This window comes from Salinibacillus kushneri (assembly GCF_900111405.1).
Classification (GTDB): domain Bacteria; phylum Bacillota; class Bacilli; order Bacillales; family Alkalibacillaceae; genus Salinibacillus; species Salinibacillus kushneri.
In genome coordinates this window covers 1-396612 of the sequence record NZ_FOHJ01000003.1, presented here as the reverse complement: position 1 = coordinate 396612, position 396612 = coordinate 1, and the positions used below count along the sequence as shown (strand labels likewise).

General features: G+C 37.9%; 356 protein-coding genes, 3 tRNA genes, 1 rRNA gene, 1 other RNA gene, 5 pseudogenes, 1 riboswitch and 2 other annotated features. Of the genes and pseudogenes, 124 read left to right on the top strand and 242 right to left on the bottom strand.

Features of this window, described 5'->3' with window-relative positions; all coding sequences use genetic code 11:
* The 3 genes from BMX63_RS06570 to BMX63_RS06560 form a co-directional block, all read left to right on the top strand.
* Nucleotides 1–1731: SH3 domain-containing protein (locus BMX63_RS06570; protein ID WP_177167213.1), on the top strand; the 1731-nt coding region annotated here is incomplete at its 5' end.
* Nucleotides 1732–1904: 173 nt separating this feature from the next.
* On the top strand, nt 1905–2303 hold the full coding sequence (gene tagD / locus BMX63_RS06565; RefSeq protein ID WP_093133174.1) for a glycerol-3-phosphate cytidylyltransferase: 399 nt from the start codon (nt 1905–1907) through the stop codon (nt 2301–2303).
* A gap of 25 nt (nt 2304–2328) precedes the next feature.
* Nucleotides 2329–3486: a CDP-glycerol glycerophosphotransferase family protein gene (locus BMX63_RS06560; protein WP_245732741.1), complete on the top strand. Its 1158-nt coding sequence runs from the start codon at nt 2329–2331 to the stop codon at nt 3484–3486.
* A gap of 610 nt (nt 3487–4096) precedes the next feature.
* Here BMX63_RS06560 and pssE read toward each other — a convergent pair.
* The 11 genes from pssE to BMX63_RS06505 form a co-directional block, all read right to left on the bottom strand.
* Nucleotides 4097–4576 carry a PssE/Cps14G family polysaccharide biosynthesis glycosyltransferase gene (gene pssE, locus BMX63_RS06555; RefSeq protein ID WP_093133170.1) on the bottom strand — a complete coding sequence of 160 codons (480 nt, stop codon included), beginning with the start codon at nt 4574–4576 and terminating at the stop codon, nt 4097–4099.
* A complete protein-coding gene (gene pssD, locus BMX63_RS06550; RefSeq protein ID WP_093133168.1) occupies nt 4573–5043 on the bottom strand; it encodes a PssD/Cps14F family polysaccharide biosynthesis glycosyltransferase in 471 nt (156 codons plus the stop codon). The genes pssE and pssD overlap by 4 nt, the downstream gene beginning before the upstream one ends.
* Complete coding sequence (locus BMX63_RS06545) at nt 5040–6152, bottom strand: glycosyltransferase (protein WP_245732740.1); 1113 nt, start codon at nt 6150–6152, stop codon at nt 5040–5042. The genes pssD and BMX63_RS06545 overlap by 4 nt, the downstream gene beginning before the upstream one ends.
* A 256-nt stretch (nt 6153–6408) precedes the next feature.
* The gene (locus BMX63_RS06540) at nt 6409–7704 is read right to left on the bottom strand and encodes a UDP-glucose dehydrogenase family protein (RefSeq protein ID WP_093133166.1); all 1296 of its coding nucleotides are present in this window, start codon (nt 7702–7704) and stop codon (nt 6409–6411) included.
* 28 nt (nt 7705–7732) lie between these two features.
* Entirely contained in the window at nt 7733–8611 is an 879-nt protein-coding gene (galU, locus tag BMX63_RS06535) for a UTP--glucose-1-phosphate uridylyltransferase GalU (protein WP_093133164.1), read from the bottom strand.
* 335 nt (nt 8612–8946) lie between these two features.
* On the bottom strand, nt 8947–10308 hold the full coding sequence (locus BMX63_RS06530; RefSeq protein ID WP_177167212.1) for an O-antigen ligase family protein: 1362 nt from the start codon (nt 10306–10308) through the stop codon (nt 8947–8949).
* Nucleotides 10309–10498: 190 nt separating this feature from the next.
* Nucleotides 10499–11536 carry a glycosyltransferase family 2 protein gene (locus BMX63_RS06525; protein ID WP_093133160.1) on the bottom strand — a complete coding sequence of 346 codons (1038 nt, stop codon included), beginning with the start codon at nt 11534–11536 and terminating at the stop codon, nt 10499–10501.
* Between the two features lie 117 nt (nt 11537–11653).
* Nucleotides 11654–12760 carry a glycosyltransferase family 4 protein gene (locus BMX63_RS06520; protein WP_093133158.1) on the bottom strand — a complete coding sequence of 369 codons (1107 nt, stop codon included), beginning with the start codon at nt 12758–12760 and terminating at the stop codon, nt 11654–11656.
* A gap of 198 nt (nt 12761–12958) precedes the next feature.
* On the bottom strand, nt 12959–16036 hold the full coding sequence (locus BMX63_RS06515; protein WP_093133156.1) for an efflux RND transporter permease subunit: 3078 nt from the start codon (nt 16034–16036) through the stop codon (nt 12959–12961).
* Nucleotides 16037–16900: an efflux RND transporter periplasmic adaptor subunit gene (locus BMX63_RS06510; RefSeq protein WP_093133154.1), complete on the bottom strand. Its 864-nt coding sequence runs from the start codon at nt 16898–16900 to the stop codon at nt 16037–16039. It lies immediately after the preceding gene.
* A gap of 324 nt (nt 16901–17224) precedes the next feature.
* The gene (locus tag BMX63_RS06505; RefSeq protein ID WP_093133152.1) at nt 17225–17701 is read right to left on the bottom strand and encodes a competence protein ComK; all 477 of its coding nucleotides are present in this window, start codon (nt 17699–17701) and stop codon (nt 17225–17227) included.
* Between the two features lie 274 nt (nt 17702–17975).
* On the opposite strand from BMX63_RS06505, the gene BMX63_RS06500 reads away from it, so the two are divergent.
* The gene (locus BMX63_RS06500) at nt 17976–18362 is read left to right on the top strand and encodes a hypothetical protein (RefSeq protein WP_093133150.1); all 387 of its coding nucleotides are present in this window, start codon (nt 17976–17978) and stop codon (nt 18360–18362) included.
* 168 nt (nt 18363–18530) lie between these two features.
* On the opposite strand, the gene fabZ is transcribed toward BMX63_RS06500, so the two are convergent.
* The 6 genes from fabZ to spoIIID all read right to left on the bottom strand — a co-directional run bounded on the left by fabZ (nt 18531) and on the right by spoIIID (nt 22838).
* Nucleotides 18531–18953 carry a 3-hydroxyacyl-ACP dehydratase FabZ gene (fabZ, locus tag BMX63_RS06495; RefSeq protein ID WP_093133214.1) on the bottom strand — a complete coding sequence of 141 codons (423 nt, stop codon included), beginning with the start codon at nt 18951–18953 and terminating at the stop codon, nt 18531–18533.
* A 132-nt stretch (nt 18954–19085) separates the two neighbouring features.
* Nucleotides 19086–19391, bottom strand: a complete 306-nt coding sequence (locus BMX63_RS06490; protein ID WP_093133148.1) for a DNA-directed RNA polymerase subunit beta — start codon at nt 19389–19391, stop codon at nt 19086–19088.
* Nucleotides 19392–19454: 63 nt separating this feature from the next.
* The gene (locus tag BMX63_RS06485) at nt 19455–20261 is read right to left on the bottom strand and encodes a flagellar hook-basal body protein (protein ID WP_093133146.1); all 807 of its coding nucleotides are present in this window, start codon (nt 20259–20261) and stop codon (nt 19455–19457) included.
* A gap of 18 nt (nt 20262–20279) precedes the next feature.
* Nucleotides 20280–21107 carry a flagellar hook-basal body protein gene (locus BMX63_RS06480; protein WP_093133144.1) on the bottom strand — a complete coding sequence of 276 codons (828 nt, stop codon included), beginning with the start codon at nt 21105–21107 and terminating at the stop codon, nt 20280–20282.
* A gap of 30 nt (nt 21108–21137) precedes the next feature.
* The gene (mreB, locus tag BMX63_RS06475; protein ID WP_093133142.1) at nt 21138–22136 is read right to left on the bottom strand and encodes a rod shape-determining protein; all 999 of its coding nucleotides are present in this window, start codon (nt 22134–22136) and stop codon (nt 21138–21140) included.
* Nucleotides 22137–22568: 432 nt separating this feature from the next.
* Nucleotides 22569–22838: a sporulation transcriptional regulator SpoIIID gene (gene spoIIID, locus BMX63_RS06470; RefSeq protein WP_093133140.1), complete on the bottom strand. Its 270-nt coding sequence runs from the start codon at nt 22836–22838 to the stop codon at nt 22569–22571.
* A 469-nt stretch (nt 22839–23307) separates the two neighbouring features.
* Between spoIIID and BMX63_RS06465 the strand changes: the two genes are divergently transcribed.
* Nucleotides 23308–24963 (top strand): SLC13 family permease, encoded by a 1656-nt coding sequence (locus tag BMX63_RS06465; RefSeq protein WP_093133138.1) that lies wholly within the window; start codon nt 23308–23310, stop codon nt 24961–24963.
* 83 nt (nt 24964–25046) lie between these two features.
* On the opposite strand, the gene BMX63_RS06460 is transcribed toward BMX63_RS06465, so the two are convergent.
* The 60 genes and pseudogenes from BMX63_RS06460 to BMX63_RS06175 form a co-directional block, all read right to left on the bottom strand.
* Complete coding sequence (locus BMX63_RS06460; RefSeq protein ID WP_093133212.1) at nt 25047–26231, bottom strand: MFS transporter; 1185 nt, start codon at nt 26229–26231, stop codon at nt 25047–25049.
* Between the two features lie 593 nt (nt 26232–26824).
* Nucleotides 26825–27772, bottom strand: a complete 948-nt coding sequence (gene spoIIQ / locus BMX63_RS06455; RefSeq protein ID WP_093133136.1) for a stage II sporulation protein SpoIIQ — start codon at nt 27770–27772, stop codon at nt 26825–26827.
* A 656-nt stretch (nt 27773–28428) separates the two neighbouring features.
* Nucleotides 28429–29451, bottom strand: a complete 1023-nt coding sequence (spoIID, locus tag BMX63_RS06450; RefSeq protein ID WP_245732739.1) for a stage II sporulation protein D — start codon at nt 29449–29451, stop codon at nt 28429–28431.
* Between the two features lie 169 nt (nt 29452–29620).
* The gene (gene murA, locus BMX63_RS06445; RefSeq protein ID WP_093133134.1) at nt 29621–30937 is read right to left on the bottom strand and encodes a UDP-N-acetylglucosamine 1-carboxyvinyltransferase; all 1317 of its coding nucleotides are present in this window, start codon (nt 30935–30937) and stop codon (nt 29621–29623) included.
* 33 nt (nt 30938–30970) lie between these two features.
* On the bottom strand, nt 30971–31699 hold the full coding sequence (locus BMX63_RS06440; protein WP_177167211.1) for a YwmB family TATA-box binding protein: 729 nt from the start codon (nt 31697–31699) through the stop codon (nt 30971–30973).
* Nucleotides 31700–31806: 107 nt separating this feature from the next.
* The gene (locus tag BMX63_RS06435; RefSeq protein WP_245732738.1) at nt 31807–32037 is read right to left on the bottom strand and encodes a DUF1146 family protein; all 231 of its coding nucleotides are present in this window, start codon (nt 32035–32037) and stop codon (nt 31807–31809) included.
* Nucleotides 32038–32107: 70 nt separating this feature from the next.
* A complete protein-coding gene (gene nuoN, locus BMX63_RS06430) occupies nt 32108–33577 on the bottom strand; it encodes an NADH-quinone oxidoreductase subunit NuoN (protein WP_093133129.1) in 1470 nt (489 codons plus the stop codon).
* Nucleotides 33578–33580: 3 nt separating this feature from the next.
* Nucleotides 33581–35056 carry a complex I subunit 4 family protein gene (locus tag BMX63_RS06425; RefSeq protein ID WP_093133127.1) on the bottom strand — a complete coding sequence of 492 codons (1476 nt, stop codon included), beginning with the start codon at nt 35054–35056 and terminating at the stop codon, nt 33581–33583.
* 3 nt (nt 35057–35059) lie between these two features.
* The gene (nuoL, locus tag BMX63_RS06420; RefSeq protein ID WP_093133125.1) at nt 35060–36922 is read right to left on the bottom strand and encodes an NADH-quinone oxidoreductase subunit L; all 1863 of its coding nucleotides are present in this window, start codon (nt 36920–36922) and stop codon (nt 35060–35062) included.
* A gap of 47 nt (nt 36923–36969) precedes the next feature.
* On the bottom strand, nt 36970–37284 hold the full coding sequence (gene nuoK / locus BMX63_RS06415; RefSeq protein ID WP_093133123.1) for an NADH-quinone oxidoreductase subunit NuoK: 315 nt from the start codon (nt 37282–37284) through the stop codon (nt 36970–36972).
* Nucleotides 37281–37787: an NADH-quinone oxidoreductase subunit J gene (locus tag BMX63_RS06410; protein ID WP_093133121.1), complete on the bottom strand. Its 507-nt coding sequence runs from the start codon at nt 37785–37787 to the stop codon at nt 37281–37283. The genes nuoK and BMX63_RS06410 overlap by 4 nt, the downstream gene beginning before the upstream one ends.
* Before the next feature lie 2 nt (nt 37788–37789).
* A complete protein-coding gene (gene nuoI, locus BMX63_RS06405; RefSeq protein ID WP_093133119.1) occupies nt 37790–38203 on the bottom strand; it encodes an NADH-quinone oxidoreductase subunit NuoI in 414 nt (137 codons plus the stop codon).
* 242 nt (nt 38204–38445) lie between these two features.
* A complete protein-coding gene (nuoH, locus tag BMX63_RS06400; protein ID WP_093133117.1) occupies nt 38446–39453 on the bottom strand; it encodes an NADH-quinone oxidoreductase subunit NuoH in 1008 nt (335 codons plus the stop codon).
* A complete protein-coding gene (locus tag BMX63_RS06395; protein WP_093133115.1) occupies nt 39453–40553 on the bottom strand; it encodes an NADH-quinone oxidoreductase subunit D in 1101 nt (366 codons plus the stop codon). The genes nuoH and BMX63_RS06395 overlap by 1 nt, the downstream gene beginning before the upstream one ends.
* Nucleotides 40554–40556: 3 nt before the next feature.
* Nucleotides 40557–41360, bottom strand: coding sequence for an NADH-quinone oxidoreductase subunit C (locus BMX63_RS06390; protein ID WP_093133113.1), 804 nt, complete (start codon nt 41358–41360; stop codon nt 40557–40559).
* Nucleotides 41357–41875: a NuoB/complex I 20 kDa subunit family protein gene (locus tag BMX63_RS06385; protein WP_093133111.1), complete on the bottom strand. Its 519-nt coding sequence runs from the start codon at nt 41873–41875 to the stop codon at nt 41357–41359. The genes BMX63_RS06390 and BMX63_RS06385 overlap by 4 nt, the downstream gene beginning before the upstream one ends.
* Entirely contained in the window at nt 41866–42240 is a 375-nt protein-coding gene (locus BMX63_RS06380; RefSeq protein ID WP_093133109.1) for an NADH-quinone oxidoreductase subunit A, read from the bottom strand. Before BMX63_RS06380 ends, BMX63_RS06385 begins: the two co-directional genes overlap by 10 nt.
* Nucleotides 42241–42688: 448 nt before the next feature.
* Entirely contained in the window at nt 42689–42832 is a 144-nt protein-coding gene (locus BMX63_RS17975; protein WP_177167210.1) for a hypothetical protein, read from the bottom strand.
* Between the two features lie 54 nt (nt 42833–42886).
* On the bottom strand, nt 42887–43288 hold the full coding sequence (locus BMX63_RS06375) for a F0F1 ATP synthase subunit epsilon (RefSeq protein WP_093133107.1): 402 nt from the start codon (nt 43286–43288) through the stop codon (nt 42887–42889).
* 44 nt (nt 43289–43332) lie between these two features.
* A complete protein-coding gene (atpD, locus tag BMX63_RS06370; RefSeq protein ID WP_093133105.1) occupies nt 43333–44748 on the bottom strand; it encodes a F0F1 ATP synthase subunit beta in 1416 nt (471 codons plus the stop codon).
* 28 nt (nt 44749–44776) lie between these two features.
* Nucleotides 44777–45637: an ATP synthase F1 subunit gamma gene (gene atpG / locus BMX63_RS06365; RefSeq protein WP_093133103.1), complete on the bottom strand. Its 861-nt coding sequence runs from the start codon at nt 45635–45637 to the stop codon at nt 44777–44779.
* Between the two features lie 44 nt (nt 45638–45681).
* Nucleotides 45682–47190, bottom strand: coding sequence for a F0F1 ATP synthase subunit alpha (gene atpA, locus BMX63_RS06360; RefSeq protein ID WP_093133101.1), 1509 nt, complete (start codon nt 47188–47190; stop codon nt 45682–45684).
* Between the two features lie 17 nt (nt 47191–47207).
* On the bottom strand, nt 47208–47753 hold the full coding sequence (locus BMX63_RS06355) for a F0F1 ATP synthase subunit delta (RefSeq protein WP_093133099.1): 546 nt from the start codon (nt 47751–47753) through the stop codon (nt 47208–47210).
* The gene (locus tag BMX63_RS06350; RefSeq protein ID WP_093133097.1) at nt 47746–48273 is read right to left on the bottom strand and encodes a F0F1 ATP synthase subunit B; all 528 of its coding nucleotides are present in this window, start codon (nt 48271–48273) and stop codon (nt 47746–47748) included. Before BMX63_RS06350 ends, BMX63_RS06355 begins: the two co-directional genes overlap by 8 nt.
* 446 nt (nt 48274–48719) lie before the next feature.
* A complete protein-coding gene (atpE, locus tag BMX63_RS06345) occupies nt 48720–48926 on the bottom strand; it encodes a F0F1 ATP synthase subunit C (protein WP_093133095.1) in 207 nt (68 codons plus the stop codon).
* Nucleotides 48927–48976: 50 nt separating this feature from the next.
* Nucleotides 48977–49699, bottom strand: a complete 723-nt coding sequence (atpB, locus tag BMX63_RS06340; protein WP_093133092.1) for a F0F1 ATP synthase subunit A — start codon at nt 49697–49699, stop codon at nt 48977–48979.
* 11 nt (nt 49700–49710) lie between these two features.
* The gene (locus BMX63_RS06335) at nt 49711–50091 is read right to left on the bottom strand and encodes an ATP synthase subunit I (protein WP_093133090.1); all 381 of its coding nucleotides are present in this window, start codon (nt 50089–50091) and stop codon (nt 49711–49713) included.
* Nucleotide 50092: 1 nt separating this feature from the next.
* Nucleotides 50093–50311 (bottom strand): AtpZ/AtpI family protein, encoded by a 219-nt coding sequence (locus tag BMX63_RS06330; RefSeq protein WP_093133088.1) that lies wholly within the window; start codon nt 50309–50311, stop codon nt 50093–50095.
* A gap of 118 nt (nt 50312–50429) precedes the next feature.
* A complete protein-coding gene (locus tag BMX63_RS06325; protein WP_093133085.1) occupies nt 50430–52691 on the bottom strand; it encodes a S8 family serine peptidase in 2262 nt (753 codons plus the stop codon).
* A gap of 221 nt (nt 52692–52912) precedes the next feature.
* Nucleotides 52913–54061: a non-hydrolyzing UDP-N-acetylglucosamine 2-epimerase gene (gene wecB / locus BMX63_RS06320; protein ID WP_093133083.1), complete on the bottom strand. Its 1149-nt coding sequence runs from the start codon at nt 54059–54061 to the stop codon at nt 52913–52915.
* A 28-nt stretch (nt 54062–54089) separates the two neighbouring features.
* Nucleotides 54090–54719, bottom strand: coding sequence for a uracil phosphoribosyltransferase (upp, locus tag BMX63_RS06315; RefSeq protein ID WP_093133081.1), 630 nt, complete (start codon nt 54717–54719; stop codon nt 54090–54092).
* Nucleotides 54720–55038: 319 nt separating this feature from the next.
* The gene (gene glyA / locus BMX63_RS06310; RefSeq protein ID WP_093133079.1) at nt 55039–56277 is read right to left on the bottom strand and encodes a serine hydroxymethyltransferase; all 1239 of its coding nucleotides are present in this window, start codon (nt 56275–56277) and stop codon (nt 55039–55041) included.
* Between the two features lie 47 nt (nt 56278–56324).
* On the bottom strand, nt 56325–56882 hold the full coding sequence (locus BMX63_RS06305) for a TIGR01440 family protein (protein WP_093133209.1): 558 nt from the start codon (nt 56880–56882) through the stop codon (nt 56325–56327).
* 29 nt (nt 56883–56911) lie between these two features.
* Nucleotides 56912–58201, bottom strand: coding sequence for a methyl-accepting chemotaxis protein (locus BMX63_RS06300; protein ID WP_093133077.1), 1290 nt, complete (start codon nt 58199–58201; stop codon nt 56912–56914).
* 28 nt (nt 58202–58229) lie between these two features.
* Nucleotides 58230–58820, bottom strand: coding sequence for a low molecular weight protein arginine phosphatase (locus tag BMX63_RS06295; RefSeq protein ID WP_093133075.1), 591 nt, complete (start codon nt 58818–58820; stop codon nt 58230–58232).
* Nucleotides 58821–59032: 212 nt separating this feature from the next.
* Nucleotides 59033–59578 (bottom strand): manganese efflux pump MntP, encoded by a 546-nt coding sequence (locus BMX63_RS06290; protein WP_093133208.1) that lies wholly within the window; start codon nt 59576–59578, stop codon nt 59033–59035.
* A gap of 109 nt (nt 59579–59687) precedes the next feature.
* Entirely contained in the window at nt 59688–60734 is a 1047-nt protein-coding gene (locus BMX63_RS06285) for an L-threonylcarbamoyladenylate synthase (RefSeq protein ID WP_093133073.1), read from the bottom strand.
* A 330-nt stretch (nt 60735–61064) separates the two neighbouring features.
* On the bottom strand, nt 61065–61508 hold the full coding sequence (locus tag BMX63_RS06280) for a hypothetical protein (protein WP_093133071.1): 444 nt from the start codon (nt 61506–61508) through the stop codon (nt 61065–61067).
* Nucleotides 61509–61574: 66 nt separating this feature from the next.
* Nucleotides 61575–62198: a stage II sporulation protein R gene (gene spoIIR, locus BMX63_RS06275; RefSeq protein ID WP_093133069.1), complete on the bottom strand. Its 624-nt coding sequence runs from the start codon at nt 62196–62198 to the stop codon at nt 61575–61577.
* Nucleotides 62199–62312: 114 nt separating this feature from the next.
* The gene (prmC, locus tag BMX63_RS06270; protein WP_093133067.1) at nt 62313–63245 is read right to left on the bottom strand and encodes a peptide chain release factor N(5)-glutamine methyltransferase; all 933 of its coding nucleotides are present in this window, start codon (nt 63243–63245) and stop codon (nt 62313–62315) included.
* Complete coding sequence (prfA, locus tag BMX63_RS06265; RefSeq protein WP_093133065.1) at nt 63181–64251, bottom strand: peptide chain release factor 1; 1071 nt, start codon at nt 64249–64251, stop codon at nt 63181–63183. Before prfA ends, prmC begins: the two co-directional genes overlap by 65 nt.
* A gap of 257 nt (nt 64252–64508) precedes the next feature.
* Nucleotides 64509–65117, bottom strand: coding sequence for a thymidine kinase (locus BMX63_RS06260; RefSeq protein ID WP_425441460.1), 609 nt, complete (start codon nt 65115–65117; stop codon nt 64509–64511).
* 336 nt (nt 65118–65453) lie between these two features.
* The gene (locus tag BMX63_RS06255; RefSeq protein ID WP_093133061.1) at nt 65454–65699 is read right to left on the bottom strand and encodes a type B 50S ribosomal protein L31; all 246 of its coding nucleotides are present in this window, start codon (nt 65697–65699) and stop codon (nt 65454–65456) included.
* A gap of 300 nt (nt 65700–65999) precedes the next feature.
* Nucleotides 66000–67325: a transcription termination factor Rho gene (gene rho, locus BMX63_RS06250; protein WP_425441459.1), complete on the bottom strand. Its 1326-nt coding sequence runs from the start codon at nt 67323–67325 to the stop codon at nt 66000–66002.
* Between the two features lie 382 nt (nt 67326–67707).
* Entirely contained in the window at nt 67708–68679 is a 972-nt protein-coding gene (glpX, locus tag BMX63_RS06245) for a class II fructose-bisphosphatase (RefSeq protein ID WP_093133059.1), read from the bottom strand.
* Nucleotides 68680–68753: 74 nt separating this feature from the next.
* A complete protein-coding gene (locus tag BMX63_RS06240; protein ID WP_093133057.1) occupies nt 68754–70040 on the bottom strand; it encodes a UDP-N-acetylglucosamine 1-carboxyvinyltransferase in 1287 nt (428 codons plus the stop codon).
* 105 nt (nt 70041–70145) lie between these two features.
* Nucleotides 70146–70787, bottom strand: coding sequence for a fructose-6-phosphate aldolase (gene fsa, locus BMX63_RS06235; protein WP_093133055.1), 642 nt, complete (start codon nt 70785–70787; stop codon nt 70146–70148).
* A gap of 287 nt (nt 70788–71074) precedes the next feature.
* Nucleotides 71075–71272, bottom strand: a pseudogene (locus BMX63_RS06230) (class II fructose-bisphosphate aldolase); the annotation flags it as partial.
* Entirely contained in the window at nt 71257–71340 is an 84-nt protein-coding gene (locus BMX63_RS17705; protein ID WP_245732746.1) for a hypothetical protein, read from the bottom strand. The gene BMX63_RS17705 and the pseudogene BMX63_RS06230, both read right to left, overlap by 16 nt.
* A 185-nt stretch (nt 71341–71525) precedes the next feature.
* On the bottom strand, nt 71526–71891 hold the full coding sequence (locus BMX63_RS06225; RefSeq protein ID WP_177167208.1) for a response regulator: 366 nt from the start codon (nt 71889–71891) through the stop codon (nt 71526–71528).
* Between the two features lie 522 nt (nt 71892–72413).
* Nucleotides 72414–74015: a CTP synthase gene (locus tag BMX63_RS06220; protein ID WP_093133051.1), complete on the bottom strand. Its 1602-nt coding sequence runs from the start codon at nt 74013–74015 to the stop codon at nt 72414–72416.
* Nucleotides 74016–74295: 280 nt separating this feature from the next.
* Nucleotides 74296–74796 (bottom strand): DNA-directed RNA polymerase subunit delta, encoded by a 501-nt coding sequence (gene rpoE, locus BMX63_RS06215; RefSeq protein ID WP_093133049.1) that lies wholly within the window; start codon nt 74794–74796, stop codon nt 74296–74298.
* A gap of 456 nt (nt 74797–75252) precedes the next feature.
* A complete protein-coding gene (gene icmF / locus BMX63_RS06210) occupies nt 75253–78498 on the bottom strand; it encodes a fused isobutyryl-CoA mutase/GTPase IcmF (protein ID WP_093133047.1) in 3246 nt (1081 codons plus the stop codon).
* Nucleotides 78499–78523: 25 nt separating this feature from the next.
* Nucleotides 78524–79147 carry a TetR/AcrR family transcriptional regulator gene (locus tag BMX63_RS06205; RefSeq protein WP_093133045.1) on the bottom strand — a complete coding sequence of 208 codons (624 nt, stop codon included), beginning with the start codon at nt 79145–79147 and terminating at the stop codon, nt 78524–78526.
* A 5-nt stretch (nt 79148–79152) separates the two neighbouring features.
* Nucleotides 79153–80091, bottom strand: coding sequence for a methylmalonyl Co-A mutase-associated GTPase MeaB (meaB, locus tag BMX63_RS06200; protein WP_093133043.1), 939 nt, complete (start codon nt 80089–80091; stop codon nt 79153–79155).
* 13 nt (nt 80092–80104) lie between these two features.
* A complete protein-coding gene (locus BMX63_RS06195) occupies nt 80105–81247 on the bottom strand; it encodes an acyl-CoA dehydrogenase (RefSeq protein WP_093133041.1) in 1143 nt (380 codons plus the stop codon).
* Nucleotides 81248–81343: 96 nt separating this feature from the next.
* The gene (locus tag BMX63_RS06190) at nt 81344–82486 is read right to left on the bottom strand and encodes an acyl-CoA dehydrogenase (RefSeq protein ID WP_093133039.1); all 1143 of its coding nucleotides are present in this window, start codon (nt 82484–82486) and stop codon (nt 81344–81346) included.
* A 16-nt stretch (nt 82487–82502) separates the two neighbouring features.
* Nucleotides 82503–83357, bottom strand: a complete 855-nt coding sequence (locus BMX63_RS06185) for a 3-hydroxybutyryl-CoA dehydrogenase (RefSeq protein ID WP_093133038.1) — start codon at nt 83355–83357, stop codon at nt 82503–82505.
* Between the two features lie 138 nt (nt 83358–83495).
* Nucleotides 83496–84680 (bottom strand): acetyl-CoA C-acetyltransferase, encoded by a 1185-nt coding sequence (locus BMX63_RS06180; RefSeq protein ID WP_093133204.1) that lies wholly within the window; start codon nt 84678–84680, stop codon nt 83496–83498.
* A gap of 189 nt (nt 84681–84869) precedes the next feature.
* Nucleotides 84870–87011, bottom strand: coding sequence for a 4Fe-4S dicluster domain-containing protein (locus BMX63_RS06175; protein ID WP_093133036.1), 2142 nt, complete (start codon nt 87009–87011; stop codon nt 84870–84872).
* Nucleotides 87012–87239: 228 nt separating this feature from the next.
* Between BMX63_RS06175 and cls the strand changes: the two genes are divergently transcribed.
* A complete protein-coding gene (gene cls / locus BMX63_RS06170) occupies nt 87240–88397 on the top strand; it encodes a cardiolipin synthase (protein ID WP_220083817.1) in 1158 nt (385 codons plus the stop codon).
* A gap of 89 nt (nt 88398–88486) precedes the next feature.
* Here the strand turns inward: cls and argS are convergent, their stop codons facing one another.
* Complete coding sequence (gene argS, locus BMX63_RS06165; protein WP_093133032.1) at nt 88487–90160, bottom strand: arginine--tRNA ligase; 1674 nt, start codon at nt 90158–90160, stop codon at nt 88487–88489.
* 5 nt (nt 90161–90165) lie between these two features.
* Nucleotides 90166–90597, bottom strand: a complete 432-nt coding sequence (locus tag BMX63_RS06160; protein WP_093133030.1) for a YwiB family protein — start codon at nt 90595–90597, stop codon at nt 90166–90168.
* A 198-nt stretch (nt 90598–90795) separates the two neighbouring features.
* Here BMX63_RS06160 and BMX63_RS06155 point away from each other — a divergent pair, with 198 nt between their 5' ends.
* The gene (locus tag BMX63_RS06155) at nt 90796–92850 is read left to right on the top strand and encodes a transglycosylase domain-containing protein (protein ID WP_093133028.1); all 2055 of its coding nucleotides are present in this window, start codon (nt 90796–90798) and stop codon (nt 92848–92850) included.
* 282 nt (nt 92851–93132) lie between these two features.
* On the opposite strand, the gene BMX63_RS06150 is transcribed toward BMX63_RS06155, so the two are convergent.
* The 4 genes from BMX63_RS06150 to BMX63_RS06135 all read right to left on the bottom strand — a co-directional run bounded on the left by BMX63_RS06150 (nt 93133) and on the right by BMX63_RS06135 (nt 98007).
* Nucleotides 93133–93663, bottom strand: coding sequence for a YwhD family protein (locus BMX63_RS06150; RefSeq protein WP_281242726.1), 531 nt, complete (start codon nt 93661–93663; stop codon nt 93133–93135).
* Nucleotides 93664–93970: 307 nt separating this feature from the next.
* Entirely contained in the window at nt 93971–96037 is a 2067-nt protein-coding gene (locus tag BMX63_RS06145; RefSeq protein ID WP_093133026.1) for an ABC transporter permease subunit, read from the bottom strand.
* A 161-nt stretch (nt 96038–96198) separates the two neighbouring features.
* Nucleotides 96199–96699, bottom strand: a complete 501-nt coding sequence (locus BMX63_RS06140; RefSeq protein WP_093133024.1) for a YwgA family protein — start codon at nt 96697–96699, stop codon at nt 96199–96201.
* A 12-nt stretch (nt 96700–96711) separates the two neighbouring features.
* Entirely contained in the window at nt 96712–98007 is a 1296-nt protein-coding gene (locus BMX63_RS06135; RefSeq protein ID WP_093133022.1) for an HD domain-containing protein, read from the bottom strand.
* A 334-nt stretch (nt 98008–98341) separates the two neighbouring features.
* On the opposite strand from BMX63_RS06135, the gene BMX63_RS06130 reads away from it, so the two are divergent.
* Nucleotides 98342–99169, top strand: coding sequence for a lipoate--protein ligase family protein (locus BMX63_RS06130; RefSeq protein ID WP_093133020.1), 828 nt, complete (start codon nt 98342–98344; stop codon nt 99167–99169).
* 144 nt (nt 99170–99313) lie between these two features.
* Here the strand turns inward: BMX63_RS06130 and pta are convergent, their stop codons facing one another.
* Nucleotides 99314–100288, bottom strand: a complete 975-nt coding sequence (gene pta, locus BMX63_RS06125) for a phosphate acetyltransferase (RefSeq protein WP_093133018.1) — start codon at nt 100286–100288, stop codon at nt 99314–99316.
* Nucleotides 100289–100519: 231 nt separating this feature from the next.
* Here pta and hemQ point away from each other — a divergent pair, with 231 nt between their 5' ends.
* The 4 genes from hemQ to BMX63_RS06105 all read left to right on the top strand — a co-directional run bounded on the left by hemQ (nt 100520) and on the right by BMX63_RS06105 (nt 103121).
* The gene (gene hemQ / locus BMX63_RS06120) at nt 100520–101266 is read left to right on the top strand and encodes a hydrogen peroxide-dependent heme synthase (RefSeq protein ID WP_093133016.1); all 747 of its coding nucleotides are present in this window, start codon (nt 100520–100522) and stop codon (nt 101264–101266) included.
* Nucleotides 101267–101738: 472 nt separating this feature from the next.
* Nucleotides 101739–102161: a cell wall hydrolase gene (locus BMX63_RS06115; RefSeq protein WP_093133014.1), complete on the top strand. Its 423-nt coding sequence runs from the start codon at nt 101739–101741 to the stop codon at nt 102159–102161.
* A 45-nt stretch (nt 102162–102206) separates the two neighbouring features.
* Nucleotides 102207–102752, top strand: a complete 546-nt coding sequence (gene gerQ / locus BMX63_RS06110) for a spore coat protein GerQ (protein WP_177167217.1) — start codon at nt 102207–102209, stop codon at nt 102750–102752.
* A 123-nt stretch (nt 102753–102875) separates the two neighbouring features.
* Nucleotides 102876–103121 carry a hypothetical protein gene (locus BMX63_RS06105; RefSeq protein WP_093133012.1) on the top strand — a complete coding sequence of 82 codons (246 nt, stop codon included), beginning with the start codon at nt 102876–102878 and terminating at the stop codon, nt 103119–103121.
* Between the two features lie 6 nt (nt 103122–103127).
* Here the strand turns inward: BMX63_RS06105 and BMX63_RS06100 are convergent, their stop codons facing one another.
* The 4 genes from BMX63_RS06100 to BMX63_RS06085 all read right to left on the bottom strand — a co-directional run bounded on the left by BMX63_RS06100 (nt 103128) and on the right by BMX63_RS06085 (nt 105612).
* Entirely contained in the window at nt 103128–103496 is a 369-nt protein-coding gene (locus tag BMX63_RS06100) for a DUF423 domain-containing protein (protein WP_093133010.1), read from the bottom strand.
* A 35-nt stretch (nt 103497–103531) separates the two neighbouring features.
* Entirely contained in the window at nt 103532–103843 is a 312-nt protein-coding gene (locus BMX63_RS06095; RefSeq protein ID WP_093133008.1) for a YwdI family protein, read from the bottom strand.
* A gap of 224 nt (nt 103844–104067) precedes the next feature.
* Nucleotides 104068–104724 (bottom strand): amino acid ABC transporter permease, encoded by a 657-nt coding sequence (locus tag BMX63_RS06090; protein WP_093133006.1) that lies wholly within the window; start codon nt 104722–104724, stop codon nt 104068–104070.
* A 57-nt stretch (nt 104725–104781) separates the two neighbouring features.
* On the bottom strand, nt 104782–105612 hold the full coding sequence (locus BMX63_RS06085; RefSeq protein ID WP_245732737.1) for a basic amino acid ABC transporter substrate-binding protein: 831 nt from the start codon (nt 105610–105612) through the stop codon (nt 104782–104784).
* Nucleotides 105613–105978: 366 nt separating this feature from the next.
* On the opposite strand from BMX63_RS06085, the gene BMX63_RS06080 reads away from it, so the two are divergent.
* From BMX63_RS06080 to BMX63_RS06070, 3 genes are read left to right on the top strand one after another with little or no spacing between them, the layout of a single operon-like run.
* Complete coding sequence (locus BMX63_RS06080) at nt 105979–107196, top strand: CaiB/BaiF CoA transferase family protein (protein WP_093133002.1); 1218 nt, start codon at nt 105979–105981, stop codon at nt 107194–107196.
* 15 nt (nt 107197–107211) lie between these two features.
* Nucleotides 107212–108411 (top strand): acyl-CoA dehydrogenase family protein, encoded by a 1200-nt coding sequence (locus BMX63_RS06075; RefSeq protein ID WP_093133000.1) that lies wholly within the window; start codon nt 107212–107214, stop codon nt 108409–108411.
* Nucleotides 108412–108424: 13 nt separating this feature from the next.
* Nucleotides 108425–109873 carry an NAD-dependent succinate-semialdehyde dehydrogenase gene (locus tag BMX63_RS06070; RefSeq protein WP_093132998.1) on the top strand — a complete coding sequence of 483 codons (1449 nt, stop codon included), beginning with the start codon at nt 108425–108427 and terminating at the stop codon, nt 109871–109873.
* Between the two features lie 256 nt (nt 109874–110129).
* On the opposite strand, the gene BMX63_RS06065 is transcribed toward BMX63_RS06070, so the two are convergent.
* The 8 genes from BMX63_RS06065 to BMX63_RS17970 all read right to left on the bottom strand — a co-directional run bounded on the left by BMX63_RS06065 (nt 110130) and on the right by BMX63_RS17970 (nt 120116).
* Nucleotides 110130–110444: a DUF3870 domain-containing protein gene (locus tag BMX63_RS06065; RefSeq protein WP_093132996.1), complete on the bottom strand. Its 315-nt coding sequence runs from the start codon at nt 110442–110444 to the stop codon at nt 110130–110132.
* Between the two features lie 200 nt (nt 110445–110644).
* Nucleotides 110645–111823: a saccharopine dehydrogenase family protein gene (locus tag BMX63_RS06060; RefSeq protein WP_093132994.1), complete on the bottom strand. Its 1179-nt coding sequence runs from the start codon at nt 111821–111823 to the stop codon at nt 110645–110647.
* A gap of 40 nt (nt 111824–111863) precedes the next feature.
* On the bottom strand, nt 111864–113366 hold the full coding sequence (locus tag BMX63_RS06055) for an aldehyde dehydrogenase family protein (protein WP_093132992.1): 1503 nt from the start codon (nt 113364–113366) through the stop codon (nt 111864–111866).
* Nucleotides 113367–113389: 23 nt separating this feature from the next.
* On the bottom strand, nt 113390–115057 hold the full coding sequence (locus BMX63_RS06050; RefSeq protein WP_425441458.1) for a thiamine pyrophosphate-dependent enzyme: 1668 nt from the start codon (nt 115055–115057) through the stop codon (nt 113390–113392).
* Nucleotides 115058–115059: 2 nt separating this feature from the next.
* Nucleotides 115060–116232: an aminotransferase class I/II-fold pyridoxal phosphate-dependent enzyme gene (locus BMX63_RS06045; RefSeq protein ID WP_093132990.1), complete on the bottom strand. Its 1173-nt coding sequence runs from the start codon at nt 116230–116232 to the stop codon at nt 115060–115062.
* A 94-nt stretch (nt 116233–116326) separates the two neighbouring features.
* Nucleotides 116327–117910: a Na+/H+ antiporter NhaC family protein gene (locus BMX63_RS06040; RefSeq protein ID WP_093132988.1), complete on the bottom strand. Its 1584-nt coding sequence runs from the start codon at nt 117908–117910 to the stop codon at nt 116327–116329.
* A 463-nt stretch (nt 117911–118373) separates the two neighbouring features.
* A complete protein-coding gene (locus tag BMX63_RS06035) occupies nt 118374–119777 on the bottom strand; it encodes a Na+/H+ antiporter NhaC family protein (RefSeq protein ID WP_093132986.1) in 1404 nt (467 codons plus the stop codon).
* 189 nt (nt 119778–119966) lie between these two features.
* Nucleotides 119967–120116 (bottom strand): hypothetical protein, encoded by a 150-nt coding sequence (locus tag BMX63_RS17970; protein WP_177167206.1) that lies wholly within the window; start codon nt 120114–120116, stop codon nt 119967–119969.
* A 319-nt stretch (nt 120117–120435) separates the two neighbouring features.
* On the opposite strand from BMX63_RS17970, the gene BMX63_RS06030 reads away from it, so the two are divergent.
* The 3 genes from BMX63_RS06030 to BMX63_RS06020 all read left to right on the top strand — a co-directional run bounded on the left by BMX63_RS06030 (nt 120436) and on the right by BMX63_RS06020 (nt 124947).
* The gene (locus BMX63_RS06030; RefSeq protein ID WP_093132984.1) at nt 120436–122556 is read left to right on the top strand and encodes a M6 family metallopeptidase; all 2121 of its coding nucleotides are present in this window, start codon (nt 120436–120438) and stop codon (nt 122554–122556) included.
* 104 nt (nt 122557–122660) lie between these two features.
* Nucleotides 122661–123530, top strand: coding sequence for a fructosamine kinase family protein (locus tag BMX63_RS06025; RefSeq protein ID WP_093132982.1), 870 nt, complete (start codon nt 122661–122663; stop codon nt 123528–123530).
* Nucleotides 123531–123591: 61 nt separating this feature from the next.
* Nucleotides 123592–124947 carry a YjiH family protein gene (locus BMX63_RS06020; protein WP_093132980.1) on the top strand — a complete coding sequence of 452 codons (1356 nt, stop codon included), beginning with the start codon at nt 123592–123594 and terminating at the stop codon, nt 124945–124947.
* A gap of 183 nt (nt 124948–125130) precedes the next feature.
* Here the strand turns inward: BMX63_RS06020 and BMX63_RS06015 are convergent, their stop codons facing one another.
* The 6 genes from BMX63_RS06015 to BMX63_RS05990 all read right to left on the bottom strand — a co-directional run bounded on the left by BMX63_RS06015 (nt 125131) and on the right by BMX63_RS05990 (nt 131636).
* Nucleotides 125131–126411 (bottom strand): aminopeptidase, encoded by a 1281-nt coding sequence (locus tag BMX63_RS06015; RefSeq protein ID WP_245732735.1) that lies wholly within the window; start codon nt 126409–126411, stop codon nt 125131–125133.
* Between the two features lie 150 nt (nt 126412–126561).
* On the bottom strand, nt 126562–127011 hold the full coding sequence (locus BMX63_RS06010; RefSeq protein ID WP_093132976.1) for an OsmC family protein: 450 nt from the start codon (nt 127009–127011) through the stop codon (nt 126562–126564).
* A gap of 56 nt (nt 127012–127067) precedes the next feature.
* Complete coding sequence (locus BMX63_RS06005; protein ID WP_093132974.1) at nt 127068–127442, bottom strand: DUF488 domain-containing protein; 375 nt, start codon at nt 127440–127442, stop codon at nt 127068–127070.
* 116 nt (nt 127443–127558) lie between these two features.
* The gene (locus tag BMX63_RS06000; protein WP_093132972.1) at nt 127559–128662 is read right to left on the bottom strand and encodes a PRK06851 family protein; all 1104 of its coding nucleotides are present in this window, start codon (nt 128660–128662) and stop codon (nt 127559–127561) included.
* A gap of 66 nt (nt 128663–128728) precedes the next feature.
* Nucleotides 128729–129544 carry a TerC family protein gene (locus BMX63_RS05995; RefSeq protein ID WP_093132970.1) on the bottom strand — a complete coding sequence of 272 codons (816 nt, stop codon included), beginning with the start codon at nt 129542–129544 and terminating at the stop codon, nt 128729–128731.
* Between the two features lie 424 nt (nt 129545–129968).
* Complete coding sequence (locus BMX63_RS05990; protein WP_093132968.1) at nt 129969–131636, bottom strand: acyl-CoA dehydrogenase family protein; 1668 nt, start codon at nt 131634–131636, stop codon at nt 129969–129971.
* Between the two features lie 535 nt (nt 131637–132171).
* Here BMX63_RS05990 and ehuB point away from each other — a divergent pair.
* From ehuB to BMX63_RS05960, 6 genes are all read left to right on the top strand, one after another.
* A complete protein-coding gene (gene ehuB / locus BMX63_RS05985) occupies nt 132172–133077 on the top strand; it encodes an ectoine/hydroxyectoine ABC transporter substrate-binding protein EhuB (RefSeq protein WP_093132966.1) in 906 nt (301 codons plus the stop codon).
* Nucleotides 133078–133152: 75 nt separating this feature from the next.
* Entirely contained in the window at nt 133153–133815 is a 663-nt protein-coding gene (gene ehuC, locus BMX63_RS05980; protein WP_093132964.1) for an ectoine/hydroxyectoine ABC transporter permease subunit EhuC, read from the top strand.
* The gene (ehuD, locus tag BMX63_RS05975; protein ID WP_093132962.1) at nt 133812–134534 is read left to right on the top strand and encodes an ectoine/hydroxyectoine ABC transporter permease subunit EhuD; all 723 of its coding nucleotides are present in this window, start codon (nt 133812–133814) and stop codon (nt 134532–134534) included. Before ehuC ends, ehuD begins: the two co-directional genes overlap by 4 nt.
* On the top strand, nt 134527–135309 hold the full coding sequence (ehuA, locus tag BMX63_RS05970; protein WP_093132960.1) for an ectoine/hydroxyectoine ABC transporter ATP-binding protein EhuA: 783 nt from the start codon (nt 134527–134529) through the stop codon (nt 135307–135309). Before ehuD ends, ehuA begins: the two co-directional genes overlap by 8 nt.
* Before the next feature lie 321 nt (nt 135310–135630).
* Entirely contained in the window at nt 135631–135867 is a 237-nt protein-coding gene (locus tag BMX63_RS05965) for an SE1832 family protein (RefSeq protein ID WP_342731730.1), read from the top strand.
* Between the two features lie 432 nt (nt 135868–136299).
* Nucleotides 136300–137982 carry a putative bifunctional diguanylate cyclase/phosphodiesterase gene (locus tag BMX63_RS05960; RefSeq protein WP_177167205.1) on the top strand — a complete coding sequence of 561 codons (1683 nt, stop codon included), beginning with the start codon at nt 136300–136302 and terminating at the stop codon, nt 137980–137982.
* 67 nt (nt 137983–138049) lie between these two features.
* On the opposite strand, the gene BMX63_RS05955 is transcribed toward BMX63_RS05960, so the two are convergent.
* The 8 genes from BMX63_RS05955 to BMX63_RS05920 form a co-directional block, all read right to left on the bottom strand.
* Nucleotides 138050–138235: a hypothetical protein gene (locus BMX63_RS05955; protein WP_093132954.1), complete on the bottom strand. Its 186-nt coding sequence runs from the start codon at nt 138233–138235 to the stop codon at nt 138050–138052.
* A gap of 52 nt (nt 138236–138287) precedes the next feature.
* Nucleotides 138288–138749 (bottom strand): DUF6884 domain-containing protein, encoded by a 462-nt coding sequence (locus tag BMX63_RS05950; protein WP_093132952.1) that lies wholly within the window; start codon nt 138747–138749, stop codon nt 138288–138290.
* Nucleotides 138750–138769: 20 nt separating this feature from the next.
* Nucleotides 138770–139606: an alpha/beta hydrolase gene (locus BMX63_RS05945; RefSeq protein ID WP_177167204.1), complete on the bottom strand. Its 837-nt coding sequence runs from the start codon at nt 139604–139606 to the stop codon at nt 138770–138772.
* Nucleotides 139607–139641: 35 nt separating this feature from the next.
* Complete coding sequence (gene nagZ / locus BMX63_RS05940; RefSeq protein ID WP_093132948.1) at nt 139642–140862, bottom strand: beta-N-acetylhexosaminidase; 1221 nt, start codon at nt 140860–140862, stop codon at nt 139642–139644.
* A gap of 61 nt (nt 140863–140923) precedes the next feature.
* The gene (locus BMX63_RS05935) at nt 140924–141442 is read right to left on the bottom strand and encodes an acyl-CoA thioesterase (RefSeq protein ID WP_093132946.1); all 519 of its coding nucleotides are present in this window, start codon (nt 141440–141442) and stop codon (nt 140924–140926) included.
* 128 nt (nt 141443–141570) lie between these two features.
* Nucleotides 141571–142398 carry an STAS domain-containing protein gene (locus tag BMX63_RS05930; protein ID WP_093132943.1) on the bottom strand — a complete coding sequence of 276 codons (828 nt, stop codon included), beginning with the start codon at nt 142396–142398 and terminating at the stop codon, nt 141571–141573.
* Between the two features lie 245 nt (nt 142399–142643).
* The gene (locus tag BMX63_RS05925) at nt 142644–143576 is read right to left on the bottom strand and encodes an L-threonine 3-dehydrogenase (protein ID WP_093132941.1); all 933 of its coding nucleotides are present in this window, start codon (nt 143574–143576) and stop codon (nt 142644–142646) included.
* Between the two features lie 40 nt (nt 143577–143616).
* Nucleotides 143617–144807, bottom strand: a complete 1191-nt coding sequence (locus BMX63_RS05920) for a glycine C-acetyltransferase (RefSeq protein WP_093132939.1) — start codon at nt 144805–144807, stop codon at nt 143617–143619.
* Between the two features lie 288 nt (nt 144808–145095).
* Between BMX63_RS05920 and BMX63_RS05915 the strand changes: the two genes are divergently transcribed.
* The gene (locus BMX63_RS05915; protein ID WP_093132937.1) at nt 145096–145338 is read left to right on the top strand and encodes a stage VI sporulation protein F; all 243 of its coding nucleotides are present in this window, start codon (nt 145096–145098) and stop codon (nt 145336–145338) included.
* Between the two features lie 77 nt (nt 145339–145415).
* On the opposite strand, the gene BMX63_RS05910 is transcribed toward BMX63_RS05915, so the two are convergent.
* Genes BMX63_RS05910 through pxpB form a run of 3 tightly spaced genes read right to left on the bottom strand, consistent with a single transcriptional unit; the run spans nt 145416 to nt 147907 of the window.
* A complete protein-coding gene (locus tag BMX63_RS05910; RefSeq protein WP_093132935.1) occupies nt 145416–146183 on the bottom strand; it encodes a LamB/YcsF family protein in 768 nt (255 codons plus the stop codon).
* A gap of 1 nt (nt 146184) precedes the next feature.
* A complete protein-coding gene (locus BMX63_RS05905; protein ID WP_093132933.1) occupies nt 146185–147195 on the bottom strand; it encodes a 5-oxoprolinase subunit C family protein in 1011 nt (336 codons plus the stop codon).
* Nucleotides 147188–147907: a 5-oxoprolinase subunit PxpB gene (gene pxpB, locus BMX63_RS05900; RefSeq protein ID WP_093132931.1), complete on the bottom strand. Its 720-nt coding sequence runs from the start codon at nt 147905–147907 to the stop codon at nt 147188–147190. The genes BMX63_RS05905 and pxpB overlap by 8 nt, the downstream gene beginning before the upstream one ends.
* Before the next feature lie 103 nt (nt 147908–148010).
* Between pxpB and BMX63_RS05895 the strand changes: the two genes are divergently transcribed.
* Together BMX63_RS05895 and BMX63_RS05890 are read left to right on the top strand one after the other, a co-directional pair.
* The gene (locus BMX63_RS05895) at nt 148011–148694 is read left to right on the top strand and encodes a CPBP family intramembrane glutamic endopeptidase (protein ID WP_093132929.1); all 684 of its coding nucleotides are present in this window, start codon (nt 148011–148013) and stop codon (nt 148692–148694) included.
* 133 nt (nt 148695–148827) lie between these two features.
* Complete coding sequence (locus tag BMX63_RS05890; RefSeq protein ID WP_093132927.1) at nt 148828–150381, top strand: FAD-dependent oxidoreductase; 1554 nt, start codon at nt 148828–148830, stop codon at nt 150379–150381.
* Between the two features lie 199 nt (nt 150382–150580).
* Here the strand turns inward: BMX63_RS05890 and BMX63_RS05885 are convergent, their stop codons facing one another.
* Nucleotides 150581–151441 carry a DUF421 domain-containing protein gene (locus tag BMX63_RS05885; RefSeq protein WP_093132925.1) on the bottom strand — a complete coding sequence of 287 codons (861 nt, stop codon included), beginning with the start codon at nt 151439–151441 and terminating at the stop codon, nt 150581–150583.
* 81 nt (nt 151442–151522) lie between these two features.
* Between BMX63_RS05885 and BMX63_RS05880 the strand changes: the two genes are divergently transcribed.
* Nucleotides 151523–151861: a DUF4363 family protein gene (locus BMX63_RS05880; RefSeq protein ID WP_093132923.1), complete on the top strand. Its 339-nt coding sequence runs from the start codon at nt 151523–151525 to the stop codon at nt 151859–151861.
* 247 nt (nt 151862–152108) lie between these two features.
* Here BMX63_RS05880 and BMX63_RS05875 read toward each other — a convergent pair whose 3' ends face one another.
* From BMX63_RS05875 to BMX63_RS05865, 3 genes are all read right to left on the bottom strand, one after another.
* Nucleotides 152109–152315: a DUF1657 domain-containing protein gene (locus tag BMX63_RS05875; RefSeq protein WP_093132920.1), complete on the bottom strand. Its 207-nt coding sequence runs from the start codon at nt 152313–152315 to the stop codon at nt 152109–152111.
* Nucleotides 152316–152444: 129 nt separating this feature from the next.
* Nucleotides 152445–153341, bottom strand: coding sequence for an NAD(P)/FAD-dependent oxidoreductase (locus BMX63_RS05870; protein ID WP_093132918.1), 897 nt, complete (start codon nt 153339–153341; stop codon nt 152445–152447).
* A gap of 79 nt (nt 153342–153420) precedes the next feature.
* Nucleotides 153421–153621, bottom strand: coding sequence for a cold-shock protein (locus BMX63_RS05865; protein ID WP_093132916.1), 201 nt, complete (start codon nt 153619–153621; stop codon nt 153421–153423).
* A gap of 233 nt (nt 153622–153854) precedes the next feature.
* On the opposite strand from BMX63_RS05865, the gene BMX63_RS05860 reads away from it, so the two are divergent.
* From BMX63_RS05860 to BMX63_RS17965, 4 genes are all read left to right on the top strand, one after another.
* On the top strand, nt 153855–154775 hold the full coding sequence (locus tag BMX63_RS05860) for an FtsZ/tubulin family protein (RefSeq protein ID WP_093132914.1): 921 nt from the start codon (nt 153855–153857) through the stop codon (nt 154773–154775).
* Nucleotides 154776–155687: 912 nt separating this feature from the next.
* A complete protein-coding gene (locus BMX63_RS05855; protein ID WP_093132912.1) occupies nt 155688–156581 on the top strand; it encodes an SGNH/GDSL hydrolase family protein in 894 nt (297 codons plus the stop codon).
* 24 nt (nt 156582–156605) lie between these two features.
* The gene (locus BMX63_RS05850) at nt 156606–157220 is read left to right on the top strand and encodes a YpmS family protein (protein WP_093132910.1); all 615 of its coding nucleotides are present in this window, start codon (nt 156606–156608) and stop codon (nt 157218–157220) included.
* A 66-nt stretch (nt 157221–157286) separates the two neighbouring features.
* Entirely contained in the window at nt 157287–157457 is a 171-nt protein-coding gene (locus tag BMX63_RS17965; RefSeq protein WP_177167202.1) for a hypothetical protein, read from the top strand.
* Between the two features lie 19 nt (nt 157458–157476).
* On the opposite strand, the gene cysK is transcribed toward BMX63_RS17965, so the two are convergent.
* Entirely contained in the window at nt 157477–158406 is a 930-nt protein-coding gene (gene cysK / locus BMX63_RS05845) for a cysteine synthase A (RefSeq protein WP_093132908.1), read from the bottom strand.
* A 283-nt stretch (nt 158407–158689) separates the two neighbouring features.
* Between cysK and BMX63_RS05840 the strand changes: the two genes are divergently transcribed.
* Nucleotides 158690–159868 (top strand): MFS transporter, encoded by a 1179-nt coding sequence (locus tag BMX63_RS05840; protein WP_177167201.1) that lies wholly within the window; start codon nt 158690–158692, stop codon nt 159866–159868.
* 24 nt (nt 159869–159892) lie between these two features.
* A pseudogene (locus BMX63_RS05835) lies at nt 159893–161365 on the top strand (amidase family protein).
* 234 nt (nt 161366–161599) lie between these two features.
* Here the strand turns inward: BMX63_RS05835 and ltaE are convergent.
* On the bottom strand, nt 161600–162622 hold the full coding sequence (ltaE, locus tag BMX63_RS05830; protein ID WP_093132904.1) for a low-specificity L-threonine aldolase: 1023 nt from the start codon (nt 162620–162622) through the stop codon (nt 161600–161602).
* A gap of 126 nt (nt 162623–162748) precedes the next feature.
* On the opposite strand from ltaE, the gene BMX63_RS05825 reads away from it, so the two are divergent.
* Complete coding sequence (locus tag BMX63_RS05825) at nt 162749–162928, top strand: H-type small acid-soluble spore protein (RefSeq protein ID WP_093132902.1); 180 nt, start codon at nt 162749–162751, stop codon at nt 162926–162928.
* 33 nt (nt 162929–162961) lie between these two features.
* Here the strand turns inward: BMX63_RS05825 and BMX63_RS05820 are convergent, their stop codons facing one another.
* From BMX63_RS05820 to BMX63_RS05795, 6 genes are all read right to left on the bottom strand, one after another.
* Nucleotides 162962–163297, bottom strand: a complete 336-nt coding sequence (locus BMX63_RS05820) for a DUF2680 domain-containing protein (protein ID WP_093132901.1) — start codon at nt 163295–163297, stop codon at nt 162962–162964.
* A 166-nt stretch (nt 163298–163463) separates the two neighbouring features.
* The gene (locus tag BMX63_RS05815; protein ID WP_093132899.1) at nt 163464–165023 is read right to left on the bottom strand and encodes a BCCT family transporter; all 1560 of its coding nucleotides are present in this window, start codon (nt 165021–165023) and stop codon (nt 163464–163466) included.
* 469 nt (nt 165024–165492) lie between these two features.
* The gene (gene helD / locus BMX63_RS05810; protein ID WP_093132897.1) at nt 165493–167832 is read right to left on the bottom strand and encodes an RNA polymerase recycling motor HelD; all 2340 of its coding nucleotides are present in this window, start codon (nt 167830–167832) and stop codon (nt 165493–165495) included.
* Between the two features lie 108 nt (nt 167833–167940).
* Complete coding sequence (locus BMX63_RS05805; protein WP_342731696.1) at nt 167941–169332, bottom strand: amidase family protein; 1392 nt, start codon at nt 169330–169332, stop codon at nt 167941–167943.
* Between the two features lie 221 nt (nt 169333–169553).
* Nucleotides 169554–171206 (bottom strand): peptide ABC transporter substrate-binding protein, encoded by a 1653-nt coding sequence (locus tag BMX63_RS05800; RefSeq protein ID WP_093132895.1) that lies wholly within the window; start codon nt 171204–171206, stop codon nt 169554–169556.
* Between the two features lie 84 nt (nt 171207–171290).
* The gene (locus BMX63_RS05795) at nt 171291–172217 is read right to left on the bottom strand and encodes a fumarylacetoacetate hydrolase family protein (RefSeq protein ID WP_093132893.1); all 927 of its coding nucleotides are present in this window, start codon (nt 172215–172217) and stop codon (nt 171291–171293) included.
* Between the two features lie 205 nt (nt 172218–172422).
* Here BMX63_RS05795 and BMX63_RS05790 point away from each other — a divergent pair, with 205 nt between their 5' ends.
* Nucleotides 172423–172914: a CarD family transcriptional regulator gene (locus BMX63_RS05790; protein WP_093132891.1), complete on the top strand. Its 492-nt coding sequence runs from the start codon at nt 172423–172425 to the stop codon at nt 172912–172914.
* A 42-nt stretch (nt 172915–172956) separates the two neighbouring features.
* Here the strand turns inward: BMX63_RS05790 and BMX63_RS05785 are convergent, their stop codons facing one another.
* From BMX63_RS05785 to BMX63_RS05765, 5 genes are all read right to left on the bottom strand, one after another.
* Nucleotides 172957–174123: a M24 family metallopeptidase gene (locus tag BMX63_RS05785; RefSeq protein ID WP_425441457.1), complete on the bottom strand. Its 1167-nt coding sequence runs from the start codon at nt 174121–174123 to the stop codon at nt 172957–172959.
* A gap of 39 nt (nt 174124–174162) precedes the next feature.
* Nucleotides 174163–175149, bottom strand: a complete 987-nt coding sequence (locus BMX63_RS05780; protein WP_093132887.1) for a cyclodeaminase — start codon at nt 175147–175149, stop codon at nt 174163–174165.
* A complete protein-coding gene (locus BMX63_RS05775; RefSeq protein WP_093133196.1) occupies nt 175146–176129 on the bottom strand; it encodes a pyridoxal-phosphate dependent enzyme in 984 nt (327 codons plus the stop codon). Before BMX63_RS05775 ends, BMX63_RS05780 begins: the two co-directional genes overlap by 4 nt.
* Before the next feature lie 170 nt (nt 176130–176299).
* Entirely contained in the window at nt 176300–177652 is a 1353-nt protein-coding gene (locus BMX63_RS05770) for an MATE family efflux transporter (RefSeq protein ID WP_093132885.1), read from the bottom strand.
* Between the two features lie 89 nt (nt 177653–177741).
* Nucleotides 177742–178680, bottom strand: coding sequence for a 1,4-dihydroxy-2-naphthoate polyprenyltransferase (locus BMX63_RS05765; protein WP_093132883.1), 939 nt, complete (start codon nt 178678–178680; stop codon nt 177742–177744).
* 205 nt (nt 178681–178885) lie between these two features.
* Here BMX63_RS05765 and BMX63_RS05760 point away from each other — a divergent pair, with 205 nt between their 5' ends.
* Nucleotides 178886–180274 (top strand): hypothetical protein, encoded by a 1389-nt coding sequence (locus BMX63_RS05760; protein WP_093132881.1) that lies wholly within the window; start codon nt 178886–178888, stop codon nt 180272–180274.
* 160 nt (nt 180275–180434) lie between these two features.
* Here BMX63_RS05760 and purU read toward each other — a convergent pair.
* Nucleotides 180435–181329 (bottom strand): annotated as a pseudogene (gene purU, locus BMX63_RS05755) (formyltetrahydrofolate deformylase).
* A 304-nt stretch (nt 181330–181633) separates the two neighbouring features.
* Entirely contained in the window at nt 181634–183793 is a 2160-nt protein-coding gene (locus tag BMX63_RS05750) for a type IA DNA topoisomerase (protein WP_093132879.1), read from the bottom strand.
* A gap of 271 nt (nt 183794–184064) precedes the next feature.
* Here BMX63_RS05750 and BMX63_RS05745 point away from each other — a divergent pair, with 271 nt between their 5' ends.
* Nucleotides 184065–185243, top strand: a complete 1179-nt coding sequence (locus tag BMX63_RS05745; RefSeq protein WP_093132877.1) for an MDR family MFS transporter — start codon at nt 184065–184067, stop codon at nt 185241–185243.
* A gap of 62 nt (nt 185244–185305) precedes the next feature.
* Here BMX63_RS05745 and BMX63_RS05740 read toward each other — a convergent pair whose 3' ends face one another.
* From BMX63_RS05740 to BMX63_RS05715, 6 genes are all read right to left on the bottom strand, one after another.
* A complete protein-coding gene (locus BMX63_RS05740; RefSeq protein WP_093132875.1) occupies nt 185306–186706 on the bottom strand; it encodes a sigma-54-dependent transcriptional regulator in 1401 nt (466 codons plus the stop codon).
* 36 nt (nt 186707–186742) lie between these two features.
* The gene (locus tag BMX63_RS05735; protein WP_093132873.1) at nt 186743–188866 is read right to left on the bottom strand and encodes an ATP-binding protein; all 2124 of its coding nucleotides are present in this window, start codon (nt 188864–188866) and stop codon (nt 186743–186745) included.
* Between the two features lie 119 nt (nt 188867–188985).
* Nucleotides 188986–189918, bottom strand: a complete 933-nt coding sequence (locus BMX63_RS05730; RefSeq protein ID WP_093132871.1) for a glycine betaine ABC transporter substrate-binding protein — start codon at nt 189916–189918, stop codon at nt 188986–188988.
* Between the two features lie 64 nt (nt 189919–189982).
* The gene (locus tag BMX63_RS05725; protein ID WP_093132869.1) at nt 189983–190723 is read right to left on the bottom strand and encodes an ABC transporter permease; all 741 of its coding nucleotides are present in this window, start codon (nt 190721–190723) and stop codon (nt 189983–189985) included.
* A 14-nt stretch (nt 190724–190737) separates the two neighbouring features.
* Nucleotides 190738–191700, bottom strand: coding sequence for an ABC transporter ATP-binding protein (locus BMX63_RS05720; RefSeq protein ID WP_093132867.1), 963 nt, complete (start codon nt 191698–191700; stop codon nt 190738–190740).
* 25 nt (nt 191701–191725) lie between these two features.
* Nucleotides 191726–192376: an ABC transporter permease gene (locus BMX63_RS05715; RefSeq protein ID WP_093132865.1), complete on the bottom strand. Its 651-nt coding sequence runs from the start codon at nt 192374–192376 to the stop codon at nt 191726–191728.
* A 496-nt stretch (nt 192377–192872) separates the two neighbouring features.
* On the opposite strand from BMX63_RS05715, the gene ectA reads away from it, so the two are divergent.
* The 4 genes and pseudogenes from ectA to BMX63_RS05695 form a co-directional block, all read left to right on the top strand.
* Entirely contained in the window at nt 192873–193379 is a 507-nt protein-coding gene (ectA, locus tag BMX63_RS05710; RefSeq protein WP_093132862.1) for a diaminobutyrate acetyltransferase, read from the top strand.
* A 124-nt stretch (nt 193380–193503) separates the two neighbouring features.
* Nucleotides 193504–194781, top strand: coding sequence for a diaminobutyrate--2-oxoglutarate transaminase (ectB, locus tag BMX63_RS05705; RefSeq protein ID WP_245732734.1), 1278 nt, complete (start codon nt 193504–193506; stop codon nt 194779–194781).
* A gap of 21 nt (nt 194782–194802) precedes the next feature.
* Complete coding sequence (locus BMX63_RS05700) at nt 194803–195192, top strand: ectoine synthase (protein ID WP_093132860.1); 390 nt, start codon at nt 194803–194805, stop codon at nt 195190–195192.
* A 378-nt stretch (nt 195193–195570) separates the two neighbouring features.
* Nucleotides 195571–196002: pseudogene (locus BMX63_RS05695) on the top strand (substrate-binding domain-containing protein); the annotation flags it as partial.
* Nucleotides 196003–196167: 165 nt separating this feature from the next.
* Here the strand turns inward: BMX63_RS05695 and BMX63_RS05690 are convergent.
* The 5 genes from BMX63_RS05690 to BMX63_RS05670 all read right to left on the bottom strand — a co-directional run bounded on the left by BMX63_RS05690 (nt 196168) and on the right by BMX63_RS05670 (nt 201962).
* A complete protein-coding gene (locus BMX63_RS05690) occupies nt 196168–197784 on the bottom strand; it encodes a hypothetical protein (protein WP_093132856.1) in 1617 nt (538 codons plus the stop codon).
* A gap of 5 nt (nt 197785–197789) precedes the next feature.
* Complete coding sequence (locus BMX63_RS05685) at nt 197790–198587, bottom strand: ABC transporter ATP-binding protein (protein ID WP_425441456.1); 798 nt, start codon at nt 198585–198587, stop codon at nt 197790–197792.
* Nucleotides 198588–198632: 45 nt separating this feature from the next.
* Nucleotides 198633–199613: a bile acid:sodium symporter family protein gene (locus BMX63_RS05680; RefSeq protein ID WP_245732733.1), complete on the bottom strand. Its 981-nt coding sequence runs from the start codon at nt 199611–199613 to the stop codon at nt 198633–198635.
* 191 nt (nt 199614–199804) lie between these two features.
* Nucleotides 199805–201037 (bottom strand): ABC transporter permease, encoded by a 1233-nt coding sequence (locus tag BMX63_RS05675; protein WP_093132854.1) that lies wholly within the window; start codon nt 201035–201037, stop codon nt 199805–199807.
* Nucleotides 201030–201962, bottom strand: a complete 933-nt coding sequence (locus tag BMX63_RS05670) for an ABC transporter ATP-binding protein (RefSeq protein ID WP_093132852.1) — start codon at nt 201960–201962, stop codon at nt 201030–201032. Before BMX63_RS05670 ends, BMX63_RS05675 begins: the two co-directional genes overlap by 8 nt.
* A gap of 206 nt (nt 201963–202168) precedes the next feature.
* Between BMX63_RS05670 and zwf the strand changes: the two genes are divergently transcribed.
* Together zwf and BMX63_RS05660 are read left to right on the top strand one after the other, a co-directional pair.
* On the top strand, nt 202169–203674 hold the full coding sequence (gene zwf, locus BMX63_RS05665) for a glucose-6-phosphate dehydrogenase (protein ID WP_093132850.1): 1506 nt from the start codon (nt 202169–202171) through the stop codon (nt 203672–203674).
* 73 nt (nt 203675–203747) lie between these two features.
* Nucleotides 203748–204362 carry a cyclase family protein gene (locus BMX63_RS05660; RefSeq protein ID WP_093132848.1) on the top strand — a complete coding sequence of 205 codons (615 nt, stop codon included), beginning with the start codon at nt 203748–203750 and terminating at the stop codon, nt 204360–204362.
* 47 nt (nt 204363–204409) lie between these two features.
* Here the strand turns inward: BMX63_RS05660 and gndA are convergent, their stop codons facing one another.
* Entirely contained in the window at nt 204410–205822 is a 1413-nt protein-coding gene (gene gndA, locus BMX63_RS05655) for an NADP-dependent phosphogluconate dehydrogenase (RefSeq protein WP_093132845.1), read from the bottom strand.
* Between the two features lie 281 nt (nt 205823–206103).
* Here gndA and BMX63_RS18730 point away from each other — a divergent pair, with 281 nt between their 5' ends.
* A complete protein-coding gene (locus BMX63_RS18730) occupies nt 206104–207117 on the top strand; it encodes a TAXI family TRAP transporter solute-binding subunit (protein WP_093132843.1) in 1014 nt (337 codons plus the stop codon).
* 189 nt (nt 207118–207306) lie between these two features.
* The gene (locus BMX63_RS05645; protein ID WP_245732743.1) at nt 207307–209274 is read left to right on the top strand and encodes a TRAP transporter permease; all 1968 of its coding nucleotides are present in this window, start codon (nt 207307–207309) and stop codon (nt 209272–209274) included.
* A gap of 170 nt (nt 209275–209444) precedes the next feature.
* Here the strand turns inward: BMX63_RS05645 and BMX63_RS05640 are convergent, their stop codons facing one another.
* Complete coding sequence (locus BMX63_RS05640) at nt 209445–209648, bottom strand: hypothetical protein (protein ID WP_093132839.1); 204 nt, start codon at nt 209646–209648, stop codon at nt 209445–209447.
* A 166-nt stretch (nt 209649–209814) separates the two neighbouring features.
* The gene (locus BMX63_RS05635; RefSeq protein WP_425441455.1) at nt 209815–210405 is read right to left on the bottom strand and encodes a GNAT family N-acetyltransferase; all 591 of its coding nucleotides are present in this window, start codon (nt 210403–210405) and stop codon (nt 209815–209817) included.
* 437 nt (nt 210406–210842) lie between these two features.
* Between BMX63_RS05635 and pepT the strand changes: the two genes are divergently transcribed.
* Complete coding sequence (gene pepT, locus BMX63_RS05630; protein ID WP_093132837.1) at nt 210843–212078, top strand: peptidase T; 1236 nt, start codon at nt 210843–210845, stop codon at nt 212076–212078.
* Nucleotides 212079–212313: 235 nt separating this feature from the next.
* Here pepT and BMX63_RS05625 read toward each other — a convergent pair whose 3' ends face one another.
* From BMX63_RS05625 to BMX63_RS05615, 3 genes are all read right to left on the bottom strand, one after another.
* Entirely contained in the window at nt 212314–212661 is a 348-nt protein-coding gene (locus BMX63_RS05625; RefSeq protein WP_093132835.1) for a DUF4260 domain-containing protein, read from the bottom strand.
* A 138-nt stretch (nt 212662–212799) separates the two neighbouring features.
* Nucleotides 212800–213159: a VOC family protein gene (locus BMX63_RS05620; RefSeq protein WP_093132833.1), complete on the bottom strand. Its 360-nt coding sequence runs from the start codon at nt 213157–213159 to the stop codon at nt 212800–212802.
* Between the two features lie 90 nt (nt 213160–213249).
* Nucleotides 213250–213558, bottom strand: coding sequence for a hypothetical protein (locus BMX63_RS05615; protein WP_093132831.1), 309 nt, complete (start codon nt 213556–213558; stop codon nt 213250–213252).
* 690 nt (nt 213559–214248) lie between these two features.
* Between BMX63_RS05615 and BMX63_RS05610 the strand changes: the two genes are divergently transcribed.
* From BMX63_RS05610 to BMX63_RS05595, 4 genes are all read left to right on the top strand, one after another.
* Nucleotides 214249–215175 (top strand): glycine betaine ABC transporter substrate-binding protein, encoded by a 927-nt coding sequence (locus BMX63_RS05610; RefSeq protein WP_245732732.1) that lies wholly within the window; start codon nt 214249–214251, stop codon nt 215173–215175.
* Between the two features lie 375 nt (nt 215176–215550).
* Nucleotides 215551–218805, top strand: coding sequence for a DEAD/DEAH box helicase (locus tag BMX63_RS05605; RefSeq protein ID WP_245732731.1), 3255 nt, complete (start codon nt 215551–215553; stop codon nt 218803–218805).
* A gap of 214 nt (nt 218806–219019) precedes the next feature.
* Nucleotides 219020–220531: a glycine betaine uptake BCCT transporter gene (locus BMX63_RS05600; protein ID WP_093132825.1), complete on the top strand. Its 1512-nt coding sequence runs from the start codon at nt 219020–219022 to the stop codon at nt 220529–220531.
* Between the two features lie 129 nt (nt 220532–220660).
* Nucleotides 220661–221677 (top strand): LLM class flavin-dependent oxidoreductase, encoded by a 1017-nt coding sequence (locus BMX63_RS05595; RefSeq protein WP_177167200.1) that lies wholly within the window; start codon nt 220661–220663, stop codon nt 221675–221677.
* 66 nt (nt 221678–221743) lie between these two features.
* On the opposite strand, the gene rlmN is transcribed toward BMX63_RS05595, so the two are convergent.
* A complete protein-coding gene (gene rlmN / locus BMX63_RS05590; RefSeq protein ID WP_093132821.1) occupies nt 221744–222826 on the bottom strand; it encodes a dual-specificity RNA methyltransferase RlmN in 1083 nt (360 codons plus the stop codon).
* Nucleotides 222827–223080: 254 nt separating this feature from the next.
* Between rlmN and BMX63_RS05585 the strand changes: the two genes are divergently transcribed.
* From BMX63_RS05585 to BMX63_RS05575, 3 genes are all read left to right on the top strand, one after another.
* Nucleotides 223081–224814 carry a BCCT family transporter gene (locus tag BMX63_RS05585; protein WP_093132819.1) on the top strand — a complete coding sequence of 578 codons (1734 nt, stop codon included), beginning with the start codon at nt 223081–223083 and terminating at the stop codon, nt 224812–224814.
* Between the two features lie 436 nt (nt 224815–225250).
* On the top strand, nt 225251–226741 hold the full coding sequence (locus tag BMX63_RS05580) for a peptide MFS transporter (protein ID WP_093132816.1): 1491 nt from the start codon (nt 225251–225253) through the stop codon (nt 226739–226741).
* 282 nt (nt 226742–227023) lie between these two features.
* The gene (locus BMX63_RS05575) at nt 227024–228511 is read left to right on the top strand and encodes a potassium/proton antiporter (RefSeq protein ID WP_093132814.1); all 1488 of its coding nucleotides are present in this window, start codon (nt 227024–227026) and stop codon (nt 228509–228511) included.
* 44 nt (nt 228512–228555) lie between these two features.
* On the opposite strand, the gene BMX63_RS05570 is transcribed toward BMX63_RS05575, so the two are convergent.
* From BMX63_RS05570 to BMX63_RS05560, 3 genes are all read right to left on the bottom strand, one after another.
* Nucleotides 228556–229299 (bottom strand): hypothetical protein, encoded by a 744-nt coding sequence (locus tag BMX63_RS05570; RefSeq protein WP_093132812.1) that lies wholly within the window; start codon nt 229297–229299, stop codon nt 228556–228558.
* A gap of 82 nt (nt 229300–229381) precedes the next feature.
* A complete protein-coding gene (locus BMX63_RS05565) occupies nt 229382–229999 on the bottom strand; it encodes an NUDIX hydrolase (protein ID WP_093132810.1) in 618 nt (205 codons plus the stop codon).
* A gap of 361 nt (nt 230000–230360) precedes the next feature.
* On the bottom strand, nt 230361–231635 hold the full coding sequence (locus BMX63_RS05560; RefSeq protein ID WP_245732730.1) for a S1C family serine protease: 1275 nt from the start codon (nt 231633–231635) through the stop codon (nt 230361–230363).
* A gap of 180 nt (nt 231636–231815) precedes the next feature.
* On the opposite strand from BMX63_RS05560, the pseudogene BMX63_RS18725 reads away from it, so the two are divergent.
* Nucleotides 231816–233092, top strand: a pseudogene (locus tag BMX63_RS18725) (M15 family metallopeptidase).
* Nucleotides 233093–233170: 78 nt separating this feature from the next.
* On the opposite strand, the gene BMX63_RS05550 reads toward BMX63_RS18725, so the two are convergent.
* The 9 genes from BMX63_RS05550 to BMX63_RS05510 form a co-directional block, all read right to left on the bottom strand.
* A complete protein-coding gene (locus tag BMX63_RS05550) occupies nt 233171–234586 on the bottom strand; it encodes a HAMP domain-containing sensor histidine kinase (RefSeq protein WP_093132808.1) in 1416 nt (471 codons plus the stop codon).
* Nucleotides 234570–235250, bottom strand: a complete 681-nt coding sequence (locus BMX63_RS05545; RefSeq protein ID WP_093132806.1) for a response regulator transcription factor — start codon at nt 235248–235250, stop codon at nt 234570–234572. Before BMX63_RS05545 ends, BMX63_RS05550 begins: the two co-directional genes overlap by 17 nt.
* An 88-nt stretch (nt 235251–235338) precedes the next feature.
* Nucleotides 235339–235884, bottom strand: coding sequence for an O-acetyl-ADP-ribose deacetylase (locus tag BMX63_RS05540; protein ID WP_093132804.1), 546 nt, complete (start codon nt 235882–235884; stop codon nt 235339–235341).
* Nucleotides 235885–235978: 94 nt separating this feature from the next.
* Nucleotides 235979–237271 (bottom strand): homoserine dehydrogenase, encoded by a 1293-nt coding sequence (locus tag BMX63_RS05535; protein ID WP_093132802.1) that lies wholly within the window; start codon nt 237269–237271, stop codon nt 235979–235981.
* Nucleotides 237272–237588: 317 nt separating this feature from the next.
* Entirely contained in the window at nt 237589–239397 is a 1809-nt protein-coding gene (locus BMX63_RS05530) for a cation:proton antiporter (RefSeq protein ID WP_093132800.1), read from the bottom strand.
* A gap of 155 nt (nt 239398–239552) precedes the next feature.
* Complete coding sequence (locus tag BMX63_RS05525) at nt 239553–240719, bottom strand: TraB/GumN family protein (RefSeq protein WP_093132798.1); 1167 nt, start codon at nt 240717–240719, stop codon at nt 239553–239555.
* Between the two features lie 213 nt (nt 240720–240932).
* A complete protein-coding gene (locus BMX63_RS05520) occupies nt 240933–241094 on the bottom strand; it encodes an anti-repressor SinI family protein (RefSeq protein WP_093132796.1) in 162 nt (53 codons plus the stop codon).
* 30 nt (nt 241095–241124) lie between these two features.
* Nucleotides 241125–241209: riboswitch (cyclic di-GMP riboswitch) on the bottom strand.
* Between the two features lie 103 nt (nt 241210–241312).
* Nucleotides 241313–242842: an alpha/beta hydrolase gene (locus BMX63_RS05515; RefSeq protein WP_093132794.1), complete on the bottom strand. Its 1530-nt coding sequence runs from the start codon at nt 242840–242842 to the stop codon at nt 241313–241315.
* Nucleotides 242843–242979: 137 nt separating this feature from the next.
* Nucleotides 242980–244293 carry a S8 family peptidase gene (locus tag BMX63_RS05510; RefSeq protein ID WP_245732729.1) on the bottom strand — a complete coding sequence of 438 codons (1314 nt, stop codon included), beginning with the start codon at nt 244291–244293 and terminating at the stop codon, nt 242980–242982.
* Between BMX63_RS05510 and BMX63_RS18430 the strand changes: the two genes are divergently transcribed.
* The gene (locus tag BMX63_RS18430) at nt 244215–244385 is read left to right on the top strand and encodes a hypothetical protein (RefSeq protein WP_245732748.1); all 171 of its coding nucleotides are present in this window, start codon (nt 244215–244217) and stop codon (nt 244383–244385) included. The genes BMX63_RS05510 and BMX63_RS18430 overlap by 79 nt on opposite strands.
* An 80-nt stretch (nt 244386–244465) precedes the next feature.
* On the opposite strand, the gene brnQ is transcribed toward BMX63_RS18430, so the two are convergent.
* A complete protein-coding gene (gene brnQ / locus BMX63_RS05505) occupies nt 244466–245800 on the bottom strand; it encodes a branched-chain amino acid transport system II carrier protein (protein WP_093132790.1) in 1335 nt (444 codons plus the stop codon).
* 210 nt (nt 245801–246010) lie between these two features.
* Nucleotides 246011–246730 carry a GNAT family N-acetyltransferase gene (locus tag BMX63_RS05500; RefSeq protein WP_093132788.1) on the bottom strand — a complete coding sequence of 240 codons (720 nt, stop codon included), beginning with the start codon at nt 246728–246730 and terminating at the stop codon, nt 246011–246013.
* Nucleotides 246731–246916: 186 nt separating this feature from the next.
* On the opposite strand from BMX63_RS05500, the gene BMX63_RS05495 reads away from it, so the two are divergent.
* The 5 genes from BMX63_RS05495 to BMX63_RS05475 all read left to right on the top strand — a co-directional run bounded on the left by BMX63_RS05495 (nt 246917) and on the right by BMX63_RS05475 (nt 253588).
* The gene (locus BMX63_RS05495) at nt 246917–248500 is read left to right on the top strand and encodes a Na+/H+ antiporter (RefSeq protein ID WP_093132786.1); all 1584 of its coding nucleotides are present in this window, start codon (nt 246917–246919) and stop codon (nt 248498–248500) included.
* 361 nt (nt 248501–248861) lie between these two features.
* The gene (gene metA, locus BMX63_RS05490; protein ID WP_093132784.1) at nt 248862–249770 is read left to right on the top strand and encodes a homoserine O-acetyltransferase MetA; all 909 of its coding nucleotides are present in this window, start codon (nt 248862–248864) and stop codon (nt 249768–249770) included.
* A 210-nt stretch (nt 249771–249980) separates the two neighbouring features.
* Complete coding sequence (locus BMX63_RS05485; protein WP_093133184.1) at nt 249981–250655, top strand: GntR family transcriptional regulator; 675 nt, start codon at nt 249981–249983, stop codon at nt 250653–250655.
* A complete protein-coding gene (gntK, locus tag BMX63_RS05480; protein WP_093132782.1) occupies nt 250648–252192 on the top strand; it encodes a gluconokinase in 1545 nt (514 codons plus the stop codon). Before BMX63_RS05485 ends, gntK begins: the two co-directional genes overlap by 8 nt.
* A gap of 34 nt (nt 252193–252226) precedes the next feature.
* Nucleotides 252227–253588, top strand: a complete 1362-nt coding sequence (locus BMX63_RS05475) for a gluconate:H+ symporter (RefSeq protein ID WP_093132780.1) — start codon at nt 252227–252229, stop codon at nt 253586–253588.
* A gap of 325 nt (nt 253589–253913) precedes the next feature.
* Here the strand turns inward: BMX63_RS05475 and BMX63_RS05465 are convergent, their stop codons facing one another.
* Entirely contained in the window at nt 253914–254534 is a 621-nt protein-coding gene (locus BMX63_RS05465; RefSeq protein WP_093132777.1) for a TVP38/TMEM64 family protein, read from the bottom strand.
* 522 nt (nt 254535–255056) lie between these two features.
* On the opposite strand from BMX63_RS05465, the gene BMX63_RS05460 reads away from it, so the two are divergent.
* Nucleotides 255057–256703 (top strand): BCCT family transporter, encoded by a 1647-nt coding sequence (locus BMX63_RS05460; protein ID WP_093132775.1) that lies wholly within the window; start codon nt 255057–255059, stop codon nt 256701–256703.
* A 151-nt stretch (nt 256704–256854) separates the two neighbouring features.
* On the opposite strand, the gene BMX63_RS05455 is transcribed toward BMX63_RS05460, so the two are convergent.
* Nucleotides 256855–257901: a M14 family metallopeptidase gene (locus tag BMX63_RS05455; protein WP_093132773.1), complete on the bottom strand. Its 1047-nt coding sequence runs from the start codon at nt 257899–257901 to the stop codon at nt 256855–256857.
* Nucleotides 257902–258164: 263 nt separating this feature from the next.
* Here BMX63_RS05455 and BMX63_RS17960 point away from each other — a divergent pair, with 263 nt between their 5' ends.
* The 5 genes from BMX63_RS17960 (at nt 258165) to BMX63_RS05440 (ending at nt 261222) form a co-directional block, all read left to right on the top strand.
* Nucleotides 258165–258302, top strand: a complete 138-nt coding sequence (locus BMX63_RS17960) for a hypothetical protein (protein ID WP_177167199.1) — start codon at nt 258165–258167, stop codon at nt 258300–258302.
* Nucleotides 258303–258662: 360 nt separating this feature from the next.
* Nucleotides 258663–259406 (top strand): DUF3231 family protein, encoded by a 744-nt coding sequence (locus BMX63_RS05450; RefSeq protein WP_177167198.1) that lies wholly within the window; start codon nt 258663–258665, stop codon nt 259404–259406.
* A gap of 8 nt (nt 259407–259414) precedes the next feature.
* The gene (locus tag BMX63_RS05445; protein WP_245732728.1) at nt 259415–259678 is read left to right on the top strand and encodes a DUF3231 family protein; all 264 of its coding nucleotides are present in this window, start codon (nt 259415–259417) and stop codon (nt 259676–259678) included.
* 359 nt (nt 259679–260037) lie between these two features.
* Nucleotides 260038–260178 (top strand): hypothetical protein, encoded by a 141-nt coding sequence (locus tag BMX63_RS17955; protein ID WP_177167197.1) that lies wholly within the window; start codon nt 260038–260040, stop codon nt 260176–260178.
* 90 nt (nt 260179–260268) lie between these two features.
* Nucleotides 260269–261222, top strand: a complete 954-nt coding sequence (locus tag BMX63_RS05440) for an aldo/keto reductase family protein (RefSeq protein ID WP_093132767.1) — start codon at nt 260269–260271, stop codon at nt 261220–261222.
* Nucleotides 261223–261528: 306 nt separating this feature from the next.
* Here the strand turns inward: BMX63_RS05440 and BMX63_RS05435 are convergent, their stop codons facing one another.
* Entirely contained in the window at nt 261529–263058 is a 1530-nt protein-coding gene (locus BMX63_RS05435; RefSeq protein WP_281242731.1) for a malate:quinone oxidoreductase, read from the bottom strand.
* Between the two features lie 512 nt (nt 263059–263570).
* On the opposite strand from BMX63_RS05435, the gene BMX63_RS05430 reads away from it, so the two are divergent.
* Nucleotides 263571–264434 carry a helix-turn-helix transcriptional regulator gene (locus BMX63_RS05430; RefSeq protein WP_093132763.1) on the top strand — a complete coding sequence of 288 codons (864 nt, stop codon included), beginning with the start codon at nt 263571–263573 and terminating at the stop codon, nt 264432–264434.
* Between the two features lie 53 nt (nt 264435–264487).
* Nucleotides 264488–264853: a VOC family protein gene (locus BMX63_RS05425; protein WP_093132761.1), complete on the top strand. Its 366-nt coding sequence runs from the start codon at nt 264488–264490 to the stop codon at nt 264851–264853.
* A 203-nt stretch (nt 264854–265056) separates the two neighbouring features.
* Here the strand turns inward: BMX63_RS05425 and BMX63_RS05420 are convergent, their stop codons facing one another.
* The 5 genes from BMX63_RS05420 to BMX63_RS05400 all read right to left on the bottom strand — a co-directional run bounded on the left by BMX63_RS05420 (nt 265057) and on the right by BMX63_RS05400 (nt 270015).
* Nucleotides 265057–266502: a flavin monoamine oxidase family protein gene (locus tag BMX63_RS05420; protein WP_177167215.1), complete on the bottom strand. Its 1446-nt coding sequence runs from the start codon at nt 266500–266502 to the stop codon at nt 265057–265059.
* A 678-nt stretch (nt 266503–267180) separates the two neighbouring features.
* A complete protein-coding gene (locus BMX63_RS05415) occupies nt 267181–267705 on the bottom strand; it encodes a LysM peptidoglycan-binding domain-containing protein (protein ID WP_093132759.1) in 525 nt (174 codons plus the stop codon).
* Between the two features lie 506 nt (nt 267706–268211).
* Complete coding sequence (locus BMX63_RS05410; RefSeq protein WP_093132757.1) at nt 268212–268706, bottom strand: hypothetical protein; 495 nt, start codon at nt 268704–268706, stop codon at nt 268212–268214.
* A 70-nt stretch (nt 268707–268776) separates the two neighbouring features.
* Entirely contained in the window at nt 268777–269556 is a 780-nt protein-coding gene (locus tag BMX63_RS05405) for a hypothetical protein (RefSeq protein ID WP_093132755.1), read from the bottom strand.
* 30 nt (nt 269557–269586) lie between these two features.
* Nucleotides 269587–270015, bottom strand: a complete 429-nt coding sequence (locus BMX63_RS05400; RefSeq protein WP_093132753.1) for a hypothetical protein — start codon at nt 270013–270015, stop codon at nt 269587–269589.
* Between the two features lie 460 nt (nt 270016–270475).
* Here BMX63_RS05400 and BMX63_RS18640 point away from each other — a divergent pair, with 460 nt between their 5' ends.
* The 6 genes from BMX63_RS18640 to BMX63_RS05385 all read left to right on the top strand — a co-directional run bounded on the left by BMX63_RS18640 (nt 270476) and on the right by BMX63_RS05385 (nt 272931).
* On the top strand, nt 270476–270604 hold the full coding sequence (locus BMX63_RS18640; RefSeq protein WP_281242724.1) for a hypothetical protein: 129 nt from the start codon (nt 270476–270478) through the stop codon (nt 270602–270604).
* A gap of 31 nt (nt 270605–270635) precedes the next feature.
* The gene (locus BMX63_RS18425; protein ID WP_177167195.1) at nt 270636–270824 is read left to right on the top strand and encodes a hypothetical protein; all 189 of its coding nucleotides are present in this window, start codon (nt 270636–270638) and stop codon (nt 270822–270824) included.
* Nucleotides 270817–271032 (top strand): DUF8189 domain-containing protein, encoded by a 216-nt coding sequence (locus BMX63_RS18420; protein ID WP_245732727.1) that lies wholly within the window; start codon nt 270817–270819, stop codon nt 271030–271032. The genes BMX63_RS18425 and BMX63_RS18420 overlap by 8 nt, the downstream gene beginning before the upstream one ends.
* A complete protein-coding gene (locus BMX63_RS18415; RefSeq protein WP_245732726.1) occupies nt 271020–271682 on the top strand; it encodes a PLL family lectin in 663 nt (220 codons plus the stop codon). The genes BMX63_RS18420 and BMX63_RS18415 overlap by 13 nt, the downstream gene beginning before the upstream one ends.
* A 206-nt stretch (nt 271683–271888) precedes the next feature.
* Nucleotides 271889–272446 carry a PadR family transcriptional regulator gene (locus tag BMX63_RS05390; protein WP_093132751.1) on the top strand — a complete coding sequence of 186 codons (558 nt, stop codon included), beginning with the start codon at nt 271889–271891 and terminating at the stop codon, nt 272444–272446.
* Nucleotides 272446–272931: a DUF4188 domain-containing protein gene (locus BMX63_RS05385; RefSeq protein ID WP_093132748.1), complete on the top strand. Its 486-nt coding sequence runs from the start codon at nt 272446–272448 to the stop codon at nt 272929–272931. The genes BMX63_RS05390 and BMX63_RS05385 overlap by 1 nt, the downstream gene beginning before the upstream one ends.
* Nucleotides 272932–273521: 590 nt before the next feature.
* On the opposite strand, the gene BMX63_RS17700 is transcribed toward BMX63_RS05385, so the two are convergent.
* Entirely contained in the window at nt 273522–273833 is a 312-nt protein-coding gene (locus BMX63_RS17700) for a hypothetical protein (RefSeq protein ID WP_143060119.1), read from the bottom strand.
* Here BMX63_RS17700 and BMX63_RS05380 point away from each other — a divergent pair.
* The 3 genes from BMX63_RS05380 to BMX63_RS05375 all read left to right on the top strand — a co-directional run bounded on the left by BMX63_RS05380 (nt 273821) and on the right by BMX63_RS05375 (nt 275185).
* Entirely contained in the window at nt 273821–274099 is a 279-nt protein-coding gene (locus BMX63_RS05380) for a CPBP family intramembrane glutamic endopeptidase (RefSeq protein ID WP_093132746.1), read from the top strand. The genes BMX63_RS17700 and BMX63_RS05380 overlap by 13 nt on opposite strands.
* A gap of 127 nt (nt 274100–274226) precedes the next feature.
* Nucleotides 274227–274382: a hypothetical protein gene (locus BMX63_RS17940; RefSeq protein ID WP_177167193.1), complete on the top strand. Its 156-nt coding sequence runs from the start codon at nt 274227–274229 to the stop codon at nt 274380–274382.
* A gap of 362 nt (nt 274383–274744) precedes the next feature.
* The gene (locus tag BMX63_RS05375; RefSeq protein WP_245732725.1) at nt 274745–275185 is read left to right on the top strand and encodes a YbaN family protein; all 441 of its coding nucleotides are present in this window, start codon (nt 274745–274747) and stop codon (nt 275183–275185) included.
* Between the two features lie 183 nt (nt 275186–275368).
* Here the strand turns inward: BMX63_RS05375 and BMX63_RS05370 are convergent, their stop codons facing one another.
* The gene (locus tag BMX63_RS05370) at nt 275369–275878 is read right to left on the bottom strand and encodes a hypothetical protein (RefSeq protein WP_093132744.1); all 510 of its coding nucleotides are present in this window, start codon (nt 275876–275878) and stop codon (nt 275369–275371) included.
* A 205-nt stretch (nt 275879–276083) separates the two neighbouring features.
* Nucleotides 276084–276533 carry a hypothetical protein gene (locus BMX63_RS05365; RefSeq protein WP_093132742.1) on the bottom strand — a complete coding sequence of 150 codons (450 nt, stop codon included), beginning with the start codon at nt 276531–276533 and terminating at the stop codon, nt 276084–276086.
* Between the two features lie 522 nt (nt 276534–277055).
* Here BMX63_RS05365 and BMX63_RS05360 point away from each other — a divergent pair.
* From BMX63_RS05360 to BMX63_RS05350, 3 genes are all read left to right on the top strand, one after another.
* Nucleotides 277056–277541: a sigma-70 family RNA polymerase sigma factor gene (locus BMX63_RS05360; protein ID WP_093132740.1), complete on the top strand. Its 486-nt coding sequence runs from the start codon at nt 277056–277058 to the stop codon at nt 277539–277541.
* 222 nt (nt 277542–277763) lie between these two features.
* Nucleotides 277764–278015, top strand: coding sequence for a helix-turn-helix domain-containing protein (locus BMX63_RS05355; protein ID WP_093132738.1), 252 nt, complete (start codon nt 277764–277766; stop codon nt 278013–278015).
* 97 nt (nt 278016–278112) lie between these two features.
* Entirely contained in the window at nt 278113–278610 is a 498-nt protein-coding gene (locus tag BMX63_RS05350; RefSeq protein ID WP_093132736.1) for a competence protein ComK, read from the top strand.
* Nucleotides 278611–278916: 306 nt separating this feature from the next.
* On the opposite strand, the gene BMX63_RS05345 is transcribed toward BMX63_RS05350, so the two are convergent.
* Entirely contained in the window at nt 278917–280290 is a 1374-nt protein-coding gene (locus BMX63_RS05345) for a hypothetical protein (RefSeq protein WP_177167192.1), read from the bottom strand.
* 31 nt (nt 280291–280321) lie between these two features.
* The gene (locus BMX63_RS05340) at nt 280322–282556 is read right to left on the bottom strand and encodes a type I restriction-modification system subunit M/S (RefSeq protein WP_093132731.1); all 2235 of its coding nucleotides are present in this window, start codon (nt 282554–282556) and stop codon (nt 280322–280324) included.
* Between the two features lie 95 nt (nt 282557–282651).
* Here BMX63_RS05340 and BMX63_RS05335 point away from each other — a divergent pair, with 95 nt between their 5' ends.
* On the top strand, nt 282652–283383 hold the full coding sequence (locus BMX63_RS05335) for a M48 family metallopeptidase (RefSeq protein WP_093132728.1): 732 nt from the start codon (nt 282652–282654) through the stop codon (nt 283381–283383).
* Here BMX63_RS05335 and BMX63_RS05330 read toward each other — a convergent pair.
* The 5 genes from BMX63_RS05330 to BMX63_RS05310 all read right to left on the bottom strand — a co-directional run bounded on the left by BMX63_RS05330 (nt 283372) and on the right by BMX63_RS05310 (nt 292027).
* The gene (locus tag BMX63_RS05330) at nt 283372–285018 is read right to left on the bottom strand and encodes a hypothetical protein (protein WP_093132725.1); all 1647 of its coding nucleotides are present in this window, start codon (nt 285016–285018) and stop codon (nt 283372–283374) included. The two genes, BMX63_RS05335 and BMX63_RS05330, sit on opposite strands and share 12 nt — an antisense overlap.
* A gap of 72 nt (nt 285019–285090) precedes the next feature.
* Complete coding sequence (locus tag BMX63_RS05325) at nt 285091–288036, bottom strand: type I restriction endonuclease subunit R (RefSeq protein ID WP_093132723.1); 2946 nt, start codon at nt 288034–288036, stop codon at nt 285091–285093.
* On the bottom strand, nt 288033–289250 hold the full coding sequence (locus BMX63_RS05320) for a restriction endonuclease subunit S (protein WP_177167191.1): 1218 nt from the start codon (nt 289248–289250) through the stop codon (nt 288033–288035). Before BMX63_RS05320 ends, BMX63_RS05325 begins: the two co-directional genes overlap by 4 nt.
* Complete coding sequence (locus tag BMX63_RS05315) at nt 289243–290727, bottom strand: type I restriction-modification system subunit M (RefSeq protein WP_093132719.1); 1485 nt, start codon at nt 290725–290727, stop codon at nt 289243–289245. The genes BMX63_RS05320 and BMX63_RS05315 overlap by 8 nt, the downstream gene beginning before the upstream one ends.
* A gap of 349 nt (nt 290728–291076) precedes the next feature.
* The gene (locus BMX63_RS05310; RefSeq protein ID WP_093132717.1) at nt 291077–292027 is read right to left on the bottom strand and encodes a hypothetical protein; all 951 of its coding nucleotides are present in this window, start codon (nt 292025–292027) and stop codon (nt 291077–291079) included.
* A gap of 148 nt (nt 292028–292175) precedes the next feature.
* Here BMX63_RS05310 and BMX63_RS05305 point away from each other — a divergent pair, with 148 nt between their 5' ends.
* The 4 genes from BMX63_RS05305 to BMX63_RS05290 all read left to right on the top strand — a co-directional run bounded on the left by BMX63_RS05305 (nt 292176) and on the right by BMX63_RS05290 (nt 294578).
* A complete protein-coding gene (locus BMX63_RS05305) occupies nt 292176–292766 on the top strand; it encodes a helix-turn-helix domain-containing protein (protein ID WP_093132715.1) in 591 nt (196 codons plus the stop codon).
* Nucleotides 292767–292838: 72 nt separating this feature from the next.
* Entirely contained in the window at nt 292839–293018 is a 180-nt protein-coding gene (locus BMX63_RS05300) for a hypothetical protein (RefSeq protein ID WP_093132713.1), read from the top strand.
* Nucleotides 293015–293602: a recombinase family protein gene (locus BMX63_RS05295; RefSeq protein ID WP_093132711.1), complete on the top strand. Its 588-nt coding sequence runs from the start codon at nt 293015–293017 to the stop codon at nt 293600–293602. Before BMX63_RS05300 ends, BMX63_RS05295 begins: the two co-directional genes overlap by 4 nt.
* Before the next feature lie 91 nt (nt 293603–293693).
* Nucleotides 293694–294578, top strand: coding sequence for a recombinase zinc beta ribbon domain-containing protein (locus BMX63_RS05290; protein ID WP_281242730.1), 885 nt, complete (start codon nt 293694–293696; stop codon nt 294576–294578).
* A gap of 262 nt (nt 294579–294840) precedes the next feature.
* Here the strand turns inward: BMX63_RS05290 and BMX63_RS05285 are convergent, their stop codons facing one another.
* A complete protein-coding gene (locus BMX63_RS05285; RefSeq protein WP_093132707.1) occupies nt 294841–296637 on the bottom strand; it encodes a GmrSD restriction endonuclease domain-containing protein in 1797 nt (598 codons plus the stop codon).
* A 592-nt stretch (nt 296638–297229) separates the two neighbouring features.
* On the opposite strand from BMX63_RS05285, the gene BMX63_RS05280 reads away from it, so the two are divergent.
* On the top strand, nt 297230–297589 hold the full coding sequence (locus tag BMX63_RS05280; RefSeq protein ID WP_093132705.1) for a hypothetical protein: 360 nt from the start codon (nt 297230–297232) through the stop codon (nt 297587–297589).
* 624 nt (nt 297590–298213) lie between these two features.
* Here BMX63_RS05280 and BMX63_RS05275 read toward each other — a convergent pair.
* From BMX63_RS05275 to BMX63_RS05230, 11 genes are all read right to left on the bottom strand, one after another.
* Nucleotides 298214–299056: a glycerophosphodiester phosphodiesterase gene (locus tag BMX63_RS05275; protein ID WP_425441461.1), complete on the bottom strand. Its 843-nt coding sequence runs from the start codon at nt 299054–299056 to the stop codon at nt 298214–298216.
* Between the two features lie 404 nt (nt 299057–299460).
* Nucleotides 299461–300477, bottom strand: coding sequence for an oxidoreductase (locus tag BMX63_RS05270; RefSeq protein ID WP_093132703.1), 1017 nt, complete (start codon nt 300475–300477; stop codon nt 299461–299463).
* A gap of 199 nt (nt 300478–300676) precedes the next feature.
* Nucleotides 300677–301588: a PTS system mannose/fructose/sorbose family transporter subunit IID gene (locus BMX63_RS05265; RefSeq protein WP_093132701.1), complete on the bottom strand. Its 912-nt coding sequence runs from the start codon at nt 301586–301588 to the stop codon at nt 300677–300679.
* 19 nt (nt 301589–301607) lie between these two features.
* Nucleotides 301608–302414, bottom strand: coding sequence for a PTS mannose/fructose/sorbose transporter subunit IIC (locus BMX63_RS05260; RefSeq protein ID WP_093132699.1), 807 nt, complete (start codon nt 302412–302414; stop codon nt 301608–301610).
* 35 nt (nt 302415–302449) lie between these two features.
* A complete protein-coding gene (locus BMX63_RS05255; protein ID WP_093132697.1) occupies nt 302450–303418 on the bottom strand; it encodes a mannose/fructose/sorbose PTS transporter subunit IIA in 969 nt (322 codons plus the stop codon).
* Between the two features lie 454 nt (nt 303419–303872).
* Nucleotides 303873–304247 (bottom strand): DUF956 family protein, encoded by a 375-nt coding sequence (locus tag BMX63_RS05250; RefSeq protein ID WP_093132694.1) that lies wholly within the window; start codon nt 304245–304247, stop codon nt 303873–303875.
* A gap of 449 nt (nt 304248–304696) precedes the next feature.
* A complete protein-coding gene (locus tag BMX63_RS05240) occupies nt 304697–305113 on the bottom strand; it encodes a YrvL family regulatory protein (RefSeq protein ID WP_177167190.1) in 417 nt (138 codons plus the stop codon).
* Nucleotides 305114–305244: 131 nt separating this feature from the next.
* On the bottom strand, nt 305245–305376 hold the full coding sequence (locus BMX63_RS18635) for a hypothetical protein (protein WP_281242723.1): 132 nt from the start codon (nt 305374–305376) through the stop codon (nt 305245–305247).
* A 666-nt stretch (nt 305377–306042) separates the two neighbouring features.
* Nucleotides 306043–306216: a hypothetical protein gene (locus BMX63_RS17930; RefSeq protein ID WP_177167189.1), complete on the bottom strand. Its 174-nt coding sequence runs from the start codon at nt 306214–306216 to the stop codon at nt 306043–306045.
* A gap of 320 nt (nt 306217–306536) precedes the next feature.
* Complete coding sequence (locus tag BMX63_RS05235; protein WP_093132690.1) at nt 306537–306854, bottom strand: hypothetical protein; 318 nt, start codon at nt 306852–306854, stop codon at nt 306537–306539.
* A gap of 234 nt (nt 306855–307088) precedes the next feature.
* On the bottom strand, nt 307089–307700 hold the full coding sequence (locus BMX63_RS05230; RefSeq protein ID WP_093132688.1) for a LysE/ArgO family amino acid transporter: 612 nt from the start codon (nt 307698–307700) through the stop codon (nt 307089–307091).
* Nucleotides 307701–307821: 121 nt separating this feature from the next.
* Between BMX63_RS05230 and BMX63_RS05225 the strand changes: the two genes are divergently transcribed.
* On the top strand, nt 307822–309270 hold the full coding sequence (locus BMX63_RS05225) for an aminotransferase-like domain-containing protein (RefSeq protein ID WP_093132686.1): 1449 nt from the start codon (nt 307822–307824) through the stop codon (nt 309268–309270).
* A 90-nt stretch (nt 309271–309360) separates the two neighbouring features.
* Here the strand turns inward: BMX63_RS05225 and rlmH are convergent, their stop codons facing one another.
* The 31 genes from rlmH to BMX63_RS05070 form a co-directional block, all read right to left on the bottom strand.
* Nucleotides 309361–309840, bottom strand: a complete 480-nt coding sequence (rlmH, locus tag BMX63_RS05220; protein WP_093132684.1) for a 23S rRNA (pseudouridine(1915)-N(3))-methyltransferase RlmH — start codon at nt 309838–309840, stop codon at nt 309361–309363.
* Between the two features lie 307 nt (nt 309841–310147).
* Nucleotides 310148–311059: a DMT family transporter gene (locus BMX63_RS05215; protein WP_093132682.1), complete on the bottom strand. Its 912-nt coding sequence runs from the start codon at nt 311057–311059 to the stop codon at nt 310148–310150.
* A 262-nt stretch (nt 311060–311321) separates the two neighbouring features.
* Entirely contained in the window at nt 311322–311981 is a 660-nt protein-coding gene (locus tag BMX63_RS05210; protein WP_245732724.1) for a bifunctional 4-hydroxy-2-oxoglutarate aldolase/2-dehydro-3-deoxy-phosphogluconate aldolase, read from the bottom strand.
* A 17-nt stretch (nt 311982–311998) separates the two neighbouring features.
* On the bottom strand, nt 311999–312937 hold the full coding sequence (locus BMX63_RS05205; RefSeq protein WP_093132678.1) for a sugar kinase: 939 nt from the start codon (nt 312935–312937) through the stop codon (nt 311999–312001).
* Between the two features lie 18 nt (nt 312938–312955).
* A complete protein-coding gene (locus BMX63_RS05200) occupies nt 312956–313804 on the bottom strand; it encodes an SDR family oxidoreductase (RefSeq protein ID WP_093132676.1) in 849 nt (282 codons plus the stop codon).
* Nucleotides 313791–314876 carry a mannonate dehydratase gene (gene uxuA / locus BMX63_RS05195; RefSeq protein WP_093132674.1) on the bottom strand — a complete coding sequence of 362 codons (1086 nt, stop codon included), beginning with the start codon at nt 314874–314876 and terminating at the stop codon, nt 313791–313793. Before uxuA ends, BMX63_RS05200 begins: the two co-directional genes overlap by 14 nt.
* Nucleotides 314877–314897: 21 nt before the next feature.
* Nucleotides 314898–316301, bottom strand: coding sequence for a glucuronate isomerase (gene uxaC / locus BMX63_RS05190; RefSeq protein WP_093132672.1), 1404 nt, complete (start codon nt 316299–316301; stop codon nt 314898–314900).
* Nucleotides 316302–316358: 57 nt separating this feature from the next.
* A complete protein-coding gene (locus BMX63_RS05185; protein ID WP_093132670.1) occupies nt 316359–317117 on the bottom strand; it encodes an SDR family NAD(P)-dependent oxidoreductase in 759 nt (252 codons plus the stop codon).
* A gap of 34 nt (nt 317118–317151) precedes the next feature.
* The gene (locus BMX63_RS05180) at nt 317152–318429 is read right to left on the bottom strand and encodes a TRAP transporter large permease (RefSeq protein WP_093132668.1); all 1278 of its coding nucleotides are present in this window, start codon (nt 318427–318429) and stop codon (nt 317152–317154) included.
* 42 nt (nt 318430–318471) lie between these two features.
* Entirely contained in the window at nt 318472–318948 is a 477-nt protein-coding gene (locus BMX63_RS05175; RefSeq protein WP_220083816.1) for a TRAP transporter small permease, read from the bottom strand.
* 20 nt (nt 318949–318968) lie between these two features.
* A complete protein-coding gene (locus BMX63_RS05170; RefSeq protein WP_093132664.1) occupies nt 318969–319991 on the bottom strand; it encodes a C4-dicarboxylate TRAP transporter substrate-binding protein in 1023 nt (340 codons plus the stop codon).
* A gap of 50 nt (nt 319992–320041) precedes the next feature.
* Nucleotides 320042–320701 carry a GntR family transcriptional regulator gene (locus BMX63_RS05165; protein ID WP_093132662.1) on the bottom strand — a complete coding sequence of 220 codons (660 nt, stop codon included), beginning with the start codon at nt 320699–320701 and terminating at the stop codon, nt 320042–320044.
* 191 nt (nt 320702–320892) lie between these two features.
* Entirely contained in the window at nt 320893–322110 is a 1218-nt protein-coding gene (locus BMX63_RS05160; RefSeq protein ID WP_093132660.1) for a S1C family serine protease, read from the bottom strand.
* A gap of 112 nt (nt 322111–322222) precedes the next feature.
* A complete protein-coding gene (locus BMX63_RS05155) occupies nt 322223–323020 on the bottom strand; it encodes an MBL fold metallo-hydrolase (RefSeq protein ID WP_093132657.1) in 798 nt (265 codons plus the stop codon).
* Nucleotides 323017–323862 carry a two-component system regulatory protein YycI gene (locus BMX63_RS05150; RefSeq protein ID WP_093132655.1) on the bottom strand — a complete coding sequence of 282 codons (846 nt, stop codon included), beginning with the start codon at nt 323860–323862 and terminating at the stop codon, nt 323017–323019. The genes BMX63_RS05155 and BMX63_RS05150 overlap by 4 nt, the downstream gene beginning before the upstream one ends.
* Entirely contained in the window at nt 323859–325166 is a 1308-nt protein-coding gene (locus BMX63_RS05145) for a YycH family regulatory protein (RefSeq protein ID WP_093132653.1), read from the bottom strand. Before BMX63_RS05145 ends, BMX63_RS05150 begins: the two co-directional genes overlap by 4 nt.
* Complete coding sequence (gene walK, locus BMX63_RS05140; RefSeq protein WP_093132651.1) at nt 325166–327001, bottom strand: cell wall metabolism sensor histidine kinase WalK; 1836 nt, start codon at nt 326999–327001, stop codon at nt 325166–325168. Before walK ends, BMX63_RS05145 begins: the two co-directional genes overlap by 1 nt.
* A gap of 6 nt (nt 327002–327007) precedes the next feature.
* On the bottom strand, nt 327008–327712 hold the full coding sequence (gene yycF / locus BMX63_RS05135; protein WP_093132649.1) for a response regulator YycF: 705 nt from the start codon (nt 327710–327712) through the stop codon (nt 327008–327010).
* 405 nt (nt 327713–328117) lie between these two features.
* Nucleotides 328118–329650 carry a M23 family metallopeptidase gene (locus BMX63_RS05130; protein WP_093132647.1) on the bottom strand — a complete coding sequence of 511 codons (1533 nt, stop codon included), beginning with the start codon at nt 329648–329650 and terminating at the stop codon, nt 328118–328120.
* 377 nt (nt 329651–330027) lie between these two features.
* Nucleotides 330028–330100, bottom strand: a tRNA-Phe gene (locus BMX63_RS05125).
* A gap of 304 nt (nt 330101–330404) precedes the next feature.
* Nucleotides 330405–331706 (bottom strand): adenylosuccinate synthase, encoded by a 1302-nt coding sequence (locus tag BMX63_RS05120; protein WP_093132645.1) that lies wholly within the window; start codon nt 331704–331706, stop codon nt 330405–330407.
* A gap of 712 nt (nt 331707–332418) precedes the next feature.
* A complete protein-coding gene (dnaB, locus tag BMX63_RS05115; protein WP_093132643.1) occupies nt 332419–333786 on the bottom strand; it encodes a replicative DNA helicase in 1368 nt (455 codons plus the stop codon).
* Between the two features lie 30 nt (nt 333787–333816).
* Nucleotides 333817–334263 (bottom strand): 50S ribosomal protein L9, encoded by a 447-nt coding sequence (rplI, locus tag BMX63_RS05110; RefSeq protein ID WP_093132641.1) that lies wholly within the window; start codon nt 334261–334263, stop codon nt 333817–333819.
* A complete protein-coding gene (locus tag BMX63_RS05105; protein ID WP_093132639.1) occupies nt 334260–336239 on the bottom strand; it encodes a DHH family phosphoesterase in 1980 nt (659 codons plus the stop codon). The genes rplI and BMX63_RS05105 overlap by 4 nt, the downstream gene beginning before the upstream one ends.
* A gap of 26 nt (nt 336240–336265) precedes the next feature.
* Nucleotides 336266–337207, bottom strand: coding sequence for a YybS family protein (locus BMX63_RS05100; protein WP_177167188.1), 942 nt, complete (start codon nt 337205–337207; stop codon nt 336266–336268).
* Nucleotides 337208–337490: 283 nt separating this feature from the next.
* The gene (gene rpsR / locus BMX63_RS05095) at nt 337491–337715 is read right to left on the bottom strand and encodes a 30S ribosomal protein S18 (protein ID WP_093132635.1); all 225 of its coding nucleotides are present in this window, start codon (nt 337713–337715) and stop codon (nt 337491–337493) included.
* 23 nt (nt 337716–337738) lie between these two features.
* Nucleotides 337739–338203 (bottom strand): single-stranded DNA-binding protein, encoded by a 465-nt coding sequence (ssb, locus tag BMX63_RS05090; RefSeq protein ID WP_093132633.1) that lies wholly within the window; start codon nt 338201–338203, stop codon nt 337739–337741.
* A 12-nt stretch (nt 338204–338215) separates the two neighbouring features.
* Complete coding sequence (gene rpsF, locus BMX63_RS05085; protein ID WP_093132631.1) at nt 338216–338506, bottom strand: 30S ribosomal protein S6; 291 nt, start codon at nt 338504–338506, stop codon at nt 338216–338218.
* A gap of 349 nt (nt 338507–338855) precedes the next feature.
* The gene (ychF, locus tag BMX63_RS05080; RefSeq protein WP_093132629.1) at nt 338856–339956 is read right to left on the bottom strand and encodes a redox-regulated ATPase YchF; all 1101 of its coding nucleotides are present in this window, start codon (nt 339954–339956) and stop codon (nt 338856–338858) included.
* 205 nt (nt 339957–340161) lie between these two features.
* Nucleotides 340162–340362 carry a DUF951 domain-containing protein gene (locus BMX63_RS05075; RefSeq protein WP_093132627.1) on the bottom strand — a complete coding sequence of 67 codons (201 nt, stop codon included), beginning with the start codon at nt 340360–340362 and terminating at the stop codon, nt 340162–340164.
* A gap of 108 nt (nt 340363–340470) precedes the next feature.
* The gene (locus BMX63_RS05070) at nt 340471–341499 is read right to left on the bottom strand and encodes a YkvI family membrane protein (RefSeq protein ID WP_093132625.1); all 1029 of its coding nucleotides are present in this window, start codon (nt 341497–341499) and stop codon (nt 340471–340473) included.
* Nucleotides 341500–341617: 118 nt separating this feature from the next.
* Here BMX63_RS05070 and yyaC point away from each other — a divergent pair, with 118 nt between their 5' ends.
* Complete coding sequence (yyaC, locus tag BMX63_RS05065) at nt 341618–342205, top strand: spore protease YyaC (protein ID WP_093132622.1); 588 nt, start codon at nt 341618–341620, stop codon at nt 342203–342205.
* Between the two features lie 128 nt (nt 342206–342333).
* Here yyaC and BMX63_RS05060 read toward each other — a convergent pair whose 3' ends face one another.
* From BMX63_RS05060 to rpmH, 11 genes are all read right to left on the bottom strand, one after another.
* Nucleotides 342334–343044 carry a DUF554 domain-containing protein gene (locus BMX63_RS05060; protein ID WP_093132620.1) on the bottom strand — a complete coding sequence of 237 codons (711 nt, stop codon included), beginning with the start codon at nt 343042–343044 and terminating at the stop codon, nt 342334–342336.
* Nucleotides 343045–343278: 234 nt separating this feature from the next.
* Nucleotides 343279–344130: a ParB/RepB/Spo0J family partition protein gene (locus BMX63_RS05055; protein ID WP_093132618.1), complete on the bottom strand. Its 852-nt coding sequence runs from the start codon at nt 344128–344130 to the stop codon at nt 343279–343281.
* Nucleotides 344111–344884, bottom strand: coding sequence for a ParA family protein (locus BMX63_RS05050; RefSeq protein WP_093132616.1), 774 nt, complete (start codon nt 344882–344884; stop codon nt 344111–344113). The genes BMX63_RS05055 and BMX63_RS05050 overlap by 20 nt, the downstream gene beginning before the upstream one ends.
* Nucleotides 344885–345053: 169 nt before the next feature.
* Nucleotides 345054–345908, bottom strand: a complete 855-nt coding sequence (gene noc, locus BMX63_RS05045; protein WP_093132614.1) for a nucleoid occlusion protein — start codon at nt 345906–345908, stop codon at nt 345054–345056.
* Between the two features lie 235 nt (nt 345909–346143).
* Nucleotides 346144–346860 (bottom strand): 16S rRNA (guanine(527)-N(7))-methyltransferase RsmG, encoded by a 717-nt coding sequence (gene rsmG, locus BMX63_RS05040; RefSeq protein ID WP_093132612.1) that lies wholly within the window; start codon nt 346858–346860, stop codon nt 346144–346146.
* A gap of 15 nt (nt 346861–346875) precedes the next feature.
* A complete protein-coding gene (gene mnmG / locus BMX63_RS05035) occupies nt 346876–348762 on the bottom strand; it encodes a tRNA uridine-5-carboxymethylaminomethyl(34) synthesis enzyme MnmG (RefSeq protein ID WP_093132611.1) in 1887 nt (628 codons plus the stop codon).
* Between the two features lie 24 nt (nt 348763–348786).
* Nucleotides 348787–350163: a tRNA uridine-5-carboxymethylaminomethyl(34) synthesis GTPase MnmE gene (gene mnmE, locus BMX63_RS05030; RefSeq protein ID WP_093132609.1), complete on the bottom strand. Its 1377-nt coding sequence runs from the start codon at nt 350161–350163 to the stop codon at nt 348787–348789.
* A gap of 549 nt (nt 350164–350712) precedes the next feature.
* Nucleotides 350713–351333: an RNA-binding cell elongation regulator Jag/EloR gene (jag, locus tag BMX63_RS05025; RefSeq protein ID WP_093132607.1), complete on the bottom strand. Its 621-nt coding sequence runs from the start codon at nt 351331–351333 to the stop codon at nt 350713–350715.
* Complete coding sequence (gene spoIIIJ, locus BMX63_RS05020; RefSeq protein ID WP_093132605.1) at nt 351330–352103, bottom strand: YidC family membrane integrase SpoIIIJ; 774 nt, start codon at nt 352101–352103, stop codon at nt 351330–351332. The genes jag and spoIIIJ overlap by 4 nt, the downstream gene beginning before the upstream one ends.
* A gap of 104 nt (nt 352104–352207) precedes the next feature.
* Entirely contained in the window at nt 352208–352549 is a 342-nt protein-coding gene (gene rnpA / locus BMX63_RS05015) for a ribonuclease P protein component (RefSeq protein WP_093132603.1), read from the bottom strand.
* A 148-nt stretch (nt 352550–352697) separates the two neighbouring features.
* Nucleotides 352698–352832, bottom strand: a complete 135-nt coding sequence (rpmH, locus tag BMX63_RS05010; protein WP_044164521.1) for a 50S ribosomal protein L34 — start codon at nt 352830–352832, stop codon at nt 352698–352700.
* 842 nt (nt 352833–353674) lie between these two features.
* Between rpmH and dnaA the strand changes: the two genes are divergently transcribed.
* From dnaA to BMX63_RS04970, 8 genes are all read left to right on the top strand, one after another.
* A complete protein-coding gene (gene dnaA, locus BMX63_RS05005; protein ID WP_093132601.1) occupies nt 353675–355024 on the top strand; it encodes a chromosomal replication initiator protein DnaA in 1350 nt (449 codons plus the stop codon).
* A 176-nt stretch (nt 355025–355200) separates the two neighbouring features.
* On the top strand, nt 355201–356343 hold the full coding sequence (gene dnaN / locus BMX63_RS05000; RefSeq protein ID WP_093132598.1) for a DNA polymerase III subunit beta: 1143 nt from the start codon (nt 355201–355203) through the stop codon (nt 356341–356343).
* 168 nt (nt 356344–356511) lie between these two features.
* On the top strand, nt 356512–356730 hold the full coding sequence (gene yaaA, locus BMX63_RS04995; protein ID WP_093132596.1) for a S4 domain-containing protein YaaA: 219 nt from the start codon (nt 356512–356514) through the stop codon (nt 356728–356730).
* A 30-nt stretch (nt 356731–356760) separates the two neighbouring features.
* Nucleotides 356761–357879 (top strand): DNA replication/repair protein RecF, encoded by a 1119-nt coding sequence (gene recF, locus BMX63_RS04990; RefSeq protein WP_093132593.1) that lies wholly within the window; start codon nt 356761–356763, stop codon nt 357877–357879.
* Nucleotides 357876–358172, top strand: coding sequence for an extracellular matrix regulator RemB (gene remB / locus BMX63_RS04985; RefSeq protein WP_342731559.1), 297 nt, complete (start codon nt 357876–357878; stop codon nt 358170–358172). Before recF ends, remB begins: the two co-directional genes overlap by 4 nt.
* A 69-nt stretch (nt 358173–358241) precedes the next feature.
* Nucleotides 358242–360158 carry a DNA topoisomerase (ATP-hydrolyzing) subunit B gene (gene gyrB / locus BMX63_RS04980; RefSeq protein WP_093133176.1) on the top strand — a complete coding sequence of 639 codons (1917 nt, stop codon included), beginning with the start codon at nt 358242–358244 and terminating at the stop codon, nt 360156–360158.
* Nucleotides 360159–360360: 202 nt separating this feature from the next.
* Nucleotides 360361–362883, top strand: coding sequence for a DNA gyrase subunit A (gyrA, locus tag BMX63_RS04975; protein ID WP_093132588.1), 2523 nt, complete (start codon nt 360361–360363; stop codon nt 362881–362883).
* 35 nt (nt 362884–362918) lie between these two features.
* A complete protein-coding gene (locus BMX63_RS04970) occupies nt 362919–364010 on the top strand; it encodes an HD-GYP domain-containing protein (RefSeq protein WP_093132586.1) in 1092 nt (363 codons plus the stop codon).
* A 24-nt stretch (nt 364011–364034) separates the two neighbouring features.
* Here BMX63_RS04970 and BMX63_RS04965 read toward each other — a convergent pair whose 3' ends face one another.
* The gene (locus BMX63_RS04965; RefSeq protein ID WP_177167187.1) at nt 364035–364991 is read right to left on the bottom strand and encodes a YaaC family protein; all 957 of its coding nucleotides are present in this window, start codon (nt 364989–364991) and stop codon (nt 364035–364037) included.
* 114 nt (nt 364992–365105) lie between these two features.
* Between BMX63_RS04965 and guaB the strand changes: the two genes are divergently transcribed.
* The 6 genes from guaB to BMX63_RS04935 all read left to right on the top strand — a co-directional run bounded on the left by guaB (nt 365106) and on the right by BMX63_RS04935 (nt 371653).
* A complete protein-coding gene (gene guaB / locus BMX63_RS04960; RefSeq protein ID WP_093132582.1) occupies nt 365106–366575 on the top strand; it encodes an IMP dehydrogenase in 1470 nt (489 codons plus the stop codon).
* Between the two features lie 112 nt (nt 366576–366687).
* A complete protein-coding gene (locus tag BMX63_RS04955; protein ID WP_093132580.1) occupies nt 366688–368028 on the top strand; it encodes a D-alanyl-D-alanine carboxypeptidase family protein in 1341 nt (446 codons plus the stop codon).
* A gap of 80 nt (nt 368029–368108) precedes the next feature.
* Complete coding sequence (gene pdxS / locus BMX63_RS04950; RefSeq protein WP_093132578.1) at nt 368109–368993, top strand: pyridoxal 5'-phosphate synthase lyase subunit PdxS; 885 nt, start codon at nt 368109–368111, stop codon at nt 368991–368993.
* A 23-nt stretch (nt 368994–369016) separates the two neighbouring features.
* Complete coding sequence (gene pdxT / locus BMX63_RS04945; protein WP_093132576.1) at nt 369017–369610, top strand: pyridoxal 5'-phosphate synthase glutaminase subunit PdxT; 594 nt, start codon at nt 369017–369019, stop codon at nt 369608–369610.
* A 59-nt stretch (nt 369611–369669) separates the two neighbouring features.
* Nucleotides 369670–369888 (top strand) — a binding site (T-box leader).
* A gap of 263 nt (nt 369889–370151) precedes the next feature.
* Nucleotides 370152–371435, top strand: a complete 1284-nt coding sequence (gene serS, locus BMX63_RS04940) for a serine--tRNA ligase (protein ID WP_093132574.1) — start codon at nt 370152–370154, stop codon at nt 371433–371435.
* Nucleotides 371436–371560: 125 nt separating this feature from the next.
* Nucleotides 371561–371653: transfer RNA gene (locus tag BMX63_RS04935), tRNA-Ser, on the top strand.
* A gap of 112 nt (nt 371654–371765) precedes the next feature.
* Here BMX63_RS04935 and BMX63_RS04930 read toward each other — a convergent pair.
* Together BMX63_RS04930 and BMX63_RS04925 are read right to left on the bottom strand one after the other, a co-directional pair.
* On the bottom strand, nt 371766–372458 hold the full coding sequence (locus BMX63_RS04930; RefSeq protein ID WP_093132572.1) for a deoxynucleoside kinase: 693 nt from the start codon (nt 372456–372458) through the stop codon (nt 371766–371768).
* Nucleotides 372455–373096, bottom strand: a complete 642-nt coding sequence (locus tag BMX63_RS04925; protein ID WP_093132570.1) for a deoxynucleoside kinase — start codon at nt 373094–373096, stop codon at nt 372455–372457. The genes BMX63_RS04930 and BMX63_RS04925 overlap by 4 nt, the downstream gene beginning before the upstream one ends.
* 382 nt (nt 373097–373478) lie before the next feature.
* Nucleotides 373479–373735: a binding site (T-box leader), on the top strand.
* Nucleotides 373736–373812: 77 nt separating this feature from the next.
* Between BMX63_RS04925 and proC the strand changes: the two genes are divergently transcribed.
* From proC to BMX63_RS04905, 5 genes are all read left to right on the top strand, one after another.
* The gene (gene proC / locus BMX63_RS04920) at nt 373813–374637 is read left to right on the top strand and encodes a pyrroline-5-carboxylate reductase (protein WP_093132568.1); all 825 of its coding nucleotides are present in this window, start codon (nt 373813–373815) and stop codon (nt 374635–374637) included.
* Nucleotides 374638–374700: 63 nt separating this feature from the next.
* A tRNA-Arg gene (locus BMX63_RS04915) sits at nt 374701–374773 on the top strand.
* Nucleotides 374774–375132: 359 nt separating this feature from the next.
* Nucleotides 375133–376497 carry a TrkH family potassium uptake protein gene (locus BMX63_RS04910; RefSeq protein WP_093132566.1) on the top strand — a complete coding sequence of 455 codons (1365 nt, stop codon included), beginning with the start codon at nt 375133–375135 and terminating at the stop codon, nt 376495–376497.
* A 239-nt stretch (nt 376498–376736) separates the two neighbouring features.
* A complete protein-coding gene (locus tag BMX63_RS18630) occupies nt 376737–376865 on the top strand; it encodes a hypothetical protein (RefSeq protein WP_281242721.1) in 129 nt (42 codons plus the stop codon).
* Nucleotides 376866–377060: 195 nt separating this feature from the next.
* Nucleotides 377061–377351 carry a holin gene (locus BMX63_RS04905; RefSeq protein WP_093132564.1) on the top strand — a complete coding sequence of 97 codons (291 nt, stop codon included), beginning with the start codon at nt 377061–377063 and terminating at the stop codon, nt 377349–377351.
* An 86-nt stretch (nt 377352–377437) separates the two neighbouring features.
* Here the strand turns inward: BMX63_RS04905 and ptsG are convergent, their stop codons facing one another.
* Nucleotides 377438–379393, bottom strand: a complete 1956-nt coding sequence (gene ptsG, locus BMX63_RS04900; RefSeq protein ID WP_093132562.1) for a glucose-specific PTS transporter subunit IIBC — start codon at nt 379391–379393, stop codon at nt 377438–377440.
* 219 nt (nt 379394–379612) lie between these two features.
* Complete coding sequence (glcT, locus tag BMX63_RS04895) at nt 379613–380440, bottom strand: glucose PTS transporter transcription antiterminator GlcT (protein ID WP_093132560.1); 828 nt, start codon at nt 380438–380440, stop codon at nt 379613–379615.
* A gap of 114 nt (nt 380441–380554) precedes the next feature.
* On the opposite strand from glcT, the gene BMX63_RS04890 reads away from it, so the two are divergent.
* The 8 genes from BMX63_RS04890 (at nt 380555) to BMX63_RS04850 (ending at nt 390261) form a co-directional block, all read left to right on the top strand.
* Nucleotides 380555–381340 carry an HAD family hydrolase gene (locus tag BMX63_RS04890; protein WP_093132558.1) on the top strand — a complete coding sequence of 262 codons (786 nt, stop codon included), beginning with the start codon at nt 380555–380557 and terminating at the stop codon, nt 381338–381340.
* Nucleotides 381341–381868: 528 nt separating this feature from the next.
* The gene (locus tag BMX63_RS04880; protein ID WP_093132553.1) at nt 381869–383212 is read left to right on the top strand and encodes a spore germination protein; all 1344 of its coding nucleotides are present in this window, start codon (nt 381869–381871) and stop codon (nt 383210–383212) included.
* A gap of 24 nt (nt 383213–383236) precedes the next feature.
* Nucleotides 383237–384331: a GerAB/ArcD/ProY family transporter gene (locus tag BMX63_RS04875; RefSeq protein WP_093132550.1), complete on the top strand. Its 1095-nt coding sequence runs from the start codon at nt 383237–383239 to the stop codon at nt 384329–384331.
* On the top strand, nt 384328–385422 hold the full coding sequence (locus tag BMX63_RS04870; RefSeq protein ID WP_093132548.1) for a Ger(x)C family spore germination protein: 1095 nt from the start codon (nt 384328–384330) through the stop codon (nt 385420–385422). The genes BMX63_RS04875 and BMX63_RS04870 overlap by 4 nt, the downstream gene beginning before the upstream one ends.
* Before the next feature lie 91 nt (nt 385423–385513).
* Nucleotides 385514–385939 carry a phage holin family protein gene (locus tag BMX63_RS17925; protein ID WP_177167186.1) on the top strand — a complete coding sequence of 142 codons (426 nt, stop codon included), beginning with the start codon at nt 385514–385516 and terminating at the stop codon, nt 385937–385939.
* A gap of 206 nt (nt 385940–386145) precedes the next feature.
* Nucleotides 386146–387858: an acetate--CoA ligase gene (gene acsA / locus BMX63_RS04860; RefSeq protein WP_093132546.1), complete on the top strand. Its 1713-nt coding sequence runs from the start codon at nt 386146–386148 to the stop codon at nt 387856–387858.
* 291 nt (nt 387859–388149) lie between these two features.
* The gene (locus BMX63_RS04855; RefSeq protein WP_093132544.1) at nt 388150–389442 is read left to right on the top strand and encodes a purine/pyrimidine permease; all 1293 of its coding nucleotides are present in this window, start codon (nt 388150–388152) and stop codon (nt 389440–389442) included.
* Between the two features lie 48 nt (nt 389443–389490).
* Nucleotides 389491–390261, top strand: coding sequence for a DUF3891 family protein (locus BMX63_RS04850; protein WP_093132542.1), 771 nt, complete (start codon nt 389491–389493; stop codon nt 390259–390261).
* 53 nt (nt 390262–390314) lie between these two features.
* On the opposite strand, the gene BMX63_RS04845 is transcribed toward BMX63_RS04850, so the two are convergent.
* A complete protein-coding gene (locus BMX63_RS04845; protein ID WP_093132540.1) occupies nt 390315–391598 on the bottom strand; it encodes a glycoside hydrolase family 18 protein in 1284 nt (427 codons plus the stop codon).
* Between the two features lie 300 nt (nt 391599–391898).
* Here BMX63_RS04845 and tadA point away from each other — a divergent pair, with 300 nt between their 5' ends.
* The 8 genes from tadA to BMX63_RS04805 all read left to right on the top strand — a co-directional run.
* Nucleotides 391899–392363, top strand: a complete 465-nt coding sequence (gene tadA, locus BMX63_RS04840; protein WP_093132538.1) for a tRNA adenosine(34) deaminase TadA — start codon at nt 391899–391901, stop codon at nt 392361–392363.
* A 127-nt stretch (nt 392364–392490) separates the two neighbouring features.
* An RNA gene (ffs, locus tag BMX63_RS04835) (signal recognition particle sRNA large type) lies at nt 392491–392756 on the top strand.
* 155 nt (nt 392757–392911) lie between these two features.
* Nucleotides 392912–394612: a DNA polymerase III subunit gamma/tau gene (gene dnaX / locus BMX63_RS04830; protein ID WP_093132536.1), complete on the top strand. Its 1701-nt coding sequence runs from the start codon at nt 392912–392914 to the stop codon at nt 394610–394612.
* A gap of 12 nt (nt 394613–394624) precedes the next feature.
* Complete coding sequence (locus tag BMX63_RS04825; protein WP_093132534.1) at nt 394625–394945, top strand: YbaB/EbfC family nucleoid-associated protein; 321 nt, start codon at nt 394625–394627, stop codon at nt 394943–394945.
* A gap of 11 nt (nt 394946–394956) precedes the next feature.
* A complete protein-coding gene (gene recR, locus BMX63_RS04820) occupies nt 394957–395553 on the top strand; it encodes a recombination mediator RecR (RefSeq protein WP_093132532.1) in 597 nt (198 codons plus the stop codon).
* Between the two features lie 11 nt (nt 395554–395564).
* On the top strand, nt 395565–395780 hold the full coding sequence (locus BMX63_RS04815) for a DUF2508 family protein (RefSeq protein ID WP_093132530.1): 216 nt from the start codon (nt 395565–395567) through the stop codon (nt 395778–395780).
* A gap of 63 nt (nt 395781–395843) precedes the next feature.
* Nucleotides 395844–396110, top strand: coding sequence for a pro-sigmaK processing inhibitor BofA family protein (locus BMX63_RS04810; RefSeq protein WP_093132528.1), 267 nt, complete (start codon nt 395844–395846; stop codon nt 396108–396110).
* Nucleotides 396111–396433: 323 nt separating this feature from the next.
* A 16S ribosomal RNA gene (locus tag BMX63_RS04805) occupies nt 396434–396612 on the top strand; the annotation flags it as partial.

Below are 396612 nucleotides of genomic sequence, written 5' to 3'. Positions count from 1 at the left end.
ACTGCTAATGCTGGTATTCGGGTATATGTTGATGGAAATTTATACATCGATAACTGGAATGACTCGGGATCTACCCAAAGAGTGGAACAAGCTCTTTTCCTTTCCAAAGGTAAACATTCCATCCGAGTTGATGTGAAAGAGACTGCGGGTGAAGCAAGTCTGGATTTTTCCTTAGATGACCTGCACAGGGACAATCGCTGGTATGGCGTTGTTTTTCCTAACGATGATTTATCAGGTCAGGGTTCTCTTACTGGGTACGACCCCCAAATCCCGAACCTGAATTTTGATTGGGGAAACGCTAAGTCACCTGCATCGGGCATCCCAGCTAACACCACTTTCTCCGCTGTTTATCAAAGAAATATTACAGTAGAAAATGGATCCTATAATATTTCTTCCTATTCGAACGGTGGAATTAGGGTTTATGTAGACGGTAAACTCGTAATAGATAATTGGAATGACACAGGAGAAATACAGCCATTGGATAAAGATTTATCATTATCCAACGGAACTCACAGTATTCGTGTAGAGTTCAGGGAGACTAAAGGTGAGGCTTCAATAGCTATATCAGTTCCAGGAATATATAAAAACTATAACACTGTTAACTATAATTACACTTTTGATAGTTTTATAGATAAACAAATGAAAAAAACACCAAAAGCTAATGGTTCTGGTACTGTTTTAGCTGGTAGGAACTTAGTAGAATATTATGCTAATCCAAATAATTTTGATAAAAACACATCAAGTTATTATCAGTTTTTGGACCTATCAATGTCCGCCAACATTAACCAATATGAAACTAATGAAAAAGTTTTAAAAGGAGCTGGAGCTTTAGAAGGAACAGCATCTGCATTTATTGAAGCAGGAAAAATGTACAACGTAAACGAAATTTATTTAATTGCACATGCCCTACATGAAACTGGTAATGGTACTTCAGATTTAGCACAAGGTATAGAAGTAAACGGGAAAGTTGTATATAACATGTATGGTACAAAAGCATACGATTCTAGTGCAATAGAAAGTGGTTCTCAATATGCATATGAACAAGGTTGGTTTACACCTGAAGCCGCTATTAAAGGTGGCGCCAAATTTATAGCTGAAAATTATATAAATACAGGCCAAGATACTTTATATAAAATGAGATGGAACCCAGATAATCCAGGAGACCACCAATACGCTACTCATGTATCTTGGGCAATTAGTCAAACAAACATTATTGCCAATACCTATAGCCTGTTAAATAACTACAATTTAATATTTAATGAACCTACATTTCTAAATCAACCATCATCAGTGGATGAACCACCTGTAAACTTTATTGATTACCCAAATAAAATTGTTGGAATAACAACCGACAGACTTAACTTTAGAACAAAACCAACAACTAACTCAGAGTCAATCAAAGTACTTGATACTAATACAGAATTACAAATCCTTGGTAAAAATGGTTTTGGTTGGTATAAAATTGCTCAGAATAGTAAAGAAGGTTGGGTACATGGAGATTATGTCGATGTTAAAAATTTATTAAAAGTAAATGCAACTGTTTTAAATGTTAGAAATGATGTTTGGGGCAACAACATAGGTAGTGTTACAAATGGTCAACATATAGCAGCTGTACTTAATGACAAAAATGAGATTGTAAAGAGAAAAGACGATAGTGGAACTTATTGGTACCAAATCGAATATGGCAACAGTACTGGTTGGGTCAGTAGTACGTATATAATTATAGAGTAGTGTTAAGTTCTCTCTTCAATAGTGTTAGTAAATCCTTTACTAACACTATTTCTATATTATTTATATATTTGTGAAAAATTGTATTAATTTACAATAATTTACCCTTGTAAATATTTTTACAAACACTTAAAATAAATATTATTATAGTGAGTGTTTTTAAAGGAGGATAAAAAATGAAAAAAGTAATCACTTACGGAACATTTGATTTACTTCATAATGGTCATATAAACCTCCTCCGTCGTGCCAAACAATTAGGTGATCATTTAACTGTTGCAATTTCTACAGATGAATTTAATGCTATTAAAAATAAAAAAGCTTACTATAGTTTTGAAAATCGCAAAATTATTCTTGAAGCTATTCGCTACGTTGATAAGGTAATACCTGAAAATTCTTGGAATCAAAAAATTCAAGATATAAAAGAACATGATATCGATATCTTTGTTATGGGAGATGACTGGAAAGGTAATTTTGATTTCCTAGAAGAATATTGTGAAGTAATTTACTTGCCTCGTACAGTTGGAATCTCCACAACAAAAATTAAACAAGATTTATTTAAGGTGAAAGATGTTTAAGGAAGTACTAATATCAACTTATCTCATGATTTTCAGGTTAGTATACACCATTTTCAAACTGTTTCCCCAAAGAGAAAAGACAACATTTGTAGCTTCGTTTGGAGATAATGTATATTATGTAGCCAAAGAATTACAAAAATACGATTATGGACAATTAGTCATATTAAAGGAATCAAACTGTCGTACTGATTTTGATAAATTTGACAATCAAGTAACGAAAATATTAAACTTTGAAACTCTTAACCTTGTTCATTTCATAAAAGGAATTTATCATTTAGCCACGTCCAAAGTAGTGTTTGTCGACAATTACTTTGGATTTTTGTCTGCTGTAGACTTTAAGGAAAATGTTACATGTATACAGCTTTGGCATGCTGCCGGAGCAATCAAACAGTTTGGATTAATGGATCCTTCTATTTATACACGTAGTGAGCGTGCTGTGAAGCGTTTCAAGGAGGTTTATCAGCGTTTTCATTATGTTGTGGTCGGTTCTGAGAAGATGGCAACGATTTTTCGAAAAAGCTTTGGTATAGATAGTAACAACATTTTACGTACGGGAATTCCACGTACAGACTTCTTTTTTGAATCACAAAAACATCAGGAGATTGTTCAAACATTACAAACAGAAAATCCTATTATTCAAAATAAAAAAGTTCTATTATATGCTCCTACGTTTAGAGATGGACAATTAACTTCCTTTGACCTTCCTCTAAATTTAGAGGAAATGTATCAGGAGCTTAAAGATGAATATATTTTACTTTTACGATTACATCCTGCGATAAAATCAAGTTTCAAAAATGTTTATCCTAATTTTGTAGTGGATGTATCAAGCTATGAAAATCTGAATGAGTTACTACTGATTGCGGATTGTGTTATTACCGATTATTCTTCAATTCCATTTGAATATTCATTACTGAGAAAACCAATGATTTTCTTCACCTATGATTTTGAGGATTACAAAAAGAAACGTGGATTTTACGAGGACTATGAAAAAAACTTACCAGGACCTATGGTTAGAACAACTGAGGAAGTCATTAATGTCATTCAGCAGCACCAATTTGATCTTACTCAAGTGGAGAAATATGCTTCCGAGTGGAATCAATATTCACGTGGAAAATCCAGTGAAAACTTAATCAAGATTTTATATCAAGAGCAGGAACAATACGAGGAAGCTCTTACACCGTAAAGTCCTCTATTATTCAGAAACAAAAAATGAAGTTACCACCCAAAGGTTAGATTTTACCTCCAACTTTTAAGATGCAGCACATTTTTGTAATAAGAATATAGAGGACTTAAATTTTGCTCTAATGTAACGGATTAAGTACGTGAAATTATTGTATACAGAAGATTAAGCATATCAATATATTCGGTAGACGAACAGAATTTTTATCCGAAAGTGCCGATATATTTGTGAATATAGTGCAGACTGTGGTAAATATTCTATGAAGATATTTCTATTGTACCGCTATCAATGTGAATCTGTAGAGTTCAACCAGGAGATAGAGGTTGATTGGAACAATAATATGAACTTTTAATGACATGGCTTCTCATTTCGAAACTTTGACTAACAACCGTCATTCACCATTTGGATTTATTGGTTCTTCTAAGATAAGGAAGATTAAAACAGTTAGCAGAACCAAAGCAGCATATCCACTAATTCTCCAACTTCCATAATTAGTTATCATTTTATTTACTGCCTGATTTATACTCCACCAAAGATTCTTAAATGAAAAAAGGTCCAACCATTATACATGAGGAGGTGTGAACCTTTTTTAAGTAAATCCTTATTTTAAATTCTATTTTTGTTCAATAAAATCATACAAAATTTTTAGCATCTTATCTTTACCAGATCGAAAAGGCTTCGGTTCAAAATCTTCTGCTTCAATGATTACTTTTTCCAGATTCTCCCCTTCATTCCAACTTAAAATATGTCCTTGCTTTTCAAATACACTTACAAGTTCTAATTGATGATCATCATTATGTTCACCATATTTTTTCAGACGTGCTGCTGCAATTACCTTTTTGCTTTTTTTTAGGCCGGTTATCACAGATCCTGTTCCTGCATGGGTAATAATTAAACGGGCTTTATTATATAGTTTATCCATCTCTTCATAACTCATAAAGGGAATCAAGGTCATATAATGACTATTATATTTTGTATTTCCGCTTTGAACAACAATTTCATCCTTGAGAAAACCGGATTTTTTAATTCTTTCGACCTCATTTAAAAGTCGTGTGAAAGGTAATTCGTGAGTTCCTAATATGACAAATATCAATAGATAGACCCCCCATAAACTGCATTAGGATAAAATCTCTTCATAGTTTCCCATTGTACAATGAATAAATCCGCAACAGGATATACCATTTTACCTGCCATTGTTGGACTTGAGGATTTTGCAAAGCTTTCGATAAACACAACTTTTTTTCTAAATAACTTTGCTATATAACACATTGGTACTGCTGTGTGGACACCTGTTGTAATCACAACATCAGGTCTTTCCCGTAGAAAGATGAAAAAAGATTTAAATATATTGTAAGCTAATTTAAATATATATCTAAATGGATAATTTCTTGCACCGTAAACCAAAAAGGACATAGGGTACTTATCTTCCAACTTTTTTGTAATCTCTGATTTTTCCGTTACAATGTGATAATCGTAATTTTTAAAGAGAGGTTCTAATTGCAGTAATTGTGTTAAATGTCCACCTATTGATGAAATAAGAAGTAATTTCTTCCTTCTCATGTAATTTTTCCTCCCTTATGACCATATATCTCCATAAGCCTATCTAGTAATAATTCCTGATCATTTTCCTGTGCCTTTTTCTCTCCTTGTTTAATGAGTGTCATTCTTAACCCTTCATTAACAATGAGTTTTTCTAACCCTTTATATAAAGAAGAACTGTCTTTAGGGCTTATCAAAATACCCGAATCCTTAAGTAAATAAGAAAGCCCCCCTACATCACTGCCTACGACAGGTGTGTGGCAAGACATTGCCTCTAATGCAACTAGACCGAACCCTTCTATATGTGAAGGAAGAACAAATACATCAGAAGCTGCCATCCATTTTGCGATTTCTTTCTGTCCCTTTGCAGGATGTATATAGAGATCCTCTATATTTTCATCTGCTATCTTTTGCTTTAATTGTGATAAAAAAACTTCGTTTTTAACAGGACCTATTAAATGAAGTTCTAAATCTGAATATTTCTGCCTTAAATGTCGAAAAGCATCAATTAACTCTAACAGTCCTTTCTGCTTTATTAAATTTCCTACATATAGTAAATAAAATTTGGATGATGAACGACCCAGTAGTTCTTTAGCTCTCATCTTATCTATAGGTTGAAAAACTTCTCTATTGACACCCATATTTATAACAGCTGTCTTATCTGCATCAACTCTAAAAGTATCGGTTATATCCTTACGCAAGTTTTCCCCAACAGCTATAACGAAATCTGCATTATTTAAAATTTGCTTCGTTTTATTAAAAAAGAATCGACTTTTCTTGGACATCTTGTCAATATCTCCACCATGTGCGGTAACTATCATTTTGGTCCCAAACCATTTTTTAAATAACAAGGCAAACATGCCACTGGGGAATACATAATGTGCATGTATTAAATCATAGCTGCGACCTTTAGTTAAAAAAGAATAAAGAATCCGAATGGACCATTTTAGGTATTTTTTAATAACAAAATACTTACCCATACGAGGGTCTTGTACAGCTAAAACATCAACATAGATGCCTCTTTTTCTAATTCCTTCAACTTGATTTTCTACAAAAATACCAAATGTACTACTGACTTTTCCAGGATACATGTTACTAAGTACCAGTATCCGCTTGGACTTTCTTTTCATTCTCTTGTCCCCCAGACAACAACCTTATATTATTACATATCACTAACACTTTAAAAACTTTTTATGAAGCTCTATAGTTTAAGATACCATAATACATTGGGAAAGATTATTGCTTTAGATAAAAAATCTAATGTCGGAAAATTCGCAAAACCACTCCCCCTTTAACCCAAAGTTTTTAACTTGCGTCTATTATAAACGAAAAGTTCCTTCCATTATAGATAATGAAAGGAACCTTTAAAATTCTTTTACATTTGATTTAGGGACGTCCGATTGAATAATATTCTATCCCGGCTTTTCTTACCTCTTGTGGATCGAAGCAATTTCTTCCATCAAATATTATGGGTTGATTTAATTGCTCTTTAAATTTCATTAATGGATAATTTTTTATATCTTCCCAATCTGTCAAAATCACTGCACAATCTGCCTTATTAATAGCTTCAGCTATATTATCAGCATAGAATACATTATCTGGCAAAATCTTTTTTGCATTATTTGCAGCAACCGGGTCATATGCTCTAATATTAGCACCTTTCTCTAAAAGTACTTTAGATAATGGAATGGACGGTGCTTCTCTCATATCATCTGTATTTGGCTTAAAGGAAAGTCCTAACAAGGCTACGCTTATGTCTGATAAACTACCAAATCTTTTGTACATCTTGTCAATGATTACTTTTTTCTGACGATTATTAACTTCGACCACACTTTGTAAAATTGACATTTCATAATCTACATTTTTTCCTATGGAAACTAATGCATTGGTATCTTTTGGGAAACAAGATCCTCCATAACCAATTCCAGCATTCAAAAAGCTATTACCAATACGTTTATCCATTCCAATTCCTTTCGCTACATTTTCAACATTAGCATCTAATTTATCACATAGGTTTGCAATTTCATTAATAAAACTAATTTTGGTTGCCAAGAAGGCATTTGCTGCGTACTTAATCATTTCTGCACTTCTTAAGTCCGTTTTGACAATTGGGATACCAAATGGCTTATTTACATTCTCAATAACATTTAAGGCATAATCGTTTTCGGAACCAATAACAATTCTGTCCCCATGAAAGGTGTCATAGACTGCTGATCCCTGACGCAAAAACTCGGGATTCGATACAATTTCTATAGATACATTATAATCTATATTTTCCATTATTTTGTTTTTTATGTGTTCATTCGTACCAACCGGTACCGTGCTTTTTGTAACAATAATGGCATCCCTTTGCAAGTTGCGTGCAATACTATGACAAACATCATTTATATAGGTCAAATCTGCTGAGCCATCCTCAGCCTGAGGTGTACCCACACCAATATAAATTACCGCTTTATCTTTTAGTCCATAACTATAATCTGTAGTGAATCTAACAGTATCCTTCTCAATATTTTTGATTAAGAGATCTTCTAACCCATCTTCATAAATTGGTGATGTTCCACTTTTTAAAGAACTAATTTTTTTATCATCAACATCAATGCAAGTTACCTGGTGGCCGATTTCAGCTAAACATACTCCCGTGACTAGACCAACATATCCCGTACCTATAACAGCGATATTCATTCTATAAACCTTCCCTTATCTTATAAATTTAAATATCCTTTAATTTCTGTTGTATATACTCTTGAACATCTTCTTTTAAATCATCACGAGATAATGCAAAATCAATGGATGCTTTGATAAAGCCTAGTTTATTTCCTATATCATAACGTATTCCTTCAAAATTATATGCTAAAACTTTTTGAGTTTCATTTAAAATTTCAATGGCATCCGTTAACTGAATTTCTCCACCCTTACCAGGAGCAAGATTCTCTAATACGTGAAAGACTTCCGGTGTCAATATGTATCTTCCCATTATGGCCAAATTAGAAGGAGCTTTTTCAATAGGTGGCTTTTCTACAAATGTTTTAACACCTATCGTATTCGGACCATAATCCTTTCCATCACGAGGGTCAACCACACCGTATTTTGATACTTCCTCATCAGAGACCTCCTGTACTCCTACAATTGAGGAATGATGCTGGTCAAAAACATCAATAAGCTGCTTTAGACAAGGGGTGTCTGACTGAACAATATCGTCTCCTAATAGTACAGCAAATGGTTCATTACCAACAAATCTACTAGCAACAGATATAGCATGTCCTAAACCTTTAGGTTCTTTTTGACGAATATAATGGATATTAGCTAAATTCGAAATGGACTGCACCATTTTAAGCATTTCTGTTTTCCTTTTTTTCTCAAGCTTTTCTTCTAACTCATAAGATATATCAAAATGGTCTTCTATTGCACGCTTACCTCTTCCAGAAACAATAATAATATCTTCTATTCCTGAAGCCACTGCCTCTTCTACAATATATTGTATAGTGGGTTTATCAACTATTGGAAGCATCTCTTTAGGTTGTGCCTTAGTAGCAGGCAAAAAACGCGTTCCTAATCCTGCAGCTGGTATGATTGCTTTACGAACCTTCATTACTAAAAGCTCCTTTATCATTTAATAAATAATCGCTACTTTAATCTCTTTTATAACTTAATTTAATTTTATCATAGCATTATATTTATAAGCAATTTCCCTTAATTTTTGGGTAAAAGGTTACATATAATATTCGAATTATTAAACTTATTTATTATGGTTTCTTCAAACTTTCTTTAAATTTTAGATACTTATTTAATTCATTAAAGTCTTTTGGCAAAAAAAGTAAACCCAAGTTAATGGACTTGGGTTCTGTATATTCGATGTATCAGACATAAAATATATTAATTTTAATAGGTTGTTTATATCCCATTTAATAAGAATTATTACAACAATCAGTAAGCATTAAACAGTTTTTCTCTAAAATGACTTGTATAAGCATACAGGTAGCTAATCAATAAAACGAAATAATAACCTGAAGAAGGAGCTGAGAAAATATGCCCGGCAATAGAAGCTATCCCTAATCCTAAGCCAATTTCTACAATCAATAAAAAACTAACTGGTCTAATTAATTTAAATTTGCTTACAAAAATATTTTTTATTATTAAAAAACCTATAGCTAAGAAAGGTAATATAAGGATGATAAATCCGACTACTCCAAAGCTAAAAAAGTAATCAAAAAAGTCCATCTCCACCAACTTAGGACTTGACTCATAATTACCTCCATATCCCATACCAAATAATTTTTGCTGAACAGGAGCCTGTTTATATTGGTTCCAATGGTTGATTAAGAAATCTCCTCTTCCACTAAGTAATGCTTGTGATAATTCTCCTTGTTCCACAGGATTAGGTTTCTGTTCTTCTTCTGGCTGTTCGATATCATCTGATTCAGAAGGATCTTCAGTAAAATGCCCAAACCAATTAAATACCTTAATATCTAAATTATGTTGTACAGATGTATAAGGGATGATAAGTAGCGAGACAATCGTTACAAATCCTATAAATACAATATTAATCCACTTTTTTCGATTCCTAATAACATCCATTATTGTTATAAGTAAAGTGACAATAAGTATAATTAACATTGCACCTAAGCCTACTTTAGTACCAATGGTTAACATTGACCAGGTAACCAAAAGTAGGAAGGGTAGCAAAATGAGTTTTGTGGAAATCTTTGTACTGATAAAATATAAGAGTAGAATTCCTAATCCCATTGCAAGAATAGCACTTAACTCGTTGGCCGAAAAAAACCACCCTGAATGACCTTCTTTATTTATAGCCCTATAACTTCTCCTTCCAGAACCGGTTAATTCGGCTATAAACATGGCAATTCCTATAATCGCTAATGCTATGCTAATATTTCTCTGAATAATATTCTCCCAATTAACTCTTGAACTTAACCGTCTAAAGACAAATATATAAGTAACTAACATTAAAATAACGTAACTTGTCTTTATTATGTATTCTACCTCATCTATCCATACAAAATTTGCTTTAAATGTAAAGTTTATGATAAAGTTTATAACCATAAATATTCCTAAAATAAAAAGGTAAAATATTGCACTCTTTTTATATTTAGACTCTGGATACAACAGAATATAGAAAAAACCAAATAGCATAGCTAACGCTCTAACACCTATCGAAAATGGAAATCCGAAGAAAGCAGATATGTCTAAAATTGGTTGCAAAATGATAAAGAATATAAACAGCCATTCTATTTTTACATTTATTTTTGAACTTTTTTCAAGAAGGCTCACTATTTAATCCCTCCACAAACCTCTAATATACTCACCCTATACATTAATTCATAACGTTATAAGTATTCTATATTTTCTCTTACCATTATTTTTTAAGATATAGAAATTAGAAAAACTTCCTTGCTTTTTATGCACAATTCTATTAAGTCGTTATTGCTAAATCATATGGATGTTCCAACATCTCCAAAACCTAAAACTTTTTAACTGAACGATATATATGTTTGGACATCAAAAAAGTCAACTCTTTCAAACTAAACGTAAAATAGCGAATCCCAACAGTTTTTTTATATAATCTGATTTTTTTTAATAAGGACAATCTATGGTTGCTTAATGCAAATGTAAAATTCTTTTGTGTAATTTTCGAAAATAACTTTACATCGAAATCATTATGACATTGATCTGTTAACTTCTTTAGAATATTTGGAATTTGATACATAGTTTGATTACTAAGAGCTGCTTGTGGATTATCATTAAAAAATTCGTTAAAGTCGGATAATTCCTGGGAGGATAATTTAAAATTATAAAAACTTAAAGCATCCCGATGAATGGAATCAAGTATTTGTTTTCTTCTTGAAGCTTTCTTTGTCTTCGTTCGTTTTGTAATGTTTGTATGTCCCGTTCTGTATTGAAGTAGTACTTCTGGGAGAATAGCTAATTTACCCACTTTTGATATTTGTAGCCACATACCATAATCTTGTGCTACAAAGTAATTTAAATTGTATTTTAGATTGTGTTTTTTAATTGTGCGCAGTCTAATCATGGAAGAAGGATTAGATATTGGACTAAAAAACAATAAAGAAACTTTTATTTCTTCAGGTGAAGTAATATTTGATTTCTTTACTCTTTTTAACCTCCCCCCAATCATTTGATAGTATGTTCCAATAGCGTCAATGTCTTGATTCCTTTCCATAAAATAGACTTGACGTTCAATTCTATTTGATAAAGCTATGTCATCTGAGTCCATAATGGCCATATATTTTCCATTAGCCTGTTCAACTCCTAAATTCCTAGTATATGGAATTCCTTTATTCTCTTTATTTTGTATTAGTTTAATCCGATTATCATTATACTTTGTTACAATTTCAACAGTTTGATCTGTTGATCCATCATCAATCAACAATATTTCTAAATTGGCGTAAGTCTGATTAAGAATACTTTCTAATGCTTGACCAATATAACCCTCACAATTATACATTGGGATAAAAACTGTTACTAGTGGTTTTCCCATACATACACACCCTCTTAAAATACGAATAACTAAATTTTAAAATGTAAATATTATTGAGTCAAGAAAAGTCGAAATATGTTATTTAATGTATAAAATAATATTAGCCCTAAAATAATTTTAGGGCTTTTGTTGTACATTTTGTTCTTTATGATCAAGTTTCTCTTTTTTTATAAGCTTCCACATTAAGTTGGTTAAAGGCTTCTTTCCTCTTCCCACAAGACCAACATTCTCCGCAAAAACATGAATTAATATTAACAAAACTAACATAGCTAAATAAGACACTGTTAAGTTAGAAGCAAGTGAAAATAAAATGGCTAGTACTCCAAATATCACACTAAACCCATACAAAATCAATACAGTCGTCCGATGACTAAACCCCGCAGCCAGAAGCTGATAATGAATATGCTTCTTATCCGGCATCATAATCGGCTCTTTATTAACCATTCTCCGAACAATAGCAAAGAGGGTATCTAATATCGGAACTCCTAGCACAATAATAGGAATAACAAAACTAAATAAGGCAATATTCTTAAACAAACCTAACATGGAAATTACTGCAACAGAATAACCAAGGAACAGTGATCCTGTATCGCCCATGTATATTTTAGCCGGGTGAAAGTTGTGGAATAAAAAACCAAGATTACTACCGATTAGTGCAACACAGATGTAGACAACTATTACCCGATAATCTATAATCGCCATAACTAAGATGCTGGAAATCGCAATCGTGGATACACCTGCTGCCAGTCCATCCAAACCATCAATCAGATTAATTGCATTGGTTATCCCAATAATCCAAAGTATCGTTAAAGGAATGCTGAAATACCCTAATTCAATGATGCCGAATACAGGTAATGTGACCTTCTCAATAATAATTCCCGAAGTTATAAGGATAACAGCAGCCAGAAGTTGTCCTGACAGTTTGATAATCGGCCTGATTTGATATTTATCATCAATCATACCCGTTATTACCACTATGAGGGAGCCTAACGCAATAGCTGATATTTGAGGATGATTTGGAAACAAATAAAAAATTCCTAAAACTGTTCCTATATATATACTTAAACCGCCTAGCCTGGGGGTAACAATCGTGTGTATTTTTCGATTATTTGGTACGTCCATGGCACCCATTTTCAAAGCCATTTTTTTAACGGGATACGCTAATAACAGACTTGATATGAGTGATATAAAAAAAGCAATTATTAATTCTGTTACATTAAACATAATTTATCCCTGCTTTTTCATAAATTCACTTTTATCATCTTACCATATTTCTATAGGTTTGTGACCATGCTCATTTTTAGTATTAAGTAACACACTCACTTTTATGATGATTTTGAGCAATCGACAAAATTCGCCGCTTCCGCTATATAAAAGGGCTGTACCGCTTTCTGTACGATACAGCCTTTCTTTTTTACTAAGTCATTCTTCTTTATTTTTTCCTTTACTAAACCACCCAACAACTTTCCTGGAAAAATCATCAAAATACGTATAAACCACCGGAATCAATAGCAGCGTAAAAATCATCGATACAGTCAAACCAAAAATAATCACGATGGCTAATGGCTGCTGTGTTTCAGAACCTTCGCCTATTCCTAATGCAAGGGGAATCATTCCAAGAACAGTCGTTAAGGTTGTCATGAGAATTGGGCGTAAACGGCTAGGTCCTGCGTTTAGTATTGCCTCGTAACGATCCTGCCCTCGATTTCTCAAAATATTGATATAGTCAACCAGTACAATGGCATTATTAACAACTATTCCTGCTAGCATAATGAACCCAATAAATGCCGGAATGCTTAAAGGTGTTTGTGTTACGTACAGACCTACCAGAATACCGACAATGGTTGCAGGTAGTGAGAACATAATAACAAATGGATGCAGGAAGTTCTCAAATTGTACTGCCATAACTGCATAAACAAGGAAAATGGAGAATAATAAGGCTAAGCTTAATTGAACAAATGATTCTGCCATATCCTCGGCCTGCCCTCCAACAGAATAGGAGTAGCCTTCAGGAAATTTCATGGTACCGAGTTTGTCTTCTACATCCCTCATAATACTTCCTAAGTCCCGATCAACAATTTCACTGGTGATATTTATTTGACGCTGCTGATTTTCCCGTGAAATCGTATTTGGACCTTGAACCTGCTCTAAGTCTGCTACAGTTGACAGCGGAATTATGGAACCTGACTGGGTTTGAATAGGTAATGTTTCCAGATCTTCTATGGTTGTTCGTTGATCTTCCGGAATCATAACCCTAACATCCAATTCACTTCCACCGGTTTGGAATCTGGATCCAATTTGCCCTGTGAAGCCCGTTTGTACCTGGCTCATAACCTGTTGATAGCTTAGGCCATATTGGGCTGCCATTTCTCTGTCAACATTTACATTGATTTGCGGACTTCCTTTTGATGCAGAGGACTCTGGATTGTGTATTCCTTCAATATCCTCAAGCATCCACACGACTTGATCGCCTAATTCTTTTAAAACCTCGTAATCTGGTCCGGAAATTTGCAATTGAACAGGTGATCCCAGACCCATGCTGCCTCCCATAGCACTGACCGTTATCTCGGCGCCAGGGATTTTTTGCAGGTCTTCATCCATTTGTGTAATCACTTCATTTGTTGATACATCTCGTTCTTCTTTTGGAACAAGCTGAATCATGTAACTCGCCTGGTTGGATGATGAATCTCCACCAATGCCACTAGAGTCACCAACTGTAACGAAATTGGTTTCGAGTACATCTTCGTAATTAGCAAGCTTCTCATTCATTTGATCTGCTACTTCTTCGGTTGATTCTAGATGAGTACCTGTTGGTGTATTTACGTTTATTTGAATTTGTCCCTGATCTGATTGCGGGATAAATTCGGTACCTATTCCCGGAATTAAAGCCAAACTTAACCCAATCGCCGCAATCGTCCCAAATATCGTTGTTTTTCGATGACCTAAAACAAATCTTAAAACCACTTTATAACCGTCATTAATTTTCCCTAATAGTTTATCAAACCAATACCTTCTGCCTTCTTCCTGCATGGATTTGGTTAGCAGTTTAGAAGCAAGCATGGGTATAAGTGTAATGGAAACGACCAGTGAAGCAATTAACGCAAAGGATATTGTCAAAGCAAGGGGCATAAACATTTCTGCTGCTATACCTTCTACAAATATAATCGGTAAAAAGACGACAACCGTGGTCGTTGTAGAGGCTATTACAGCTGGTGCCAGCTCGGATGCCCCTCGTTTAGCAGCTTCCTTCAACGTATGACCTCGCTGCCGGTACGAGACGATGTTCTCCAATATAACAATCGACGAATCGACCATCATTCCTATACCAAGTGCCAGGCCACCCATTGTAAGTACGTTCACCGTTTCTCCGGTAAAGTACATGAGCGAGAATGTTGAAATAATGGCAATTGGAATGGAAAGCCCAATAACCAGGGTTGCACGGAAGCTCTTTAAGAATAAGAGTAAAATCAATGCTGAGAATACAGCTCCTATCAGCATGTTACGTACTACCGAATCAATCGACATTTTAATAAAAGTAGAATTATCGAAGACGACATCAAGCTCTACACCCTCAGGTAGCTCTTCCTGCATATCTTCAACGGCTGCATGCATGGTATCAGCAACATCTACGGTATTTCCATCGGTTTTCTTAAGGATGGAAAGCACCACGGACGGTTGATTATTGACGTAAGATAACGAGCTTTGATCCTTGGTTTCACGACTAACGTTAGCAATGTCCTCTAAATGAAGGGTCGCCCCATTCGGTGTTTGAACAATCGTTTGTTTGATATCATCCATCGACTCATAATCGCCTTGAATACGAATTTGCAGATTCTGATTTCCTTTGGCAATCACGCCTGCTGAGCCGGATTGATTGGCTCCACCTATAGCTTGAATGATCGTCTGTGTATTTAATCCATACTGTGCAACCTTATCCTGCTGAAGCTCAACCTGAATTTCATCGGATGTGCCACCTTCAACGGTTACGGAAGCCACACCATCTTGTCTTTCAAAATATGGAACAACATCCTCATCCGCTATATTTTGCAATTCTCCTACGTTATCTCCTGTTAATCCAACCCACATCACAGGCATTTGCTGTGGATCAAAACGGAGTACACTCGGTTCACCAGCTGTTTCCGGGAGCATGCCCTGCACAGAGGACACCTGCTCCCTCACCTCCAGTAAGGCGGAATCCAAATCAGCACCAGTATTAAACATCATAACAACAAGGGAAGACCCTTGGGAGGATTGGGATTGTACTGTATCGATACCTTCAATGGAACTGACGGCAGACTCAATTGGCCTTGAAACCAGCTCCTCCACATCCTCCGGGGAAGCACCTTCATATGTAGTTGCTACGACGGCAACCGGCAGTTCTATGTCTGGAAAAAGGTCAATCGTCAGGTTACGAAGGGAAACAAACCCTAGTGCTACGATTGCTACGACAATCATAAATACGCCAACGGGGCGGCGTACTGAAGTATCTACCAGTTTCACTTACTCTTCCCCCTTCATAACTTCTACTTTACCACCATCTGTGAGGGTAAGCTGTCCTCTAGTTACAATCTCTGCCCCTTTTTCAACGTCACCCTTAATAGCTGTAGATTCCGTTTGAGCTCCGAGCACTTCTACTTCTGTATAATGAGCGGTATTATCCTGGATGACATATATATAGCTTTTATCATTTTCTTCGATAATCGCTTCTGTAGGTACAATTAGTGCATCTTTAATTTTGTCTTCCGGAATCGTGATTTTAGCTACCATTCCTGGTTTAAGGGTGTGCTCTTCATTTTTAACTGTTGCAGTAATCGGATAAAGACCGGTATCATCTGTTTTAACTGATATATTGTCAATGGTTCCTGTTATATCATCCTCAATCGTTGAAAAATTCAACGTAACCTCCTGATCTTTTTCAAATAAGTCCAACTGTTCCGATGTTGCCTGAATACTCACATTTAAGGAATCCAGATCAATGACTGTTGCCATTGGCTCTTGATTGGAAACGAGCGAGTCTTCATCCACATTTAAATCCTGTACAGTACCATCAATAGGTGCTTCAATGGCTAGATTCCCAGGAGACGTACGGGCAATCACATCATTCGCCTCAACTTCATCGCCATTTTCAACATTTAATTCAGAAATTTCTCCTGCATTTTGGGGAATGACTTGAGCCATGCGATCAGGTGTCACACGGCCAAAAAAGGTCTGTTCAATGGTCAATGTTCCCTCTTCAACCTGTGACGTTTCAACAGGTGTAATCAGTTCCTCTTCTTCCTCTTCAGCTTGATCCTTTTCGTTTGTACAAGCGGTCATTACAAAAGTCGCAAATAATAAAATCCCGATTGCCTTTTTCCATTTCATTTCCTGTCTCTCCTTTTTATGTATCGTTTATCAATGGCACAAAATTTTTTATGATATAGATTTCACAGTATTTATCCATAACAATAATCTGTACGTGTGGAAAGTATGTTGGTTTCATTTTCCACATTATTTTATCGTATTTAAAGAGGAACATACAGTATATGGAGCTATTAGCCAAAGGAAATTTTGCAGTAGCTGAGTTTGGCAGTAAAAATATATGTAAAAAAGCCCTTGTATTCAATCATTACAAGGGCCTATCCTCTTATGTATTTTATTATCGTAACCAGACGCTTACCTTTTTAATTGTTTCCATGTCGTCTCGTCTTAACGAAAATCGAACCATAAAATTTGACGGGATAAATCAGCAATGGCAGTGGCCGTTAAAAACATTTGCCTTCTAAATGCTAAAAAGGATGTATCAATCACTGTTGTGGTCTGGTTAGAGAATACAATATCGGTTCCGCCTTGTTTGGATTTGAGGTATTCTTCGATGTGGAAGAAAGAAAACCAGTAGCAGTTTAGCTCTTTCGGTGATTTGCTGGGAAAAAAGAACGTTCCCAAAACCGGATTGATGGGTATCGGCAATTTCACTTTTGTATGGAGTATTCTTTCCATAGCTTTTCTTCTGCCCGCAATAGTTGAGCCGCCTTCTATGCAAGATCTCTCAATGATCTGGTTAACTGTTTTTGTACAATAAAATTCTCTGTCGGTCTCCAAAATTTTACTTTGATGATCAGGCCCAAAATGAGGAACAACCGCCATCGTTTTACGGTTAATTCGATAATCATTAACTACATGCATAACTACCTCCTCCTAACAAAATCATTTTTATTATATTACAAGACTATTTTACTATAAAGTTTGACAAAAGTTAACAGAATTTTTAAATTTTTACAATATATTTATTAAGGTTTGTGGGCTTTGGGGACGTTTAAGAATAAGATATATATTCCCAGGTGATATGGATAAAGCTAATCCCAAGTATGATTTTCCTATTTCTTAGGTTTAGACATATTTTTAATTTTTTCGGAAAAGCTACGCATGACTAACTTAATTCATTAAGGAGGAAAAGAATATGTCACAAAAATGGTTATGGAAACTTGGTGTTTCTTTCGTAGCCTTATTTCTTGCTGTAGGGTGTGCTCAGGATGATAATAATGAGGATTCTCCGGCAACAGATGAGGAAACACCAACTGAAGAAGAAAATGGCGGTGATCAGGGTACAGGTGATCAAGGTACAGGTGATCAGGGTACCGGTGATCAGGGTACCGGTGATCAGGGTACGGGAACTGAAAATAATGGTAACGAAAATGGTACAGAAGAGGACATGCTTCCTGAGGACGAAAATGGCGAAAACGGTACCGAAGACGGAGGAACCGGTGAAAATGGAGATAATGGTAATGGCGAAGGCCTAAATGAAGGTGACGGTGCGGATTTAAACGAAGATGAAAATGATCAGTAATATAAAGAAACCCGCGTCTAATGATGCGGGTTCTTTATATTATAACTTTTACAGGTTTGTAGTAGGCTTGTTTAAATCTTAATGCTAAGGTTTAACTCATGTATAAAACACAATCAGTACTAATCCAAAAGCTACCTCACCACAAAATGAGGCAGCTCCAATCAACATTTATTTTTCAATTGCAAAGGTAATTTCCGCCTCACAGGCAACTTCGCCATTAACGGTTGCATATCCTTTCCCTTTGCCAATCGGGCCCTTAATCCGTGTAATATCTACTTCGAGTCTAAGTACGTCACCAGGTTTTACTTGGCGCTTAAAACGGCATTTGTCTATTCCAGCAAGGAAGCCGATTTTTCCTTGATTCTCTTCCTTTTGTAGAATGGACGTAGCACCTACCTGGGCCATTGCTTCGACTATGAGTACGCCAGGCATGACTGGATAATCCGGAAAGTGTCCCTGGAAAAAGGGCTCATTTGCGGATACATTTTTGATTCCAACTGCTTTTTCACCTGGCTCAACTTCTTCTATTTTATCGACAAGTAAAAATGGATAGCGATGTGGAATGACTTCTTTAATTTGGCTGTTGTCCATTTCCATTACAAAGACCTCCTTATTAACAATCAATCTGTAAAATAAGTTATGTAAGCTATTCTTTTTCATCATACCAAAAATTCCATAATTACGCAGAAAAAAATGGACTTCATTAAAAAAGTCCATTGAGCATTATTCTTGTGAGACAATATCAATTATATGCTGCCAAGTTGAAGTATCAAACGCATCGGACGGTTGTCCATTACCGATTACCCCATAGCCTATCATTAGTCCGAGACCTAATGATACTGCGCAGAGGATTGCAATCACGATGATACGCAGCCATATTGGGAAAATTCGTTTACGTGGTTTTTTAGATCTTTTTTCGGCATTTTTAGCGTTTGGTTTTCGTTTCTTATCTTGCTTCGTTTCTTTTTCTTCTTCCTTTTTTGCCTTTTCTCTCGACATTGTTCGATTCTTTTTTTGTTCTGTTACCATAGATGAAGCTCCTCGTTCATTCTATAAAATTTATTCGAATCCAATTCGACTGATACTAAAACTCTAACGTAACTGGTTAATTAAACCGGACATTTGATCTCCAATCGAAATAGATTTCGAATTCATTTGATATGCTCTTTGCATTTCCATCATATTGGTTAGTTCTTCACCCATATCTACATTAGATGATTCTAGTGCCCCTGGATGCAAAGTAGCATTTGGTACCACCGCGGTCATATCTGCTTCTGGAACGTTATCCGGAAAGCGATATCGGTTTCCGCCAACTGTCTCAAGAGAGCGCGGGCGATCAATTTGCATGATCTCCAGAGAGGCTTCGACAGCCTGCTGTTCCCCTCTTCTGACTACAATATTGCCGTTATCCTGTATGGAAATATCATCCATATCACTTTGGAGTACAACGGGGCCATTTTCACCGACAACAGGATTTCCTTCTGAAGTTACTAGTGCCACCTGTTGATTATTATTAATCGGCTGAAGATAAAAATTTCCCGCTCGTGTATATTGCGTTTCGGCTTCCCCATTTTCTGTCACTTGCACTTGAAAAAAGTGATAATCTTCACTAAGCGCAACATCTAAAGGACGATCGGTTTGAGTTATCGTTCCAGCATCCATTCGAACATTGGTATGCCCCAACTTCGCTCCTGTTCCTTGACGAATTCCCTCTGGTGTCAGACGTGGAGATTCTCCATCTATTCCGTTTTGATTGATTTGTTGATGCAGCAAAGAAGAAAAATTAGCTGTCCTTGTCTTATAGCCTGTTGTATTGGAATTGGCTAGATTATGGCCAATGAGATCTAATTTTTTCTGAAGCTGCCCCATTGTTGTGGCAGCCAGGAATGAACTACGCATTTCGTTTATAATCCTCCTTTAGCGAAGACGTCCGATTTGATTTACAGCGAGGTCCATACTTTTGTCGTAAGCCTTTAGAACCTGCTGATTGGCTTCAAAATTACGGTAGGTTTGCATCATATCTGTCATCGTTTGAGCGGTGTCCACGTTTGAACGCTCCAGCATGCCTTGGCGGACTTCAAACGTTACTCCACCAATCCCACGTGCGTTAACAGGTTCCGCACCATCCCCATCTATATTATATAAATCGTTTTCGCCTTTAGTGAAGTCTTCTGTTGGATTTTGATGATAAACAATCCCTAATGGAATGGTAGCCCCATCCACTTGAATGTCACCGTTACTCGTTACGTTAAATTGATCATGATTAACCTGAATCTGATTTCCATTATCATCAAGTACGTAATGGCCGCTGTTCGTTACGAGGTAGCCATCCGCATCAATTGTGAAATTCCCATTTCGTGTATAACTTGTACCACCATCCTGATTTTGTACCGTATAAAAGAGAGACCCATTTTCATCCGGCATTTGTCCGTTCCTTAGCGCTAAGTCTGTGGACATACCGGTTTCTCTTAAATCACCCTGTCCAAAATCTGGAATCGTCTCCTGCATATAAACGCCTGTATTTAAACTTCCAATCAACTTATTATTTGGGATATTAACCGAATGATTCACAGGGAGTTGTTTGGAATCTGTCCGTTCAATTAAAAGCTCAGGAAAGGCTCGCATGCTAGTCTGGTCTGCTTTATAACCAGGTGTCAAAGCATTTGCCATATTATTGGATAACACATCCTGACGACGTTGCTGTGACATCATCCCGGATGCCGCTGTATAAAAACCTCTTAACATCGTTTCCGCCTCCTATAGGGCAAGTCTACGTTAATTTTTCACTTTCGATAATTTTTCAATTTGGTCAAGCATAAGGCCTGTCCCTTTTGCCACACAATACATTGGTTCTTCTGCAATAATAACTGGTACTTTAAGCTCTTCAGAAAGGAGCTGGTCCAATCCGTTCAATAATGCTCCACCACCGGTTAAAATAGCACCCCGGTCAATAATATCTGCAGATAGCTCTGGTGGTGTACGCTCCAGTACGGTTCTTGCAGATTGTACAATTAGCGAAACCGTTTCGGCAAGAGCCTCATTAATTTCCTCTGAATTAACCGTAATGGTACGCGGCAGCCCAGTTACAAGATCCCGACCTCGAATATCCATTTCTTCATAGCGGTTGTCCGGAAATACCGTAGCCACATTTATTTTGATATCTTCAGCTGTACGATCGCCAATCATTAGCTTGTACTTACGCTTTATGTATTGCATGATTTCGTTATCAAATGTATCCCCAGCCATTTTAATCGAGGAGGCGGTGACAATATCTCCCATAGACAATACAGCTATGTCCGTTGTTCCACCGCCTATATCCAATACTAAATTACCGCTTGGCTGAAAAATCTCCATGCCTGCCCCAATGGCAGCCACTTTTGGTTCTTCTTCAAGATAGACTTTTTTGCCGCCGCTTTTCTCAGTCGCCTCTTTTATTGCCTTTTGTTCAACTTTTGTGATATTCGTTGGGCAGCAAACTAAAATTCGTGGCTTTGACAAGAAGCCTCTTACATTGATTTTTTCAATAAAATATCTTAACATGGCTTCTGTCACGTCAAAATCAGCAATGACGCCATCTTTTAACGGGCGAATCGCGACTATGTTACCTGGAGTACGTCCAATCATACGCCGGGCTGCTTCGCCGACTTCCAAAACTTTACCTGTGCTTCGATCCATAGCAACAACTGATGGTTCGTTTAATACAACGCCTTTTCCCTTAACATGTATCAACACATTAGCTGTTCCAAGATCTATTCCAATATCCCGTGAAAACATGAACCATTCGTCCTCCCTGTGTAACTTTGTACATTTTTAAATTATCCGTAATCACACACTCTATTTCTACATTTTAACATAAACATTGTCATATCGTCTCATATTTTCCCGAAAAATTTTTACCATATATGGTAAAGTGGAAGCACCTAGGGATGAAACGGATAATCTGGACTTATGCTTTTTGATTAATATTGCGGGAGAACTATCGCTTCGGGGGCTCTGCACTAAGAGATGATTGGGTTATTAGGGTGGATATTTATTGACGATGCAGTATTGGCTAAAAGGAGTGTTTGTTCAAGTGTTAGGTTCTTAGTCCTGGCACATTAGTCCTGATGTTTTACAGAGCTGTCTTTACCTTCTGATTCTTAAAATGCTTTCGCGTTAACTACCTTAAAGGATGTTTCATTCGTTTTCATAATGGAAAAAGAAATGTTACGATATCGGTTCTTTTTTATCCTCATCATTATATTTTTTCTTCGTTGCGGCCCCACCACGCAGATGTCGAATCGACTTATGGTAGGTTAAAATTTCTTTCACTTCCTTCCAAAGCTCTGGATTAATCTCTGGCAGTCGCTCGGTTAAGTCTTTATGAACCGTACTCTTGGAAACGCCAAATTCTTTCGCGATCACCCGGACCGTCTTCCTTGTCTCCACGATATATCTTCCTATCTTGGTCGTACGTTCTTTGATGTAATCGTGCACACCACTCGCCTCCCTGAGTTGGATCTCTTAAAGGCGTGAAATGAGACAAGGTGATTTTTCTGGGATATTTGCAAAAAACTTGCCCATCATCTAGGAGTCCATTTTCTTTCGCTTCTAATTCTTTGCTGCAACACACACTTTCCCACCTCAAACCTTTCTTTGAGTTTGTTTGTAACATTTTATTAACACCAAGACGAGAATATGCTTAAAATTCAAGTGGGACAAGGTGTTTGTTGGATTTTAAAGAGGGAATGGATTAACCTGGGTGGCGTTTTCACCTGTGGTTTCGTTATGGGAGTGAAGGTGCGGCCATGGAAATGGTGATTGGACATGTTGGTTGAAATGGAATCTTTTATTTTTAGGTTTAAAATCTCTTTAAAAAATTACTATTTTTTGATAACGTTTACAATAATAGTTACAAATTTTTTAAATTTAAAGAATACTAGTCTTTCAACAAGGAGATGTTTTTATGATCGTAGCTACTTGGAATTGGTTATGGGAAAAGCATAATCAGGCAAAGGAAATGTTGCGTTTTTTCGTTCAGCCTAATTCATCCGAAATGGGTTCTGAAAGTACAAATCCTAACACCCTAAGTGGAAGTCATAATAATGGAAATGGAGAAGGGAATAGGTCATTTAAACCAGCACAAATCATTGGACTAGTCCTGGGCCCTGTTCTTTTTATTTTAACCATTTTATTTTTTCATCCACAGGGACTGCCAGACGCCGGAAATGCTGTGCTGGCCTGTACACTATGGATTGCCGTCTGGTGGATAACTGAAGCCGTTCCTATTCCCGTTACATCCTTACTCCCCATCATCCTTTTTCCATTAACTGGCGGTTTAGATGTTGATACAACCACATCTTCTTATGGTGATGATACCATTTTTCTATTTATGGGCGGGTTCATGATTGCCTTAGCCATGGAAAAATGGAATCTTCATAAACGAATGGCCCTATCGATTATTTCAGTTATTGGTACGAATGCAGAGCGAATCGTTCTTGGATTTATGGTGGCGACTGGATTTTTATCCATGTGGATTTCCAATACAGCCACTGCGATGATGATGGTTCCCATTGGGCTTGCCATCATTTATCAAGTATCTGATCAGTTAAAACATGAGGATTCCATCGATACATCCAAAGAAAACTTTGGATTTGGTAAAGCACTTATGCTGGGTATTGCTTACTCCGCTTCTGTAGGGGGAATTGCTACTTTAATTGGCACCCCGCCAAATACTGCATTAGCAGGCGCGATTAGCAACATGTATGGGATCGAGCTATCGTTTGCAGAATGGATGCTTTTTGGTGTACCAATCGCATGGCTCTTTATTTTTATCATTTGGTTTTATCTCGTGAAAGTATCTTATCCTTTAAAAATCAAACAACTGCCTGGTGGAAGACAAGTCATTCAAGATGAAAAAAAGAAATTAGGAAGTGCATCCTTTGAAGAAAAATGGGTTTTGGTTGTATTTGTCCTGGCAGCTTTATCATGGATTAGTCGTTCTTTTGTTCTGACTGAAATTAATGAAAATATTAACGATGCCATTATTGCCATGACTGCCGCCGTTATTCTTTTCATTATTCCATCCAAAAATCAAAAAGGTGACCATCTGCTAGACTGGGATACAGCGGTTAAACTTCCATGGGGAATTCTATTATTATTTGGTGGAGGTCTCGCTATTGCAAGTGGATTCAGTGGTTCCGGACTTTCTGAATGGATTGGAAATCAATTAAGCGTTCTGGAAGGCGTGAATATCTTTATCATATTACTTGCCGTAACGGCCATGGTTATTTTCCTAACCGAAGTGACATCAAATACAGCAACCGCCAATATGATGTATCCAATTATGGCATCACTCGCTGTTGCATTAGGTATTCATCCCTATGCGGTTATGGTGGCAGCAGGGGTTGCAGCTTCAAGTGCATTCATGCTGCCTGTTGCCACACCTCCAAATGCTGTCGTGTTTGGTTCAGGTTATTTGCGGATTCCAGATATGGCGAAAGCTGGTGTTGGTCTGAACATCATCGGTATAGTGATTGTTTCACTCGCTATTTACTACTGGCTCCCTGTCGCTTGGGGAATTGATTTATCCGAAATCCCGCAAATAATGCAGCATAACTAAAATGAAGCTGCACCTCAATGTCTGAGTTATTTAGTCCATTGAGGTTGCAGCTTTTTCACATAGTTACAAGTCTATTTATCATGTTACTTATTTTTCTTATATAAAACCATAATGATGATATAAATAACTGGGATGAACCCTAGTGTAATAATTAGTCCCTGCCAGCCCAAACCATTCCACAACGGTCCAATCGCAGAGCTGCCTAAAGAAACACCGATATAATAGGATACAAGATATAGACTGGAAGCACTTCCTTTATGATGACTTACCTCCATTCCTACTGATGAGGCGGTTAGCGAATGGGCAGTAAAAAATCCGAGACAGGTTACACAAAGTCCAATCATTATAATCCAAAGAGATGGAAACAGTGTCATTAGTGCCCCTAAAGTCATAACGATAATCCCGATTTGACGGATGACAACAAGCCCAAAGCGCCCCGCAAGCCATCCGGCAATGGGAGAACCTATAACCCCAAATCCATAGGCTAAAAACATATACGATATGGCTTCTAAAGATAGTGTAAATGGGGGGGCCTCCATATAGAAGGGCAAATATGTCCATATCCCGGTAAAAGAAAGCTGCAAAACAACCCCTATACCACAAATGAATAACAACCCTGGATTTTTGAAATGATAGAAAAATCCCTTCATATCCTCTGAAAAGGTTGCTTTACTCGGAGTAAAAAAACGGGAATCAGGAAGCATGAATAATACCGCTAATAAAACGATAAAACCAACAGCCCCTAATATGTAAAAAGCATTTTCCCAGGAAACATGATCGGAAAGATAACCCGTCATTACACGTCCCACCATGCCTCCAAGTGCATTACTGGAAATATACAGGGCAGTAGCTACAGGAAGACTGCTTTTATCAATCTCTTCCATGAGATATGCAAGAGCAGCAGCAGGAAGCCCCGCTAATGCAAATCCTTGCATAAGACGTAAAATCAGCAATAAAAGAAACGAATGGGATAATGGCATGATAATAAACGGAATGGCTGCTCCCGCTAATGATAGTTTAATAAAACTCGTTCGACCGTTACGATCTGATAAAAATCCAAGTACAATCAATCCTATAATTAGGCCAATAATCGTCAATGATAAGGAAAGAGTTGAAACGGATACAGAGACATTGAATTCTTTTACAAATAAAGGTAAAAGTGGTTGGGTTGCATACATTCCGGCAAATACAAAAAAAGACGCCAGTGCCAGACTAATAGTAATTCGCCAAAAATAACCATCCTTCATAGAATATGCATGTTCTTCGATTTCATTTACCTGCAATTCATCAACCCCAATCCATCCTTAACTCAGAAGTAAAATTTTTTATTGTCCATAAATTACTGTTGTCATTATACATAATGGTGAAAGACGAATTTATCACCATATAGATTATATTCAAGATTGTTTTACCATTGTTTGGTTGCTTTTCTCCGCCACAGGTGAAATAAACTACGCTTTCCGCAGGAGTCTACGTGTATTTCACCAGCTTGTATAGCATCCTATAAAATAAATTCACTTTTTAAAAATGGAAACAGCCCTATTCAAAAAGGAAATCGTGTATCTTGTTTTTCTATAAGTAGCTATTTTTTAACAATCACATTCGGACGATCTTGGCATCAAAATATAGTTTATCATTTTTTAATACTAGAACAAAAGCGGGAAATGCTCGATTTTAGTGATGTACGGAGGTGAAAGAAGTTCTGCTAGTCTCTGGGGATTGATTGGAGGTCTGACGAAGGGCCATTCCTGAAATTTCATCCATAAAAGCTTTCCCTTTATCATGTCCTATACCAAAAAAAAGACTGCCTCCCCCTTATATTCTTTACAAAGGGGACTGGAGACAGTCTTTCTTTCATAGATTATGCAGTTGCAGAGGATGCGGAAGATTCAGGTTGTACATCAGTAGAGTTATCCTCTTCGTCTGTACTGTTTCCATCATCTTCTGTTCCATCTTGGTCATTGTTGTTATTTTCTTCTTGATCAGATGTTTCATCACTGGATCCTTCATCTTCTGATGATTCATCCTCAGTTGCTCCATCTTCTGTTGCTTCATCTTCGGTTGCTTCATCCTCTTCTGTTCCATCTGCACCGTCTGAAGGAAGTTTAATGTCACTTAAAGATTTGTTGAAATACTCTTCCGGATTTACCCGGGTTCCATCTTTACGCAATTCAAAATGTACATGAATACCATTTGCTTGTCCATATAGGTTTTGACCAGCAGTACCTAAAACATCACCTTGTTCAACCTCTGCACCAGAATCCACTGTAACTTCTTCTAAACTAGCATAGTTTGTTGTTACACCATTTTCATGTGTTAACTCAACGACCATACCAAGTAGTGGATCTTCTTTAACATCGGTCACCTTTCCACTCAATGCTGCTGTTACATCAAATGGTTCTTCATTCGATGATGCGATATCAATTCCTTTACTTTGGTAATACTTATTATTGTAAAGGACGAGTGCCTGCTTTTGCTCTTTTTCTGATGCATTGTAGTCATAAAACTTTGTTACAATCTCCGTTTCATCTGCATTTGCTACAGGCATCATAACTTTTTCATCTTGCTCTATAACTGGAATTGAATCGCCCTCAGGACGTTCACCAACCTGATCTGTTTTATCTGAATCAAGTTCAGTCTGATCCTGGGATTCCTCTGGTAAATCAATCGCTGTATTTTGATACCAGATGACACCAGTTAAAATCAATGCTGCAAAAGTTAAATAAACTGCTGGATAAAACCACTTTTTGCGTACTAACTTCCTCCATGCTGAATTTTTAGAGTTAGGCTTTTTACCTTCCTCATTCATTTTATCACCACCTCAGCAACCATTCTGAGCAGAATGAGCAAGATATATACCTCATTTTTTAAATTTTTTGGACTTATTTTTCGACAATGCAGCTTTTTTTATGCATTTTTTATGGAAAAGTTTATATATATTTTTGGATAATGGCTTCAGACCGAGCATTTTTTATACCTTTTGAGATAAGGGAAGTACTGTTATAGGTCGGGTAGTATTCCAAATTTTAATGATGAAGTGGAATAAGATATTTCGTCCCCTTTGTGTGTCCCACCTTTTCATATTTTAAGGCAGCCAGCATTTTAGATGCAGTAGATGGGCTGGAGATAGAGAAAAAATCACGGAACTGCTGATTGGTTATAGTGGGGGGTGAAAAGCAGGGTATAATCCTGAAGAGATTCCAGGTGTGATTTTTTTGAGGTGCATCCACACTTATGGCCAATCCATTTACCATTTATCCGGTCAACAGACAATGCTGAGCATCTCGGACAACGTGTACCCTTAATAATTTCTGATTCAGATATTGAGTACAATTTTAAAAGGTTTTGGTTTTTAGGTGTATGCTCTTTTAACAGAAGGTCAGACATACTGCGAATTTGTTTCCGCCACCTCAAGATCTACTCCATCCGCATGCGCTAACAAAAAACGGACCCTCTAGTGGTCCGTTAATTTTTAAGTACCGTAACGCGTTCAGCATTTGACTTAATTTTGGAAATAGACGTATCTTTATAGTAATGTTTGATAATATCTTTGTAAGAATGACCTTCCTTTGCCATACCATTTGCGCCGTATTGGCTCATTCCAACCCCGTGACCGTTTCCTTTAGTTGTGAAAATGAGATGTTGATTTTTTTGCTCGACTTTAAAGTCACTCGATTGTAGCTTCAGAGCCTCACGAATTTCACGACCGGTAAATTGTTTACCTGCAATGTTCATGGTTTCAACTCGGTTGCTGCTTGTTCGTTTTATTTCTCCTAAAACCGGATTCGAGTCAAAATTAATGCCAAGCGCCTTTTCCGCTTCAGAAATGGTTACAATTTTTTGATCTCTAAACTTAGGTGACTGCTGGTCCCACGGACTTTCCACACTAACTAAGTAAGGAACTGGATTTTGCCAATAATCCTCGGCATTTTCGGTATAACCATTGCTTGTGGAGAAAAAGGATGGGGTGATGGGCTGCTCTTTATAAGTAATAATCTGTCCTTTAGTCGCAGCGACAGCTTTCTTGATTTTCTCCATTTTCCAGGAAAAATCTCCTCCCCATATCTTCTTCAGTTCTTCCTCACTTTTATATACCTGATGTTGAACGGTGTCTGTGATGGGATCTTGTTTTTCATCCCCTTCTTCATTAAGAACATATTTTACAATGTATGTTCTCGCTGCAAGTGATTGGGCTTTTAAAGCCTCTAACTCAAATTCAGCAGGCATTTCGGAGGCTACAACTCCAGCAACATATTGTTCCAATGGCACATCATCAACGGATTGTTCCTGTGACCGAAAAACAGACACGACATAGGAGTCTTCTTCCGCTTTCTTTTTATCTGGTAAATCTTCTGCTGTGGCGTTTTCTAATTGATAGTCTTCATTCGTTCCTGCTCCGATAAAGGGTGTAACAATAGCTGTGGGAATAATGACAACGATAGCGACAAGGACAAGTACTACGAATATACTCACCTTTTTCAAGTTCAATGCAAAACGGCCTCCTTTCTCAATCTACTAAAATTTCTATTCGAAAGACCGTTTTGATAGAACTAAAAAATTGTGAACATACGTAAAACAAGCATTAAAAAAGCTCTAAGGAGATTCTATCTCTCCAAAGAGCTTTGCCATTTAATACAGGGACAATATTGCCCGGTCCCTATAGCGAGGTTATTTGATCTTCTGTTTCATTAATTACTTCTTCCTCTTCATCTGTGGTATCTTTTACACGGATGATGTCCGCCCCTAGTTGTTTTAGCTTAGCAACGATGTTTACATATCCACGATCCAAGTGTTTTAATTCGGTCACACGTGTATAACCGTCAGCTACTAATCCGGCAATGATTAGAGCTGCCGCCGCTCGTAAGTCGGTTGCAGAAACTTCTGCTCCCTGTAATTGGACAGGACCTTCAACGATTGCACTTCTACCTTCAATACGAATATTACCATTGATACGACCGAATTCTTCTACATGCATGAACCGGTTTTCAAAAACGGTTTCACTAATAACACTTGTTCCTTCTGCTTTCATGGCCAGTGTCATAATTTGTGCCTGCATATCAGTAGGAAAGCCTGGATATGGCAGGGTTTTTACATTGACAGCTTTAAGCTTTTCAGGACCTATGACACGTAAACCTTCTTCTTCCTCTTCAATGATGACCCCCATCTCTTCCAGCTTAGATATAGTAGAGGTCAAATGATCAGAAACCGCCCCTTTTAGATATACATTTCCGCGTGTGATCGCAGCTGCAACCATAAAAGTCCCAGCTTCAATACGGTCCGGAATTGTGGTGTGTTCCGTTCCTTTAAGCGTATCAACACCTTCAATTTTTATGGTTTCTGTTCCAGCACCAATCACTTTGCCACCCATTTTATTAAGGAAGTTAGCCAAATCTACAATTTCAGGCTCTCGAGCGCAGTTTTCTATAATGGTTTTACCATCAGCAAGAACCGCAGCCATCATAATATTTTCTGTGGCACCTACACTTGGAACATCTAAATAAATTTTTGCACCTTTTAAGCGATCTTCTGTATAAGCTTCCACAAAGCCATTTCCAACATGGACTTTGGCGCCCATTGCTTCAAACCCTTTTAAATGTTGATCTATAGGTCTCGAACCAATTGCACAGCCACCTGGCATTGCAACCTTAGCGTGGCCATAACGTGCTAAAAGGGGACCTAAAACAAGGACTGATGCTCGCATTTTCCTGACGTATTCTAATGGTGCTTCTGTTTTTAAAGGTCTTGCTGAATCTATAAAAAGTGTATGATCATGTGATAATACGTTTACATTCATGTTTCTAAGCACTTCGCTCATAGTTTCTACATCAGCAAGTGCGGGTACTTCATGTATCACACTTTTCCCTTCATTTGCCATTATACTTGCTGCAATGACAGGAAGAACAGCATTTTTCGCACCGGAAACTTTTACTGTGCCTTTCAGCTGCCTCCCACCACTTACGATGATTTTATCCAATACTTTCCCCTCCGCGTCCTCATTTTCACTATATTAATATTCAGTTACAAGGATTGGCGTTCCTATAATTACATTTGCGCCATGTGACAAACCATTACGTACAGCTATCTGTACGTTCATCTTTTCTTTCTGTGATATAGGTATTTCCTCTACTGTCCAATTGTGAATATATCCTGATACGGTGTCAAAATTTTCTTCATTTATTGTTTTTACCTTATCCATTTTCATAAAATCCTGAAAACTATCTACTAAATAATTACTTTTTATATTATCATTACTTTGTGCCCGCATACAAGTGAAAATAGTAGGGTTTTTGTCGAATAATCGCAAAACTTGTTGAGATAATGTATTTTTTACCTCTTTTTCGACTTCTTCATTCCACTTGTCTCCCTTTAATATATATTTAAATTCCGCTTCTGATGAATTTTTCTGACGCACTATTGATAACTGTTCGTTAAAGCCGGTCATTTTATTATGGTTATTTATCAATATTTTAATGGTTTGTTCATCTTCTATTTGGTGAGTAACTGACGCATTGGGGAATTGCGTGTCCAGAATATCATCTACGTTTTTTATATCTATATTCACTTTATCGCGCATTAAGATTTGCCATTCTGACACATGAAGCTGTTCAGTCTGAAAAAATGTATGAATGTCATTTAAAGACTGAAGATTATATGTGTTCTCCGCTTTAGGCGTGTTTACATGGAGATAAAACAAGAAGATTAATAGACTAATAGCTAGGATGGCTTTTTTTAACATAAGAAATCCCTCTCCCGTACTTTTTAGTTTCATTATGGGCAATTGAGAGAGGGTTTAAACATCGTGAAAATGATTTCGTTATAAAATGTTCAGCGTCTTATCTATGATTAAAATAAGTAAACTAAATCCTGCGCCCAGGATAAAATATCAAGAAAGAAATTACTGGCTGTTGTCCCTATCGTAATACATACAAGGATAAAAAGAATACGGGATTCCACGACTTTTCCCTTTTTGAAAAACTGCTCAATACGCAGTCCCTCTAACACTTTCCATGTAAGGACAAAAAATAAAATATGTGAAGCTAGACCTATTACAGCTGTCATTCCGATTGATTCCATGATTTCGTCCCTCCTAAGTCATCTCTATTTACTTTGCAACATAAAGGAGGCCGATGTCAATTCTATTGGTTCAGGAAAAGAAATTTAAAGCGATAAACGGAAAGATTCCTAACCCTATGGTACCAAGCACACAAAGGATTAAAGGCGTCCATTGCAACCCTGATATATTTGTAATTCGTTCCTCTTCTGGCTCGCGAATAAACATCTGGACGAAAATACTAAAGTAATAAATATAAGAGACCACAGTCATTAGAGCCATTATTCCTGCTAACAGATATTGAGCAGGGTTAGCGATTACAGCACCTATCAAGATATTCAGCTTTCCAATAAAACCAGCAGTTCCTGGTATTCCAGCCAAAGAGGCCAAAAAGATGGTCATAGCCACAGCCAAAAGCGGAGATTCTTTAAATAACCCTGAAAATATGGAAATATCCTCTGATTTTTTGGCCTGTTCCAATATATAAATAACCATGAATGCACCGATAGTCATAAAAACATAGGCTAAAAGATAAAACCAAATATTTTCTAAAGACATAGGTGTAAGGGAAACAAGCGGGATCAGGATATATCCAGCATGACCAATACTTGAATAAGCCAGGAGTCTCTTCATGTTTCGTTGACGAAGGGCCACAATATTTCCAATAACCATAGTTAAGATGGAAACTGTCGCCACAAATCCAAAAATCGCTTCAAATAACGCGTCATTTTCCGCTGCTACACCAATGGAATGGAATATATCCCAAAATAGTCGAATGATGATCATAAAACCTGCTGCTTTGGAAATCACACTTAAAAAGGCGCTGACAGGGGTGGCTGCTCCCTGGTACACATCCGGCGCCCACATATGAAAGGGAACGGTGGAAATTTTGAATCCCAGTCCGATAAAAAGAATGATAAAGCCTATGATAGCAACAGGTTCACCACTGCCGAGTGAACCAGACATTTCCCGGGAAATGTCGACAAGTTTGGTCGAACCAGATATCCCGTAGACATAACTCATGCCGAAAAGCGTAAAGGCTGTCGCAATTCCTCCGTTTATTACATATTTCATCGCACCCTCGTTTGAATGTAAGTTGTTTTTTCGCAATCCAACCATAATGTAAGAGGATATAGACAGTAGCTCCAACCCTACAAATAGGGTAATGATATCTCCACTGGAAGCCATCACCATCGTTCCTAATAGCGCAGCAAGTAATAAGTAAACATATTCCCCTCTGTCTTCTATTTCATGATTGGTTGTTCGTGAGAGAATCATAAGATAAATGAGAAACGAACCTAACAACAGGATGAATTTGAAGTAAAAGGAAAACGGATCAAATATATACGTGTCATAAAGAATCGAAACATCCTGATGGCCCGCTTGATTTCCTAAAAAGAGGATAGCTATGCCAATACTAATAACAGCAAGCCAAGGTAAATATTTTTTCCACCTTTCTCTTCCAAATAGATCCAAAAGGGACAGTAGAATGCCTGCAATCAAAATGGTGAACTCTGGTGTCATGATTCCCCATTCAAAGCTTTGTAACGTTTGTAAATCCATGACTTATCCCCCTATCCCTACAAGTATGGTTTCAAGCGTTTGCTGGATGGTGAGAGCTACCGAGTTCGGAAAAATACCTATTCCAATAATACATAGGAGTAAAATCGTTGCTGAAATCACTTCTTCTGTTCGTAAATCCTTAAGATTACCAAATGTATTTCGATAGCTTCCGAATGTCATATTCAGGATGGCTCTGAGGAAATAGACTACCGTCATTATTAATCCTAAGGTTCCAATTGCTCCGATTACAGGCATGGTTTTAAAGATTCCGAGAAAGACTGTAAATTCACTGACAAACCCGCTCATTCCGGGGAGTCCTAAACCAGCAAGTGCCGCGACCAGAAAATACCCTGCTAATAGTGGTGTTAAGCGAGCAAGACCACTTAACCGTTTTAAATGTGTCGTTTGTGTTCGTACAAGCAAAATGCCAACGAGTAAGAAGAATAACGCTGAGATTAAACCGTGGGATACAGCCTGGAAAATTGCTCCTTGTATCCCCGCTTCATTGAGAGCCGCCACCCCTAATAGGATTAGACCCATATGGGATATACTGGAATAAGCAAGAACGGCTCGCAGTTCCGTTTGACGAAAGGCTAAAAATGCGCCATATAACAAATTGATCAAACCTAGTATGGCTATAACAGGTGCTAAGATCTCAAAGCCTTCCGGAAAAAAGAAAACTCCGAATTTAATGAGCCCATAAGCCCCTATTTTTAATAAAACACCTGCGTGAATCATGACGAGCGCAGGCGGGGCATGCACGTGGACCTTCACCATCCATGAATGGAGCGGGAAAATTGGGAGTTTAACACCAAATGCAAGTAGTAAAGCAATGGCCATCCCTGCCTGAAAACGTTTTTGTTCTCCACCACTAAAAAAGTCGGCCACTACTGAAAAATTTGTATTTCCGACATTTATAAATATGACAGCTATCGCCAATAACAACAGCATAGAGCCCAAACCGTTATAAATAATATAACGAAAGGCTGCTTCCTCCCGGTCAGTTCCACCCCATTTCCCGATTAAAAAAAACATTGGAATTAATGTAATTTCGAAAAATACGAAGAAAAGGATGAGATTATGGGCAGAAAACACCCCGAGAGTTCCAATTTCTAAGAAGAGCATGAAGATAAAAAAGAGATTCAGGTCTTTGTTTACCATCCAGCGGGCTGATAGAATAGCCAGTAATGAAACAACTGTAGTTAATATAATTAACAGAACACTAAAACCATCTACAGCCAGCTCATAATCTAGCGTTAACGTTCGTTCAGCTACTTGAAATGTAATCCAGGAAACACGTTCTTCAAGTTGATTCCCTCCTTGAAAAAGGGCAAATACGAATATAGAAAGGAGCAATGGTATGAAGCTCGAGAGCAGTGCCAAAACATGAGTCCGCTGATTGTTATCTGAATTCCTCGTCATTAATAAAGCAAGAATTCCAATAGCAGGGGAAAAAACGAGTAATGACAATGTACCCATTGTTTAATATCCCCCCTTCAGAATGTAGATAGCGGTAAATAAAACCATTCCTAAAAACGCAACCGCAGCATAAGTCTGCGTTTGTCCGGTTTGGGTTTTTGAGCCTGACTTACTTAGTGTAGTAAGCATTTCTCGTATAAATGCTAGCAGGAACCCAACACCGTATCGTTCTACATAAACGAATATTTTGCCTACGCCTTTTGCACCCTTGACGAAGGATGTATGATAAAATTCGTCCATGAAAAATTTATTAGCCAATAGCTTGTAGGTGCCTGAAAAGGATGATTGTAGCGAGGTCTGATCAAAGGATTTCTTTACATAAATCATGTAGGCAAGGATGATTCCCCCAATGGAAATGATGGAAGCGATAAGCATCACTCCAATGGAGCTTCCATGATGTGTATTCGTCAACATTTGATTGTCACCTATCAGCCAATCTCCTAAATATGAGCCAAACCAGCTTGTATTGAAAAAACCGGAAAAGATAGAAAATACCGCTAAAATACTCATAGGAATTTTCATTGTTTTAGGAACCAATCCAATCTGATCTAAACGCTGTTTACTTTCGCCATGAAAGACAAGAAAGTACAAGCGGAACATGTACAGCGAAGTTAAAAAAGCCGCAACTAACGCTACAAGCCACAATCCATACTGACCATCAGCCCATACAGCAGATAAAATTTCTTCTTTACTGAAAAAGCCGGAAAAGAGCGGAAAACCGCTAATGGCTAAGGCACCAATAGCAAAGGTAATACTCGTTAACTTTAACCGCTGATGAAGGCCTCCCATTTGCTTAATATTTTGGGTATGAATAGCATGAATGACTACTCCTGCAGCTAGAAATAAAAGGGCTTTAAAGAATGCATGTGTAAATAAATGAAAAACACCTGCCGTATAGCCAAGCGTTCCCATAGCAAGCATCATAAAGCCAAGCTGGGAAATCGTTGAGTAGGCTAATACTTGTTTAATATCATTTTGTACAAGGCCAATCGATGCAGCATAAATAGCTGTAAAGCCTCCCACTACTGTGACGACCATGAGGGCTGTTGTACTTGCCATATAAAGCGGGTACATCACCGCGACGAGATAAACACCTGCTGCTACCATCGTGGCTGCGTGAATTAAAGCAGAGACCGGCGTTGGCCCTTCCATTGCATCAGGAAGCCACGTATGTAATGGGAATTGACCTGATTTTCCAATGGCTCCGATAAAAATAAGAATCGCTATCAGGGTAAGCATGCTCCCTTCCACGTCCCCGCCAGTTATAGCGGAGAAAATCGCTTCAAATTGCAGACTTCCAGTTTGCCAAAAGAGGAGAATTAATCCGATTAAAAGTCCCATATCCCCTACTCGAGTCATAATAAACGCCTTTTGGGCTGCGTTTTTGGCGCTATTTTTATAGTAATAAAAACCAATTAATAGAAATGAACCGAGCCCTACAAGCTCCCAGAACACATAAAACTGTAGTAAATTAGGAGATATGACAAGACCCAGCATTGCAGCTGTAAATAAACTTAAATAAGCAAAAAAAGTCGTCATCCGCTGATCTCTTTCCATGTAGCCCAGTGAGTAAATATGTATAAGTAAACTGATAAAGGCAACTAAAATTAGCATAAGACCATTTAAAGGATTAAGTAATGTTCCAAACGAAATCTGAATGGAACCAATGGTAATCCATTCCCACTCTTGTACAGCTGTTCCTGCATCAATAAGCTGAATAAATACAAGAACAGAAAGGATAAACGCCATTCCTGTTAAGCATATAGCCATATAACTACCTGTTTGATTTACTTTATCCCTAAGGATTGTCAGTAGTATAAAGGTCAGCAAAGGTAATGTTGGGATTAGCCATACGAACTCAATCATTTTTCCAAATCCCTTCCTTCTAGATTAAGAGTGTCTTAACCTATCAATCAGTCTTTCAATTCATCCACTTCATCAATATTGACACTGTTCTTATTGCGATACCAGGCAATTAATATCGCCATTCCAACTGCAACTTCAGCAGCAGCAATGGTAATAGAAAATAGTGAGAAAACTTGACCCGTAATATCAGGCTGTGCCCCGTATTTACTAAATGCCACCAAATTTAAGTTCACAGCGTTTAGCATCAGTTCAATACAAACTAAAACGATAATGGTGTTTCGCTTTGTTAACGCTCCAAAAAGACCCATACAAAACAAAATTAGCGCAAGAATGAGAAAGGGCTGTAGTGGCAGTGTACTCATTCATCATCCTCCTCCCTTTGTCTGGTTAGTACGACTGCCCCCATTAAGGCCACCAAAAGCACTATCGAGACCAGCTCAAAAGGTATTACGTAATGACTAAATATGCTTTCTCCGATTTTTTGCGTGTTGTCTATATGTAGTGAATCAGCTCCAGTTCCGAAATAAAGGTTTTTTATACCTGCATAGGTGGTAAAGAAAAAGATGATTACGCCAACCCCAACTAAAATGGCTCTCAGTCGGTTCGAGGATCTTTCCTCCTGGGCTTTATGATTGGTTAACATAATGCCAAAAGCAAGGATGATCGTAATCGCGCCAGAATAGATGAGAATTTGAACGACAGCGACAAATTCAGCAGATAGTAAAATATAGATTCCTGCTAAACTAACAAAGGTTAGCACAACAGATAATAGCATATGCACCACTTTTTTCAGGTTTATCATGAGGATTCCACCAAGGATGGCTGCACCTGAAAGAATTAAAAAGGCGAGCAGTTCCCCATTCATGGTTAATTCTCCTCTCGAATATGGGTATCATTCTCATCTAACCACCTGAGATCTTTGAAATGTTCATCCCTGGAATAATCCGCAAGCTCAAAATTATTGGTCATCACAATCGCTTCAGTAGGACATACCTCCGTACAAAGATCACAAAGAATACAGATTTCAAAATTAATATCATACGTTTCAATGATTTTTCCTTTACGATTCGGATCCGGATGTTTTTTCCCTGTTAACTGAATGCAATCAGTCGGGCAAATATTGACACACTGGTTACACACAATACATTTTTCCGGATAAAACTTTTGAATTCCCCGAAAACGGTCTGGCATCGGCATGGGTTCATCTGGATAAGAATAACTCACATTTTCTTTAGACATGTTACGTATGGTATAAGCTAAGCCCTTTGCTAAACCCTTCATTTTTACACCACCTTAAAATAGAGGTTATGGCTGGCAAAAACTATATTTTGAAGGCTGTTAAAAAGATTTTTTTATTTTATGAAGTATTGATGAAATTGATTAGCAGTTGAAATGCAGACTCCTGCAGAAAAAGTGCGCCTGGATGAGACCCCATAGTGCAAGCGCGGAGGCTCATCGGTCTCCCGGAAAGCGAAGTGACTTTCAACTGCGGTAGATAGAGTAACAATCTATGAAAAACAGCCTTAAAAAAACAACTCCTTAACTATAGCCGACAGAAAGATATTAGCCATTGCAGCTGGCAAAAGAATCTTCCAGCCAAATTCCATCAGCTGATCCGCTCTTAGACGTGGCCAGGTTGCGCGAATCCACATAAACATGTATACAACGATACTGAATTTAATAGCAAACCAGACGAAATCAGGGATAAAACCAAGTCCGGGAATCGGCTGCCAGCCACCTAAAAATAGAACCGTTATAAGTGCTGACATAGCAAATAAGTAGACATATTCAGCTAACATGAAAAAAGCAAAACGAAAGCCTGAATATTCTACGTGATAGCCGGCAATTAATTCAGACTCTGCTTCAGGTAAGTCAAATGGAATACGGTTAAGTTCAGCGGTTGCAGCTATGACAAAGATAATAAATCCAATGGGCTGTACCAATATATAAGGAACATATTGCTGCTGTTCTACAATTTCGATTAAATTCATACTGCCCGAAAACAAAACAACCCCCACTAATGACATCAGAAGCGGAATTTCATAGGAAATCATTTGAGCTGCTGACCGCATGCCTCCCATTAAGGCATACTTGTTATTTGAGGCCCACCCTGCTGTTAAAATCCCAATTGTTGTTAAACCTGAGACAGCTATAAAGTACAGAAGACCAACACCAAAATTAGCGAACACAACGGACTCCGTAAACGGTATAGCAGAAAGCACCATAAACGAAGGGACAAAAGCTATAATGGGCGCAAGCCAAAACAACGGACGATCTGCCTGTTTGGGTCGTGTGTCCTCCTTAATTAACAGCTTCAAAACATCAGCTACTGTTTGTAAAAGCCCAAATTTTCCCCCAGTACGATTAGGGCCATAACGTAATTGGATATATCCTAATACCTTTCTCTCTGCCAGTATTGCATAGGTTACAAACCCCAGCACAACAGACAGTAAGGGAAGGGAAATAAATATGTAAGTGAAAAAATTTGAGCTTGATGGCTCTGACGCCAATAACCCACTAACCCATTCCATTATCCATCCACCTCCCCCAGCACGATATCAACACCGCCTAAAATAGCGATTAAGTTAGCCATATTTTCCCCTTCCAATAATTTGGGAAGGATTTGCAGATTATAGAAGGAAGGCCTGCGAAACTTTAACCGATACGGGGTTTTCTTCCCTTCACTCGCAATGTAACAGCCAATTTCTCCACGGGGAGATTCAATTCGAACATAAACTTCGCCCTTTGGAGGTTTAATAATCCTTGGCACCTTACCCATGATTTTTCCATCCTCGGGAAACTGCTCTACAGCTTGTTCCAATATCTTAAGTGATTCAGCCATTTCAGCCATTCGACATTGATAGCGGGCCCAGGCATCTCCCGTTTCTCCCACAGGGATATCAAACTCGAAACGATGATATATGGAATAGGGCTCAGCTTTACGCAAATCATAAGCAATACCTGTACACCGGAGATTGGCTCCACTTAATGAATATTGAATCGCCTCCTCCTGCGTATATTGACCGACACCTTTTACCCGATTCAAAAAAATCTCATTCCCTGTAACGAATTCATGGTACCCATCGAGTTGTTCCCTCATATACGGTATAAATTCTCTTACTTTATCAATCCATCCCTCTGGAGCATCCCACTTCACTCCGCCAATTCGCATATAGTTAAAGGTTAGACGGGCACCACATAACTCATTTAATAAATTTATAATCATTTCCCTCTCGCGAAATGCATATAAAAATGGACTCGTCGTTCCAATGTCCATTAAGTACGTACCATACCAGACAAGATGGCTTGCAATGCGACCAAGCTCCATTGCGATGATACGCAAATATTCCGCACGTTCAGGAACTTCTAAATCCATAAGGGTCTCAACTGCGTGACAAATGACATAATTGTTGGTCATAGCGGAAAGGTAATCCATGCGATCTGTGTACGGAATAATTTGCGTATATTGCAGGTCCTCAGCTAATTTTTCCGTCCCCCTATGTAAATAGCCTATGACTGGTGTAGCTTCCTTAATGATTTCCCCATCAACTTTGACAACAAGCCGAAATACTCCGTGGGTACTAGGATGCTGTGGTCCGACATTTAACAGCATTTCTTCTGTACGAATCATAAGCTACACCTCCACATCATAAGGCTCATAGTCTTTTCGTAGTGGGTAACCTTCCCAGTCCTCTCCAAGTAAAATCCGCTTTAAATCAGGGTGATTTTCAAAGCTTATCCCTAACAGGTCATAGGCCTCATTTTCCGGCCAGCTTGCCCCCTTCCATAAAGGGGCGAGGGATGAAATTGCAGGATTTTCCCGGTCAAGCTTAACCTTTAAAGCTACGGATTGGTTTCGGCTCATGGAATATAAATAAGCATAAATTTCCATATGACTTTCATAATCAATTCCGTGGATGTCTGATAAAAAATGAAATTGCAGTTCTTCATGATCTCTAAGAAGTTTAGCAATAGAAAAGTAATATTTTGGAGTCGCGACAATGGTAGGAAGTTCTTTTGATGAACGGTTCACAAACGCATCATCAATTGCATCTTTACTGAGGTTCTTGTTTATGATTTTTACATAGTGGTCTAAAATAGGCTGGTTTGGTGATGGTTCTTTCTTTTCTGGAGGCTGGTCTTTTTTCGTGTGCTTTTTTCGTGGTCGTTTTGTATGTTCAGATTTAGGCTTATCTGACTTTGATTTTTCTGTTTGGGATTGCTCTGTGGGAGATGGTTCAGATTTAGTATCCGTTGATCTTTCTTTTTTTGTGGAACTTTGCTGATCTGAAGGCGTGGTTATTTTTTCTGGCGACTCTTCATTCAATGGATTATCGGCAGGTTGCTCCTTAGCCTCTTCTATATTATCCTTTGCTTTTGGATCTACTGTATCTTTTTCCTGGTTTTGATTTGATTGATGGTCCTGTTCTTCTGTCATGTATTGGTCACCCGCTTTCCCGTTTTTGCTTCATAGCGGATTTTTTCCTGGAGTTTATTAATACCATAAATGAGTGCTGCTGGATTAGGTGGACAACCAGGTATATAAACATCAACGGGCACCACTTGATCGACGCCTTTTACTACCGAATAAGAGTAAAAATAAGGTCCTCCTGCTGTAGCACAGGAACCCATGGCAATTACCCATTTCGGTTCAGGCATTTGATCGTAAAGTCTACGAATAATCGGAGCCATTTTTTTCGTTACCGTTCCCGAAACGATCATACAATCGGAATGTCTTGGGGATGAGCGAAAAATCGATCCAAAGCGGTCTAAATCATAGTGAGACGCTCCGACTCCCATCATTTCAATGGCACAACAGGCTAAGCCAAATTGCACTGGCCAAAGTGAATTGCTGCGCGCCCAGGACTTAAGCTGCTCCAGGGTAATAAAAAACACATTACGGTGCATTTCATCCCGTTCTTGAGCTGTAATAGCCTCTAAATTCATGTCCATTTAAGCACTCCCTTTTTCCATGCATATACTAAACCGAGAAAGAGCACGACAATAAAGATTAACATTTCAATTAACGCAAAGATGCCCAAATGATCATAGGCAACAGCCCACGGATATAAAAAGACGGTTTCTACATCAAATAGAACAAACATTAAGGCAAACAAATAATAACGTACATTAAACCTAACACGTGCATCCTGAAAGGGCTCAACACCACTCTCATAGATTTTCATTTTGGCTTTTGTCGGTTCGTTCGGGCGCAAGAGTTTTCCTGCTGTTAAAGCCACTATTGGGAGCATGAATGCAATCACCATAAATACAACTATCATCGTATAGCTGTTTTGATAGACATGAAGAGAGTCCATAGCTTCACCTCTCTTGTTCTACTTTTCTAAATTATCAAACTATTTTGCAATCGCTTCCATTGTAGCATTATTAACTTATATTGTCGATAGTCCCACTTTTTCAGACATGTAGATTTATTATCATTGTATGAGTTATGTATGAGAGACATGCGGAAAAAATGTTGCAGGAACTTTACTTTGGAGGTCTTAAGATAAGATGGATTACTGGTATTTTATAGAACGTAAGGAAAAAGATAAATGTTCATGATTGCATGATTAAATGTCATTCTACAGGTTTAATACATTCTTTTCCGGTTAAATATAATTACTTCCAGAGTAGTAGTCTTCCCCATAGGATCAATCTTTTTGAGAATAGGTTTAATTATTTCAAAAACAGGACGAATTATTTTCAAAATACACTTAATTCCGGTAGTGAGCGGATTAATGATTAGATATTTATATTGAATTATTATTCAGTTTCAGGATGAATTCTCCTGCCCGAAGAATCAAATACTTCCTTTTCAATCAAAATTCCCGGTATTTCCACTTTTTCCTCGCCTAACAACTCAATCAATACCACCGCTACATCGCAATCCAATCCCTTACACCACAAAAAACCGGAACCCCTCTACCTATGGGGATTCCGGTTTTGTTTAGTAAACGTTTATTATTTAGTTCCTGCGATATCTAAGCGATTCACTGCACGCTGTAACGCTAACTGGGCGCGTTTAAAGTCAATATCGTCTTGTTTGGACTGGAGACGGCGTTCGGCACGTTCTTTGGCTTTGCGTGCCCGTTCAACATCGATGTCACCTGGTTTTTCAGCGGATTGGGCTAAAATGGTGACATTGTCAGGGCGGACTTCCAGGAAGCCACCGCTGACGGCGAGTTCATCCTCGTCTCCTTCTTTTTTTAAACGTACAGAGCTGATGGTTAATGGCGCAACGAGGGGAATGTGCCCTGGCAGGATCCCAAGTTCGCCATTTTCTGCTTTACAGCTAACCATTTCGTACGCATTTTCCAATACAGGGCCATCAGGAGTGACAACACTCACGGTCACTGTTTTCATGGTTAACCCCTCCTTGGGCTTCTAATTAGAAAGTTGCACTTCCCCTAAGACTCTATTTGTTCAGCTTTTTCAACAACTTCTTCGATGCGTCCAACCAGACGGAAGGCATCTTCTGGAATGTCGTCATATTTACCATCAAGAATTTCCTTGAATCCACGAACGGTTTCTTCAACTGGAACATAGGATCCTGGCTGACCAGTGAACTGTTCAGCTACGTGGAAATTCTGTGATAGGAAGAACTGAATACGACGGGCACGGGCAACGGTAAGTTTGTCCTCATCGCTTAATTCATCCATACCTAAGATGGCAATAATATCCTGAAGCTCTCTATATTTCTGCAGAGTACTTTGAACGTTACGTGCCACTTCATAGTGCTCTTCGCCTACTACGTTAGGGTCAAGGGCACGGGAAGTTGAAGCAAGCGGGTCCACAGCTGGGTAGATACCCATCTCTGATAAGGAACGCTCCAGGTTTGTTGTCGCATCCAAGTGAGCGAAAACGGTCGCTGGTGCCGGGTCTGTATAGTCATCGGCAGGAACGTATACAGCCTGAATGGATGTGATTGAACCTTTATCGGTTGATGTAATACGCTCTTGCAATTGACCCATATCCGTCGCAAGGGTTGGCTGATAACCAACGGCAGATGGCATACGGCCGAGTAAGGCGGATACCTCTGAACCAGCCTGTGTAAAACGGAAAATGTTATCGATAAATAACAGAACGTCCTGACCTTCTACATCACGGAAGTATTCAGCCATTGTCAGACCTGTCAGGGCCACACGCATACGGGCACCTGGGGGTTCGTTCATCTGTCCGAATACCATGGCTGTTTTGGAAATAACTCCGGAATCTTTCATTTCAAAGTAAAGGTCGTTACCTTCACGGGTACGCTCTCCAACACCGGTAAATACGGAGATACCTCCGTGCTCCTGGGCAATGTTGTTAATGAGCTCCTGAATTAATACGGTTTTACCAACACCGGCACCACCGAACAGACCGATCTTACCACCTTTTGTATAAGGAGCAAGCAAGTCTACAACTTTAATTCCGGTTTCAAGAATTTCAGTTCCTGTTGACAGGTTCTCAAACTCAGGAGATGGACGATGGATTGGGTTCCGATCCACTTCTTCGCCAATTTCATCTTCTAAGTCAATTTTATCGCCTAACACGTTAAATACACGTCCAAGGGTTTCATCCCCAACCGGAACGGAAATTGGTGCGCCCGTATCCTGCACTTCCATACCACGTACAAGGCCTTCTGTACCTGACATGGCAATGGCACGAACGGTGTCGTCACCTAAATGCAAAGCAACTTCCAATGTAAGATCAATATCAACGCTTGAGTCATCCTGCGCTTCATGCTTTACGACTAAAGCATTATAGATTTCAGGCAGGTTGTCGGAATTAAACTTCACGTCTACTACCGGACCTGTTACCTGAGTGATATATCCTTTGCTCATCCTTTTCCCTCCTTACTGCATTCATGTCCTATTCTAGAGCGGATGCTCCACCAACGATTTCGGAAATCTCCTGAGTGATGGCTGCCTGACGTAAACGGTTATACGTTAAGCTTAGGTCATCAATCATATCGTTCGCATTATCGGTAGCATTCTTCATAGCCGTCATACGTGCGGCATGCTCACTGGCTTTACTGTCTAAAATCGCACCGTATACCAGACTTTCAGCATACTGCGGCAGTAAAACATTTAAAATATCTTCCTGATTAGGCTCGTATTCGTAAGAGCTTGACGTCTTCTGATTCCCACTGTCTAAATCTGTTAATGGAAGCAATTTCTTTTCGGTCACTTTCTGGGAAATTATGCTTTCAAAATGATTGTAGATCATGTAAATTTCGTCAACTTCTTCATTAACGAACAGATTTACCGTCTCGGTCGCCAGTTCTTTAATGTCGGCAAAGTCCGGCTGGTCGTCGATACCTACAACCTCTGTCGCGACAGGCATGTTCCGTTTTCTGCAGAACTCCCGTGCCATTTTTCCGATTGCAATGACGATATATTCATCTTTTGACTTGTGCTTCGAAAGATTATTATTTAATTCCCGAAGTACGTTACTGTTAAAAGCACCTGCCAGACCACGATCTGCCGTAATGACAACGTAGCCGGTCTTTTTTACATCTCTGGACGTCAACATTGGATGATTGGCGTCAGAGTCACCAGAGGCAATGCTGGCTACAACCTCCTGAATCTTTTCCATATACGGAACAAATGACTTGGCATTTTGTTCGGCACGATTCAGCTTGGCTGTTGAAACCATTTCCATTGCACTCGTGATTTTTTTCATATTTTTCGTTGAATTAATTCTGCCTTTTATGTCATTAAGGGATGCCACACCATTTCACCACCTTTTTCTGGACTAGCCATTATGCAAATCACTTATTCGGATACAACAAACGTTTTCTTGAAGCTTTCAATCGCATTGTTGAAGTCTTCTTTTTCCGGCAGTTGACCTGTTGAACGAATATGCTCCAGAATTTCGGTTGCGTTTTTATCCATCCAGTCGAACAATTCGGATTCAAACCGCTGCACGTCTTCAACTGGGATGTCATCAAGATATCCATTGGTCAATGCGTAAATAATGGATACCTGCTTTTCAACCGGCTGTGGCTGGTGAAGTCCCTGTTTCAGCATTTCAACGGTTCTAGCACCACGGTTCAGTTTATCCTGTGTTGCTTTATCCAGGTCGGAACCAAACTGAGCGAATGATTCAAGCTCACGGAAGGAAGCAAGGTCAAGACGGAGTGTACCGGCAACCTTCTTCATCGCTTTAATTTGAGCGTCCCCACCAACTCGGGATACGGAAAGACCTGCGTTAACCGCCGGACGTACACCGGAGTTAAATAGATCCGTCTCTAAGAAAATCTGTCCATCTGTAATGGAGATGACGTTGGTCGGAATGTATGCGGAAATGTCTCCCGCCTGAGTTTCAACGAAAGGAAGTGCGGTTAAGGATCCGCCACCTTTGTCATCACTAAGCTTTGCTGCACGCTCAAGCAGACGTGAGTGAATATAGAAAACATCTCCCGGGAATGCTTCACGGCCTGGTGGACGGCGAAGTAACAGGGAAAGTTCACGATAAGCAGCTGCCTGCTTGGATAAGTCGTCATATACAACTAAAACGTGCTTTCCGTTATACATGAACTCTTCACCCATGGATACACCCGCATATGGAGCCAGGTATAAGAGTGGTGCCGGGTCAGATGCACCAGCGGAAACAACAATCGTGTAATCAAGCGCACCATTTTGGCGAAGGGTTTCCACTACGCCACGTACGGTTGATTCCTTTTGTCCGATAGCTACATAAATACAAATCATATCCTGATCCTTCTGGTTAATGATTGTATCTAATGCAATCGCTGTTTTACCGGTTTGACGGTCCCCGATTACAAGCTCACGCTGACCACGGCCAATTGGAATCATGGAGTCAATAACCTTAAGACCTGTCTGTAATGGTTCATCAACAGATTTACGATCCATTACACCAGGTGCCGGTGATTCAATTGGGCGAGTTTTACTTGTTTCAATATCTCCTAAACCATCGATTGGCTGGCCTAGAGGATTTACAACCCGGCCTTTAAGATTTTCTCCTACAGGCACCTGCATAATGCGGCCTGTACGGCGTACCTCACTGCCTTCACGAATTTCTGAGAAAGGTCCAAGGATGACAATACCGACATTATTTTCTTCAAGGTTTTGTGCCATACCCATTACACCATTGGAAAATTCAACAAGCTCACCGGACATGACATTATCAAGACCATGAACACGTGCGATACCGTCACCAACCGTAATAACAGTACCTACATCATTTACTTCTATATCAGATTCATAATTTTCGATTTGCTGTTTGATCAGCGCACTGATTTCTTCAGCATTGATGCTCATCCAATTTCACCCCTATCTTATTTGTTTGCAGAAACCAGCTCACGTTCAATACGTTCTAACTTTCTACTAACACTTCCATCATAAATGCGATTCCCAATTTTGAGTTTCACTCCACCAATAAGAGATGGGTCAATGATGTTTGTAATATGTAGAGAGTTTTTCCCTAGTTTCTCTGCAAACACTTTTTCTAGTGACTGCTTCTCATCATCCGATAACGCTCGAACGGAATAGACATCAGCTTCGGCTACCCCGCGTGATTCATTTGTCATCGAAATGAAAGCTTTTGTCATCGATGTAATTTCCGTTTCACGATGGCTTTCAACCATAATAAACAGTGTGTTTAATAATTCCTTGGTAACATCCTTGAAAGCATCCTTTAAAAGCGTTTTTTTCTTCTCGGCGGAAATGCTTGGATGTTGAAGGAGAATATTTAACTCCTTGTTTTCTTTAAAAACGGATTGTACAGTTTGGACTTCCGTTAAAAGTTGATCGAGTAATGATTTCTCTTGTCCTAATTCAAAAAGGGCAACGGCATAACGACTCGCAACAACTGAATCACTCATCGTTATCTCCTACCTCTTTGATGTACTCATTGATAAGCTCCTCCTGATCTTTCTCAGAGAGTTCTTTTTCAATGACTTTGCTGGCAATTCTTACGGACAAGGAAGCCACTTGATCTTGTAATGCCGTAATGGCTTTATCTTTTTCCTGCTCGATTTCCTGACGAGCTGTTTCTTTTATACGATCTGCTTCATTGCGAGCAGCATGAATAATGGATTGTTCTTGTTCTTTCGCCGTCTGCTTAGCATCTTCAACAATTTGCTGTGCTTCTTGTCTTGTATTTCTGATGTTTTCTTTTGCTTCCTCTGCTAAGCGTTCTGCTTCCTGGCGATTTTTTTCTGCAGTATCTATTTCATTTGCGATATGATCCTCACGTTCTTTCATCACGTTCATCAATGGACCCCATGCAAATTTCTTTAGAAAGTATAGCAAAATAATGAACGTTAGCAAGGATACAATAATATCGCCACCATTAAAGCTGAATCCACTAGCGTTTAATACGAGAACGCTTGTATCTAACACGCCACACACACTCCTTTCGCCAAAACATTTGATATCGGCTTTTCAATCGTCAAACTTGTTTTTAAAACCAAGTTCAGATGGCGAAAAGCTTCTTTACTTGAATAAGGATTGCGGTTGGACTAACTCCTTGGGGTTAAACAATCGTTTGTTTGTGAGTTGAGAAACCCTTTGGAGTGTTGGTCCTTCCGCTTTTCTTTGTCCAGCTACAGGGCTCAGCTCCAAACCGTCATAAGCATAATCCGTTACGTAGCAAAAGTGCAGGCCACTCCGCGTATTCTGCTTATGCGGTCGGAGCTAAGCGGGGCCCTTCCGCTTTTAAACCTATCCAGCTCCAGTGCCCAGCTCCAAGCCGTCATAAGCATAATCCGCTCCGTGGCCAAAAGCACGCCACTCCGCGTATTCTGCTTATGCGGTCGGAGCTAAGCGGGGCCCTTCCGCTTTTAAACCTACATTACCATAAATGCGATTACGACGGCGATGATTGGTAGGGCTTCGACCAATGCTACACCGATGAACATAGTTGTTTGAAGGGCACCGCGGAGTTCTGGTTGACGCGCGATTCCCTCTACTGTACGACTTACGATAAGACCGTTACCTACACCTGCACCAAGTGCGGCTAAACCTACTGCAATTGCGGCTGCTATTCCTGACATTATAAATTCCTCCTCAAAATATTATTAATTAATTTTTTCAGTATTAAAAATTAATGGTCATGACTCACTTTGTGGGACATATAGACCATTGTTAACATCGTGAAAATAAATGCCTGGATTGCACCTATAAAGATACTGAAGCCTTGCCAGGCCAACATTGGAATAATACCTCCAAAGAATCCAAGAGCTCCAGATGTCATGAGTCCTGCAAGTAGAGTTAATAGAATCTCCCCTGCATAAATGTTACCAAATAAACGAAGACCTAACGTCAACGTATTGGCGAATTCTTCAATAATGTTAAAAGGCAACATTAATGGAAGTGGTTTAATAAAGCTCTTACCATACTCTTTTGCACCTAATGTTTTAACACCATAATAGTTTGTTAATAGAATAACTAAAACGGCTAGTGACAATGTAATCCCCGGATCAGATGTTGGGGATTTCCACCATAAGTCATGGTTGATGCTAATCATCATGATAACCCCTAAAATATTGGAAACGAAGATATATGTAATCAACGTCATACCCAAGGGAAGAAACTGTTTACCAGTTTTCCAATCCATATTGCCACCAATGATTCCTTTGACAAAATCAATTAACCATTCCATAAAATTCTGAAGTCCCGTCGGTTTTTGCTGCATATTCCGACTAGCTAAAACACCAATAATCAATACAATGGTTGCGGCAACAATCATCATCACCACATTGGAAAGGTTAAAGTCTAACCATGAGATGCCAAACAAATCTTGGTAAATCGGTGCCTCGTGTTCCAAAATATTTCACCTCACTTCCTAGGGTTTAATTCTTTAAGATGTAGAGCATAATCTATGATAATGACCATGTAAGCTGTCATTAATCCCAATATAACGGGTATTGCTTGGAAATATTGCGGATAGCGGAATGCAATGACCACCGCGAGTGCTGCACTTGCAAAACGTGAAAAAGTCCCAAGAGCTCGGGAGGTCACCTGTTTGGATGCAGCATGTCCTACTTGGTTAACCTTGCGTTGTATGAGCCAGAGGTTAAAAAAACTTAATGAGGAGCCTAAAATCAGGCTTAAAAATATATCAGGATAAGATGTAAAACCCCACCCAATAACAAAGAGGGCTAGTAAATATAGCATCCATTTCCTTTGACGATTGACCATCATCTTGTATTGCTGCATATTAGTTATCTCCTGTGTATTTGTTGACTAAGTTAATTGTGCCATAAACCCCTACACCCAAGCCAATGAAAAGTCCAACAATTAAAAAAGTTGGAAACAGGCCAAGTTTCTGGTCAATCCATCTTCCGAAAAATATGCCAACTAGCGTACACCCTGACAAATAGGAAATAATTGCACTTGTCAACGCAAAGGCATGAAAAGGCTTTTGATCTTTACCCATGAGGGCACCTCAATCCATGGGTTAAATTCAAACATAAGAGGGTGCTTGAAAACCCTATCATACACCTAGATTAGCATACAATAGTAGCTTTTTTCTGTCAATAAATTTACAGTTAAAATTATGAAGGGTGCTGCAAAATTTGAAAATCTGTCACAATTGAACTATATTCTTGACCATTTAAGACCTTGACAAGTGCAAGATACTGATCTTTTCCTACCTTTTCTTTCGGTAAAACACTTTCTAACATGCCCGCTTCTACATCTTTTTCTTCCACAATGGTTTTAATATAACGCAGTGTACTTGGATCATATAAGTCTATTGTTAATTGATCAGCACCATCCGGAAGATACATGCGATATTTCAATTGATCCTGTTTAAAGGGTGAAACAGACAGCTCCAAACCATCAATTTTTGGATAGTTGGATGTTTTATTCACAAATAGGTACGGTAATTTCATGGCTTCGTTTTCATTATATAATGATAACCAGCCCTGATGTAATCCTTTTTTTAAATTTCCAGAATGTACCCGTAATCCAACTTTAACCCTTTTCTTTTCCTTGGGCTTTACGTAAAACGTTTGAGGAACATCCCACGTAACACCTTTGGAATCATTCGGAATATCAAATCGAAACTTTTTCTCCTGATTGGAGCGGTTTTCTATAACCATGTTTACCGTTTTGGTTTCGTTTCGCTGATCAACTTTTCCAAAAGTGAGTCGACTTCCATAAATCAGAATGTCCGGATTAATACTCTTTTCCGGCTTTACTTCACCCATCCCTTGTTCAATTGGTTTATAAAGACGTCCTTCCTGATTTTGATAAGGCTTTGATGTTGAGAGAACAGCAGCTTTTAATTTTTTCGGTCCCCATTCAGGATGGGCCTCTTTAATAAGCGCTAAAACACCCGTAACAAATGGAGCAGCCATACTTGTCCCCTGTAATTCCTGATAGCCCCCGGGCACTGTACTTGCTATTTTGACGCCAGGTGCAATGACTTCTGGTTTTATGTCCCAATTGGCTACAACTGGACCTTTTGAGCTGAACGAGGCAAGTTTATCCTCCAAATGCTGATAAGATGTATGCAGCCATTCCTCGTTTTTGGTCTTTTCGAGCAGCCATTTCCCATCCTTCTTTGACACAGCAGCAACCGGAATAGATGGGGGTACGGTTAACCCTCCTTCAAGCTTCCCTTTTTCGTTATTATAAATAATCGCAGCTATGGCCCCTGCTTCCTCAGCCTTCCGAACTTTTTCGGTGAACGGAATGTCACCCCGTTTAAACAAAACAATTTTCCCTTCCGCATTATCAATCGGCTTCTTTCCCAGTCCCCCATTTATCAATTTATACGGCTTTTGAAGCTCCCAATCAGGCGAGCCCATCATGGGACTTAAAGTAATTTTTTTATCATCAAGCGGTGCTGCTAAAAAAGGGATGTCCATTTCGGTAATGGAAGCTCCTACTGACAGGGCTTTTACCGATGTAGCCGGGGAAGAAACAGTCCAATTTTCCGGCCCTGAATTCCCGTTTGCAATAACTACAGCTACACCCTGATCAATCGCCTTATTCACAGCCATACTCGTGGGCCAATCAGGACTATTCACGGTGCTCCCCAGCGACAGGTTAATGATATCCATACCATCTTCAACCGCTCTTTCAATCGCTGCAATGATCCCTACAGATGAACCTACACCTCCGGGGCCAAGAGCACGATAAGCATAAATCTCAGCATCAGGTGCAACACCCTGCATCTCCCCATTGGCCGCTATAATACCTGATACATGAGAACCGTGAAATGTTGGTGCTCCTTGCTTGGGCAAGGTCTCCATTGGATCTTCATCAAATTCCACGACATCATACCCGCCCTTAAAGCTTGTCTCCAAATCAGGATGTTCATAAGCAATTCCGGTATCAATCACACCAACCTTTACACCCTCACCTGTATATTTCGACTGAACGGGACGGCTTGGAGGCTTTACGCTTGATGAGGAAGGTGTTTCCTTTTGCCCAGAATGATTGCTTTGATGTGACGATAATTTGGTTTCATTAGATTCTGAGTTTTTTATAGTTGGCTGCGGTACCTCATAAGTCTGTGCCGGGAAAACATGCTGAATAAAATCCTCTTTATCAATATCATAAACATCTTTCGCCTCACCCTTTATAGCAAGTGCATTCAAGAGCGTATCATAAACATGTACAACTTCTACGAACGGATGATAATCTTCTATGTAATTCTTCCACTTATAGGGATTTCCGTCTACTTCAACAATAACAGAAACCTCCTCACCCATGGCTTGAGCGTAGCGAGGATCGAAGGATGTGAGAAAGGATGCTGCTGTGAGAAAAAGAATAATGGTGACTTTCGTTATGGCCTTACTTATCATAGATTGAACCGCTCCCACTTTTTTCTTATTAGTTTTTGTTGTGAGATAAAAAAATATGCGTGGGGGTTCGGAATTTTATATTGGTGATTTAAAATATTAAAAAATTGTTTTAATTAAATGGGTCCGTGATAATTCGAATTACACTTATAAACCAATTAATCATTAAATAACAGGATTAATCCCATCGAAACTAATAAAAACCTGACTCTCTTTAAAGAGAGTCAGGTTACTCGAAAGCGTTCGGGTTCTTCTTTTGTCTGGTTAAAGAAGTACAAAATGGCGTCTGCTATTCTTTTGGATGCCTGTCCATCACCGTATGGGTTGGAAGCCCAAGCCATCTGGTCGTGAGCATGTTCGTTTGAAAGCAGCTCATCTGCCAATTTATAAATCGTCTCTTCATCTGTCCCGGCAAGTTTTAAGGTGCCAGCTTCTACTCCTTCAGGTCTTTCCGTCGTATCTCTGAGCACGAGAACCGGTACCCCAAGTGATGGCGCTTCTTCCTGGACACCACCTGAATCCGTTAATATCAGATGAGATCTCGCTGCAAAGTTATGAAAGTCAAGAACTTCAAGAGGTTCGATAAGGTCAATTCGATTATGATCACCTAATATCTTCTTCGCTGTGTCTTGAACTACTGGATTTAAGTGGACAGGATAAATGACCTGTATGTCTTCATGTTTATCAGTCAAACGTTTGATTGAACGAAACATTTGCTCCATTTTGTTCCCCAGGTTTTCCCTCCGATGAGCCGTGACAAGAACAAGTCGTTTTCCCTCAGCCTTTATCAAACCTTTATGCTCATAGTCAGATTGGATGGTCGTTTTTAAGGCATCAATAGCCGTGTTTCCTGTTACAAAAATATGGTGTTGATCTTTACCTTCCCGCAACAAATTTTGCTCTGCTTTATGAGTTGGGGCAAAATGCAAGTCAGCCATAACGCCGGTTAACTGGCGGTTCATTTCTTCAGGGAATGGGGAGTATTTATTCCATGTTCTAAGCCCCGCCTCTACATGCCCAACTGGAATCTGATTATAATAAGCAGCCAGACTGGCGGTAAATGTAGTTGTTGTATCTCCATGAACCAAAATCATATCGGGAGTGGTTTCTTTCATAACCTTATCAAGACCTTCAAGAGCCCTCGTTGTTATCTCTGCCAAGGTTTGCCGCTGTTTCATAATATTTAAATCAAAATCCGGTTCAATTCCGAATAAATCTAAAACCTGATCCAGCATTTCACGGTGCTGTGCGGTGACGGTTACAATCGGCTCAAATTGTTCTGTTCGCTTTTTTAATTCTAAGACCAGTGGTGCCATCTTGATTGCTTCTGGCCTAGTCCCAAATATAATCATCACTCGCAGGCGCTTGTTCACTTTCACCACTCCCCATCATTAATAGATATTATTTCGTTCCGTACAATCGATCTCCTGCATCTCCAAGACCTGGAATTATGTACCCTTTTTCGTTTAATTTTTCGTCTAAAGCTGCCAAATAGATGTCCACATCAGGGTGTGCTTCTTTAACAGCTTCTACGCCCTCTGGTGCTGCTATCAGGCACATAAGGCGAATTTGTTTGGCTCCACGTTTTTTCAATGCCTGAATGGCTTCAATAGCTGAACCACCTGTTGCAAGCATCGGGTCAATGACGATTAATTCCCGCTCTTCAATATCAGATGGTAGTTTCACATAGTATTCCACAGGCTGAAGGGTCTCAGGATCACGATATAACCCAACGTGACCGACCTTCGCAGCTGGAATAAGTTGAAGAATTCCGTCAGTCATGCCTAAACCAGCACGTAAAATGGGGATAAGACCAAGTTTTTTGCCAGCCAACACGTTTGATTTTGCCGTCTCCACAGGCGTTTCAATTGTAACTTCCTGAAGTGGAAGATCTCTTGTAATCTCAAACGCCATTAATGTTGCTACCTCATCAACAAGCTCTCTAAATTCCTTCGTTCCCGTACTTTTATCACGAATAAATGTTAGTTTGTGTTGAATCAGTGGATGGTCGAATACGTACACTTTTCCCATGAACCGAACTCTCCTTTTATTAAAAGATATATCTTTCAAATTGTACTGAAATAAAATTATCGTTTCAACTGTATAGGTGATTTCTGAAAAATTTAATTTTAGCTGGTTGAAAATTTACCTAACCCAGTTGATATAGACATCCTAATAAATCATTTTACCACTCATAGCATAAAAAGCTAAGTCATGATGTAAAAGCAAAAATTTCCCACAAAAAAGACTGGCACCAATAAATCCTTGCCAGTCTTCCTTTTTTAGCAAAAGAGCTGGGAATCTAGCTGAAATAAGGAATCTCAGGTTTCAGAACCGTCTGCTTCCTTAATTAGTCCAGATACAGCGGATATTTCGCTGTTAATGCTTCCACCCGCTCTTTCGCTTCTTGTAATTTTTCTTCATTGTCGGTATTTTTCAAGGTTAGAGCAATAATAGCTGCAATTTCGTCCATTGCTTCTAAATCAAAGCCACGTGTGGTAACAGCTGCAGTTCCGATTCGGATACCACTTGTCACAAATGGGCTTTCCGGATCAAACGGAATGGTATTTTTATTGACGGTTATACCTACGTCATCAAGAGCCTTTTCAGCTACTTTTCCGGTTAATTCAAGTGGACGTAAATCGAGCAATAGTAAATGGTTATCTGTGCCACCGGATACAAGACGTACCCCTTCATTTGTCAGGGATTCACCTAAGCGTTTTGCATTATCAATAATTTGTTGTGAGTAGGTTTTAAAATCCGGCTCCAACGCTTCTTTAAAGGCTACAGCTTTAGCAGCAATAATATGCATAAGCGGACCGCCCTGTATGCCCGGGAAAACAGATTTATCCAGCTTTTTAGCAAACGCCTCCTGGCAAAGAATCATTCCGCCTCGAGGACCGCGCAAGGTTTTATGCGTTGTTGTTGTGACAAAATGGGCATATGGCACTGGATTTGGGTGAAGTCCAGTTGCAACAAGCCCAGCAATATGCGCCATGTCTACCATTAAGTACGCACCTGTTTCATCAGCAATTTCACGGAATTTAGCAAAATCAATTTCACGGGGATAAGCGCTCGCCCCAGCAACGATAAGCTTCGGCTGCACCTCTTTTGCTTTGGCCAAAACAGCCTCATAATCAATTTGCTCACTTTCATTATCCACACCATAATCTACAAAATTATATTGTGTTCCACTAAAGTTTACAGGACTTCCATGGGTTAAGTGACCTCCATGGTTTAAGTTCATGCCTAAAACCGTATCGCCGGGTTCAAGAATGGTAAAATATACTGCCATGTTCGCCTGGGCACCAGAATGTGGCTGTACGTTAGCATGGTCAGCTCCAAATAATTGTTTCGCACGATCACGGGCTAAATTTTCGGCAATATCTACGTATTCACAGCCCCCATAATAACGACGTCCAGGGTAGCCTTCTGCATATTTGTTCGTCATGACTGATCCTGCTGCTTCCATTACCGCTTCTGAAACAAAATTCTCAGATGCAATCAGTTCAATTTTATCCTGCTGTCTCTTTTTTTCCTTTTTGAGTGCTTCCGTAATTTCCGGATCTACGTTTTTTAAATGCTCCACAGCTTTCTCCTCCTCACAGATTACTCAAATTTTATGGTTTAATGTACTTATTCTGGTATTGAATAGACGGCTCGTTCACCACCAATGAGCTTCGGACGTGAAAAGCCGGCGGTCACATGGGCTTCACCTATGTTCTTGCGCTTTAAACGAAGCGGGACGACTACCTGTTTTAAGTGCATTCCGATAAATGTATCCCCAATATCCATACCTGCATGAGCAGTAATGGACTCAACCAGGACCGGATTCCCCATGTGGCGATAAGCATAGGAAGCCATCGATCCCCCGGCTTTCGGAATGGGTACAGCTGACACTTGGGTTAAGTTAAACCTTTCCATTGTGTTCTGTTCTACTACAAGGGAGCGGTTTAAGTGTTCGCAGCATTGAAAAGCAAGGTGTACTCCCGTTTCTTTTTGTAACGTCTGCATTCCCCAAAATATCACTTCAGCAATTTCTTCACTTCCAGACGTACCAATGCGTTCTCCTGCTACTTCACTCGTTGAACACCCAAGCACAAAAATCTGACCATGTTTTAAACGATTACTCCTCAGCCAATCGTGATTTAGTTCCTCAAGATGACTTTTAATGTCGGTTTGTAAGTCAGACATGTTCTTCACCAAGCGAAAAGCTCCTTCCATTATTTTTGAAACTTATGAATTTGACGATTGAGTTGTTTCGCTTGCTGCTCTAATTGATAAGCTTTTTTACTAACTTCTTGTATCACTGCATTTTGTTCCTGAATAGACGCGCTTACTTCCTCAGTTCCGGCAGTGGTTTGCTCTGCAATCGCTGCAACTTCCTGAGATTCTTTAGATGTTGCTTCCATGGTAGCTAGTTGTTTATCCATTAAATCTGAAATATTCCCTACAGCATCTGCCACTTCGTTAACAGACGTAGACACATTTTCAATGGCCACATTGGATTCCTCACCCTTAGAAGCCTCTTGTCTCGCATAGCTGACTTGATTCTGAATTTGTTCTACTACGCCTCTAACATCCTGCTGAATCGTTGCAATGAAACCTGAAATATTTTGAACCGCTCTGGAACTCTCATCTGCAAGTTTACGCACTTCTTCAGCTACCACAGCAAAGCCTTGTCCATGTTCTCCTGCTCTTGCTGCTTCAATAGAGGCATTTAAGGCTAAAAGGTTTGTCTGTTCCGCAATTTCTCCAACAAGGGAAATGATTTTTTCAACCTCAGCTGCGTTTTTTTCCAATCGTTCCACAGCTTCCAATGAATTTTTCTGATCTGTAGAGATATTTTGAACACTGGTCACCAATTTCCCAATAATTCCTTTTGACTGATTAAGTGTCTCAAGCATGCCTTGTGATAACGAATGGGAATGCTTAGCTTCCTTCTGCACCTCTCTTGCCAGGCGGGTCGCTTCTTCAACAGATTCCGCCGTTTGTAAAATGGATGAGGAAGAACTTTCTGCACCCGAAGCGATTTCTGAAATGGTTTGTGAAATGGTACTTGCCTGCTGCTCTGCGTTCATTACCGATTGTTTGATTGCTCCAACTGATTGATGGGTTTGATCAAAATTGTCCTCGATATTTGTAATGATATCACGAAGGCTCGCCAGCATGGTATTAAAAGCTAACCCTAGAGAACGAATTTCATCATTGGATTTGGATACTTCGACATCTTTTGCCATGTTGCCATTTGCTGCTTCATTAGCGGCATCCTTTAGTTTTAACAGTGGTTTAATAATAAATCCAGCTGCAAAATAAGCTAAAATCCCTGACCAAATAATCCCGAGCAGTAAAATCGTAATCATATAAACCGGTTCTGATAAGCCTAAAAACGATTGTAAATAATCATTTAATACATAAATAAAAAATGCGCTTGTCCCATATGTAATAAGGGCCAGAACCGTGGTAAAACAGACAAGCTTAACCTTTAGGCTGAAGCGGTGTTTATCTGCCATTCTCTAATCCCCCCAAAACCCGTATATTCTATTTGTCTCTATTGTCTACCTTTTCCCAAAGAAGTTCAATATATTTTTCGAGCTCTTCCAGGGTTTTTCGATAAACGTTCACATCTTCGCCAAAAGGATCCTGAATATCTAAACTTTCCACTTGTTTTTCCAAAGCGTCTATTTTTTTGCGGGTTTCCTCATTTTTTCGACTTAAATCCTTGTCATCAGAGGTTTTGAGAATGGCACGATTACTCTCTAAGGTTGCATAAGCTTCCTTCAGTTCCCTCCATATTTCCAGTTGGTTTTCATCTACATATTCCTTTAAAGTAAATACCTTATCTTCAGCTTCCGAATATTGCATGATAATGCTTTGCTTATGATTTGAGGTCATAGTCAAAATGAGGTCTGCCCATTCGACTAGTTGTGGAGTTAGGGGCTGGGATTGGTGATTCAGATTAATTCCGTTTTCGGATAGAACCTCTCGAGTTTGTGTTGATGCTGGTGCACCCTTACCAGCAAAAAGGCCTGCCGATTTCACTTGAATATCTTTTGATTTATGCTTTAAAAGGGCTTCTGCCATGGGGCTTCGACAAGTGTTGCCAGTACAGACAAAAAGGATATTTTTCATGCTGGTACCCTCCATTCATTTCTTAGCAAAAATATATCATTAATAAGGGGCACCTGTCACTTTTGGCTAAACGCTCATTTTCAAAATGAAAGAAGAAATAATCTTGCCAAAGAGAAGCATTTATTTATGAATCCAGCTCTTTATTTGCCTCAGCCCCTAAGCATGCAAGATAACTGCTCTTCCAGTTCTAATCCGTTTGATTTACTTGAGCATTATAATAATAGTTGAATACCAAAGGCACAAAGAATGCTGCCACCAAGAACTTCACTGTAGGAGCCAAGTAAACTGGAAGCCTTTCGCGCAAGTAAAAAACCAAGCCATGTAAGGACCATGCTGGCTAATCCAAATAAAAGTAGCGCAACAATCGTTCGAACGCCAAACATACCTAAGCTAAGCCCCACCGAAAAGCTATCCAGACTAACGGTAAAAGCAAATATAAAAAGACCGGCTCCCCTCACTAAATATGTGTTGTTCTCTTTTGAAAAAGAATGGATAAACATTTGAATGCCCAGAACAATCAGGAGGATTCCCCCCACATAGATAGCAAAGGAACCAAATCTTTGCGATAAAATATTGCCAAGCAGTATTCCGAAAAATGGCATAATAATATGGAAGATGCCAATCAGTATTCCTATGATGGCGATTTTGCGCAGGCGTAAGTTCAGCATTCCCATCCCAAGGCTTACTGAGAATGCATCCATACCTACTGCAATCGCCATTAATGATATTGTAAGCCATTCACCAATGATATATGAAATCATGTGAACCCTCCTCGGACATGCTACCTCCAATATATGCGAAGAGGATTCGGTTTAGACTAGCCGTTTCTTTATGACGTATTGAGCTCTTCATTCACTTATCAAAGGGTTACTTCATGACTTTAGTTGCAGCCTTTTCTAAACGATTCATAACTGCTGCACCTACTCCCTCTTTAGGAAAGGTTTCACCAAGAATGATATCCACATCTTCGTTATTAAACGAACGCAGGCAATGATAGATTTTGTGCGCTACTTCTTTTAGATCCTCCTTTGATCCACAGCTTTTAACGACGGCGTGTTGATACTGTTCTGCATGCTCTTCACTTGCCATCACGCCTACTCTCTTTCCTTCCTTATGCAGACGGTTAATTTCATTCTGTATGGTGTTGACGTTTCCCTCCATTAACCAAAACGGCGCATTAGGTGCATAATGGGTATATTTCATCCCTGGTGCTTTGGGCTGTTTCCTTTCATTTTTAAAATCAGAAGCTGTTTTTACTGGACCAATTACAGCTTCCAAATCCTCTTTTGTTACACCACCTGGGCGAAGTATAACTGCGGTTTCAGCTGTACAATCCACCACTGTTGATTCGACACCTACTCCTGTAGGACCTCCATCTACAACACCGTAAACTTTTCCGGTTAAATCATCTAATACATGCTGGGCGGTCGTGGGACTCGGGCGCCCGGATTGATTGGCACTCGGGGCTGCAACAGGAAGCTTACAGGCTGTAAGCAGGGCACGCGCCACAGGATGATCCGGCATTCTCACACCTACTGTGGATAACCCGGCTGTTACATTCTCAGCCGAGGCCCCATTACTTTTTAAAATAACGGTAAGGGATCCTGGCCAGAACGCATCCATTAGTTTCCGTGCCTGATCAGGGATCTCCTCCGCTACTGTTTCCACCTGCTGTAGATTGGCGATATGAACAATTAACGGATTATCCCCAGGCCGGCCTTTAGCTTGAAAAATTTTATGGACAGCCTCAGTAGTTGTCGCATCTGCCCCTAATCCATAAACGGTTTCAGTAGGGAAAGCCACTGCCTCCTGATGTTGAATCGCTGCTGCTGCTTCCTTTATATGTTCATTATGTTCATCAATCTGTTCATGCTCCACATTCCAATATTTCGTCTCGTATTGCTTGTCTGTCATTTTGCCGCACTCCTACGTAAAAATTTCTGTTTCTATTATGGGCTTGTTTGGGGGATGTTGGCAAGTAAGGAGGATAGGTTGAATGTGAGTAACAAATAGGGACTTGTAGTTATAAAGGCTTTCGCTATAGCCCTAAACAATGGATTATTCGTTTACACGCAAATGAATCCATACAGGCTAGAATGACTCCACTAAAACTTCGATTAAACCAAATGAATGTCGCTGGGCTTTACTATTATCCACAATAAGGGACAGAAAAACCATCTTATCCACAGGATAGGAGGGTTTTTCACAAGCTAAAGAGCTTATCCACATGTTTTACACAAATTATCAACAGTTTTTATCCGCATTTGTGGATATGTTGACATTGGTTATCCACCATTCGCCTTCATCACTAGGTTTATCCACAGAAATCGGGGGGTGTCCCGTTATTTTTTCGAATCCCCACGTTTGGAAAAGGCTATCTGTTGATAAACGATGACTAAATACCAGAAGCTGCTCATAGCCATTCTGAGAAGCATCCTCTTTTACCCAGTCAATAAGCATGAGCAATAGACTTGCTTGCAATTGCTCAGTAAAGTATAAGGTTCGAAGCTGGCCGATATCATTTTCTCTAGGCATGATTGCATAAAAGCCTTTACGCTCCCCATGTATTTCTATAAATCTACCAAAAGTAAGAAGCTCCTGTTTGTTCGTTTGGTTTTCCCAATGGCTGCCGAAAAAATCCTCCACTGTTTTAGAATCATATTCACGGACAGGTACTATGTTTACCATAAAAAATCACTCCCGCATCTTCATTTCTAGTTCTACTCTATGAAAATGAGGAGTGAAATATGATCATTAAAATAGATTTTTCAGCCAATCTACTATACTGTGAAACCAATCTACGACAAAAAACTCTACTTCTACCTTCTGGGTATCTGGATTCGACATTTCGGTTGTATCCTCCTCGGCAGAAGCGACAGTTGTTCCATTTGAAAAATCGAGGAAACAGAGGGGCGGGAATAACACACACCACCAATTATCCCCTTTTCCATCCCCAATTGTAATGAGCAAAGCTTCATACGTTCCAGCTGGGTATACCTGACCGCCGTACAATTTACTCGGGAATTGTACATCGCCAAATTCTAAATCAAATGTTTGATGAATGTCATTTTCCTTAAGGACATTAGCCACAATGGTTTCAATTTCAGGTAATTTCGATTGAATCAAATCACGCGCAGTCTCAATATTGGTAAGCTCATTTACCCACTTTGTAATTTCCTGATTCACCTGATCTCTAATTTCATGCTTTACTTGTTGATCCTTTTCACTATTTGAATGAGCTAAAATACGCAGACGAATGGAATCATCAGGAATCACCTGATACTCTTCTTCCTGATTCGCATTTTGATTTCCATACCCAATCATTGGATTATAAAATAATATAAATGCACTTACAAATATAAAAACGATTCTTTTCATGATTTCTGCCCCCTTAACCTTTGCTTCTGGTCATAAGTATGGGCAGAAATCTAGCAGTTTAAACATAAGTTTTTAAAAAGTTTAGTTTCATAGATTTCAACAGAACAGAATTTTTCAGATCCATGCGTAGACGATTCGGTCCTTTTTATTGATGTCTTGTACGATTTCTGGTTCTGATTTTGGAAATACAGCTTTCATTAGCTTTTGTACGGCAGCACCTTGCTGATCACCAATTTCAAAAGCCACTAAAGCTTTTCCATTCACTACCTGAGGAAGCTGATACATGATTTTTTTGTAAGCAGCAAGACCGTCATCTTCAGCAAACAACGCTAACTTAGGGTCATGCAGACGCACTACATCATCCAGACTATCCTCATCATCTGCTGAAATATAAGGCGGGTTGGAAATGACAACATCCGCCTTTGCTCCCACGTCAATAAAAGGTGTTAAAAAGTCCCCTTCCACAAATCTCACATCAGCCATAAGGTTTTTAGCATTGACCTTTGCTACTTCTAATGCCTTCCTCGAGATATCCACAGCTTGTACGTCTAGAGCTGGATTTTCCTTTTTCATTGTAATGCCGATAATTCCAGAACCCGCTCCAACATCTATAACCTTAGCCGGTTCCTTTTCATCAAACTCTTTCTCTATTTGCTTTAAAACGAGATGTACAAGCTCTTCTGTTTCCGGACGCGGGATTAACACATCCCTGTTCACCTTAAATTTCCGTCCGTAAAAATACTCATAGCCTATTAAATGCTGTACAGGGGTTCCGTTATCCACATGTTGATATATGCGTTCGATAAATTTAGCCTGGACTTCTTGTGGAAAATCGTCTCGCATAGCAGCAAGGATCTGGGATTTTGACATCGACATCAAATCCATTAATAAGAGATCAGCAACTCCTTCTTCCCGATTATGCTCTTTTAAAAAAAGGGAAGCCCAACGGCGGGCTTCCCAAAGGTTTGCAAAGGATGACACATTAATCACCAATTTCTTCGAGTCTTTTGGTTTGCTCTTCAATAATAAGGGCTTCTGTGATTTCATTAAGCTTACCTTCTAAAATCTGGTCTAACTTTTGAATGGTTAACCCAATACGATGATCTGTTACACGGTTTTGCGGAAAGTTATACGTACGAATACGCTCAGAGCGATCCCCTGAACCTACGGCTGATTTCCGTGTTTCATCGAGTTCTGCCTGGGCTTCTTGTTGAAATTTTTCATAGACCCGGGCACGAAGTACTTTCATCGCTTTTTCTTTGTTTTTAATTTGTGATTTCTCATCCTGACATGACACCACAATACCGGTTGGTTCGTGTGTGAGTCTAACTGCTGACATTGTTGTATTTACACTTTGCCCACCTGGACCACTGGATGCAAACGTATCTACACGAATATCCTTTTCATTGATATCCACTTCCACTTCCTCTGCTTCAGGAAGAGCAGCTACAGTAGCGGTTGAAGTATGGATACGTCCACCTGATTCGGTCTCTGGAACACGCTGAACACGGTGTGCACCATTCTCAAATTTTAATTTCGAGTATGCTCCGTTTCCGTTCACCATAAATATCACTTCTTTAAAGCCACCGACATCAGATTCATGGGATTCAATGACGTCAATTTTCCACCCTTGGGATTCAGCATAGCGGGAATACATACGATATAAGTCTCCTGCAAATAGTGCGGCCTCATCGCCGCCAGCTGCTCCACGAACCTCCATAATTACGTTTTTCTCATCATTTGGGTCTTTTGGAATAAGCAGGATCTTCATCGTTTCCTCGAGTTCTTCCTGTTCAGAAGTCAGCTCGGAAATTTCATCCTTAACCATATCCTGCATATCATCATCTAATTGATCATCGAGCATTGCTTTTGCATCAGCAAGCTCATCTTTCACTTCTTTATATCGGCGATACTTTTCCACAATCTCCTGAAGATCAGCCTGTTCTTTTGAATACTCTCTTAGCTTTTTAGAATCATTAATCACTTCAGGATCACTTAGCATTTCATTTAATTTGTCATAACGATCTTCAATAGATTGTAGCTTCTCTAACATGTTCTCCACCTCTACTTTTCATAAACCATACTTATTATATTATAGGTTACGTACAATGGTCAAAATTAGGTACAGAAGACACAGGGTGACTGCAGCTGGCTAAGATTGGTTTCGTCAAACCGGACAGGGTGAAGGATTCCATTAGCTCTCACTTATTTATAAACCGTTCATTCACCTATAACCATCATGTTTATGTACTTATTAAGCTATCTTCATCTAATGAAAAAACTACCGGCTCCGGTAGTTTTTTAACCTATTTATTTTACTGTAGTTTTTTTAAGCTCGTCCGTTATTTTGGGTCTGTTTGGGACTTCATGATGATGGCGGCAGCGTGGTTCGTAGGATTCAGACGCTCCTACTAAAATAACTGGATCATCATAAGAGGCTGGTTTTCCATCAATAAGTCGTTGAGTTCTGCTTGCTGGTGAACCGCACACTGGGCAGATAGCATTTAACTTCGTTACAGACTCGCTTAGAGCCATCAAACTTGGTACAGGGCCAAACGGTTCTCCTCTAAAGTCTAAATCAAGTCCGGCTACAATAACGCGAAAGCCACGTTCAGCTAAATCCTGGCTCACTGCGACTACATGCTCATCAAAAAACTGTACTTCATCTATTCCGATTACATCATCATTCTCATTTATATTATCGTAAATTTGGCTGGAATGTTCGATTGGTCTGGCAATAACTGAACTTCCGTTGTGAGAAACAACTGATTCATCCGCATAGCGATTATCGATGACAGGTTTAAAAACTTTCACCTTTAAATGACCGTATGTAGCACGGCGTACTCGTCTTATGAGTTCCTCGGATTTTCCAGAAAACATACTCCCACATATAACCTCTACCCAACCGTTGTGCTTCATGATATTCACTGAAGCCTCTCCCCTTTCCATGCAATGCTTGCTCAAAACATCTGTTTTAAATACTATTTGGGCTCCTGATTCGATTTATTTTTCTTATATTCCTTAGACTTAATTTATCCAATTATACGTAATTCTATAAGCCTGTAAACTTTTTCGGTATATTTCCTTACTTAGTTTAAACGAAGTAGACGTATAAAAAAACAGGCAAAATTAAGGAAATTTGCCTGTTTTTTAACTGTAAAAGTTAACGTATACCATGACGTATTAAACTACCGGCATCAACGTTAAAAGTGCTATAAAGAGGAAAAATCGGCTGGACAGCCGATTTTTTGTCTCTTACTTAAGATTATATTTCTTCTTGAAGCGGTCTACACGTCCGCCTACTTTGTCGGCTTTTTGCTTACCAGTGTAGAATGGGTGAGATGCAGAACTAATTTCTACGCGAATTAGTGGGTATGTGTTGCCATCTTCCCATTCGATGGTTTCTTCAGACGTTTTTGTTGATCCGCTCAAGAATTTGTAATCAGAACTAGTATCTAGAAATACAACTTTTCTGTATTCTGGATGAGTTTCGTTTTTCATGCTTTTCCACTCCTTTTTGCCCTGAATCCTTTGGAAACAGAGTTATTGTCGAAAATCGTAATAAAACGATTTTTTATTTACCATTAAGCTCACATGAACAGATTATACCAAGCCGCTATTCTTTTTGCAACCATCATTCCAACGAGTATTTTTGCCGAAATACTTGTGCTTTATTTGTTAATGACTCATGCTGCGTCCCTTTCTTTGTCAAGCTCAAGGCCATAGAACTGCTGATCCATAACTAAGACCGTACCATTACGTGGGTAGTCGGGTCTGACCAAGGCCCTTCCGCTTATCTGTCTAAACTCGTTTGGCCTTTCCTTTCATTTCATCCTCCATCATTTGGAAGAATTCTTCATTTGTTTTGGATGATTTTAATCTCCTTAAGAAGCGTTCTAAGAAGTCTGGTGAGTCTGACATTGTTTTATGGATGGCCCACATTTTTTCGATATGTGATTTCGGTAAGAGTAGTTCTTCTTTTCGAGTACCCGATTTACCGATATCGATTGCAGGGAAGATTCTGCGTTGGGCCAGTCCTCGGTCGAGATGCAATTCCATGTTTCCTGTTCCTTTAAATTCCTCGTAAATGACATCATCCATACGTGAACCTGTATCCACTAAGGCAGTTGCTAAAATGGTTACACTGCCACCCTCTTCAATATTACGCGCTGCACCAAAGAAGCGTTTGGGACGGTGGAAGGCTGCTGGATCAATACCACCGGATAACGTTCTTCCACTTGGTGGAATGACCAGGTTATAAGCTCGGGCCAATCTTGTAATACTGTCCATAAGAACGACCACATCTTTTTTATTTTCGACTAAACGCATTGCCCGTTCTAACACAAGTTCAGATACTTTAATGTGATTTTCCGGAAGTTCATCAAAGGTTGAGCTTACTACATCTACATCATTATGCACCGAGCGCTCAATGTCGGTGACTTCCTCTGGACGCTCATCAACTAATAAAATAATTAACTTCGTGTCAGGGTGATTAACAGAGATGCTATTAGCAATTTCTTTTAACAGCATCGTTTTTCCTGCTTTAGGCGGGGCAACAATTAATCCTCGTTGGCCATATCCTACAGGAGCCATAATGTCCATAATTCTTGTTGAAAGATTATTCGGCTGGGTTTCAAGCTTCATTAAACGATCAGGGTATAAAGGAGTTAAGGCTGGAAAGTGTACCCGTTCTTTTGCTGTCTCCGGGTCCTCACCGTTAACAGCATCAACATGGAGGAGTCCATAGTAGCGTTCGTTTTCTTTTGGTGGTCTTACTTTTCCTGAGACTTTATCTCCATTTCTTAAATCGAAGCGTCGTATTTGTGAGGCGGAAATATAAATATCCTCTGCACTAGGTGAATAATTAATTGGTCGAAGGAAACCAAAACCTTCTGAAGGAATGACTTCCAAAATACCATCCATAAATAAGTATCCATCTTTTTCAGCCTGTGCTTTTAATATAGCAAAAATCAATTCTCGTTTTGTTAACTTACTGTAATACGAGATTTTAAAATTACGCGCTTGCGTGTATAGTTCTTTTAATGTCATTGTTTCAAGTTGTCCAATTGTAATCGTTGACACATTATCACCACTTTTACTTTCTAGTAATTTAATTTTATATAACATTATGAAACCAGTTAATAGGAAAAATCCTTCTGGAGAAGAACAAGAAGTGATTAGAAGTCACTTTGAACAGGGGGCGCTATTCTATAAAACATTATCATTTTAACCTTATTTGTATAATTTATTCAATACTTAATAGGAAATTCCTTTAATTTGTTTATTTATAATGATGTGCTAAGCAGGATTATCTTTCATCTGCTTAGCACTTTTTCTTATAGGTAAATGCCCACACCGTTGCCATGTAGCACTCTCACCAAGAGGCTGGGACAAGGGTTTGTTTATTAAGGCTGTTTTCTAAAAGATTGTTGCTTTTTAACAGTGAATTGGTAGGCATCTCTTTAACTTTCTTATAAAAATAACACTCTATAAAACCTACTTATACTAATCAGTTTTCCTTCATAACTAAGTTAGGCTTCTTCTGCAGACTATGATTACCATCAATAAATCTCACAGTTCCTGACTTGGCACGCATAACCACAGTTTCTGTTGTTCCTTTGGGTCCTTTAAATTGAACACCCTTAAGGAGTTCGCCATCTGTGACTCCTGTTGCTGTGAATATGGCATCATCCCCGCCACAAAGGTCATCCATGGTGAGAACACGGTTTACATCATCAATTCCCATCCTTATACAACGCTGATATTCCTCATCATTCTGTGGTACTAATTTCCCTTGCAGCTCACCGCCTAAACATTTTAACCCAACCGCTGCTAATACTCCCTCAGGAGCACCACCAATCCCAAGGAGCATATCTACACCAGTATGATCAAAAGCTGTATTGATGGCTGCTGCCACATCGCCGGCTGGAATGAGTTTAATACGGGCTCCAGCCTCACGAATTTCGTCAATGATATTTGCGTGGCGCTCACGATTGAGTACTGTCACAACGACATCTTCTACATCTTTATTTTTAGCTTTTGCTACTGCTTCCAGGTTGTCTTTTACCGGAGCATTAATATCAATTTTCCCTACTGCTTCAGGTCCAACGGCGATTTTATCCATATACATATCAGGAGCATGCAGCATTTTGCCACGATCTGTGACCGCTAATACGGCTAGTGCGTTCCACACACCTAAAGCCACAATATCTGTTCCTTCCAGTGGATCTACGGCAATGTCCACATCCGGACCCTCGCCACTACCCAATTTTTCCCCGATATAGAGCATCGGAGCCTCATCTCTTTCTCCTTCTCCAATGACCACTCTGCCTTTCATCGGGATTGTATCAAACACATTTCTCATCGCAGTGGTAGCTGCATCATCTGCTTCTTCCTTTTTTCCTCTTCCCATCCATCTGGCAGAGGCTAAAGCTGCTGCCTCTGTTACACGTACGAGTTCCATTGTCAGGCTTCTTTCCATGGTTATCCTCCCCTATTTTCTCTTTCTCTCTAGTTTTGTATGTTTTCTCTCATATCCCATGGAACACAAAGACCTTAGGAATTCTGGAACTGTTCAGCCTCTTCTTCTGTCATATTTTCTCGCCAAACATTTGCACCTAAATTTTTCAGCTTTCCTGTTAAATCTTCATAGCCTCTATCAATATGCTCTAATCCGGCTATTTCCGTAATCCCTTCTGACACTAATCCTGCAGCAACTAGTGCGGCTCCGGCCCGCAAGTCTGTTGCCTTAACTTTTGCCCCTTCCAATTGTACGGGACCGGCAACCACCGCCGAGCTGCCTTCCACTTTAATGTCTGCATTCATTCGACGAAGTTCATCAATATGTTTTAGTCGCGACTGATAAATTGTATCGGTTACAATCCCGGTCCCATCAGCCTGGGTTAACAAGGTTGTAAAGGGCTGTTGTAGATCTGTCGGAAACCCTGGATAAACAAGGGTCTTTATATCAACACTTTTAAGGCGCCTGTTTCCCCTTACAATCAATTGATCTTCAATTACATCAATAATGACACCCATTTCCTGGAGTTTAGCTATAATGGATTCTAAGTGTGTCGGTATGACATTATCAATCAGCACCTCATCACCAATCGCAGCTGCAATAATGGTATAAGTACCTGCCTCAATTCGATCAGGAATAATCGTATGCTGACAGCCACTTAGATGCTCAACTCCTTCAATACGAATAACATCGGTCCCTGCACCTTTAATTTTGGCTCCCATACTTGTTAACAGGGTAGCAACATCAATGATTTCCGGTTCCTTGGCCGCATTCTCAATCACAGTTTTACCTTTGGCTTTTACAGCTGCAAGCATAATATTGATTGTTGCACCGACACTCACGACATCAAGATAAATTCTTGCCCCTCTTAATTCATCGGCTCGAATATAAATCGCACCTTGTTCATTGGTTACTTGAGCACCTAAGGCTTCAAACCCTTTTATGTGCTGGTCAATCGGACGTGGGCCCAAGTTACAGCCACCAGGAAGACCAATCACAGCCTTTTTAAAACGACCGAGCATAGCTCCCATAAAATAATAGGAAGCGCGAAGCTTTTTCACCTTCCCATTTGGTAGAGGCATGGAAATCATAGCTGAAGGATCAACGGTAATGTCTTGACCGGACTGCTCAACTTTACCACCGATTTCCTCAAGCAAGTTTCTCAAAATATTAATATCTGAAATATACGGGAGACCCTCAATGGTTACAGGAGATTCTGCTAAAATGGTAGCAGGTATAAGCGCCACTGCACTATTTTTTGCGCCACTAATTCGAACTTCACCTTTGAGAGACTTCCCGCCTTCAACTAGCAATTTCTCCATTTTCATTACGCTCCTCTAACAACTACCAAAAGTTGTAAATCGTTGAATGTATACCTCTTTACAGAGTCTATACTTTTAGTTTTTACAATATCTTAATGATTATGCTTATTTTTGTTGATTCCAATCAGCTAAAAATTTCTCAATTCCCTGATCCGTTAAAGGATGTTTCACTAAACTCTTTAAAACCTTTAATGGTACTGTTGCAATATGAGCACCATTTGCTGCTGCTTCTGTCACATGCATAGGATGTCTGATAGATGCTGCAATAATTTCTGTGTGGATATCGTGGATGTTAAAAATGTTAGATATTTGGGCGATTAAGTCAATACCATTATGTCCGATGTCATCAAGACGCCCAAGAAATGGAGATACATACGTAGCACCTGCACGTGCTGCTAATAGGGCCTGGTTTGCGGAGAAAATTAAGGTTACATTGGTTTTAATATGCTTTTCACTTAAGGATTTGACAGCTTTTAGTCCCTCTAAAGTCATTGGAACTTTGATCGTGATATTCGGGGCAATCACTGCCAGCTCTTCAGCTTCCTTTAACATTCCTTCAGCATCTTCTGAAATAACTTCAGCACTAACGGACCCATCAACTTCTGCAGTAATTTCTTTTAAACGATCATGAAAAGAAACGCCTTCTTTAGCTACAAGGCTCGGATTTGTCGTCACACCTGCTAAAACACCTAACGCTTTAGCTTCCCTAATTTCATCTATACTGGCTGAATCTACAAAAAATTTCATCATGTGCCCTCCCTTATAGTAATACTACCACTAGTAATATTTAATTTATAACGTAAAACTTCAATCAGCACGAATTTTTTGTTCATCTTCTACAGATTGTCAGGTAAACCCATTCGTTATCTCCTGCTTATACATCCTGCTATCTTCATGCAAAAAGCGGATGTTTACGGACGGTTATGCCGAGGTAAGTCAGGCAAAGTGCTTTATGAACGATTTTTGCAGGTTTACCTAAGCATTCTATGAAAAGGAAACCATCTATTCTGATGGCTTCCTTTTCCAGTTATGTTTTATGCTTTATTTGAAGAGCCAAATTCGCGCATTTTGGCAATAACGGTTTTCTTAATAGCTTCTGTACCAGGTCCTAAATATTTACGTGGATCATAAAGTTCAGGTTTGTCGTTTAGAACCTCACGTACACGCTTAGTTTGAGCCATTTGGTTTTCTGTATTTACGTTAACTTTAGCTGTACCTAAAGAAATGGCTTTACATACTCCAGGTTATTAATGTTAAATTGTCCGACTGCATATCCGTTGTCTTTTGCCTTGTTGAGCATTTCTTTCATGGATACTAAGGGCATGACGAACCTCCTTTTGCCTATATGAGCTGTCCAGCAGTAAATAGACATCCTTTACTTTATGTCATTCCTATTCCTGTTATAGGATACCAAGTCCTTCCACCTTGTGCAACAAAACAGTCATCTATTCCTTTCGACCTTTACAATTTCGTAGTTTCAGTGATTTATGATACATATTGCTTTAAGAGTGTCTTAACTTCTGCAACGTCAAACGGTTTTTCTAAAAACTCTTTTATATTGGAGGGGGCATCTTTAAAATCAGTTTCCTGAATAGAAAAACCGCTCATTATACATACCCCGACCTCGTCTCCAAAACGCTTATCTAACTCTTCAGCAATATGCCTTCCATTCATGACAGGCATATTGTAGTCAACAAATACAAAGGCAGGCTTTAAGGCTTCACATTCCTCCAGCATCTCTTTTCCATTTTCAAATTCCTTCACCTCAAATCCAGCGTCTAAAATAATCTCTCTTAATAATAATCGTATGCCTAGCTGGTCATCCACTATATACATCATTTCTTTGTCCATTCCCATCCCCCTATTTTTGTATTTTAAAACCGCACAAAATACACACCATTAAAATTCTATACTATTATGGAATTTCCTTTTTATTTTTCATTTTCATTATGGCAGTTGTTTTGACATATGGAGATGCAGAGGGTAATATACTCTGTTTTCGAGGGGTGGTGACCATGTGCAGAGCCTTATCCTCATATACGGAGAGATAATGGGAGGATGAAGGACAAAATCTTTGAATAGTGTGAAGGAATTGTCCTTCATAGTGGGAATGAAAGACAAAAAATGCGAGAACCCACCAAAAATGTCCTTCAAGGTGACGTTATGGTTCCATTATCAGGTCAGGACTTGTTTGAAATAACCATGACTCCCAATAAAATGCATACGCCTCGTGTGATATAAATTCAATAACCACTCCTTGTCCTCCGGAAAGCGTAGTGTTAGTACAGGGTTGCGGTAGATGAGGGAACAAACTACGCGATAAAAAAACCAGATCCCCAACATAAAAAGTCAGGGATCTGATTCTTGTCCGTTCTATTTAGACTGGTTCATTGATTCCTTCACAAAGTCTCTGAATAATGGTTGTGGCTTGGTTGGTCTTGATTTGAATTCCGGATGGAACTGAGATGCAACAAACCAAGGATGATCTTTTAATTCAATAATTTCAACTAAACGGCCATCAGGGCTTGTCCCTGAAAACAGAAACCCATTTTCCTCCATTTTCTGACGGAATTGATTGTTAAATTCATAACGATGGCGGTGACGCTCATAAACGACTTCATCCTTGTACGCTTTATAAGCCTTGGTCCCTTTTTCCAGTTTACATGGATAAACGCCCAGGCGTAGCGTACCACCTAAGTCATCAATGTCTTTTTGTTCTGGTAGTAAATCGATAATAGGAGAGTTGGTTTCAGGTTTAAATTCAGCTGAATGGGCATCTTTCAGTCCTAATACATGGCGTGCAAATTCAACAGATGCCAGTTGCATACCTAAACAAATACCTAAGAAAGGAATCTGGTTTTCTCTTGCGTATTTAGCCGTTGTAATCTTTCCTTCAATTCCACGGTCACCAAAGCCGCCAGGAACGAGAATACCATCTGCCCCTTTTACCTTTTCCTTCACGTTTTCCTCATTTACATCCTCAGCATTAATCCACATAATGTTGACGTCGGAATTAAAGGTATACCCAGCATGTTTTAGTGCTTCGACAACAGATAGATAGGCATCCTGCAATTCAACATACTTACCTACAAGTGCAATCGTTACTGTTTCTGAAAGGTTTTTTACATTATCTACAAGCTTATTCCAATCGGTCATATCGGCGGAGTCGCAGGTTAACCCAAAATGGTTACAAGTGATTTCATCAAGCTGCTGTGTTTTTAGCTCTAAAGGAATTTCATAAAGGACATCACAATCCTTTAATTCGATTACAGCATTTTTATTAATATCACAGAACAAAGCAATTTTATCCTTCATCTCCTGGCTGATTTCCTGTTCTGTCCTTAATACAATCACGTCTGGTTGGATACCTAGAGAACGTAATTCTTTTACTGAATGCTGGGTAGGCTTGGTTTTCATTTCTCCTGCCGCTTTAATATACGGTACAAGCGTACAATGAAGGTACATGACATTTTCCTTGCCAATATCACTCTTTATTTGACGAATCGCTTCTAAAAATGGAAGAGATTCAATATCCCCAACAGTTCCACCAATTTCTGTAATAACGACATCCGCATTGGTTTCTTTTCCAGCGCGGAATACTCGGTCCTTAATCTCATTCGTAATATGAGGAATGACTTGAACCGTGCCACCCAGATACTCACCTTTACGTTCTTTACGGATAACCGAAGAATAAATTTTTCCTGTCGTGACATTGCTGTACTTGTTCAGGTTAATATCAATAAATCGTTCATAATGGCCCAGGTCTAAATCGGTCTCGGCACCATCCTCAGTGACAAACACTTCCCCATGCTGATAAGGGCTCATCGTTCCTGGATCCACATTAATGTAGGGATCAAATTTCTGAATGGTAACACTTAAACCTCGATTCTTTAACAATCGGCCTAAAGATGCTGCTGTAATTCCTTTTCCTAATGAAGAAACTACTCCACCTGTTACAAAGATGTATTTTGTCATTTTCTACCCCTCTTCCATTTTCTATATAGCTATAAAAATTTGATAAAAACCAGGGCTATTTCCAATAAATATATTAGCAAATTATGTACGGCCTTAGTTTGACCGATATAAAATGAATCTAACCAAAAAACTAAAATGGCGGGTTTGCCCCAGCCAGTTCTTTAAAAAATGCTTTAAAAATACGAAAAGCGCCCCCGATTCATCATCGGGAGCGCTTTTTTCCATTCTAAAGAGCCCAAATAAAATTTTATACATTTCTAAGCTTAAAGTCAATACTCTTTTATTCTTCCTCTTCATCATCATAATTCGTGTCAGGAGTGGATTGGCTTTCATTATCTTCTAAATCATAATCTTCATCCAAGTCTTCATCTAAAGCTTCATCCAAATGATCATCGTTTAAATCATCTTCCAGCTCATCCGCCAATTCGTCCTCAGCGTGTTCTTCAGGCAATTCTTTTTTCTCTTTTTTCGCTGCTTTTTTCTTTTTCTTCTTTTTGCTGCCTGTCTTAACATCATCGTCAATTTGGTCAACGGGATACCAGCGCTTAGCGCCCCACATATTAGAGCCAACGGTCAGGAATCGTCCATCTATGTTTAATTCAGCATAAAACTGCGATATATTTTCTTCTTTTTGTTCAGTAGAAAAGCCTTTCGCTTCTGATACTAAATTATATAATTCATTAAAATCCATTGCCTTTTTTTCTTCGGCCAATATTTCGATAGCTACATCTAACATTGATAATTCTTCTAGTTCCTCTTGAGTGTATTTTTCAAAGCCCATGACCAGCACTCCCTTTTCTATCATTTGCTAACCTTACAAAGCCTCACACTTCATGTTTTCCGGTTTTAACCATAGTATACATTATATACAAAAAAATAGCATTTATGCTAGTAAGTTTCAAGTCATAGAGAGATATTATGGTTAAAGATAGTAGAATGATACTTTGTGATTCTGGAGTTCCAGTGGCTATTTTGACATTTATCCTTTTCTTTGTCCAGCTATGGCTCCTAGGCCCAAGCAGACATAAGCCTTATCCACTACGTGACCAAAAGCGTGTCACTCCGTGTATTCTGCTTATGCTGTCGGGCCTAAACAGTCGCCTCCGCTTTTCTTTCTCCAGCTATGGCTCCCAGGTCTGTGCGGACATAAGCCCAATCCCTTCCGTGGCTAAATTCATGCCACTTCAGGGCTTTGGCTTATACCGCCAGACCTAAGCGGTCGCCTCCGCTTTTCTTTCTACATATTTCTTCTATATTGCCCGCCTACTTCGTATAGGGCGTTGGTGATTTGGCCTAGGCTTGCGTATTTTACGGTTTCCATTAGTTCTTCAAAAATGTTTCCACCATCGGCTGCAACTTTTTTCAGTCGATGTAATGCTTCCAATGTTTTTTGTTCATGCTGGTGCTGAAATTGATGGAGATGTTTAATTTGCTGGTCCTTTTCTTCTTTTGAAGCCCGGGCAAGCTCCATCGAATTAATCTCATCCTCGGACACTGGATTTGGATTTAGGTACGTGTTGACCCCGACAACAGGCAATTCCCCTGAATGTTTTTGGCCTTCGTAATAAAGGGATTCTTCCTGTATTTTTCCACGTTGATATTGACGCTCCATAGCTCCCAGCACACCACCACGGTCATTAATTCGTTCAAATTCCTGAAGAACTGCTTCTTCAACCATATCGGTGAGCTGCTCAATAATAAAGGAGCCTTGAATGGAATTTTCATTTTTTGTCAAACCAAACTCCTTGTTTATAATCATTTGAATGGCCATCGCACGGCGAACAGACTCTTCCGTTGGTGTTGTGATGGCTTCATCATAAGCATTGGTGTGTAAGGAGTTCGTATTATCCTGAATAGCAATTAAAGCCTGAAGAGTTGTACGAATATCGTTAAAGTCAATTTCCTGAGCATGAAGGGATCGTCCTGATGTTTGAATGTGGTATTTTAGCTTCTGACTTCTTTCATTAGCACCATATTTCTCTTTCATGACAATACCCCAAATTCTCCTTGCCACCCGGCCAATCACGGAGTATTCTGGATCAAGACCATTTGAAAAGAAGAAAGATAGATTTGGAGCAAAATCATTAATATCCATCCCTCGGCTCAAGTAATATTCAGCGTAAGTAAAGCCATTTGCCAGCGTAAAAGCCAGCTGAGTAATGGGATTTGCACCAGCTTCCGCGATATGATAGCCGGAAATGGAAACCGAATAATAGTTTCGTACGTCCCGATCAATAAAATATTGCTGGATATCTCCCATCATTCGTAGAGCAAATTCGGTAGAAAAGATGCATGTGTTCTGTCCTTGATCTTCCTTTAAAATATCCGCTTGAACTGTCCCCCTTACAACAGATAGGGTTTCAGCTTTTATCGTTTCATACTCGGATTCGCTTGGCTCCCGGCCTTGTTCTGCTTTAAATCGTTCAACTTGCTGTTCAATAGCTGTATTAAAGAACATAGCTAAAATAATCGGGGCAGGACCATTGATAGTCATTGAAACAGAAGTTGAAGGATGACATAAATCAAAACCATCATAAAGCTTTTTCATATCCTCCAGAGTACAAATGTTCACACCACTTTCCCCAACTTTTCCGTAAATATCGGGGCGCTCATCAGGATCCTCTCCATACAAGGTAACGGAATCAAAAGCTGTACTCAATCGCTTAGCTGGTTCATCCTTTGACAAATAATGAAAACGCCGATTGGTCCTTTCAGGTGTTCCCTCACCGGCAAACTGTCGAGTCGGGTCTTCTCCCTTCCGTTTAAAGGGAAATACCCCAGCCGTAAAAGGGAATGCCCCCGGTACATTTTCCTTCAAAATCCAAAGTAGTCGGTCGCCCCAATCATGATAAGTTGGCAAGGCTACTTTAGGGATCTTTAATCCTGATAGACTTTCTGTTTTCAAATCCATGGTAATTTCTTTATTCCGTACTTTATAAGTCATTTCATCCTGGTTATATTGTTCCTTTAGATGATCCCAATCTTCCAGCTTTTTTCGATTAGCATGATTCAGTTCATTTTCATAGTCTTCTATAGTCTGATGGATTTCTTTGACCACCGATTCTTCTTTTAGTTCCTCTGCAACACCTTTTAACTGGTATAGTTTCCGTGCCGCTTCGGCCTGTTTTTCCGCTCTTTTATGATAGCTTCGGACCGTTTGGGCAATATCACGTAAATATTGTTTTCGTTCATTTGGAATAATTAAGTTTTGTTTCTTAACATCATTTGTTTTCTGCAAAGTTGTCGTGACATTCCACTCAAAGTCTTCGTTGAGTTTATCGATTAATGCATGAAAAAGAGTGTTGGTTCCCTGATCATTGAACTGACTCGCAATTGTTCCGTAAACCGGCATAGAATTTAAGGCCTGATCAAATAACATATGACTGCGCTGATATTGCTTGCGGACCTGTCGCAAGGCATCCTCAGAACCCTTTTGTTCAAATTTGTTAATGACAATAAAATCAGCAAAATCAATCATGTCGATTTTTTCTAGCTGAGAAGGGGCACCAAATTCACTTGTCATCACATACATCGATAGATTAGTAACGTCTGTAATGGCGGCATCTCCCTGGCCGATTCCGCTCGTCTCAACGATAATAAAATCATAACCAGCCGCTTTAACTACTTCAATCCCATCCTGAATAGCCTGTGAAAGCTCTGTTCGAGAACCACGAGTAGCAAGTGACCGCATATAAACACGGTTATCAAAAATGGCATTCATACGAATACGATCCCCTAATAAAGCTCCGCCCGTCTTCTTTTTGGTCGGATCAATCGATAGAATCGCGATTTTTTTACCCGGGATTTCATTTAAAAACCTTCGAATCAATTCATCAGTTAATGAGCTTTTACCTGCTCCACCTGTACCCGTAATTCCCATAACAGGAACCGTATCCTGGATAGCCTGAGTAACTTCCTCTAGTAGAGCGGCCGTTTCCTCCTTGTTAGAAACCTGGTTTTCCACATACGTGATCATTCTGGCAACAGCCTGATGGTCACCCGCTTTTAGCTGATTAAGCTCTACATTAGGCTGAACATCATTTACCGCCTCATCACATTCCTCCAGCATAACATTAATCATACCCTGCAGACCTAAATCCCGTCCGTTTTCAGGAGAGAAGATTCCGGCTACTCCATATTCGTGAAGTTCTTCTATTTCCCTTGGAATAATAACGCCGCCTCCTCCACCGTAGACACGGATATGGCCGGCTCCTTTTTCACGCAATAAATCAACCATATATTTAAAATATTCTACATGACCACCCTGATAAGATGAAATAGCGATCCCATTTGCATCCTCCTGAATGGCTGCATTCACCACTTCCTCCACCGATCGATTATGACCGAGATGAATGACTTCTGCTCCACTTGCCTGTAAAATCCGCCGCATAATGTTAATGGACGCATCATGACCATCAAACAGGCTGGAAGCGGTTACAAAACGGATAGGGTTTTTCGGTTTATAAACATCTGATTTCCCCATAAATCGTTCCTCCCTTGTTGTTTTTTTAAGAAGTCGGACTGGATAAGTTTAATGACTTAAAAAGGAGATCAATCTGCTTATCAGTATATTCTATCATCGTAAACTCCTTTTGCATTAACCATCTTCGGAATCCCCACATTTGTCCGTGGACAAAAATGTTATTCGCAACAAGCTTCAAATCCTGCTCCGAAATGGTATAGGGCAAACTATTTTCAATAACAATCTCCAGCATATGAACCATATCCCGTTCCTTTTGAAGCACATATTCCTTGGCATCCCTGGATAAGGCCTTTACTTCCTGATACATAACAAGTACCTCATCCTGCATCTCATCCATCAGCTTAAAATAGGAACGAACAGCATTACTTAAACAATCCACGCTCTTATTCTCCATATCAATCACTTGCTCCATCCGCTCTTTTACACGTTCATAAATAAAATCACAGACTAAAAAGAGTACGTCCTCTTTTTTTCGAATGTATTCATATAAGGTGCCGATACTAAAACCCGAAGCTTCAGCAATTTCTCTTGTTGTTGTACGGTGGAATCCTTTATCTTTAAACAAGGTAACAGCACCTTTTACCATTTGATTGCGCCTTTTCTCAATTAAAAATTGATCTTTAATTGAGGTCGGTACATTTTTCACCATGTTATTCACCCCCTATACAATCGTTTCCACTCAAATAACCACTCTCTCGCTAAGTGATAGGGATCCTCTATTCGGTCTAGATCCTGTTTTTTTGTATCATCTGCTTCAATAAAGCCTTGAACATCCTTCCATAGTTCCTCTCGAATTAATTCGTAAACTTCAAAGGTTAACTGCTCCTGTCTTTTCCGTTTTCCTTCATCTGTTTCTACTAAATAATTCTTGTGTTGGAGGCACTTTTCCCATAGTTTTTCAATCCCTTTATTTTCAGTGGAAATGGTTTCAACAATTGGTGCCTTCCAGCCATCTGGATCCATAATGTGTAAGAAGTCTTTTAACTGTCCCCGAAGCTTACCTACTCCTGATAAATCCGCTTTATTGATGATAAACAAATCAGCAATTTCCATAATACCTGCTTTAAAAATTTGCAAAACATCACCACTATTTGGTGTTAAAACAACAGCTGTAGTATCCACAACCTTCATAATATCGAGTTCAGATTGTCCAACCCCTACCGTTTCGACAATTACGTAATCAAAGCCATAAGCATCACAGACACGAATGGCATCCTTGGTCGAACGAGCAAGTCCCCCTAAGCTCCCCCTGGTTGCCATACTGCGAATGAATACACCAGGGTCTGTAAAATGGTCATGCATCCGCACACGATCTCCAAGCAATGCTCCACCGCTGAATGGACTTGTAGGATCAACGGCAATAACAGCTACTGTTAAATCCTGTTTCCGCAGATGTGTAACGAGTCGATCTACTAATGAGCTTTTACCTGCCCCCGGAGAACCTGTGATCCCAATGTAGTATGCTTGCTTCTTAAGGGAGGCAATATCACTTAATAGATTTAATTTCTCCGTATCATCATTTTCAACCAGCGATATCGCACGTGCTAAAGCTCGCTGGTCCTGTTTTTGAATCCGTTCAGCAAGCGGCTGCATCAAATCTCCCTTTCTATTCCTTTGTTAACATCCTGCCAATGACCAGACGTTGAATTTCATTGGTTCCTTCATAGATCTGAGTAATTTTTGCATCACGCATATAACGTTCAACCGGATAATCCTTCGTAAATCCATAGCCTCCAAAAACCTGTACTGCTTCAACCGTAGATTTCATCGCCGTATCTCCCGCAAACAACTTAGCCATGGCAGAAGCCTTTGCATATGGTAATGCCTCTGATTCCAGGTAAGCAGCCTGGTAGGTTAGTAGTCTGGAAGCTTCAACTTCTGTTGCCATATCCGCCAGTTTAAAAGACACCCCTTGATTATTAGCTATTGGATTGCCAAATTGCTCTCGTTCCTTCGCATAGTCTGTGGCAGCATCCAAAGCACCCTGGGCAATACCAACCGCCTGGGCAGCGATACCATTACGGCCACCATCAAGGGTCATCATGGCAATTCTAAAGCCTTCTCCTTCTTCACCAAGACAATTTTCTTTTGGTACTTTACAATTTTCAAAGATTAATTCTGTCGTTGGTGAGGAACGAATCCCCAGCTTCTTTTCTTTCTTCCCAAACGAAAATCCAGGTGTACCCTTTTCGACTATAAAGGCACTAATACCTTTGTGACGTGCATCCTGATCGGTTTTAGCGAATACGACATAAATATCCGCCACGCCACCATTGGTAATCCAAACCTTATTTCCATTTAAAAGATAGTAATCTCCATTGTCTGTAGCTGTAGTACGCATGGAAGCCACATCAGAGCCTGCTCCTGGTTCAGATAATGCATATGCACCAAGTTTTTCTCCGGAAGCAAGCTGTTGTAAATAATGCTTTTTCTGTTCTTCATTTCCAAATTTATAAATCGGCCAACTGGCAAGTGAAATGTGTGCTGAAAGGGTAACTCCAGTTGATGCACATACTCTGGAAAGCTCCTCAATCGCAATCACATAGCTTAAAAAGTCTGCGCCAATCCCTCCGTACTCTTCAGGCCAGGGGATTCCTGTTAGCCCAAGATTTGCCATTTTATCAAAAATCTCGCGGTCAAAGCGTTCTTCCTCATCCCGCTCAGCTGCAGTTGGTTCCACATCGTTTTTGGCAAAGTCTCGTACCATTTTTCTAAGCATTTCCTGTTCTTCAGTTAATTGAAAATTCATGTGATTTCCTCCCCTAATTCAGACTGTTCTAATCAATTCAGTTTTTTAAGTAAGGCTATGCGAAAACAGCCTTAAGTAACAACGAACTTCATGAAATCAATTGTTCAATAAATGCTTACTAATGACTCTATGTTGAATTTCATTGGTACCTTCGTAGATTTCGGTTACTTTTGCATCTCTAAATAGTCGTTCAACGGGATAATCTTTGGTGTATCCATATCCTCCAAAAATCTGGACGGCTTCAATGGCTGCTTCTCTGGCTGTTTTGGATGCATACATTTTTGCCATAGATGCTTCTTTTCCACAGGGTAATCCTTGTGTTTGCAGACTGGCAGCATAGTAGGTTAATTGTTTGGCTGCTTCGACTTGTGTAGCCATATCTGCCAGCTTAAAAGAGATGCCCTGATGTCTGGAGATAGGTTTGCCAAACTGCTTTCTTTCTTTTGCATATTCAACAGCGTGATTTAATGCTGATTCTGCAATGCCAAGGGATTGAGCAGCAATTCCAATTCGACCAACATCCAGATTAGCCATAGCAATGGTAAAGCCTTCTCCTTCCTCTCCTAACCGATTTTCTTCAGGTACTTCACATTCATCAAAGGTTAAGGATACTGTATTGGAACCATTTAACCCCATTTTCTTTTCCTTTTTGCCGATAATGAGCCCTTTGGCATCCTTTTCCACGATAAACGCTGTAATCCCTTTTGCACCCTGGCCGGGACTTGTTCGGGCAAATACGACATAGGTATCCGCTTCACCACCATTGGTAATAAACACTTTAGAACCCGTTAAATAATAGTAATCTCCCTTTTTCTCAGCCTTTGTTTTTAATTGGGCAGCATCTGAACCTGCACCAGGCTCAGTGAGTGCAAATGCCCCTAAATACTCACCCGAAGCAAGCTTTGGAACATACTTTCCCCTTTGTTCCTCTGTTCCGAAATATAATATCGGGTTGGTTCCAACTGAAGTGTGAACAGATAAAACCACACCTATGGCCGCATTTTCCCTGGAAAGCTCATTTATGGCAATAATATATGACATAAAATCAAAGCCTGAGCCACCGTATTTTTCAGGTATAGGGATACCCATTAAGCCTAAATCTCCCATCCTCTTGACCATCTCACGGGGAAAACGATCCTCCTGTTCCATTCGTTTCACTGCAGATGCCACTTCACGCCTGGCAAAGTCCTGCACCATCTTTTGCATCATTTTCTGCTCTTCGGTAAGCTGTAAATTCATATTCTCAACCCCCATCCTACCTGTCATAGAGGTAAAAGCCACGGCCTGTTTTACGTCCTAACCAACCTGCTTTCACATATTTTCTAAGGAGTGGACATGGGCGATATTTGCTGTCTCCAAAACCGTCGTAAAGAACTTCCATGATGTAAAGGCATGTATCAAGACCGATAAAATCAGCAAGAGTAAGCGGCCCCATAGGATGATTCATACCAAGCTTCATCACCTCATCCACCGATTCCGGTGTAGCCACTCCCTCGTAGACGGTATAAATGGCTTCATTAATCATAGGCATTAAGACACGATTGGAGACAAAACCTGGATAGTCATTTACTTCAACGGGTGTTTTATGTAAAGCTTTTGTAGTTTGATCAATCGCTTGATAGGTTTCATCAGATGTTGCTAATCCGCGAATCACTTCTACTAAAGGCATAACGGGGACAGGATTCATAAAATGCATTCCGATAACTTGTTCCGGCCGATGGGTAGCTGCTGCAATCTCTGTAATCGGAAGAGATGAAGTATTCGATGCTAAAATGGCATGATCCGCCGTTATTTTGTCCAGCTCACCGAAAACCTTCGTTTTCACATCCATATTTTCCACAACGGCTTCTATCACCAGATCACAATCAAAGGCGTCACTTAATTTGGTTGTGGTTGATAGTCGCTCAAGTGTATCTGTTTTATCCTGCTGCGAAATTCGCTCTTTTTTTACAGAACGATTCAGGCTCTTTTCTATCGTATTTAAGCCTTTAGTTAACGCTTCCTCTGAAATGTCATTGAGTTTTACTTGAAAATGGGACTGGGCAAAGACCTGGGCAATACCTGAGCCCATTTGTCCCGCACCAATAACCATGATTTTTTTCGATTGCATAGTAGAGCCTCCTTTGAATGATAGTTTAAGAGTTTTTCAGACTCGATTGGTTTAGATGGATGCAGTCCTGATGTGTATGGGGATATTTATTGATGGAATGGCTTTTTTATTTACCTGATAAGCGAAGGTATTCTCCATCTAGTTCGCTACTTCCACAAGCACAGCATCTCCTTGGCCGCCTCCAGAGCAAATCGCGGCAATTCCAAGGCCGCCACCACGGCGCTTTAATTCATAAACTAAAGTTAATAGAATACGGGCACCACTAGCTCCAATTGGATGTCCAAGAGCAACAGCACCACCATTAACATTTACTTTTTCTGAATCTACATTGGCTATTTTTCCACTGGCCAGAGCAACAGCAGCAAAGGCTTCATTGATTTCAAATAAATCAATCTCATCGAGGGTCTTGCCAGACTTTTTCAATAACGAATTAATCACAAGTCCTGGGGTTTTAGGGAAGTTTTCCGTTTCAACAGCAACCTCATCATGGGCTAAAATGGTTGCAAGTGGTGTGAGTCCTTCCTGCTGAGCGCGTTCATCAGACATTAATAACATAGCACCTGCTCCGTCATTCACTCCTGGAGCATTTCCAGCTGTAATAGTGCCATCTTTATCAAAAGCCGGTTTTAACATGCTTAATTTTTCGATAGAGGTATCCTTTCGCGGCGCTTCATCTGTATCAACAACAACAGGATTCCCTTTACGCTGTGGAATTTCTACAGGGACGATTTCCTCTTTTAGTTTTCCTTCTTCAATCGCTTGAACCGCCCTTTGATGACTGCGGTAAGCCCATTTATCTTGTGCTTCGCGTGTGAGGCCGTATTCTTTAGCGGTCTGATTTCCATACGTGCCCATATGCACATTTGCAAACGAACAAGTCAACCCATCATGAACCATCATATCAACCACTTTCTGATCCCCCATTCGCATACCAAATCTGGCATTGGGTAAATAATAAGGCGCATTGCTCATACTCTCCATCCCGCCTGCTACAATCACTTCTTCATCGCCAACACGAATGATTTGATCAGCTAACGTCACACTGCGGAGACCTGAGGCACAAACCTTGTTAATGGTTTCGGTTTTGATATCCCAGGGCACACCTGCTTCCCGCGCCGCTTGACGTGACGGAATTTGACCTTGTCCTCCTTGAAGTACAGTACCCATAATGACTTCATCTATCTTATCTGGAGAAACCTTTGCCCTATCTAGTGCAGCTTTAATTGTCCTTCCCCCAAGCTGTGAGGCTGTTAAAGTACTTAAAGAACCTCCCAGTTTTCCAAAAGGCGTTCTTGAACCTGAAACAATTACGGTTTTCACCATCACTTATCCTCCCCCTTAAATAGTGTTAACGCTTCCAACAATATTGATTGAACGCTCGCTCAATTGCGATTCAAAAAGCAGGGCCATCCCCAACCAAATCTTAAAAGCTATTAAGCTATGTCCGTTTGACGGTTAGGTAATGACCCCAGGTTTCAAACTATACTATTTGTGTATGCCTTGATTGGAAGATTATGAAGCTGTTTTCTCTTCCTTTTTATCACCGAAAACCGATTTGGCTAATACTTCGGCAACATCCATCGTACTTACATCCTCTTCAACTTCTTTTGCTTTAGTACCATCACTCAACATGGTCAAGCAGAATGGACATGCGCTGGCGATTGTATTTGGATTTGTTTCAAGCGCTTGTTCTGTCCGTGCTACGTTGACACGGTTACCGGTTTTCTCCTCTGTCCACATAAGTCCGCCACCGGCACCACAGCACATGGAGTTCTCTCTGCTACGCTCCATTTCCACTACAGTTACACCTGGTATGGCTTTAAGAACATCACGTGGTTCATCATAAACCTCATTGTAGCGCCCAAGGTAACAGGAGTCGTGGAAGGTAATACGTTCCTTAACTTCATGTTCAGGAGTTAATCGTCCTTCCTCCACAAGCTTTGCTAAAAATTCGCTATGATGATAAACTTCAGCTTCTAAACCGAAATCTGGATATTCATTTTTAAAGACATTGTATGCGTGAGGATCGGTAGTTACAATCTTCTTCACACCATTTTTCTCGAAATCTTTAATGTTTTTCTCCGCAAGCTCCTGAAATAAAAATTCGTTTCCAAGACGACGGGCTGTATCCCCTGAGTTACGTTCTTTATTTCCAAGGATAGCGAATTTCACGCCAGCCTTGTTCATTAAACGAGCGAAATCCTGTACGATTTTCTGACTGCGATTATCATAGGACCCCATAGAACCAACCCAGAAAAGATATTCAAACTCTTCTCCATCTTTCTTAAGCTCTTTTACAGTTGGTACATGAAGGTTTTCATCAGCTTCACGCCAGTCTTGACGTTCCTTCTTAGAAAGTCCCCAAGGGTTTCCCTGACGCTCAATATTCATCATGGCACGTTGCGCATCCGGATCCATTTTTCCTTCTGTTAGTACAAGGTAACGGCGAAGGTCAATGATTTTATCAACGTGCTCGTTCATAACCGGGCAGGCATCCTCACAGTTACGGCATGTTGTACAAGCCCAGATTTCCTCTTCTGTAATCACATCTCCGATTAGGTTTGTTGATTCCATCGCTTCTAATGTGGCTGCTGCTTCATCCTGGTGACGATATCCTTCTTTTGCCATCTTGGCTAGTTGATTTCCCTCTGTACCAGCAAACGCATAGGATGGAACCCATGGGGATTTACCTGTTACAACTGCACCTTTTTCGGTTAGATGATCTCTCATTTTAACAATAAGGTCCATCGGAGACAGCATTTTTCCTGATCCTGCGGCTGGACAAACGTTTGTACAGCGTCCACATTCCACACAAGCGTAGAAGTCAATCATTTGCAGCTGATCGAAGTCTTCAATTTTTCCAACCCCGAAGGAAACATCCTCTTCCTCTTCTTCATCAATGTCGAAATCGATTTTGGTTAACTTCCCTGGTGAATCATTACGACTTAAGAAAACGTTTGTAGGTGCAGCCAATAAGTGTGCGTGCTTCGATTGTGGTACGTACACTAAGAAAGATAGTAAAGCAATCAAATGAATCCACCATGCAACAAAAAACACAACCGTTGCAGCCGTTGGGCTCATCCATGCAAATGCTGCTGCAATCCCTGATGCAACTGGTTCGGTCCATGCTAACTCCTCACCATGCCAAATCATTTCCATTCCATTTCCCAGTAATACGGAAAGCATTAAAGTTCCGATAAATATTAAAACAAGTCCAGCTTTAAAGCCTCTTTTTAAACGGACAAGTTTTTCAATATAACGGCGATAAAACGCCCAGACAACGGCAACAAGAATCATTAATGTAACAAGCTCCTGGAAAAAGGTGAAACCAGGATAAAGAAGACCAAGTGGTAAATGAGAACCTGGCGCGAGCCCTTTCCAAATAAAGTCAATCGCACCAAATTGAACGAGGATAAAACCATAGAACATCATAACGTGTATGGCACCAGATTTTTTATCCTTGAGCAATTTCCTTTGTCCAAATACATTCACCATAATTTTGCGGATTCGTTCTTTCCAGGCCTTATCAAATTCAACTTTTCTGCCTAATTGAATATAGGCAACCCGAGTACGAACAACTTGAACGAATAATCCGATAGCGTAAACGGTTACAACTAAAAATAAAATCCAGTTGATGATTCCTAATGTACTCATCCTTTGCCCTCCAGTCCTATTCTTAAAGGTTGTAGTTTGGCTCCTGCTTTTAAAAACGAACTAATTTTCAGACTCTTATAGTACTACTTTAAATTATGAATGAACATTCAGTCAATACCTTTAAGACAATTTATTTTGGTTTAACCTCTTTCTTTTGCGAGAATAATAGGAGTAGAGAAAGGAGAATGGACAAAATTGATTTTTTTCATTATAACCCTGGTTTTTATCTTGATAATATTCTTTATTTGGCTTGATTTTTATTTAGGAAGAAAACATCATTTACAGCACACTCAATCGATAACCTTTCCCCTATCCAGTGCTCAGGTTCAGCTATTTCAATCAGGACACTCTTTGTACGATGATATGTTTCGCATGATTCAACATGCGAAAAGGGAAGTGAATGTACAGATTTATATTGTAAGGCGTGATGAAATCAGTCAAACCTTCTTAGAGCTCCTGGAAAATAAAGCCCGGGAAGGTTTAACTGTACGACTTTTAGTAGATCGTTTAGGGAGTTATCGCATTAATCGTTCCATACGTGGTCAGCTAAGGGAAGCTGGCGTTCAGTTTGGTTTTAGCAGCAAGCCTGGGTTCCCGTTTTTGCTTTACCGTCTTAATCGACGCAATCATCGAAAAATCGCCGTTATTGATGGTGAAGTAGCTTACACAGGTGGTTTTAATATCGGTCAGGAATATATAAATCAGGATGCTCATTTTAATAATTGGCGTGATTATCACCTTAAGTTGTATGGACCTGTCGCTCAGAATCTGCAGCAAGTATTTAAAATGGATTGGGAGGAAGCCATCGAAAAAATAGAAGTTTATCATCCCGACTTAAAAGATGAAAATCAGAAAGTAAAAATAATGGCGACTGACGGATGTGATATAGAAAGCACATTCTTGCAATTTATCAAAGGAGCTCAACAGGAAATCATAATGGGATCCCCTTATTTCATTCCGAGTAAAACCCTTATGAGTGCAGTAAAACATGCTCTCGAAAAGGGTGTAGCTGTTAAAATCCTGGTGCCAATGAAAGCTGATCATCCGCTTGTGAAGGAAGGTGGCATTCCTTACTTATTTGAGTTAAAAAAAGCAGGTGCTGATGTGCGATTGTTTGATCAGGGCTTTTACCACGGAAAGCTTCTTCTGGTAGATGATGAATGGTGTGAGATAGGAACAGCTAACTTCGATCGACGGAGTCTGTTTTTAAATAAAGAAGTGTACGCCATTTTGTATGACAAGTCCTTTATTGAGTTCGTTCGAAGGTTCTTTATGCAGGATTTTAAGGCTAGTATTGTGCTTAGTGAAACATGGTATAAGCAGCTGAGCTGGATAACCAGAGGGGTGAAAATTCCTTTGGCCAGACTTATGCGGCGATGGCTTTGAGTTTGTATTGGAATTGCCCTAATTGACCCCAGGCAGAAGTCCCCTGGGCGTACTAAAAAAGCCTCCCGAACTGGGAGGCTTTATCATTCCTACATTTTCTCCGGAGCATGGACACCAATAAGCTTCATCGCATTGGAAAGTGTAATTCGTACCGCTTCAATGAGAGCAAGTCGCGCTTTGCTAAGCTCAAGTTGATCATCATTAATAACTTTTTCTGCATTGTAAAAGCTATGCAAATCGGATGCAAGATCATAAATGTACTGCGTGACCCGATGCGGCGTACGCTTCACGGCAGAGTCTCCAATAACTTGCGGGAACTCACCTAATCGCTTCAATAAATCTATCTCTTTTTCAGATTGGATCAGCGTTAAGTCCGCATCTTCACTAGGCTCAAGACCTTTTTCCTTTGCCTGACGCAGCATGCTGCAAATACGCGCATGAGCATATTGAACATAGTAAACCGGATTTTCATTCGATTCTGATGTTGCTAAATCCATATCAAAATCCAGATGGGTGTCGTTCGAACGCATGACGAAGAAGTAACGTACTGCATCAAGGCCAACTTCTTCGGCTAATTCAACCATCGTAACAGCTTTTCCTGTTCGTTTACTCATTTTCACGATTTCGCCGCCTTGAATAAGGTTAACCATTTGTATAATCGAAATTTCAAGCTGCTTTGCGTTGTAGCCCAGTGCTTCAATGGCTGCCTTCATTCTTGGAATGTAACCATGGTGATCAGCGCCCCACACATTGATAAGTGTATCAAAACCACGTTCAAATTTATTTTGGTGATAAGCAATATCCGGGGTTAAATAAGTGTAGTTGCCATCCTTCTTAATCAGTACGCGGTCCTTATCATCATTGAAATCTGTAGTGCGGAACCATACTGCTCCGTCTTTTTCATACAAATACCCTTGTTCTTTAAGGTAATCCAATGCCTGCTGCACTTTTCCTTCTTCATATAAAGACGATTCAGAAAACCATTCGTCAAATGGAACACGGTAATCTTCCAAGTCCTTTTTAATACGGTCCAATAAGAAGTCCAAGCCATATTGTCTGCAGAACTCAACACGTGCTTCCTCCGATTCATTGGCCCATTTATCCCCATATTCCTTGGCCATTTTCTCCCCTAATTCCACAATATCCTTACCATGATAGCCATCTTCAGGCATCTCAAAATCAGTTTGGCCTAATGCCTGCATGTAGCGGGCTTCGACTGATTTGGCAAGATTGTTCATTTGGTTTCCTGCATCATTAATATAATACTCTCTTTGAACATCGTATCCGGCTTTTTCCATAATATTGGCGAGGGAATCTCCAAAAACAGCTCCTCTTGCATGCCCAAGGTGAAGCGTACCGGTTGGATTGGCGGAAACAAATTCAATTTGGATTTTTTCTCCATTTCCGGCATTACCCTTTCCGTATTCTTGCTGATCCTTTAAAATGGTTGGAATCAATTCTGTTAAATACGTGCTATCAAGGAAAAAGTTAATAAAACCAGGACCTGCTATCTCAATATTTTTAATTGAGGCTTTCGACTGATCAAAGTTAGCTACAATATCGTCAGCAATTTGACGAGGTGCCTTTTTTGCGATACGTGCGAGCTGCATGGCCATATTTGTTGCATAGTCACCATGTGCTTTTTCTTTCGGTGTTTCTAATACTACTTCGGGGATTTGGTCTTCGGTTGCTAACTCTGCCTTCACAACGGCCTCAACAATCTCATCCTTTATTTTCTGTTCTGTTTGTTCGACAATATTCATTTCCTTTACTCCCTTTCATATGTAAGCGTAAGTGTATGTCTTTGGGGCTCTTGTTGATTTAATCTTAACGAGTATGAGATAAACAACTGACCCTTCTGTCCGTTTTGATCCTTGGAAAATTCAATTTGATTCGTTTTCGTTTCCATATGCATGGTACCAAATGGGTGGTAATAAGTGCTTTCAGTTGCATGGTCTTCACGAAAAATCTGGTTCATTTTAATGGAGCCCGTCCGTTTAATCGTCACTTTATCGTCCGAGATGGTGGTCATATTTTTTACACTTTCTCCATCTTCGTCCTTTTCATTAAAAATTAAAACCTGTGAGTCACCATTGTCATAGCATTTTCCCTTTCCTGCTATGGACATTTGCTCTCGGAAGCTTTGATCTGCAATATCGGTTTTTACGGTTACTCTAACACTCATTGGTTTTACAGCCAAGATGAATCTCTCCGATCAGAGGTATAAGTCTCTCCTATTATAATGATTTCAACAAAATTTCTCAAATCGTATACAAAAAAGAAATCTCCAGGAATTGGTCGAATCCTTTTGTTTTATCGTTTAAAATTTATTCTCTATTTCCATACTGATTAATAGGCCGACATCATTGTTTTAACGATAATGAAAGGTGGAACCTGTATGGAACAACGTCGTCGAAGGACAAGAACCAGAAACCGCAGAAAATGGTTTATATATAGTCTTATAGGAGCAATGACTCTACTCTTGATTAGTGCTGGCAGTATCTTTCTTTATAGTTATGTTCAAGGCCCACCCTCCCTTACCAGTCAGCAAAATACCGTCCTTTATTCCGCAGACCAGGAAGTAATTGGCGTAAAGCACGGTAATCAGAATCGTTATTGGGTCCCATTAGAAGAGATAAACCCCCATTTAAAACAAGCCTTTCTCACTACGGAGGACCAGGATTTTTATAATCATTTTGGGTTTGACCTTACACGTATACTTACGGCCATTACTAAAAATATCATACATATGGATAAGGTTGAGGGGGCAAGTACTATCACCCAGCAATATGCGCGAAATTTATTCTTAACACACGAAAAATCCTGGGATCGGAAAATAAAAGAGGCTTTTTATGCCCTTAGACTTGAAATGTTTTATGACAAAGATAAAATTTTGGAAGGCTATTTGAATACCATCTACTTTGGCCACGGGAATTATGGAGTTGAGGCAGCCAGTCGTTATTATTTCGACAAGCATGCAAAGGAACTGACTATAGCCGAAGCCTCTATGCTGGCCGGAATTCCTAAGGGTCCATCTTATTATTCACCCATTGATCATCCGGAAAATGCAAAGAAAAGACAGAGGACCATCCTTCACCTTATGGCTGAAAACAAGGACATTTCTAAAGCAGAATTAAACAAAGCCCTGAAAGAAAAATTAGCTTTTTCAGAAGAGGATGAGCGTAAAGGAAAGCAAATTGCACCGTATTTTCAGGATGTAGTCATGAATGAAGCCAGTGAATTATTGGATGTAACCAATAAGGAGCTTAAAACAGGTGGGTACAAAATTTATACGACGTTAAAGCAGGATATGCAAAAAAAACTGAAAGAAACGTCAAACAAGAAAATCGATGATTCTTCTAATATACAAGTGGCGGCTTTAAGTATAGCCCCAAAAACAGGTGCAATACAGGCACTCCTGGGCGGGCGAAATTATCAGGAAAGCCCGTATAATCGGGCATTACAAGCCAAAAGAATGGCTGGTTCTACGTTTAAACCTTTTTTATATTATGCTGCATTAAATCGGGGAGCCACTCCTGCAACACCACTGGAGAGTGAACCGACGGAATTCAAATTAGCAAATGGAAAAGTTTATGCGCCATCGAACTATAATGGATATTATGCCAATGATGAAATTACATTGGCTCAAGCCCTCGCTTTGTCTGATAATATTTATGCTGTCAAAACAAATCTTTATTATAAACCTGAAACATTAGTAGAAACGGCCAAGCAGTTTGGCATCAAAAGTGTTCTTCCAGCTGTTCCTTCTCTTGCCTTGGGAACTGCTTCTGTTTCTGTTCTTGAAATGGCGCGAGGATACGGTATGCTTGCGAATGGTGGTCAAGCACTGCATCCACATACCATTCAAAAAATTACTGATTCATCAGGTGAGGTCTTATATGAGCGGGGAAAACCCTCCAAAAAGCAAATCCTTGATCCGGATACATCCTTTGTACTCACTCATTTAATGACCGGGATGTTCGATACATCATTAAATGACTATAGCCGTGTAACAGGGGCAGGCATCACCGATCAATTAACAAGAGAATATGCCGGAAAAACCGGCTCTACTGATACGGATAACTGGATGATTGGTTTTAGTCCTCAAGTTGTTACAGCCGTTTGGACTGGCTATGATCAAAATAAAGAAATCACAAAAGCGAAGGAACTAACCTATGCACGTCATATCTGGGCTGACTACATGGAAGCCGTTCATCAGGATTTACCAGAACGTAAATTCAAACCACCAGAAGGGGTAACAGCTGTAGCCATGGATCCACATACTGGAAAGCTTGCACACTCTGGATGTGAAGACCAGCGTGTTACCTATTTTATAAAAGGAACTGAACCGCAAAGCTACTGTACACTCCACGTTCCAAATCCTGAAAAATCAGAGGAAGACAAACAACGGAAAAAAGATGGTAAATCAATTTGGGATTGGATTGGGTTTTAAGATTTGACCCTGTGCCTCCTTTAGAATCTTTCTTAATGGGGCACAGGGTTTTATGTTTTATTTCAGGAACTATGTACAGTCTTCATTTCGAAAATAAACATCAAACTTTTAGAAAAGATGTAGAAAAAGGGGCAGCTCAATAGCTGCCCCTTTTTCTTGTCCTAGTAAACATGTAAAACCCATGTGCTCTTATTTTACAAACTTCCCATCTAAATCACAAGATGTTCATAAAACGTTCACAATTATTTCAAATTTTTCTTTTATAATGATAAAACTTTGTTATTATTGATCAACGTTTCCAACAAAAGCATTCTTTAGCTCATCGCTAGAATTTTCCCACATTTCCGGGTTAAACTCGCGTAAAAAGGAGCCTAAAATTTGCTTGGATTTGTCATCCATATGGTCGATTACTATACGCCCCTTAAGGGATTTATCCATATGGTTCACATGCTCCGGAAGCAGCTTATAGCCTCTTCGGATTTCACGATCTACAACTAATTCACTTGCTGCCAATCCATAATAATGTGCGCCGTTTTCATTACGTTCGACTGTCGTCCATGCAATCCAATAAAGCTTCCCATTAGGAACCTCATTTCGGTCGGATAAAAACTTAATACGCTTTTCCACAGCACTTCTCGCATGCATGGCACCCATATCTACAAAGGCTTCTCCTTCATTTGGATCCACAATAATCGGAGACATATTTTCAAGACTAATCGCTCCCCCACCACTATAACCAGGGTGTCCATCGATTGGATCGTCTTTCATAATCGTAAATTGTTGTGTTTTTTTTGGCTCTTTCTCGTTTGACACGATATAAACCTCCTTCCATTAACTAAGGAAAAGTTTGTCTTTTATTTTAGGCACTGTTAAATATAGGTGTTGATTTCTTCTCCAGTGCGCTCGCTTTCCACGGGCGGCTCCAGTGCATCCTCAGCATACGCCTGCGGAATCTCCCATATAAGCTCTTCCAGCAGGAGTCTACGCGCATTTTAGCTCCATCAACTTGGCAGAAAATCAACAATATGCTTTAACACAGCCTTATTTTAACATATATCAAGGCAGCAACACATGATAAAGCTTCCCTTTACAAGGTTAATCCCACCTGTATCGATTCAGATTAGTTAAAATCATCATACCGCCTGACCAAATGAAAGTCATGAGCTTGTAATTTTTGCACATCCTTTCGTCCGGATATGTCTTTCCTTTCATTTCGAACCCTTTTCTTCTTCCTTTTAAAGATGACACCTACCTTGACCTGCTGAACCTCTTTAACCCCCTGAATCATTAACTGCATAGCAAAAATGGCGAGCATAAAAGCAAATAATGTAAAGATAATTAACCAATATTGTCCACCTGACAGGGATTCCTTTGCAGCTCCTAGTAGTCCGGACCATTCATACGTAATGGATTGTGGCGGGTCAGGAATCCGCTCAAAGCTTATGTTGGTTCCGCCAAAGTAAAAATCAAACACACCTAGATGCATAAAAATGAGGAGGACTTGTATAAATTGTTGTCCAAATAAAATCGTTAATCTCGGTCCAATATGAGGAAGAATATGCTTTTTCAATATATGAAACTTACTCCCGCCTAATACTTTTGCACTCACAATAAACTCCTGTTGTAAAACGCCCTTCATTTCTTTTCCTGATAAGACAGCGGTTAGTGGAACCACTAATATAGTTAAAATCACTATCTCTAATAGCATTCGTTCTGAAAATGAATATTGAAAGCCCGTACTTGATTCCATCAGGATTGGTTCAAGCAGAATATAGGCGATGACACTTAACGGAAGAAAATGAATCGAGTCTACGATTTTTTCAATCCATTTTTGTCCCCTGGTATTTAATGTGAAAGCGTAGAAAATTCCAATGAAAAATCCTGTTCCAACTCTTAAAAGTGCAATGAGCAAAGCAAAAAACAACGTATACTTCGCTCCGACGACCAATTGATCAAAAATACTAAATCCTAATGCATCTGTCCCCATTAAGTAGGGTTCTGGAGGTGAATGGGGCGGAGCACTTATCAATGTCACCCCATCCTCTGCAAAATAGAGTCTTGTTTGATCGATATGATCATCCGTGACAACGGAATAAAGAACACTACACGTAATCGTCACCACAAAAAATAAACAACCTATGGCAAATTTAGGATTTTTCATATGTGTAAAAAACAATTTTAAAGGCTTCAGGATTACATTCCATGGTTTACGAATTTGCAAAATGCTCTGCCCTATTTGTTTTAGTCCATGAACCAGACTTCTAATAGGCTGGATTCGCTTACGGTTTCCGGAGTCCTTTTTTACCATAGTTTGTCCATATATCCCCTCATCTCTCAACCAGAAATCGATTCCCTGAAAGAACAGAAAAAATGGTGTGAATAAGAGAATAAGAGAGATTGCTATTACCATAGGCTGTAGGCTTTCTGTCATATAAAACGTAATCCCATTTATATTAAAGATTCGTTCAATGATAAACAAACTGGATAGTGTACCCCAAACGATGACTTTTGAATGATGAAAAGCACTTGGGGCAATATTCTTTAAAATATGATGGAGAACAATGACCCTTTCTTTCATCCCCTTACTTTTAGCAAATACGACATAATCTCTTAAACGCTCCTCCTCCATCAAGTGAAGCAAAAATTTAAACAGGGTGACCATAGGTAATATGGCGAGGGTAATTATTGGTCCAGCGTACACCTTTTGATCCATGTAAGTAGCTACATTAAATAGCCTTATATCTGTAGCTTGATATATCCAGATAACAAGCATTTGTAGTAGAATAGCAACCACAAGGTCAGGAATAGATTCAAGAAATTCCAGTAATCGCTTAAGCGGGTGTAATATCGGCTTCGGCAGGAAATTGGCGAAGAGGGCCAACAGCAAAGCCAGGAAAAAGCCTGCAAATAAAGCCCCAATCACAATTTGCATAGAATAAACAAAAGGCTCCCAGATGGTCTCAAGTAAAGGAAATGGTTTAGGCGGGCGGCCATACATATAGACCCAGGACTCAGGGTTGGAAAACTCGATTATAAAATGCCATAGCGTCTTAACATATTCTCCAATATGAAAAATACCACCTGTTTCCGGAAGCTGAGCCTCCATAAATCTCTTCGGCATCACACTAATACACAGAATGCCAAATATCCCTAATATGTAATAAACTACTGTTTTTAAAATATTCATAGCTTTTCCTCTATTCCTAATCGTTTTTTGTTTACCTCATAAAGAAATCATACAAAATAGTATGAATAATGTAAATATTTTATAAATCATTAATGAAAAAGTCTTAAGCCAAAAAAAGCATCATCCACCTCCCATCGGGTGAATGATGCTTTCCATAAAACCTAATGCTTCACATTCATTTCCTCAATAAATGCCCAAGCTCTTTCAAGTTCCTCACGTGTATAATTTTGTTTCTTTTTAACGGACAAAACCTTTTCTTCAATCTCTTCCTTTGGGCGATTGTCAAAATACAGCATTGTAGCAATAAGCTCCAAAAATCTTGAGCTCATCCCTTTCATTTTTTCTATCCACTGATCCATGTTAGGCATTTCTATATTGTAGTGGGTCAAAAACTTTTGTCCTTCATCTGTAATGGAATAACGATATTGATAATAGCCACTCTTTTTCTCTTTTTCTTCTTCTAAAAACCCTAGATTAATCAGCTCCTGAACGCGTAAGGTCAGTTCTTCTGAATAAGGTCCATAGAAGTGAAACTGATAACGTTCGGAAAATGGAAAATGACACTTTTTTAAGATATAAATCATCTTTTGCAGTCTCTTTCTTCCGATGAGTTCATGACATTCAGAAAAAAACGAAACTAACTTTGCATGATCCTGTAACACAAACGTCAACTCCTATCCTTCTAAAATCTCTAAAATTCGCTTTTTAACTCGACTTTTATCTGCTAATCCCTCAATAAAATCTGAAGGGTAATATAATTTATGATCTGTGCGCTTTTTCCCTGAAATTGCCTCGACAATTTCCGATTGCCTGGAAAGTTCCTTTAACTCATCATTTTGCATAAGTAAATGGATGGGCAGGCGTTCTTCATCCTCTCCCGGGCGATAAAAATCATAGGGTAAATCAGATGAGGAATCTACTTCTAAATAATAATCAGGATTAATACCAGCTTCTGTAAAGAGCTTATGCAGCTCCATCCATTGTTCTAATTGGTGATTAGGGTTGAATTCTATATACTTAAACAGATGTCGATTAACAAATCGATTGCATAAATCACTTAAAATTTCATCATCTTCCTCTTTCCAAATTTGAAAATAATATAACACGATCGATTCATCTAATTTTAAATAATCTTCTAAAGTTGGCTTCCCTTCAAAAAAGGTTTCAAAATGTAAAGGAGGAAGCTTAAAGGAATAATTGTTTTTATATAAATAACGGGCACGATGTAAAATCTTTGTCAGTATCACTTCAGAGCTTCTCGTTACAGGGTGAAAATAGACCTGCCAATACATTTGATAACGACTCATAATGTAATCCTCAACCGCATGCATTCCGGTAGCCTTAATGACTACCTGATCTTCCATTGGTCTCATAACCCTGAGTATGCGTTCCATATCAAAATGGCCATAGCTAACGCCTGTAAAGTAGGCGTCGCGTTGAAGATAATCCATTCGATCAGCATCAATCTGACTGGAAATGAGGCTGACCACAAGCTTGTTCGAATACGTTTTTCCGATTACATCTGCTACATCCTGGGGAAAATCAGGATGAACACGTTTTAAAATGTTGTTCACATTAGTATCTCCCAGGATAATCTCCCGGGTGAAGTCCTCATGATCTAAATCAAATACCTTTTCAAACGAATGGGAAAAGGGCCCATGTCCTAAATCATGCAACAGACCTGCTGTTAAACATAATAGACGCTCCTCTTCATTCCAATCGGGGTGTTCCTTAAAGTTTTCTAAAATCCGTCTAACAATTTCATATACTCCAAGAGAGTGATTAAAACGGCTATGCTCTGCACCGTGAAAGGTATAAAAAGACGTTCCCAGCTGCTTAATTCTTCTTAATCTTTGAAACTCCGGAGTTCCAATTAAATCCCAAATCACCTTATCCCGCACATGGACATAACGATGAACAGGATCTTTGAACACCTTCTCTTCAGCTAACTGCTCGTTTCGATATTCCATTTATTCCAACCCTTCTTCAAAACACGTATTTTGCGCAAAATACCTCAACCGATGTCTTTCACTATCTATTAAGTAAAATGACGTTTAACTTTTTCTATTATATAAAAGATGTCGAAAAAATACACCTCTTGACTTTTAAAAGGTTTATTCATGAATGTCGAAAAATCCAGAAAAGCGGGAGGCGACTGTTCAAACAGAATTCACCACTTACGGAGGCCTATAGTAGATGACATCTCACAACCTGATCAGAAGTCGTGGCAAGACCAAATACATAAGCAAATATGCTATAATAAGCAAGATTAATAAAGCTTATGATTAGTAAAGGAGAAGCTTCATGTATAATCTTCATCCATTGTTACATTTCGACAAAATTCGATTTATTGATCAATCGTTAAATATAAATACTTCCGCCATGCAATCCTTTGCAACAGATGATGCACTTTGTCTATCCATTAGCAGTGAATTATCTCCACTTACAGCACGGCTGTGGGTTCATGACCGCACAGTTGTATTAGGCATTCCAGACAGCCGTTTACCACATTTAAACAAAGGGATTTCGTACCTGCAAAAGGCTGGATATCATGTTGTTATTCGGAATTCAGGCGGACTGGCCGTTGTTTTAGATCAGGGAGTTCTCAATTTAACCTTTATTTTTCCTGATGGGAAAAAGTTAGGCATCCATGAGGGATATAAGGCGATGGTATCCTTCATTGAATATTTGTTTTCTGAGGAAGAAGAAGCCTTTGATGTGTATGAAGTAAAGGGCTCTTATTGTCCCGGAGAGTATGATATTAGCGTAAATGGAAGGAAATTTGCAGGTATTTCCCAGCGTCGCGTAAAAAATGGAACTGCTGTACAAATTTATATGTGTATTGAAGGCTCAGGAGCTGAACGGGCTGAACTTGTGAAAGAGTTCTATACCAAGTCCCTGGAAAATGAACAGGTAAGCTATGAATATCCAGCGATACAGCCTGAAACGATGGCATCCTTAAGCGAGCTATTAAAAAAACCGTTAAAGGTGTCGGATGTCCGAAATAAAATTTTATATACATTAAACGAAATTTCATCCTCCATCATAACTCAGCCTTTACAGGGAAAAGAATTAGAATGGTATACAAAACGAATGAAACAAATGGAAACAAGGAATGAAAAGGTTTTGTGATAAAGATTAACTTTATAAAGATTGTCGCTTTTTGCATAAAAATGAGGATAGCGGAAGGAAATATACGTTCTTTGGTGAAGAACGAAACTTTTAGACATAAAAAAACAGGTGCCTGTCGAAATCTGACTGCACCTGACTTTTTTATTATGCTAGGGACTGAGCAGCTGTAATGATGGAAAGCTTATACACATCATCAGCAGAACACCCTCTAGAAAGGTCATTCACGGGCTGGTTTAAGCCCTGAAGAATAGGACCAACTGCATCAAAGTTGCCTAACCTTTGGGCAATCTTATATCCAATGTTTCCTGCTTCCAGGCTAGGGAAAATAAACGTATTTGCATCGCCCTGTATGGGTGAATCTGGAGCTTTTTTTTGAGCAACTGATGGTACAAAGGCCGCATCAAATTGGAATTCCCCATCAATAACAAGCTCCCTGTTCTTTTCTTTGGCAATGTCAATAGCCTGTTCTACTTTTTCCGTTTCTTCAGATTTTGCGGATCCTTTCGTTGAAAAGCTTAACATGGCTACACGTGGATCAATGTCAAACAGATGTGCAGTTTCAGCACTCTCTACTGCAATTTCAGCTAAATCTTCACTATTTGGTGCAATGTTTATGGCACAATCTGCAAACACATACTTCTCTTCATCACGAACCATGATAAATACACCAGAGGTTTTCTTCACGCCTGGTTTTGTTTTTATAATTTGGAGTGCAGGTCGCACTGTATCAGCTGTAGAATGAGCCGCTCCACTTACAAGTCCATTAGCTTCATTCATATAAACAAGCATCGTGCCAAAGTAATTTTCGTCTTTAAGAATCTTTCTGGCTTCCTCTTCTGTAGCTTTCCCTTTTCTTCTATCTACAAATGCCTGAACCATATCATCAAATCGGTCATAGGTATTTGGATTCATGATTTGACATTGATCAACTTGAACTCCTAATTGCGTTGCCTTCTGTTTCACTTCTTCTTCATCACCGATTAGTACAGGGGTTACGGAGTCCTCTTTAGAAAGTTTGCTTGCTGCTTCTACAATACGCTCATCAGATGCTTCCGGAAGAACGATTTTTACATCTCTATTATGTAACTTTTCTTTTAAACCTGTAAATAATCCACTCATAGTTTACCCTCCTAAATCATAACCTGTTATATATTGTACACCACTACCTGTATTATTGAAAATCATAGAATGGCTCACACTACTTTTCCCTTTCCAAAACTCCTTTATCCTTATAAGCAAAATTGCAACATAATTGTCGATTTTACGAGCTTTTTGTTTCCATTTAAGCATTAAAGTTATGATATAGTATACTCGAAAAGAAAACTTGTACGTTTAAAGGAGCGATGAAATATGGCTGAAGCAGTAGAAACCTTAGATGGATGGTATTGTCTTCATGATTTCCGCACCATTAACTGGGCTGAGTGGAAGAAGGCACCTTCCAATATTCGTGAAGAAGCTTTAGAGGAATTGAAAAACTTATACGCCAAATGGGATGAAATAGACAGCAACAAAAATGGCAGCTACGGGGTTTATTCCATCGTAGGTCAAAAAGCTGATTTATTATTTATGCACGTGAGACCTACAATGGATGAATTAAATGAATTAGAGATTGAATTCAATAAAACGAAATTTGCTGAATTTACTAATCCAACCTACTCCTATGTATCTGTTGTTGAATTATCCACTTATATGGCGAAAGATAAGGATCCAGAAACAGACCCAGCTATCCAGTCCCGATTGAAACCTATTCTCCCTAAGAATTGGGAGTATGTATGCTTCTATCCAATGGACAAGCGCCGTGAGGTCAATGATAATTGGTACAGCCTGTCCATGGAAGAGAGAGGCAAGCTTATGTATGAGCATGGCATGACAGGACGTAAATATGCAGGGAAAGTCCGCCAGATTATTACAGGGTCGATTGGCTTTGATGACTGGGAATGGGGCGTAACATTATTTGCAAAAGACGTACTTCAATTTAAGAAGCTTGTTTATGAAATGCGTTTCGATGAAGTAAGTGCACGCTTTGCAGAGTTTGGCTCCTTCTATATTGGAAAGCGTAAAACCTATGAAGATATCGTGCCTTTACTTGAAGTTTAAAATCATAAAAGATTAGCCAAAAGCAATCCCTTGTCAGTTTCGAATGCTGGCAAGGGATTTTTTGCGCGCAGATTTCTGTTAATCCCCCTTAAAACTTCACACATATCCCATCAAAAGCAGCATATATATTTAAAAAGAAAGGCTGTTTTCACATTTTCTGTTGCTTTTCCCTGCCGCAGTTTAAATACACTACGCTTTCCGCTAGTGAGCAGTGAGCCTCCTCGCTGCGCTGTGGGGCTCACCTGTCTCACGTCTCCTGCCGGAATCTATGTGTATTACAACGGCTTGTGTTTTCTCCCATCAAAAAATTAATTAAAAACAACCATATTTTAGAAAACAGCCAAAAGAAAAATGAGCAATTCCTGTAACTTTCACCCATTTTATTACATAGACTGAGGTGTAATGTCTAGTAGGATATTTGTCTAAGAGGAACCCCTGCTGGCTGAACCACAGATTAAGTGAGGTGAGGGATTTGGCAGTTATTCCTTTTACTGCAAAGGGCCAGAAACTATTAGCCCGACTCATGCGTGCTGAAGCCGAGGGTGATGGCCAACTGGGAATGCTCATGGTAGGAAATACAGGGGTCAATCGGGTACGTGCCGACTGCCTCGATTTTACCGATATTCGTGACATCGAAAGCATGGTCTTTCAATCACCAGGAGGATTTGAAGCAACACAAAGGAGTTATTTTTATCAAAGAGCAAGGGATAAAGATCTTAATTTAGCGCTAAAAGTATTACGAGGTCGCAGAGAGCATCCTGCAACCAATTCATTATGGTTTTTTCGACCTGAAGGAAGCTGTCCTGCACAATGGTTTGGGCAGTGGAATACAGGTAGATATAAATCTCATTGTTACTTTGCTCCAACACAATCTGAATGTCCAAACATATTTTAGAAAGGAGTGTCCATCATAATGGCGGAAGAACAACCATCTTATGGTATGTCCCCAGACGGTAGTCAAGGTCAGCAAGGTCAGGTGCCACAGCAGCAAGCGCCATTTTATCCATCCCCAAGCGCACCATTCCAGGGGGGTCAGCAGCCACCTCAAGGTCCTGGTTTTCAAGGTGGTATGCCACAAGGAGGTATGCCTGAAGGAATGGGTCCTGGTATGCAAGGCGGAATGCCAGGTATGATGCAAGGTGGAATGCCTGGCATGGTGCAAGGTCAGATGGGACAAATGGGTCAAATGCCACCATCGGGAGGTCCTATGGCTGGAGGAGTCGGAAATGGGGTTCCGGGTGAAGAAGAATCCTACATTGAAAATATTTTGCGTTTAAACAGAGGGAAAATGGCGACTGTTTACATGACCTTTGAGAATAATGAACAGTGGAATGCAAAAGTATTTAAAGGCATTCTGGAAGCAGCAGGACGTGATCACATTGTGTTAAGCGATCCAGAAACAGGAAGACGTTACCTCCTCCTAATGATTTATCTGGATTATGTCACGTTTGATGAAGAATTAAATTACCAGTATCCATTTGGTTAATTGAGCATTTAAACAAGGAACCGTCATAAAAATCCCTTGTCTTGGCATGATTACGACAAGGGATTTTGCTTTATATTTTTAGGAAAGAGCAAAATATAGTTCTTGTTCGAAAGGAAGTCCAGGATGAAACATAAATCTGAAAAGTATTTTCAATATCAGTATATGACCTTATTAGCCTGTATTTTGCTTGCAGTAGTTGCTGTCTGGCAACAAATACAGCTATTATACTTACTTGCTTTTTACTCTCTTTCTCTAAGCTTTATTTTTGATGGTTTGGGGCACCATATTCGAAATGAACAAGCTGATTTTTACCAGCAGCTAATCCGTGCTTTGTTAATTTTTCTCTTAACGACTCTCTTTTACTTTTAAAAATACTTACAGATATTTGATCATAGCGTAACCTAAAAGGATCCATCCAATTAAGAACGAAACGCCTCCAAGAGGTGTAATCATGGCAAATAGTTTTACACTTGTTGTAGAGTAAATATATAAACTGCCGGAAAATAAAAGAATACCAATAAAGAAAAACCAGCCTGCACTTTGTAGTGGTCCTTGATTCACTTTCATTGCAACCAGAGCTGTTACGAATAATGCCATCGTATGAAACATTTGATAGGTAACAGCTTTATCCCATGTACTAAGCATTTTTTCGCTCAATCTTCCTTCCAGTCCATGAGCTCCAAATGCACCTAGAGCAACAGCAAGAAAACCATTTAATGCGCCTAAAACGAGAAATAGTTTCATATCTTATCCTCCCCTTGCTTGTTTATTTGCTTATTTTAAAAATCAAATATCGAGTCCCCGTTCGCATCATCATGATCAATTGATTCTCTCTGATGCCCTGGAGATGATGGTGATGATGTTCCGGGATTATAAACCTGATGCGATGAACGCTTATGATTTTGCTCCTGAGTGAGTTTTAGCATAACCTCTGTTTCACTTGTTGTTGTTTCCTCATCTATAAACAAATCCGTTAGTAAACGAACGGATTTTATGTGTTCTTTCATTTTACTTGGATCATGAGCGTTATCCATTGCTTGCTGAACTTCATTTAGCATCTTCTGTAAAACTTTCCGATCAGGGACAGGCATGCCTTCGCCTCCTTTATGTAAATGTGATTGTTATTATAACATGATTAGGATAGAAGGTGCATTCCTTACTACTGGCTGCTAAGACTTCCAGTATTCTTTATGTAAAAGCTTGAAAACCTTTTTAGCTAACCACAGAAATCACCAAAAAAAGCCCGGCACTCTTCCTTTAACTGAAGAGCCCGGACCCCTTAGATTTTCCCTGAGACTTTTTAAAATATCTATCATTATATTTGAACCCATTTTCTCTCTACTACCTGCAGGACATAAGACAGGCCTAAAACGATGATTAAATAAATGATGGCTACCGTAATGTATGGCTCCCACACCACATAATGCTCGCCAACTGCTGCATCACCCCAGTACATTAGCTCTTTGGCTGCAATGACAGATGCCAATGATGATTCTTTGATGAGCGTAATGAATTCATTGCCAAGTGGTGGAATCATACGACGTACCGCCTGAGGCAATATAACATGCCTCATCGTCTGAACCTTTGACATCCCTAGTGACCTGGATGCTTCCATCTGCCCCTTATCAATCGACTGAATACCGGCTCTAAAGATTTCAGCTACATAAGCAGATGAATTCAGACTTAGGGTTACAATGGCTGAGGCCACTGCTGTACCATCAGGATAAACTGCAGGCATTACAGCGAAGTGGAAAATAAACAGCTGAACTAATACAGGTGTCCCTCGTAAACAGTTGATATAGGTCAGAAACGGAAATCGAATGAGCTTGTTTGGGGCCATTCTTCCTAATGCTATAAATAAACCGATTAGAACTCCTAAGAAAATCCCGGCTAATGAAATTGCGATTGTCAGTAATGTCCCATCAAGGAAAAAAGGCAAATACTCCTTGATGATATCCCATCTTATGTCCATGTTAAGCTCCTCCTTGATGCTCCTTAGCGCTTTAAAGCATGTGCGGGAAGTCCCAAATCAGTTTAAAACGCTTGTATCAGGTGTTTGTCCGAACCATTTTTCATAAATTTCTGCATATGTTCCGTTTTCGATGACAGTTTCTATTGCCTGATTGATCTCTTCGGTTAATTCATTGTCTTTAGGAAACATAAACCCGTAATACTCAGAGTCAAAAGCCTCTTTGTCTTCTACTGTTTTAATCTTAGCATCGGGATTATTCTTGATATATTCCTGCGCTACCGCATTGTCTACAATAACTGCATCAACATCACCCTGTTCCATAGACATAATCGCAAGTGGCACCTGATCAAATTGGTGAATCTGATCGGAATTTGTACCAAAGATTTTCTCAGCTGCTTCTGCCCCAGTAGTAGAAATTTGTACACCTACATTTTTATCTTCTAAATCTTTAACACTGCTAATATTTGAATCTTCCGGAACCAGGATTAATTGAGTAGATTCAAAATATGGATCGGAAAAATCATAGGTTTCCTTACGTTCATCCGTTATCGTTATGCCCGCTACAGCTAAGTCTGCTTTATGATTCACAACATTTTGTAGCATGGTTTCCCAGCCAACATTGTCAAAGCTTGCCTGATAACCTGCCTCTTCAAGAACTGCTGTAGCAAAATCAACATCAAACCCTGTGACTTCCCCTTTATTCATAAATTCAAATGGTGCAAACGCTGCATCAGTCGCGATGGTGAGCTCTTTTAGTTCTTCTCCGCTTGAAGATGTATCCTCTCCTCCGCAGGCTGCTAATAGAATTAAAGATATACCTATTATAAGTGCGACGATTTTTTTCACGGCTTCCATCCCCTTGTCTGTTTTGTTTGTATATTTATTCATTATAATTTATTATTATACATTTCACCGATTAATTGTAAAGAGAAATTCAGTAAAAAATGCAGAAAAATGCTAAAATGTTTTCCATCAATAAATGAAAGCGTTTCAAAATTAGTGTTTACAAATTTTTCGGAATATTATAAAATGCAAGTAGGTTAAAAACTTGCCAAAACTTTACGCCAAAGTTCTCTTCGCAAGTACATAACCTGTACATTTTTTGTGAAAATAAAATCAATATCAAACTGTTCAGTCTGTTCCCAAATCTACGCCAGAATTGGCCAAACAGATTATATGCCAGTTACAATCCTTATCAATTTTAGTGGATTGTGCTGGCATTTTTTAGTGAACCAATAAAGTCGATTCAAGCCTATGGGGACAGTTTTCATAAGGAGGGATGACAAAATTGAAGCTTTGCAAGGTATTCGTGTTTTAGATTTTTCCAGGGTTTTGGCTGGTCCCTTTTGCTCGATGATTTTAGGAGATCTGGGAGCTGAGGTCATTAAAGTGGAAGCTCCTGGTGGAAGTGATGAGACGAGAAAGTGGGGCCCACCTTTTAAAAATGAGGTGAGTGCATACTATTTGTGCGCCAATCGCAATAAAAAAAGCGTCACCATTGACCTTAAATCTATTAAAGGAAAAGAAATCATCCAAAAGCTTGTTCAAAACAGTGACGTGGTCATACAAAATTTTAAAACAGGAACCATGGAGCGGCTTGGGCTAAGCTATGAAGATTTAAGCAAGATCAATCCAGGTATTATTTATTGTTCTATCACGAGCTTTGGGGAAACTGGACCTTATAAAAGTTATCCAGGCTATGACTTTATCATTCAAGCCATGAGCGGACTGATGAGTATTACAGGAACTAAAGAATCAGGACCACAAAAAGTCGGGGTTGCGATGACTGACGTTTTAACCGGGTTGTATGCCTGTATCGGGATTGAATCAGCGTTACTTGAAAGAAAACAATCCGGAAAAGGGCAAAAGATTGACCTGTCATTATATGAATCTGCTGTCAGTTCACTGGTGAATATAGCCAGCAACTATTTAATGTCCGGCAAGATTCCTGAAAGACTGGGCAACCACCATGCGAATATTGTACCCTATCAGACCTTTCGCACCAAAGATGGAGAAATGGTCATAGCAGTTGGCAATGACCGGCAATTTCAGGCCTTATGCAATATTATTCATCAATCTTCTCTCGCACAACAGCCGAAGTTCAGGACGAATCCAGATCGAGTGCAGAATCGCGAGGAGCTCACAGCTATTTTGCAGGAGGCGTTTGAGAAAGAGACTACTTCTTATTGGCAGGAACAATGCCATGAACACAATATTCCTGTTGGTCCCATCCAAAACATGGATGAGATAAGAAAGGATCCACAATTAGAAGCAAGACACTTTTTTCAATCCATTCAACATCCAATAGCAGGTGAAATGGATATTCTGGGAAGTCCACTCCATCTATCAAGAACTCCACCTAGAGTTAAAAAACACCCACCTGAGGCGGGTGAGCATAACGAAGAAATCTTACAATCTCTCGGATTATCAGAATCCGAAATACAAAGCTATAAAAACAATCAATGGATATAAAGGAGTAGATGAATAATGAACTTTGAATTTAGTGAAGAGCAAAAGCTGCTAAGAGAAACCGTTCGTCATTTTGTTGATAAAGAAATTATGCCCTACATTCAAAAGTGGGATGAAGAAGGGAAATATGATGAAGGAATCAATCAGAGACTTGGCGAACTGGGCTTAATGGGTGTATGTATTCCGAGAAAATATGGCGGAAGCGGAATGGACTATAATTCGCTTGCCATTGTGTGTGAGGAGCTTGAACGAGGCGATACTGCCTTCCGTACAGCTGTTTCCGTTCATACTGGTCTTAATAGTATGACCCTTCTTCAGTGGGGCACAGAGGAACAAAAGCAAAAATATCTTTTACCACAAGCTAAAGGGGAAAAAATAGGAGCTTTTGGACTCACCGAACCTGGTGCGGGATCTGATGTAGCCGCTATGCAAACCACTGCAACCAGAGATGGAGATGACTACATTTTATCCGGTCAGAAAACATGGATTTCTCTTTGTGATGTCGCCGATCACTTCCTCGTATTCGCCTATACAGATAAAGACCAAAAACATCACGGCATTTCCGCATTTATTGTTGAAAGATCTATGCCCGGTTTTTCTTCAAAGGCTATTAAAGGTAAACATGGGATACGGGCCGGAAATACGGGGGAAATTTTCTTTGATGAGGTAAGAGTTCCAAAAGAAAACCTGCTCGGCGAAGAAGGTGAAGGATTTAAAATTGCCATGTCAGCCCTTGATAATGGGCGGTTCACCGTTGCTGCCGGTGCCTGTGGATTAACGATGGCATGCCTGGAAGCCAGTGTTAAGTATTGTCATGAACGTAAAACCTTTGGAAAAGAAATTGCGAAGCATCAGCTTGTTCAGCAAATGATTGCCAAAATGGAAGCTGGCCTGCAAATGAGCCGCTTACTCGTATATAGAGCAGGAGAGCTTAAAAACCAGGGAAAGCGAAATACACGTGAGACTTCTTTAGCCAAATGGCAAGCGTGTGATATAGCTAACCAATCTGCAGATGATGCGGTACAGATTCATGGAGCTTACGGTTATTCAAATGAGTATCCTGTTGAACGACACTTGCGGAATTCGAAGGCACCCGTAATCTATGAAGGGACACGCGAGATTCATACCATTATGCAGGCAGAATATGTATTAGGTTATAGGAAGGATAAACCGCTTAATAAGATGTTACCTGCCTGGGATCCGAATTCTGATGATTAAGGGAGAGATTCTAATGGTACGTTATGATTCGTCTATCCAAAGTATTTTTGTTGATGGAAAGTGGTGCAGTGCTTATTCAAATCAGACCGAAGCCGTGTATAACCCAGCTACACTGGAAGCTATTACAGAGGTTTCTTATGGAGGACAAAAAGAAACGATAGAAGCAGTGAAAGCTGCCAAAATGGCCTTTCCTGAATGGTCTGAGCTTTCACCACGCAAACGTTCAAACATTCTGTACAAAGCATCTGAATATATGCTGGAGGATGTTGACCGGCTAGGAACCATTTTAACGATGGAGCAAGGAAAGCCATTAAAAGAAGCAAAAGGTGAAGTAAAAGGGGCTGCAAGCTTTCTCAGATGGTATGCGGAGGAGGCCAATCGACTTTATGGGGAATGGATCCCTTCCTCCAATACCCGCAACAGACTGCTTGTAATACCACAACCCATAGGAGTCGTAGGAGCGATTACCCCGTGGAATTTTCCATCATCCATGATTACGAGAAAAATCGGTCCTGCATTAGCTGCAGGCTGTACTGTTGTACTTAAACCAGCACCGGAAACACCTTTATCTGCGATTGAAATCATTAAGATACTGGAAAAAGCCGGCATACCAAAAGGGGTTGTCAACCTCGTTACGGGAAATGCTGAGGAAATTGGACGGGAATTTTTATCAAATAAAGATGTACGTATGATTACTTTTACCGGATCAACCAAAGTTGGAAAATACTTAATGAAAGAAAGTGCAGAGCATGTCAAAAAGGTTTCGCTTGAACTTGGCGGGCACGCGCCAATCTTAGTGTTTGACGATGCTGACTTAGATGTAGCCGCTGAGCTTACATTAGGAAGCAAGTTCCGTAACAGCGGGCAAACATGTATCTGTGCCAACCGTGTTTATGTTCAATCGTCCATCTGGGAAGCATTTAATGAAAAATTAACGGAAAAAGTCAAAGAGCTAAAACTTGGAAATGGATTAGACGACGGTACTACGATGGGGCCGCTAATTAATCAACAAGCAATAGAAAAGGCAGAGGATCATCTAAAGGATGCAACCTCTAAAGGGGCCGAAGTACTGTTCGAAGGAGAAAAACAAAAAAATGATTTACAGGGTTACTTTTATCCCCCTACCGTATTAGGAAATGTGAGCGGTGATATGAAGGTTATGAATGAAGAAACCTTTGGTCCTATTATTCCTCTGCAGCCTTTTGATGATGAAAAAACAGCTATGAACTGGGCAAATGATACAGACTATGGATTGGCAGCTTATATCTTTACAGAAAATTACCGTCGTTCTGTACGTGTATCCGAAAAGCTTGAATACGGTATTGTCGGAATTAATGAGGTTTTCCCGGCCCGGGCTGAAGCACCGTTTGGAGGTATTAAACAGTCAGGAATTGGTAAAGAAGGTGGACATTACGGAATTGAAGAGTTTGTGGAACATAAGTATATTGCTTCATCCATTTAATTGAAAGGCTGTTAATACCTATTATTTTATTTTCTACCAGATTTGGTTGGAGCGGAAGTGCACGCGAGACTCCTGCGCGAAGAGGAGTATACGGGAGACCCCGCAGGCATATGCCAAGGAGCCCTCCAGACCACTCGCGAAAAAGCGAGCGCACTGGAGCGGAAATCAACTCCTATGGTTAACAGAGCCAATGAAAAAAGAAATTCTGAAAAACAGGGTGCCAGTGGTTCAACATTCTGGCACCCCCTTTTTATTTTTATTTACTTTGCACCGATTGCGTGTACTGTTTTGCCAAATCCTTCAATGCTGAAGCAACCGCATTTCCCGCTTTTCCTAAGTAGTGCTTTTTCACTTCTTCAACAGGGCTTTTAATACCGTCCCTTAAACTATAACCCTTTAAAAGTCTTTGGACAAACTCCCTCCCGTGTTCAGTCGCTAATGTACAACCAGCCTCTACAATCACGCCGTATTTTTTGTCAACCTCTGCTGTAATTGTAAGTGTTTCATACATATTTTGAGCTGCCATTCCACTTGGGAGTTTAGCGTGGCCCGCTACGAAAAACGTGTTCACGTACCTTCACCTCGTTTTACAAGTGTGTAATTCCTCCCAGCTTAAACGTCCGTAAGACTAACCCATTGGATGATGAATGGATAAAAGGACGGTTATCACTGCACTTCATGTTAAGTCGAGCAAGGATTAACCTTCCCACTACTTAAAGTTTTACTTTATCTTAGTAAGGTTTCGTGAACGGATTACAAATTCCTTTTTCATTAGTGGTTTTTTTCTACTTTGGAGGGGTTTGGTCTTACCGTCTCATGAATATTCACATTCCGCTTCGCCATTTCTTCCATGTATATGTGTCCAGGTACTATTTTTTCCGGTGGATAGACTCCTCTTTTCGTAATGGTCCGACTGCCAATCATTTGTGCTACTACTGAAATCGTATTGGCCGTAGCTCTCGCCATAGCAGTGACTTGATTGGCCCGGTCTTTAAACGTTGTCATTTCATATTGATAAAGCACTTGTTTTCCATCCTTCTGACCACCAACTATAACCCGTAGAAGAACAGCATCATCCTTATCTTTTAAATCGACAATCGGATCAAGTACTTTTAACAACACCTCTCTTGGATGGAACTTTTTCCCGTTTATATCAACATCATAGTCATTTCTCGTTAAATTTAAATCAACAAGGAGCTTGAATTTTTCAGCGTGACCAGGGTATCTTATCGTTTTATATTCCAACGTATCCAGGTGTGGATAGGATTGAGGCAATGTTGAGGTCCCTCCAGATGTATGGAACGCCTCTAATGGTCCAAATTTATCAAAGTGTATTCGTTCTCTCTCGCTTAAAGCAGGCACTTCCTGCATCTGTCCCTGACGAATAATTAGCGCTTTATCTGTATAATGATCCATTAATCCTTCCATGGAAAATACATGATTATATTCAAGGGGTGGCTCTGGACGAACCGGAATACCGCCCACAAATATGCGAATGGATTCAGGTTCATCAAGCTTGCTGACTCCGTGACCTGACAGAATATTAATCATACCAGGGGCCACGCCTAAATCCGGAATAATCGTCACACCTGCTGCTTGTGCATCCTCCTTTAAGCGAAGCACCTGGTCGGTTATATGGCCAATGTGACCACCTAGATCCACACTATGAACACCAACCTCAATAGCTGTTTTAGCAACAACCTCATTAAAGCTGTAAAACAAGGCGTTAATAATGACATCAAATCTTCTCATAAAAGCTTTTAATTCTTCCTGATTACTGGCATCTACCTGATAGGATTGTAGTTTTTTAGATTGTAATTGCTCACAAACCTGAGTAGCACGCTCCTGATCGACATCTGCAAGACCCACATAATCAACACCGGCACTATGAACGAGGTCCCTGGCAGCCTCCTTGCCCATTAATCCAGCCCCTAGTACACCTATTTTCATAGAATGACCTCCTTTTGTATTTCTATTATGAATCAGCTGCTTATTCGGTATCAATTTGTGCCCGCTGCAGTTTACCGCTGTAATCGACATAAACGGCCTTCCACTCGGTAAAGACATCGAGGGCAGCTACACCTGAATCACGATGGCCATTTCCTGTTCCCTTCGTTCCGCCAAACGGAAGATGAATTTCAGCCCCTGTTGTACCAGCGTTCACATAAACAATACCTGTATCCAGGTCACGCTGGGCTGCAAACACACGATTGGCATTTTGAGTAAAAATTGAACTGGACAGTCCAAATTCCACCTGATTATTTACTGCTATTGCTTCCTCAAAGCTTTTTACAGGAATCAAGGAAACAACAGGACCGAAAATCTCTTCCTGGCTAATCCGCATATTCAGAGCTGCATCGGTAAATAAGGTTGGGGCAAAGTAATGACCATCTTTATATTGCTCCCTTTCCAGCACATAGCCTCCTTTAATAAGTTTAGCCCCTTCCTTCTGACCAATTTGAATATACCGTCTAATTTTTTCTAACCCTTGAGCATTAATGATAGGACCAACCTTGACGGACTCATCCAGCCCATCACCTATGGTCAGATTTTCCATTTCCTCAATTAAACGTTTCTCTAATTGATGTTTTACCCTTTCATGAACAATGACTCGGCTGCAGGCTGTACACCTTTGACCACTTGTACCAAAGGCACTCCATAATATCCCTTCAACAGCGAGATCTATATCTGCATCATCCAATACAATAACCGCATTTTTACCGCCCATCTCTAAGGACACTTTCTTAAGCTTTTGGCCACACCTGCTGGCAATGTTACGCCCAATATCATTCGAGCCTGTAAAGGAGATTACCCGTATATCATCGTGATCGACCATAGCTTCTCCTACTTCAGAACCTGTACCAAAGACCACATTGAGAACCCCACTTGGTAAGCCTGCTTCTTCAAAAATTTTGGCTAATTCAAACGCCATTAAAGGGGTTTCGGTTGCTGGCTTCCAAATAACTGCATTTCCTGCTACAATCGCCGGGAATGACTTCCATGTGGCAATGGCAATCGGGAAGTTCCATGGAGTAATAATCCCCACAACCCCAACAGGTGCACGAACACTCATGGCGAATTTATCCCCTAATTCTGAGGGTGTCGTATGCCCAAATAAACGGCGTCCTTCTCCTGCCATGTAAAAGGCCATATCAATACCTTCCTGGACTTCACCTCGTGCTTCTTCAAGCACTTTCCCATTTTCCATAGTTAAAATCGTCGACAGCTTTTCCTTCCGTTCTTTCATGAGCTGACCAACACGAAATAAAATCTCGGCTCGCCTTGGAGCAGGGATTAATGCCCATTTTTTCTGTGCAGCACGAGCGCTTTGGACCGCTTCGTCTACATCCTTCTTTGTAGATAAAGGTACTTGTGCAATCGCCTTCCCGTTAGCGGGATTGATTACGTCACGATAGGTTTTACTGTCATCCGCTTTCCATATTCCTTCTATAAAATTTTTTAGTTTCTCATCCTGGATTACCGGTTGTGTCATAAAATCCTCCTCCTTTTTATTCGTTATGAATCGAATGATTGCTGACGAATACTCTGAATGGTTTTTCCCACCGAAATATACTCAGGCTCACACTTAATATCGATGACCACGGGCTTCATTAAGTCAAATGCCTTAGACAAGGCTGTTTGAAACGCTAAACCGTCCTTTACCTCTATACCCTGAGCTCCCATTGATTTGGCTATTCCAGCAAAATTGACATCTGTTAATGACGTACCCATCACTCTCTCAGGATGATGGATTTCCTGATGCATGCGTATGGTTCCGTACATCTGATTGTTAAAGACCAATGCAATAATCGGAATTTGGTACCGTACCGCCGTTTCAATCTCCTGCATGGTCATCATAAATCCTCCGTCTCCTGAAAGTGAGATCACGGTTCGGTCTGGATGGGCCAGCTTAGCCCCTAAGGCTGCAGGCATACCATACCCCATGGCTCCTGATGTTGGTCCAATATAAGTATTTTTTTGTTGAAAGGGGTAATAAGCATGGAGCCAGCCGGCAAAATTGCCAGCATCATTAGTTATGATGACATCCTTAGGTGCATTTTTTATAAGGGTGGAAAATACCTGATGATAAATCGTCTGGTTACCAGATTGGTTAATTTGTGAAATCCGTTCATAGGCTTGGCGACGCTCATTCCCCCACTCTTCCCAAGTCCCATTCACCTTTATAGAATGGAGACTGTTTAAGGCCTCCTTCACATCGGCTACAACAGCTATTTCCGGTGCAAAAACCTTTCCAAGAATCGCTTCATCCATATCGATGTGTATCAGACGTTGATGAGGCTGCGGATAAACATAATTTTGCGTCGTCACTTCTGATAATCTTGATCCCAGAACAAGGAGGACATCGGCTTCTTGCAACGTCTTTTTGATTTCCGGGTGTGTACCAAGCCCCAAATGTCCCATAAATAATTTATGCTGATGGGGAAATACATCATGTCTTCGAAAAGAAGTCACTACTGGTAATCTCGCATATTCGACAAAAGATAAGAGAAGATTCTCTGCCTCACCATTTTTCACCCCTCCACCAGCAATGACAAGCGGTCGTTTGGCCCCCTTTAAAGCCCTCTCTATTTCTTTAAGCTCGTCATCAGCTGGCTTCGGCTTCGGTTTTACTACTTTTGGACCAAAGCTCATCTCAGCCGATTCTTTTAGCACATCCTCTGGTAATGAGATTATAACGGGGCCAGGTCTTCCTGTTTGGGCTACTCGAAAAGCACGCTGTACGATCTCCGGCACCCGTTTTGCGTCGTTAATCTCTACCGCCCATTTCGCTGTTTCGCTAAACATCCCCTCAAGACCTACTTCCTGAAATCCTTCCCGCTTCCGGACATCCCTTGCCACTTGACCGATGAATACAACCATAGGGGTGGAATCCTGATAGGCTGTATGCACACCGATTGATAAATTGGATGCCCCTACTCCTCTCGTTGCCATCACAACACCAGGCTTACCTGTTGCCTTTGCATGACCCTCTGCCATGAAGGATGCACCCCCTTCATGTCTGGTTGAATACAAGTCAATATCCGACTCGTAAATGGCATTTAATAAAGGAAGATAGCTCTCTCCAGGTACACAAAAAACGTTAGTAATCTCCTCTATCTTTAAACACCTAATAATTCCCTCAGCCCCAGTTAATAGTTGCGGGGAGGCATTCACGTAATCCACTTCTACCCACCTCCCATTTGTAATTGCTTAATCCTTGCTACGGCCTCATCTAAACGTTCATTCGGTACGGATAAAGAAACTCGGAAATACCCTTCACCAGCAGGTCCAAACGCAATACCCGGTGTTACGATGACCCCCAATTCAGTTAATAGACGATCAGCAAACGCCATCGAGGAATAGCCACGAGGAACAGGTGACCAAATAAAAAAGGTTCCAAGAGGTTTTGAAGCATGAATACCAATCAAACGTAGTGCTTCTAGCAGTTTGTTTCTTCTTTTTTGATAAATGGCGTTATGATTTGAAACAACAGACAAATCACTGTTTAAGGCGGTTGCTGCTGCTATTTGAATGGGTAAAAATTGACTCGTATCCACATTGCTTTTATATGTGGATAAAGCTTTTATCAAATCTTGATTGCCGACTACGTAACCAATACGCCAGCCTGTCATATTAAAACTCTTGGACAAAGAGCCAAATTCAACAGCGTATTCCTTCGCTTCGGAAATCTGTAATATACTTGGCGCTTGATAGCCCTCAAAGGTAGTTAGGCCGTAAGCTGCGTCATGTGCAATGGGGATTTGATTCTGTTCCGCGAATGTAATCGCTTTCATAAATGTTTTTTCGTTAGCTGTTGCTGCTGTAGGATTACTCGGGTAATTGAGGAGCATTAGTTTAACTTCTCTTACGCCTTCTTCTGATAGTCTTGCAAACTCAGGTTCATAGTTTTCCTCAGCTAGTAAATTTAAATTCTCTATTTTCCCACCAGCAAGATGCACTGCAGAACGGTAAACAGGATATCCTGGATTAGGTACTAACACTTTCTCACCAGGGTTAATGACAGCAGAAATGAAATGAGCAATCCCTTCTTTTGAACCGATTAATGGAAGGACTTCCCGGTCAGGATCAAGCATAACTCCATACTGCTTTTGATAAAAATGGGCAACCGCCTGCCGAAAATCCTCGCTGCCAGCATAAGGGGAATAGCGATGATTTTCAGGCTTTTGAACCTCCCTGACTAAACAATCAATAATAAACTTGGGTGTTGGTAAGTCCGGTGCGCCTATTCCTAAATCAATGATGTCCATTCCTTCATTCTCCAGCTGTTTTTTCTTTTTTTGAATTTGAGAAAATAAATAGGGAGGTAATGTTTTGAGTTTTTCCGAGACATATTCCATGCTTCTTCCTCCTTCCCCTTCAAATATATGACAACAGAAAATGTAATATGAATGGCTAAAACGGTGAATATCAGCACCTGTACCATGTCAGCTGTCAGTCCACAGCAGCCTCCTCATTAACTGTAACATCCTTAGGCTTTTGCAGAAAGAAATAAAAGACAAGCAGGCTGATAGCGACCATACCTAGCCCCATCCATGTGTTGTTGGTTAAACCAAAAATAATGTAGCCAATCACCGTAATAACTGCCGCTGTCAGCGCATATGGAAGCTGGGTAAGCACGTGATCAATGTGATGACAGCTTGAACCTGTAGCCGATAGAATAGTAGTGTCGGAAATCGGTGAGCAATGATCACCAAAAACAGATCCTGCTAAAACAGCAGCGAGCATTGGTAAAAGGAGAGTAATATCCGTGGCAGAAGCAATTTGGCCGGCAATAGGCAGTAAAATTCCAAAAGATCCCCATGAAGTTCCTGTTGAAAAGGCAATAAAGCCTGCAATAACAAAAAGGATTCCTGGTAAAAAGGCTGCGTTTAATTGAGCCCCTTCCACTAGTCCTGCTAAATATGTGCCTGTGCCTAACTGATCAATCAACGTCACAATCGACCAGGCCAAAATCAAAATAAGGATACTTGAAAGCATTGATTTTGTACCCTCTTTTAATCCCAGCCAATAATGAGCACGATTCAATTCCCTGTGTCTTGATTGTTGCACGAAGAAAAGAACAAACGTGACAATCAATCCACTTGCACCACCAATGATAAGCGATAAAGTAACATCTGCATTTCCGAAGATATTTATGAGCGACAAAGCCTCTTCTGTTGCTCTGTACCCTGTCCAGACCATCGCTCCTACAGTCGCAACGAACAAAATAAATATCGGCAACATTAAATCACGAACTCTTCCCTTCTCACTTGAGGGGAGCTTACTATCCGTATCGATTTGGTCTTTAAATTCCGGATTTATGACTTCTCCAAATTGAACGGCTCGTTCTTCGTGTCTTCTCATTGGACCAAAATCGGCTTTACGCAGTGCAATAATCAATACGACACCTAAAGCAGCCCATACATATAAATTCATCGGAATCATTTGCATAAATGCACTGAAAGCACTGATTTCCGTCAATCCCTCTGCGGCTAAAACCGTACCTAAAATTCCAATAATATATGCTCCCCAGCTGGAAACAGGTGAAACAACACAAACAGGTGCTGCAGTTGAGTCAATAATATAGGAAAGCTTAGCACGGGAAATGTTGTGCCGATCTGCCATTGGGCGGGAAACCTGCCCAACCGTTAAACTATTAAAATAGTCATCAATAAAGATAATAACCCCAAAAATCATCGTCATAATTTGTGCGCCAACCCTTGTCTTCACACGACGAATCATCCAGGCACCGAACGCCTGTGAACCTCCCATCATATTCACAAAAGCGGTTAAAATACCCAACATTAAAATAAAAAGTAAAATGTAAACGTTCCACGTATTTAAGGATCCACCATCCACAAATACCCCTTTAAATGATTCCCAAATTACTGCCAATGTTCCTAAGAAGTCAAAGTTTGCCAGGATAATTCCAGCTGAAAGAATCCCAATTCCCAGTGAAAGTAAGACTTTTCTCGTCAATAACACCATTACAATGGCAATAATCGGAGGTATCAGGGAAAAAACCGTTTCCTCCATCATTCATCCCTCCAAATTTTTACTTTACGAAATGTAAAAAACCTCATCAACGAAAATATCCACCCCTTTAAGATTATATTTTCAAATTATTCTAACTATTCTATATATTAATGGGCTAATCCTGCTTACTTGGAAAAATTCATGGTAAAATTATTGCAGATAGAGGAAAAATATGCAGTTTACCTAAGACTGGTTTCACAATATTTGTTGCCATTTCACGCCGCTGTTCCAATACCCTACACTTTCCACAGGTGGAGCGATAAGCTCCCCTTGCTGTCGCATTGTGGGGGCTCACCTATACCTTCCCCCGCAAGACAAGGAAAGCTTTCATGACTTTACATTGCATAAGAAAAATGTGCTAACATTTTTTTATGAGGAGTCTACACATTTCCTCCGCTAAAATGAGTTCATTGTTGTTCTCCTGAGTTAATCGTTTTGTCCAAAACTTCTTCCAGATCGATATTTACAGATTAAATACAAACGGAACGACAAAAAATAAAACGGCTGCAACACCCGCGGCAATTAAGGCTGGCTTTAATTTAAATTTGGCATACTGCATTGGATTTAAGTCCAATATTCCTGAAGTCGTATTGGTGTCATCACTTAAGGGGGAGGCAAAGGCACCGAATGTCCCACTGGCAAAAACAGCTCCAATAACAAAGGCTAAATCCGTACCCGACACCTGGGCAAGTGATACTCCTACAGGCATTAATATTCCCCATGTCCCCCATGAGGATCCAATAAAATAAGAAAGGCCACAGCCTACAACAAATAGGAGTCCCCCAACAAGGGAGGGCGGAATCCAAGATAAGGAGGAGGATACAATATCAGCAAAGTTCAATGCTTCAGATCCAACACTTAACGCCCAGACTAGCGTAAGTAAGACAATAACATTCATCATATCGTTTCCGCCATCAATGAAATTTTGCATTATCGTCTTTATTTTAAAATCCTTTAATAAAAGAAGAAACAGCCATACAATGGTAAATAACAAACCTAACACCATTGCATCAAGGACATTGGCCTCCAATAAGACCTCAAGCCCCCTCGATCCACTTTCTATTCCAAGCATGTACATAAAAAAGAACGTAGAAAAAATGATACTGATTAACGGCAAAATAAGATTCAAAGGCTTCGCTGGAAGGTCTTTTGCTACTGCCGGATGACAATCAACCCAATCGTCATGCTGGCTCTTGTCTTCATTCACTTCAACCGGCTTTTCTGTATTGTGAAAAAAAGCAAAATAAACACCAGTCGCAAGCATCGCAAATGCAAAAAAGTTAAACGGAATACTATTTAAAAATAAACTATATGCATCCTCCTGTATATCAGACGAATGAATAGAGAGTTCAATTACCGAGGTCATATATCCGACAAAGGCTGTTGCTACCGGGATTAATACTATTAAAGGGGAAGCTGTCGTTTCAATGATGAATCCCAGTTCCTTCTTGGTCATCTTCATTTTCTTGCGCATCGCCTTCATCACCGGAGCAATGGTGACAATACGAAAGCTCGGGGCACTAAAGGTACCCAGGGCAGATGCCCATGTCATGAAAATCGCACTTTTTTTCCCTTTTACTATATTAGAGGCTGTCTTTACAAAACCCTTAATGCCACCGGACATCTTCATCACGCCAACTAATGCTGAAAAAAGATATAAAAAGATAATGATTTTCAAATTATTTGGATCGGTTAGACTTTCAATTACAAATTTAAGAGTCTCTGTTAACCCATTTAACCAATGGGGCTCCGAAAGATAACCTGCTGTTAACACACCTAAAAACAAGCTCGGAACCACTTGTTTTGTCCAAATCGCAAATATAATCACAACTATAAAAGGCAAAACCGCTAACCATTCCATACTCATTTTCCTTTCTATAGCAAAACATCGTCCCTTGTTAGGTTATGAGTTTATCATTCAGTTATACAAAGAATGTGTAACGAAAGGCTTTAGGAGGAAATAACCATCTTGTGCGTGTGATACAAAACCATTTCGACACTAACTTAAAAAGCAAAAAAAGGCACCTTGCATTTAAACAAGGTGCACCGTAAAATTCTAATTTACTTGATACTTATCATCATCATTTTCCTTCAAGTGCTTTAAAAACACCCAAAAAAGGAAATCCTTTTCTTGCTGCTTAAGTTCGCGATTTAACTCCCTCTCGAACTCTTCAACAAGAAAACGGAAATTGATTATGGTATTCATGCTCCTCCCCCTTACAAAAATACCCATCTTCTTCCATTATACTATGTTTTTTCCTATTTGTTGATAAAAATATTCATAATATTTGTGATTTAGTTTAGAAACATTTGGTTTTTCTGTCCGTCTTTTTCGAAAACAGTTCATTTTTCTTATATTTTGTTGACAGAAGGAGTCTTTTTACCTATTTATATGGTTTCTTCATTCGAAACGCGTCGTGAAGATAGGATGATTTTACCATTCAAAATGTTTAGAAAATTTGAAATGATAGAATATGTAATAGTTTTAATATTTTTACAATAATAGATTAATAGGAGGAAACTGGATGAAGAAAAAATTTGTATCTTTATTATCCATTGGGGCACTTATGCTCGGATTAGTTGCGCCAACTGCATCAGCAAAAACCACATCTGATTCAAAAGTGGCATCTAAGTATCAGAATTTTGATACGGAAAAGTATACGGATCGAGTTGATGTGGATGGACACTTAAAAAGGCTTGACAATGATGAAGAGTTCCAAAAAGAGGCAAAAGAGAAAATTAAAGAAAATGCCGAAGATGTTCATTTTAATGAGGACGAATCTGAACAAGAAGAAAGCTCCTCAGATAGTAACTTCACTTATAATGGTGGTACAAAACAATTTTTAGATTATGAGCTTGGTTTTAAAGAATTTACCCTTAGAAGTGAAGGTGAACATGTTGAAATTTGGGTAGCTAACGACCTTTCTTTCCCGGATGACCGCCCTGATCATGTGGTTACACAAGAACAAGTAGACAAGCTTCGGGATGAATTTGATAATAATATTTATCCAACTGATACCGAATTTTTCGGCACTCCTGACAGTCATGATGGTACCAATGCAGCTCTTGAAGATATGGGAGTTGTTCCAGAAGGTTATTACGAAGGTGAGGGCGACAAAGTGATTATGCTTGTCGACAACGTAAAGGATGAAAACTACTACGATCCTACTTATCCTTTCTTCGTAGCCGGATTTTATTGGGGAACACTCGAAACGTATATAGACCGTAACATCATCACCATTGATACCAACAATTGGGAGGAACGTCTGGAAGGCACCTTCTATGGTACGACCATCCATGAAATGCAGCACCTCATTCACGATGATAATGATGGGGATGAAACAACCTGGGTAAACGAAGGAATGTCAACCTTCGCTGAATTCCTTGGTGGTTATGGTTTAGATACGGGATCGATTAACTTCTTACTCGATCATCCGGAAAACTCCTTAACAGCCTGGGATGAGTGGTATAGTGCAGACACTGGTCCAGAAACGATTGCTGACTATGCACTCGTTCAGTTATGGAACCTTTATAACTATGAGCAATTTGGACAGGAATTTATTCGTGAAGTTGCCACGAACCCTACGAACAGTATCGACAGCTATAACGAAGCCCTTGAAAACAATGGTATTAATATGGACTTCCAGGATGTTTATAAACGCTTCTCATCAGCTTTATTACTCGATGACGATAAGCGTAAAGGCGGAATTTACGGCTTTGAAAATATAGATTTAAGAGATATTCCTGTGGATGGACAGGAGGAACCACGTGGGAAAACCGTGGATCTTGAAGCTGCAAAAACTTATGAAAAAGAAGGGGTCCCTGCCTGGGGAGGAGACTACAAGAAACTGGACTTTGACCAAAAAATTGATACCATTGAATTTTCTGGTCAGGACTTTTTTGAAACCAAATGGCAAACAGTTCAGGACCCACTAGGCTCTGATAATCAGGTTTATTGGGGTAATGAAGGCGATGAAGCCGACAACAACATGATTTTCGAAGCTGATTTAAGTAATGTATCTGAAGCCACCTTAACCTTTGATAATTATATCGACATTGAAGAACAATGGGATTTCGGAGTGGTTCAGGTTTCTACTGATGATGGACAAACATGGACCTCCCTGGAAAATGGAAATACCCGCTCTGACGTAGTAGAAGAAGGTTATCCTAAAATAAAAGAAAATGTACCGGGATTCACTGGCACATATGAGAACTGGCAGACAGAAACCTTTGACCTAAGTGAATACGCAGGTGAAGAGATTCTTTTATCTTTCCGTTATCTAACAGATTGGGGCACGAATAATACAGGCTGGTACGTAGATAATATTGAAATTCCTGAAATCGGACTTTCCTATGATGGTTCCAGTCTGGAAGGTGTACAATCCATGAGTGAGGTTCGACAGGATTATGTTGAATACGGTGTAAGCTTTATTAATAAAAAGGAAAACGGGAATTACAAGGTAATCCACGTAGATCCTTTCAATGTAACAGAAGAAAATGCACTTAAGCTTCGTCAGCTGTTTAAAAAAGGAGAAAACTACATGCATACGTATTATGCTGCTCCACAAGACATATTAGACTCTGTAGAATTTGAATATGAAGTGAAGTTTAAGAAAAATAACGGAAAGAAGAATAAAAATAAGTAAATATTTCGAAAAGGGTATCTTTTAAAGGTACCCTTTTTCTTTTGCCATAACATTGCTAGAATAAAAAAAGACCTTATATGGTTTAACGATGAGGAGGAATTTTTATGAAAGACTTCTTCAAAAAAATTCTCAAACAACATCATCAACCTACTTCGATTCGAACCATACACCCGGTTTCGGGTGGCTCAATAAATGATGCTTACTATGTTGAAACGGATGAACGTGCATTTTTTATTAAAACAAATACAAATATCCCATCACACTTTTTTCAAGTTGAAGCAACCGGCTTACAACTCATTGAAGAGTCTAATACGATTGATGTACCTCATGTATATGGTTACAATCACCCTGACTCAAATGAAACGGGGTATTTAATTTTAGATTGGATTGAAGGGAATGCCCTCTCTAAAACCAATGAACAACTCGGACATTCTTTAGCCAAAATGCATCGCTCAGAAGGAGAAAAATATGGTCTTAATCAGGATACCTTTATTGGTGCCTTGACCCAGCCTAATGAAGAATATAACGATTGGCTAACCTACTATCGGAATCATCGTTTATGGCCTCAATATGAACAAGGCTTACAAAAGGGAAGAATGCCCGGCTCCAGAAGGAAGAAAATGGAGGCCTTACTTGAACAGTTAGACAGATGGGTTCCTGCAAGCCCTGCCCCCTCTCTGTTACACGGTGATTTGTGGGGCGGAAACTGGATTACAGGACCTCAAGGCAGACCATATTTAATTGATCCATCTGTTTTATATGGAGACCATTTGTTTGAAATAGCTTTTACTGAAGTGTTTGGCGGCTTTTCACCTGAATTTTATCGGGCTTATAATGAACGATTTCCTCTACCTGAGTACTATGAGGATGTAAAACCACTATATCAGCTTTACTATTTACTCGTACACTTGAATTTATTTGGAGAAGGTTACGGAGGAAGTGTGGATAGAATTTTAAACCGGTACATCGGATAAACTATAATGATTATCTATATTTTTCCATTGGGATTTTTATGTAGAAAGGTCTGTTTGTGCAATGAAACGTTATTTTTTAATTGATCACCTTAAATTTATCGTCCCTTCTTTACTGGGAATCTTCCTGTTTATGATTCCTTTTTCCTATAAAGGCCAGATCACCATCCCTATTGCGATATTTGCCAACTGGTTACAAGCGTTAATTGGCGATTATTTAACGGCAATTATGACTATTATTATAACCTTAACAGCCATTTTCACCCTGTTGTATAAGTGGATATTAAGAAAAAATCCGAACGCTTTATCCTTTTCCCCCTTTTTCATTGGATTATTTCATGTAACAACATTTTGGACGATTGTACGTATTTTAGGGGCTATTCTCGCCATTTTAACCTACTTTCAAGTAGGTCCAGAAGCCATTTATTCAGAAGATACAGGTGGCATGTTATTAGGGGACTTACTCCATATTTTATTTTCTGTATTTTTATTTGCGGGCCTGCTTCTCCCATTGCTATTAAACTTTGGTTTACTTGAACTGTTTGGGACACTTTTACAGAAAGTGATGCGCCCGTTATTTACATTGCCGGGGCGTTCTTCTATTGACAACCTCGCATCCTGGCTAGGTGATGGAACAATCGGTGTATTACTTACAAGCAAACAATATGAGCAGGGGTATTATACAAAAAGAGAAGCAGCCGTAATTGGGACGACTTTTTCTGTTGTATCCATTACCTTCTGTATCGTTGTGATTGAGCAGGTTAATTTAGAACATTTGTTTATTCCCTTTTACTTAACAGTTTTAGCTGCCGGACTGGTGGCTGGAATTATTATGCCACGTATCCCGCCTTTATCCCGTTTTCCAAATCAATACCATAATGGAGATAGGCAAAAACGTGAAAATGATGAGATAGAAAAAGGCCAATCCAGATGGCGCTACGGCTATGAGCAGGCATTGGCGAAGGCATCAAAAAGTAAAGGAATAACCCATTACTTAAAAGAGGGCAGCCAAAATGTGCTTGATATGTGGATGGGCGTGGCTCCTATTGTGATGACGTTTGGTACGTTTGCCCTGGTCTTAGCAAATTATACTCCTTTCTTCACCTGGCTTGGTTATCCATTCATTCCATTGCTGGAACTCATGCAGCTACCTGAAGCAAAGGCAGCATCAGAAACACTTTTAATTGGGTTTGCTGACATGTTTTTGCCAGCCATTTTAATTGAATCGGTTAATAGTGAATTAACTCGATTTGTCATAGCGTGTTTATCGGTTTCCCAGCTTATTTACATGTCAGAGGTTGGTGGTCTGATATTAGGATCAAAAATCCCTGTTCGTTTTACACATTTAATTGTGATTTTCCTTCTCCGTACAGTGATTTCACTACCGATTATCATCCTGATTGGTCATTTCATTTTTTAATCCGAATCGTGACGCCGTTTGCCGATCCAAACACAAGAGATTTGCCTGCGGGAGGAAGATATAGGTAAGCCTCCCCCGTGCAACAGCACGAGGAGGCTCACTGGCTGCCCTCGGAAAGGGAAGGATATTTCCGGAGCGTTATTTCATCATCCATAATTTCTATTTTGTCTTTAGCCTCTTCTATTATCCTAAATCAATTGCCCATTCTCCACTGCGGAAAATTGGTTCTATATTTCCATCCTGCGTTTCAGCGTCAATGTCTAATTCAGCTGAGCCAATCATAAAATCCTCGTGGGTAATACTGGTGTTGACTCCATGCTGTTTCAGCTCTTCCTGGGACATAGCAGCTCCACCTTCGAGATTGGTTGGGTAGGCTTCTCCTAAAGCAATATGACAGGATGCATTTTCATCAAACAACGTGTTAAAGAAAACATGGCCTGATTGGGAAATAGGTGATGAATGAGGTACCAAAGCAACTTCACCTAAATATTTCGATCCTTCATCAGTATCTAATAATTGCTCTAATACATCCTGACCAGCTTCCGCCTTATAATCCACGACTTTTCCATCCTTAAAAGTGAGGCTGAAGTTTTCAATTAAATGACCATTATAGTTTAACGGCTTCGTACTTGTAACGGTTCCGTTTACCCCTTCTCTGTAAGGCATTGTGAAAACTTCCTCTGTTGGAATATTAGGATTAAATACTGCACCTGTTTCGGCAACCGCTGATCCACCATGCCAGATATGGTTTTTTGGGAGTTCAATGGTTAAATCGGTTCCAGGTGCTTTATAAATCAGCTTTTTATATTGCTTTTCATTTAAAACTTCTCTAGCTCGACGTAAAGTTTCATTATGTTGATTCCATGCTTCAATCGGATCCTCATGATTAACACGTGTAATCCGAAAAATTTGCTCCCAAAGCTTTTCCGTACCCTTTTCAACACTTTCATCCGGATAAACCTTTTTTACCCAGCCATTTGTCGGGATTGCAACGATAGACCATTGAATACGATCGTTCATCATGTAATCACGGTATACGCTTAAAGCTTGTCCAGCTGCTTTGTTTGCTGCAGCCGGTTTCTTAGGATCAATTCCTTTAAGAAGCTCAGGATTTGGAGCATAAATCTGTAAAATGGCTCCCCCATTTTTCACATGACTGGTCATTTTTTGTACACGCCAATCTGGAAAATCTTCAAGCACTCGCATGGGTTCGTTTTCATAGCTTAATTTCGTTAATACTTCATCATTCCATTGAACTTGTACATTTTCTGCACCAGCCGAATAGGCTTCTTCCACAACATAATGAACAAAATCAGCCCCTTCGATTGGAGCATTAATTATCAGAGCTTGCTCTTTTTGAATATTTACTCCTGTATGGATTGCAAGCTTTGCATATTTTCTCAATAGCTCTTCTGTTGGTTTCATTAATTTTTTCTCTCCTTCACCTTTATTCTTGTTTTTCATCCCCAGCTGCCATTCGATTGGGTTATCCACATCATTCTATAGGTACTGCTAAATTTTCTGTCATTAAAACATTATAAATCCTGGCCACAATAACCCTTCCATCCAGGCATAAACACCTGCTTATCTTTTTAAAACAGGATAAGTTACTGCTTAGTCCCGAATAGTTAACGTAGGATCCAGTTCAAGTTCCACATTCCCTTTAATTGCTTTTGATATCATACAGTTCGTTTCAGCCTTTTCAGCCAGCTTTTTAAGCAATTTTAAATCTTTATCTGTGGCATGGGATTGCAGGCTTATATTGGGTTTATGGATAATCTTTTTATATGTAAATATGCCATTTGATACATCGACCATTCCCTCTGAATCTAATTCCATTTTATCTAAGGGCAGGTTTGCGCGTTCAATCATCGCTCCTAAAGTAATGATGTAGCAGGTGGCTGCAGCACCCAACAGCATTTCATCCGGGTTTGTTCCCACTCCAGGACCGTCCATTTCAGGCGGAATCGAGATTTTTGTCTTTAAATTACCTGCATCAATTTCCCCTACATTATTTCTACCCCCAGGCCAATCTGCCTTTAATTTAAAAGTATGTTCTGCCATTGTAGTACACTCCTTTTCTAAAATCTTTCAACAAGCATTTCAAGAATAAAAAATCGTTATGGGAAAGGGTTTTCTCCATTCTGTTCCAAGTACTCCTTTAAAACATTTACATGATTATAAACGGGGTCTTTTGCTGCGTAAAGTAACGTAATCGTTTTATTCATTGCCAGGTCTCGTACATAATCGACTGCCTGTATTTTTTCAGAATGGGTTGCTAACTCTTGTCGATATGCTTCTGAGAATTCCTTAAATTTATCGGGATCATGTTGAAACCACTTACGCAGTTCAGTACTTGGTGTTATATCTTTCAACCACTCATCTAACTGTGCCCTCTGTTTTGAAATACCTCTAGGCCATACCCGATCAACTAATATCCTTGTCCCATCACTTTCTAATGCCTCTTCATAAATACGCTTTGTTTGAATCGACATGCTAACCCTTCTTTTCTTTTCCTATAATCTTAGTATATTTATTAATGTTTCATTATGTAAAGAAATATCCATCAAGGGGAACACCCCCATTGATGGATATTTCTTCATGAAAAACTCTATATTGCCATTAGACGTTCTTTCCAGGCTACTATCTCCTGTTCCAGTTCGGCTTGCTTTTGTTCAACTATTGAAAAATCAACAGCATCAATATAAAAAGATTCTAATTGATTTCTTAAATGATTGCTTTCCTTTAATTTTGCTGTTGCCTGCTTCATTTTCTCTTTATACCGATTTGACAGCGTCTTGATTTCTTCTTCATATTTCTCATCTGTACCCGATTGTATGACTTCCTCATACATATCTACGATTTCATCTCCTTCTCTTGAAGGAAAATGCTCATGAGGACTTGTGCTGTCAAAAATAGCAACCCCCAGTTCACGGAAAATCAACATATCTAAGCTTTCTGGATCAAATCCACAGTGATAGACTTCAACTTCCAAGCCTCTATTTTCGCCCTCTATAGCCAGCTTTTTTAACATAGTTGATTTACCGGTCCCTGGACGTCCTTTTATGAACAATCGTTTTGGAATGTCATCCGTTAAATTTTGAATAAAATCCTTGGGCCCCTCCGGAGTAGCTGAACCAAGAAAGCGGTGGAGACTGGCACCTTTCTTATGAAGGGTTTTATCGCCAAAAATGGTTTGCTTCAATCGATTGGTTAGTTGTCTGGCCTTCTCTGGACTTAAATGTTCAATATAAATTTTTTCCCATTCATCATGTATATCTAGAGCTTCAGCAAATAATTTATAAGCCTTGTCATAGCAAGCCTTAATCTGATTCTTCACTTGAAAGATAGGTTCTTTATACATTCGTAATTGTTCTGAATCCCATGCCTCACCTAGGTTAACATATTCCTCAATGACACCTGGATATTTGGGTTCAATGACATGAGGAGCTGTACCATCGACAATACCAATTTTTAAATCAGGAATTATAACGCCATCAATCGACCCATAATCCGCGGAACAATGGATATATTCAATATTATCGTCAGATTTCCAGGATTCGCCTATTTTCTTCATTAAAGTGGATTTACCAGTACCTGGACCCCCTTTGAGAATAAAGATACGGTCTAATCGCTTTAATGTTTCTTCAAATAAATCATAAAACCCTTTGGCCGTATTACCACCTGCATAATAGTTATATACATGCTTACCCAAAAAATCACCTCTTTATGATTTTGGCTATAGAATAAATTATGCAAGCGGATAAAAATGGGTGAATGCCTATTCTTCTAATTCCTCAGTAAGTTCTTCAACATTATCATCATCATCCTGATCTTCATTTTTGCCCCCAAGGAACCATCCCGCTACAAGAATAGCGACTAATACGATATAGAAAGTCAGCTTCCAACCTGTTGAGTGAGGAAAATGCTCATCGATCATTCCTACATTTTCATGACCTAACGTAATAATTGCCAGTTTTACCCCCACCCAGCCAACAACTACAAATGCTGCTGTCTCTAGACCAGGGCGCTTGTGTAATAATTTGACAAAGAAGTTAGCAGCAAATCGCATAATGACAACCCCTATCAGACCACCTGCTAAAACAACCAGGAATTGTCCGGTATCCATGCCGCCAATCTCTCCTAAATTGGTTGGAGGTAAGGCAACAGCCAGTGCCACAGCAGCAAGAATGGAGTCTACAGCAAAGGCAATATCAGCTAACTCCACTTTGAAAACCGTCATCCAAAAGCCGGAGCCTTCTTCAGCTGCTTCATTCTCACCTTCTTCCCCCTCCTCTTCATCCTGTTTTTTAACATACTTTTTAAATAAATGATTCAAGGCAAGAAATAGTAAGTAGGCTGCACCCAGGGCTTGAACCTGCCATATATCAGCTATAAAGGAAATTAAAAATAACGAACCTGCCCTTAAAATAAACGCACCTAGCAATCCGTAAAACAGCGCCTTTTTTCTTTCTTTATCCGGCAAATGCTTGACCATTATCGCCAGTACTAAAGCATTATCTGCCGCTAAAATTCCTTCTAAAGCAATTAATACAAGTAATACCCAGCCATATTCCAGTAGTAATGCCTGCTCCATAATCTCTCTCCTTTTTTGGCGTCTATTTATTCGTAAACATAGGTGTTGATTTCCACTCCAGCACACTTGCTTACCGCGGGCGTTCAGAAAGTCTCCTCAGCATACGCCTGTGGGGCTCCCTTATACCGCTCTTCCTGCAGGAGTCTCGCATACTTCCGCTCCAACCATCTTGGTAGAAAATCAACAATAAGCTTTAACAGAGCCATTCGTAAAAAAAAGCCTTTACCATAGTGGTAAAGGCCTAAAAAAAGACCTTTACGAATAGTGTACCCGTAAAGGTCTCGCTAACAACTTCAGTTGCCAATAAAGCCGGAGAATATTCATTCTCGAAATGACGACTTTATTGAAAAGCTACTCCCCTTTAAATAAGACGCTCTTTAATTGTGTATGTTTATCGTAACGAGATTCCTTCCTATTGTCAACGTTAAACTTTTACATGCCGCTTTTGTGGATTCATGATTTCTTCAAAATGCTTAACAGCAATCATTTCATCATCTAAGCCCCGGATTTTAAATAACCAGTCCATAAATAATACGGCCACCCTTTTTTCCCGTTTATCGTTTGCCCGCTTCAAAGCATGAACAGCTAAATAAATATCCGTCATATAACGTGCAATTCTTCGGCTGTGATAGGTTTGAACCGTTTCATCTTTGTCGTGGATATATAGAACCATATTTGTTAATTCCTTTATATACTCTGCAATTTTCTCCCTGTATTTATCTTCGACTTGTATGTTAGATAGAATCTGCTCCATTTCACTAATAAATATTTCGTGGACACGATATTTATGCATTAATCGTAGGACTTCTAAAGATAAAATATTGTCTGTACCCTCCCAAACGGTAAGAACTTGGGCATCCCGAAGCAAGCGTGGTGTGATAAAGTCCTCTATATAACCATTTCCACCGTGCATTTCGATAGCTTCATGACTAAAATCAATAGCCTCTTTTGCTGTATGTGCTTTCATTAATGCGATTAAAAGACGATTCATAGCGATTTCCTCTGTTGACCGATTTTCTCTATCACGCATTACCTGATCAAACAGATCAATGGATTCAAATAAAGCAGATAGTTGAACCTCAAACCTCACCTGTAAATTTGCTAACGTTTCCTGAACCATGGAGTAATTTATTATTTTTTGGCCAAAAGCATCCCGCTGACCGGCGTATTCATAACCCTCTTTTAACGCACGTTTCATAATACCTGTTGAAGCTGTTGCATTACATACTCGAGATAAATTAAGTGCCTCCATCATATAGTAAAAGCCTTTATCCGCCTCTCCTACAAGGTAGGCTTTTGAACCTTCTAATTCAATTTCAGCAGAAGGAACAGCCCGCACCCCTAATTTATCCTTTAATCGTCGTACCTTTATATGATTATTGGATCCATCATCCTGTTTCCAAGGTATTAAAAACAGGCTTAACCCTTTTGTACCTGATTTACTCCCCTTCATTCGCGCAAGAACAGCCGCGACTCCACATTGACCGGAATTAGAGGCAAAGTATTTTTCCCCAAATAACCGATAATGATCCCCCTCTTTAACGGCTTCTACCTCATTAGCACCTACATCGGATCCCCCTTGACGTTCTGTTAAAAACGTCGCTCCTTCATATAATTCCTCATCTCCTGTGGAAAGCACATGTGGAAGAAATTTTTCTTTCAAATTTTTATCTGCATATTCATCAATGACATAAGCCACTGCCATTGTAAGTGTTACAGGACAGTAGAATCCAGGCTCTACCTGGGATAACAAATACCCGTGAGCATAGGAATATAAATAATTTCCTTTACGCCCTAATTGAGGAATAGGTTTATGAACATAGCCAACGATTCCGGTATGGTACGTATCCTCTACCGTTTTCTTATACCCCTCATTCACCCAGATTTCAGAGATATCCTCCCCATAACGATTATATTTAATAAGCTTGGGCTGACCTTCACGATCGGTATGAACAGCTCTTTCATCAAATTCGTCGTAACACTTATGGTAAAACTGCTTCAGTTCCGGTTTAGTATACTCATAAAGCTCGGAATCTAACTTATCCTTCAGTATCTGCATTAACAAATACTCCTGCTGATCAAAATAATCCATTACGAATCCCCCTCAGTTCCAGTGATATTTACAAGCCCACACCAATATGTTATTATTTTCTGAATATTAAAATTATAACATTTTTATCGAATCTCTTTAAATCGGAGAAGCTCAAAATAAAGAAAAGTTGTTTTTTTCTTTTATGGCGGTATTTTTGTAGGACAAATTGCATAGATTTTATAGTGACTTAATTTTCTGATTATTTGGAATAACAGATTATTTTGCGATTTAAGGAAGTAAATCTCAGTATAACCAAGCTTAACTTGTCTCAGTTGTTTATCTCCATTTATTTACTATTTAATAAAGTCATATCCAATTTGAAGAAACAAAATCTTGAGTATAAAGTAATTTATATAAGTGAAAAAATACTACATCTACTAAAAGTCCGGAACGTTTTATGCTCACTTCTGGAGGTGATACATAAACTTTTTGCAACTTGAGATTTAGTAGATTAGTAGTATACAGGCAAGAGATATTAGTTATAAGGAAACATTGATTCGTTATTTAAAATCTTTTGGGAGGGGTCAATTTACCGATGAAGAAATTTTTATCAATTTTCGTATTAGTACTAACTGTTTTCTTCATTACAGCTTGTGGATCATCTGAGGATGCTGACAGTGGCTCAAGCGGTGAAGATAGTGGAAGCGAAGACAGTTCAACTGACAAACTTGCTGAACTGAAGGAAGCAGGCGTTGTAAAGATTGGTTTTGCTAATGAGAAACCATATGCTTATCAAGATGATAACGGTGAGCTTAAAGGTGAGGCGGTAGAAATTGCCAAAGCCGTATTCAAAGAGCTTGGAGTAGACGAAGTTGATGGTCAGTTAGCTGAGTTTGGCCAATTAATTCCAGGTCTTCAAGCAGGTAAGTTTGATGTTATTACAGCAGGTATGGCAATTACACCTGATCGTTGTAAACAAGCTGACTTCGGTGAGCCTGAAATCCAGTATGGTGAAGGGCTAATTGTTCAGGAAGGCAATCCTTTAGACCTACACAGTTATGAAGATATTGCAAATAACCCGGATGTAACCGTTTCTGTAATGTCCGGTGCAACTGAAGTTGAATTCTTAAAAGAAATGGGCGTAAGTGAAGATCAAATTCAAGAAGCACCAGATATTCCAGCAACTTTTGCAGCTGTTCAATCAGGAAGAGCAGATGCAACAACTGGTACGGAAATGACTATTAAAATGGCACTAGAATCCTCTGATAAAGATGCACTTGAATTCGTTGAAGACTTTGAACAGCCTGATGTAGAAGGCGTACCAAGCTATGGTGCTGCAGTATTCCACCAGGACAATGATGATTTAAGAGAAGCCTACAACGAAGTCCTACAACAAATGAAAGAAGACGGTGAAATCATAGATCTCATTACACCATCCGGCTTTAGTGAACGTAACCTTGTGCCTAATGATCTAACCACCGAAGAACTATGTCAAGGATAATGGGGAAATAGAAAATAATTTAACAGACCCCCTGGCTAAGGGGGTCTGTTTTCTCATAGGAAAGGGTGAAAAGCAATTAGTACCATAATCGAAATTTTTGATGTTTTACTACGTGGAATCAACATCACTATCACTGTATTGCTTGCATCAGCGGTTTTGTCCTTTGTCATTGCTTTCCTCGCTGGATTTGGACGAATTGCCAAAAATCCAATCATCCGCAAGTTTACAGGATTTTATATTGAAGTATTTCGTGGTACCTCTTTAATTGTTCAATTGTTTTGGTTTTACTATGCACTACCAGGCTTATTCGGAATCGACTTAGGTACAGATTTCTGGGCTGCTGTAGTGGCCATATCCATGAACTACGGTGCTTATATGTCTGAAGTTGTACGTGGGTCTATTTTATCTGTTTCTTCAGGACAAAGAGAAGCAGCAACTGCACTTAATATGTCCAGATTTCAGCGTATGAGATTAGTTATATTACCTCAAGCTGTTCGAATGATGTTACCTGAGTTTGGTAACTATCTCATTCAAATGTTGAAAGCAACATCACTCGTCTCTTTAATCGGTTTAACCGATATTTTATACCACGGCGATATATTTAGGAGTACCAACCTTTCCCTTGCGCCTACGGTTTATTTATTAATTCTCGTCTTTTACTTTATTTTAGCCCTTCCTTTAATTTGGCTAACTCGTTGGGCAGAAAAGCAATCATCGAAGGGAGTGGCGACTGAATGACTTGGAGTTGGAATTATGTATGGGATTCATTTCCATTAATTTTTGAAGGAATGTGGATCACACTTGGACTCACTATTGGATGTTTTGCATTCGCAATGGCCTTCGGATTTGTCTGGACCTTTTTACGTCGTATTCCCTGGAAACCTGTACAAAAGGTTGTTGGTTTTGTATTGGAATTTATACGGTCCACACCTCCCCTCGTACAGCTATTTTTCCTATTTTATGCCTGGCCAATGGTTCCTTATGTGGGAGTTACACTTGATCCCATAACATGTGCGGTTCTTGGTTTAGGCGGACATTTTAGCACATATATTTCAGAAATTTATCGTTCTGGAATTGAATCCGTTGATAAAGGTCAATGGGAAGCATCAACGGCATTAAATTTATCCACTCGTAAAAAGTGGACCAAAATCATATTGCCACAAGCTATACCGCCAACCATCCCAATGTTAGGGAACTATTTAATCATCATGTTTAAAGAGGTTCCGTTAACAGCCACAATTGGAGTTACGGGCATGCTTCATGCAGCTGAAACCTTTGGTTCACAAACGTTTGCGTACGTAGAGCCATTAACTCTAGTAGCAGTGTTCTTCCTTGCTATGAGTTACCCATCTGCTGTTCTTATCAGGAAGCTGGAGGCTAAGTATAACCGGCGATTTGATAAAAAGAATCCAACTGGAACGAATAAAATGGATAAAGGAGTGGCACTTAATGGCTGAACCCATTGTTAGATATAAAGATGTTCATAAATCATTTGGCGATGTTCAGGTCTTAAAAGGAATTGATTTGGATATTGCACCAGCCGAAAAAATTGCACTAATAGGTCCGAGTGGTTCTGGTAAAACCACCATCATTCGTATGCTTATGACACTTGAGGAACCCACTTCTGGCGTGATTGAAGTAGACGGGCGGCCTTTATGGCATATGGAAAAAGAAGGTGAACTCGTCCCTGCTAATGAAAAGCATTTACGGGAGGTGCGTGGAGATATCGGGATGGTGTTCCAGCACTTCAATCTATTTCCACACATGACCATTTTAGATAATTGTATGGTTGCTCCTGTTCACGTAAAGGGTGAGTCAAAAGAGGAAGCAAAACAACGCTCCATTGAAATGCTGGAAAAGGTTGGTCTGGGAGATAAGCTAGATAACTATCCAAGCCAGCTGTCTGGTGGACAAAAGCAGCGCGTTGCCATGGCAAGGGCTCTTGTTATGCGTCCGAAGGTTATGCTATTTGACGAAGTAACATCTGCTCTTGACCCTGAACTTGTCGGAGAGGTTCTTGAAGTGATTCGTGACATTGCACAAGAAGGTGAAATGGCCATGATATTGGTTACACACGAGATGGAATTCGCTCGTGATATCGCCGATCGTGTCCTTTTCCTGGATGAAGGAACCATAGCTGAACAAGGATCACCTGAAGAAGTACTGGAAAACTCTAAAAGTGAACGTTTACAGTCCTTTCTCAGTCGTTTCCGTTCTTCATCTCCATCTTAATAGAAGGCTGTTTTCTAAAAAATTGTTGTTTTTAAAAGGTGAATTCGTTGATAGCGTGCTATACTAGCAGATGAAATACACGGAGTCACCGGGGGAAAGAAAAGACAGGTGAGACCCCGTAGCACAGGGAGAGGCTCACCGCTCACCCGCGGAAAGCGTAGAGTATTTCACCTGCGGCAGGGAAGGGCAACGATGCGAAAAAAGCTTAATAGAAAAATAAAAAGGGCTGATACCATTAGAAATCGCGTGGTATAAGCCCTTTTTAAATAGTAGTAAATACAAGAAAGTGATAACTCTTTCATTCGCTTCTTATCGTTTATCATGATAAACTTTGAAGAAAAGATTAAATCTTTGAAGGGATGGGGTTGGAACATGGCAACCAAAAAAGAAATTGAACAAGAGATTGAAGAGCTAAAAATGGATTATATACGAATTCAGGGAGACTTAGATAAACTGGAAGCTGTTGGCGGAAAAGTTTCCCCATTAGAAAAAACTCTGGAGCGAATGGAACAACAGCTATCTGATTTAAGAAAACAGCTTACAGAAGTAGAATCATAGATAACGAAATCTTCATGTTTCGACAATGAACTCGGCTTGTAGAGAACCCCCCTGGTTTTCTACGAGCTTTTTTAATTATTCCTTTTGTTTGACGTCCACCGCAGTCAAAATATACCATGCTTATCCACGGGTGAGCTCTGAGCCTCAATAAGTTTTTTAATTCGACATAAATGTCCATACATTTACAAATTTAAAGGACTATATAACTAGTAAAGTATAGATCATATCTCTCATTCGACATCAAATTGTCAGTATTGAATTTCTTTTCAAAATAACAAATGATATGATGGTTGGAGAAAACGTTTTCCGACAGCGTATTATAAGTAAATTGAGGATTTATTTTAACAATGAAGTTGAATCGGGAAGCTTTAGCTTAATCACCCCAGGTTATTTATATGACTTACCCGTTAGCACATGGTAAAGGTGGTACATATGTCGAACAGAGAAACTCACTACATGTACTTTAACGAAGAGGAAATGTTTCAACTATTCACCTCATTATTTGATATTGTATTTATAATGAAATATGAACCACCAGAGGATTTTCGTTATATAAAAGTAAGTGAAAATGCGAAAAAATTTGCTATGCTTCAAGATGCTGATATCGGGAACACTATAAATGACATTTATCACCAGTCATTAGCTAAACATTTAACCTATTATTATCATAAGGCGATATCCAGCAAGGAGAAAATAACCTTCCGTGATCGCATGAATATAAATTCTGAGGATCGATATGGAGAAACCATTTTAATTCCTTTTACATTCGAGAGTGTATCTTACGTGGTTGGATTAACCCGTGATATAACCCGTGTAGTTAATTTAGAACAGAACCAGGCAAATGACCCTATTACAGGTTTACCTTTTGTTGAAAATTTCATAGAAAATTTAGAAGCCAATCTGCATCTGAAAAAATTTGAAGAATCTGTATGGTATCTATTGTATATAGCCGTTAATCACCTTTCCATTGTTCCCTATTCCAATCAAAATATAGAAGCTGAGTTACTTAAAGAAATCACAGGTCGTTTAGAGCGATTTTTAAAAAATGAGGATAGGCTGAGCCGGGCTTCTGGAAATGAATTTATTATCGCCTTTCGTTTAACTAGCGATAAAGAGTGTGAGAAAATTGTTAACCAAATTTATGAAGCGATTGAATGTCCCTATGAAACGGAAGATTTTGAAGTAATCGTTCAACCTTCTATTGGGGTCGCCCGAATGCATCCAGACCATTATAATGTCCAGGGCAGTATTACAGAGGCTTTTCAGGGTATGCTTCAGGCAAAATCAAAGGAAGATCGGCACATCTATATAACATTTGCCCAAAATCATTTCGAAAGCGATATACGTCAAAATACTCTGGAGCAGGATTTATCCTATGCACAAAAGAAAAACGAATTAGAGGTATATTATCAACCGAAGCTTAATATTCAAAAAAATGTGTACAACTTCGAAGCATTATTGAGATGGAATCACCCTAAATTCGGGATGATTTTACCTAATGAATTTATTCCTATTGCTGAACGAAACCAATCGATTACCTCCATTGGAAGATGGGTTTTAAAACAGGTATGTAAAGACTTTCAAGCTTTTCAGGAAATCAATAAAAATATCAGCATTGCGGTTAATATATCACCTGTTCAGCTAAATGACCCGCGCTTTGTCCAACAGATAAAGGAAGCGGTTTTAGAATACAGCATTGAACCTAAAGCTATTGAATTAGAGATTACAGAAAACGATTTATTAAATTTAGATTCTGCCCAGAAACAATTTGAAGAGCTATCTTATGAAGGATTTTCTATTGTACTCGACGATTTTGGAACCAGCTATTCTTCTTTAAACTATTTAAAAGAGCTTTCTGTACAAAAAATAAAAATTGATAAATCCTTTATAATGAATATGGACTACTACCAAAAGGATTACCAAATTGTTCAAATGATTATAAAACTGGCCAAAAATCTGGATTTAGAAGTAACCGCTGAAGGTGTAGAAAAGTGGAAGCACATCGAAATGCTATCGAAAATGGATTGTACAGAGATTCAAGGCTATTACTTAAGTAAACCACTCCCTCTACAGGATATGCTTGAAAAGCTTAAGGATAATACAATGAACATATAAATACGTTTTTATAATATTTACGGGCCTATCTAATACACATTGCTTAGATAGGCCTGCACTCTTGTTTTTATGAATCTCTTTTTTCAACTCCTCTTGACCCTTTTCCTTTCCTGCCTTTTTTCGAATTACGATTAAATCCCTTCATGGCATCTTCATCTGTATATTCTGCAGAAAATTCCATATTTGGGGTACTTTCTGCTGGAGTTTTATTATTTTGCTTTGCTGCATCATAAGCTGTTTTTCGTTTGGTCATAAAAAAACCTCCTTTTTACGATAGTTTTTGTCAAATCGCAAAAAGGATACGTTTATAATTCCCTTTCATGATTAATGGCATCCTTCAAACGCCTCTGCATGTCCCCAATTCCTTTTGACCCGTATAATGGATAGTCATGTAAAGCCTTGGGAAACAGTTTCTCTATGATTGGTATAAATTTCTTACCACCCAGCATAATGACGTTTTCTACATCCAATAATTGCTTTTGAGCCAGCTGGCTTCTCATTTCATCGATGGAAATGATATTCGGATTATTTTTCATACGAAAAGATAGATTATAAGATTCCGGCACGATATCCTCAGGCCCGAGAATACCATATTTGGGGGAAATAATTACCCAATCCACGGCTAACATTCTTACATATTGCTGCAGCAAACGATGAAAGGTTCCTGTATAGGCCTCCGATGCTTTTACAGCTTCTAATTCAGGATGATGATCCCAAATTTTTGGCTTTCCTGATGGAATAACATATAGTTTTTCTATACCTTCCAATTTCTTTTCCCTGCTTTCGTTTAAAACTGTCTAATCCATTCTTTTATTGCTTGAAATGTATGGGAGCTTGTTAACAAGCTGTCATGCGTTAAATGGGGTAAGACGGTAACTTTCGCACTTTGCGCATACTTCGAGAACAATGGTTTATAAGCTGAGTGCTCAAATTCTTCATCTTGATCCCCTATCAGGACTAAAGCTGGTTTAGTAAGTCTTTTTAAACTTCGCTTATAGCTATCAGGCAACCGGGACATAAATAATCGATAGCTTAATCCTTTAAGCTTGGCTGGATTTTCATTTGCCGGATCATGAACGGTTAATACTTCTTGGTGATTTCTTTTACGCATATGAAGGCGATTTAACATCATTAATTTCATGATCCTTCCTACATGTGCCTGATTAGGACTTTCTTTGTTTTCAGAGTCACCTTTTTTCATAATTGGGGCCATAAAATGAACAAATGGAGCAAGGAGAAGGTACCCGCTTATATGTTGTGAATAAGCATGAGTGGTAAATCGAAGGGTTGTCCCACCACCAGCTGAATGCCCCCCTAATATCACCTTTGAGTGCTGGTGCTTGTCTTGTATGTAATCCATAAATTCCATTAAATCATCGTCATGCTGACCTATGTAATCTACATCCCCTTTTGTTTCAGCATAGTCTCCGTAACCTCTTAAATCAGGCGTATATACATGCGCAAGATTTTCATTTGCCACATACGCTGCTAAAGGCTTTAAATACTTATGATCCTCTGCAATTCCATGAATCAAAATAAGTACAATGTCTGCCTCAGATGGATAATACCGAAAATACATATAGGTATTATCTCGAAGCTTTAAGTTCTCCCCCTGTTCTGCCATGCTCTCCTCTCCCATACGTTTTTATTTTGGACTCTTTACTTGTCATTTATTTTCGATAACAGTTCTTTAATTTGCTGATTGATTTCGTTTACCCTTGCAGGTGAATTCATGTCGTTATGAATATTGTATTGTCGCTTTTTATCTAATATTCGATACACACTTTCATTTATCCTTTTTTCTGATATCTCCCCGTCCAAAACAGCTTGTTTCAGTTTCTTATGCGTTTTCCTGACATTTTCCTTCTCATGTGCAATTAACAAAATATCACTTCCTGCCTTGACAGACTGAACGGCAGCATCACTCACTTTATAATCATTCGTTATCGCCTTCATGGTTAAATCATCCGTAATCACTAAGCCATCAAAGTTCAAATCTTGACGCAATATATTCTGAATTATCACCTTCGAAAGCGATGTTGGGTACTTTGGGTCAATCTTTGCCAAAGACAGATGTGCCATCATAATCGCATCGGCGTTTTGTTTTATAGCTGCTTTAAAAGGCTTTAGCTCATATTTCTGCAGCTTTTTTAGTGACTTTTTTACGACTGGCAGTTCCTCATGAGAATCAAGCGATGTATCCCCATGACCAGGAAAGTGTTTCACAACGGATATCACACCAGACGCTCGGATACCATTCATCACAGCTAAACCGTGTCTTTTCACTTTTTTGACTGTCGAACCAAACGCTCGTCTCCCAATGATAGGGTTCTTTGAATTGGTATGAATATCTAAGACAGGGGCAAAGTCCATGTTAAAGCCAAGGGCCTGGATCTGACTGGCTATAATATTTCCATACTGAAAGGATAATTCAGGCTGATCCACCTCACCTATCTCCCAGGCGTCCGGCAGAGCTTGAAATTCATCTGGTACCCGACTGATTTTTCCCCCTTCTTCATCAACACCTAAAAATAAAGGGATTTGTCCTTTATTCTGACTCTTTATTTGATTCAATAATTGGGTAGCCTGTTGGACATTCTGAATATTTTCTTTAAATAAACTGAGACCCCCAACACGATAATTTGTGATATAATCTTTTACTTCGGAATTCATTTGAGTACCTTCGAAACCGACGAGCAGCATCTGGCCAATTTTTTCATCTAAACTCAATGCCTCTACTTTTTGCCGAATGGAATCTTCGTTATCCTGGTTATCCTTTGGGTTGCTGCTTCCAATTGTATAAGGAAAGCTAATCATGATCATTAATATAAAAGCATATAAACACGCCTTTTTTATCATTGCAACACCTCTGTTTAACATGTTGATCCATTTAAAAACAGCCGTGTATACTTACTTTATTCATACTCGTTTAAAATAACAGTTATGCTCTAAACCATGGCAAATCTGTTCCAAATTTTTCAGCCATATCCTTTGATTCAGATTTTCTCTCCTTACGATGGGCTGCACGTTTCTCAGCACCCTCATGAAGCCATTTTTCCTCCTCCGTTTCTGGATAAACGTGAGGAACAGAAGATGGTTTGTTATTTTCATCGATGGCTACCATCGTTAAAAACGCTGTGGCACAAATATCCCGTCTCCCTGTTATGAGGTTCTCTGTCACGGCCTTTACGAATACCTCCATAGATGTTTTATGCGTATAGGTTACAAATCCCTCCAAACAGATTGTGTCGCCTTCATGGACAGGATTTAAAAAGTCAACTGAGTCGGTTGATGCTGTAACCACCGCTTTTCTGGCATGACGGGAAGCCGCAATTGATGAAACATCATCTATATATGCCATAAGCTTCCCTCCAAACAACGTACCATGCACATTCGTATCTGGAGGCAACACGTGTGACGTTTTCACTGTTAAAGACTGCTTACAAGGTTTCTTATCCATATTCCTAATCCTCTCTTCCTTTAACTAACTATCGCTACTGATTAGTTTTCCTTTCCTCTCTATATTTATAATGGACATCTGAGAGTTCACGTAATCATAAAAATGAGTAGCTGCCCATAGGAAACTACTCATTGAGAAAATTCATTCATATATTCGCTCAAGGTTTGTTGTAAGGTGCCTTTTGTCTCTGCATTAAGTCTGCCAAATTTCATAAATTTACGTACCAGCTCTGGTCGAATCCCTGTCAGGACCGGTTTACAACCCATTATGCCTATCCCGTCTATCACTTTTAAAATCTGACTAATGGTATCCTCCTCCATATCTACAATTCCGGAAAAATCCATAATCAGGGTTGAAATTCGCAGCTTACCAATTTCCATTAACACTTGTTCTTCAATAATGGAAGCACGATAGTAATCCACCGATCCTATTAATGGCAGGACACAAATAGAAGATGTGATGGGAATGATTGGCACCGATAGATTTTCGACTAAACGTCTCTGCTTTTCAATGAGTTCATCTTTAAACTTGGAATAACTAATAAAAAAGGCATTCAAAAACTGGTCGATTTGATCGTTGATTTTACTTTCTTGAATATAAAAACGATCAAGAGTTATCCTTTTGTTTCGTTTCTCATCAAATAGATAAAGGAAATGCCATAAAGTCCGCCGGATTGCATGTACCCATTCAAGTTTAAAAGCTAAGGTTAACGAATGCTTGGCCCAGGCAACTCCTTCTTGTTCTGCAAATTGTACAACATCCTCTGTTTTTTCTTCTACAATAAACAAGACCAGTTTATGGGCATTATTAATTAAATTAATATTGCCTATACGATGAATTTTATCAATTTTATCCCGAACATTTACAGCTTCTTTAAGTAAATATTCTTCAAATAGATTACGATTACTTACTAAAAACTCTTTCATATCTTGTCCTTCATAAAATATTAAATCCAAGTATATCGCTCCTTAAAGAAATAACCTTACTCATCTATCAATGTAGATAACAACCCTCTCTAAAAAAGTTATTATAAGTATAGCAAAATTCTACTATTCAGTCATTTTATATATCTACTCGTTACCTTGTTGATTTATGTTAAAAAGACGTCTGGCTCAAATAAAATGTACCCTTTGTAAAGGACATTTTAAAAGACCGGACGTCTTTTTTTAGAGGAGAATCATAGCTCTCATCATTTATTTAACTAAATTTTTTCTAGCATATCCTCAGACATCGAATGTAAGTCAAATTTAGGCTGGAAACCCCATTCTTCCTTTGCCGCTTGACAATTGATAGAATTGGGCCAGCTTTCTGCAATCGCCTGACGTATCGGATCCACATCGTACGATAGCTGAAAATCAGGGATATGCTTTCGAATAGCCTGAGCAAAATCCTCTGGTTCCGCACTTATAGCAGATACATTAAATGCGTTACGATGGATTAAACGGCTACTATCTGCTTCCATCAATTGTATAATGGCATGAATCGCATCCGGCATGTACATCATATCCATGTAAGTTCCGGACTTAATATATGAAGTATAGGCTTTATTTTCCTTTGCACCATAATACATTTCTACAGCATAATCTGTTGTTCCTCCCCCAGGTTTTGTCACATACGAAATTAGTCCTGGAAAACGAACTCCACGGGTATCAACTCCGAATTTTTGATAATAATAATCACATAATAGTTCTCCGGATACTTTATTGACTCCATACATTGTAGTCGGACGTTGAATGGTATCCTGAGGCGTTCGGGACTTCGGCGTATTAGGACCGAAAGCACCAATGGAGCTAGGCGTGAAAAATTGTGTGTTATGTTCGCGTGCCACTTCTAAGGCGTTTACGAGTCCTCCCATATTGATAGTCCATGCTAACTGCGGATTAGCTTCAGCTTTAGCCGATAGAAGGGCAGCTAAGTGCATAATGGTATCAATATGATACTCCCTGGCTAAGGAAGAAAAACGTTTAGCATCCTGAACATCTAGTATTTCAAAGGGCCCGGAATGGACAACCTCACAGTCCTCTTTGCGAATATCTGTAGCAAGGACAGAATCATTTCCGTATACCTCCCGCAGCTTCATAACTAATTCAGAACCTATTTGTCCCAACGCTCCGGTAACTAATATTTTTTTCATGGTCGTTCCTCCTGCTTCTCCTCGTTGATCCCAATCTGTACTATAATATATTTAACTCTTTCCCAATTTTTTCGTATACAGCAATCGCCTGGTCCAGCATTTCTTTTGTATGGGCTGCAGTAGGCATATTCCGTACTCTTCCTGTCCCTCTTGGAACAGTCGGGAATACGATAGATTTCGCATAAACCCCTTCTTCTATCAGCCGTTTACTAAATTGTTGTGTTGTATTTTCATCACCTATAATTACTGGAGTAATTGGAGTTTCGCTATTTCCAATATCATAGCCTAATTTCTTCAAACCATTTTTAAGATACTCACTATTTTCCCACATATTTTGCTGCAATTCTTCACTTTCCATAATTAAATCAATAGCTTTTATAGTGGCTTTTGCGTCCGCTGGTGTGACGGCTGTTGAAAATAAAAATGGACGTGAACGCACCTTTAACCAATCAATAAGGTTTTGCTTACCAGCTACATAACCGCCAATGACACCTATCGCTTTTGACAGAGTTCCCATTTGGAAGTCTACTTTATCCTGAAGACCAAAGTGCTTAACTGTACCTGCACCTTTTCCTAAGACCCCTGAGCCATGAGCATCATCCACATAAGTCATAAGATCAAATTCTTCAGCGATTTCGACAATCTCAGGAAGCTTGGCAACATCCCCATCCATTGAGAATACACCATCGGTTATGACCATGATTTTATTATATTGACCAGATTCCACTGCTTCCTTCGCTTTGGCGCGTAAATCATCCATATCAGAGTGGTTAAAGCGAATAATTTTTGCTCTTGATAATCGACAGCCATCAATAATGGATGCATGGTTTAATTCATCAGATAAAATGGCATCATTTTTGTCCATAACAGCAGATATCGCTGCCATATTACAGTTAAAGCCCGATTGATAGGAAATGGCTGCTTCTGTACCTTTAAATTCGGCAAGCTTTCTCTCTAGCTCATTATGTAAGTCCAATGTTCCATTAATGGTACGTACTGCACCTGCACCTACACCATGGGATTTGACAGCTTGGATTGCTTCTTCCTTCAAACGCTCATCTGTTGCCAGTCCTAAATAATTATTAGATGATAGATTAATAAGCTCCTTGCCATTAATTGTAATGACAGGTCCATTCGCTCCCTCTACGGTGTCAATCTCGTTGTATAGTCCTTTCGTTTTTAAGTCTCTTAAATTCTTATTTAAAAAGTGCTGAAGTTTTTGACTCGTCATCATATCCCTCCTGAAAAAGAATTAGTTTATATACAAATGTCCATATTAAATGGACAAGTAATTCATTTTAAAGACTGTTATTTAAATATGATTATACCATATAATAAGTATTTGTTCATTTCAAAAAGACAGAAAAAGCATTTATTTTATACACGATAAGCCATCGTTTTATCTGGTACACTTTTATCATTTTGGAAGAAACTCCAACACCTGACCTATCCTCTTCTGAAACGATTGAATAGGATAGTAATGGACAATGTGTTCATTACTTTCCAAGGAGGGAAATACATGGATCGTGGCTTTTTTAAAAATGTGGAAAAATCAACCGGTGTAAAGCAAGACGATATTATGAAGCTGGTAAAATCTGTTCAAAATGCAGATTTAAGTGATGAAAAAACAGTGCGCAAATTAATTAACCGGGTATCTAAAATGGCCAAAAAACCAGTGTCAAAGCAAACTGAGGATCGTTTAGTGCAGTCTATTATCAATAAACAAATTCCTAGTATGAATGATATAAAGAAAAAATTTTAGCGTCATTCCAGTGGGGAAACTTATCCCCACTGAATTTTTACCGGACAAGCTCGGGGACTTAAGAGGCTCCTACAAGTTTATATATCAGAATAAACAGCCTTTTGTAAGATTCCAGCCTTCGTTAATGTTTCATGAATCTCTTTGGCAAACGAAAGCGCATATTCACCATCTCCATGTATACAAATGGTTTCCGCTTTTATTGGTACCTTTTTATAATTTATCGATGTTACAACGTTTTCCTTTATCATCTGAATAACTTGTTGAACTGCGGTTTCATAGTCCTTAATCAGCGCTTCTTCATCAGATCTTGGTGTTAAGCTTCCATCATCCTGATAAGTACGATCCGAAAATACTTCACCAGCTGTTTTCAGTCCTATTTTTTCACCAGCAGCAATGAGCTCACTCCCGGATAAGCCAAACAAAATTAGCTCTGAATGAACATCATAAACGGCAGCAGCAAGAGCATCTGAAAGGGCTTTGTCTTGAACTGCCATATTATAGAGAGCTCCATGAGGTTTAACATGATGCAGCCTTCCCCCTTGTGTCTCGACCAGTGCCTTCAGTGCTCCTGTTTGGTAAACAACCATATCGTAGGCCTCTTGTGGTGATATATCCATATTCCGACGTCCAAAACCCATGAAATCCGGAAGACTTGGATGTGCACCGATTTCTACCTTCTTTTCCAGAGCAAGTTGAATGGTTTTTCGTATGGTTGTAGGATCTCCTGCATGAAAACCACAGGCGATATTTGCGGATGTTATATAATCCAGAATTTTTTCATCGACTACCTTCCGATGGCCGCCAAAGCCTTCTCCCAAATCACAATTGATATCTACAACGTGCATATTATCCCCCCTTTATTTTTAATAAAAGTCCCGTTTTTAATTGTTGTATTTCCTTCTCTCTTTCCAGGTACAATTGTTGTGCCTCTTTAAGTGAAATCCATTCAAACTGCAGGGTTTCTCCTGGCTTCATCTGGGCTAAATAAGGAATATCCACCGTGGTTACTTGGGCTATTTTAGGATATCCTCCTGTTGTTTGCCGATCAGCTAATAATACAATCGGATTTCCCTCTGCAGGTACCTGTATCGTCCCTATGCTCACCGCTTCTGAAATCATCTCTTTCTTTTCTTTCCATTTTATTTCTGGACCATCTAATCGGTAGCCCATTCGATCGGATTGAGCTGTAATGGTAAATAAACGTTCAACCAGCTGATTTTGGGTATCTTTCGCAAACCATTCTGTCTGTTTGCTTTTTACCACTCGGATTGGGAGTTTCCGTTTAAATCTTGATGAATAAGGTGGTCTGACAAACCAATTGGTCTCATGAAACGAAACGATAGGCCCATCTTTTTTGCCTGCCAGTCGTTGAATTTGTTCGGCTACAGCACTGGCCCGGCCTGTTTTTAATTGATCTCCTTTTTTTAACGCCCTGCCTTGAAAACCTCCCATCTTGGCCCTCATAAAAGTAGACCGACTACCCAAAACCTTCGGGACATCAAAGCCACCTGATACAGCTAAATAGGCTCGACAGCCTTCTATAGACTGGCCAAATCGCAAAACACTCCCCTTTTTTACCCAGACTGGTCGCCACATTCCCACTGATTGTTTATTGATAGTCGGGTTGAAGTCACCTCCGCAAATGGATAGAAGACAGTCTTGGTGAAACTCCATTTCCGGACCTGCCATCGTGCATTCGATTGTGGACTGATACTCATCATTTCCTACTAATAAATTGGCCAGACGATGGGAAATCGAATCCATCGCTCCACTTACACTAACTCCATATTTTTGGTATCCATACCTCCCTATATCCTGAACGGAAGAGAATAAACCTGGTTTCGTGATTTTAATCATGCTTATCCCCCAACGCTTCAAATTCTTCTGCTGTAATCGAAGTAAAACGAATGGAATCCCCTGCTTGAAGCAGACTTGGCGGAGAATAACTGGGGGTAAATAACTTTACTGGTGTTTGGCCAATAATTTGCCATCCACCTGGGGTTGCAATAGGATAAATCCCCGTTTGTTCCCCTGCAATCCCCACACTGCCAGCAGGGATGCTTAAACGTGGTGTTGGTTTTCGTGGCATGGCAATTCTTTTTGACATTCCACCTAAGTAGGGAAAACCTGGAGCAAATCCAATCATATAAACGAAATATGCTTTACTGGTATGGATGTCTATGACTTCTTTAGGTGCAAGCCGATTATACTGAGCGACTTCCTTTAAATCAGGACCAGCTTTTCCACCGTATAAAACAGGAATTTCTACAACCTGAGGATCTGTTATTCGTTTTGGCTCTGAAGTTTGCAGAAGTCTATTTATCGTTTGAGCGACAAAATCATAAGGGAGTGTAGGAGAAGAACAGGATTGAGCCTTTATCACCTTTATTGGATCATAATAGATAGTTACAGATGTAAACGAAGAAACATATTCTATCATCCAGTCAAAAGATTGTTCATCTAATTGAAGCATTACAGTTCTTACTCTTTGATGTATATCCTTGTTTATAGAATCACCAAGGTCAATGACAATGGCCTGATCACCTAATGGATACAATTGGTATTTCATAGAATCCCCCCTGACACATCGCGTAAAATCCCTTCCTTCTATACTTTCTTCTTAATGGCCTTTGTATTTCCTTCTTTTTGTTATACTTTAAACAGGTGATGATATGAAGAGAAAGCATGCTTTAACAATTGTTATACTGGCTGTGATTCATTCTATATTGATGGTAGTCATTGAACAGGCATTAAAGGCTACCTATGTACCCAAAACAATGGCAAAAGTTTGTTTGTTTTTATTTGTACCATTGTTTTTCATTCGGTTTATATGGAAGCAGAGAATTCTTGATTTTTTACATTTAAAAGCAATGGACTGGAAGCGATTAAAAGGTGGTTTTCTACTGGGAATTGCGGCTTTCATCATTGTTTTATTAACCTTCTTTTTGCTAAAAGACTTTATCAATCTTGGAGGAATTATAGGAGATTTAAAAACGAGACTTCACATTACACAGAAAACTTATATGTATGTAGCTCTTTACATTACATTTGGAAATTCCTTATTAGAGGAGTTCTTTTTTCGAGGTTTTATTTTCTTAAATTTATATCAGACAAACCATAAAGTCTTTGCTTACCTCTTTTCTTCAAGTCTTTTTGCACTTTATCATATCGCTATATTTGCAACATGGTTTACTATTTGGTTAATCTTGCTTGCGTTACTTGGGCTCTTTACAATCGGCATCATCTTTTGCTGGTTAAATACAAAGTCGAATAACTTTTTAAATTCCTGGATTCTACATATGTTAGCGGATATTGCTGTAGTTTCGATTGGGTTTTACTTGTTTAGCGTGTATTAATCGAATGTAATGTTTGTGAAGAAATAGATGTATGCAGCAATCCATTAGTTTACACTTTTCCTTTTGGATTCGTATGGATTTGGCTCATTTGGAAAAATTAGTATTAGTGCTATCAAAATGAAGGAGGATCCACATGAGCCAAAACAAGCCATCAAAAAATATGATGCCCACCTACCCAGAGCCCTTTTGGAGGGATTCGGTACCCTTTGATCAATATGACCCTCTTGATAAAGATATTGAAGCGGATGTAGTCATCGTTGGGGGTGGAATTACCGGTATTACAACAGGTTATTTACTGCAGCAGGAAGGCATGAACGTTGTCATACTGGAAGCGAGCCAAATTCTAAATGGAACAACAGCGCATACCACGGCGAAAATCACTGCACAGCATAATATAATTTATAATGAATTTATGAATCACTTTGGCAAAGAAAAAGCCCGTGATTATTATGAAGCAAATATGCAGGCTAAAGCGTTCATTCAAGATCTCATTGAAAAACACGATATCGATTGTGACTTTAAAGAACAGGATGCCGTGATTTATGCAACCTCAAACCAGTCACGAATGGATCTGGAAACAGAGTGGGATGCCTACGAAAAACTGGGCATTGACAGTGAGTTCCTGGAAGATATTCCGCTTCCCATTGATCATGTAAAAGGCGCTTTAGTGATGAAAAATCAGGCTCAGTTTCACCCATTAAAGTATCTAAAACACCTGGTTGATGATTTTATTAAAAGGGGCGGAAAGATTTACGAAAAAACAACTGCTGTCGATGTACAAGAGGAAGCAAGACCTAAAGTTATTACAAAACCAGGATACAAAGCAGCCGCGCAATATGTAATTTCTGCATCTCACTTCCCATTTTATGACTTTAAAGGGGCCTATTATTCCAGAATGTACGCCAGTCGCTCCTACGTTATTGGTGTTAAAACCCGTGAAAAATTTCCTGGAGGTATGTATCTAAGTGCCGATGAGCCAACCAGGTCACTCCGAACAGCCACATATAAAGGCGAAGAAATCGTGATTGTAGCTGGTGAAAATCATAAAACAGGACATGATACCGATACGATAAAACATTATGAGGCCCTCCAGGACTTTGCCAATCAAAAGCTGGGCATTAAGGAATTTTTATATCGCTGGTCTGCCCAGGATTTAACCACATTGGATAAAGTACCCTATATAGGACGAATTACAGCAAACGAGCCAAGCATCCTCATTGCAACCGGATTTCGCAAATGGGGCATGACAACCAGCACTGTCGCAGCTCAATTAGTAACGGACATAATCCTTCGAAAGGATAATCCTTTCGAAGAACTTTACAGCCCATCAAGATTTAAGGCAGATCCAGGTTTGCGAAGGTTTGTAAGCCAAAACCTGGATGTAGCAGGACATTTTATCAAAGGCAAAGTCGGCATGAAGTCAAAATCAACAGAAGACTTGGAAAATGGTGAAGGTGCCGTCGTAAAAATCGATGGAGAAAGAGCAGGAGCTTATAAAGATGAAAATGGTAAGCTCTATGTCGTTAATACAACCTGTACTCATATGGGATGTGAACTTGAATGGAATAGTGGTGAACACACATGGGATTGTCCTTGTCATGGTTCTCGTTTTTCCATAGAAGGAGATATTATCGAAGGGCCGGCAGAAAGGCCTTTAAGTCAAATTGATGTAGATGATGGCGCTTGATTTGTGTTGGCTGGGGGCTGGTGGTGCAGCCCCCATTTATGTTAAATAAACCGTTTTAAGATGTTGCTTTTTGAAAACCATAAGCTTTTATACTTATTTACATTTTTTAATTCAATGATTTGCCCAACCACATCTGGTAACCTCACCAAATAAGCGAAAAAGCCTATAAGCTGACGTTTACGCTTATAGGCTTCTCCGTTTATTTTAATAATGGATTTAAATCATTAATTAACTGCTGTAATTGCTGTGATTGTTCATAGTAAAGCTGCTTAGTCTCTTTATCTTTTGTTTGCAAAGCAAATCCTTCTAAATCCGCTTGTATTTTTCTTAACTGGGCAGCAAGCAATGGCTTTTGCTGAATTTGCTGATCGTCCGTGTCGTCCACATATAAATCCACATAAACATTTCCTTTTGAATCAATTTGAGCGAGAAAAACATCTGAGAAGTTCTGTGCACCCTGCTTGTTAATCTCACCAAGTAACCATTCTTTCGTATAACCATATTCTTTTAATTTCTTCTCAATTAACTTCCCATCAATAATTACAATTTGCGGTCGATGTTCATCTTCCACCATTAGCCCCATGGTTTGGGGCGTTAATGGCTGATTACCTGCTTTCTTCATGACACTAACCTGTCCATCAGTCTCAAGAACAGCCAACTCCACATCCGAGACTTTAAAAGCATTTTTTTCTCTTAGTCTTATTAATAAATCGTCATAAGTAAAACGGACCTTTTTCAAATTCTCTTCTAAAATCTTACCATTTTCAACCAATATAGTTGGAGATCCTTCTACTAGTCCCCGAAAAGCAAAAGATTTTAGGGCTATGTAGGAGATAATGAAGAGAAATATCGTTAAATAAACTAATGCATAGACACCTTTCATTATTTTAACGGATTCATTAACTGAAACGGTCGCTGCAATACTACCAATTGTGATTCCCGTTACATAATCGAAAAAGGTAAATTGTGAAATCTGTTTTTTACCCATTAGCCTTGTCAATATAAATAAAACCAGAAAAGCTATAAAGGTTCGTACGAATATCAATAAAAAGTCTGGCATCTGTAAACCCTCCCATACACACATAATTTCTCCATTTCCAGAAAAAATATGAGTGTGAACTGACAGAAAGGAAGTGGAATAATGGGAAAACCCTTTATACCCATCATTTTAATCCTTAGTATATTAACCGGCTGTTCAGCAATGGAAGAAACGAAAGATAAGTTTAATGAAAACCTCGATCAAGTTGAAATGTCGTCGAAGGTCTCTGATTGGCAGCAAGCAAAAAAACAAATCAAGAAAATTAAAAAACAGTACGACAAACACTTATGGAAAATGCAGCTACTAGGAGAGGATAAAATGTACAATAATATAGAACTTTCGATAGATCAACTAAAAGCTGCAGTTAAATCCCAAAACAAAAGCGAAATTACGAAACAAATTGAAACCATTAAATACTATTTATCTGTTGTTTTTGGATAAAACCAGCCCAACTTAAAGGACAGTTCTTGTGACAGAACATAAAAGAGGTAACCACTTTGTTTAGCGACAGAAGGATATGACGAAAACCACAGGAGATAAGGAGACATCTGTTGTACAAAGGTGAAGGGAGCTTCACTAGTCACTCTGAGTTGCTTTAGCTAATGTGACGATCTGATTTGTCTTTCCTATAATAAAACCCTTGCCAAAGATACGATAGGCAAGGGTTCCAACTATTATATTTCATACTTTAAAAACCTTTATATTCAGGTTCTTCCTGTTCAATTTGTTGTACGCGTGGCTCAAGCGTCTGAACTAACGATTTGGTTTGCTGTGCTGCGTTATTATACACTTGCTTTGCTTGCTGGTCTTGAGTTTGGAGAGCAAACTGTTCAAGACTTGCCTGGGCACTTTTAAGTCCTGCAACAGTTTGTTTTACTTGGGCTGATACAGTCATTCGTATTCCCTCCCTTCCATTGGCGGTACATCTATATTATTTGTTTCTGACTTCATCTTATAAATGGGGATTCTTGTCATTGTTAGAAAGCTTCAATCAATTTGTTAGCTTTTCATTTCACAGGCGGTCCTAAATACCTTTTTGTAAAGCTTTATGCATCCAGATTCCAGCCTGCGACCCCTCACCCATCGCTATTGTCACCTGTTCAGAATGTGCAACCACATCTCCCGCTGCCCAGACATTAGGAATACTTGTCATTTTAGTCCTTGGATTGACAACAATATGGCGATTTTCCAAACGTTCTACACCAAGCTGTTTTCCAATATCAGACCGTACATCATTACCTCCAAACGCAATAAAGCCCTTTTCCGCTTTAATTTCTTTTCCATTCTTTAGGGTTACACCTTCAAATTGACTTCCCTTTGCCAGCACATCATCAATTGAATCCTCAATATAAGAGATATCCTGCTGTGTAAGCTGCTTCATGATTTCGTCATCTACGCTCTTTTTCTCATGATTCACAAATACAAGATGATTTGACCAATAAGACAACGTTAAGGCCATATTGGCTCCCGCATTCCCAGCGCCTAAAACAATGGTTTTTTGATTCCGAATTTCATAACCATCACAATCAGGACAAACATAAATACTCTCCCCGAGACATGGGTATATGGAATCAAACGGCGGAATTCGATCCATTACGCCTGTAGCAATCAATAAAAGTTTTCCTTTATATTCATGTTGCTTTGATTGTAAAACAAAATACGTTTCTTCCTTTTTGGCTGTTTCAACCGTATCATGAACAAATTCTACACCTAACTCCTGAGCCTGTTTACGACCTATGCTACGTAAATGTTGTCCACTAACCCCATCCGGATAGCCCAGAATATTATGATAACTCTTACACAGTGTTGATCTGCCATTATTGGAATCAATCACTAAAGTTGAGTGTTCATAACGCCCTAATTGAATAGCTGCTTGCAATCCTGCAAATCCTCCACCTAAAATGATGGCGTCAAATATCAAGCTAATCACGTCCCAAAATCGTATTTGAATAGAAAAAAGAAAGGTCCTAACGATATACTCGTTAGAACCCTTGGTTTCGTTACATCTTTGTAACGTTTGCGGCTTGTGGACCCTTTTGACCTTGTTCTACATCAAAGGTAACGGTTTGACCTTCATCTAAGGTCTTAAAGCCTTCACCTTCTATCGCAGAATAATGAACGAATACATCGTCCGAACCTTCAACTTCAATAAATCCATAGCCTTTTTCTGCATTGAACCATTTCACTGTTCCTGTTGCCATTTCGATCCTCCTGAAATAAAACTTTACTGATGGTGATACGCATCCATATCACTACATTTATAATATGTGTACAAAAAGACAAATCCATACCCTTTATTTTAATCAGACGCTTTAATCCCCATTATTCCTTAAAAAAGCACAAAAGTAGTCATAGGTTTATGACAGTGAGTGACATAATTTTTATAGCTTGTCTTGTATAATGAGAAGAAAAATGACGAAGTGGTGAGCGTTATATGAAAAACGATGTAGCGATTTACAAACTGAAGCATTCACAATTTGAAAAGGATTACTATCAATATGCACCTCATATGAATCAGGATGATTTTTGCTTTTATCATTTTGTTGGCGGAGACCCTAACGAAACTGACAAACTTATTGAACAGCTTCACACGATAAAAAATGAACGAGTATTATTATTAGGCATTTTTCGCTTCCCTTTTCAATTTGAAGGTAAAAAGCGATTGGAGACGGCCATTCATCAATATTATCATATGAAGGAAATTTGTGATACTGTGGCCTTTTTCCATGGAGAGGGTATGCTTCATATGATACAATCTGACACAACCGTTGTGGAAGCCAACAAATTTTTCAACTCTTTAGAAGATGAGTTAGTAGAAGCACTTGAAAATATGGTAAGTATACCAGGTGAAATGAATATAGACGTCCAGGACATTAAGCATTTTATCACACAAAGTGACGGGCCATTATTTTTACATACAATTGAAAGAGATTCTTTTGATCAGCCATTAAAAAATTTAATTTCAGCTCCATATTTACCTGATAATTATGCAGACGGCAAACAAATGATTCTCAATATTGGCTATACACAAGGAGTGGATATGGAAGCCTATCGTCAAATTAACCTCCGTCTTCATGATATGTTCCATAAAGCGGATTTAGTCAAATTAGGGTCCTATTATATCAATAAGCCAGGAAAACAGTTTAAAATTACGTTACTCGTAAATGGAATTGAGGATCCTTTTCCTAAGCCTGAACATTTTTCAAAAACATCTACATCTACCACCGCTCTCTGGTTTAAAAAGAAATGGGAAGGCTTATTTAAAAAAGGCAAGGAAGGAAAATCAGCTGATAAGTCCAGCCCGGCTGCCCTTACACATAACCACCATTCCCTTGGACAAGAGGAAAAGGCATAGAAACAGCTGTGGAACGAGATCCTCCGCGAAGGGATTCGTTCCGCTATTTTTATTAAGTAATTTCAAGTTTTGCACGGATTTTTTAAACTTACCCATTCCCTAATCCTCTATCTGTATAGCTAACTTTGTTATGTTTTACTCCGTTAAAAGGTTCAACGCTTGGTGCTCCCTTTGATAACGTCTTTCCTATTTCAAAACGGTTTAAACAGTATCGAAAATCACTTTCTCATGATATCCTAAAATTAACCCTTAATTTGTTTTTATTTTATACGTAACTTTATAATAATAATAGGTCAAGCAGGAATTTTCAGGCTAATAAATATTAGTTGGTGGTCTGTTTGAAGGACAATAATCATTATTTTTACAGAGATTTGTCTTTCATGATGGGTATGAAGGACAATTTAAATGTGTTCAGCAATATTTTGTCTTTCATTACCTTAATGAAGGACTTTTAGGATGATCAAATGCCTCTTTTTGTTCTTCACACCTTCCATGAAGGACATCTCCCTTACACCATTCACATACCTTGTCCTTCATCTCCGCTGGGATCGCTTATGACAGTTTAAACCTAGTTCCTACAGCTTACCTTAAGAAAATACTTCATACTAGAAGTAAAATTTTTGAATATAATACAAAAAGAAGAAACATCTAAAATCATTTCTTTTCAAACACTGTTTTTTCACAATTAAAATTGGGAAATGTATAAACAAGAAAAGCGAAGGCGACTGGTTAGGTCCAACTGCATAAGCAGAATACACGAAGTGGCACGGTTTTCGCCACGTAGTGGATTATGCTTATGTCTGCTTGGACCTAGGAGCCGCAGCTGGACATCGAAAAAACGGCAGGGCCTCAGTTAAATCCGACTGAAGATTTAACGATAAATCATAGATATTACTGACAGGTGTGGATAACATGAGAAAAATAATCGTTACCGTTATAATGCTTCTATTCGTTGTACTCGTTGGGTTTGTGATTTTTCCCCCGTCAAATGATAACACTCAAACAAATGGACGAATTGCTCAGGAAAATCAGCATACATCGGCACAGGACGGCAAGGATTCAACCTCCTCTAATGAAGAGGGAACCATTACAGATAAAGTGTCTCAATCAGTAACAGAAGTCGTTGAGAAAACGATTGATTTCTTTGTACCTAAAACACTTCATATAACAGCTGTTGGGGATTCATTAACACAGGGTGTTGGCGATGAAACAGAAAACGAGGGATATGTAGGAATAGTAAGGAATCGTTTGGAAAATAGTAATGTTGATCAATTGGTTGTGGATAATTTTGGAAAAAGGGGAAATCGTACAGACCAGCTGTTAAAGAGGTTAAAAGAAAAGGAAGATTTAATTTCTTCAGTAAAAAATGCCGATATGGTTCTCATAACCATTGGAGCAAATGATATCATGAAAATCGTAAAAGAAAATTTCACCTCTTTATCTTATGATACTTTTACAAAGGAACAATCTGCGTATCAGAATCGGCTAGAGGACATTTTCACCATCATACGACAATATAACGAGGATGCGCATATCTTTTTAATCGGCTTATTCAATCCTTTTTCACAGTACTTTGAGGACATACCTGAATTAGATAAAATCATAACGGACTATAATTATATCGGGCAAAAGGTCGTATCCAATTATGAGTCTGCAACCTTTATACCTGTAAAGGATTTATTTGTAAATACAGATGAAAATCTGTTTGCCGAGGACCACTTTCATCCAAATTCCAAAGGATACCAATTAATGGGTGAGCAAATATTAAAATACTTAGAAGAATTTTTTGAAATCAATCAGGAATAACCATGGGGATTGGAGAATAGCGTCATGTATAAGAATAAAAATAAATGGAAGGTGCTATTTTTCGGAATAGCAGGAATTAACCTTTTTCTCTTAATTTGGGTCATATTATTAATATTCCTGCCGCTTTCAGGGGAAACACCTGATCCAAACCATCAGGAAGTGGATAAAGGAGAGGCTGAATTCACCATTTCCTCTTCCAAAGAAAATTTAAATAAGTTAATCAATACCTATCTTGATGAGCTGTCAAAGCACACAAATCTTGATTACACTGTAAAAATAGAAGAAAGTGTTCAACTTATCGGAACGATAGAGGCATTTGATCAGGATATCCCACTAACAGCCCGTTTTGATCCTATTGTTCAAGAAAATGGGGATCTGATGCTAAAGCTTCGTTCCATTTCACTTGGAAGGCTTGAACTGCCTAATAAACGAGTATTGGATTATGTCAAGGATAACTATCCTATGCCTGAATGGGTCAAAGTGAATCCTGGTGAGGAAACCATTTATGCAGCTATTACAGAAATGGAAATGAGAAGTAACTTTAATATAGAGGTTATGAGCTTTAATCTAAAAAACAATCATCTGGCGTTTAGAATAAGGGTTCCTAACAAAGCATTTGATTTAAGTAAAGCCTTTTAGCCCTGAGGAACTTTCGATTATCTTTTTTATATTTTCGTTCATAATAAGCCTAAAGGAGGCATGTTCATGCGACTACCTCAAGCCATGGCCTATACAACCATTGCTATGAAAAAATTAGGCTACACCAGACGGGAAATAGAAAATATTACCAATACTATGTTAAGCCAATATGAAATTTATGGAGAAAATGAAGCTGAACAATTAGCCGATGAAATATTATTTGAGGACAAGCGTTAAATAGGCTTGCCCTCTTTCTTTATTCTTCAAATAAATCACTGGAAAGGTATCGTTCCCCAGTGTCAGGTGCTATGGCCACTATAATATCTTCCGGCGTTTTACGTTTTGCTACTTCCTTTGCTACAAAACAAGATGCTCCTGCTGATGCACCTACTAAAATTCCCTCTTCTCTTGCTAATCTTCTTGTGATGTCATAAGCCTGCTCGTCTTCTACCAGGATAATCTCATCGTAAACCTCTTGATTTAGTGTATCCGGTATAAAGCCCGGACTGGTTCCGACTAATTTATGTTTTCCCGGCTTACCTCCTGATAAGACTGGAGATCCTGCTGGTTCTGCTACATGAATGGTTAAGTCCTTATAATATTTTTTCAATTCCTCACCTGTTCCAGTAATCGTTCCTCCAGTACCAGCCGTAGCAACAAAGGCTGTAAGAGACTTATTTAATTCATTCATATCATCAATGATTTCCTTTGCTGTTGTATGGCGATGAGCATCGGGATTGGCCTGATTCTCAAATTGTAAAGGAATAAAACTGTTTGGAATTTCTCTTTTAAGCTCCTCGGCTTTTTTAATCGCTCCAGGCATTTTCTCCTCACTTGGTGTGAGTACAATCTCTGCACCATATGCCTTCATTAATTTGATGCGTTCTTTCGTAGCAGAGTCAGGCATTACTAAAATGGTATGGTAACCACGAGCAGCTGCATTCATCGCGAGACCAATACCTGTATTTCCACTCGTTGGTTCAATAATCGTTGAACCTTCCTTGAGATAACCGTCCTCTTCAGCTTTTACAATCATACCATAGGCAGCGCGGTCCTTTACACTACCACTCGGATTAAACATTTCAAGTTTCAAGTAAACTTGCGCGCCATTTTCAGGAGATAGTTTATTTAATTTAACTAAAGGCGTATTGCCTATTAAATCAGACATATTATGAACAACAGTCATGATTATCCCTACCTTTTTTGCATACATTGTGTTTTTGATTGTATCATATTTGGGTATATTATCGAATACAGAAGACTTTGTCTTAAATAAAAGTGAAACACCATTACTTACGTATTCAAACCCGAGTGATGTTTTGTCACTTTTCCTATAAAATTCCCATGCATCTTCATTCCTTTTTTGGTAATATTTCGTTATGATATATATTTAGACTCACGAAATATTTAGAAGGAAGGGGTTTGTCATCTTAGATATCGAACAAATAACAAAAAGAAATTTAGCGATAATGTGGTTTGCAAACTTCTTTATTGCAGGAAGTATGACCATGGTTGTCCCGTTTTTATCATTATATATTGAAACCTTTGGTCACTTTTCCGATAAATATGTACAAAACTGGTCAGGATGGGTATTTGCCATAACGTTCGTTACAGCGTTTATTTTTTCTCCCATTTGGGGGCGATTTGGTGATTACTATGGGCGTAAAAAATTCTTAATGATTGCTGGTATTGGTTTAAGTATATGTGTATTTTTGATGGCCTTTGTTACAAATGTTATTCAATTATTTTTCCTGCGAATGTTTATGGGGCTATTTTCAGGGTTTATTTCAACAGCACAGGCACTTATATCAACACAAACACCTAAAAAAGATGCTGGAAAAGTACTTGGAACGCTACAAACCGGTAATGTGACCGGTACATTACTTGGACCATTATTAGGTGGTGTTTTAGCAGATACCTTTGGCTATTCAATGACGTTCCTTGTGACATCGATACCCTTAGTCATAGCATCCATATTGGTTATTTTTGGGGTAAAAGAATATAAGCTGGATACCCAGGATGAAGAACAAACGAAATATTCGAGTAAAGAAGTCATTCAACATATTTTTCGTCATCCCGTTTTATTAATGATCATGTTTATCTCCATTATTATCCAAGTGGCTCATTTTAGTATACAACCCATATTGTCGTTATATGTTGGGGAATTACATGGGCCTGCTAATTTAGCCTTTTTCTCCGGGCTTGCCTTCTCCATTACAGGATTGGGAAATTTACTAATGGCCAGAAGATGGGGAAGATTAGCCGATCGATTCAATCACGAAAAAATACTCGTACTCTTATTATTCTTTGCTGCTATTGTTTATTTTCCAGGAGGATTTGTAACAAATATTTGGCAGCTTGTCATAATCCGCTTCTTATTAGGCGTTTCATTAGGCGGAATTATTCCGGTACGAGTTGCCTATATTCGTCAGGCAGCACCCATCTCTATTCAAGGTGAAGTTTTAGGGTACAATACCAGTCTTCGTTTTCTGGGAAATATGATTGGCCCTTTAATTGGCGGCTTCATTTCAGGCTATTTCGGTATTTCATCCGTCTTTTTCATATCAAGTACACTTCTGTTCTTAGCTGGCGTTTCCCTATTTATTACTCTGCAAAGACATCCAAAGCCAGTTAACCAATATCAGTAAGCTTTAGAGAAGGGAACGATTTCAATGTTTAATAAAAGGTTACAAGAAATAGCAGAAAACCAGCTATTAGAAGCTACCATTGAGGAGATTCAAAAGGCTCTGGATAATGAGCGTATAACTTCTAAAGAGCTTGTCCTCATGTATTTCCAACGAATCAGCCGTTATGATCAGGAAGGAGTTAAGCTAAACTCCTTTCTTGAAATTAACCCGGATGCATTGTATCTTGCAGAAGCGCTAGATACAGAAAGAAAACAGAAAGGAAAAAGAAGTCCCTTACATGGCATTCCTATTTTGCTGAAGGATAATATTGATACCTATGACAGACTTCATACCAGTGCAGGTTCATGTGCTCTAGAACACCACGTAGCTGAAAAGGATTCGTTTGTCGCCAAACAATTACGGCAGGCAGGTGCAATCATTTTAGGCAAAGCAAACATGACGGAATGGGCGAACTTTATGACAGAAGGTATGCCGAATGGCTAGAGTTCACGGGGAGGTCAGGTGCTTAATCCTTATGGCCCTGGTGAGTTTGATGTTGGAGGATCTAGTAGTGGATCAGGTGCGGCTGTAGCGGCAAACCTTGTTACCGCCGCCATTGGAACCGAAACATCAGGCTCTATTTTAAGTCCTGCAACCTCAAATTCTGTTGTAGGGATTAAGCCAACCGTAGGAGTCGTAAGTAGAACAGGGATTATTCCGATTTCTCATACGCAGGACACCGCGGGCCCTATTGCCAGGACTGTAAAAGATGCTGCTATCGTTTTAAGTGCAATCGCTGGTGTGGATGAAGAAGATCCCATTACCAAAACCAATCTGCATCCAACAGTAGATTATCTATCCTTTTTGGAGAAAAAGGGACTTGAAGGTGTCACCATCGGCATCGCCCGGGACCCTTACTTTACGAAGCTCAATGATGAAGAACAGGAAACTTTAGAAAGAAGCCTCTCCATTTTAAAGGAGAACGGGGCAAAACTTGTGGATTATGTAAAAATACCTTCTCAAGACGAAAACTGGGATATTAATACCCTTATCTATGAGTTTAAAAACAGCTTGAATGCCTATCTTCAGACAACTGAACAGCATATTCCCATTAAGTCATTGAAGGATCTGATTGCATTTAACGAAAAACATAAGGATTTGATGCTTCAGTATGGCCAGACATTATTAACCAGAAGTGAAGAAACCAGTGGACGCTTAACAGATTCAGCCTATTTAAAAAGCCTGGAAAAAGACTTTTATTTAGCTAAGGACAAAGGTATAGACGCCGTGATGGGAGAGAACAAATTGGACGCCCTTCTCTTCCCTAACAATATTGGTGCAGGAATTCCGGCAAAGGCCGGTTACCCCTCCATCACAGTACCAGGAGGATATACATCTAGAGGAAAACCTGTTGGAATTACCTTTACCGGGAAGGCGTTTGATGAAGGAAAATTGTTAAAAATGGCCTATAGTTTTGAACAAGCAACCCAATTCCGTAAGCCACCAAAGTTGAATTAAAAAAGGAGGCTGGGAATACTGGTTTTGTGCCCCCTTTTCAAATTGGATGTGATAAAGCTTATTGTTGATTTTCTTCCAAGTTGATTGGAGCGGAAGTCCGCGAGACTCCTACAGGAAGAGCGTTATACGGGAGACCCCGCATGCGTATGCTGAGAGGTCTCCTGGACCGCCCGCAGAAAGCGAGCAAACTGGAGCGGAAATCAACACCTATGTTTGACTGAGCCTATTAATTAGTTATTCAATCATTTCTCTTACACTATGTAACACCCTGTGGATATCATCATTGGATATTCCAAGATGTGTAACTAGTCGAATAGAATATGGACCAATTGCCCCAGCTAAAATTCCATAATCCTTAAGCTGCTCAACGAATTCCTGAGCCGTAAATCCTGTTGTCTCAACATTTAAGACAACCATATTAGTCTCTACATCGTTTTCTATCGATAATTCTTTAATGGAAGCTAATCCTTCTGAAAGAGCCTGGGCATGTTCATGGTCTTTTGCTAAGCGATCAATCATTTTAGTGATGGCAATTAGTCCTGGTGCAGCAATAATACCTGCCTGTCTTAATCCACCACCAAGCCTTTTTCTCCACTTTCTTGCCTGTTCAATAAATGCTGTGGAACCAGCAATGATAGAACCTATTGGGGCACCAAGTCCTTTGGATAAGCAAAATTGCACTGAATCCGTAAAGCGAGCGTAGGTTTGAACAGAAATTCCTGATGCAACAGAAGCGTTAAATATTCTAGCTCCGTCTAAATGAACAGGCACTTGATGTAATTTAGCAAGTTCATAGATACCCTTCATATTGTCCAGAGGAAGAATGGACCCGCCTGATTGATTATGGGTATTTTCGAGGCAAATTAAGCCTGTTTCAGGAAAATGGATATCTTCAGAACGGATTGCTCCTTCCACATCTATTGGATTCATTGACCCCTTATTCCCTTTTATTGGACGAGGCTGTACGCCAGCAAAAGCTGAAATGGACGCGCCTTCATACAGATAAATATGCGCGTTCTCCTCTAGAATAATTTCTTCTCCTGGATTGGTATGGGTAAGTACAGCCAGTTGATTTCCCTGTGTACCACTGGTCACAAACAGTGCTGCTTCTTTCCCTGTTAGCTCCGTAGCCTTTTCTTCCAGTTTTTTAATGGTAGGATCTTCACCATATACATCATCCCCCACCTCGGCTTCCATGCTTGCTTTACGCATGACATCGGTCGGTTTCGTCACTGTATCACTTCGTAAATCTATCAATGTATGATTCCTCCCTTTCTTTTATCCCACTATAGCAATCAACTAAGAAACATAAAAGGTTTCATTGAATAATTTATGTAAACTTTCAAAACCTAAAACTGTACATAAACCCTAGGAGGTGGAAAAGTGAATCGCCAAAGGGCACAGGAAATTGTCGAGGCAAAAGAATTAATTAACGTAACCCATAACGCTACACCTGTTTACATTCAGCATGTAGACGAGCAAAGTGATATGGCCAGAATTTATCCTTTAGATTCACCAAATGAAGAGGAAAACGTTCCTTTAAAAAGTTTAGAAGAGCATTAACAGGGCTGTACCTTTTAGGTACAGCCCCCGTTTTTATTCCTCTTCATCTTTATGTTTATGCCGCTTATCTTTCCAATATGGAACATAGCCATTTTCCTTTAGTTTTTCCTGATGCTTTTCTAAATGCTCCATCTTCTTTTTCGCCTTTTCCTCACTCAGTACTCCAAACTCTACATATTTGTTAACCAATTGTTCGTGTAATTGAAACATTTCATTATGCAGGGCTTCAAGCTCTTGTTGTTGCGCTTGACTAAGTTCGATGTCTTCCAGATTAACCTCCGTATCTCCATGATCCTCAGCACTTGCATACGGTGCTGAAAGACCTAAAGCAAGCATGAAAGCAGCATATACGGCAATCCACTTTTTCATATGTACGATTTTCCTCCTTCTTAAATTTGTTCATATTTATTTTGTGAATAAAAAAGGAAAATATACACATTTTTTACTTTCGGATTTTTATAGAAGGCTTATCCTGTATCCTTTATATATAAACAAGGTGTTCTCAAGAAGAGAACACCTTGTTAAGGTCAAGTTTTTAACTGGCCGCTTTTTCCAGTTCTTTTTTAGCTTCTGCATCAGCTTGTTGTTTCTCACTCATCATCATTTTCGCCACTTTTACTGACGTCCAAACGGGTGGCAATAATAGCAGAGAAACCGGAACAGCAGTTACAACGATAAAGTTTTGTAAGGCCTGAATACTTCCCTCACCTATCGCTAAGAGAACAACTGTCAGAATACCGAACATAAAGGCCCAAAATACACGAATCCATCTAGCCGGATTGTCTGACCCTGTAATAGTTACGGCGACAGTGTAGGACATGGTATCTACGGTTGTAGAAACGAATACAATCGTAACCAGCAAGAATCCTAATGCCAGAATTAATCCCATTGGCAATTGATCCATAATCGCCATCACCGTAGCTGGCATTCCACCTGCATTAAAGGCTTCTGAAATAGAACCAGGATTTTCAAGTTCCTGAAATAGTCCAGTACCTCCAACAATCGTAAACCATAAGTTACTAACAAGAGGGGCAATGACTGAAACAGCTACAATTAATTCACGAATCGTTCTTCCACGGGAAATCTTACTAATAAAGATAGCCATCATTGGTCCATATCCTAAGAACCAACCCCAGAAAAAGACCGTCCAGTAGCCTAACCAGGCCTGATCCCCCCGGTATAAGGACATTTCAAAGAAGTGCTGCAACTGAAATGCCTGCGCTCCAATAAAGGAATCAATAATAAACATACCAGGACCTACTAATAGAATACCGATTCCCAATATAAGAACTAACCAGACATTTATACGACTTAATAACTGAATGCCTTTATCAACACCGGTAGCCGCAGAAATCGCCGCTATTGCAACAAGTGCTGCCATAATAATGATATTTGTTGTTAACGTATTGGGAATACCAAATAAGTCATTTAAACCATAACCTACTTGTAATCCCAAGAATCCAATTGGACCCATTGTCCCTGCAGCCACCGCAATAATCGCTACGATATCCGCAGTTGATCCAATTACACTTTTACCAAAGATTTTTTCACCAAATAATGGGTATAAAATCGTGCGTGGTTTAAGTGGATATCCTTTATGATAATGTGCATACATGAGGACAATTGTTGCTAAAGTTCCTAACGTTGCCCATGCTAAGAATCCCCAATGCATGAAGCTTTGCGCCAGGGCTGGAAGTACGGATTCAGATGCCGTCATTCCTTCTGAGGCAAACAAAGGCGGAGTCGTCATAAAGTGCTGAATAGGCTCTGATGCAGCCCAAAAAACACCGCCACTAGCGAGTAGTGTACATAAAATCATGGCAACCCAGCGGAAATATCCGTTCTCAGGTTTATCTTTCTTTCCTAATTTTAAGCTTCCATATTTAGAAACGGCTAAGCCGATTCCTACAAAGAAAATAGCGAATAATAATATTTGCCAATAAGCACCAAAATATTTAGCTGACCAGTTAAACGAGCTAGTTACCCAGCTGCCAACCATCTCAATATCAATAAAAGATAATATAACAAAAAGTCCTAAAAATCCACCACTAACGAGCATAGTGGTCCAGTCCGTTTTCGGTTTGAACGATTTCATTCTTTTCCTCCTAAAGTAAAATAAACTACTTATTTCTTATCATGTTTCAAATCTTACGCACGAATTCATTTTTCTAAAATAATTTTAAGAATGAAATCGTTTATGGGACTGATTTACAAACGGCTTTTTTCCGAATAATTAAATGCCTAAAATAGTCGTCTTGGATACTTACACCTACCCTATTTACGTTTTTAAGAGCCCTTTTTGAAAAGGGTATGTTATGATTTACCCAGATTGAGAACTCTTAAAACATCTTTATAGAATTATAGGGAGAAAATTTATCTGCGTCAACACTTATTTCGTTTCAAATCATTCCAATTCTCCTTAAATGGTTATAATGAAGTAATCTGCTAATAAACATAGCTTATATTGCTATCCTATAGCTTAAAATCCTTCCATATACAGCATATTTCCATAAAATCCAGACTCAGACCACTTAATAAACAGATGGCTATTAAGTCCATATTACCTATTCATTCACCACATTATATTTATTTTCCTGAACATCTTGTATAAAATTACTTGGTTCTCCAGCTGACATAAGGACAAGCTCATGCATAGCCCTTGTACAAGCTGTATAAAAAAGATTACGTTCCAATTCATCCTGATACACATCCTGAGAGGCGTTATAGACAACAACAGCATCAAATTCGATACCCTTAGCCAGATAAGTTGGAACAATAATCAAACCCTTTTCAAAGGTTGTCGTTTTTTCATCAATTAACGTAACGGGTAGGTAAGCCTTCAAATCAAGATACGCCTGTTTACTTTCCTGCATAGAGTGGCAGATAATCGCTATGGTTTCATACCCCTTTGCCTGCAATTCGTGAACGGTTTTAGGAATGACAGACGATAACTCGTTCTCAGACTTAACTTTTTTCAGCAATGGCTTTTTCCCATCTCTGTTAAAAGGCTCAATCATATCCCCACCATCAACGATGTGCTTTGTAAACTCAACAATTGGTTTTGTTGAACGATAGCTTTTGGTTAAGGTTATTTTCTCCATTTTTTCTTCATGAGGGGCATCGATTACGGTCTCACCTAATAATGCATGAGCATAGATAGCCTGATTCACATCTCCTAAAACGGTCATTTGACTGTTTGGGAATTTATCCTTTAGATAAGCAAATTGAAAAGGTGAATAATCTTGCGCCTCATCAATAAAGACATGACGAATCCCCCGATTAGTCATGGATCCTAACAAATGGTCGTGAACATACAAATAAGGGGTCACCTCTTCCCAGGAAAGAAATTTTCTGCTCAGGTTTTCAATACTTTGACCGCTTATCGATCCCCATTCCCTAGGTAACTGTTCTAAATAAGGCTGTTGATGGGACCATTCCTGATAAAATCTCATATAGGTGAGGCGAACATTGACAAACTGCAACCTCTTAATTTTTCGTCTGAGTGGATTCAATCTCCTTTGGACAACCCACTTACGAAGCTTTTGCTCCTCTCTTTCAAAATCATCGAAGGATTCGTCGTTGAAGCCTTTCTGCTGATCCAATTCTTGAAAGGCCTTTACATATTCTTCTTTATCAAGCAGCTCAATTTCTGATAACACCCAATCCTTCTGTCTTTCTGTTTTTTCAACAGCAGAAAGTCTCTCTAATATCCAGTCGCGAACCCCATCCATCCGATTAGCAATGGTTACATTGGAATCTAGAGAATAAAAGTATTCATAAATTTCTTCCTTTGTAATCAGAATTCTCCCTTTAAAAGTAATATTACGGAATTGAATCCCTTCACCAGATAAATAGTTGATAAAATCATCCATTAGCTGTTTGAAGGTTAAACTTGACTTAAAGTGAATGGCGGTCATTTTTTCATCATATTGTCCATCAAATCGAGTGGTTAAATAATGCTCCATCTGCTCAAAAGGCGTTTCAATCTGCAATGATTCACGTAACCGTTTTTCTATGTATTCCTGGAAAGTCGTTTGTTTCATATTTGCTTCCCCAAGCTCCGGCAGAACATTAGCCACATAGCTGTTAAATAGAGGGTTAGGGGAGAAGAGCAAAATGTTTTCTGATGTAAGTGACTGTCGATGCCGGTACAATAAGTATGCTACCCGTTGCAAGGCTGCTGAAGTCTTTCCGCTTCCCGCTACTCCTTGAACAACTAAAATTTTGTTATCCTCATTCCGAATAATTTGGTTTTGTTCCTTTTGAATGGTAGCGACAATGCTTTCCATCGTCTCACTGGCATTTTGACCAAGTACTGATTGAAGTAAGTGGTCCCCAATAGTAATTCCTGTATTGAACATTCCTTCAAGCTTTCCATTTCGAATAATAAATTGTCGCTTGAGCTTGATTTCACCTGTTATTTTGTCATCCATCGTTTCGTATTCCGCTCTTCCTGGAGGATAATCATAATACATACTTGAGATTGGAGCCCGCCAGTCATAAATTAAAAAGTTTTCCTCGTTGGCGTCCATTAACGATGAAATTCCAATATAAATCCGATCGGTTTCTTCTTCGCCATCCTCTAAAAAGTCGATTCTGCCAAAGTACGGATTATTCTTTAATTTATCTAACGTTTTAAGCCTTTCACTCCACTGTCCGTGGCTCCTTTCTCGCTCAGAAAGGAGTTCTGCCTGCTGTTTAATACTTGCCTGAGTTTCAATTACATCATCAGGCTCATCAAGATTAACCGTGACATCCTCCCAAAAATTCTTTCTTAACTCAATAACACGATTCTTTACTTCACTGACGTTTACTTTTAATTTTTCAATAATCTTATCAATTTCATTTTGGACCCTTTTTATCCGTTTTTCTTCAGAGATTTTTTCTTGATTCTGTTCCGTCATGACGATCACTACCTTACATGATTTAATGATTTCTACTTCTCATTCTATTATGGAATCGCTCGTTCTATTTCTATACAAATATGGCAGTAACGAACCGTTTAAGCTTGTTTATATATATTGATTTCCAGCGTATTCCATCTTAAACCTTTTATTCACGTTTACCCAATAATCGGTTGTTTCTAATTGACTTGCCAATTCTAATAATAAATCTTCCCGACCTCTGGCCGCAATAAACTGAACTCCAAGAGGCAGGTTTTTTTCCGTTTGATACAGGGGTACGGACATAGCTGGTTGACCCGTCAAGTTCGCCAATTGCGTGAAGGGGGTTCTTTTCAGACTGTTTTCTGCTATTTGACTGGCCAGGCCGATGAGGAGCTTCTCAGATGGTTTTGTATCCAGCTCACCGATTTGAGCTTGTTTGAAGGCTGTTGTAGGTGTCAAATATAAATCGTATTGTTCATGAAAGCTTTCCATCTTGTATGCAGCCAAATCCCATTCTCTAAGGCTTAACACATAATCCTCAATGGAACCAGACTTTCCAAGTATTCCAAGTAGCCAGGTTGAAGCTTCTACATCGGATGATTTTGCTTTTCTTCCCAAAACACCCTCTAAATCGTGTAACATTGCTGCTACTTCACCGAAATACATGGTTAAATAACTTTTCGCTAATTCCCGGCCGTTTACATTTGGTTCTTTTTCTTCAACATGATGGCCCATATCCTCTAATAGTTGTACTGTTTTTTGAACTGCTTCTACACACTCCTTTTCGACTTCAGTTCCTATCGGTGAATTAGTAGAATAAGCAATTTTTAGCGGACGCGCTTTTAATGCTTGTACAAGCTTAAGATAGCTTCCATAAAAAGGGGGAGCGCGAAAAGCACTCGCTTTTTCATTTACATATAATTCATCCAGCATCGCTGCACTATCGCGGACCGTTTTTGATAAAATATGATCAACAGAAGCTCCCTGCCAATTTCTCCCTGCACGAGGCCCTACTGGCGTTCTCCCTCTCGTTGGCTTTAAACCAAATAGTCCAGTATATGCTGCAGGAATACGAATGGATCCTCCTCCATCATTTGCTCCTGCTATCGGTACCATACCAGAAGCAATAGCCGCAGCTGAGCCTCCACTGGAACCGCCTGGTGTATAGTTAGTATGCCAAGGATTTCTTGCAGGTCCATAGTACTCAGGTTCAGTAATCCCCATCAAAGCAAACTCCGGCACATTCGTTTGTCCTAAAAAAATTACACCTGTATCCCTTAACCTTTTAACAAAATGTGAATCCTCTTTGGATCTGTAATTCACAAAAGCTCTTGATCCAGCAGTCATTGGCTCTCCCTTTAATTCCTGTGTAATATCTTTTAATAGCATAGGCACTCCTGCGAATGTTCCCGAAATTGGTTGTTCACTTTGATACTTGGCTTGATTATACATTTTATGAATAACTGCATTTACAACCGGATTGTATTTATCTATTCGTTTTACAGCTTCCTCTACCAATTCAAACGGTTTTACTTCCTTATTTTAAACCAGCTCTGCTAACCCCAGCCCATCATAATTTTCGTAATGAAACATAACCATCCCCTCCAATAATAAAAATTCCAGTAATGGATTTATTCGCTAAAGGCTAGGTTTTTCCTTTATTTGCAAAGACCCGATAACCAAAAAAGAAAGCACATACCATACCAAAGGTACATGCTTTCGTCATTTGTTCGTTCAAATTATTCCATATAGGCCCACTTATATTCATATTCTGCACCGAAGTCATTTCGAATAACACCTTTTAACTCCGGTGAAATCAGTTGAGCTTTTCCTTGTTGATATAATGGTGCAATAACGCCATCTTCAAATATAATTTTTTCAGCCTCAAGTAATGCCTCGAAACGCTTGACTGGCTGCTGAGCTAAATCGGTCACACTACTTTGGACTAACTGATCATATTCTGAATTTGAATAACCGGTTTCGTTATTTCCACCATCGGTCAACCATAAGTTTAACCAGCCATACGGATCAAGGTAGTCAGCCCCCCATGATGAAACGGCCATATCATAATTTAAATTTGATTTTAAATCAAGCTGTTGTTCAAATGGAACCTGTTTCAACGTAATATCAAGACCTGGCAGGTTTTGTTCCAATTGATTGGCAATAAATTCGTTCATTACCTTTCCTGTTTCCGTATCGCCTGATAAAAATTCAAGCTCAACCTGGTCTTGTCCAATCTCTTTTAGACCTTTTTCCCAGAACTCCAATGCTTTCTCTTTATCAAATGTAACCATATCTCCATTGATATCGCGGAAATCTTCACCGGTTTCCGGATGAGCCGCAAAGTCACGTGGAACAGCGCCTGTTGCAGCAATGGCACCGTTATTCAAAATTTCATCAACTAAAGCTTGTTTATTAATCGCACGACTGATTGCCTTACGAATATTTACGTTTTGAAGTGCTTTCTTTTCTGTTTGATTAAATTTAATAAACGTTAAAACCGGCTCGGTTACCGTTGAAAAATTCTCGTTTGACGCATAGATATCTACATGGTCAGATGATAGGTCAACCCGGTCCAGCTCTCCTTTTTCATATAAATCAACAGCACTTTGTGGATCCTTAATCACGTCAAACGTAATCTCCTCTAATTGTACTGTATCCGCATCCCAGTAATCAGGATTTTTTTCTAAAGTCCACGAGGTAGAAGTACTTTCCCAATCTTTTAAGACGAATGGACCATTCGCAAGTAATGCATCTGAATTTTGAGCATAGTTATCACCTTGCTCTTCAACAAAATCTTGATTTAACGGTAAGAACGTACCAAATGTTGTTAAAGACTCGAAATAAGGAGTAGGATTTTCAAGTGTGACTACTAATGTATAATCGTCCTCCGCTTTTACGCCGAGTTTCTCAGGCTTCATTTCATCGTTACTAATAGCTTCAGCATTCTTAATTACACCACTCATCATATATGGTCCATATTCAGACCCGGTCTTAGGATCAACTGCACGCTGCCAGGCATAGACAAAATCATGCGCTGTAACAGGATCACCATTCGACCAACTTGCATCTTCACGTAATTGGAAGGTCCATGTTAAGCCATCATCGCTTACTTCATGCGTTTTGGCAATTCCCTCCTTGATTTCTCCATTCTCACCCAGACGATATAAACCTTCTGTTGTAGCACTTAAAAATTGAAAAGCATATTCGTCTGTTGCCATAGATGAATCCATAGTAGGAATGGTGTCTCCATTACTTAAATGTAAGACTTGTTCATTGCTGCTTTCCCCTGTTTCGTCTGGATTGGTGCTATCATTACCCGAGCACGCAACCAGTACCATTGTTACAAAAAAGCCTAAAGCTAATAATAATGACTTCTTTGATGATTTCATGTGGTTTCCTCCTTGGTTGTTTCTTGTTGTTTAGTAAAATAGGCACAAGGAAAATTATACATATCTATAAATTATTTTGCATTATTATTGCCTTACATTATTCTCTAAAACACCAACTTTTTCAATCTCGATTTTTATATAATCACCATGTTGCAGATATTGGGGTGGATCCATAGCCATACCGACTCCATCTGGTGTACCAGTAAATACAATGTCCCCAGGCTGTAAAGTTATTAAACTTGAAATAAATTCAAGCAAATAGGGAATAGTAAAAATTAAATGCTTCGTATTGGACCATTGTCTTTTTTCACCATTCACAAATGTCTGGATGTCCAAATGAGAAGGATCTGGTAGTTCATCTGATGTAACCATCCATGGTCCAATAGGTGTGCTATGATCTAACGTCTTCCCTTGAAGCCATTGAAGGGTACGGTTTTGGAGATCCCTTGCAGAAATATCATTTCCAATGGTGTATCCGGCAACATAATTCAGCGCCTCACTCTGTGTAATATGGGATGCTTCTTCTCCAATAACAAGCGCAAGCTCCCCTTCATAATCCAGCTTATTCGTCTGGGAAGACTTCACGATATCCTCTTCTGGTCCAATAATCGCATTTGGGAATTTGGCAAAGAGCACCGGATAGTCAGGAATATTACTTTTCATTTCTGAGACGTGATTACGATAGTTTTTTCCAACACAAATCACTTTTGCTCCTGGCTTCAGAGGCGCCTTTAGTGTAACTTGTTTTCGGTCCAGCATAACCTCATTTATACCGTGATCAATTACATAAGAAAGGGCATCTTTCGTTCTTTCAACTGCTATTTTCCCCAAAGTTAAATAATCGCCTGCAGAAGCCGGTAATAACTGATCTGCTCTTAAAGAGCCCGCTTCTTTTTGATATGTAAGAAGGGAACGATAAGCTTCATTTACATCTACAACCCAATCCTTATACAACACACCTACTCGACCTTGACCAAAAGTATGGTTAGGCTGGTATAAAACGATTTTCAAGATAACTCCTCCCTCACTCTTTTTTTACATAACCCTATCCTAAGCGGTCACCCTTGTCAATCACTGTGCGAATTTTTGGACAACTCCTTAGTTTTTTATCATAAAATCATTGACATTAGAATAGTATGGTGGTAAAATATAAAATTTTGTCATTACAAAATTTTGTGTTATAATATTGAATATGACTTAACCTGGGGGTGTCCAATTGTTTAATATTGGTGATAAAATTTTTTACCCAATGCATGGTGCCGGTGTAATCGAAGCCATTGAAGAAAAAGAGTTTACAGGAAAGAAGCAGCTATATTACGTCATGAAAATCCCCACTCAGAATATGAATGTAATGATTCCTAAGGGAAAGGAAGATAAGCTTAATTTACGAAAAATCGTAGACTCTGATAAGCTGCAAGAAATGCAAACCGCTTTGACGACTGATGATGATGAATTAAATGTTCATCCCAATCAACGACATCGACTTTACATGGAGAAGATAAAAAGCGGAGATATTATTGAAGAAGCAAAAGTTATACGAGATTTAACCAAAATAAGCAGGACAAAAAGTTTGGGAACTGCAGACAAAAATATGCTTAGTAATGCTCAACAGGTGTTGATCAGTGAACTTGTTATGGTGAAGGAAATAGACGAAAATAAGGCTCATGAATTTTTGGATGAAGTCATGAAGCAGGGCTTTGGAGCTTAAAAGAGAGAAGGGTGGAGCTGTCTCGAAAAGGAGACAGCTTTTTTACTTTATAAATAAATCCCTTGAGAAATTCGCAAATGTTTCAATCCCACTATCTGTCACGGCAAAAGATTCACTGATTTCGATACCAAAATCATCATACCAGATGCCAGGGATGAGATGAAATGTCATATTAGGTCGTACTATTGTCTTGTCTCCGGATCTTAAACTGGCCGTATGCTCTCCCCAATCCGGCGGGTAGCTTAATCCCATCGAATAACCGATACGTGAATCCTTAATAAACCCATATTGAGCAACAGTCGTGCGCCAAACCTCTTCAATCTCCTCACATGTTACTCCTGGTTTAATAAAGGCTAGCGTTTCCTCAATACCTTCATTGACAACCTTCGCCGTATCCTTTGCCTTTTGACTGGCCTCGCCAATAACAAGGGTTCTCGCCAAAGGAGCATGATAGCGTTTATAACAGCCGGCAAGCTCGATAATGACATAATCACCTTTACGATAGGATTTGTCAGACCAGGTAATATGAGGAGACGATGTGCTTTCACCTGAAGGAAGAAGCGGGACAATGGAAGGGTAATCACCACCGAATTCTTCTGTCCCCCATATTTGGGTATAATAAACATTCGCGACTACTTCATTTTCCCGAATCCCTTCCTGAATTTGCTCGACTGCGGTTTTCATCGCTTTTTCCACCAACTTACCTGCTCTTTTCATATAACTGATTTCCTGATCTGTTTTTATCAGTCTTACAAAGTTAACCAATAGGGAGGAATCTTTAAACGTAACATGGGGAAGTCCTTTTTGAAGCTGTTCAAAAGCCTTAGCTGTAAAATAATAATTTTCTTTCTCAACACCTATAACACATTGACCTAGCCCTTTTTCTGTTAATATACATGCAATTTCATCCATTGGGTGTTTAGTAATGGCATGAACATAGTCATCAGTATAAGAAAATATATTTTCATGATCGAGCCAGCTAGTTGTCTTCGCTGAGTTGGCATCCTGCTTCCGGCCAATCCAAAAGGGCTGATCCTCCTCAAGCATAACCACAAGCATTTGGTGGACATAAAACGACCAGGCATCATAACCTGATAGATAATTCATATTCGATGGATTGGTAACCAGTAATACATCAATACCTTCTAAAGCCATTCTTTCCTTCGTTCTTTTCATTCTTTCTTTATACTCCATAATCGGGAACATCAAATCCCTCCTCTGATTTTTTCTTGATGATGTTTTGGAGGGTTATTCATTGGCAATCTCTATACCAACTGGATGATTTTCCAGTTCCTGATAGGCGAATAAAGCAATAGCTGTATCCTGTATTCCAGTTCCAGTTAAATCACATATGGTAATCTCATCATCTGAAGCGCGTCCGGTTAAATGCCCAGTTACTACCTGCCCAATCTCCGTTACCTCTGTCTGGTCAGCAATGGCGCCATCTTCCTTGGCATGATGAAGCTCCCCAAGACGTAAACATTGATGTTTTACGTCACAAATAATCCGATCCACATTGGAAAATATGGTAGAATCAATTTCCTGTTTATGTTCCGCATCCGATCCCATCGCAGTAATATGAAGACCTGGATGAAGCCAATCAGCTTGAATCAATGGGGTTTCCGCTGGTGTTGTCGTTACCACCGTGTCACTTTGTCTTACTACCTCTTCCACCGTTGGGCAAATGATTACCTCGGCATCCAGCTTCTCCTCCATATCCTGCTTAAAACGATTGGCCTTCTCCTCATTTCTCCCATATACATACAGCACCTTAAAGTCACGGACCTGCTTTAAAGCCTCCATTTGAAAGCGCGCCTGATTTCCTGTTCCAATTACACCAGCTTCACTCATTTGTTCTTTCGCAAAATACTTTGCACTTATGGCACCAGCAGCGGCTGTTCGCACATCAGTCAAGTAGCCATTATCCAAAAGAATAGCTTGTGGGAAACCTGTTTCTGTACTTAATAAAATCATCATTCCACTACCGCTTGGAAGCCCAAGCCTTGGATTATTAAAAAAACCGGAAGACATCTTAATAGCAAACTGATTATAGCCTGGGATATAGGCGGTTTTGAGATCAACCTCGCCGTTGTTTTCAGGAATATCAACCCGCATGATAGGAGGCATTTCAACCTTTTTAGTTATAAGGCTCGAAAAACCATCTTCAATAATTTGAATGACATTCTGATTAAGTTGAACCGTTTCTCTTAGCTCGCTCTCTGTATAAAATTTCATAAACAGGCCCCCTTTTTATCATTCAATGGTTGATTTCGTCTCTCTTTTAAAGCACTGATGTCACCGTTTTTTCCACTAATAATTAATACGATAGAATCACCAGGAAGCTCCAATTTATTTTCCAATAAAGCTGCAGCACCAACTGCTGCAGCTCCTTCTACCATCACCTGTTCCTTATATACGAGATGCGACATGCCCGCTTCAATCTCTGGTTCAGAAAGTAAAACGAGCTCATCCATCAATTCTCTTACCATTCTTAAGGTGAAACGATTATTAGCCCCAATCCCACCTAACAGACTATCTGCCATCGTTTTGGTTTCTGGTACATCGACAGGGTAGCCCTTCTTTAAACTTTCGCTCATAGCGGAAGCGCCTTGAATGGAGACACCTGAGATACGAATCGTTGAGTCTACACTTTTTAATGCTGCTCCAATACCCGCTAACAACCCACCTCCTGATAAAGGAATAATACAATGATCCATTTCCGGTAAATCCTCCAGGAGCTCTAACCCAATTGTTCCTTGACCGGCAATTACTTCCTCATCGTCAAATGGGGGAATAATGGTCATTCCATATAATTTCTCTAACTCTTTACAACGTTGACCTGCATCATTCTGACTTTCTCCAACAACCTCTAAATCAGCACCAAATCGGGATAATGCATCAATTTTTTCCTGTGGTACCCCATTCGATACACATACCACAGCTTTGATTCCCAAGGATTTCGCTACATAGGATACCGCTAATCCATGATTTCCCGTTGAAAAGGTAGTAACCCCTTTTTTGCGTTCTTCTGTAGACAGAGTGAGAATTTTATTGGCTGCCCCTCTTAGTTTAAATGCCCCTATTGCATTAGCTGTCTCAAGCTTCAGATAAACTTTCTTTTTTGTCAGATTAGATAGGGTATGAGACTGAAGGAGCGGGGTTTTTTGCACAAAGGATTTAACTCTTTGTTTTGCCTGCCAGATTTTTTTCGGCATAAACGGTTCGGACTGCACCAAAGTATTCAACTCCTCCTCTTTTAGACCATCTTGAATAGGCAGTATGATAACCTTTTTAAAGACCATATGACTGTATATAACATTTCATTCGCACAAAAATGAAAAAATCCTCCCTTTTTTGTGATTAGAGAGGATTTACCACTATATATTTAAGCGTTGTTCTTATTTTCTTTAAATAACTCTTTCTTTCTCCATCCGCCAAACCGAAAATACAAAAAGGCAAATAAACTGCTAAAGACAAAGCTAACGCCCATACCTAATGCAATGCCGTGATGACCGAATAAGGAGGAAAAAAGATTCGTGAGTGGATAACGTAACACCCAAAACGATATGATATTTAAGACGAGCACCTGGTACATTGCACCTGATGCACGAACAATTCCATTCAGGATAAAATTAATACCTAAGAACGGATAGAAAAAGGCAACAATCTTTAAGTAATCACTGCCAAATTGAACCGCTTCTTCCTCTTGAATAAAAAGACGAATCCCAAATTCCGCCATCCAAACGAGCAGAAAGGCTATGATAAGCATGAAGGCTAGATTATAAATAAATCCATATTTGGCAATTTGGTTAACACGCTTCCACTTATTTACACCTATGTTTTGTCCGGCCATACTATTTACCGCAGTTCCCAAAGCTTGTGCAGGCAGCATGAGTACACTGTCTAATCGCTGAGCGGCACTAAATCCTGCAACCACCCCTTCACCAAAGGATGTGACTACACTCATAATCGCCGCTACACCTGCAGAAATGACTGACATTTGTAAACCTGAAGGGATACCTAAATGTAAAATAAGCAGTACTTCCTGCTTCTTTGGTACACTTGGAACAGTAAAAGGAATCAGCTTTCGTCTAAGCACAAAATACAATCCATAGAGTAACGCAAACCCTTGGGAACAAACAGTAGCAAATGCTGCACCACTAACCCCTAAATCGAATACGGAAATAAAGAACGGATCAAGCACAGTGTTTAAAATAACCGCCATCAGAACAAACCGTAACGGAGTACGGCTGTCTCCCAAAGCCCGTAAAGCTGTTCCGATAAAGTTATATCCTAATAGGAACAAAAACCCTAATGAAGTGATTTGTAAATACGTTTTGGCTTCACTCATCATTCCATCCGGCGTTCCCATCAATGTTAAAATCCATTCCGCAAACACAAATCCGATGAAGCCTAAAAAGAGTGACATAACAGTCAGAACAACGACAAAGGCATTCAAATACCTTTTCACACCTTCTTCGTTATCCCTTCCTTTTTGCTGAGATAAAACCGTTAAAGTAGCATTATTAATCCCTATAATAAACGATAAAATCGTGAAAATAATCGTACTCGCAACAGCCACAGCTCCAAGGGCATCCGCCCCCATTAAATTTCCAACCCATAGACTATCAATGAATTGATAGGAGGTTTGCAGTAAATTGGTAAAAATAATCGGAGTGGAAAAAAACAATAATTGTTTTAAAATACTCCCCTGTGTAAAATCCTGTTGATTCCTCATAAAAAGACTCCTTTGTGTGAAGTACTTCCCATTATATTAAAAAAGAGGATGCCCCATCTATAGGTCAACCTCTTTTTCGTCCCTTCCGTTTAAACAAGGGTACTGATAAATAAACCGGCTGTTAACAATAGTCCAAAAATCGTGTTGGTCTGGGCAGTTGCCTTCATAGCCGGAACCATTTGTACAGGTAGCTTCTTATCAATAAATTCACGATATGCTTTCAAAGGTTTAGGTAAGCTAAGAAGTACTACCAATGGCCATGCGGAAAGGATTCCCGCCATCACAAGACCGATAATCCATAAATAGGCGGTCGCAAACAAAATACCCAAAAAGGTTACAGCTTTTTTATGTCCTAGCAAAATCGCTAACGTTTTTCTTCCGGATTCCTGATCTCCTACACGATCTCGTATATTATTGGCCATATTTATCGCACCAACTAAAATCGCAACAGGGATAGAAACCAAAATACTCTCAATGTTTACATAGCCTGTCTGAATAAAAAAGGAAATAATAATAAATGCCGATCCCATACACAGGCCTGCTAACAGTTCACCTAAAGGCGTTGAAGAAATAGGAAGAGGGCCACCGGTATATAAATAGCCAATTCCCATACCGATTAATCCAACAACAGCCAGCCACCAAGAACTTGACATACAAATGTAAACACCCAGTAAAAGAGCAATACCGTAGGAGGATAGCGCTAATCGTATCACCGTTTCAGGTTTAAATCCATCACGTACAATAGCTCCCCCGATTCCGACTGATTCCTCATTATCCAGGCCTCGCTTAAAATCATAATATTCATTAAACATGTTTGTTGCAATTTGGATAAAAAGACAAGATAAAAGCATCGCTGCAAATAAAAGTACAGAGACATCACCGTAATGCATGGCTAAAACCGTCCCTATTAAAACAGGAACAAAAGATGCGGTCAAAGTGTGCGGACGTGTGAGCTGCCAAAGAATTTTTCCGGTACTTTGCTTTACGACCTGTCCATCATCATCTATAAATTGAGATTTTGGATTCATTCCTCTTCTCTCCTTAATGAATTTTCTACAAACTATATATTATCACATATTGGACGAATTTTTGTCTGATACCTTTCGTTAAATTTATCCTTTTTACAGTTAATTATTATATGTGATGGGTCTAAAAAGAATAAAGGAAAATCTATGGTTCGTTCATAAGAGGGTAAATATGATATAGTATACATAAAGCGAAGGAGGAATTTGTATGCCTACTTTAATATCGATTAATCACCAGAAACAAAATCACAACCTGGAAGTAAGCCAAATGGCCATATACTTTCAGAGCAAAATTGTCGAAGCCTTTGATGATGAATACACCTATTACTTGTTTTTCTACAAAGATCAATATCTTACATATGTTAAATCTCCACAATTGAAAAAAGGCTCTTTTGTCAATCAGGCCTTTTCTTCAGGCATAGTGTTCTCTGCCCAGCACCCCTTAACGGAAGCCTTCCTGACATCCGAAAAATCATTCCGTAAACATTCCTTTTCACAGGTACTTAAGAAAAATGAACAAAAATATACACCACACGAAGCAGGGTTGATTGCCACATTTTTTGATGCCTTTATCGATGAGGAAGAACTCGTTTCGTATCTGAAGGAGTTGTTTTATCGCTTTAGAAGAAATGGGCAAACCTTTTTAAGCTATCGATTCATTCAGCTCCTTTTAGATGTATATCCAGATCATACGTGGGTTCAGGATTTCGCTAAAAAAATGGAATTCCAAAAATATGCGGATTTATATGCAAACCCTACGCATGACTTGTTTAAAAAAGATCCTTTATTCGCTGAAAAGACCTTCTTTCTAAACCTGCAGGATGACTCATATTATGAAAACCTCTATTCTCTTCTGAAACAGGAAAATCGCTGGATTGATTTACTTGCCATTACCATTAAAAAGTTCTCCATGAACCCGACCGATACACAATATCGTTTTCTTTATTCCATTCTTGAGGAACACCTAACAAGCGGCCAAATTGTAAACCTATTAGAGTCTCTTCTTGCTTCGATTGGCGATTTCAAACCAATAGTCCAGGATGTTGTGAAATTGTCCATAACATTAAACCAGCCTCATAAAATTGTGGATATTATTTCCACCCACTCTTTTACAATCCCTGAATCGGAAATACCATTGATTGAATCCATGCTGGACCAAATCGATGTTTACGCTAAAAATATCAAAATCGAAAAATTGAACCAGCTCCTTCCTCACCTCTATAAGTCTGATTCGATGCGATTAGAAAAGCTACTGAATAAATGCGTCAATCAGCTTCTCTTACATCACGATTTATCCTATGTAGCAGAATGGGTTGAACCTGTAAAATCCACGCATCCTGAATTACCAATCTTATGTAAAATCAATCAAATGCTGCACATTCAAAACGACCCTGACCAACAGCAGCTTTTAGGGGAATTATACTTTCAATTCGAGCATTATAATCAGGCTATAGAATGCTTTAGCTTTGAAATGGAACTGAAGGAAAATGACCCGAAACCTGTAAAATGGCTATCAAAAGTATATCAGGAGCTGGGAATGCAGGAAGAATCAAAAGCCTACCAGCAGCTGTATAAAGATATACAAAAAAGAGCTTAAAAGCTAAAATTGCCCGTTCATAAGAGGATTTCTGCCCGTTCCCATATCACAGTCCAAAATGGATGAATGGATGATGATAAAACTTATATCAGCGGACTTGATTTTTAATGCATTCACAGGAGACACACGCAAAAGTAATAGCGGGTGGAGATTTTATCTTCTAAAACACGATTGTCTTATTCTGATGGACAAGAATCCGGTCCTCTAAATGCCACTTCACAGCTCTGGCTAAAACACTTCGCTCAATGGACGTACCAATCTTTTTCAGATCCTGAACCCGATCCCGATGATTGACCCGCATTACATCCTGCTCAATAATGGGCCCTTCATCTAAATCATTGGTTACATAATGTGAGGTTGCGCCGATTAATTTTACCCCCCCGCTGATACGCTCGTTCATATGGCTTAGCTCCAACAAATGCCGGTAAAAAAGAGTGATGGATGTTAATTATTCTGTGCTCATATGCTTTGACAAAATCGGGTGTTAAAATTTGCATGTATCTTGCCAGTACAATTAAATCAATCTGGTACTCCTCCAAAAGCTGTAATTGTCTTTTTTCGGCTTCCTCACGATTTTCCTTCGTGGCTGGTATGTAATAAAAAGGGATGTCTAAAGACTCAACAGTAGTCCGGGCATCTTCATGATTACTAACCACTAAGGCAATATCGGTCATCATATCACCTGTTTGCCATTCCCATAATAATTCCCGCAGACAGTGAAGCTGCTTCGATACAAAAATAGCGGTTCTTTTTAGTTCATGGACAAGACTCAAATCCCAATTCATTGAAAATTTGTCCGCAATGGATTGAAACCGGGATTGTAAATGCTCCTTTTTTGCTACCAAATCAGGACATTCAAATTCAATTCGAATAAAAAATGTTCCACCTTCAGGGTTGGTTGAATGCTGATTGGAATCGATTATATTGGCGTTGAACTTATATAAAAATTCAGATATAGCCGCAATAATGCCCGGCTGATCCGGACAGCTAATAAGCAATCGTCCCCGGTTTTCTTGATTTTCCTGATATTGCTTAAGCTGTTGTTGAAATTCCATTACTCTCTCCTCCTTTTCTTTGAAATGACTTTGGTATGAAGGGTAAGGCCCTACCGCTTTCTTTGTCCAGCTGCGGCTCCTAGATCCAAGCAGACATATGCTTAATCCCCTACGTGGTGAAAGGCACACCACTCCGGGTATTCTGCTTATGCTGTTGGATCTGACCAGTCGCCTTCGCTTTTCTCTGTCCAGCTGCGGCTCCTAGATCCAAGCAGACATATGCTTAATCCCCTACGTGCTGAAGGGCACACCACTCCAGGTATTCTGCTTATGCTGTTGAATCTGACCAGTCGCCTTCGCTTTTCTAACTAAACTCCATTTTCCATGAGTGGTAGTCGTTGTCGGGGTTTTTTTCGTATTTTAGGTAGGCACTGAACTTTTTGCCTTTTTTGCTTGTCAGGCCTTTTACGTGTGCTCTTCCGTTCTTGAGCAACGATTTAACCATGGTTTTCGTTGGTTTTTTCTTCATGCTTGCTAAGTACTTGTCCTTTTTCCATATAGCAAATGTGCAGCCTTTTTTCCACCTGCTGCAGCTAAAGGCCATGTATGTATCAACTACATTCTGACCACAAACCGGGCATTTCCCGAGAACTTCATTGCTCTTTTTTGTTGATTTTACTTCATTGATTGTCATGTTCTCTGCCTGCTTTATTTTTTCGACGGATTCGGATGTAAAAGAAAAAACCAGATTTAAAAACTTGTCCTTTTTCACCTTGCTCTTCTCAATATCAGATAACGTTTTTTCCAGGCGTCCTGTGAATTCCAGATCGAACAGTTCCTGGATTGGAAAGGATTCTACCAATCTTTTTCCTAACGGTGTGCAAAGGAGATTCTTTTTATCAGTTTTGATATATCCAATATCCTTTAGCTTCTTGATCGTTTCTGCTCTTGTTGCAGGTGTCCCAATACTGAAGCCGGCTAAAATACTTCCTAACATTTCTTCATCATCTGAATCCTCTTCATCTTTATAACTCTTCCCACAGGTTTCCATAACTTTTAAAAGCGTCTTTTCCGTGTGACGTTTAGGAGGCTTTGTCATATGAGAGGATACTTTTGAATCGGTAATAGAAACCTGGTCATTCAGTTTAACCTTAGGAAGGAGGATGTCCTTAGATTGAATGTGGTCCACTTTTTTCCACCCATCAATCCATTGAACCTTCCCCTTAGTTAGAAAATATCCTTTCACTTTATCTGTGTCTGGTTTTGTTTTAAGTATAGTTTGTTCAGATTCTGCAATCGGCATAAATTGCATAATAAAACGATTTTTAATTGCTGTATATACAATTTCCTGATCTCTTGTAAGCTGCTTAGGTTTCAGGTATGTAGGAATAATTGCACTGTGACTCTCTACTTTTTGATTATTAAAGATACGTTTGGATTTTTTAAATTTGATTTCATCTCGATAAGAAAGATTTTCTGAATGTACCTTTAATACCTTAGCCGTTTTACCTGCCACACTTTCATCAAGGGCTATACTTGACGTTCTGGGATAGGTAATTAGTTTTTTCTCATACAAAGATTGAGCTACTTTTAGGACTTTATCACTGGACCAGCCTTTATAGCGGTTGGTAATAAAACCTTGTAAGTTAGATAGATTGAATAAATAAGGCGGGAACTCTTTTTTCTTTTCAACTTGCTTATCTATCACTTTAGCCCCCTGATTACTTAACGCTTCCTTCATTCCCGTTAAAAATTCCTGCTTTTTGAATTTTTCCTGCTTATTTTCCATATACGTCCCTTCGTACTTTTCTCCATCCTTCGTATGAAAGGTTGCTGTAAGTTTAAAGTATTCCTCAGGCTTAAACTGTTCGATTTCCTTATCACGATCATAAATAATTTTCAGGGTTGGCAGTAAAACACGTCCAATATTCAGCGCTTTTCCCTTACCCTTTTGATATTTTAAAGTGGCTACAGACGTAAGATTGATTCCGATTACCCAATCAGCCCATTGACGACTCATACCCGCATCCAATAACGGGCGCAGCTCCTGGTTAGACTTGAGTCTAGTCATACCTTCTTTAACTCCCTCAGGTGTCCACTCATTTAACAGCAATCGATAGACTTGTTTTTTGGGCTTTTGTTTATAGATAATACTATCCCCGATTAATTGTCCTTCACGATCATAATCGCAGGCAGAGATAATGGCTTCTACATCTGGCCTTTTCATTAACTGATGAACAGTTTTGAGCTGTTTCTGAACACCCCAATCCGGATTGGAGCGGTTTTTAGGGTTACTCTTTACTTTATATTGGAATTTAGAAGGAATGAATGGGAAATTTTCCATCTTCCAACGGGCCATTTTGGAGTCATAATCTTTGGCATCGTAGAGCTCAAGTAAATGTCCAAAGGCCCACGTAATGATATAATTATTTCCCTCATAATAGCCTTCCTTTTTTGCTTTTACATTTAGGGCATCAGCGATATTTTTCGCAACAGATGGTTTTTCTGCTAAAATCAATTGCATCGTTCCTCACTCCGTATTTAACTAGACATCGCTTGCATATTTCTTTCATTGTATAGCTATTTTACATCCTCGTCCATTTCTTAACGAATCGTTATATAGTCAGAAATGTGATAAAAATCACCTTTTAGATAATATGAAAACTTAAATATTCCATATCATTTTTCATTATTCCTGAAAATTTATGATTCAGCTAAAAAGATTGCATTTCCCTCCAAATTCTATTAATATTCTCTAGTACTCATTTATTTACTACGAAAAAGGTTGGATACTTATGCCAAAGCACATCTGGATATTAATCATGGGGATGGCTATTAATGTAACGGGAGCTTCGTTTATATGGCCATTAAATACAATCTATATGCATAATGAATTAGGGAAATCTCTGGCATTTGCAGGGATTATTTTAATGTTTAATCAGGGATTTGCGATTTTAGGAAATCTAGTAGGTGGTACCCTTTTTGATAAACTTGGGGGATATAAAACCATTATGCTGGGTATCTCGATTTCCATGACATCAGCTGCAATTCTAGCTTTCTACAATAGCATTCTCCCCTATATTATTTTGTTAATGACCATCGGATTAGGCTCCGGCATGGTCAAGCCAGCCATGTTTGCTTTAGCAAGCTCTGTTTGGCCGGAAGGAGGCAGGCGTGCCTTTAACGCCATATATGTTGCACAAAATCTGGGTGTAGCTTCGGGCGCATCATTAGGTGGATTTTTTGCCAGCATCTCATTCTCCCTTATATTCGTTGCAAATGCTGTCACATTTTTAATCTTCTTTCTTATCGTCTTATTCAAGTTTAGACCGATTGAGGAAAAGCTGGATACCTTTGCTTACACAGGCGGTATTGATCAAGCTGAAAATATCAAAGATCAATCCTCATTTCGTGCATTGATTATTCTAGGAATTGGCTTTCTCATTTGCTGGATCGCTTATTCTCAATGGCAATCCACGATTTCCTCCTACACACAGGAGTTAGGTATTTCCGTCAGTCATTATAGTGTTTTATGGACGATAAATGGGGTATTAATTGTCGCAGGACAGCCGCTTGTTAAATGGATCACCAATCTCATCCCTTCGCCAAAGGTTCATATTTATATGGGAAACGTTATTTTCCTATTATCCTTTACGTACATGTTATTTGCCGAATCCTTTGCAGCGTTTGCAACAGCAATGGTTATCTTAACATTAGGAGAAATTCTAGTTTGGCCAGCCGTACCAACATTAGCCGACCAAATAGCCCCTAATGGAAAATCTGGATTTTACCAGGGGTTAATTAATAGTATTGCAACAGCAGGACGTATGGTAGGGCCAGTTCTTGGCGGTTTGGTTGTAGACCAATTTCATATCCACTATTTATTCCTTGGATTGATGTTCATGTTAATCATTCCATTTTTTACAACCTATATATATGACCGTAAGCTTTTAAAGCAAACCATTACGGCTTAATCAAAAAAATCCTCTACGGGAAAGCGCGTAGGGGATTTTTTTAAGAGTTTCATTCTTCTTTTTTATTCTCTTTCCAGGTCAATAGCATACTTCTTCAATTTATATAAGAGGCTTTGTCTTGAAATGCCAAGTTTTTCTGCAGCTCGTGCCTGATTTCCTTCTTCAGATTTTAATGCTTCCTCTATGGCCTTGATTTCCACTTGTTCGATATGGTTTGGCAGAGAAAAATCATCGTCCATTTGAATAGTAGTGGTCTCCTCCTGTTCTTCTTGTACGCCATCTTCAAAGTAATGGACAATTTCCTGAGGAAAATCCTGTAAGCTCAACTCACCATCTGTGGTTAAAACGACCGCTCTTGCTATCGCATTTTGCAGCTCACGAATATTTCCCGGCCAGGGATATTTGCAAAGCTTTTGAATCAATTGATTAGATATTGAATAGGAGCGTTGATATTCTTCTTCATATTCAGATAAGAATCGATTAATGAGACCAGGAATATCCTCTGTACGTTCTTTTAAAGGAGGCAGTTTCACTCCGATAATATTTAACCGGTAGTATAAATCCTCTCGGAATTCTCCAGCTTGTACCATTTCCCATAAATTTCGGTTGGTTGCGGCAATTAACCGTACATCGGATGATACCTCTTTAGAACTACCTAAAGGAGTAAAGGTTTTATCCTGTGTAAATTGGAGCAATTTAGCCTGTAAGTCAATCGAAATTTCCCCAATTTCATCTAAAAACAGGGTTCCTTTATCCGCTGTTAAACATAACCCTTTTTTCGATGAATCTGCTCCGGTAAACGCACCCTTTTCATAACCAAACAGTTCACTCTCTAATAGATTCGATGGAATAGCCGCGCAATTTACCTTAACAAAAGGCCCTTCCTTTCTGCGACTTTCCTGATGAATAGCTCTTGCGCATCGGGATTTCCCTGTTCCACTCTCCCCTTCCATAAGGACTGTTACATCCTGAGGAGCTACTCGCTCTATTAAGTCAAAAACCTCGATCATACTTTTGCTTCTCGTTACCATGCCATGAAGCTGAAATTTATTCTTGACGGCTGCTTTTAATTCTTTATTTTCAAACTGAAGGTTCTGCCATTCTATCGCCCGTTCAATAACAACTTTTAACTCTTCAGCTTTTATCGGCTTGGTAAGATAATCGTAGGCTCCCATTTTCATCGCCTTAACCGCATCTTCTATATCACCATAAGCTGTACAGACAATAATCGGAATATTATAGTATTGGGATCTCCAGCCTTCTAAAAGCTTTAAGCCTGTTGTGTCAGGCAATAATATATCTAACAGAATAATATCGACTTCCTCATGATTCATTTTATGAGCAGCCTCTTCACCACTAGCAGCTTCAATTACTTGATAACCTGATTTTTCCAAAGTCACCGTTGTCAGTCGCCGAAATTTCTCATTATCTTCTACAAACAAAATGGTTTTTGGACTACTCAATCTTCATTCCCCTTCCTCGATAAAAACTATAAGACCTTAATGATAAGCCTTTAAATAAATTAACATAGACGTTCCTATACCTGTTTCACTTTCTACCTCCATATACCCACCATGATTATTTACGATGTCATGAGTAATCGATAATCCTAATCCTGTACCTTCCTGTTTGGTGGAGTAAAATGGATTAAAGATACGTTTTATCTTGGATCTGGATATTCCTGTACCATTATCCTCTATTTCAAGAACATATTGATCTTCGACTTTATCAATGGATACATGAATTCTCCCCTTTTCATCCACTGCTTCCATTGAATTTAAAAATACATTGATAATCGCCTGAGTCATTTGGTTGCGATCTCCCCTAACAAGGGCCTTTTCTTTTGGAAAAGTCGTTTCAATGTAAATTTTTTTCTTCTTCATTTGATGTGACAGTAATTGAAGAACTTCTTTAGTTAAATCTGTTAAATCAAAAATACTTTCCTCTTTTTTATTTTCCCGGCTAAATTGCAGGAAATTTCTCACTAAATGATTTAGTCTCGTCATCTCATCTTGAATATCGTGTAAAGCATCTTTTATATTTTTAGATGATTTTTCTTTGAAATCATAAGCTTCTTCTAATTCCTGAAACTCTGTTTCTATAAGATCACTAGCCATTTGTACGGTCCCTAAAGGATTTTTTACTTCATGAGCTAGTCCTGCTGTCATTTGGCCAATGGCTGCTAATTGTTCCGACCTTTGAATATGCTGCTCAAGCTGTCTTATTTTTGTTATATCCCAAAAAGTGGTAACCACACCAATAACATGCCCTTTTTCATCTAATAAAGGGGCACTGGACCGCTTTAAAGTTAGCCTTCTTCCATATGGATTAATGTATAGATATTCATCCTCAACGCCATCAAAATCCGGAGAGGCATTCTTACAAGCCTCAAAATGATCTTTTAAAGACACAGGTAAAACAGATATCGCCTTGCCCTTCAGTCTTCTCTTCTCACAATTCAACAGCTGTTTGGCTTTGTTGTTTATGGAGGTCATATTTCCTAAAGGATCCATCGTAATGACACCAAAAGGAAAGGATTGCAGGATAAGCTGTAGATAACGTTCCTTTTCTTTCAAACTACCTGCCATATAATTTAATGCTTTTGATAACGTAGCTACCTCGTCCTTCTCCTTTAGTAATTTTATTTTCCATTCTCCACCCTGAACATATTGGTATGCCTCTTCTGTTAAAGACTTAACCGGTTGAATGACCCATTTCACACTAAAGTAGAGAAGACTAATGACGGCAATGGTTAGAACAATAAAGCCAATAACCAATACAACTGTTAAATTGTTGGTTGCAGCATTCACATGTTCAAAAGGAATAGATGTTACTGCTAAAAAAGGGAGACGGTCAACAGGGCTATACGCCACCAGTGCCTTTTCCTGTAACAATGACCCGTAGTGAGTCCCTGACCGACCTAAATAAGCGTCCTGTACAAAAGCGGAAGAAAGGGATACTCCCATACTTTCGTTATCTTGAGTATCAAACAAAATCGTTCCATTTTGATCAAGGAGAAAAGTCCTTCCTTTTGGCCCCAATACATTCTGCTTGCTATTTTTTTGTAAAAACTCAAGGCTTACTCGAGCGATCAATCCTCGTTGAACTTCACCATGATCTTCTCCTTGAATGGGTACGGTTATATATATACTTGGCATACCGTTATTCAATAACACCGTATCCGATATAAAAGCATCACGCCTCCATTTTAGTTCATCCAATAGGGGTTGAAGCTTGGAAGGAAGGGTATCTGTACCTTTATGGCTTGTGGGGGTTTGATGGAGTATATGACCATCCCGGCTTACCAAATATATTTGTTGAAAAAATTCATCATTAACAGCTAAATCAGTTATGGCTGCACGAGTCCAATTTCCGGTATTCGATGAAATACGTTCAGACATGGCTATATTTTCAAGAATATTGGATTTGTATTCGAATAAATTGGTTGTATTATTTGAAAGGGTTTTGGTCACTTGAAGGGCCCTATCTTCTGTTTGGTCATCGATAATATCCTTTGAAGACATCACACCTAAATAAAAGATGATAAACAAAGGAATCATAATCATAAACAGGCCTAAAACAATAAATCTCCTCGTTAATCTTGCTGGTAAAAATTTTTTCATATCCTGGTAAACACCCTTCAAAATAGATAGGTATACGTATAGTTTATTATATCTAAATTAGTAGCAAAATTTCAAAAAAAGAAGGCAACCATCCGGTTACCTTCTTTTTTCAACGTCTATTATTCTTCAATTAGTCCATTTTCGACTAACCAGCTTCGGGCTACATCTGTTTCACTTTCTTCTTCAATATCTACTCGGTAGTTTAAATCAACCATCGTTTGGGAATCTAAGTTTTCGGCTAAAGGTTTTAATAGCTCCTCTAATTCTGGGTATTTCGCTAATGAATCCTCATGAATAGTGATAGCCGCATGGTAAGCTGGGAAGAAGCCCTTGTCATCTTCAAGATTTACTAAATCAAAAGCTTTAATACGGCTGTCTGTAGCAAAACCTGTTGCAATATCCACTTGTCCATCTCTAAGTGCCTGATAGAATAACCCTGCATCCATCTTCTTTATATTACTTGATGGAAGTTTAAAGCCATAAGCTTCCTCAACACCTTTAATTCCGTCTGGACGTGTTGCAAATTCAGCGTCTGTACCTAAAAGTAAGTCATCTGAACTTTCATTAATATAATCTGCTAAATCACTAATGGTTTCAATGCCTAATTTTTCTGCCTCATCTTTTCTCATCATCAACGTATACGTATTGTTTACCTCTGCCGGATTTAACCAGACAATACCATTTTCTTTATCAATTTCTTTTACAGTTTCATAGGCTTTATCAGCATCTGCGATTGGATCTTTTTTATTATAGTTTACTAAACTTGTACCTGTGTACTCCCAGTATAAATCCACTTGTTGATTTTCTAAAGCTGATCGGACCACTTGACTGGCCATATTATTTTTCTCTTCAACCTCATAACCATTTTCTTTTAAATAAATGGATAGAATTTTTGATAAAATAAATTGCTCGGTAAAGTTCTTAGCTCCCACTACAAGCTTTTTATCTCCATCATTGCCTGATCCTTCATTACCTGATGATTCCTCTGAACTACCACATGCTGCAACAAATAGTAAGGATAGCACGACTAAAAATGAAACAAATTTTTTCATGTTTTTAGTTCCTCCTCTTTTATTTATCATTCCTTCGGGCCCATATATGCCCTTTATTATGTCATCAATCTGTATCAACAGATTGGCGCACCCCTTTTGAAATCAATAGATTTTCAATAATACGTAATATTTGGTCTGCTAATAGAGCAAATAGGGTTACAGGTACAGCTCCTGAAAGAAGGTAAATATTGTCTCTCATCATGATACCTGTAAAAATCCAGTCTCCCAGTCCGCCACCACCTACTAAATAAGCAAGGGCAGCTGTACCGATATTTAAGACAACAGCTGTACGTATTCCCGCCAGAATCGAAAACGCTGCATTCGGCAATTCTATTTTAAAGAGAATTTGGTAGGGTTTATACCCCATCCCCTTCGCAGCATCCAGCAATTCCGGCTTGATCGAGTCAATCCCAGCTACAGTATTGCGTAGAATTGGCAGAAGAGAATAAAGGAATAAAGCAAATACTGCTGGTTTAAAACCAATTCCCATTATCGTCATCGCCAAAGCTAAAATAGCTAAGCTCGGGATGGTTTGACCAAGATTGGCTGTATTCATAATCAGCCATTGAACTTTTTTAAATTTAGGTCTCGTAACGAATATACCTAATGGTACCGAAATCGCAATAGCAAGAAATGATGATAGAAGAACCATGTTTAAATGCTGCTTAAATAAAAAGAAAAATCCTTCTGTATCATCCCAAATTAACTGATAGTACCCTGAATGATAACTCCAGACAAAAAATATAATCACAACGATTGAAAGCAACACCTTAAGAAGGATTGCGAGGAGTTTTTTCCCACTCATTTTATCTCCTCCACTTACATTATTTTTTCATGAAGATAGGTTTCAATATCATGAATTGTTAAAGCTCCAATAGTTTTTTCTTCGGATTGAATGACTAATTGTTCTGCTTCCTGATTTAATAAAATCGAAAGAGCATCCTTTAAGTTTGTATCAATGAACACTGTTTTGCGATGTTTGCCTGTCTCACTCGCTTGCATCAGGCTTTGTTCATTAACAAGGTCCTGAACACTATGCAGGCTTAAACTCTTCAATGCCCGGTCCTTCCCTACAAATTTTCTTACAAAATCATTGGTTGGATGAGCTAGGATTTCGTCAGGTGCGTCATATTGCATAAGACTGCCATCCCGGAAAATCGCAACTTTATCACCCATTTTAATCGCTTCATCAATATCATGACTGACAAACAAAATCGTTTTTTGCACCTCTTCTTGAATTTGTAAGAACTCATTTTGGATATGGGAGCGAATAATCGGATCTAATGCTCCAAACGGTTCATCCATTAACATAACGGGTGGGTCAGCGGCCATAGCACGAATAATTCCTATTCGCTGCTGCTGTCCACCAGAAAGCTCATGGGGATATCTTTTACGAAATTCATCCGGATTTAACCCGACTAAATCCATTAAATAATGAAAGCGATCCTTTTTCTTTTTTCTGTCCCAGCCAAGCAAATCAGGTACCGCCATTACATTTTGTTCAATGGTCATATTCGGAAATAGTCCGTTATGCTGAATGACATAGCCAATATTTCTTCTTAATTCAATAGGATTTAAATCATTTACATGATTTCCATTAACCGAAATCGTTCCTTCTGTAATAGACTCTAAACGATTCACCATTCGCAGTGTCGTTGTCTTCCCGCAGCCAGAGGGGCCCAGGAACACAACAATGTTTCCTTCAGGGACATGAAAGCTGATGTCATTTACTGCCTTTATATCTTCATTGAATACTTTTGTTACATGGTTAAAATCAATCAATCTATTCACTCCTTACATTTTGAATCTATTCAAGGCCTTTAGGTGTCATTTTTTTCTGGAATAATCCTAATAGCAAATCAACGGCAATCGCTAATATAGAAATGGCAATGGCACCTGCAAGTACCATCGTCGTATTAGACCTGGATATCCCCTGATTAATTAATACACCCAATCCCCCTGCACCAATAAATGCAGCGATAGCACCAATTCCTATATTCATAATGACTGCCTGTCTGACTCCCGCCATAATAACAGGAAGGGCATTCGGTATTTCTACCTTCCGCAATTTTTGCATGGTATTCATCCCAATTCCTTTTGCAGCATCCCGAATATGGGGGTCAACGTTCTTTATCGCAACATAGGTGTTTCGAATAATTGGTAGTTGGGAATATAAAATAAGCGCGATTACCGCAGGCACAAATCCTATACCTTGATCTATCAATGATAGAATCGGAATCATAATCCCAAATAAGGCAATACTGGGAATCGTAATCATGACATTAGCCATTTGCAGAACCGTCTCCGCTAAGTAATCATTGGTTGTCAAATAGATTCCCAAAGGAACACCGATGGCAATGGCAATCACAACCGCCAAACCCACTAATTGTATATGTTCTAAAGTATACGTCCAAATTTGCGCTTGGTTATCCACCATATAATTCCATAACTCTTGCATATCGATTTCACACCCCTTCTTTCACTCCATCCAACTATTAATGCAAAAATCATGCCAAAATAAACAAGTTTCATAAAAAGATATTTTCTTTCCCTATTAAGATAAGAAAAGAAAATAAAATGAAATCCAAACAGAAATTACATAGGGAAAGTTTTTACCTTAATGCCTGTTTGTAAAAAAAACAAACAGTTTGTAAAAAAATTTTTACAAACTGTTATCTTGGTCCCTGCACACTTTAGCACACTAAAGCCGTCATTTTATGCACTTTCTTTCTGCATTATTCTCCAATTGCCATATTTTTAATAATTGTAAGAAATATTAACAATTCATAAGCAATTTTAATAATCGTCCATATGAACACGATTCATCCTTTCAAAGCATAAATAAAACACGCGAATCAACATTTAACTAATTTGAAGAAACTTTCTGTCATCTTTATGATAATAAATGTATTCGAAATTACGTAACGAAGGGAGCATTTATTATTAATAGTCAAATGGTTCTTACGCCATCCAAGCAGTCGGACTCCATTACATTCGAAAAGCCCGATGTGACAGATGGTTCGGCGATGTGGGAATTAGTAAACCATTCCAGCCTCGATCAGAACTCACCTTACAAGTACATTATGATGTGTGAGTATTTTGCAGACACATGCGTAGTGGCAAAGGAAAACGGAAAATTAGCTGGATTTGTTACCGCTTTTATCCCTCCAGAAAAGCCTGATGTAGTGTTTGTTTGGCAAATTGGAGTTGATTCCTCCCAGCGGGGAAAAGGAATTGCATCCAGAATTTTATCTGCATTACTTAACCGGGAGGCATGCAAGGACGTTCGCTACCTAGAAGCAACCGTTACGCCATCAAACAAAGCATCTCAGTCTTTATTCCGGGGGATAGCTTGCAAGCACGATACCGAGTGTAAAGTTTTAGAATGCTTTACAGAGGACCTATTTCCAACGGATGATCATGAGGAAGAACTTTGCTTTAGAATTGGTCCCCTAAAGTAAGGGATGTTTCTAAAAATAGATAAATAGTGAATGAACCCTAGTCCTTTATGAATAGATAAAATACGGGAAAGTCCTAAAAATGAAAAACCTTTTTAAGGTTAAGGAAATTTAAGGAGGATAAAGTTTGAGTCATACTGATATGGAAATTTTTGAAAAATACGAATCGGTGGTGCGCAGCTATTGCCGCAGTTTTCCTACTGTTTTCACAAAATCAAAAGGTCATAAGATGTGGGATGAACAAGGACGTGAATACATTGATTTCTTCTCAGGTGCAGGCGCACTAAACTACGGGCATAATGATGAAAAAATGAAGAAAAAGCTTATTAAGTACATTGAAGAGGATGGCATTACCCACTCTCTGGATAAAGCTACTACAACAAAAGCGGAATTTATCCAAAAATTTAACGACGTTATTCTAAAACCCAGAGATCTGAATTACAAAATGATGTTCCCGGGACCAACAGGAACAAACAGCGTAGAAAGTGCTCTTAAACTTGCTCGTAAAGTGACTGGCCGCACAGATATCATAAGCTTTACAAATGGATTTCACGGTATGACGATTGGCTCCCTTTCTGTAACCGGAAATGCTGCTAAACGAAAAGGAGCAGGCGTACCCTTACAGAATGCTGTAACAATGCCTTATGATAATTATGTACTGGATAATTATGATTCATTAGATTATCTTGAGCGTTTCTTAGAAGATGGAGGTAGTGGAGTTGATATCCCTGCAGCTATGATTGTTGAAACTGTACAAGGTGAAGGTGGGATTAATGCTGCCCGCTTAGAATGGTTAAAACGTATTGATGATATTTGCAAACGTTGGGATATACTGCTTATCGTTGATGATATTCAGGCAGGTGTAGGCAGAACAGGTACCTTCTTCAGCTTTGAACCTGCTGGAATTAAACCAGATATTGTTTGTATGTCTAAGTCCCTTAGTGGTTATGGTATTCCATTTGCCATTACATTGTTCCGCCCAGAATTAGATGTATGGAATCCAGGGGAGCACAACGGCACCTTCCGTGGTAATAACCATGCCTTTGTAACGGCTACAGCTGCTCTGGATTACTGGAAGGATGACCAATTCGAAAAAGACATTCAACGAAAAGGGAATATGGTTCACGAATTCCTAACGAATCTCAATCAAAAATACCCAGAACTAAAAGGAGAAGTTCGCGGTCGTGGTTTGATGGCAGGAATTGCTTGCGGTGTAGACGATCTTGCCTCAAAGGTAGCCGAAAAAGCCTTTGACCAGGGTCTAATTATGGAAACTTCCGGACCAAAGGATGAGGTATTTAAATTATTTCCTGCCATAAACATAGATGATGAAGCTTTGAAAAAAGGATTTGACATTATAGAAGAAAGTGTTAGAAAATTAGTAAAAGAACCAATTTTAAATTAATTACCAGGGGAGGAAGCAAACATGAAAGTTGTAAAATTAGAAGACATTTTAGGTACAGAAAATGATGTAGACGGAGGTACCTGGGTTAGTCGCCGCCTCATTAATAAAAAGGATAATATGGGATATTCCGTAAATGACACGATTATCAAAGCAGGTACCGAGACCCACATTTGGTACCAAAACCATCTAGAAGCAGTCTACTGTATTGAAGGGGAAGGTGAGGTTGTTACCTTAAAAGATAATAAGGTATGGCCAATCAAAGCCGGAACTCTTTATGCACTTGATGAACATGATGAACATCTGCTTCGTGCCTATGAAGGCGGCGACATGCGAATGGTTTGCGTCTTTAACCCGCCATTAACCGGTAAAGAGGTACACGATGAAAATGGTGTATATCCTGTAATGGAGTAAAAACGTAAATTTCCCCACTTTGTAATAGGACTGTTTAATAAAAGTTTAATGTTTTTCAGAAGATTATAAAAAGAAAAATCCGAACGAATTCGAATTCTAACTAAAGAATTTTGAATCATAGTTCGGATTTTTCTTTGGCTAAAACACTTTTACTTCCATCTCTGTGGATAATGTACTAAATACATCCTATTAAATTTATATCAAGCGTTAAAAGGAACCCAAATCAAAATGTGATTTAGGGTTTTTAATATTCTACTTAAATTTACCATTCTATTATGTTCGTCATAATAAAGTAATTGCTTAAGGTGCAGAAGGAAAATGTAAACTTTAAAAAAAGACTATAATTGACGATAAAAAAACCATAACTATACAAAAAACTGGGATCCGACTGTTGCTGAGGAAAATATGCAACAAGTAATAGAGCAGAATAACGGAGATGTGGATGCTGTTATTGCAGCAAATGATGGTACAGCGGGTGGCGCCATTCACGCATTATCAAACGAAGGTTTAGCAGGAAATGTTCCTGTATCTGGACAAGATGCCGAATTGAGTGCACTACAGCGAATTGTTCAAGGAACACAAACATTGACCATTTATAAACCTATTAAGTTATTAGCAGAAAATGCTGCGGAACTGGCTATTCAATTAACAAATAATGATACTATTAATACAGAAAACACAATTAATAATGGAATGAAAGACGTCCCTGCTACACTGCTTGAACCAACAACCGTTACAAAAGATAACATTGATGAAACCATTATAGCTGATGACTATTATACTGCCGAAGAAATATACGGGAAAGATTAAGAAATAAGAGATCAATTCACCAATAATAGAAGTACAAGAGAAAACGGTGTATACATTGTAATGGAGTAAAAACGTAATAGAATTTCTTCACTTGTTTTTTTAAAATAGCCACGACCTTGCGCCTAATAAGCGTAATGTCGTGGCTTATTTGTTCTCTATGATTGTTTAGTTAACCACTTTACGCCACACCAGCAAGTTGGTGATAAACAGAATCAGAATGTACAACAACACTCCAAAAGGAACTTTCAACACAAATAAGTGAATAAGCCAAAATCCTGCAAGAAGAAAAAGATAAGGAATGGTCTTCCAGCCCATGTTTTGCTGGGCTGCCTCAAAGGGTTCAGAAAAAGGTAACGTTCCTTTAATAAGAGTAAAACAAATCGCTGTATATAAACAGGAACTTAAAAAAACAGCCAAAATATCCAGTAAAATACTTCCACCATATATCCATAGAAATATGGCACTAACTAGGAGATAGAGAGGAAGATGCAGTTTTATGATAAACGCCTTCAATATCCCCTTATATAGATATCGAAAGTCTTTTACAGGCAGAATTTTATAAATCCAGGCTCCTTTATATGTTCCAGAATATTTCAGCATAAATACAGCTGTTGGTACCATAATGGAGCTAAAATAAATGGAAAGATAAAAATTTCCCGCTGCAACTTCTTCTAAACTTTTATCTTGTAATTCATTAAACAAAAAGATAAATGGAATCACTAAAGCTAATCCTAATGAAGGATAAACTTTTAACCGAAATTCTCTTTCTTTACTTAACATATGGCTTGCGAAACGGAAGAACACCCTTTCTTCCTTCGTATAACAAATGAGTTTTAACAACCCTGCCATCCTCATTTTTTGGGGACCCTTTTGTTCATTATGCTCGTTTAATTTTTGCAGTAGTTGTTCAAATGCAGGCATTAGCTTTATATAAATCATTAACGCAATGATAGGCAAAATAAACGCTAACGCTAAATAGAAAAGGAGTAAATCATCCCTGTTTCCACCCATCCAAACTTCAAATGGTGCTGCAAACCATATAGGCGGAAGAAAGATATGCCACCACTCTGGTGTAAATTGAATGTCGACATCTACAAATTCAAACGACCGAACTAATAGTTGATAGCCGATAATTAAAGAGATAGAGAGACCAATCTGTACATAATTAATAATATCCTTTAATTTTTCCCCATCAAAAAACCTTAGAATAAAAAGATAAAGAAATGCGGTTAAAACCACAATAAATATATCTACTAAGATAATTTCCAAAACAAAAAGGAAAACAAATCCTATTCCTTTTGTAAATAAACTTACTAATAACGGAACACCAACGATCGCAAACGTAACAAGAAACAAATATACTCCTATATGCAGCACCTTAGCAGCACTAATGGTTTTTCTATCCACGGGTTTCGTTGACAAAATAGTACGATCGCGAACGTCTAACAGTACCGTTGAAAAATCAGAAATCATCGATGTCATAACAATAAACATCATAATGCCAAACAATAAACTCATTTGAAACAGATACTGATCACCCATAATAATAAAAGGAATAAGAAATAACCCCAAAAAGGCATATAACCCCAATGACTTTAAGAAATGATTTTGATCATTTTGATCAGCTTTAGAACTTGACTGATTAAATATGGTCGGTACTCTTCTCCGATCCATTGTGAGCTTTATTTGGAGGATTTTTCGCATGAGAGAATAGTGAATCCCCATTTTTTCAAAAACCCACTTAAACCGGTCAAAAAATTTCAGTGTAGCAAAATCTCTCATACTTATCACATCTCTTGAACAATGGAAACAAACTCTTCAGCCATCTCTCTATGTTCATCAAATCCTGTTAACTGGTTGAAAATCTCTTCCAATGTTCCTTCTTGATTTTGTTGTCTTAACTCTTGAAAACTTCCATCAGCCACAATTTTTCCATCATTCAAAAGGATAATGCGATTACTAATCTTCTCTACTACGTCCATGATATGGGATGAATAAAAAATTGTTTTTCCCTGTAAAGCAAGCTGAGCCAGTACTTCTTTAAATACCATGACACTGTTAGCATCAAGACCACCAATTGGCTCATCTAAAAATAAAAGATCCGGATTATGTAACAAGCTGGAAATAATTAATGTCTTTTGTTTCATTCCTTTCGAAAAGGATGAAATACGACTATGATAAACATCTTCTAAGCCAAATAGATCCATAAGTTTTTTCGCCTTTTGATCAACAAAATCGAACTCCAGCCCGTAAAGCTCACCAATAAAAGTAAGGTATTCATGAGCGGTTAAATTATCATAAATCTCTGCCACCTCAGGTACATACCCTATTCTGTTCTTATATGCTACATGCTCATCCGAAATATCATTGCCAAAGATTTCAACTCGTCCTGAAAAATGCTCTTCCAGGCCCAGCATAATTTTTACCGTTGTACTTTTTCCCGCTCCATTCGGCCCTATGTAACCAATAATTTGTCCTTGATAAACGGTTAAATCAATTCCATTTAGAACCTGCTTTGCTCCATAAGACTTTTCCAGATTTTGAATTGAGAGAATGGGTTGATTTACTGAATGAATGATAACCACCCGCTTTTACCATATTTTAGCTGATTCTATCATAACACAAATCGTTTACAAGTTTTCAATCCTTGATAGATTATTTTCGTGATGAGTAAGTAACCTCTCCACCACACCACCTGAGAAGGAAGCTAATACTTGTTGAAAAAGCATAGCTGCAATAACCGGAACTGTTACTGGAGCAGGAAAATAGGTGATTGCAATGACTGCACCTGCACTAATATTCCTCATTCCATTATTGTACATGAGGGAGATAGCGGTTGCCTCGTTAACGTTTAATCCTTTACTAGACAACCACCCTAGTGCATAGCCTATAATGGCCATGCATAAAACGACCAAACCAACTAAAACCAACTGCCAGTCAATATTTCTAAAATAGGCTGCAGCCGCAGAACTATTAATGGCAACTACCATACCGATTCCTATTTTTGAAAAGGGAGCAAGAGCAGGTGCTAAATGATCCTTCGCTTTCCCATTGGTCCATTGGTTTAGGCCCATTCCAAAGAGCGATGGAATTACCACCATCCAGAACAGACCAATCATAATATCAGTCCCATTCATTTGGACTGCTGAGCCGATAAACAAATAGAGCAGTCCGGGAACAATAAACGGCGCCAATAAAGTATCGATTAATATAATGGACAACGTTAGCACAACATTCCCTTTATGCACAGAAACCCATATTAAACTCGTAATACCAGTTGGAATTATAAAGGCCAGAATAAATCCTGTGACAAAATAAGGGTCATCATAAAAAACAAGATGGCCAACCCCAAAGCTTAGCAGCGGCATAACCAGATGTAGAATCAATAGGCTGATAATCAGAGGCAATGGATGGTGCATAACCCTTTTTAAATCCATAAAATTAGAACCAAGACTACCTGAAAACGTCATAACCGCAAAAATCCATGGAACTAAAAACTCAAGAGGCGCCAGCCAATCAGCCAGTAAAACCCCTGTTACTACTGCAAGCGGCGTAATGAGAGGCATTCCTTTTTGTAAGATACTGTTTATTTGTTGCAACCAGTACATCATAATAAATCCCCTTACTTCTACAATTAAAAACTACATTTTATCTGGATATATTTTATTATAGTACACAAGGGAAAGGGATTAGAAAAAATTTACCAGAAGCCTAAATCATCGTACAATTTAAGCTTCTGGCAGCAAATTATGGACGGTATTGTATACATTCATTCAAGTCTATCTCAAATAGCAAAAATCGATTATTGTCGAATCCATTTCCAAATCTCTTTTGGTGTAGCATCCTTTCCATACAATAAAATACCTGTTTTAAAAATCTTGCCAGCAAGTTTCATAAATACCCAGATACTGACGATTAAAACAACGATGGCTATGATAATTTCCACCCATGGCCAGGTCTCAAGTAAAGCCAGCCGAATTAACAACACACCCGGTGTTGTAATCGGAAAAAAGGTTCCTATTTGTGCCACTATACCGCTTGGATCTGACATTATCGGACCGAAAAAAATAGCAGGTAAGAACGGAAGCATAAACATCATTCCCTGAAAATTGCTCGAACTGTTCATATCTTCAACAGTTGCTCCAATACTTACAAATATAGATGCAAATAGAAGATAGCCCGCTATGGCAATAAATAATAACAATAACAATTCAGGAACAAATAAATACTCAAGAAATGGTACATCTACTCTCCATACTAGAAAAGGAAGAATGATTACGACCCAGGCAGCTACCTGTGTAATTCCCAATCCAAAATAACCATAAATTTTTCCCTTCATTAATTCTTCAGGTGTCAATGACGATAAAACAATTTCTGCCACTTTTTCTTTTTTCTCCTGTGAGGCACTCTGGAATATCATCATTCCTGTTATCAAAATGGAAAATAAAATGACTCCGGCAAATAATACAGGAACTATACGTTCTAACATGTTTGCACTATTACTTCCCTCACTCTGTGCCTTATCTATCGATTCCGGTGTAACCGTTTCAAAACCAATGCCACTTGCTGAAATTTGTGCTTCTTCCTGAGTTAAACCAAGATCTGCTAACCTTTGTGCTAGTAATGGTTGTTCAAGAATATTCGTCTGATAAACGAAATTTTCATCTAAGTCATCACTTATATACACCTTCACAGAACCATTTTCTAACACCTGATCAGTTAGCATAATATAAGCTGTATTTTCTGCTTCATTTAATTTCTGCATGATTTCATCTTCTGTCATGTATGTATCGATTTCGTGCCAGTTCTCGGTTGTTTCTTCAGGAAGTTGAGATTTCAGACTACTCCACACAGTCAATTCATCATAAACGTAGATTTGTGAACCTTCTTCTTCAGCTTGGTCATTATCAAATAAAAGAGGTAAATTAAAAAACACTAAAAAAAGAACAGGGGTCAAAAACAATGAGATGATAAACGACTTATTTTTCATATTTCGTTTGTATTCCCATTTAGCAACTTTTAAACTGTTACGCATGCAATTCACCTTCTTCCCCAATTTCATCCTTACCTGTAGCAATATCAACAAATATTTCGTGTAATGAAACCCGATCGACTGTAAACTCCTGAATATCTATATCATCCGGCAACTGTTTTAACCATGATGGAATATGTACATCCTGCATTAAATATAGAATACTCTTGTTTTCTTTCTGTTCAACCCGTTGGACCTTTGAAATACGTTCTAATTTCTGAATATCGTTATTCCCCTGAATCGTACATTTAAAATTAGCATATTCCTTCTTTACTTCCTCCATCGTTCCATAAATAACCTTCTGACCTCTATGAATTAAAAATAAGCGATCACATAATTGCTCTACCAGGTTCATCTGATGAGAGGATAATAATACTGCTGTTCCCTTTTGTGCTAATTCTTTAATTTCTTCCTTAAATACTTCCTGACTGACCGGGTCTAAACCAGAAAATGGCTCATCCAAAATAAGTAATTCTGGTTCATGTATAATGGAAGCAATAAATTGAACTTTTTGCCCCATTCCTTTTGATAATTCTTCAATAGAGACTTGATTTTTTCCCTCTAATCCGAATTTTTTCAGATATTCCAGTGCACGAAGCTTAGCCTTCTTCAATGGATAGTCCTTTAGTTCAGCAAAATAAAGCAGAATATCCATAACCTTTACATTTTTGTATAAACCGCGTTCTTCAGGTAAATATCCAATTTTATGCCTAGGTATTCCCTTTGATTGATAGTGATGAAATTGAATATCTCCTTCATCAGGATACATAATCCCCATAATACTACGAATGGTTGTTGTTTTACCTGCGCCATTTGGCCCTAGGACAGCCATGATTTCTCCTTTATTTACACCAAAGGATATATCTCGAATAATTCTTGTATCTTTGAAAGACTTTCCGAGATTTTCTACTGTTAAAACCTTCTCCATAACATTCACTCCTTTGCACATTTTTGTCTTCCACTACTATACGTCTTCCAGTGAGAAAAGGTTGCAATGAGCTTACATTTATCTTTAATCCTATTGGATAACGTAAAAAAATTGATATCACGTACTAAAAGTTTTATACTTTTTGAAGGAATTCATTTAAAACAATCGTATCTGGCTATGCTAAGAAGAGAAAAAAGTACAGATATATGAAGGTGAGGATAACATTGACAAGCAAGAATCAAACGTCATGTACAATTGTAATATTTGGCGCAACAGGTGACTTAGCCAAACGCAAATTGTTTCCTTCCATTTATAATTTATATACAAAAGGCGAATTAGGGGAACATTTTGCAGTAATCGGAGCAGCAAGACGGGAATGGAGTCATGAGACACTTCGCGAGAAAGTAGAAGACTCTTTAAAAGAATCAAAAATACAAGTCAACGATGATTTAGATGACTTTTTAACCCATTTCCATTACATATCTCTAAATGTTACAAGTAAAGAATCTTATCAAAATTTACATTCACTAATAACCGAAGTAGAAGGCAAATTTTCCATTCCAGGAAATCGCATGTTTTACTTAGCTATGGCTCCTCAATTCTTTGGAACGATTGCCTCTTACTTAAAATCTGAAGGTCTAACAAATGAAACTGGCTGGAACCGCTTGATGATTGAGAAGCCGTTTGGTCATGACCTTCCTTCAGCGAAAAAGCTGAATAATGAGATACGTGAAGCATTTAGAGAAGATGAGATTTACCGTATTGATCACTATTTAGGTAAAGAAATGGTACAAAACATTGAAGTTATCCGTTTTGCTAATGCTATTTTTGAACCACTATGGAGCAATCGGTATATCTCTAATGTGCAAATTACCTCCAGTGAAACCTTAGGGGTAGAAGAACGAGGAGGGTACTACGATAAGTCGGGAGCCTTAAGAGATATGGTACAAAACCATATCCTCCAAATGGTGGCACTCTTAGCTATGGAGCCCCCTATCCGTTTATCTACAGATGAAATTCGCAGTGAAAAAATAAAAGCGTTACGAGCATTACGCCCTATATCAGGAGATCAGATTGATCAATATTTTGTCAGGGGTCAATATGGTCCCGGAGCAGTTAAAAATCAGGAAGTTCCTGGATATCGGAGTGAACCTAACGTTGACGCTGAATCAAATACGGAAACCTTTGTAGCTGGGAAATTACTAATTGACAACTTTAGATGGGCAGGTGTACCTTTTTACATCAGAACAGGTAAACGAATGGCTGAAAAATCAACAAAAATTGTCATTCAATTTAAAGACATGCCTATGAATTTATATTACAAGTCTAACGATGAGGTACATCCGAACTTATTAATTATTCATATACAACCAGAAGAGGGAATTTCCATTGTTTTAAACGGGGAAAAGCTGGATTACAGTCCACAAACAACGCCGGTAAAATTAGACTATGCTCATAATTCTACCGATAAGCTTAATACTCCGGAAGCCTATGAAAAGCTATTGCATGATGCGATTAAAGGGGATGCAACGAACTTCACTCATTGGGATGAGGTTGCATTATCCTGGAAGTATGTTGATGAAATTGACAATGCATGGCAGCAGAAAAAGGCTACACAGTTTCCAAACTACGAAGCAGGATCCATGGGCCCTAAAGAATCAGATCATCTCTTAGCCCAGGACGGATTCCATTGGTGGTCTCTCGATGAGTAAACAATACGAAGCTTAATGACATCTGTTAAGGGTCATGCAGCTAGACAAGTAAGATAAAAGGAGATTGAGAATAATGAGTAAAATGTATGATATTACGCTGCCAATTTATAAGGGAATGCCTGTTTACAAAAACAAACCCGAAAAACAGCCTGAATTCAACACCGTAACAAATGGACATGTTACAGAATCTACTATTAAACTAGATGCACATACAGGTACTCATATTGATGCACCTCTCCATATGATTAATGATGGTGAAACCTTTGAAACCATTCAATTGGACAAATTAATCGGCGATGCGAAAGTATTTGATTTAACACATGTTGAGGACGGCATTACAGCAAATGATTTACAGGATTTAAATATCCAAAAGAACGATTTCGTTTTATTTAAAACAAAAAATACTTTCGATGAAGAATTTAACTTTAATTTTATCTTTTTAAAAGAAAGTGGAGCGAAATATTTAGCTGACCAGCAAATTCGAGGGGTAGGAATTGATTCTTTAGGTATTGAACGTTCTCAGGAAGGTCATCCCACTCACAAAACGTTATTTTCAAATGACATTATTGTCATTGAAGGTTTAACTTTTAAAGAAGTAGAACCGGATACTTACCATATGGTGGCATCACCTCTTAAAGTAAGTGGAATTGATGCATCACCAGCACGTGTATTATTATTTGAAAAATAGGATATAGAAAAAGGGGAGGTCAGGACATCCTGATCTCCCCTTTTTCTTTAATTCTGCCAATCTGTATGGAACGTACCTTCTTTATCCATTCGCTTATAAGTGTGTGCACCAAAATAATCGCGCTGTGCCTGCAATAAATTAGCAGGAAGTGTTTCTGTACGGTAACTATCATAATAGGAAAGGGCTGCTGAAAATCCTGGTACTGGAATCCCCTGCTGTACAGCAACAGATATAATTTTACGTAAAGATGACTGATAGGACTCAACAACTTCTTTAAAATAAGCGTCAAGCACTAGATTATCTAATTGCGGATTCCGGTCGTAAGCATCCTTAATATTTTGTAAGAAGCCTGCTCTTATAATACAGCCCTCTCTCCAAAGCATCGCAATTTCTCCAAAATTCAAATTCCATTCATATTCCTCTGAGGCAGCTTTTAATTGATCATACCCTTGTGCATAAGAACAAATCTTACTCATGTATAAAGCCTGGCGGACTGCTTCCACAAGCTCCTCTTTATCCAGGTTTAAATCCTGCTTAATATCAGGACCATGCAGCATTTTACTTGCAGCTACACGCTCTTCCTTGCGCGCTGACATAAACCTTGCAAAAACCGATTCTGTAATGGTTGGAAGAGAAACACCCAGGTCTAACGCACTTTGACTTGTCCATTTACCGGTTCCCTTTTGTTCAGCGGTATCTAATACTAAATCGACTAATGGCTTACCTGTTTCTTCATCCATCTTTGTAAAAATATCAGCCGTAATTTCAATCAAATAGCTGTCCAATTCACCTTGATTCCACTCAGAGAAAATCTCATGAAGCTCTTCATTTGATAACTGTAAAGTATGCTTAAGAAAGAAATAAGCCTCACAAATTAATTGCATATCCCCATACTCAATGCCATTATGCACCATTTTTACATAATGACCGGATCCGTTTGGCCCAATATACGAACAGCAAGGGTCACCCTCCTCTTTAGCTGCAATATCCTTTAACATTGGGGCTACCTTTTTATACGCTTCCTGATCTCCTCCAGGCATAAGGGATGGACCTTTTCGGGCACCTTCTGAACCGCCCGACACACCAATTCCCAAAAAGTGAACTCCGCGGCTTGCTAAATATTCATTTCTTCGCATTGTGTTTTCAAAATATGTATTTCCACCATCCATTAATATATCACCAGGATCTAAATGAGGCAGTAATGAATCAATGGCTTGATCGGTAATATCTCCGGCAGGGACCATTAATAATATCTTTCTCGGAAATTCAAGCATTCCAATAAATTGCTCTAGATTACTTGTCCCCTCTAAATTAATATTTTGATTTTCTTCTAGTACCTTAGTAATGGTTTCTTCAGATATATCATATAATGCTACTGAATATCCTTTGCTTTCAAAGTTTAAAGCCAGGTTTTTTCCCATTACACCTGCACCCACAACACCAATTTGCTGTTTTGACATGTTGTTCATCCTTTCTTATCTTACATTCATCCTTCTCTATTTTATAGTATGTAGTGCATAATGTGAAATTATGACTTAACAGATTTTGTGTTCTTTATAAGTTACAATCTAATTTTAATAAGAAAATTTAGCACAGATGAGATTTTTGTGTTAAAATGAATTAGTATTGAGATAGTGTAAACTTTTTTACATACTCTTCGTTGTTAACGTTCTCAATGAATGTTTTCAATTAAGATGAGTTTTCATTGAGAATCATATAAATATTTTAAGGGGGAATTTAGATGAAAAGGACTATTACTCTTGTAATCTTTTCTATCATGGCACTTGTACTTGCAGCATGTAATAGTGGAAGCGGTGGCGGAGGCGATGCCAATATTGCTATTGGACCTGCTGGTAGTGGTACGCAGGCAGCTGCTAACGTTATCCTTGAAGGTGCCGGATTAGAAGAAGGCGAACATTATACAGCTTATGAAGAAGGATTTGGTGATGCCAAAGATGGATTACAGGACGGTAACATTGATGTTTCTTTAGGATTATTAGGCTTACCAGCAGGTAGTGTAGATGATCTTCAGGCAACCTCTGGTGACGCTAAACTAATTAGCCTATCAGATGAAACGATTGATTATGTAGAAGAAAACCTTGGTTATTTAGAATACACAATTCCAGCTGGGTCTTATGACTTCCAAGAAGAGGATGTTAAAACAGTTACTGCATATGCGGTTTTAGTCGGTAACACTGATACGATTGATAATGAACTAGCTTATCAACTAGCAAAAATCTCCGTTGAACATGCTGATGAAAACACCCACGCTCAATCAGACCACACAACACTAGAAAATGCTTTAAATGGATCACAGGGACTTCCAATCCACCCTGGTGCTAAAAAATATTACGAAGAGCAAGGATTAACTGTAGAATCAGAGGAAGCTGAAGTAACCGCTACAGAAGACAGTCGCAAAGAAGAATTTATTCTAGGTACAGGTAGTTCTGGAGGTACCTATTATCCACTAGGTGGAGAGATGGCTACTATCTGGAGCAATAACATCGATGGTGTAAATGTTACAGCAACTGAAACAGGCGCTTCCGTAGAAAACCTCGCTACCATTAGTCAAGGTGATATGGACTTAGGTATGACTGTACACGTACCAGCTCAAGACGCTTACAATGGTGAAGGTGAATTCGAAGGTGAGCCTGTTGAAAACTTTGCATTTATCGGTCATATTTACCCGGAAGTTATGCAAATTATTTCCCGTGAAGAGACAGGAATTAATAGTATAGAGGAACTAGCTGAATAATTTACCAATCCATGAAACTTGTAAGATAATTAAAAAAATTATAAAATGAATGTATTATGGGGACCTGACACAGCGTGTCCGGTCCCCCTTTTATTCAAGTTACTATTATTAAAGGTGGTGAAAGGTGTGGCGAACAACAATAAAAATCATCGAGACAACACCAAAGAAGACCAGCGTTTCACATCGGAAATCACTGACGAAAACGGTGAACAATTATCCGAACAGGAATTATTAGAAAAATATGATCGTGAAAGTAACTACCGGAAAAACATTGGCAAATGGGCCTGGATTGTTACTTTCTTAGGTGTCTATTTAACCTTATTCCATTTATATACTGGATATTATGGAACATTACAATCGCAAATCCAGGGTGCCGTTCACGTAGGAACAGCACTGGGGATTATATTTCTACTCTATCCTGTTAAAAAAGGACTGCATAAAAATGGAATCCCCTGGTATGATGTCATCTTAGCATTTACAGCTATATTTGTTGGTTACTATAAAATTATTCAGTTTGATGCCATATTAGATGCCCGTGTTCACGGGTATTCATCACTGGATATTATTGTTTCCGTTTTAGGGGTACTCCTTTTATTAGAAGCAACGAGAAGGTGTGTAGGTCTGCCTATCGTTATTGTTGCTTCTGTTACCATTCTATACGCACTCTTTGGAAATATAATTCCTGCCAATATGCTTTCACACGCTGGCTTTTCTTTTGAAAAAGTATTTACGGATTTATGGTTCAGAGAAAATGCAGTATTTGGTATTCCTGTACAAGTATCCGCTAAATTTATCTTCCTCTTTCTATTATTTGGCGTTTTATTAGTCCATACAGGAATAGGACAATTCTTTAACGATATCGCTTATGCCCTTACAGGACGTTTTACTGGTGGTACCGCTAAAGCAGCCGTCGCCGCTAGTGCTATGCAGGGGATGGTTTCAGGTAGTTCTATTGCGAACACCGTTGCATCAGGATCATTTACAATTCCAATGATGAAAAAAGCTAGATTCAAACCGGAATTTGCTGCAGCCGCTGAAGCATCGGCATCAACAGGTGGACAGCTAATGCCTCCCATTATGGGTGCAGCAGCCTTTATTATGATTGAATATACGGGTACGGATTACGCAACCATTATGTTAGCAGCGTTAATCCCTTCCTTGCTCTATTTCTCCGGAATTTTTATGGGGACACACTTTGAGGCGAAAAAGCAGGGAATCATTGGAATGCCTAAGGATCAGCTTCCAAACGCTAAAAAACTGCTTGTAACAAAAGGATACATGCTATTACCGTTAGTTGCTATTATCGGTACACTCTTTGCCGGTTACACACCACAAAGAGCAGCATTAATGGGGATTTTAGTTGCATTCCTAGCCAGCTTTGTACGAAAAGACACGCGCATGTCTTTCAAAAAAATCATTTTCGTTCTTGAACAAGGTACTCGTGTCGCACTTCCTGTTATTGCAGCTGTAGGTACAGCTGGAATCATTGCAGGTGTTGTTGGAATGACAGGATTAGGAAGTAAAATTGCTTCTGGTATTATCGCTTTATCACAAGGTATCCTGCCATTAGCACTATTATTTACCATGATTGCTTGTATCATTTTAGGTATGGGTCTGCCTACAACGGCAAATTATGTTGTTACAGCAACTGTAGCTGCTCCTGCATTAATTAACGGATTCGGCGTTGACATGTTATCAGCCCACTTATTTGTGTTCTATTTCGGTATTGTGGCTGATATTACACCACCTGTTTGTCTTGCAGCCTATGCAGGTGCGGGTATTGCACGAGCTAATCCATTTAAGGCTGGAACAACAGCGGTACGACTGGCCATAGCAGCCTTTATTATTCCTTATATCTTTGTCTTTAACCCTATCTTAGTTCAATCTGGTGACTTCACAACGATTGAACTGATTATAGCTGTCATTACAGCCCTTATAGGTATGATCGGCGTAAGCAGTTCGGTAATGGGGTACTTCAAACGCAAAGCTTTTGTCTGGGAACGCCTGATTTTAGTTGCAGCCGGTCTCATGCTGATTTCACCTAATCACTATGTCGATATCTTAGGTTTTGTTCTAATTGGAGTGGTTTGGTTTATTCAATCACGTCGGGAAGATGACATGCCAAAACATGGACCTGGGCAACCCTTACAGGCTTAAAGAAAACGGGAGATGACAAGCTAAAGGGTTCCGTTTTGAGGTACATTTTTAAAAACCCATATAAATGACACACTAAATGTCATCATAGAAAATGAGGATCGTCTTAAATCATAAGACGATCCTTTTTAAATTAAAGCCACCCGTTAGTGGAACAGTGTTATTAAATAAATTTAATTTTCTTTGGATTTTGATATAAAATAATTTAATGGTCCAGCAAAAATCAATCCCGCAGCAGATATGCCTAAGAAAACTGGTAAGTACGATAGCAGTTCAATGTCCTTGCCCAAAATATAATCTGTAATAATACGAAGGATAGTAATGATGATTGGAATTACAAGCGTCCAAAATAACATTATTCTTAAAAGCCTTGGCAAACTTTCTCCTCCCCTTTTTAAATATTTAAACAATCCCTTCTCGTTAGCTCAATATCTCCTAAACTAATGTCAACATAATATTCCAATTATTTATCGGATAAAATAAAGACGATCAATTTGTTGATCGCCTTGTTCAACTATTGCACCCTTTTAGTTTAACATCGAACTAATGCTTCCCATTCCATTCTTCAGATAACAGTCCATAAATAACGTGGTCAACATAATGGTCATATAGCCATTCTGCTTGTCTTATTTCACCTTCTTTTGTGAATCCGAATCGTTCAGGTAGTGCCCTGCTTTTATTGTTTTCAACTGCGACACTAACCTCAATTCGATTTAACTCAAGTTCTGTAAAACCATATTCTATTACAGTTTTAAATGCCTTTGACATTATACCTTTTCCTTGGAATTTTTCACCTAACCAATAACCCATAACACCAGTTCGATTAGTTTTGTTTAAGTCGTTAAACCCTATTGTACCAGCTATTTTTCCTTTATAAATAATAGCAAATGACTTTGGATAACCACCATTTTCTACAAACCCTTTTAGTCTAGCCTTTATGTTATTAGCAGAATCTTCAACACTCTCTATATAATCAAGCCAACCAAGCCACTCTTTTAAATATGGTTTTGAATCAATTGTTAAATTGTAAAATTCCTCCGCATCATCTTCATTAAATAACCTTAAATAAACTTCCTCATCAACTTTGTGTGTAAGCAAAACTTTGTTGTTCTCCCTCTGTTTTAATTTTTCCATCTTTCATTATCCAAACACGTTAGTTCAATACAATTATTTCAAATAATAATATTTCTTACAATGCTTTTATTCAAGTATCCTGCTTCGTTAGTTCAACAAACTTTTAAATAATTATATCAAGGAAATGGGAGGTTTTGGAATAAAGTCGATTTATTTAACAGTCTAAATGGCACCGAAATTGACGTACTATTTTGTGTGTACAATACTTATTGTCCTATGAAAAAAACAATTGTCATTTTGTATGTCAAATTGTATTAAAACAATCAAAAACCTTGATATAATAGGAAAAATGACGCGACCAATTCTCGCGTCATTTTATATGCCATTTAAGCTATATGCATCTGAATATGGAACCTTTTATGCACAAGCATCCCCGTTTCTTTTTTACTCTTAAAGGTTTATGCTAGTATTAAAATAAAAAAACAGAGGTGAAAGAATTGAAACAGGATATTATCGATCGTTTTACTTCTTATGTAAAAGTTGACACCCAATCAAACGAAAACAACGAAGAATGTCCTTCTACACCCGGGCAGCTTACATTAGCCAATCAACTAGTGGAAGAGCTAAAAGCAATCGGGATGGACGAGGTTACAATTGATGAAAATGGCTACGTAATGGCCACACTCACTGCAAACACAGACAAAGAAGTCAACACAATTGGTTTTTTAGCCCACGTGGATACCGCTACAGACTTTACAGGCAAAAATGTTAAACCACAAATAGTGGAAAATTATGATGGGAAAGATATTCCCTTGAATGAAGAATTACATATCGTTCTTTCTCCTGATGAATATCCTAATCTTTCAAATTATAAAGGGCATACCCTCATCACAACAGACGGGACTACCCTTCTTGGTGCGGATAATAAGGCAGGCGTCACGGAAATTATGACTGCAATGGATTATCTGATTAAGCATCCAGAAATTAAACACGGAAAAATCAGGATAGCTTTTACTCCTGATGAAGAAATTGGCCGGGGTCCACATAAATTTGATGTAGAACGATTTAATGCCTCTTATGCGTATACGGTAGACGGCGGCCCTTTAGGTGAGCTGCAATATGAAAGCTTCAATGCAGCCGCTGCCAAAATAACCATTAAAGGCAACAATGTTCATCCTGGTACAGCTAAAGGGAAAATGGTCAACTCTATGAAGATAGCCATGGAATTAAACAGCAAATTGCCAAGCGAGGAAGCACCTGAATATACCGAGAATTACGAAGGATTCTATCATTTACTTTCCTTTGAAGGCGATGTTGAGGAAAGTAGGCTTGCCTACATCATCCGAGATCACGACAAGGATAAATTTCAGCAACGGAAACAAACCGTAAAGGATATTGTAACGGAACTACAGGATAAATATGGCGAAGAAAACATCATCCTGGATATGAAGGATCAATATTATAATATGCGCGACAAAATCGAGCCCGTTAAAGAGATTGTAGATATTGCTTACGAGGCAATGGAAAATCTAGCTATTAAACCTGTGGTAGAACCCATTCGCGGAGGAACGGATGGTTCACAGCTATCGTATAAAGGGCTTCCTACCCCTAACCTTTTCACTGGGGGAGAAAACTTCCATGGTAAATACGAATTTGCTTCTGTTGATCATATGATAAAAGCGACAGAAACCGTTATTGAAATCGCTAAATTATTTGAGGAAAAAGCATATTAGCGGTATATAATTATATCCAGTTCGATCCTATCACGAAATCTAACTTCAAACTGTCAACTTACACGATATGTTGCGGCTCTTTTCATTATTAAGGAATAGCCTGGCTCAATACAATGAACCAGGCTATTCCTATTTCTATTATTTCTTCAACTAAACCGTCCAATCTCTTACATGTATCCTTAGATATACCCAAATTTTTCAGTAACTATCCTGGTTGTTCAAATGAAGGAATGTTTTAAACACGATTCAAATGAGTGTCTTTAAATTCTGCAGGATATTTTAATCCATATCCAATCATCCTATCCATTCCTATATGTGCTGACCATATTAACCCGATTGCTAATAAAGTAGAGTTAAATAATACAATTCCACAGATAATAAAACCTATCGATAAGCTATATGTATGAAATAAATTATATAGTATAGCCCCAACCTTATTATTAAGTAAATATCCAAGCATTGAAATATCTGGTGCTAATAGCAGAATAAAAAATAATACCCAACTAAATTGACTATACTCATAAAAATAAACACTTAACGCTAATACGGCAAAACCCTCTGTATGTAAAAGTATTTTATTCAATAAGCCTCCCCCTCTTTCTTTATCAAGAAAAATCAATTCCTTCAAAATTGTCTCATCGAATAAGATTTATACAATCCTTATTATACTAGTTACACGTAAGGAATTATGGTTAGGAATTCTGTAGGTAAAATAAAATCTTCACTTTGAAATATTATCTAATACAAACCCCAATTCGTTTCCATCTATATCAAGAATAGTAAACTTTCTGCTTCCATAAGGTGTAGAGAACAGTTCTTCTACTACTTCAGCTTTGTCTTTTAATTCGTCCCACAAGTCATCTACATTATCGACATAGAAATTAAACCGCCCAGGAGAAGGATAATTTTCATGTTCCATTAAAGCAAACATCGCTCCCCCCTGGTGTTCAAAATGCACGTAATTAGGGTTTTCGGGAGGCCATGAAGCTGCCACTGAAAATCCTAAAACCTCCTGATACCACTTTACAGCTCTATTTAAATCCTTCACATTTGCACGAACATGTAACAGTCTTGTTTTCATTATTGTGCTCCCCCTTCACTATTATTTGCACCTGATTTTGCTCGTTTTCCTAGACTCACAGAACTAGCCAGTTTAATAGGATTTCAAATCCTACTTAGTGGTTCTGTTACGAAATACAAACAAAGTTATGACATTAAGAATAAGAGTAACGATAAGAAGAACTGCTGCAGCAAACCCCTTGGCACCCATCGTATCCATAAGAGCAGACCAATCCTCAGCCTTCACCCGGTAATAGCTATTGTAAATTTGAAAAAATAATGAAATAGCACAAGCACCTATACTCATAACGGAAAGAACGAACCAATTCTTCTGGTCATGCTTTTTATAGAGATTAATAATAGGAAGTATCAAGGCAATGAGTCCAAACACGAAACTTCCAACATTAAGCCAACCAATCACGCCTATTCCCCCTTTTTTCTTTCTTCATGTATGTCCTTCTTTCGTACATTTCTGACACACTCCCTTTTTCCTTATTTTAACATAAATGTTTCATTTACTACTGATAAATCAAATCTTTCCAATACCGTTACCTGTTTTAAATTGGTTAAGTAGGTTCTTCTGAACAATATGAAGGATAAAGTGTATTACAGCTAAAAAGGAATAATAACCGTTGAAGACAGATTAATATCAGGTGGGTACTAATGAGAGAAAAATTACATGTAAGACTAAGGAAAATTGAGAAAAGGTAAAAACATCTCCAAAAAATTTTGTGAAATTAAAACTGTTCGTACTAAATGTACAAAATTAATAAAATTTAGTATTTGTATTACAGATGGCAAATCTATATAATTTAAAACCAGTTCTTAATTTTTATTCAATTAGCATTATTTTTCCTTATGCATTGCTTTTTTGTAAGGCAGTTTTCGCATAGTTTGTTGGACTGCCCTGTGGCAGGTGAGCGGTATACGGGAGATCTCCGAAGGCAGTTCCCGAATTGCTCGTAGAAAGCAGGAACACTGGTGAGGAAATCAATACCTATGTTTAACAGAGGAAACTTTTTAAAACAACAAGCTTTTAGAAACTAGCCTTTTGTAAAATGACAAAATGAATACTTATGGCATTAATAAAACTACAGGAGTGTTGTATATCGTGTTTACTTTTAAATGGAAGAGAATTGGACTCATTGCTGGTTTATCTTTATCTCTTATAGCAGCTGGGTGTGGGCAAGATAATACAGACGATACCACTAACGATGCTGAAAGTGGCGGAGATGGAACAAATGTTGGTGAAGAAGTAGATTACACCATCACAGGTATTGAGCCTGGAGCCGGTATTACCGAAGCAACGGATAATGCCTTAAAAGAGTATGAAAATCTTGCTGGCTGGGAACAGCAAAATTCTTCAACAACTGCAATGTTAACAGCATTAGCTGATGCTATTGAAAACGAAGAACCAATTGTTATTGCAGGGTGGTCACCTCACTTTAAATTTGCCAAATATGATTTAAAGTATTTAGAAGATCCAAAAGGGGTTTATGGTGATGTAGAATACATTTCAACCATAGTGAGAAAAGGTTTAAAAGAAGAAAAACCTGAGGCTTATAAAATTCTTGATAGATTCCATTGGGAAACAGAAGACATGGAGTCGGTTATGCTTGCTGCACAAGACATGGAATTTGAAAAAGCTGCCCAACAGTGGGTGGATGAAAATCAGGAGAAAGTTGCCGAATGGACAAAAGGTGTAGAGCCTGTAGATGGTACTTCAATAGAATTAGTATTAACTCCTTGGGATACAGAGCGGTCGTCAGCACATGTCGCTAAAATCGTATTAGAAGAGCAAGGTTTCGAAGTTAAGCTTACTCCAGTTGACCCATCTATTATGTTTCAAGCTATTGCAGAAGGTGATGGTGATGCCTCCCTAGCTCCATGGCTGCCTGCGACTCACGGTGCTTTCTACGAAAAATTTGAAGGGGAATTTGAAGATTTAGGAGAAAACTTGAAAGGTGCCAAAATTGGGCTAGTTGTACCAACCTATATGGACATTGATTCCATTGAAGATCTTAAACCTGCAGAGTAATACACCTATCATACGAAACGAATATGCTCCTTTTTAAGTATTTTGGTTACTTAAAGAGGAGCATTATTTTACTTACCATATTAATCATTTCCCCTCCCCCGTTTTATGTAATCTGTCATTCCATTTTTTCTTTACTCCTCATAAGCCGAAAACAGACATTCTTTCCTGCCTTTCCAACACATTAACAAAACTAAAAAAGAATAATCGGAGATCAATCGTAGATGTTGATTGCAGGACCACTAGACATGAATGCTTGTATACTTTAAATTAATACCAATATCTTTTCTTTTTATATGCTAAAATGGGTGCTAGATAAGTATATTTTATGTTAAATAGTAGAATCCTAGAAATAAAAGCGGACAAGGATGAAGTATGATGTATATAAATAAGGGAACATTTACCCAGGCAGTATATAGACGTGGGCTGCAATATTATAATCAAGGCCGGGTAGGAAACTTTACTCATTATGAAGACGAGGATTTATGGCTTGTAAACATCATGGGCAGCGACCAGTACAAGGTAAGTATTCAATTTACTAACGAAGGAATCTCCTATTCCTGCAGCTGTCCAGCCCATGAAACCTTTCAGGCATGTAAGCACACTGTTGCTGCCTTTTTGGAGCTCTCGGACGTCATTGAAGACTCATTAGACAAAGAAGTCCTTGATCAATTTTTATCTCAATTTGAACGTGAGTCTGTTTTTAGAAGAAATAGCTTCAACAGAAGAATGCCTGATCCAGCTAGTGAAATGATTAACCTTTTTTCAAACTATATAGAAACACCGGAAGCTTCAAACCAGACATCTATTGTTGCTAAACCACTGAAGTGTGAATATATTTTAAAAACACATAACAGACCATGGGACTCCCCTCTCCTTACAATTGAGATAAAAATAGGAGAGCAAAAAACCTATGTGGTGAAGAAAATTCGTGAGTTGCTTGAGCATATTCACCAGCAAAAGGAGTTTGTTTTTACTAAAAAGTTTACATATGATCCTAAAGTACATGATTTCGTAAAAGAAGATTGGGATATTATTCAGCTATTAACAGAGATATTTTCAAGTGAAAACTTCTACCATGGTGAAAGCAGTCTATTATATGGCCATTTAGATAAACGTGAAATGGTGGTACCACCCTTATATGCAGACCGATTATTGCAGTTACTCCAATATCGTGACTGCGAATTTAAAACAGATATGGATACGTATGCAGGCTTTGAATGTACTGACGAGGAGCTACCTTTCACCTTTGAACTTGATCAAAACCAACAAGCTGATGGTTTTAACCTTGATTTACACTTCCTGAATTCCGCTACCATTCTACAGGATTATCAATACATCCTGTTTGAAAATGTTTTTTATAAGGTGAGTCAAAAGCAACTTGGTATTTTAAACGAAATGGGTAAAATTATAAACATGACGCATAACCGAACCCTTCCTATTAAACGGGAACAAATTGAACCCTTTTTATCACACGTCATGCCAAGTTTAAATCAGATTGGTGACCTTCATATTACGGAACAAATCTCAAATGACATTATTCAGCCTTCATTACAAGCAAGGCTGTATCTTGATATGGACGAGGAGCGTTTATCTGCGAATCTCGAATATCATTATGATCAGTATACGTTTTACCCATTCGGAAGCCAAACAGAAGAACGACACAAGAGCAATCAGATCTTAATCCGTGATATGGAAAAAGAACAGGAAGTTATGAATATTATTGAAAGTGCTCCATTTAAATATAATGGCAATGAACTATACATCGATGAGGAAGAAGAAATCTTTTCCTTTCTACATGATGTACTTCCAAAGCTGGAAGACAAAATAGCCATTTATACGACGAATCAAATCAAGCATATGATGCTTGAGGAAAAACAATATCCTGATATCCAAATCGATTTGGATGCAAGCGAAAACTTCTTAGAAATTAATTTTGATTTTGAAGAGATTGATTCCAATGAAATTCAGCATATCTTTCAATCCCTAACAGAAAAGAAACGATATTATCGCTTGCCAAATGGTACGTTTGTGCCATTAGAAGACGAGGCCTTCACCCCTATTTCCAAGCTTATGAATGAACTGAATATAGATCCTCAAACCATGGATGAAGGTCAAATTACAGTACCTGCGTATCGAGGTATGCAAGTGGAAGAATATATGAACAAGGAAATAGGAGCTAAATACAATAAAGCCTTTCGTCAGCTATTACGTGACATCAAAACACCTGATGAAAGTGAATATCCTTTACCTGAGACGTTAAAGGCAGACTTACGTGAATATCAAAACGTTGGCTACCAGTGGCTGAAGGGGCTAAGCCAATATCATTTTGGGGGTATTCTGGCCGATGATATGGGATTAGGGAAAACCCTTCAGGCCATTGCTTTTCTTTTATCTGAATGGGAGGAATACCAATCAAGCCAGCAAACAGCTCTTGTTATTTCTCCTGCATCACTCGTTTACAACTGGAAAAGTGAGTTTTCAAAATTTGCCCCTCAATTAAACGTGGTTGTAGTGAGCGGTACGAAGGATGAACGAAAAGCTAAATTGGAAAATACAACGGAAGCAGATGTGCTTATCACGTCTTATCCTTCCTTAAGACAGGATATTGAATTATATCAGCCATTGACCTTTTCAACCATGATTCTGGATGAAGCTCAGGCGATTAAAAATCACTTAACCAAAACCGCTCGTGCTGTTAAATCCATTATTGCCGCTAAACGTTTTGCCTTGAGTGGAACGCCAATTGAAAATTCACTTGATGAACTTTGGTCAATCTTTGATTGCTTAATGCCTGGCTTTTTCCCTAACAAAAAAACCTTTAACACCCTACCTCAAGAGCAAATATCAAGAATGAGCAGACCGTTTATTTTACGCCGACTAAAACAGGATGTGTTAAAAGAGCTTCCCGATAAAATCGAAACCGTTCATACCTCCGAACTCACAAAAGATCAAAAACAGCTATACCTTGGTTATTTGGAAAGAATTCAGGGAGAGGCCAAAAATGCAATTGCAACAGAAGGATTTCAAAAGAGCCGAATGAAGATATTAGCTGGTTTAACAAGACTACGGCAGCTCTGCTGTCATCCTTCTCTGTTTATTGAAAATTACCAGGGTGAGTCCGGTAAGCTCAATCAATTACTGGATATCGTTGAAAATGCAAGAGAGAACGGACAGCGAATGCTCATCTTTTCCCAGTTTTCCAGCATGCTGCAAATTATTCAGCAGAAACTCACTGAAGCTGGTATGGACACCTTTTATCTGGATGGGCAAACACCTTCCAGAGAACGTGTGGAAATGACTGAACGTTTTAATCAAGGAGAAAAGGAAATCTTTTTAATTTCTCTTAAAGCAGGTGGAACAGGTTTAAACTTAACAGGAGCAGATACGGTTATTCTGTATGATTTATGGTGGAATCCAGCTATTGAGGAGCAAGCAGCAGGCAGAGCTCATCGAATTGGCCAAAAAAAGGTTGTTCAGGTATTTCGCCTTATAACAGAAGGAACCATTGAGGAGAAGATCTACTCTTTACAACAGAAGAAACGTGAACTGATTGAAAATGTTATTCAGCCAGGAGAAACGATGTTTAAGAGCCTTAGCGAGGAAGAAATTAAGGAACTGCTTAGTATGTAAACAACGGCATATCGGTTTATACACCTTATATGGCTGTCTCTTAAAAAACAACAATCTTTTAGAAAACAGCCTAAATAAAAAGAGACAGCTGTTTTTTTGAACTTACCTGTTTTTAATCAAAGAAGGACACATAATTCCCCCCCTATAGGAAGAAAATAATTAAATGAGTCTTTACCATTTTTCCTATAATTTTTCCTATTAGGGGGGGTAAAAAGTGAAAGAGAACTATACGGTTTTTTACACGTCAGTAGGTATACTTGCTATACTGGTTCTTATTGGAATCATCATACCAGCTTCTACAGAACAATTAACAGCGAATATTCAGGCCTTTATTTCAAATACATTTGGATGGTATTACTTAGTCATGGTCACTATCCTTTTAATTATTTGCCTGTATTTATTAATCAGTCCCATTGGAAGAATCAAACTAGGAAAACAAGATGAAAAACCTGAATTTTCAAGACCCACTTGGATTGCAATGTTATTCAGTGCCGGAATGGGAATTGGTCTTGTATTTTACGGGACTTCAGAACCGATTAGTCATTATGCAATCAGTTCACCAACCGGCGAAATTGGTACTGAACAAGGAATTAAGGACGCATTGAGATTCACCTTTTTTCATTGGGGAATTCATGCTTGGAGTATTTACGCCATTGTAGCCTTAGCCATTGCATACTTTCACTTTAGACATGAACGATTAGGGTTGATAAGTGCTACGTTAAAACCTATTCTTGGAGATCGTGTATATGGAAAAACGGGTAAAGCTATTGACGTATTTTCTGTATTAGCAACCGTTATTGGAGTGGCTACATCCCTTGGGTTTGGTGCAGCACAAATTAATGGTGGACTAGCTTATCTATTTGGAATTCCTGCAAACTTTTGGATACAGTTGATTATTATTCTTATTGTTACGGTATTATTTATGATTTCTGCTTGGTCAGGATTAGGTAAAGGGATAAAAATTTTAAGTAATGCAAATATGGGATTAGCTGCAGCCCTTTTTGTTCTCACTTTTATTTTTGGACCTTCATTATTTATTCTAAACTTATTCACAGACACAATTGGTCAATATATACAAGCTGTCCCTCGAATGAGTTTTCGCATTGCTCCATTAAATGAAGATATTCGGGAATGGATTAATGGGTGGACAATATTTTATTGGGCATGGTGGATTGCGTGGTCTCCATTTGTCGGTATTTTTATCGCACGAGTATCAAGAGGTCGAAGTATTCGGGAATTTGTATTTTCCGTTCTGCTTGTACCCTCAGTAGTCGTTTTTTTGTGGTTTTCTACTTTTGGCGGTTCAGCGATTTCACTTGAACATAACCAGGGCGTGAACGTTTCAGGATTAGCTGCAGAAGAATCCCTTTTTGGTGTCTTTAACGAATTTCCTTTCAGTATGGTGCTTTCTATTACAGCTATCATACTTATTAGCACCTTCTTTATTACCTCTGCCGACTCCGGAACGTTTGTATTAGGTATGATGACAACAAATGGCTCCCTTTCACCCGATATTAAAATTAAATTAACTTGGGGAATCATGCTCTCAGTGACAGCACTTGTCCTTCTTTATTCAGGAGGTCTTCAGGCGCTTGAAAATATGATGATTATTGCTGCACTGCCTTTCTCCATTATTATGGCTTTAATGACAGCGAGTTTAATCAAAGCCCTGTATAAAGAATCAAAAGAGCTGGGGATTGGCCGTATTAAAAAACGAAAGAAATGATGATATATATCTTTTACATCTGCACGCTTTACGACGTAGAATCCCTAACCTGAGATTCACAACTTTAGACAATCGTAAGTCAAAAGGTCTATACTGGTTTTACAAAGATACAAATTAGGAGTGTGCATGATGTATTCAAAACAGGCCAAGCATTTTCATAAAATTCCTTTATCCATTTTGGACCTTGCTCCTATTACGGAAGGTGGAACAGTAAGGGAATCCTTTAAAAATAGTACTGAGCTCGCCCAACATGCAGAGAAATGGGGATTTAACCGTTATTGGTTAGCTGAGCATCATAATATGCCTGGAATAGCAAGCTCCGCAACATCCGTATTAATTGGACACATCGCAGGAGCAACCACTACAATACGTGTTGGTTCTGGTGGGATTATGCTCCCTAACCATGCCCCACTTGTGATTGCTGAACAATTCGGTACGCTTGAATCGATATATCCTGGACGAATTGACTTAGGTTTAGGCCGTGCTCCAGGCACCGATCAGGCAACGAGCTATGCGTTAAGAAGAACTTTAAACAGCAGTCCTGAGGAGTTTCCTCAACAGGTTGCAGAGCTACAGCATTATTTTAAAGATGTACCGACTGCTCGTGTTAAAGCCTATCCAGGACAAGGATTGAATATTCCAATCTGGTTATTAGGTTCCAGTGGCTTTAGTGCCCGGCTGTCAGCACAAAAGGGGCTACCTTTCTCGTTTGCCAGTCACTTTTCACCGGATTACACATTACCTGCTCTTAAACTTTACCGGGAAAATTTCCAACCGTCTGAAGTACTTCAGAAGCCATATGCAATGGTCGGTGTCAATGTTATTGCTGCAGATACTGAAGAACGAGCTAAATGGTTGGCTACCTCCCAACAACAACAGTTCTTAAGCTTAGGTAGAGGTGAACCAACTCCATTAAAAGCACCGGTAGAAGATATTAATGAGATTGCATCCAGCTATGAACAGGCAGCATTGCAAAAATCATTAGATCCACGTACAACAATCATTGGAACAAAAGACACCGTAAAAGAAAAGCTTCAACAATTTCAGGAAGAAACGAATGCAGACGAAATCATCATTAGCTCTCAGATATTCTATCAAGAGGATCGATTGCGTTCCTATGAAATTATAGCTGAATTAATGAAATAACCCCAAAAAACGGTGTTAGCTCAAAGCTAATACCGTTTTAAAAAAGGAACCCGTCTTCCTTATATCTTAGACGCGTTCCTTTGCTCTTTTATTCTTCTTTTTAATCTGCTTGCTTCGTAACTGTCCACATGCCGCATCGATGTCTGTTCCTTGTTCTGCACGCACACCACAATTAATTCCATTTTCTAACAGAATACCGTAGAAGTTTTTAATGTCTTCTGCAGTACTGCGTTGATATTGGTTATGCTCACTAACCGGATTATACGGAATTAAGTTTACATAGGATAAATGACGTTTATCCTTAAGTAAATCAACAAGTTCCTGCGCTTCTTCTTCATGGTCATTTACATCCTGAAGCATAATATATTCAAAGGTGATACGACGATTGGTCTTTTCAAGGTAATAGTCAATGGCCTCCATTAATTGTTCAACTGGAAAGGCACGGTTAATTTTCATAACCTGGGTTCTCAACTCATTATTAGGTGCATGCAAGGAAATAGCAAGATTTACTTGCAAACCAAGGTCTGCAAATTCATAAATTTTATGAGCCAGACCACTTGTAGATACAGTAATATGCCGAGCTCCAATCGATAGGCCGTTTTGGTCGTTAACCACACGTAAAAAGTCTACTAAGTTGTCAAAGTTATCAAATGGTTCGCCAATCCCCATCACAACAATGTGACTAACCCGTTCATCCTTGCCTTGCTCATCCAAATAATGCTGTACGTTCATAATCTGCTCCACGATTTCTCCGCTCGATAAATCCCGATTTTTTCTCAGGATACCACTTGCACAAAATGTACACCCAATATTGCACCCTACCTGTGTAGTAACACACACTGACAATCCATAGTGGTGACGCATTAAAACAGTCTCAATCAAGTTTCCATCCTGAAGTTTAAATAGGAATTTTACGGTTCCATCTGAGGATTGCTGTTTAATTTCAACCTTTAAAGTCTGAAGTTCAAAATTCTCTTCTAAAAGTGCTATGCAATCTTTATTCAAATTGCCCATATCGGCAAACTGCGTTACTCTTTTCTTATATAACCAATCCCAAACCTGCTGGGCACGAAACTTCTTTTGACCGTGTTCCACCATCCATGATGTCAGTTGATCAAATGTTAGCCCGTAGATTGATTCCTTTGTCATGATTAACCCTCATTTCCAATTTCTACAGTTCCATTCCTATCTTACTGGAAATTACGCGATCTATCAAATAATACTGGAATTAAAAAACCATTGACCCAATCAAAATATACAGATAATTTAAAATTAAATCTTGTTATGAAAACTAATTTCCTTCATAATATGAAAAATGAAGTGTATATAAAAACTTATGCGCTTACTCATTCGACAAAAATATACAATATTCGGGTGGTGACAGGCACCAGAAGGGAATGAACATGGATAAAAATAATTACACCTACAATACTGAAAAACCATCTACTGTCTTTTATATTTCTTCTATTCTAGTTGGGCTTTTTGTTTTATGGGGGGCATTATCACCTCGTTCACTTAGTGAGATAGCAAATGAAGCACTTGATTGGATGATTACGAACTTTGGCTGGTTTTATATGCTGATTACGGCATTTTTTGTATTATTTGTAATCTTTCTTGCCATTAGTCCGTATGGAAGACTACGATTAGGGAAACCAGATGATGAGCCAGAGTATACATGGTTTTCATGGATTGGAATGTTATTTGCAGCAGGTATCGGTGTAGGCTTTGTATTTTGGGGTGTTGCTGAGCCTGTTCTTTACTACTTACAGCCACCTATTGACTTCACACCTGAAACGAGAGAATCTGCTATAGCAGGACTTCGTTATGGTTCTTATCACTGGGCATTACATCCATGGGCCATTTTCTCTATCGTTGGACTAACACTTGCCTATGTACAATATCGAAAAGACAAACCAGCTTTAATCAGTTCTGCATTCTATCCTGTTTTAGGAGATAAAATCAATGGATGGGCTGGTAAAACCATCGACATATTAGCCGTATTAGCTACGAGTACAGGAGTGGCAACTACCTTTGGTTTAAGTGCGATGCAAATTACAGGTGGGCTTTCTCATCTTACTGACATTCCAAACAATGTTTGGACACAAATCATTATCATAGCCATTGTCACCTTCCTGTTTATGTTTTCAGCAGCCAAAGGTGTGAATAAAGGTATTAAAACGTTAAGTAATATTAATTTAGGTGTTGCAGGCCTTTTCTTCCTCTTTGTTTTAATCGTTGGGCCTACTCTCTTTATTGCAGAGAGCTTCGTAACGACACTTGGGGGATACATTTCCAATGTAATTCCGATGAGTTTAACGTTAACGCCATTTTCAGAAAGTGAGTGGCTGGGTACGAACACGATCTTTTTCTGGGCCTGGCATATTTCCTGGGCACCATTTATGGGGCTCTTTATTGCCCGCATTTCACGTGGACGTACGATTCGTGAGTTTATGGCCGGCGTACTCATTGTTCCATCCTTATTAGCCCTTATCTGGTTTTCAACCTTTGGAGGAACAGCTCTAAATCTTGAAATGTATGGCCCAGGTGGCATTGCTGAGCTTGTAACAGGGAAAGTCGAATTAGCCTTATTCGTAACCCTTGGCGAATTACCTTTAAGTCTGATCACAAGTATTTTGGCAGTAATTTTAATTCTTATCTTCTTTGTTACATCTGCCGATTCTGCATCTTATGTGTTAGGTGCTATGACATCACGCGGTAGTCTAAATCCAAGTATGGGTGTGAAATTAGTTTGGGGATTATTAATAGCTGGAACAGCAAGTGTACTTCTTGTTAGTGGTAACGGGGGTCTAAGCGCCCTTCAAACGGCTTCAATCATTACAGCACTTCCTTTCGCCTTTATCATGCTGGTTATGGTGATATCCATTCTGATTACCTTTAACAAGGACTATAAAAATGCCCAAAATAAGAAGCATAAGAGACAATTACGCTTTATGAAGAAAGAATTTAAGCAAGAGTTTTATCACGATATGAAAGGTGACGTCTATGATGAAGTGAAAGAAGACGTTTATGATGATGTAAAAGAGGAAGTCTATGATAATATTAAAGCAGAAGTGAAAGAAGAACTAATAGAAGAATTAGATCTGAATGAAAAATCAAACCAAAAGAAGAAAGATTAAATGGGAATGTCTCAGGTGTTTACCTGAGGCATTTTTGTCTCTCAAAATGAAGCTTGTATTTCACATCGTAAAAAGGGAAGAAACAACTTCATGTGGAAACGTGTTAAAGCTTGTTGTTGATTTTTTACCAAGTTGATTGGAGCAGAAGTGCGCGAGACTCCTGCAGGAAGAACTGTATAAGGGAGAACCCGCAGGCGTATGCCAAGAAGGATCCCGGACCGCCCGCGGAAAAAAGTGTACTGGAGCTCAAATCAACACCTATGTTTAACAGAGACAAGATTTAAAATATTTTTAAGTATGATAATATTCATTATATTTACTATTTTAAAATACCTATTTTATTAGCAATTAGTATATTCTTCCTTTATTTAAAAATGTTTTGACAACTCCCCGACATAGAAAGTATTATATTAATATGTATCAGGGAGGTTGAAAAATGTCAGAAATATCTAAACAGAAAATTGTAGACAGTGTCCCCCAGAAAGGATTCTTCGGACACCCAAAAGGTTTATTTACACTATTCTTTACTGAGTTCTGGGAACGTTTCTCCTACTATGGTATGAGGGCAATCCTGCTCTATTATATGTATTATGAGGTCACCCAGGGTGGTTTAGGACTTAATCAAACGACAGCAATGTCCATCATGTCCATTTACGGGTCATTAGTATATATGTCCGGAATTATTGGAGGATGGCTTGCCGACCGTATTTTTGGTACCAGGAAGGCCATTTTTTATGGCGGTATATTGATAATGCTCGGACATATTGCGTTAGCTATTCCTGGTAGTGTGGCGCTATTTTTCGTTTCTATGGTCCTTATCGTACTTGGTACAGGACTGTTAAAGCCGAATGTTTCCAGTGTGGTTGGGGACATTTATAGCGAAAAAGATGAACGTCGTGATGCAGGATTTAGTATTTTTTACATGGGTATAAACTTAGGTGCAGTTCTTGCTCCATGGATTACTGGATCTCTTGCGGACTATAGCTTCCATTTAGGATTTAGTATGGCAGCTATTGGAATGTTTATCGGTCTTATTCTATTTATGGTTACTGGAAAAGGCTATCTTGGTTTAGCCGGTACACAGGTCGCAAATCCTTTATCTTCAGAAGAAAAGAAAAAAGTATACAGTTATGCAGGTATCGGGATTGCGATCATTGCAATCATTTGTGCCATCACCATTCCAGCTGGTTATTTAACCATTGATAGCTTTGTTGCTCTTGTCGGTATTCTGGGTATCCTGCTTCCTATTATTTACTTTACCAGAATGTACCGCAGCCCAAACACAACAAGCGTAGAACGCTCTCGTCTAATTGCATATATTCCATTATTTATTGCTTCCGTTATGTTTTGGGCGATTCAGGAACAGGGGTCTACAATTCTTGCCAGCTATGCGGACCAACGCACACAGTTGCACTTTTTAGGAATTGAAATTGAGCCTGCATGGTTCCAGTCATTGAATCCATTATTTATTATTGTGTTAGCGCCTGTATTTGCCTGGATGTGGGTGAAATTAGGTAATCGTCAGCCTAGTATTCCTAAGAAATTCTCATTCGGTCTATTATTTGCCGGTCTATCCTTCATCGTCATTTTAATTCCGGGTTACATGGCAGGTACCGATTCACTGGTTAATCCATTATGGCTTGTACTCAGTTATTTTGTTGTTGTACTTGGTGAGCTTTGCTTATCTCCCGTTGGACTTTCAGCTACAACTAAACTGGCACCACAGGCATTCTCTGCCCAAACGATGAGCTTATGGTTCCTATCCAATGCAGCAGCACAGGCAATCAATGCGCAGATTGTTAAATTTTATAATGCCGACAATGAAATCCTTTATTTTGGGACGATTGGTGTCGTTGCAATTATTCTAAGTATTATCCTATTTGCAATGTCTCCAAAAATTCAAGGTTATATGAAAGGTATCCATTAATATATGAAATAAAAACTCCTGCTTGAAGAAAAGCAGGAGTTTTTTATGTATACATATCTGTTTAATGTTGTTCATTCATGTGTAATGTAGTCCAGTTTATGGATTAAACTTGAAATGAATGCAACAAATGAAAGATGGCTATCTAAGACTGAAGCTCCATTTTGGTGGTATGTAGATTAGTACCAAAAAATAAAGGCTATTTTTTGGTCCTTTTCTTAAAATTTAGGTAAAATAATAGTAGGAGATTTTTAATGGAAATCAGTCAGGAAGGAAAGTATCCCCATGGAAACCACGGTTGAATCATCAATATTATTATTTTCCTTAATGTTAATTGTAGGTGTTATAACAACAAAATTTTCTTCTCGCCTAGGTTTACCTTCCCTCGTTCTATTCCTTTTTGTGGGAATGTTTTTAAACCGATTTATTTACTTTGAAAATGTAGAATTAACACAATTTATCGGGATTTTAGCACTTATTATTATCCTATTTGAAGGTGGTACTCAAACGAAATGGGAGCATATCCGCCCCGTAGTCGGCAGTGCCGGGATTTTATCTACAGCGGGTGTCCTGATTACTACTCTCGTCACTGGCGTGGCAGCTATGTATATTCTAGACCTCTCCCTCATGGAAGGAATGCTCTTTGGTGCTATTGTTGGATCTACTGATGCTGCTGCTGTGTTTTCGGTTTTAGGAAATAAAAATATTAGAATGAAGTTAACCGCTACATTAGAAGCAGAATCTGGTTCTAATGATCCCATGGCTGTATTTTTAACAATTGCCTTTATCGAGTTGATTCAAGTTCCAGATAGTTCATTGTGGGTGACTGTTGGCGGGTTCTTCCTTCAAATGGGACTTGGTCTATTATTTGGATTGTTACTTGGTAAGTTAAGTGTAATGGTTATCAATAAAATTAAATTAGATGTTTCCGGAATGTATCCTATTCTTGCTATGGGAAGTGCTATTTTCACCTATGGTCTGACTTCTTTCTTTGGCGGTAGTGGCTTTCTTGCCGTATACGTGATGGCTGTTTTTATTGGTAATAGTGATTTAATGCATCGATTTTCGATTGTCCGCTTTAATGAAGGCTTTGCCTGGATGATGCAAATTATTATGTTTATTTTTCTTGGATTGCTGGTGTTTCCTGGTCAATTGCTAGATGTGATTTGGCAGGGGATTTTATTAGCGATTATTCTAATGTTTATTGCACGTCCTCTTGCTGTCTTTCTCAGTATGTTATTCTTTAAGTACAATCTAAAAGAACAGCTCTTTATCTCATGGGCGGGATTAAAAGGTGCTGTTCCGATCGTATTAGCGACTTATCCTATTGTTACAGGTGTAGAAAATAGCCAGTTGATTTTTAATGCGGTGTTTTTCGTCGTATTGTTTTCAGCCTTAATTCAGGGAAGTACACTTTCCACTCTTGCAACCAAGTTAAAACTCACAGGTGATACGGATGATTTTGATGTCACCAGTTTAGAAATGATTAATTTAGGGAATACCGATTCGGAAATACTCAAATTATTCGTGACTCATAAATCCTCATCTGTCAACCATTCCCTGATGGAAATAACTTTGCCTGATGACACTTTAATCATCGGAATTGTCAGGCATGAAAATCTTATCACACCATCCGGAAACTCAATGATTAAAGCTGGAGATACCCTTTATGTACTCAGCCATAAGAACAGCAGAGAAAAAGCAAAGCGGGTCTTGTTAGGTGAAAAAGAAAAGAAATCTAAATCAAAAGAACATAAAGAGCTACGTAAATAAAGGATAGCCTCTGCCTGGCTATCCTTTCCTTGTTCGTTTATCTTTTAGGAATTTCGATTCTCCTCTTTTCCTTCTTTTATGGTCCATAAAGTAAGGGGTTTATCATCACCTGTTAATAGATTATAAATATAGGAAGCAGTATGGTTATAACCATGTTCCACTTTTTCCGCTAAATAATTAGCCCTTTCATAAAGAATGGAACGAAAGTGATCTAATTGCCTTAAGGCTTTTTGCATAAGAGCCTCCTGATTTTCTAAACGATTCATGACATCCTTTTGCTTATCATCCTGCTCTGACATTTGTTGAGTCATCTGCTGCTGTTCATTAGCCAGTTGTCTGATTTGTTCAAGAATCTGGCTTTTTGCTGAATCCTGACTTTCTAACTGCTCTAATAGATTTTCTCTCGTTTGTGCCAATTCTCCTAAAATATTTTGACTTTTTCCCTGGTCGTCTTTTATTTGCTTCAGCATTTCATCATACTGTCGCTCAAGGTGATTTAGTTCTGTAACAGTTTGCTTTTGAAACCACTCATTATTCTTTCGTTCTTCCTTTAACCCCTGTAAATCCCTGTCTATCCCTTTCCATTGCTGTAATTGTTCCTGATTTTGCTGTTCATGGCGAACTGTCAGTTGTTTTAAGGATTGCAACAAGGCTTCATTGTTCTTTTTCTGCTCTTCGACTAACTCTGAAAAATAATCACGTCGCAGGTATTCCTGGTTAGGCTCATGAAGATTTTCTCCATTTTTATAAACTTCCGGATGCTCTTTATCATTCATATATAACCCCATCTATAACACATCCCTTGTTGAAATACGGTATTATTATATGCATCTAGATTTCATTTTGGGACGTTTTACGGATGAGATTCCATTATGAACGAATCAATTCCAAAAAGTGAGATAATATTTTTGCTGTAAGCCCCCAGATGACTTTATCCTCATATACATAAAAATACTCATCTATTTTCCCAGTCCGCCAGTCATAATCTTTTCCTCCTGTGATTAAATCAAATGGGAATCCTTCTTGAGGTTTTACTTTCACATCAATATGATAGACATCAGGTTTCGTTGTCATAAAAAAGGATAAAGGTACCATAAATACTTCTTCAACCTCTTGCGGATTTGGGTTCATATTGTTTAAGGAATCGATCCACCCTACATGGGAATAAACAATCATACCAGATGGTGACACAAGATAATCAAGCGGATAGACATCTGTGATTTCTGATTCTTGAATGCCTAACTCTTCCGTTGTCTCCCTTATAGCTGCTGCCTGTTCTGAAGTGTCTGTCTTATCAATTCTTCCTCCAGGAAAACAAATTTCACCTGGCTGCCGGTTTAACTGATATGAGCGTACTTCAAAAAGGATATAAATGTCGTCATATTTACGAATAAGGGGTAATAGTACAGAAGATTTCGTGAAGCGTTCATTTCCTAAAATAGATGGCGTATGCTTTTGTACCTTATTTAAAATATCTTTTGAATTCAATATATTCACCTCAAAAACATTTCCTTACTTGTAACTATAGCAAATATTAACAACATTTACATCAGCTTAGGGCGATGCATTACCATCTATTTCTTTATTACAAATATGGCTTGTGAGGGCCTTATCCACTTGCTTTTTGAAGGCGGGCTGTTATCAGCTGTTAATATGCCTGCTGTAATGTCATGTTGCTTCTGAAAAAGATCGGCAAAAAAGCATCAAACCTGCTTCCTTATCAAGATTGCCTTTGGCTGGTATCGGAACCATGGTTACACTATACAATACGCTTGGGTTATGAACCCAAGCGTATACTTATATTTGCTCTATAGAGGAATAAGTTCCCCGGCCTAACTCTTACTTTAAGCTATGCATCAGATGAATTATTACTTGTTAAAGTAAGATTAACTTCCTTTTTCTCTTTACCTCTGTAAAATTCAATTTTTACTTTATCGCCGATTGAATGCTCGGAATATAGATATTTGCGTAAATCTCCAACATCTTTAATTTTTTCACCGTCGACAGCCACAATAATATCTTCTTTTTTCAATCCGGCTTCAGCGGCAGGAGTATTTGATTCCACGCCTGCAATAATTACTCCCTCTTTAATATCCTTAGATTGATTCTGCATATAAACAGAAGGGATTTCCGTTACATTTACGAGCTTAACTCCAAGATATGGTCGTTCAACTTGACCATTCTTCATAATTTCGTCCACAATGGATTGAACTTTTTTACTTGGAATGGCAAAGCCTAAACCTTCTACATTTTGATTGGAAATTTTCAAGCTATTGATGCCTACTAATTTACCATTCGTATTAATTAAAGCTCCTCCGCTATTTCCTGGGTTAATGGCTGCGTCGGTTTGAATAACCTCTAAATCCCATTTACCCGCAGAAGTATTAACCGAAATACTACGGTCCACTGCGCTTATAATTCCCTGAGTCACTGTTCTTGAAAGCTCCAGCCCAAGTGGATTTCCAATTGCAATCACCTGCTCACCGGTTTTGAGAGAATCCGAGTCACCAAATTCCATTGGTTTTATATCATAATCACCATCTATTTTTAATACGGCTATATCTGTTAAGGCATCCCTTCCAACAAGCTCAGCATTAACCGTTTTATCATTGTGTAAAGAGACTTCAATTTCGCTGGCGCCTTCTACCACATGATTATTCGTTACGATATAAGCGCTATTGTCTGTAACCTTATAAATAACACCAGAGCCTGTTCCCGCATTTTGCTCCTGTGTATCTTGTGAAAACGGATTGCTTTGTTTTGATATATTCACAACCCCAACAATTGTTTTAGAGGCTTGATCTACGATATCTGTTACAGATGTTGCATTGGCATTAACCTTTTGCACATTCTCAGACGCTGAAGTTGCCGCACTTTCACTGTTTGAAGTCGTCTGTTCCTGTACGGCTGTCTCGTTATCATCAGTAATCCAATTCTGGAAGCCATCTACTTGTGTTACGGCTGTTAATGTCAGGACCGAACTTATAATTCCAGCGGAAATGGCTGTAAGTATCCCCTTCCACTTAAACTTTGAATCTTTTTGTATTTGTTCATTATTTGATTGATTCAAGGACTCTTCTTCTACTTTTTCTTGTTTTTGTTCTTGTTCTTGATCATCCATCATAACGAATCACCTCATTTTTTATTAATGATGATTGATTAGCTTTCTATACCATTACTATAAAGTGTGAATGTGTCAGACAGATGTCAAAACAAAAATGTATTTACATACTTAATTTTACGTTTCAGCAATTCTTCAGTTCCCCTTTTGTTCTCCTGCCATACTCCTGTCTCTATTTGTGGAATGAAACAAGCAATAATCAAAAATACTAAAAACACCATTACAACCTGGAAAGGAATGCTATATTTGAATTTACAAGCCTTAGTCTTTATTCCATTTTTCATCATATTTATTTTCATAGTCGGTTGTACGCAGGACCAGGAGCAGTCCCCAACTGAAAATGAACAAGAAGAACAGTCTGCTGATGATAAACAAGAAGATCAATCAGATAGCGAAGAAATAGACAAAACTCTGGAAAAGCAGGAAGCTGAGCAATTCATTCAATCATTTAGAGAACAATTGATTCAGGAAACGGATCAAAATTTACGTGTCAAAAATTTTAATCATAAAGAAGAACTCATTAACAATCTATCTAAACTGGCCGATCCAGAGCTCGCAAAACAATACGTTGATGTATTTTATAAAGAGGAAAATAATCATTTATATTTAATTCCCAAAAATGGGCCTGTATTATTAAATAAAAATATTCCATATAAACTGGCAAAGAATGAACAAGGTTTGTACTATGTTTCACAAGAAAATGAAAATGAGATGATGGGAAAATATTCTCTTTATATCCTGTTTAATCGAACAGAAAATCGCTGGATGATTAAGGATATTAAATTAGATGTTGAGGAGCAGCACGATGACGACGACCTGTCTGACCAAGAAAAGAAAAAGCAGGAACCGACTGAAGAAGTCGTCTATTCCAATCAACAAATTGAACAACAGGGAACGATGCTATTAGTTAACAAAACACATACCCTTCCTCAGGATTATGTACCAGAGGATTTAGTCATTCCAGATGTACTCTTTTCTTTTGAAAAACAATTACCAAAAAAACAGATGAAAAAAGAGGCGGCTCAAGCATTAGAAGACATGTTTCATCAAGCCAAAGCAGAGGATATTAACTTGTATGCCGTCTCTGGTTATCGATCCTATAAACGCCAGGATCAAATTTTTCAATACAATGTGAATCAACATGGAGAAGAGTACGCTAATCAATTTAGTGCAAAACCTGGTGAAAGTGAACACCAAACAGGGTTAACCATGGATATCACAAGCAGATCCGTTTCGGATTAATTCAGCAATTTGGTGAGACTAGAGAAGGAAAATGGGTCGCAAAAAATGCTCATAAATATGGATTTATTATTCGCTATCCAGAAAACATGCAGGAAATAACAGGATATATATATGAACCGTGGCACCTAAGATATATCGGAAAAGAAGCAGCAGAAAAAATCTATAATAGAAAGGTAACATTGGAGGAGTATTTGAATAAGATGTTCCCCAAAGGATAAGGGCCTTCGAATAACAAGGCCCTCCCTTCTTCACATCATGATCATACCTCCTGATGAAAACGTAACTCTATTTCTGTCTTATTCAACTTTCGGCAGCGTAAGTCGAAAGGTCGTCCCTGTTTCTGAGCTACTTACTAGCTTTAAGTCACCACCTAAAGTTTGGGCAATCATTTTACTAAATGGCAATCCAAGTCCAAGGCCACCGACTTTATATTTTTTTCCTTCTCCGCGGTAAAAACGTTCAAAGATAAAGGCTTGCTCTTCTTCAGGAATACCCAGACCTGTATCTTTTACATCAATGTTTACATATTTCGATTCTTCATTAACATTGATTTCAATGCTTCCCGTTTCCTCTATCGCCTGTTTGGCATTATTTAATAAATTTGTGATAATTTGTTGAAAGCGAACAGAATCGACTCGTACTTGAATGTCTTTTTCAGGAAGCTGTGCAGATATAAATTCATTTTGCTCATCTTGTGTAATTTCCCATTGATGAATTGTTTCTTTAATCAAATTTTGAAGCGAATACGTTTCAAAATTCATAGGTACAGCATTTGCAACAAAAGAATTAAAGGCTAATAAATCCTCCACCATTGTTTTCATTTTGGTTGTTTCTTTTAAGGATATATCCAAAAATTCCTTTGCTTCTTCTCCTGTTACCACATCATTTTTTACAGCTTGTAGCAAACCACTAACAGATGTAATTGGCGTTTTTAATTCATGGGTTACGCCCGCCAGTAATTCTGAACGAAGCCCCTCCAACCTTTGCAGTTGCTGTGACATCTCTTTAAATGAATGAACAAGCTCATATACTTCCTCTTCTTTTACCTGGGATGGGAGCTGGATATCATAATTTCCTTCCTGTACTTGTCTTGCTGCTTTTGCTACATCCTTAATGGGCTTTGATAACCTTCTTGATAAGAAATAAATCGCAGCCCATCCTAATACAGCCAATACAGCTATCATCACAAATAATTGTTTATACTCCTGGTTAACATGATTTAAATGCTCCTCGGTATCCATTACGACAGCCCATCCAAGCAACACAGAACCTAATTCAATCGGTTGTTTTACCAAATAAAGGTTTCCTGCTTGATTTATACTTAATTTCTGCACCTTTTCTTCTTTATTTAAAATAGACGGATTAATCCGTTGTTCATACGGACTTTGTGGTGTATTACTTGAAAGAATCCTGCCTTCTGTATTGACGATATAAATATAGGGGGTACTTTCCATATTGCTAAACTGCCCCCGTTTCTCCAAAAAGTTTTGTATATTTTCATCCGGTCTCCCTGGTTCCTCATTGACAAAACGATTGGCAATTTCCTGAGCCATAAATTCCATCATACTAATACGGCTTTCAAAGGTTTGATGTCTGATCCAAACTGCTGAAATAATAGTCACTACAAGGAGACCAATGGCCAATGTATAAACATATCGAGTTGTCCAGTATCGCTGTAAAGGGATTCGCTTTCTCTCATTCTTCGTAAACACTTAACTGATACCCCAATCCTCGAAGCGTTCTGATTTCACCTTCCGACGCCGGCCAGTCCTTTAGTGCCTTCCGCAATCGTTTAATAGATAGATCTACCGCCCGGTCACTTCCCTCATAATCAAATCCCCACACATGTTCAATGAGCTGTTCTCTTGTAAAGGTCTTGTTTGGGTGCTCAGCTAAAAATAAAAGGAGGGACAAATCCCGAGGACGTAATTCAATGTTCTGTTCATTCAATTTTACTCGGTGTGCATCAAGATCTATTTCTAACTGACCAAACCGCTGTACAGAAGGTTGCTTGGCTTCTGTACGTCGAAGAACAGCTTTTACACGTGCTACCACTTCATCGCCTGCAAATGGCTTTGATATATAATCATCGGCTCCTTCATTTAATCCAGTCAAACGATCATTTACCTCGCCTAAGGCGGTTAACATAATGACGGGGCAATTGCTTTTTTTGCGAATTTCCTTTAAGATTTGCCATCCATTTTTTCCCGGCAGCATAATATCCAGAAGAACTAATGACGGCTTAATCTCATCAAACCTGGCCAGCGCATCTTCCCCCGTGTACACCTGTTCCGTATCAAACTTGGCCTTTTGCAAATAAGCTCGTAACACCTGACTTATCGGGTATTCATCTTCAACAATTAAGATTGGCTTCATTCTGTATCAGCTCCAACGCACTTTTCTCTTTTGTAACCTTATCATGGAAAGATGTCAGACAAATGTCAAGGATAAGCCCATTCTTCTCTTAAAGAAGCTCTTTTAATGTCTGTTTATAAACCTGATAATCCTGTTCGGAAAACAAGGTCATGACGACATCTCCAAATGCTTGGGCCTGTAAGAAGTTTATAATAGTTTGTAACGCTACCGGAGCAGCCTGATTTATCGGATAACCATAAACACCTGTAGATATCGATGGGAAAGAAATACTGCTTACCCCTTTATTTCTAGAAAGCTCCAGAGAATTTTGATAACAGTTGGCCAAAAGCCTAGGTTCGTCACCACGGTTATTCCAAACGGGACCAACAGTATGAATCACATAACTTGCTGGCAACTGATAGCCTTTTGTCAATACAGCTTCACCGGTGGGTAAATAGTGATCATTTAACACTTCTTTCCGGATTCTTTTGCACTCCTCAAGTAATTCCTTACCTGCTGCACGATGAATGGCTCCATCAACACCCCCGCCACCTAAGAGAGAACCATTTGCAGCATTAACGATTGCCTCTGTCCTCTGCCTTGTAATGTCTCCTGCTTTCAACTCCAACAGGTTTCCATTAATTTCAGTACGCATGTAATCACTCCTGCTTTCTATCATAGAATAAAAGAAGTCTTCCAGCATAAAAAATCCATTCTCCCCCATGATTACAGGAAGAATGGATTTACTACTACTCACTGGCTTCGACACGATAGAGACTTTTAATGGCATCAATATGCTCAAACGATTTCAATTCCTCTAATACATGATGGATGCTTTTCTTGGTCGATTGATGTGTCACTATAATCAGTTCTGCTTTATGTTCCAGTTCATGAGGTTTTTGTATGACTTGCTCAATACTTACATCATAAGCCGCAAGCTTTTTCGCAATTTGTGCAAGGACACCACTTTGATCATCAACCAGAAGTCTAACAAAATACTTTGCAAAAATTTCATCATCGCTCTTAAGCTTTTTCTCCCGATAAGGAGCTAGCATACCACGGCCATTCACACCAAGCTTCATGTTTTTCACAACAGTAACAAGATCAGACACAACAGCGTTGGCTGTAGGGAGCTCCCCTGCCCCTGGACCATAAAACATCGTTTCCCCAACCGCTTCACCGTATACATACACAGCATTAAAGACACCGTTTACGGAAGCAAGTGGATGAGATTGTTTAATCATGGCAGGTTCTACACTTACTTCAATGAGTTCATCATCTTGTTTCGCAATACCTATTAATTTAATGATATACCCTAAATCCTTTGCATACTGAATGTCTTCTAAAGTAACCTCTTCCATGCCGACACATTCAACTTCATCTAAATTCATTCCTACATGAAAGCCTAAAGTACTAAGTATGGACATTTTTCTCGCCGCATCCAGACCACCTACATCAGAAGTCGGATCAGCTTCTGCATAACCTAATTCCTGTGCTTCTTTCAGGGCAGATTCATAGGACTCTTCCTCCTGACTCATCTTGGTCAGCATATAATTAGATGTTCCATTTACAATCCCCATCATCTTCGTAATTCGATCGGAGGAAAAACCTTCAACTAAAGCTCGTAGAATCGGAATTCCACCTGCAACACTAGCCTCATAAAATAAATCACATCCATGCTTAACCGCCTTTTCAAGAAGCTCACCGCCATGAACAGCCATTAAATCTTTATTAGCTGTGACTACATGCTTCCCTTGTTCAAGTGCGGCCAAAACATATTCTCTCGTTTGTTCTACTCCGCCCATAACTTCTACAATAACATCAACCTCTGGATCCTGAAGTACCGTATACGGATCCTCTGTTAAAAGGTCTTCATCTATGGCAATCGTCCTTTTCTTTTCACGATTTTGAACCAGAATACGACTAATTTGAATGTCCATTCCGGTCTGCTTTACCAAGTCTTCCTGATGTCCTTCAACCAGTCGATATACCCCTGTACCAACGGTTCCCATTCCCATTAAGCCAACTTTCACCTTGTTCATGGTTTGCTCCTGCCCCCTAAGATTGTAATTTCTTTTACCAAACCCACATTCAGTCCTCCAGAAGAGAACAATCGTATATATATAAAGGACATTATAATAGCTATGGCAGGGTTTTGCAACGGGAATTTGTTTATAAAATTTGTTTATTTCAGAAAAATGCGGTTATTTTTCTATAGGAGGACCGTGAAAGGAGGTAATCGAAGCGTAAAACCCATATGTCTCTTCATCAATCCCATACTTAAGGATTAAAACAAAACGACCATAATGAGTCCCTTATTTCCAGGAGCCATCATGGCCGTTCTGTTAACTATCTCGCTTTACTGCTCTGCCTCCTTACTCAACACCACGAGCTGATCGCCTTTTTCCACTGTTACTTTTTCTTTTAGAGTGATAAAGATAAGCTCATCATCTTCTTTTCTAATAAAAATCCATATTCCATCAACAGGTACGGACAAGTCCTCTTTTTTGACGGTCTTTTTTTCCTCCAATTCTAAATCTATGGTTTGGAAGGAATAGCCCTCGCGCATTTTACGGTTGAGTGATTCATACTCTACATTCTCTCCAAACAGAATATTCGGTTGATGGGCAGGTGGAATTTCCTTTTGTTCAGGCCCGTCCCCTCTAGAAGTTAAGGTAAACGTATACTGATAACCAAACTCCGGAATAAAGGACTGACAGACAAGAGCATTATAAGCAGGGTCATCTGTCAGAGATAATATATACTCATAAGGGGTTAAATCAATTTCATACTTTGTATGCTCAGATAGAATTTCACCATAGTAAACATCAATATCATACTCTCTCGATTTGCTTAAATGATGAAAGGTATGATCCATAACCAAAACCGGAATCTCCATTTTTTTAAGGTGATTGGCAAGTGCAAAGGAAAATTCATTGGCCCCAATCAATAATACTCCTGGAGTATCGTTACTGGCCAAATCTAATTTCTGAGCTATTGGACCTAAGCTAAAGCCATGTACACAAACGGTAATGAATACCAGCGCAAAGGTAAGAGCAGTTAGAATCGAAGCATCATCAAAACCGTCTTCCAACAGAATAGAAGCAAAATAGCCGGAAACCGTTAAAGCTACTATCCCTCTTGGTGCAATCCATCCAATTAACGTTTTTTCTTTATTGGTTAATTCCGTTCCAATCGTGGAAAGCCATATGGTTAAAGGACGAACCAGAAAGAGCATAATGCCTACATAGCCTAAAATCGGTAAAGTAAAAATTTGACCAATCGTTTCTCTCGATAAAGAAGAAGTTAAAAGAATAAAGATGGTTGAGGTTAAGATGACTGAAATGTTTTCAATAAAATGTGCAATGTTTCCAATTGAAGATACATATTTTTGTCTGCGTGCTATGGTAAAGCCCATGACTGTAACCGACAGCATTCCTGTTTCATGCATAATCAATTCGCCTGAACAAAAGCATAGTAAAACGAAGGAAAGTATAATAGGTGATTTTAAATATTCCGGAAATAATCCTTTGCCTGCCATCACACTAACAAGCAGACCCATTACATATCCGATTAAACCTGCGACAAGAGCTCCTCCAAAAAACGATAATAAATAGCCAAAACCACCTTCATTCAAATTCATCACTTTAATAACCTCATAGGCAAACAGAGCTAATAGGGGACCAATGGGGTCTACAATAATTCCTTCCCACTTCAGCACAGCTGCAACTCTCGGATCTAACTTTGCCTGCCTAAGTAAAGGAATAATGACTGTAGGCCCTGTGACAATAAATAGACCACCAATAACAAAAGAGACAGCCCAGCTTAAACCGGCAATATAATGTGCAGCAAAGGATCCGCCAATCCATGCCAAAAACGCTCCTAGTGTAACCACTCGAAAGACAGATTTAGAAATGTTTTTCACTTCTCTTATATCGAGACTTGAACTTCCTTCAAACAGTACAATGGCTACAGCAAGGGAAACCAGCGGACTATATAAGTCCCCTAGAGCTTTTTCAGGGTTTACCAATAGAAACAAAGGGCCAATGATGAGCCCTGCTAACGACATAATCACAATAGACGGCCATTGTATACGCCAGGCGAGCCATTGTGAGAAAATCCCTAAAGCTATAATGACAACAATACTTAATAACACCAATGACTCCATTTATAAAACCCACTTTTTAGCAAGTATTGTTCAATAAATCCTCTTCTTAGCTTACCCAGTAACCCTCATTCAATGAATTCATTTAAAAATCATTTTTCTTCGTTTAAAAAATAAAAGGACCTAAGATTACCTTAAGCCCTTTTAAGCATTTGCATTTATAAATTTTCAAAAAACAGTCTCACTACATCCGCACCACCAATAAATGTACCCAATGAACTTCCAATATTCGCTAAAACCACCACAAGTAAAATACGGGTGACCTTGTTATGCCAAAAGCCTTTAATATGGAAAACATCCTCGGTCAGATTTTCAAAATCCCTCACATTAGGACGACGCAGAAAGGCTTGTACAATACCAGCGATAAACCCAGCTGCTATAAGCGGATTTAATGAAGTAATAGGTGCAGCGATAAAAGCTGTTAAAATAGCAAGTGGATGGGCTAAAGCGATAGCTGTTCCTATAGCAGAAAAGGTCCCATTCCATACGATCCAGCTTAACGTTTGCTGCATGCCTGCTGATGGATTCGTAGCAAATGTATAGGCGATAATGCTTAATATCAGAATAGGTATAGCCCAGGCGATGATTTTTGGCACCTTTGATTTTGGAGGACGTTCCGATAGGCGCTCCAGGTCATGTTCCTTATGCAATTCTCTTGTTATTCCGGGAACATGCGCCGCTCCTAAAACAGCAACCACCTTATTCCCTGGGGCATCTTTTATTCGTTGAGACAGATATTGATCACGTTCATCAATTAAAGGTTTTTTTAATTTAGGGAAATACTCTGTAAATTCCTGAAGCATGGAGTTTAACATATCCTGTGACTTCATCTTTTCTAAATCTTCCTCGGAAATGGTTTCTCGACTAAATATACTGCCGATTACTTCTGTCAGCAGCATAAATTTCCCCTTAATTCCAATATTCCCCCAAATTCGTGAAAAGGTAACCTGAATATTACGATCTGCCAGAACTAAATCAGCGCCAACCTCTTCGGCTGATTCAATCCCCTGTATCATTTCCTGACCTGCATTGATTCCGAATTGCTTTGCCATCCGTTTTTGAAAGGAGGAAATAGCTAAATTCATTAAGAGTAAGGTAGCTTTTCTTTCTTTAATGACCTTAAATATATCCATGTCCTTCCATTGACTGTCCTCTTTTATGGACTGATAGCGTTGTTCATCCAGTTCAATACAAACCGAATCTGGTTGTTCGGCTTCAATTACTTCTTTTACTTGTTCAGCACTTTGTTTTGAAACATGCGCAGTTCCAATAAGGATGACTTCTTTATCATCCAACTGTACTCTTGTTATGTTTTCTTCAGACATACGTAACCTTCCCTTTATGGTAGCTGAATTCAATACCTGTTTATTGCAAATCCCTTATCATATACCATAATAAACGATAATAGTGAAAATGAGAATGATTTATCATTTTATTTCATTCATTTTCGGAATAAGTCTGCTTCATTAAAGTTTACCTTACTGAGGTATAAAAATAAACCGCATTCCCTGGTATGCGGCACTTAGAAAAAAACGATCTTATTTTATTTTATCCAGCCTTCTGTATGGTTGTTCATCATGATAAACCATTTTTCCTTTTTCTAAAAATGCCTTGACCTCTTCAATACTTAATCCAATTTTTTTCGCCTCAAGCAATAAACCGGCCCATTCCTGATCCCATTTTCCCCCTACTTCTTTCACCCACTATACCTCCTAAAATACCCCTGTATTTCAGGCAGCCCAGCCATCTTTACTATTATACATAAGACCTGTGGCTTTGCGTCCCTATCTTTCAATAGGTTTGCCTTTGTCTGATAAAACCATGATTTCTAATCATTCAAAAATCTATTTTATCTTAACATGCGGGCCATTACACATTCATTACAAATTTCCTGGCCACTCTATTTCGCGTTACTGAATCAGGACTCGATTGTTTTTAAATCATGCAAACGTTTTGTTAGCTCTTCATTTTCTAAATATTGAAGTGCCAATTGAATAGAATGGACTGCGTGATTAAAATGCTTTTGCTCTTCATAAACATCTGCAAGAAAAAGCGCCATTTCTGCCCAATCTCGTTCAATATTTTCACGAAGCTTTAAAAACCAGTCCTCATATAATCCGGGCAAGGGATTTTCTGTCATGGCCATTAATAGCTTTTTATACTGCTTTATTTTCTCAGGATGGTAGGATTCATTATGCGCCTCTCTTATTGCTTGTAAATGCGAAAGTAAATCTGACTCAACCGTGCATTGTAAATAAACATGTTCCCTGTCTGATTGAATAATAGACATCGTTTCCTTGCTGTTGGCTTCAAGTGTCTTTTTTAAATGATGCAGTGATACTCTTAAACGGTTTCGTGCATTTTTGATATCAGTATCTGGCCACAATACATCACACAATTCATCACGGGTTACTGATGGGTGAAATAATAAATATATAAGGAGAGGTTTTGCCTTCCGTTTTCCCCATCCTTCTAAAATCGGTTGTCCGTTTACTAGCACTTTGAACCCACTCATTAGATTGACTTGCAATATTTTTGAACTGGTTTGTTGATGATTATTGTGAAGCATTTGGCGAATCTCTGAATAGACTTCTGTGGTCAAATCTCTTTGGTATTTTTGTTCATATTGCTGACTTTCAGATTTCTCCTTAGAATTTATTTTTTCAATAAAGCCATGAATCCAATCAGCAGTTAATTGTGGCTGATCCATCTGTATCATAAAGGCTGCATTAGGTACGGTAAAAAACCTCGCATTTGGATTAAAATTTAAACTGGCACTTGTTAATTCTGGAGGAAATACTTTATCCTCAGAACCAGATAGTATAAGAATCTGAATGTTTAGCTTTTGTAAGTTTTTTATCCCTTGTTCGCCGAAACCTGTATGAAACAGTTCAAAATAGATAGTAGGTGACACTTTTTTGTAGGCATGGAGTAAGCGTTTGTTCTTTTCCTTAGTAGGAGGATAACAGGCTGTTTTTATCACTTCCTGACCCATTCGTAACATAGAATTTTGACCTTCTACTAATTGCCTCCGGTACTTCACTATCTTACTTCCTAACCGTTTTGGATAATGGAGAGGTACACCCATTAAGACGAGTGATTTTATCTTGTTTTGATTATGGGAAGCGATTTCAATTCCTATAAACCCGCCTAATCCTTGTGCAATGACGTGGCAGTTTTTTATATGGAGCTTAGAAATGAGGTAATGGAGATCTTCTGCCAGCAACGTAATGTCCCTTTTTTCCTTTCCTTCATCACTATAACCATGTCCGCGCAAGTCATACCGCATTACATGGTAGTTTTTAAGAAAATAAGGAATAATAAAATCCCAGGAATACATATCAAGACCTGCTCCATTGATTAAAATTAGTGTTTCTTCTGCATGAGGGTCTTTCGATTTTATCCACTCATAGTGAATGTTCACCTCTCCAATTTTAATCCAGTTCACTTAAACCTCCCCCTCACTTTTGTTTCCCCATTATTATATATAATTCGTAAAAAAATGGAAAAAACCTTTTCCCTTTTTGCCACAAAAAAGATGGGACATCACCCATATTTGGGAAATGACCCATCTTGTTCTTTCTATTATTGAGGAATTGAATTTTCAGCATTTAGATAACCGGACCCGTATACATTAGGGTCTTGATCATCCCATAAATCAGCGCCTGACTTTAATAATTCTTTAATCTCTTCAGGTGTTAATTCAGCATTGCTTTGCTTCATTAAACTCACAACACCAGCACAAATTGGCGTTGCCATGGAGGTACCAGACAGAGTAAAGTAATATTCTCCTACTCGATTTGACTTTTGCAATTTATCTAAATATGAACTAGGTGAACGCAGAGACGTAATATTTACTCCAGGTGCTAAGAGGTCAGGCTTTTCTTCTCCATAAATAGTAGGACCCCTACTTGAGAAACTAGCCACCTCATCATCACTTCTAGTATCAGATGTGTCATGGTCATCCAGAGCACCAACTGTAATAACCTGATTACTTATTCCGGGACTTGAAATGGTCTGAGGATCCGGCCCGCTATTTCCAGCTGCTACAACAACAGTTATTCCGTTTCTCCAGGCCTCCTCTACCATTTGCACCATTGGATCCTGATTTTCATCGCCATAATCCTGTGGAGACATACCTAATGACATACTTATAACATCAATTTTATCATCAGGATTTTCTTCATTATATTGAATACACCAATCCACACCTTGCATAATCGTATCCAGTGTACCAGATCCCATCCTGTCTAAAACTTTTACTCCGGCTAAATGGGCTTTGGGTGCAGGGCCCATATATTGTTCTGAGGATGCAGCCCCATCTCCTGCGGCATCCCCTGCACAATGAGTACCATGTCCATTATCATCATAAGGTTCGGACCTGTCATTAACAAAGTCAACGAAGTCTGTAATTCGTTCGGATAAATCCTGATGAGGATGAATCCCGGTATCAATAATGGCAATTTTTGTACCTTCTCCAGTTAATTGGGTATTATTTCGGACAACATTTTTTGCATTAGCTGATTCAACAGCCACATCAAGTAAAGCATGAACCTGCTTATTTTTATAAACCTTTTTTATATGCTTACAGTTTGTTAGCATTTCGTTTAAGCTATTGGGAGTAACATCTGCAGAACAACAGGATATCCGGGAAAAATATTGATTCATTCTATTTTTCCCATGTTTCTTCGTAATTTCCTCTACCTCCTGACATCCATTATCATACATGTCAGAATCAAACTCAATAATGACAGGCAGCTTCTTCTTACGCTTCAACCTGTTCTCAAAAGTTTGATGCAAAAAGCAGGGAGTATATTTAAATGGTCTATAAAGGTGAATTAATTCTTCGCGTAAAGGACGTTCCATTTTGTCGCCATATTGACGCACCATTTGAATCATCGAATAACCAAACACTCATATCCCTTCTTTCTATTTATTTATTAACAAACTATGAAAGAATAAGAGAGTTGGAATCCATGATTGTCCCTTAAAATAGAAAGATAGGCTAATAGAAAACGATAATGGTGCTTAGAAGACAAATAAAAAGTGAGGGAGCCTTTCCCTCGCAAATCTAATAGATATGTGACTGTTTTCGCAAATTTAGTAGAATCCCTATTCCATATATCATAAATGAAAGTAGCCCACCTAATATACTCGGTACTATCCAGCCAGCACCGTATTCATATAAAGGAAGATAAGATAAAACATTCGTAATAGCTTCTACTTGTAATCCCGCTGTATATAAACCATCATAAACACTTATGAAACCTGCCCCAATAATAGCGCCTGCAAATACGAAACGAGGAACCGGTTTTACTGTGTTGCCGATTGACAAAATGATTAACACAATGGCTATTGGATAGATCATCGTCAAAATAGGTAAAGAAACAGAGATTAATTGACTTAAACCGAGATTAGCCATTGTTAAACTAAATAAACATAGAATGGCAGTGATTACGGAGTACGGAATCTTTTTAAAGCGCTGGGTTAAAAATTCACCACAAGCAGAAACCAGCCCAATTGAAGTGGTTAAGCAGGCGAATATAATAACAAAGGCTAAAATAAGCGTACCCATAGAACCAAAAAAGGTTGATGTGACATTGGTAAGGATAGCTCCTCCATTATCCTGTATTCCTGTCATATTTACACTCGTTGCTCCAATATATGCTAAAGAAAGATAGACAAAAGATAATCCTGCACCAGCAATCACTCCTGCTTTTACCGTATAGGATCGTATTTGAGAGACCTCAGTAATTCCTTTATCTTTAATTCGATTAATGACAACCAGCCCAAATACAAGAGCTGCAAGTGCATCCATCGTTAAATAACCTTCAACGAAGCCACTGGAAAAAGCCTTATCCATATACTTTCCTGTTGCATCCCCAATAGGTCCTAATGGGGAAATGAACCCTCGCACAGCAATTAAGACAATCAGGATCAGGAGTACTGGTGTAATAACTTTTCCTATCCGATCAACAAGCTTAGCTGGATTTAAAGCCAATAAATACGTTAAGCCAAAAAATAGCAAGGTGGAAACAAACATAATAATGTCATTATTTTCTGACAAAAAAGGGAAAACCCCTATTTCATAGGCGACAGTAGCTGTACGGGGAATACCAAAAAACGGTCCAATCGCCAAATAGATTACAAACGGAAATATCATTTGGAATAGGGGATGAACTCTTTTAGAAAGTACATCTATATTGCCTGCAATAGAAACCGTAATAATAGCTACGAGCGGAAGCCCAACTCCGGTAGCCAAAAAGCCTAAAATAGCCGGCCAAAGGGACTGACCTGCCTCTTGTCCAAGTAAAGGAGGAAAAATAATATTTCCTGCACCTAAAAACAAGGCAAGCATGAAAAAGCCTAAAGTGAACAGCTCTCTAATTGATAGCTTTTGCTTCATGGTAGTAATCCTCCAAACCTGTTAAAATTCGACATACTAAATCTATATAGCCCTACATTTTCGACAAAATTTTCACTAACCTAATATACATAACTTTTCGAAAACTGTAAATAGTTAATCTCAACCAGTAGCTTTATTTCCTGGTAAAATCATAGTAGACACGAAAAAAGGACTGTTTACCATTTGGCCCAGTCCCTGTATCTCTTATATTCAGTTTTCTTTTTCTATTCGATAGATTCCTTTGCGGTCCCGAAGCTGACATCCATTTTGTTCAAAGATTTTTATCATAGGCTGATTACTTGTATCTGTACTTCCTACATAGTTTTTTGCAGAAAAATGATTTTTTAATAAATGCAGGGCTATTTTATGAATGTTCACACCCGTACCTTGGCCTCTAAATTCAGGCGTCACCCCAAAATAAAACAATCTCCCTTCATCATTTGTTCCCATTTCAATATGAGGGATACAGATGCCTAATAATGAATCACTTTTCGTAAAATAATAACAATGCTTTCGCCAATTCGGACCTAGTTCTGTTTCTATCGCATGCATGACCTTATCCATACTCTGTTGTTTATTTTTATTTAGCGTCCCTGTTCTGCAACGATCATATAATAAACGAAATTCCTGATCACTCATGCTGCCTTCAGATAGAGAATGATAGTCCATTTCCTCATCTATATCAGGTAAAGAATCTAATGATCTTATATACTCGACAATGCTTGAAATCTTCTCAAACCCTTTACTCATCAGCCATTCTTCCTGATTTTCATCCATCAATAAGGATAAATAACCAATTCGCTCCTCTATCCAATCGTTCAATATGCTGGAAAATTGCTTTTGATAATCATTAGATCCAACATTCTCCTTCTTTATTTGATCCACAAGCCAATATTCCTTCTGATTTGTTATAATGTTAAATAAATCCACTTTGCTCTCCCTCCCTTACTACCTTTTCTCTCTCAAAATTGGATATCCTCTTTTATTTGACTAATACGAATCCTTGGACATTCTTTTTACTGGTAAATTCCATGACTTGTGAAACCATTTTATTATTTTGGGGACAATAGATGGAAGATGAACTTATCAATAATGGGAATAAAGGAGAAATCCTGTATGAATGATTTACATTTACATCATATTTTTGAACTTGGTCTTATTCTGGTCATGATTGCAGCGGGTATTACCGCCATTGCCAAAAAATTCAAAAGACCCTATCCAATTTCACTCGTCATTGTGGGTACCATAATCGGTCTTGTTCACATTCCTGTATTGGAACCGTTAATTACGTTTATTACAGAAGGAGAAATCTTCAATTTTGTTATTCTTACATTATTTTTACCTGCTCTTTTAGGTGAAGCCGCACTTAAATTACCTTTTTCTCATTTGAATGAAAATAAAAATCCGATTCTAGCTCTGGCTTTTGGAGGCACCCTTTTGTCCTTTATTGTTATCGGCTTTTCCTCTGTTTGGCTACTGGGAATTTCCGTTTCAGCAGCCTTTGTTTTTGCTGCCGTTATGAGTGCTACCGATCCAGTGAGTGTATTATCGATTTTCAAAAGTGTGGGAGTCAATAAACGACTTTCTACCGTTATTGAAGGAGAAAGTTTAATAAATGATGGACTTGCTGTTGTACTCTTTAACATATCTGCCTTTTCTTTACTAACGTATACGGAACTTGGGTTAGAAGGGGCAGGATTAGGGATCTGGGAATTTATTAAAGTGGTATCACTTGGTTTAATTATTGGCGGGGCTTTAGGCTTTGGACTTTCCCACCTAACCAAATATTTTGATGATTATCCATTGGAGATTATCTTTAGTGTCATTTTATTTTATGGATCTTATTTACTGGCCGAAAGTGTTGAAGCATCAGGCGTAATTGCTGTTGTCATTTCAGCTCTTGTTTTAGGAAACTACGGCATGAAAATCGGGATGAGCCCAACCACAAGGCTAAACATTAATAACTTTTGGGATGTTGCAGCGTTACTTGCCAACTCCCTGGTCTTTTTAATGGTAGGACTGGAAATTACCCGGATTAATGTTTCGGATAAATGGTGGATGATTTTCTTAGCCATTTTCATTGTCCTTATAGCCCGGAGTGTTGCCGTATATGGGAGTCTGCTCTTCATGGGAAACTTCTCCAACTCATGGAAGCATATTTTAAATTGGGGGGGCTTAAGAGGTTCCATATCTATTGCTCTTGTCTTGAGCCTTCCCAGAGAATTCGCTGGTCGAGATGAGATTTTAATTATGGCTTTTAGTGTGGTGTTATTCTCATTAGTTGTTCAGGGGCTTACCATAAAACCCCTTATCTCTCTCTTAGGAGTAAAAGAACCAGAAAAAGGTCATCAAGAGTATCGGGAATTAATCGCACGGGCCCATCGGTATGAAACCGCCATTGATGAAGTGATGAAGGTGAAAAATAAATTGTTAATCAGTGAAACCGTAGCTAGAGAATTAGTAGATCAATACGAGCATGAGCTGCAACAAATACAGAATGAAATGGAGCAACTTTTCCAAGAACATCCAACCCTTAAAGAACAGCAAAAACACGTCTTACAAAAACATTCTCTGTATGCCCAGCATGAAGTTATTAATCACTTATTAAATGAAGAGATTATAACAAGTGAAATTGCCGAAAAGGAAGAAGAGGAGATTACAGATAAGCTGGTAAAATTAGAGGAGGATACGAAAGATTAAGCTCTAACCAGAATGGTCTACTGCGACTATATGATGTAATGACTGTCTTTTACTCTGAAGGCAGTCTTTTTGTGTATGGGAATGCGCCGGAAAGTGGTTTAGAGCCGAGGGGTGCGAGAGCAGCATACGGGAGACCCTGCAGGCGTAATGCTGAGGAGCCTCCGGGGAAAGTGAGCGCACTGGAGCGGAAATCAAAACCTATGTTTAACAGAGCCTAACTAAAAAGAAAAGCCTGTATGGACTTAAGAAATCATTAATTTTTCAGAATTTTACCATGAAATGTTTGAAAATATCCTTTAGAATATATATACATATATATCAAAAAGAATGATGTATGACATATATATAAAGGGGGATTAACATGCCGATTAATATACCAAAACAATTACCAGCGCGTAATGTCCTCGAGCAGGAAAATATCTTTGTTATGGATCTTGACCGGGCCCATACACAGGATATTCGTCCCTTAAAAATTGTAATTGTAAATCTTATGCCAGATAAGGAACGAACCGAAACACAGCTGCTTCGTTTATTAGGAAACACGCCTTTACAGGTTTCTGTCACCTTGCTCCATACGGCAAGTCATCAATCTAAAAATGTGGAGCCATCTCATTTAAAACAATTTTATAATACCTTTGAAAATATAAAAGATAAGCGCTTTGACGGCATGATCATAACAGGGGCGCCAATTGAACAATTGCCCTTTGAAGAGGTTGACTATTGGAGGGAGCTTACCACCATTATGGAATGGTCTAAGACACATGTTACCTCTGTATTACACATTTGCTGGGGTGCACAGGCAGCCCTCTATTATCATTACGGAATCGGAAAATTTGAACTGCCCCAAAAATGTACAGGGGTCTATAAACATTATGTCAAAAAACCAACTGTAGAACTTGTACGTGGCTTTGATGAAGAATTTTTAGCGCCTCATTCCCGATATACAAGTACATCCTTAGAAACCGTTCAAGCATGCGAAGATTTAACCGTCCTTTGCACTTCTGAAGAAAATGAGCCCTTTTTAATCTTATCCAAGGATGAAAAGCATGTCATGATTACCGGGCATCTGGAGTATGATGCCAAAACCTTGGCTGATGAATATGAGCGTGATGTAAAAAAGGGATTGAAAACAGACATACCCGAAAACTATTTCCCTAATAACGATCCCGGTCAAAAACCACTGCACCGCTGGCGATCCCATGCCCATCTATTATTTTCAAACTGGCTTAATTACTATGTTTATCAAGAAACCCCTTTTGAATGGGAATAAAAAATTAAAAAAAATGATTGAAGACGAGAGAGCAGAGGCCTCTCGTCTTTTTTCGACAAATTTCGGGTGGTGACAGGCACCCTAAAACGTTTACATGATTCAATCCTTATGATAATATACTTGTATACAGGTTGAACAAGTATTGTTTATAAAAGAAGGTGGTTTCATTTGAAAGCGTTCTATCCTGAACAGAGACTAGCAGCCTCATCGATGGGTGAGAGAGTTGCCACTGACCTTAGGATGCGTATTATCTCCCATGATATTGAAAAGGGAACAATACTTTCTGAGAATCAATTGTCTAAAGAATATCAAGTGAGTCGATCTCCCATTCGAGATGCACTAAAGCTATTAGAAAAAGAAGATTTAATTGAACTAAAAAAAATGGGTGCAGAGGTTATCGGTATAACCGAAAAGGATATAGCAGAAATCTATGATGTAAGACTGATGATTGAATCCTTTGTTTTTCGTAGAATATTAAAAAAAGACAATGAGAAACTGATTCATGAACTTCAGAAAATCTTAGAGATGATGAAAATTGCGATTAAATATAAAGATGCTAATGAGTTTTCTTTTAAAGATATTGAATTTCATGAAACCATCATTACATCCATTCAACATAGACATATCGGTATCCTCTGGTCCAATTTAAAGCCTGTTGTAGAATGTCTGATTTTATTAGATATGAGACACCGGATGCAGCATAATTATGAGGACTTTGACCGGATTATTTACAATCACGAATTGCTTATTCAGGCAATCATTGAAAAGAATGAACCATTAGTTGAGGAAGCCTTTTATAAAAACTTTAATGATGTACAGAAGCAATCAGAAGGCTTATGGCACAACCCAGAATCTTTAAAGAGAGCGAGTGACTTCCATGAATAAACATCAGTTTATGCTTGGCGTAGATATTGGTACAACAAGTACCAAAGCGGTTTTATACAAAAAAACAGGAGACATTATTGCAGAAGAGAACAATGGGTACGACTTGTACACACCTGATATCTATACAGCTGAACAGGATCCAGATGAAATTTTTCAAGCTGTCCTATTATCAATTGGGAATGTTATGAAGAAATCTGCCATAAATCCGAAAGATCTCTCTTTTATCTCCTTTAGTAGTGCTATGCACAGTTTAATAGCGATTGATGAAAGCGATAAACCTTTAACGCAATGCATTACGTGGGCAGATAATCGAAGCTCAAAGTGGGCAAGGAAAATTAAAGAGAAGTGGAATGGACATAACATTTACCTAAGAACAGGAACCCCTGTACATCCGATGTCACCATTATGCAAAATTGCCTGGATTGAACATGACAAGCCAGAGATTGCGAAAAAAACGAAAAAATATATCGGGATTAAAGAATATATCTTCCATAAATTATTCAATGAATATGTTGTAGACTATTCGCTTGCATCTTCTATGGGATTATTTAATCTTGAGAACCTTTCATGGGACAAAGAAGCATTAAAAGTAGCAGGCATTTCAGAAACAAAACTTTCCAGACTGGTTTCAACGAAAGAAATCTTTGCCGGAAGTGATAAACAATATGCAGATCAAATGGGCATTTTACCAGAAACCCGCTTTGTAATCGGTGCCAGCGATGGCGTATTATCCAATATTGGAGTCAATGCCATTAAAGAGGGTGAAGTAGCGGTTACTATCGGGACAAGTGGGGCCATTCGAACCGTAATTCCAAAGCCTCATACAGATCCAAAAGGACGTACGTTTTGTTACGCCCTAACAGAGGATCACTGGGTCATTGGAGGTCCAGTTAATAATGGAGGGATTGTCTTTCGCTGGATTCGTGATGAATTAGCGTCCAGCGAGGTGGAAACAGCTAAACGTTTAGGTGTTGATCCTTATGATGTACTAACTGAAATGGCAAATAAAGTAAATCCTGGATCTAATGGACTGTTATTTCATCCTTTCTTGTCAGGTGAAAGAGCTCCATTATGGAATGCAGATGTTCGAGGATCCTTTATTGGCTTAACATTGAATCACCAAAAAGAGCACTTGGTTCGTGCTGCACTGGAAGGTGTTATTTACAATTTATACACCGTATTCTTAGCTTTAACAGAAGCTATGGAGACACCTGTTACGGCCATAAAAGCAACAGGAGGATTTGCAAGGTCAGAGCTATGGCGTCAAATGCTTGCAGATGTGTTTGATCAGGATGTTGTCATTCCAGAAAGCCACGAATCATCCTGTCTGGGAGCCTGCTTACTGGGATTGTATGCACTTCAAGAAATTGAATCATTTGATGCTGTAGAAGAATATATAGGCTCAACTCATCAGCATGAGCCAAATCCTGAGCATGTAAAAGAATATAGAAAACTGGTTCCTATTTTTATCAGTATTTCACGCTCACTAGCCACTGAATACGAAAAAATAGCGAACTATCAATCAGAACTAGACTAATCATATTTAACAACAAAGATAGGGGAGTATAAAAATGTTTGAAAATATTTTACCACTTATTATTGTCGCATTTGGTGTAATCGCTTTATTATTACTCATTACAAAGCTCCAAATCAACACCTTTATTTCACTTATTGTTACAGCTTTTCTAGTGGCTCTGGCCTTGGGCATGCCACTGGATAAAATCGTTGAATCGATTGAAGGCGGAATGGGAGGAACCCTTGGCAGTATTGCGTTAATTTTTGGTTTTGGTGCAATTTTAGGTAGACTGGTAGCTGATGCTGGCGGCGCCCAGAGAATCGCTATTACATTAATTGATAAATTTGGTAAAAAACGGATTCAGTGGGCCGTAGTCATTGCTTCCTTTATTATTGGTATTGCCTTGTTCTTTGAAGTTGGACTTGTTCTACTCATTCCGATTGTTTATCAGATCGCAAAAGAACTGAAAGTATCACCTTTATATCTAGGTATTCCAATGACTGCAGCATTATCTGTAACCCATGGATTTTTACCACCACATCCTGGTCCTACAGTTATCGCTCAGCAATATGATGCAAATATTGGTATGGTCTTAATCTATGGAATTATTATCGCCATTCCTGCTGTTATCATCGCAGGTCCTTTATTTACAAAATTAGCTCAGAAAATCACACCTGGAGCCTTTGAGAAAACCGGAAACGTAGATTCTTTAAGTCCATCAAAATCTTATGATCTTGAGAATACACCTGGTTTTGGTATTAGTGTTTTAACCTCTTTATTTCCGGTTATATTAATGGCGCTTACAACGATTGTGGATTTAATACAGGATCTTGGAAACGTTTCAAATAATCTATTATTTGATATTATCCATCTAATTGGAGAACCAACAACAGCACTATTAATATCCGTATTACTAGCCATTTACACAATGGGGGTAAAGCGAAATATTCCGATGAAGCAAGTGATGACATCTGCGGAAGAATCTATTCGTGCCATTGGTATGATGCTTCTAATCATTGGTGGTGGCGGTGTATTTAAGCAGGTATTAATTGACGGTGGTGTTGGAGATGCCGTAGCCAACCTATTTGCCGATAGCCAAATGTCACCATTAGTACTAGCCTGGTTGATTGCTGCCATCCTAAGAATTGCCTTAGGTTCAGCTACAGTTTCTGCTTTAACAACAGCAGGTCTTGTCATTCCATTAATGCAAGGAAGCGCTGTTGACACAGCCCTAATGGTTCTTGCTACTGGTGCTGGTAGTTTAATTGCTTCCCATGTAAACGATGCAGGATTCTGGATGTTTAAGGAATTTTTCGGATTAAACCTGAAAGAAACCTTCTTCACATGGACATTTCTAGAGACCATTATCTCCGTCGTAGGTCTTGTCGGAGTATTAGTTATTAATCTATTTGTCTAACTTAAAATAAGAGGCTGGGACAAAAGCTGTTTCACAGAGAAATCCGAACGAATTTAACATGGTGGAAAATGCATAAACCCGCTCCGGAAATATCCTTCGCTTTTCGCGGGCGGCTCTGGTAAGCCTCCTCGTGCTGGTGCATCGTGGAGGCTTTCTATGTCTTCCTTCCGCAGGCCAAAAGAAAAGCTTGGATGACTTTACAGCGCACGAGAAAAAATGTGCATACATTTTTAAAGGAGTCTGCGTATATTTCATCCGCTAAAATCGTTCATGGTTCTTCTTTGGAGTTGATTTTTTTGTTAGGTCCCATCCTCTTATTTTTAAATTAAAACGAATGGAAAAGGTCATATAAATAACTCATCCCGTATAAAGGAACCAATGTATAGATTGTTAAAGTAATGGGTTTGCATAATAAGAAGTAAAGAATGAATTTTTTTAAAGTCATTTTCGTAAGCCCTGCAATTAGGCAAATAAAATCATCCGGAAAACCTGGAAAAACCATAGAAATCACAAAGAACCGCTCAAACCGTTTTCCTTTGTTCACCCATCCTATATATTTTTCATAGGTGTCATCCTTCACAAAATAACGGGCAAAGGGGCGTCCATATTTCTTGGCAAGCCAAAAATTAGCCAGAGATCCCAAAAAAATACCGACGATATTTAATATAGAACCCAAACCTATCCCAAATAGCATCACACCAACAACAGTTGAAACATTACCTGGCAAAACAGGTATCACAACCTGTGTAAAGGATAAAGCCAAAAACAATAAGGGAGCTATACTGCCAAAGCCAGCAACCCATTGCTGCACTTTAGCCGGGTTTCCAAAGAAGTCACTTTTTATAATAAATATCCCTATACCAATAATAACTGCAAATCCAATAATACTAAGGATTTGTACTACCAGTTTCTGATAGGTTTTCAATAATGTCTTTAATCTATCCATATGTATCTCTTTCTAATTTCAGATTTGATTAGCTATTAAGATTTTTCAAACGTGCACGTTAGTAAATCGTTTTTTCCATTATAACTAGTATTATACCATAGTCCTATTGGCTATTATCCAATCACACAAGTGACTCCACTACAAACAAAAAGATTCATACCCATTTAGAAATAAGCCTTGTTCACGACTCTCCTTAATGAAAAATGTTCAGGAACGTTCGATTAATGTAAACGTTAATCACACCAAAATCAGCAACTTTATTAATAAAAATAGATCGTCTAAAGGAAAGACGATTCCTATTTTTCACCACTGTCCCAAAAGGTATTTTCTCAACGTCAACCAGATTGATAGGGAGAAATATGACGTTATTTGTCTATATTTTTCGATAGTAAGCTATAAATCTAACTAAAAAGGATATAAAGTAACACAAATCTATTTTTGTCTATTTTCGTTATTTGCTCATTTGCTTCTAATCATGTATCTTTTAAAGGTTGAGTATATTCTACATGTAAGGAGGCAACTATGTCTAAACAACAAAAAAGTCAAAAAGGACTAAATTCATTTAAAGAGGGGTTAAAAACGCCTGTCTTTGTCATTTCATTAATATTAGCCATTTTATTTGTTGTAGCCGGCATCACATTGCCTGAATTTAGTAAATACATGGATACAGCATTCAATTGGATGGTTACCAACCTTGGTTGGTCTTTCATCTTAGGAGCCAGCCTGTTTGTTATGATGGCTATCGTTCTGATTATTAGTCCACTAGGTCAAATAAAGCTAGGGGACGATGATGAAGAACCAAGGTATTCAACTGGCGCCTGGTTTGCGATGTTATTTAGTGCAGGTATGGGAATTGGACTGTTATTCTGGGGAGTTTCAGAGCCAATTAATCATTATGATTGGCCCCCATTTGGTGAAGGAGGAACACCCGAAGCAGTACATTTAGCCCTACAATACTCCTTTTTCCACTGGGGATTACACCCTTGGGCTATTTATGCCATCGTAGCTTGTGCCCTCGCTTATTTCAGTTATCGTAAGGGACTGCCTATGTTATTAAGTTCAACGCTTGAGCCTATTATTGGCCGTGATAACCTGAATGGGCCTATAGGAAATACCGTAAATATTATTGGAGTTTTAGCAACATTACTTGGTATTTCAACTTCCCTTGGTTTAGGTGTTATGCAAATTGGTCAAGGAATGGAGAACCTTTTTGGTATTCCGAATAACACTACATTATGGCTGGTTATTGTTGTTGTTGTTACAGGATTAGCGATTCTGTCAACGACTACAGGTATTAACAAAGGAATTAAATGGTTAAGTGAAATCAACATGGGCGTAGCTGGACTACTCTTATTATTTGTCTTTGTACTAGGACCTTCAGTATTTATTTTAAACGCCATTACACATTCTACAGGAAGCTATCTGCAAAATATTCTTCAAATGTCTTTCGGAATAGATGCCGCCGGAGAAGGTGCAGAAGGCTGGTATAATAGCTGGACCATTTTCTATTGGGCCTGGTGGATTGCCTGGGCGCCTTTTGTTGGATCGTTTATCGCCCGCGTCTCCAGAGGCCGTACCATCCGCAGTTTTACAATTGGTGTTTTACTTGTTCCAACTGCTGTTAGTATGGTTTGGTTCGGTGTATTTGGTGGTGCTGCATTATATGGCGAGCATTTTGGAGAGTTTAGTATTATGGATGCCGTTAAAGCTGATGAAGCACAAGGCTTCTTTGCTCTATTAAGCGAGTTTCCTCTCTCCGGTATACTCATCTTTATCGCCATGATTTCGGTTACAGTATTTTTCGTAACCTCATCTGACTCAGGTACTTACGTTATCGGAATGTTAACATCTAAAGGAAATCCTCAGCCCCCAATTGGACTGCGTGTAACGTGGGGCATACTAGAAGGAGCCTTTGCAGCCGTATTACTACTTGCAGGCGGCTTAAGTTCATTACAAACCGCATCCGTAATTGGTGGTTTTCCTTTTATGATTATTATGTTCTTTATGATCTACTCCCTGGGTAAATCATTATATAATGAGTCACGGTACGGATCGCTGCCGGTTGAAAGAAGACGTATTTTTACTGCTTTAGGCGACTTACAGGATCAAAAGAAAATACAAAAGAACGTTATTAACGAAAAGGAAAAGGACAACGATCAAGTGTCCTAATCTAGAACGTAAAAAAAGGGCATGGCTCTCTAGCCATGCCCTTTTTTTATTCACATTTGAAACAAATAACATCACAACTCTTAATCGTAAGGGTCCTTTCAAGATTTTGGTCATTATGGAATCTATAGAACTGTCCTAAACGTAACTCCTTTTATTCGCTGCTACGATTATAAGAGCTTTCAGGTAATGTATCCCAGAAAGAAGTATCAGCTTCTGCTATAGATCCATCAGCAATTGCTTGAGCAGTTTCTTCTAAGCTGATTACAGCCTGTCTAATCAGATAGCCATTACTCTTCTGTCCTAAGACATAATCTTCATAATAATGGTCAGCCATGCCCCTCATCTCAAATAGTAAGGTTGAAATCCCATATTCTAGAGCAATACCGTTACGTCCAATGGTGGGAGCGGTACCGCCAACATATTTAGAAATAGTACCGAAACCTTTGCTTTCAATAGAGTTATAGAGTACAGCACCAAGCTGTTTTGATTTTTCAACTACTTCCGGGTCTACATCAGGATTTGTTGGGAACAGAATGGACCCAGATACCAGTTCATCTGTATCCCCTAATGTCGTTTGGGTTCCCTGATGATGTAAGTCAATTAAATAATCAGGGTTATATTTTTGGATAACATTTTCATGAAAAGCCTCCGTTTCAGGTTCATTTTTATCTACATGATCACGATTTAAATCAATGCCATTGGCGTTATATCTCGTATGAGTACCTGCTACATAATCATCTAAAGAGAAATTTACATCCCCTTCAGCTCCATCAACATTTAAACGGGGGACAACTAGGATATTTACATTATCCAATAATTCTCTTACGTTTTTAGAATTAGAGGTTAAATGTTTAATAAATTGAAGTGCCCCTTCAGTAGTTAATGTCTCGTTTCCATGCTGTTGTGTTAAATAGAGAATGGTAGGATTATCTTCCTGATTTCCAAACTTAGCCAAATATAAGTCGCGTCCCTTATTCGACTGCCCAAACACTTCAAGATCCAGGGCTTCGGAACGCTGGTCTAACTTATCAAGATATTCGCTCATTTCCTCATAATTATGAAGACGCTCGTTCTTAATCGTTTCATTTCCAGTATAATCCGGTCCATTAGCAGCAAACACAGATGTAGTTGGCGTCGCTAAAGCCATACCTCCAAGTAACACTCCTAATGCAATCACTTTCAACCATTTGTTTTTCATGATAACATCCTCCTCCATTTTTTTGCTTAACTTTAACTTTGATTTAAATGGGGGTAAATTCCTTTATATTTTGGAAAAATGAAGCAAAAGAAGGAAGTGAATTTTACAAGGATAGGCTATATTAGCTAAGGATTAAGCATATAAAACCGGAAAATCCTGCCTTGTGATTAAGACCTATTTCATATGCATTCTTTTATTAGGTGATGATAGAATTCCGTGACTGACGATAGTGCACCTGAATAGCGGGAAGCGCCAGCTTAGGAATGACTAAAGCTGCGGGAGATAAAGGAAACACGATGAACGGAGTGGGTCGATGTAGTGAGTCGGTTCAACTGAATCAGCGCGATGAAGGACATTTTCTTTCCATTGCTGCTTTGTTTTGTCCTTCATCGACCTTATGAAGGACCTTCCACTTGTACTTCTGCCTTGTTTTGTCCTTCATTGGCGTTATGAAGGACATTTTTCTTGAGCTTCTGCTATGTTTTGTCTTTCATCCGGCCCATGAAAGACATCCCTTATTCAACCATACAGCCCCTTTTCTCCAATAAAATAGAGCTGATCTCCTTCTTGGAAAATAACCTCCTTTTCCTTTACTGTTCAATTATTAGGGTTAGTTCATAACTTCACATTCAAAGCAATTCGTAAACCCCCCATAAAATCCAGCTTTTTTATTTACATATACCATCTCTTAGCTTAAATAAATATTTTTCATTTTTTAGGAGAAACTACTCATGCGAATTAAAATTTGGAGGGTTATGGGTATGGAAACTGAAGATCATATTCGTCTTACTTCGCCTGAATTAACTGCGCTTTGGACTGCTTATATGAATAATAGCATGTCTTACTGTGTACTAAAATATTTTAAGGAAAAAACACATGATACAGAAATTAGCGATGTGCTAGAACTGGCTATTGAAATTACTGAAACTATGCTGCAAGATATTAAAACCATTTACAAAAAGGAAAATCACGCTATCCCTGTTGGTTTTAGCGAGAGCGAGGATTTAAACCTTAATGCACCAGCGTTGTATTCCGATGAATTCCATTTAAGGTACGTTCATAATATGGCAAGGCACGGGATGAATTCATACGGATCTTCATTTGCTTCTTGTGCACGTTCAGATGTAAAGAATATTATCTCTAATGCAATTGATCTAACCAGAAACTTATATAATAAGTCCTTAAATGTTTTATTAGAGAAAGGATTATATAACAAAGCTGCATCAATACCCATACCAACTAAACCAGAATTTATTGAAAAGCAAGGTTATTTAGCAGGTTGGTTCGGGGAAAATCGAGCGATGAACGCCATTGAAATTATGCACTTTTATAACAATATGGAGCGCAACTCCGTTGGGAAAGCGTTGTTACTAGGTTTTGGTCAAACGGCTGGCCAGCAAAAAGTACGAAATTATATGGTTAGAGGAGCTAATATTGCGGATAAAGTTATAGAGTTTATGAGACAATTTTATCTGAAGAGAATCTTTCCAATACCCCTACCTTAGATTCAGAGGTGCTCGAATCAACAACAGCTCCTTTTTCAGATAAACTTATGATGTTTCAAGTATCACTGTTAACTGGAATTTCACTTGGATATTATGGAGTAGCATTAGGTACTGTTTCCCGTCGAGATTTAAGTGCAAAATTTATGCGTATTTTGACGGAAACTTTGCAATATGCGGAAGATGGAGCTAATATTTTGATTGATCATAACTGGATGGAGAAGCCCCCTTCATCTATTGATCATATAGATATGGCTAAAAAGAATAAGAATTAATGAGATTTAAGAGGACAAAAGCATGAAGAACCTATTATGGCCTGTTGCTTTACCCCTGGGATTAGACCGTTTTAAACAGAAAAAATTTTTAAAGATATAGTTCTGCAGAGGTATTGGTAAAAGGGGGAGATTCAAAAGGTTATCGAACAAACGGATTAACTTTAAATATTTCGAAAAGTTCTGGTTCATTTGATAAGGATTGGGGGAAGATTTGGTTCTCTAACTTTTGGAATTACAGGTAATTGTTTTTTTGTAAGGCTGTGTTAAAGCTTATTGTTCATTTTCTACCAAGTTGATGAAAGCGGAAGTCCACGAGACTCCTTCGGGAAGAGGGGATAAGAAAGCCCCGCAGTCGTAGTATGCCAAGAAGAATCACGAAGCCCCCGGGGAAAAGCGAGGACACTGCAGCTCAAAATCAACACTTCAGTTTAACAGAGCCTATTTTAAAAGAGAAAAATATTTGTAATGAAAATACTATAGGTAAATATTTCTTTCACTAAAAAGTCCATCGCTAGCCATTGGAAAGGAATATGATCTAAAATGGGAACAGGTCGGGATGCAAAATATAAATTCAACAAGGAGGAATGATCATGGAATATCGAAAGCTTGGCAGAACGGGTTTAAAGGTTAGTGAAATAAGTTTAGGAAGCTGGCTTACATATGGGAACTCCATAGAAAAAGACACTGCCACAAAGGTCATTGATAAAGCATATGAACTTGGTATTAATTCCTTTGATACAGCAAATTTTTATGCAGCTGGTGAGGCTGAAAAAATCGTTGGGGATGCATTATCTAAATATCCTCGTGAATCGTTTGTCCTTGCAACGAAAGTATTTTGGCCAATGGGAGAAGGGCCGAATGATCGTGGATTATCAAGAAAGCATGTATTCGAACAATTGCATGCTAGTTTAAGAAGATTGAAAATGGACTACGTAGATATTTATTACTGTCATCGCTATGATCCAGAAACTCCTGTGGATGAAACACTTCGAACCATTGACGACATGGTGCGTCAAGGCAAAGTTTTATATGTCGGGGTGAGCGAATGGACGGCCGCTCAAATTGTAGAAGCGCTTGGAGTTTCAGATCGTTATCTATTAGATAGAATCGTTGTTAATCAACCTCAGTATAATATGCTTCACCGCTATATTGAAAAAGATGTACTTCCAACTAGTGAAAAGAATGGTATGAGTCAAATTGTCTTTTCTCCACTTGCACAAGGGGTTCTAACAGGGAAATATAGACGTGGAGAATCCCTTCCTGAAGGCAGCCGGGCTACGAATCCAAAATCCAAAAATAAAATTATAAATACATATTTAGAGGATGAAGTATTAAAGAAAGTAGAAAAACTAGAGAGTGTTGCTAAAGGCCTGGACCTTTCTTTATCTCAATTAGCTATAGCCTGGATTCTGCGTCAACCAGGAATAGCAAGTGCATTAGTTGGCGCAAGCAAGCCTCATCAAATAGAAGAGAATGTCAAAGCATCTGGGGTTAAACTATCAGAAGAATCAATTTCTGCGATTGAAGATATTCTAAATGAATAGCATCGGTGATTTCTGGTTGGATTCAGCATTTGACTGAGTTCTGTGGCTCTTGGACTTAATGCCGTACTTATTCCACGAATATTGGGTATAGTTCTCCGCATGAAGTTAAGCGAATTAATATTTCGTGGAAGGAGCAACAAAAGCTAAAATAATAGGGCTGTCCCAAAAGGTATAAATAGCATCTTTCGGGACAGCCCTTTTTTCAAAAATTACAGGATAAGGTATTTATACGCGAATTCCCTTGATTCTGCTAAACTTTATTAAATACATTTCTTACTCTGAAGAAACCTGCCTCTAAGATAAAGTTTATCCTGAGACTCCACCTGCAGCTTCCTTACCTCCTGCTAAATCAAGCGTGTCAGTTGTTGAATGCTGAACCTTCTGCAAAAGCTCCGGCTTCTCCATCAAAGACTCTCCATAAGAAGGAATCATTTTTTTAATTTTTGGCTCCCACTCTTCCATATATTGCGGGAAGCATTTTTGAATGACCTCAAGCATAACGTGAACAGCAGTAGAAGCTCCCGGGGAAGCCCCGAGCAATGCGGCTATTGATCCATCACCGGCACTAACAACCTCCGTACCAAATTGAAGTGTACCTTTTCCGCCATCTTCTGTATCCTTAATAACTTGTACACGTTGACCAGCTACGACTAAATCCCAATCTTCACTTCTAGCATCCGGGATAAACTCACATAACTCTTCCATTCGCTTTTCCTTCGTTAACATCACCTGCTGGATTAGATATTTTGTTAAGGAAAAGTTTTTTACGCCTGCTGCTAACATCGTTAAGAGATTATGTGGTTTTATGGAAGTAAACAAATCTAACCATGAACCCGTTTTCAGGAATTTTGGTGAAAAGCCGGCAAATGGCCCAAATAGCAACGATTTCTTATTGTTAATAAATCGTGTATCAAGATGTGGAACTGACATTGGCGGAGCACCTACCTTGGCTTTGCCGTATACTTTGGCATGATGCTTCGCTACCACATCCGGGTTATTACATACCATAAATAGACCGCTTACTGGAAATCCGCCAATGCTTTTACCTTCAGAAATACCGGATTTTTGTAGCAAATGCAGACTTCCACCGCCACCTCCAACAAAGATAAATTTGGCTGTATGTCGTTCCACAGAACCGCTTTCATGGTTCTGTACTTTTAATTCCCACAAACCGTCTTTCGTACGTTTGACATTCATAACACTATGCTTATAATTTACCTCAACGTCTTTACTCTCCAGGTAATCAAACAATTTACGGGTTAACGCACCAAAATTGACATCGGTTCCAGAATCAATTTTGGTTGCCGCTATCGGTTCATTTGAACTACGGTCCTGCATGATGAGCGGAATCCACTCCTTCAGTTTTTCCGGATCTTCCGAAAATTCCATCCCTTGGAACAAAGGATTATCTGATAGCGCTTCAAAACGTTTTTTTAAAAAAGTTACATTATGTTTGCCTTGGACTAAACTCATATGTGGTAATGGTTTAATAAAGTCCTGTGGATTATGTATCCGATTACGATTTACAAGATAAGACCAGTATTGCTTTGACAATTGGAATTGTTCATTAATTTTAATGGCTTTACGAATATCTAAAGACCCGTCCGGTTTTTCGGGAGTATAGTTAAGCTCGCACAATGCAGAATGCCCTGTTCCCGCATTATTCCATTCGTTAGAACTTTCCTCACCTGCTTTTTCGAGCTTCTCAAACACTTTAATATCCCAATCCGGCGCTAATTCTTTTAACAGTGACCCCAAAGTTGCACTCATAATTCCTGCACCAATTAAGACAACGTCTGTGTTAGTCTGTTTATTGCTCATTTTTACCTTCCTTATATAGTAAGATTGTAGAAAATGATAACCTACTAATAGTTTATCACTATTTTCTTAAAAATTAAAATATTATTCTAATATTGTATGTGTCTATTTTTCCCGATATTGCCCTTATCATGCCTACTTTAGCACTCTATTTTTGTACACTTTTTCAGCTACTAAAGTGTTGATTCCGTTTATCAAAAACTGATAAGCTCTCTCTTCTATCCATATCAAAATTTTCTAATTTTTGTTATAATAGCCAGGAGACAATAGAAGGAGTTGATTCATCTGAAGGCAGAAAATCTTATGGCTCGTACTACATACTCCAGCGACAATGAACGCCTTGTGGCCAACGGGACACGTCCACACGGTCGACACGAAACACGCCCCCATGACGTCAATCAGCTATTCTCACTTTGAGAGTGTTTATGTGGAAAGGGATAGCTATATGTTTCTCGGTTTTATTTCATACATAAAAGGGTTAGTAACATGATTCGAAATATAAAGAAAATGTCTATTACGGAGATTATATTATGACAAAAAAGGATTCTACCAATTTCGTTTTACATGCAAAAAGTGATCAGTTTTATTGGGAAGGAGACGGCCAGCTGTCCATTAAAACCTTTTCAAATGGTAAGGCCCATTATAAAACAAATAAAGGCTTTTTTGCCGTAGAAGAGAGCAGGTACTTACTTCTAAATGAAGGTCCATATTCCATTTCTATTGATGAAACGGAGGATGTTGAATCTTTTTGTGTTTTCTTTAAAGATGGATTTGCAGCCGATGTCTTTCATTCAGTAAAAGAAAGCAATGATGGTCTTCTAACCGATCCGTTTAAGGATACAGGTTCTATAGCCTTTTTTGATAAAACCTATCACAAAAACAATACTCTATCTTCTCAGCTGGATACATTCAAACAGATATTACCTGATCTTGAAGTGGGTTCCGTTGGTTATGAAGAACAATTTCATAAAATCATGCAGTCCATCTTAAATGAACACTTTAATACTTACAAGGAAATTGAATCATTAAGCGCCATTCGTACCTCTACTCGTGAAGAACTATATAGAAGGCTAAGCATTGCCCATGATTATATTAGGTCCTATTTTGATAAACCTATAAAACTTCATGACATTGCTCGGATTGCATGTTTGTCACCTAACCATTTATTAAGAACCTATTCGCAAATTTATGGCCAAACACCTCACCAGCATATTTCAGCATTCAGAATACAAAAAGCAAAGCAACTATTAACAGAATCAAATGATAATATGACCGATATAACCTTTAAACTTGGATTTCAAAATCCTGTATCCTTCAGCAAAAAGTTTAAGCAGCATGTTGGTATTTCTCCTAACGAATATCGAAAAAAGGTGAGATTGGATAAGAAATATTAGGCGGAATGATATATTCTTACGATTAATAAGATATTTGAAGGGAGAAAACGAAAATGATTCAAAAAATCGGACAAATTGGTGTTCCTGTTAAAGACTTAAACCGAGCACTAGATTTTTATAAAGAGAAACTAGGTCTCACTCTTTTATTTAACACTGATAGTATGGCATTTTTTGAATGCGACGGGCTTCGGCTTATGTTAACACTTCCAGAAAAAGAAGAGTTTGCCTATTCAAGTTCAGTCATTTATTTTCAAGTAAATAATATTACAGATACTTATGAACGCTTAGCAGCTAAAGACGTTCCTTTTATCGATGAACCACATGTTGTTTCGAAAATGGGACAAACCGAAATATGGATGGTATTTTTTAAAGATACAGAGGATAACACACATGCATTGATGAGCGAAGTACAGAGTTAAGATAAGCAAAGGAGACAGGCTATATAACATGAGCGGTCTCCTTTAATAGTTAGCCTCTTCTAATCCTTGTTATCCACAGTTATTTCTGCTCTTTCGTTTACCATCACTTGTGGTATGGTTTACCTTAAAATAAGATGACGAGGCCATTCAAAACAAAAGGGACTCGTCTTCTACATACGAATAGCCAATTACCTCCTAATCATTTAAGAACCAAAATATGTTCTAGGTAAGTTATTGACTTCAGATGCAACTCGAATTCCAGATTCAATTGCCCCTTGGATCCATGAGTGTGTGGTTGAGGTATGTTCTCCAGCAAAATGAACCCTTCCTTCTGGTGTGGAAATATGGGGCACTAATTCTGTTACTTGTCCAGGCTTAAACATAGTAAAAGCCCCTGCAGAATATGGATACCTAATCCAACTATGGCTCACTCCGCCTTGAAAGTCCTGATACACCTGATCGCCATGGATGTTAGCTAAATTTTTTAATACGTATTCAAAGCGATTATCATCCTCTAAGCTATCCCAGGGGATGGCATCATCTTCCCAAGTATAACTGCCCAAAATGACTCCAGAGCCATCTGATCCAAGATTATGACTTGGATATTGAACATATTTAATGGGGAGATCTGTTATCGTTTGCCCACCATATAACCCTCGCTCTTCCCAGAACCTGCTTTTAAACTGAATTCCTGTCTTCGTCGAGCCAGCATAGTTGGTTTCCCGAATGGCCTTCCATTTGTTTTCTGAAAATGACTCATAAGGTTCAATATCTACAAACTGTAAAACAGTAAATGGAATCGTAACAATGGCAAGATCACCGGTAATCTCAGTTGGTTCTAAAATTTTATGGACAGAATGAACGGTGACTTGATTGTCATGCTGTACAATCTTTTTTACATATTGACCATATTGGATATTATCCTGCAATTGTTCTGTAAATGCATTAGGAAGTTTATCGTTACCTCCTGATACTTCATAATATGTGATATTAGGTGTGAATAAAATGGACAATTCACGTAATTGTTCTAAGAAAGAAAGCTCCATTAGCCCCTCAAGAGTAAGCAATACTTTAATCATTTCGATTGCACCAGGTGATAAGGATATCCCAAACGGATTATATCTCAAATAAAAATCCATCGAATATTTATCAAATTCCCTGATAACCCAAGGCCAGTTTCTTCTTGGATTTTGATTAATAAAATCTGTTATCGGTTTTATGGCGAATTGAAGTAATTCAGTAGCTGTTTTCCCTCTTTCATGAGGATATACGGGGTAGTTTAGAATATCAGGATTCTGTTCATATGCTTTCGAACGAACCTTCTTCCCATTAATATAGAAAATATCGTTAGGAGTACTGTTAATAAATTCATTCGTTGGGAGATTAAACTTTCGTATATATTCTAATGTTAAAGAGTGCGTATGAGGAATACGCATCGCACCAGCCTCAAGATATTGCCCATACTTAAAATCCCCTCTTAATGTGTAGACACGCCCTCCTACCCTATCGCTTGCTTCAAGTATGGTTACATCGTGTCCTGCTTCTTTAAGTAATGATGCCGATACAAGTCCGGCCATACCGGCCCCCAGAATAATAATTTTCTTAGGTACTTCTGTTTTATCAAGCCCATTTCTGATGATTGAAGCCATTTCTTCTTCCGGTATCTGAGGAAATACGTAATTTAACAAATTCAAACTTTTCCTCCTCTACTGAATAGGCTATTGTCTGATTATTAACCTATTCAGAAAGGAGGTCGTACTATGAACAAAATAGCAACTGTCTAGTGAAAAAATGGTAATTTATTTTTGCGTTTTCACAAAAAACAGAGAGGTTTATGTTTACCTCTCTGGCCATTCATACACCGGGTTCCGCAATTTCCTCATCCCCATTCGCATAAATATAAAAGCGGAATCTTCCTTTTTACCCGGAAGCTTCTGCTTTTACTTATAGAGAGAGTTTACATATTATAGCTATTTTTGGAGCTTGAAAGACTATATTCCATTATACGGTCAAGCTTTTACCCAATTTTGTCCTTCATTACTTGTATGAGAGACATCTCGCTTGAATTTTTGCTTGTTTTTGTCCTTCATTAAGCTTATGAAGGACATCTGGATTAGCTTTTTGCTCCTATTTGTCCTTCATCCCCCCTATGAAAGACATTTCTTCCATTCCAGGAAGGATTTTGTCCTTCATTGCCCGTATCTGAAGAAGAAGAAAATCAGAGACCGGCAACTCCATTCATTTCTATGAGAATACATATGTAGACCCACCCCGCTCCATTAAGGGCAAAGGAGTCCTCCATACTATGTAAAATCCTATTTCATAACCTAATATAGCACTTTCAATTCCTTAACTCCAAACTCTAGTGCATCTTCTAAATCATTCTTATATACATCCAATCGTCCTTCTGTAATTGCACCACCTCTATCTTCACAAGTGAATGTGTTATCAAGGGCAGGAATATACACTTTTGTTCCAAAGTCCATTGATGCTGGACAGGAAACGGTTCGTCCTTCCTCCACTTTTGTTCCTGAAGCTGTTACACCATAACCAGGATCTCCAGGGTGTTTTCCGGTTGATTCATAACCAGCCGTATAAGCCGTTACTCTAAATGTCTTTTCCTCATCCGGAATTTTAATCGTTTGACCAGCGCAGATAACATCCGGATCATTAATGGAAGGGTTAAACTCAAGTAATGCATTCACACTTACATTATGATCCATTGAAATTTTTGATAGTACATCGCCCGATTCCACAGTATACTTACTGCTTGCGTGTATTTCGTTTGAAAATAGCGTTACGCCTAAAGCTATTGTGAGTAGTGTTAAACACTTTTTTGATAAATTCTTCATGATAGAATCCTCCAATTATGTTTTTTATTTACTATAGCCTTCTTCTAGCAATCTATTTTTTCAGTGGGTTTTAATAGAATTGAAATATAGATGTAATAGTAAGAGCTATAAATAGGAAGGAGCCTGATGCAATTTTCCTAAGAAAATTATGGTTCTATTTCTATCAAGAACGAATTTACCAAAAACAACTTCACTCCAACTGCACAAATGAAAATTACCGCCTTATTAAACCAATAGTACAAGTGTGAAAACCAAATTCCACACCCAAAAATCCAAATAAAAACGATTAACAATTCCTATCATGGGAAACTTTTAACGAAACGATTATCCTTAATACCCCCATCTATTTACGGCTTAGTATTAGATTGAAGAAAGGAATTTTTCTTCGTTTAATTGATTATTAAAAAGCAACCATCATACTCGTTGCTTTAGTAAAATAATTCTACTACCCGAAAGGTTCCAGGATATTCTTTTATGAACTGTTTTGAATATAAACTCCATTTGGTTTATTTTTCTTCACTTTCTGGTTGATACACTTGGCCTGCCTCTTCAACAGCCTTCAGTTCTGTACGAACGTTATCCATTTTGTTCTTTGCCTCTTGAACGATCTGTTTGAGTTCTGCTCTCACAAACTCTCTTTTTTCAGTTTCATCCAAATTCATATTTGCGATTAATTCATCAGCATGCTCCTGTATGGCTTGAACCCGTTTTTCTTTTTCCTGATTGGTGAAATCATTTAATTTTTTATCCAATTGCTCGATTTCTGATTGTAGCTCTTTCTGGAGACGTTGGGTTTGCTCTTGTTGCTCTGCATCAACAGCTTCTTCAATTTCATCAATGGCCGCTGTTTTTTTCTGGTCAAACCAATTGGTTAACAAGGATTGAATGTTTTGGTCAGCAAACACCATATTCATACTGCTGCTAAAGAATACGATTAAAAGGAATGCTCCGAGTAACCTTTTCCTATTTTTCCGTTTTCTTCGTATTTGCCATCTGCTCATTATCATCAATCCTCCTTCTTCTTGATAAAGATAGGGCCTCTAATCCGAGACCCTAAACATCTATCGTTAATTATTCACCTATTCCTGCTACAACTTCATCTAACGCATCCATTGCATCACCTTCAAGTTCTGCAGCTGCTTCAGCAATAATCGTCTGTTGTTCTTCAACGAGCCCGTTTAACGTTTCTTCTACTATATTACGAGTATCTCTAATAGCAAAATCAATTTGGTTATTAAGATTACTAACCGTAATTTCTTCATGATTAGCCAGTCCTGCTTCAATTTCTGCCTTTGCATTCTCAATAGCTTCTTCTAAATCCGAAACCGCTTCCTCTTTAGCAGTATTCAGATCCTCTGTTACTTTATTTAGAGCTTCCTCTCCTTTACTCCCTGTGTGAGCTGTTAAGTCATTCGTAGCATACTCTTGAGCTTGTTCAGCTAAATCTTGAATGTCAAAATAGCTCTCCAAAAAAACTTCCTGGTAAAATTTTTGCTGCATGCCAGCTAATATTTCTTCTTTCGTACCATTAAGGTTCTCTAAATGGCTCTCCTTAGCGCTTTCAATGGCACTTTCTGCATTGCCTATTTCACTGTCTCTCGTATCATTAATATCCGTTGTTGCCTCTTCTTTCATCCCATTATACTCGTCTTCTAATCCTGGAATTAGGCTTTCCCCATATGCGGTTACTTGCGATTCTACGGACTCAGTTGTTTCTCCAAACGCACCTTCATACCATGATTGCAGCCGCTCCCCTGCATCTGTATTCGCAAAAGCCAGACCTGCACTTGACATAATGCCGATTGCTACTGTACCAACAATAATTTTTCCTTTTAATGATTTCAATTTCATCTTCTAACTCCCTTTCTTTTTTTAATTTCATTACTTTTCCGCTAATAGCTCTTCCAGAAAACCCTCAACATCCTCGGATATTTCTTCATTAATTTCTTCCTTTTTTATCCTTTCAAAGTCAGTGAAGTCCATATCCAACAGTGTCGTCTTTGTTTCCTGTAAACGCGTCTCATAGTCTTTTTCATAATTGTTGATGTTTTGCTTAGCATCTCGAGAAGTTGTTACGTGAAAATAATCCAAGTTGCTGTTCATTTGTTTGTCTGCCTTATCCGTCTGTTTTTCCCATGTTTTCTTCCATTCCGCAAGTCTCTCCTGCAATAAAAGGGGAATTTTCTCAGCATGATTTTGAAAGGTTTCCTTGTTCCATATTGCAAGATGCTTGTCTGCTGAAACGTGTACAGAAAGTGTACAAATTAATAAAAAAGCAGCTACAAACATAATGACTAATGATTTTCGCACAATCACCACCTATCCTTTCATTTTTTTAGAGTATCTACAGTCATCTGCCAATGTGTGTGATCATTTAGATACTCTATTTGTTCATTTGTAAAGAACAATTAATTCTATATAAAGAACCATTTAATAGTAGTATAGTTTAATATATTATTAAGGAAAACTAGCAAATATCATTATATTCATTATAAAGAACAATTTAACTCTAAATATTTTGTATATTCTCTAGTTTTCTTAAAATTACTATATTAAAATCAACTAATGTTCATTTAATAGAACGCACACTTGTATATATATGAAAAAGAAGCTGCTAATATAAAGAGAATTAGTAGAATTTTTAGGTGATAACTTGGAGATTATAGACGTTCATTATCCTATTCGTTAAGCTGCATTTTTCCTACTTTTCGCTGGACATTCCCAATTGATTTCTCCATGCATACCCTAATTAAAAAGCGGAGGTATGAAAATGTATAGAAATCAATATGGTTGGATGCCAGTAAATCATCCTGTATATGGTGGTTACAGCTACCCAAATGCAGACATTCGCCAGCAAGTCAGTACTCAGCAGGTTTTACAGCGCCTGCGTTCAGCATAGTTATTTATATTCACAGCTTCAGCAGGCAGGAATGAATAGACAACTTGCGGATTATGCTTTTAACTTTATCGTAAATTACACGCTTAACCAGGCAAATACAAACCAGCCTGCCAGTCAAATTTATCAGCAATTTCAACGAGGCACCGTGGGTTTCTTTGTTGTTTACACAATTGAACGTACCACGAAATGTCATGAATCGAAATTTAACACGCGTGATTGAAATTGTTCTGGAGCTTATAAAGGGTGGTCAGCCTGAACCCCCTAGCCAAGGATGGTCCGGTTGGGAGAGCTTAGGTGGCACATTAGCCTCTGCACCAAGCGTTTCCTCCTGGCAAAATAACCGTCTGGATGTTTTTGCACGAGGTACAGATAATGCACTCTATCATATCTGGTGGAATGGAATGAGCTGGAGTAATTGGCAAACCTAGGTGGAAGCTTAACTTCGGCACCGGCTGCTGTTTCCTGGGGGCCAAACAGAATTGACGTTTTTGTTCGGGGCACAGACAACGCCCTTTATCACAAATGGTGGAATGGCAGCACATGGAGTAACTGGGAGAATCTCGGCGGTACCCTAACCAGCGGAACAGCCGTTTCCTCCCGCAGAAACAATCAGCTTGATGTCTTTGTCAGAGGCACAGGCAATCGGCTTTATAGAAAAACATGGAACGGCTCGCGCTGGGAGGACTGGGAAGACCTGGGCGGTACGCTAACTTCTGAGCCTGCTGCTATTTCCTGGGGACCAAACCGAATCGACGTTTTCGCCAGAGGTCAAAATAACAACCTGATTCACAGATGGTGGAACGGCAGCACATGGAGCAATTGGGAAAGCCTTGGGGGAACCTTAACAAGTGCACCAGCCGTCTCCTCTAGACAATCAAATCAATTAGAAGTATTTGTCCGAGGTACAGGGAACCAGCTATTTCGAAGAGAGTGGAATGGCTCGCGCTGGGGATCATGGCAAAACCTTGGCGGAAGCTTAACTTCAGCACCGGCTGCCGTTTCCTGGGGACCAAACCGTACAGATGTTTTTGCCAGAGGACAGAATCGGAATCTTATTCATCTGTGGCGGGGACAATAAAAAAAACCGGAAGCGCTCATTTGTCCATCCACAGCTCCCCGACAGAAGCGGAGTTCAGCAAAACGCCCACTACAGCTAAACGAAGCACAGGTGCATCGTCTGGTGGATCACCTGTGCCTTCATTTTGCTAAATTTTCTTGCAATTTTGCAATATATTGGATACTATATATCTAAATGATATATAACTTTAAGATAGGTGATAACCAATGAAAACGTATAACCATACAACCTACGTCATATTAGGGATTTTAACAACGGACTGCAAATCTGGTTACGCCATCAAACAGTTTATGGATCAAAGCCTGACTCATTTTTGGAAAATCAGTTATGGACAAATCTATCCAACCTTAAAGTTTATCGTCCAGGAGGAAATGGCAGAGGTCCGTACCTCATCCACTCCCGGAAAACCGGACAGAAAGGAGTACTTCCTCACCTCCAAAGGCATGGAAGCTTTAAAAAAATGGCTGGAGAAGCCCGTGGAACAGCTGCCTGCTGAACGAAATGAAATATTGCTCAAACTATTTTTCGGCCGCTACCAAACCGGTGATCAAACCACCACCCTTTTACAAACGTACAAACAAAAGCTGGAGGAGCGTTACCAGATTTATATATCTATTGAGCAGGGCATTAAGGATCATAACGAGCGAGAGGAGGATGCCATGTACTGGTTGCTTACGTTGGATTATGGAAAACGAATGACCGCTACGGCGATTGACTGGTGCGATGATACGCTTGAAAAATTTATAACGAAGGAGGGGCAGTGATGTCCAAACCAATTCTCACAGGACGTTATATGACGGAGAATACAGAGGATATGGTTGTATTTATCATTGGAATGAGAGTCAATAAGCGACTGGCCATACATAAGTGGCTGCCGGTCTTTAACGCTATGCCCGGAATGATTCGGGAGCTTTATGAAAACAAGGATGACCTGGGGTTTTTATCAATGGAAAGCTATATCGGACTTCGAACAACATCCATGATCCAATATTGGCGCTCCATGGAAGACCTGCTCGCTTACGCAAGAAATGAGAAGCATCTGACTACATGGAAAAATTTCAATCAAAAGGTCGGAAGCAATAACGCAGTGGGAATCTACCACGAAACCTATTCGATAAAAAAAGGGAGCTATGAAGCGGTTTACGGCAATATGCCCCGTTACGGCTTAGGGAAGGTGCTGGAGCCTGTTCCGATTACACCTGAGCGAAATTCGGCCAGGAAGAGGCTTAAGGAGTATGAGGTGCAGTGAATTTGTTGATAAGATATTCTTTCCAGAGTGTCCCGGGTACTGAGTGAAGGTTAAATTTTTACATTATGTTTTTACCCTATATGTCCTTTATCCCCTTAACGAAAGACAGATTGCAGGATTCTCCCAGCGAAGTGTCCTTCATTCATTTAGTAAAGGACACTTCGTAGACCAATACGTGATAATTGGCATTTCATGCTTCCAGTAGTGTTTTCCCTCAGCCAACCATCGGGACAAGATACGAATCTATTCAATTGGCTTTTCCTTAAAACGCTCCGTTTTATACCACTTTCTCTCCTGTTTAAAGAGGATCCAGGCAGACGGCGTAGATAATCAGAATTAACCAGAGCTGAGAGTAGGTAAAATACATCAGCATGACTACGATGGCGTTAGATAAAGTTAATTGTTTCCTTTCCATCGATAAGGCTAATAAGATTTCGGTTACAAATAGGAGAAAGCCAATGACTAATAAAACATAGGATATAAGCCCGATTGTCAGCCCTAAATCCACAAATAAATTGATGACAAATATGCTATGGGAGATGAGGATCCCTCCCATAAACAGAATATAGGTTAGAAAGAAATAAAGGGTGTCAATAAATATTTTCTTTTTCTTCAATCGGTGAAAATTTAATAAATATTTGCCGATGACATACATATTTCCACTTGCCCATCTTGTCCGCTGCTTCCACCAGACTCTCCATCTTTCCGGCTCCTGCTCCCAGGTAATAGCGGAGGGGAAGAATCGTATATAATATGTTCTGGCTTTTAATGATGCTCACTGAAGTAGCCTTTTTAGCCTTACTTTTCGGTGATAGCGAAAATCTACCAGATACACAGGCATCAGCCCAAATAATGGAATTTACCCCTTTTATTTTTATAATGGTTTTTTTTGACTTATGCAATCTTTACACCCATTATAGAAGAAATCATATTTAGGGATGGATTGCTGCAGGCTATTGAAAGCAAATTTAACGCGCCTGTGGCGATGGTTGGAAGTTCATTATTATTTATGCTTGTGCATGGAATACCACTCATCATGCCTGCATTATTTGTTGCGGGGTTATCTTTTGCCTACCTTTACAAAAAGTATAGAAGTATCTATGCACCAATTATTCTACACATGTTTATCAATGGAATAAACGTAATTGCTTTAAATATCGTTTTTTAATTAAGTGGGTTATTCAAAAAGGAGTCTTTTTTTACTTAAGTACATAGTACAAATAATACGATTCTTTTTTATATCCCATGATTAGCTAGTTTTGCCTGAAAGCTTGTTTCAATAGGAGGAATTAAAGATGGGAAACATTGTGGCAAAGATGTCAAGTAAATTATTTAATACCTTGAGTATTGTATCAGACGTGATTGTCTTTCTAAGTATGGCGGTTATTATCTTTTACACCACTTACGTATCTGCAACAATGACTTGGGAATTGGTGATTTTCGATTCTTAGTTATTCGCTCGTATTTTTAAAGAAACCAGACTTTAGTAACCTTTATAAAGAAGACGATGAATAAACCAAGGATACACTGCAACTATACAACAAACGTGCACGATTTTGTATAATTTTAAAAAAGAAACAGTTCAGTAACTTATTAACTGAGCTGTTTCTTTTTTTATGCCCCATGATTGCTATCGTTATTTCCTGATACCCCAAAACAAATGTCATAAACTACCATTTATTTTCATCCCACTTCCTTTGATTTTCAAGCTGATTCCTTTGTACAATCATTCAAGTAGAATCATCCTACAGTGATATTTTAGCTACACAAGTCATAGATTTATCATACAAAAACATCAGGTAAAGTCAGGTGATTGATCATAAAAACAATAAAAAGCTTTCTTTTCGTTGTTTTAGGTTTTCTTTCATTTGGAATCGGTGTCGCCGGTGTCGTCATGCCTGTACTGCCAGGCGGCCCCTTTTTCTTATTTGCCGCCTTCTGTTTTGCCAGAAGTTCCAAACGAGTGGAAAACTGGTTTAAGGGCACATCCTTTTACACGGAATATGTGGTACGAATCCCGGAAAATAAAGGGATGACGAGAAAAGAAAAAATTCGTATTAACGTTATTGCCGATGCCTTTATTCTATTTTCCATCGTATATGTGGACATCCTGCTTGTGAGAATCACCATGATTGTCCTTTGTATCATTAAACATTATTACTTTATCAAGGAGATCCCAACCATTACCCTGGAAGAGGCAAAAACCATTCGAGCTGCACTGCGTAAGCGGCAAATGACAAAACATACAAGCTGAAGGCAAAAAATGCCCGGTACTCAAAAAACGATAGTCTATTTGAGTGCCGGGTATTTTATTCAGGTGACCAGTGTGAAAGCGTGGATGAACTCATTGATCACAAAAGCCATTTTTTATAAAAAAAATGGCTTTTTGGCAGAATATATTTTTTTAGCTTACAGGAGCAGCATTTCCTTATACGATTTATCCATTTGTATTCCCCTCTTCTTTTTTATTATTTAAAGCTTCAAAGAGGAGGATGATAAAGGCTACTATTACTGCAAGGATTACATTGCTTTTTTGGTTTAAATCAAAAATTAACCCAATGGTATAAAATGCAAGAATCCGTATAAGCAGTAAGATAAGATGATTAAATATATTTACTCTTCCCATAATATGTTCTACCAATACTGATAATAAGCTATCGATAGTATATAAATAAATCACCAGAGAAACAGTAAGAAGCATGAGTGTACTTGTGCTAATGTCTAATGAAAATATTGTGTTAACAATGTTTGTTGAACCAAACAACGCAAACAGCACTAATCCGATGACTGCCGTTGGGGCTAATGCCAGTATAAAAGCAGTTGCCATAACAGCGAATATCTTTCCTTTTTTCTTTTTAATTTCTTCTTTTTCATTTTTATATATCCATACCGATAGTAATAAAAATGAAATGATAAATACAGCTATTGTTGGTATTATGATTGTCATATGCACACTCCTAAATCATGGTGAATGTACGCCGCTACCTTAATTTTGATATTATCATAGATTCGCCGAATTGAATTTAGCTTATATTTTTTTAGTCTTTTAGTATTATGTCTTCTTCATTCTAAGTAGTAAAAATGAAGCCCAATTCTACTAAACTTGAGTGAATTGGGCTTCTATATTTATTTTTTCGTTGGATAAATTGCCTTTAAAGTATAAATGTAACTATAAAATCAGCAATAGCTTTAGCCACGTTTCGCGGTATACCAGCTTCTTCAAATGCAAGTTGTAATCCAATTCTAGTACCTGACTCTAGAGTATCAAGTGCATCAATCATTTTATTACCATATTTATCAACCCAACCTCTAATAGTCTTGGAGGGAATAAGGTTGTGGTGATCAACCACAAATTTTACAGCATTTTTAACTGCTCCAAGTCTCCACTGAAGATTAGGTTTACCAGACAGTTCCGCCTTTGCACGTTTACTATACTCATTTAATTCTTCTTTTGAAACATTATCTTTTTCTAATATACTTTCTAAGGAATTGCTAACCTGTAGTGATTCTGATTGTGCCAATGACTTTGATGCTGCAGCAACATTTGAAAGTGGAATTGAAAGCATAATAGTCGCTATAGCAGCTGCTAAAAATTTTTTCATACTTAATTCCTCCCTTAAAAATATTTTCTATGATTCTCACACATTCTATTTTACAGAATAAACCATGGTTTTAAATGGTATATTATTACTCTTTTTTACATTAATGTATTTTATTTAAAGCTGAGGAATATATAAATGTAAATGATAAAATAGTTTATTAAATAAATATTTCAATATAACAAATGATATGTAAAACTTATAATCGAAATAAGTACTAGTATAAATGAATTGGTTCGCATGGATCAGGTGATACAGCAACATATCACCTGTTTTTCTATGTTAATGGCAATTACGATTGATACGTCACATGATTACAGTATTCTAATTTAATCCTACTTAAACTTAACAATCTTGGTTCACTCTTTAAGAACCCCACCCCATTCTTCAACTTCCCCGCTTCAAACTTTAAGTTTCACCGCCCAAACTTCAACTTTCATAAACTGACCCTTGTCCCAAAAACCCTTACACTAACCCTACCGCGGAATAATCCAATAGAGGCGCATTTATAGAAAAGAGGCTGTCGTGCCCGTTCAAGAGGAATTTAGTCACGTGTTAGAGGAATATGAGAGAATGATTTTTCATTTCATCCATAAGTATGGCATTCGTGATCCGGAGAATGAATTTTATCAGGAGGGTGTCATTACGTTATGGAAGGCTTACAAAAGCTATGATCCTGCAAAGGGAAAGTTTTCCACCTATGCGTACTTTTTAATTCAAAAGACGTTTCTTACCTTAATTCGCAAATCGAATCGCCAGGCTGAGAAGGACCAATATTATATAGAAGTTAAATCAAAGGACTTTCATGAGGTTGCAGAGGAACTGGATACAGGCTTTGACCCGTATCTTTATGAGCAAATTAAACAAGTCCTTACTGAGAATCAGATGAAGTGGTTTCAGGGATTTGTGCTGGAGGATTTATCGATCCGAAAAGGAAAAGGTCACGATCGATGCAGTGAAAAATTGGGCCAGGTTAGCGAAGCCCAAGGTGAGAGAGCTGCTGCAGAGTGAGAAGATTCGATAAGGAAGGGTACCCGATGCTCAAAAGGACAATTGTCTGTCTGGAGTACCGGGTACCTTTGTTTTAATCCCCCTGCATTCCCTGTAAACAACAACTCAGAGCATCCGAAAACCTGGATGAACTTAAAATATTCATAGATTCATAAAACGGCATGCACGCCGTGGCGATCCCTCCCCCTCAACTAGATAATAGGTTGAGAAAGGGAGATTCTGGTGAATAGAAAAAAATTTCGTCGTGTATTTGGTTTCTATATGAGGCAGGCTAGAGAAAATCGTGATTTATCGGTTGATCATCTGGCTCATGAGGCAAACGTTGATCGCAGAACGATTCAGCGGATTGAAAGTGGTGAAACAAGTCCTAAGCATGAAACCGTGTTTAACCTGGCGTATGCTTTGCAGATTGATATAAATGAAATTCACCATCAGATTATAAAGGACTCCAAACATTCTCCCCCACTGGAATAGGAGTCTTCTGGAATGTCTACTCGTGAGATCCACCCCCATATCCGCAGCTTACTCTCCGCATGTGTTCTCCCTTATCCCCACAAAAGGAGCATCCCCTATGACGAACATTTTAAATGATTACAGCATCAAACCCTCCACCATGGCCCTATTACCCACCAGACATTTCGAGTACGATACCCTTGTAATGGAACAAGAGCAAGAGTTTTATGTAAGAAAAACCCCCTTGCAGCTAATTAAGAAAGCCTGCCTGGAGGCAAGATCTTCCTATGATGGCCGGCGGGAGTACATCATGTATAAGACCAATTTCCGGCATAAAGTCCCCATCCCTGTAAATCCTTCCCTTCAAATTTACGCCTTCCCCACTCGCTCTCCTCAAGACTTTAATTGTAAGTGGATTTTCTTCCAGCATATTCAGTCGCTTCAACACGCGCCTTCCATAAAATCATCCAATGAGAAATCTATTATTACTTTTAAGAATGGGCAAACGCTTGGGATGGGTGAATCTTATTATTTGCTGGAGAGGCAGATGCAGAGGACGGGGAGTTGTGTGTTGATAATGCGTGAGGGAATGAATCAACCTGTTGCAACATCATAATCAGTGTTTCATTTTAATTATAAGAAAAGCAATACATGTATCCCTCTTCAAATAAGTTTTAATTAAGTAAGTTATGTACCACGACTATTATCTATAATATTAATGAACATATTTTTTAATTAAATAAATGGAGAATCATAGTCAAAGATTCAATTCTATAATTTATTAATACTTATGATACGGTTCACCGTAACGTTGGATAGGGTAAATAATAATACAAAAAAGGGTAGCTTTATTAAATTGCTACCCCCCTAATTATATTTCATATGATGACCTCATAATTATTAAAGAATAAGGAAGTTATAATTAATTAAAATACAACGAGTCTTTACCAATTCGCATAGTATAAGAATCTCCATCTATAAATTCTTTAATTTTTTTATCTAGTACTTTTTTATTAGGCTCAGATAATTTTGCGTAAAGATTTACATTTATAGCTTCCATTATAGAATTAAATATTACAACACTATAATCAAAAATTGTTCGAGCAAATTTATGCATGTCAAAAAGAAAATTATCTTCTATCTCATGTTCTATCCCTAATCGTTCTTGGAAATCTTTACTAAAATGCGTATAAGAATCAGCATCTTTGTAAGGTATCCATAATAAATTAGGGTTCTTACCAGACGGTGAGGATGAACCGATTCCTTGAAAATAATCTCTATGTTGTAGTGCATCACGAATCTCATAAACAAAATTAATAAAAACTTTCACTTCTTTACCCAATAAATAACTAACTAAATCATTGTTGTAATGCTTAACGCTTTTCAAAAAAGGAATGGTTTCTTTACGATTATATACCCTTATGGATAAATCTTTCGGATGTTTTAGCTCAATACTATAAGTATCCTTAATAACCCCAGCAATATTCTCAAATGAACCTGTGAGTAACATTATAAAGTATCCTAAATGATATATTGTGTCATCTATCGTATCGTTATTTGGCGTCTTATAACAATTGAACTCTATTTCATCAATAGATTTGCAAAGAAGATATAGTCGATTAGTTAGACTACTATAATAGCTATGTTGCAAACCCGTTGAATCATTAGAAGGTTTTGTATTAACACGATTTGGTTCAAACAGCTTAGAAAATTTGCTCATTAATCTGTAATTATAATATATTAATTGACCTTTGATTTGATGATTAAAGTTAACATAAAAAATTCGGTGGTGCACTAACAAAATACGAATCTCTTCAAAAAATTGATTTATACTGACCTTTCTAATATTTCCTTCTCTTCGAGTTAAGTATGGGTCAGTTTCATCCATAATAAAATAGTCAGGAACTATATGATTAATAGTCTGCATATCAGGTACACTAATTTGTCCGTTATTATAGTTTTTATTTTTCCAATATTCTAATTCACCATTGAGTACTATTAGCTCATAATCTTGTGTAGAAAAAAGTATTGTACTACCATTTAAGTGCTTTTCTTCATATTTTGGAATTGAAATCTGGTGCTTTTCAGTCAAAGCTCTAAATTTATCATTACTGTTTTTGTATGGTAAAAGTGTTAATTCTATAAAAGATAATCTTGCCAGAGAAAATAATTTAGAGATTTTCACCTCATATTCTTCAATATAGTCATTAAAATATTGTGATTGAATTATAATTTCAATCTTATTCTCTTCACTTGGGACCCCTCTATCAAATAGATTTTCTTTTCGCCTATACACCATTTCTCACTCCATACTTATTTTTATTCAACTAGTTTATATTTAAATTATCTATTATAGACTGTATAGAGTTATCTTGGATTTTCACATCAGCATCTTGGTCAAAGTAATAAGAAACCATTCTTACACCATCCTGGTCTAATCTATTATAAAAGTAACAAGCATTAACCTGTGTATTTGGACTTGGCATCAATCTGATAAACGGAAGTAATACCAACGGTTCATAAGCATCTTCTTCAAGTAAGTATAAATTATCTATATCTAACCCATTTAAAACTTCAATATTCTTCTCAATAAATGTATTTCTTGTTCCTTTTAACAATTTACAATTACAATGGTATAATCCAGAACTAAAATGTCCTGTGCCTGGTTGAATTAGTTGATACCCCTCATAAACATCACCAATAATTTTTCTTAGAGAATGTAATTCATTTTCTAATAAGACCAATCTATGTTTAGCTTCATTACTGCTTTCAACTCCACCATGACCTTTCCAATCATTTCGGTATCCATTCGTCTTCCTCAAGATATTATATATTTGCTTAGATGAAATCATTTTTATAAAGCCTTTTCTTTTGTGTTGGAACAATCTTAAGCACTGCTCTGGCGAATCTTCTAGTAATTGTCTTAATTTTTTTGACATATTTTCACCAATGTGGACCCATGTGCCAAAGGTAGCTCTAGTTATTTTACTTGCATCAATATCATAAATATATTTTTCATCCAAGTTACTGCCATTCTTTGAATATGCACTTAACATTAATACAACTTGGAATTGGGCAAATGCTTCAAAGAAGTGTAACAAAAATTCTTTCTTTGAAGTAACATCCTTTATCGCATAATATTTATACAGAATAGACGCTAAAGGAAATGGCAATGTTTCTATCCATTCCGAGAATCCCTCTTCTCTATTTAACTTTTCTACTCTCTTATTTAACTCTTCATAACTGTTCGGATAATTCCACGCTTTATTTTCAATGCTGTCTAATTCATTTCTAAACTCATCAATCTTAGATTGGATGTTTAAAATTCGTTGTTGTATGCTTTTTTCGGGAAGATATACACTTGTTATCAGTAAGCTTTTTTTATTAATTCTTTTTATAACAGAACCACTCATCAAGCTTTCTCTAACAAGTAATCCCAATTCCGTATTAAACCATTTAGCCAAATAGGATGCATTAACATTATCGTTTAATATAATTTGATAATAATTTTGTGGTTTAATTTTCATTTCTTGTTGATTGTCTACTACATCCGATAAGCCTATACTAGGTAAATAAATTGTGTTCACCTGATGTTCGAAGGAATTATTCTCTTTTTTTGATAAGCTATTTATGCTAATTACTAGATTAGTTAAAGGTACTGTATTAAGATTACTTTTATTGACAAGTCTTTTTATTTCTAACTCTTTTTCTATTTTTACATATGAAGTAAATGATTCACAATCTACTAACTTACCATTTTGAAGTACTTTACTTTCTTTTCGATTTTTCCAATTTTCTACTACTTGGTCTAAGTTTTCACTTTTTAATTCACTAATAAACAAATCATTGAATTCTGTGTGGCGTAAAATTACTAAGTAGGTTCCGATGCCTGTATTGGTTAATGTTCCAGGGGGAAGATAGAAAGCAGCATCCAAATGAATTCCTTGCCTTTCTAGTATTGGTAAAATGAAACTCCCCTTTTCTCTCTTGAAAAAGTTTTCTGTAACAACAAAAGCCATATGGCCATTTTCCCTTAGCAAATAAGATGATTTTAAAATTAACAAATGGTTTAATTCATCATTAAATTTTTGATTATCTATTTCTGTTTTAACCCTATAACCCAATGGGGGGAAACTACAAATTAAATCAAACTTATCCTCATTATAGTTATCAAGGACACTTAATGGGTCACCAGTTTCAATATGATGCTTATCTTCTTTTAGCATTAAGTTTGTAATCTTAGCCAATATATCACTTTTACTAACCAGAGTGCTATTTTTCACATGGTTAGCTATTACATCTATCAATTCACCGTATACATTCCATGGGACTAGTACATCTACATCTTCAGTAATTGCTTTTTTTATAAACTGAGTAATTATTTCAGGAGCAATTACTTCGTTAGTAAAGCGAGTGGATTTCTTTTGTATCTCATAAATATCCTCATATTTTAGTTCCACGTTATTTTCAAGCCCTGTAAGAATTAATTCATTTATATCAGTTCCAATAGATTTGTTATTTGTATTATTTAATCGATACAATTGTTCTAGCTTACTATTCATTCATAGCGCCTCCTATATATTATGTAATAATTAATTAGAATTGTTTTTATTACCTCCAATGTATATCATATAGTTTAGAAAGAAGGTTTATATATATGTCTTACATTACATACGGAACTACTACTATTCATTACTGCCACTATAAACAAACTAGAAAAGACGTTAAAATATCAATAGACCTTGTTAATGGAGTCGAAGTATTCGCACCAGAGAGTATTGATGAGGCAAAACTAGTTCAAATCATCAAACGTAAAGCACCATGGATTTCTCAAAAGCTCCTGGAACTTAACGAAGTCAACACAACAGTTCAACCCAAGGAGTTCGTCAGTGGTGAAAAACTGCCTTATTTAGGTCGTTATTATCGACTCAAAGTATATAAAGAACCAGTACCAAACACTTCGTTTCAATTTAAACAAGGACGCTTTATAGCTACTGTTCCTCGTGAATGGTCTCAAGAACGTATCCAACATCAACTTGAGCAAAAACTGATTGAGTGGTACCGACAATATGGATTTAAAAAAATTAATGAGCGAGCAAAAGAGTACCAATCCATGCTAGGTGTTAAACCTCGTTCATTGCAGTTAAAAACACAACATAAACGATGGGGAACGTGCACCCCAAATGGTGATATCTATCTAAATTGGCGCATTGTGATGGCACCCTTACGAGTAATTGATTATATTATCGTGCACGAATTAGCTCATTTAATTGTTCCTGAACATAACGATAAATTTTGGCGCTTAGTCAGAACGAATCTTCCTCACTATAAGGAAGCAAAAGAATGGCTGCGAGTAAACGGTTATTCAGTAGCAAATCTATTTATTTAATTCTTTGTTAATACTATTTATTAATATAGAATTAATGGTTGAAGTAAGAAACCATAGCATTCTATATAAATCAAAGATGTTAAAGTTACTTATTGAGATGTCTCGCATGTGTGCTATCCTATTTCTTAAATCAAACCCAATATTGTCTCTTTTCAACAGAAAAAACCTTAGCCAATTTACTTGGTGCTGCCCAACTAAACTTTCGATTGGACTTTTCTCATCAAGCAATTTAGACATGGTATGCTGTTCAATATTAAATATTGCATCTTCTTCATAATAAACAAATAGTTCTCTTAGGATTCTTTCAATTAATGTTATAACATAAAAAGTGGTGTTATAGATTAAGATATCTTGCCTCGTATTATCTGATTCATATATCGTGGCTATAGCACTTTGCAAATAGTTCATTTCTTCGCCTAGTTCTAACGTAAGTTGTAGTTCAGAAGATAATACTTGAACATTAAATATTAATACAGAGAAAAATCCATCTATTTTGTCTTCTGCTAACCAATAAGCCACATTTACTGATTGTTTGTCAATAAATTCGTGATTCATTTGTTGTCGACTTAAAGTGAAATAATCATTAGTATCAGTTGGTGACGAAGCCATATCGATAATACTGGGCTCAATCTGGTTATTAAATTCTTCTAAGACTGATGCCCATAATCTATTACTATCAAATCTATGACTTAACAAGAAGACTTTATCCATATCATGCAGTCTTGCTTCTTCGGTTTTTTCAATTAAATTCATGTATTCTTTATTCGATATTTCATATTCGTGAACTTGTCCATGATTCTCCAGGTAGTCATTTGACAGTTGTTCAAGCCTACTGTATATTTCTTTTGATTCGTAATAATTTTTGTTCTTTATAATTTTTAATGTGCGTGTCATTACTTTAAAGTTATTCACGAGTCCATAAGGTGGTTCTCCCTCTACGAATGAATCATATTCATTTTTTATAAAAGAGAATAATTTATTGGCCAGTCTTTGTGAAAGTCTACTTTCATTTAGTCTGTGAAAATTAATACATAGCTTACACACATCTTCAAACCTGTAATTGACAAGTTTATTAAATGGTACATTTTCATCGAAAAGATTCTCCATTAACCCTTTATTATGATTTTTTATTATTGGATAAAGAGATTCTATGTTATCTATAAAAAAGATAATGTGCTGTTGTAGTAAGTAATTAGTTATTTTCTCAAAGTCTAATCCTTTATTAAATTTAAGAATGTAATCTAAAGTTCTTTCTTTTAAACCTTTTCTAATATACTTATCTTTATAAGATAAAATCTCGTCATAACGCTCATTAATAAATGTAATTATTTGCTTATTCTTATAATCTAGTCTAAAAGCCGAAGCATAGTTTATTATATTTTTAATAGTTGCATTGTGTGGAGGCTTAATAATATCAACAAATTCGTCGAAACTTTTTACAAAATCTAAAAACAGTAAATCAATATAATCATCTATATTGTTTATTACTGTTTTTTCTTTGGCTGTATAATAACTAATAATCTCCGTGGAATTGTCCATTAATTTATGAATATTGTAGCCCGTACTTAAATCATTTGGTCCATAATTAATCAGCGTAAAATGACGTTCTTCACTTATAAATTTCAATATATTCATCCAGACCACCTTTTATATTTTAAAAAAGACATAACACCTCTTCATGATGTTATGTCTCTCTTGTTGAATGAGTTATTGTTTATAATGTATCTCACCCAGTTCCATTAATTGCCTAGCCACTTGTTCAACTTGCTTATTAGGAACTGAGCTTGCTCTAAGTTGTTTCTTCAATTTCTTTCGCATTTCACGTTTCACGTCTTCTTTGTCTATCCAATCTATCACTGCATTGGCTTGGATAATATCTGTGATAATCTCAGTTAAATCTCTTAAACTTTCTTGTTCCATGTCAACTGGAATTTGTTGTTCTAGTAACTGATAAAACGGTAACTGCTTGGCATCCTTTAGCCCAAACGATTGACTTTCTTGTTCCATGTCCATCATTTCTTCTCTCATGGCATGGTATTCTTCTAACAGTTCTTCAATCGTTAATTGGCGTGCTTTACGTTGTTCGATTAGTTGCTCTAATCGTTCTCTTAATGAGGTATATTTGACTGGATTCTCATCTAACTTAATTCTTATTTCATGCTTAATGGCATGCTCCATTTCAGCTGCTTTTGCTTCTGGTGTTTTCAGTTCATCTAGCTTCTCATCAAATTTATTTGTTAGTATATTTACTGGCTCAAAGAGAATCTCAGGTGTAGATGCATAAACATACTCCTCAATGAGTTCACGTACCTTTCCACCACAATCGGATATATCCATCGTACCATCATCAACGTAGTAACGAGACTTTGCTAGTTTTCGAACTTTACCTAGCCATTTCAAGTCATCAACATAGGCTTTCGCTTTCGGACTAGGCATCACCATATCCATGCTTTCCGAAAACTTCTTAAAGGCGGTATCAAACTTATTACGAACATCTTCTGGTTCCAGCACCTTCAAACAAGCTTCAAGGTTACTCTTATTAATATAATCAAAGAATTGCATCACTCGTCGATGACGAGATTGTAATCTTGGTAATTCTTCATCTACATGATGCATGGCCCCTTTAATATCTTCTTCATGGAAAACACCCAATGCTTCTTCTAAAAATTGCGATACACCATAATAATCAACAATTAATCCATGTGTCTTTTTATCATACGTTCGGTTCGTTCTAGCAATGGCTTGAAGTAAGTTATGTTCCTTCAAAGGTTTGTCTAAATACATCACTTGTTCAATCGGTGCATCAAACCCTGTTAACAATTTATCGCATACAATTAAAAAGGCTAATGGGTCTTCACCTAATGGTTTCTTAAAGCGTTGGATAAGTTCTTTTTCCTCCGCTTGTGATATGCCATATTGTTTCATTTCCTCCGAATCGTTATGACCACTTGAAATGATAACTGCTGATTCATAATCACTTAGTTCGTCCATTAATTTTTTATAAGCAACAGCTGCTTGACGAGATACAGAAACAATTTGAGCTTTAAATCCGTTTGGCTGAATATGTTGCTCATAATGCTCTATTATATCAAGGACAACGGTTTTAAGACGTTTAGGTGATGATGTTAATGCTTCCTCAGTAACATATTTTTGTTTTATTTTTTCTTTATCTTCATCTGAATAATCACGGAAGAAACGGTCAAATAACGTATCAATCGTTTCGCCTTGAACATGTAAATCAACCAATCGAGCTTCGTAAAAGATAGGAACAGTAGCACCATCTTGTACCGCTTTTTCAATAGGGTACTTATCAATATACGTTCCAAACGTTCGAACCGTACTTTTATCTTCTTTGTCAATTGGAGTTCCAGTAAACCCAATATATGTAGCATTTGGCAAACCGATGCGCATATTCATTGCTAGTGAACTGTACTGAGAACGATGCGACTCATCGACTAACACAATGACGTTGTCTGAACTCGTCAGTAATGGGTATTTCTCATCTTCTTCAGTTTGGAATTTCTGGACTAAGGTCATCACCGTAGAACCTGGACCTTGTTGTAATAACTTTTGGAGTTCTTCTACAGACTCCGCTTGTTTCGGGTTCGGGAATCCACACCGTTTAAAGGTAGCAGTTATTTGCGTATCTAAGTCTTGTCTATCCGTCACAACAACTATTACTGGGTTTTCTAACTGTTTCAAACGACGTAATTTCATTGATAAAAAGACCATAGATAATGATTTACCTGACCCTTGCGTCGCCCATACAACCCCACCACGAGCTTGTGGATGTTCACCAATTAGGATTCTTTCTACTGCCTTATTCACAGCTCTATACTGTTGATAACGAGCCATTTTCTTAATCACTCGACCATCTTCTGGCTCATAAACAATAAAGTTTAACATAATATCAAAGAGTCTCTCTTTATCCAATATTCCTGTAGTTAAAATATCTTGGGCTGTTGGATTCCCACCTATGTCCTGAACGGATAAAGGATACGGTTCTTTCCAAGCACTATAGTGTTGAGCTTTAGCGCCAATCGTTCCCACTTTTGCACGGTCATTACTTGTCGCAATGACAAATTGATTGTAATGAAAAAGTGATTCGTTTTCTTGTTGATAGCGACGCAACTGTTTGACCCCTAGTCCGATTTGTTCATCAGGTGGTAAAGCTGGGCTCTTACATTCAATGATGACTAATGGCAGTCCATTCACATAAAGCATGATATCTGGACGAATCGTGTCATTCGCATGAGTAAAACTGAATTGACTTGTAATGATAAAGTCATTGTTTTTAATGCAGTCAAAATCAATCAGCTTCACCGTCTGGTTTTTTCGTCCACTCCCAACATCCTGCTGAACCGATAACTGGTTAATGAGCAGCTCATGAAATTGTTGGTTCGCTTCCATTACACTTGTTGCTTCCATATGTGTAATGGTGCGAACAACTCTATTTAAGTTGTTTTCATTAATCCATGGATTCAACCGCTGAATGGTTTCTTGTAGACGTTCTTTTAAGACAACCTCTGTTTGAAATGAGCGTTCCTTATCTAATTCCGTTCCATGAACATATGTGTAGCCAAGCTCCTGAAGTTGGTCAATCATTCGATTTTCCACTAACGTTTCTTCATTCCAAGCTTGCGCTTCACTCATGACGGAACCTCCTCATTTTCATTAATTGGGACACGGACTTTACCTGTTAAAAGTTGTTGCATAAGACCTTTCTTAATTTCATTTAGTATAGTTAGCTTATTTAATTCTGTTTCAATTTTCTTATGATACTCAGATAAAATATTTGAAATTTTAATCTGTTCATCTTTAGGGGGCAAAGTAAAATTATAAGTTTTAATATCATCTGCTTTTACCGCTGGATAATTACTACCAGTCATATTTGATATTAAATAGTTTACAAAACGGTCTGATAAAATAACTTGGTATAAAAAATCTGAATGGCATTCATTTTTACTTCTAAGTACTGCAAAACCAGTAGAACAAACAGTCTCATTGTATCTTTCATTTATATATGCAAAACCTCTTAAGTATGGTCTCACCGTTGAAACAATAGTATCACCAGTTTTAACTTTTCTTCTCGCCCTACTAGGAGCATCTTTAAACAAGTATCTATTTGTTCCTGTAATATTGTTTTTCTCAATTGAAGCAATATCGATATAATCCAATTCGTAAAAATCATCTGTTTTGCTAGATAAGTTTTCTGGATTAATCTCCACAACATCTTCAATAAAAACTGTTTTCCAATTGCTAGGGATTTTTCCGAAAGGTGAGTCCTTAAATTCCGTATGCCCAATTCCCTTCGTCAACAACTGTTGCATTAATCCTTTTTTCACAGTCTCTGTTTGTTCGATGATTTGTTCTGTTTTTTCGATTGCTTCATCAACAGACGAGAGGATTGCTGCGATTTTTTGCTGTTTTTTAATAGGTGGTAACAGAAGAGTCAGGTTTTGAATATCTTTTTTAGCTAGATGTTTTACAGTTGTTGCAGGTGTTAGTGCTTCTATTCGTTTTAATTCACTATGCATTCGATAATAGATAAATTTATTGTCAATTAAGTTTTTATTGCTTGATTTTATTTTAGCAACTCGTTGATTGAGTAAAGATTTAGGTCCTTTCCACCTAACTATATTAAACTCTCCATCCATTCCAATCAGTACATCATTCTTTTCAATTAAATAAAGCTCATCATACTCTCCAGAATATTTTGTTACTGGATTATGTGATAGCAAATCTCTAATTCTGATTAATGGTAAACCATCGGAATCATTAAATTTTTTTGAACTAAAAGCATAACCAGTTAATATGTCTAAGTTATCTCTTAATGATACCTTATTCCAGTCAATAAGCTTACTCACCATACCCCAACTCCTTCAAATACCCATACATCTTCTCTTCAATCTCAGCACGCTCTTGCTCTAGTTTTCTCAAATCTGTTAAAACTGATTGAACGTCAATTTCTTCTTCCTCTTCTGTTGTATCGATGTAACGGGCAATGTTTAAGTTGTAGTCATTTTCTTCAATTTCTTCTAGACTAACCACTCGACAATATTTCTCTTGGTCTTCCCATGCATCATAAGCTTGAACGATTTTCTCAATGTCTTCACTACGAAGAACATTTTGGTTTTTGCCTTCTTGATAATCTTTTGAACCATCCAGTATAAAGATTTTTCCTTTGTATTCATCTGCTTTTTTTCGATTCAAGATTAAGATACAAGCTGGGATACCTGTGCCATAGAAAAGATTTGATGGCAAACCAACAATAGCTTCCACTAAATCTTCTTTTAACAACCCTTCACGAATTTTCCCTTCTGCAGCCCCACGGAATAACACACCATGTGGCATAACCACTCCAGCTTTACCTTCATGGTTTAACGTAGACACCATATGTTGAACAAATCCATAGTCTCCAGCATTTTTAGGCGGAATACCAAAACGGAAACGTCCATATTCATCGGCTTCAGCTTCTTCTCTTCCCCAGTTCTTTAATGAAAATGGTGGATTTGCAATGACTCGGTCATACAATAGTAGTTCTTTATCATCACCTAGTAGCTTTGGCTCACGTATCGTATCTCCCCGTTCAATTCGGTGGTCGCTTAAACCATGTAATAATAGATTCATCTTACAAATCGCCCATGTATTTAGGTTTCTTTCTTGTCCATGTAAGGATAAATTACGTGGGTCCCCACCCTGTGATTTGATATAGTCCACTGATTGAACAAGCATACCACCCGAACCAACTGTAGGGTCGCATACCCTCATCTTTTCTTCTGGTTTAATCAGGTTAACAATCAGTTCTACGACTTTTGTTGGTGTGTAGAATTCGCCACCTTTTTTTCCAGCATCATCGGCAAACTGTTTAATTAAATACTCATAAGCACGACCTAACATATCTGGTTCCGATAGATTCCCATTACTTAAATCAATGGATGAAAAATGTTGAACAAGCTGCATTAATAGCTTATCAGGTAATTTATCTTTGTCATTAAAATCAATATTAGCTAAAACACCATCCAATGATGGATTTTCTTCTTCTAGTGCTTCAAAAGCTTTGTTAATGGTATTACCGATATCTTGCGTTTGAATTTGAATATGTGTCCAGCGAGCACGTTCTGGAACAAAGAATTGGTGTTCATCACGGTCATACCATCCATAATCATCATTTTCTTCACGTTCGATTTCTTTCGCAGTTTCGATAAAAACATCACTTAATCGTTTTAAAAACAACAAACCAAATATGTAATTTTTATAATCAGATGAATCAATGCTTCCTCGTAAGATATTAGCTGATTGCCATAAATGTGATTCTAATTGTTGTAACGTCAACTTAGACATTGCTTTACCCCCATATATTTCTTTTTAACTATATTACAAATATATCAAATTTAGGTTTAAATAGATAGAATCGAGATTGAATTGACAGATAATTCCCCTATAAGAATAAAAATCATGCAAAAAATCCAACCCCAAGTTATGTATGGATAATTTTCAAATGAAATTGTTTGCTGCCCACCGCAAGTTGTTGTACACATTCTACTTACTCTTAATTGGTGTGACACCACAACCACTTAGTAGTATTTGTTTCTCACTAGAGTAGTTAGTTCACTAGTTACCATCTGCTGCATCTGATTGTAAGTAGTACGATATTAATGCTACCTCTATTTATTAATAGTTACAGTAGTCACTAATTGGTTGTAGTTTTATTGTACTTTTTTCTTAAATAGGCTAACCCTCTACTGACACCTGCTTTGACAGCACCTTCAGATACTTCATATTCATGGGCTATCATTTTGTAGGTCTTTCTTTCTCTATAACTACCATCCATATACAAAGCATACTGTGGGTTACGCTCTTCTTTAACTTCCTTTATCAACTGACAGTAAGATTTATCTCCTATTGTTTCTCCATATTTGTCTACGATTGTTCTATGGTGAATATCATTAGCTGGCATCCTCATTAAGGTTTCATCCTCTACAGGTATGAATCTCCTTTTATACTTCTTCTTTTGCTTGGCGAGTCTATATTTGGGAGGGATGTAACTATACGATTGTATTTCCGTTAAGTACCAATGCTTTATTTTAGAAAGTAACATTTTTTTCGTAAACATAATAAATTTCCATTCTACATTGTCTTCAAGCTCAATGTCAGCCATTTTAGCTTTATTAGTATGGTAGAAGCTGAAGAACCCCTTCACCATAAAATACGATTCACTTAAAGCATCATCCATATAATGAGTAAAGCCTCCATTGTATATATCATGTTCATTTTGCATTATGGCATTATGGATAAGATATTGCACAGCAATGTTTGAAAATATTGCATCATACTCAACATCTTTCTTATCTTTTGAGAATGGACCTGAATTAAATACTTTGGCCAAAGCAAGCATTTCTGATTGTGAGATTTCTCTTGCCGCCCTTTTCACTCCAAAGTCTAGTAGTACTTTATCAAGCTTCCCTTTTATTAGTTGTTGTTGTAGAAAGAGTAATTTATTTTTTGGAGTTTCGTCTTGTAAGCTTATTGGTCCATTCTTTGATACTTTTTGATGAATACTCAACAACTGCTTAATAAAGTTTGTTAATTCCTTCATGAAAATATCAGCAACTTCATTGAATTTATCGTCATGAACGTTCATTATTTATACCTCCTGATTTCTTTTTCTTCAATGAAAGTATATGTATTTACAAAACTATAGTAAAGTATAATATAAAGTTTACCTATAACTTGACTATATTTATTTTTCTTGTATAATAAAGTCAAAAGGAAACGGAGGATAAAATTAAATGAAAAATAAAACTGAAGAACAATCATTTATTCATGACCAAAAAGGACGTTTTATAGAGGGAAATGAATTAGAAAATTTCGCCACGAAAACATTACCTGAAAGAATTAAATGGATTAGAGAAGAGCTCAATAAAATCTATACAGATGAATTCACTGTAAAGAAGGTAGCAAGCGAGAGTAACATTATTAGCCACCAAGGACTATATAATCTTGAAAACGGTGAAACGACTAGACCTAGAAAGACAACTGTGTCACAGCTAGCCAAATATTATTCCATTCCAGTGGAAGCATTGTATGATATTAACCCCTTACGCTTTTACTTGGGAAAAACATATGTGGAACAGCAACCGTATGAATTATTAAATGCCTACTACAAACTAAATGTAACAATGACGTTGCAAAACGTAGAAGGAAAAATCATTAAAGAAAACGAGGTAATATCCAATTTAGATTGTCTGGACATCGATTACGATGAATTACTAGAGAAAAATAAATTGGAGGTAGAATGGATTGAGAAAAGAAACATTAACCAGAATAAACGGATTAAGGCTATTACAAAACTATCTAACCATGGCAACGAGAAACACTAATATGAAAGTATTTAAAGGTGAATAATGAAGTATAAAATTAATTCACCTTTTAGCTTGGGAGGTGAAAATACAATGAACATTCCAGAGTACAAAAGGTCTGGAGAACAATTAGTTCTTACAAATAAACAGAAAAGCTTTCTTAATACATTTGCAGCTATAGCAAATAATGCAATGACTGAATATCAAAATAATACTCATAAACAAGTCGTAAAGGAAGTTAAGCCACATCAAACAAAGGAGGAGCTAGAATGAAAACAATGAATGCTGTTATTTATGCACGTGTTAGTACAGAAGACCAAGCTAGAGAAGGCTATAGTATTGCAGCTCAAAAAGAGTTGTTAGTAGAATATGCAGAAAGACACGGACTCACAATTATAGATGAATATATTGACGAAGGGAAAAGTGGCAAAAGTATAGATGGGCGTCCTCAAATGACTCGTTTACTAGAAGATGCTAGTCGAAATAAATTTGATGCTGTTATGACATATAAATTAGACCGTATTGCAAGAAGAGTTAGCGATGCATCAGTGATAGTCGAAACGCTAGGAACTCATAATGTACAGTTAATCAGTTTATCAGAGGGTATTGATACAACAACAATACACGGAAAGTTAATTTATAATATTTTAAGTGCTATCGCAGAAAACGAACGTGAGCAGATAGCTGGCCGTGTAAAAATGGGTATGACTCAGAGAGCAAAAGAGGGTAGATGGAATGGTGGTTTATGTCTTGGTTACGATTCCAAAGAAAAACAACTTTTTGTGAACCATGATGAAGCAAAAATAGTAAGAGAGATATTCGAACTTGCCGACCGAGGATATGGGTACAAAAAATAGCTGGAATCGTAAATCGTAAAGGGTATAAAACGAAACGAGGCAGAGAATTTTCCATTGCTACATTAAAAGGGATATTAGATAATCTGTTTATATTGGTAAAGTCCGATTTAATCAACATGAGAATTGGGCGGAAAAAAGGCGTAAGGGAAAAAATAAAGACCCTATCATTGTTGATGGTAAACACGAACCAATTATCGATACAGATTTATGGGAACGTGTGCAAATAAAAAGACAAGAACGCTCATTTAAAGCCGTGCAGTCTAATAAACCTTATTTTCTATCTAAACTAATACGTTGTCCACAATGTGGCGCTGGAATGGTAGCTGGAACATCTAATGGAAAAACAAAAAAATACCGATATTACAAGTGTGGTAACTTCCATAACAAAGGTGCATCTGTATGTTCATCTAATAGTATTAATGCTGACCTTGCAGAGGCACAAGTACTTGAGGAAATTAAACGCATAGTCACAGATTCTAACTTCATACAACAATTGGTCCAAAAAATGAATCAAGAAAGAGTAAATGCCTTTGAGCCACTAATAGCTCAAAAGAAATATATTGAATCAAAAATAAAGGAAAATGAGAAAAAGATTAATACTGCAATAGAGAAGCTAATGGATGACCCAGATTTAAAACCGCTAATTGAAGGGAAAATAAAAGAACAGCAACAAGAAATCGCATCCAATCAAATAGAGTTGGAAAAAATCGAGGAAGAGCTCGCAAACATCAATACAAAACCAATTGATTTAATGGCACTTCACCATCTTATTAAAAATATAGATGAAATACTGGAAAAAGTAAGTGGTGAGGAAAAGAAAGAGCTATTACGGATGATTGTGGAACAGATTGAGATTACGCCTACGGCTATGAAAAGAAGTCACAGCAGACAGCGAGGACGAGAGGTTACTAATATTAAGCTATACTTCGACTTTACCCCTGAAGCAGTAAAAAAAAGTCAAAAAGCCTGCTCTTAAAGATGGCAAGCTATGCTCATGAAGATATAGATTTATCTCCCTTAAATAAAGTGAATCCTACAGAAAAAGAGCTAAGGGACACATTGAGGTCCCTTTCAGTTTTACCCTCACTTATGGTACGGTTCACCGGTTCTTTAGGTAAAAAATTAAGATAGGAATTATACCTCCTACCTTATTTTTTAACTTAATCAACCCAATCACCTATCATTTCACATCCAGCAATAAATTTAGCTGAGAATATGACAGATTATATTGCTAGCAATTAAAGTTTGTTATAGTAATTACGAATCTTCTCAACAATCAGCTCTCTCCTCTTAACTAAGAAGGACTGATAATCATTTGACTCCATATCAAATATAGATTCTGGAACACAATTCATTCTAAGGTTCTCTTGCAGATCATTCCAGTTGTCAATTTCACCTATCTTTAATGGTTCTCCACCAACCTGTGACTTGATTTTTTCCATATATTCTTTTGGCGATTGTGCCTTAATAGCCAGGTTTACTACTTGTTCGGTATATGCGTAGTTTGCAATCTGATTATATTGTCTTCTGTTATTATAACCGTTGGACTGCAAATACTTTTTAGGAAAAACGTGGTGAACATCTCCTCTTTCTTCAATCAGCTGTTGAACAGTAATGGACTTGGACAAAAAGGCGTAATCCTTATCATAGATCTGTGACATTACATATAAATTGAAATATGGACTACTTGAAACCGATGTATTTAAATTAGCTGGCAATATATTCTTCCAGTAAGCATCAGACAACTCTCCTGCTTCCATGTTTCTTACATACTCCATTGGATCTTCGTGAGATTCAAAACGTTTGATATCAAAATCAAACATAGACTCCGGGGAACCCGAATATCGTTCTGTAAGTATAGAAGCGACAAGCCATCTTCTTACTATTTGATTAATGTGAGAATCATTAACATTCTTCTCACGTAATAAAAGGTATAAAGTGTATGCAAAGTTTAGAGCATTTTGTGATCGCACCAGTTTAGCATTTATAACTCCTGCTGACTTCAGAATCATGATAAACCGCTTAAAATTCGTTTCATTAACAAATTTCAATACACCGTCATGAAGCTTTTCAAAAGAATCCTCAATTATTTCTCCCTTATACTCTCGAGTTTCAAAATCTCTTCCGGACAATAAACTTACCAAATTTGAAAGCCGGCCCCGAAGAAATTTAAATGTAAAGGCTACTCGTAATAAATCAGAATAACTCGGTTCATAAATATTTGTATTATAATCTTTTAGCCATTTTATTTTGCTGAAGTCATCCGTTTGAGCATAGTCTTGATCATTTTGGACTATGTTGTCATAGATAGAAGGACTTTTAATTAAGTTACAAAAGTAATCTACCGTTTTCCTTATTAAGGGTCCATTATGTAAATCGTTTACAGATATTTTTGACATGGCAAAATCAGCTTGACTTAAATTAACACCAGCTGAATTTATACGAATAAATATTTCAGTAACTACTTCTATGTCTAGTGTATGGGCCAATTCAATTACACCTATCGAACTATACCGGACACTTGTTAACTTTTGTAAAATATCGTTTAATTCGTTATTACTAATTTCCGGGTTTTGTTGACAATAGTTATTTATAAAGCCAAAAGTATCAAAGCCCTGTTTAAATACTTCTGATATATCAGGAATCCACTTTTTATCTTTAAGAATTGCAGGGTTCTGAACTTCAAAAGTTTCTTCAATAGGATTGAACGCAATTTTTATCCTTCTTTTACTATAGTCTTTTGTAACAACTTCTTTCCCCGCAATAGCAGCCATAATTGCGGTTACTCTTTGCTGACCATCAATTAAAATTCTTTTGCCATGAGACACCGTTCCATCTTTAAGACGGGCATCTGGATTTTGCCACGTTATAATATACCCAACAGGATAATCATTATATAGGGAATCCAATAAATCTCTAACCTTAGAAGGTTTCCAAACAAATGGACGCTGTATTTCAGGTATAGCTACTATTCCCTGGTCAATCCAGCTTATTAAAGCGTTAATATTTGTATTGTTTACTTGATAATTAGACAAACAATCACCACCAATTATTTTGTACTAAAGATACTAGTTTAACAGAAACTATATTATTGAACTTTGTTTAGTTATATACAATTTTATGATCCGAAAAGTAATTAATCAAAAATACCTTTACTTTTACTAAAAGCATCCTTTCTCTAAATAACCCCCGCTTCAATATCTAACTAAAATCTATATAATACTTAGTATAATTATATCAAAAACTCTAAAACATTTACATAATCATCCAGTTAATCAATTTAGCATTACTATAGCAAATTCCTCTACAAAAACCACACATATTCTAAACAATCTTTCCCTCCATACTTGTCTTCAATCCCTCTATCAAACTCATAAGATTTCCTATCTTTAAAAGCCCATTTATACCTAATACTTCCATTTTCATCATTCGAATATTCAATTGAAATGAGATCACGGGGGATGGTTCATTAAAGAGAGAAATACATAACGTAATAAAATTGAAATCAAACTGTATAAATCATCTGTTAGTTTTCATGATATCTTATATACAAGTAATACAATTATTCCATCTGCTCATAATATACCTATAAGTTGATTTTCTAATATAAAATGTGGAGGCTATTTTATGGGCATACATCAAGAGGATAAAGAATGCTTGTATGAAGCCAGAGGTCAATTAAAAGATGAGGTTGTAGAATACAAGCAACTATTAACAGAATTGAAGATAAAAGCTAATGATTTAGCCAGCTGTTGTCCAAAAAATCCTGATACACGTCAAGAAGCCATAAAAGTGGCAAAACTAATTTCTGAGAATAGATGTCTATCAACCTACATTAAGAAAAAGAAGAAACCTCCATTAAAGGAACTTAAAAGGTTTCCCATAGAATACCATAAAACCATTAAGAAATATAAAAAATATATTATTGCCTTATCAATCATCTATATCAAGGAGTTTAACCACATCAAGAGGTACATTAGTCTTTAATGAGACATCCCTAACACTCTCTAAGCGTTTTCCCATTAAATAATCACCTTACTCAACGTAATCAATTTAAAATTACTTGTCGTTACTGGTGGATTATATATCATTAAATAAATAGTTTAAAAGAAATCTAAATGATTAATTCTTCGGAGTGGGAATACGGCTATTTTTCCTGCTCATATTTTTTGGTTAGCTGAATGAAGGACAGTTTCCCTAGCCTATATCTGATCTTTGTCCTTCATTTCATGGTATGAAAGACATTTCGCAGTGATTCCCCCTCTTTTTGTCTTTCATAAAGCTTATGAAGGACATTTAGATGACCTTTTTCCTTCTTATTGTCCTTCATCGGCCCTATGAGAGACATTTCCTCCACCCTAGTGAAATATTTTGTCCTTCAGCCCTCCCATTCCTGAAACTCAGCTGCCTACATACTACCCCAACTCATCCATATAAGCAGACATCACCCACTTATGGCACGTTCCCTGTATCAGTATTGAGAAAAAAATAAGAGAGGGCTTAATAACCTCTCTCTGGAAAAATTAAGATTTATAAAATACCTGTTATCCTTTCACTCTGTTTACTATACGTTTAGCGGGTATAGATGAAGGATTCTCAATCATCGCTTCATTAGTTTTGTCCGGGAAAGTCATACACATATTCTGGAAAGTCTGTAATGATGCCGTCCACACCCGCTTCAAATAATTCATCTGCATGTTTCTGTTCTCTTACTGTATAGGCATAAATCTCCATGCCAGAACGGTGCACGCGCTCCACTAATTCCTCGTCTACAAAATTCCGATTTGGGTTAAAGTAATCCGCGTAGGCTGCAAATTCCTGTAGCTGTTCATCTGTTACTTCTGCCCAATTCATACCTGCAAGAACACCATGTGGAATATTAGGCAGCAGTTCTTTTGATCTTTGGACCGATTCATGGTTGAATGATTGAATGATAACTTTATTGTTATTTGGTCGATGCATATTACGCTCAGTCAATACATCCGCCACTTTTTCTTCAACCCCTGGATATAGTTCAGGAGACTTCAATTCAATTAATAGACCAACCTTTCCACGGTATTTATCAACTATCTCCTCAAAGGTTGGAATCTGCTCACCCGCAAATTCCTCATCAAACCAGCTCCCTGCATCCAATTGCTGAATTTCCTCCAATGTAAAATCACCAACAAATCCCATTCCATTTGTTGTTCGGTCTACCGTCGTATCATGAATGGCAATCAGTTCGCCATCCTTAGTCATTTGCACATCAATCTCAATGTAATCCGATTTCATTTCAAAAGCTTTTTCAAAAGCAGCCATCGTATTTTCAGGCGCATGTCCGGAGGCACCTCTATGGGCTACATTTACCACCTGTTGCTGTTTTGCTGGTGTTTCCCCTATTGCTGCAAATGCTGGGACAGTAAATAAGCACATGAAAACAACGAACATAAAAATGATTGAAAAAATTCTTCTTATCAACAGAATCTCCCCTTTCTATATTTTGTTATCAGTGTAGTAAAAGACTATTAAAATCGTATAAATAGAACAATAAGAAACTGTAACAAAATATAGATCATTTGCAGCAATGCCAAAGTCCTTGACTCGAACAGAGCCCCATTGAAAATCACTCCACCTTGACAGTTCAGGAGTTGATATGGGCATATCGGGCACACTCAAATATCGGGATGGAAAACGTTACCCCCGCAACAAAAATTCGGCAAAAGCCAGTAAAATTGTCCTTTATTAGTAAAAGCATTTGGCAGTATTTCCGAGTTTATGATTCTTACTTCTTATTTGCTTGCGGGCCCCAAGATATATTTTAAAAGTACCCGGTACCTGCAATAGACAATTGTCCATTGGAAGTACCGGGTACATAAGGATTACTTCAAGTCTTTAACTCCTGTTTCCAGCATTTCAATCAGGAGAATGGTCTGTTCATCTGTAATGGTTTTATCTTTCCCGTTTACGATGGCCTCGTATAAATCATCATATACTCTGCCATAGTCACCATTGACGGATTTTACTTTTTCTTCGTGGATGGTTTCTTCATCATCCACATACGTCAGTACACCATAATGATTTAAAGTATCTACACCAAAGTCCTTGTTATCAGGCATATAAAACATCTTCAAATGTTCTTCCTGACGATCGACGGTTTCTTTAATAAAGGAGCCCTTCTTCCCATGAACGACGAAGCTTGGCCTTTGTTTAAGTCTGAAATAACTGGATTTTACAGATACTTTAAGCTTCCCATAATACAAATCCAAGTCAAAATAGTCATTCATTCTTCCTTCACCTAATAATTGCCTTACATCGTAATGTACATGGTCCGGCTTGCCAAAATAGCTGATGACCTGGTCTAGTGTATGACAGGCATGCTCATATAAAAAGGACCTGACAGGATCAAAGGAATGAACCGACTCAGGGACTTCCGGACGATAATAATCAAAGTGCATTTCCACTTCCAATAAGTCCCCTAAATTTCCTTCTTCAATCACCTTTTGGACAGTTAAAAAGTCACTATCAAAACGTCTATTTTGATAGGCCTGAACAATTAATCCTTTCTCTTTCGCCAAGGCAAAGATTTCTTTTGCCTCTTCTGATGTTTCCATAAAAGGCTTTTCAACCAGACAGTTTTTGTTATGTTCCAGTACTAATTTTGCGTATTCATAATGACTGTCAAGCTTGGTGCAAATCACAATGAGTTGAATGTCCTTGTCATTTAATAATTCATCCAAATCTGATGTGTAATTTACTCCTTCAATTGGATCCCAACGGTCATGATCAGGGTTTCGCCGATAAATGGTTTTCACGTTTATATTCTCTCTTTGCTGGACGAATGGTAGATGATATCGATTCGTACTTTTTCCATTTCCAATATAACCGATTGTTAGCATGGCAGCCTCCTATTATATATGTCGTCTGTCTTATTATCATTAAACTCTGTTTTCTGGCTTTGTATAGTATTATAAACGACTAAAACCTTCTTCTATTGAATGGTAAGAAAAGCACCTCCTTAAATTATCGATAGATCATGCAAGGAGGTGCTGCTTTATTTGTTTACATTATTTTAATCTCTTTAAAAAGGCCAACCTATTACATAATGCCTAGTACGTGGAAGACAATACCTACGATGAACAAGCCTAGAATCATAACAATTGGAGACACTTTCTTCCGTAGTAACCACATACAGAGTAAGGTTAATGCTAATCCGCCTAAACCAGGAATTAAGCTATCCAGGTTGTCCTGTAAAGTAGTTACATTCGTATCCGTTAATGACCGGCCGTTGTCATACTGCTGCAGTGCCGTTTTAACTCCTTCTGTCCCGGCAGGTAAGCTGCTCCAATCAATATAGGCACCTTCATTTAACTCAACCTCTGATACAGTTGGCGTAAACGTGACAGACACCCAGCGGTTAACTAAGGCCCCGAGGATGAACATCCCGAGCAATGACGCTCCCTTAGTAATATCTTTAAGCATTCCGCCGGATAAGTCTTCTGTAATTTTAGAACCAGCTTTATAACCAAGTTCCTGTGAATACCACATGAAGCCCATACGAATAAGGTTCCATAATACGAAATAAAGAATAGGTCCAAGGATGTTTCCGCTCATAGCAAGAGAAGCGGCTAATGCACCGAGGATTGGTTTAAGGGTAAACCAGAACATTGGGTCCCCGATACCTGCTAATGGCCCCATCATACCGACTTTTACCCCTTGAATAGCCGTGTTGTCAACCGGAGCACCATTTGCACGTTCTTCTTCAAGAGCTAACGTTACACCTAAAACAGGTGAAGCTACATATGGATGTGTATTAAAGAACTCTAAGTGACGTTGAAGGGCGGCAGAGCGATCTTCCTTTGTTTTATATAATCTTTTGATCGCAGGGATCATTGAGAATGCCCAGCCACCGTTTTGCATACGTTCATAGTTCCAGGAACCTTGAATGAACGTTGAACGCCACCAAATAGAAATACGATCTCTTTTTGTTAATTTCATTTCTTGATCCATTTTTATGTTCTCCTCCTTCTTAGTAAGAATCTATAATGTCGCCAATCGGGTCACCTGTGTTTCCGTTTCCACCATTACCTGACCCGCCTTGTTTTGAAAGGGCTAAATAGATAAATGCAAGCGATACACCGATAATACCTAGACCCATTAGTGTAATTTCTGTAATGGTTGCTAATACGAAACCGATAGCGAAGAATGGCCATACTTCTTTTGTAGCCATCATGTTAATAACCATTGCATAACCAACAGCTACGACCATTCCTCCTCCGATCGCCAAACCGTCTGTCAACCAGGTTGGCATAGATTCAAGCAGGTTTCTAACCGGACGTGCACCTATAGCGATAATTAATGCAGCTGGAATGGCAATACGTAAACCCTGCATGATAATAGCGATGATGTGCCAAAATTCAATGGTTCTGATTTTACCTTCTTTTGCTGCAGCATCCATTAAATGGACCAGTCCAGTTGCAATCGTACGAACGATGATGGTTAATAACAAACCTGCAACAGCAAGTGGAACAGCAATCGCAATTGCAGACGAAACACCGGCTTCACCTTGTCCACTTAAAACTAATATAATTGCAGAGGCAACTGATGCTAACGCTGCATCCGGTGCTACGGCTGCTCCGATATTTGCCCACCCTAAAGCGATCATTTGCAGGGTACCACCTAAGATAAGGGATGGCCCTAAGTTTCCTGTTACTAAGCCGATTAATGTACAAGCAATGATTGGCTGGTGAAAATGAAATTCATCCAAGATCCCTTCCATACCAGCTAAAAATGCTATGATAATAACTAATATGATTTGAATAATCGTCAAATCCATGATGATTAATCCTCCTTTTTCTCTGATAAATAGGATTAGTTCTGTTTATTTAACTCCTCTTGAGCTCTCTTGATAATATCGTCCATGTCTCCTCTTTGATCGGCTGGAACTTTACGAACGTCAAAATCCACACCCAATTCTTTTAACTTGGCAAACGTATCAATGTCATCCTGATCAAAGGCCAACACCTTATTTGGCTGAACCTTACCAGTTGAGTGTGACATCGAGCCTACGTTGATGGTCTCAAGTGGAACGCCGCCTTCAACTGCTCTGAGTACATCCTGTGGATTTTCAAAAAGTAGTAAGGCGCGTTGGCCGCCAAAGTGCTGATCATCCTTTGCAAGTTCAATCATTTTATGGATGGGAACAACGTGTGCCTTCACATTTGAAGGAGCAGCCTGTTGGATTAATTTTTTACGAAGCTCATCCTGTGACACTTCATCAGATACCACGATGATACGTGTCGGGTTTGTAGCTTTTGTCCAGCTCGTCGCTACTTGTCCATGAAGCAAACGAGAATCGATACGTGCTAAAACGTATTCAAATTTACCCGGCGCACCTGCACTTCCCTGTTGAGCAGCAGGTGTTGCAGATTCTGCTGGTTCCAATTCTTCAGGACTTACTTTAACTGCGTCTTTGGCTGTATCCAAAATACTTGCGGCAATTTCTTGTGCTGTGTTCATGGAGAAACGCGATGCAAAAGCTTCAATTAACATTGGTAAGTTCAAACCAGCAACAATCGCCCATTTGTCCTTGTGTTCCTCTATCAGGCTACTGGCCTGATTAAAAGGAGTTCCACCCCATAGATCGACTAAAAATAATACCTCATCCTGGTTGTCAAAAGAGGCAACTGCTTCTTCCATTTTTGCCTTTATGTCATCAGGTCCTTCACTTGGCTTCAATGTAACAGCCTTTACATTTTCTTGTTCTCCAAAGATCATCCCTGCGGATTGCAAGATACCATCAGCAAATTCCCCGTGACTGGCAATGATAATTCCTACCATTTTTTAACCTCCTTTTATAATAAATTACAGCTTAAATAAAGATGGAAAACTCCTCTAGTTTCACTTTATTTAAAGCGCTCTCAAATTCACAAAAATAATAAACATGAGAGAAAGTTTGATTAAATGAAGGTATGGGGTAAGCTATCCTGATTTTCGTTTCTACCAAAGCCTTTCTCTCATGCCTAATCTAATCAATAACATATGTGAACTATTTAATATTTTACTATTTTAATATTTTTTTGCAAGCGCTATAAATATAGTGTTATATAAAACCATCCATATTAAAGTGAGTATCCGTAGTAATATAGTACATAATTCGTTAAAGTGAAGGGAAAATTTTTTGGCACTATCTACAATTAATAGTTTTATAACTTGTTCTATTAAAATAATAATTCTGAATTTTTCGTATATACCGTAAAAAAAAGACAAGATTAATCTTGTCTTGTATACAAAACTATCCCTTTTTAAATTTACCTTTCAAACCGCGCTTAATGACATCAAAAAAACTTAATGAACGGACCATACGATTCGGATCAACGTATTTACGAGTGGCTCGCAAAACTTTTTTAGGATCTTTAGAAGAGAATGTAAACGTCCCATTCCGTTTCGTTTGGATAGCATAACGCGGAATCCATTTCCCTTTGAACATGACTGAGGCAATTACGTAATCAATTTCTTCCCAGGGAATCTGTATATATTTACGAGGATCACGTTTATTGTAGAATTCAAACCCTTTATCTCCAATCATAATCTTCCCATAATCTGAAATTCTGATGTGTGAGGTTGCATCAATAACTAAATCAACTTTTGTATTGATTGATTGGACCATCTAATCTACCTCATTTCCTTCTTTACTACTTTTTATTATACACGTTTGTTAGGACAACAACAAAACGATGTTTATGGCAAACTAAAAATGTAGTCTTTGGCAGTTAATTTATATAGTTCCCAAAAAGGGGGTATATAAATAAAAAACCACGTTCCAACCTCTCAAAATAACTCTAAACTCCTCGTTGGACCAACAACGTTCGACAGGAGGTTATTAGGAGACACAGTTTTGGCAGTAAAGTAAAGTTCTTTACTGTGGCATCTTTAACTAACAAATTAATTGAGGCGAACCAGAATAGACAAATTAGACTTACTTATATTGGATGAAGTAGGTTATATTCAGTTAGCCAAAGTAATAAATCCACTATTTATAACCCCTTTTTTGTGAGCAATCCTGCAACGTTTAGTGAAAAAAGCGACTGCTCCTATTCAGCAATCGCACCTGTTTGTTTAAGATTCATTCTTATGTTCTTTATCCTGGAATGCCATTTCGCATAAAGTAAGTAACATTGCAACTATAATCGCCATTTTCCAGGAAAAAATAATACTCCCCATAAACATATCAACGATAAAAAGGCATAACCAATTTGTTAGACCTTGAATACTAAATTGAATAAACAAAGCCTCAAATTTTCCTGCAAATGTTTCTGTTAGTAGTTCAGAAATTGGCTTAGCAAACAATTCAAAAATGGAAGCCAGAATAAAAAAACCGACAACAAAAAGAATTAATGACCAAAAAGATGTGTATTGAACACCAAGTAATTTAAAAATACCCGCCATCCCAAACAGATAAATCCCTATAATAAAACCTAATACCAAGACTATGAAAAGTGTTAATCCTACAACTGTTCCTATTTTTTGTTTCATATTCATATCACGACTGAATCATCATTATTTTCAAGCATAATTTGTAACTCTCCTTAATCCAAACAGAAACAATCACAATGACTGTTCCCTTGTTAAAGCCAGCCCTTACTCGAATAACGAATGAGTATTTATTACTCTAATTTTCTTTCAAGCAATTCTACACGTTGTTTTAAAGCATCTAACTCCTTTGCTAATTCTGCATCATTGTTCTTTTTTGACTTTAGTGTAGTTTTATAGATTTGGTTAAATCCCCAATACATCATTAAAAAACATATTCCCAGTATGAACAAAACAATTATGATACCAGATATAGTTTCTAAAATATCTCGTCAGCTCCTTTTATCTATTTCATTAAAGCTTCCCCTTTGTTTAATATCATTTTCGTACTTTAAAACAATAGATTGTTTATCATCTTACTTATCTTAGGTCTTAAATTTTTTCCGAAAATACACTATAAACGAAATGATGGCAATGGCATAAAAAAGGCTATCAATAATAATTCTATTTATTGCAGATAACTCAAAGAGCCTAAATATGCCAATAACCACCAAAGCAATTATCCCAACCCATTGATAAAATTTATAACTCATATAATAATCCCTTTCTGATTAAGTAAAACGTTTCTTTACTAATGCCACCCTTTACTAAGTATATTTATAAAGGAGTTCTATTTGTTACTATATTTCTTTTTTACTATAGACTCAAATACTCTTCTAATAATCCATAATAATGGAAGAATCACCACTACCTTTAAAAGGATATTAAAAGATTCAATTTCTATAGTGTTATCAATTTCTGTCATTGCAATAAAAACCATTATTGCATAAATTTCCTCATAAATTCACTCTCTTTTTTAAAGGATTATATTATTAAATTTGATCGATTGCCTATGAATGGAGGATGTTTCCCTTATTGAACAATCACTCCCGTTAGCGAAAGGACTGATCTTTAGCTTTGGCTCTTAATTGTTTTATGAGTTCAATAAACGTTAAAAAAGAAACAACCGCCATAAATGCGCCATTTAAATACCTGTGGTCTAAAAAGTTTAAAATTGATACGAAAATAGATAAAACAATCGAAATAATCCAAGCTAATTGTCCCATTCTTTGAACTCTTCCCCCGATTAAATAGTAATCTATATAGTTACCAACTTTTTCAACAAACCTTCATGTTCATTTAAGTGTAATTATTCACAATTGCTTTCCAATAAACTACTGTCATTATAACAAAACTCGCCTAGGATCAGACTAGTTCTCTGTCAATTTATGAATCCATTTTAATGATATATTTGGATTCTTATTTATCTACCTCTCATTAAATACAATTTTAATTCTTTTATTTTTCTACTATTTAGGATAAAGCTCTTTAAAATTAAAGAAAAAAGAGGACAATCTTTAAATTTACCAATAATGATTCATACCGATTAAGCACTCATTTTCTTAGTATTTATCCAATAGAATACAACGTAACTTAAAACTAAGATTAGTAAATATAAAAGTTCAGGATAGACAAACTCCACTTGGTCTAAACGGGCATCCCTTAAATCAAAAAGGTCAAATAGAAAATTGGTCAATAAGAAAAGGAATAACGTTGCCCAACTTTGAATTATCGTTTTTTGCTTAATACTTTGCTTTCGCTCATCGTCTTTTGGTCCAAAAAAGAATGCTTTACTACCTGTGAACCACCCAATAATCAACATCCAGAGAATTGGTATCACTATGTAAATTAAAACTAACTTCATTTCTTTCCCCATCCTTTTAATAGTCAAATACTTTTACATTTTTAGATGATGTTTAATGTATAAACATAGGCATTATAGGTTAAATTCGTTATGGAAATAAAAATCCCATAATCTTTTACGGAATTTTATCTAACCACCTTTTTAATAACACTTTCCACTCTCTATATTATCACTATTTATGATAAGGCTCACATGCCTTTTACCGAAAAGAATTCTAAAAATCATATTCATTTACTAATGATAAAGTTGATATCCCATATAAATAGCCATAACCCATATAATTAGTGCGGAAACTTGGTTCATATATTTTAAGAACTTACCATTATTATCAATTTGACCAATCTTTCTGCCAGAAATCGCTAAGAAAAAGAACCAGATCCAAGAAATCATCATACAAGCCACGGTAAACACCCATTTATCATAGCCTGTATAAACCAATGAACTAGTCCCAATAACTCCGATAGTATCCATAATAGCATGAGGATTAAATAATGAGACAGAAGCAGCAAATGTAACCTGACGACGTGCAGAAAAACGATTTTGCACTTGATTAGCGTTATTTTCGGGTGTGTTTTTCCACATAATCCAACCCATATAGGCTAAGAAAAAGAATCCAACTAAAAATAATAAAACTTTTACCCATTTAAAACTTAAAACAATCATGGATACCCCTGCCACAGCCAAATAAATCAGTATGGTATCACAAACCCCCGCAGTAATAACCGCAGGTAAAGAATTGGTGAATTTTTTTTGTGTTGCTCCTTGATTAAATATAAATACATTTTGAACCCCTAAAGGTAATATTAATCCAAATGCCAATATCACTCCATGAAATAAGGCTTCCACTATGATTCCCTCCCTCTTCTCATCTAAAATAGCGAAAGATGACCAATATGTCTCCAACCAATTGGATGGAAATCTACCCAACCATTTTGTTATAATTAAAAAAAATGATTGGAGATAGCCTATGTCTGAATTAGAGTGGAAGCCACAAAAAAATTCTTCCGTTCCTTTACATCAGCAAATATCTGATTTTATGAAAAAGAAAATACTGAATGGCGAATGGACAATAGGTACTAAAATACCACCACAAAGAAATTTAGCAAATCTATTTCAAGTAAATCGCAGTACAATTGTAATTGCACTTGAAGAACTGGCTGCCGACGGACTAATTGAATCTAAGGTTGGGAGCGGTACTAGGGTGACTAACAATACATGGAGTCTACTTGCTTCAAACCCTCCTCCAGATTGGTTTAGTTATGTTAAATCCGGTATTCATAAACCAAATATAACAATCATCCAAGAAATTAATAAAGCAGAAGCAGACCCTAATATGGTTAGGCTGGGAACAGGAGAACTTTCTCCAAAATTGTTACCCAACAAAATAATGGGACAAACACTACAAATAGATGGTGAACAGTCTTTATCGCTTGGATACATGGAGCCTAAAGGAAGTCTATCTTTGCGTAAAACGGTTAGTGCATATTTAAGAACAAAAGGAATCGAAGCATCACCTGAATCGATCTTAATTGTTTCAGGAGGACTTCAAGCACTGCAATTGATATCGCTTGGATTACTAAATAGAGGGTCAACTATTCTTCATGAAACCCCTTCCTATTTGAACTCTGTACACGTATTCCAATCGTCTGGAATGAATTTATTAGGTATATCAATGGATAAAGAAGGCATTAAATGTGATTCAATTGGCCGTATGAAGCGACAACATCATGCGGCTTTACTCTATACTATACCCACTTTTCACAATCCAACAGGGACATTGATGTCTGAACAGAGGCGAATGGAATTAATAGATGTCTGCCAGAAGGCATCTATTCCTATTATTGAAGATGATGTTTATGGAGACTTATGGATTGAAAACCCACCCCCAAAACCTCTAAAAGCAAATGATACTCAAGGGAATGTCTTATATATAGGGAGCGTATCGAAAACACTAAGTCCCGGACTACGAATAGGTTGGATTGTCGGCCCTGAACCTGTCATAAATCGTTTAGCAGATATAAAAATGCAAACAGATTATGGTTCAAGTTCCTTATCACAATATGCTGTAGAGAAGTGGCTTAGTAGTGGTATGTATGAGGAATTCTTAACGGAAATAAGAACGGAGTTAAAGTATAGAAGGGATTTTACCATTAAAATCTTAAACGAATATTTTTCGAAAATTGCTACTTGGAGTATTCCAAAAGGTGGCTTTTATATATGGCTTAGGCTGGAGTCAGATATTTCAACTAAAAAATTATTTGATCTAGCACTCAGAGAACATATCTTATTAAATCCGGGAATGGTATATGAAAAAAATGATTTTAACCATCTTCGGTTATCGTATTCTTTTGCCTCATTAGAGCAGTTAGAAGAAGGGTTAATTAGATTATCACAACTAATAAAAACTCTTTCGTAAAAAAATTGAGGATACCGTACAAAGATACGGTACCCTTGTTTTTATTATATTTTTTCTAACATTTCCTTTTCTAAGGTTACTTCCTTACCACTATTTGTGATACGGTTCATTCCTCAATATCCTAAAAGCCCGATAAACCTGCTCCAGCAAAATCAACCGCATCAACTGATGAGGAAAAGTCATTTTAGAAAAGGACAGTGCCAGATCACTCCGCTTCATCACGTCCTCACTCAATCCCAATGATCCGCCAATCACAAAAGCAATTTTGCTCTTCCCGTAGGTGGTGAGCTCATCAATTTTTTGGGATAACTGTTCAGATGTGAGCTGCTTCCCTTTAATTTCTAAAGTAATCACATATGTATCTGTGGATATCTTGTTCAAAATCCGCTGCCCTTCTTTTCGTTTTACCTCATCTTCCTCTGCTGAACTTAGATTTTCCGGTGCTTTTTCGTCTGGTAGCTCCACAATTTCAATGTTCGTATAAGGACCGAGGCGCTTGGTATACTCCGCAATTCCTTGTTTTAAGTATTTTTCTTTTAACTTTCCTACAGTAATCACGTTGATTTTCATACTTCCTTTGAACTCCTTCTCTCACATTTACTACTATCATCATATTAACATAACTTATCCACCAACTTGTCCACATTGCCTGTGCAAAACCCGACTATACACAAGATTTTCACAGAAAACACAAGTTATGCACAAAGTTATCCACATATGCACATATGTTTGCCCGCTATTTTGTGTACGAATATATGTTTCCTACAATATATACTTAGTTTTCAACAGCTTATTCACAGTTTGTTGATAATTTTAGTTATTATTGTGCATAACTATCTTCTCCCTACAAAAGTACATCTTTACACCAAAAATCCCTTCAAATGCCTTTTTCTTTTTGATGTTTCATTTTTAGCCAGTAATCAATTGTCCCTGAACCCATTAAAACTCCTGCTACAATAAAAACCAGGCCTACTAAATGATGATAGGTTATCGTCTCCTTTAAAAAAATAGCTGCACCTAACACAGCAAAAAATGTATTAAAGTTAATAAATATAGCAGATTCAGCAGGGCCAACCTTTTTTATCGCAAAGTTATAAATCATATGGCCAATAGCAGTACAGAATACAGCGCTGAATAAGAAAACAAATCCGATTTTCCAATGAATTAGATTTGTTAGTTCTCCCATATGTGATCCATTGAAGAGACTGATAATAAAAACAAAAAATGAACCAATGATTAGCATATATCCTGTTAGAAGTCTTGGATCAAAACTAGGATTTAGTTTACTAATCAATATAAATGAATAAGCTTGTGTGAGCATCCCTAAAAACACTAACAGGTCACCAATAGAAATAGATGAAAATCCCTCTGCTCCTGTTAATATCGTGATAATCACTCCAATAAATCCACTTATAAACCCCGCAATACGATAAACCGTTACTTGTTTTCTTAAAAGTAATGCCGAAAAAAGCACGGTTACCAGAGGACCCATACCCAAAATTAAGCCAGCATTAACTCCAGATGTAATAGTTAATCCTAAAGCAACTGTACTGTGATGAACAATGACATTAAAAATTGCGATAAAAAAGATAAGCTTCCATTCTTTCTTATTTGGAAATCGAAAAATGTTTATAAAGTAAGCAATAACTAAAACTGATATCCCTGCAACAAAAATACGAATGGATGTTAATAAAATGGGGTCAATATTACTTACTAGTACTTTTACTGCAGAAATATTAAATCCCCATAAAAGCATCACCAACAATAATAATATATAAATATTTTTCATAATTTCACCAAATCTCCTAATGTACCACAATGACACATTGAAAAGCAGTATAATACCAAGAAATTGTTTTAGACTTTTTCTTATTACCGTTAGTAGTTTATTTACGCAAAAATGAAATATATCCACCTCAGATTATGGTGGATATATTTTTTCATTTTAGAAGCATTTATTGAAATAGTAGGTACAAGATTAAAATAAAACGGACAAACTACCTATTTATACATTTATGTTTCTATCTTTCTATTTCCTTTAATAGTTACCATCAACCATTGTCTTTCCTTGCTTTTTTCACAACATCGACATACTGTTTCGCTAATCTCTTAATCTTTTCATAATCTTCATTAGCAATTGCTTCTTTATCTAATAGTTGACCGCCTGCTCCTACGGAAACCGCACCTGCTTCAATATAATCTTTAGCATTATCTAAGTTGATTCCACCGGTTGGAATGATTGGTATAGACGGCAATGGTCCGTTTATATGCTTAATGAATTCAGGACCATTCACCGATGCCGGGAATACTTTAACAATATCAGCACCATATTCAACCGCTTTAACCATTTCTGATGGTGTCATTACCCCCGGAATACTAATTTTTCCATGTAAAAGCGTTTGGGAAATCACTGACTCTTTTAAAATTGGACTAACAACAAATTCAGCTCCACTCTGAATGGCCAATTCAGCAGACATATCATCTAATACAGTACCTGCCCCAACAATAACACGGTCACCAAATCGGGCATTTAATTGTTGAATAATGTGAAAGGCATCTTCTGTATCCAGGGTTAACTCTAAGGCATTAACACCACCAGCAATAAGGCTCTCAGCTACTTGCAGGATTTTATCATTTGGAACTTTTCTAATAACTGCAATGACCCCATTTTCAGTCAGAACGTGTAAAGCTTCATGTTTTGCTGTTGACAATGTCATTTCCTCCTATTTTAGCGTAAAATATTTTCTCCGTTCGAGGTTAGTTGACTCCAGTATGGATAACCTTCCACATCTCCAGATACGGATAAAGCATGAGCTCCAATTTGATTTGCTAATTCAACTGACTGAATGTCATCATAGCCACGTAAGCATCCTGATAAAAATCCAGCAGCAAATCCATCGCCAGCACCTGCAGTGTCAACTACATGATTAACTTTCATTCCAGGTACATACTGCTGATAGCCTTCTTTGGCTAAAAGTGCACCTTTATCCCCCAGTTTGATAACAACTGTGTGTGCCTTCCCTTGAAGAAGATTGTTGGCTATATCCTCTGGGGTGTCTTTACCTGTTAATAGTTGGCCTTCATCAATTCCTGATAGGACAATATCAGATTGTTTGGCAATGTCTTGTAATACGTGACCGGCCTCTTGTTTGGACCAGAGCTTTAGCCTAATATTGGGATCAAACACAACAGTTTGACGATTCTTTTTCGCAACATGAAGTACATGGTAAATAGTATTTCTACAAGTTAAACTTAATGCAGGGGTGATCCCTGTAAGATGAATATATTTAGCCTTTGCTACATAATCTTCATCAATATCATCCGGTGATAAATTGCTGGCAGCCGATTTTCTTCGATAGTAATAAATATTTGGATCTCCTCCGGGGTTCATCCCTTTAAAAAACACTGCTGTTTGACTGGATTTATCAAAGATAACACGTGATGTATCCACACCTTCCCCACGTATTATATTTCTCACATATAAACCGAACTCATCATCACCTAATCGACTAATCCAGCCTGTTTGATGGCCAAGCCTGGACAGAGCAATTGCCATATTCGATTCTGCCCCACCCAACTTTTTTTCAAATGTATTGGCAAATCTTAATGGACCAGGAGATTGAGGTGTGAAAAGGACCATGCTCTCACCTATTGTAATCACATCCATATTTTATCCTCCTTTATCCTATACACCTGAATAAGCCATAAATCCGCCATCAACAGGAACAGTAATACCTGTTACAAAGCCAGACATATGATTATCCACAAGCCAAATTAACGTTCCCAATAAATCTTTTGGATCACCAAAACGTTTCATAGGGGTATGTGAAATAATTTTTTTTGACCTTTCTGATAAGGATCCGTCTGGGTTTGTTAATAAATTTCGGTTCTGCTCCGTTAAAAAGAACCCAGGAGCGATTGCATTCACTCGGATTCCTACATCTGCTAAGTGTACTGACAACCATTGCGTTAGATTTTCAATACCGGCTTTACCGGAACTATAGGCAGGAACTTTAGTCATTGGTGATGGTGCACTCATAGATGACATGTTTATAATAGTGGCTCCCTCTTGATCAATCATTTTTTTCGTAAAAATCTGTGTTGGAATGATGGTTCCTAGTAAGTTCAAATTAAGCACATGCTGAAATCCTTCAAAGGTTAAGTCAAAAAACGTTTTTAACTCTTTATTGTTAAGATCATCCGGTTTTAAGGTTTCATTTGTAGTTGTTCCATCTGGATGATTTCCGCCTGCTCCATTAATTAATATGTCACACGTGCCAAATGCTTCTGACACTTTCCTTTCTGCCTCCTTGACATCTTCAACCTTTAAGACATCACAAGCAATAGCCAGCCCCTCTCCACCTTGACTTTTTATCTCGGCTTCCACTTTCTTTCCTTTTTCGAGCGTTCGATTTAGTATGGCAACCTTTACCCCTTGTCTTGCAAGTTCTTTTGCCATTGCACTACAGAGGACACCGCTTCCACCCGTAATCACGGCGACTTTTCCCTTTAAATTCGGATTAACTGGTAGCATACAACTTCTCCTTTCCGCTTTGAACTAACGAATCCCATATACCCCACAGGTACATAATTCCAAGCGCACGGTCATATAAACCATAGCCTGGCCGACAGTCTTCATCCCAAATGTGTCTACCGTGGTCGGGTCTTATATATCCTTTAAAATTCGTTTCATATAAAGCTCGAACCATGCCATGTATATCTAAGGACCCATCAGACATTCGGTGTGAGGTTTCAATAAAATTACCATTTTCATAGCGTTTTAGATTGCGTATATGAGCAAAATGTATCCTGTCAGCAAATGTTTGCAATATATCTACTAAATTGTTATTTGGATTTACACCGAGAGAGCCACTACAAAACGTTATCCCGTTATAAGGACTATCCACCAGGTTTATTAAGCGCTCTAAGCTCGTTTTATTTGTGATAATACGTGGAAGACCAAAGACTGAAAATGGCGGGTCATCAGGATGAATAGCCATCTTAATATCTAATTTTTCACAAACAGGAATAATTTTTTCTAAAAAGTATTTCAGATTTTCCCATAAAGATTCTTCAGTTACATTCTCATATTGTTCAAATAGTTTTGTTAGATATTGTAGTCGTTCAGGTTCCCAGCCAGGCATTGTATAAGCAGAATTATGGGATATCATTTTTACAAGTTCCATTGGATCTGTATCTGCTATTTTTGCTTTTTCAAAAAATAAAGATGTAGATTCATCCTCATGTTCTTTAAATAAGTTTGTTCTTACCCAATCAAAAACAGGCATAAAGTTATAACAAATCACTTTTACGCCTACTTTTGCCAGTCGCTCCATTGTCTTGATGTATTTATCTATATATTCATCCCTTGTAGGCAAACCTAATTTAATATCTTCGTGTACGTTTAGACTCTCAACCACATCAATGTTCAATCCATATTGCTCAGCCTGATTCCTTACTTCTACTATTCGCTCCAAGGGCCACTCCTCTCCAGTAGGGATATCATGAAGCGCCCAAACAATCCCATTAACCCCTGGAATCTGTTTAATATATTTTAAAGGAACCTGATCATTGCCCTCTCCAAACCAGCGAAAAACCATTTCCATCTTGTATGCACATCCTTTGCTTCAAAACTTGAGATTTAAATAACGACATATATTGTTAAAGGCAATGTCCTGAAGGATTTTACCATTCCAGTCCATATCATTTGGAATCTCTCCATTTTCAACCCAATGACCAAGGATATTACATAAAATCCGTCGAAAGTATTCATGTCTTGTATAAGATAGTAGACTGCGAGAATCTGTTAACATACCAACAAATTTTGTTAACATCCCCACATTTGCTAAAGTCTTTATTTGGTTTTCCATTCCATCCTTGTGATCATTGAACCACCATGCTGTTCCAAATTGAATCTTTCCTGAAATATTCCCTTGAAAATTTCCAGCCATGGAAGCAACCATATAATTATCCCGTGGATTTAAGTTATAAATAATTGTCTTAGGTAATTCATCGGTTTTCTCCAGTTCATCTAGAAAGCTGACTAAATCATCAGCATAAGTAAAATCCGCCATTGATTCAAAACCAGTATTAGGTCCTATTTTTTCAATCATCTTCGTATTGGTATTTCGTAATCCGCCGATATGAAGCTGCATGGCCCATCCTTTATCAGCATAAAGTTTACCTAAAAATGTTAAAATACCCGTTCTAAATTGGATAGCTTCTTTATCATTGATTGATTGTCTCTTCATAGCTTTTTTAAAAATTTGACGTGCTTCTTCTATAGTGACTTGTTCAAAAAAAGGAGAATCTAAACCATGATCTGATAAGCGACACCCAACTTCATGAAAATAGTCAACTCTTGAGGCTATAGCATCCAAAAATGAATCGTAATCATCAATACTTAGACCAGAAACATCTTCTAGACGATGAACCCAATCAGAAAATTCCTCCAGGTGTATATTTAACGCCTTGTCTGGCCTAAATGTTGGTAATACCTTCACATCAAAAGAGTCATCTTCTTTAATTTCTTTATGGTAGTGTAAGTCATCTAAAGGATCATCTGTTGTACAAAGACCTCTGACATTGAATTGTTTTATAATACTTCTCGTACTAAAGGAATCCTTTTGAATTTCATAGTTGCATTTTTCCCAAATGTCCTCAGCATTTTCATGATTTAGGATGTCTGTAATCCCAAAGCATCTACGTAACTCTAAATAGGTCCAATGAAAGAGAGGATTTCCAATTAAATGGGGGACGGTTTCTGCCCATTTGATAAACTTTTCCTTATCACTTTTATTACCCGTTATAAAGTCCTCAGATATACCTTTGGCCCTAAGCATGCGCCATTTATAATGATCCCCACCTAACCACATCTCCGTAATATTGGAAAACCGTTTATCCTCTGCAATTTCTTTAGCTGTTAGGTGGCAGTGATAGTCGAAAATGGGCATGTGTTTAATGTAGTCATGATAAAGTGTTTTTGCCGTTTCTGTTTCCAATAAAAAGTTATCATCCATAAATGTTTTCACAATAAGCCTCCTATTCTAGATGTTTAAATCTATTAAACCTAATGCTCAACTTATTCATTAGTCTGTTAATAGCCCACCATTTATTTCTAAAATTTCTCCTACCATATAGCTAGCAAAATCAGAGGCAAGGTAAAGTGCTGCTCCAGCTACTTCCTCAGGTTGTCCTTCACGTTTTATAGGGACTTGGCTAGCCATATTTTCACGCATTTCTTTCGTACTATATTTGTCATGAAATGGTGTCGAAATAATTCCAGGTGCAATACCATTCACATAGATGTTTTGAGCAACTAATTCCTTAGCTAGACCACGCGTAAAAGTGGAAACGGCTCCCTTGGCAGTTGCATATGCAACTGCCCCTCCTCCTCCACCATTTCGAGCTGCAATAGACGTTAAATTAATGATTTTTCCGGAGTTTTGTGTTTTCATCAAAGGTAATACCATTTGTGTCACATGGAAAACAGAATTCAGATTAATATCAATAATTTTATACCAGGATTCGGGGTCCAACGATTCAATTTCACTTCGTTTAACCATCGTTCCAGCGTTATTGACTAAAATATCCAGACGGTTAAAATGGGCTTCAATATTAGAAACCATTTCCGAAACAGCTGAACGATCCGTCACATCTCCTGTTACAAGAATAGCTTCACTTCCTTTTTCCCTTACTTCCTGTAAAACTTCCTCTGCTTTTTTGATATTGGAATTTCCATGTATAACTAAAGAGGCTCCATAGTCTGCAAAAGCTAAAGCAATGGAACGTCCTATACCTGTACTACTTCCTGTAACCCAAACCACTTGATTTCTAAAGTCATACATATTTTGCCTCCTCTTATACCTTAATTAGAATCATTTAAAACAGGCTAGGTAAAAATAGTGAAATTGAAGGAACAAAGATTAACAATGCAATTAGCAAAATAATGCCAGCATAGAACGGCAGGGATTCTTTTACATAATCTTCAATTGGAACATCTGTTAAATAACAGACTGTATACATTGTTACGCCAACGGGAGGAGTCATTCCACCAAATGTAACAATCGTCATCATTAAAATACCAAAATGTACAGGATCAACTCCGATTTGTTGGATAATAGGTAAAAAGATTGGGGTCAGTAATAAAACCAGGACCGTTGATTCGATAAACATCCCTGCTAATAAAAGAAAGATTAAAATGAGTATCAAAAGTAAAGTGGAATTACTTGTAACTCCTAATAAAAAATCTGCTGCATTTTGTGGTAATCTTTCATATGTTATGAGATAGCCTAAAATTGACGATGTAGAGATAATTAATAAGATTGTTGCATTATCAACAACAGATTGACGAACAGATTCGATCAATGTTTTCCAATTCATTTCTTTATAAATAAAAAGGCCAATAAACATTGCATACACAACGGCGAATGCACCTGCTTCAGACGCTGTAAAAATCCCAAAGCGAATCCCCACGACTAAAATAACAGGGAATAACAATGCCCAAATACTTTCTTTAAATGAAATAATCAATTCTTTGAATGTAGACTTTTTTGTTAATATATCCCGGTCATAATCTCTTTTTTTGGCTACTATATAAGTAACAACCATTAAAAATATCATCATGAGAACTCCAGGAATAATTCCAGCCAAAAATAAATCACCAATTGATACTTCACCTACGTAACCATAAAGAATTAAGCCAATACTTGGTGGAATGGTCGCTGTAATTAGAGAACTGACAGCAATAACACCAGCTGAAAACCCACCAGCATATCCACGTTTAATCATTTGATGTCCGATAACTCTACTCTGCATAGCAGCATCGGCATTTGCTGAACCTGAAATACCACCCATAATAGTACTAAGCACAATAGAAACATGTGCAAGACTCCCAACTATATGCCCAATAAGCGCATTAGCGAATCTAATTAAGCGCTTGGTTATCCCAGAAGAGTTCATTAAGTTTCCCGCTAAAATAAAAAAGGGGACAGCTAACAAAGGAAAGGATTGTGTACCTGTGACCATGCGCTGAGAGGCAATAGACAAAGGTAATCCTGGTTCTAACATAAACAATGATAAACTCGCTATCCCAATAGCAAACGCGACTGGCATGTTTAAAAACAGAAGCACAAAAAAGATGATGGCTACCATTAACATGTGTTTCACCTCTTTTTCCACATATAAAAGTGATCATTTAACTTAATGTTTTGGAGATCCCAAAGTTGATATTTTCTCCCATATTTTCCCTATCGTTGTGATAGACATTATAAAACATCCAATTGGAACAGAGGCAGAAATATAAGCATAACTAATGCTTAGACTACTTAGTTGCCTTACGTAGTTTTCAATACTTAGAAGAATACCAAATCGACTCACAAATAATAGAAAAGCTAAAATAAGCAGATAAATCAATATATCTAAGACATTACGAATTTTACTTGGTAGTTTCTTCACAAAAAAATCTACACCTATATGCCTGTTTTCTCTTAATGAGCGATTAGCACCTAAAAATATAAGCCAAACAAACAAAAGTTGTGCAATTTCAACTGACCATGCGATGGGACTTCCCGCCCACCTCATTACTGCCGCGATAAACACAAAAAACACAACAGAAAGCATTAAAAAATTAGTTATAAAGTTTTCGGCTTTTATATAACTTTGAACAAAAGCATTCAATGTCATCACTCTCTTATTCTCTATTTTCCTAGAATGTTATTAATCTCGTTACGTAATTCCTGATAACCATCAAATTCACTGTATACTGAATCAGTTAATGCTTTAAATTCTTCTACATCAACCTCATTAACCGTAACACCTTCATCAATCATCTTTTGTTCATATTCTTCTAACGATTTTTCCGTTTTTCTTGATGCTTGTTCACCGTGTTTTTGTGCTTCTTCATAAATGATATCTTGATATTCTTGTGGTAAATTTTCCATCCAATCCGCACCAGCTACAATACCTGTAATTAATTGAAAATGCCTGGTCTTAGTAATATAATCAACAACTTCATGTAAATTTGCTCCATATGTTGCTGGATGCTGTGCTTCAGCTGCATCAATAACTCCTTGTTGTAAACCTGGATAAACCTCTGTCCATGCTATACCTGAAGGACTCATACCCAATGCTTTCATTGTTTTCTGAGCAATTGGTGCACCAATTGTACGGATTTTTAAACCTTCAAGATCTTCCGGAGTTTTTATTTCTTTATTTGTCAACATGTGTCTTTCCCCTTGATACCAGTTGAAGGATAAAATTTGTAAGTTATGCTCATTAGCTAATTTGTCTGACCATTCTTTAAATAAATCGGATTGGGCTACTTTATTCGCTTCATCAAAGTTATCAACTATATATGGAGCAGATAAAACACCTATTTCAGGTACCATGTCCGCCAAACGCCCTGAGTCAACAAGTACAGCAACGTTCGCCCCTGTTTTAGCTTGCTCCACAATATCATTATCTTCCCCTAAGGAACCGCTTCCAAAGATTTCAATTGTTACCTTGCCATTTGTTCTTTCTTTAACAGCCTCACTAAATTCTACTAATCCATCATAAATTGGGTCTCCTTCTGTCAATGCTGTCCCAAGCTTTAACGTGTAAGATTCCCCTTCACTTCCACTACCGTTGTTACCGCTTGTTTTACTCTCCCCACTACCGCAAGCGCTTACAAATAAAAGAATTAAAACAGAAATCATGGATATGCCTATTTTTAATTTCATTAAACAAACCCCCTAAGTTTAATTTCATTATAATAAAACCCATTTGTTCATTATCTAAAATAATCTGGAAACTCTTTCTTCAATCCTTCTTGTTCAAATGTTAATTTTTTCGTATGTTCTTCCATCACATGATCGGCCTTAATGTCATTTTGTGTTTTTATTGCATTAATCATTTCTTCATGTTGATCTAATATAAGCTCATAATTATAATTAGCCCTCAAACTGAGCATACGTATTCGATTTAAATGAGCATTCATTTGCTGAATAATAGACCAAATACGTTCTTTATCAGCACCTATAGAGATTGTTTGATGAAATTCCTCATCCAGTTCAAAGAATTTTGTATGATCTTTCTTTTCAACAGCATTTTTTTGTTGTTCAAAATTGTTTTCCAACTTTTCTAAACTGTTTGAATCAAATGATTTACATGCTTCTTTTATGATAGCTCTTTCTAAATGTTCTCTAATAAATCTTGCTTCCTCCACATAGTCCAAATCAATAAGCGCAACAAATGTGCCCTTTTGAGGATATATTTCCAGTAATTTCTCTTGGGCAAGTCGTAAAAAGGCCTCTCTTATCGGTGTACGACTTACCTCTAGCGTTGTTGACATTTCATTTTCCGAGATGCTTCGTCCTGGATGTAATTTGAGCATAATAATCTGTTCTCTTAACTCTTCATACACATAATCCCTTGAAGAATAAGTATACATTCGGCTTTTAATGCTTATTGTTTCTCCCTCCCTTTCAACCTTTTATATTATCTACAAATATCATACCATACAACCATACTAGTATGGTAGTAATTTTTAAAATTTTTTGTTTTTTTGTTTTATTTTAGATTACACATATTAATCCTTATTTTATAGTAAAAAAAGCAGGGATCCACTATCCCTGCTTTCCTCTAGAAATCCTGTGCCGACAAGTTCATAGTTATCGTTTGTTTTTCTCCATTACGGTAGAAGGTGATTTCCATTTCTTCTCCTGGCTCTTTCTCTTGATAAATATACTTTCGTAAATCCATCACATTGTTGATTTTTTCTCCATCTAAAGCCACTATCACATCATATTCTTTTAAGCCCGCTTGATCGGCTGGTGACATTGGCTCAACTGTATCCACTACAGCTCCACCATTCACATCGTTTGGTAATTTTAATTCTGATCCCCAGTAGTAGCTTGGGATTTCCGCTAATGAACGAATGCCTACCCCCATATATGGTCGGGTAATTTTTCCGTCATCCTCAAGATCTTCAATAATTGGTTTGGCTGAATCAATCGGAATCGCAAAACCAATCCCTTCAACCGCTGATTGGGCGATTTTCATGGAATTGATTCCAATGAGCTGGCCGTCCATATTGATAAGAGCACCACCGGAGTTCCCTGGGTTAATCGCTGCATCTGTCTGAATAACCTCGGCATTCCAGTCTGGAACACCATCACCATTGAAGTCCTGTGGAACAACTCTCTCTTTTCCACTAATAATCCCTTGAGTAACGGATCCAGAGAATTCAAGGCCTAAGGGGTTTCCAATCGCTAAGACAGGCTCCCCAACCTTCAAGTTTTCGGAATGACCTAATTTAATCGCATTATCTACCTTTGCAGCATCAATGCGAAGTACGGCAAGATCATTATATAAATCACTGCCTAATAATTCAGCCGTGATTCGTTCTCCATCTGCGAGAGAAACCTCAATTTCACTTGCTCCCTGGACAACATGATGATTAGTCACCACATAGGCATATTTATCTGTCATTTTATAAATAACACCTGAACCTGTGCCCGATTCCGAGCCCTGTTCTAACCAGAATTCTGAACCACTGATATTCACAACACCGACTACGGCGTTAGAAACATTTTGTACGATTTCGGTAACTCTTGTCTGAATATTTACATTAACCGATTCCGATAATCCTGAGTCCTGATTGCCCCCATCTTCGCCCTGGGTTAATTCCTGATTGTCTTCGGTAATATCATAAGGTAATAAATTCGCATTAATGAGTGTAGGTAAAGCCATTACTACTAGTATGACTCCAATGATAAAACCAACTACGGTTGGAAGGAGCCAATTTTTCTTCTTTTTTTTCGGCCTTTGATTTAAAGCATGATCATCATAATAACCCATTCTCATCACCTGGCCTTTCGAATTTCAATATCTCCACTATAAATACGAATGAAGAAAAGGAATGGATGCAAGCATACATCCTATATTTTCTTCTATTTTATAAAAAATAAACCTATCCCACCTGGTAAATTGGCGTAGGAACTCTGGGGTCTGTATCATGTAATTCTATATTCCTTCCAACATGAAAGCCCCGCTCATTTAAAATCTGTGAAACCGACATTCTAGCAAGGTCTTTCATATTATTATCCTGACTTAAATGGGCTAAATAGACTCGCTTCGTCTCATTGCCAATGACGTCTGTTAAAGCAAGTGCTGAATCCTCGTTAGAAACATGTCCGTGATCGCCTAAGATTCGACGTTTGATATTCCATGGATATTTACCCATCCTGAGCATTTCAATATCATGATTGGCTTCAAAGATATACACATCAGCATCTTCAACGGTTTTTTTTATACGTTCAGACACATAGCCTGTATCCGTTACAAGAGCGACTCGTTTGCCATTGTGATGGAAGACGAAGAACATCGGCTCTGCTGCGTCGTGAGAAACGCCAAAGGTCTCTACATCAATATCTCCAAAGGTTTCTGTTGTTTCCATATCAATCGTAAACTTTTGATCCAATTTAATATCTCCTATTTTGCCCTCCATAGCCTTCCACGTTTTTTCATTGGCATAAATAGGTAATCGATATCTTCTTGCCATAATGCCCAGTCCATGGATGTGGTCCCGATGTTCGTGCGTTACTAAAATACCATCCAAGTCATTAGGATCCTTATGAATCTCTGCAAATAATTTTTCCATTTGCTTTCCGCTTAATCCTGCATCCACTAATAGTTTTTGCTGATCGGTTCCTACGTAAAAAGCATTTCCCGTACTCCCTGATGCTAATACACTAAATTCTAAGGTCACGACTCGTCACTCCCTGTATCTCTCTGTCTAATGGTTTCTACAGTATCTCGTATCTCCTTAATAAACTGTTCTTCATCTCTGGAAATGCTTCGTGCTTCGATTGCATTTACAAAATACGTTCTCTCATCATTGATGGAAATTTCCCATGTAGGGACAAATACTTGTCCGTTTTCAAATGGAACTAAGGTTTGATAGCCTAATTTCATCTTTGTAATTTCATCATTTGTAAAGAGCTGATCATTATTGCTTAAGACTTCCAGTGTTTCAAGGGGCTGACTTACTTCTCTTTCTTCACCAATTTCAATATCTGATAACCTGGTTTGGGCATAATATTCCATTTCGTTATTATCATTTAGGAAAATCATCAGCATGCCCGCTTTATTAAAATAAATGGTTTTGTCATTATAGGACTGGAAAAACAGCAATATATTTTGATCTTTATTCCAGCTCCAAAATTGGTATTCATCTCCGAATAAAATATTTTGGTCTAAGAAATTATTGAGTTCTTCCTCGGATAGTTCTTCAGGAATGGAAATCGGTTCCTCAAAAGTAGATACAATAATATCTCCATCATTGACGACCTTTTGATCATTTAAGGAAGCGATATCCTTCTTTGTAAATTGATATTGATTCGCTGATATAAACGTTGTCTTTTCCGCTTCAGAAGGAATTTTTTCATAATTAATATTTCGGGCGTCCAACTCATCCTGAAATGATGCGGCTTCCTCATCTGGTAACGCCTGTGGTTCGCTATTAGCCTTACTTAAATACTGTGTCAGTAAAAAATAGTCGAGTACAAGGAAACAGATAATAAAAATCGTTTTGATTTGCCCCCATTTCATTGCTTTTTCCCTCCTTGTACTTCTAACATTTCATCTTCTTTAGGAATAGGTGCCCACCTGCCATTTTGTTTGATAAACCATTTGGGTTCTAACGAGATAATATCCGATGAAAATCCTTCTTCTTCACTCATGGTGTACACAATTTGAATATCTTCTATCGTTTTTTCCGGAAACATTCTTGGTTCTGCTTCCAATAGAGAGCGAATATCCTCGCCTGAACGAAGGCTAACCTCCTCATGACTTAGAGAGGTAGAAAGCCGCATTAACGGTCGAATATACGTATTTAATTCCCGATTTACCCAGCTTTGTTCAATATGTCCGAGCTGACTAATCACCTGATGACCGTCAAATAACATTTGAAATTCAATCGTCGTACCGTCATCAGAAATCTCCGTTAACATATAATCATGCGTCCAGCCATCGTGATTATTTAAAAATAGTATACTCTCGGTAATTAATTCATCTCTCATAAAGCTATTGCCGGTCGTGTTTGGATTTCTGGGATTCACAAATCGCATATAGTTTTGATGTGAAAACACTTCATATTCTTCCAGCATACGTGTTCCATCTGTAAACCTTCCATCACTCGTTTCACGTACATTATCAGATGCCTGAAATAAATTATTAATTAACGGTTCTATGGATATGGAATTGGTCGTAAAGGTTTGTTTAGATAAAGCAGGTTTTTCCTCAGGTAAATAAATCACACGATTATTGACTTCATATGTAATTAATTCACTCAAGTCATTATGCGACTGAGCCTGATTAACTACACTTGCATAAGCCTTAGAATCCTGTACTTCAACGTTTAGTACTTGATTATGATTGGTCGAGCGAAACCAAATGGATAGACTTTCGGAATCATGATTCGGCTTTACAATCATCCGATTAAAGGCCCAATCCGGATACGTACGAGTAGAATCCTCTGTTACATTGAACATATTCGGTAATAAGCTTAAAGGAATCTCAGTGGGAAAAATAAGCTCCACATAAGATTGTCCCAAATTATCCAAGGGTTTCTGCTCATCCAGGAATAATACATTCCATTCCTTTAAATCTTGATAAAAGTTTACCTGGTCCGTCTTTTCAGTAAACTGATAGGACTGGTTCTGCTGATGAAACACTACTTGAGAAGGTAATATCACATCATTCATATCCGCTTCCTGGCCATTTATAGAAATGTTCTTTGTAATGTCTTCGTTTATTTCATCATAGTCAGAAAACGTCCATATACTTAACGTTAAAATGAGGCTCATGATTACCAAAACTGCCAATACTACTGATTTGATGCTTTCTAGATTCATCAAGCATCACCTCGCTTCTGATGCATCATAGGCAAAGTAATCTTAATTGTTGTCCCTTTACCTTCCTTACTTTCTGCCCAGATTCTTCCATCGTGAGCTTCAATCATTTCCCTGGCAATAGCAAGACCTAAACCAGTCCCTCCTAGCTTTCTTGACCTTGCCTTGTCCACTCGATAGAAGCGATCAAAAATACGATCCACCTGCTCTTTCGGAATGCCAACTCCCTGATCAGAAACATTCACCTGTAACATCTTGTTTTTGATTTCTACTTTGCACGTAATGGTTCCTCCTTCAGGTGAATACTTGATGGCATTGGACAGAACATTATCCAGTACCTGAGTCATCTTATCCTTATCAATCCATACCCAGTAAGATTTATTTGGTAGCCGTCGGACAAAGGATAAATCCTGCTCATATTTATTCATCTCAAAACGGTCAATAATGTTGTGAAAAAAGTTAATAAAATTAACTTTTTCCTTTCGCAAGTAGTTTTCATCATTGTCCAGTTTAGACAGCTGCAATAAATCATTCACTAGTCGAATCATTCGTTCGGTTTCGTTCTGCGTAACACTTAAAAATTTTGGTGCAATATCAGGATTATTCAAGGTATCCTCATCCGTAAGTGCCTCTAAATAGCTGCTCATAGTCGTTAGGGGTGTTCTTAATTCATGGGAAACATTGGCGACAAATTCCCGTCTATCCTGTTCAATTTTTTCTTCTTCTGTAACATCATTTAGAACCGTAATAAATCCGCTAACAGTTTCTGTTTCATCATAAATGATGGAAAACGTTGCTTTGATGAGTAAGGTTTGCTGGTCATTACTAAAATCTATGAGGACAGACGCTTTATTCTCCACCTCGGATACACTCGTGAAATCTTCTTCAATCCCTAACACAGATAGAACGTTATGGCCTTTGATTTTTTCAAAGGATTCCCCAATAAATTTACCAGCCTGCTCATTCATTAATATGATTTCACCTTTACGATTACTAGCTATAACCCCTTCATTCATATTAGAAAGAACTGAGGTTAGCTTACGACGTTCTTCCTCTGTATCGGCATACGATTCCTTCAGTCGCTCTGTCATATGGTTAAATGAATTAGCCAGCTGACCAATTTCATCCATGGCATATACATTGACCTTTTTAGAAAAATCTCCTCCGGCCACCACATGGGCCTGCTTTCTCATCTCTGAGATAGGTTTAGTAATTGTACGTGAGACAAGAATACCAATAACCACTGTTATCGATAGCGCAATAATCGTACCATTCATAAAGATTTTAGTGATGCTGTCAAGCTGGTTAAAAACGTCTTCCATACTTGCTTCAACAAATATAGCTCCAATAATTTCATCAGATTGATTGAACACCGGAATGGTATTGGTTAATGTTCGTGTCCCTGTTTCCTGATCATAGGTTTTCCTGTATGGCAGTTGTGTACGGAATGAAAATAATCGTTGTACATCCTCTCTTGTGGTAATCTTCCCAATGATGCTTCGATTAAATTGATTGGTCGTCCCAATTATTCTCATCTGGCTATCGATAACTTGTAATTCCGTTATGTCCTGAGAATCAAATTCGGATAAAATAGACTGAACTTCAGCCTGAAGAGTGGGATCCTCTTCTGTCCTCTCCCGCGTAAATGCTTCTTCCAGGCTATAAGTGAGCAATTGAATTCGATTTTCAATAGAATTTTGGAAGTTTCTTTCCATATTTCGCTCAAGCTCTGTATCAAAATAAACACCAATCAATTCAATGGTGATTAGCAAAAGGAAGATATACACAAGAATAATTTTTAAACCAACCGATTGAAAAAAGCTTACTTTGTTTTTCATATCACATTACTCCTGATCAGGATTGCGTAAATAATAGCCTACTCCTCTTCTCGTTACAATCCACATCGGACTGCTTGGGTTCTCTTCAATTTTTTCCCGTAATCTCCGTACTGTAACATCTACCGTTCGTACATCTCCATAATAGTCATAGCCCCAGACCGTCTCGAGTAAATGCTCGCGAGTCATCACCTGACCAATGTGTCTAGCTAAGTAATAGAGCAATTCAAATTCGCGATGAGTAAGCTCAATTTGCTCCCCATCTCTTGTCACAGTATAAGCATCAGGATGAATCACCAGTTTCCCAATTTGGATATTCTGATGTTCGCCTACCTGCTGTTCATCTCCTTGTTTATGACGACGTAAATTAGCTTTTACCCTTGCAATTAACTCTCTGTTACTAAATGGTTTGGTTACATAATCATCAGCCCCTAATTCAAGACCAAGTACCTTATCAATTTCCGAGTCTTTAGCGGTTAGCATGATGATAGGCATGCTTAAATGCTTTCTAATTTCACGACAAACTTCCATTCCGTCCTTATTTGGAAGCATGATATCAAGTAAAACTAAATCAGGCTTTTCTTCATTTATAATCTGAATAGCTTCATCACCATCATAAGCACACACTACAGAATATCCCTCTTTTTCCAGATTGAATTGCAGGATATCTGCAATGGGCTTCTCATCATCTACAACCACGACTTTTTGACTCACTCTATCTCACATCCTTTATTCACATTTTACGTGCGTGTATAATCCTATTTTACATTTTATCGTAAATAATATAAAAAGTCTTTCTATATCAACGAACTACATCAGAAAGTCCTACTTTGTTTTTATTATATAGGCTCTGTTAAATATAGGTTTTGATTCCCGTCCAGTGCGCTCTCGCTTTCCCCGGGTGACCTGGGAGCCTCCTCGGCATACGCCTTGCAAATCTCCTGTATACCACTCTTCCAAGCAGTAGTCCTGTGCACTTCTGCTCCAATCAACCGGGTAGAAAGTCAACAATAAGCTTTAAACATAACCATTATATAAGATGACCCCTGTATCTCCTGAATAAAGAAAAAATAGCAGAGTAATTTTTATAAAATTACTCTGCCAGCATGATTCCTGTTTTTAATAATAAGACATGGGGTTTATATACGAACCGTTTGAAAGGATTTCAAAATGTAAATGAACACCTGTTGAATTTCCTGTTTCCCCCATTACACCAATTGGTTGTCCTTTTTTTACGTTTTGACCACTATTAACACTAATTGATGATAAATGACTATAGGTAGTCTTATAACCATTCTTATGTTTAATGACAACCCGATTTCCGTATCCATTATTCTGATAACCCGCTGTTGTTACAACGCCACCTGCTGCAGCATAAATGGTTCGATTGCTTACGCCAGAAATATCAATTCCACTGTGGTAGCCGCCACCTCGTGGTCCCATATAACTTGTGATGATTCCACCTGCTGCCGGCCACTGAAATTGACCCGATCCTTCACGAGCAGAACCAGATGTACCACCGCTTGATTGAACTGACGGTTTTGATTTTGTTCCCTTTAAAACCAATTTATCCACTGGCTTTTCCAAAACTTCCTCATCAACAACCGTTCGTTTCGTTACTTTCCCATTTTGTTTTTCCAGTTTATAACGTACTTTCTTTTTTCCTTTTTTGCCCTGTTGTTTTACTTCCTGTTCTCCAACATATAGATCAGATGTTTTTTTATATTCGGTTTCGAAATCGATTGCTTCTTCTTTCACTTCTTCTACTACTGTAATCAGGTTAACGACAGGTTCTTTTTCCATGACCTGAACTTCTTGTCCAACCTGCAAAATTTGATCTGAATCTAAATCTGGATTTAAATCAAATATTTCATCCATGGACAAATCATATTCATTGGCAACACTTCTTAGAGCTTCGCCTTTCTGGATGATATGTACTTTTTCTTTACTCGTATCCTTTTCCAGCAGCTTTAGCCCTTGCTCTACAGTTAGCAGTTCATTTGGCTGAACTTGTTCTTCCTCAATATGTATATCCTCAGATAGGGATACTTCTACAATTTTGGCATCACCAGCTGAAAGCTCTTTCTGGTCTTTCTTTTCATTATTCTCTTCTGTTTTTTCATTAGAGGAAGCATTTTCTTCATCTTCTTTTACTTCAGTATTTAATAGATTTTCTTCCTGCGCTTGCTTTAATTGTTTCTCGTTCATATATTTCGATTGAAACGCTGTTAAAAGTTCTTTTATGGTTTCTTTATTTTTAAAATATCCTATTTCTTCTTCACCAACTATTAGCTTTTGTGCCTGAACACTAAATGTGACGTTATCCAATAGCTGATTTAGAACTTTTTCATTATTAAATGTGGGTTCAAAAGCATATTCTGATATGTATGTAATGTTTTCGTTCACGCCCAGGTTTAACCCATCGTAGTTTTTCTCTTCCTTTTCAATTTGTTCGTTTAAAAAGGATTCAACGATTTCTTTATCTCCTACTGTTCCTATATGTTCTCCTGAAACATAAACATGATAGACTTTAGGAAATGTAGTGGTCTCTGCGTGAACCGTACTAAATGATAAAAAAAGAGCTACAGCTAATAGAAAAATGATTTTGTCATTCATAAAACTTGATTTTCTTTTCATAAATGGAATCCTCACTACCGCTTCCTCCTATAGAGATTTTTCACATCTGCTATGGATGGTTATATTTTCTATTACTCGCATACTCATAATCTATCATAAAATTACTAGATATATAAATAGTAATAGGCTAAATGTAATATACTTGTATTATAATTGTAAATTTTATACAAATACTGGCTTAATGGCCATTCCATCTGCTTTTATTCGTTATTATCGTGCATCTTTCGACAATGGAATATGACAATCTTATTACAACAAATAGGTTTAAACTCCAAAATATTACATAAAGTAAGGAAAAGTATCCCTTCAAATCGTCGATAACTGCCCATAAGCTGGGCATAATAAGCAAAAAAAAGCAGAACCTGTCAGTTGGTCCTGCCTTTTCTTCACGATGGCTCGGGACGGAATCGAACCGCCGACACACGGATTTTCAGTCCGTTGCTCTACCGACTGAGCTACCGAGCCCTTTATTAAGCGACAATGATAAAAATATATCATAAACTAAGTGACATGCACAATAGTTTTGTACAAATCTTCATAACACAGGGGGCCAATGAAGGACAAAATACAGTAGAAGTGTAGAGAGAATGTCCTTCATAAGCCAATGAAAGACAACATTCAGGAGAAACGGAAGTGGAATGACCTTCAATGTAGATACCAAGATGCAGATCGTAATGAAAGGAGGGCCTTCATAAAAAGGATCGTCTTATGATAAAAGACAATCCTTTTTATGAAACCCTTTCCGTTTATCTGCTTTGCTCTTAAGGTATTACTGTTCAGCTACATCTTTATAGATATCCTTCAAAACAATCGTTTGTGTCCGATCAGGTCCTACAGAAAAAATAGCGATAGGAATATCCGTTAATTCAGAGATTCTTTTAATATAATTTTGTGTATTCACAGGTAACTCATCGAAAGACCGAACACCTTTAATATCTTCCTTCCAGCCCGGTAATTCCTCATAAATCGGTTCACACTCAGAAAGCACTTGTAAGCTTGCTGGATACTCTTCAATCCGTTTCCCTTTATACTGATAGGCTACACAAATCTTTACCGTATCTAAACCTGTAAGAACATCCAATGAGTTTAACGATAAATCCGTAATTCCACTCACTCTTCTGGCATGACCAACTACAACTGCGTCAAACCATCCTACTCTTCTTGGGCGTCCGGTTGTTGTTCCGTATTCTCTTCCCACTTCTCTAATTTGATCACCAATATCATCATGCAGCTCAGTTGGAAATGGGCCATCACCTACGCGAGTAGTATAAGCTTTAGACACACCCATTACACGATTGATTTTAGAAGGACCTATACCAGAGCCTATCGTGACACCTCCTGCAGTTGGATTAGATGAGGTTACAAACGGATACGTACCCTGGTCAATATCCAGCATAACGCCTTGTGCACCTTCAAACAGGATATCCTGTCCTTCATCAGCCGCTTCATTAAGAATCACAGATGTATCCCTAACATATGGTGCGATTTGCTGTCCATATGGATAGAACTCTTCAAAAATGTCTTCAGCACGAACAGGTTCTGCCTCATAAAGTTTTTCAAATAGAAGGTTTTTCTCTTTCACATTTGCCTTAAGCTTAGACCAAAAGATATCTTTGTCTAATAAATCAGCGATTCTAATTCCTGTTCGTCCTACTTTATCTGAATAGGCCGGTCCTATGCCTTTCATCGTAGTCCCTATCTTTAAATCACCTTTACTCTGCTCCTGAAGCTCGTCCAGCTTTATATGATAAGGCAAAATTACATGAGCACGGTTACTGATACGTAAATGGTCCAGAGAAATGGATCTTTCTTTTAAGTAATTCATTTCCTCAATAAGTGCTTTAGGGTTAATGACAAGTCCATTCCCCATTACACAAGTCTTATCTTCATAAAATATCCCTGAAGGAATTAAATGCAGTTTATAGGTATCTCCATTAAATTTAATGGTGTGACCAGCATTATTCCCTCCCTGATAGCGAGCAACCATTTGTGCCTGCTTCGATAAAAAGTCTGTAATTTTCCCTTTTCCTTCATCTCCCCATTGCGTTCCTACTACTACTGCTGTTGTCATCAACACACCCCCAAAAAATAACCACTCTAATATCCATGCTTATTCTACCAATGTCAGATAATCTCCGTCAAGTTAAATCCGAACATTATGGTTTATTAGTTAATTTTTATTCGAAAATTGCTTACATTTATTATTAGTATATGAATAATCAACCCTGATTATAAAACATTTGCCGGAACGATATGAAGATCAACTTTCCAGAACATAGGTTATCTGGCTAAATCAGCGGGGTCTCCAATCCCTGTAGCTGGATGGGAAAATATAGAGGCGACACGTGGGATTAGACTAAATAAGCCGTTGATAAAAAACTTACATAAGATTATGCTGGAATTTAGATTATTAATCCAAAACAAAACGAATCAGGTACCATTATCCGGAATGAATCACTGTTTACAATCATTGAGCCTCAATTAATGTTATTTATGTAGAGTAAGCAGCCTATTAGGCCTGTTTTAAAATTTTTTAATCCTATTCTCTAAATGATTTGTCGTCTTTTTAAAAAGATTGAACGGATGCTTCTATCATTGATCCTGTAATAAATTATTTCAACATGCGTTTTATTTATTAATCTGTTTTTAGTTTACATATGCCATGAATTCCTTTTTTAATTTTGTTTCAATCTGCTTCTTCCAAAAAACAATCATGATCTCCTACAATAAAACCAAACGCTATAATGAATAAAAAAAGAAACCTATCCATAAAGAGTAGGTTTCTAGGCTGGAGGTATATCTTCTTCATTATACCTCTGATCTAAATTCACAAATTTATTATATTCTTTTACAAATGCCAGCTCTACTGTACCCACCGGGCCATTTCTCTGCTTGGCAATAATAATCTCTATAATGTTCTCTTTCTCTGAATCCTCTCGATTATAGTAGTCATCACGATATAAGAAGCCTATAACATCGGCATCCTGCTCGATACTTCCGGATTCACGGATATCTGACATGATTGGTCTTTTATCCTGCCTTTGTTCAACACCACGGGATAACTGAGACAATGCGATTACAGGTACCTCCAGTTCTCTGGCAAGAGCCTTTAATTGTCTCGAAATCTCTGAAACTTCCTGTTGACGGTTTTCACCACTGCGCGTTCCACTTCCCTGGATTAGCTGTAAATAGTCAATCAAAACCATACCAAGACCACCATCCTGTTTTAAACGGCGGCATTTGGAACGTATTTCATTTACTTTTACACCTGGGGTATCATCAATATAAATACCAGCATTTGATAGACTTCCCATTGCCATCGTAAGCTTACCCCAGTCTTCAGCTGTTAGACTTCCTGTTCTTAGCCTCTGTGCATCAATATTTCCCTCTGCACAAAGCATACGCATGACTAACTGTTCAGCTCCCATCTCCAAACTAAAGATGGCCACATTCTCGTTGGTCTGAACAGACACGTTCTGAGCAATATTTAATGCAAAGGCCGTTTTACCAACTGAGGGCCGAGCAGCAACGATGATCAAATCATTATTTTGGAAACCAGAAGTAATCTTGTCCAGATCTTTAAAACCCGTAGCAACACCTGTAACTTCTGCATCATTATGGTGCAGCTGCTCAATATTATCATAGACTTCAATTAAAACATCTTTAATATTTTTAAATTTCCCCGAGTTCTTTTGATTGGAAACTTCTAAAATATTTTTTTCCGCATCATTTAAAACATTTGTTACTTCTTCTTCCTCGGAAAAACTTGTTTTTACAATATTTGTAGCTGCTGAAATTAATCGCCTTAGTGTTGATTTTTCCTCAACGATTCTAGCATAATATTCGATATTTGCAGCTGTTGGAACCGAATTGGCTAAATCACTTAAATAGGACACACCACCAATATCGTCCAGCAGTTTTTGATTTTGAAGAAGGGTTGTAATGGTTACAAGATCAATCGGTTCTCCACGATCTGAGAGTTGAAGCATCATTTCAAAGATTTTTTGATGACTGGCCCGATAAAAATCTTCTGGAAGTAAGATTTCAGATGCTGTAACTACTGCCTGTGGTTCTAAAAATATAGCACCAATAACCGCTTGCTCTGCTTCTATATTATGAGGTGGAGTACGATCATTCCATATCTCGTTCAAAACAAGTTTCCCCTTTCAGCTGAGGAAAAATTATTTTTCCCCAACATGTACTTTAATGGTTCCGGTAACCTCCTGATGGAGCTTAACGGGAACATTGGTATAACCCAATGCACGGATTGGCTCATCAAGTTCGATTTTTCTTTTATCTACTTTAATATTATGGGTTTTCTTTAGTTCATCAGCTATTTGTTTACTGGTAATGGAACCAAATAATCGGCCTCCATCTCCTGCTTTAGCCTTTAATTCTACAGTAAGATTAGCTAGTGTCTCTTTAAGCTTTTTCGCTTCCTCTAACTCTTCCTGCTCAAGCTGCTTCTGCTTGTTTTGTTTTGCTTCAAGTGCTTTTAAGTTAGCTTTTGTTGCTTCCACAGCTAAATTATTTTTTAATAAATAATTACGTGCATAGCCCTCAGCAACATCTTTTACTTCGCCTTTTTTTCCTTTGCCTTTTACATCTTTATTAAAAATGACCTTCACTTGTCGTCTCTCCCTTCTAAATAATCATCTATGATTTCCTTTAACTGTTCTTCTACATCGTGAACAGCTGTATCTTCTAATTGGGTTGCAGCATTGGTTAAATGCCCTCCCCCATTCATTTGTTCCATAATAATTTGGACATTGATTTCACCTAATGAACGGGCACTTACTCCAATTCTACCATCATCTCGTTCAGAAATAACGAAAGACGCTTTAATTCCACTCATTGTTAATAACGTGTCAGCTGCTTGTGCAATAAGTATAGGTCCATATTTTTCGCCTTCTTCTGCTTTTACGATAGCAATGCCGTCTTTATATACTTCCGCACGTTCAATAAGCTGACTGCGCCTTACATAAACCTCTAAATCCTCTTCCAACAGCTTCTGAACTAAAACCGTATCTGCTCCTTTTAAGCGTAAATAGGAAGCAGCATCAAACGTTCTTGAACCGGTTCTTAGTGTAAAATATTTCGTGTCAACGATAATTCCTGCCAGTAATGCAGTAGCTTCATTAATATTAAGTTTTAAAGTACTTGGCTGATATTCGAGCAACTCTGTCACTAGCTCTGCTGTAGAAGACGCATAAGGTTCCATATAAACGAGGGTTGGATCCTTAATAAATTCCTCTGCTCTTCTATGATGATCAATGACAACCACATGATCAGTCTTAGTTAGTAATCTTTCATCCATAACCAGAGATGGTTTATGCGTATCCACAACAACGATTAAAGTGTTTTTCGTCACAATATCTAACGAATCATCGGGTGAAATAAACCATTTATATAAGGATTCATCACTTTGCACCGTATCCATCAAGCGTTCAACACCTGTATTCACACCATCAGGGTCTAAGATAACAAAGCCATCCTTGTTGTTTGCTTGAGCTACCTTCAGAATACCAATACTTGCTCCAATGGAATCCATATCAGGGCTTTTATGCCCCATAACCATCACTTTATCACTTTCCTTAACTAATTCCTTTAAGGCGTGAGAAATTACACGTGCACGGACTCTTGTTCTTTTTTCCATTGGATTGGTTTTACCACCAAAGAATTTAACCTTTCCACTTTCATCCTTTATGGCAACCTGGTCACCACCACGTCCCAAAGCTAAATCCAAGCTGGATTGAGCCAGCTCTCCAATCTCTCTTAAACTCGACTCATACCCAATTCCAACACCTATACTTAAAGTAAGGGGAACATTTTTATCTGAAATAAGTTCTCTGACCTCATCAAGTACTTCAAATTTCTCTTTTTCTAATTTCTTTAATATTTCTAAGTTCATGACTGCTAAAAAGCGTTCTTGAGAAGTCCTTTTTAGATAAATATCGTTTTTTCTGGACCATTCGTTTAGTATTGAGGTCATTTTTGAATTCAAATGACTCTTTGTCGTATCATCCATAGCTTGTGTCACTTCTTCATAGTTATCTAAAAAGATAATTCCCAGTACTGTCTGTTCTTTTTCATACAACGTTTCAATTTCCACTTGAGCAGTTTTATCAAAGAAATAAATTAAGCGCTCTTCTCTTTTGATAATGGCCTGATACGTACGATTTTTATGTTCAAACCAAATTTCCGTTTTATCTTCTTTAATACTGGAAATGAAATCGTCATAAATCGTATTTAAATCATGACCCACTAATTTATCTTCATCTTCTGCGAATACATTTATAAATGGGTTGGCCCATTCAATTTCATAATCATCACTGAATAATAAAATTCCTATTGGCATTTCATGAAGGGCTTCATCGCCAACCTTCTTTACACGGTGTGATAATGTTGAAATATAATCTTCCGTTTCGTCCTGAATCCGTTTATCAGTACGAATACTATTATAAATATTGATTAACAAAAGAAAGGCCATTGCAATTCCAATCATCCAATTAAAATATACAATCAAGCCTATTAAAATAATAGTGAGTCCATATAAGCCCCATGTATGGTAATTCATGGACCTATTTTTTAAGAGTTTAGACATACATTAGTCAGCTCCTAACCCTTCAATTACTTTTTATTAGGGTTTAAACGGTCTCGTAGATTAAATCCTAAATCAATTATACCTAAAATTCTTATAAGATAAAGAAAGATTGGCATAATAACCGCTGCGATAATTGCTATAATTGCCAAGGCTTTGGTCATGTTTTTTACATGTACATAATAAAAAATAAATGACAGTCCTTGCAACACAAACAGGAATCCGATTAACGTAAAGACATTAACAGCTGCCTGATTAATTAAATCACCATGTTCCGGGAATACCCAAGATAAAATCAAGGCAATCAGATAATACCAGATAACTGCTATTGGTAAACGGAATTCTCGGAACGCCGGAAACGAAAGCTTTTCATTCTGACTATAGACCTTATTAATCATTTTAAAACTTATCCACAAAGTAAGAAAGGCATAAAAAATTCCAATAAAAGCAACTACAGTTGGCATTAAATAAAAGACTTGATTGATTTGATCCTCTACTTCGCCCATTATGTCTTCTGTATAGCCGAGTTCTTCCATCATTTCTTCACTTGTATTCATGGAACTGTCAATGACGTGATTTAATTCATCCATCAGGTTAAAATCAAATAACCATTGGGCTAGAATAAACACAATTACAAAGCCTAAAGCATATGCAACCGAACCAATCGCCCACGTTTCATAAGTCGTTTTCCTATAATGCAGGCAGGCACCAATTGAAATACCTCCAAGTGCGGCAAATACCGTTAACGGCAAAGAAAACACGGTCGCAAATAAAATAGAAATAACTAGCGTAACAAATAGCATCATTAAGCCAGGTTTAAGACCATGTTTATAAGTATATAGGATAAAAGGAACAGGTGTTAAGAAAATCGTTAAATACGAAATACCTGGAATATAAAATGTTATGAGTAAAAGAATGATATATATTCCTGAAAATAATGCTCCTTCTGTTCTAACATTTGATTTTTTCACTTGTTTGCACCTCATTTTACTACATATTTCTGATAAAAAACGAAGAAAAAAGGATTCATATTCACCTACTTTAAGTTTACCAGTAGATATAGATGTGTGTAAAAAAACACAACCCTCTATAGGATATCCATCATAACACAATTTCACTATTAAGCGGTATTTAGTCTTCAAAATGAGGCCTTAATTTATCATATGAATCCTGCTATATAAATAATGAATCTTCCTAATAAGTAGAAAAAGGCATAATGGAAGTTCAAAGAATCCTCCATTATGCCTTTTCGTATTACTCGCTAACGTATGGTAATAATGCCATTTGGCGAGCACGTTTAATTGCTTTTGTTAATTTACGTTGATATTTAGCAGATGTTCCTGTTACACGACGAGGTAGAATTTTACCGCGTTCTGAAATAAATTTCTTAAGAAGATCTACATCTTTATAGTCAATGTGTGTAATTCCATTGGCTGTAAAGTAGCAAACCTTTTTACGCTTACGTCCACGACGAGCCATTGCTAAATCCCTCCTTTTCGATTTTAAAATGGTAAATCGTCATCAGATAAATCAATAGGTTCACCATTATCCGCAAATGGATCTTCTTCACGACGATTATTATTATTATCTTGTGGAGGATTCTGATTTGCACGAAAGCCAGATGAACCTCTGTCACCTTGTGAGGATCCTTTTGATTCTAAGAACTGAATGTTTTCTGCCAAGACTTCAGTAACAAAAACTCGTCGACCTTCTTGGTTTTCAAAATTACGTGTTTGTATACGGCCATCTACACCAATCATACTACCTTTTTTCATATAATTGGCAAGGTTTTCTGCTGCACGTCTCCAAACTACGCAATTAATGAAGTCCGCTTCTCGATTACCCTGCTGATTTGAAAAAGGGCGATTGCATGCTACAGTGAAATTTGCCACTGCTACTCCATTCGGTGTATAACGTAAATCAGGATCCTTTGTTAATCTTCCTACAAGAACGACACGATTCATCATCAGAATCACTCCTTATTGATCTTCTTCACGAATTGCCATATGGCGAATAATATCGTCAGTGAATTTTGCTTGACGATCAAATTCTTCAACAGCTGTAGCATCGCTTGAGAAGTTCACAACTACGTAATTTCCTTCACGATAGTCGTTAATTTCATATGCTAAACGACGCTTACCCATTTCATTTACTTTTTCAATCTCCGCACCATTATTGGTTAGGACACTGTTAAAACGCTCAACAATGCTCTTTTGAGTATCCTCATCAACATCTGGGCGGATGATATACATAATTTCATATTTTGTCATCCGTCTTCACCTCCTTTTGGACTAAACGGCTCCTAAAAACGGAGCAAGGAGTAATTTCATCTAATTACTCACATCGGTGTATTATACCATGAAATAAACAAATGGACAAGAGAAAAGCGAAGGTGACTGGTTAGATCCAACCCCATAACCAGAATATACGAAGGGACAAGCTCTTTGTCGCGTAGTGGAGTATACTTAGGTCGGCCTGGACCCAGAAGTCGCAACTAGATATAGAAAGGCGGGGGGGACTGGTTGAACAAAATTCACAAAATCGTAACGATTTATAAATACAGCTTTTCCGCCGAACCATACTTTACCTTTTAACGAATCACCTAATTATTTTATCCATTTACACATTAAATCTAAATAAAATAACGTCTCCATCCTGAACAACATAGTCTTTTCCTTCAGAACGTACTTTCCCCCGTTCTTTTGCTACTGTCATGGAACCAGCATCAACCAGATCTTCATAAGAAACGGTTTCCGCTCGAATAAAACCACGTTCAAAATCACTATGAATAACCCCAGCAGCTTGTGGAGCCTTCATTCCTTTCTTAAAGGTCCATGCCCTTACTTCTTTTTCTCCTGCTGTGAAAAATGTTGCAAGTCCTAACATATCATAGGAGGCTTTAATCAGTTGATCTAAACCGGACTCTTCAATACCTAGCTCTTCTAAAAACATTTCCTTTTCTTCACCCTCGAGCTCGGCAATTTCTGATTCGATTTTTGCGCAGACCGTAATGACATTTGAACCTTCGTTTTCTGCATATTCTTTGACAGCTTGTAAGTTTTCATTTCCCTCTGGATTTTGGATTTCTTCCTCACCAACATTTGCCACATATAGAACAGGTTTAATGGTAAGAAGATGGTATTGCTGGACCACTTTCATTTCCTCTTCTGAAAAGTCAATGGCTCTTGCCGGTTTATCCTCTTCAAATGCCGCTTTCAATTTACTTAATACATCATACTCAACCAAGGCTTCTTTATCTTTTTGTTTTGCCATTTTTTCAACTCGACCAAATCGTTTTGTTACAGTCTCTAAGTCAGCTAAAATTAATTCTAAATTGATGGTTTCAATATCCTCAATAGGATTTACCTGCCCTGAGACATGTGTAATATTATCGTCGCTAAAGCAGCGAACAACATGGCAAATGGCATCTACCTGACGAATATGGGATAAAAATTGATTACCCAGTCCTTCCCCTTTGCTTGCACCTTTTACAATACCTGCAATATCGGTGAATTCAAAAGCTGTGGGAATGGTTTTCTTCGGGTTCACCATTTCAGTAAGTTTTTGAAGTCGATTATCCGGCACTTCTACAATCCCAACATTCGGATCTATAGTAGCAAATGGATAATTGGCTGCTTCTGCTCCTGCCTGAGTAATCGCATTAAACAATGTAGATTTTCCAACATTCGGTAGTCCAACTATTCCTGCAGTTAAAGACATTCCTTATTCCACTCCTTTATTCCGTCCCTCTCATCGGTGACAATCTCATTATAGATAGTCCTGATGCAAAAGACAAATCATAAAAAAAGCAAAAACAAAATAAATAAGCCATTGTTTTTGCCCTATTCCTAAGTAAAATTGATTTTTATATTTATTACTCTTTTTATTAAGCCATTTCCAATTGTTTCACGTGAAACAATTGGAATTATTCCTCAGCTTTCGAAATAATTCTCTTAAGCCTTTTCTCAAATTTTTTTCTGGGTATTAGAACACTATGATTACATCCTTCGCATTTTATTCGGATATCCATTCCCATGCGAATAATTTTCCACTGATTTGATCCACAAGGGTGAGGCTTTTTCATTTCAACAATATCATTCATACCAAATTGTCTCTTCTGCTCCATCACCTATCACTCCTTGATTATTCTTCCTATTAAGCTTACTACAAATGTTCTATGAATGGAATTTCAATGCTTGTACGAAATAAAAAATTTATTAAGTAAATCTTATCTCTAATATCGTAAATCATCCTTGTATCGATTGGCAATAGGATATAGTAAAATAGCTGAAAGTATATACAAGTTTAATAAGCCATATAAAGGATATAAGTATTCAATAAGAGTGGCAAAACCAAAGGAAGTGAAAGGCACCATTATTACAATGATAACCAATGCCAGTAACCATAATGGCACTTGAACTTTTTCCTGAATTCTTGTTATTAAGCCTAGAACACTTGATAAAGCAGTTGTGAATAATGCAATCCATAGCAAAAATGAGATGAATATAAACATTTTGTATGGATATTGCTTCAATATGGCAAATAAAGGGATTTCATAAAGGAGTATTTCTTCTGATATATGTATCAGACTATTATTATAAATAAATGATATAATTCCTAAAACGGCTGCACTCCCCATACTGGCAATCCATATTTCCCCTTTTTTCTTAACGTGGCTGCCGACTGCGCCTAATACCGCCACTAATGGTAATATATTTAAGGCTGTAAAAGGAAAAGCTGATACCCAATTCGTTTGCTCGTGAATATGTGATAATAAGGATAACTCTTCCTGCCATGTAAAGAGTATAAGTACAAATAAAAGCCCACCAATAAGTAATGGTAAAATAATACTATTAAGCGATAAAATCCCTTTCAAATTCCAAACAAAGGCTAGTACAAGAGGAATGCATAGAGCCGCAATTCCAAACCAATATGAATAACGAAAAGCCTGCCAGGTTGCCCCACTTCCCGCCATCATAATAATGGTTGTGGTAAATAAATAAAATAATATAAGCACATCATATAAGGATGTTAAATGCTTTCCTACAATTACCCGAAGTACTGGTACATAGTGTGTTGATTGCTTGTCGTGGCTTATCGATAAAATAACATGACAGCAAACTCCGAACATAATAGAAAACAAAAGAATAGCAAGTCCACTTTCATGGCCAAAAAATTGCCACAATTCTCTTCCTGATGCATATCCAGCTCCTACCATTGTACCAATAATTAAAAACATCCATTTAAATCCTGCTTTAATCATTTCATAGCCCCCATTTTTTCAGTCCATAATGGCTTATTTTTACTTTGTTTTACGATTTACGTATAGAATGAAAAATTATTCCGTATACTAATACCATTATGATGACGGAGGAGCGGCTATGAATCTAAAACATATCCTTTTTCCAAAAAAACAAGAAAAAAGATTTTATTATGCTGATAACGCCACAAGATTTAAAATAGCCAAAACTCTTGAAGAGTGGATTCCCGAACAAAAGAATGAAATTGTTGTAGTATGTATTGGAACAGACCGGTCTACAGGGGATTCACTCGGACCTATGGTAGGGACATTGCTGAATGATCAATCTAAATTGTTAAACAATCTTTACATATACGGAACATTGGAAGAGCCTGTACATGCAAAGAATTTAGAAGATCAGCTTAAAATGATTCATCAAAGGCATCAGAATCCCTATATTGTGGCAATTGATGCCTGCTTAGGAAAACAGTCCTCTATCGGCTCGATTATTACGGGATATGGACCGATGAAACCTGGTGCTGCAGTACAGAAGCATTTACCCGAAATTGGGGACTTATATATTAGTGGTGTAGTGAATATGAGTGGCTACATGGAATACTTTGTATTACAAAACACCCGTCTGTCTATTGTTATGAATATGGCCAAGCAAATCGCTCATTCCTTACGCCTGCTCGACCACTTATTGTCAAAACATACTAAGAAAAAATAAAGGGGTTTCTATTGTTTAGTACTTCCCCGTTGCAATAGCATTCCATAATTTATTAGAAACAGGCAGGAATAAAAGCTTGCGGGGGCAAGAAAGCCTTACACACGCTTTTATTCCTGCCTATGATTCTATTATGATATAAACGCCATATAACCCGCTAGTATAAAACCTACCGTTACGATACTAGGTAATAGATTCGCTACCCTTATATTTGTGATATTTAATAAATTTAGACCAATTGCTAAAATGAGTAATCCCCCTGTTGCGGTCATATCATCAATAAAATGACTCAAAAATGATTCCGGCAGCCACATTTCAATTTGAGTAGCAAACAATGCTATCGTTCCTTGATATAGAACAACTGGAATAACAGCAAATATAACACCAAACCCTAAAGTTGTTGTTAAGACAAGAGCGACAAAACCATCTATCATCGCTTTCGTAAAAAGAATTTCATGATCATTTCTTAATCCACTATCTAAGGCACCAATCACGGACATTGCACCAATAACAAAAATAAGGGATGCTGTAATGAATCCTTGAGCAATCATAGATTGATTAGATTTTTTTTGGAATTTAGATTCTATCCATCCACCTAAAGCGTTTAGCTTGCTATCCAACTCTATAAATTCCCCTATTATTGCACCTGTTAATAAACTTAATAGAATCACAATAACACGGTCGGATGTGAAACTCATACTCAAACCAATCATGACAACCGTTAATCCTATCCCGTTCATAATCGTTTCTTTCATCTTTTCAGGTATCTTACTTAAGAATAATCCAATAAAACTGCCAACTATTATTCCGAGACCGTTAACAAGTGTGCCTAATAAAGCCATGTGTTTCCCTCGCTTCAGCTTTTATGATAGCTAATGTTTCACGTGAAACATTTATTTTTTACCTGCAACTGTTCCATCCATCGTTTTATTACTACTACTCACAAAGTACAACAAAGCATATTGTTATTTATCTATTCCTTATCGTTGTACCCGTCATTCTCTTACCAGAGTTCCATTCACGCAGGTATTAAAAAGGCTGGTTGAAATCACTACTCTTCAACCAGCCTTTAAATCCTATGAGTCTCCATTAAGTAATTCCATAATTCGGTTTAAATCATCCTGATTAAAAAACTCTATTTCAATTTTACCTTTGCGTTTGCTCTTTTGAATCGTAACATTCGTTCCAAAGCGTTCACGCAATTCCGTTTCCTTCGCTTCAAGAAAAATATCCTTTTTATCCTTCTTAGTCTTCTTTTTAATTTTCTTGTTATTTAGATTCGCAATTAAAAGCTCCAATTGGCGAACATTTAAATTTTCTTTCCGAATCTTTTCTACCACTAAAGGAATTTTTTCTTCATTTTTTAATCCTAACAAAGCTCTACCATGTCCCATCGATAATTCACGGTTGTTAATCAGCGCAATTACGCTTTCAGGTAATGACAACAGACGTACAAGGTTGGCAATATGTGAGCGACTTTTCCCTAAACGTTGTGCTAGAATTTCTTGAGTGATGCCTAATTCGTTTATAAGCCTGTCATAAGCTTGAGCTTCTTCAATCGGTGTCAAATCTTCTCTTTGTAAATTTTCTAACAAGGCTAATTCCATCATCTGATTATCGCTTAAATCACGTACGACAGCAGGAATGGTTTCTAATCCAGCCTCTTTCGCTGCCCGGAAACGCCTCTCTCCAACCACAATCTCATAGCCTTTTATACTTTTACGTAAAATAATTGGCTGTAATATACCGTGTTGTATAATGGACTCTTTTAACTCCTCAATAGCATCCGCCTGGAACGTCTTACGAGGCTGATAAGGATTTGGACGACATTGATTAATTGGAACTTCTTTTACAGACTCATCTGTGGCATCTACTTCATCCACATCAGGAAAGAAAGCACTTATACCTTTACCCAACCCTCGCGCCATTCGCCATCACTTCCTTCGCTAATTCATTGTACACTTCTGCTCCTCGTGATTTCGAATCATACGTAGTAATCGGTTCTCCATAACTGGGAGCTTCGCCAAGCCTGACATTCCGTGGAATAATAGCCTGAAAAACTTTATCTTGAAAGTACTTTTTCACTTCTTCAATAACTTGAATGCCTAAGTTGGTTCTCGCATCCAACATCGTAAGTAATACACCTTCTATCATTAACGATTTATTTAATTGTTTTTGAACTAATCGAACCGTATTCAGTAACTGACTCAACCCCTCCAAAGCATAATACTCACATTGTACAGGAATTAAAACGGTATCGGATGCTGTTAAAGCGTTAATGGTAAGGAGGCCTAATGATGGAGGACAATCGATTATGATATAGTCAAATTGATCTTTAATAGGATCTAAAGCCTTCTTTAAACGAACCTCCCGGGAAATAGTCGGCACTAATTCTACCTCTGCCCCCGCTAGTTGAATGGTTGCTGGAATAGCATAAAGATTTGCAATGGATGTTGGAACACAAACCTCTTGTGCATCTAAGTCTTCAATTAAAACATTATATATACACTGATCCATATCTGCTTTATCGATACCTACTCCACTTGTAGCATTTCCCTGTGGGTCAGTATCCACTAAAAGCACCTTATTTCCGGCTTCAGTTAAGGAAGCACTCAGATTAACAGAAGTGGTCGTTTTTCCAACACCACCCTTTTGGTTCGCTATTGAAATGACTTTTCCCATGATGTCACCTACCTCTATTTCAATAAATTGATATACAACTTCAAGACTCTCAATCTATGTTTTTAAAAAATCCCATCAAAATAAAAAGGAAACGTGCAGCGAACACAGGAATCCGTCGTTATTCGAACTACACGTTACTTAAATAAAAAGATGGGCTACTTCTATTCTATCATTTCTTTTTTGGAATTTTAATTGTTAATTGGTAGTAATCGTCTAATTCTTCTTCGTCTGTTTCAAGCTCTATTCCTGTATCATTGACCATGTGAATGGACTGTCTAAGTGTGTTCATAGCAATCCGAATGTCCTTACTAACACCTTTCACTCGAGGCTTTGCTTTTTTCTTTGGTTTTGGGTTTTTTATTTGGTCAATTCGTGCTTCGGTTTGCTTTACATTTAAATCTTTTTCTACTATTTCTTTTAGTAGTTTTTCCTGTAGTTCTGGCTCTTCTAAACCTATTAAAGCCCGTGCATGACGTTCAGTGATTTGTTTATTTAACACAGCCGCCTGGACATCTTCAGGTAGTTTTAACAGTCTTAGTTTATTTGCAATCGTCGACTGACTTTTTCCTAAACGTTGGGCGAGAGCCTCTTGTGTCAAACCATGCATCTCCAGTAATTGAGCATAGGCAAGAGCTTCTTCTATAACGGTAAGCTCTTCTCTTTGCAAATTTTCAATAAGGGCAACTGATGCTGTTTCAGTATCTGTCATATTTTTAACGATTGCCGGTATATGTCCCCAATTCAGATATTGAGCTGCCCTCCAGCGTCTTTCACCAGCTATCAACTCATATTTAACCTGATCGTCTTCAGTTTTTCTAATAACAATAGGTTGAATCATTCCATGAGTACGAATGGTTTGTGCTAGTTCCTCAATACGCTCTTGACTAAAAGTGGACCTGGGTTGATACTGGTTTGGCTGAATTTCATCAACAGGTATTTGTACAACTTCCTCCTGATGGTCTTGTCCCTTTTTGCCCGTATCTTGTTTTTCACCCACTCCAAAGAATCGATTTAATGGATGCATCCCCTTACACCACCTCTTTCATAACACTACCTGACTACTATATTTCTTGAATAATTGCTTATAATCCTGCCGATGTTTCACGTGAAACATTAAGCCAAAATCTATTATTATATTTTCTATTAGTCCCTGGCCTATGTACAAAAATAGGAAAAACGCACCCCTATATAATGGGAGCGTCCAAGCCAATAATTACATTTTATCATAATATAAAGATAAATACAGAAAATCATCGAAATTATATAATTGGATTTTTATTAGGCGTTCCCGGTTTTCGGGGAAAACGTTTAGGTGTTGTCGTTATTTTAGCTATTTCAGCAATATATCGCTTACTGTCTTCCTCTGGCAATTGAAAACCGTGAATGTGTTTCCATTCTCCTCCCAGTTGCTGTACAGCCTTGCCTGCTTCTTTTTCTTCTTCTTGAAATTGAGCACCTTTCATAGCTAAAAATGTCCCGCCTACTTTCACAAGTGGAAGACATAACTCACTTAAAACAGACATTCTGGCTACTGCCCTTGCCGTCACAACATCAAATTGTTCACGAAATTCTTTGTTTTTTCCAAAGGTCTCAGCGCGGTCATGATAAAAAGATACATGATCAAATTCTAACGCTTCAGCCAACTCATTTAGAAAAGTTATCCGCTTCTTTAACGAATCTACGATAGTGACATGCAGGTGTGGAAAAGCAATTTTTAACGGCAGGGACGGAAAACCTGCCCCTGCACCTACATCACATATTTTTAAAGGCTTTTCAAAATCAAAATGAAATGCAGCAGAAAGTGAATCAAAAAAGTGCTTTAAATACACCTCTTCTTCATCTGTAATGGATGTTAGATTCATTTTTTGATTCCACTTGATTAGCATTTGATAATATTGATCAAATTGTTGTATTTGTTTTTGACTAAGTTCAATGCCATTTTCTGACAAAAGCTGTTGAAAGGTGTGTTTATCCATACGAAAATACCCCTCTTATTCATTTGAAACGCGAGCGATTTTCCCCTGTTCGATATAAACCAAAAGAACGGAAATATCAGAAGGATTCACTCCGGAAATTCTAGAAGCCTGACCTACAGATAGCGGGCGGACTTTTTTTAGTTTTTCCCTCGCTTCGGTTGCTAAGCCCTGTATCGCATCATAATCGATTTGATCAGGAATTGTCTTATTATCCATCTTTTTCATTTTCTCAACTTTTTGTTTTGATTTTTCAATGTAGCCTTCATATTTAATTTGGATTTCTACTTGTTCTTCGACTTCTATTGGTAACTCATTTTCAGGTTCACTGACATTTTTGATTAATGAATACGTTATTTCAGGACGTTTTAACAAATCTGCGGCACTAACTGCTTCTTTAAGTTCACTTGCCCCGGAATCACGTAATACTTGTTGAACAGCTGTCTCTGGTTTAATGATCTTTTTACGAAGTCGTTTCTTTTCTTCTTCGACCTGTCGTTTCTTCTCAATGAAATTTTGATAGCGCTCATCTGAGACCAGACCCATTTGATATCCTATTTCAGTCAATCTCATATCAGCATTGTCGTGACGTAATAACAAACGATATTCAGCACGTGAAGTGAGTAAACGATATGGTTCATTTGTTCCTTTTGTCACTAAATCATCAATAAGTACACCAATATAAGCTTGTGAACGATCTAAAATCAAGGTTTCCTTATCCAGGGCCTTTGCGGCAGCATTAATGCCTGCCATAATTCCTTGTGCAGCAGCTTCTTCATAGCCTGAAGTTCCATTAATTTGACCAGCAGTAAATAAGTTTTCAATTTTCTTTGTTTCTAATGTTGGCCATAATTGGGTAGGCACAATCGAATCATATTCAATAGCATAGCCTGCTCGCATGATTTCAGCATTTTCTAATCCTGGAATGGTTTCTAACATTTGCTTTTGTACATCTTCAGGAAGTGAGGTTGATAGACCTTGAACATACACCTCATCTGTATTTCTTCCTTCTGGTTCAAGGAAAATTTGATGTCTTGGCTTGTCATGGAAACGAACAATTTTATCCTCAATGGATGGACAATAGCGAGGCCCTGTACCCTTCACCGCTCCAGAGTACATGGCAGACCTTCCTAAGTTATCGTCAATGATTCGATGAGTAAATTCACCTGTATACGTTAACCAGCAAGGTAGTTGATCAGTAATAAACTCGGTTGTTTCATAAGAGAATGATCTTGGTTCATCATCACCAGGCTGGATTTCCGTTTTGGAATAATCCACAGTATGACTGTTTACTCGCGGTGGTGTTCCTGTCTTAAAACGTACTAAATCTAATCCCAGCTCCTCTAACTGTTCGGATAATGTGATTGTTGGTCGTTGGTTGTTCGGACCACTCTCATAAGATATATCGCCAATTAATACTTTCCCCCGCATAAAGGTACCTGTGGTTACGATCACATTCTTAGCATAATAAACGGCCTTTGTTTCGGTAACAACTCCTTTACAAACGCCATCCTCTACTAATAATCGTTCAACCATACCTTGTCGAAGAGTTAAATTTTCCTGACCTTCAAGGGTTTTTTTCATTTCTGATTGATATAAAACCTTATCTGCTTGAGCTCTTAGTGCTCTTACAGCAGGACCTTTACTTGTATTAAGGAGTCGCATCTGGATATGCGTTTTATCAATGTTTTTTCCCATTTGTCCACCAAGAGCATCAATTTCCCTTACAACAACACCTTTTGCTGGTCCACCAATTGATGGATTACACGGCATAAAAGCAATTAAATCTAAATTCAACGTTAACATTAATGTGTTGGCGCCTCGTTTGGCTGCAGCAAGACCTGCTTCTACTCCGGCGTGACCAGCACCAATGACTATGACATCATAATGTCCTGCATCATACATGTTTAGTCCGCTCCTTAATTTCTTTTATTTCCCTAAACAAAATTGTGAAAATAATTGATCAATTAAGCTGTCATGAACAGTATCCCCAATTATTTCACCTAATATCTCCCATGTTCTCGTTACATCGATTTGAACAACATCAATGGGGAGGCCTGCTTCCATACCTTCCATTGCTTCTCCAAGGGTTTTCTTCGCATCCTTTAATAACTGTACATGTCTTGCATTTGAAACATATGTTAAATCAGCGTTATTTAAATCTCCTTCAAAGAAGAGATTTGCTATTTCTGACTCCAATTGTTCAATTCCTTGTTCTTGAAGAATAGAGGTTTCAATAATGGAAGCATCCTCAGCTACTTCCTTCACTTTTTCTATATCCAATTTATGCGGAAGATCGGTTTTGTTAATAATAACCAGTACATCCATACCACTTGCTGCTTCAAATAACCGTCTATCTTCTTCTGTAAACTCATCCCCGTAGTTTAAAACAAGTAAAACTAAATCCGCTTCCTTTAAAACTTGACGGGAGCGTTCTACACCAATTTTTTCAACGATGTCTTCTGTTTCACGAATACCAGCTGTATCAACCAAACGTAAAGGAATTCCTCTCACATTAACATATTCCTCAATAACGTCCCTGGTTGTACCCGGGACCTCCGTAACAATCGCTTTATTTTCCTGTGCTAATGCATTTAGTAAGGATGACTTTCCAACATTCGGCCGACCAATAATCGCGGTTGCAATGCCTTCACGCAAAATTTTCCCTTGTTTTGCTGTTTGAATCAGTTGTTCAATCTGGTCATAAACCTTTTGTGACTTTTCTATTAGTAGACGATTTGTCATCTCTTCAACATCATCATATTCCGGATAATCTATGTTCACTTCAACATGGGCCACAGTCTCTAAAAGCTCTTGTCTCAAAGAGCGGATAAGTTTAGATAATCGGCCATCCATTTGCTTAAGGGCAATATTCATAGCCCGATCTGTTTTGGCTCGAATTAAATCCATCACGGCTTCTGCCTGAGACAAGTCGATACGACCATTTAAAAAGGCTCGCTTCGTGAATTCACCAGGTTCGGCCAGCCTTGCTCCATTTGATAAAACCAATTCTAAAACACGATTGACAGACACTAAACCTCCGTGGCAATTAATTTCAACAATATCTTCTCGTGTGAAGGTTTTAGGTGCTCTCATCACTGTTACCATAGATTCCTCAACAACCTCATCGGTTTCAGGATCAATTAACTTGCCATAGTTTATCGTATGGGAGGTGACCTCTTGAAGGTTTTTCCCGTTAAATACCTGATCAGCAATGGATATAGCCTCATCTCCACTCAAACGAACGATGGAAATTGCACCTTCACCCACTGGGGTTGAAATCGCTGCTATCGTTTCTGAATCCATTATTTCACCCCCTATTTTAAAAATATATATCAATAAATGAAAGGTTATTTCTTAATTCACTAACTTATTAGGTTATCATAAACAAGCAACTATTGAAAAATATACGCTTCCAAAAAGGAACTACACAAGTATTCCTATTTTGCTCAATCACTTTTGCTCCCATACAAACCAATCATCAAATAAAACACCTTCTTTTATGAATGAAGCTAACAATAAAAGAAGGTGTTTTATAAAGTCTCCTTTTAGTCAAGGCTCTGTTAAACATAGGATGTTGGTTTCCTATCCAGTGTACTCAATTATCGCGGAAAGTCAGCGAATCTCCTCGGCATACGCCTGCGAGTTCTCCCGTATACCGCTCTTCCCAGGAGTATCGCATACTTCCGCTTCAATTAATCTGGGAGAAAATCAACAATAAGCTTTAACATAGCTTTAGTCAAAAAAAAAAGATTTATGACTAAAAAGAAGCAAAACAAAAAGATAGTTATACGAGCTGTTTGTTATGTAGCTAATAGGTTTAATACCCTTAGCCACTTTAGAAACTGTTACTGGTCATTTCTCAGGCTTAATGACTACCCGGCGGTTAGGCTCAACACCATCAGAAAAGGTAGAGATATCTGTATTATTCTGCAGGGCTGTGTGGATGACTTTGCGTTCATATGATGGCATAGGTTCTAAAAATACTTCCCTTTGAAGACGAATTGCTTTTTTGGCCAGACGTTCTGCTAACTGTTTTAACGTCTCATTACGTCTATCTCTGTATCCTTCAGCATCTACTATAACAGCCTTATATTGATCTGAATTCCGATTTACTACGAGCTGAGTCAAATATTGCAGAGCATTTAAGGTTTGCCCTCTTTTACCAATGAGCATGGCAATTTTATCGCCAGTAAGATTGTAACGAATTTCTTTATCGTTTTCCTCTGTTTCAATGTCAACTGTATTGCCCATTTGTTTGGCTATTTCACGAAGGTATTCATCACCCTCCTGAGATTGATTAGGAGGCAACATAACTTTCACAATAGCAGGTTTTGAGCCAAAAACGCCAAAAATGCCTTTCTTTCCTTCATCTATGATCTCTACTTTAATTTGATCTTCTGACGCATCCAATTGACCTAAAGCAGTTTGAATAGCCTCTTCCACCGTTTGACCTGTAACAGTTACTTGTTTCACTTTTTCGCTCCCCCATTGTTTTCTTTCTTCTTATATGGACGATGTATCAATAAGGTTTGTCCAACCATAAAGATATTTCCCACTACCCAATATAAAGCAAGTGCTGATGGGAAAAACGCAGCAAAGACACCAATCATAATTGGCATAACATAAAGCATCATTTGCATTTGTGGGTTTTGTCCTGCCGTTGCATTACTTGCCATCATTAATTTTTGTTGTAAAAATGTGGCTCCTGCTGCAATCAAAGGTAAAATATAATATGGGTCAGGACTACCCAGTTCAAACCATAGGAATGTACCATCTTTTAGTATTTCCGAACGATAAATGGCGTGATAGAAAGCAATAAGAATAGGCATTTGAACAATAATCGGCAGACAGCCTGCCATCGGGTTTACGCCATGTTTTTGAAACAGACTCATCGTTTCCTGTTGAAGCTTTTGCTGGGTTGATGCATCCTTAGAGCTGTATTTCTCTCTTAACTTCTGCAACTCCGGTTGAATTTCCTGCATAGCTTTTGAAGACTTTAACTGTTTAACATTTAATGGTACTAAGATTAAACGAATCAGGATGGTTACAATAATAATCCCAATCCCGTGACTTCCGTTAAAAAAGTCAGATACATATACAATTAATTGATGCAATGGCCATACAAAATAATTTGCCCAAATTCCTTCTGTATCTTTAGTTATCGGTGTGTTGACATCCATACAACCTGATAGGAGGACAATCATTCCTAACAAAGCTGTAATCAACAGTATTTTCTTTCTCAAGCACCTTTCCTCCTTAAATACGAAACTCATTTAATATCCTATGTATAAACTATATTCTATTCTATCATTGTTACCATTCTCATTCTATATAAAAATTGGCTTATTCATTTTGTGAGCAGATTGGACTTTTTCAGTACATGGGATAAACTTTTTTTTACCTGAAAAAAATCTAAATCTCTAGCAGGATACCTAGCAATAATCACATAGTCATAGTCATGCTTTATTTCCGCTTCTAATTCTAATAAAGCTTGTCTGATATATCGTTTGACCTGGTTTCTTAAAACAGCATTTCCTAAGCGCTTTCCTACAGATAGTCCTACTCTAAAATGATTTTGCTGTGGTTTATGATAATAATAAAGAACAAACTGACGATTTGCAAAGGATTTCCCCTTTTTAAAAACGGTTTGAAAATCTTTGTTTTTTTTAATTCGATAAGCTTTTTTCATCCCCTATTCACTCCAACACACTAAAAGACATAATGCTATTATTACCAAATAAACCAATTCAAATAACCTTATTATCAGTCACAAACTTATAAACAGAATTCGTTTTCGCCTTTAACGTGAAAAAAGACCACTGATGGAATTCAGTGGCCTATGCGGATAAATTCTTTCTTCCTTTACGACGACGACGAGCTAAAACTTTACGGCCATTTTTAGAGCTCATACGTGCTCTAAAACCGTGAACTTTATTACGTTTACGTTTTTTAGGTTGATACGTACGTTTCATTATATATACACCTCCTGAGGAAAGTTGTATTCATTTAAATAGGACGATTACTCCTTCCGTAATCCCCAACACCTTTCCATACCCAACAAATAGGCACTAAAGGCGTAAGACAATCCAATTCATTATATAAAAACATAACAACAACTGTCAATAGTTATAAAAGCTGAAGGGCTATATTCCACCTTGATCTTCTAAAAACAGTTTTATGCAAAACTCATATCCGTATCATAAACTCAAACCTTCAAGAATAGTGATTCTTCCTCTATTTTAGTGATTACCCTATAAGTATCCTGCCACTAAAATGTTCAAACGTTAGTAGCCTCATATACCAAAAATAAATTTTACTGCATTAATGAACTATATCCCCATGTGAATAACTAGATTAGTCCAGTTTTTCACTTATCCACAGTTATTGTTAATCTTTTTATAACTGAATTTTTTCTATCCACAACAAAAATCGACAATTTATACACAAAATCTAGTGCTGTGAATAACAATTATCTACAAGAAATTGAATTTGTGGATAACTATTTATATTCCATTGAAACATAAGGTTTTATTTGGTATTATATTTGTGTTTAACTAGTTTATAAATCGATGTGTATTTTACTTTTTCCACAGACTGTGGATAATGTGTGGACATTTATGCACACCTTTGTTTATGAAGTTATAAACAATAATGTGGATAATGTCGACAATTGTCTTTTTTATTGATTTAATATAAATCTTTTATCCACAATCAGCTGCTTGCTTTTTTATGTTTTTTTATGCTTTTATCCTTATTTTATGCCTGTGTTCCGGATTTATGATGATTTCTCCTCAAATGAAAAGAGGTGATTATTTTGGAGAATATTGAAGAATTGTGGGCTAAAACTTTAGAGAATATTGAAGAAAAAATTAGTAAACCAAGCTTTGACACATGGCTGAAATCTACGGAGGCCAAGTCAATTGATAATGAAACGATTGTTATTGCAGCTCCCAATGAGTTCGCTCGTGATTGGCTTGAAAATAGCTATTCAAAGCTTATTTCAAATACGCTGCTAGAAGTCACAGGAAGTCAACTGAATCCAAAATTTGTAATTCCTGAAAAAGAAAAAACAGAAACCGAAACAAAAAAGCCTGTAAAACCAGCACCAAACATTTCAGGATCCTCGAATCAATCGACAAAGACCATGTTAAATTCCAAATACACTTTTGATACCTTTGTCATTGGTTCCGGGAATCGCTTTGCACATGCTGCATCCTTAGCAGTAGCCGAAGCACCAGCCAAAGCTTATAACCCTCTTTTTATTTATGGAGGTGTAGGATTAGGTAAAACCCACTTAATGCATGCGATTGGACATTATGTAATTGAGCATAATCCTCAGGCTAAAGTACTTTATCTATCATCTGAAAAATTCACAAATGAGTTTATTAATTCCATTCGTGATAACAAAGCTGTAGATTTCCGCAATAAATATCGTAGTGTGGATATTCTCTTAATTGACGACATCCAGTTTTTGGCAGGGAAAGAGTCAACACAAGAAGAGTTCTTCCACACATTTAATTCTTTACACGAAGATAATAAACAAATTGTTATATCCAGTGATCGTCCACCAAAGGAAATACCGACACTAGAAGATCGTCTGCGATCACGCTTTGAATGGGGATTGATTACGGATATCACTCCTCCAGATTTAGAAACAAGGATTGCTATTTTACGCAAAAAAGCAAAAGCTGAAGGCCTTGATATACCTAATGAAGTAATGCTTTATATAGCGAATCAGATAGATACAAATATTCGTGAATTAGAAGGTGCACTTATACGAGTCGTTGCCTATTCATCATTAATTAATCAGGATATAGATGCTTCTGTAGCAGCTGATGCCTTAAAGGATATTATTCCTAGCTCAAAACCTAAGCAAATAACGATTCAAAGCATTCAGGAAACCGTTGGAGAATACTATAATGTGAAATTAGAGGATTTCGCTGCTAAAAAACGTACGAAGTCTATTGCCTTCCCTAGACAGATTGCTATGTACTTAGCTCGGGAAATGACTGATTATTCCCTTCCAAAAATCGGTGAGGAATTTGGAGGACGTGATCACACGACTGTTATTCACGCTCATGAAAAAATTGCTAAAATGATTGCAGATGATAAACAATTACATCGAGATATAGATGAATTAAAAGAAAAAGTAAAACAAAGCTAGCAGTGAATAGTGTGAATAACTGATACACATTTATACACAGTCTATCCACATGTGGATAGACTTTATTTGCTCAAAATAAAACGATTTATCCACATATTCACAAGCACTATTATTATTACTTCTGTATTTTTATAAAAAATAATAATATATATGTCTCTTAGGAGGAATTTTTGAAAATGAAATTTAACATCCAGCGTAATCAGTTAATGGAAAGTGTTCAGGATGTCATGAAAGCTATTTCTTCTAAAACAGCCATTCCTATTTTAAGTGGAATGAAAATTGAAGTAACAGAAGAAGGAGTTACCCTTACAGGAAGTGACTCAGATATTTCAATAGAATCCTTTATACCGAAAGAAGAAGATGGAATCGTCTATATTGATGGAATTGAACCAGGAAGCATAGTACTTCAAGCTAAGTATTTTCCGGATATTGTAAAAAAACTTCCTGATCAAACAGTTGAAATGAAATCAGACGATCAATTTAATGTCACCATAAAATCAGGTCATGCAGAATTTAATTTAAATGGACAAGATGCTGAAGAGTATCCACAGCTCCCTAAGTTAAAAACAGAAAATAGTTTTGAAATATCAGTAGATTTATTAAAAGATCTTATCCGCCAAACCGTGTTTGCTGTCTCAACATCCGAAACAAGACCGATTCTTACAGGTGTAAATATGTCTATTAAAGATGACAAGCTGCACTTTGTGGCGACAGATAGTCATCGATTAGCTTCAAGAAATATCCCAATCAAAGATATACAAGAACAACATATTTCAAACGTGATTATTCCTGGAAAAAGTTTGAATGAGTTAAATAAAATTCTGGCTGATACACAAGAAAAAATAGAGATAAGCGTAACAGACAATCAAATTTTATTCCGTACAGAGCACTTATATTTTCTATCCAGACTTTTAGATGGTAATTACCCAGAAACTTCACGATTAATTCCGGAACAAAGTAAAACGAATATTGTCATTGATTCAAAAGAATTACTACATTCTATTGATCGTGCAAGTCTGTTAGCTAAAGAAAGCCGGAATAATGTTGTAAGACTGGTTACAAAAGAAAATGAAACACTTGAGATTTCCAGTAATTCACCGGAGGTTGGAAAAGTTCAGGAAGAAGTTAAAGCTGATTCGATAGATGGAGAGGAATTAAAAATATCATTTAGTGCAAAATATTTGATGGATGCTCTTAAAGTAATTAACTCTGAAAAAGTTGTGATTTCCTTTACAGGGGCGATGCGTCCATTCATTATAAATCCAATCGAAAATTCTGATGAAATTTTACAGCTTATTTTACCTGTTAGAACTTATTAAACGGCTGCGGCTGAAATAGAAATAGACTATGCAAAATAACCTTTAAAAAGGTAATGCACAAATTTATTACATCAAATTTAAAATGAAGCAAGGGAAATCCCCTTGCTTTTATGTTATCATGAAGTAATAGGGAGTATTATGAATGCACGGAGGATAAGGTGATAAGATATGAGCGAACCGATTGAAATTTCTACTGATACAATCACATTAGGACAGTTTCTAAAACTTGCAAATGTCATTGAATCAGGTGGAATGGCGAAATGGTTTTTACATGAATTTAATGTGTTTGTAAATGGTGATCAGGAAACCAGAAGAGGAAAAAAACTGCAAATAGGTGATGTGGTTGAGGTTGAAGGGATTGGCTCTTTCGAAGTTACATCTGAATGAACATTCCTTTGATGAAAAAAGGAGATCTAAATGTATATCCAGGAATTATCTCTAACAAATTATCGTAATTATGAACAGATACAAGTCGAATTTGACCATAAGATTAATGTCATTATTGGTGAAAATGCACAGGGAAAAACCAATCTCATGGAATCAATATATGTTCTGGCCTTAACCAGGTCTCACCGAACTCCTCGTGATAAGGAATTAATTAAATGGGACGAAAATTATGCTAAAATAAAAGGGAGTATTATAAAACGAAATCGGTCTCTCCCACTGGAAATTGTTCTATCCAATAAAGGAAAAAAAGCCAAATTAAATCATATAGAACAACCGAAATTAAGTGACTATATTAGTGCTTTTAACGTTGTGATGTTTGCACCGGAGGATTTAAACCTAGTCAAAGGAAACCCTCAGGAACGTCGTCGTTTTATTGATATGGAAATTGGACAAATTCAGCCTGTTTACGTCTACCATTTAAATCAATATCAAAAAGTTTTAAAACAACGTAATGCTTTATTAAAAGACTACCAAAGACAGCATAATATGGATCGAACCATGCTGCGTGTTTTGACTGACCAACTCATCGAACATGCAGCGCTTATTGTTGAGAGAAGATTTGAGTTTTTAAAGCTTCTTAGAGAATGGGCTGAGCCGATTCATACTGGTATTAGTCATCAATTAGAGCAGTTAGAAATGACCTATGATGGAAGCGTTGATGTATCAGAAGACATGGATTTGTCAAAAATAGTAAAGACTTATCAAAACCACTTTCAAGATATAGAGACAAGAGAAATTGAAAGAGGTACATCTCTAATAGGCCCTCATCGTGACGACCTCTTATTTTATGTGAATGGAAAAGAAGTGCAAAGATTTGGATCACAAGGTCAGCAAAGAACAACAGCCTTATCTCTCAAACTAGCCGAAATTGAACTCATTCATAATGAAGTAGGAGAATACCCTGTTCTTTTACTAGATGATGTTTTAAGTGAGCTTGATAATCAGAGACAGTCACATCTGTTAAACACGATTCAAGGAAAAGTTCAAACGTTTGTATCCACTACTAGTGTGGATGGAATTGAACATGATACCTTACAAAATGCAGAGATCTTTCATGTTCAAGAAGGGATAGTTTTAAAAGAAGGGTGAGGTTCAGTGTGTTTATCCATATTGGCGAAGAAGATGTAATCCAATCAGAAGATGTAGTCGCCATCATTGATTGTGAATTATTAACATCATCGACAATCACTGATGAAATGATTCGAAATCAAAAAAAGAGAAATGTCGTAATTGATACATCACATGATCAGGCAAAATCAATCGTTATCACTACGAACTTTATTTATTTTAGTAATTTATCGGTTGCAACATTGAGAAAACGATCAAGTTTGAACTTTACTTTAGATAAATTAGAGGATTATTCTGACGATTATGATGAATAGACTCATGATTTACTATTTACAGATTAATGAAAGTAAGAATAATGGAATGAAGGTGTGAACCTGATGGCTATGGATGAAAATGTAACTGGACAAGCATATGATGAAAATCAAATACAAGTTCTGGAAGGATTAGAAGCAGTAAGAAAGCGCCCTGGTATGTATATTGGGTCTACGAACGAAAAAGGTCTTCATCATTTAGTCTGGGAAATTGTTGATAACAGTATTGATGAAGCTTTAGCTGGATATTGTGACCATATCCAGATTAGGATTGAAGAAGATAATAGTATTACTGTCATTGATAATGGACGGGGTATCCCGGTTGGTATACAAAAAAAGCAAGGACGTCCTGCCGTTGAAGTTATTTTAACGGTTCTTCACGCAGGTGGAAAGTTTGGTGGCGGAGGTTACAAAGTATCTGGCGGATTACATGGTGTTGGAGCCTCTGTAGTTAATGCCTTATCCACTGAATTGGAAGTATTTGTACATCTTAATGGAAAAATTTATTATCAACAATATCATCGCGGAGTCCCTAAAGAAGATCTTAAGGAAATAGGAGATACAGATATAACAGGTACTCGTATTCACTTTAAACCTGACCCTGAAATTTTTACAGAAACGCTTGAATATGATTATGATACTCTTGCGCAGCGTGTACGTGAGCTTGCCTTTTTAAATAAAGGTTTAGCGATTTCAATTAAGGATAAACGAGATGATCGTGAAGAAGAAACCTTTCACTATGAAGGAGGTATCTCTTCATATGTTGAATATTTAAATCGTAATCGTGAAGCCCTCCATGAACCATTTTATACCGAGAGTGAAATGGATAATATTACGGTGGAAATTGCTTTACAGTATAACGATGGTTTCGCTAGTAATATATACTCGTTTGCAAATAATATTCATACGTATGAAGGCGGAACTCATGAGTCGGGCTTTAAAACAGCTTTGACAAGAGTAATTAATGACTATGCACGAAAGAATCAGATGTTTAAAGAAAGTGATCCAAATTTAACAGGTGATGATGTTAGAGAAGGCTTAACAGCCATTATTTCCATAAAACACGAAGATCCACAGTTCGAAGGTCAAACCAAAACCAAGCTAGGAAATAGTGAAGTACGTACTGTTACGGATTCTCTCTTTAATGAGAATTTTTCCACCTTTTTATTTGAAAATCCTACTGTCGCTAAGAGGATTGTAGAGAAGGGAATTATGGCGTCACGTGCCCGCACTGCAGCGAAAAAGGCGCGTGAATTAACAAGAAGAAAGAGTGCTTTAGAAGTTTCAAATCTTCCTGGTAAATTAGCGGATTGCTCTTCAAAGGATGCATCTATTAGTGAATTATATATTGTTGAGGGGGATTCTGCGGGTGGATCGGCTAAACAAGGCCGAGATCGTCACTTTCAGGCCATCCTTCCTTTAAGAGGTAAAATTATTAATGTGGAAAAAGCCCGTTTAGATAAAATTCTTTCCAATAATGAAGTGCGGTCTATGATTACAGCACTGGGAACGGGGATTGGAGAAGAATTTGATATAGAAAAAGCACGCTATCATAAGGTTGTGATTATGACAGATGCAGACGTTGATGGTGCGCATATCCGGACTTTATTATTAACCTTTTTCTATCGTTATATGCGTCCACTAATCGAACATGGCTATGTTTATATTGCTCAACCACCTTTATATAAAATTCAGCAAGGCAAAACGGTTTATTATGCTTATAATGATCAGGAAATGGAAACGCAATTAAATAATCTTCCAGGTAATCCGAAGCCAAGTTTACAGCGCTACAAGGGTCTTGGAGAAATGAATCCACCTCAGCTATGGGAAACGACGATGAATCCTGAAAATCGAACATTATTGCAGGTGAATCTTCAGGATGCGATGGATGCAGATGAAATCTTTGAAATCTTAATGGGCGATAAAGTAGAGCCACGACGCGATTTCATTAAAGAAAATGCCCGTTATGTAAAAAACCTGGATATTTAAAGACACTAGTCAAACCCATTCCGTGGCCAAAAGTGTGTCACTTTGTGGGTTTGACTTGTTCAACGGCTTGCGGCTCCTAGGCCAAGCAGACAGAAGCAAAATTTCACGGAATGGCATGGTTTTTTTAGCAATGTAGTAGATTTTGCTTATACAGTCTGACCTAATCAGCCGCCTACGCTTTTCTAATAAGGGAGGTAGTTCTATGGTGGATCAACAACGTCCACAGGTGCAGGAAGTTAATCTTAATCAGGAAATGCGCACATCATTTTTAGACTATGCGATGAGTGTTATTGTTGCACGTGCACTTCCTGATGTTCGTGATGGAATGAAACCAGTGCATCGAAGAATATTATATGCGATGCACGATTTAGGTATGTATGCAGATAAGGCTTATAAAAAATCTGCTCGTATAGTAGGAGAAGTTATCGGTAAGTATCATCCCCATGGTGACTCGGCAGTATACGATGCGATGGTAAGAATGGCGCAGGATTTTAATTATCGCTATCCACTTGTTGATGGACATGGAAATTTTGGTTCTGTTGATGGTGATGCAGCAGCCGCTATGCGTTATACAGAGGCTAGAATGTCCAAAATTTCTATGGAAATTCTACGGGATATAAATAAAGATACCATTGATTATATTGATAACTATGATGGTACCGAGAAGGAACCAGCTGTTTTACCTGCCCGTTTCCCTAACTTACTAGTAAATGGTGCTTCAGGTATTGCAGTTGGAATGGCGACGAATATTCCGCCCCATCAACTTGGTGAAGTTATAGATGGTGTATTAGAGTTAAGTAAAAATCCTGATATCACCATTCATGAGCTTATGGAAAATTATATTCACGGACCTGATTTTCCTACAGGAGGTCAAATTTTAGGACGTAGAGGTATCCGTCAAGCCTATGAAACAGGTAAAGGTTCGATTACTGTTCGCGCAAAATCCGAAATAACAGAAATGAAAAACGGAAAGTCCTCTATTATTGTTACGGAGCTTCCTTTCCAAGTAAACAAAGCAAAATTAATTGAAAAAATTGCTGAATTAGTTCGGGACAAAAAAATTGACGGGATTACAGACTTACGTGATGAATCTGATCGTGAAGGTATGCGTGTTGTGATTGAATTACGTAAAGATGTAAATCCAAATGTTGTCTTAAACAATTTATATAAACAAACAGCACTACAAACTTCTTTTGGAATTAATACCTTAGCACTTGTTGATGGAGAACCTAAGATTTTAAATCTTAAACAAACGTTAAATCATTATTTAGATCATCAAAAAGTAGTAATTAAGAGAAGAACAGCTTATGAGTTGAGAAAAGCTGAGGCAAGAGCTCATATTTTAGAAGGTTTGCGAGTGGCTCTTGACCATCTGGATGAGGTTATCTCCTTAATTCGTAATTCTAAAACAACAGATATTGCACGTGAAGAACTGGTTAATCGTTTTGAACTGTCTGAAAAGCAGGCTCAAGCTATATTAGACATGCGTTTACAACGTTTAACTGGTTTAGAACGGGAAAAAATCGAAAATGAATATAGTGATCTCGTTAAACTTATTGGAGAGCTGAAGGCTATTTTAGCTGATGAGGAAAAAGTACTTGAGATAATTCGTGAGGAATTAACGGATATTAAAGAGCGTTATAACGATGAAAGAAAAACGGAAATTACCGTTGGAGGGACAGACTTTATCGAGGATGAAGATCTTATCCCGGAAGAAACCATAGTTATTACCTTAACGCATAAAGGATATATTAAACGACTTCCTGCATCCACTTATCGTACACAAAAAAGAGGTGGACGCGGTGTTCAGGGCATGGGCACTAACGAAGATGATTTTGTAGAGCATCTACTGTCCACATCTACTCACAATACAATATTGTTCTTTTCTAATAAAGGAAAGGTCTATAAAACAAAAGGCTACGAGATTCCTTCGTTTGGGCGAACAGCTAAGGGAATTCCTATCGTCAATGTTCTGGAGGTAGAAAAAGGAGAATGGATAAATGCCATGATTTCTATTAATGAATTCTCTGATGATTGGTACTTATTCTTTACCACAGAACATGGTATTTCGAAGCGGACAGCATTATCACAATTTGCGAATATCCGAAAAGGCGGCCTGCGTGCTATCAATTTAAAAGAAGATGATGAATTAATTTCAGTACGTCTGACAGATGGAAACAAACAAATTATGATTGGAACGAAACAAGGTTACCTAATTCGCTTTGATGAACAGGATGTACGTGCTATGGGAAGAACAGCTTCTGGAGTCAAAGGAATAACTTTAAGAGATGAAGAAGATAAAGTGGTGTCGATGGAAATACTAGATGAATCCTCTCAAGTCCTAACCGTAACAAGTAAGGGATTCGGAAAACGAACAAAGGCTGAGGAGTATCGAACGACGAATCGCGGGGGTAAAGGAATCCTTACCTGTCACTTAACAGAAAAGAATGGAAATGTTGTTGCCGTAAAAACGGTGACACCGGAAGAAGATCTTATCTTAATTACCGAAAGTGGTATGCTTATTCGTATGCCTGTTGAAGGAATTTCAGAAACAGGAAGAAATACACAAGGGGTAAAACTCATTCGCTTGGAAGAAGGAGAAGAAGTTTCAACCATTGCCAAAATTGCACAAGAAGATGAGGAAGATGCCATTGAGGATGAGCAGCAAGTACAGGATTTAAACAATCAGGATTCTGAAAATCAAGATGAAGAACCAACAGAGTAAGGAAAATAACTTGAATTTTTGGAGGTGAAGAGAAATTGCTTGTCCATCCCAGTCAATTAAAGCCAGGGTGTATAGTAGAGCGAGAGGTAAAGGGAAAAACGGTAAATCCTATTATTCCAAAAGAAACCGTCATACAGCCTATTCATATCAAAGTATTAAAGCATTTTTGTATTAAAGAGTTAGAGGTTTCATCAAAGCTTGTAGACGGTGAGAATTTTATTCCAGGAGCAAAACGGCAAGAGGAAAAGCAGGAAACAAAGAAAGAAACTGAACAGAAAACGCAGCCCTTTGCCATTGAATATGCTCAAAGTGTCAACGAGACAAAAGAAATGTTTCTTAAGTGGCAAGCAAGAAATCCGGTAAATATTTCAAAGATAAGAGAATTTCTAATCCCTCTTATTTTGAAAGCTGAAAATGACTCTGGTATTATTTTTTCTCTTCACCACCATGTAGATAAAGAAAATTACTTTTATCATCACTTTGTTGCAAAAGCTTTAATAGGTGCATTTATTGCAAAACGTATGAAGCTTTCACAAGGTGATCGAATTCAAGTGGCATTAGCCGCCTATTTAAGCGATTGCGGTATGGCGCAGATTTCTGAAAAAATATTAAATAAAACTGACCGTTTATCAGCAGAAGAATTTAAAGAAGTTCAACAACATCCCATTTACTCTTATCGATGGGTTGAGAATATTGCCTCTCTGAAACAAGAGGCGAAACTATCTGTTTTGCAACACCACGAAAGACTGGATGGGAACGGCTACCCTTTTGGTTTGAAGCATCAGAAAATCGATCTATATGCCAGAATTATTGCTGTAAGTGATATTTTCCATGCGATGGTTTCAGAAAGAGTTTATAAGCCTAAACAATCACCGTTTAAGGCAGTTGAAGAAATAAAAACTCAACAGCTGGGGAAATTGGATCTTGAAGTAGTGAATGTTTTAGTAACAGGAATAACCCATTTCTCGAATGGAACAAAAGTTAAACTTTCTGATCAACGTATAGGAGAAATCGTGTTTATAGAGAATAAAGACCCAACAAGACCTATTATAAGAATAAATGAAAGTGATGAAATGATTATATTAAAAGACAATCCACAGCTTCATATAGAAGAAATACTGGCCTAAAATAAATAAGAAATTCCTCCCCCATTAGGTTTGGTTTAAAAGAAAAAAACCAAGCATAATGGGGATTTTTTTAGCTGTAATATTTAAAAAGTGAAGGATGTATGGATAATCATTATTACTAAAGGAATGAAGAAGCTCTCCCCACCATTCCGTCTCATATCTGCAAATCATACTTAAATTATAGAGTAGCAAAAAGTGAGCCATTCCTTCGTGGAAGGGATGAAAAAGGAAACGATTTTTGTGCAGTAAAAGATGCTCACATTCTATATCCGTAGTGATCAAATTACTTTCAAAAGGTAAAAGTTCTCGTTCTAAATAAATCATAAGATTTTTTTGATCAAGCTTCCATTCTTTTATTGGGGGGAGAAAGCTCTGCAGTTTTTCCACGAATCTTCTTTCAGAAAGATGCCAGTCATATATAAGCTTTAATGGTATTCGCAGTATTTTTTCATCAACAGGACCAATCCTGATATATTGTTCTTCCTTATGCTGAATCGCATAAAGGTCGTCCATTTCAGGTATCTTTTTAAATAAATGCTCCATCGAAAATTTGTCTACCGGTAATTGCTGAATGGAATAGAGATGACTTGTGAAATAGGGGAAAAGTCCTTTTTGCTGAATTTTCACCTCATCCTGTAAAAATCGATAGGATTGCTTTTTTCGCTTTCTAGTGGAGACGCCATGAGCTAGTAAACTAGTATTTTCAGGATAATGGGGTCTTTTTGTGATTAAACAGGTTTTGATTAATTGTGTTAGTCCATAAAATAGCAGGACAGGCTGAATAGAAATAGACGCTTTTTTAGCTTGTGTCAAATAAGTTTCAGCATGTTCCAGATAATAAATAAATCGATCAGCATTTTGAAAACTAAGCTTTTCATATTCGTTAAAATTCCCTTTTTGATAACATTGACTAAGGAATTTTTGAACATAAGGAATAGATTTAAGCTGATGATAAAATGCAGAAAGGTTTGTCGTTCTCATAAAAAATCTCCTTACTTGTCCTTGAAAAGATAAAAAAACTAGCGTATCATATAGAAAATTTACAAGAATAGTATTACCAAATATCAAAGAAATCATAATTAGGGGGGCTAAAACATGCGGAAGGATAAATTTTCAAAGGAAGGCTTAACGTTTGATGATGTACTATTGATGCCTGCTAAATCAGAGGTTTTACCACGTGAAGTGGATGTTCGGACGCAATTATCCAGTAAATTAACCCTAAATATTCCTCTTATAAGTGCTGGAATGGACACCGTTACGGAGGCAGATATGGCGATATCTATGGCGAGACAGGGTGGTTTAGGGATAATTCATAAAAATATGTCCATTGAAGAACAAGCTGAACAAGTAGATTTGGTAAAACGCTCTGTTAATGGCGTCATTAATCATCCATTTTTTTTAACACCAGAGCATCAAGTATATGATGCTGAGCATTTGATGGGGAAATATCGAATCTCAGGTGTTCCGATTGTTAACAATGAACAGGAGCAAAAGCTAGTAGGGATTATTACAAATCGTGATCTCCGGTTTACCCATGAATACTCTATCCAAATCTCTGAAGTGATGACTAGTGAAAATTTGGTTACAGCTCCTGTTGGCACCACAGTGCAAGAAGCGGGATATATTCTGGAAAAATATAAAATTGAAAAGCTGCCCCTGGTTGATGAAGAAAATCATTTAAAAGGATTAATTACAATTAAGGATATAGAAAAAGTGATTGAGTATCCGAACGCTGCTAAGGATGAAAAAGGACGTTTAGTAGCAGGAGCGGCTGTAGGTGTTACGGCTGATACAATGCTTCGAATAGAAAAGCTTGTAGAAGCAGGTGCTGATGTCATTGTTGTAGATACAGCACATGGCCATTCAAAGAGTGTGATTGAACAGGTGAAAACCATTCGAGAAAATTATCCTGAATTAGATCTTATTGCCGGAAATGTTGCCACACCAGAAGGAACCAGAGAATTAATTGAAGCAGGTGCCAATATTATTAAAGTGGGAATTGGTCCGGGATCGATTTGTACAACAAGAGTCGTATCAGGTATAGGTGTTCCTCAAATTACAGCTGTTAATGATTGTGCAGAAGAAGCTTCTAAACATAACGTAGCCATCATAGCTGATGGTGGCATTAAATATTCAGGAGAAATTGTTAAAGCTATTGCAGCAGGTGGTCATGCCGTGATGTTAGGAAGTATGTTTGCCGGCGTTTCAGAAAGCCCTGGTGAAACGGAAATTTTCCAGGGAAGACAATTTAAAGTATACCGTGGTATGGGATCTGTAGGTGCTATGAAGGCAGGTTCAAAGGATCGATATTTCCAAAGCGAATCTGAATCCAACAAACTTGTCCCAGAGGGCATTGAAGGCCGTGTTCCTTACAAAGGTCCATTAGCGGATACGGTTCATCAGCTTATTGGTGGACTGCAATCAGGAATGGGATATTGTGGAACAAAAGATATGAATACACTACGGAATGAAGGACAATTTATAAGAATTACGAATGCAGGGTTAAGAGAAAGTCATCCTCATGATGTCCAGATAACCAAAGAAGCTCCTAACTATTCTCTTTAGGTGAAAGGACCTAAATTGGTATTTCTAGACAGTGACTATTCACTGTCTATTTTTTTTGATACCGATATGATAAAATTGCAAAGGATAGATTAAAATGGTGGAGGTTAGACAGATGAACAAGTACATAAAAACATTAGGGATGGTGCTTTCAGCTATTCTCATAACGGTTGTTTCCTTAATACCAGCACCTGTTATTACCCAAGCACAACCGAATAATATTGAAGCAAAATCAGCTATTTTAGTAGATGCACAAACAGGCCAGATATTATATGAGAAAGAAGCGGATTTAGCTTTGCCTCCAGCCAGTATGACCAAGATGATGACAGAGTACTTGGTATTAGAGGCGATTAATAATGGAGATATTAGTTGGGATACAACGACAACCATTTCTGATTATGCTTATTGGCTTTCCGATAATGATGCATTTTCCGGAATTGGATTACGTCAAAATAAAGAATATACAGTAGAAGAATTATATACAGCTATGGCTGTTAACTCTGATAATGCGACCACCGTTGCCTTAGCCGAACTAGTAGCTGGATCTGAAAGTGAATTTGTTAAGATGATGAATCAAAAAGCTCAGGAGATGGGATTACAGGATGCTGAGTTCGTGAATGCTACTGGATTAAGTAATAGTGATTTAGGAGAACATCACCCTGAGGGAACTGGAGCAGATGCAGATAATTATTTATCAGCAAAATCAGTGGCTTTATTAGCTTATCATTTAATAAATGATTATCCTGAAGCCCTTGATTATTCAAGTATCACGGAAAGTAAATTAGATGACGAATCATTTACGAATTGGAATTGGATGCTTCCCGGTATGCCTGGCCAGCTAGAGCCATTTGGATATGAAGGTCTGGATGGAATGAAAACTGGATGGACAGATATGGCTGGCTATTGTTTTACAGGTACAGCTGAGCGGAATAACCGAAGACTTATTTCGGTTGTTATGCAAACAGATTCCAAAGAAGCACGATTTGAAGAAACAAAAAAATTACTTGATTATGGATTTAACCAAACGGAAGTAAAAGAAATTTTCCCTGCTGATTATCAACAAGAGGACGAGTCTACTTTAAATGTAGCCAAAGGTAAGGGAAAATCAGTAGAAATTGCTACAGACGAAGCTATTCGTGGTGTTGTGCCTTCTGGTGAAGAGAACCCTTATGAAATAGAATTTACATTAGATAAATCGAAGTTAAATGATGATGGAAAATTAACGGCGCCTATTGAAGAAGGTGATGCAGTAGGTACTGCAAAGATTTCCTACACAGGTGAAGAGCTATTTGGTTATATTACCGATGATATATCAAATGAACAGGCAAAAGCACAAGTTGTTACACAAAGCAATGTGGAAAAAGCCAATTGGTTCACCTTAACCTTCCGAGCAATCGGAGACTTTTTCTCTGATTTATTCGGTGGTATTGTAGATTGGGTAAAAGGATTATTCTAAATCAGATTTGAATACTGGGAATTATCCGTTACAATAGAACTATGAGAAAACGAGTAAATTTATACTAGGGGGAAACCGTCATGTCAAAAACAGGTACTAATCGTGTGAAGCGGGGAATGGCCGAAATGCAAAAAGGCGGCGTTATCATGGACGTTGTCAATGCTGAACAGGCAAAAATTGCAGAGGAAGCTGGAGCTGTAGCGGTAATGGCTCTTGAACGTGTTCCAGCTGATATTCGTGCGGCTGGAGGAGTTGCAAGAATGGCTGACCCAACTGTAGTGGAAGAAGTCATGAATGCTGTTTCAATCCCAGTTATGGCAAAGGCACGTATTGGCCACATTGTAGAAGCAAGAGTCCTCGAATCACTTGGGGTTGATTATATTGACGAAAGTGAAGTTTTAACCCCTGCTGATGAAGTCTATCACATTAATAAAACCGATTATACGGTTCCTTTCGTATGCGGTTGTCGGGATATTGGAGAAGCTGTTCGCCGTATTGGAGAAGGAGCTTCCATGTTACGTACAAAGGGTGAGCCTGGTACAGGAAATATTGTAGAAGCAGTCCGTCACATGCGTAAAGTACAATCACAAATCCGTGAAATTGCTGGACTTTCAGAGGACGAGTTGATGGTTTATGCAAAGAATACGGGTTCACCGTATGAACTGCTTAAAGAGATTAAAGAAGAGGGACGTCTTCCAGTCGTGAACTTTGCTGCAGGAGGAATTGCTACACCTGCAGATGCTGCTCTTATGATGCAGTTAGGTGCAGATGGTGTATTTGTTGGTTCAGGTATTTTTAAATCGGATAATCCAGAAAATTTTGCTCGTTCCATTGTGGAAGCAACTACACATTATGAAGATTATGAATTAATTGGTAAATTATCAAAAGGTCTTGGAACAGCGATGAAAGGACAGGAAATGTCTACTTTATCGGAAGCTGATCGTATGCAAGACCGCAGTGAGTAATTTATAAGAAGGGGTCATGCATCATGGTGAAAATTGGTGTACTAGGTTTACAAGGAGCTGTACAGGAACATGTACGTACTGTTGAAGCTTGTGGTGCTAAAGCAACAGTCGTTAAGCGTGTAGAACAACTAGATGAATTAGATGGCCTCATTCTGCCAGGTGGCGAGAGCACAACAATGAGACGCCTTATAGATAAATACGGATTTTTTGATGCCTTACGTCGATTTGGTCAATCAGGAAAGCCTATCTTTGGTACTTGTGCGGGACTAATATTATTAGCTAAAGAACTCGATGGACAACCTGATGCCCATCTCCAGCTCATTGATATCAAGGCAGCACGAAATGCCTTTGGCCGCCAAAAAGAAAGCTTTGAAGCTGAAATTGAATTAAAAGGAATAGCTGATTCGTTTAATGCAGTATTTATTCGGGCACCCTATATTTTAGAAACAGGTGACAATGTAGATGTAATAGCTACGTATGAGGATAAAATTGTAGCTGCACAACAGGATCATTATTTAACTTGTGCTTTTCATCCTGAGTTAACGGATGATTATCGCCTGACGCAACATTTTGTTCATATGGTTGAGGATTCCGTAAAGAAACTTGCATCTTTCTAGTAAAAAGGGTATATTATTAACGAATGACAGTCATTAACGGAAAAAAGGATATACGCTAATAAAAAGCGATGAGAGGAATTAGTAGCAGGGAAGCTTATTTCAGAGAGTCGGTGGCTGCTGTGAACCGATATAAGCTCGTTGTGAATCCGTCCTTGAGTAAGTATACCGAAGAAAACAGTAAGTATACTCGGTGAAACACCGTTATCAGAACCAAGTTGGAGGATATTTTCCTCAATCAGGGTGGTATCGCGGGAAATATAGTAACTCTCGTCCCTTTATGATAAAGGGATGGGAGTTTTTTATGTTTTATGGACGAAGATTTTCGGCTCTAAAGGATTGTTGTCCTTAAGTAAATATGCGAGATTCCTGCAGAATAACAGACCTTATAAGGTACCGCAATGAGGAAAAAAACGAGGGGCTCGATGGGGGGGGGGCGTCCGAGGAGAGCGAGTATTTTTCCTTCTGCACTCATCTTGCTTTATGCAAATATACCAATCTTTATTAAAAGAGTGTAAAAATAAATAACAAGGAGGAGATCATCATGTTAGATATGAAGTATTTACGTGATCATTTTGATGAAGTAAAAGAAAAATTAACGCACAGAGGAGAAGATTTATCTGATTTAGACAAGTTTGGTGTGTGGGATCAAAAACGCCGGGAGCTTATTCGTGAAAGTGAAGAATTAAAAGCAAAACGTAATGAAGTATCCAAGCAAATTTCTGTCTTAAAGAAAGAGAAAAAGGATGCTGAACCAATGATTAAGGAAATGCGTGAAGTTGGGGACCGCATTAAAACACTGGATAAGGAATTAAAGGACATTGAAGAGAAACTTGAAACTTTGCTCATGTCTATTCCTAATATTCCCCATGAAAGTGTTCCTGTTGGGGAGGATGAAGACGATAATATTGAAATCCGCAGCTGGGGAGATGTTCCACATTTTACCTATGATGCAAAACCTCATTGGGATTTAGCTGTTGAATTAGGTATGCTTGATTTTGAACGTGCCGCCAAAATCACAGGTAGCCGTTTTACTTTTTATAAAGGATTGGGAGCAAGATTAGAGCGAGCGTTAATGAATTTTATGCTTAATCTTCACGTGGATGAACATGGCTATGAGGAAGCGATACCTCCTTTTATGGTGAATCGTGACAGTTTATTAGGTACAGGTCAATTACCTAAATTTGAAGAGGATTTATTTAAAATTGCGGATTGGGATGACTATTACTTAATTCCAACTGCAGAAGTACCTGTTACTAATTATCATCGCGATGAAATTTTAAATGAGGATGATCTACCCAAAAAATTTGCCGCTTACAGTGCCAATTTCCGTTCAGAGGCAGGATCTGCTGGTCGTGACACAAGAGGCTTAATTCGTCAGCACCAGTTTAATAAAGTGGAATTAGTTCACCTCGTCAAACCGGAGGATTCCTATGAAGTGCTGGAGCAATTAACGGGTCATGCTGAAAAAGTATTGCAGCTATTGAAGCTTCCATATCGAGTAATGAATATGTGTACAGGAGATTTAGGCTTTACAGCAGCCAAAAAATATGACATTGAAGTATGGATGCCAAGTTCTAATACGTATCGGGAGATTTCGTCTTGTTCGAACTTTGAGGACTTCCAGGCTCGCCGTGCTAAAATACGCTTCCGTCGAGGTGCTAAGGGTAAACCAGAATTTGTTCATACCTTAAATGGATCTGGACTGGCTATTGGACGAACTGTTGCAGCTATTATTGAGAACTATCAACAGGAGGATGGTTCTATTCTCATACCAGAACCGTTACGTCCATATTTGGGAAATCGTGAATACATTAAAAATGTGTAAGAGAATAGAGGAATGCCTTTAAGGTATTCCTCTTAATTTTGGATAGAGTTATAAGAAAAGTAAAACTTCTCTTTTTTGTCTTGCAGAACAAAATGGGATATGATATATTACTAAAGTGTCATTAAGGAGGAGTACCCAAGTCCGGCTGAAGGGATCGGTCTTGAAAACCGACAGGGGTGTCAAAGCCCGCGGGGGTTCGAATCCCTCCTCCTCCGCCATAAAACTGCGTATAAATATTGGAGATATAACGGAGACAAAAAAATCGTTACTTAGGTAGCGATTTTTTTTGGTTTAATAAAGCCGAACCTTGTATTAGGTTCGGCTTTTCCTTTATAACTGGAATGCTGATTTTGTTCTTGTGAATTTTCGTGAATGATGGATAAAATGACTGATTCGTTCCAGAATCGATTCAATGGATGATTCATCATTAATAATATCGTAATCAGCAATATTAATACGCATAACTGGACAAGCATTAAATTCATTAATCCAGTTCTGATAACGGTCGTACATTTCTTTCCAGTATTCAACAGGTGTCTGTTGTTCCATTGGACGCCCGCGTTTTTGGATTCTATCTAAAATATGATCAAAGGAACCTTCCAGATAGATAAGTAAATCTGGATGAGGAAAATATGGTGTCATAACCATAGAATCAAAGAGACTCTTATAGGTATGATAATCCGTCTTAGACATTGTTCCTTTTTCATAATGCATCTTTGCAAAAATGCCTGTATCTTCATAGATGGAGCGATCCTGAATAAATCCGCCACCATATTCAAATATCCGCTTTTGCTCTTTGAAACGTTCTGCTAAAAAGTAAATTTGCAAATGAAAACTCCAACGCTCGAAATCATCATAAAACTTATCTAAATATGGATTCGAATCGACCTTTTCAAAGGATGTCTTAAAATTTAATGCGTTTGCTAAGGCCTTTGTCATAGTCGATTTTCCAACCCCTACGGTACCAGCAATGGTAATAACCGAATCGTTAGGGATATTGTGGCGATGGTTCCCGGTCGTCATAATACAACCTCCCCCTCTTTTAATGACTTTTCCACCTTTTTAATGACGTACTCTAAGTCTTCCTGTCTATTTACAAAGTCTAGCTCATCGCCATTAAACCGAATAACCGGAATATCCGGGTATTCTGCTTCAAATTGATTCATAAAGATTTCATAATCATGGGATAGCTGCTCTAAGTATGATGCTTGAATATTCTGTTCCAATGCTCTTCCACGTTTGCGAATTCTTTCTAATAGTGTATCTAAACTTGCATGTAAATAAATCATAATATTAGGCCTAGGCATATCATCGGTTAAGATATGGAAAATTTCACTATATTTTTCAAACTGCTGCTCTTTAAGCGTACGTTTAGCAAATATCATATTTTTTGAAATATGATAATCAGCTACAACAGGTTTACCTTGTTTCAGGTATTTAGTGTCGATATCCTCGAGTTGTTTATAACGATTACATAGAAAGAACATCTCGGTTTGAAAGCTCCATTCCTCAATGTTGTCGTAAAACTTGCCGAGAAATGGATTCTCCTCTACAATTTCTTTCAATAAAGAAAAATGAAAATGGGCATTGATCTTTTTTGCCAAAGAGGTTTTTCCAACTCCAATTGGACCCTCAACGGCAATGAAAGGTATTTGTCCCATAATTTCGCTCCCTTCAATACTTCACTATCATTGTTTTTTGGGAAAACAACAATCTTATAGAAAACAGCTTTCTACAAAAACAGACAGATTATATTTTATCATATATATAAGGGTTGCGACATAAGAATAAAAATACAATTTCTTGTCTGTGTATTCCTATGACTCCTGGATCAAGACCTGAACAGTCGCCTTCGCTTTTCAGTGTCCAGCTGCGGCTCCTAGGTCCAGGCAGATATAAGCAAAATCCACTACATAGCCAAAAGCATGCTATTCCGTGAATTTTGCTTATACTGCAGGACCTGAACAGTCGCCTTCGCTTTTCTAATTTAACTTGACATTTTTTTGGTTTACTTGCATAATACTATAAAATATACTGAATACGCTATAAGCAATGAACAGGCCAGTAGATAATGACTCGGGTGAAAAGAGATTGGAATTCATCGGCTGAAAGATTCCATCACTTGGAGATTATCGAAACCTACCTGCGAGCTATCAAAGCGAAAAACTTTGATCGTATGCCTTGCGTTATAGGTGACAAAGAGGACATCTTTTTTAATAGGAATCTTTTGTATAAACTTTCCCTTTTTTAAAGATGTCAATACAAGGTGGTAACGCGGAGTAACCCATTTCGTCCTTAAGTATAAGGATGGAGTGGGTTTTTTACTGAAAATGTTTATACGATTCATGGAGATAACGAAAAAATTAGGAGGAAAAAGATGATTAATAAAATGTCTTTTGTAGGTGCGGGTTCGATGGCAGAATCGATTATGTCCGGGATATTAAATAAGCAAGTTGTTCGTCCGGACCAAATTTATGTAACAAACAAGGAGGATAGAGAGCGTCTGGAACATATCAAAACGATTTATGATGTAAAGATATCCAGCGATAAAAAAGGTGTTATGGAGGATGCGGACATTATTATTCTCGCAATGAAACCAAAGGATGTCACAGATGCTATAAATTCGATAAGGGAGTATGTTTCAGAAAATCAACTTGTTGTTTCTGTTTTAGCAGGTATTTCCACTTCATATGTTGAACAGGAATTAAACCAGGACGTTGCGGTCATTCGAGCGATGCCTAACACCTCAGCATCTATTGGTTTTTCAGCAACAGCCATTGCAGCGGGGAAATTTGCTAAGAGTAATCAAATGAATATGGTTAGGCAATTATTTGAAACGATTGGTACGACAACAGTTGTCGATGAGGATGACTTACATGTTGTAACAGGTTTATCTGGTAGTGGACCTGCCTATATTTATTATCTCGTAGAAGCAATGGAGGCTGCCGCTAAAGAATCTGGTCTAAAAGAGGAAATTTCAAAGGAACTAATTGTCCAAACTTTAGTAGGGGCCGCTGAAATGTTAAAGAATACACAGGCAAGTCCTGAGGAACTGCGCCAAAAAATAACCAGCCCTGGTGGAACAACTCAGGCAGGACTTGAAACTCTTGAAAGGTATAAATATCAGGAAGCATTAATGGAATGTATTAAAAATGCCAAAGAACGGTCAATAGAGCTTGGTAAACCTTATCAGAGAGTTTAGGAATTGTTCTATCCCCTTTTCAATCAACGCATTATTTTGTATAATAAATAATGTTTTCACTTTGGCTCCGTAGCTCAGGGGATAGAGCGTCGGTTTCCTAAACCGTGCGTCGCAGGTTCGAATCCTGCCGGGGCCGTTAAAATATACCAGGTTACAGACTGTCGAGAAAATTTATATGCTCCCTCTAAGGTAGGCAGATTAAAAAATATAATCTGTTGTTTCCTTAGGGGGACATTTTATGTCTAAACGATATTCTAAAGCGTTTAATTTTTTGATTAAACAGCCTACTATAAAAAATCCCAACAATCATAGCAGGTTAAAGGTATTCCTTTTACTGCAATTTTACTTCGTGAAACAGTGTTGATAATTATGGATTGGTTTGCTATTTTTAATTTATCTTAAAGTGCTTTTTCCTATATTCACTTGAAATAAAAAAGAGTGACAAAATCAATGCAAAAAATGGATATTTGCATGATTATATAAGGGGACTAATTCATGAATATATTTCGTAAAATTTTTAAGCCCAATCATTTATCAACTATTCGTATTATTGTTTTATTTTATTTATTAGCTGTACTATCAGCTTTATTCATACTTGGTTTACCAATATTTCATCAACAGGGTGTAAACTTGTCCTTTATTGATTTATTATTCACTTCAGTAAGCGCAGTAAGTGTAACAGGATTAACTGTTGTCTCAACGGCTGATACCTTTAATACAGCGGGAAAAGTGGCATTAACTGTGGTATTACAATTTGGTGGAATTGGTATCATGACATTGGGGACGCTAATTTGGCTTATTCTTGGTAAAAGAATTGGTCTTCGTGCTAGAAAACTAATACAGATTGATCAAAATAGGGAAACCTTATCAGGATTAGTCAGACTGATGGTAAAAATCCTCAGAATTATTGTTATGATTGAATTAGTAGGTACAGCCATTTTAAGCATCTATTTTTTAAACTATTTTGATACTTGGCAGGAAGCATTACTACAAGGTTTTTTTGGTGCAGTAAGTGCTACAACAAATGCAGGGTTTGATATTACGGGTTCTTCCTTAATACCTTTTGCGAACGATTACTTTGTCCAATTTGTCAATATTGTTCTGTTAATTCTGGGAGCTATTGGATTTCCTGTACTAATCGAAACCAAAGATTTTTTAAGTAAGAACAATAGGTCTATTCATAATAAACACTACTTTTCATTATATACAAAATTAACGGTTATAACCTTTTTTGCACTCATATTGGTAGGCTGGATATTCATACTTCTTTTGGAACATGGTGCTTTTTTTGTTGATAAAAATTGGCATGAACAATTCTTTTATAGTTTGTTTCAATCTGTGACCACTAGAAATGGTGGACTAGCCACGATGGATGTCAGTGAGTTTACTTCGCCAACTTTGGTTGTACTCTGTGTGTTAATGTTTATTGGGGCTTCTCCAAGTAGTGTAGGTGGAGGGATTCGAACAACGACATTTGCCATTATGTTGTTAACCATATATAACTATGCAAAAGGAAATACCAGTATTAAGGTATTTGACAGAGAATTAGATAATGATGATGTTATTCGTTCGTTTATAGTCATCGCCACTGCTTCTATGTTATGTATTGCTGGTATTGTCCTACTTGATTACTTGGAGCCATTTTCGATACTTTCGATTGTTTTTGAAGTTTGTTCTGCTTTCGGAACAACAGGGTTATCCATGGGAATTACGCCAGATCTAAGCACAACTGGGAAATGTGTAATTATTTTTCTTATGTTTGTAGGACGTATAGGAATCTTTTCTTTCTTATTTCTTTTAAGAGGGAAGGCAACAACAGACGTCTATCATTATCCTAAAGAGAAAGTGATCATTGGATAAAACGTGAAAATACGTTTTAATCAGGTGTCATTGTTTTTTCTTTAGATTATGGTTTCCAAGACTTCAGCTTCATTCTAATAACATAAGTCCCCCAGCAAAGAGTTGACGATTATGGCAAGGTTCTAATAATGAAGCAGTTTACTAAAAATTAACAGAAACTAAATGTTAAAATCATATCTCTTTAATATCATAATGATACCTTCCTTATAAGAAGAATTTTAAATATAAGGGGTGAGTTCATGTTCAAGCGGATTTTAATTTATTTTAAAAGACGGAAAAGAACTGCACCACTACATGAAAAATTCGACAAGAGAGCAGATGCTAAAGAGTTAGAAGAAGAATTTGATAGAAAAGAATATTTTTATTAATATGGCCTTTCATTTATGTCTTAACGCAGGACAATGACGAAGGAAGAACGAGCTATAAGCTGAAAAGAGGATAACAGAAGTGAGTTGCTGGATTGAAAGGGAATTAGATTAAGAAGATATGTCTTCCAATTGGATTCTGTGCTTATTTGAGGTGCTATTCTTATGGGCTTTTGTTATTGAAAGGAAGTGTTTTATTTGGAGCTGGTTTTAATGTTTGCCACAGTACTTGCACCAGTGGCTATGGCCTTGGTTGAATTGGTGAAGAAAACCAGGAAAATACCTAAAAATTATATCCCTTTTACCAGTTTTATTATCGGAATCCTTATCGGGATTGCAGGTTATCCATTCACTGATTTAGACTTACCCATGCGTATATGGTCGGGTGGTTTAGCTGGACTTGCTTCTACCGGGTTATTTGAGTTAGGAAAGCAAACGAAAAAAAAGGAGAGACTAAGTAATGAAATCATTCAAGATCATATAAACTAATGAAAGGCGTAGTCGATAAACAGGGCCGATCCTTAATCAAAAATAAACCCCCAGTATCCTGAATATAAAAGGATACTGGGGTTTTATTAGTTTTTCACAATAGATACAATATTTTCTTCACTTTGAGAGACTTCTCCTTCTTTAAGGAGTTTAACCTCTTCTCCTTCTTGAAGATTTGTGAAAACAATTGGTGTAATGATAGAAGGTACCTGGTTTTGTATTTCTTTTAGATCTACTTTCATTAGTTTCTGCCCGACTTTAATTTCGTCACCATCTTTAACAAATACCTCAAGGCCTTCTCCGTTTAGCTTAACCGTATCAATACCAAAATGAATTAAAATTTCACGCCTGAAATTGGTTTTAACACCAATAGCATGCTTGGTAGGGAACACATTGATCACCTTACCATCAACTGGAGATACGATTGTATCATCTGCTGGTTCTATCGCAAATCCATCTCCCATCATTTTATCTGAGAAAACCTGATCCGGAACTTCAGTAATAGGTAATAGTTTACCTTTGATTGGACTTGCTAAATTAAATTCAGCATCTTCATCTATTTCCACAGCTTGATTTTGTGTATTTGTTTCTTGTTTTTTAGCTGTTCTTGGCGTTTTTCCACTTATAATATCTTGAATCTGGCCTTTAATGGTATCAGATTGAGGGCCAAATATAGCTTGAATATTATTCCCAACTTCCATAACGCCAGATGCACCAAGTCTTTTTAGGCGATTTTTATCTACTTCATTTTTATCATCAACCGATACACGAAGGCGGGTAATACAGGCATCAAGATGAGTAATGTTTTCTTGTCCACCTAAGCTTTCCAGTACGTTATAAGGTAAATCTCCAACTTCCTGTTCATTCTCGTTTTCGCCTTCTGAAATTTCATCGTCTTCGCGACCAGGCGTTTTTAAATCAAATTTACGAATGGCAAATCGGAAGCCAAAGTAATATAACACTGCAAAGACAAGTCCTGCAGGAATAACCATCCAGGCATTGGTTGAGAGTCCCCAATAAAGAACATAATCAATGAAACCACCTGAGAAGGTAAATCCTGCTTTAACATTTAATAAATCCATCGCAACAAAGGATAATCCTGCAAACACACAGTGAATTAAGAATAAGACAGGTGCTACGAATAGAAAGGCAAATTCTATTGGCTCTGTAATACCTGTTAAGAAAGATGTTAATGCGGCAGAACCCATAATTCCTGCTATTTTTGCTTTGTTTTCTGGTTTAGCTTCATGATAAATAGCTAACGCTGCTGCAGGGAGACCAAATAGCATGAATGGGAATAGACCAGCCATAAAGGTTCCTGCAGTTGGGTCACCCTCAAAGTAACGCGTCATATCTCCCCGGACAACTTCCCCAGCATCATTTACAAATGATCCAAATTCATACCAGAATGGCTGGTAGAAAATATGGTGAAGTCCGAATGGAATTAATGCACGTTGACCAAATCCAAAGATAAAGGCAGCAATCGTTGAGCTTGTTTCTGTTGCTAAGACAGAGAACCAGTCAATAACATTTTGGATCGGTGGCCATACATAAAAGAATAAGATTCCTAAAATAACAGCGGTTGCTGCTGTAATAATGGGGACAAAGCGCTTTCCAGCGAAGAAACCTAAGAACTGCGGCAATTGTATATTAAAGAATTTCTTATATAAATAGGCTGCTACAATACCGATAATAATACCGCCGAATACACCCATTTGTAGTGTCTGTATTCCAAGTAGTTCGACCGTTTCAACCCCATTGGCATCAGCCATAATCCCAAGGGTAACGTTCATAATTAAAAATCCAATAACTGCTGCTAAACCAGCAACTCCGTCTCCATCTGCGAGACCAATTGCAACACCAACAGCAAACAATATTGGTAAGTTGTCAAAAATAATTCCACCAGCCTGGGACATAATGGCAATATCTAAAACATTTTCATGTCCAATACCTAATAACAAACCAGCAGCTGGCAGAACAGAAACAGGCAGCATTAGTGCACGACCTATTCGCTGCAGTAAACCAAATGCTTTTTTAAACATAGGTCCTCTTAACCTCCTAAAAGATAGTCTATATAATTTGTTAAGGCTTACATATACTTTTATATTTTGCGTAAAAGGCAGCTGAATTAAAAATAATAAATAAAAAAGGCATGAGTAAAAAGGGATTATTAGAATGAGGGTATAAGAAACCCTTATTCTAAATAACATCCTTTTCACTCATGCCTGATCGAATCAGTAACACGTATCCAATATATAAAATTAATCCTTTATTAAACGTTGTAAATGAATAGTTAAATAAACCACTTCTGATTCATCAACTGACTTTTGCAAATGCTTTTGTATAACCTTAACAATCTTCCAAGCAAGATTGTAGCATAAGGGGTATTCTTGTTTCAACACCTTTGCTAAAGTTATTTGGTTTTCTGTATGTTTTTGATTCATTCGATCAATAGCATGCCGTATATGCTGAACAAGTCGAAAATATTGAATGTTATCACGTTCTAATGTTATATCTAATCCTGTTTCTATCATACTTATAACCTGATAGACTAATTCTGAATATTTATTTACCTCCTGAATCGTCCGATTGGTAACTGAACTGTGGATATGAAGGGCAATAAGCCCAATTTCTCCTGTTGGAAGCTCAATACCACTATATTCCTTTATCATGTTTACAATCTCTTTTGCTATACGATATTCCTGCTGATAAAGAGCCTGTGTTTCTACTAAGAAAGGGTTTTTAATAAAAATACCTTCTTTAGCTCTTTTAATAGCAAAAGCAATATGGTCTGTTAATCCAGTGTGGATATGTTCATTTATTATAGGACCCATTTCCTTTTCAATGTAGGTCAGTACATCATGCATAAATGTGATAAAATCTTCATTTAAAAACGGCAATAATTGTTTGTATTTTTCCTGTTCTGCCTGGCTCTCCAAAAGAAATACCTTTTCCGCACTTTCAGGGTTAATAACATCCCCTCTTTTTTTATTAAAACCAATACCCTTACCGATATATATAACTTCTTTATTAGTGGAATTGCTTGCAATGATAACGTTATTATTTAAAGCTTTTTTAATTTTCGGCATCTTACTCCCCTCCTTTTTAAAAAGGAAAATGATTTTTATTTTATAGAAAATAGATGAATTATTTAGACTAAGATATAATATAGGTGTTTTCCAGTAATATAGGAGGTAATCAACATGATAAAAATGATTGTCAGTGATTTAGATGGTACCCTTTTAACTGAACACAGAGAAATACTCAGTAAAGACAAAGAATCCATCTTAAATGCAAAAAAGAACGGGATAGATATTAGTATAGCAAGTGGAAGAATGGATGTCGAAATAAATGAAGTTTTCAATATCATGGGGGTTAAAGGTCATCGCATTAGTCAAAATGGGGCGTTTGTTTATTCAAAAGATGGGCAAAGAATTTATGGTAATCCCTTTTCAACTGAGAATGTGATAAACATTTATGGCTTTTTGACAACCCATGTAAAAGAACGGGTGACATTGTATTCTGAAAATACCGGGTTTGTAAGTAACTCATCCCAACTTCGTTCAGAAGATGAGCACCGATTATTTTTCCCTATTAAGGTAGAGCCCGACCTGTTAAAAATGGTTGAAAATGGTTTAGAGGTATCAAAAATATCCGTATATAGTCAAAATACCGATTCCTTAAAGGAAATACAAAAACAGGTTGAAGAGGCGTTTTCCAACGTAGCTGATTCGTTTATTTCTGATCCAAGTTGTTTAGATATAATGCCTAAAAATATTAACAAAGGAAAAGGCATCGAAGCTATTATGAATGCCTTAAATATTGCGCCTGAAGAAATGATTTGTATTGGCGATTCATTTAATGATATTTCAATGTTTAATTTGACCCCCCATAGTTATGTGATGAGTCAATCAGAAGATACAGTTAAGCAATATGCTGCACATGAAATTAACTATGTTCATGAAGCATTAGAAGATATACTTAAATAGGCAGGATTGAAAAGAATCTTTTGATGACGGTGTAGAGGATGTGTTAAAGTGTCTTTTCATTTGGCTGAAGGAGAGTATAAAATCTCCGTTTTACCATGTTATTTAGAAAACAATACTATAGTTTTGGCCCAGGTAAATTTATAGCTACTACTAAAAGACTCATTTATTTTAGTAATACGAAAGCTAAAGGTGAAACACTTTGTGAGTTTTTCTATGAAACCATGAAACCAATAAAAAAACATCAGGACTTCTTAAATATCTTTATAAAATTTTTGCCCCTGATCTCTCCGGGTCATTTATGTATGAGGGGGAGATGTACTTCATAGGTTTTTATCTATCTAATAATCATAAGCTGGATGCATTCATAAAAGAAGTAAATAAGCAAATACATACAAAACGTTCAGATTAAATGCTGAACGTTTTTTCTTTTCTAAATCAGGGTGGATGAAAGTATATTGTTTGAGTACCACGTAGAAACTATAAATATGATTGTTTTGGTCATGATTTAATTAAAAGGGGTTTAGTAAAATGTTTTCGTTTGAAAAAAGCGAGGTAGAGCGGGTTAAGCCGGTACTTGAAAAGCAATTTAAGGGTACAGAGGATGCTCAGTTCAGAACGTTATCCCTGGAAAATGACCAGGAAATCGAACTGGTGTATATTCAAACGGTTATAGATAACGCCAATATTCATGAACAATTTTTTAAACCCTTTTTTGAAATTAATGATATTCAGAGATATGAATCCTATATTAAATCATTGCCTAATTTTAAAGAATTTAAGGATGAACAGGATACTGTTAAAGAAATTTTGCATGGCTCTATTGTTTTCCTTATTCAGAATAAAGTATATATGGTTGGGTTTATACATCAGGAAAACTCAGCAGTATTAGATGCGAGTGTAGAAACTACTATTTTAGGGCCACAGAAAGCTTTAAGTGAAAACATTTATACAAACCTCAATCTCATCCGTCATCGGTATCATGAAAAAAGTTTAAAGGTAGAAAAACTTCCCGAAATAGGGGATAAATCTAATATCCAAGTATGTCTGCTTTATGATGAAAAAGAGGCAGATTCAGAAATCGTTGATAAAGTGAAAAAGAGAGTGAAAAAAGCTGATCGACCAATCGTACAGTCCGCTGGTGAACTGCATAGAGCTTTGACCAATAGAAAACGAAGGCTTTTCCCTACATTATTAGTTACTGAGCGACCTGATCGAATTGCTTATAACCTTTATCAGGGTAAAGTCATTATTATGATTGAAGGGATTCCCTTTGTCCTTATTGGACCCACTGTTTTCTATGACTTTATGAGTTCTATGGAAGATTTTTATCAGCCATATTGGGTCTCTAAATTCCTTATTGTGTTGCGTTATATTGGTTTGTTTATTAGTTTATTTCTCCCTTCAGCATATGTAGGAATCATTTCGTATAACCCTGAAGTGCTTCGAATTCAATTAGCCTTTTCGATTGCTGGAAGTCGTATGCCTGTTCCTTATCCGTCCTACTTAGAAGTGTTATTTATGTTAATCATGATGGAAATGCTGACAGAAGCATCGATTCGTCTGCCTAAAACGATTGGACCAACAGCCACCACAGTTGGCGGATTAATTTTAGGTCAGGCAGCAACGGATGCGGGACTGGTCTCCAATATTATGATTATTATTGTTGCTGCAGTTGCTATATCCAATTTTATTATCCCCATTAATGAAATGAGCTTTGCAATGAGAGTGATGAAATATCTTTTATTAATCATCACTACGTTTTCCGGCTTAATTGGACTTGTTATAGGCACAGTTGGCCTTATTTATTATCTGGTGTATTTAGATAGCTTCGGAAAACCCTATTTAAAGCTATTTACGAGTCATCAGAAATAACATGTTCAAGGAAGAAGGGATTAAGTGAGTCGTTACTTTTACTACTTAGTTATCTTAAATATGCTTGCCAATGTTGTTGCGCTTGTACCTAGTATTTTAATTGAAGGACGATTAAACGGTACGGTCAGTTCTTTAATGATAGCGATTGTAATAACGCTTATCTACTGTTTTGTTTTTACAAACTCAATGCTTAAATTTCCTGGTAAGGGTCAGCCGGAAATTATAAAAGCGTATATGCCTCAATGGTTTTCTACGGTTTATCTATTCCTTCTAGGTGTTCTGTATTTTTTTTCAACCTGGTTTGTCCTTTTATCTTTTATCGATATTACGAAACGCTTTATAAATCCGGAACTTCCCACGTTATATATCACGATTCTCTTTTTGGCGATTATTTGCCCGGGTGCTTTAATGGGTACAGAGAAAACGTTATATGCACTTGAAATCGTTTTGATTATCAGTCTTCCACTCATAATAGGGATATTTTTAAAGGCCTATATAAATGAGCATCTAAATTGGGATGCAATCCGTATTGTTTTCACACATTCCTTTGATGCTCCTTCCATCGATATGATTGGGGCAGCCTCTTATTCTTTATTGGGATTTTATTATATTTCAATTTATAATCGTGTATTAAAACATCGATTGAAAAGACTGGGGCTATGGCGTTTGGTATTAATAGGGATTGCCGGGGTTGTTAATATCTTTACCTCCCTCTTAATCCCCATTGGCGTAAATGGTGTTGACGGAGCTGGTCATTATATTTATCCCTGGTTTTCAACGGCAGATACGATGAGAATAGAATTTGGATTTATTGAAAGGGTACTCTTTATTTTTCTATTACTTTACATAGGGATTTCTATGATTAGTGCTACGATTACGTGTCATATAGGATTGGAACATGTTAAAAGCATCTTTCCGGAAATTAAATGGAAGGAAATAAAAATAATTCCGCTCATTGTGGTTACTCTTTTTTCACTTGGCTCCATTTTGGGTTATTTTCTCCTCAGTCAGATTCAGGTTTACGAATTAGCGAAAGTATTTTTCACCTTATTACTGTTTGCAGGTGCGTTTTCATGTGCTGTTTTGTTATATGTTGTAAGGAGGTCTAAACAAAAATGAAGAACCTCTATAAACTTAGTGGGCTATTTTTTTTCTTGATTCTCCTTTTATCCAGCTGTGGATTTAAAGATATTGATAAGCGTTCCTTTGTGGTAGGGATTGGAATTGATCAACTGGAACAGGAGCAGGAAGGATATGAGGTTACATTAAAAATGGCGTATCCTGCTTCAGAAACTAAAGAATTGGGTAATCAATTTCAGCTTATAAGTGCAAAAGGAAGTACCATTGCTGAAGCAATTCGATTCATAAAAGCAAAGGTAGGTAATGAGTTAGACTTTGGACATATGAAAATGATTATAATTGGAGAAAAGATTTTAACTAAGGATATTGAAAAAACAATGGACTGGTTTACAAGAAGACGGGATATTCAACAAATTGCTTTACTTTCTGTAGGGAAGCCAGATGCCAAAACCATCTTAAGTGTTAAGCCAAAAGGGGAACGTTTACCTTCTAATAAATTATTTATGTTCTTTGATGAAACAGGTACAGAATCCCCCTATGTCACAACAAAATTTCTTTATGAATTTCGGCGTGATTTAGTAGAGAGGGGCATGGATGGGTATCTTCCAATCGTAGAGTCGGAGGAGGACAACTTTTCTATTACCACAATGGCTGTCATAAAAAAAGGAGAAAAACCACTTATATTAAATAAAAAGGAAACAAAGGTATTTAATATATTAAAAAAAAGCTATGACAAAGAAAGTTTAAAAGTAAACGCTCAGGATCAATTTTTTATGCTGGCTGTTGATTCACTGAACACCAGCTATCGGATAAAAGATTCAAAAAAGCCAAAAATCAAATTTAAAGTGGATGTAGAAGGAACTATTGAGGAGAGTAAGGTAAAACTTAGAAAAGGAAAATTGGATAAATATAACAAACTTACGGAAGAAACCTTTAAAAAGGATATTAAGAAGCTTTTGCAAAAATTTCAGGATACAAATATAGATCCGATTGGGTTTGGGCTGAGATACCGTGCGATGCATACAGGCCCGGAAAAGAAAAAATGGAAAAATTGGAAGGATTTATATCCCGAAATTGATATAAACGTACAAGTTAATGCTGAGATTACCGGTACCGGAATTATTGAATAAAAAAATAGGCGCATGTAAACACGTTTTATCTCTCATTGTCATCTACTAATAAAGCATATAATAGCTGTTTTCCAAGAAAGGTGTGAGTCTATTGGAACAGTTATTAAGCATGGAGTTTACAGGCGTTGTTGCGTTAACTTTTCTTTTATACGCCATTCGAAGAGCTAGTAAAATCAGCAATCGTTATATTCCTATAGTTGGTATCTTTTTAGGCATTGGTTTTGCTGCATTTGAAGCAAAAGGATTCGATTTTGACAGTTTCATGCAAGGCTTGAAATATGCACTATATGCTGTTGGGATGGTTGCAGGATATAAGTATTCACAAGAGGGCAGGAATTTGCAAAGCGGTTCACTTTTAGGAGGAATAAAAAAAGCGGTGCAACGATTTTCTGGTAAAAATAGCAGTAATAATAGTAATCAGAACGATTCAAAAAATGAGAATAAAAACAATCCAAACGGAACCAATCCCCCGAGTAACAGCAATGATTTCCCTGTTAATGGAGAGGCAGATATTTAATCTGTCTCTTTATTTTTAATAGAGAGGTATTTTTTCCTATCATATATTTATATACTTTTTACGGTTTAGGACTTTAAATATTTTTAATTTTTCGATAAAATATAATCAACAAAGGGGAAATAATTAATAAATAAATAGGGTATTGCATACGTTTGTAGTAATTGTAAAAGGAATTTGAAACCGATTTCAAAAGGGGTGGAGAAAGTATGAATATGAATCCAATACCTGCTAGAGAAGGAAATCATAATTTACAAGATTATGAGAAGACCTATAACGGCTTTAACTGGAATGAGATGAAGAAGCAATTTAGTTGGAATTCAACAGGTAAAGTGAATATGGCCTATGAGGCGATTGATCGACATGCAGAGAACCCTGATACAAAAGACAAAGTAGCTTTACTGTATTCAGCACCTGATAAGGAAGAAACATTAACGTTTAATGAGCTAAGTAAGAAAAGTAATCAGTTTGCCAATGTATTAAAGAAACACCAAATTGAAAAAGGAGATCGGGTATTCCTTTTCATGCCAAGAAGTCCTGAATTTTATATGAGCTTTTTAGGTATTTTAAAGGTAGGAGCAATTGCCGGACCTTTATTTGAAGCATTTATGGAACAGGCTGTGCATGACCGTCTTGAGGATAGTGAGGCTAAAATGTTAATCACTACCCCAGAGCTACTAGAACGTGTACCACAAGATAAACTGCCTTACCTTAAACAAATTGTATTAGTAGGCGGTATGAAAGAAGGAAAACAATATATCAGTTTTGATCAGGAAATGAAAAAGGCTTCTGAGAACTTTGATATCGAATGGGTAGACTTAGAAGACGGTATGCTGATTCATTATACGTCTGGTTCCACTGGTAAACCAAAAGGCGTTTATCATGTCCATAATGCGATGATTCAGCATCTTGCAACCGGACAATGGGTGCTGGATTTGAAAGAGGATGATGTATACTGGTGTACAGCTGATCCGGGTTGGGTAACAGGAACGAGTTATGGCATATTTGCTCCGTGGTTAAATGGAGTGACAAACGTCATTCGTGGTGGACGTTTCAGCCCTGAGGACTGGTATGGAACAATTGAAAAACATAAAGTGACAGTCTGGTACTCAGCTCCAACCGCTTTCCGTAAATTTTTAAGTGCTGGAAGTGAAGTGGCTAGTAAATTTGATCTTTCTTCCTTACGTCACATTCTAAGTGTTGGTGAACCATTGAATCCTGAAGTTATTCACTGGGGAATAGAAGCCTTTAACAAACGGATTCATGATAACTGGTGGATGACCGAAACAGGTGGACAATTAATTAGTAATTATCCTAGTTTGGATATTAAACCTGGTTCGATGGGCAAGCCAATCCCTGGTGTTGAGGCAGCGATTATTGATAATGAAGGCAATAAACTACCTCCTAATCAAATGGGTAATCTTGCTATTAAAAAAGGCTGGCCATCCATGATGCGTCAAATCTGGAAGCGTCCAGAAAAATATGAAAGCTATTTTATTGGTGACTGGTATGTATCTGGGGACAGCGCTTATATGGATGAGGATGGATACTTCTGGTTCCAGGGACGTCTAGATGATGTTATTAACACTTCTGGTGAACGTGTGGGTCCTTTTGAAGTTGAAAGTAAATTGATTGAACACCCTGCTGTTGCTGAAGCAGGTGTAATTGGAAAGCCTGATCCTGAACGAGGAGAGATTATAAAAGCATTTGTTACACTACGGGAAGGACATCAGGAGTCAGACGATTTACTTGAAGATATACGCTTATTTGTTAAAAATGGTTTAAGTGCACATGCAGCTCCACGAGAAATAGAAATAAGAGAAACTATTCCTAAAACAAGAAGTGGTAAAATTATGCGCCGCTTATTAAAATCCTGGGAGCTAGGTCTTCCAACAGGGGATACGTCAACATTAGAGGAGTAATCATCCATAAAAGATAGGGATCAAAAGAAGGGTCCCTATCTTTTCTATTTCTTTAGCCTTGCTTCCACTTGATTCAGTCTATCATAAATAGGTTTGAACGCTGTTAACTTTTCCTTTCCATTTAATTATCTGCCATGAAATTTTCCTCCCTAGTTCGATATCATGATTATGATACCATTACATACGTTGTAGACCGTGGGAATATAAAATCTTTATGACCTATCTGTATTTCCTGCCGTTTTAAACTTTAGTATGATAGTTATAGAATTTTCTACATGAGGAGTGGACTTCATGGGACAAGTCAAAGACTTTCAACATACTACATTAGAAACTTTACAATGGTTTATTTTCCTTCTGGCAAGCTCTATAGCATTACCAATCGTGATCGGATCTATATATGAAATGTCTCTACATGAGGTGTCCGGATTAATGCAACGGACCTTTTTTATTGTTGGAATAGCTTGTTTTCTTCAGGGATTGATTGGACATAAGTTGCCGGTAGTAGATGGCCCAGCAGGTATATGGATTAGTACATTTACTGTTTATGCTGCTACTGCTGTTGAAAGCGGGAGAGGTTTAGAGGAAACGTTACGAGTGCTCCAAACTGCGATGATTTTGACAGGATTTTTCTTAGTGATATTTGGTGTATTTCATTTGTCGCAAAAAATGTTATCCATTTTCACCCCTCTTGTAACAGGTGCCTTTTTATTTATGTTAACTATTCAATTAAGCGGAACTTTTCTGCAGGGAATGATGGGCATTGGAGATGATGGCTCTACAGCTCAGTTAGATGCTACTTTGATTTCCTTTTTCGTTTTTTTCTTTGTTTTGTTATTCTCCGTTTTAGGGAAAGGGCCATTAAAAAGCTATGCGATTTTAATTGGGATTGGATTAGGTTGGGGCATTTATGCATTAGTTAATGGACAGGAATCTATTGAACAATCGTTACCTGCCCTTCATGTACCCGAGGTATTTGCCTGGGGATTACCAGTATGGGATATAAGTGTGATTCCAATTGCTTTTATTACAGCTATTATTTTATTGTCTAACATTGTGGCATCGTTGGGAGCTGCTAATCAAACAATGAAGGGGACAAATTCATTTACGGCTGAAGAAATGAATAAGGGCAGCTATACATTAGGAATAAATCAAGGATTATCTGCTTTGTTTTCAAGTGTGGCCGTTGTGACATTAGCTTCGTCATCCGGATTCATGGAATTAACGGGACAAAGGAGAAAAAATCCTTTTATGTATGCAGCTATTTTATTAATCATCATTGCTTTTTTTCCGCCCATTGTTTCGTTTTTATCAAAGATTCCATCACCAGTGGCTAATGCAGCTTTATTAGCCACGTTTGTACAATTAATGGGGATTGGATTATGGAATATTGTAAGTGAAAAACTCAATCAGCGAAAACTTACGATTTTAGGCATAACATTTTTAGTTGGTATTGGTTTGATGTTTATTCCGGCTAGTGCTTTTGATGGTTTACCAGGTTTTGCGCAAAATTTAGTTAGTAACGGATTATTAATGGGGACGGTTATTATTATTTTAATGGAACAGTTTTGGAAGGAAAAAGAATAAAATAAGGCAACATATAAATAAAGCTTCTTTAAAAAGGAGGTTTATGAAATGATTGTTGTTTCAAACGGCGAAGAGCTTCGGTTAATTGACCAGCACGAGCATGGGAAAATTTCCGGGGAAATTGCCAAACAAATGAAGAATGATTTGTTCTTAAGTTCTAAACGAAGACCGGATGTAGAATATGCTATATCCTATCATGATTATGCCTGGTATGAACTGGATCAAAACCCTAAATGGAATGATAAGACCGATAAACCTTATACGTTTGTTGATTACCCAATGCAAGATAAGCTGGCCAGTTATGAAAGAGGGATTGATTTTGTACAGAAAAACTCTGAATATGCTGGGCTTCTGTGCAGTCTGCATTATTCATCCTTTTTTTCTTCGGATTCGACAAATCCAGCCATTCGTTCTTTTATTTCCCGGGAAATGGACAGGCGAAAACAAATAAAAAGTCGAAATAGGGATGATCAAAATGAGAAGATGCTGGACTTTCATTTTAAGTGGCTGCAGTTTTGTGATGATTTGTCTTTATATTTATGTATGAATGAACCTGGAGCAAAAAAAGAGGATGAAGTGTCCTGGTTCCGAAATGGTTTTAGACAAACCTTTGCATTTGCTCCCGATGGAATGGTGGCAATGTGGAAGAATCAACAGGCTATTTATGTCCATCCCTTTCCTTTTAAAAAGATGTTTCACGTGAAAATTCCCTTTAAAATCTTAAGGAAACAGGAGTTGGATGATCATCATTTGGCGAATATTTATAAGGACGAAAAAACATTTTATTATAAAATTTCTATTCAGCCATGGGCGCTATAATTTTGGCAGTGCACCAAAAAAGCTGCCTCATTGAAATGAGACAGCCTTCTACCTTACCGTTCCTTCACAACATTAAATTGATTGTCCAGTAATACCCAATTTTGCGGGAAGGCGAGACCAAGCTTCCAATAACTGATTCCGCGCAGGTTAAGCTCTTTTACAAGGTCAAATTTAGCTTGTATGGACCTGGCATCCTCAAACCAAACCTCGTGTTGATTTCCATCCTGATCAAAATAATAATAAAAAGGCGCTTGAGCTTCTTGATCAAATTGAATTTCTGTGTTGTTTTCTCTAGCTCGCTGCATGGCTGCTTGCGGGCTTAAAGCTTCAGCAATTTCGCCACCTGGTTCATAGGGAAGGGTCCAGTCATATCCGTATAAATTTTGACCTAGAAAGATTTTTTCGGAAGGCATAACAGACAAAGCATAATTGACAACATCTCTTACGGGTCCAATAGGAGAAACAGCCATGGGTGGACCACCACTATATCCCCATTCATAGGTCATGAGTACAACAAAGTCTACAATTTCACCATGAGCAGCATAATCATGAGCTGTATACCACGCTCCTTCTTGTTCAGCAGATGTTTTAGGAGCTAAAGCAGTGGACAACATTAATCCAGCTTCAGAAAATCTCTGTTTTGCTTTTCGTAAAAAATTGTTATAATCTTCTCTGACTTCAGGCGGTAAAAATTCAAAATCAAAATGAATATCTCCGAATCCTACCTGGTTAGCTGTCTCAATAATATTCGTTAAAAATTGGTCCTGGAAATTCTCATCGGTTACGATTATTCTTCCCAGTTCATCACTAAATGAACCATCTTCAATATTTGTGATGATCATCATTAATAGAACATTATTATTTGCTGCGATTTGAGGGAATTGATTTAAAGGTGGCGGTACTAATGAACCATCACGATTCACCTGATAACTAAAGGGGGCTAAGTATGTTAAGTATTGGGCCTTTGATCGGGCTGACTGCTCTAACGTTTGACTTACTTCACCACCAGTTGGCTCGACATAGCCATTGAATTGCTTACTTACCTTTTCTGGCTGTGGAATGGTAAGGGTTTGACCTATTTGCAACGTATCATTTAATGAAATTTGATTTGCTTCAGCTAATTGTTGATAAGGAACATTAAATTTTTGTCCAATTACATATAGAGATTCTCCCGGTTGTACAGTATATTGGTTAACAGGAATTACAAGTGCTTGCCCAACAATTAATCGGCTAGGCTGATCAAGTTCGTTTAAAGCAATAAGCTCATCAGTAGAAACTTGGAATCGTTGTGCAATATCAAATAGCGATTCACCAGTCTTTACAACGTAAATTATCAATTAAACATCCTCCTTTCCATACATATCCTTTTACATATTTATGGGTTAAAACATTAAGTATTCTATGCCCAAGTATAATTATGGTGAAAAATTTAAAGAAATGTGTGATGGGGTAACGTGAAAATTAAGTTAAGACGGTTTACAAAAAGATTTGCTTCAGCTAAATATCCTATATTTGGTAAAGAGTAAACTACTCTTAAAAAAATTCATTCCTATTTTATTCCTGTGATGCAAACCAGTCTTTACAAAAACAAAATCTTTTTTAAAAGAGTGAAAAGCTAAAGAAAAGAAGGGATACTCATGAACCATGAAAACCATATGAGGTTAGCCTTAGAAGAAGCGGATAAAGCAGCAAAGAAAGAAGAAGTCCCCATCGGTGCTGTCATAGTAAAAGATAATCAAGTGATTGCAAAAGCAGGAAATTCAAGAGAAAGCTCGCAAATGGCAAAAGGACATGCCGAGTTTTTAGCAATCGAAAAAGCTAATGAAGTACTAAACAGCTGGAGGCTGGATGACTGTACCTTATATGTTACTTTAGAACCGTGCCCGATGTGTGCTGGGGCCATTATCCAGTCGCGAATCTCTAAAGTTGTATTTGGTGCTTATGATCCGAAGGCCGGCAGCTGTGGTTCTTTAATGAATTTAGTACAGGATTCTAGATTTAATCATGAAGCAGAATTAATTTCAGGTGTCTTAGAAGAAGAGTGTTCTTCTATTTTGAAGCATTTTTTCAAAGGCTTAAGAAAGAGGAAAAAGCAAAGTTGAAAAAATTGGAACTGTGAAATCATTGCAAAATCCGTTAAAAGTAGATATACTTGTTTATGCACATTAAGAAAGGCGGTCACTTTTAGCCGCCAAAGCTTTGTGCACATATTTATTGTTAGCAGATTTGCCGTGCTAGGTGGGGAGGTAGCGGTGCCTTGTTACTCGCAATCCGCTATAGCGAGGCTGAATCCCTATCCGAGGTGAGCATTTTTGAGGTCTGCCGTAAGTAAGTGGTGTTGACGCTTTGGTCCTGCGCAACGGGAACCCGTAAACCCTGTCAGGTCCGGAAGGAAGCAGCAGTAAGCGGTCATTCTCGTGTGCCGCGGGGTTGCCTGAGTCGAGCCATGAGCTTACGTAACGCTCAGGAATGACTCAACGACGATAGGTGCACGGCGTTACATAGAAATCCAACTCATCCTTTTTTAAGGATGAGTTTTTTAGTGTAAGCTATTCTATAAAAGATAATTTTAAAATTCACGATATTGTTTTTGAATGCATCATATGTATAGGTTATAATGAGATAAGAAACCACAAAGGAGAACGTGGCCATGAGTTATCAGGCATTGTACAGGGTATGGCGACCTACTACGTTTGAAGATGTTGTAGGACAAACACATATAACCAGAACACTCCAAAACGCAATTTATACGGAGAAGTTTTCACATGCTTATTTATTTTCCGGGCCAAGAGGAACAGGAAAAACAAGTGCTGCAAAGATTTTTGCAAAAGCAGTAAACTGTGAGCGTTCTCCCGTTAAAGAACCTTGTAACGATTGTTCAGCTTGCAGAGGTATCCAGGAAGGTACGATTTCTGATGTCATTGAAATTGATGCGGCCTCCAATAACGGTGTTGACGATATTCGGGACATTCGGGATAAAGTAAAGTATGCGCCAAGCTCTATTAAATATAAGGTGTACATTGTGGATGAGGTTCACATGCTCTCAACCGGAGCCTTTAACGCATTATTAAAAACATTAGAGGAACCGCCTCAGCATGTTATTTTTATTTTAGCTACAACAGAGCCTCACAAGATTCCGCTAACAATTATCTCACGTTGCCAACGATTTGATTTCAAACGAATTTCCCAATCATCTATCGTTGATCGTTTAAAGGATATAATGGATTCAGAAGAGATTAATGTTGAAGATGAAGCTCTACAAACGGTGGCCTTGGCTGCTGAAGGTGGAATGAGAGACGCTTTAAGCTTACTTGATCAAGCTATTTCTTATAGTGAAGAAAATCATGTTACCATTGATGATGTACTGGCCGTAACAGGTTCGGTTTCCCAAAATAAATTGGGAGAAGTGATGGAATCTCTTCATAACCAGGATGTAAAGCATGCCTTAAAATTGATAGATGAATTTTTAGAGGAAGGCAAGGATTCTGGACGCCTCATTTTTGACCTGATTTACTACTTACGGGATGTATTACTATATCAATCATCCAATCAAATGAGTGACTTTTTAGAGAGAGCGATTCCTGATGAACGATTCACCAAGCTTGCTGAGGAGCTTGACTCTGAGTGGACTCAATCAGTTATACGCCAGTTAAATGAATGTCAACAGGAAATGCGATGGACGAATAGTCCAAAAGTATTTATAGAAATCGCTATGTTAAATATCGCAAACACAATCTCGTCAAAGAAACGTCAAAGCACAGAGGTTTCTCCGCAAGTGGTACAGAAGCTCGAACAGCTTGAAAAAGAACTACATGCACTAAAACAGTCAGGGGGTTCTCCTCAAACTGAAAAGCCTAAGGCAAATGAAGGACGAACTTCAAGACGTTCAAGCTCTGGTCGTAAATATCGCATTCCTTATGATCGGATTCGAAATGTACTGGACCAAGCTTCTAAAACTGAGTTAAAAAATATTATGAATAATTGGGCATCGTTTATGGATTCATTAAAACAAAACAGCCCGCCAGCTTATGCGAAGTTAGTGAACAGTAAACCTAGAGCGGCTTCAAATAATGCGCTTGTTTTATCCTTTAAATATGAAATTCATTGCTCACTTATGCTGGAAAATCAGGAAACAATTGAAGCCCAATTATCTAATTATCTAGGGAAGCAAGTGGCCATTATTCCAATACCGGAGGCAGATTGGCAGGAATTAAGAGAAGAATATGTGAAAAAACAACGTCAGCAGGATGAAGGCAGTGAAGAAACAGGGGAGGAAACAGAAGAAGATCCTCTTGTTTCTGAAGCAAGAAAGTTAGTTGGCGATGATTTATTAGAAATACAAGATAACTAAGGAGGAATTTAGATGAAAGGTGGAATGGGAAACATGAATAATATGATGAAGCAAATGCAAAAAATGCAGAAGAAAATGATGCAAGCTCAGGAGGAATTGCACGAAAAAAGCTTTGAGGCAACTTCAGGTGGTGGCATGGTTAAAGTAGTTGCAAATGGGAAAAAGGAAATTACAGACATGGAAATTAATGAAGAGGCTGTTGACCCAGATGATGTTGAAATGCTGCAAGATTTAGTGTTAGCTGCCGTTAATGATGTCATTAAACAGATAGAAGATGAGACGAATTCAACAATGGGACAATTCACCAAAGGTATGAATATCCCAGGATTCTAGGGGGATTTTTAATGTATTATCCAGAACCAATCTCAAAGCTTATTGATAGTTTTACTAAATTGCCAGGAATAGGGCCAAAAACGGCGGTTCGCCTGGCTTTTTTCGTTTTAAATATGGAAGAAGATGACGTATTGGACTTTGCTAAATCGCTTGTGAACGCTAAACGTGAACTCACTCATTGTTCCGTGTGTGGTCATATTACTGATCAGGATCCGTGTCCAATTTGTCAGGATAATGAAAGAGATGGCGCAGTTATCTGCGTTGTTCAAGATCCTAAAGATGTAATAGCTATGGAGAAAATGAAGGACTTCACAGGAAAGTATCACGTTCTGCATGGAGCCATTTCACCAATGGATGGTATTGGTCCGGAGGATATTAATGTCGCTTCACTTATAAATCGTCTGAAGGATGAAGAGGTTAAAGAGCTTATTTTAGCTACAAATCCTAATATCGAAGGTGAAGCGACTGCCATGTATATTTCTAAGTTGGTTAAACCAGCAGGTATTAAAACAACACGTATTGCACATGGACTTCCTGTAGGGGGAGATTTGGAGTATGCAGATGAAGTGACGCTTTCAAAAGCCTTAGAAGGAAGAAAAGAACTTTGAGGTGAATACACATGTTTGGTAAAGATAAGATAAAAAAGAAATCCATAGATGAAGAACTTATTCAAAAGATTCATCAATTGAAAATAGAAAAGAATCGAATGAGTACTCTTATAAAGAATAGTGTAGATTTAAATGATGGAGTTTATGTGGATCAAGAATGTATAAACGGCAAATACTTTTTTCTTCTTAGAGAAGCAAGATATAGAAAAGTAAAAGGAATTCATTAGTTCTATTTTCTTTTCGCTGTCATAAATATATAAATAGTAGGACAAGCGAAAGGAGTATTAAAAATGAATTCATATATGATTATCGGGCTTATTATAGCTGTGATTTTAATTATTCTGATAAAGGGATTACCCATAAAGACCCTTAAAATCGTTTCACAAGGTATGGTGAAGCTTTTAATCGGCGCTCTTGTTTTGTTTTTTGTAAATGTGTTTGGGGCAAATTTTGGTCTCCATATTCCTATTAACTTATTTACCACAGTTATCTCAGGTTTTTTAGGGGTTTCCGGAGTAGCTGCCTTGTTTGCCATTCACTTTATGTTGTTTCCATAAACTGGACAAGTTAATGATAAAATCTTTTATTGCATTTATAGAATACACATGATATATTAATTAAGCCGTTGAAAGAGACGGCCTAAAAAAGCAAACTAAAAATTTCTCATTGAAATACATGTTTGCTCGTGTTATATTATTAATTGTCGCTTTAAACAGAGCGCAAAACAATATAAAAAGTTATTGACATCCGGTTGGTAACTTGATATAATATTTAAGTCGCTTTGAGAGTGACGGACTTCGTACCTTGAAAACTGAACAAAACAACCAGTACGTCAATTCGCTATTTTGATAGCATTGATGAATGAGCAACAGGAAAACTTTTATTGGAGAGTTTGATCCTGGCTCAGGACGAACGCTGGCGGCGTGCCTAATACATGCAAGTCGAGCGCGGGAAGCAGGCTGATCCCTTCGGGGTGAAGCCTGTGGAACGAGCGGCGGACGGGTGAGTAACACGTGGGCAACCTGCCTGTAAGTCGGGGATAACTCCGGGAAACCGGAG

Excerpts from the sequence above, each read along its gene's own strand:
- BMX63_RS06040 (WP_093132988.1), bottom strand. The coding sequence starts at position 117,910 with ATGGAGGAAACGGTTTTTTCCCTGATACCTCCGATTATTGCCATTGTA.
- BMX63_RS05325 (WP_093132723.1), bottom strand. The coding sequence starts at position 288,036 with ATGAGTGAAGCGCAAGCTTGGAATGAAGAAACGTTAGTGGAAAATCGA.
- BMX63_RS17940 (WP_177167193.1), top strand. The coding sequence starts at position 274,227 with ATGGGAAACATTGTGGCAAAGATGTCAAGTAAATTATTTAATACCTTG.
- nuoI (WP_093133119.1), bottom strand. The coding sequence starts at position 38,203 with ATGAAGGGTTTAGCAAAGGGCTTAGCTTATACCATACGTAACATGTCT.
- metA (WP_093132784.1), top strand. The coding sequence starts at position 248,862 with ATGCCGATTAATATACCAAAACAATTACCAGCGCGTAATGTCCTCGAG.
- BMX63_RS06220 (WP_093133051.1), bottom strand. The coding sequence starts at position 74,015 with ATGACAAAATACATCTTTGTAACAGGTGGAGTAGTTTCTTCATTAGGA.
- BMX63_RS05580 (WP_093132816.1), top strand. The coding sequence starts at position 225,251 with ATGTCAGAAATATCTAAACAGAAAATTGTAGACAGTGTCCCCCAGAAA.
- BMX63_RS06100 (WP_093133010.1), bottom strand. The coding sequence starts at position 103,496 with ATGAAACTATTTCTCGTTTTAGGCGCATTAAATGGTTTTCTTGCTGTT.
- BMX63_RS18630 (WP_281242721.1), top strand. The coding sequence starts at position 376,737 with ATGTTCAAGCGGATTTTAATTTATTTTAAAAGACGGAAAAGAACTGCA.
- BMX63_RS06510 (WP_093133154.1), bottom strand. The coding sequence starts at position 16,900 with ATGAAATGGAAAAAGGCAATCGGGATTTTATTATTTGCGACTTTTGTA.
- prmC (WP_093133067.1), bottom strand. The coding sequence starts at position 63,245 with ATGAAATCACAGAAGCCCTTATTATTGAAGAGCAAACCAAAAGACTCG.
- BMX63_RS05635 (WP_425441455.1), bottom strand. The coding sequence starts at position 210,405 with ATGGAAAAATTAAAACAGAGGGAGAACAACAAAGTTTTGCTTACACAC.
- BMX63_RS05935 (WP_093132946.1), bottom strand. The coding sequence starts at position 141,442 with ATGGATAAGAAACCTTGTAAGCAGTCTTTAACAGTGAAAACGTCACAC.
- BMX63_RS06335 (WP_093133090.1), bottom strand. The coding sequence starts at position 50,091 with ATGCAGCAATACAAGATGATGGTCAATCGTCAAAGGAAATGGATGCTA.
- BMX63_RS06540 (WP_093133166.1), bottom strand. The coding sequence starts at position 7,704 with ATGAATATCGCTGTTATAGGTACGGGATATGTTGGTCTAGTCACGGGA.
- BMX63_RS06185 (WP_093133038.1), bottom strand. The coding sequence starts at position 83,357 with ATGCAATCGAAAAAAATCATGGTTATTGGTGCGGGACAAATGGGCTCA.
- BMX63_RS04810 (WP_093132528.1), top strand. The coding sequence starts at position 395,844 with ATGAATTCATATATGATTATCGGGCTTATTATAGCTGTGATTTTAATT.
- BMX63_RS06490 (WP_093133148.1), bottom strand. The coding sequence starts at position 19,391 with ATGGTAACAGAACAAAAAAAGAATCGAACAATGTCGAGAGAAAAGGCA.
- zwf (WP_093132850.1), top strand. The coding sequence starts at position 202,169 with ATGAAGGTGAGGATAACATTGACAAGCAAGAATCAAACGTCATGTACA.
- BMX63_RS05070 (WP_093132625.1), bottom strand. The coding sequence starts at position 341,499 with ATGATTAAAGCAGGATTTAAATGGATGTTTTTAATTATTGGTACAATG.
- fabZ (WP_093133214.1), bottom strand. The coding sequence starts at position 18,953 with ATGGACAACAGCCAAATTAAAGAAGTCATTCCACATCGCTATCCATTT.
- BMX63_RS05775 (WP_093133196.1), bottom strand. The coding sequence starts at position 176,129 with ATGCCGAAAAAAATCTGGCAGGCAAAACAAAGAGTTAAATCCTTTGTG.
- BMX63_RS05545 (WP_093132806.1), bottom strand. The coding sequence starts at position 235,250 with ATGAAGCCAATCTTAATTGTTGAAGATGAATACCCGATAAGTCAGGTG.
- BMX63_RS05185 (WP_093132670.1), bottom strand. The coding sequence starts at position 317,117 with ATGTATGACTTTAGAAATCAAGTGGTTTGGGTTACAGGAAGTAGTACA.
- BMX63_RS05905 (WP_093132933.1), bottom strand. The coding sequence starts at position 147,195 with ATGATTAAAATCACGAAACCAGGTTTATTCTCTTCCGTTCAGGATATA.
- atpE (WP_093133095.1), bottom strand. The coding sequence starts at position 48,926 with ATGTCAGGAATAGCAGCCGCAATTGCAGTAGGTTTAGCCGCACTTGGT.
- walK (WP_093132651.1), bottom strand. The coding sequence starts at position 327,001 with ATGAAAAACAAAGTAAGCTTTTTTCAATCGGTTGGTTTAAAAATTATT.
- BMX63_RS17960 (WP_177167199.1), top strand. The coding sequence starts at position 258,165 with ATGACTAAAGCTGCGGGAGATAAAGGAAACACGATGAACGGAGTGGGT.
- BMX63_RS06300 (WP_093133077.1), bottom strand. The coding sequence starts at position 58,201 with ATGGCAGATAAACACCGCTTCAGCCTAAAGGTTAAGCTTGTCTGTTTT.
- BMX63_RS05455 (WP_093132773.1), bottom strand. The coding sequence starts at position 257,901 with ATGAAAAACAAATGGTTGAAAGTGATTGCATTAGGAGTGTTACTTGGA.
- pdxT (WP_093132576.1), top strand. The coding sequence starts at position 369,017 with ATGGTGAAAATTGGTGTACTAGGTTTACAAGGAGCTGTACAGGAACAT.
- BMX63_RS05855 (WP_093132912.1), top strand. The coding sequence starts at position 155,688 with ATGAGAAAAATAATCGTTACCGTTATAATGCTTCTATTCGTTGTACTC.
- BMX63_RS06280 (WP_093133071.1), bottom strand. The coding sequence starts at position 61,508 with ATGGTAAACATAGTACCTGTCCGTGAATATGATTCTAAAACAGTGGAG.
- BMX63_RS05120 (WP_093132645.1), bottom strand. The coding sequence starts at position 331,706 with ATGACAACAGCAGTAGTAGTAGGAACGCAATGGGGAGATGAAGGAAAA.
- BMX63_RS06130 (WP_093133020.1), top strand. The coding sequence starts at position 98,342 with ATGTATAATCTTCATCCATTGTTACATTTCGACAAAATTCGATTTATT.
- rlmN (WP_093132821.1), bottom strand. The coding sequence starts at position 222,826 with ATGACAAAGGAATCAATCTACGGGCTAACATTTGATCAACTGACATCA.
- BMX63_RS06010 (WP_093132976.1), bottom strand. The coding sequence starts at position 127,011 with ATGGCAGAACATACTTTTAAATTAAAGGCAGATTGGCCTGGGGGTAGA.
- BMX63_RS04925 (WP_093132570.1), bottom strand. The coding sequence starts at position 373,096 with ATGGGACAAATACCTTTCATTGCCGTTGAGGGTCCAATTGGAGTTGGA.
- BMX63_RS05495 (WP_093132786.1), top strand. The coding sequence starts at position 246,917 with ATGAATGATTTACATTTACATCATATTTTTGAACTTGGTCTTATTCTG.
- BMX63_RS06330 (WP_093133088.1), bottom strand. The coding sequence starts at position 50,311 with ATGGGTAAAGATCAAAAGCCTTTTCATGCCTTTGCGTTGACAAGTGCA.
- ehuA (WP_093132960.1), top strand. The coding sequence starts at position 134,527 with ATGGCTGAACCCATTGTTAGATATAAAGATGTTCATAAATCATTTGGC.
- tagD (WP_093133174.1), top strand. The coding sequence starts at position 1,905 with ATGAAAAAAGTAATCACTTACGGAACATTTGATTTACTTCATAATGGT.
- BMX63_RS06390 (WP_093133113.1), bottom strand. The coding sequence starts at position 41,360 with ATGACAGAAGAACAGGACCATCAATCAAATCAAAACCAGGAAAAAGAT.
- recF (WP_093132593.1), top strand. The coding sequence starts at position 356,761 with ATGTATATCCAGGAATTATCTCTAACAAATTATCGTAATTATGAACAG.
- BMX63_RS05530 (WP_093132800.1), bottom strand. The coding sequence starts at position 239,397 with ATGGAGTCATTGGTGTTATTAAGTATTGTTGTCATTATAGCTTTAGGG.
- recR (WP_093132532.1), top strand. The coding sequence starts at position 394,957 with ATGTATTATCCAGAACCAATCTCAAAGCTTATTGATAGTTTTACTAAA.
- BMX63_RS05800 (WP_093132895.1), bottom strand. The coding sequence starts at position 171,206 with ATGAAATCATCAAAGAAGTCATTATTATTAGCTTTAGGCTTTTTTGTA.
- pta (WP_093133018.1), bottom strand. The coding sequence starts at position 100,288 with ATGAGTGGATTATTTACAGGTTTAAAAGAAAAGTTACATAATAGAGAT.
- mnmG (WP_093132611.1), bottom strand. The coding sequence starts at position 348,762 with ATGTATGATGCAGGACATTATGATGTCATAGTCATTGGTGCTGGTCAC.
- BMX63_RS06090 (WP_093133006.1), bottom strand. The coding sequence starts at position 104,724 with ATGGACATAAGATGGGATATCATCAAGGAGTATTTGCCTTTTTTCCTT.
- BMX63_RS06075 (WP_093133000.1), top strand. The coding sequence starts at position 107,212 with ATGAACTTTGAATTTAGTGAAGAGCAAAAGCTGCTAAGAGAAACCGTT.
- BMX63_RS06410 (WP_093133121.1), bottom strand. The coding sequence starts at position 37,787 with ATGAATGGGGAACTGCTCGCCTTTTTAATTCTTTCAGGTGCAGCCATC.
- BMX63_RS05150 (WP_093132655.1), bottom strand. The coding sequence starts at position 323,862 with ATGAAATGGGGGCAAATCAAAACGATTTTTATTATCTGTTTCCTTGTA.
- BMX63_RS05750 (WP_093132879.1), bottom strand. The coding sequence starts at position 183,793 with ATGCAATTGATTTTAGCAGAAAAACCATCTGTTGCGAAAAATATCGCT.
- BMX63_RS05535 (WP_093132802.1), bottom strand. The coding sequence starts at position 237,271 with ATGAACAAGGTGAAAGTTGGCTTAATGGGAATGGGAACCGTTGGTACA.
- BMX63_RS04870 (WP_093132548.1), top strand. The coding sequence starts at position 384,328 with ATGAAGAACCTCTATAAACTTAGTGGGCTATTTTTTTTCTTGATTCTC.
- BMX63_RS05745 (WP_093132877.1), top strand. The coding sequence starts at position 184,065 with ATGCCAAAGCACATCTGGATATTAATCATGGGGATGGCTATTAATGTA.
- nuoN (WP_093133129.1), bottom strand. The coding sequence starts at position 33,577 with ATGGATTTACAAACGTTACAAAGCTTTGAATGGGGAATCATGACACCA.
- BMX63_RS05305 (WP_093132715.1), top strand. The coding sequence starts at position 292,176 with ATGAAAAATAAAACTGAAGAACAATCATTTATTCATGACCAAAAAGGA.
- guaB (WP_093132582.1), top strand. The coding sequence starts at position 365,106 with ATGCGGAAGGATAAATTTTCAAAGGAAGGCTTAACGTTTGATGATGTA.
- ychF (WP_093132629.1), bottom strand. The coding sequence starts at position 339,956 with ATGTCTTTAACTGCAGGAATAGTTGGACTACCGAATGTTGGAAAATCT.
- BMX63_RS06025 (WP_093132982.1), top strand. The coding sequence starts at position 122,661 with ATGAAAGACTTCTTCAAAAAAATTCTCAAACAACATCATCAACCTACT.
- BMX63_RS06295 (WP_093133075.1), bottom strand. The coding sequence starts at position 58,820 with ATGAAAAATATCCTTTTTGTCTGTACTGGCAACACTTGTCGAAGCCCC.
- pxpB (WP_093132931.1), bottom strand. The coding sequence starts at position 147,907 with ATGAAATACCAATTGTATCCATTAGGTGATCAGGCCATTGTCATTGAC.
- BMX63_RS04815 (WP_093132530.1), top strand. The coding sequence starts at position 395,565 with ATGTTTGGTAAAGATAAGATAAAAAAGAAATCCATAGATGAAGAACTT.
- BMX63_RS05335 (WP_093132728.1), top strand. The coding sequence starts at position 282,652 with ATGTCTTACATTACATACGGAACTACTACTATTCATTACTGCCACTAT.
- BMX63_RS06395 (WP_093133115.1), bottom strand. The coding sequence starts at position 40,553 with ATGATTCGTACAGAAGAAATGCTGTTAAATGTCGGACCACAGCATCCT.
- BMX63_RS04825 (WP_093132534.1), top strand. The coding sequence starts at position 394,625 with ATGAAAGGTGGAATGGGAAACATGAATAATATGATGAAGCAAATGCAA.
- BMX63_RS06480 (WP_093133144.1), bottom strand. The coding sequence starts at position 21,107 with ATGTTAAGAGGTTTTTATACAGCGGCATCCGGGATGATGTCACAGCAA.
- BMX63_RS06045 (WP_093132990.1), bottom strand. The coding sequence starts at position 116,232 with ATGGAATATGTCTCGGAAAAACTCAAAACATTACCTCCCTATTTATTT.
- rpmH (WP_044164521.1), bottom strand. The coding sequence starts at position 352,832 with ATGAAACGTACGTATCAACCTAAAAAACGTAAACGTAATAAAGTTCAC.
- BMX63_RS06305 (WP_093133209.1), bottom strand. The coding sequence starts at position 56,882 with ATGTCTGACTTACAAACCGACATTAAAAGTCATCTTGAGGAACTAAAT.
- BMX63_RS05465 (WP_093132777.1), bottom strand. The coding sequence starts at position 254,534 with ATGGATAGATTAAAGACATTATTGAAAACCTATCAGAAACTGGTAGTA.
- BMX63_RS04930 (WP_093132572.1), bottom strand. The coding sequence starts at position 372,458 with ATGACGACCGGGAACCATCGCCACAATATCCCTAACGATTCGGTTATT.
- BMX63_RS17930 (WP_177167189.1), bottom strand. The coding sequence starts at position 306,216 with ATGGGACAATTAGCTTGGATTATTTCGATTGTTTTATCTATTTTCGTA.
- BMX63_RS17970 (WP_177167206.1), bottom strand. The coding sequence starts at position 120,116 with ATGAATACCATAATCAATTTCCGTTTTCTTGTTGAAGAGTTCGAGAGG.
- nuoK (WP_093133123.1), bottom strand. The coding sequence starts at position 37,284 with ATGAGTACACTGCCACTACAGCCCTTTCTCATTCTTGCGCTAATTTTG.
- BMX63_RS05390 (WP_093132751.1), top strand. The coding sequence starts at position 271,889 with ATGAAAACGTATAACCATACAACCTACGTCATATTAGGGATTTTAACA.
- BMX63_RS05105 (WP_093132639.1), bottom strand. The coding sequence starts at position 336,239 with ATGTCTAAACTCTTAAAAAATAGGTCCATGAATTACCATACATGGGGC.
- BMX63_RS06325 (WP_093133085.1), bottom strand. The coding sequence starts at position 52,691 with ATGATAAGTAAGGCCATAACGAAAGTCACCATTATTCTTTTTCTCACA.
- BMX63_RS06080 (WP_093133002.1), top strand. The coding sequence starts at position 105,979 with ATGGGGACAGTTTTCATAAGGAGGGATGACAAAATTGAAGCTTTGCAA.
- BMX63_RS05475 (WP_093132780.1), top strand. The coding sequence starts at position 252,227 with ATGTTTGAAAATATTTTACCACTTATTATTGTCGCATTTGGTGTAATC.
- BMX63_RS05235 (WP_093132690.1), bottom strand. The coding sequence starts at position 306,854 with ATGAAGTTAGTTTTAATTTACATAGTGATACCAATTCTCTGGATGTTG.
- BMX63_RS05760 (WP_093132881.1), top strand. The coding sequence starts at position 178,886 with ATGCCTACTTTAATATCGATTAATCACCAGAAACAAAATCACAACCTG.
- BMX63_RS06195 (WP_093133041.1), bottom strand. The coding sequence starts at position 81,247 with ATGAATTTTCAATTAACTGAAGAACAGGAAATGCTTAGAAAAATGGTA.
- BMX63_RS05060 (WP_093132620.1), bottom strand. The coding sequence starts at position 343,044 with ATGGCTTTATTAGGCACACTTGTTAACGGTCTCGGAATAATAGTTGGC.
- BMX63_RS06560 (WP_245732741.1), top strand. The coding sequence starts at position 2,329 with ATGATTTTCAGGTTAGTATACACCATTTTCAAACTGTTTCCCCAAAGA.
- BMX63_RS05770 (WP_093132885.1), bottom strand. The coding sequence starts at position 177,652 with ATGAGGAATCAACAGGATTTTACACAGGGGAGTATTTTAAAACAATTA.
- icmF (WP_093133047.1), bottom strand. The coding sequence starts at position 78,498 with ATGGGGAAATCAGATGTTTATAAACCGAAAAACCCTATCCGTTTTGTA.
- BMX63_RS05820 (WP_093132901.1), bottom strand. The coding sequence starts at position 163,297 with ATGAAAAAGTGGATTGCCGTATATGCTGCTTTCATGCTTGCTTTAGGT.
- BMX63_RS05240 (WP_177167190.1), bottom strand. The coding sequence starts at position 305,113 with ATGAAACAAAAAATAGGAACAGTTGTAGGATTAACACTTTTCATAGTC.
- BMX63_RS06155 (WP_093133028.1), top strand. The coding sequence starts at position 90,796 with ATGGAACAACGTCGTCGAAGGACAAGAACCAGAAACCGCAGAAAATGG.
- gntK (WP_093132782.1), top strand. The coding sequence starts at position 250,648 with ATGAATAAACATCAGTTTATGCTTGGCGTAGATATTGGTACAACAAGT.
- BMX63_RS05840 (WP_177167201.1), top strand. The coding sequence starts at position 158,690 with ATGTGGTTTGCAAACTTCTTTATTGCAGGAAGTATGACCATGGTTGTC.
- rpsR (WP_093132635.1), bottom strand. The coding sequence starts at position 337,715 with ATGGCTCGTCGTGGACGTAAGCGTAAAAAGGTTTGCTACTTTACAGCC.
- BMX63_RS06095 (WP_093133008.1), bottom strand. The coding sequence starts at position 103,843 with ATGCCTGTCCCTGATCGGAAAGTTTTACAGAAGATGCTAAATGAAGTT.
- rpsF (WP_093132631.1), bottom strand. The coding sequence starts at position 338,506 with ATGACAAAATATGAAATTATGTATATCATCCGCCCAGATGTTGATGAG.
- acsA (WP_093132546.1), top strand. The coding sequence starts at position 386,146 with ATGAATATGAATCCAATACCTGCTAGAGAAGGAAATCATAATTTACAA.
- BMX63_RS05570 (WP_093132812.1), bottom strand. The coding sequence starts at position 229,299 with ATGGGGTTATATATGAATGATAAAGAGCATCCGGAAGTTTATAAAAAT.
- BMX63_RS05895 (WP_093132929.1), top strand. The coding sequence starts at position 148,011 with ATGAAGAGAAAGCATGCTTTAACAATTGTTATACTGGCTGTGATTCAT.
- rsmG (WP_093132612.1), bottom strand. The coding sequence starts at position 346,860 with ATGGATAAACACACCTTTCAACAGCTTTTGTCAGAAAATGGCATTGAA.
- BMX63_RS05885 (WP_093132925.1), bottom strand. The coding sequence starts at position 151,441 with ATGCCAGACTTTTTATTGATATTCGTACGAACCTTTATAGCTTTTCTG.
- BMX63_RS04855 (WP_093132544.1), top strand. The coding sequence starts at position 388,150 with ATGGGACAAGTCAAAGACTTTCAACATACTACATTAGAAACTTTACAA.
- BMX63_RS05145 (WP_093132653.1), bottom strand. The coding sequence starts at position 325,166 with ATGAATCTAGAAAGCATCAAATCAGTAGTATTGGCAGTTTTGGTAATC.
- BMX63_RS05260 (WP_093132699.1), bottom strand. The coding sequence starts at position 302,414 with ATGGATTTGACGATTATTCAAATCATATTAGTTATTATCATAGCATTT.
- prfA (WP_093133065.1), bottom strand. The coding sequence starts at position 64,251 with ATGTTAGAGAAGCTACAATCTATTGAAGATCGTTATGACAAATTAAAT.
- BMX63_RS18730 (WP_093132843.1), top strand. The coding sequence starts at position 206,104 with ATGAAAAGGACTATTACTCTTGTAATCTTTTCTATCATGGCACTTGTA.
- brnQ (WP_093132790.1), bottom strand. The coding sequence starts at position 245,800 with ATGAAGCAAAAGCTATCAATTAGAGAGCTGTTCACTTTAGGCTTTTTC.
- BMX63_RS05200 (WP_093132676.1), bottom strand. The coding sequence starts at position 313,804 with ATGCTACCAGTTAATCCGAATTTAAAGGGAAAAGTCGCCGTGATTACG.
- BMX63_RS05875 (WP_093132920.1), bottom strand. The coding sequence starts at position 152,315 with ATGACTGTATCAGCCCAAGTAAAACAAACTGTTGCAGGACTTAAAAGT.
- BMX63_RS05075 (WP_093132627.1), bottom strand. The coding sequence starts at position 340,362 with ATGGAGCAGAAGAGACAATTTGGTATGAATGATATTGTTGAAATGAAA.
- BMX63_RS05050 (WP_093132616.1), bottom strand. The coding sequence starts at position 344,884 with ATGGGAAAAGTCATTTCAATAGCGAACCAAAAGGGTGGTGTTGGAAAA.
- rlmH (WP_093132684.1), bottom strand. The coding sequence starts at position 309,840 with ATGAAAATCAACGTGATTACTGTAGGAAAGTTAAAAGAAAAATACTTA.
- BMX63_RS05525 (WP_093132798.1), bottom strand. The coding sequence starts at position 240,719 with ATGTCTGAAGAAAACATAACAAGAGTACAGTTGGATGATAAAGAAGTC.
- BMX63_RS05675 (WP_093132854.1), bottom strand. The coding sequence starts at position 201,037 with ATGCGTAACAGTTTAAAAGTTGCTAAATGGGAATACAAACGAAATATG.
- BMX63_RS18425 (WP_177167195.1), top strand. The coding sequence starts at position 270,636 with ATGAATAGACAACTTGCGGATTATGCTTTTAACTTTATCGTAAATTAC.
- tadA (WP_093132538.1), top strand. The coding sequence starts at position 391,899 with ATGAACCATGAAAACCATATGAGGTTAGCCTTAGAAGAAGCGGATAAA.
- BMX63_RS06240 (WP_093133057.1), bottom strand. The coding sequence starts at position 70,040 with ATGGAGAAATTGCTAGTTGAAGGCGGGAAGTCTCTCAAAGGTGAAGTT.
- noc (WP_093132614.1), bottom strand. The coding sequence starts at position 345,908 with ATGCATCCATTAAATCGATTCTTTGGAGTGGGTGAAAAACAAGATACG.
- proC (WP_093132568.1), top strand. The coding sequence starts at position 373,813 with ATGATTAATAAAATGTCTTTTGTAGGTGCGGGTTCGATGGCAGAATCG.
- BMX63_RS05680 (WP_245732733.1), bottom strand. The coding sequence starts at position 199,613 with ATGATGTACTGGTTGCAACAAATAAACAGTATCTTACAAAAAGGAATG.
- BMX63_RS05955 (WP_093132954.1), bottom strand. The coding sequence starts at position 138,235 with ATGACCAAACGAAAAACAGCTTATGATGCAGCAAAGCAAAATAATAAA.
- BMX63_RS06005 (WP_093132974.1), bottom strand. The coding sequence starts at position 127,442 with ATGTCGATTCAAACAAAGCGTATTTATGAAGAGGCATTAGAAAGTGAT.
- BMX63_RS05925 (WP_093132941.1), bottom strand. The coding sequence starts at position 143,576 with ATGAAAAAAATATTAGTTACCGGAGCGTTGGGACAAATAGGTTCTGAA.
- BMX63_RS06375 (WP_093133107.1), bottom strand. The coding sequence starts at position 43,288 with ATGAAAACAGTGACCGTGAGTGTTGTCACTCCTGATGGCCCTGTATTG.
- BMX63_RS05780 (WP_093132887.1), bottom strand. The coding sequence starts at position 175,149 with ATGAAATTTTATACAGAGAGCGAGCTAAGAGAAACGGTTCAACTTAAT.
- BMX63_RS05670 (WP_093132852.1), bottom strand. The coding sequence starts at position 201,962 with ATGGAGAAGGTTTTAACAGTAGAAAATCTCGGAAAGTCTTTCAAAGAT.
- BMX63_RS17955 (WP_177167197.1), top strand. The coding sequence starts at position 260,038 with ATGCCAAGAAGAATCACGAAGCCCCCGGGGAAAAGCGAGGACACTGCA.
- BMX63_RS05735 (WP_093132873.1), bottom strand. The coding sequence starts at position 188,866 with ATGAAAAAATTTTTACCAGCAAGATTAACGAGGAGATTTATTGTTTTA.
- BMX63_RS06505 (WP_093133152.1), bottom strand. The coding sequence starts at position 17,701 with ATGCATGTAGTTAATGATTATCGAATTAACCGTAAAACGATGGCGGTT.
- spoIIQ (WP_093133136.1), bottom strand. The coding sequence starts at position 27,772 with ATGAATGAGGAAGGTAAAAAGCCTAACTCTAAAAATTCAGCATGGAGG.
- argS (WP_093133032.1), bottom strand. The coding sequence starts at position 90,160 with ATGAATATTGTCGAACAAACAGAACAGAAAATAAAGGATGAGATTGTT.
- BMX63_RS05765 (WP_093132883.1), bottom strand. The coding sequence starts at position 178,680 with ATGAATCCAAAATCTCAATTTATAGATGATGATGGACAGGTCGTAAAG.
- BMX63_RS05160 (WP_093132660.1), bottom strand. The coding sequence starts at position 322,110 with ATGGGTTATTATGATGATCATGCTTTAAATCAAAGGCCGAAAAAAAAG.
- BMX63_RS05965 (WP_342731730.1), top strand. The coding sequence starts at position 135,631 with ATGATAAACTTTGAAGAAAAGATTAAATCTTTGAAGGGATGGGGTTGG.
- BMX63_RS06520 (WP_093133158.1), bottom strand. The coding sequence starts at position 12,760 with ATGTTTAATGTAACAGAATTAATAATTGCTTTTTTTATATCACTCATA.
- BMX63_RS05880 (WP_093132923.1), top strand. The coding sequence starts at position 151,523 with ATGGGAAAACCCTTTATACCCATCATTTTAATCCTTAGTATATTAACC.
- BMX63_RS05485 (WP_093133184.1), top strand. The coding sequence starts at position 249,981 with ATGGGTGAGAGAGTTGCCACTGACCTTAGGATGCGTATTATCTCCCAT.
- BMX63_RS06055 (WP_093132992.1), bottom strand. The coding sequence starts at position 113,366 with ATGACACAACCGGTAATCCAGGATGAGAAACTAAAAAATTTTATAGAA.
- BMX63_RS06015 (WP_245732735.1), bottom strand. The coding sequence starts at position 126,411 with ATGAAAAACAAGAATAAAGGTGAAGGAGAGAAAAAATTAATGAAACCA.
- BMX63_RS05370 (WP_093132744.1), bottom strand. The coding sequence starts at position 275,878 with ATGACAATCATAATACCAACAATAGCTGTATTTATCATTTCATTTTTA.
- BMX63_RS06020 (WP_093132980.1), top strand. The coding sequence starts at position 123,592 with ATGAAACGTTATTTTTTAATTGATCACCTTAAATTTATCGTCCCTTCT.
- dnaN (WP_093132598.1), top strand. The coding sequence starts at position 355,201 with ATGAAATTTAACATCCAGCGTAATCAGTTAATGGAAAGTGTTCAGGAT.
- BMX63_RS05300 (WP_093132713.1), top strand. The coding sequence starts at position 292,839 with ATGAACATTCCAGAGTACAAAAGGTCTGGAGAACAATTAGTTCTTACA.
- BMX63_RS05415 (WP_093132759.1), bottom strand. The coding sequence starts at position 267,705 with ATGAAGAATTTATCAAAAAAGTGTTTAACACTACTCACAATAGCTTTA.
- BMX63_RS05425 (WP_093132761.1), top strand. The coding sequence starts at position 264,488 with ATGATTCAAAAAATCGGACAAATTGGTGTTCCTGTTAAAGACTTAAAC.
- BMX63_RS05990 (WP_093132968.1), bottom strand. The coding sequence starts at position 131,636 with ATGGATTATTTTGATCAGCAGGAGTATTTGTTAATGCAGATACTGAAG.
- BMX63_RS05850 (WP_093132910.1), top strand. The coding sequence starts at position 156,606 with ATGTATAAGAATAAAAATAAATGGAAGGTGCTATTTTTCGGAATAGCA.
- BMX63_RS06175 (WP_093133036.1), bottom strand. The coding sequence starts at position 87,011 with ATGAGTACATTAGGAATCATCAACTGGATTTTATTTTTAGTTGTAACC.
- BMX63_RS06205 (WP_093133045.1), bottom strand. The coding sequence starts at position 79,147 with ATGGTGAAAAATGTACCGACCTCAATTAAAGATCAATTTTTAATTGAG.
- BMX63_RS06545 (WP_245732740.1), bottom strand. The coding sequence starts at position 6,152 with ATGAAAAGAAAGTCCAAGCGGATACTGGTACTTAGTAACATGTATCCT.
- BMX63_RS05315 (WP_093132719.1), bottom strand. The coding sequence starts at position 290,727 with ATGTCTAAGTTGACGTTACAACAATTAGAATCACATTTATGGCAATCA.
- spoIIR (WP_093133069.1), bottom strand. The coding sequence starts at position 62,198 with ATGAAAAGAATCGTTTTTATATTTGTAAGTGCATTTATATTATTTTAT.
- BMX63_RS05440 (WP_093132767.1), top strand. The coding sequence starts at position 260,269 with ATGGAATATCGAAAGCTTGGCAGAACGGGTTTAAAGGTTAGTGAAATA.
- BMX63_RS05310 (WP_093132717.1), bottom strand. The coding sequence starts at position 292,027 with ATGAACGTTCATGACGATAAATTCAATGAAGTTGCTGATATTTTCATG.
- BMX63_RS18635 (WP_281242723.1), bottom strand. The coding sequence starts at position 305,376 with ATGATGTATTGGGGATTTAACCAAATCTATAAAACTACACTAAAGTCA.
- BMX63_RS06135 (WP_093133022.1), bottom strand. The coding sequence starts at position 98,007 with ATGGAATATCGAAACGAGCAGTTAGCTGAAGAGAAGGTGTTCAAAGAT.
- BMX63_RS06525 (WP_093133160.1), bottom strand. The coding sequence starts at position 11,536 with ATGGGAAAACCACTAGTAACAGTTTTTATCCCAATGTATAATTGTGAG.
- BMX63_RS06255 (WP_093133061.1), bottom strand. The coding sequence starts at position 65,699 with ATGAAAAACGAAACTCATCCAGAATACAGAAAAGTTGTATTTCTAGAT.
- gndA (WP_093132845.1), bottom strand. The coding sequence starts at position 205,822 with ATGTCAAAACAGCAAATTGGTGTTGTGGGTGCAGGTGTAATGGGAAAA.
- BMX63_RS05865 (WP_093132916.1), bottom strand. The coding sequence starts at position 153,621 with ATGGCAACAGGAACAGTGAAATGGTTCAATGCAGAAAAAGGCTATGGA.
- BMX63_RS05915 (WP_093132937.1), top strand. The coding sequence starts at position 145,096 with ATGGATCGTGGCTTTTTTAAAAATGTGGAAAAATCAACCGGTGTAAAG.
- BMX63_RS05575 (WP_093132814.1), top strand. The coding sequence starts at position 227,024 with ATGGAAACCACGGTTGAATCATCAATATTATTATTTTCCTTAATGTTA.
- yyaC (WP_093132622.1), top strand. The coding sequence starts at position 341,618 with ATGAATCTAAAACATATCCTTTTTCCAAAAAAACAAGAAAAAAGATTT.
- BMX63_RS17705 (WP_245732746.1), bottom strand. The coding sequence starts at position 71,340 with ATGCTCAACAAGGCAAAAGACAACGGATATGCAGTCGGACAATTTAAC.
- atpA (WP_093133101.1), bottom strand. The coding sequence starts at position 47,190 with ATGAGCATCAATGCTGAAGAAATCAGTGCGCTGATCAAACAGCAAATC.
- ectA (WP_093132862.1), top strand. The coding sequence starts at position 192,873 with ATGGTTCTTACGCCATCCAAGCAGTCGGACTCCATTACATTCGAAAAG.
- BMX63_RS05225 (WP_093132686.1), top strand. The coding sequence starts at position 307,822 with ATGTCTGAATTAGAGTGGAAGCCACAAAAAAATTCTTCCGTTCCTTTA.
- helD (WP_093132897.1), bottom strand. The coding sequence starts at position 167,832 with ATGACGGAACAGAATCAAGAAAAAATCTCTGAAGAAAAACGGATAAAA.
- BMX63_RS05995 (WP_093132970.1), bottom strand. The coding sequence starts at position 129,544 with ATGGAGCAGGCATTACTACTGGAATATGGCTGGGTATTACTTGTATTA.
- BMX63_RS05365 (WP_093132742.1), bottom strand. The coding sequence starts at position 276,533 with ATGAAAAAATTTTTAGCAGCTGCTATAGCGACTATTATGCTTTCAATT.
- gyrA (WP_093132588.1), top strand. The coding sequence starts at position 360,361 with ATGGTGGATCAACAACGTCCACAGGTGCAGGAAGTTAATCTTAATCAG.
- BMX63_RS05700 (WP_093132860.1), top strand. The coding sequence starts at position 194,803 with ATGAAAGTTGTAAAATTAGAAGACATTTTAGGTACAGAAAATGATGTA.
- nuoL (WP_093133125.1), bottom strand. The coding sequence starts at position 36,922 with ATGATTGAGTTCGTATGGCTAATCCCAACATTACCTTTGCTGACCTTT.
- BMX63_RS05945 (WP_177167204.1), bottom strand. The coding sequence starts at position 139,606 with ATGGCAGAACAGGGGGAGAACTTAAAGCTTCGAGATAATACCTATATG.
- BMX63_RS05410 (WP_093132757.1), bottom strand. The coding sequence starts at position 268,706 with ATGAGCAGATGGCAAATACGAAGAAAACGGAAAAATAGGAAAAGGTTA.
- hemQ (WP_093133016.1), top strand. The coding sequence starts at position 100,520 with ATGGCTGAAGCAGTAGAAACCTTAGATGGATGGTATTGTCTTCATGAT.
- ssb (WP_093132633.1), bottom strand. The coding sequence starts at position 338,203 with ATGATGAATCGTGTCGTTCTTGTAGGAAGATTAACAAAGGATCCTGAT.
- ptsG (WP_093132562.1), bottom strand. The coding sequence starts at position 379,393 with ATGTTTAAAAAAGCATTTGGTTTACTGCAGCGAATAGGTCGTGCACTA.
- BMX63_RS05295 (WP_093132711.1), top strand. The coding sequence starts at position 293,015 with ATGAAAACAATGAATGCTGTTATTTATGCACGTGTTAGTACAGAAGAC.
- upp (WP_093133081.1), bottom strand. The coding sequence starts at position 54,719 with ATGGGAAAAGTGTACGTATTCGACCATCCACTGATTCAACACAAACTA.
- cysK (WP_093132908.1), bottom strand. The coding sequence starts at position 158,406 with ATGACTGTTGTTCATAATATGTCTGATTTAATAGGCAATACGCCTTTA.
- BMX63_RS05340 (WP_093132731.1), bottom strand. The coding sequence starts at position 282,556 with ATGAATAGTAAGCTAGAACAATTGTATCGATTAAATAATACAAATAAC.
- meaB (WP_093133043.1), bottom strand. The coding sequence starts at position 80,091 with ATGCAGCCGCTTGCTGAACGGATTCAAAAACAGGACCAGCGAGCTTTA.
- BMX63_RS06180 (WP_093133204.1), bottom strand. The coding sequence starts at position 84,680 with ATGGTGAAAACCGTAATTGTTTCAGGTTCAAGAACGCCTTTTGGAAAA.
- gyrB (WP_093133176.1), top strand. The coding sequence starts at position 358,242 with ATGGATGAAAATGTAACTGGACAAGCATATGATGAAAATCAAATACAA.
- nuoH (WP_093133117.1), bottom strand. The coding sequence starts at position 39,453 with ATGGAATGGGTTAGTGGGTTATTGGCGTCAGAGCCATCAAGCTCAAAT.
- pssD (WP_093133168.1), bottom strand. The coding sequence starts at position 5,043 with ATGAGAAGGAAGAAATTACTTCTTATTTCATCAATAGGTGGACATTTA.
- rnpA (WP_093132603.1), bottom strand. The coding sequence starts at position 352,549 with ATGAAAAAAGCTTATCGAATTAAAAAAAACAAAGATTTTCAAACCGTT.
- BMX63_RS05890 (WP_093132927.1), top strand. The coding sequence starts at position 148,828 with ATGAGCCAAAACAAGCCATCAAAAAATATGATGCCCACCTACCCAGAG.
- glpX (WP_093133059.1), bottom strand. The coding sequence starts at position 68,679 with ATGGAAAGAAGCCTGACAATGGAACTCGTACGTGTAACAGAGGCAGCA.
- gerQ (WP_177167217.1), top strand. The coding sequence starts at position 102,207 with ATGTCCCCAGACGGTAGTCAAGGTCAGCAAGGTCAGGTGCCACAGCAG.
- yaaA (WP_093132596.1), top strand. The coding sequence starts at position 356,512 with ATGAGCGAACCGATTGAAATTTCTACTGATACAATCACATTAGGACAG.
- BMX63_RS05180 (WP_093132668.1), bottom strand. The coding sequence starts at position 318,429 with ATGTTAATGGTAGCCATCATCTTTTTTGTGCTTCTGTTTTTAAACATG.
- BMX63_RS05405 (WP_093132755.1), bottom strand. The coding sequence starts at position 269,556 with ATGAAATTGAAATCATTAAAAGGAAAAATTATTGTTGGTACAGTAGCA.
- BMX63_RS05270 (WP_093132703.1), bottom strand. The coding sequence starts at position 300,477 with ATGCTAACAATCGGTTATATTGGAAATGGAAAAAGTACGAATCGATAT.
- BMX63_RS06355 (WP_093133099.1), bottom strand. The coding sequence starts at position 47,753 with ATGAGTGATTCAGTTGTTGCGAGTCGTTATGCCGTTGCCCTTTTTGAA.
- BMX63_RS05385 (WP_093132748.1), top strand. The coding sequence starts at position 272,446 with ATGTCCAAACCAATTCTCACAGGACGTTATATGACGGAGAATACAGAG.
- galU (WP_093133164.1), bottom strand. The coding sequence starts at position 8,611 with ATGAAGGTTCGTAAAGCAATCATACCAGCTGCAGGATTAGGAACGCGT.
- BMX63_RS05960 (WP_177167205.1), top strand. The coding sequence starts at position 136,300 with ATGTCGAACAGAGAAACTCACTACATGTACTTTAACGAAGAGGAAATG.
- BMX63_RS05620 (WP_093132833.1), bottom strand. The coding sequence starts at position 213,159 with ATGAAAACAAGACTGTTACATGTTCGTGCAAATGTGAAGGATTTAAAT.
- dnaX (WP_093132536.1), top strand. The coding sequence starts at position 392,912 with ATGAGTTATCAGGCATTGTACAGGGTATGGCGACCTACTACGTTTGAA.
- BMX63_RS06145 (WP_093133026.1), bottom strand. The coding sequence starts at position 96,037 with ATGAATATTTTAAAAACAGTAGTTTATTACATATTAGGGATATTTGGC.
- BMX63_RS05920 (WP_093132939.1), bottom strand. The coding sequence starts at position 144,807 with ATGACGAGTCAAAAACTTCAGCACTTTTTAAATAAGAATTTAAGAGAC.
- BMX63_RS04910 (WP_093132566.1), top strand. The coding sequence starts at position 375,133 with ATGAATATATTTCGTAAAATTTTTAAGCCCAATCATTTATCAACTATT.
- mreB (WP_093133142.1), bottom strand. The coding sequence starts at position 22,136 with ATGTTTTCACGGGATATTGGAATAGATCTTGGAACAGCTAATGTGTTG.
- BMX63_RS05430 (WP_093132763.1), top strand. The coding sequence starts at position 263,571 with ATGACAAAAAAGGATTCTACCAATTTCGTTTTACATGCAAAAAGTGAT.
- serS (WP_093132574.1), top strand. The coding sequence starts at position 370,152 with ATGTTAGATATGAAGTATTTACGTGATCATTTTGATGAAGTAAAAGAA.
- BMX63_RS06085 (WP_245732737.1), bottom strand. The coding sequence starts at position 105,612 with ATGAATAAATATACAAACAAAACAGACAAGGGGATGGAAGCCGTGAAA.
- BMX63_RS05420 (WP_177167215.1), bottom strand. The coding sequence starts at position 266,502 with ATGGCTTCAATCATCAGAAATGGGCTTGATAAAACAGAAGTACCTAAG.
- BMX63_RS05265 (WP_093132701.1), bottom strand. The coding sequence starts at position 301,588 with ATGGATCAAGAAATGAAATTAACAAAAAGAGATCGTATTTCTATTTGG.
- BMX63_RS05585 (WP_093132819.1), top strand. The coding sequence starts at position 223,081 with ATGGATAAAAATAATTACACCTACAATACTGAAAAACCATCTACTGTC.
- glcT (WP_093132560.1), bottom strand. The coding sequence starts at position 380,440 with ATGCCGAAAATTAAAAAAGCTTTAAATAATAACGTTATCATTGCAAGC.
- rpoE (WP_093133049.1), bottom strand. The coding sequence starts at position 74,796 with ATGGGCTTTGAAAAATACACTCAAGAGGAACTAGAAGAATTATCAATG.
- BMX63_RS06485 (WP_093133146.1), bottom strand. The coding sequence starts at position 20,261 with ATGCGTAGTTCATTCCTGGCTGCCACAACAATGGGGCAGCTTCAGAAA.
- BMX63_RS04850 (WP_093132542.1), top strand. The coding sequence starts at position 389,491 with ATGATTGTTGTTTCAAACGGCGAAGAGCTTCGGTTAATTGACCAGCAC.
- BMX63_RS04880 (WP_093132553.1), top strand. The coding sequence starts at position 381,869 with ATGTTTTCGTTTGAAAAAAGCGAGGTAGAGCGGGTTAAGCCGGTACTT.
- BMX63_RS06425 (WP_093133127.1), bottom strand. The coding sequence starts at position 35,056 with ATGGGTACATTGTCATTACTCGTTTTTTCCCCTGCTATTGGAATTCTT.
- fsa (WP_093133055.1), bottom strand. The coding sequence starts at position 70,787 with ATGAAATTTTTTGTAGATTCAGCCAGTATAGATGAAATTAGGGAAGCT.
- pdxS (WP_093132578.1), top strand. The coding sequence starts at position 368,109 with ATGTCAAAAACAGGTACTAATCGTGTGAAGCGGGGAATGGCCGAAATG.
- BMX63_RS05330 (WP_093132725.1), bottom strand. The coding sequence starts at position 285,018 with ATGAATATATTGAAATTTATAAGTGAAGAACGTCATTTTACGCTGATT.
- BMX63_RS05215 (WP_093132682.1), bottom strand. The coding sequence starts at position 311,059 with ATGAAAAATATTTATATATTATTATTGTTGGTGATGCTTTTATGGGGA.
- BMX63_RS06380 (WP_093133109.1), bottom strand. The coding sequence starts at position 42,240 with ATGGACTCTCTTCATGTCTATCAAAACAGCTATACGATGATAGTTGTA.
- BMX63_RS05730 (WP_093132871.1), bottom strand. The coding sequence starts at position 189,918 with ATGAAAAAATTTGTTTCATTTTTAGTCGTGCTATCCTTACTATTTGTT.
- BMX63_RS06385 (WP_093133111.1), bottom strand. The coding sequence starts at position 41,875 with ATGGACATGAATTTAGAGGCTATTACAGCTCAAGAACGGGATGAAATG.
- BMX63_RS06500 (WP_093133150.1), top strand. The coding sequence starts at position 17,976 with ATGTCACAAAAATGGTTATGGAAACTTGGTGTTTCTTTCGTAGCCTTA.
- BMX63_RS05055 (WP_093132618.1), bottom strand. The coding sequence starts at position 344,130 with ATGGCGCGAGGGTTGGGTAAAGGTATAAGTGCTTTCTTTCCTGATGTG.
- BMX63_RS06030 (WP_093132984.1), top strand. The coding sequence starts at position 120,436 with ATGAAGAAAAAATTTGTATCTTTATTATCCATTGGGGCACTTATGCTC.
- BMX63_RS06465 (WP_093133138.1), top strand. The coding sequence starts at position 23,308 with ATGATCGTAGCTACTTGGAATTGGTTATGGGAAAAGCATAATCAGGCA.
- nagZ (WP_093132948.1), bottom strand. The coding sequence starts at position 140,862 with ATGTTAAACAGAGGTGTTGCAATGATAAAAAAGGCGTGTTTATATGCT.
- BMX63_RS05860 (WP_093132914.1), top strand. The coding sequence starts at position 153,855 with ATGAAAAACGATGTAGCGATTTACAAACTGAAGCATTCACAATTTGAA.
- BMX63_RS06190 (WP_093133039.1), bottom strand. The coding sequence starts at position 82,486 with ATGAATTTACAGCTTACCGAAGAGCAGAAAATGATGCAAAAGATGGTG.
- BMX63_RS05165 (WP_093132662.1), bottom strand. The coding sequence starts at position 320,701 with ATGTATACTTATTCTTCAAGGGATTATGTGTATGAAGAGTTAAGAGAA.
- BMX63_RS06035 (WP_093132986.1), bottom strand. The coding sequence starts at position 119,777 with ATGAGTATGGAATGGTTAGCGGTTTTGCCTTTTATAGTTGTGATTATA.
- BMX63_RS06070 (WP_093132998.1), top strand. The coding sequence starts at position 108,425 with ATGGTACGTTATGATTCGTCTATCCAAAGTATTTTTGTTGATGGAAAG.
- BMX63_RS04955 (WP_093132580.1), top strand. The coding sequence starts at position 366,688 with ATGAACAAGTACATAAAAACATTAGGGATGGTGCTTTCAGCTATTCTC.
- BMX63_RS05510 (WP_245732729.1), bottom strand. The coding sequence starts at position 244,293 with ATGATTCAAATGGTGCGTCAATATGGCGACAAAATGGAACGTCCTTTA.
- ehuB (WP_093132966.1), top strand. The coding sequence starts at position 132,172 with ATGAAGAAATTTTTATCAATTTTCGTATTAGTACTAACTGTTTTCTTC.
- BMX63_RS05660 (WP_093132848.1), top strand. The coding sequence starts at position 203,748 with ATGAGTAAAATGTATGATATTACGCTGCCAATTTATAAGGGAATGCCT.
- BMX63_RS05725 (WP_093132869.1), bottom strand. The coding sequence starts at position 190,723 with ATGAGTGGGAAAAAACTCCTCGCAATCCTTCTTAAGGTGTTGCTTTCA.
- BMX63_RS05910 (WP_093132935.1), bottom strand. The coding sequence starts at position 146,183 with ATGCACGTTGTAGATATCAATTGTGATTTGGGAGAAGGCTTTGGCGGC.
- BMX63_RS17965 (WP_177167202.1), top strand. The coding sequence starts at position 157,287 with ATGCGACTACCTCAAGCCATGGCCTATACAACCATTGCTATGAAAAAA.
- BMX63_RS05205 (WP_093132678.1), bottom strand. The coding sequence starts at position 312,937 with ATGGATGTGATTACAATAGGTGAGAGCATGGTCCTTTTCACACCTCAA.
- BMX63_RS05715 (WP_093132865.1), bottom strand. The coding sequence starts at position 192,376 with ATGCAAGAGTTATGGAATTATATGGTGGATAACCAAGCGCAAATTTGG.
- BMX63_RS05280 (WP_093132705.1), top strand. The coding sequence starts at position 297,230 with ATGGGCATACATCAAGAGGATAAAGAATGCTTGTATGAAGCCAGAGGT.
- mnmE (WP_093132609.1), bottom strand. The coding sequence starts at position 350,163 with ATGGATTCAGAAACGATAGCAGCGATTTCAACCCCAGTGGGTGAAGGT.
- BMX63_RS05255 (WP_093132697.1), bottom strand. The coding sequence starts at position 303,418 with ATGGTAGGAATTATCATTGCCAGTCACGGGGAATTTGCTGATGGTATC.
- BMX63_RS06435 (WP_245732738.1), bottom strand. The coding sequence starts at position 32,037 with ATGGAATCAATCGGAATGACAGCTGTAATAGGTCTAGCTTCACATATT.
- BMX63_RS05595 (WP_177167200.1), top strand. The coding sequence starts at position 220,661 with ATGTATTCAAAACAGGCCAAGCATTTTCATAAAATTCCTTTATCCATT.
- BMX63_RS05690 (WP_093132856.1), bottom strand. The coding sequence starts at position 197,784 with ATGAGAGATTTTGCTACACTGAAATTTTTTGACCGGTTTAAGTGGGTT.
- BMX63_RS06105 (WP_093133012.1), top strand. The coding sequence starts at position 102,876 with ATGAAACATAAATCTGAAAAGTATTTTCAATATCAGTATATGACCTTA.
- ehuD (WP_093132962.1), top strand. The coding sequence starts at position 133,812 with ATGACTTGGAGTTGGAATTATGTATGGGATTCATTTCCATTAATTTTT.
- BMX63_RS05250 (WP_093132694.1), bottom strand. The coding sequence starts at position 304,247 with ATGGTCCAATCAATCAATACAAAAGTTGATTTAGTTATTGATGCAACC.
- atpD (WP_093133105.1), bottom strand. The coding sequence starts at position 44,748 with ATGAGCAAAGGATATATCACTCAGGTAACAGGTCCGGTAGTAGACGTG.
- BMX63_RS06060 (WP_093132994.1), bottom strand. The coding sequence starts at position 111,823 with ATGAAAATAGGTGTACTAGGGGCTGGATTAATGGGCAAGGAGGCTGCC.
- BMX63_RS05815 (WP_093132899.1), bottom strand. The coding sequence starts at position 165,023 with ATGAAATCGTTCAAACCGAAAACGGACTGGACCACTATGCTCGTTAGT.
- BMX63_RS18430 (WP_245732748.1), top strand. The coding sequence starts at position 244,215 with ATGGTCTATAAAGGTGAATTAATTCTTCGCGTAAAGGACGTTCCATTT.
- BMX63_RS06260 (WP_425441460.1), bottom strand. The coding sequence starts at position 65,117 with ATGAAGCACAACGGTTGGGTAGAGGTTATATGTGGGAGTATGTTTTCT.
- BMX63_RS05350 (WP_093132736.1), top strand. The coding sequence starts at position 278,113 with ATGACGAACATTTTAAATGATTACAGCATCAAACCCTCCACCATGGCC.
- BMX63_RS05170 (WP_093132664.1), bottom strand. The coding sequence starts at position 319,991 with ATGAAATTAAAAATAGGCATATCCATGATTTCTGTTTTAATTCTTTTA.
- BMX63_RS05450 (WP_177167198.1), top strand. The coding sequence starts at position 258,663 with ATGGAAACTGAAGATCATATTCGTCTTACTTCGCCTGAATTAACTGCG.
- BMX63_RS06440 (WP_177167211.1), bottom strand. The coding sequence starts at position 31,699 with ATGTTAAAAAAAGCCATCCTAGCTATTAGTCTATTAATCTTCTTGTTT.
- uxuA (WP_093132674.1), bottom strand. The coding sequence starts at position 314,876 with ATGGAAATGGTTTTTCGCTGGTTTGGAGAGGGCAATGATCAGGTTCCT.
- BMX63_RS06285 (WP_093133073.1), bottom strand. The coding sequence starts at position 60,734 with ATGACAGACAAGCAATACGAGACGAAATATTGGAATGTGGAGCATGAA.
- BMX63_RS05540 (WP_093132804.1), bottom strand. The coding sequence starts at position 235,884 with ATGCGTACTGAAATTAATGGAAACCTGTTGGAGTTGAAAGCAGGAGAC.
- BMX63_RS04965 (WP_177167187.1), bottom strand. The coding sequence starts at position 364,991 with ATGAGAACGACAAACCTTTCTGCATTTTATCATCAGCTTAAATCTATT.
- BMX63_RS05460 (WP_093132775.1), top strand. The coding sequence starts at position 255,057 with ATGTCTAAACAACAAAAAAGTCAAAAAGGACTAAATTCATTTAAAGAG.
- rho (WP_425441459.1), bottom strand. The coding sequence starts at position 67,325 with ATGTTATATAAAATTAAATTACTAGAAAGTAAAAGTGGTGATAATGTG.
- BMX63_RS18640 (WP_281242724.1), top strand. The coding sequence starts at position 270,476 with ATGTATAGAAATCAATATGGTTGGATGCCAGTAAATCATCCTGTATAT.
- BMX63_RS05605 (WP_245732731.1), top strand. The coding sequence starts at position 215,551 with ATGTATATAAATAAGGGAACATTTACCCAGGCAGTATATAGACGTGGG.
- BMX63_RS04890 (WP_093132558.1), top strand. The coding sequence starts at position 380,555 with ATGATAAAAATGATTGTCAGTGATTTAGATGGTACCCTTTTAACTGAA.
- BMX63_RS05560 (WP_245732730.1), bottom strand. The coding sequence starts at position 231,635 with ATGATGGATGATCAAGAACAAGAACAAAAACAAGAAAAAGTAGAAGAA.
- BMX63_RS06225 (WP_177167208.1), bottom strand. The coding sequence starts at position 71,891 with ATGGACAAAGAAATGATGTATATAGTGGATGACCAGCTAGGCATACGA.